Annotated in this window: 384 protein-coding genes, 12 tRNA genes and 6 pseudogenes (2 of these 402 cut by a window edge); 185 read left to right on the forward strand and 217 right to left on the reverse strand. The window is 39.9% G+C overall.

Annotated elements, in window-relative coordinates; all coding sequences use genetic code 11:
- The 5 genes from N6B01_RS05790 to cbiB all read left to right on the forward strand — a co-directional run.
- Positions 1-2,500: the 3' portion of an apolipoprotein A-IV repeat region-like domain-containing protein gene (locus N6B01_RS05790; protein WP_262080331.1), read on the forward strand. 4,604 nt of this gene lie to the left of the window's left edge; only the last 2,500 of its 7,104 coding nucleotides appear in the window; the start codon falls outside the window, past its left edge; its stop codon occupies positions 2,498-2,500.
- 338 nt (positions 2,501-2,838) lie between these two features.
- Positions 2,839-3,627 (forward strand): uroporphyrinogen-III C-methyltransferase, encoded by a 789-nt coding sequence (gene cobA / locus N6B01_RS05795; protein ID WP_262080333.1) that lies wholly within the window; start codon positions 2,839-2,841, stop codon positions 3,625-3,627.
- Between the two features lie 123 nt (positions 3,628-3,750).
- On the forward strand, positions 3,751-5,046 hold the full coding sequence (locus N6B01_RS05800) for a cobyrinic acid a,c-diamide synthase CobB (RefSeq protein ID WP_262080335.1): 1,296 nt from the start codon (positions 3,751-3,753) through the stop codon (positions 5,044-5,046).
- Positions 5,047-5,301: 255 nt separating this feature from the next.
- Positions 5,302-6,531 carry an MFS transporter gene (locus N6B01_RS05805; protein ID WP_182419345.1) on the forward strand — a complete coding sequence of 410 codons (1,230 nt, stop codon included), beginning with the start codon at positions 5,302-5,304 and terminating at the stop codon, positions 6,529-6,531.
- Between the two features lie 82 nt (positions 6,532-6,613).
- Positions 6,614-7,603 carry an adenosylcobinamide-phosphate synthase CbiB gene (gene cbiB, locus N6B01_RS05810; protein WP_262080337.1) on the forward strand — a complete coding sequence of 330 codons (990 nt, stop codon included), beginning with the start codon at positions 6,614-6,616 and terminating at the stop codon, positions 7,601-7,603.
- Positions 7,604-7,610: 7 nt separating this feature from the next.
- Here the strand turns inward: cbiB and N6B01_RS15230 are convergent.
- Positions 7,611-7,736: pseudogene (locus N6B01_RS15230) on the reverse strand (IS6 family transposase); the annotation flags it as partial.
- Between the two features lie 202 nt (positions 7,737-7,938).
- Here N6B01_RS15230 and N6B01_RS05815 point away from each other — a divergent pair.
- The 6 genes from N6B01_RS05815 (at position 7,939) to N6B01_RS05840 (ending at position 17,886) form a co-directional block, all read left to right on the forward strand.
- A complete protein-coding gene (locus N6B01_RS05815; protein ID WP_262080339.1) occupies positions 7,939-8,253 on the forward strand; it encodes a hypothetical protein in 315 nt (104 codons plus the stop codon).
- Positions 8,254-8,522: 269 nt separating this feature from the next.
- The gene (locus N6B01_RS05820; protein ID WP_262080341.1) at positions 8,523-10,088 is read left to right on the forward strand and encodes a Do family serine endopeptidase; all 1,566 of its coding nucleotides are present in this window, start codon (positions 8,523-8,525) and stop codon (positions 10,086-10,088) included.
- 184 nt (positions 10,089-10,272) lie between these two features.
- Positions 10,273-10,947 (forward strand): response regulator transcription factor, encoded by a 675-nt coding sequence (locus N6B01_RS05825; RefSeq protein ID WP_182419348.1) that lies wholly within the window; start codon positions 10,273-10,275, stop codon positions 10,945-10,947.
- An 8-nt stretch (positions 10,948-10,955) separates the two neighbouring features.
- Positions 10,956-12,353, forward strand: a complete 1,398-nt coding sequence (locus tag N6B01_RS05830; protein ID WP_262080588.1) for a sensor histidine kinase — start codon at positions 10,956-10,958, stop codon at positions 12,351-12,353.
- A gap of 506 nt (positions 12,354-12,859) precedes the next feature.
- Positions 12,860-15,805, forward strand: a complete 2,946-nt coding sequence (locus N6B01_RS05835) for a bifunctional [glutamine synthetase] adenylyltransferase/[glutamine synthetase]-adenylyl-L-tyrosine phosphorylase (RefSeq protein ID WP_262080342.1) — start codon at positions 12,860-12,862, stop codon at positions 15,803-15,805.
- Positions 15,806-16,446: 641 nt separating this feature from the next.
- Positions 16,447-17,886, forward strand: a complete 1,440-nt coding sequence (locus N6B01_RS05840; RefSeq protein ID WP_182419350.1) for an APC family permease — start codon at positions 16,447-16,449, stop codon at positions 17,884-17,886.
- A 259-nt stretch (positions 17,887-18,145) separates the two neighbouring features.
- Here the strand turns inward: N6B01_RS05840 and N6B01_RS05845 are convergent, their stop codons facing one another.
- The 3 genes from N6B01_RS05845 to hemB form a co-directional block, all read right to left on the reverse strand.
- Positions 18,146-19,063, reverse strand: coding sequence for an oxygen-dependent tRNA uridine(34) hydroxylase TrhO (locus tag N6B01_RS05845; protein ID WP_182419351.1), 918 nt, complete (start codon positions 19,061-19,063; stop codon positions 18,146-18,148).
- Between the two features lie 217 nt (positions 19,064-19,280).
- A complete protein-coding gene (locus N6B01_RS05850) occupies positions 19,281-20,423 on the reverse strand; it encodes a COX15/CtaA family protein (RefSeq protein WP_262080343.1) in 1,143 nt (380 codons plus the stop codon).
- 255 nt (positions 20,424-20,678) lie between these two features.
- Positions 20,679-21,692, reverse strand: coding sequence for a porphobilinogen synthase (gene hemB / locus N6B01_RS05855; protein ID WP_262080344.1), 1,014 nt, complete (start codon positions 21,690-21,692; stop codon positions 20,679-20,681).
- Between the two features lie 218 nt (positions 21,693-21,910).
- Between hemB and N6B01_RS05860 the strand changes: the two genes are divergently transcribed.
- From N6B01_RS05860 to N6B01_RS05890, 7 genes are all read left to right on the forward strand, one after another.
- Positions 21,911-22,960 (forward strand): enoyl-CoA hydratase/isomerase family protein, encoded by a 1,050-nt coding sequence (locus tag N6B01_RS05860; RefSeq protein WP_262080345.1) that lies wholly within the window; start codon positions 21,911-21,913, stop codon positions 22,958-22,960.
- A complete protein-coding gene (locus tag N6B01_RS05865; protein WP_182419355.1) occupies positions 22,957-23,388 on the forward strand; it encodes a DUF6163 family protein in 432 nt (143 codons plus the stop codon). The genes N6B01_RS05860 and N6B01_RS05865 overlap by 4 nt, the downstream gene beginning before the upstream one ends.
- A 259-nt stretch (positions 23,389-23,647) precedes the next feature.
- Entirely contained in the window at positions 23,648-24,265 is a 618-nt protein-coding gene (rpsD, locus tag N6B01_RS05870; protein WP_182419356.1) for a 30S ribosomal protein S4, read from the forward strand.
- 264 nt (positions 24,266-24,529) lie between these two features.
- Positions 24,530-25,354: a tRNA 2-thiocytidine(32) synthetase TtcA gene (ttcA, locus tag N6B01_RS05875; protein WP_262080590.1), complete on the forward strand. Its 825-nt coding sequence runs from the start codon at positions 24,530-24,532 to the stop codon at positions 25,352-25,354.
- 50 nt (positions 25,355-25,404) lie between these two features.
- On the forward strand, positions 25,405-26,838 hold the full coding sequence (locus N6B01_RS05880) for an amino acid permease (RefSeq protein WP_410007256.1): 1,434 nt from the start codon (positions 25,405-25,407) through the stop codon (positions 26,836-26,838).
- Between the two features lie 29 nt (positions 26,839-26,867).
- Positions 26,868-27,710, forward strand: a complete 843-nt coding sequence (locus N6B01_RS05885) for an LpxI family protein (RefSeq protein ID WP_262080347.1) — start codon at positions 26,868-26,870, stop codon at positions 27,708-27,710.
- A 279-nt stretch (positions 27,711-27,989) separates the two neighbouring features.
- The gene (locus N6B01_RS05890; RefSeq protein WP_262080348.1) at positions 27,990-28,262 is read left to right on the forward strand and encodes a hypothetical protein; all 273 of its coding nucleotides are present in this window, start codon (positions 27,990-27,992) and stop codon (positions 28,260-28,262) included.
- Positions 28,263-28,752: 490 nt separating this feature from the next.
- Here the strand turns inward: N6B01_RS05890 and N6B01_RS05895 are convergent.
- The 3 genes from N6B01_RS05895 to queC form a co-directional block, all read right to left on the reverse strand.
- Positions 28,753-28,837: transfer RNA gene (locus N6B01_RS05895), tRNA-Leu, on the reverse strand.
- Between the two features lie 269 nt (positions 28,838-29,106).
- Positions 29,107-29,574, reverse strand: a complete 468-nt coding sequence (gene queF / locus N6B01_RS05900) for a preQ(1) synthase (protein ID WP_262080350.1) — start codon at positions 29,572-29,574, stop codon at positions 29,107-29,109.
- A 77-nt stretch (positions 29,575-29,651) separates the two neighbouring features.
- Complete coding sequence (gene queC, locus N6B01_RS05905) at positions 29,652-30,341, reverse strand: 7-cyano-7-deazaguanine synthase QueC (RefSeq protein ID WP_262080352.1); 690 nt, start codon at positions 30,339-30,341, stop codon at positions 29,652-29,654.
- A 305-nt stretch (positions 30,342-30,646) separates the two neighbouring features.
- Between queC and dusA the strand changes: the two genes are divergently transcribed.
- Positions 30,647-31,681 carry a tRNA dihydrouridine(20/20a) synthase DusA gene (gene dusA / locus N6B01_RS05910; protein ID WP_262080353.1) on the forward strand — a complete coding sequence of 345 codons (1,035 nt, stop codon included), beginning with the start codon at positions 30,647-30,649 and terminating at the stop codon, positions 31,679-31,681.
- 26 nt (positions 31,682-31,707) lie between these two features.
- On the opposite strand, the gene N6B01_RS05915 is transcribed toward dusA, so the two are convergent.
- Together N6B01_RS05915 and trmFO are read right to left on the reverse strand one after the other, a co-directional pair.
- Positions 31,708-32,385, reverse strand: coding sequence for an HAD family hydrolase (locus N6B01_RS05915; RefSeq protein ID WP_262080354.1), 678 nt, complete (start codon positions 32,383-32,385; stop codon positions 31,708-31,710).
- A 1-nt stretch (position 32,386) separates the two neighbouring features.
- Entirely contained in the window at positions 32,387-33,787 is a 1,401-nt protein-coding gene (gene trmFO, locus N6B01_RS05920) for a methylenetetrahydrofolate--tRNA-(uracil(54)-C(5))-methyltransferase (FADH(2)-oxidizing) TrmFO (RefSeq protein WP_262080356.1), read from the reverse strand.
- Positions 33,788-34,290: 503 nt separating this feature from the next.
- Here trmFO and bcp point away from each other — a divergent pair.
- The 4 genes from bcp (at position 34,291) to N6B01_RS05940 (ending at position 37,813) form a co-directional block, all read left to right on the forward strand.
- Positions 34,291-34,764 (forward strand): thioredoxin-dependent thiol peroxidase, encoded by a 474-nt coding sequence (bcp, locus tag N6B01_RS05925; protein WP_262080358.1) that lies wholly within the window; start codon positions 34,291-34,293, stop codon positions 34,762-34,764.
- 156 nt (positions 34,765-34,920) lie between these two features.
- A complete protein-coding gene (locus tag N6B01_RS05930) occupies positions 34,921-35,139 on the forward strand; it encodes a hypothetical protein (protein ID WP_262080360.1) in 219 nt (72 codons plus the stop codon).
- 183 nt (positions 35,140-35,322) lie between these two features.
- Positions 35,323-37,071 (forward strand): extracellular solute-binding protein, encoded by a 1,749-nt coding sequence (locus N6B01_RS05935; protein WP_262080591.1) that lies wholly within the window; start codon positions 35,323-35,325, stop codon positions 37,069-37,071.
- A gap of 67 nt (positions 37,072-37,138) precedes the next feature.
- Positions 37,139-37,813 (forward strand): DsbA family oxidoreductase, encoded by a 675-nt coding sequence (locus N6B01_RS05940; RefSeq protein WP_262080362.1) that lies wholly within the window; start codon positions 37,139-37,141, stop codon positions 37,811-37,813.
- Positions 37,814-38,012: 199 nt separating this feature from the next.
- On the opposite strand, the gene N6B01_RS05945 is transcribed toward N6B01_RS05940, so the two are convergent.
- Both N6B01_RS05945 and N6B01_RS05950 read right to left on the reverse strand, forming a co-directional pair.
- Complete coding sequence (locus tag N6B01_RS05945; protein ID WP_262080364.1) at positions 38,013-38,684, reverse strand: YiaD family glycine zipper/OmpA-like lipoprotein; 672 nt, start codon at positions 38,682-38,684, stop codon at positions 38,013-38,015.
- Between the two features lie 187 nt (positions 38,685-38,871).
- On the reverse strand, positions 38,872-40,191 hold the full coding sequence (locus tag N6B01_RS05950; protein ID WP_262080366.1) for a replication-associated recombination protein A: 1,320 nt from the start codon (positions 40,189-40,191) through the stop codon (positions 38,872-38,874).
- 730 nt (positions 40,192-40,921) lie between these two features.
- On the opposite strand from N6B01_RS05950, the gene N6B01_RS05955 reads away from it, so the two are divergent.
- Positions 40,922-44,737: a vitamin B12-dependent ribonucleotide reductase gene (locus N6B01_RS05955; RefSeq protein WP_262080367.1), complete on the forward strand. Its 3,816-nt coding sequence runs from the start codon at positions 40,922-40,924 to the stop codon at positions 44,735-44,737.
- Positions 44,738-45,111: 374 nt separating this feature from the next.
- A tRNA-Thr gene (locus N6B01_RS05960) sits at positions 45,112-45,187 on the forward strand.
- 79 nt (positions 45,188-45,266) lie between these two features.
- Here N6B01_RS05960 and N6B01_RS15235 read toward each other — a convergent pair.
- Positions 45,267-45,449 (reverse strand): annotated as a pseudogene (locus N6B01_RS15235) (site-specific recombinase); the annotation flags it as partial.
- Between the two features lie 57 nt (positions 45,450-45,506).
- Positions 45,507-45,713, reverse strand: coding sequence for a hypothetical protein (locus tag N6B01_RS05965; RefSeq protein WP_262080368.1), 207 nt, complete (start codon positions 45,711-45,713; stop codon positions 45,507-45,509).
- Positions 45,714-46,273: 560 nt separating this feature from the next.
- Here N6B01_RS05965 and N6B01_RS05970 point away from each other — a divergent pair.
- Positions 46,274-46,432, forward strand: a complete 159-nt coding sequence (locus tag N6B01_RS05970; RefSeq protein WP_262080369.1) for a hypothetical protein — start codon at positions 46,274-46,276, stop codon at positions 46,430-46,432.
- A gap of 5 nt (positions 46,433-46,437) precedes the next feature.
- Here the strand turns inward: N6B01_RS05970 and N6B01_RS05975 are convergent, their stop codons facing one another.
- Positions 46,438-47,043 carry a hypothetical protein gene (locus N6B01_RS05975; protein WP_262080370.1) on the reverse strand — a complete coding sequence of 202 codons (606 nt, stop codon included), beginning with the start codon at positions 47,041-47,043 and terminating at the stop codon, positions 46,438-46,440.
- Positions 47,044-47,084: 41 nt separating this feature from the next.
- On the opposite strand from N6B01_RS05975, the gene N6B01_RS05980 reads away from it, so the two are divergent.
- Together N6B01_RS05980 and N6B01_RS05985 are read left to right on the forward strand one after the other, a co-directional pair.
- Positions 47,085-47,258 (forward strand): hypothetical protein, encoded by a 174-nt coding sequence (locus tag N6B01_RS05980; protein WP_262080371.1) that lies wholly within the window; start codon positions 47,085-47,087, stop codon positions 47,256-47,258.
- A 48-nt stretch (positions 47,259-47,306) separates the two neighbouring features.
- Complete coding sequence (locus N6B01_RS05985; RefSeq protein WP_262080372.1) at positions 47,307-47,564, forward strand: hypothetical protein; 258 nt, start codon at positions 47,307-47,309, stop codon at positions 47,562-47,564.
- 223 nt (positions 47,565-47,787) lie between these two features.
- Here N6B01_RS05985 and N6B01_RS05990 read toward each other — a convergent pair whose 3' ends face one another.
- Positions 47,788-48,282: an Lrp/AsnC family transcriptional regulator gene (locus N6B01_RS05990; RefSeq protein ID WP_262080373.1), complete on the reverse strand. Its 495-nt coding sequence runs from the start codon at positions 48,280-48,282 to the stop codon at positions 47,788-47,790.
- A 658-nt stretch (positions 48,283-48,940) separates the two neighbouring features.
- Between N6B01_RS05990 and N6B01_RS05995 the strand changes: the two genes are divergently transcribed.
- A complete protein-coding gene (locus N6B01_RS05995) occupies positions 48,941-49,435 on the forward strand; it encodes a GlcG/HbpS family heme-binding protein (protein ID WP_262080374.1) in 495 nt (164 codons plus the stop codon).
- 393 nt (positions 49,436-49,828) lie between these two features.
- Here N6B01_RS05995 and N6B01_RS06000 read toward each other — a convergent pair.
- Positions 49,829-49,905 (reverse strand) — tRNA-Ile (locus tag N6B01_RS06000).
- A gap of 264 nt (positions 49,906-50,169) precedes the next feature.
- Positions 50,170-51,738: a murein biosynthesis integral membrane protein MurJ gene (gene murJ / locus N6B01_RS06005; RefSeq protein WP_262080375.1), complete on the reverse strand. Its 1,569-nt coding sequence runs from the start codon at positions 51,736-51,738 to the stop codon at positions 50,170-50,172.
- A gap of 373 nt (positions 51,739-52,111) precedes the next feature.
- Between murJ and N6B01_RS06010 the strand changes: the two genes are divergently transcribed.
- Positions 52,112-52,369: a hypothetical protein gene (locus N6B01_RS06010; RefSeq protein WP_262080376.1), complete on the forward strand. Its 258-nt coding sequence runs from the start codon at positions 52,112-52,114 to the stop codon at positions 52,367-52,369.
- Between the two features lie 90 nt (positions 52,370-52,459).
- Here the strand turns inward: N6B01_RS06010 and N6B01_RS06015 are convergent, their stop codons facing one another.
- Both N6B01_RS06015 and N6B01_RS06020 read right to left on the reverse strand, forming a co-directional pair.
- Complete coding sequence (locus tag N6B01_RS06015; RefSeq protein ID WP_262080377.1) at positions 52,460-53,572, reverse strand: ABC transporter substrate-binding protein; 1,113 nt, start codon at positions 53,570-53,572, stop codon at positions 52,460-52,462.
- Positions 53,573-54,140: 568 nt separating this feature from the next.
- Complete coding sequence (locus tag N6B01_RS06020; protein ID WP_262080378.1) at positions 54,141-56,705, reverse strand: ATP-binding protein; 2,565 nt, start codon at positions 56,703-56,705, stop codon at positions 54,141-54,143.
- A 257-nt stretch (positions 56,706-56,962) separates the two neighbouring features.
- Between N6B01_RS06020 and N6B01_RS06025 the strand changes: the two genes are divergently transcribed.
- Entirely contained in the window at positions 56,963-59,197 is a 2,235-nt protein-coding gene (locus N6B01_RS06025) for a flagellar biosynthetic protein FliO (protein WP_262080379.1), read from the forward strand.
- 205 nt (positions 59,198-59,402) lie between these two features.
- Here the strand turns inward: N6B01_RS06025 and N6B01_RS06030 are convergent, their stop codons facing one another.
- Positions 59,403-60,557 (reverse strand): pyridoxal phosphate-dependent aminotransferase, encoded by a 1,155-nt coding sequence (locus N6B01_RS06030; RefSeq protein ID WP_262080380.1) that lies wholly within the window; start codon positions 60,555-60,557, stop codon positions 59,403-59,405.
- A gap of 566 nt (positions 60,558-61,123) precedes the next feature.
- On the opposite strand from N6B01_RS06030, the gene N6B01_RS06035 reads away from it, so the two are divergent.
- From N6B01_RS06035 to N6B01_RS06060, 6 genes are all read left to right on the forward strand, one after another.
- Complete coding sequence (locus tag N6B01_RS06035) at positions 61,124-62,590, forward strand: M48 family metalloprotease (protein ID WP_262080381.1); 1,467 nt, start codon at positions 61,124-61,126, stop codon at positions 62,588-62,590.
- A gap of 163 nt (positions 62,591-62,753) precedes the next feature.
- The gene (locus N6B01_RS06040) at positions 62,754-63,635 is read left to right on the forward strand and encodes a DsbA family protein (RefSeq protein WP_262080382.1); all 882 of its coding nucleotides are present in this window, start codon (positions 62,754-62,756) and stop codon (positions 63,633-63,635) included.
- Positions 63,636-64,046: 411 nt separating this feature from the next.
- Positions 64,047-64,514: an acetyl-CoA carboxylase biotin carboxyl carrier protein gene (gene accB / locus N6B01_RS06045; protein WP_262080383.1), complete on the forward strand. Its 468-nt coding sequence runs from the start codon at positions 64,047-64,049 to the stop codon at positions 64,512-64,514.
- Positions 64,515-64,528: 14 nt separating this feature from the next.
- A complete protein-coding gene (accC, locus tag N6B01_RS06050) occupies positions 64,529-65,881 on the forward strand; it encodes an acetyl-CoA carboxylase biotin carboxylase subunit (RefSeq protein ID WP_182419385.1) in 1,353 nt (450 codons plus the stop codon).
- A gap of 139 nt (positions 65,882-66,020) precedes the next feature.
- Positions 66,021-66,617, forward strand: coding sequence for a leucyl/phenylalanyl-tRNA--protein transferase (gene aat / locus N6B01_RS06055; RefSeq protein WP_262080384.1), 597 nt, complete (start codon positions 66,021-66,023; stop codon positions 66,615-66,617).
- Positions 66,618-66,719: 102 nt separating this feature from the next.
- Positions 66,720-67,151: a DUF1489 family protein gene (locus tag N6B01_RS06060; protein ID WP_262080386.1), complete on the forward strand. Its 432-nt coding sequence runs from the start codon at positions 66,720-66,722 to the stop codon at positions 67,149-67,151.
- An 82-nt stretch (positions 67,152-67,233) separates the two neighbouring features.
- On the opposite strand, the gene hflX is transcribed toward N6B01_RS06060, so the two are convergent.
- From hflX to N6B01_RS15175, 6 genes are all read right to left on the reverse strand, one after another.
- A complete protein-coding gene (hflX, locus tag N6B01_RS06065; RefSeq protein ID WP_262080592.1) occupies positions 67,234-68,529 on the reverse strand; it encodes a GTPase HflX in 1,296 nt (431 codons plus the stop codon).
- Between the two features lie 307 nt (positions 68,530-68,836).
- Positions 68,837-69,217 (reverse strand): preprotein translocase subunit SecG, encoded by a 381-nt coding sequence (gene secG, locus N6B01_RS06070; RefSeq protein WP_182419388.1) that lies wholly within the window; start codon positions 69,215-69,217, stop codon positions 68,837-68,839.
- A 204-nt stretch (positions 69,218-69,421) separates the two neighbouring features.
- Positions 69,422-70,183, reverse strand: coding sequence for a triose-phosphate isomerase (gene tpiA, locus N6B01_RS06075; protein WP_262080388.1), 762 nt, complete (start codon positions 70,181-70,183; stop codon positions 69,422-69,424).
- Between the two features lie 524 nt (positions 70,184-70,707).
- Positions 70,708-73,212 (reverse strand): trimethylamine-N-oxide reductase TorA, encoded by a 2,505-nt coding sequence (torA, locus tag N6B01_RS06080; protein WP_182419390.1) that lies wholly within the window; start codon positions 73,210-73,212, stop codon positions 70,708-70,710.
- A 9-nt stretch (positions 73,213-73,221) separates the two neighbouring features.
- Entirely contained in the window at positions 73,222-73,887 is a 666-nt protein-coding gene (locus tag N6B01_RS06085) for a TorD/DmsD family molecular chaperone (RefSeq protein WP_262080390.1), read from the reverse strand.
- A complete protein-coding gene (locus tag N6B01_RS15175) occupies positions 73,887-75,494 on the reverse strand; it encodes a c-type cytochrome (RefSeq protein WP_315973326.1) in 1,608 nt (535 codons plus the stop codon). Before N6B01_RS15175 ends, N6B01_RS06085 begins: the two co-directional genes overlap by 1 nt.
- 750 nt (positions 75,495-76,244) lie before the next feature.
- Between N6B01_RS15175 and N6B01_RS06095 the strand changes: the two genes are divergently transcribed.
- From N6B01_RS06095 to lpxB, 7 genes are all read left to right on the forward strand, one after another.
- The gene (locus N6B01_RS06095) at positions 76,245-76,628 is read left to right on the forward strand and encodes a hypothetical protein (protein WP_182419393.1); all 384 of its coding nucleotides are present in this window, start codon (positions 76,245-76,247) and stop codon (positions 76,626-76,628) included.
- A 302-nt stretch (positions 76,629-76,930) separates the two neighbouring features.
- Positions 76,931-77,656, forward strand: a complete 726-nt coding sequence (gene pyrH, locus N6B01_RS06100; protein WP_182419394.1) for a UMP kinase — start codon at positions 76,931-76,933, stop codon at positions 77,654-77,656.
- A gap of 32 nt (positions 77,657-77,688) precedes the next feature.
- A complete protein-coding gene (frr, locus tag N6B01_RS06105; protein WP_182419395.1) occupies positions 77,689-78,249 on the forward strand; it encodes a ribosome recycling factor in 561 nt (186 codons plus the stop codon).
- Between the two features lie 326 nt (positions 78,250-78,575).
- The gene (locus N6B01_RS06110; RefSeq protein WP_262080392.1) at positions 78,576-79,295 is read left to right on the forward strand and encodes an isoprenyl transferase; all 720 of its coding nucleotides are present in this window, start codon (positions 78,576-78,578) and stop codon (positions 79,293-79,295) included.
- A 168-nt stretch (positions 79,296-79,463) separates the two neighbouring features.
- Positions 79,464-80,297 carry a phosphatidate cytidylyltransferase gene (locus tag N6B01_RS06115; RefSeq protein ID WP_262080393.1) on the forward strand — a complete coding sequence of 278 codons (834 nt, stop codon included), beginning with the start codon at positions 79,464-79,466 and terminating at the stop codon, positions 80,295-80,297.
- 72 nt (positions 80,298-80,369) lie between these two features.
- Positions 80,370-80,612 carry a hypothetical protein gene (locus N6B01_RS06120; protein WP_262080395.1) on the forward strand — a complete coding sequence of 81 codons (243 nt, stop codon included), beginning with the start codon at positions 80,370-80,372 and terminating at the stop codon, positions 80,610-80,612.
- Positions 80,613-80,744: 132 nt separating this feature from the next.
- Complete coding sequence (gene lpxB / locus N6B01_RS06125; RefSeq protein ID WP_262080397.1) at positions 80,745-81,899, forward strand: lipid-A-disaccharide synthase; 1,155 nt, start codon at positions 80,745-80,747, stop codon at positions 81,897-81,899.
- 178 nt (positions 81,900-82,077) lie between these two features.
- Here lpxB and N6B01_RS06130 read toward each other — a convergent pair whose 3' ends face one another.
- From N6B01_RS06130 to N6B01_RS06190, 13 genes are all read right to left on the reverse strand, one after another.
- Positions 82,078-82,941 carry a 23S rRNA (adenine(2030)-N(6))-methyltransferase RlmJ gene (locus tag N6B01_RS06130; protein WP_262080399.1) on the reverse strand — a complete coding sequence of 288 codons (864 nt, stop codon included), beginning with the start codon at positions 82,939-82,941 and terminating at the stop codon, positions 82,078-82,080.
- A 146-nt stretch (positions 82,942-83,087) separates the two neighbouring features.
- Positions 83,088-83,501 carry a cytochrome c oxidase assembly factor Coa1 family protein gene (locus N6B01_RS06135; RefSeq protein WP_182419401.1) on the reverse strand — a complete coding sequence of 138 codons (414 nt, stop codon included), beginning with the start codon at positions 83,499-83,501 and terminating at the stop codon, positions 83,088-83,090.
- A 177-nt stretch (positions 83,502-83,678) separates the two neighbouring features.
- Complete coding sequence (locus tag N6B01_RS06140) at positions 83,679-84,494, reverse strand: methyltransferase (RefSeq protein ID WP_262080401.1); 816 nt, start codon at positions 84,492-84,494, stop codon at positions 83,679-83,681.
- Positions 84,487-85,467: a bile acid:sodium symporter family protein gene (locus N6B01_RS06145; RefSeq protein WP_262080403.1), complete on the reverse strand. Its 981-nt coding sequence runs from the start codon at positions 85,465-85,467 to the stop codon at positions 84,487-84,489. The genes N6B01_RS06140 and N6B01_RS06145 overlap by 8 nt, the downstream gene beginning before the upstream one ends.
- A gap of 138 nt (positions 85,468-85,605) precedes the next feature.
- On the reverse strand, positions 85,606-86,148 hold the full coding sequence (locus N6B01_RS06150; protein ID WP_262080404.1) for a gamma carbonic anhydrase family protein: 543 nt from the start codon (positions 86,146-86,148) through the stop codon (positions 85,606-85,608).
- 335 nt (positions 86,149-86,483) lie between these two features.
- Positions 86,484-87,872 (reverse strand): GntP family permease, encoded by a 1,389-nt coding sequence (locus N6B01_RS06155; protein WP_262080405.1) that lies wholly within the window; start codon positions 87,870-87,872, stop codon positions 86,484-86,486.
- Entirely contained in the window at positions 87,866-88,405 is a 540-nt protein-coding gene (locus tag N6B01_RS06160) for a gluconokinase (RefSeq protein WP_262080406.1), read from the reverse strand. Before N6B01_RS06160 ends, N6B01_RS06155 begins: the two co-directional genes overlap by 7 nt.
- Positions 88,406-88,654: 249 nt before the next feature.
- Positions 88,655-89,722, reverse strand: a complete 1,068-nt coding sequence (gene trpS, locus N6B01_RS06165; RefSeq protein WP_262080407.1) for a tryptophan--tRNA ligase — start codon at positions 89,720-89,722, stop codon at positions 88,655-88,657.
- 121 nt (positions 89,723-89,843) lie between these two features.
- The gene (locus N6B01_RS06170; RefSeq protein ID WP_262080409.1) at positions 89,844-90,443 is read right to left on the reverse strand and encodes an ABC-type transport auxiliary lipoprotein family protein; all 600 of its coding nucleotides are present in this window, start codon (positions 90,441-90,443) and stop codon (positions 89,844-89,846) included.
- Positions 90,444-90,821: 378 nt separating this feature from the next.
- The gene (locus N6B01_RS06175) at positions 90,822-91,130 is read right to left on the reverse strand and encodes a hypothetical protein (protein WP_262080411.1); all 309 of its coding nucleotides are present in this window, start codon (positions 91,128-91,130) and stop codon (positions 90,822-90,824) included.
- Positions 91,127-92,092, reverse strand: coding sequence for an MlaD family protein (locus N6B01_RS06180; protein WP_182419409.1), 966 nt, complete (start codon positions 92,090-92,092; stop codon positions 91,127-91,129). The genes N6B01_RS06175 and N6B01_RS06180 overlap by 4 nt, the downstream gene beginning before the upstream one ends.
- Before the next feature lies 1 nt (position 92,093).
- Complete coding sequence (locus N6B01_RS06185; protein ID WP_262080593.1) at positions 92,094-92,939, reverse strand: ABC transporter ATP-binding protein; 846 nt, start codon at positions 92,937-92,939, stop codon at positions 92,094-92,096.
- A 27-nt stretch (positions 92,940-92,966) separates the two neighbouring features.
- Positions 92,967-94,136, reverse strand: coding sequence for an MlaE family ABC transporter permease (locus N6B01_RS06190; RefSeq protein WP_262080413.1), 1,170 nt, complete (start codon positions 94,134-94,136; stop codon positions 92,967-92,969).
- 798 nt (positions 94,137-94,934) lie between these two features.
- On the opposite strand from N6B01_RS06190, the gene N6B01_RS06195 reads away from it, so the two are divergent.
- The 8 genes from N6B01_RS06195 (at position 94,935) to cobM (ending at position 104,638) form a co-directional block, all read left to right on the forward strand.
- Positions 94,935-95,714 carry an SDR family oxidoreductase gene (locus N6B01_RS06195; protein WP_182419412.1) on the forward strand — a complete coding sequence of 260 codons (780 nt, stop codon included), beginning with the start codon at positions 94,935-94,937 and terminating at the stop codon, positions 95,712-95,714.
- A 130-nt stretch (positions 95,715-95,844) separates the two neighbouring features.
- Complete coding sequence (locus N6B01_RS06200; RefSeq protein WP_262080415.1) at positions 95,845-98,217, forward strand: NADP-dependent malic enzyme; 2,373 nt, start codon at positions 95,845-95,847, stop codon at positions 98,215-98,217.
- Between the two features lie 396 nt (positions 98,218-98,613).
- Positions 98,614-98,898: an acyl carrier protein gene (locus N6B01_RS06205; RefSeq protein ID WP_182419414.1), complete on the forward strand. Its 285-nt coding sequence runs from the start codon at positions 98,614-98,616 to the stop codon at positions 98,896-98,898.
- 176 nt (positions 98,899-99,074) lie between these two features.
- The gene (locus N6B01_RS06210) at positions 99,075-100,253 is read left to right on the forward strand and encodes a beta-ketoacyl-ACP synthase (protein ID WP_262080594.1); all 1,179 of its coding nucleotides are present in this window, start codon (positions 99,075-99,077) and stop codon (positions 100,251-100,253) included.
- 14 nt (positions 100,254-100,267) lie between these two features.
- Positions 100,268-101,545: a beta-ketoacyl-ACP synthase gene (locus tag N6B01_RS06215; protein ID WP_262080417.1), complete on the forward strand. Its 1,278-nt coding sequence runs from the start codon at positions 100,268-100,270 to the stop codon at positions 101,543-101,545.
- 202 nt (positions 101,546-101,747) lie between these two features.
- Complete coding sequence (locus N6B01_RS06220; RefSeq protein WP_262080419.1) at positions 101,748-102,776, forward strand: zinc-binding dehydrogenase; 1,029 nt, start codon at positions 101,748-101,750, stop codon at positions 102,774-102,776.
- A gap of 6 nt (positions 102,777-102,782) precedes the next feature.
- The gene (locus tag N6B01_RS06225; protein ID WP_262080420.1) at positions 102,783-103,715 is read left to right on the forward strand and encodes a lipid A biosynthesis lauroyl acyltransferase; all 933 of its coding nucleotides are present in this window, start codon (positions 102,783-102,785) and stop codon (positions 103,713-103,715) included.
- Between the two features lie 191 nt (positions 103,716-103,906).
- Entirely contained in the window at positions 103,907-104,638 is a 732-nt protein-coding gene (gene cobM / locus N6B01_RS06230; RefSeq protein WP_182419418.1) for a precorrin-4 C(11)-methyltransferase, read from the forward strand.
- 32 nt (positions 104,639-104,670) lie between these two features.
- Here cobM and N6B01_RS06235 read toward each other — a convergent pair.
- From N6B01_RS06235 to yajC, 5 genes are all read right to left on the reverse strand, one after another.
- Positions 104,671-104,746: transfer RNA gene (locus N6B01_RS06235), tRNA-Lys, on the reverse strand.
- Positions 104,747-105,081: 335 nt separating this feature from the next.
- Positions 105,082-105,930 (reverse strand): phytoene/squalene synthase family protein, encoded by an 849-nt coding sequence (locus N6B01_RS06240; protein WP_262080421.1) that lies wholly within the window; start codon positions 105,928-105,930, stop codon positions 105,082-105,084.
- Positions 105,930-106,316, reverse strand: a complete 387-nt coding sequence (locus tag N6B01_RS06245; protein ID WP_262080422.1) for an Mth938-like domain-containing protein — start codon at positions 106,314-106,316, stop codon at positions 105,930-105,932. Before N6B01_RS06245 ends, N6B01_RS06240 begins: the two co-directional genes overlap by 1 nt.
- A gap of 46 nt (positions 106,317-106,362) precedes the next feature.
- Entirely contained in the window at positions 106,363-108,630 is a 2,268-nt protein-coding gene (gene secD, locus N6B01_RS06250; protein ID WP_262080423.1) for a protein translocase subunit SecD, read from the reverse strand.
- A 222-nt stretch (positions 108,631-108,852) separates the two neighbouring features.
- Entirely contained in the window at positions 108,853-109,308 is a 456-nt protein-coding gene (yajC, locus tag N6B01_RS06255) for a preprotein translocase subunit YajC (protein WP_262080424.1), read from the reverse strand.
- Between the two features lie 173 nt (positions 109,309-109,481).
- On the opposite strand from yajC, the gene N6B01_RS06260 reads away from it, so the two are divergent.
- From N6B01_RS06260 to N6B01_RS06285, 6 genes are all read left to right on the forward strand, one after another.
- Positions 109,482-110,348, forward strand: coding sequence for an ATP-binding protein (locus N6B01_RS06260; protein ID WP_262080425.1), 867 nt, complete (start codon positions 109,482-109,484; stop codon positions 110,346-110,348).
- Positions 110,349-110,468: 120 nt separating this feature from the next.
- Positions 110,469-111,110: a molybdenum cofactor guanylyltransferase gene (locus N6B01_RS06265; protein WP_262080426.1), complete on the forward strand. Its 642-nt coding sequence runs from the start codon at positions 110,469-110,471 to the stop codon at positions 111,108-111,110.
- Positions 111,111-111,125: 15 nt separating this feature from the next.
- On the forward strand, positions 111,126-111,650 hold the full coding sequence (mobB, locus tag N6B01_RS06270; protein WP_262080427.1) for a molybdopterin-guanine dinucleotide biosynthesis protein B: 525 nt from the start codon (positions 111,126-111,128) through the stop codon (positions 111,648-111,650).
- A gap of 1 nt (position 111,651) precedes the next feature.
- Positions 111,652-112,275: a glutathione S-transferase family protein gene (locus N6B01_RS06275; RefSeq protein WP_262080428.1), complete on the forward strand. Its 624-nt coding sequence runs from the start codon at positions 111,652-111,654 to the stop codon at positions 112,273-112,275.
- A 39-nt stretch (positions 112,276-112,314) separates the two neighbouring features.
- Positions 112,315-112,881 (forward strand): thermonuclease family protein, encoded by a 567-nt coding sequence (locus tag N6B01_RS06280; protein ID WP_262080429.1) that lies wholly within the window; start codon positions 112,315-112,317, stop codon positions 112,879-112,881.
- A gap of 15 nt (positions 112,882-112,896) precedes the next feature.
- Entirely contained in the window at positions 112,897-113,568 is a 672-nt protein-coding gene (locus tag N6B01_RS06285) for a uracil-DNA glycosylase family protein (RefSeq protein WP_262080430.1), read from the forward strand.
- Between the two features lie 13 nt (positions 113,569-113,581).
- On the opposite strand, the gene N6B01_RS06290 is transcribed toward N6B01_RS06285, so the two are convergent.
- Positions 113,582-113,857 carry a hypothetical protein gene (locus N6B01_RS06290; RefSeq protein ID WP_262080431.1) on the reverse strand — a complete coding sequence of 92 codons (276 nt, stop codon included), beginning with the start codon at positions 113,855-113,857 and terminating at the stop codon, positions 113,582-113,584.
- Between the two features lie 414 nt (positions 113,858-114,271).
- Between N6B01_RS06290 and N6B01_RS06295 the strand changes: the two genes are divergently transcribed.
- The gene (locus tag N6B01_RS06295; RefSeq protein WP_262080432.1) at positions 114,272-114,439 is read left to right on the forward strand and encodes a hypothetical protein; all 168 of its coding nucleotides are present in this window, start codon (positions 114,272-114,274) and stop codon (positions 114,437-114,439) included.
- On the opposite strand, the gene cobT is transcribed toward N6B01_RS06295, so the two are convergent.
- Positions 114,436-115,473 (reverse strand): nicotinate-nucleotide--dimethylbenzimidazole phosphoribosyltransferase, encoded by a 1,038-nt coding sequence (gene cobT / locus N6B01_RS06300; RefSeq protein WP_410007239.1) that lies wholly within the window; start codon positions 115,471-115,473, stop codon positions 114,436-114,438. The two genes, N6B01_RS06295 and cobT, sit on opposite strands and share 4 nt — an antisense overlap.
- Before the next feature lie 97 nt (positions 115,474-115,570).
- Here cobT and cobS point away from each other — a divergent pair, with 97 nt between their 5' ends.
- The 8 genes from cobS to N6B01_RS06340 all read left to right on the forward strand — a co-directional run bounded on the left by cobS (position 115,571) and on the right by N6B01_RS06340 (position 124,097).
- Positions 115,571-116,347, forward strand: a complete 777-nt coding sequence (cobS, locus tag N6B01_RS06305) for an adenosylcobinamide-GDP ribazoletransferase (RefSeq protein ID WP_262080433.1) — start codon at positions 115,571-115,573, stop codon at positions 116,345-116,347.
- Positions 116,348-116,868: 521 nt separating this feature from the next.
- A complete protein-coding gene (locus N6B01_RS06310) occupies positions 116,869-117,681 on the forward strand; it encodes an ABC transporter substrate-binding protein (protein WP_262080434.1) in 813 nt (270 codons plus the stop codon).
- 289 nt (positions 117,682-117,970) lie between these two features.
- Positions 117,971-119,728, forward strand: a complete 1,758-nt coding sequence (locus tag N6B01_RS06315; RefSeq protein ID WP_262080435.1) for a cis-3-hydroxy-L-proline dehydratase — start codon at positions 117,971-117,973, stop codon at positions 119,726-119,728.
- Positions 119,729-119,742: 14 nt separating this feature from the next.
- Positions 119,743-120,408 carry an amino acid ABC transporter permease gene (locus N6B01_RS06320; protein ID WP_262080436.1) on the forward strand — a complete coding sequence of 222 codons (666 nt, stop codon included), beginning with the start codon at positions 119,743-119,745 and terminating at the stop codon, positions 120,406-120,408.
- Between the two features lie 12 nt (positions 120,409-120,420).
- Positions 120,421-121,068, forward strand: a complete 648-nt coding sequence (locus N6B01_RS06325) for an amino acid ABC transporter permease (RefSeq protein WP_262080437.1) — start codon at positions 120,421-120,423, stop codon at positions 121,066-121,068.
- The gene (locus tag N6B01_RS06330; RefSeq protein WP_182419433.1) at positions 121,065-121,787 is read left to right on the forward strand and encodes an amino acid ABC transporter ATP-binding protein; all 723 of its coding nucleotides are present in this window, start codon (positions 121,065-121,067) and stop codon (positions 121,785-121,787) included. The genes N6B01_RS06325 and N6B01_RS06330 overlap by 4 nt, the downstream gene beginning before the upstream one ends.
- 121 nt (positions 121,788-121,908) lie before the next feature.
- The gene (locus N6B01_RS06335; RefSeq protein WP_262080438.1) at positions 121,909-122,934 is read left to right on the forward strand and encodes a trans-3-hydroxy-L-proline dehydratase; all 1,026 of its coding nucleotides are present in this window, start codon (positions 121,909-121,911) and stop codon (positions 122,932-122,934) included.
- Between the two features lie 143 nt (positions 122,935-123,077).
- A complete protein-coding gene (locus tag N6B01_RS06340) occupies positions 123,078-124,097 on the forward strand; it encodes an Ldh family oxidoreductase (RefSeq protein WP_262080439.1) in 1,020 nt (339 codons plus the stop codon).
- A 62-nt stretch (positions 124,098-124,159) separates the two neighbouring features.
- On the opposite strand, the gene N6B01_RS06345 is transcribed toward N6B01_RS06340, so the two are convergent.
- On the reverse strand, positions 124,160-124,807 hold the full coding sequence (locus tag N6B01_RS06345; protein WP_262080440.1) for a GntR family transcriptional regulator: 648 nt from the start codon (positions 124,805-124,807) through the stop codon (positions 124,160-124,162).
- A gap of 156 nt (positions 124,808-124,963) precedes the next feature.
- On the opposite strand from N6B01_RS06345, the gene N6B01_RS06350 reads away from it, so the two are divergent.
- From N6B01_RS06350 to N6B01_RS06360, 3 genes are all read left to right on the forward strand, one after another.
- The gene (locus tag N6B01_RS06350) at positions 124,964-125,926 is read left to right on the forward strand and encodes a dihydrodipicolinate synthase family protein (RefSeq protein ID WP_262080441.1); all 963 of its coding nucleotides are present in this window, start codon (positions 124,964-124,966) and stop codon (positions 125,924-125,926) included.
- A gap of 121 nt (positions 125,927-126,047) precedes the next feature.
- Positions 126,048-127,295 (forward strand): NAD(P)/FAD-dependent oxidoreductase, encoded by a 1,248-nt coding sequence (locus N6B01_RS06355; RefSeq protein ID WP_262080442.1) that lies wholly within the window; start codon positions 126,048-126,050, stop codon positions 127,293-127,295.
- A 2-nt stretch (positions 127,296-127,297) separates the two neighbouring features.
- Complete coding sequence (locus tag N6B01_RS06360; RefSeq protein ID WP_182419439.1) at positions 127,298-128,299, forward strand: 4-hydroxyproline epimerase; 1,002 nt, start codon at positions 127,298-127,300, stop codon at positions 128,297-128,299.
- A gap of 357 nt (positions 128,300-128,656) precedes the next feature.
- On the opposite strand, the gene N6B01_RS06365 is transcribed toward N6B01_RS06360, so the two are convergent.
- From N6B01_RS06365 to sufA, 5 genes are all read right to left on the reverse strand, one after another.
- Positions 128,657-131,503, reverse strand: a complete 2,847-nt coding sequence (locus N6B01_RS06365) for an EAL domain-containing protein (RefSeq protein WP_182419682.1) — start codon at positions 131,501-131,503, stop codon at positions 128,657-128,659.
- 956 nt (positions 131,504-132,459) lie between these two features.
- A complete protein-coding gene (locus N6B01_RS06370) occupies positions 132,460-132,999 on the reverse strand; it encodes a hypothetical protein (RefSeq protein ID WP_262080446.1) in 540 nt (179 codons plus the stop codon).
- A 238-nt stretch (positions 133,000-133,237) separates the two neighbouring features.
- Complete coding sequence (locus N6B01_RS06375) at positions 133,238-134,212, reverse strand: YcjF family protein (RefSeq protein ID WP_262080447.1); 975 nt, start codon at positions 134,210-134,212, stop codon at positions 133,238-133,240.
- Positions 134,209-135,645: a YcjX family GTP-binding protein gene (locus tag N6B01_RS06380; protein WP_262080449.1), complete on the reverse strand. Its 1,437-nt coding sequence runs from the start codon at positions 135,643-135,645 to the stop codon at positions 134,209-134,211. The genes N6B01_RS06375 and N6B01_RS06380 overlap by 4 nt, the downstream gene beginning before the upstream one ends.
- A 92-nt stretch (positions 135,646-135,737) precedes the next feature.
- Positions 135,738-136,121, reverse strand: a complete 384-nt coding sequence (gene sufA, locus N6B01_RS06385) for a Fe-S cluster assembly scaffold SufA (RefSeq protein ID WP_182419442.1) — start codon at positions 136,119-136,121, stop codon at positions 135,738-135,740.
- Positions 136,122-136,405: 284 nt separating this feature from the next.
- Between sufA and N6B01_RS06390 the strand changes: the two genes are divergently transcribed.
- Positions 136,406-136,813, forward strand: coding sequence for a c-type cytochrome (locus tag N6B01_RS06390; protein ID WP_262080450.1), 408 nt, complete (start codon positions 136,406-136,408; stop codon positions 136,811-136,813).
- A gap of 151 nt (positions 136,814-136,964) precedes the next feature.
- Positions 136,965-137,041, forward strand: a tRNA-Pro gene (locus N6B01_RS06395).
- 362 nt (positions 137,042-137,403) lie between these two features.
- Here N6B01_RS06395 and N6B01_RS06400 read toward each other — a convergent pair.
- Positions 137,404-138,945: a D-alanyl-D-alanine carboxypeptidase family protein gene (locus N6B01_RS06400; protein WP_410007240.1), complete on the reverse strand. Its 1,542-nt coding sequence runs from the start codon at positions 138,943-138,945 to the stop codon at positions 137,404-137,406.
- 368 nt (positions 138,946-139,313) lie between these two features.
- Here N6B01_RS06400 and clpS point away from each other — a divergent pair, with 368 nt between their 5' ends.
- The 4 genes and pseudogenes from clpS (at position 139,314) to N6B01_RS06420 (ending at position 144,175) form a co-directional block, all read left to right on the forward strand.
- Positions 139,314-139,661: an ATP-dependent Clp protease adapter ClpS gene (gene clpS / locus N6B01_RS06405; protein WP_410007241.1), complete on the forward strand. Its 348-nt coding sequence runs from the start codon at positions 139,314-139,316 to the stop codon at positions 139,659-139,661.
- A gap of 273 nt (positions 139,662-139,934) precedes the next feature.
- Entirely contained in the window at positions 139,935-140,165 is a 231-nt protein-coding gene (locus N6B01_RS06410) for an ATP-dependent Clp protease adaptor ClpS (RefSeq protein ID WP_262080451.1), read from the forward strand.
- A 10-nt stretch (positions 140,166-140,175) separates the two neighbouring features.
- Positions 140,176-142,399: pseudogene (gene clpA / locus N6B01_RS06415) on the forward strand (ATP-dependent Clp protease ATP-binding subunit ClpA); the annotation flags it as partial.
- 378 nt (positions 142,400-142,777) lie between these two features.
- Entirely contained in the window at positions 142,778-144,175 is a 1,398-nt protein-coding gene (locus N6B01_RS06420) for an FAD-binding oxidoreductase (protein ID WP_262080453.1), read from the forward strand.
- A gap of 156 nt (positions 144,176-144,331) precedes the next feature.
- On the opposite strand, the gene N6B01_RS06425 is transcribed toward N6B01_RS06420, so the two are convergent.
- The 8 genes from N6B01_RS06425 to cobU form a co-directional block, all read right to left on the reverse strand.
- Entirely contained in the window at positions 144,332-144,871 is a 540-nt protein-coding gene (locus tag N6B01_RS06425; RefSeq protein WP_182419447.1) for a GNAT family N-acetyltransferase, read from the reverse strand.
- 3 nt (positions 144,872-144,874) lie between these two features.
- The gene (gene sseA, locus N6B01_RS06430) at positions 144,875-145,735 is read right to left on the reverse strand and encodes a 3-mercaptopyruvate sulfurtransferase (RefSeq protein ID WP_262080455.1); all 861 of its coding nucleotides are present in this window, start codon (positions 145,733-145,735) and stop codon (positions 144,875-144,877) included.
- A gap of 130 nt (positions 145,736-145,865) precedes the next feature.
- Positions 145,866-146,894, reverse strand: coding sequence for a cysteine synthase A (locus tag N6B01_RS06435; protein ID WP_262080457.1), 1,029 nt, complete (start codon positions 146,892-146,894; stop codon positions 145,866-145,868).
- Between the two features lie 254 nt (positions 146,895-147,148).
- The gene (locus N6B01_RS06440; RefSeq protein ID WP_262080458.1) at positions 147,149-147,577 is read right to left on the reverse strand and encodes an EamA family transporter; all 429 of its coding nucleotides are present in this window, start codon (positions 147,575-147,577) and stop codon (positions 147,149-147,151) included.
- Positions 147,578-147,579: 2 nt separating this feature from the next.
- Positions 147,580-148,203 carry a cob(I)yrinic acid a,c-diamide adenosyltransferase gene (cobO, locus tag N6B01_RS06445; protein WP_262080459.1) on the reverse strand — a complete coding sequence of 208 codons (624 nt, stop codon included), beginning with the start codon at positions 148,201-148,203 and terminating at the stop codon, positions 147,580-147,582.
- Between the two features lies 1 nt (position 148,204).
- Complete coding sequence (gene cobN, locus N6B01_RS06450) at positions 148,205-151,948, reverse strand: cobaltochelatase subunit CobN (protein ID WP_262080461.1); 3,744 nt, start codon at positions 151,946-151,948, stop codon at positions 148,205-148,207.
- A 2-nt stretch (positions 151,949-151,950) separates the two neighbouring features.
- Positions 151,951-153,015, reverse strand: a complete 1,065-nt coding sequence (cobW, locus tag N6B01_RS06455) for a cobalamin biosynthesis protein CobW (protein ID WP_410007242.1) — start codon at positions 153,013-153,015, stop codon at positions 151,951-151,953.
- A 2-nt stretch (positions 153,016-153,017) separates the two neighbouring features.
- On the reverse strand, positions 153,018-153,533 hold the full coding sequence (gene cobU / locus N6B01_RS06460) for a bifunctional adenosylcobinamide kinase/adenosylcobinamide-phosphate guanylyltransferase (RefSeq protein WP_262080463.1): 516 nt from the start codon (positions 153,531-153,533) through the stop codon (positions 153,018-153,020).
- A 218-nt stretch (positions 153,534-153,751) separates the two neighbouring features.
- Between cobU and N6B01_RS06465 the strand changes: the two genes are divergently transcribed.
- The 4 genes from N6B01_RS06465 (at position 153,752) to N6B01_RS06480 (ending at position 157,535) form a co-directional block, all read left to right on the forward strand.
- Positions 153,752-154,291: a flavin reductase gene (locus N6B01_RS06465; RefSeq protein WP_182419453.1), complete on the forward strand. Its 540-nt coding sequence runs from the start codon at positions 153,752-153,754 to the stop codon at positions 154,289-154,291.
- A 129-nt stretch (positions 154,292-154,420) separates the two neighbouring features.
- Positions 154,421-154,497: transfer RNA gene (locus N6B01_RS06470), tRNA-Arg, on the forward strand.
- 513 nt (positions 154,498-155,010) lie between these two features.
- The gene (locus N6B01_RS06475; RefSeq protein WP_262080464.1) at positions 155,011-155,967 is read left to right on the forward strand and encodes a uridine-preferring nucleoside hydrolase UriH; all 957 of its coding nucleotides are present in this window, start codon (positions 155,011-155,013) and stop codon (positions 155,965-155,967) included.
- A 263-nt stretch (positions 155,968-156,230) separates the two neighbouring features.
- Positions 156,231-157,535, forward strand: coding sequence for an MFS transporter (locus N6B01_RS06480; protein ID WP_262080466.1), 1,305 nt, complete (start codon positions 156,231-156,233; stop codon positions 157,533-157,535).
- A gap of 101 nt (positions 157,536-157,636) precedes the next feature.
- On the opposite strand, the gene N6B01_RS06485 is transcribed toward N6B01_RS06480, so the two are convergent.
- Genes N6B01_RS06485 through N6B01_RS06500 form a run of 4 tightly spaced genes read right to left on the reverse strand, consistent with a single transcriptional unit; the run spans position 157,637 to position 160,020 of the window.
- Positions 157,637-157,903, reverse strand: coding sequence for a hypothetical protein (locus N6B01_RS06485; RefSeq protein ID WP_262080468.1), 267 nt, complete (start codon positions 157,901-157,903; stop codon positions 157,637-157,639).
- A 13-nt stretch (positions 157,904-157,916) separates the two neighbouring features.
- Positions 157,917-158,084, reverse strand: a complete 168-nt coding sequence (locus N6B01_RS06490; RefSeq protein WP_262080470.1) for a hypothetical protein — start codon at positions 158,082-158,084, stop codon at positions 157,917-157,919.
- A 1-nt stretch (position 158,085) separates the two neighbouring features.
- Positions 158,086-158,535, reverse strand: a complete 450-nt coding sequence (locus tag N6B01_RS06495; RefSeq protein WP_262080472.1) for a DNA polymerase III subunit chi — start codon at positions 158,533-158,535, stop codon at positions 158,086-158,088.
- Positions 158,536-158,538: 3 nt separating this feature from the next.
- Entirely contained in the window at positions 158,539-160,020 is a 1,482-nt protein-coding gene (locus tag N6B01_RS06500) for a leucyl aminopeptidase (RefSeq protein WP_262080474.1), read from the reverse strand.
- A gap of 207 nt (positions 160,021-160,227) precedes the next feature.
- Between N6B01_RS06500 and lptF the strand changes: the two genes are divergently transcribed.
- From lptF to rsmA, 6 genes are all read left to right on the forward strand, one after another.
- Positions 160,228-161,412: an LPS export ABC transporter permease LptF gene (gene lptF / locus N6B01_RS06505; protein ID WP_182419460.1), complete on the forward strand. Its 1,185-nt coding sequence runs from the start codon at positions 160,228-160,230 to the stop codon at positions 161,410-161,412.
- On the forward strand, positions 161,409-162,503 hold the full coding sequence (lptG, locus tag N6B01_RS06510; RefSeq protein WP_262080476.1) for an LPS export ABC transporter permease LptG: 1,095 nt from the start codon (positions 161,409-161,411) through the stop codon (positions 162,501-162,503). The genes lptF and lptG overlap by 4 nt, the downstream gene beginning before the upstream one ends.
- Complete coding sequence (locus N6B01_RS06515; RefSeq protein WP_262080478.1) at positions 162,503-164,878, forward strand: LPS-assembly protein LptD; 2,376 nt, start codon at positions 162,503-162,505, stop codon at positions 164,876-164,878. The genes lptG and N6B01_RS06515 overlap by 1 nt, the downstream gene beginning before the upstream one ends.
- Positions 164,879-164,994: 116 nt before the next feature.
- Positions 164,995-165,948 carry a peptidylprolyl isomerase gene (locus N6B01_RS06520; RefSeq protein ID WP_182419463.1) on the forward strand — a complete coding sequence of 318 codons (954 nt, stop codon included), beginning with the start codon at positions 164,995-164,997 and terminating at the stop codon, positions 165,946-165,948.
- Complete coding sequence (gene pdxA / locus N6B01_RS06525) at positions 165,948-166,952, forward strand: 4-hydroxythreonine-4-phosphate dehydrogenase PdxA (protein WP_262080480.1); 1,005 nt, start codon at positions 165,948-165,950, stop codon at positions 166,950-166,952. Before N6B01_RS06520 ends, pdxA begins: the two co-directional genes overlap by 1 nt.
- Before the next feature lie 168 nt (positions 166,953-167,120).
- A complete protein-coding gene (rsmA, locus tag N6B01_RS06530; RefSeq protein ID WP_262080481.1) occupies positions 167,121-167,948 on the forward strand; it encodes a 16S rRNA (adenine(1518)-N(6)/adenine(1519)-N(6))-dimethyltransferase RsmA in 828 nt (275 codons plus the stop codon).
- Positions 167,949-168,997: 1,049 nt separating this feature from the next.
- Here rsmA and lpxA read toward each other — a convergent pair.
- From lpxA to N6B01_RS06570, 8 genes are all read right to left on the reverse strand, one after another.
- A complete protein-coding gene (lpxA, locus tag N6B01_RS06535; RefSeq protein ID WP_182419466.1) occupies positions 168,998-169,816 on the reverse strand; it encodes an acyl-ACP--UDP-N-acetylglucosamine O-acyltransferase in 819 nt (272 codons plus the stop codon).
- A 302-nt stretch (positions 169,817-170,118) separates the two neighbouring features.
- Positions 170,119-170,589, reverse strand: a complete 471-nt coding sequence (gene fabZ / locus N6B01_RS06540; protein WP_182419467.1) for a 3-hydroxyacyl-ACP dehydratase FabZ — start codon at positions 170,587-170,589, stop codon at positions 170,119-170,121.
- A complete protein-coding gene (lpxD, locus tag N6B01_RS06545; RefSeq protein WP_262080483.1) occupies positions 170,589-171,635 on the reverse strand; it encodes a UDP-3-O-(3-hydroxymyristoyl)glucosamine N-acyltransferase in 1,047 nt (348 codons plus the stop codon). Before lpxD ends, fabZ begins: the two co-directional genes overlap by 1 nt.
- A 40-nt stretch (positions 171,636-171,675) precedes the next feature.
- Positions 171,676-174,087 carry an outer membrane protein assembly factor BamA gene (gene bamA / locus N6B01_RS06550; protein ID WP_262080484.1) on the reverse strand — a complete coding sequence of 804 codons (2,412 nt, stop codon included), beginning with the start codon at positions 174,085-174,087 and terminating at the stop codon, positions 171,676-171,678.
- A gap of 555 nt (positions 174,088-174,642) precedes the next feature.
- Positions 174,643-175,761 carry an RIP metalloprotease RseP gene (gene rseP / locus N6B01_RS06555; protein WP_182419470.1) on the reverse strand — a complete coding sequence of 373 codons (1,119 nt, stop codon included), beginning with the start codon at positions 175,759-175,761 and terminating at the stop codon, positions 174,643-174,645.
- Between the two features lie 175 nt (positions 175,762-175,936).
- Entirely contained in the window at positions 175,937-178,864 is a 2,928-nt protein-coding gene (locus N6B01_RS06560) for an SPOR domain-containing protein (protein WP_262080485.1), read from the reverse strand.
- A gap of 278 nt (positions 178,865-179,142) precedes the next feature.
- A complete protein-coding gene (gene argS / locus N6B01_RS06565; RefSeq protein ID WP_262080486.1) occupies positions 179,143-180,900 on the reverse strand; it encodes an arginine--tRNA ligase in 1,758 nt (585 codons plus the stop codon).
- Positions 180,901-180,980: 80 nt separating this feature from the next.
- On the reverse strand, positions 180,981-182,231 hold the full coding sequence (locus tag N6B01_RS06570; protein ID WP_262080487.1) for a deoxyguanosinetriphosphate triphosphohydrolase: 1,251 nt from the start codon (positions 182,229-182,231) through the stop codon (positions 180,981-180,983).
- A 185-nt stretch (positions 182,232-182,416) separates the two neighbouring features.
- On the opposite strand from N6B01_RS06570, the gene erpA reads away from it, so the two are divergent.
- The 3 genes from erpA (at position 182,417) to N6B01_RS06585 (ending at position 185,227) form a co-directional block, all read left to right on the forward strand.
- Positions 182,417-182,740 (forward strand): iron-sulfur cluster insertion protein ErpA, encoded by a 324-nt coding sequence (gene erpA, locus N6B01_RS06575; protein WP_182419474.1) that lies wholly within the window; start codon positions 182,417-182,419, stop codon positions 182,738-182,740.
- 225 nt (positions 182,741-182,965) lie between these two features.
- Entirely contained in the window at positions 182,966-183,949 is a 984-nt protein-coding gene (locus N6B01_RS06580) for an RgsD C-terminal domain-containing protein (protein ID WP_182419475.1), read from the forward strand.
- Between the two features lie 201 nt (positions 183,950-184,150).
- The gene (locus N6B01_RS06585; protein ID WP_262080488.1) at positions 184,151-185,227 is read left to right on the forward strand and encodes an AbrB family protein; all 1,077 of its coding nucleotides are present in this window, start codon (positions 184,151-184,153) and stop codon (positions 185,225-185,227) included.
- On the opposite strand, the gene N6B01_RS06590 is transcribed toward N6B01_RS06585, so the two are convergent.
- A complete protein-coding gene (locus N6B01_RS06590) occupies positions 185,224-185,958 on the reverse strand; it encodes an arginyltransferase (RefSeq protein WP_262080489.1) in 735 nt (244 codons plus the stop codon). The two genes, N6B01_RS06585 and N6B01_RS06590, sit on opposite strands and share 4 nt — an antisense overlap.
- Positions 185,959-186,349: 391 nt before the next feature.
- Between N6B01_RS06590 and thrS the strand changes: the two genes are divergently transcribed.
- The gene (gene thrS / locus N6B01_RS06595; protein ID WP_182419477.1) at positions 186,350-188,332 is read left to right on the forward strand and encodes a threonine--tRNA ligase; all 1,983 of its coding nucleotides are present in this window, start codon (positions 186,350-186,352) and stop codon (positions 188,330-188,332) included.
- Between the two features lie 96 nt (positions 188,333-188,428).
- On the opposite strand, the gene N6B01_RS06600 is transcribed toward thrS, so the two are convergent.
- Together N6B01_RS06600 and ssb are read right to left on the reverse strand one after the other, a co-directional pair.
- Positions 188,429-189,637: an aq_1923 C-terminal domain gene (locus N6B01_RS06600; protein ID WP_262080490.1), complete on the reverse strand. Its 1,209-nt coding sequence runs from the start codon at positions 189,635-189,637 to the stop codon at positions 188,429-188,431.
- 545 nt (positions 189,638-190,182) lie between these two features.
- Positions 190,183-190,737, reverse strand: coding sequence for a single-stranded DNA-binding protein (ssb, locus tag N6B01_RS06605; protein WP_262080491.1), 555 nt, complete (start codon positions 190,735-190,737; stop codon positions 190,183-190,185).
- Positions 190,738-191,111: 374 nt separating this feature from the next.
- Here ssb and uvrA point away from each other — a divergent pair, with 374 nt between their 5' ends.
- Positions 191,112-194,012, forward strand: coding sequence for an excinuclease ABC subunit UvrA (uvrA, locus tag N6B01_RS06610; protein WP_262080492.1), 2,901 nt, complete (start codon positions 191,112-191,114; stop codon positions 194,010-194,012).
- 79 nt (positions 194,013-194,091) lie between these two features.
- Here the strand turns inward: uvrA and N6B01_RS06615 are convergent, their stop codons facing one another.
- On the reverse strand, positions 194,092-194,544 hold the full coding sequence (locus N6B01_RS06615; RefSeq protein ID WP_182419481.1) for a TspO/MBR family protein: 453 nt from the start codon (positions 194,542-194,544) through the stop codon (positions 194,092-194,094).
- A 220-nt stretch (positions 194,545-194,764) separates the two neighbouring features.
- On the opposite strand from N6B01_RS06615, the gene parC reads away from it, so the two are divergent.
- Together parC and N6B01_RS06625 are read left to right on the forward strand one after the other, a co-directional pair.
- Positions 194,765-197,011, forward strand: a complete 2,247-nt coding sequence (gene parC / locus N6B01_RS06620) for a DNA topoisomerase IV subunit A (protein WP_262080493.1) — start codon at positions 194,765-194,767, stop codon at positions 197,009-197,011.
- Between the two features lie 823 nt (positions 197,012-197,834).
- Complete coding sequence (locus tag N6B01_RS06625; protein ID WP_182419483.1) at positions 197,835-198,260, forward strand: HIT family protein; 426 nt, start codon at positions 197,835-197,837, stop codon at positions 198,258-198,260.
- A 208-nt stretch (positions 198,261-198,468) separates the two neighbouring features.
- Here N6B01_RS06625 and N6B01_RS06630 read toward each other — a convergent pair whose 3' ends face one another.
- From N6B01_RS06630 to N6B01_RS06665, 8 genes are all read right to left on the reverse strand, one after another.
- Positions 198,469-198,621, reverse strand: a complete 153-nt coding sequence (locus N6B01_RS06630) for a hypothetical protein (RefSeq protein ID WP_262080494.1) — start codon at positions 198,619-198,621, stop codon at positions 198,469-198,471.
- 587 nt (positions 198,622-199,208) lie between these two features.
- The gene (glnQ, locus tag N6B01_RS06635) at positions 199,209-199,931 is read right to left on the reverse strand and encodes a glutamine ABC transporter ATP-binding protein GlnQ (protein WP_182419689.1); all 723 of its coding nucleotides are present in this window, start codon (positions 199,929-199,931) and stop codon (positions 199,209-199,211) included.
- 8 nt (positions 199,932-199,939) lie between these two features.
- Positions 199,940-200,608, reverse strand: coding sequence for an ABC transporter permease subunit (locus N6B01_RS06640; RefSeq protein ID WP_262080495.1), 669 nt, complete (start codon positions 200,606-200,608; stop codon positions 199,940-199,942).
- Between the two features lie 238 nt (positions 200,609-200,846).
- The gene (glnH, locus tag N6B01_RS06645) at positions 200,847-201,590 is read right to left on the reverse strand and encodes a glutamine ABC transporter substrate-binding protein GlnH (RefSeq protein WP_262080497.1); all 744 of its coding nucleotides are present in this window, start codon (positions 201,588-201,590) and stop codon (positions 200,847-200,849) included.
- 986 nt (positions 201,591-202,576) lie between these two features.
- Complete coding sequence (locus tag N6B01_RS06650) at positions 202,577-203,263, reverse strand: ABC transporter ATP-binding protein (protein WP_262080602.1); 687 nt, start codon at positions 203,261-203,263, stop codon at positions 202,577-202,579.
- Complete coding sequence (locus N6B01_RS06655; protein ID WP_246708174.1) at positions 203,260-204,564, reverse strand: lipoprotein-releasing ABC transporter permease subunit; 1,305 nt, start codon at positions 204,562-204,564, stop codon at positions 203,260-203,262. The genes N6B01_RS06650 and N6B01_RS06655 overlap by 4 nt, the downstream gene beginning before the upstream one ends.
- Entirely contained in the window at positions 204,561-205,889 is a 1,329-nt protein-coding gene (proS, locus tag N6B01_RS06660; protein ID WP_262080499.1) for a proline--tRNA ligase, read from the reverse strand. Before proS ends, N6B01_RS06655 begins: the two co-directional genes overlap by 4 nt.
- 555 nt (positions 205,890-206,444) lie before the next feature.
- Complete coding sequence (locus tag N6B01_RS06665) at positions 206,445-207,593, reverse strand: anhydro-N-acetylmuramic acid kinase (RefSeq protein ID WP_262080500.1); 1,149 nt, start codon at positions 207,591-207,593, stop codon at positions 206,445-206,447.
- Between the two features lie 108 nt (positions 207,594-207,701).
- Here N6B01_RS06665 and tyrS point away from each other — a divergent pair, with 108 nt between their 5' ends.
- Positions 207,702-208,955 (forward strand): tyrosine--tRNA ligase, encoded by a 1,254-nt coding sequence (gene tyrS / locus N6B01_RS06670; protein WP_182419485.1) that lies wholly within the window; start codon positions 207,702-207,704, stop codon positions 208,953-208,955.
- A 90-nt stretch (positions 208,956-209,045) separates the two neighbouring features.
- On the opposite strand, the gene purN is transcribed toward tyrS, so the two are convergent.
- A complete protein-coding gene (gene purN / locus N6B01_RS06675) occupies positions 209,046-209,663 on the reverse strand; it encodes a phosphoribosylglycinamide formyltransferase (protein ID WP_262080501.1) in 618 nt (205 codons plus the stop codon).
- Positions 209,660-210,736 carry a phosphoribosylformylglycinamidine cyclo-ligase gene (purM, locus tag N6B01_RS06680; protein WP_262080502.1) on the reverse strand — a complete coding sequence of 359 codons (1,077 nt, stop codon included), beginning with the start codon at positions 210,734-210,736 and terminating at the stop codon, positions 209,660-209,662. The genes purN and purM overlap by 4 nt, the downstream gene beginning before the upstream one ends.
- A gap of 267 nt (positions 210,737-211,003) precedes the next feature.
- On the opposite strand from purM, the gene N6B01_RS06685 reads away from it, so the two are divergent.
- The 6 genes from N6B01_RS06685 (at position 211,004) to N6B01_RS06710 (ending at position 217,267) form a co-directional block, all read left to right on the forward strand.
- A complete protein-coding gene (locus tag N6B01_RS06685) occupies positions 211,004-212,233 on the forward strand; it encodes an AI-2E family transporter (protein ID WP_262080503.1) in 1,230 nt (409 codons plus the stop codon).
- Positions 212,230-212,925: a P-loop NTPase family protein gene (locus tag N6B01_RS06690; RefSeq protein WP_262080504.1), complete on the forward strand. Its 696-nt coding sequence runs from the start codon at positions 212,230-212,232 to the stop codon at positions 212,923-212,925. The genes N6B01_RS06685 and N6B01_RS06690 overlap by 4 nt, the downstream gene beginning before the upstream one ends.
- 182 nt (positions 212,926-213,107) lie before the next feature.
- On the forward strand, positions 213,108-214,376 hold the full coding sequence (locus N6B01_RS06695; RefSeq protein WP_182419489.1) for a M16 family metallopeptidase: 1,269 nt from the start codon (positions 213,108-213,110) through the stop codon (positions 214,374-214,376).
- 217 nt (positions 214,377-214,593) lie between these two features.
- Positions 214,594-215,442, forward strand: a complete 849-nt coding sequence (locus N6B01_RS06700) for a TIGR01459 family HAD-type hydrolase (RefSeq protein WP_262080505.1) — start codon at positions 214,594-214,596, stop codon at positions 215,440-215,442.
- A 2-nt stretch (positions 215,443-215,444) separates the two neighbouring features.
- Positions 215,445-216,446: a bifunctional riboflavin kinase/FAD synthetase gene (locus N6B01_RS06705; RefSeq protein WP_262080506.1), complete on the forward strand. Its 1,002-nt coding sequence runs from the start codon at positions 215,445-215,447 to the stop codon at positions 216,444-216,446.
- Positions 216,447-216,568: 122 nt separating this feature from the next.
- Positions 216,569-217,267: a TIGR02281 family clan AA aspartic protease gene (locus N6B01_RS06710; protein ID WP_262080507.1), complete on the forward strand. Its 699-nt coding sequence runs from the start codon at positions 216,569-216,571 to the stop codon at positions 217,265-217,267.
- A gap of 138 nt (positions 217,268-217,405) precedes the next feature.
- On the opposite strand, the gene N6B01_RS06715 is transcribed toward N6B01_RS06710, so the two are convergent.
- From N6B01_RS06715 to ccmI, 4 genes are read right to left on the reverse strand one after another with little or no spacing between them, the layout of a single operon-like run.
- Entirely contained in the window at positions 217,406-217,864 is a 459-nt protein-coding gene (locus N6B01_RS06715) for a cytochrome c-type biogenesis protein (protein WP_262080508.1), read from the reverse strand.
- Between the two features lie 8 nt (positions 217,865-217,872).
- Positions 217,873-219,876 carry a heme lyase CcmF/NrfE family subunit gene (locus N6B01_RS06720; protein ID WP_262080509.1) on the reverse strand — a complete coding sequence of 668 codons (2,004 nt, stop codon included), beginning with the start codon at positions 219,874-219,876 and terminating at the stop codon, positions 217,873-217,875.
- A complete protein-coding gene (gene ccmE / locus N6B01_RS06725; protein WP_182419494.1) occupies positions 219,866-220,357 on the reverse strand; it encodes a cytochrome c maturation protein CcmE in 492 nt (163 codons plus the stop codon). Before ccmE ends, N6B01_RS06720 begins: the two co-directional genes overlap by 11 nt.
- 1 nt (position 220,358) lies before the next feature.
- Positions 220,359-221,480: a c-type cytochrome biogenesis protein CcmI gene (ccmI, locus tag N6B01_RS06730; protein ID WP_262080512.1), complete on the reverse strand. Its 1,122-nt coding sequence runs from the start codon at positions 221,478-221,480 to the stop codon at positions 220,359-220,361.
- A 406-nt stretch (positions 221,481-221,886) separates the two neighbouring features.
- On the opposite strand from ccmI, the gene N6B01_RS06735 reads away from it, so the two are divergent.
- The 3 genes from N6B01_RS06735 (at position 221,887) to N6B01_RS06745 (ending at position 226,167) form a co-directional block, all read left to right on the forward strand.
- Entirely contained in the window at positions 221,887-224,175 is a 2,289-nt protein-coding gene (locus N6B01_RS06735) for a TonB-dependent receptor (protein ID WP_262080514.1), read from the forward strand.
- 455 nt (positions 224,176-224,630) lie between these two features.
- On the forward strand, positions 224,631-225,680 hold the full coding sequence (locus N6B01_RS06740) for an NAD(P)-dependent alcohol dehydrogenase (protein WP_262080516.1): 1,050 nt from the start codon (positions 224,631-224,633) through the stop codon (positions 225,678-225,680).
- 91 nt (positions 225,681-225,771) lie between these two features.
- Positions 225,772-226,167 (forward strand): (R)-mandelonitrile lyase, encoded by a 396-nt coding sequence (locus N6B01_RS06745; RefSeq protein WP_182419498.1) that lies wholly within the window; start codon positions 225,772-225,774, stop codon positions 226,165-226,167.
- 92 nt (positions 226,168-226,259) lie between these two features.
- Here N6B01_RS06745 and N6B01_RS06750 read toward each other — a convergent pair whose 3' ends face one another.
- Together N6B01_RS06750 and N6B01_RS06755 are read right to left on the reverse strand one after the other, a co-directional pair.
- Positions 226,260-227,495: a L,D-transpeptidase family protein gene (locus N6B01_RS06750; RefSeq protein ID WP_182419499.1), complete on the reverse strand. Its 1,236-nt coding sequence runs from the start codon at positions 227,493-227,495 to the stop codon at positions 226,260-226,262.
- 236 nt (positions 227,496-227,731) lie between these two features.
- On the reverse strand, positions 227,732-228,136 hold the full coding sequence (locus tag N6B01_RS06755; RefSeq protein ID WP_246708178.1) for an RT0821/Lpp0805 family surface protein: 405 nt from the start codon (positions 228,134-228,136) through the stop codon (positions 227,732-227,734).
- A gap of 604 nt (positions 228,137-228,740) precedes the next feature.
- Between N6B01_RS06755 and N6B01_RS06760 the strand changes: the two genes are divergently transcribed.
- Positions 228,741-230,057 (forward strand): NtaA/DmoA family FMN-dependent monooxygenase, encoded by a 1,317-nt coding sequence (locus tag N6B01_RS06760; RefSeq protein ID WP_262080517.1) that lies wholly within the window; start codon positions 228,741-228,743, stop codon positions 230,055-230,057.
- A gap of 137 nt (positions 230,058-230,194) precedes the next feature.
- Here the strand turns inward: N6B01_RS06760 and N6B01_RS06765 are convergent, their stop codons facing one another.
- From N6B01_RS06765 to N6B01_RS06775, 3 genes are all read right to left on the reverse strand, one after another.
- A complete protein-coding gene (locus tag N6B01_RS06765; RefSeq protein ID WP_262080603.1) occupies positions 230,195-231,517 on the reverse strand; it encodes an ATP-binding protein in 1,323 nt (440 codons plus the stop codon).
- A 131-nt stretch (positions 231,518-231,648) separates the two neighbouring features.
- Positions 231,649-232,317 carry a response regulator transcription factor gene (locus tag N6B01_RS06770; protein ID WP_182419502.1) on the reverse strand — a complete coding sequence of 223 codons (669 nt, stop codon included), beginning with the start codon at positions 232,315-232,317 and terminating at the stop codon, positions 231,649-231,651.
- A 65-nt stretch (positions 232,318-232,382) separates the two neighbouring features.
- Entirely contained in the window at positions 232,383-232,622 is a 240-nt protein-coding gene (locus N6B01_RS06775; RefSeq protein ID WP_315973332.1) for a hypothetical protein, read from the reverse strand.
- A gap of 473 nt (positions 232,623-233,095) precedes the next feature.
- Between N6B01_RS06775 and N6B01_RS06780 the strand changes: the two genes are divergently transcribed.
- The 6 genes from N6B01_RS06780 to N6B01_RS06805 all read left to right on the forward strand — a co-directional run bounded on the left by N6B01_RS06780 (position 233,096) and on the right by N6B01_RS06805 (position 240,367).
- Positions 233,096-235,279: a transglycosylase domain-containing protein gene (locus tag N6B01_RS06780; RefSeq protein ID WP_410007243.1), complete on the forward strand. Its 2,184-nt coding sequence runs from the start codon at positions 233,096-233,098 to the stop codon at positions 235,277-235,279.
- A 171-nt stretch (positions 235,280-235,450) separates the two neighbouring features.
- Positions 235,451-236,041: a DUF1214 domain-containing protein gene (locus N6B01_RS06785; RefSeq protein WP_262080522.1), complete on the forward strand. Its 591-nt coding sequence runs from the start codon at positions 235,451-235,453 to the stop codon at positions 236,039-236,041.
- The gene (locus N6B01_RS06790) at positions 236,034-236,573 is read left to right on the forward strand and encodes a DUF1254 domain-containing protein (RefSeq protein ID WP_262080524.1); all 540 of its coding nucleotides are present in this window, start codon (positions 236,034-236,036) and stop codon (positions 236,571-236,573) included. Before N6B01_RS06785 ends, N6B01_RS06790 begins: the two co-directional genes overlap by 8 nt.
- A 296-nt stretch (positions 236,574-236,869) precedes the next feature.
- A complete protein-coding gene (locus tag N6B01_RS06795; RefSeq protein WP_262080525.1) occupies positions 236,870-237,631 on the forward strand; it encodes an SDR family oxidoreductase in 762 nt (253 codons plus the stop codon).
- Between the two features lie 122 nt (positions 237,632-237,753).
- Complete coding sequence (gene uvrC, locus N6B01_RS06800; protein WP_262080604.1) at positions 237,754-239,703, forward strand: excinuclease ABC subunit UvrC; 1,950 nt, start codon at positions 237,754-237,756, stop codon at positions 239,701-239,703.
- A gap of 109 nt (positions 239,704-239,812) precedes the next feature.
- Positions 239,813-240,367 (forward strand): NADPH-dependent FMN reductase, encoded by a 555-nt coding sequence (locus N6B01_RS06805; RefSeq protein ID WP_262080526.1) that lies wholly within the window; start codon positions 239,813-239,815, stop codon positions 240,365-240,367.
- Positions 240,368-240,454: 87 nt separating this feature from the next.
- Here the strand turns inward: N6B01_RS06805 and N6B01_RS06810 are convergent, their stop codons facing one another.
- Positions 240,455-240,937 (reverse strand): hypothetical protein, encoded by a 483-nt coding sequence (locus N6B01_RS06810; RefSeq protein WP_262080527.1) that lies wholly within the window; start codon positions 240,935-240,937, stop codon positions 240,455-240,457.
- A 295-nt stretch (positions 240,938-241,232) separates the two neighbouring features.
- Positions 241,233-242,144, reverse strand: coding sequence for a LysR substrate-binding domain-containing protein (locus N6B01_RS06815; protein ID WP_182419509.1), 912 nt, complete (start codon positions 242,142-242,144; stop codon positions 241,233-241,235).
- A gap of 111 nt (positions 242,145-242,255) precedes the next feature.
- On the opposite strand from N6B01_RS06815, the gene N6B01_RS06820 reads away from it, so the two are divergent.
- Positions 242,256-243,281 (forward strand): YeiH family protein, encoded by a 1,026-nt coding sequence (locus N6B01_RS06820; protein WP_262080529.1) that lies wholly within the window; start codon positions 242,256-242,258, stop codon positions 243,279-243,281.
- Positions 243,282-244,374: 1,093 nt separating this feature from the next.
- Here N6B01_RS06820 and N6B01_RS06825 read toward each other — a convergent pair.
- The 26 genes from N6B01_RS06825 to rpsL all read right to left on the reverse strand — a co-directional run bounded on the left by N6B01_RS06825 (position 244,375) and on the right by rpsL (position 259,776).
- The gene (locus tag N6B01_RS06825) at positions 244,375-245,145 is read right to left on the reverse strand and encodes a DUF4424 family protein (RefSeq protein ID WP_182419512.1); all 771 of its coding nucleotides are present in this window, start codon (positions 245,143-245,145) and stop codon (positions 244,375-244,377) included.
- A 699-nt stretch (positions 245,146-245,844) separates the two neighbouring features.
- A complete protein-coding gene (gene rplO / locus N6B01_RS06830; protein WP_182419513.1) occupies positions 245,845-246,315 on the reverse strand; it encodes a 50S ribosomal protein L15 in 471 nt (156 codons plus the stop codon).
- 21 nt (positions 246,316-246,336) lie between these two features.
- On the reverse strand, positions 246,337-246,543 hold the full coding sequence (rpmD, locus tag N6B01_RS06835) for a 50S ribosomal protein L30 (RefSeq protein ID WP_182419514.1): 207 nt from the start codon (positions 246,541-246,543) through the stop codon (positions 246,337-246,339).
- Between the two features lie 33 nt (positions 246,544-246,576).
- On the reverse strand, positions 246,577-247,122 hold the full coding sequence (gene rpsE, locus N6B01_RS06840) for a 30S ribosomal protein S5 (protein ID WP_182419515.1): 546 nt from the start codon (positions 247,120-247,122) through the stop codon (positions 246,577-246,579).
- Between the two features lie 157 nt (positions 247,123-247,279).
- A complete protein-coding gene (gene rplR / locus N6B01_RS06845; RefSeq protein ID WP_182419516.1) occupies positions 247,280-247,642 on the reverse strand; it encodes a 50S ribosomal protein L18 in 363 nt (120 codons plus the stop codon).
- Between the two features lie 12 nt (positions 247,643-247,654).
- On the reverse strand, positions 247,655-248,188 hold the full coding sequence (rplF, locus tag N6B01_RS06850) for a 50S ribosomal protein L6 (protein WP_182419517.1): 534 nt from the start codon (positions 248,186-248,188) through the stop codon (positions 247,655-247,657).
- A 39-nt stretch (positions 248,189-248,227) separates the two neighbouring features.
- Positions 248,228-248,626 (reverse strand): 30S ribosomal protein S8, encoded by a 399-nt coding sequence (rpsH, locus tag N6B01_RS06855; RefSeq protein WP_182419518.1) that lies wholly within the window; start codon positions 248,624-248,626, stop codon positions 248,228-248,230.
- A 14-nt stretch (positions 248,627-248,640) separates the two neighbouring features.
- Positions 248,641-248,946 (reverse strand): 30S ribosomal protein S14, encoded by a 306-nt coding sequence (gene rpsN / locus N6B01_RS06860; protein WP_182419519.1) that lies wholly within the window; start codon positions 248,944-248,946, stop codon positions 248,641-248,643.
- A gap of 24 nt (positions 248,947-248,970) precedes the next feature.
- Positions 248,971-249,528, reverse strand: a complete 558-nt coding sequence (rplE, locus tag N6B01_RS06865; RefSeq protein ID WP_262078059.1) for a 50S ribosomal protein L5 — start codon at positions 249,526-249,528, stop codon at positions 248,971-248,973.
- Positions 249,521-249,835, reverse strand: a complete 315-nt coding sequence (gene rplX, locus N6B01_RS06870) for a 50S ribosomal protein L24 (RefSeq protein WP_182419521.1) — start codon at positions 249,833-249,835, stop codon at positions 249,521-249,523. The genes rplE and rplX overlap by 8 nt, the downstream gene beginning before the upstream one ends.
- Before the next feature lie 12 nt (positions 249,836-249,847).
- Positions 249,848-250,216 (reverse strand): 50S ribosomal protein L14, encoded by a 369-nt coding sequence (gene rplN / locus N6B01_RS06875; protein ID WP_182419522.1) that lies wholly within the window; start codon positions 250,214-250,216, stop codon positions 249,848-249,850.
- A gap of 150 nt (positions 250,217-250,366) precedes the next feature.
- Positions 250,367-250,609 carry a 30S ribosomal protein S17 gene (gene rpsQ / locus N6B01_RS06880; RefSeq protein WP_262078060.1) on the reverse strand — a complete coding sequence of 81 codons (243 nt, stop codon included), beginning with the start codon at positions 250,607-250,609 and terminating at the stop codon, positions 250,367-250,369.
- A gap of 10 nt (positions 250,610-250,619) precedes the next feature.
- Entirely contained in the window at positions 250,620-250,820 is a 201-nt protein-coding gene (gene rpmC, locus N6B01_RS06885) for a 50S ribosomal protein L29 (protein WP_182419524.1), read from the reverse strand.
- 11 nt (positions 250,821-250,831) lie between these two features.
- Entirely contained in the window at positions 250,832-251,245 is a 414-nt protein-coding gene (gene rplP / locus N6B01_RS06890; RefSeq protein ID WP_182419525.1) for a 50S ribosomal protein L16, read from the reverse strand.
- A gap of 36 nt (positions 251,246-251,281) precedes the next feature.
- A complete protein-coding gene (gene rpsC, locus N6B01_RS06895; RefSeq protein WP_182419526.1) occupies positions 251,282-251,992 on the reverse strand; it encodes a 30S ribosomal protein S3 in 711 nt (236 codons plus the stop codon).
- Positions 251,992-252,381 (reverse strand): 50S ribosomal protein L22, encoded by a 390-nt coding sequence (gene rplV / locus N6B01_RS06900; RefSeq protein ID WP_182419527.1) that lies wholly within the window; start codon positions 252,379-252,381, stop codon positions 251,992-251,994. The genes rpsC and rplV overlap by 1 nt, the downstream gene beginning before the upstream one ends.
- 2 nt (positions 252,382-252,383) lie before the next feature.
- Positions 252,384-252,662, reverse strand: a complete 279-nt coding sequence (gene rpsS / locus N6B01_RS06905) for a 30S ribosomal protein S19 (protein ID WP_182419528.1) — start codon at positions 252,660-252,662, stop codon at positions 252,384-252,386.
- 15 nt (positions 252,663-252,677) lie between these two features.
- On the reverse strand, positions 252,678-253,511 hold the full coding sequence (rplB, locus tag N6B01_RS06910) for a 50S ribosomal protein L2 (RefSeq protein ID WP_182419529.1): 834 nt from the start codon (positions 253,509-253,511) through the stop codon (positions 252,678-252,680).
- A 20-nt stretch (positions 253,512-253,531) separates the two neighbouring features.
- Positions 253,532-253,825 (reverse strand): 50S ribosomal protein L23, encoded by a 294-nt coding sequence (locus N6B01_RS06915; protein ID WP_182419530.1) that lies wholly within the window; start codon positions 253,823-253,825, stop codon positions 253,532-253,534.
- The gene (gene rplD / locus N6B01_RS06920) at positions 253,822-254,442 is read right to left on the reverse strand and encodes a 50S ribosomal protein L4 (RefSeq protein ID WP_182419531.1); all 621 of its coding nucleotides are present in this window, start codon (positions 254,440-254,442) and stop codon (positions 253,822-253,824) included. Before rplD ends, N6B01_RS06915 begins: the two co-directional genes overlap by 4 nt.
- Entirely contained in the window at positions 254,442-255,167 is a 726-nt protein-coding gene (gene rplC, locus N6B01_RS06925) for a 50S ribosomal protein L3 (protein WP_182419532.1), read from the reverse strand. The genes rplD and rplC overlap by 1 nt, the downstream gene beginning before the upstream one ends.
- A gap of 25 nt (positions 255,168-255,192) precedes the next feature.
- The gene (gene rpsJ, locus N6B01_RS06930) at positions 255,193-255,501 is read right to left on the reverse strand and encodes a 30S ribosomal protein S10 (protein WP_002964363.1); all 309 of its coding nucleotides are present in this window, start codon (positions 255,499-255,501) and stop codon (positions 255,193-255,195) included.
- Between the two features lie 64 nt (positions 255,502-255,565).
- Entirely contained in the window at positions 255,566-256,741 is a 1,176-nt protein-coding gene (gene tuf, locus N6B01_RS06935; RefSeq protein WP_182419000.1) for an elongation factor Tu, read from the reverse strand.
- Between the two features lie 57 nt (positions 256,742-256,798).
- The gene (gene fusA / locus N6B01_RS06940) at positions 256,799-258,886 is read right to left on the reverse strand and encodes an elongation factor G (protein WP_182419533.1); all 2,088 of its coding nucleotides are present in this window, start codon (positions 258,884-258,886) and stop codon (positions 256,799-256,801) included.
- A gap of 29 nt (positions 258,887-258,915) precedes the next feature.
- The gene (rpsG, locus tag N6B01_RS06945; protein ID WP_182419534.1) at positions 258,916-259,386 is read right to left on the reverse strand and encodes a 30S ribosomal protein S7; all 471 of its coding nucleotides are present in this window, start codon (positions 259,384-259,386) and stop codon (positions 258,916-258,918) included.
- Positions 259,387-259,404: 18 nt separating this feature from the next.
- A complete protein-coding gene (gene rpsL, locus N6B01_RS06950) occupies positions 259,405-259,776 on the reverse strand; it encodes a 30S ribosomal protein S12 (protein WP_182419535.1) in 372 nt (123 codons plus the stop codon).
- 586 nt (positions 259,777-260,362) lie between these two features.
- On the opposite strand from rpsL, the gene xth reads away from it, so the two are divergent.
- The 8 genes from xth (at position 260,363) to N6B01_RS06990 (ending at position 268,254) form a co-directional block, all read left to right on the forward strand.
- Positions 260,363-261,142 carry an exodeoxyribonuclease III gene (gene xth / locus N6B01_RS06955; RefSeq protein ID WP_262078061.1) on the forward strand — a complete coding sequence of 260 codons (780 nt, stop codon included), beginning with the start codon at positions 260,363-260,365 and terminating at the stop codon, positions 261,140-261,142.
- A gap of 107 nt (positions 261,143-261,249) precedes the next feature.
- Complete coding sequence (locus N6B01_RS06960; RefSeq protein WP_262078062.1) at positions 261,250-261,924, forward strand: DUF4279 domain-containing protein; 675 nt, start codon at positions 261,250-261,252, stop codon at positions 261,922-261,924.
- A gap of 481 nt (positions 261,925-262,405) precedes the next feature.
- Positions 262,406-263,311, forward strand: a complete 906-nt coding sequence (locus N6B01_RS06965) for a transporter substrate-binding domain-containing protein (protein ID WP_262078063.1) — start codon at positions 262,406-262,408, stop codon at positions 263,309-263,311.
- Between the two features lie 928 nt (positions 263,312-264,239).
- Positions 264,240-265,031, forward strand: a complete 792-nt coding sequence (locus tag N6B01_RS06970; protein WP_262078064.1) for an amino acid ABC transporter permease — start codon at positions 264,240-264,242, stop codon at positions 265,029-265,031.
- 4 nt (positions 265,032-265,035) lie between these two features.
- On the forward strand, positions 265,036-265,740 hold the full coding sequence (locus N6B01_RS06975) for an amino acid ABC transporter permease (protein ID WP_210276147.1): 705 nt from the start codon (positions 265,036-265,038) through the stop codon (positions 265,738-265,740).
- A 36-nt stretch (positions 265,741-265,776) separates the two neighbouring features.
- Positions 265,777-266,511 carry an amino acid ABC transporter ATP-binding protein gene (locus N6B01_RS06980; protein ID WP_262080606.1) on the forward strand — a complete coding sequence of 245 codons (735 nt, stop codon included), beginning with the start codon at positions 265,777-265,779 and terminating at the stop codon, positions 266,509-266,511.
- 485 nt (positions 266,512-266,996) lie between these two features.
- Positions 266,997-267,533, forward strand: coding sequence for a hypothetical protein (locus N6B01_RS06985; RefSeq protein WP_262078065.1), 537 nt, complete (start codon positions 266,997-266,999; stop codon positions 267,531-267,533).
- 64 nt (positions 267,534-267,597) lie between these two features.
- Positions 267,598-268,254, forward strand: a complete 657-nt coding sequence (locus N6B01_RS06990; RefSeq protein WP_262078066.1) for a hypothetical protein — start codon at positions 267,598-267,600, stop codon at positions 268,252-268,254.
- 294 nt (positions 268,255-268,548) lie between these two features.
- Here N6B01_RS06990 and N6B01_RS06995 read toward each other — a convergent pair whose 3' ends face one another.
- From N6B01_RS06995 to N6B01_RS07010, 4 genes are all read right to left on the reverse strand, one after another.
- Positions 268,549-269,571: an LLM class flavin-dependent oxidoreductase gene (locus tag N6B01_RS06995; protein WP_262078067.1), complete on the reverse strand. Its 1,023-nt coding sequence runs from the start codon at positions 269,569-269,571 to the stop codon at positions 268,549-268,551.
- 229 nt (positions 269,572-269,800) lie between these two features.
- Positions 269,801-270,430 carry an O-methyltransferase gene (locus N6B01_RS07000; RefSeq protein WP_410007257.1) on the reverse strand — a complete coding sequence of 210 codons (630 nt, stop codon included), beginning with the start codon at positions 270,428-270,430 and terminating at the stop codon, positions 269,801-269,803.
- Positions 270,431-270,485: 55 nt separating this feature from the next.
- Positions 270,486-271,169, reverse strand: a complete 684-nt coding sequence (locus N6B01_RS07005; RefSeq protein WP_262078068.1) for a PadR family transcriptional regulator — start codon at positions 271,167-271,169, stop codon at positions 270,486-270,488.
- Between the two features lie 325 nt (positions 271,170-271,494).
- The gene (locus N6B01_RS07010; protein ID WP_262078069.1) at positions 271,495-273,003 is read right to left on the reverse strand and encodes an acetaldehyde dehydrogenase ExaC; all 1,509 of its coding nucleotides are present in this window, start codon (positions 273,001-273,003) and stop codon (positions 271,495-271,497) included.
- Between the two features lie 735 nt (positions 273,004-273,738).
- Here N6B01_RS07010 and N6B01_RS07015 point away from each other — a divergent pair.
- The 4 genes from N6B01_RS07015 (at position 273,739) to N6B01_RS07030 (ending at position 279,157) form a co-directional block, all read left to right on the forward strand.
- A complete protein-coding gene (locus N6B01_RS07015) occupies positions 273,739-275,415 on the forward strand; it encodes a peptidoglycan L,D-endopeptidase MepK (RefSeq protein ID WP_262078070.1) in 1,677 nt (558 codons plus the stop codon).
- Positions 275,416-275,589: 174 nt separating this feature from the next.
- Positions 275,590-278,076, forward strand: coding sequence for a heavy metal translocating P-type ATPase (locus N6B01_RS07020; RefSeq protein ID WP_262078071.1), 2,487 nt, complete (start codon positions 275,590-275,592; stop codon positions 278,074-278,076).
- A 131-nt stretch (positions 278,077-278,207) separates the two neighbouring features.
- Positions 278,208-278,531 (forward strand): hypothetical protein, encoded by a 324-nt coding sequence (locus N6B01_RS07025; protein WP_262078072.1) that lies wholly within the window; start codon positions 278,208-278,210, stop codon positions 278,529-278,531.
- A gap of 173 nt (positions 278,532-278,704) precedes the next feature.
- Positions 278,705-279,157: a hypothetical protein gene (locus N6B01_RS07030; RefSeq protein ID WP_262078073.1), complete on the forward strand. Its 453-nt coding sequence runs from the start codon at positions 278,705-278,707 to the stop codon at positions 279,155-279,157.
- A 17-nt stretch (positions 279,158-279,174) separates the two neighbouring features.
- Here the strand turns inward: N6B01_RS07030 and N6B01_RS07035 are convergent, their stop codons facing one another.
- The 15 genes from N6B01_RS07035 to N6B01_RS07105 all read right to left on the reverse strand — a co-directional run bounded on the left by N6B01_RS07035 (position 279,175) and on the right by N6B01_RS07105 (position 300,116).
- A complete protein-coding gene (locus N6B01_RS07035) occupies positions 279,175-282,630 on the reverse strand; it encodes a chromosome segregation SMC family protein (protein WP_262078074.1) in 3,456 nt (1,151 codons plus the stop codon).
- Positions 282,631-282,773: 143 nt separating this feature from the next.
- Positions 282,774-283,634 (reverse strand): VOC family protein, encoded by an 861-nt coding sequence (locus N6B01_RS07040; RefSeq protein WP_262078075.1) that lies wholly within the window; start codon positions 283,632-283,634, stop codon positions 282,774-282,776.
- Between the two features lie 154 nt (positions 283,635-283,788).
- The gene (locus tag N6B01_RS07045; RefSeq protein WP_262078076.1) at positions 283,789-284,508 is read right to left on the reverse strand and encodes a DsbA family protein; all 720 of its coding nucleotides are present in this window, start codon (positions 284,506-284,508) and stop codon (positions 283,789-283,791) included.
- Between the two features lie 263 nt (positions 284,509-284,771).
- Complete coding sequence (locus N6B01_RS07050; protein WP_262078077.1) at positions 284,772-285,278, reverse strand: DUF721 domain-containing protein; 507 nt, start codon at positions 285,276-285,278, stop codon at positions 284,772-284,774.
- A 227-nt stretch (positions 285,279-285,505) separates the two neighbouring features.
- Positions 285,506-285,580 (reverse strand) — tRNA-Glu (locus tag N6B01_RS07055).
- Between the two features lie 174 nt (positions 285,581-285,754).
- The gene (locus tag N6B01_RS07060; RefSeq protein WP_262078078.1) at positions 285,755-286,573 is read right to left on the reverse strand and encodes a TrmH family RNA methyltransferase; all 819 of its coding nucleotides are present in this window, start codon (positions 286,571-286,573) and stop codon (positions 285,755-285,757) included.
- A 231-nt stretch (positions 286,574-286,804) separates the two neighbouring features.
- Positions 286,805-287,785, reverse strand: a complete 981-nt coding sequence (locus N6B01_RS07065; RefSeq protein WP_262078079.1) for a DUF2971 domain-containing protein — start codon at positions 287,783-287,785, stop codon at positions 286,805-286,807.
- A 402-nt stretch (positions 287,786-288,187) separates the two neighbouring features.
- Positions 288,188-288,331, reverse strand: coding sequence for a DUF1127 domain-containing protein (locus tag N6B01_RS07070; protein ID WP_182419551.1), 144 nt, complete (start codon positions 288,329-288,331; stop codon positions 288,188-288,190).
- A gap of 239 nt (positions 288,332-288,570) precedes the next feature.
- Positions 288,571-290,025: a glutamate synthase subunit beta gene (locus tag N6B01_RS07075; protein ID WP_262078080.1), complete on the reverse strand. Its 1,455-nt coding sequence runs from the start codon at positions 290,023-290,025 to the stop codon at positions 288,571-288,573.
- Between the two features lie 77 nt (positions 290,026-290,102).
- Positions 290,103-294,827, reverse strand: coding sequence for a glutamate synthase large subunit (gene gltB, locus N6B01_RS07080; RefSeq protein WP_262078081.1), 4,725 nt, complete (start codon positions 294,825-294,827; stop codon positions 290,103-290,105).
- Positions 294,828-295,512: 685 nt separating this feature from the next.
- Positions 295,513-295,953, reverse strand: coding sequence for a hypothetical protein (locus N6B01_RS07085; RefSeq protein ID WP_262078082.1), 441 nt, complete (start codon positions 295,951-295,953; stop codon positions 295,513-295,515).
- A 51-nt stretch (positions 295,954-296,004) separates the two neighbouring features.
- Positions 296,005-297,645: a Na+/H+ antiporter gene (locus N6B01_RS07090; RefSeq protein ID WP_262078083.1), complete on the reverse strand. Its 1,641-nt coding sequence runs from the start codon at positions 297,643-297,645 to the stop codon at positions 296,005-296,007.
- Positions 297,646-297,871: 226 nt separating this feature from the next.
- Entirely contained in the window at positions 297,872-298,372 is a 501-nt protein-coding gene (locus tag N6B01_RS07095; RefSeq protein ID WP_182419555.1) for a hypothetical protein, read from the reverse strand.
- A gap of 610 nt (positions 298,373-298,982) precedes the next feature.
- Positions 298,983-299,402 (reverse strand): SufE family protein, encoded by a 420-nt coding sequence (locus N6B01_RS07100; protein ID WP_182419556.1) that lies wholly within the window; start codon positions 299,400-299,402, stop codon positions 298,983-298,985.
- Between the two features lie 234 nt (positions 299,403-299,636).
- On the reverse strand, positions 299,637-300,116 hold the full coding sequence (locus tag N6B01_RS07105; RefSeq protein WP_262078084.1) for a hypothetical protein: 480 nt from the start codon (positions 300,114-300,116) through the stop codon (positions 299,637-299,639).
- Between the two features lie 294 nt (positions 300,117-300,410).
- Between N6B01_RS07105 and N6B01_RS07110 the strand changes: the two genes are divergently transcribed.
- The 4 genes from N6B01_RS07110 (at position 300,411) to N6B01_RS07125 (ending at position 303,327) form a co-directional block, all read left to right on the forward strand.
- A complete protein-coding gene (locus N6B01_RS07110) occupies positions 300,411-301,043 on the forward strand; it encodes a hypothetical protein (protein WP_262078085.1) in 633 nt (210 codons plus the stop codon).
- A 63-nt stretch (positions 301,044-301,106) separates the two neighbouring features.
- Positions 301,107-301,628 (forward strand): hypothetical protein, encoded by a 522-nt coding sequence (locus N6B01_RS07115; RefSeq protein WP_262078086.1) that lies wholly within the window; start codon positions 301,107-301,109, stop codon positions 301,626-301,628.
- Positions 301,629-301,652: 24 nt separating this feature from the next.
- Positions 301,653-302,276, forward strand: a complete 624-nt coding sequence (locus N6B01_RS07120; RefSeq protein ID WP_262078087.1) for a hypothetical protein — start codon at positions 301,653-301,655, stop codon at positions 302,274-302,276.
- 514 nt (positions 302,277-302,790) lie between these two features.
- On the forward strand, positions 302,791-303,327 hold the full coding sequence (locus N6B01_RS07125; RefSeq protein ID WP_262078088.1) for a hypothetical protein: 537 nt from the start codon (positions 302,791-302,793) through the stop codon (positions 303,325-303,327).
- 111 nt (positions 303,328-303,438) lie between these two features.
- Here N6B01_RS07125 and cysN read toward each other — a convergent pair whose 3' ends face one another.
- From cysN to N6B01_RS07145, 4 genes are all read right to left on the reverse strand, one after another.
- Positions 303,439-305,085, reverse strand: a complete 1,647-nt coding sequence (gene cysN / locus N6B01_RS07130) for a sulfate adenylyltransferase subunit CysN (protein WP_262078089.1) — start codon at positions 305,083-305,085, stop codon at positions 303,439-303,441.
- The gene (gene cysD, locus N6B01_RS07135) at positions 305,085-306,032 is read right to left on the reverse strand and encodes a sulfate adenylyltransferase subunit CysD (protein ID WP_262078090.1); all 948 of its coding nucleotides are present in this window, start codon (positions 306,030-306,032) and stop codon (positions 305,085-305,087) included. The genes cysN and cysD overlap by 1 nt, the downstream gene beginning before the upstream one ends.
- A 2-nt stretch (positions 306,033-306,034) precedes the next feature.
- On the reverse strand, positions 306,035-306,808 hold the full coding sequence (locus N6B01_RS07140; RefSeq protein ID WP_262078091.1) for a phosphoadenylyl-sulfate reductase: 774 nt from the start codon (positions 306,806-306,808) through the stop codon (positions 306,035-306,037).
- Between the two features lie 363 nt (positions 306,809-307,171).
- On the reverse strand, positions 307,172-307,783 hold the full coding sequence (locus N6B01_RS07145) for a hypothetical protein (protein ID WP_262078092.1): 612 nt from the start codon (positions 307,781-307,783) through the stop codon (positions 307,172-307,174).
- Positions 307,784-308,150: 367 nt separating this feature from the next.
- On the opposite strand from N6B01_RS07145, the gene hfq reads away from it, so the two are divergent.
- Both hfq and lexA read left to right on the forward strand, forming a co-directional pair.
- Entirely contained in the window at positions 308,151-308,387 is a 237-nt protein-coding gene (gene hfq / locus N6B01_RS07150; RefSeq protein WP_182417023.1) for an RNA chaperone Hfq, read from the forward strand.
- A gap of 263 nt (positions 308,388-308,650) precedes the next feature.
- A complete protein-coding gene (lexA, locus tag N6B01_RS07155; protein WP_410007258.1) occupies positions 308,651-309,355 on the forward strand; it encodes a transcriptional repressor LexA in 705 nt (234 codons plus the stop codon).
- A gap of 392 nt (positions 309,356-309,747) precedes the next feature.
- Here lexA and N6B01_RS07160 read toward each other — a convergent pair whose 3' ends face one another.
- The 3 genes from N6B01_RS07160 to cbiE form a co-directional block, all read right to left on the reverse strand.
- Complete coding sequence (locus N6B01_RS07160) at positions 309,748-311,154, reverse strand: DUF3999 domain-containing protein (RefSeq protein ID WP_262078094.1); 1,407 nt, start codon at positions 311,152-311,154, stop codon at positions 309,748-309,750.
- A complete protein-coding gene (locus N6B01_RS07165; RefSeq protein WP_262078095.1) occupies positions 311,151-314,618 on the reverse strand; it encodes a DUF2339 domain-containing protein in 3,468 nt (1,155 codons plus the stop codon). Before N6B01_RS07165 ends, N6B01_RS07160 begins: the two co-directional genes overlap by 4 nt.
- Positions 314,619-314,836: 218 nt before the next feature.
- Complete coding sequence (cbiE, locus tag N6B01_RS07170; protein WP_262078096.1) at positions 314,837-316,099, reverse strand: precorrin-6y C5,15-methyltransferase (decarboxylating) subunit CbiE; 1,263 nt, start codon at positions 316,097-316,099, stop codon at positions 314,837-314,839.
- A 67-nt stretch (positions 316,100-316,166) separates the two neighbouring features.
- Between cbiE and cobG the strand changes: the two genes are divergently transcribed.
- The 4 genes from cobG to cobJ all read left to right on the forward strand — a co-directional run bounded on the left by cobG (position 316,167) and on the right by cobJ (position 320,506).
- Positions 316,167-317,498: a precorrin-3B synthase gene (gene cobG, locus N6B01_RS07175; RefSeq protein ID WP_262078097.1), complete on the forward strand. Its 1,332-nt coding sequence runs from the start codon at positions 316,167-316,169 to the stop codon at positions 317,496-317,498.
- 231 nt (positions 317,499-317,729) lie between these two features.
- A complete protein-coding gene (locus tag N6B01_RS07180; protein ID WP_262078098.1) occupies positions 317,730-318,356 on the forward strand; it encodes a precorrin-8X methylmutase in 627 nt (208 codons plus the stop codon).
- A gap of 9 nt (positions 318,357-318,365) precedes the next feature.
- Positions 318,366-319,121, forward strand: a complete 756-nt coding sequence (locus N6B01_RS07185; protein WP_262080610.1) for a precorrin-2 C(20)-methyltransferase — start codon at positions 318,366-318,368, stop codon at positions 319,119-319,121.
- Positions 319,118-320,506 carry a precorrin-3B C(17)-methyltransferase gene (cobJ, locus tag N6B01_RS07190; RefSeq protein WP_262078099.1) on the forward strand — a complete coding sequence of 463 codons (1,389 nt, stop codon included), beginning with the start codon at positions 319,118-319,120 and terminating at the stop codon, positions 320,504-320,506. The genes N6B01_RS07185 and cobJ overlap by 4 nt, the downstream gene beginning before the upstream one ends.
- Positions 320,507-320,904: 398 nt before the next feature.
- Here cobJ and dksA read toward each other — a convergent pair whose 3' ends face one another.
- A complete protein-coding gene (gene dksA / locus N6B01_RS07195; RefSeq protein ID WP_182417031.1) occupies positions 320,905-321,321 on the reverse strand; it encodes an RNA polymerase-binding protein DksA in 417 nt (138 codons plus the stop codon).
- Positions 321,322-321,890: 569 nt separating this feature from the next.
- Here dksA and N6B01_RS07200 point away from each other — a divergent pair.
- Positions 321,891-322,382, forward strand: coding sequence for a SixA phosphatase family protein (locus N6B01_RS07200; RefSeq protein WP_182417032.1), 492 nt, complete (start codon positions 321,891-321,893; stop codon positions 322,380-322,382).
- A gap of 50 nt (positions 322,383-322,432) precedes the next feature.
- Here N6B01_RS07200 and mazG read toward each other — a convergent pair whose 3' ends face one another.
- Positions 322,433-323,293 carry a nucleoside triphosphate pyrophosphohydrolase gene (mazG, locus tag N6B01_RS07205; protein WP_262078100.1) on the reverse strand — a complete coding sequence of 287 codons (861 nt, stop codon included), beginning with the start codon at positions 323,291-323,293 and terminating at the stop codon, positions 322,433-322,435.
- Between the two features lie 157 nt (positions 323,294-323,450).
- Here mazG and galE point away from each other — a divergent pair, with 157 nt between their 5' ends.
- A complete protein-coding gene (galE, locus tag N6B01_RS07210; RefSeq protein ID WP_262078101.1) occupies positions 323,451-324,458 on the forward strand; it encodes a UDP-glucose 4-epimerase GalE in 1,008 nt (335 codons plus the stop codon).
- Between the two features lie 57 nt (positions 324,459-324,515).
- Here the strand turns inward: galE and N6B01_RS15240 are convergent.
- Together N6B01_RS15240 and N6B01_RS07215 are read right to left on the reverse strand one after the other, a co-directional pair.
- Positions 324,516-325,136, reverse strand: a pseudogene (locus tag N6B01_RS15240) (transposase).
- A gap of 209 nt (positions 325,137-325,345) precedes the next feature.
- Positions 325,346-325,759: a cupin domain-containing protein gene (locus tag N6B01_RS07215; protein ID WP_262078102.1), complete on the reverse strand. Its 414-nt coding sequence runs from the start codon at positions 325,757-325,759 to the stop codon at positions 325,346-325,348.
- A gap of 162 nt (positions 325,760-325,921) precedes the next feature.
- Between N6B01_RS07215 and N6B01_RS07220 the strand changes: the two genes are divergently transcribed.
- On the forward strand, positions 325,922-327,256 hold the full coding sequence (locus N6B01_RS07220; protein WP_262078103.1) for a MocR-like pyridoxine biosynthesis transcription factor PdxR: 1,335 nt from the start codon (positions 325,922-325,924) through the stop codon (positions 327,254-327,256).
- Positions 327,257-327,322: 66 nt separating this feature from the next.
- On the opposite strand, the pseudogene N6B01_RS07225 reads toward N6B01_RS07220, so the two are convergent.
- From N6B01_RS07225 to N6B01_RS07235, 3 genes and pseudogenes are all read right to left on the reverse strand, one after another.
- A pseudogene (locus N6B01_RS07225) lies at positions 327,323-328,046 on the reverse strand (IS5 family transposase).
- A 691-nt stretch (positions 328,047-328,737) separates the two neighbouring features.
- Positions 328,738-330,876, reverse strand: coding sequence for an Ig-like domain-containing protein (locus N6B01_RS07230; RefSeq protein ID WP_262078104.1), 2,139 nt, complete (start codon positions 330,874-330,876; stop codon positions 328,738-328,740).
- 421 nt (positions 330,877-331,297) lie between these two features.
- Positions 331,298-332,872: a TerC family protein gene (locus N6B01_RS07235; RefSeq protein ID WP_182417036.1), complete on the reverse strand. Its 1,575-nt coding sequence runs from the start codon at positions 332,870-332,872 to the stop codon at positions 331,298-331,300.
- 576 nt (positions 332,873-333,448) lie between these two features.
- On the opposite strand from N6B01_RS07235, the gene N6B01_RS07240 reads away from it, so the two are divergent.
- Positions 333,449-333,524: transfer RNA gene (locus N6B01_RS07240), tRNA-Lys, on the forward strand.
- A 409-nt stretch (positions 333,525-333,933) separates the two neighbouring features.
- Here the strand turns inward: N6B01_RS07240 and N6B01_RS07245 are convergent.
- Positions 333,934-334,920, reverse strand: a complete 987-nt coding sequence (locus N6B01_RS07245) for an ankyrin repeat domain-containing protein (RefSeq protein WP_262078105.1) — start codon at positions 334,918-334,920, stop codon at positions 333,934-333,936.
- 165 nt (positions 334,921-335,085) lie between these two features.
- Between N6B01_RS07245 and N6B01_RS07250 the strand changes: the two genes are divergently transcribed.
- Positions 335,086-335,292: a hypothetical protein gene (locus tag N6B01_RS07250; protein WP_262078106.1), complete on the forward strand. Its 207-nt coding sequence runs from the start codon at positions 335,086-335,088 to the stop codon at positions 335,290-335,292.
- 40 nt (positions 335,293-335,332) lie between these two features.
- Here N6B01_RS07250 and N6B01_RS07255 read toward each other — a convergent pair whose 3' ends face one another.
- Positions 335,333-336,598 (reverse strand): CCA tRNA nucleotidyltransferase, encoded by a 1,266-nt coding sequence (locus N6B01_RS07255; RefSeq protein WP_262078107.1) that lies wholly within the window; start codon positions 336,596-336,598, stop codon positions 335,333-335,335.
- Positions 336,595-337,257: a CoA pyrophosphatase gene (locus N6B01_RS07260; RefSeq protein WP_262078108.1), complete on the reverse strand. Its 663-nt coding sequence runs from the start codon at positions 337,255-337,257 to the stop codon at positions 336,595-336,597. The genes N6B01_RS07255 and N6B01_RS07260 overlap by 4 nt, the downstream gene beginning before the upstream one ends.
- A gap of 359 nt (positions 337,258-337,616) precedes the next feature.
- Here N6B01_RS07260 and N6B01_RS07265 point away from each other — a divergent pair, with 359 nt between their 5' ends.
- The 5 genes from N6B01_RS07265 to N6B01_RS07285 all read left to right on the forward strand — a co-directional run bounded on the left by N6B01_RS07265 (position 337,617) and on the right by N6B01_RS07285 (position 345,776).
- Positions 337,617-338,633: an AAA family ATPase gene (locus tag N6B01_RS07265; RefSeq protein WP_410007259.1), complete on the forward strand. Its 1,017-nt coding sequence runs from the start codon at positions 337,617-337,619 to the stop codon at positions 338,631-338,633.
- Positions 338,633-339,547, forward strand: coding sequence for a DUF58 domain-containing protein (locus tag N6B01_RS07270; RefSeq protein ID WP_262078110.1), 915 nt, complete (start codon positions 338,633-338,635; stop codon positions 339,545-339,547). The genes N6B01_RS07265 and N6B01_RS07270 overlap by 1 nt, the downstream gene beginning before the upstream one ends.
- Positions 339,544-342,387, forward strand: a complete 2,844-nt coding sequence (locus N6B01_RS07275) for a DUF4159 domain-containing protein (RefSeq protein WP_262078111.1) — start codon at positions 339,544-339,546, stop codon at positions 342,385-342,387. Before N6B01_RS07270 ends, N6B01_RS07275 begins: the two co-directional genes overlap by 4 nt.
- A 10-nt stretch (positions 342,388-342,397) precedes the next feature.
- Positions 342,398-344,590 (forward strand): glutamine amidotransferase, encoded by a 2,193-nt coding sequence (locus N6B01_RS07280; RefSeq protein ID WP_262078112.1) that lies wholly within the window; start codon positions 342,398-342,400, stop codon positions 344,588-344,590.
- A gap of 667 nt (positions 344,591-345,257) precedes the next feature.
- A complete protein-coding gene (locus tag N6B01_RS07285; protein WP_262078113.1) occupies positions 345,258-345,776 on the forward strand; it encodes a lytic transglycosylase domain-containing protein in 519 nt (172 codons plus the stop codon).
- Positions 345,777-345,971: 195 nt separating this feature from the next.
- Here N6B01_RS07285 and N6B01_RS07290 read toward each other — a convergent pair whose 3' ends face one another.
- Entirely contained in the window at positions 345,972-346,679 is a 708-nt protein-coding gene (locus N6B01_RS07290; protein ID WP_262078114.1) for a metal-dependent hydrolase, read from the reverse strand.
- A gap of 282 nt (positions 346,680-346,961) precedes the next feature.
- On the opposite strand from N6B01_RS07290, the gene ruvX reads away from it, so the two are divergent.
- Positions 346,962-347,426, forward strand: a complete 465-nt coding sequence (ruvX, locus tag N6B01_RS07295) for a Holliday junction resolvase RuvX (RefSeq protein ID WP_262078115.1) — start codon at positions 346,962-346,964, stop codon at positions 347,424-347,426.
- A 70-nt stretch (positions 347,427-347,496) separates the two neighbouring features.
- Here the strand turns inward: ruvX and N6B01_RS07300 are convergent, their stop codons facing one another.
- Positions 347,497-347,886 carry a cobalamin biosynthesis protein gene (locus N6B01_RS07300; RefSeq protein ID WP_262078116.1) on the reverse strand — a complete coding sequence of 130 codons (390 nt, stop codon included), beginning with the start codon at positions 347,884-347,886 and terminating at the stop codon, positions 347,497-347,499.
- Positions 347,887-348,050: 164 nt separating this feature from the next.
- Entirely contained in the window at positions 348,051-348,488 is a 438-nt protein-coding gene (locus tag N6B01_RS07305) for a tellurite resistance TerB family protein (RefSeq protein WP_182417048.1), read from the reverse strand.
- A gap of 283 nt (positions 348,489-348,771) precedes the next feature.
- Between N6B01_RS07305 and N6B01_RS07310 the strand changes: the two genes are divergently transcribed.
- From N6B01_RS07310 to N6B01_RS07360, 11 genes are all read left to right on the forward strand, one after another.
- On the forward strand, positions 348,772-349,578 hold the full coding sequence (locus tag N6B01_RS07310; protein ID WP_262078117.1) for a TSUP family transporter: 807 nt from the start codon (positions 348,772-348,774) through the stop codon (positions 349,576-349,578).
- 114 nt (positions 349,579-349,692) lie between these two features.
- Positions 349,693-350,244: an RBBP9/YdeN family alpha/beta hydrolase gene (locus tag N6B01_RS07315; RefSeq protein WP_182417050.1), complete on the forward strand. Its 552-nt coding sequence runs from the start codon at positions 349,693-349,695 to the stop codon at positions 350,242-350,244.
- 627 nt (positions 350,245-350,871) lie between these two features.
- Positions 350,872-352,149, forward strand: a complete 1,278-nt coding sequence (locus N6B01_RS07320) for a multidrug effflux MFS transporter (protein ID WP_262078118.1) — start codon at positions 350,872-350,874, stop codon at positions 352,147-352,149.
- Positions 352,150-352,333: 184 nt separating this feature from the next.
- Positions 352,334-354,442, forward strand: coding sequence for an ATP-dependent DNA helicase RecG (gene recG, locus N6B01_RS07325; protein WP_262078119.1), 2,109 nt, complete (start codon positions 352,334-352,336; stop codon positions 354,440-354,442).
- A gap of 358 nt (positions 354,443-354,800) precedes the next feature.
- Positions 354,801-355,994: a hypothetical protein gene (locus tag N6B01_RS07330; RefSeq protein WP_262078120.1), complete on the forward strand. Its 1,194-nt coding sequence runs from the start codon at positions 354,801-354,803 to the stop codon at positions 355,992-355,994.
- A 359-nt stretch (positions 355,995-356,353) separates the two neighbouring features.
- The gene (gene gatB / locus N6B01_RS07335; RefSeq protein ID WP_262078121.1) at positions 356,354-357,853 is read left to right on the forward strand and encodes an Asp-tRNA(Asn)/Glu-tRNA(Gln) amidotransferase subunit GatB; all 1,500 of its coding nucleotides are present in this window, start codon (positions 356,354-356,356) and stop codon (positions 357,851-357,853) included.
- 5 nt (positions 357,854-357,858) lie between these two features.
- Positions 357,859-358,356 (forward strand): GNAT family N-acetyltransferase, encoded by a 498-nt coding sequence (locus N6B01_RS07340; RefSeq protein ID WP_262078122.1) that lies wholly within the window; start codon positions 357,859-357,861, stop codon positions 358,354-358,356.
- Between the two features lie 92 nt (positions 358,357-358,448).
- Entirely contained in the window at positions 358,449-358,844 is a 396-nt protein-coding gene (locus N6B01_RS07345) for an NADH:ubiquinone oxidoreductase subunit NDUFA12 (protein WP_262078123.1), read from the forward strand.
- A 246-nt stretch (positions 358,845-359,090) separates the two neighbouring features.
- Positions 359,091-359,504: a DUF2155 domain-containing protein gene (locus N6B01_RS07350; RefSeq protein ID WP_262078124.1), complete on the forward strand. Its 414-nt coding sequence runs from the start codon at positions 359,091-359,093 to the stop codon at positions 359,502-359,504.
- A gap of 309 nt (positions 359,505-359,813) precedes the next feature.
- The gene (locus tag N6B01_RS07355; protein WP_262078125.1) at positions 359,814-361,064 is read left to right on the forward strand and encodes a metallophosphoesterase family protein; all 1,251 of its coding nucleotides are present in this window, start codon (positions 359,814-359,816) and stop codon (positions 361,062-361,064) included.
- A complete protein-coding gene (locus N6B01_RS07360; protein ID WP_262078126.1) occupies positions 361,064-364,558 on the forward strand; it encodes an AAA family ATPase in 3,495 nt (1,164 codons plus the stop codon). Before N6B01_RS07355 ends, N6B01_RS07360 begins: the two co-directional genes overlap by 1 nt.
- 69 nt (positions 364,559-364,627) lie before the next feature.
- Here the strand turns inward: N6B01_RS07360 and N6B01_RS07365 are convergent, their stop codons facing one another.
- Positions 364,628-365,761 carry a site-specific DNA-methyltransferase gene (locus tag N6B01_RS07365; RefSeq protein ID WP_262078127.1) on the reverse strand — a complete coding sequence of 378 codons (1,134 nt, stop codon included), beginning with the start codon at positions 365,759-365,761 and terminating at the stop codon, positions 364,628-364,630.
- A gap of 370 nt (positions 365,762-366,131) precedes the next feature.
- On the opposite strand from N6B01_RS07365, the gene N6B01_RS07370 reads away from it, so the two are divergent.
- Positions 366,132-366,821 (forward strand): HAD family hydrolase, encoded by a 690-nt coding sequence (locus N6B01_RS07370; protein WP_182417061.1) that lies wholly within the window; start codon positions 366,132-366,134, stop codon positions 366,819-366,821.
- A 165-nt stretch (positions 366,822-366,986) separates the two neighbouring features.
- Here N6B01_RS07370 and N6B01_RS07375 read toward each other — a convergent pair.
- The 5 genes from N6B01_RS07375 to N6B01_RS07395 all read right to left on the reverse strand — a co-directional run bounded on the left by N6B01_RS07375 (position 366,987) and on the right by N6B01_RS07395 (position 369,804).
- Positions 366,987-367,062 (reverse strand) — tRNA-Lys (locus N6B01_RS07375).
- Between the two features lie 385 nt (positions 367,063-367,447).
- Positions 367,448-367,537: transfer RNA gene (locus N6B01_RS07380), tRNA-Ser, on the reverse strand.
- Positions 367,538-367,914: 377 nt separating this feature from the next.
- The gene (locus N6B01_RS07385; RefSeq protein WP_262078128.1) at positions 367,915-368,484 is read right to left on the reverse strand and encodes a NifU family protein; all 570 of its coding nucleotides are present in this window, start codon (positions 368,482-368,484) and stop codon (positions 367,915-367,917) included.
- 177 nt (positions 368,485-368,661) lie between these two features.
- The gene (locus N6B01_RS07390) at positions 368,662-369,153 is read right to left on the reverse strand and encodes a universal stress protein (protein WP_182417063.1); all 492 of its coding nucleotides are present in this window, start codon (positions 369,151-369,153) and stop codon (positions 368,662-368,664) included.
- A 354-nt stretch (positions 369,154-369,507) separates the two neighbouring features.
- A complete protein-coding gene (locus N6B01_RS07395; RefSeq protein ID WP_182417064.1) occupies positions 369,508-369,804 on the reverse strand; it encodes a DUF5330 domain-containing protein in 297 nt (98 codons plus the stop codon).
- A 622-nt stretch (positions 369,805-370,426) separates the two neighbouring features.
- On the opposite strand from N6B01_RS07395, the gene N6B01_RS07400 reads away from it, so the two are divergent.
- Together N6B01_RS07400 and N6B01_RS07405 are read left to right on the forward strand one after the other, a co-directional pair.
- Positions 370,427-371,620: a sensor histidine kinase gene (locus N6B01_RS07400; protein WP_262078129.1), complete on the forward strand. Its 1,194-nt coding sequence runs from the start codon at positions 370,427-370,429 to the stop codon at positions 371,618-371,620.
- A gap of 166 nt (positions 371,621-371,786) precedes the next feature.
- On the forward strand, positions 371,787-372,299 hold the full coding sequence (locus tag N6B01_RS07405) for a peptidoglycan-binding domain-containing protein (RefSeq protein WP_262078130.1): 513 nt from the start codon (positions 371,787-371,789) through the stop codon (positions 372,297-372,299).
- Positions 372,300-372,497: 198 nt separating this feature from the next.
- Here N6B01_RS07405 and N6B01_RS07410 read toward each other — a convergent pair whose 3' ends face one another.
- The 4 genes from N6B01_RS07410 to N6B01_RS07425 form a co-directional block, all read right to left on the reverse strand.
- Positions 372,498-373,322, reverse strand: a complete 825-nt coding sequence (locus N6B01_RS07410; protein WP_262078131.1) for a CPBP family intramembrane glutamic endopeptidase — start codon at positions 373,320-373,322, stop codon at positions 372,498-372,500.
- 2 nt (positions 373,323-373,324) lie between these two features.
- Positions 373,325-373,963: a TetR/AcrR family transcriptional regulator gene (locus N6B01_RS07415; RefSeq protein WP_262078132.1), complete on the reverse strand. Its 639-nt coding sequence runs from the start codon at positions 373,961-373,963 to the stop codon at positions 373,325-373,327.
- Between the two features lie 450 nt (positions 373,964-374,413).
- The gene (locus N6B01_RS07420) at positions 374,414-374,815 is read right to left on the reverse strand and encodes a hypothetical protein (protein WP_262078133.1); all 402 of its coding nucleotides are present in this window, start codon (positions 374,813-374,815) and stop codon (positions 374,414-374,416) included.
- Positions 374,816-374,994: 179 nt separating this feature from the next.
- Entirely contained in the window at positions 374,995-376,086 is a 1,092-nt protein-coding gene (locus N6B01_RS07425; RefSeq protein WP_262078134.1) for a zinc ribbon domain-containing protein, read from the reverse strand.
- 391 nt (positions 376,087-376,477) lie between these two features.
- Between N6B01_RS07425 and N6B01_RS07430 the strand changes: the two genes are divergently transcribed.
- Both N6B01_RS07430 and N6B01_RS07435 read left to right on the forward strand, forming a co-directional pair.
- Positions 376,478-376,567: transfer RNA gene (locus tag N6B01_RS07430), tRNA-Ser, on the forward strand.
- Between the two features lie 296 nt (positions 376,568-376,863).
- Positions 376,864-379,239 (forward strand): leucine-rich repeat domain-containing protein, encoded by a 2,376-nt coding sequence (locus tag N6B01_RS07435; protein WP_262078135.1) that lies wholly within the window; start codon positions 376,864-376,866, stop codon positions 379,237-379,239.
- 41 nt (positions 379,240-379,280) lie between these two features.
- Here N6B01_RS07435 and N6B01_RS07440 read toward each other — a convergent pair whose 3' ends face one another.
- The 5 genes from N6B01_RS07440 to N6B01_RS07460 all read right to left on the reverse strand — a co-directional run bounded on the left by N6B01_RS07440 (position 379,281) and on the right by N6B01_RS07460 (position 385,606).
- Complete coding sequence (locus tag N6B01_RS07440; RefSeq protein ID WP_262078136.1) at positions 379,281-380,948, reverse strand: ATP-binding cassette domain-containing protein; 1,668 nt, start codon at positions 380,946-380,948, stop codon at positions 379,281-379,283.
- A 251-nt stretch (positions 380,949-381,199) separates the two neighbouring features.
- Positions 381,200-381,832 (reverse strand): invasion associated locus B family protein, encoded by a 633-nt coding sequence (locus N6B01_RS07445; RefSeq protein ID WP_262078137.1) that lies wholly within the window; start codon positions 381,830-381,832, stop codon positions 381,200-381,202.
- Positions 381,833-382,154: 322 nt separating this feature from the next.
- Positions 382,155-383,264 (reverse strand): branched-chain amino acid aminotransferase, encoded by a 1,110-nt coding sequence (locus tag N6B01_RS07450; RefSeq protein ID WP_262078138.1) that lies wholly within the window; start codon positions 383,262-383,264, stop codon positions 382,155-382,157.
- Between the two features lie 570 nt (positions 383,265-383,834).
- On the reverse strand, positions 383,835-385,118 hold the full coding sequence (locus N6B01_RS07455; RefSeq protein WP_262078139.1) for an O-acetylhomoserine aminocarboxypropyltransferase: 1,284 nt from the start codon (positions 385,116-385,118) through the stop codon (positions 383,835-383,837).
- Positions 385,119-385,180: 62 nt separating this feature from the next.
- Positions 385,181-385,606 carry a CoA-binding protein gene (locus N6B01_RS07460; protein ID WP_262078140.1) on the reverse strand — a complete coding sequence of 142 codons (426 nt, stop codon included), beginning with the start codon at positions 385,604-385,606 and terminating at the stop codon, positions 385,181-385,183.
- A gap of 345 nt (positions 385,607-385,951) precedes the next feature.
- On the opposite strand from N6B01_RS07460, the gene rplM reads away from it, so the two are divergent.
- The 3 genes and pseudogenes from rplM to N6B01_RS07475 all read left to right on the forward strand — a co-directional run.
- A complete protein-coding gene (rplM, locus tag N6B01_RS07465; RefSeq protein WP_182417094.1) occupies positions 385,952-386,416 on the forward strand; it encodes a 50S ribosomal protein L13 in 465 nt (154 codons plus the stop codon).
- Positions 386,417-386,418: 2 nt separating this feature from the next.
- On the forward strand, positions 386,419-386,910 hold the full coding sequence (gene rpsI / locus N6B01_RS07470) for a 30S ribosomal protein S9 (protein ID WP_182417095.1): 492 nt from the start codon (positions 386,419-386,421) through the stop codon (positions 386,908-386,910).
- 174 nt (positions 386,911-387,084) lie between these two features.
- A pseudogene (locus N6B01_RS07475) lies at positions 387,085-389,001 on the forward strand (P-loop NTPase fold protein); the annotation flags it as partial.
- Between the two features lie 18 nt (positions 389,002-389,019).
- Here N6B01_RS07475 and N6B01_RS07480 read toward each other — a convergent pair.
- Together N6B01_RS07480 and N6B01_RS07485 are read right to left on the reverse strand one after the other, a co-directional pair.
- On the reverse strand, positions 389,020-389,736 hold the full coding sequence (locus N6B01_RS07480) for an LrgB family protein (RefSeq protein ID WP_262078141.1): 717 nt from the start codon (positions 389,734-389,736) through the stop codon (positions 389,020-389,022).
- Entirely contained in the window at positions 389,723-390,127 is a 405-nt protein-coding gene (locus N6B01_RS07485; RefSeq protein ID WP_262078142.1) for a CidA/LrgA family protein, read from the reverse strand. The genes N6B01_RS07480 and N6B01_RS07485 overlap by 14 nt, the downstream gene beginning before the upstream one ends.
- A gap of 90 nt (positions 390,128-390,217) precedes the next feature.
- On the opposite strand from N6B01_RS07485, the gene N6B01_RS07490 reads away from it, so the two are divergent.
- Together N6B01_RS07490 and N6B01_RS07495 are read left to right on the forward strand one after the other, a co-directional pair.
- Positions 390,218-391,096, forward strand: a complete 879-nt coding sequence (locus N6B01_RS07490; RefSeq protein WP_262078143.1) for a LysR family transcriptional regulator — start codon at positions 390,218-390,220, stop codon at positions 391,094-391,096.
- 53 nt (positions 391,097-391,149) lie between these two features.
- Positions 391,150-392,028 carry an ankyrin repeat domain-containing protein gene (locus N6B01_RS07495; protein WP_262078144.1) on the forward strand — a complete coding sequence of 293 codons (879 nt, stop codon included), beginning with the start codon at positions 391,150-391,152 and terminating at the stop codon, positions 392,026-392,028.
- A gap of 134 nt (positions 392,029-392,162) precedes the next feature.
- Here the strand turns inward: N6B01_RS07495 and N6B01_RS07500 are convergent, their stop codons facing one another.
- Both N6B01_RS07500 and rnd read right to left on the reverse strand, forming a co-directional pair.
- Complete coding sequence (locus tag N6B01_RS07500) at positions 392,163-393,128, reverse strand: 1-phosphofructokinase family hexose kinase (protein ID WP_182417101.1); 966 nt, start codon at positions 393,126-393,128, stop codon at positions 392,163-392,165.
- A gap of 221 nt (positions 393,129-393,349) precedes the next feature.
- Complete coding sequence (gene rnd, locus N6B01_RS07505) at positions 393,350-394,507, reverse strand: ribonuclease D (RefSeq protein WP_262078145.1); 1,158 nt, start codon at positions 394,505-394,507, stop codon at positions 393,350-393,352.
- Between the two features lie 157 nt (positions 394,508-394,664).
- On the opposite strand from rnd, the gene aspS reads away from it, so the two are divergent.
- Complete coding sequence (gene aspS / locus N6B01_RS07510) at positions 394,665-396,452, forward strand: aspartate--tRNA ligase (protein WP_262078146.1); 1,788 nt, start codon at positions 394,665-394,667, stop codon at positions 396,450-396,452.
- A 57-nt stretch (positions 396,453-396,509) separates the two neighbouring features.
- On the opposite strand, the gene N6B01_RS07515 is transcribed toward aspS, so the two are convergent.
- Positions 396,510-397,820 (reverse strand): DNA polymerase IV, encoded by a 1,311-nt coding sequence (locus tag N6B01_RS07515; RefSeq protein ID WP_262078147.1) that lies wholly within the window; start codon positions 397,818-397,820, stop codon positions 396,510-396,512.
- Positions 397,820-398,107: a DUF3572 domain-containing protein gene (locus N6B01_RS07520; protein WP_262078148.1), complete on the reverse strand. Its 288-nt coding sequence runs from the start codon at positions 398,105-398,107 to the stop codon at positions 397,820-397,822. Before N6B01_RS07520 ends, N6B01_RS07515 begins: the two co-directional genes overlap by 1 nt.
- A gap of 253 nt (positions 398,108-398,360) precedes the next feature.
- Here N6B01_RS07520 and N6B01_RS07525 point away from each other — a divergent pair, with 253 nt between their 5' ends.
- The 4 genes from N6B01_RS07525 (at position 398,361) to N6B01_RS07540 (ending at position 403,171) form a co-directional block, all read left to right on the forward strand.
- Positions 398,361-398,726, forward strand: coding sequence for a response regulator (locus N6B01_RS07525; RefSeq protein ID WP_262078149.1), 366 nt, complete (start codon positions 398,361-398,363; stop codon positions 398,724-398,726).
- Between the two features lie 483 nt (positions 398,727-399,209).
- Entirely contained in the window at positions 399,210-401,129 is a 1,920-nt protein-coding gene (dxs, locus tag N6B01_RS07530; protein WP_182417107.1) for a 1-deoxy-D-xylulose-5-phosphate synthase, read from the forward strand.
- Between the two features lie 6 nt (positions 401,130-401,135).
- Positions 401,136-401,921 carry a TlyA family RNA methyltransferase gene (locus N6B01_RS07535; protein ID WP_262078150.1) on the forward strand — a complete coding sequence of 262 codons (786 nt, stop codon included), beginning with the start codon at positions 401,136-401,138 and terminating at the stop codon, positions 401,919-401,921.
- A complete protein-coding gene (locus N6B01_RS07540; RefSeq protein WP_262078151.1) occupies positions 401,918-403,171 on the forward strand; it encodes a class I SAM-dependent RNA methyltransferase in 1,254 nt (417 codons plus the stop codon). Before N6B01_RS07535 ends, N6B01_RS07540 begins: the two co-directional genes overlap by 4 nt.
- A gap of 105 nt (positions 403,172-403,276) precedes the next feature.
- On the opposite strand, the gene N6B01_RS07545 is transcribed toward N6B01_RS07540, so the two are convergent.
- The 10 genes from N6B01_RS07545 to ilvA form a co-directional block, all read right to left on the reverse strand.
- A complete protein-coding gene (locus tag N6B01_RS07545; protein WP_262078152.1) occupies positions 403,277-403,924 on the reverse strand; it encodes a hypothetical protein in 648 nt (215 codons plus the stop codon).
- Between the two features lie 457 nt (positions 403,925-404,381).
- Positions 404,382-404,810: a 50S ribosomal protein L17 gene (gene rplQ / locus N6B01_RS07550; protein ID WP_182417110.1), complete on the reverse strand. Its 429-nt coding sequence runs from the start codon at positions 404,808-404,810 to the stop codon at positions 404,382-404,384.
- A gap of 24 nt (positions 404,811-404,834) precedes the next feature.
- Positions 404,835-405,848, reverse strand: coding sequence for a DNA-directed RNA polymerase subunit alpha (locus tag N6B01_RS07555; RefSeq protein WP_182417111.1), 1,014 nt, complete (start codon positions 405,846-405,848; stop codon positions 404,835-404,837).
- Between the two features lie 93 nt (positions 405,849-405,941).
- Positions 405,942-406,331 carry a 30S ribosomal protein S11 gene (gene rpsK, locus N6B01_RS07560; protein ID WP_182417112.1) on the reverse strand — a complete coding sequence of 130 codons (390 nt, stop codon included), beginning with the start codon at positions 406,329-406,331 and terminating at the stop codon, positions 405,942-405,944.
- 143 nt (positions 406,332-406,474) lie between these two features.
- A complete protein-coding gene (rpsM, locus tag N6B01_RS07565) occupies positions 406,475-406,843 on the reverse strand; it encodes a 30S ribosomal protein S13 (RefSeq protein ID WP_182417113.1) in 369 nt (122 codons plus the stop codon).
- 177 nt (positions 406,844-407,020) lie between these two features.
- Positions 407,021-407,599 carry an adenylate kinase gene (locus N6B01_RS07570; RefSeq protein WP_182417114.1) on the reverse strand — a complete coding sequence of 193 codons (579 nt, stop codon included), beginning with the start codon at positions 407,597-407,599 and terminating at the stop codon, positions 407,021-407,023.
- Positions 407,596-408,927 carry a preprotein translocase subunit SecY gene (secY, locus tag N6B01_RS07575; protein WP_182417115.1) on the reverse strand — a complete coding sequence of 444 codons (1,332 nt, stop codon included), beginning with the start codon at positions 408,925-408,927 and terminating at the stop codon, positions 407,596-407,598. The genes N6B01_RS07570 and secY overlap by 4 nt, the downstream gene beginning before the upstream one ends.
- A 511-nt stretch (positions 408,928-409,438) precedes the next feature.
- Positions 409,439-410,989: a DEAD/DEAH box helicase gene (locus tag N6B01_RS07580; protein ID WP_246708041.1), complete on the reverse strand. Its 1,551-nt coding sequence runs from the start codon at positions 410,987-410,989 to the stop codon at positions 409,439-409,441.
- Between the two features lie 518 nt (positions 410,990-411,507).
- Complete coding sequence (locus tag N6B01_RS07585; protein ID WP_262078153.1) at positions 411,508-412,038, reverse strand: hypothetical protein; 531 nt, start codon at positions 412,036-412,038, stop codon at positions 411,508-411,510.
- Between the two features lie 220 nt (positions 412,039-412,258).
- A complete protein-coding gene (gene ilvA, locus N6B01_RS07590) occupies positions 412,259-413,515 on the reverse strand; it encodes a threonine ammonia-lyase IlvA (protein ID WP_262078154.1) in 1,257 nt (418 codons plus the stop codon).
- A 410-nt stretch (positions 413,516-413,925) separates the two neighbouring features.
- Here ilvA and N6B01_RS07595 point away from each other — a divergent pair.
- Positions 413,926-414,012 (forward strand) — tRNA-Leu (locus N6B01_RS07595).
- A gap of 265 nt (positions 414,013-414,277) precedes the next feature.
- Complete coding sequence (gene bla, locus N6B01_RS07600) at positions 414,278-415,156, forward strand: class A beta-lactamase (protein ID WP_262078155.1); 879 nt, start codon at positions 414,278-414,280, stop codon at positions 415,154-415,156.
- A gap of 62 nt (positions 415,157-415,218) precedes the next feature.
- On the opposite strand, the gene N6B01_RS07605 is transcribed toward bla, so the two are convergent.
- The 3 genes from N6B01_RS07605 to N6B01_RS07615 form a co-directional block, all read right to left on the reverse strand.
- The gene (locus N6B01_RS07605) at positions 415,219-416,241 is read right to left on the reverse strand and encodes a hypothetical protein (protein ID WP_262078156.1); all 1,023 of its coding nucleotides are present in this window, start codon (positions 416,239-416,241) and stop codon (positions 415,219-415,221) included.
- A 1,109-nt stretch (positions 416,242-417,350) separates the two neighbouring features.
- Positions 417,351-417,662: a hypothetical protein gene (locus N6B01_RS07610; protein ID WP_262078157.1), complete on the reverse strand. Its 312-nt coding sequence runs from the start codon at positions 417,660-417,662 to the stop codon at positions 417,351-417,353.
- Entirely contained in the window at positions 417,659-420,217 is a 2,559-nt protein-coding gene (locus N6B01_RS07615; protein WP_262078158.1) for a mechanosensitive ion channel domain-containing protein, read from the reverse strand. The genes N6B01_RS07610 and N6B01_RS07615 overlap by 4 nt, the downstream gene beginning before the upstream one ends.
- 509 nt (positions 420,218-420,726) lie before the next feature.
- On the opposite strand from N6B01_RS07615, the gene N6B01_RS07620 reads away from it, so the two are divergent.
- The 4 genes from N6B01_RS07620 (at position 420,727) to N6B01_RS07635 (ending at position 427,041) form a co-directional block, all read left to right on the forward strand.
- Positions 420,727-421,158, forward strand: coding sequence for a hypothetical protein (locus N6B01_RS07620; RefSeq protein ID WP_262078159.1), 432 nt, complete (start codon positions 420,727-420,729; stop codon positions 421,156-421,158).
- A gap of 302 nt (positions 421,159-421,460) precedes the next feature.
- Positions 421,461-423,998 (forward strand): protein translocase subunit SecD, encoded by a 2,538-nt coding sequence (gene secD / locus N6B01_RS07625; RefSeq protein ID WP_262078160.1) that lies wholly within the window; start codon positions 421,461-421,463, stop codon positions 423,996-423,998.
- A 281-nt stretch (positions 423,999-424,279) separates the two neighbouring features.
- Positions 424,280-426,052, forward strand: a complete 1,773-nt coding sequence (gene ybaL, locus N6B01_RS07630; RefSeq protein ID WP_182417178.1) for a cation:proton antiporter domain-containing protein — start codon at positions 424,280-424,282, stop codon at positions 426,050-426,052.
- A 2-nt stretch (positions 426,053-426,054) separates the two neighbouring features.
- Positions 426,055-427,041 carry a lysylphosphatidylglycerol synthase transmembrane domain-containing protein gene (locus N6B01_RS07635; RefSeq protein ID WP_410007204.1) on the forward strand — a complete coding sequence of 329 codons (987 nt, stop codon included), beginning with the start codon at positions 426,055-426,057 and terminating at the stop codon, positions 427,039-427,041.
- A gap of 187 nt (positions 427,042-427,228) precedes the next feature.
- On the opposite strand, the gene N6B01_RS07640 is transcribed toward N6B01_RS07635, so the two are convergent.
- The 7 genes from N6B01_RS07640 to N6B01_RS07670 form a co-directional block, all read right to left on the reverse strand.
- Positions 427,229-428,272 carry a dihydroneopterin aldolase gene (locus N6B01_RS07640; RefSeq protein WP_262078162.1) on the reverse strand — a complete coding sequence of 348 codons (1,044 nt, stop codon included), beginning with the start codon at positions 428,270-428,272 and terminating at the stop codon, positions 427,229-427,231.
- A 108-nt stretch (positions 428,273-428,380) separates the two neighbouring features.
- Entirely contained in the window at positions 428,381-429,796 is a 1,416-nt protein-coding gene (locus tag N6B01_RS07645; protein WP_262078163.1) for an MFS transporter, read from the reverse strand.
- 317 nt (positions 429,797-430,113) lie between these two features.
- Entirely contained in the window at positions 430,114-430,626 is a 513-nt protein-coding gene (locus N6B01_RS07650; protein ID WP_182417182.1) for a MerR family transcriptional regulator, read from the reverse strand.
- Between the two features lie 291 nt (positions 430,627-430,917).
- Positions 430,918-431,226, reverse strand: coding sequence for an integration host factor subunit alpha (locus N6B01_RS07655; protein ID WP_182417183.1), 309 nt, complete (start codon positions 431,224-431,226; stop codon positions 430,918-430,920).
- Positions 431,227-431,330: 104 nt separating this feature from the next.
- Positions 431,331-432,302: a beta-ketoacyl-ACP synthase III gene (locus N6B01_RS07660; protein ID WP_182417184.1), complete on the reverse strand. Its 972-nt coding sequence runs from the start codon at positions 432,300-432,302 to the stop codon at positions 431,331-431,333.
- A 57-nt stretch (positions 432,303-432,359) separates the two neighbouring features.
- Positions 432,360-433,415: a phosphate acyltransferase PlsX gene (plsX, locus tag N6B01_RS07665; RefSeq protein WP_182417185.1), complete on the reverse strand. Its 1,056-nt coding sequence runs from the start codon at positions 433,413-433,415 to the stop codon at positions 432,360-432,362.
- 125 nt (positions 433,416-433,540) lie between these two features.
- The gene (locus N6B01_RS07670; protein WP_262078164.1) at positions 433,541-434,110 is read right to left on the reverse strand and encodes a YceD family protein; all 570 of its coding nucleotides are present in this window, start codon (positions 434,108-434,110) and stop codon (positions 433,541-433,543) included.
- 425 nt (positions 434,111-434,535) lie between these two features.
- Here N6B01_RS07670 and N6B01_RS07675 point away from each other — a divergent pair, with 425 nt between their 5' ends.
- On the forward strand, positions 434,536-435,045 hold the full coding sequence (locus tag N6B01_RS07675; protein ID WP_182417187.1) for an outer membrane protein assembly factor BamE: 510 nt from the start codon (positions 434,536-434,538) through the stop codon (positions 435,043-435,045).
- A 187-nt stretch (positions 435,046-435,232) separates the two neighbouring features.
- On the opposite strand, the gene N6B01_RS07680 is transcribed toward N6B01_RS07675, so the two are convergent.
- Positions 435,233-435,547 carry a branched-chain amino acid transport AzlD family protein gene (locus tag N6B01_RS07680; protein WP_262078165.1) on the reverse strand — a complete coding sequence of 105 codons (315 nt, stop codon included), beginning with the start codon at positions 435,545-435,547 and terminating at the stop codon, positions 435,233-435,235.
- Positions 435,537-436,301 carry an AzlC family ABC transporter permease gene (locus N6B01_RS07685; RefSeq protein WP_262078166.1) on the reverse strand — a complete coding sequence of 255 codons (765 nt, stop codon included), beginning with the start codon at positions 436,299-436,301 and terminating at the stop codon, positions 435,537-435,539. Before N6B01_RS07685 ends, N6B01_RS07680 begins: the two co-directional genes overlap by 11 nt.
- Positions 436,302-436,581: 280 nt before the next feature.
- On the opposite strand from N6B01_RS07685, the gene N6B01_RS07690 reads away from it, so the two are divergent.
- Positions 436,582-436,875 (forward strand): FAD assembly factor SdhE, encoded by a 294-nt coding sequence (locus N6B01_RS07690; RefSeq protein ID WP_182417190.1) that lies wholly within the window; start codon positions 436,582-436,584, stop codon positions 436,873-436,875.
- A 262-nt stretch (positions 436,876-437,137) separates the two neighbouring features.
- Positions 437,138-440,632, forward strand: a complete 3,495-nt coding sequence (gene mfd / locus N6B01_RS07695) for a transcription-repair coupling factor (RefSeq protein WP_262078167.1) — start codon at positions 437,138-437,140, stop codon at positions 440,630-440,632.
- Between the two features lie 72 nt (positions 440,633-440,704).
- On the opposite strand, the gene N6B01_RS07700 is transcribed toward mfd, so the two are convergent.
- Together N6B01_RS07700 and N6B01_RS07705 are read right to left on the reverse strand one after the other, a co-directional pair.
- Complete coding sequence (locus tag N6B01_RS07700) at positions 440,705-441,985, reverse strand: MFS transporter (protein ID WP_262078168.1); 1,281 nt, start codon at positions 441,983-441,985, stop codon at positions 440,705-440,707.
- 188 nt (positions 441,986-442,173) lie between these two features.
- On the reverse strand, positions 442,174-442,773 hold the full coding sequence (locus tag N6B01_RS07705) for an invasion associated locus B family protein (RefSeq protein WP_262078169.1): 600 nt from the start codon (positions 442,771-442,773) through the stop codon (positions 442,174-442,176).
- An 812-nt stretch (positions 442,774-443,585) separates the two neighbouring features.
- Here N6B01_RS07705 and mgtE point away from each other — a divergent pair.
- Entirely contained in the window at positions 443,586-444,998 is a 1,413-nt protein-coding gene (gene mgtE / locus N6B01_RS07710) for a magnesium transporter (RefSeq protein WP_262078170.1), read from the forward strand.
- A gap of 49 nt (positions 444,999-445,047) precedes the next feature.
- On the forward strand, positions 445,048-445,437 hold the full coding sequence (locus N6B01_RS07715; RefSeq protein ID WP_182417195.1) for a MerR family transcriptional regulator: 390 nt from the start codon (positions 445,048-445,050) through the stop codon (positions 445,435-445,437).
- Positions 445,438-445,469: 32 nt separating this feature from the next.
- Here the strand turns inward: N6B01_RS07715 and N6B01_RS07720 are convergent, their stop codons facing one another.
- Entirely contained in the window at positions 445,470-446,468 is a 999-nt protein-coding gene (locus tag N6B01_RS07720; RefSeq protein ID WP_262078171.1) for an acetyltransferase domain-containing protein, read from the reverse strand.
- 577 nt (positions 446,469-447,045) lie between these two features.
- On the opposite strand from N6B01_RS07720, the gene N6B01_RS07725 reads away from it, so the two are divergent.
- Positions 447,046-447,642, forward strand: coding sequence for a superoxide dismutase (locus tag N6B01_RS07725; protein ID WP_262078172.1), 597 nt, complete (start codon positions 447,046-447,048; stop codon positions 447,640-447,642).
- A gap of 161 nt (positions 447,643-447,803) precedes the next feature.
- Here the strand turns inward: N6B01_RS07725 and N6B01_RS07730 are convergent, their stop codons facing one another.
- A complete protein-coding gene (locus N6B01_RS07730; protein ID WP_262078173.1) occupies positions 447,804-448,487 on the reverse strand; it encodes an alpha/beta hydrolase in 684 nt (227 codons plus the stop codon).
- 47 nt (positions 448,488-448,534) lie between these two features.
- Between N6B01_RS07730 and N6B01_RS07735 the strand changes: the two genes are divergently transcribed.
- Positions 448,535-449,191, forward strand: a complete 657-nt coding sequence (locus N6B01_RS07735) for an IS1595 family transposase (protein WP_262078174.1) — start codon at positions 448,535-448,537, stop codon at positions 449,189-449,191.
- A gap of 369 nt (positions 449,192-449,560) precedes the next feature.
- Here N6B01_RS07735 and N6B01_RS07740 read toward each other — a convergent pair whose 3' ends face one another.
- From N6B01_RS07740 to N6B01_RS07760, 5 genes are all read right to left on the reverse strand, one after another.
- Complete coding sequence (locus N6B01_RS07740; RefSeq protein ID WP_262078175.1) at positions 449,561-452,284, reverse strand: valine--tRNA ligase; 2,724 nt, start codon at positions 452,282-452,284, stop codon at positions 449,561-449,563.
- Positions 452,285-452,375: 91 nt separating this feature from the next.
- Positions 452,376-453,215 (reverse strand): CDP-diacylglycerol--serine O-phosphatidyltransferase, encoded by an 840-nt coding sequence (pssA, locus tag N6B01_RS07745; protein ID WP_262078176.1) that lies wholly within the window; start codon positions 453,213-453,215, stop codon positions 452,376-452,378.
- 4 nt (positions 453,216-453,219) lie between these two features.
- Positions 453,220-453,918 carry a phosphatidylserine decarboxylase gene (locus N6B01_RS07750; RefSeq protein ID WP_182417201.1) on the reverse strand — a complete coding sequence of 233 codons (699 nt, stop codon included), beginning with the start codon at positions 453,916-453,918 and terminating at the stop codon, positions 453,220-453,222.
- Between the two features lie 294 nt (positions 453,919-454,212).
- The gene (locus N6B01_RS07755) at positions 454,213-456,120 is read right to left on the reverse strand and encodes an ABCB family ABC transporter ATP-binding protein/permease (protein WP_262078177.1); all 1,908 of its coding nucleotides are present in this window, start codon (positions 456,118-456,120) and stop codon (positions 454,213-454,215) included.
- A gap of 36 nt (positions 456,121-456,156) precedes the next feature.
- Positions 456,157-457,035, reverse strand: a complete 879-nt coding sequence (locus N6B01_RS07760; protein ID WP_262078178.1) for a LysM peptidoglycan-binding domain-containing protein — start codon at positions 457,033-457,035, stop codon at positions 456,157-456,159.
- A gap of 452 nt (positions 457,036-457,487) precedes the next feature.
- Between N6B01_RS07760 and N6B01_RS07765 the strand changes: the two genes are divergently transcribed.
- Both N6B01_RS07765 and N6B01_RS07770 read left to right on the forward strand, forming a co-directional pair.
- On the forward strand, positions 457,488-458,048 hold the full coding sequence (locus tag N6B01_RS07765) for an LOG family protein (RefSeq protein ID WP_262078179.1): 561 nt from the start codon (positions 457,488-457,490) through the stop codon (positions 458,046-458,048).
- A gap of 73 nt (positions 458,049-458,121) precedes the next feature.
- On the forward strand, positions 458,122-458,799 hold the full coding sequence (locus tag N6B01_RS07770; protein WP_182417205.1) for a DUF421 domain-containing protein: 678 nt from the start codon (positions 458,122-458,124) through the stop codon (positions 458,797-458,799).
- Between the two features lie 800 nt (positions 458,800-459,599).
- Here the strand turns inward: N6B01_RS07770 and N6B01_RS07775 are convergent.
- Positions 459,600-460,043: a hypothetical protein gene (locus tag N6B01_RS07775; RefSeq protein WP_262078180.1), complete on the reverse strand. Its 444-nt coding sequence runs from the start codon at positions 460,041-460,043 to the stop codon at positions 459,600-459,602.
- A 435-nt stretch (positions 460,044-460,478) separates the two neighbouring features.
- Positions 460,479-461,373, reverse strand: the 3' portion of a protein-coding gene (fabF, locus tag N6B01_RS07780) for a beta-ketoacyl-ACP synthase II (RefSeq protein ID WP_262080613.1). 368 nt of this gene lie beyond the right edge of the window; the window shows 895 of its 1,263 coding nt (coding positions 369-1,263); its start codon lies beyond the right edge, outside the window; its stop codon occupies positions 460,479-460,481.

The following is a 461,373-nucleotide window of genomic DNA, read 5'->3' on the forward strand; positions in this document are numbered from 1 at the left end:
TAGCCATAGAATGGCAAGCGCTGCTGCAAACCTTAATGAAGAAGCACGTAAGGTTGATAATCAATTATCAACCAGTATTGATCGTATCCATGAGAAAATGGTCGATGCTGTTGGAAACCTTACAGGCGAAGCCCAAAAAATTGATGAACAGTTGCAAAATAGTTTTAGCGCTATAAGCAGCCATGTTTCATCTGCCTCATCAAGGTTGCAACAAGAAACATTCAAAATTGATGATCAGTTATCCGGTGGTCTTGAACGCATTAATAATCGCATGAATGAAGTTGCTTTGTCATTAGCAGATGAAGCTGATAAAGCTGAAAATCTGCTAGCAAACGCTGGTGAGCGGCTTGGTGGCTCTGTTGTTCAAGCTGCCCAATCAGTAGAGCAAAAGCTCGCGGATCGTTCGGTATTCTTGAAAGAGAATATTAATCTTATTGAAGAACGTGTTACAACAGGTTTGAGCTCTATTGAGGGACGTATTTCTGAAATTACTCAAAAAACAGCATCTCAGCTTGTGAACAAAACGCAAGATTTGCACGGCCTAACTGAACAATTGCAAGCTGCTGCAACTAAAACAAGTGACTCGCTTGGCATGTTGACTAACCAATTTAGCGATCAGCTTAAGGAAGTTACACGCGCAGCTGAAGAGCGGTTGCGGTCTGAAAATAATACATTTATTAGTAATTTTTCTAATAGTTCGGATGAAACAGTTTCTGCAGTTAAAGCGATAAAAAATGATATTTCTGAAAGCATTGCTCAGCTTTTAGATCGGCTTGATACGTCAAATGGTACTATCCAGCAAACTGTCAATGCGCTTCGTAATGGTGTTTATGAAGTTGATACACGCCTAAATGATGTGACCAATGAATTTAAACAAAATATTGGTCAGCTTTCAGATAGTTTTGCGGTAACAAGTAGTAATCTTAATAGTGATCTTGAGCGCTTTAATGGTCTTTCAAGATTAACACTTGACGGCGTTACTAAATTTTCGCAGCAATTTGATGATCATGCCAAGATTTTAACGGAAGCTACCGGTCTTCTTGATCGTTCTCATGATATGTTCAATGACCGTCTTGATGAACGGCAAGTTGCATTGGCATCGTTAGCAAATGGTTTGGTGCAGAAATCGGAAGAAGTATCTGAAACAATGCAAAACTGCGAACAAATCATTGCTGCAATTATGAAGCGCACGGAAGAGCGGGCTCGGTCTTCAACTGTGCAATTACAATCATCTTTGAGTGAAATGGTGAATGATGCATCTAACCGTTTTGAAGGTGCAACATCTGAAATTCGTAAGTCTGCCGAAGAAATTCGTGAAGAGTTGGCGCGTACTCGTGCTGATTTAAGTCGCGGTGTGCGGACACTTCCAACTCAGACAAAAGAATATACTGAAGCTATGCGTAAAGCGGTAGTTGAACAAATCGAAGCTTTGAAAGAATTGTCAGGTATTGTTGAAGAATCCGGGCGTGTTTTCGATGTGTCGACACCTGCAGCTGGTGCCGTTAATCAGCCCAATCTTTTTGTTTCAGAACCTAGAAAGCAAAGTGTAGTTCAACCTGTGCGCAGTTTTGCTCCGCAAGAGCAAAAGGCGGCTGTGCTACAAGCTGATCTTGTGGGGGCAGGTGCGAATGATGTACATGTTGATCCATTGCCTTCAATAATGCCTTCAATTGCGACAACTCAATTTACGCCAGCGCCAACCAATACTCGTGCTCCGCAGAATACTGGCGCTGTAGGTAATAATTCTGCGGTTTCGCAAGTGCAAAATGCTGCTCCATTACAAAACAGCGCTCCATTGCCAGCAAGTTATTTATCTGGATCAAATCCATCAGTGGTAAATGAACCAGTACGTTCTACGGCGCGTAATGTTGGTAGTACAAATTATCAGCCACAGCCTGCATTCAAGGCAGCAGCGCCTGCACAAAATGTACAAGTACAGCCACAAGCATTTGCACCGCAAACACAGACAACACAACAAACCGCCAATCGTGGTTTGGATGCGAATTCTGGCCATCAAGATCCACGCGCGGCATCAGCGCAGCGTTCAAATCAATCTCGTGGTTGGGTATCAGATTTGTTAGCTAGGGCTTCGCGTGATGATGTGGATAAGGGGGCAACGCATGCTCCTGTTAATACCGCAAAGCCTATCACTGAAAATGCTGGTGATACCTTAACCTCGATGTCTGCTGATATTGTTCAAGGTATTGATCGCAATGCAATTGCTGAGCTTTGGCAGTATTATCGCCGCGGACAACGAAATATCACACCAAATCGCCTATATAATGCGAATGGTTTGAAGATATTCGAGAAAATTAAGCACAAATATGCACTTGAAGGTGAGTTCCGTCGCGCTGTAAGCCAATATATTACAGATTTTGAGCGCTTGCTCGGCGATGTGACAAAAAATGGCGGTAATAACGATACTGTGCGTGAGTATTTGACCTCCGATACTGGTAAAGTATATACTATGCTTGCTCATGCAAGTGGCCGCATTCAATAAAAAAGGGGGCGCTGCCCCCTTTTTTATTGCTGTTTTTTGTTGATCAAATTAGAAAACTAAATATGGTCAAGCTATGTTAAGCAGCTTTAGTAATTTTTCTAAAAATTAATTGATTAATATTCGTCGCTCATTCAATTAAAATTGGAATATTGGTGTGGTCTGTGTTTTCGACTGTTGAGAATACATTGAAAATGTTTTAGATGGCACACTGGTTTTGTACAAATTCCCTTTTATTTAATTGCAAAAGACCAATATTAATGGGAATTGGATTTCATTCCTTTTTTGTGTATTTGTGAAGTTTTTAATAACTTTGATTTGAAATAGGTTTATGTAAAATAATGTTTGATGGGGCAATAGCGCAAAAGCTGAATTTACCAAAATTTTTGCCCGGCGAGGTTTGGTTGGTTGGAGCAGGTCCTGGTGATCTTGGATTGCTGACACTTCATGCCCTCAATGCGATAGCGCAAGCTGATATAATTCTTTATGATGCATTGGTTGATCTTTCCTGTTTGGATTTTGCAAAATCTGATGTGATTTTACAATTTGCTGGTAAACGTGGTGGCCAACCTTCATTAAGTCAAGAACAGATCACAAATGATCTTATCAATCTTGCCCGTAATGGCAAACGTGTTTTGCGATTAAAGGGGGGAGACCCGTTTGTTTTTGGTCGGGGGGGAGAAGAAGCACTTGCCTTGCATCGTGCCGGAATTGTTTTCCGTGTTGTTCCTGGCATCACCGCGGGCATCGCCGGTCCAGCTTATGCGGGGATCCCGATCACTAGCCGTACGACAAACCAATCCGTAACTTTTATTACAGGGCATGATGCAGATGGAAAAGCGCCTGCTAATCTTGATTGGGGTGCAATAGCAAAGGGTTCGCAGGTTATAGTTTTTTATATGGCATTGAAGCATTTAGCTGAAATTGTAGAAAAACTTCTTAATGCGGGGCGCAGGCACACTGAGCAATTGGCATTTATTTCCAATGCAACGACTAAAAGGCAAAGGGTAATTATTACAACTTTGGGTGCAAGTGTTGATAAAATGTTGCAGGAAAAAATATCAGCTCCAGCAATTATTGTATTAGGTCCCGTCGTTAATTTTGCATCTGTCTTAAATTGGTTGCCATAAATTTTGTTCAAAATACGTAACCTTTATCTATTAAAAAATATACAACCAAACTAGCCTACTTATGGATCGGACTAGGTTAAACTAGTAATTAAATCAATATGTTTGTGTTTAGGGGATTATGATATGAAGGGCTTCATGTTGGCATCGCCCCATTCGGGCGCAGGTAAGACCGTATTGACAATGGCTATTTTGCGGAAATTGTCTCGAGATGGTTTAGCCATTTCACCGATAAAGGTGGGACCTGATTATATTGATACAGCCTTTCATGAGGTTGCATGTCATAGCACTGGAAATAATCTTGATTGTTGGGCGATGCGTGATGATTTGGTAAGTGCTTTGTCAGCTAGGGCAATTGAAGGAGGGCGTTTACTTATCGCCGAAGCAATGATGGGGCTGTTTGATGGCGCCCTTGATGGTACTGGCTCTGCTGCGGATTTTGCTCGCAGGCTTTTATTGCCAATTATTTTGGTCGTTGATTGTTCTAAAATGTCGCATTCTATTGCGCCACTCGTTTTCGGCTTTAACAATTTTTCTGATGATGTTTATATTGCCGGGATTATTCTCAATAAAGTTGGTAGCGCTCGTCATGAAAAATTGCTGCGTAATGCGTTGGCGCCTCTTGGCGTGAACATCCTAGGTGCCATTGGGCGCAGTGAAAAATTGCATCTTCCAGATAGGCATTTAGGTCTTGTTCAAGCCCATGAGATGCAAGAAATTGATAAATTTATTGAAGAAGCTGCAGACTTTATTGAAACATCATTAAACTTTGATGATTTACTTTCACTTGCTAAGGCTACTACCGATCCAGATTATAGTGCTGGAGTGCCACGGCTCGAACCGCTTGGCCAACATATCGCTATTGCTCGAGATAACGCATTTCGCTTTACTTATGCTCATATTCTTGCGGGATGGCAGCGACAAGGTGCTTCACTTAGTTTTTTTTCACCTCTTGAGGATGAGACACCAAGTAAAGATGCTGATGCAATTTATTTGCCTGGTGGTTACCCCGAACTTTTTGCCGAAAAGCTCGCCCATGCAGCAAAATTTAAAAGGGCCCTGCAGCAAGTGCAAAGCGACAATAAGATTATTTATGGAGAATGCGGTGGATATATGGTTTTGGGAGATTATATAGAGGATAAAAATGGCATTATGCACAAAATGCTTGGCCTATTACCTTTAACCACAAGCATAAAAAATCCAAAACTTCATCTTGGATATCGAAAAATATTACCATTGTCAAAATTTCCTTGGCATCATCATTTGCGTGGCCATGAATTCCATTACGCAACGACGACCAGTGCTAAAGATACAGTACCTCTTTTTGCGATTGAAGATGCACTTGGTGAAAATTTGGGCGAGGTTGGTATACGTCACAAAAATGTGAGTGGTTCGTTTATGCATATTATTGATCGGGAATAAGTTTATCAAAATGCACTTTAATGATTATAATTTTTCTGAATTATTAAATTTAGTATTAGGCTTTCAATTTAGCGTTATTAATATTGGGAGTTAAATATTTTTGCATTTTACAAAAATTGTCATAATTGCGTTGCGTGATATGTTATATTAAATGCGTTGTCATTTTATTGATTTGCTCAAAGCTGCGTTTAATTATAACAAGTTAATTTTATCCCATTTAGTTCTATGTTTATTTTCTAGAAAAAAGGCGCCAAAATGGCCTTTAAAATACACCATTTGTCCGCAGATCAATCTTTCGATGATAAAACCCGTAAATTGAGCCAATTGGCTTTTGCTATGGGCGGCTTTTCCATAGGCACTGCAGAATTCGTTATTATGGGCTTATTGCCAGAAGTGGCTAAAGCAACCAATGTAGATATGGCAACAGCGGGGCATTTCGTTTCGTTCTATGCCTCTGGAGTTGTTGTCGGTGCACCATTATTAGCGGTTTTGACGGCAAAAATGCCCCGAAAAATGCTTTTAATCGCCTTTATGATTTTTTATGCTATAGGAAATATTTTATCGGCTTGTGTCTCAACTTATGATCAATTTAGCATTTTGCGTTTTTTAAGCGGTTTGCCTCATGGTATTTATTTTGGTGTAGCAGCTATTGCCGCAGCCTCGATGGTTGAAGCACGCAAGCGAGCGCAAGCCGTGGGCAGTGTGATGCTTGGTTTGACGGTGGCAACCGTGATTGGAGCGCCCGGCGGTACTTTAATAGGACAATTATTTGGCTGGCGCATTGCATTTTTCCTTGTCGGTTTTTTGGCATTGTTTGCTGCTTTTTTAATATGGCGCTTTGTACCAAATTTGAATGCAGCTGCTGGTGCAAGCCCTTTACGCGAGCTATCCGCGCTGAAAAATGGTCAGTTATGGTTGTTTCTAGCCATTATTGCCATTGGTTCAGGCGGTTTATTCGCTGTGTTTACTTATATAAAACCAATTTTAACCGATGTGTCACACATCGATAAATTTTGGGTGCCCTTTGTTTTACCTCTTTTTGGCGTTGGTATGGTGGCTGGTAATCTTATTGGACCAAAAATTGCTTATCGCATGGGGCTTATGCCGTCAATTTTTGTTACCACACTATGGGGAATTTTTGTATTCATAATCTTTGGTTTCATGGTTGAGAATGAAGCTCTTGCAGTTATTGCCACATTTTTAATCGGTACATCTTTTATTAGCCAACCATCTGTTCAGACAAAAATAATCGAAGTCTCTGCAAATGCACCAACTTTGGCAACCGCGCTTATGCAATCCTCTTTTAATGTCGCCAATGCTTTGGGGGCTTTTTTAGGCGGATTGGTTATCGTCTATGGTTATGGCTTAGAAGCAACCGCTTGGCTAGGTGCATTTTTGGTGTTTTTGGGTTTTCTTGTTTTTCTTCTTGCTTGGCATATAGAAAAGAAACAGATTATAAACGAAGATAAATCTAAAATTGATTAATTTTAAAGTTCGTTTTATGAGGGGGCGAGAAATTTTATAAAAATAAGTTGTCTTGCTAATCGATTGAAATGGATTACAATTATTGCAACATTATATATTTGTTTTGATCTTTGCCCTATTTATTGATGCTATAGTAGGTGATCCTAAATGGCTTTGGAAATATATTCCTCATCCTGTAATCGGCTTTGGAAAATTAATTGCTATTGGTGAAAAATTAGGTAATGATGAAAAATATTCTGATGGATTGCGTAAATTAAATGGCTTTATAATTATATTTGCGTTGTGTTTCATCGTTATTTTGATCGGGGTCCTATTACAATATATTTGTATGAAACTTGGATATTGGGGACTTGGATTAGAAATATTAATCCTTGCTTGTTTTCTTGCTCAAAAAAGTCTTTATGACCATGTTTTAAATGTCTATTGTGAATATATGGATCGTGGACTTGAAGGTGCGCGTTACGCTGTATCAATGATTGTTGGTCGAAATCCTAATAATCTTGATGAACCTGCTATTTCTCGCGCGGCAATTGAAAGTCTTGCTGAAAATAGTTCTGATGGCGTTATTGCACCCATATTTTTTTATATTTTATTCGGACTTCCTGGTCTTTTATTTTATAAAATGGTCAATACAGCAGATTCTATGATTGGCCATAAAAATAAACGATATTTTTATTTTGGATATGCTTCTGCAAAATTGGATGATATCGTAAATTTTATTCCCGCTCGCATTACAGCCTTAATTGCGCTTATTGCCGCTTTTATAAAAAAAGGCTTTAAGGCATTAAAAAAATGCTTCATTAATATGATGCATGATGCCCCTCAGCATCGTTCACCTAATGGTGGTTGGCCAGAAAGTGTTTATGCCGCATTTTTAAATATTCAGCTTTCGGGTCCAAGAATCTATGACGATGTTGAAGTCAATGAACCATTACAAAATATCGATGGTCGTATTGCTAGTATGGAAGATATTAAGAGCGCGCTTGTTTTTTTTAAAATCAACATGGCGTTGGTTTTATTTTTTTCAATTCTCTTCTATGGCTTAATAATTGTTTTTGATGTTTTCTTATAAATATTCAACGATTGATTGTGCTATGATCGACCTTGATGCCGCGCTCCAATAATAGCTCTTCAATATCCCTATAGCTTAAACAATAATGCAGATACCAATTGATAGCTTGAATAATGATTATTGCATCAAAGTGGCCAACTATTAGAATTGGCTTTAAAATCATTCCTTGCCCAATCACTCCTTATATGCGGAAATAATTTATTCTTTAATCTTTTGAGCCACTATGTCTCCCTAAAAACATAAAAGCATAGTCTCAAGTTTTTATATTTTTTACTTTAACGCAGATTACGTATAATATTTGCGACAAGGTCGAAAATTAAGATAAGGAATATCCATTGGTTATATATGATTTTGTTTTTTTTAGAATTATTTCTGGCATTATATATGTGGATGATGATCCTATATGGAATGTAATTTTTGATCTTCAAGATGAAAACAAAGAAGTTGAATTAATTAATTACGTTCAGCTTAAAATTGAAATACACCTATTAGAAGAAATTGGTCCAAATTATATAAATTCTAAGAATATAAAAAATACTATATATTACTATATTAACTGTGTAAAATATAAAGACTTAGAACGATCATTGAATGGAAGTTTGACTGCTTTTAAAGACTTTAAAATATTTATAATAAAATGGCTAAAGTGACGGGGGAAACAACATTAAGTTGTGATAAATTTATTTTAAATGATTTGACACTTAATCAACTTGATATTTTTCAAAATGAACATTTTTATAATGAATATATGACGTCATAATATCAACCTTAACAATAATTCATTTAATGGACATTGGTTGGTAAGGTTTGAAAAATTATAAGGGGATCAAGACAAGTTAAGTTATTTGAATAATCATTCATTCTGCATTAACTTATAAAAAAATCATTTTAGATCGTTCGGATCAAAGGAGTTGAATAAATGACAAAGTTAAGCCGCTTTCGTTCTGCTCGTCGGTTTTTAGCAGCAGTTAGCCTATCAACTATAATGGCAGGTTCTGCTATATTAAGTGGCCCGTTAGTTTTTTCGAATATGGTCCTTGCCGACCCTGTTTATGTTGAAGGTCCAAAGCAAATTGGCTTTGCAGATGTTGTTGATAAGGTAAAGCCTGCAGTCGTATCTGTTCAGGTTAAAAGCAATGTTCGTCCACAAGAGGCCGGTGGGCCATTTTTTGGTGGGCCTGGTTTTGATCAACTTCCCGACGATCATCCATTAAAGCGATTTTTTCGTGATTTTCAAGAAGATCCACGTGATTTAGATGGTCCACGTGGCCCCCATACTAAACCTGGAAAACCAGGCAGACCAGATCCTAGAGGGCGTATGCGGCCGGTATCACAAGGCTCGGGGTTTTTCATTTCTGAAGATGGATATGTTGTAACTAACAACCACGTTGTATCTGATGGCTCAGCCTATGTTGTGGTGCTTGACGATGGGACAGAACTTGATGCTAAACTTATTGGTACGGATCCCCGCACAGATCTCGCTGTAATTAAAGTTAATAGTGATCGCAAATTCTCTTATGTAGGCTTTGCTGATGATAGTCAAACACGTGTAGGTGATTGGGTTGTTGCTGTTGGCAATCCCTTTGGTCTTGGTGGCACTGTGACTGCTGGTATTGTTTCAGCTCGTGGTCGTGATATTGGTGCAAGTGTTTATGATGATTTCATTCAGATTGATGCGGCGGTTAACAAGGGTAATTCCGGCGGCCCAACTTTTAATCTTAACGGTCAGGTTGTAGGTATTAATACTGCGATATTCTCACCATCGGGCGGGAATGTTGGTATTGCTTTTGCAATTCCTGCCACAACTGCTAAGCAGGTTGTTAATCAGCTTATTGAACACGGTAAAGTACAACGCGGTTGGCTCGGTGTGAAAATTCAACCAGTTACCAAGGAAATTGCAGATTCTTTAGGGTTAAAAGAAACCAAAGGTGCATTGATTGTTGATCCAATGGATGGACCTGCAGCTAAGGCTGGTATTAAAGCAGGTGATGTTATCATTTCTGTTAATGAAGAAGCAGTCAATGATGCAAGAGATCTTGCCCGTAAGATTGGCGGAATTGCACCAGATGAAGCCGTAACTCTTGGTGTTTGGCGCAATGGTAAACAAGAAAACATTAAGGTCAATATCGCAGCGATGCCAAGCTCAGAAAATGGTGGAGCAACGGCAGCTCAATCTAGCGGCGATGATGCAAAGCCTGGTGTTGAAGATTCCGATAGTTTGAGTGAATATGGTTTAACTGTAACCCCAGCCGAAGACGGCAAAGGTGTTGTAGTTACCGACATTGATAGCGAAAGCGATGCTGCCGACAAGGGCATACGTCCTGGTGACATCATCCGCCAAGTAAATAGTTTTAACGTTTCATCAGCTCAAGAAATTTCAAAAATTATTGATGATGCTATAAGGGCGGGTCGTTTAAACGTGGCTTTAAGGGTTGAAAATGAGCGCGGTTCGCGTTTTGTTGCAATTACTGTAAAAGGAAAATAAGAAATCCAGAAAAACTTTGCCATGCTTAATTTAATGCAATGGCGATGTTTTAAAACATTGATTGATAGTGCGGGAGGGATCCCGCACTAAGTTATTTCTGATTTGTTTTTAAGATTATTAATCTATATTATGGGCATCTATCAAAGATTAATTTTCTTAACATTAAAATGAATGTGAGGCTTTTATGAAAATTCTGGTTATTGAAGATGATCGTGAGGCATCGCGCTATCTGGAAAAGGCCTTGAACGAAATGGGGCATCTGGTTGATGTCGCTGGCGATGGTGAAACTGGTTACACATTAGCAGAACATGGCAGTTATGATGTTTTAATTGTAGATCGTATGTTACCACGTCGTGATGGGTTATCAGTTGTTGCTGGTCTTCGCGCACAAGGGGTAGAAACACCTGTGCTAATTCTATCGGCACTTGGTCAGGTTGATGATCGGGTGACCGGTTTGCGAGCTGGTGGCGATGATTATCTCACCAAACCATATGCATTTTCAGAACTATTGGCACGTATAGAAGTTTTACAAAGACGTAAAAACCCTAAGGATGCTGAGACGGTCTATCGTGTCGGTGATTTGGAATTAGATCGCTTGTCGCACTCAGCAAGACGAGCAGGGCATGAAATTGCCTTGCAGCCGCGCGAGTTTCGTTTGCTTGAATATTTGATGCGCCATGCTGGACAAGTAGTAACTCGCACCATGTTGCTTGAAAATGTTTGGGATTATCATTTTGATCCTCAAACGAATGTTATCGATGTTCATATTTCGCGTTTAAGATCAAAAATTGAAAAAGATTTTGATAGTCCGCTTTTGCATACCATCCGTGGCGCTGGCTATATGTTAAAGGCTGCGTAATTTAAGTGTTGCTAAATATTAGAAATATTTTTCGTACTACCGCTGTGCGATTATCCGCACTTTTCATCTTGCTTTTTGGGCTTGTTGCTTTTGGTACTGTGCTTTATATGACTAAGCTTGCCTTTACTATGGTTCAAAACGAAACTAAGCTTGCTTTAGTAGAAGAAATCTCTTCAATTGAATCAGCCTATGAGCATGGTGGTATATCACTATTGGTTCGTACAATCGATCGGCGTTCTCGGCAGCCTGGTGCGTTTTTATACCTTGTAACTGATCCAATCGGGCGAATTTTAGCCGGTAATGTTAGCAATATCGAACCGGGACTTTTGACAAATACTGATAGTTTGAATGAGCCGATTTATTATAGCCGCCTAGGTGATGGTAATAAAATAAATGATCATCAAGCCCTTGTTATGCTTATTGATTTGCCAAATGGCATGAAAGTAATGATCGGTCGTGATTTAGGTGATCCCAAAAAATTTGCTGAGGTTGTCCGCAAAGCTTTACTTTTTGCGTTTAGTGCCGTTGCACTAGGCACATTCTTGATATGGTTTTTTATTGGGCGGCGGGCTTTACAGCGCATTGATACAATTACGCTTGCATCGCGGAGTTTGATGGATGGTGATTTAACTGGCCGGCTACCTGTTTCAGGTTCGGGTGATGAGTTCGACCGTTTAACGGGTAACCTCAACATCATGCTAGAAAAGATTGAGGAGTTAAATGCGGGTCTGCGTCATGTGTCTGATAATATTGCCCATGATTTGAAAACGCCGTTGACAAGACTGCGCAATAAAGCCGAGCAGGCGTTAAATCACGATAATGACGCTGATAGTTATAAAGATGCATTAAATCAAGTATTAGATGAATCTGATCAGCTTATTCGTACTTTTAACGCTATATTGATGATTTCGCGGATTGAAGCAGGCAATACCATTGTCGAGCATAGTCGGGCTAATTTACGCAACATTGTTGAAGATGTAGCCGAACTTTGTGAGCCGGTAGCAGAAGAGGCCGGTGTTGCATTAACAATTGGAGCATTACTTGATGTTGATATTAATGCAAGCCGAGAGTTAGTTGCCCAAACTATTTTCAACCTCACTGATAATGCAATTAAATATGCGATTATTGATAATGATGCGCCGCAAATTACTTTATCAATGGAAATGGTAGATGATGATCAAATTCGAGTGATCGTTGCTGATAATGGCCCCGGTATACCGGAGGGTGAGCGTGATAAGGTAACGGAACGCTTTTATCGTTTGGAAAAAAGCCGCACGCATCCAGGTTCAGGCATAGGCTTAAGCCTTGCAAAGGCAGTTATGAAATTGCATGGTGGAAGCTTAATATTTGAAGATGCAAAACCAGGTCTTAAAGCTGTATTAATTTTTCCACGTCTTAAAGATTAACTCTGATCGGTATAAATCTAGGGTCAGGACCTATTAATTTGATGGAAATGGTATGAGAAAATTTTTGTGAGAACAAGAAGAAGATCCACAGGAAATATGAATATTTTCAAGGGGCTTCGACATAGTTATCGTTAAAATTTACCATATCCTGAAAGGAAACAAAACAGCTGTAATCTACTGCGTCGTAAGGTTCACTTAAGTATAGCCCCCACCTTTCGCTTTCCTCCCCTTTATATCAAAAATGTATATTTTTGCTGTTTATTGTGCCATTTCATTTAAATTAATAGGTCCTGACCCTAGCTAAGCAATGAATAAAAGTTAAAAGCGTAAATTTTACGAATTTTCGTTTTAATTTTTGTTTTAAATATCTATAAATGGCTATTTATATGGTTTTAAATTTGTGTTTTATTGTTTTTATAACATGAACGGTAAAATAATTGGTTATTATGGGTTTTGCTGTGTTTTACCATAGATGGAACCATAATTAAAAACGGTTTGGATGAGACATGAGTCAGGATATTTTATCGTTAAAGCCATTTTTTTTAACAGATTTGAAATCAATAACGCCGCTTGACGAAAAGTCTAATTTTTGGCTAGGAGAATTGGTCAAAAATGCTCAGCAGCAAGAGCTGACAGGATTAATCCAATTTCTTAACTCATCATCACAGGCTACTCAATTTATTGGCGCTGTGATGACATTATCGCCTTTTTTGCGCGAAATAATATTAGCTAATCCGCAATTTTTATCACCGTTATTGCTAACTGATATTAGAAGTCGTCTTGACAAGGTTTTAGACCATATTGCTAGTATTGACCAGCTTAATGATGTAAATGAAGCGCTACTGATGACGCAATTGCGTCGTGGGAAAGCAGAAGCACATTGTTTGATTGCCTTAGCAGATATTGGCGGGGTCTTTACCTGCGCAGAAACTTGCGACTGGCTATCTAAACTTGCTGAAGTATCGCTAGGGGCCAGTTTAAGGTTTTTGCTGCGTGAAGCTCACAATGCTAAAAAGCTTACTTTACCAGACCTGGATTATCCTGAAAAAGACTGCGGCCTTATCGTGCTTGGCATGGGCAAATTGGGTGCGGGTGAACTTAACTATTCATCTGATATTGATTTGATTGTTTTTATTGATGTTGCCTCACCAGCGATTAATGATCCTTTTGAATCCGTGGATATTTTTTCAAAAATGATGCGCCGGCTTATTCGGATCATGCAAGAACGTACCGGCGATGGTTACGTATTTCGCGTAGATTTACGTTTGCGGCCCGATCCAGGATCTACACCGCTAGCAATGCCGGTGGTTGCGGCACTTCATTATTACGAGGCACGCGGTCAGAATTGGGAGCGGGCTGCAATGATAAAAGCGCGACCAGTTGCAGGTGACATAGAAGCAGGTGATAAGGTTTTAAAAGAATTATCACCCTATATTTGGCGCAAATATCTAGACTATGCAGCTATCGCAGATGTTCATTCGATTAAGCGTCAAATTCATGCTCACAAGGGACATGGTGAAATTGCTGTTAAAGGTCATAATGTCAAGCTAGGTCGTGGCGGCATTCGCGAAATTGAATTTTTTGTTCAGACCCAACAGTTAATAGCCGGCGGTCGTTTTCCTGAATTGCGTGGTCGACGTACGGTAGAAATGCTTGGGGCATTGTGTGAACTTGGTTGGATAAATGAGGAAGCTCGCAACTCTCTTACTAAAAAATATGGTTTTTTGCGCAGGGTTGAGCATGCCATTCAAATGGTTGGCGATGAGCAAACCCACATCTTACCTGAAGATGAAGAGGGTTTTCTAAGAGTAGTGCGATTATTAGGCTATGAAGATGCACAAAGCTTTTCCAATGATTTTTTAAATACATTGAAAGCAGTCGAAGCTCATTATGCAGCCTTATTTGAGCATGAGCAGGAACTTGGCGCCGATATGGGTAACCTTGTATTTACCGGCGAGGATGATGATCCTGAAACGCTTGCAACCTTATCGCGACTTGGTTTTGAGAGACCTAGTGATATTTGCCGCACCATTCGTACTTGGCATTTCGGGCGTTATCGTGCCACCCAATCAGCAGAGGCTCGTGAGCGGTTAACGGAATTGACGCCATCGCTTTTGCAAGCTTTTGGTGCCACTAAACGTGCTGATGACGCATTGCTCCGCTTTGATGCTTTTTTGCAAGGTTTGCCGGCAGGCATCCAACTTTTTAGTCTATTAAATTCTAATCCTGCGCTTTTAGGTATGATCGTATTAATTATGAGTGCTGCGCCCCGTCTTGCTGATATTATTACGCGCAAACCTCATGTTTTTGATGGTATGTTGGATCCGACAACCTTTGCGCAGTTGCCGACTAAACCCTATCTTAAAGAGCGGCTTGATTTTTTCTTGGCACAAGCTATGTCCTATGAAGAAGTTCTTGATCGTTTAAGAATTTTTGCCGATGAGCAAAAATTTTTAATTGGTATCCGTTTGTTGACTGGCGCTATCGATGGAGAGCGAGCAGGGCGAGCTTTTACAGATCTTGCTGATCTTATGCTAACCAAAGCACTTGAAGCCGTAAGAAAAGAGTTCTCCCAAAAACATGGTGATGTGCTTGGTGGAGTTATTGGTCTTTTAGGTATGGGCAAGCTTGGAAGCCATGAACTGACTGCGGGCTCTGATGTTGATATAATATTACTTTATGATCATGATGAAGATGTTGATATGTCGCAAGGGACAAAGCCACTTTTTGTGACACAATATTATATGCGATTAACTCAAAGGCTAATTGCAGCTTTATCAGCGCCAACTGGAGAAGGGGTGCTTTACGAAGTTGATATGCGCTTACGACCATCTGGTAATAAAGGCCCACTGGCCGTGTCTTTTACGGCTTTTGATAAATATCAACGTAATGAGGCTTGGGTCTGGGAGCATATGGCTTTAACCCGTGCACGCGGTGTGTCCGGTGATGATAATTTTTTGGCAAAACTCGATGCTGAAATCGCGGGCGTTTTAAAATCGGCGAATGGAAAAGATGATATCGCTGCTGAAGTTGTTAAAATGCGCTTACTGATCGAAAAAGAAAAGCCGCCGATTAATAATTGGGATATTAAAACGATGGCAGGCGGCATTATCGATCTTGAATTTATCGCTCAATATGCGGTTTTGGCTGGCTATGCGCCTTATGAAAGTGGGAAAACAACTGGTGATGTACTTGCTATGATGAGTGATGAGTTTTGCTCGCCGTCAGACAAAGATCTACTGCATAATGCGTTTAAGTTTTATACAAATCTTAGCCAGACATTGCGTATATGTTTAAATGAAGATTTTGACCCTAAAACGATGCCACCCGGCTTTGCGGATGTATTACAAAGAGCGGTTAATGAGCCGGATTTTGCGCATATTGAAAATCTCATTAATGAAACATCCACTACGATACGTACTCTTTTTCATAAGTTGTTGGGGCCTTGTTGAAAACTGTAAATTAGGCGTGTTTATAGCTCAGGCAACTATTTTTAGGCATTATTAGTCATAGTTGTTCTGGGTATATTGTGCAAAAACGCAAATATTTTCTTATAGCTTTAGTGAAAAATATTACATCAAAGTACCTGAATATTAGTTTTGACTTTTAAAATTTTCTAGCGCTGTAAGCAATTGGTTCTTTAATTTTTTTATTATCTAAGCCTACCTTAATACAGGGAGGCCTCAAGATTTTAAAATGGCAAAATCTTTATTTTTTTTACGTTAACGCAGAATAAAAATAATATTTGAAATAAGGCCAATATGGTAATGTCTCAACTTATGAAAGGGTTACTCAAATATATTGAAACGTTAAAAATGTCTGTATAACCTGTTCGTAACAACAGTTTATCCATATTTTTTTTAAAAAATGAATATTTGTTTTCCATTCTCCCAAGGCAAATCATAACTAATTGAATTTTTTATTTTAAATTAATTAATATAGCTATTTCGTGCCTTTTAAAGGGGCACTTTAAAAGCGACATAAATTAGAACCATTAGTAACAATTCATTAAAAGTTGTTTTATGTCTTTATTTTTTTGGAAAATACAGTATTTAGTGGCACACGAGAATAAAATACTAAATATAGGTACCCAATGAGTTCAATTTTTCGAAAAAAGACATTTACTAACAATATTACTAAAACAATGGCACGTACATTAGGATGGCCACATCTTGTTGCTTTAGGTGTTGGTGCGACAGTAGGAACTGGTATTTATACCCTTATCGGCGTTGGCGCAGATAGAGCAGGTCCAGCCGTTTTGATATCTTTCTTGATTGCTGGTTTAGTTTCTGCCTGTGCCGCTTTTGCCTATGCGGAGCTTACAACCGCGATACCTCATAGTGGGGGTGCGTATACTTTCTCCTATGTAGCTCTAGGTGAATTTCTCGCTTGGATTGTTGGATGGGCACTTATCCTAGAATATTCACTTGTTGTTAGTACTGTAGCAGTTAGTTGGTCTGGTTATGCAGTAGGTTTTTTACACGGTATTGGCATTAATTTACCGATTTGGTTATCTGTTGGATATCACACGGTGATCGATGGCCAACGTGGTCTAATAAACCTCCCAGCAATTTTGATCATTTTTGGTGTAACTGCAATACTTATTATGGGAACTCGTGAAAGCGCTTTTGTCAACGCCATTCTTGTCGTTATTAAAATTTTAGCTCTTGTATTATTCGTCGCTATTGCATTGCCTTATTTTAATTCTGATAATTTAACTCCATTCATGCCTTACGGATTTCAAAAAAATCTTATCGAGCAAAATGGTATTTTAGTCGAGCATGGCGTAATGGCAGCTGCGTCAATTGTGTTTTTTGCGTTTTATGGCTTTGATGCTATTGCAAATGCAGCTGAGGAAACTAAAAATCCCGCTCGTGACTTATCTATTGGCATCATAGGCTCACTTATTATCTGTCTTACTGTTTATATTCTTGTTGCCTTAGCTGCTATTGGTGCAAGTCATTTTACTGTTTTTGCAGCCAGTCCTGAGCCTTTGGCCTTTATTTTAAGAAGCCTTGGTCAAGGTAAAGTTGCCGGAATTATTGGGGCTATCGCAATAATTGCCTTGCCAACTGTTATTCTAGCTTTCTTTTATGGCCAAACCCGTATTTTCTTCGTGATGGGACGCGATGGCTTACTTCCTCAGGTTTTGTCAAAGCTTAGCAAGAAAACACAAACACCCGTAGTAACTTCAATTTTTACGGCGATTGTTGTCTCTATATGTGCAGGCATTTTCAGACTTGATGAAATTGCAGCTCTTGCTAATGCAGGTACTTTGATCGCATTTACTGCAACTGGTATTAGCCTTTTAATGTTACGCATCAAGGCACCAGAATTACCACGGAAATTTAAAGTACCTTTAGTTTGGGTAAGTGGTCCAATTATTGTTTTGGGTTGCTCATATCTTTTCTGGAATTTGCCCAACACTACCAAATATTATTGCCTCATTTGGACGGCTATAGGGATTGTTTTTTATGCAAGCTTTGGCTATTGGAATAGCAGATTAAGAAGCAAAAACAACGATGAAGCATAATCGTAATATATTTACTGTAATTTAATACAAAATTAGCGGTAAATATATTTATTGCACCAAATCATTAAAGCCAGCATTTATATAAATGCTGGCTTTATTCTACCTATATAATGGTTTCAAAGAGTTATTGTGGGATATATGCTATAGTTTAAACTTTATTTTTTAATATTTATTCAGTCTATTATTATATTTAAACAATGAAAAAGGCGAATATTATTACTAATATTCGCCTTTTATAATAAATCATATTTATTAATTTTTATGGGCGTACATGCGGAAAGCCGCCACGTTTCTTGGCAAGTTTAATTTGCTTGTCCCGTTCACGAAAACGGGCTCTGTCTTCTTCACTACGTTCGCCATAGCAAGATTCACATGAAATGCCAGCTTCATAATGGGGCTTAGTGAGATCTTCTGGTGATAGTGGACGGCGGCAAGCGCGACAAAGCACGAGATCACCTTCTTGCAGACCATGTCCAACAGAGACACGCTCATCAAATACAAAACATTCACCATCCCAAAGGCTTTGCTCTTGAGGAATTTCTTCTAAATATTTCAAGATACCACCTTTAAGGTGATATACTTCATCAAAGCCTAAACCACGGACATAGGCAGTTGATTTTTCGCATCGAATACCACCTGTGCAGAACATTGCGATTTTTTTCTTTTTACGCAACTCTTCATCATGATCAGCAATCCATTGCGGAAATTCACGGAATGTCTTAATATTAGGATCAATAGCACCTTTGAAAGTACCAACTTCCAATTCATAATCATTGCGCGTATCGATAAGAATGGTGTCCTCATCTTCGATTAAGGCATTCCAGTCTTGCGGAGCAATATAGGTACCCACTTTTTTAAGTGGATCAACTCCTTCAACACCCATAGTGACAATTTCCTTTTTAAGGCGCACTTTCATGCGTAAAAAAGGCATTTTTGATGCGTTAGAATATTTAAGCTCAGGCTCAGCAAGCTCAGGTTGTGCTGTAATAAAATCTACAACATTTTTAATGCCTTCTTCAGGACCTGCAATAGTACCATTAATGCCTTCATGAGCGAGCAACAATGTACCTTTAACGCCATTTTCCTTACAAAGTGCTTTAAGGGGTGCCTGTAGCTCTTCATAGCGATCAAAGCGAGCAAAACAATAGAGGGCGGCAACAAGATAATTCTGGGTCATAGCAATAGTATTTACCGTTCGATTAAAATTTGGTTTGAAGAATATTTAAGCAAATCATATGCAATTTAGACATAAATCTTGCCTAATTATCCTATCTAACTGTTTTGCATATTTTGTTAAAAATCTAAATTTTTTGATTTTTGAAATATGCTTCACATGTGATTCTTGTGATATTTAAAAAGCTATTTATCACAATTTTATTAAAAATTCGACTTATTCATTTACTTGCCATTGCTTGCTTTTTAAAAAGGCTAGCAAATGATTTAATAATATTTGTCGGGCCGGATAATGGGCTTGGCTTCATCATGCCTTTGGTTCCTATCCAATGAGCAACCGCAAAACACATAACTAGCAAGGCAAATCCTTGATGGATAAGGCCCCATTCAATTGGTACATGTGTTAAAAGAGTGATGATGCCAAAAACTGCTTGCGCAATAATAAGAAGAAGTAAAATCATTGCCCTGCGCGCATGTGCGCTACCTGGAAGCAATTTTTCGACCTTAAAGGCATGGAAAATAGCTGCAACCAATAAAATATAGGCGAACATGCGATGAACAAATTGCACGGTCAATGCATTTTCAAAAAGATTCTTCCATAATGGATTTTGTGATAATAAACCATCTGGAATAAGGCGCCCATCCATAAGCGGCCAAGTATTATAAGCAAGACCTGCATGAAGGCCTGCGACAAGTGCCCCAAGATAGATTTGGAAAAGGACTAAAAACACCATCCATCCAGCAAATATTTGGGTCGAGCGCGATGCCGGTTTTTCTTTATATACTGCAAGACTTCGCGCTAAGGCAAAAACTGCAATAATAATAATGCAGGCAAAAACAAGGTGGATTGCCAAGCGATATTGGCTAACACTGGTTAATTGGCTTTTACCAAGACCTGAGGCAACCATCCACCAGCCAATTGCTCCTTGCATTCCCCCTAAGAATAGTAGCCCTAATAGGCGCCATTGAATTTTCTTCTCCAGCCTTTTTGTTAACCAAAAAGCCAAAAGAGGGATTGCGACAGCAAAACCAATAAAGCGCGCTAAAGCTCTATGGCCCCATTCCCACCAGAAAATTCCTTTAAATTCCTCTAGTGTCATGCCTTTATTAACATGCTGATATTGAGCAATTTGCTGATATTTTACAAATTCTTCATGCCATTCTGTTTGGCTTAGCGGCGGAATCATTCCATGAATTGGCTTCCATTCGGTTATGGAAAGGCCAGATCCGGTCATACGGGTTGCACCGCCAACCAAAACTAGAGCCAAAAGAAGAATGAGAACAATATAAAGCCACCAGCGCACAAATTTACGGTTTTTTGTTTGTTCTGGGCTCAGCTCCAACGCAGGTACACCAGCGTCCATTATAGTAGCTCCTTATGCGATGAGCCATATGAAGTAAATGATTTTCGTGTGGCGGCACCGTTTGAAACATGGTTCATACGTTGTGCGTAAACAACATATGAATTGGAAAAAATATCACTTTAGTAAGTCGTTGCTAAAGGTTTAGATTACCATTTTAATCATGTTCTTTTTGACGCAGGATCACAAAAATTACAAGTATCGACTAATGTGACATGCCGTCACAGCTTAGAATTCTTCAAAGAGAGTTAAATTTACTCAACTTATTTTATTGTGAAGAATTTTTTGCGCTATATCTTTAGCAAAATAGGTGAGGATACCATCACAACCAGCTCTTTTTAAAGATAAAAGCGTCTCAGCAATAATTCGCTCGCCGTCAACCCAGCCATTATTAATTGCTGCCATCATCATCGCATATTCACCTGAGACTTGGTAGGCGAATAAGGGTACGGAAAAATTTTCCTTTAACCGATAAATAATATCAAGATAGGGAAGACCAGGTTTGACCATAAGCATATCTGCCCCTTCATCAAGGTCTTGCGCTGCCTCTCTAACCGCTTCATCACTATTGGCATGGTCTATATAATAAGTTTTCTTATCGCCCTTTAATAGGCCTGCTGTACCAATGGCATCGCGATAGGGACCATAAAAAGCCGAAGCAAATTTGCAAGCATAAGAGATAATTGCAACATCTTGAAAACCCTCTGCATCTAGTGCATCACGTATAGCACCAATGCGCCCATCCATCATATCCGATGGAGCAATAATATCGGCGCCGGCACGCGCTTGCGATAAAGCGCCTTTAACTACCATATCAACTGTTTCATCATTTATGATAATGCCATCACGCAATATACCGTCATGACCATGGGTAGTGTATGGATCTAATGCTGCATCGGTAATGATGCCAATATTGGCATTATGGCTTTTTAATTCACTGGTGAAACGATTGGTAAGGTTTAATGGCGAAGCCACATAAGCTCCATCTTCACTTTTTATTGAAAAATCCTCTCGCGAAAACGGGGCAATGGCAGGAATTCCTAAGGCTGCCGCTTCAAGACATTCTTCAACCGCAACATCAATTGAAAAGCGGTGTACTCCTGGCATAGAAGGAATTTCTTCACGGATTCCATGTCCATCACAAAGAAAAATTGTCCAAACAAGATCATTGGTGCCCAGTACATTTTCTTGCACCAGTCTACGCGACCAATCAGCTTTACGCATGCGTCTAAGTCTACGGCCGTTGGTGATTTGATCAATTGTCCTAGTCATTTGTTTTCCATGTTAATATTGGGAGAGCGATGAATCACGTTTTTTGCTTTTAACATAAAAAACATAAATTTCATTGTATTAATTGATCACATTTATACAACGATGAGTAGGATTTGGCTAATTTATGAAATGAGCAAATTAATAAAAAGCTTTAAACTTTACTTTTAGTGATTTAATGTGAAAACTAAATTTATAGAACCAAGCGGAGAGCATAGATAATGCAAATGGATTTTGGTGGTGGTGATGATGTAAGTTTTGCCAAAGAAGGGCACGTTGGTCTTATTAGGCTTACGCGCGAAAAGGCACTTAATGCCTTAAACTTTTCCATGATCAATGCTCTGAATAATGCGCTTATCGCTTGGGAAAAGGATGATGATGTTGCTTGTGTGATTGTTGAGGGCGAGGGACGCGCCTTTTGTGCGGGTGGTGATGTGGTCGCAGCCTATAAGGCTGGTCAGTCAGGGCAGCCACTTTATAGCTATTTCGAATCAGAATATAAAATGAACTATCGAATTGGTAATTTTCCAAAGCCTTTTATTTCCTTCTTAAATGGTATTGTGATGGGCGGCGGCGTTGGCCTTTCAATTCATGGTTCTCATCGCATAATTACTGAAAAAACCGTTTTTGCCATGCCTGAAAGTGCAATCGGCTTTTTTCCAGATGTTGGAACAAGTGCGGTGTTGCCAGGTTTGCCCAATCAATTTGGTCTCTATCTTGCGCTAACTGGTGAAAAAATAAAGCAGGGTGATTGCCTGCAATTTGGTCTTGCAACCCATGCTCTTCACGAAAGTGATCTTGCGGCATTTAAGCAAGAATTGATTAATAGCGGAAATCCTAGGCCATTTTTAGAAGCTAATGCGGTAGAGCTTGATTTTGATACACCTATTGAAACGCGCAATATGATTAATGAGTGTTTTTGTGCGGAAAATATTGATGAAATATTTGAAAAATTGCAACAAAAAGCCGAGTCTGGTAACGAATTTGCAAAAAACTGCCTTGAAACTTTGCAGAAACGCTCACCCACGTCTTTGAAGGTTATTTATCGCCAGTTTTCAGCTTGTAAGCCTTTATCATTAGGCGATTGTTTGATTATTGACAATCGTATTGCCAAGCATATGTTAGATGGCCATGATTTTTATGAAGGTGTACGTGCTGTGTTGGTAGACAAAGATGGTAGCTCAAAATGGCAACCCTCAAAGCTGGCAGATGTAACGAATGAACAGGTTGAAGCTTATTTTTCACCTTTGGATAAAGAGTTATCGTTTTGATTAATCAATATATAGGTAAATTAAAAGCAAGCTGGAACGAACGTGGTTTTGCTATATTCTTAGGCGTATTAGCCATGTTTTGCCTTATGCTTGGTGCTGCTTATTGGGTAAGGTTGATTGGGGTTTATAATGAACCTTTATGGCGCTATGATCTTATGCCTTGGAATTGGCGAATTCTATGCTGTAGCCTTGCCATTTTATATCCAATTGCCGCTTGTGGTTTATGGATGGGATCAAAATGGGGGGTAATCCTATGGCTATTGGGTGGCTTTGTTGAAGCTGTTTGTTATACTTTTTATGCGTCTTATTTTGAATTACATTTGGTCGTACCTTTCATTCATACCCTCTTTGTAATTGCCTATGCAACCCTTACTTTTTTTAAAATAAAAGAAAGTCGTAAACCCCAAGAAATCGTGGTCGAATATTAAATATGTTAGTTGCAATCACGTATTGATTGTTTCATGCTTGACATAATATGAACTATGCCATAAAAGCCCAAAATCGTGGTTTTTTATAAATCATAATAATAACGTGTCCCGTGGATAAAGATGCAAAATTGCGGTTTTATCCTGTCAGTCTTTTAGACTTTTATCTTATTGTTTTATTTAAGGTAATTAAAAAGGCAGAGGAGGGCGCGTTTCCTTAAATCTAGCTGAAAAGCAATAAATATTATTAAAAGGAAATGCGATGAGTAAGCGCGAATCTGCAAAGTATAAAATTGATCGCCGTATGGGCGAAAATATTTGGGGTCGTCCTAAGTCTCCAGTTAATCGCCGTGAATATGGTCCAGGCCAACACGGTCAGCGCCGTAAAGGCAAGCTTTCCGATTATGGTGTTCAGCTTCGTGCAAAGCAGAAACTTAAAGGTTTCTATGGTGACGTTTCTGAAAAGCAATTCCATAAAACTTATGAAGAAGCTGCACGTCGTCGCGGTGATACAGGTGAAAACTTGATTGGTTTGCTTGAAAGCCGTCTAGATGCAGTTGTATATCGTGCAAAATTTGTACCAACCATTTTTGCTGCACGTCAGTTTGTAAACCATGGTCATGTTAATGTTAATGGTGTTCGTACCAACATTCAGTCTTACCGTTGTAAAGCAGGCGATGTGATCGAAGTTCGCGAAAAGTCAAAGCAATTGGCTATCGTGATCGAAGCAACACAGTTAGCAGAACGTGATGTTCCTGACTACATCGAAGCAGATCACAATAAGATGCGCGCTACTTATCTTCGTGTGCCAAATCTTGCTGATGTTCCTTACGCTGTTGTGATGGAACCAAATCTAGTAGTCGAGTTCTACTCACGCTAATAGATTTTGTCGTTTATCGAATTTTAAAGGGGGCTTATGCCCCCTTTATTATATTAAACATTTGAGATATTTTATAAAATTATGCCCTTAAAATAATCTTGATCTATTTTGATCAATAAAATGATTTAGTTGGTTCGTCGTTGGGAATTATCTAATATTACAGTTACAGACTATGCCGAGGCAATAATGAGTTCATCTGTAGAAAATTTTATCGAATCTTGTGTTGCTAAAGGTGAAACCTTGGCCGATGATGGCTGTCATCCAATGTTTCGAAATGTTAGTTCCGCAGTTGAGTTTAATAAATTGCGTAAGCGTTTGTTGCGCCATATGCGCCAAGCCATTGAAGATTTTGCCATGGTACATGGTGCATCGCTCAAAGGTGAGCGTTGGCTTATTGCTTTGTCTGGTGGCAAAGATTCCTATGGTCTGTTAGCGCTTTTATTGGACTTAAAATGGCGCGGACTTTTACCTGTTGATCTTATTGCTTGTAATTTAGATCAAGGGCAACCAAATTTTCCAAAACATATTTTACCCGATTATTTAAAGAGTATTGGTGTTGAATATCATATTGAATATCAGGATACCTATTCGGTGGTGACGGATAAGTTGGATCAGAGTCAGACCTATTGCTCACTATGTTCACGCTTGCGCCGAGGTATTCTTTATCGTCTTGCCCGTGAAAAAGGTTGTTCCTCGCTTGTGCTTGGCCATCACCGTGATGATGCTTTGGAAACTTTTTTTATGAATTTCTTTCATGGTGGGCGTTTGGCATCAATGCCGGGTAAATTGCTCAATGATGAAGGAGACCTTTTTGTACTGCGTCCGCTTATTTATGCGGCAGAAGATGATCTTGCAAAATTTTCGGATATTATGCAGTTTCCGATTATTCCTTGCAATCTTTGCGGCTCTCAAGATGGGTTGCAGCGCAATGCTATGAAGGCAATGTTATCGGATATTGAAAAGCGGATGCCAGGCCGTAAGGACACCATGATCCGCGCGCTTGGTAATGTGCGTCCATCGCATTTGCTAGATACTAAAATTTATGATTTTTTAGGGCTAATCGCTAAGCCTAATGAAGAGCAGTTATAAAATAATTTGTAAAAAGATCGCATTTGTTACAAGCGGTTTTTGAAAGGGATGTGATGGAAGGTGATAATAGGCATTTACGCCGCGGATTGAAAAACCGCCACATCCAAATGATTGCCTTAGGCGGCGCTATTGGTACGGGGCTTTTTTATGGCTCAGCTGAAGCGATCAGTCTTGCAGGGCCGGCGACTATTCTTTCTTACCTTATTGGTGGGCTCGTTATTTATCTTATCATGCGGATGCTTGGTGAAATGTCAACTGAAGAGCCGGTTGCAGGTTCGTTCAGTTTTTTTGCCTATAAATATTGGAATGGTTTTGCTGGCTTTTTTGCCGGCTGGAATTATTGGTTTCTTTATATCCTAGTCAGTATGGCGGAACTAACAGTTATCGGCATCTATCTTGATCATTGGTTTGCAATTGATCACTGGATTAGTTCTCTTGTTGTTTTGTTGGCTATTACTGCCGTAAACCTTATAAATGTAAGGTTTTATGGTGAGTTTGAGTTTTGGTTTGCCATAATTAAAGTCATTGCAGTTATCGGTATGATTGTTTTTGGGGTTATCCTAATCATAACAGGATTGGGGGGCGCCAATGTAGCCGTTTCAAATCTATGGAACCAAGGTGGTTTTTTTCCGCTTGGTGTGTCCGGTATGATTATGGCGTTTGTTGTGATTATGTTTTCTTTTGGAGGAACTGAACTCATTGGTGTTGCTGCGGGTGAAGCGGAAAGCCCCGAAAAGACCATACCAAAAGCCATTAATCAGGTCATGTGGCGTATATTGATTTTTTATATTGGTGCGATTACCGTCATTATGATCTTAAATCCGTGGAATTTGCTTAATAAAGCGAATAGCCCCTTTGTCTCTATTTTTACCAATATCGGTATTCCTGCAGCTGGACATATTTTAAATTTTGTGGTGTTAACGGCTGCAATTTCAGTTTATAATAGCGGAATATATTCTAATAGCCGAATGCTGTATTCATTGGCAGAACAAGGCAATGCGCCACGTTTTTTCAAGAATTTAAGCCATAATCGCGTTCCATTTATTGCAATTATGTTTTCATCGCTTTGCACAGCTGTTGCGGTTATTATCAATTATCTTGTCCCAAATGAAGCATTTATGCGGGTTATGGCCGTTGCTACAACAGCGGCTGCGATGACATGGGCGACAATTATTCTTGTTCACTTGAGGTTTAGACGGGCAAAAAACGTTGAAAATAGTAAAACTAAGTTTCCCTCTCCTTTATTTCCCTTGGCTAACTACATCTGCTTACTCTTTTTATTGCTGCTTGTTTCATTGATGATTTTGACAGGCTTTAGTGAAAATGGCTTAATGACCTATCTATTAAAGACTTTACACATTATAGATGTCAGCGCACCAGCATTCTTTACACTTGCAGTTCCTGATATGAGTTTGTCTGTTGTTGTAATGCCTATATGGTTTTTAATTCTCTATCTTGGTTTTAAATTAAAAAAAGCTATTTAACCCAATACCTCAGTGTGGAGGATTTAAATATGATAAAGCCTTTACTTGAAGGGCGGACTGCTATTATTGCGGGCGGTGGAAAACTACCGCTTGCCGTTGCCAATGCCTTAAAAACTAAGGGACAAAATCCTTTTATCATTCCGCTACGTGATGAAGCAGAGTCAGCAATTTATGAATTTGACCATTGTGAAATTTCTATAGTCGAATTTGCAAAGCTTATTCGCGCAATGAAAAGCGCTAATGTTCATAATGTTGTTTTGGCAGGTGGCGTACAAAGTAGGCCTCATCTTTCGGATTTGCGTTTAGATGGCCCTACATTGCGCGCGTTAACACGCGTGTTTTTTGCTTTAGCGCAAGGGGATGATGCGCTGTTGCGTGCCTTTATCAAGGTGCTAGAATCTTATGGCTTTAAAGTGGTGGGTGCTCATGAAGTCGTGCCTGATCTGCTTGCGCCTGCGCCATGTCTTTTATCTAAAGCGGAACCTTCTAAAGCGGAAGAGAAAAATTTTAAACTTGCGCTTGCGGCTGCACATATGCTTGGTGATCTTGATGTGGGGCAGGGTGCGGTTGCTGTTGGCGGCAGAGTGGTTGCATTAGAGGGGGCAGAGGGCACAGATAATATGATTAAGCGCATTGCTTTAATGCGACAAGAGCGGCGTATTCCACAGCAGGGTGGCGTTTTAGTGAAATGTGCCAAACCAAACCAAGAAAAACGAGCTGATTTACCGACGATTGGACCAGATACTATTGAGCAAGCTTGTCAATCGGGTCTTGCTGGTGTCGCAATTCAATCAGGATCTAGTTTTATTCTCGATTTAGAACAAACAATCAAAACTGCAGATCAACGACAGATTTTCCTTTCAACTTTTTAATACTATTTTTTAAGTTTTTATATTTAAATGATTTGGGAATAATACAAATTTGGTTAATTGATTTAAAATATTACTATAGGTTACATTCGTTATTGCAATGAAGATTAATTGTATAACATGTATTATTTTATCACTATTCATCGTTTTATTATTTTGCCACTAATATCGTAGTGGTTTGTAGCGAGGTAAATTTAAAAAAATGTCTATATTCTATTTGTTGTTTTATTATTTAATGCTTAGGCGTTCGCTGCAGATTGGGATGATCGTTCAAAGACAGAAATGCGTGATGCATTTATAGTATCTTTAAATATTTTTAAGAATAAGAATCTTGGTAAACCTTTGGAATCTTTAGCACCCGGTTTTTTAAAGTTTTTTGCAGATTTACATAATGTTTCTGAAACAAAACTTGCACCTGTTTTTCGCTCAATGATGAAAGTTGGCTTTGTGCAATTAAAAACAATCGAGCTTGACTTTAATCCAGAAAATATTGTGTATCCTCAAGCTCCAAATGGTGAGTTATTTGCATTATTTGCGTATAAACCCATGCAGTAATGGTAGATGATAAAATTATTGACGATGATGGTGTTTCATTTGTCTTTAAGATTAATGAGCATTGATATTTTGTTGATCTTGAATATCTTATTAATATAGATGCTATAAAAGCAATTTATCCGCCATTCAAAGATGTTGATTTTACCATTCAACAATAAGTCAAAAAGAGGTTAAATACTTTATGCCTTCAATTGAACTGCATTATTATTTAAATGTATTTTAATAATCGATTTCAAACGGTGTCTACCAAAGTTCTCATTGTTTGACGTTAAAAATGTAAAATTTATTAAATATTACTTGTATACCGCGAACCAATATCGCTGAAAATAACACGGAAAAATATATAATAGATATACGAATGTCCCCAATCCAACTTACAACCATCAATCCAGTTAAGACAAAAAAGGAGGGGGATATTAAATTTAAGAATTTATATATCGGCTTAAACTATAACAAAGCTAAAGAAAAAAATCTGTAAATATATTTTTAATGGTGCGGTCGAGAAGACTCGAACTTCCACGGGTTGCCCCACAGCGACCTCAACGCTGCGCGTCTACCAATTCCGCCACGACCGCACGTGGTAGAAGCTAAAATAAATCAGCTAGCGGCGTGTAACAAATATGAAACAAGCTTACAAGTCCCTTTTTTAAAAAAAAGTAATATTGTCTCAACTTATTTAATGATTGCGATTAAATCACTGCCCATAATTATAGCATTTTCCATATCAGTAAAAAACGATCATTGGGCAGGGGCTTATTATATTTAAAGCTTACAGCATAGTTTAACTTACCAAGCTAAGACTATGCATATAAACCTATTTCATTTAGCTGATTTTTTATAAAAATTAGCGTCCGCGATAAGGTGGCACACCTTGATCGGGAATCCAAACGCCATCAGGGGAGTTGCCGGTTTGCCAAAATACATCAATTGGGATTCCGCCTCGTGGATACCAGTAGCCGCCAATACGTAACCATCTTGGCGACAAAAGGTCAACCAAACGTCTTGCAATATGAATAGTGCAATCTTCATGAAAAGCACCGTGATTGCGGAAGGATCCCAAAAATAATTTTAACGATTTGCTTTCAACCAACCATTGATCTGGAACATAATCAATTACAATATGTGCAAAATCGGGTTGGCCGGTTATCGGGCAAAGTGAGGTGAATTCTGGAATCGTAAAGCGAACATTATAGGAAATATCAGCTTGAGGGTTTGCAACTTTTTCTAAAATTGCCACCTCTGGTGAAGTTGGTAGGCTATTGTCACCACCTAATTGAGTTAAGCCTTGATAAATATTAGTTGTAACAGTCATGAAATTCTCCAAGCAAAATGGCTTTTTCTATGAAATTTGGGGCATATAAATTGGAATAAAAGCGGCTTTAGTCCGTTTTAATGCCTCAATCCAATTTGCGTTTTCCAAAAATTATCATCAAAATATAGGGTAGGGTCTTCAACGCCCGCACAAAAAAACGCTTCGCGCCGCTCTACGCAGGTACCACAACGCCCGCAATGCAGTTCCAACCCCTTATAGCAAGACCACGTTTCAATAAAAGGCGTGTTTACCTTACTACCAAGTGAAACAATATCTGCCTTGGTCTTTTGTACAAAAGGAGCATAAAGGCCGACACTGCCCTCTAGTGAATAATTTTCCATCACAGCAAAACTATTGATAAAATCTGGCCGGCAATCAGGATAGATAAAATGATCGCCGCCATGCACAGCTAATGCCACTTGATTAGCACCTTTGGCACTTGCTAAGCCAAAAGCAATGCTTAAAAAAATAGCATTACGGTTAGGTACGACAGTTATTTTCATGCTTTCTTCAGCATAATGACCATCGGGAACGCAAATATCACCGGTAAGTGCAGTGTTGGACATAGCTTGCCCAATTGATGAAATATCGATTAAATCAAAGGGTACACCGAGCTTATCTGCACATAATTTTGCAAAAAACAGCTCTTTTTTATGTCTTTGCGCATAGTTGAACGAAAGAATACCATGAAGGTCTCCGCGTTCAGCTAAAATATAAGCTAAAGACACAGAATCAAGACCGCCAGAGCAGATGAGATAGGTTTTCATAATTTGTCCTTGTTTTTACCGGGTAGGCTGCGACCGGAATTCAATTCTTATTATCAATAACTCTTGCATAAATCAAAGCTATCAATCATATATCACATGGCCTATATATGAATTTTCTGAAACTGTGAAGCTATTTTAATAACACTAGCAAATGCTGTGGTAGTTTTTATAAAACATTAAAAATCTTCATAAGATATCCATCTTTGTCGAATATATGAGATGAATATCTATTTTCCCTATTTTTACATTTAAAATGGTAAGCTATAAAGCTGACCTTTTTAATGTCCTAGATGCAGTTGATTATTATGACACTTTATGAGCGACCATTTGTAAAAACCTTTGCAGTTGCGCCTATGCTTGATTGGACAGACCGTCATTGTCGTTTTTTCCATCGTCAATTAAGTGCCAATGCGTTGTTATATAGTGAAATGGTGGTAGCGGATGCAGCTATTCATGGACCTAAAGAAAGATTGCTTGGCTTTAGTGGTATTGAGCATCCCATTGCGTTACAGCTCGGCGGTAGTGATCCGCAAAAATTGGCCTTGGCGGCAAAAATTGGTGAAGATTTTGGTTATGATGAAATAAATCTCAATGTAGGCTGCCCATCTGACCGTGTGCAATCGGGTACTTTTGGGGCATGCCTTATGCAGTCACCTGATATTGTTGCCACTGCCGTTGCAGCAATGAAACATGTCGTTTCTATTCCGGTTACCGTTAAATGCCGCATTGGTGTTGATGAACAAGATACTGAAACCGCGCTTAATGATGTTGCACGTCTTTCTATTGCTGCTGGTTGTGACGCGTTTTGGGTTCATGCTCGCAAAGCCTGGCTAAAAGGACTTTCCCCCAAGGAAAACCGTGATGTACCGCCGCTTGATTATGGGCGCGTTTATCGTTTAAAAAACAAATATCCCAATATATTTATTGGTATAAATGGTGGTATTTCTAGCATTGAAGAAGCTACAAACCATTTGCACTATGTTGATGGTGTTATGGTTGGGCGCGCCGCCTATCAAAATCCAACGCAATTAAGTCATGTTGACTATGTAGTCTATGATGAAGCTTATCGCGAAATTGACTTTGAAAGCATAATAGAATCAATGTGTATTTATACCGATGCCCATATTCGGGCAGGGGGGCGTTTGTCGCATATAAGTAAGCATATGGTGGGATTATTTCATGGTTTTCCAGGTGCAAGGCGTTGGCGGCAAATATTGTCAACCGATGCAACTAATTATGATGCAACATCTAGCGTCATTAGAAAAGCCTTTGCCGCAGTAGATGTAAGCGGCATGCAAGAAAGCAAAGACGGTGAGAGCGAGGAAACCGGTTCAAGTTAATATTTTTGAACCGGTAAAATATTATTTTACTGATTGGTTAAAATACTATTCACTAATTCTGGGGTGAGTTCATCGAAGTGGCTAATAATATGATTGGGCGCAAGCTGCGAAACAGGAACATTCGTATAGCCAAAATCAACAGCAATAACGGGAATTCCGGCTGATTTAGCAGCATTTATATCTGCAGCACTATCGCCAATCATAACTGCATGTTTTGGATCACCGGCAGCGGCTTCTATGGTTGATAAAATATGACGACCATCGGGTTTACGCCATGCAAAACTATCACCACCGCATATTGCACTATAATGGTTTTGCGGGTCGATTGCATTGATGATGCGTCTTGCAGCATCTATGAATTTATTCGTACAAATTGCAGTTAAAAAGCCAGCGTCTTCAAAGCGTTTAACAGCCTCCTTAGCACCAGGGAAATAAGTTGTTTTCCCCGGAATATGAGCCTTATAATGTTTTAAAAATATTGCCACCATTTCATCAAGCATGGCATCATCAAAAGCGATATTTTGTTCGCTTAAGGCGCGTTGAATCATCACGCGACCACCTTGCCCTAAAAATTGGTGCAAATCATCTAAATCCGCAGTTTTGTAACCCTTTTCTTGTAAACAAAAATTTAAGCTATCCAGCAAATCAATAGCTGTTTGGGCAAGGGTGCCATCAAGATCGAATATAATAATAGGTTTAGCCATTTTATTTGCTTTCCTCTAACCAAATTTTCCAATCTTCTAAAGCACGAGCACTCAATGCCATTTTTTTGGCGATGGTCTTTTCTTTGCCGCGCAGTCTTTTACCCTCTGGTTTTGGCACATCAATTGGTGGGAAAAGACCAAAATTTACATTCATCGGTTGGAATGAGCGCTTTCCACCCTCTTCCTCCACCGAAATATGCCCGCCTGTAATATGATTTAACAATGCACCAAAGGCAGTGGTTAATGGCGGCGGAGTAATCGATTTTTGAAGCTTTTCAGCCGCAGCAAAACGCCCTGCAATATAACCAATTGCTGCGGATTCGACATAGCCTTCGCAACCAGTAATCTGGCCAGCAAAGCGTAAGTTTAAATTGCTTTTTAGGCGCAAATAGGGATCCAATAATTGAGGTGAGTTAAGGTAAGTATTGCGATGCAAACCACCAAGGCGAGCAAATTCTGCATTTTCAAGACCTGGGATCATCCGGAAAATTTGCGTCTGCGCTCCATATTTTAGTTTGGTTTGAAAACCAACCATATTGTAAAGCGTACCCAAAGCATTATCTTGGCGCAATTGGACAACGCCATAGGCTTTTATATCTGGTTGATGAGAATTCGTAAGCCCCATTGGTTTCATTGGGCCATGACGCAATGTTTCGCGGCCGCGCTCTGCCATTACTTCAATTGGTAGGCAACCATCAAAATAGGGGGTATTTTCAAAATCACGAAATTCTGTCTTTTCCCCATCAATCAAAGCGTCAATAAAAGCCTCATATTGGTCCTTATCTAAGGGGCAATTGATATAATCTTTACCATTACCACCAGGGCCAACCTTATCATATCGCGATTGATACCAACAAATATCCATATTGATACTGTCTTTATGAATGATCGGTGCAATAGCATCAAAAAATGATAAAGCAGCTTCATCGGTTGATGCTAAAATTGCATCAGCAAGGGCAGGCGAGGTGAGTGGACCCGTCGCTACAATCGTGCTACCCCATTCTTTGGGTGGTAAACCTACAACTTCTTCACGGCGAATTTCTATATTGGGATGATTAGACAATCGTTTGGTAACTTCTGCGGCAAAACCATCGCGATCAACCGCCAATGCACTACCAGCAGGAACCTGATGAGCATCAGCTGCGCTCATAATTAAAGAACCTGCAAGGCGCATTTCAGCGTGTAATACGCCAACAGCATTGGTTTGACTATCATCAGAGCGGAAAGAATTTGAACAGACCAATTCAGCAAGATGGTCACTTTTATGAGCATCGGTTTCGCGGGTAGGGCGCATTTCATGTAAAACAACCTTTACACCCGCCTCTGCTGCGGTCCATGCAGCTTCAGAGCCTGCAAGACCACCACCAATAATATGCAAAGCCTGATTATCTAAATCTGACATTTTTATCTTTCTAACGTTCAAATTCTAAAAAAAGTGAACTCTTTAAACTTATTAAAAAACTTAAAGAGTTTAAGCCAACATTTTGATCTAAATATCAAATCAGAGCGATGACAAAAATACATTGCTATAAGCGATATCAATAATCACAGGTCAACGCTGCCCCACTATTTTAACAAGAGGTTTTTGTAATTAGTTTCTGCAGCTTTAAACAAACCGATGATAGAGAGATTCTTTAAACGCTTCCGTCACTTCTGGCAAGTACCTAGTCTCGAGCGGGGCAATCACAAAGTCTTTAAAAATAGCAATAGGCTAGAGCTAAAGGCATTTAGTATACAAGCTATTTCATGGCTCAAAGCTTCGTATATTAAAAGCAATAATAAATATCACATAAGATATATTATGGAACTTTTTATGATATCTTTATCGAAAAGTCCATGTTTTGGTTTGAAAGATCGGTAATATGCTATAGATAGATAAAAACCCATTTAATCAAGGATGTTATAATGTCAGACTTAAATATTGGTGATAAAGCACCTGAATTTACCTTACCAGACGATAATGGTGATTTGGTGTCTTTAAAGGAACTGCAAGGCAAGCCAGTTGTGCTTTATTTTTACCCTAAAGATGATACCAGCGGCTGTACGACAGAAGCTTTGGACTTTACCGCTCTTATTAATCAATTTCGTGATATTGGCGTGCGCGTACTTGGGATTTCACCCGATAGCGTAAAAAAGCATGATAAATTTAAAGAAAAGCATCAGCTTGCTGTTGAACTATTAGCTGATGAAGAGAAGACTGTTTTGACAGCCTATGGCGTTTGGGTCGAGAAATCCATGTATGGACGCAAATATATGGGCGTAGAGCGTACAACACTTCTTTTAGATGCTAATGGCACAATCGCTGAAATCTGGCGTAAGGTTAAAGTGACAGGCCATGCTGAAGCTGTATTGAAAGCAGCACAAGCGTTAGTTGCGTAACAAACACTTTTCTTGTAAATGGCAACCTAATCCAGTTTAATTATATTGGATTAGGTCTTTATGCTACGTTGGCTTTTTATTGGTAATTCGCCAATAAATTAACGTTTTTTTATGGCTTGCTATGCTTTGCTAGCAATGCATAAGGAACGTAAAATTATGAAATTTGCTTTTATTTTAATAACCACCGCTATCATTTCGTCAGGCAACAGTTTTTCTTTTAAAAGCAGCATATTAGAGGGTGATATTAAACCCTATAGCCAACCCCTGCCCGCCAAAACCAACTATATTGCCGCCAAAGAATCTGTCATCAATCAAGATGATTATTTTGTTGATATTGATCCAATTATTACTGGCAGCCATGTTCTGCTTCATTAATTCATTATTGATATTTTACGCATTTTTTTAATTTGGATAATCGTCATGTATAAGAGTTTAAAAGTGGTTTTTAGCAACAAACCAGGCCGATTATTAACCAGTTTTTGGGCTTTATTTTTTGCCAATTTATGCGTTGTTAACACGGTAAACGCCCAAGATGGCAATATCGCTACGGGGGTTGCCATGCATGGTGGTCCGCAATTAGCCGAAAATTTTGATCATTTTCCTTATGCTGATCCCAATGCCCAAAAGGGTGGTAGATTGTCTTTTGGTGTTATTGGTACATTTGATGGGTTCAATCCTTTTATATTGCCAAGTATGCGTACAACAGTTCGCGGTCTTTTCGGTGATGAACAATTAGGATCCTTAGTATTTGAAAGTTTAATGGTGCGCTCACGTGATGAGCCATTCACCCTTTATGGGTTAATCGCCGATAGGGTTGAAATAAATGACGCACGAACCGAAGCAGTTTTTCATTTAAATCCTTTAGCTAAATTTCAAGATGGAGCACCTATAAGGGTTGAGGATATCATTTTTACCGTAGATTTATTGCTTGAACATGGCCGACCACCATTTATTAGTTACGCCAAGCGCATAAAGAAAATTGAAAAAATAAATGATCAAGCAGTACGGTTTATATTTAATAATGACGGTGATCGAGAGCTACCTTTATTAATTGCCAGTGTTCTGCCAGTTTTGCCTGAACATGCTATTAACCGTGAAAATTTTGCAAAAAATGGACTCACGCCTTTATTGGGGTCAGGGCCATATAAAATTTCTCAATTTGATCAAGGGCAGCGCGTAACTTATAAGCGTGATGAAAATTATTGGGGCAAATATCTAGCTGTTAACAAAGGGCTTAATAATTTTGATGAAATTCGCATTGATTATTATCGAAACGATAACGCTCGATTTGAAGCTTTCAAAAAAGGCATTCTTGATCTGTTTATTGAAGAACAACCTAATCGTTGGCGGTTAAGCTATGATTTTCCTGCAGTTCAAGAGGGAAAGGTTGTAAAAGAGGAATTTAAAACAGGCACGCCTGCTCCAATGATTGGTTTTGTGTTCAACACACGACGATCACTTTTTGCTGATAAAAAAGTGCGTTACGCTCTTTCTAGCCTATTGGATTTTGAATGGTTAAATCGTAATCTTTTTGATAATCTCTATCAGCGCACTGAGGGATTTTGGGATGGTTCGGAGCTTTCATCAGTAGGTAGACCGGCAAATGATTTTGAAAGGCAATTGCTAGCGCCCTACCCTGACTTGGTTAGCCAAGACATTTTAGATGGAACATGGCATCCGGCAAAAACGGACGCATCTGGAATTAACCGTTTTGGGGCGCAACAAGCTTGGCAAGAGCTAAAAAATTTAGGTTTTACACGTAAAGGCAATCAGATTTACACGCCATCTGGTCAGCCTTTTACTTTTGAAATCATGACGCGCTCGATCGAAGAGGAAAAAATTGCCCTCGCCTATCAACGCTCACTCGCCCGTATTGGTATTACAGCTAAAGTACGCTCAATAGATGATAGTCAATATCAAACACGATTAGGCACTTTTGATTATGACATGATTATTGGTCGATTAAGTGCATCATTGTCCCCTGGTAATGAGCAAATACGCCGCTGGGCTTCATCATCTCGTGATATGGAGGGCAGTTTTAATTATGCAGGCGTTGCTAATCCTGCAGTTGATATCTTGATAAAAACAATGCTAGAGGCACGCAGCAAAGAAGAATTTACCAGCAGTGTTCGCGCGCTCGACCGCGTGCTTATTTCAGGCTATTATTATTTGCCTCTATACCACCTTCCCCACCAATTAGTAGCGCGCCGAAATTATGTAAAGCATCCAAATTATACTTCGCTTTATGGTTATCGTATCCCAGCTTGGTGGATAGATGAAAGCGAAAAAGCAAAGTTAAAAAAATAAAAATGGTTTTAGTTTTTATATTTAGTGCTTATATAACAAGCACTATAAAAGCCTATTCATTAAGAGGTTGTTTGTGACTAAATTAACTATCGATATTATCGCCGATTTCGTCTGTCCTTGGTGCTATATTGGCGGTAAGCGACTTGATAAAGCACTTAAAATCTTAGAAATTGATGATGCTAAAATTGAATGGAAGCCCTATCAGCTTGACCCAACGCTTCCAAAACTTGGTCGCCCTTACGAAAGTTATTTAAAACAACGATTGGGTGGAGCAGATAAGGTTGATGAAATTCATCGCCAACTTATTGAACTTGGTAAAGAGTTTGAGATCGAGTTTGATTTTGCAGCTATTGAAATCATGCCAAATACATTAGATGCTCATAGGGTTACTTATTGGGCGGGACAGGCCGAAAGTGATACCCAAACTAAAGTGGCTTATGAGCTTTTTTCAAGGTTCTTTGAGCAAGGTCAAGATATCGGCGAAACGAATATTTTAACCGATATTGCACGTGAAGCAGGTATGCGTGGTGACGTTGTTGAAAAACTTCTTGAAACAAATGTTGATATCAATACCATGACAGATGATATTACTCTTGCCCAAAAAATTGGTGTTCAAGGTGTTCCGTGTTTTATCATTAATAAAAAATATGCGATTATGGGCGCGCAATCAACTCAGAAATTTGCTGATGCAATTGGGCAAATATGCGCTGGCTTTGAACCGCAGGGTAGCGAAGATCGATAGTTTAAAAACACTTAAAACAATGATATAGCTAAAAATATGAAAGCGCCAATTTAACTAAAAAGTAAATTGGCGCTTTTAATTTATCAATATTTCGCTTATTTCTAAATCATTCAATTATGATTTATATTACTGTTTTAATTAAACAGTTTTTTTTAAAATAAAAAAGTCAAAAATGCTTGCTCTTTTATAAAACCAAATTTTAATAGCCACCTTGGCGCAGTGGAGCGATCTGGATTTCAACGCGTCTATTTTGCGCCCTACCCATTTCCGTTGCATTTGATGCAATTGGATTTGATTGTCCATAACCAACTACGGAGAAGCGGCGTGGATCAACGCCTTGACTGCCAAGATATTGTGCAACCGCACCAGCTCGGCGTTCTGATAGAGCTTGATTATAATTGGCATTACCTGTCGAATCGGTAAACCCGAATACGTCTACTATTGATTGATCAAATTTCTTCAATACAATAGCGACCGAATTTAAAGTATTATAGAATTGCGGTTTGACAGCATCTTGGTCGGTATTAAAAGTTACATTACCAGGCATATTTAAAATAATCTGGTCGCCATTACGAGTGACCGAAACGCCAGTACCTTGCAATTGGGCTCTTAGTTCTGATTCTTGGCGATCCATATAATTGCCAATTGCACCGCCTGCCAATGCGCCAACACCGGCGCCAATCAATACGGCATTACGTTGGGCACGGCTTGAACCACCAACGAATAAACCTCCTAAGGCACCAAGCCCTGCCCCGAGAGCTGCACCACCAGCCGTTTTTGATATTTGCTGCTGACCTGTATATGGATCAGTTGTCATACAACCGCCCAAAAAGCTACCTGCAGTTAATAAAATGGCAATTTTCTTGATCATTAATGGTTTCTCCATCAAGTGCGATAATTACAAAAACCCAAGAACGAAATAATTGGGCACAAAGAATATTTAAGCTTTAATATATAACTTAGGGCATTTTTATGAGCAATCCACTAAATTCACTTGATACCCATTAGATTTAAGCGTTTTAAACCTACTTTGGTAAGCTTTATATTTAGAGGCTACATTAATTGGTTTGCTCTCTTTCGCGCCGCAGCTTTGCCCACCAATCGAGCCGTTTTTGCAATTCACGCTCAAAACCGCGTTCAACCGGTTGATAGAATTGTTGATGTTTCATTTTTTCAGGAAAATAATCTTGGCCTGAAAATGCATCTGGTTCATCATGATCATAGCGATAACCACCACCATAACCTTCTTCTTTCATTAATTTTGTTGGAGCGTTTAAAATATGACGTGGCGGCAATAATGACCCATTTTCTTTGGCGGCGCGCATAGCGGTTTTATATGCGAGATATGCAGCATTAGATTTGGGTGCTGTTGCCAAATAAATGCAAGCCTGCGCTAAAGCAAGCTCTCCTTCTGGCGAACCTAAATAATCATAAGCATCTTTGGCGGCGTTGGTCACAATAAGCGCTTGAGGATCAGCAAGACCGATGTCTTCAACTGCCATGCGCACTAAACGCCGGCCAATATAAAGTGGATCTTCACCTGCATCAAACATACGACATAGGTAATAAAGTGCGGCATCGGGATCAGAGCCACGCACCGACTTATGAAGCGCCGAGATTAAATTATAATGTCCATCCTGCCCCTTATCGTAAACGGGCGCACGACGCTGTACCACATCTTGGAGTGAATCTGCACTAAAAATTTCATCTTTACGCGCTGCACGCCAAATTTCTTCAGCAAGGGTTAAAACCGCACGACCATCGCCGTCAGCCAGTCTTATCAACACGCTGCGCGCAGCTTCATCAAGCGGCAATGCTTTATTTTCAATAGCTTCAGCACGAGATAAAAGAACAGCTAGGCTCTCTTCACTATGAGATTTAAAGCTTAACACGCGAGCACGTGATAATAAAGCCGCATTTAACTCAAAAGATGGGTTTTCCGTGGTGGCGCCAACAAGAATCACCGTTCCATCTTCCATAACCGGCAAAAAACTATCCTGTTGGGCTCGGTTAAAACGATGGATTTCATCAACAAAAAGTAAAGTTTGGCGGCCATTACTGTGATTTAGCCGCGCCTTTTCAAAAACTTTCTTTAAATCAGCCACGCCAGAAAAAATTGCTGAAATCTGCTCAAAAGCTAGCTCTGTTTCATTGGCTAAAAGCCTTGCTATTGTCGTTTTTCCAGTTCCTGGCGGGCCCCAAAAAATCATCGAGCCAAGGGAGTGCGATGCAATCATGCGAGTTAATATGCCCTGCTCACCGGTTAAATGTTCTTGACCGGTCACTTCATTGAGTTTTGTAGGGCGCATTCTCTCGGCAAGAGGACGATTTTGATCAACAAGTTTATCTTGTTTTGGCGATTGAAATAAATCATCCATAATAGTGAGAGCCTATCCATAACACATCTTCAATACCGTAGATCTAGTGTTTTTGTAGAAATAATTCAATGTTAGATTAAGACACGAATCTTTTATCTTTAAAATATTATATGCATTGTGAAGCACTTTGCGTTGCCATTTTTTTGCGGAAGATATCTAAGCTTTTTGCTTTAAGCGCTTGTCCAAAATGACCTAATGAAACTATCCCCAATATTCACAAGTAATGAACAGTTTTTTTATAAAATCTATGTTTGAAAACCACAAGATGTAGTTTTTTAGCTTATATTAAAACAAGTCCTTGACGATCTATTTTTTTTAACCCTTTATGCCAAAATGAAGCAGTAATCTTTCGCTTCATCATTGTTTTTGCGTTTTGTGCCCTATGTAACGGTTTATCGGAATTTTAAAATTTCGTTGGCCGTTTTTTTAATAGCACTTTTTATGGTAAATGCATTATTAAAAAAAATACTCATACCTACTATATTTAGTGTTGATTTTGCATTTTAGATGGTAGATATAGATTTTTATAAAAGCAAATCGTTAAGAATGAATCGCCTGCAATTGAGTAATTTAATCCCCTCATTTATTTGCAGGTTATTTTTTTTGCGCTTTGATGTCTCTTTTGGAAGGTACACTTTCAAAAAAAGATAACAGGATAGGTTAATCTTTATGGGATGATATATTCCCATAAACGCTATATGCGCCACAATATATAGATAAGGTCAGACTAATGAAAATTGCCCGTTATTTCACCAAAGCAGGTCAATCACCTTATGCTGAGATTGAGTTTCGCCATGCAACGAGCGAAATTAAAAATCCAGATGGATCGATTGTTTTTCGCATGGAAAATATTGATGTACCGGCACAATATAGTCAGGTAGCTGCCGATATTTTGGCGCAGAAATATTTCCGTAAGGCTGGCGTTCCAAAGTTTTTGAAAAAAGTTGAGGAAAACGACGTTCCATCTTGGCTTTGGCGCTCGGTCGCAGACGATATCGCGCTTGCCAGTACTCCGCATAGTGAGCGCTATGGTAGCGAAAGTGATGCAAGACAAGTATTTGACCGCTTGGCAGGAACTTGGACCTATTGGGGTTGGAAGGGTAAGTATTTTTCTAGCGAGGAAGATGCGCGTGCTTTTCGCGATGAACTTGCTTATATGTTAGCGACGCAACGCGTGGCGCCTAATAGCCCACAATGGTTTAATACAGGTCTTCATTGGGCTTATGGCATTGATGGTCCTGGTCAAGGGCATTATTATGTTGACTGGCAGACTGGCCGTTTAACCAAATCAACTTCATCTTACGAGCACCCACAGCCTCATGCTTGCTTCATTCAATCTGTTGCCGATGACCTTGTTAATGAAGGCGGCATTATGGATCTTTGGGTACGTGAAGCGCGCTTATTCAAATATGGTTCAGGTACAGGTTCAAACTTCTCGCAATTGCGCGGTGAAGGTGAAAGCCTATCTGGCGGTGGTAAATCATCTGGCTTAATGAGTTTTTTGAAAATTGGCGATCGTGCGGCTGGAGCAATTAAATCCGGCGGTACAACGCGCCGCGCGGCTAAAATGGTGGTGGTTGATGCGGATCATCCTGATATTGAAGCCTATATTGATTGGAAAGTTAACGAAGAACAAAAAGTTGCCGCTCTCGTCACTGGCTCTAAAATTGTCAAGAAGCATTTAACCGCTATCATGAAAGCATGCGTTAATTGCGAAGCTGATAATGATGATTGTTTTGATGCACAAAAGAACCCTGCCCTAAAGCGTGAAATTCGTGCTGCTAAAAAGGATATGGTGCCTGAAAATTATATTCAACGCGTTATCCAATTTGCACGCCAAGGGTTTAAAGAAATTCAATTTTCTACCTATGACACCGATTGGGATTCAGAAGCCTATTTAACTGTCGCCGGCCAAAACTCAAATAATTCTGTATCAGTTAAAGACGAGTTTTTACGAGCCGTTGAGCAAGATGCCGACTGGAATCTTATCCGTCGTACCGATGGCGGTATTTATAAGACATTGAAAGCTCGCGATTTATGGGATCGTATTTCATATGCGGCATGGGCATCAGCTGATCCTGGCTTGCACTTCAATACAACAATGAATGACTGGCATACATCGCCAGCGGCAGGTCCTATCCGTGCATCAAATCCTTGCTCGGAATATATGTTCCTCGATGATACTGCTTGTAATCTTGCCTCAATCAATCTTTTGCCTTACCGCAAACAAGATGGCAATATTGATATAGCAGCTTATGAACATACTGTGCGCCTTTGGACCATCGTGCTTGAAATCTCGGTAATGATGGCGCAGTTCCCATCGCGCGAAATTGCAAGGCTTTCCTATGAATATCGCACGTTAGGTCTTGGCTATGCTAATATTGGTGGCCTCTTAATGACATCTGGTATTCCTTATGATTCTGATAAGGGACGTGCGTTAGGCGGTGCATTAACCGCTATTATGACCGGTGTGGCCTATGCAACATCTGCTGAAATGGCATCTGAATTGGGTGCATTTACGGGTTATCCTGCAAACGCTAGTCATATGTTGCGGGTTATACGCAACCATCGCCGCGCAGCCTATGGGCAAACGCAAGGCTATGAAAAACTCGCGGTTAATCCTGTTGCATTAAAAGATGTTGATTGCCCCGATTACCGGTTAATTGAACGTGCTCGCCTTGCTTGGGATAGAGCCTTGCAATTGGGTGAAGTACATGGCTACCGCAATGCTCAAGTAACCGTAATTGCACCAACCGGAACTATTGGTTTGGTGATGGATTGCGACACAACTGGTATTGAACCAGATTTTGCTTTGGTGAAATTTAAGAAGTTAGCAGGCGGCGGTTATTTTAAAATTATTAACCGCGCCGTGCCAGAAGCTTTGCGCACCCTTGGCTATAGCGAATCGCAAATTGCTGAAATGGAAGCATATGCAGTTGGCCATGGGAATATCAATCAAGCGCCAGCGATTAATCCATCTTCCTTAAAGGCCAAAGGCTTTACAGATGACAAGATTGATCTTTTAAATGCAGCTCTTAAAAGTGCATTTGACATAAAATTTGTCTTTAATAAATGGACGCTTGGCGAAGATTTTTGTAAAAACGTTTTAGGCCTTAGTGACGCACAACTTGATGACTTCTCTTTTGAGATGTTACAAGCGCTTGGTTTTTCAAGGAAAGACATCGAAAAAGCAAATATCCATGTTTGCGGCGCAATGACATTAGAGGGTGCACCATTCCTAAAAGAAGAGCATTACGCTGTTTTTGATTGTGCTAATGCTTGCGGTAAGATTGGCAAACGTTATTTGTCAGTCGAAAGTCATATCCGTATGATGGCTGCGGCCCAGCCCTTTATTTCGGGCGCTATTTCAAAAACCATCAATATGCCAAATAGTGCAAAGATTGAAGATTGTGCAAAGGCCTATATGCTTTCTTGGAAACTTGGTCTTAAAGCCAATGCGCTATATCGTGATGGGTCTAAACTGTCGCAACCTTTGAATTCATCGCTTATTAGCGATGAAGATGACGAAGATGATAGCGTTGAAACTCTTTATGAAAAGCCAATGGCAGCACGCGTTGCCGATGTTAGCGAAAAAGTAGTTGAAAGAGTTGTTGAGCGCGTCATTGAAAAAGTGGTTGAGAAAGTTGTTCATGACCGCGATAAATTACCTAATCGCCGTCAAGGCTACACACAAAAAGCTATCGTTGGTGGTCACAAGGTGTATTTACGCACTGGTGAATTTGGCGATGGCCGTCTTGGTGAAATCTTTATTGATATGCATAAGGAAGGCGCTGCTTTCCGTGCAATGATGAATAATTTTGCGATCGCTGTGTCACTTGGACTTCAATATGGTGTTCCATTAGAAGAATATGTTGATGCATTTACATTTACAAAATTTGAGCCAGCCGGTATCGTTCAGGGTAATGATGCAATTAAAAATGCAACATCAATTCTCGATTATGTGTTCCGTGAACTTGCTGTTTCCTATTTAGGTCGCAATGATTTAGCCCATGTTGATATTTCAGATTTTTCTAATACTGCTCTTGGTAAAGGCGTAAAAGAAGGCAAAACAAATCTGATTTCAACCGGTTGGACACGTGGCTACAAACCAAAAAGCTTAAGCCCTCTTTCCAATGAGCCTAAAGCTTCCAGTAATGTTGCACCAATTTCAGCAAATTCAAACGTCACGACATTAAAGCCAGCCAATACAATTAACGTTGTTTCCTCTTCACAACCAACTGCATTATCAAGCGATGGCGCTACAGCTTTCAAACATGATTTTGCACCCGAAATCAGTGAGGAAGCGATTGACGAATTTGAAATTGATTCTTTGTTTAATGATGATGAGCTTAGCAATGCTTTATCAATAAAAGATACAGAAGCACAGCAGGCGGAAACTAAAAAGAAAACCGCTAGCCGGCGTATTCAAGCAATGATGCAAGGATATACAGGCGACATGTGTAGCGAATGTCAAAACTTCACCATGGTGCGTAATGGCACGTGTTTAAAATGCGATACATGCGGTTCAACTAGCGGCTGCAGCTAAAAATAATCCCTGCTTATTTGTTTAAGTGGGGATCCTCATTTTCAGTTTGATTTAAAAAAACGCTGTGAGTCTAATGGTGGCTCACAGCGTTTTTAATTTAATCTTATCGCCGCTTAATAAAATAATGCAGCACAGCTATTTTTAAATAATCTTCACCCAACACGAACCGGTATTGTGTAGTTTCATTAATTAAAGAGATTCTTAAAAAATAAGTCGCCATTTAACTCATTACCATCAATACTCGGTCAAACATTGGTATTTTTGGATCAACTTATCCACAATCGTGAATTATTTTAAAAAAAATGCATATTTAAGTGTTTTTAGGCTTGCAAGTTTAGATCAATATGCTAAATGCATGTCAACGCAAACGCGTTGCCCTTATAGCTCAGTTGGTAGAGCACCTGATTTGTAATCAGGGGGTCGGGAGTTCGAGTCTCTCTGGGGGCACCATTTATCTTATTGATAATGCTAAACAATCCTTAAAAGTTGAAAACTGGAAATAGCAAGGTTAGATACTTTTTAAGTGAGGTTAAACATTTTTTGTTTTGCGTCTATTCACTTCTTGGTCCAAATTTACAATTACTGGCGTTGGTTTTTTGAAGCGTTTCGCTGACCTTAAATAGTGTTGGGCCATGCCGGTTGTTCTTTGCCCTAACATGTCTGCAATGGTGCGATCATCGTAACCTAATTCTGCTAATATGGTCGCAACTGTGTGGCGTAATTCCTATTAGTGTTAGCCCTGCTCCAATCAGCCCTTTTGGCTCAAGCATTAGCTTGATTGGTCGCCGAGAGGCAAGAAACCTGAAACAGTCCATGGCTTACCTTTACTATTTACACGAAGCATAGTTGTTTCGGTTTTTACCGTTTTAGAAATCTTGCGGACAATCTGTGCAGGTAATGGAATCCATACAGCTTCGCCTGCCTTAACGCGGCTAGTAGAAATCAGTCCTTCATTTATTGTAGATTTGGGTAGCAAGATCGCTTCTTTCGGGTCCAAACCGCAACAAATCATCAAAAAAATCGATAACCGCATATGCGTAGACATTGTAGCTAAAACAGAGTCACGCTCATTATTTAATCATGGGCGAATAGCATATGCCCCACCTTTTGCCCTTAGCTATAGGGATTATTAAGATAATAGTTGATAAAGCCAATAGTGCAACAAAGCATGATAGTGGTAAACCATGCCTTGACCTATTGCCAGTAGAGCCTTGTAAAAAATAGCAAAGATTTTAGCCTTTGGTGCGCCAAAATATGACGACCATAATTGGTGCAGCCAAGCAGATGGTAAGTTTGTATAAGGGCGGCTTTACGCTGCCGGCTACGGCTTAAATTTCCCTTTGGAATGGTGAAGATTTAGACGCGGAGTCCGGCCTACCCCACCTTGCCCACGCCGCCTGCAAAGATAGCTGGAATAAGTGCTCGCCAACTCCCAAGACTTTCCTTTTTCGATTGTCGTTGAACAGTATCTTTTACTTTATGTTTCTCGCTGTTCATGCTTTTCCCTCGCGTTTCACATACGGGAGTATTGTTATCATGAGCGGTTCAATAATCAATCTTTTTATTGATGAAGCGGGTGGGGTAAAAATTGCCGATTGTGTGGCTGATCTTGGCTTGCCAACCAATTCCCGCAATAGAAAATATGCTGGCCCCTGCCCGCAATGTGGGGGGCAAATTTTGCCAAGGCAAACTTAAAAACTTCAGATAATCATCACGCCGCCAATAAATTCATAGCTATCAATAACATCACGCTTTCCTTTCAGCATAAGGCTATCAATATCAATTTTTTGATTTTGTTTTTTACCAAAATCGTTCAAACAATTGAGTGCCGCAAATATAGCTTTTTGTTTGGAATTTTCTGTATCAAACCCACTACTGAAGTCAGAGTGATTAACGATATATTCCTTCATTATATCAATCACTTGTTGGATATGTTCATCATCATTATTAATATAACACTGCATGCTTTTGATTGCAGCCATAACCTCTATTTTAGACTTATTCCCACCCATTATTTCACCAAACTTCATGAAAAGATTTGCGAAGTTAGAAGCACGGCTTTCATTAATGTTAATTTGAGTTGGTTCAAAATTGATAAATGGAAATATAACGTTAAACATTAAGACGCAAAGGGCTATGAGAATACTATATCCATTATTCTTAATCTCAGTACTTGCGGGGGCGTCATGGATGCTCCAGATGCCTATTGCGAATACCAACATCAAAATTACAATTATGGTACCGAGTGCTTTATCCGGATAAACGTTGAGCCGCTTATGAACGCTCTTTTTCTTTTTAATCACCATTTCTCTGCACCTTTCAAACTCAAAAAGGGGAGATTGTTAGCATGAGTGGTTCAATAATCAATCTTTTTCTTGATGAAGCGGGTGGGGTAAAAATTGCCAATTGTGTGGCTGATCTTCGTTTGCCAACAGTTTCCCGCAATGGTGAATATGCTGACCCCTGCCCGCAATTTGGTGGCAAGGATCGCTTTTCTTACAATATCCGTAAAGATGTTTGAAATTACCGTGGCTCCCAAAAAGGCAAACTCATTCCGCTAAGTGGTTTTGTGTTTAAGCGTGATGGCTATTTCAAGCCGCGTTTTGAGTGCAAGCGTAGGGTGGTGGGTGAAGGCATTGAGCCGGTGCTAGCCTTACGCCTTGCCGAAGGCTTGCGTAATGACACAATTTACGCAGCAAGCGGAGACCTTGGCAACTTATGCGACCTTGCAAGCCGCTTTGCCCACCCAAGCCAAACCATGACCGACAGTAAGGGGCGTGTGCGCCGTGTTTTGGTGGCAGGTGACGAACCACTGATGAGCGCTTAGCAAAAATTGGAATCAATAATGCATGGGATCTCCCTTGCCATCTCCAATATCTAATTGAGTATTAATCTAAGTTAGTTTTCTTGCAAAAAAGCAGACTCGTTATGCCACCCAAACTTTGTAACAATGCACTTATTTTACAATTTTCGACAAAATCGGCAGGCGGATTATGAATTTAAAACCGCACGCCATAATTTTACATAGAGATATAGATTAATTATTACACCTAATCAAAATCTCTCTTTCCTGTTTCCTTTTCTAAAACCATATAATCTAGCGGTAATTGCGTTGTGTACTTGATTTGCTCCATAGCAAAAGAGGAAGAAACATCACGAATTTCGATTTTGCTGATTAGCTTTTTATAAAAGTTGTCATAAGCACCAATATCAGGAACAACAACGCGAAGCAGATAATCGATATCGCCGCTCATCCGGTAAAATTCAACAACTTCTGGAAACTCACGAACCACTTCTGAGAAACGCTTCAGCCACTCATGAGAATGAGAGCCGGTGCGAATAGAAACAAATACCGTTACTTTGGTATTGACCTGTTCCGGATCGAGTATCGCTACCCTCCGTTGAATAACCCCATCTTCCTCAAGCTTTTGTATTCTACGCCAACAAGGGGTTGTCGAAAGACCCACTTTTTTTGCAACATCTGCTACTGCAAGAGTTGCATTTTCCTGTAAAAGACGTAATATTTTACGGTCCAACCGGTCCATTAGTTCCTCACAATTCTTATTGGAAAACAAATATACTGATTTGATTTCGCTTTATATTTTTATTCTGTTAGAAAAATATCTAACCATGACTGATACTTAAAATTCAGCCGAATAACAATTTTAGCATGGAATAAATATATTTTCAGCAAGTACATAATTCCAATCATATTTTATCAGAATTAATTCAAACTTTAAATCTAATCCCACACCCTATTTCCGTTCTAATTAGATTATTTTTCTAACATTTAAATAAATTATATAAAAAAAATTCAAAAATTACGTTTTTTAAAAAATCTCACCCTAAAACACTGACCGAGCCTTCGTGTATAGTTATTACAATTGATTTTTAGAATATTTACTATTCCTATGAAGTTCATTGCGAAAAATATAAGCTGTTACTGCGAAAAATTAGACGAGATCCTCTCTAAATATTATTTGATATCGTTTCATTTCAACTGGTTATGAAATATGACTGAAATGATCGCATTTTTGTCAAAACTTAGCCTAGAAATAGCACTAAATCGCAAGCTAAAAGCTAACCAATGCGATATTTGAAGAATCTTTTACTTTTCAAATATTATGAAATGGTGACAGAGCAATTTAATGCCCCTTTTACACTCACAATTAAATTAAAATTTATTGCATTCTGGAGACACTAATGAAAGCCTTGCTAAAATTAGCAATATTATCTTGTTTAATTGCCTTGCCTTTACCTGCAATTGCAGAATACTCGATTTCAAACCTCGATATCAATGACGCCAAAAATATGATTAATACTGGAGCAAGTGCAGCGGCTGAAGCAAAAGCAAATATTTGTATTGCTGTGGTTGATACATCTGGAATGCTAATTGCTTTTCAACGCATGGATAAGGCACCGCTTAGCTGCATTGACGCCGCAATTGCAAAAGCAAAATCTGCGGCTCTTTACCGTATAAAAACATCGGTAAATATGGATCGCGTCAATAGCGCTGAGCCTGCTATTGCAACCTTACCCAATTTGGTGCCTGTTGGCGGTGGCGTACCCGTACTTAATAATGATATAGTAGTCGGCGCTGTTGGTGTGAGCGGCGCAATACGCAATGTAGAAATTCAAATTGCTGAAAAAATTGCCAATACTTACACAAAATCGTTAACCCAAACCAATACTCAATAGTTGGTAATACGCGCTAAATTAATTTATTTTAAATATACGTCTTAATCCAAAAGCACAATTTTTTGTTGTGCTTTTGGTGTTTCACAATCAAATTAAAGCGGCTATTTTTATAAATAGGAGCAGCCAACTAACTTTAGTAAGTTAAGGGCTGCCTAAGCATATAAACATTGTAATCAAACGAAATAAGCAGTCATCGTTTATGAAATATTTTGTTACTGGATCAACAGTTCGAACAGGTGCTGATTTAGACCGTATGCATCGTAATATAGCTGTACGTTTCTTTTATAAATTACAGTGCACCATTGCCGTCGTGCAACAAGAACGTGCTGCACAATTGCGAGATGACCTTAAAATCATCCCGAATTCACAATTTCAAGAGTATTTTTTTAAAAATGGTGGGCCCGGAGGGACTCGAACCCCCAACCAAGCGGTTATGAGCCGCCGACTCTAACCAATTGAGCTACAGGCCCCACGCAGGACAGTTCCTAAAGGAATGTTTCACTATATACAAGTACTTTTTTTAATTTTTCCAATTTTTATTTTAAGTCACATTTTATATGATTGTTAATTATGATTGAGTTGGAAATGCAAATATATGAGAGGGTAAATTCAGCCATAGCAATTATCTAATTTGGGGATGCAGTTGCTAGTCGTAAAGAGTCTCATAATGCTTTATTTTTAATACTTAATATCTTTTAGCAATTACATTTAAGAGCAATTTATATTTCAAGGAGTTATTCTGTTTTTTTCCGTTTCAAACTGCGTTTTAGGATAGATAGACTGGCACCACCAATTGTAAAAACAGTAGTGAAATATATAACCATCGCACCAAGGACTAACCCAATAACAGTCATAGTGCGGGTGATTAATGATGCTTCAACCGATAATGGATATTGCAAATATTGAATAGAAAAATATAAAATTACAGCCATAATAAGTGATGCAATAATTAAACGGGGCACTCGTTTTAATAGTTGACTATCCCTGCTCCAATGCCCTCTTTTAATAAGTGTTGCCAGCAAAAGTATAGCATTAACCCATCCAGCTACAATCTCAGCAATAGCTATTCCCTTTGCTGAAAGATAGGGGAATAGTGTAATTGCGATAGCAATATTGACTGCAACTGAAATACCGGCAAAAATCATTGGTGTTTTAGTATCTTCACGGGCAAAAAATCCTGGAATAAAAGCTTTTATCAATACAAATGCTGGCAGACCAAGCCCGTAAATGGCAAGGATTGAAGCAACAGTTAGGGTAGCAGTTGCATCAAATTGTCCTCGTTGAAATAATAGGCGTACAATGGGCTCTGACATTACAAGGAAAGCTGCTGCAGCTGGCAGAGTTAAAAACAAAGTAAATTCAACAGATCTATTTTGTAAATTGCTTGCTTCAACCATATTTTTAGCGCGCAATGCCCTTGATAGCTCTGGCAAAAGAACCGTTGCAACAGCAATGCCAACAACGCCAAGAGGTAATTGATAAAGACGATCAGCATAAACAAGTGATGATACCGCTCCAGATTGGCTTGATGCGATATTGGTATTGATAAGCAAATTAATTTGGGTGATGCCGCCAGTAATAGCCGCAGGTAGCGCTAATACTAGTAAGCGACGTACATTCGGTGTGAATTTAGGGATGCGCAATGTGATCTTCATTCCAGCGTTATAGACGGCTACCCATACAATAAATAATTGCACCAAACCTGAAACCAATACCCCCCAAGAAATATAGACACCAACATGCCAAACATCAAGCTTTGCAAACCATGCATATGCCAAAACGCCAATCAGAATAATATTGAGGAAAACCGGTGCAATAGCTGCAGCAAAATAACGATGAAGTGAGTTGAGCATACCGCCCATCATTGCCGCCAATGACATACATGCAAGGTAAGGAAACATGATGGTGGCAAGGCGTACGGTTGCATCGTATTTTTGTGGGTCGCTTGTAAAGCCAGGTGCAATAACATAGGAAACAAGCAGCGGCATTGAAAGTTCCATTGCTATTGTTAATACAATTAGGATGGAAAATAAAACACCAAAGACCTCTTCAGAAAACTTACGAGCACTTTCCATGCCCTCTTCCTCGATTTGTTTCGAAAACAAAGGGACAAAAGCGGAATTAAATGCACCTTCTGCGAAAAGACGACGAAACGTGTTAGGAAAACGAAATGCGGCGTTAAACGCATCGGCAACGGGGCCAGTTCCAACGGCTGCGGCCATGAGCATTTCACGTATAAACCCGAAAATACGGCTCATTAATGTGCCAGACGCAACGGTTGCAAACTTCTTTAAAAGACTCATTTTACTGCTTTTCAATGACTGCGCCGCAAATAGCATTATAAATAAGCGGCTTTTTGCCTTAGGCTTAACCTTAAACTACGAAGCAAACAAGTCTAACAATACCGAATTAAAAAAATCTTATAATATCAAATCAAAAAATTTATATACTTTTTTTAATGGTAAAAACTGATCGGATAGGGATTGGCAAGCAGCGGTACCATCATCACATAATTCTTATCTTATTTCACTTGTTTATTGATGAAATTGGATTAAATTTTATAGGAATAACGAATGTTAAAGAATGGCATATACATAATTATGTGATTTTGTCGACAAATAAACTTTACTTATTAAAATTAGAAAATTTTCGACAATATGTAGTTAGGGAAATAAAATGATTGAGCATAAATCCAATGAACAAAAAATTAAAATAATTGACGTCGAAAAACTAGCTGAACAAGATGATAATCTTGATGGTCCAATTGATACCGTTGATATTTTTGATGAGGTAGCAGAAGGCGGATCGCCGCGATATGATGGTAATCGTCGTAAGTATCTAGATGATATAGACAACCCACTTGATAATGAAGACACCGATATTGTAAATGAAAATATGTATGAAAGCGAACCTGATGAAGATGAGGAAGAATAAGAAGTAGCTTATTGACAAATAACATATCAGTTCGCGAAAATATCCATTTTAAAAATATAGCGCCCCTAAAAATATAGGGGCGCTATAAATTTATTCTACCGGTACAATTTTACCGTTTTCCCATTTATATAGAGAAAATGTTTTTGATGTCATGTCACCACGCTCACCATAGGTGATCTCACCAATAGCTGTCGGGATTGGTTCTCCAGAATGAAGCACATCTGCAACTGCTTGCGCATCATCCGCATTTCCTGCCTTTTCAATGCCAAATGCAATGACTTGCACTGCGGCATAACCGTTCATAGTAAAGGCTTCTGTAGGAATTTTATTGGCGCTGAGCGCTTCTAACGCATCTTTTGCTAATGGATTTTTCGAAGAATCTGCCGGATTTGTGAAGATCGTTCCTTCAACAGCATCACCCGCAATAGCTCCTAATCCTGAAGTATTAAGACCATCGCCACCGATCATGATTGCCTTTACCCCCTGCTCACGCATTTGGCGTAAAAGAAGACCTGCTTCAGGATGATAACCACCAAAATAAACATAATCAACATTATCAGCTTTTAGGCGGCTAACAATGACATTATAATCACGCTCGCCAGGTGTGATTGATCCATAATAGCTTTCAGTTATACCACCAGCGTTCAAAGTCTTTTTAAACGAATCCGCAAGACCTTTACCATAAGTAGCCTTATCATGGATGATTGCAATATTTTTTCCCTTCCAGTGCGCAAGTGCATATTCAGCAGCAAAATCTGCTTGCTGGTCATCTCGCCCAATCGTTCTAAAAACATTCCACATATTTCGTGCAGATAGTTCAGGTGTTGTAGATGACGGAGTAACCATCAAAATATCATTATTTTCTAAAATAGTTGATACAGGCATTGCAGAGTTGGATGTTACTGGTCCAACAACATAAAGAATACCTTCACTGGCAATTTGGTTGGCTACCGAAATGCCTTGTTTCGGCTCTGCTGCATCGTCAAAAATCTTTAAAACAAGCTTTTCACCATTAACGCCGCCTTTTTTATTAATTTCATCAATTGCGATACGAGTACCGTTGCTAGCCTGTACGCCATAAGCTGCCACTGGACCTGTTACAGGACCAATAAAGCCAATGGTAATATCAGCAAAGGCTTTGGGTGCAAAAAAACAGCTGGAAAGAAGTACAGCTGAAAGAACGGATTTCATAGATAAACGCATATATGATACTCCCAGATTAAAAAATAAGTATGTGCTCAAGTAATATGTTATTATTAAATAAGCGCAAAGCATAGGAAAATAAAATTATAAGTCAGTTTTCAAGTGATTAAAACCCATAGATTTAATATAATATAGGATTCCCAAAACTGAATATAATTGTTTTTATCAAATACCTAAGGCAGGACCTATTAATTTGAATGAAATGGTATGAGCAATTTTTTTAAAACCCAAAGATTAAATGTGTGCAGCGCCGCAAAAAACGTTAATATTTTTAGGCTCTTCGACAAAGTCATCGCGAAAATTTAACATATCCTGATAGGACACAAAAACTGCCGTAGTTTAATGCGGAGAAAAGCTCAAATGGGTATACCACCCATTTGAGCTTTTCTCCGCTTTATATTAAAAATTGTATATTTTGTTGTTTATTTGGGCTTATTTCTTTAAATAAATAGGTCTTGATTTTAGTTATGCCTATGTTTGATGTAATCAATTATTACCCAATGCTACAGCATAATAAAAACGAAAAAACAAATTTTCCAACTTCTTTCCAACTTCCAACCACCTAAAACTAGTTTAGATCTTCCTGTAATACTTCCTTAACTGCTGTTGCGAGTTGTTTTAATGAAAATGGTTTTGGCAAGAATGTAAAATTCGCATCATCTGGAAGATTTTTGGCGAAGGCGTCTTCTGCATAACCCGATACAAAAATAAACTTTATATAAGGGTATTTCTTTTGCAAAACACGTAACAGACTTGGACCATCCATTTCTGGCATTACCACATCAGAAACGACGATATCGATTTTTCCATTACATTCTTCAATAACTTCGAGCGCCTCGACACCAGTTGCGGCCTCATATACTGTATATCCGCGTGACTGAAGTGCTTTAACCCCACCTTTTCGAACTGCATCTTCATCTTCGACTAATAAGACTGTAGCAGAACCTGAAAGGTCGACGGATTTATATTCGATTGCTTTGGATTCAAGCTTTTTAGGTTCTTCTTCTGTACCAATCGCCGGAATATAACGCGGTAATAAAATGCTAAATTTAGTACCAAGACCAATTTCAGAGGCGCAGAAAACATAACCACCGGTCTGGCTAATAATACCATAAACCATCGATAAACCTAACCCTGTACCTTTGCCAAGTTCTTTTGTTGTAAAAAATGGATCAAAGATTTTTTCAAGAATTTCACTAGGAATGCCGGTTCCAGTATCGCTTATCTCGACAAGAACATAATCTTGCTCAACCGGTATTGGGTGATCATAGGGAAATAATTGCGATGCAGGTAAATTAGATGTTTTGATGGTTAAAATTCCGCCATCCGGCATGGCATCACGCGCATTGGTAGTAAGGTTCATAAAAACCCGCTCCAATTCGGCAAGATCGCCCTTGATTGGCCATATATCACGACCATGCTCAACTACCAACTTAATGGTACTACCAATGAGGCGATCTCCTAACAATCTAAAATCAGATAAAACATCGGTTAAATCAAGAACTTCAGGGCGAAGAGTTTGACGGCGTGAAAAAGCCAAAAGCTTTTGCACTAATGCAGCAGCACGATCCGCATTATTCTTGATGTTCATAATATCGGGATGAGATGGGTCAGAGCTACGGTGACTAAGCAATAATAAATCGCAAGACATAGTAATTGCAGTAAGCACATTGTTGAAATCATGTGCAATACCGCCAGCTAACTGACCTACCGCTTGCATTTTTTGCCCATGTTCCACCTGCTGTTCCAATGCACGTTGTTCAGCAATTTCAACAACCGACATAATAAATAAAGGCTCAGTACCATAGGTGGTAATTGGTAATTGACTAAAATATAATCGAATATATCCATCTTCACGATTTACTAATGATGTATCTAAATAAGCAATATTTTGAGCACCTGAAATTGTATGACTTAAAATCTGTTTCAAGCGTACTTGCTCGCGAGGGTGAATAATCGACACTAGATTTAGCCCTGCGCTATTTTCCCCCAACTGTGGTATCGATTTCAAAAATTGCTGATTATAATTAACGATTGCTCCATGAGAATCAATGATTGCCATGGCAATAGGATTTACAGCAAAAACATCTAATGGTTGTTCGACCAGATAGTTGCGGTTTTCGATTTCTACTGAGGTAGGCGTTGGAAGAGTAGTATCACTCATCAACTTGCTGCGTAAGATTAAAAATGCCCTTTTATCCTCGCTTTTAATTGTATCGGCTATAGTCGCCATGTACATAGTAACCGCAATGTGGCCACCAGACGAATTGGATAATTCTAAATCAAAAGTTAAATTTTCAGCATTTGAATTAGCTACAGTTTCTTTGATATTGGCAAAAACCTCATTACCGATAAAATTAGTAAAATTGAAGTCTTGCAGCGGGAATTGCGCTATATCAACAGCTAACCACTTAGCAAGTGTGGTATTCATATATTTTATTTGGCCGTTATCGTCAAAAGATATAAAACCAGCAGGAGAATTATCAAGATGATAAATTGCCTCTTGCAAGTCCTCAAATAGGCTTTCCTGACGATCGCGCAAATTTGTAAAATCAGCAATATTCCAAATAATAAAGCGTTCGCCTTCAACCTCCATAGGGCTTACATTTACACCATAAACAAAGCTTTTCGTTTGTTCGTCTTTTTTTCCCAAGCCGCCAGAAATACGCAACTCTTCATAGGCGCTTTTATCTGATTGCGCGGCAAGGTTGAGCTTATAGATTATCTGCGTGGCCTTTTCATTTTTACTAAACAAGACTTCAGGTGTATAAGATTGTGGTCCTGCCAATTGGCGATAAGCTGAGTTCATATAGCGAATCGTTCCCACATTATCGGTAATTACAACCGCATCAGGCATATGATCTAACATCTTTACAACTGAACTTTTACGCGGATCTGCGGTAGTAAACCGGCACACTCCTAGGGTGGTACAAAGTAAAAAAAACAAACCTATTGCTGAAAATGCACATAAAACCGCAAGTAAAATTTGCGGGTCTAACTTCATTTCATACGCATAATAAGCACTGCCACAACCAACAAGGATAAGAAGCACCGATGTGATCCTACCAAATATCACCCAGCCGTTTCTACCATGATCTTCCGATGACCCGTTAGCATTTTCGTCCCGTGACATCATATAACCCTTTTACTTAAAGCACACACATATTGAAGTTATGTTCAATCATAATGCAGCCAATGGTGCAAATCCAGATTGCTAATATAACTATTTTAAAAAGAAAATGGCTGTGGATGCTTCTAGAATAAAAGCATTTTTTTCCATTTCCATCTGTTAACGTTTCCTTTAATATGTCAAAACCATTAATAAATTTATTTTCTTTAACGGGTGTTGATATTTAATCATCAGGGGACCCGCGACTTTAGGAACGGAGAATGGACATGAATGCTTGGCTGACTACACAGATAGGCGCTGAGGCTGCCAATATTGTCAGCTATATAGCGTTATTTGTTGCTGCTATTATAGTTTTATGGTTAATAATTATGATTATAAAGCGCTTCACAAGAGGTACCTATGTTGTCGGTGGCAAAAATCGTGAGGCTCGTTTATCTGTTCGTGATGCTGCGCCTATTGATAGTAAACGCCGACTTGTTCTTATAAAAAGAGATAATGTGGAGCATTTGATTCTTATTGGTGGACCAATAGATCTTGTTATTGAAACAAATATATCAAAACTTTCATTGCCATCTGACAATTCCTCCGAAATTTTAGGCCTTGACAACCTTGGTGATGAGCCAAATCAGGTGATGTCAGATATTTTCCCAGCCTCAACATCTAGTGCCAATATGTCAGTTACTGCTGGTGCACCTGGGCAATCTTCTGGCCAGACGCAGGAAAAACAAAATCTTTCTGGATTTGATAATATTAGTTCAAATATAGAGAGCAATATTGAAAAACTGCAATCCCATACTCCTAATGACGGCATAAGCGGTGTGAATAGCTATACCTCGCCCAAACTAGAAGTTGCAAAAGCATCACAATCTGATTCGAACACAGCCTTCGATGTTGCGACTAATCAAGATAGCAAGGTTGATGCGCTAAGTTCATCAAGAAATGATTCAGCCTCTATAGAAGAAATAGCATCACCTAAACTCAATGAAGAAAATGATAATTGGGAGGCAGAGGAAACTGTCTTCGATGAGGAAACGCCATCAATTCATTCACATGATAGCCAAGGTGATGAAGTAAATTTTGAAGCTGCAGATAAAACAGCTTATGACGAAAAAATCCAAAGTGATGAACTACAAGAACGAAAATTCGAAGCAGACGCAGAACAGTCATTTGCGCCTCAAGAAAAAAATGCCGATAGTGCTCCCATCAAAAATAAGCTAAGCAATACAGTCGTCGCCACTAATGAAGTTAACACAAGCATTGCATCACTTAAGTCCGCATCAACTAACAACGCCATCAAAGATGGAAATAATAGTGAACAGACTAGCTTTAAGAAGGTAAGTGATTCTAATCAGTCAGATCCAGTAGCTTCTGGATATACATCATTGCGCAGCGGTTTAAAGCGACCAACAGGTCAAGAGGTCAAAGAGCAGCCATCGAAACAATTTTTACGCGGTGAAACTTCTCATCAAAAGAACCAAGACAATCCCTTTGGTACTCCAAAGCCAATCAATCCTTACAAAGTAATGAAAGCTGCTGGGGTATTTCGCGGTAGTAATGTCAACTTTAATGCAACTATTAGCAACGCGCCAATTAATAAAGGCACTACAGCTAGCGATAAAAGTAAATTATCCTCCAATAATGATGATAGTCGCAACATTCAACCAAGGTTTGCGACGCCCGCTTCATTAAACAACGTGGAATCAACGGTTTTTATAAACAAAAATGAGCAAGTATCTGAAGAGAAAATTCAAGAACATAAAGGCGAGACAGGGGCACACGTTTCCGCAGTAGATACGCCATCAGTTAAACCTTCAGGGCAAGACGAAAAGAATTTTGATAAAAATACGAGTAAAAATGCCACCCAGCCTAAAAATGCTTCTGGTAACGCAGCTAGCAATATAGGTAGCACAAATCCTGTAAATAGAGGACAGGCTGAAAACTCACCGATGCAAGGCTTTTTGCCCACTGACAAAGCAAGGTCTTCACAAGAACGTCCTATAGCGCAACGCAGTGTTCCGCAAGGAATGTTACGCCCACCGCTTATGGCAAAACCCCGCAATGCTGCTGTTACGTCTGTGGATAGCCAACTAAAGAAAGTTTCAGGTTTGGACGCCGCATTAGATAATGCAACCAAATTATCTCAATCTTCAACAATGGCAAAGGCAACTGAAAGCAAAAAGCCAACTTCAGTAAATACTGATACTGACACTGAAAGTAGAAAACCTCTGCCTCGCTCCCAAAATGATATTGCGACTGACAATGGTCAGATATCGAATGATAAACCGCAAGCAAGCAAGGATAATGTTAAAAATAAAAATGTAAATTTGCAAAAATTCTCGTTACAGCTCCTTGAACCGCAGCATATTCTAGACAAGCCCAGTCGCAATGAACAGATTATTGACACTATAGCTTCAAAAAATGCTTCACAAACGACTGATGAAGATGAATTTGATCGTAGGTTGAAGAACGAGCTAGATCAGCCAGAACAGAAATAATATTGAAATTGAAGAATATGACATAAAGTCCTAAGCTTGTTTTAATTCAATATTTTTAGTTTACTGGATAAATTTGGTTTATGTCACTTATTTACATGAATGTAATTTTAGCCTTTTAAAATAATGCCAAATCCATTTCTATTTTATAAATTGGATTTGGCATTATTATAAGTAAAAGCAACTAGGGCTTTAAACTTCTGATATGTTATCGGTGCAAAAATGCCTCAATACGGTCTAATGCAATAGCTACGCGCTTAGGATCTCCAGCATAAGAAAAACGCAAAGCCTTATGCCCCATAATTGGATCGAAATCCTGCCCTGGGGTAACAGCAACTAATGTTTCAGCTAATATTTTTTTAGCAAAAATCATACTGTTATTGGTATATTGTGAACAATCACAATAGGCGTAAAATGCACCATCTAATGGAGCCAGAAGATTTAAACCTAAATGCGGCAAGCGGTTTTCAAGCAGATTGCGACTTATTTGATATTGAGCTTTAACATCTTCAAGCTCTTTTGTTGCACCAAATGCTGCAATAGCAGCTTTTTGAGATAGTTCTGGTGCAGAAATATATAGGCTTTGTGCAATTCTCTCAATCGAGCGTACCGCATATTGCGGCAAAACCATCCAGCCTATACGCCAACCCGTCATGCAATAATATTTGGAAAATGAATTAATAATGGTCACATTATCACTAAATGATAGAGCTGTAATGTCTGGACCTGAATAGTTTAAGCGGTGGTAGATTTCATCTGAGATAATATGGATATTATGGTCTGCAGCTGCGGTCACAATTTGTTTTAACTGGTCTGCATTTAGAGAGGCACCCGTAGGATTGGCGGGTGATGCAAATAATACTGCTTTTAAAGGGGTCTTTTTATGGGCCTCCAGCAAAGCATCAGCGGTTAATACGCCACCATTATTCTTATCGACTTCAATTTCAATAACATTGATTCCCAGCGCCTTCATAATGTTACGATAAGCTGGATATCCTGGTCGTGTAATTGCAACATTATCCCCAACATCAAAATAGCTTAAAAATGCTAAATTAAATGCTGCTGACGACCCAGTCGTAATTGCAATACGTTCAAAACTTATATTAACTCCGTGATGGGAATTATAATAATCAGCTATAGCCTGCCGTAAGGATTTAAGCCCTAATGAATCAGTATAGCCAATATGACCATCTATCAATGCAGCATTGGCAGCTTCCAATACTGCTTTAGGTGCCGGTGCTGAAGGTTGGCCAACTGCTAACGAAATAACATCATTGCCCTGCCCTTTTAGTTTATTGGCAGCCGCTAGGATATCCATTGCATAAAATGGCTCAACATCTCCGCGTTCTGAAAGAAACCGCAATTTTATTCTCCAGCTTTTAAATGTTTGGGGTCAGGACCTATTAATTTAAATGAAATAGCACAATAACAACAAAAATATACATTTTTGATATAAAGGGGAGGAAAGCGAAAAGTGGGTGGTATACCCATTTGAGCTTTACGACGCAGTAGATTACAGCTATTTTTGTGTCCTTTCAGGATATGATAAATTTTCGCGATAACTTTGTCCAAGCCCCTTGAAAATATTTATATTTCCTGCGGTTCTTCTCACATTTAATGCTTGGGTTCTCACAAAAATTTCCTCATACCATTTCGTTTAAATTAATAGGTCCTGCCCCTAACATAATTATAATTTAATAGATAAGCACTACTTATATAATAATGATTGATCGACTTTATGATCTAGGATTGCAATTATCAAGCATGCATCGTTAAAGCAATTCTTTATTGCTTCACTTTATAATATTGCCCTATAATCGCCTGATTAATATGACTTTTATTATTAAATTGAATTAAAAGTGTAAAAACTATCAGCTTTGATAAAGAGTGAATTTTATATCGAGCTGTTTTTATGAGGTTTTCCAATTTATGAATACAGCAAAGAACAGTCAATATAAGCTTTGGCACAAGTTGCGTGCGATCTTATATCTAGCAGGAAACAGTAATTATTTTCAATATTTCGATTCTAAAAAATTACTAAAAACCTTTATAGCCATAGCATTGGTTTTAAGCAATTTTTCTACCAATGCATCAGCGCAAGGGCGTAGTATCTCATTGGTTCGGGATGCTGAAATTGAAGCATTGGTGCGTGATTATGCCCGCCCATTATTAAAGGCGGCGGGTCTTCGTCCAGATGTTGAAGTAATTCTGGTTAACGATATGAGTTTTAATGCATTTGTTGATGGCGTGCGCATATTTGTTAATGTCGGTGCCCTCATGCAGTCAGAAACACCGAATGAAATCATCGGTGTTATAGCGCATGAGATTGGCCATCTCGCTGGTGGTCACCAGCATCGATTACGTGAACAAATGAAACGCGCGCAGACTATGGCCGTAATTGGTATGCTCGTTGGTATTGGTGCCGGCGTTGCGGGTAGTTCGACTGGAAATAGTGATGCCGGCGCTGCTGGTGGTGCAATTGCTATGGGCAGTAGTGATGTAGCAATGCGCACTCTTATGGCCTATCAACGGGGTGAAGAAAGTGCTGCAGATCGCTCTGCAATTAATTATCTTAATAAGACACAGCAATCTGCGAAAGGCATGCTTACTACTTTTGACCGATTAGGCCGATCACTTAATCTATCTGGATCACGGATTGATCCTTATCGTAGTAGTCACCCATTGCCACCAGAGCGCATCGCAGCTATCCAAACACTAGCCAAACAAAGCCCATATTTTGAAAAGAAAGATCCAGCAGAGTTACAGCTACGCCATGACATGGCGAGGGCAAAAATAGCTGGCAATATGGGACGTACGTCAGAATTACGACGTATGTTTGCTGCTAATCCTCGCTCATTACCGGCTCGCTACGGCGATACAATTATCGCAGTTGCCAATGCGCGTCCACAAGACGGCGTGACAAAAGCAAAAGCATTATTGAAAGAACAGCCACAAAATGCCTATTTTCAAGAATTATTAGGGGATGCACTATTGCGTGCCAATGATGCACAAGGAGCGGCTGAAGCCTATAAACGTGCAAGTTCCCTTGATAAAAGTCGTTCTAGCTTGTTGCGTATCAATTATGGACGTGCACTACTTGCTACCAATAAACCGAGCAATCTCACTCTTGCAATAAGCGAGATCAAATCTGGATTGCGGAATGAGCCATCTTTTGCCTCTGGATACGGTGTTTTAGCGCAGGCCTATGGCAGACAAGGGCAAACTGGACTGGCTGATCTTGCAACGGCGGACATGTATTATTATGGTAGCGAGTATAAGCAAGCAAGAATCTTCGCAGTTCGTGCACAGCGTAGTCTCAAACCGAACTCAGCAGAATGGTTACGTGCCCAAGATATTTTAACCACAACAGAAAATCGCAAAGATAAAGACAAATAGTTTTTACTTGTAACAGCAATAGGTTTTGCTCTATTTAATTATAGTTCAAAATAGATAATACAATAACAAACATTGCAGATTGTTAGCTTTTAAGACTAAAATTCATTGCAATAAATACCGCTTAATTAAATACAAATCCGTATTACAGGGGATTGAATAAATTATGAATAAGGCACTAAAGCAATTGAAACTAAAGGGAATTTTAAGTCTTGGTCTTATTGCCGCCCTTGCATTTTCCAGCTTATCTCCTGCTATGGCACAAAATGCTTTACAAAAATCGGATCTTGCTACAGTGAAGAAAGAAATTCTTTCTGATCCGTTATTTTTAAGCCATTTACGCGATAAATTATCTGCTAGTAACTTAGATGATGATCATATCCGGAGTGTTGTGAAAAAATATCTCATTGAAAATCCAGAAATAATGTTGGAAGTTCAGCAAGCCTTAATTGAGCAACAATCAGGTAACGCAAAAGAACGCACCCCTGAAGTGACAGCGCAAATCATTAATAGCAATTTCGAACAAATTTTTAAGTCATCAGACGACATTGTTTTAGGCAATCCTAATGGTGATGTGACCATTGTTGAATTTTATGATTATAATTGTGGCTACTGCAAACGCTCATTTGAGGAAGTTGAAAAGCTTTTAAAGCAAGATAAAAATATCCGCTTTGTAATGAAGGATCTACCAATTTTGGGTAATGATTCTGTCCAAGCACACCTTGTTGCGCAAGTGATGCGGCAAAAATATCCTGATAAATATCAAGAATTTCATCTAAAAATGATGACACTCGATGCTAAGGCAACAGAAGAGAGTGCGCTCGAAGTTGCTAAATCTTTAGGTGCCGATGTTACCGAAATTAAGTCAATAGCTAGCGGTGCAATGCCTGCAGAAACACTTATTAAAAATGGTGAGATTGCAGCACAACTAGGCATTAATTTTACGCCTTGCTTTGTCATTGGCACGCAGATGATTACGGGCGCCACTGATAAGGATACCTTAGAATCGGTAGTTTCAGGAATTAGAGCTGAAGCAAACAAAGGATAAGTGAGTATTGATGTAAGCCATGAATTTTTGGAACTAAAATTCATGGCTTATATTTAACAATAAGCAATGAATTACCTATATAATAATCTATAATATATATGAATATCTCATGCCTTGTTGATCCATGTTTTCTATAAATTAGTGATACAGTCCAAACTAATATAAAAATAGAGCAAAAGGAATTATTCGACTTTGCCTATTGACGAAAAATCCATAAAATAGCTATTACAGTGTTTATAGAACGCATATTTTACGCGAAAACAGAGAATATGGATAAAACGATAAGAAAAAGTAGAATTTTTGCTTTTTCTTGTCATCAATTCCCTCTATAAGGCGAATTATACATTGCTGCCAAAAGGCATGGTAGGGAACTAAATTATACAGTCCCTATCGCAAGGAGCTTAGATAAAAATGACAACAGATAAAAAGACCGGCTTTAACACAGATCTAATTCGTGATTTGGCTGAAATTTTGAATGATACCAATCTTTCAGATATTGAACTTGAGCAGGATGATTTACGCATTCGTGTTTCAAGAACTATTGGCGGTGGCATTGCAGCACAACCGGTTTATGCAGCCCCGGCAGGCGTTCCTAATATGGTAGCGCCGCAAGTTGCAGCCGCACCAGCTGTCGAAACGGTAAGCAAAAACGCGGTTCCCTCTCCAATGGTTGGCACGGCTTATCTTTCCCCTGCCCCAGGTGCGCGCACATTTGTTGAAGTTGGCCAACAAGTTAGCGAAGGACAAACTTTGCTCATTGTTGAAGCAATGAAAACCATGAATCCCATTTCATCACCACGCGCTGGAACAGTAAAAGCAATTTTGGTTGAAGATGCACAACCAGTTGAATTTGGTGAGCTTTTAGTTGTTGTTGAATAAACAGGCGTATAGTAATGATCAAGAAAATCCTTATAGCAAATCGTGGCGAAATTGCACTTCGCGTTCTAAGGGCCTGTAAAGAGCTTGATATAAAAACCGTAGCAGTCCATTCAACTGCCGACGCTGATGCTATGCATGTCCGTCTCGCGGATGAAAGTGTCTGTATTGGGCCTGCTCCTTCACGCGACAGCTATCTTAACATGCATCAAATCGTTGCAGCATGTGAAATAACCGGTGCGGATGCTATTCATCCAGGCTATGGCTTTTTATCTGAAAACGCCAAATTTGCTGAAATTCTTGAAGCTCATGCAATTACTTTTATTGGCCCTACCTCGGCCCATATTCGTATTATGGGTGATAAGATTGAAGCTAAAAAGACCGCAAAACGCCTTGGTATTCCAGTAGTTCCTGGCTCTGATGGTGCTGTAACAGAAGATGCAGAAGCCATGCGCATTGCCCACGAAATTGGCTTCCCGGTTATCATCAAGGCATCTGCTGGCGGTGGTGGGCGCGGCATGAAGGTTGCACGCAACGCTGATGAGCTATCAATTGCTCTTTCAACAGCACGCACCGAGGCAGGTGCAGCTTTTGGTGATGACGCGGTTTACATTGAAAAATATCTTGAAAAGCCGCGCCATATTGAAGTTCAGGTTATGGGCGATGGCGCAGGAAATGCAATTCACCTTGGTGAACGTGATTGTTCGTTACAACGACGCCATCAAAAGGTTTGGGAAGAAGCAACCTCACCCGCTTTAGATGATGAAGCTCGCCAAAAAATTGGTAATATCGTTGCCAAAGCCTGTGCTGGTCTTGGCTATCGCGGTGCTGGCACCATCGAGTTTCTCTATGAAAATGGTGAATTCTATTTCATTGAAATGAATACACGCCTACAAGTTGAGCATCCAGTTACCGAAGCTATCACTGGTATAGACCTTGTGCATGAACAAATTCGCGTTGCATCAGGCAATGGTTTATCCGTTACCCAAGATGAGGTTCGTTTTTCAGGTCATGCGATTGAATGCCGTATTAATGCTGAGGATCCCCATAACTTTACGCCATCACCAGGTTTAATCACCCATTTTCATACTCCAGGTGGCTTGGGCATTCGCGTTGATTCGGGAGCCTATACGGGTTATCGCATTCCGCCTTATTATGATAGCTTGATCGGCAAACTTATCGTTCATGGTCGCAATCGTAAAGAATGCATGATGCGTTTACGCCGTGCGTTGGATGAATTTGTCGTCGATGGTGTAAAGACCACACTACCTTTGTTTATGGACCTCATTAAGAATGACGATATTGCCAAAGGTGACTATGATATTCATTGGCTAGAGAAATATTTAGCAAATAAAAATCCAGCTAAATAATTAGTTTTATATCAAGCAAAAAAAATTAGAGCAATTTGCATAGTCGTAACTATCAATTGCTCTAATTTTGTTTTTATCAGGTTCTATTCGTAAATGCGTTATACTTAAATCTCGTATTTATAGGTTAAGTGGTATAATCATGGATTATTTTAAGATTGATCCCGAAGACTTGCTTAACGCCTATGCTCAAGGCATTTTTCCAATGTCTGATGATGCAGATGATCCCGATATTTTTTGGGTAAAACCTAAAATGCGTGGTATTATCCCTCTTAACTCCTTACATATTTCACGCAGCCTTGCAAAATTTTTGCGTAAAAATCCTTTTGAAATTCGATTTGATACAGATTTCTTTGGAGTGATAAATGGTTGTGCCGAGGCCACGAAAGGCCGCGAAAATACATGGATAAATCAATCTATACGCGATGCATGCCATACACTTTTTTTAAATGGTTTTTGCCATACGGTTGAAGCGTGGCGTGATGATAAGTTGGTAGGCGGACTATATGGCATTTCGCTTGGCGGCGCATTTTTTGGTGAAAGTATGTTTTCACGCACGGACAATGCATCCAAAGCATGTTTAGTTGCTTTAGTTAACTTACTGCAAACCCATGGCTTTCAATTATTGGACACTCAGTTTTTAACTGATCATTTGGCAAGTATGGGGGCTATCGAAATTCCGCAAGAGGATTATGAAAAACTTCTTTTCACCGCCATTGAGCTTAAGAGTAAGTTTTAATTGACTTTTTTAAAAATTAGGCGGGTTGAATTAAATAGGACTTACGCTTATATAATTGCCACGGCTTAACCAAGCAATAGAATTAGGGTATATAGTGCTCCCATGGGAATTAATCTTGTAAAATTATGTGTTGGCGCTTCTTCAATTGAGGATTTACAGGCTTGGATTGACTTTAGAATGGATGAAAAGCGTTCTTTGGGAAAAGAAGCAAAACAAACCCATACCACACGGATGATCCCCAAGCGCAAAGATGAACTTCTTGACGGCGGCTCACTTTATTGGGTTATTAAAAATAATGTTCAATGCCGGCAAAGACTTATTGATATTCATGAATTTGTTGATGTTGACGGAATTAAAAGATGTGACTTGGTTTTAAAGCCTAAAATCATTGAGACACAATGGCAACCAAGACGCGCCTTCCAAGGTTGGCGTTATCTTGATGATAAAGATGCACCGCAAGATTTAACAGCCAATAGCCTAGCGGAACTACCTATAGAACTGCGCCATGAACTTGCCGAGCTTGGCTTGCTTTAGCTTTATTATAAAACCATTTATCATTAAGAGCTAGAATAGAGCATGTCACCAACTCATATGACAATGCTCTATGTGCTAGGGCTTAACTGACGTTAAGTCTTTCTCGTCTTATTTTGAATGCCTCATGCGCGGAATTTGACAAATCGACGCTAATTTCAACGCTACCATCTTCAAGATCTTTACGTTGTTGGTTGCGCCCATTGCGATAAAGCCAATCCAACAGCACCAATTCATTTGAATTTAAATGCAAACTAATGTGCTCTATTTTGCCAGATATGCGCTGTTCAATAAGCGTGGTCAGCTCATCAATACCAGTACCATCAATTGCTGATAGTGGAATGCTAGGTAAAATTGCCGTTTGGGCTGTTTGCTGCAACTGTTCTTGAGCCGCAACCTCTAGCCTATCCACCTTATTCCAAACTTCAATCACGCGTTTAGGGTCATCAACCTCAACACCAAGACCTTTAAGAATATCCAAGACATCTTGGCGGTGGATAGCATTATCTGGATCAGACATATCGCGGACATGAAGAATAATATCAGCTTCAATCACCTCTTCCAGAGTTGCCCTAAATGCCGCCACCAAATGGGTTGGCAAATTAGAAATAAAGCCCACCGTATCGGATAAGATAACCGTATCACCATGCGGAAACTTTATGCGCCGCAATGTTGGATCAAGCGTTGCGAATAGCATATCCTTGGCCAAAACATCAGCACCAGTAATGCGATTAAACAATGTTGATTTACCCGCATTGGTGTAACCAACCAATGCAACGACTGGATGAGGTGTCTTTTTACGTTTGGCACGATGCAATTCGCGTGTCTTGACCACCTTTTCAAGATCACGCTTTAAACGTGTAATTTTATCCTGTAATAAACGTCTATCAGCTTCGATCTGGGTTTCACCTGGCCCACCCAAAAAGCCGCCACCGCCGCGTTGCCGCTCCAAGTGAGTCCAACTGCGAACAAGACGCCCCTTTTGATAATTTAAGTGGGCAAGTTCAACCTGTAGCGTTCCTTCACGAGTGCGCGCTCGTTCACCAAAAATTTCAAGAATAAGACCAGTACGATCGATAACTTTACAATTCCAAGCTTTTTCAAGGTTGCGTTGCTGAACAGGCGTCAAACTATAATCAACAATTGCCAAGCCTATTTCATTTTCTGCTATAATTTCGCCAAGCTCATCCACCTTACCACTGCCAAGCAGGGTTGCAGGTTTAACCTGACTTAGCGTAACAGTCTGCTGCACCACTACATCAAGATCAATGGCTCGCGCAAGCCCCAAAGCTTCTTCAACCCGTGCAGATATACTGCGACTGGGCATATTTTCCGTTAGTCGATCTTCTTTTACCACCGGCACAACAACAAGACTGCGCATAGCTATGGGTTGATGATCTACTAATTTATGTTCAATAACTGTTTCTTTTTCCAAGGATAATCTTTTTCGCCTAGCGATGTTTGTGTTTTAAATTGGACAAAGCTTTTATTAAAAAACATTCCCAATTCAATCTTGATGATTATAAATGATAGTAACTCTTTATATATAAATTTAACTTGCACTTTTACAAGTGACCTCACAGCTGCTCAAGCCATATTGAGCCATATTTTAAGCTAAATAGCAATCAGCAAATAAAAAAGCCCCTGCTAGAAAACAAGGGCTTTTACATTCATCATAATTTTCTAAATTAGTTGGTTGGTACTTCTGACGAAGATGACGGTGTATTGAGTGGTGCAACTGTAGCTGGTGCATCAATACCTGTAGGCACGCCATTATTTGTTGGAGCAACTGGAGTGGGAGCACTGCTAGCTGGAGGAACATTGTCAAGAATTGATGTGGGAGTATGATTAGATACCGACTGTAATACTGTTAAGATGATGGACGTTAAAAAGAAACACCCAGCAAGAATTGCAGTAAAGCGGGTTAAGGCATTTTTTGTGCCACGTGCGGTCATAAAACCAGAACCACCACCTATACCAAGACCACCGCCCTCAGAACGTTGGATCAATATAACCCCAACAAGGGCAATAACAATCAGAAGGTGGATAACGATGACAACTGTCTGCATTGGTCCTGTCTTTCATGCAAGTTTGCCTCACTATAAATTGGGAGGCGGCTTTAATTATTATAACGAGAATAGGAATACTATCAGTATCCCCAATACATATCTTGCAGTGTGTACACGCAAAACAACAATAATCCAAGAAAAATATCAAAAAACTTGATAAGTTTCTTGGATTAACGTTGTTAATAGATAGCTAATAACAGCCTATCACTTTCGTCCAGCATTGCAAATTGCAAGAAAATCACCAGCTTTTAAACTAGCACCGCCGACAAGCGCGCCATTAACATTATCAACAGCTAGCAAAGTCGCCGCATTGTCAGGCTTCACTGAGCCGCCATAAAGGATGCGTATTTGATTGGCATTTTCGCCATAGCGCTTTACTAGAACATTGCGGATAAAGCCATGCATTTCCTCAACGTCAGCAATAGTTGGTATTTTACCAGTACCAATTGCCCAAACTGGCTCATAGGCGACGATCGTATCACTATCGCTAATTTTATCAGGTAGTGAACCAGCTAATTGGCTTTCAACTACTGAAAGTGCAGTACCATTTTCGCGCTCTTCTAACTTTTCACCCACGCAAACCACCGCGACCAAATTAGCACGGTGAGCAGCTTCCGTTTTTTTGCGGACAATTTCATCACTTTCATGGTGATATTCGCGCCGCTCCGAATGGCCAACAATTACAAAAGACGCACCTGCATCCTTAATCATCGGCGCGGAGACATCACCCGTATATGCACCAGTATCTAGCGTATGACAGTCTTGCCCACCTAAAGATAATACCTCACCCGACAAAATGTCATGGGCTCTAGAAATAAGTGTTGCTGGAACACAAATCAATGCATCAAAGCCACTACCCAGATCAGAACTTAAACCAACAGCGATAGCTCGCAACTCAGAGAGCGATTCGCTTGTGCCATGCATTTTCCAATTGCCTGCAATTAGCGGACGAATGGTAGTAGTCATTTTTTTCTCCCTTGGACCTTTTGCCAAATAGCGCAAATGGACTATGCTACGTCAGTGTGGATATGAGTTTAACCGTAAACCGCTACAATCATAAAAAGTAGACATATGATATCAGCTAATATTTTACTGTCTATGAATCATTTAAATTTCAATAAAGCCCAATTATGTTTTTGACACAAGGGCAGGCTATTATTTTTCTCAAAGCTTTTTTAATAATTGTTTATTTCAATCATCACAGCATGAAAATTGAGAGCTACATGAATTAATTTTCATCAAGTAAATAACTAAAGACAATTAAAATTGGATTATCAAATAGTATTTAAAGCAAAATCGAACTTTGATTTATTTAAATCTGCCCGTTAACGTGCCCCTCCTTCCATAAGAAAAATTAAATAAACCAATTTTTCGCAATCAAATCTTGTTTAGCTTAAAATATTCGCAGTAGTGAATTTTATACTTACTAAATGGGGGCATTGATTTTCAGATAAAAATCAATGCCCCTATTTTTTTAACTATTTTTTCGTTTAGCTTGCTTTTCTAGGCTCAACAAAGACATCGACTGTCGGAATTTCACCATGAAATTTCTCAATTTCAACAACTGCCGTTTGCCCGCAATTAGCTTGAGCCAATTTTGATGTAGCAATACCAGTCGTCAAATTATTAACATCACCGTAACGACAAAGGGTTTTTGCCTCACGTGGATTAGCTGGATCATACCACCCTCCCTCATTGATGCGGATAACACCAGGGCGAATAACATCGGTAATTTTAATGCCAACAAGAATTTGGCCGCGATCATTGAAAGCGCGAGCAATATCGCCATCTTTCAAACCACGCTCAGCTGCATCCTTGGGATTAATCCAACAAGGCTCACGTCCACCAACCGCATATTCATCACGTAGTTTGGTGCCACATAATTGCGAATGGAGACGATAAATCGGATGATTAGAAGCAATATGAAGCGGATATTTGGTTGTAGGCCCATCCAAACGCTCAATTGGCTCCATCCATGTTGGATGGGGAGGACAATCATCATATTGCATTTTTTCAATATTAAGAGAAAAAATTTCAATTTTACCAGACGGTGTACCCAAGGCATTTAACAATGGGTCTTCACGGAATGCGCCATAACGAACAAATTGTTTTTGAGCGTCTTTAATTGGAAAACCAAGAGCCTCATCACTTTCCCAAAACACATCAAAAATCGGCATTTCCATACCTTTGGCACGAGATTCAATGCGAGCTGCTTCATAAAAGTTACGAATCCACTCCATTTCTGTTAAGCCCTCAGTAAATTCCTGACGCTTACCTAATCGCTCGCAAATATCTGCAAGGACATCAAAATCTGCGCGAGCCTCATACATGGGTTCTACAAGTTTTTTCATAGGAACAATATGGCTAAGGCCATAATCGCCCATTTGCTCTATATCATTGCGTTCATAGGATGTTGTCACGGGCAAAACAATATCTGCGTGACGAGCTGATGCGGTCCATTGAAAATCTTGAACAACAAAAGTATCAAGTTTCTTCCAAGCCTCAACCATTTCATTACGATCTTGTTGGTGAGAAAATGGATTGCCACCCGCCCAATAAACCATATGCAATTCGGGTAAAACAATATCAGAACCGTTATATTTAATTGTTTTACCTGGATTAAGCAGGGATTCGACAACACGACAAACAGGAATAGCATTCGACTTTGGTTGGCAAGCCGAATTGGTTGCCCCGGGGGCGCATCCTGGGGGCAATTCAGTTAAAGGTGCCGCAGGACCATCAGTAATACCGCTAAGGATTGGACCGGTTGCAGTTGGAGTACCGGCACTACAATAGTGATAACTAAAGCCAAAACCTCCGCCAGGCAGACCAATTTGACCTAACATGGAACACAAGGTGACTAACATCCAGTGAGCTTGCTCGCCATGGTGTTGACGTTGAATTGACCAACCTGCAGCAATCATCGTACGATTCTTGGCAAAGTCGCGTGCTAAATCTTTGATAGTTGCAGCATCAATACCGCAAATTTCTTCAGCCCATTCCGCGGTTTTCGCAGTGCCATCAGTTTTACCAATTAAATAGTCCAAAAATTGTTCAAAACCAACGGTATATTTTTTTAAAAAGGCTTCATCATGCAGCTTTTCAGCGTAAAGGGTGTGGGCGATACCAAGCATCATAGCAACATCGGTTTGCGGACGCGGTGCGAGCCACTCACCTTCTAAAAACTGGCAAGTTTCTGTTTTGATAGGATCAATACAAATAACCCTAATACCAGCTTTCTTAACCTCTTCCAAACCAACAAAACCACCATGATCTGGTACAAGCCAACCAATCTGATTAGTGTTGACTGGATTACAGCCCCAAAACACAATGGTTTTAGTATTTTCTTTTACAACATCCCAAGATGTGCATTGTTCATATACCTCTAGCGAACCAACGACATGTGGCATAATCACTTGCGCGGCTCCCGTAGAGTAATCACCAAGAGAATTAACAAAACCACCTGTTAATTTAAGCATACGACGCAATAATGTACGGCAGTTATGGAACTTCCCAACGCTTTTCCAGCCATATGAACCGCCAAAAATACTGGTAGGGCCATATTTTTCACGAACGCGTTTTAACTCCGCCGCAACCAAATCTAAAGCTTTATCCCAACTAACGCGAACAAAATCACCTGTCCCTCGTCCTGCTGGATCAGCGCCGGGCCCCTGCTCTAGCCAAGCACGACGTACCATGGGGTATTTAATCCGTGAGGGCGAATAAATCGAATCCATCATACCTTGTAACATCGGAGTTGGATGGGGGTCCTTTTCCCAAGGGATTACTTCTATCAACCGACCATTTTCAACTTGACCGCGAAAGACACCCCAATGGCTTGCAGACATTGTGAGTTTGTTTGCGGCTTGTGCTAAAGCCCCACGCGTAAACAATGCACCACTTGTTGTGCTTAACATTGCAAGCACTGCCGCACTTTTTAAAAATGAGCGACGGTTTAATGAAGTTTTTGTAACATTTTTATTGTCGAATGACATGGCATTCTCCTAATGTATTACTATATTTTCAGCCTGTAAATGGCTGTTTAATGAAGATAAATAGACTACTAGCAATGCCAATAGTTCAGCATAAAAGCTTGCATTAGCCTTTTCTCCTACAGCATCGCCCATCGCTGGAACCCAACTCATAAGGCGATCGACCAGATTTACGATAAAAGGACTATTTTGTTGCCGTAGTGCTTCGGCTAATGCAGCAAGTTCCAAAGCTAAATGATCCGCTGGCTCTTTACAGTTAGACGCAACGGACACGTCCAAGGCACCCAATATATTTAGCATTTCAACATAAGGCTGTTGAAATAGACGGCCTTGGGCATCCTTATAATAGCTTTCATAAGGAGGAACGGTATTGGGACCAGCAAAACCATCAAATAGTGCAACATATTGCCTTGAAAGTAAGTGCTGTAAAGCTTCAGGCGAATTAGATTGCAAACATTTGGTTAAAGAGCCAGTTAGTTTAGTTGCATTAAGACTGAGGCCTAGCTCTTCCAGAAATTCTGAAAGAGCATTGGTTTGATATTCAGCCAAAAGCTTTATATTTGGAGGGGCAATTAACAGATTAGAGAACCAATCCAAGATTGCAGCCCCCACCAAACATTCTTGTGCTTTTGCCTCTTCGCTATTATGGCAACCATTTTCGGTTAGCAAAGCAGTCATTAATGGGTGCTCCCACTTTCGTTGACATCTTTAGAATGATTTTGCAAATAACCAAGTAATAAACGATATTGATCTGGTGTCAGTGATGTGTACCGCTTCATCGCGTTCAAATTACCAATCCATTGGTTTGCCAAAAGATGATCCGCTTGTGGTAGCGCATGACATACACCACAACTAGAATTAAACATATCAGATGAATAAGCCCACATATTAGAAAGTGATGTATTTAGTCCCTGATTGGTTGTCCATAATTCCAAGTTTACGGGATACCAAGTCTGGTTAGTTTCTGCGTCAATATCAGCTGCACCGCGACTATAAGCTGCTATGGCTTTATCACCTAAGACGGCATACATAATGCGTTGGCCCTTTAGCGCATAAACTACTGACGGCGCACCATCCATTTGCCAACCATCAAGGCGAACTTTAATCTTATCACCTTTACGGTCAACCACGGTAAGCTTAGCTGTTGCAAGTAGTTTTCCATCTTCATCACCATTACCATTTTCGTCTAAATAAAATGGCTTGGTATTGACCGTATATAAAATATCAGCCTGGGCAACTTCATTGTCTGACGAGGTTGGCAGAACTGCATTTACCTTTGAAGTTTGCTTTAGCATAACAATTTGCGGTGTGCGGTTAGGCTCTGGTTGCCCTGGAGCTGGAAGATCAACACCTGGAATGGTTTTTAAATAGGCTGCCATAGCGCGTAAATCAGCATCTGGAAGTTGTTTTGTATTTTCGATAACTTCGGCCATATCTCCACCCGCAATCTTATTGATGGGGCTTTTTCCAGTTTTCAAGTAGCTGACAATGGAATTCTCAGGCCAGAATTTAATACCTGTCTCATCTTGGCTTATATTGGGAAAATGTCCCTTGCCATCTGGAGTTGGTCCACCACCATAGCGTAAGTCACTTTTAATTACACCCATAAAATTACGAGTCGAATGGCATTCGGCGCAATGCCCTGCACCTTCAACAAGATAACGACCGCGCTCAATTAATATTGCATCAGCCTTATCTGAAGCTGTATTTTTTTCAGGCGCTAAAGGCTGACCGTCAAGAAATGCAAGCCGCCATACACCGACACCGCGGCGCATAGTGAATGGAAATTTTAACTCGTGACCAGGAGCTTGTCCGGCCACTGGTTCTAAAGACTGTATGTAAGCAAACATATCACGCACATCATTAGCGGTGAGCCGTTGATACGAAGTGTAAGGAAATGCTGGATATAAATTTTGTCCATCTGGCATTATACCATTTGGGCCAACACCTTCACGAACAGCTTTGGTAAATTGGGCAAGTGTCCAATTGCCGATACCATCTTTTTTATCGGGCGAAATATTCGGCATATAAAAGCGACCGAATTCGGTGTCTAGTGCACGTCCACCGCCCAATTTTAAATGATTTTCTTGATTTGGTGTAGCGTGGCATGTAGCGCAATCGCTTGCAACAAAAACAACACGCCCATTTTCTAAATCTGGCGATGATTCATCCGCAACATCGCGAGTAGGATGGGTAAGTGACCATGTTATTGGTGATGTTAGGACAAAAAAGCCGATAACCCCTAATATAATAAGGGCTAAAAGCCAGCGGGTAAGCTTTTTCATGTTTTGGGCGTCCTTCTTTACGACATTGAAGCCGGGTTAAGAACCTCCCTCTTCTCAACTCTGCATAAATAGAAATAGACAAAAGTAAATTTACTATGCTGTAAGTTGTAGAACCATTTTGATTTATAGACAAGTAAAAATCTAAAAAAAATTAAAATTTTTAAATACAAAACTAAAAATAATTAAAAATACTAAAAGTGTTGTATATATAAACTATATAACGGTAAATATAAAAAATTTTTATACTTAAATTTAAATAGAATTAACAAATTTAAATCTTCAAACAAAAAAATAAAACTTGATTTTATTGTTCAAGATATTTCAAGAAATACCAACCAAACCACATTTGCATGCAATCGAGCGCTACTTTTGAGTTGCCTTTGATCAATTCTATACAAATAAAAATCAATCGACAAAATGACTTGAATCAATTTTTATGCAAATATATTAGAAAAAATAAATGTTACGGTGAATAATAACCCGACAATTAAGCTAGCTCATGATGCAAGATGCTTAAATTTCCAATCGCAAGCAAATTTAGCTTGAGGGCTAAAGGCATTTAAAGTCTTACCGAAAAAATACCTTTGGCATTCAAATTTTAATTGCAATTTAGCGGGATAAAGATATTTTGTTGCGACTGATAATAGGAAAATCTGACAATCACATTGATTTGCATGATAAGATTATTTAAATTGCACCATTATTTATGATGAGCCTTTCAAAAGGCTATTTCGAAACAGGGTTTTTAAAATGTATAATGTAACGCGCCTATTGACCTTTGGGGCTGCAATTTTTTCATTTGGTATTTTGGGTGGTTGCGTAACCAACACTAATGACGGATCTGGCAAAATCATAAAGCCTTTTACACCAAAAGCTTCATTAACTACGCCAGCCGCACAAGCCTGCATCAATGCTGCAGCGAATAAATACTATTTACCCACCAAAGTGATTAAAGCGCTTGATTCTGCAAAGGCACAAGATGGATCGACAGTTTTAACTTTGAAGGTAGATTTGCGCGATGCACGATGTGTGATTAACAGCAACGGCTCCGTTCGTTCCGTAGTTGATACAAGCCCTAAAAGCGCCGACCAAATAGAAGCTGAAAAGGCAGCAGCTGAAGGGCGCATTTTATAAGCCCTTTATTTAATATGACGCTGCCTTATTATAGCTAGAAACTAAAAGACAGACAGATATCAGAACCTTATTTGTATAAGGTTTTGATCTACTGTTTCGATAGAAAAATAGAAATAATCCTGAAGCATATTTGTGGTAATCATAGAAGTTGATTGCTAGTGATATATAATGTGATACAACCGAGTTAAGGTGGAAAAACCAAGGTCTAATACATCAAAATGGTCTATTTTGCATGTTGATTGGTGACAAATCAACATTGTTGGTGTATCGACAGCAAAAATTATATGCTGGAGAATTTTGATATGACACATAGCCCCCAATATAAACGGATTTTGCTAAAGGCATCGGGCGAGGCATTAATGGGGGGGCAGAGTTTCGGTATTGATGTATCTGTAGCGGATAGAATCGCAGCAGACATAAAAGATGCTCGCGATCTAGGAGTGGAAGTTGCTATTGTTATTGGCGGTGGAAATATCTTCCGCGGTGTCGCTGTTGCGTCACGTGGTGGTGATCGCGTAACTGGCGACCACATGGGGATGCTTGCAACAGCAATCAATTCTTTAGCCTTGCGAACATCTTTGACAAAAATTGGTGTTGATGCTGTTGTGCTTTCGGCTATTGCTATGCCTCAGATTTCTGAAAGCTTTTCACAGCGTAAGGCTATGGCTTACCTTAACTTAGGTAAGGTTGTGATTTTTGCTGGTGGTACTGGTAATCCATTCTTCACAACCGACACCGCTGCCGCGCTTCGCGCAGCAGAAATTGGTGCCGATGTGCTTTTAAAGGGTACGCAAGTTAATGGTATTTATACCGCAGATCCCAAGCTAGATCCAAATGCAACTCGTTTTGATCATTTAACCCATGATGAAGTTTTGCAGCGCGGTCTATCTGTTATGGATACGACAGCGGTTGCTTTAGCCCGCGAAAATAATATTCCGATTATTGTTTACTCAATTCACAATCGGGGCGGTCTTGCTGATGTACTCCGTGGAGAAGGTCAATATACGTTAGTTTCGGATGAAGTTTAAAACATCTAGCCTAGAAATTTAAGGAGAGTAAAATGAGTGACGCTATAAATATTGACGACCTTAAGCGCCGCATGGAAGGCGCCGTATCTTCTTTTAAACATGAGCTAGGAGGCTTGCGAACTGGTCGTGCATCTTCCAGCCTCTTGGAACCTATTACGGTTGTTGCTTACGGTTCAGCTGTTCCAATTAATCAGGTGGCAAATATTTCTGTGCCTGAACCACGTATGCTGTCAGTATCTGTTTGGGACAAAACCATGGTTGGTGCAGTAGAGCGTGCAATCCGCGATTCTGGTCTTGGTCTTAATCCAATTACCGATGGAACAAACCTTCGCATTCCCTTACCTGAGCTCAACGAAGAGCGTCGTCGTGAATTGGTAAAGATTGCCCATCAGTATGCAGAACAAGCTAAAGTAGCCAGTCGTCATGTGCGCCGCGATGGTATGGATGCATTAAAAAAAGCAGAAAAAGATGGCACTATTGGTCAAGATGACACTCGCTCTTTATCGGAACGCGTCCAAAAAATGACCGATGATACCATCTCAGAGATTGATAAGATTTTAGCGACTAAGGAAGCTGAAATTATGCAAGTTTAAGTTATTAACTTTAACTTATTATACTATTTTAATGGGTGGATATTATAAGTTTTAAAATTTAAGCGGTGGTCAAGTTAAAGGATAGGCTTGCACCACGGCTTTAATTTTAATGATAATATGGTTTTAATAATTGTTCGAGTATTAAATTTTCATATTATAATTTTAATATGCTCAATATCGGTCACTGTTTTTACTTCAGCTTATATCTTAATGTATAAAAAACAGCCTGATTGGAGTATTATTCACCTGCCCTTGCTATTTTATTTCTTATAAAATCTAAAATATTCAAATTCTTACATCTGTATATTTACAAAAAAGGTTATACCGTGCCAAGTCCCAAACATATAGCTATTATAATGGATGGAAACGGTCGGTGGGCCAAGGAAAGGAAGCTTCCGCGCGTAGCCGGCCATAAGGCTGGCGCAGAGACTCTTCGTAAAATTGTCGATCACGGTGACAAGATCGGTATAAAATGGTTAACATTTTTTGCATTTTCATCTGAAAATTGGTCACGCCCCAAAGATGAAGTGAGCCATCTTCTTTCTCTTTTAAAATATTTTATCCGTAGCGATATCAATAAGCTAAAGGCTAATAACGTACGCGTTCGGATTATAGGAGATCGTGACGGGCTGACCGCCGATATATTGTCTCTGTTAGAAGAGGCAGAAAAAACAACAGCCACAAATAATGGTTTGAATTTCGTTGTTGCATTTAATTATGGTAGTCGCAATGAGATTACACGCGCTGTAAAAAAGCTAGCAGAGCAAGTGAAGAAAAATATAGTACAGATTGAAGAAATAACTGAAGAACTCTTTACATCGCATCTTGATACTTTTTTTATGCCTGATCCAGATCTTATTATTCGTACAAGCGGCGAGATGCGCTTATCCAACTTTTTGCTTTGGCAAGCAGCTTATGCGGAATTAAGTTTTGTGCCGTGTTTTTGGCCAGATTTTTCCAGCGCAGATTTTGATGCAGCGATAGAAAACTATCAAAAACGCGATCGTAGATTTGGTGCCGTTTTACAAAATGATTTGATCCCTTGATTGAAATTGGATAAAGAAGATATAAGTTGAAGAACTCAATCGATAATCTATCCAATGATAATGTTCTAATTTCTTCTATGGGGAGAAAAACATTAGGATTATATGCCGAGGATAAAGAAGGGGCATAAGTAATATGCAAGCTCAATTTGTGTTATGCGGTGATGTTTAATGTCTAATTTACAGACCCGAATAATTACGGCTATAATCTTCGCGCTAATAACGCTTGTAGTTACCTTTTTGGGGGGCGTTTGGTTCTCTGTTTTTGCTTTTGTAATTGGCTTTGCAGTGCTGTATGAATGGCAGACAATTAGCAAGGTGAAGCAAAACAATTTAACAACGATGTTGGGCTGGTTATTTTATAGCATAATTTTTATCCTCGTTCTGTTTAAATTTGATATTTCATATATCTTTTCAGCAACAATATTATTTGCAATAATTTTAGCTTTTGCGTCACGGCAAAACGCAGGCTGGGTTGCGGGTGGCTTCTTATATGGTCTAGTCCCCGCTCTTGCACTCACATTATTGCGCGGCGATGAGCAAATGGGGTTTGGTGCAATTATTTTCCTATTTGCAATTGTATGGGGCACAGATATTGCGGCCTATTTCAACGGACGTGCACTTGGAGGGCCAAAACTTGCCCCAAGGTTTTCCCCCAATAAAACGTGGTCTGGTGCAGTTGGTGGCGCAGCTATAGGTGTTGCAGGTGGTGTATTAGTAGTGCTGCTATTGATTAAAAATTCACTAGTAATCAATATCGCGCCAACAGATTTCTGGGTACCTTTATTGGCGCTTATGCTTTCAATTGCTTCACAAGCTGGTGACATAGGTGAATCTTGGGTTAAGCGGTATTTTGGTGTTAAAGATTCAAGCAACCTACTCCCTGGCCATGGTGGTTTTATGGATAGAGTTGATGGTTTAGTTGCTGCTGCCGTATTATTATATATTATCGCCGCACTTTTTGCAGATCCAAGAGCGCCGGCGAATCTTTTCAATTTACTGTAAAGTTTGTAAATTATGATATCGTTGCGTCATAAATATTATGAATAATTTGTCCATCCGAAGAGAGGAAGTTTTATGAAATTACCCGTTCTTTTAGCTATTGGCAGTGCTTTTATAATGCTAAGCGGTTGCAGTAGTAACTCATCATCAGCCTTATTAACCAATAATGAAGCAAATGAAACCACCGGCTATTGGTATCTTGGCGATAATGGTCAGCGTCAATGGCGCACCTTTACTAATGAACCCAATAGCCAAGATAACGCTGTTAAAAATACAACAACCGGTATTCGTCCTTTTGGTAATGGTTCTGGTCGATAAATTTTCAATATAACTTTAAAAGTGCTAAGTTTTACATCATATATATCCAAGGATAAAAATTATAATCATCCTCCTTATTTGGAGGATTGTTCCATATATTTTATTCTAGTTTTTTAAGGTAATTTTCGCTTGATGACAAAAAAAATAAAGATTGCCATTGTTGCAGGTGAAGAATCTGGTGATTTACTTGGCGCGGATCTAATCGAGGTTTTGAAAAAAAAGATAAGTGGACAAATTGAACTCATCGGTGTGGGTGGGCAACACCTTGAAAAATTTGGTTTAAAAAGCTTATTTGACCCTGAAGATATTGCACTTATGGGAATTACTGCAGTTTTAAAGCAATTGCCGAAACTGTATTCGCACATTAAGAAGTTAGCTCAGTTTTTAGCAGACCAAAATCCTGACTGTTTAATCATTATTGATAGTCCAGATTTTACTCATCGTGTTGCTAAACGCGTACGCGCTTTAAATCCTTCAATTCCAATTATCAAATATATAGCCCCATCTGTTTGGGCATGGCGTCCGCAGCGCGCTAAGGAAATGCGCAGTTATATTGATCACGTCCTAGTTATTTTGCCTTTTGAACCAAAAGTAATGGAAATGCTTGATGGCCCACCTTCAACCTATGTTGGTCACCGGTTACTCTCATCCGCTTCTATCAACGATGTGCGACAGTTCCGTCAAACTAGGGTAACGGATGGAAAAAAACACGTTATTATTCTGCCTGGATCACGTCGTTCAGAGGTTCGTGCACTAATGCCAGACTTTGGTAGAGCAGTAAATGAACTATCGCAACGGGCGGATAATATTCGTTTTATATTGCCAACTCTGCCGAAAATTGAAAAAGAAGTGAGACAATTAGTATCTGAATGGGCTGTCAAACCCGATATTGTTGTTGGAGATGTTGAAAAATGGCAAGCATTTAAACAAAGTGATGTTGCCCTTGCTGCATCAGGTACTGTTTCATTAGAGCTTGCTTTATGTAATATCCCCACCGTTTTAGCTTACCGCGCCGATTGGTTTTCTAAAATGGTTGTACTACCGAAAATTACAATATGGTCAGCCGCATTACCTAATATTATCGCTGATGAACCTATTGTTCCTGAATATTTCAATGAATACATAAAGGTAGGAATGCTAGCAAGGCAGGTCGAAAGACACATGCATGATGGCCCTGCACAAAACGCTCAATTACTTGGCTTTAAAAAAATTTATAATATTATGAAAACAGAGCAGCCTTCAGGAGAAATTGCAGCTAATGTGATAATGAATTTTTTAAAATTGTAAGTTTGGTGTGGCATTCCTAATACCAATATTACAATTTTTTTAAATTAAACGCCATTGCTCTACAACAGCGTTTAATTATCATTAGCTAAAGTTTTATATAAAGCCAGCATTCTACATTTTCCACAACAACACGGATCGTTGATGGCTTAGGCAAAGCTAAAATACATCAGACTTAAATCTATTTTGGGCTATCTTCTTGTCTAATCCAACGACAAACCAAGTGAGCACCCGGACCACATCCTAATGAATCAACTAAAAACGGACCAAGCAATTTTATTTCGTTTTCTAATGTATATGGAGGATTGACTATAATCATTCCGGTACCATCCAAACTAGCAATGGATGATTGCTTGCGAATATGCAATTCTAAACGCAATATTTTGGGAATGCCTGTTTCATATAGCTGGTTACAAAATTTATTTACACTATTGAAATTTTTAACTGGATACCAAAAAGCATAGATACCATGTGAAAAACGCTTATTAGCCCTTACTAACCCATCCACTAATCGTTCAAATTCACCTTCTAATTCAAACGGAGGATCCACTAATACTAAACCACGTTTTTCTTTTGGTGGCAATTGCGATCCAAGTGCTAGCCAACCATTAAGATTTATGATCTTCGTTTGAAAATCACCATCAAAATGTGATTTTAAAATTCTATAATCATCGGGATGCAACTCTATCGCAGTCAAGCGGTCTTTTTGCCGCAAAAGCTTACGTATAAGTATAGGTGAGCCAGGATATTTTTGAAGAGTACTTTGCTGATTATTTAATTCTGCAATAATATCTAGCCATGGTTTCAATAAGGATTCGATATCAGGATCTATATCCTTATTAATAATCCTACCTATACCATCGCGCCATTCGCCTGTTTTTTGTGCGCGATCATCACTAAGCTTATAAAGACCAATACCAGCATGGGTATCAAGGACACGAAAAGCTTGATCTTTCTTTTTTAAATATTCAATAATGCGAGTAACAACAATATGCTTGAAAACATCAGCAAAATTTCCAGCATGATAAATATGGCGATAATTCATTTTTACTCATTAAAATTTTTGGGTTTATAATAAACCAATATATAGAAAAATATGGAATTTTTAGCATCTGATTAATTGATTTTAAATTAACTTGTTATGGCATTATAAAAAATCAAAGCAATGATACAAGCTTATTTCGTTAATTATCAATACCGTAAATCAACGACGGTTGTAGTTTCATTGCTGCGAAATAACATTCTACTATAATTCCATTCAGTTCCTTGCTTGGCGCCTACAATCAAAACAACTCCACTACCCTTCGGTCCTGAAAGTGGAATGGACATATCAATCATTCCCTGTTCATTTGGAGTAGGCATATTACCACCTACAAAAAAACCCGGCTCAATAGGCTCTCCTATTAAAGCGATAATCTCGCTATTTTTTTGTGCGGTTTGTAAGCCTAGCATATAAGGCTCAGATTTTTTTACTGCACCTACAACAAAATAGATAACAACGCAAATTACTAAAACAAAACCACCTATACAGCCAAGAATAATTGATAGTGGCAAAAACCACCCCTTATTTTTTGCCCACCAACCAAGCTGCTCAACATGAGACATTACAAGAGTTCCTATTGTCAATTAAAGTACTAATAAATGGGCAATAAACTAATATGATAAATATTGTAAGATACTATTTGATAATTAACTAGCGTTTTATCATTTGATCTATTCCATTATCCTACATGCATTGAATATTGACATAATACTCAATGCATATAGTCGGATTGAATTAAATTAACTGCTTTTTTGCGCTAGAATAAGTTGGCCCGCAACGGGATTTTGTTGTTCAAGACGCACTACAATATTTTGACAGTCAATAACGGCTAGACCATTACTATTTAAAGTTTTTTTGATATAATCTTCGCTATGAGCAAAACGTTGAAAAGGCCCAACCATAAAAGGCCGGCCGGAAAAAGTTGCATTATCAGATGTCTCACTTGAAAAGCCAAAAATGCCATCATCTTCTAAATGCTCTGCAACATTTTTGAAAAAATCATCAAGTTGCCCCATATAAGGTAGAACATCGGTTGCTACAATTAAGTCCCATTTTTGTTCGCCTGCTTGACTTAAAAAACCTACTGCATCGCCCACAAATAATTTATCATAGTCACCTTTTTCATAGGCAATAGCAACCATATTTTCAGAAATATCAATACCTGTCTTTTCTTTAGCCATATCATCAAGTGCATCAGCAGATAAGCCAGTACCGCAACCAAGATCAAGCATATGCTCAAACATGAAATCGCCATCCAACACTTCAATCAAACGCTCACGTAATTGCAATGGCACATCATATTGTAATTGATCGACCAGAATCATATCAAACACATCGGCATGCTGATCAAATAATGTTGCAACATAGGCTTTTGGAGCATTTTGTGGCACTTCACCCTTGCCCATAGCAGCAAGCCGCACAGATGCGCCAGCATGATCATCAGGATCAAGTTCTAAAGCATGGCGATATGCAATGGCTGCACCATCAAAATCACCGGATTTTTCTAAACTTAAACCACGATTATAAGCTTCTTCAAGGGCGTCTTCGTCAATCATCTATTAATTCTTTCCGTTGCGACAAATGCCGCGCAATTATAGTACAAGCCATAAGCTGAATTTGATGAAATAGCATCAAAGGCAACACAACAGCACCGATATTTATGTGGCTATAGCTTGAGAATATAGCATTTGCCATAGGGGCACCACTTGCCAAACTCTTTTTTGATCCGCAAAACATGATTGTTATACAGTCGGGTTCATTGAATTTGAATAATTTAGCTCCCCACCATGTAATCATCAATACTAAAAACAATAAAATAATATCAAATCCAACCATTACCATAAGATCGTGCCACGACGTGTTTGACCATAATTTTTGGGTAACAGCCTCGGAAAAAGCTAAATAAACAACCATAACAATCGAACCTCGATCAACGATAGACGTTAAAGTTTTATGACTATTTAAAAAACTCCCTATAAAGCGCCGGCATATTTGACCTGCAACAAAAGGCAATAAAAGCTGTAAGATAATGCTTAAAAAGGCGTCAAATGAAATACCCGTCCCGGAATACGCTTGAAGTAAAAGCCCAACCAAAAAAGGAGTAACAAACATGCCCAAGATATTTGAAGCTGAAGCCGAAACAATAGCAGCAGGTACATTGCCGCCAGCAATAGAAGTAAAAGCAATAGACGATTGTACCGTTGAAGGCAGCACACATAAATATAGAATGCCTGCATAAAAAATAGATTGCTTTAATGAAGGGATAAGCCAACCTGCCATAAGACCAAGAATGGGAAAAAGTACAAATGTCGATAAAAATACCATTAAATGCAGGCGCCAATGGGTTATGCCAGCAATAACTGCCTCACTCGACAAACGAGCACCATGCAAAAAAAATAACAGAGCAACAGCACACTTTGTGGCCAGTGAAAACCATTCTTGCCCTTGCCCACTTACAGGCATAAAACTGGCAAAAATAATTGTTGCAATTAATATGGTCAAAAATTTATCAGGCAAAAACCGCGCCACAAATCACCTCATTGCGGAAAAGAGTAAGTACAAAAAATGTGTAATGAAATTCAACCGCTTTTATTTCATATATTTTTTCAAGAACTAATAACGTTAAGTGAATAAAACATATAGGGGCAAAATAGTTGTGTTTTAAATTTATAAACCAGTTTCTTGTTGCTCTTCCAAACCACGAATAAAACGTTTTGAATTTTGCTGATATAATTGGGCTGAAGCTGTATTTTTTGCAATTTCATCTTCAGTTAGGGCGCGTTTCAACTTAGCCGGAGCACCAAGTATAAGCGAATTTGCTGGAAACACTTGACCTTCGGTGACCAATGCACCTGCTCCAACAATCGAATTTTCTCCGATTTTTACATTATTCATGATGATTGCACCCATGCCAATTAGAGTATTATCACCAATTATACAGCCATGAATGATCGCGCGGTGACCAATAGTGCAATTACGCCCGATAGTAACCGGAATTCCTTTGTCGGTATGGATAATAACACCATCTTGCACATTTGATCCCTCGCCTAAAATAATAGGTTCATTATCACCACGCAAAACGGCACCAAACCAAACACTTGCAGAATCGTGAATAATGATATTGCCTATCAAATCTGCACTGTTTGCAATGAAACTAGTTTTTTTTTCAATAATATTAGGTTTGTGTCCGTCAAGAACATAATTGGTCATTTCCATCCCCTTTTATTCGGTAATTACCAAACTTGAACAATTGAAAAAGTTCAAATTAAAGCTAAGCTTTTAATGCACACTGCCACTCTTAATAATATATCGAATTGACATATCGGCGCGTTACATAAGCTTCATACTGGTTTCATGATAAGTCTTTTCAAATCATTATAAAAGTCAAAAGGGTGAATTATTTAAGCCGTTAAACTTTATGTGATAATTTTAGCAAAATTGGTTTTTCAAAAGATCTTATAGCGCAAATATTTTTAAGCCCTTAGTTTTGTTGAGGCATATCTGCGCTAAAAGAAGCTTATTACAAAATTTATTATGATTAAAAATTAAAAAATGCTAGCAACTAAAAATAACATGCCAGCTAGCAAAAATGCCATAATGCCAATAGTTGTTTCCATAACCGTCCAAGTTTTAAATGTTGTCTTTTCATCGATTTCAAGAAAACGACTAACCAGCCAAAAACCCGAATCATTTACATGGCTACAAACAACCGAACCTGCTGCAACAGCAATTACCGTCGCAATGATTTGAAAACTATTATAGCCAGAGTTAAGCACCGCTGTTTCAATTAAACTAGCAGCTGTCGTAAGTGCAACCGTTGCCGACCCTTGAGCAATACGCAAAATTGCTGCCACAACAAAGCCGGCAACAAAAACAGGTAACCCAATAGAGGATAAAGAGCCTGCAAGGGCGTCGCCAATACCACTTGCTCGCAAAACACCACCAAACATGCCGCCTGCCCCAGTAATGAGAATGACACCGCAAACAGGCCCAAGGGCAGAACCAAGCATTTTTTCAATATCAACACCGCTTAAACCGCGTAAATATCCAAGCTTGTAAGATGCAAATAAAACAGCAATAAGCAGTGCGACAGGTGTTGACCCAATAGTGGTTAAAACGCCAAACCAATAACCCGTGCCTTCAATAACCCCAGCTGATTTTAAGGTAGTTAACCCCGTGTTCATGAATATAATCACGAGGGGAATGAGCAAGACAACAACAATAGTTGCAGCGCTTGGTGGATTTTTATATTCTATTTCTTTGCCACCTGACAATAAATCAGGCACCGGAAAAACATAGCGTTTGCCAACAAAAAGCCCAAATAAATAAGATGTCACATACCATGTCGGAATAGCGATAATAATACCTATAATAGTTAAAAGGCCAATATCGGCATGAAGAAATGAAGCTGCAGCTACTGGTCCAGGATGAGGTGGCACAAAGACATGCATTACCGAAAATGCACCTGCGGCAGGAATTGCATAGCGCAAGATTCCACCGCCCAGGCGCTTTGCAACGCTAAAGACAATAGGCAGCATGACAATGAGGCCTGCGTCAAAAAATATAGGAAACCCGAATAAAAGCGATGCAACTCCAAGGGCAAGCGGCGCCCTTTGTTCGCCAAAGCGGCTAATGAGTGATTCAGCCAATGCATGCGCACCGCCAGAACCTTCAACCATGCGCCCCAACATTGCACCAAGACCAACCAATAGAGCTACGCCGCCTACAGTTGCGCCAAAGCTTGACGTTAATACCTCAACAATTCGATTTGAGGGAATTTGCGTAGCAAACGCAGTTGCGATACTAACAATAATTAAGGCAAGGAAAGCATGAATTTTTAATTTTATGATGAGAACCAAAAGAACCAAAATGGCAATCGCTGTAATGAGCAACAATTCTGGTGCACCAAGGGTTTGCACAAAATCTTTCAACATTGATCATCGCCCCCATCATAATCTATAGCTTTCAAGATTTCATCCGTAATTTCTTCAGGGCTGCCAGATATAGAAAAACGTTCGCCCGACTCATCATCTTGCAAAGATTCTAATATTGCATATTGTGAATCGAGCAAGGATGCAGGCATATAGTCATGTTGGCGGTGCGAAATTCGTTCTGCAACCAAAGTTTCAGGGCCATAAAGCTCTGCGAAAAATATATTGGCATGTTGTGTTTGCCGCAATATATCACGATAAATACGCTTTAAAGCAGAACAGGTAATAATGGTATTTTTACCATTCTGCGCATTTTTATCAATAAAATTGCGTAGCAGCTCAAGCCATGGTTTCCGATCTTCATCATTAAGCGGTATCCCAGCCGCCATTTTATCTTTATTGGTTTTCGGATGGAATTCATCAGCTTCTGCAAATTGCCAATGGGTTTTATTGACCAATAATTGTGCGGTTGTTGTTTTTCCAACGCCCGATGGACCCATGACGACAATACCGATGGGCTTATCATTTGATTGCATTGCTACCTCCCCAAAAATGTTAACGTTTTCATTTTCAACACGAACATTTATGAAAAGCATCTTTTTAATCAATATACCAGAAGTATTTCAGTTGAAATTATACTTCCCACATAACAAAAAGTTAGTTTAAAAAGGTTATAGAAAAATGTGAGCCAAATTATTAATCGACAGTCTGCAAAAATTTTTGCACGAGCAAAAAAACTCAATAAACATTATATTATTGAGATTTTTTATTTAATAATGAAACCATTAGTTCTGTAAGAAGCCAACAATGTCGCGTACAGATTTCATTGTCTTTTCAGCAATTTCACTGGCGCGTTCCCCACCCTTTTTCAAAACCGCATCAATATAGGCAGGTTCATTATTAAGGCGACGTAAATTGGTGGCAATTGGTTCCAATTGGCTAACAGCCAAATCAGCGAGTTGCGGTTTAAATTCTGAAAACTGCTTGCCAGAAAACTCCGCTAAAACATCTTGTTTTTCTATGCCAGCAAGCGCTGCATAAATACCAACAAGATTATTAGCCTCTGGACGATCTTTTAAACCATCAACCAACTCTGGCAAAGGTTCCGTATCAGTTTTTGCCTTACGGATTTTTTTTGCAATGTCATCAGCTTTATCAATGAGGTTAATACGTGACATATCAGATGGATCCGATTTTGACATTTTTTTAGTGCCATCGCGTAATGACATAATACGCATGGACGTTTCACCAATAAGCGGTTCTGCCATTGGAAAAAACCCATTAACGCTTTTATCACCAACTTGCATATCAACACCTACATTGAGCTCGCCAATACGTGCCGAATAATCATTGTTAAATTTTTGCGCAATATCACGGGTAAGTTCTAAATGCTGTTTTTGGTCTTCACCAACAGGTACATGAGTTGCGCGGTAAACAAGAATATCTGCAGCCATCAGACTTGGATAAGCAAATAGGCCAAGCGATGCGTTTTCACGATCCTTACCTGCCTTATCTTTAAACTGTGTCATACGGCTCATCCAACCCATACGCGCAACACAATTAAAAACCCAAGCAAGTTCGGCATGTTGGTAAACACGACTTTGATTGAAAATAATATGCTTTTCAGGATCAATTCCCGAAGCAATAAAAGCCGCTGCAACTTCACGGGTATTTTTAATAAGTTCAGTTGGATCTGGATTAATGGTCAAGGCATGCATATCAACAACGCAATACACACAATTATAGCTTTGTTGTAATTCTACCCAACGCTTGATTGCCCCAAGATAATTACCTAGTTGCAAGTTTCCTGTTGGTTGCACACCAGAAAACACGAGTGGATCAAAGCCAGCCATTTCAAATATCCTTATCGAACATCAATCAAAAATTTGATCTATCAATTATCAATTTTTCAAAAGAAATCAATAGCACTATGAAAATTGAGCATTTTCATTACAAAATGCTCAATTATATGCATTAAATCTTGGTTAGCGTCCAATTAACGATTTGCGAAGTTGCTTCAGAAAAAGCAGACTCTAAAGCTTGTGCATAGGCATCATTGCCAGTGCCATGTACAGGGCTTTGAGCTTTAAATATTTGGGTCGCACGGACATTACCAGTGCGATCATCAAGTATCTTAACAGCGATCTCGACATCGGCCTTTTCTGGACTTTGGGCAGAATTAATACCGAATACGCGAATATCGCTGATAATTTGATAATTAATAGCAAGACCATCCCCAGGACGACCTACCCCTGCAAGCCTTCTGGTATCTTCAAAAGCTTGAACAAGACGAGCTTGCACAAGATTTGGCAACCTGTCTGCCCATTGTGAATCTTTCAAATAAGAAATTGACGCACCATTGCTTTGCACCATGATATCTTGACCATCAAGGGCTTTTAATGCAGATGGATTGGCAATGAGAATCTGAACCGGCTTACGCTTTACAGCACTGGATTGATTAACAACTGCCAAATTTGCAGTCGAAAGATCAAAGGTTTGTTTAACAGTAACAGTTGAACATCCTGCTAAACCAATAGTTGCAAGCAAAATACCTAAACCAATAGGCTTCTTCATAATATTTCCTTTTAATTTATACATCCAGTTCACCGAAGTGTCCTTTCCTATTGCGTCAGGTAAGTTTTATCAAAATCTGATTGATAAGTTTTAATAATTTTCAAATATTATTTTTAACACAACTTAATCAAAATTTAAAAAATTAAAACCTAAGTCACTTACAAGGATTCTCAAAATTCTTATCTACAACTATTCTGGCTATTAATCCTTGCTTTGAATCAGCCTTCAAAAAATCTTCATTACTCTTATCATTATTGATTAATTCAATCTGACACATACCAGTTAGTCCCTGAAAGCTTAAATGCGCTATTGTTGAACGAGAAATATGATATTTTGAATTTATAGCGGCTCGAACAACGGTGACTGTCTTTTCATTTTTTATAAAAACTTCTTTAACGTCGCGATACGTTTATGATTAAGATAAACAGCTGCACCGCCATTTACTCCTATGTGCGTCGCAGGAAAACGAATATCAAGAGCATGAAATTGCGGTTCGCCTTCAGTTAACAATTGAAAAGCTTTTATTATCCCATCGCCACATGAAGCGACTTGGGCGATAATATTTGATGTATCTTTATTTGTTTCAAAGGTGCATGCGGGTAGCGTTAAAATTGATACTAAGGCAACTAATCGCGCATAAGCTAAATTTATTTTTATAAAATTAAATATGCGCGATCTAAAACTCATCGGCGGTTGCGCCCATCATATTGTGGTACGCTACTACCACTACCGAATAAGATTTGCTGCGGATTTTTCTCAAGGTCGGTCAATGCACGTTCAATACGTTGAACTGAAATACGGCTATCATTAACCAGTGCTTCGATATTTCGAAGCCCCTGCCCTGAAAAACGCTCAACATTATTAGCAATCGGTTTGATGTGAGCGTTTAACGTATCAGACGTCTGTTTAATAGAAGCTAGCGTTTCTTGTGCCTGAACAACAACCGAATTTTTATTGTCTGGTGACAGCATATTATCTAGCTTTGCCATAATTGCATCTGTTTTTTGCGAGGCGTTACTAAGACGTGCCATCATTTCACGTGTATCGGTCATGATTTTATCAATGTCATCACGGTTATCGACCAATGTATTACTAAACAGTTCTGCATTCTTTGCGGTTTGTGTGAGAGGGCCACGTGCATCTTTGATAAAACCTTCAAGTTGTGTCAAAGCTTCATTAGCACGCGCAAAAATATCTTGAGCTGTTGCAAGTAGATTATTAAGAGTTGAAGGATCAGCATCGATTCGCGCAACGGCACCTTCCTTTTGTGCTTCCTCAACTAAATTACTTTCATTTAGGCTACCACCTTTTAGCTCGATAAATGCGAGACCTGTTAAGCCTTGAAAGCCAAGTGTTGCTTGGGTTGAGCGAGTAATTCGTATAGTCCTGTTAACTTCAGTCTTTGCTATTACCACATTTGGATTAGTGTCATCAAAAACCAGCTGACGCACTGTGCCAACTTTAATACCATTAAACAATACTTGACTGCTTGCGCTTAGACCAGTAACCGACCCGGGAATACGTATATCAAGCGGTGCCAAGTTGCGATTATCAAGAAAATGTCCAAAATATAGAATGATTGCAAACGCTGCTGCTAGTGTGCCAAGCGTGAAGCTACCAACCAATACATAACTTGCTTTGGTTTCCATTTTAACTATTTGCCTCTGTCTTTGCCCCTTTACGGCGCCGGGATGAATCGGTACTTATGCTACGTGAACGTTTGCCATGGAAATATGATTTAATCCAAGGTACATCACTTTCAAGCATATCTTCAATTGTTCCTTCTGCTGCAACCTTTTTACCACCTAAAACCGCCACGCGATCACAAATGGAGTAAAGACTGTCAAGATCATGGGTTACCATATAAACAGTAAGCCCCATTGTATCACGTAAATCAGCAATAAGTTCATCAAAATCAGCCGCACCAATCGGATCAAGACCCGAGGTCGGCTCATCAAGAAATACAATATGTGGGTCAAGAGCCAATGAACGTGCAAGAGCTGCACGTTTAATCATACCACCTGATAATTCCGATGGATATTTATCGGCAGCATCGGCCTCCAAGCCCACAAGCTCAATTTTCATGCGCGCCAATTCATTCATAAGTTTTGGCGGCATGCGTAAATATTGCTGCATGGGAATACGAATATTTTCCAATACAGTAAGGGCCGAAAACAATGCCCCGTGTTGGAATAATACACCCATGCGCATATCAATTTGCGTTTTTTCCCTATCGCTTATCGCATCAATATTTTTTCCTAAAATATTGATTTGACCTGATTCTTTTGAATTAAGCCCAAGAATAGTGCGCATTAATACGGATTTACCAGCACCAGAAGGACCAATAAAACCTAAAATTTCACCACGTTGAATATCAAGGTCTAAGCCATCAAGAACAGTTTTAGTTCCAAAGCGCACTGTGACATCGCGCACGGAAATAATTGCATCATTTGATGCTGGATTTGCAACTAGTTCTTGTTGATTAGATATATTCATTTCTTTATCATTCATAATCTAATTCTTTTAAAAATTGATTGCTGCATAAAAAATTGCAAAGAAACCATCCAACACAATCACCACAAAAATAGCTTTAACAACTGATGACGTCACTCGAGCACCAAGAGATTCAGAGCTACCTTCAACCTTCATGCCTTCAACCGAAGCAATAATACCGATAACCATTGCCATAAATGGGGCTTTGATAAGACCAACAAATAAAGTACTTACGGTTACTGATTCTGAAAGACGATCCATAAAGGCGCCAAAAGGTATACCCGAATACGCCAACAAGACACATGCTGCACCCAATAAAGCAGCTAAATCAGCTATAATTGTTAATAATGGTAGAGCAAAAACCAACGCAACCAAGCGAGGAAAAACTAGAACACTAACAGGATTGAATCCCATAACCTTTAGCGCATCTATCTCCTCTTGCATTTTCATAGAGCCAAGCTCCGCAGTAATAGCACTACCAGAACGACCCGCTATCATGATTGCTGTCATTAATACGGCTAATTCACGAAACACAAGTATGCCAACAAGATCGACAGCATAGGGTTCGGCGCCAAAATTCCGCAATTGGAAAGCACCTTGCTGAGCAATAATTGCTCCAACAATAAATGACATAAGCGATATAATCGGAATTGCGCCAACACCCATTTTCTGAACTTGCGCAACAATGGCGGTAAAGTTTATACTGCTCCGCCCATCAGCTCGCTTACCTTGAGGCCCAATCAAAGTGGAGCCTAAGATATTCATTGCCATAACAAAATCATTAAAGCCGCTCATCATTACGCGACCCAAACCACCCACCGTCAAAATGAGTGCATTGTCTTTTTTTGGCTTTTTAATTTCATCTTGCGATGGAACGGCTGCGCCAACAGATTTCAGCAAGGATTCCCACCCGGGCTTTGAGCCTTCAATAGAAACTTCGCATTGATTATTATGGAGGCGGTAGGCGAGACGCTCGATTAACCACGCCCCACCTGTATCAAGCCCATCAATATTGCTAAGCGAAAGAACAACCCTTTGATTACCCAGTTTTTCAAGCATACGCATGTCATTATCTACTAAGTAGATAGTATGCGTAGTCCAATGACCACTTAATGCTATTGTTGTAGCACCATTTTTATTTTCACTTGCCACACTAGGCTTAGCCCAACTATCGGGATTATTTTTTTGTTTTTCTGCCATTATTTCCAAATCACTTTTGGCCGCGGCACGCAGCAATAGATTCTAATAATATATTTTTTACTATTATGGTTAATTAAATATTAATAATTTACTCCCTAGCTAACCAATATTTAATTGTTTTACAACTAGGTAAACCTTAAAAAATTAACGGCCTTCAAATTTATCATTTAAAATCAAAATATTAATTAATTTAAATGTTTTAAAATTCATGATTAAAGGGATATTTCATTCCGATTATTTCATTTTCTATGATTATTTTTTCTTTTTATGAAGCCATAGGATGAAAGATTCATCATCTTAATATCGAGATGTGTCAATATTTATAAATTATTCATACCTAACAGCATTATAGATCAAAATTCAATTGAATATCTTATGATGCATTATAAATCAGATAGTTGTGAATTATATTTAAAGTTATTTGTTTACTTAATCGGCATTATTGCAAACATTTCAACCATCCTAACGGACCAATAAGCCACCTATCCTAATGAGATCAGAAACCGTAATTTACATTCACTTGTAATTAACTTGGGCATTTATCGAATTCAAAATTTTGCTCACATTATTTTGAAATTGCTCTAGGACTTAAAAAATGCTTAAAACGATTTGAATAATTTTCATTTGTGAAGATAGATATAAAAAAACAACCGCATTTTTTTGCGTTGGATCGATTGAATTAAGTTTTTGTATCAGTATAAACTAACCGCATTACGGGAGCTAATCTAAATAAATTGATAGGCTTAGATTACCCTTAATCGCCGATTGAACAATAAACCTTTGCATGAGGAGACCAAAATGGATCTTGGTTTGAAAAATAAAAAAGCAATTATCTGTGCCTCAAGCAAAGGACTTGGCAAAGCTTGTGCATTTTCGTTGGCGCGCGCTGGTTGCGAAATCACTATCAATGGTAGAGATAAAGAAATCTTGCAAAAAGCTGCTGATGAAATTCAGATGGCAACGGGCGTTAAAGTTTCAATCGTCAACGCTGATGTCTCAACCAAGGAAGGGCAAAAAGCTCTATTATCCGCCTGCCCCGACCCTGATATCCTTGTAAACAACAATGGCGGTCCGGCTTATAAAAACTTTAGGCAGCTAGATCGGCAAACAATTCTGGCTGGATTGGAGCAAAATATGGTTACTCCAATCGAGCTTATTCAGGCTGTAATTGATGGCATGGTAAGCCGTAAATTTGGTAGAATTGTTAACATCACGTCAACTTCGGTTTATCGACCTATTCCTGGGCTTGATCTATCATCTGGTGCTCGTGCTGGCTTAACTGCTTTTTTAGCAGGGGTTGCGCAAGTCGTAGTATCCAGTAATGTTACCATTAATAATCTTTTGCCTGGGGCGTTCGCTACTGATCGACTAAAGGGCTCACTCGAAAATGAGCAAAGGACAAGTGGACTTCCATTAGATGATATTTACAAGCACCGCATGGCGCATATTCCTGCAAAGCGCTTTGGTAATCCGGAAGAATTTGGTGATGCTTGTGCTTTCTTATGCTCATCAAAATCAGGTTATATCACAGGCCAAAACTTGGTTATTGACGGCGGCTCTTATGCAAGTGCTTTTTAATAATTTTTTTAATGCGTAAAAAGCTAACTCAGATAACTATATTGTTAATAATTATTGCAATAAATTAAACGTAAATGCTTAATATTTATGCGGCCCCTAAAAAGCGTTAATTAGCAACAAAGGCAAGATAATGACAACGAAAAGCGGTAAAAAGAAACTCTCAGAGCTTGAAGAAGCAGCATTGTTTTTTCATCAATATCCAAAGCCGGGAAAATTAGAAATTCATGCAACCAAACCCTTGGGAAACCAACGCGATTTGGCACTGGCCTACTCGCCGGGTGTTGCCGCTCCTTGTCTTGCTATTCATGATGACCCTAATCTTGCTGCTCAATATACGTCAAGAGCTAATCTTGTTGCGGTTATTTCGAATGGTACCGCAGTTTTGGGCCTTGGCAATATTGGTCCATTGGCATCTAAACCGGTAATGGAAGGTAAGGCTGTCCTTTTTAAGAAATTTGCCAATATTGATGTTTTTGATATTGAGATCGAAGCTCCAACAATTGAATCAATGGTAAAGACCATTTCGTCTTTAGAACCTACTTTTGGCGGTATCAACCTTGAAGATATTAAAGCACCTGAATGTTTCGAGGTTGAAGACCAATTACGTAAAATCATGAAAATACCTGTTTTTCATGATGATCAGCATGGTACAGCCATTATTGTTGCGGCTGCTGTCATCAATGCGCTTTCTCTTGCCAATAAGCGTATTGAACATGCAAAAATCGTAACTTCTGGCGCTGGTGCGGCTGCCCTTGCCTGCCTCAATCTTCTTGTTTCATTAGGCGCTCGGCGCGAAAACATTTGGGTCAGCGATATTGAAGGCGTTGTCTATGAAGGGCGTAATAGCCTCATGGATAGATGGAAAGAAGTTTACGCGCAGCAAACTGATGCACGCACTCTAAGTGAAGTCATTAAAGATGCCGATATTTTTCTTGGTCTTTCAGCTGGCGGAGTATTGAAGCCAGAATTGTTAAAATCGATGGCTGAAAAGCCCCTCGTCATGGCTCTCGCCAACCCAACACCAGAAATTATGCCAGAAGAGGCGCGCAAAGTTCGTCCTGATGCGATGATTTGTACTGGGCGTTCTGACTATCCTAATCAGGTGAATAATGTCCTTTGTTTCCCGCATATTTTCCGTGGCGCATTAGATGTTGGTGCAACCGCTATCAATGAAGAAATGAAACGAGCGGCAGTGTTTGCCATTGCAGCACTTGCGCAAGAGGAAACCTCCGATACAGCTGCAAAAGCCTATAGTGGCGAAGTACCCAAATTTGGTCCAGATTATCTAATTCCTTCACCTTTTGATAATCGCCTTATTTTACGCATTGCTCCAGCTGTTGCCAAAGCTGCAATGGAGACAGGTGTTGCTTTACGTCCAATTACCGATATGGAGCACTACCTTGAAGAGTTAAATCGCTTCGTTTTCCGTTCGGGACTTATTATGAAGCCAGTTTTTGCCACGGCAAAAAGCTCCAAGGTAAAACGTGTAATTTACGCAGATGGTGAAGATGAGCGTGTATTGCGGGCTGCTCAAGTCGTATTAGAAGAAAAGACAGCCATTCCGATACTTATTGGAAGGCCTAATGTTATTGATGTAAGGCTAAGACGCTTTGGTTTAAAAATTAGACCAAATGAAGATTTTGAGCTGATAAATCCTGATGATGATCCGCGCTACCGTGATTATGTGGATCTCTTTTTAAGCTATACAGGTAGACGCGGCGTCACACCAGAAGTTGCCCGCACAATTGTTCGAACATCAACAACAGCAATTGCGGCTTTGGCTGTTATGCGCGACGAAGCGGATGCTATGATTTGTGGTCTTGGTGGTCGCTTTGAGCGCAATTTGCAATTGGTTGAACAAATAATCGGCCTTGAGCCGGGCGTATCTGGTTTCTCGGCATTAAGTTTGCTTATCTCACAGCGCACGCCAATATTTTTTACAGACACCTATGTTAATCAAGATCCAACAGCGGAAGAATTGGTTGAAATTGCTTGGCTTGCCGCGCAAGAGCTACAGGGCTTTGGTATTGAACCCAAAATTGCTTTTGTTTCTCACTCCAATTTTGGTTCGAAAAGCAGCAAAAGCGCCGAAAAAATGCGCGAAACTGCTAATCTATTTGCGCAACGTTTTCCAGAAATTGAAGCAGATGGTGAAATGCATGGTGATTCAGCTCTATCACAAGCCTTACGTGATCGCGTTTTACCAGGTTCACGCTTAAAGGGTGAAGCAAATCTTCTGGTATTTCCTAATCTTGATTCAGCCAATATTACCATGAATGTTGTCAAGCAAACCCTTGATGCATTGCATGTTGGACCTATTCTAATGGGACCTTCAAGACCAGCCCATATTTTAACACCTTCGGTTACATCGCGCGGCGTTGTGAATATGACTGCCCTAGCTGTAGTTGAAGCAAATCGCAGAAATGCACTCTTAACCGCAAAGGATAAAGAGGTTGATACGGGAGATTATTTCCGTCGCCATCGCCGTATTATCCCAACCTAATGAATTATTTTGACTATTAAAATTTTGTCTTTTTGCTAAACATTACTAAAACATATGTAGTTTAAAGTTTTTTTGCAAAAAAATGATAAAATATTATCTTTGAAACAGTTAAAAGGGTGAAAAATATATTTTTCACCCTTTTACTTCACTTGCAAAGCGATTAGATAGCTATAAATCATAATTTGGATTATAGCCTAATTTCGTATATAACGAAGAGTAGGATGAATAAATGGTCTTTAAGAAGAGGTCTATGGATTTAAATTAGAGACTATTGTACACTCTCGCAAAAGCCAATGAGCTTCAACGAGACTAATTGAGCGTTAACAAATTTATATGTGATGTGTTTTTTAATATATTAAAAACATGTTATATATTGCTAAAACAAGGAATTGCACATTGTCCTCAACATTTGACAAAGTCGCCGATATTATTGCTGAAACCAGTGAAATTGATCGTGATACAATTACACCTGAGAGCCACACGATTGATGACCTAGGGATCGACAGCCTTGATTTCCTTGATATCGTTTTTGCTATTGATAAGGAATTTGGCATTAAAATTCCACTTGAGCAATGGACACAAGAAGTTAATGACGGCAAAGCTGAAACTGAGGAATATTTTGTCCTTAAAAATCTTTGCGCCAAGATTGATGAACTTGTTGCAGCAAAAGCTGCCAGCTAATAATTTTTAAAATTATAATTCTACCTCCTGATGCCATGAGTATTAAACACTTCAGTTGGCATCGGGAGATATGTAAGTAATTAAGTGCTAAACACTTAACTTGAAAATATTTAACATTTCTGCGGACAATTTTAAATATTTGTCCTTTGGCAGTATATTTATGGGCATTGGATATGATGCAAGAAAAATCCGTTTTCATCACCGGTATTGGCTTAATCTCTTCACTTGGTGAGGGTGTAGATCATCATTGGCAACAAATAAACGGTAAACCACAGCCCAATTTGGATGAAGCACGCTTTGCGCCCTATATGGTTCATGCTTTAGGAGAAGTTGATTGGAATAGTCAAATTCCAAAGCGCAGCGATCAACGTCAAATGGAAACATGGCAACGTCTTGGTACCTATGCCGCAGGTCTTGCCCTAGAAGATGCTGGCATGAAAGGTAATGAAGCTTTAACTTCAACCATGGATATGATCGTTGCAGCAGGCGGCGGTGAGCGCGACATTAATGTTGATCAGTTAATTTTATCTAAAGGCAGAGAAGCAGGTATTGACCGCGAAGTGCTGCTTAATAAGATGCTATCAACCGAATTGCGACCTACCCTTTTTCTTGCCCAACTATCCAACCTACTTGCAGGTAATATTTCTATTGTCCATAAAGTAACTGGTTCATCGCGCACATTTATGGGTGAAGAAGGTTCAGGTATAGCAGCGCTTGAAACTGCCACTGCTCGCATTAGAGGCGGCCAAAGCACCCACACATTGGTTGGCGCATCCTATAATAGCGAACATTATGATATGTTGCTTGGCTATGCTTTGGGCGGCTATTTGCAACAAGATAAATGGTCATCGGTTTGGGAGCGCGATTCTGCCCATGGTGGCGGCGCTATAACTGGCACAAGTGGCGTTTTTCTTGTTCTTGAAGAAGCTGAGCAAGCAAAGGCGCGTGGCGCTAGCATTTATGGTGAATTGAAAACAATTATTACGGATCAAACCAACCGTAAAAAACAGCCATTAGAAGCAAGCCTCACAAGAATGTTAGATAAGGTTGGCGCAAAAGAGAATAATTTTGCAATTAGTGGTGCATCGGGCGTTATTGAGATAACCAATCAAGAGCGTGCAGCATTAGAAAAAACGGGGCTTTCCTATCGTGGTTTTGCCAGTCTCTTTGGCCATATGCGTGAAGCACAGTTTTTATTTGCAACAGCCCTTGCAGCAATAGCTGTACAAAAACAAAGCGCGTTCCCACCACTTAGCACCAATGAAAAAGCCTATGAAGGTGAAGTAAAAGATGCATTTGCTATCACAGCAGGTGTTTCACGCACTGAAGGTATTGCGCATATTACGCGCGCATAAGGAATATTTGTACCATGTCTCAATATCTTGATCATCTAGGTCGTCCAATTGTTGCCATTACTGGTATGGGGGTTGTTTCCTCGCTTGGGATTGGCAAGGAAGAAAATTGGCATAAATTGACGAATGGCATAAGCGGCATTCATGCGATTAGCCGTTTTCCAACTGAGAACCTTGCAACGCGTATTGCCGGCACTGTTGATTTTTTACCAGAAAGTCAGCTTGGCGCTTCTACTTTATCGGAAAAATTGGCATTGCTCGCCGGACGAGAAGCCCTTGAAGAAGCTGGTTTTGCCGGCAAAAATTTTGATGGCCCACTTGTTTTAGCAGCCCCACCGGTAGAACTTGCTTGGAAAAGTCGTTTTACCCTAGATGATGAGGTGTGCGACCAAGGTGAAGCATCCTATCAATTGGCTTTACAAGCTTGCGCTCAAAAACCACATGATGAATTCTATAATTCCACTCAATTTGGCTTTATTGCTGAGCGAATTGCTGACGAATTTGGAACGCGTGGTTTACCGGTAACTTTATCGACAGCTTGCGCATCAGGTGCCACCGCAATTCAAACGGGAGTTGAAGCGATCAGGCGCGGCGAAACAGACCGTGTTTTGACAATTGGAACCGATGGATCGGTAACAGCCGAAGCACTTATCCGTTTTTCACTTTTATCAGCCTTATCCACGCAAAATGAACATCCAGAAAAAGCCTCGAAACCTTTTGCAAAAGGGCGCGATGGCTTTGTTATTGCTGAAGGTTCTGGTGCTTTGGTTTTAGAATCATTGGAAAGTGCGGTTAAGCGCGGTGCCAATATATTAGGAATCTTGGCAGGCTGTGGTGAAACCGCCGACGATTTCCATCGTACTCGCTCTAAACCTGATGCGTCTCCTGCGATAGGCTCGATCCACAAAGCTTTAGCCGATGCTGGTCTTAATGTTATGGATGTTGGCTATATTAACGCCCATGGCACTTCAACGCCTGAGAATGAAAAAATGGAATACCTTGCCATGTCGACGGTATTCGGCGATAACATTCAAAATATCCCCGTATCTTCGAATAAATCGATGATTGGCCATACGTTAACCGCAGCAGGCGCTATTGAAGCCGTGTTTTCACTGTTAACAATTCGTTCAGGTATTTTGCCGCCAACAATTAATTATCAAGAAGCTGACCCAACAATACCGCTTGATGTTGTACCTAATATTGCCCGCACAGCAGAAGTTGATACAGTATTATCAAACTCTTTTGGCTTTGGTGGTCAAAATAGCAGTCTGGTAATTAAAGCTTATAAAAACTAATCATTAAGTTAAGGTGATTTTGACGTAATTGTCGACGTCACCTCGCCACTCTATATTGCGGGTTGTAATCCATTTGGTTTATTCTTAAACATTTATGTGGTATGCGATATCACGAGTATTAGTTTTATCAAGCTTTTATGGGCTTGCTTATTTTTATGCTGCATATTAAAGAGCAGCAAATTTATTTGAGAGGACTACACATATGCGCGCGCTGCAATTGCTAGATGATCGCCGCCTTGAAATTACCGATATAGCAGAACCAGATGCGCCAGCTATTGGCGAAGTTACTGTACGCATTAAAGCTGTTGCACTCAATCATATCGATGTTTGGGGTTGGCGCGGCATGGCCTTTGCCAAACGTAAAATGCCGCTCGTCATCGGTGCAGAGGCATCTGGTGAAGTTATTGCCATCGGTGAAGGCGTTAGCTCTGTTTATCCAGGGCAATTGGTTTCAATTTATGGCGCCAGAACCTGCGGGCTTTGCAAGGCATGCCGCGAAGGTCGCGATAATTTATGTGAGCATGTAAGTGGTGTTCATGGTTTCCACTTGGATGGCTTTGCCTGCGAAAAAGTGAATCTACCGGCACGTCTTCTAGTGCCTGCTCCTCCCGGTGTTGATGCGATTGGCGCAGCTGTCGCACCAGTAACTTTTGGTACTGTTGAGCACATGCTTTTTGATAATGCCAAGTTACAACCAGGTGAAACTATTTTGATCCATGCTGGCGGATCTGGTATTGGTTCTGCGGCTATTCAACTTGCCAAAAAAATGGGGTGCACCATCATAACCACGGTTGGCTCAGATGATAAGATTGAAAAGGCACGCGCATTAGGTGCCGATCATGTTATTAATTACCGCGAAGATCGCTTTGAAGGTGTAGTACGCAAGCTAACCCGCAAAAAAGGTGTTGATGTTGTTTTTGAACATGTCGGCGCAGCCACTTGGGCAGGTTCAATGTTATGCATGAAACGTGGTGCCCGTCTTGTGACTTGCGGTTCCACTTCAGGCGTTTCAACTCAAATGAATTTGATGCAGCTTTTCCAACAACAATTGAAGATTTTAGGTTCATTTGGTTGCCGTATGGAAAATATGGCAGATGCTATGCAAAAAATGGCACAAGGCTTGGTTCATCCGGTAATTGACACCATCGTTGGTTTTGAAGAGATCGATACAGCGCTTAGCCGCATGGAAGGTCGAGATGTCTTTGGAAAAATTATTCTAAAGATAGATTGATCTAAAATGTTAAAACTTCGCATCAAGTTATTTATTTACCGTCTTAAAATGAAATTTAAAGATTGGTGGAATTGGTTATGGGCGCATATTGCGGCTGGCATGTTGGTGTCAATTAAGTTTTTACCAGCAAAGCCAAGTATTGCGTTTTTTGCTAATTTTGCCAGTTTAATTGGACCAATGACCCCTCGTCATCAGGTAGCACTTAAAAACCTTCGTGCTGCTTTTCCTGAAAAAGACGATAAGGAAATAAAATCGATTGCGCGTGAAATGTGGCGCAATATGGGGCGTCTTTTTGCTGAATATGTTTTTCTTGATGAAATTTTCGATTTCGATCCAACATCAGATAAGCCTGGTTTTGTAGAGGTTGAAGGAGAGGAAATATTCAAGCGCATCAGAGATGAGAATAAGCCACATATTTTCTTTACAGCTCATACCGGCAATTTTGAGCTTTTACCGATTTGTGCAGCAACCTACGATCTTGATGTGATGGCGCTATTTAGGCCACCTAATAACCCTTACATCGCAAAGAGGGTTTTAAAAGCCCGCCGCACTAAGATGGGGCATTTGGTTCCATCCAAAGCTGGATCAGCTTGGGTTCTTGCCGGTCGCCTGCAAGAAAGCGGTAATGTGGGAATGTTGGTAGATCAAAAGTTTCGTCGCGGATTGAACACAACATTTTTCAATTTGCCAGTTAAAACAAATCCATTACTGGCCAAATTAGCCCGTCAATATGATTGTGATGTTTATCCTGCCCGTTGTATCCGCTTACCTGAAGGTCGATATAAGTTACAGCTTTTCGATAAGGTTGATCTACCCAAAAACGCTGAAGGTGCGATTGACATCAATGCTAGTGTTCAATTGATAAATGATATTGTTGAAAATTGGGTAAGAGAATATCCTGGGCAATGGATGTGGTTTCATAAGAGATGGGAAAAATAGTCAACATTTCAGACATTCGGAAGATTTCCAACCTTATTAAATTAAACAATAAAAACAATTTATTAGAGCAACATTCTAAATAATTGCTCTAATAAATTTGATTGAAGCTTGTTAAAGCAATATATTTTCAAAGTGACCGTTACATATCATTTCTTTTGTAATTTTTAAAATGGGCAAGAAAAAGGTTTATCATGACAGTGCATTTCATTGGTGCGGGCCCAGGTGCTGCAGATCTCATCACTGTACGCGGCCTTAGACTATTACAATCCTGTCCTATTTGTCTTTATGCCGGCTCTCTTATTCCTAAAGATTTGCTGACAGATTTGCCCCCCCATATCAAACGCATTAGTAGCCATGATATGACACTTGATCAAATTATTGAGCTCGTCAAGGATGCTCATAATAAGGGACAAGATATAGCACGCTTACATTCGGGTGACCCATCACTCTATGGTGCAATTGCCGAGCAGATACGTTGTCTTGAGGATATTGGTATTCCTTACGATATAACTCCTGGCGTTCCCTCATTTGTAGCGGCAGCTGCGGCTATGAAACAAGAATTAACCCTGCCAGGAATTAACCAGTCAATTATTCTTACCCGTACTTCAAAAAACTCATCCGCTATGCCTGAAAAAGAAACTTTAACGCATTTAGGGGCATCTGGCGCAACAATCGTAATACATTTATCTGCTACAAACCCAGATACAATAATCCAACAATTATCACCGCTTTATGGGGACACATGTCCTGTTGTTATTGCAGCAAATGTTAGCTGGGACAATGAAAAAATAATACCTACAACGCTCTCAGAGCTTAAAATAAGTCTTGATGAGCATAATATTTCACGCACAGCACTTATTTTCGTTGGACCAGCATTAGCACAGCAAAATTTTTTAAATTCTTATCTTTATTCCGAAAAATAAAACAACTAAATTTTTAATGAAGAAATCTAAATTGGTGAGCGCGCAGGGATTCGAACCCTGGACCTACTGATTAAAAGTCAGTTGCTCTACCGGCTGAGCTACGCGCTCCCTTACAACATGATTTGTTGCGGAAAGTGAGCGGAACATACGTTTAAGAAGACAAAACGTCAACAGCAAAAATAGAAAAAACACAGATAAACTCAATTTAATTATAACTATATGTTTTAAAATAAGTTTTTTTACAAAATTATCAAAATTAATCATTTGGATATTAAAATTACTGTCTTGTGACAAATCTTAGTGTCAGATTCTTAAACAGCAAATTTTAATATTTTTTACCGCAGCGCTATTTCACATAAAATGGTTTAAAGGGCGCACTTAAAATTCATGTCATAATCACATTAACTGAAGTCAAAGATAAATCATCTATTGGTAAAAAAGCACTAGTTTGAAAATTTACCCGTGATCGCTGTTTTTAAAATGGACCATTGACGTTGCAAGTGTGACAATTCAAATGGCTTTGTAAACGCTATAAAGTCAGCCTTCTGTGTCCGTCTAACATATCGTGGCATAAGTGTTAAGGGTAGAAAAACTGGCCTTAAGCTTGGTGCTAATTTTTGTTGCGCAGTTTTAAAAACAGTATAATGCTCAAAGGCAAAAGCCGTTAAAGCTGCAATCACTCGCGACTTTTGTTCAATATTATTGCTATCTGGAGTAATATCTTCTCTGCTAACACCAACAGCATTTAAAATCTCAGTAGGAATGTAAAATTGATGTTCCGCAGTGATCATAGGTAAAAAGCGCAATATTTGCATTAATACAGCACTTACACCGCCATGTCCGCATGCATTGTCGCTACTTTGCACTTCAAACTCGTCCAATATTTGGCAACCAAGCTTAAACAGGATAGACTGTGTTTCGCCACAATAGCCCTCAAAGTCAGCGATAGTAATGAATGAATCATTATATAGATCAAAAATTCGTGCTTCACATGCATTGATTAAAGCCTTTTCGGGCAAGCCATAAATGCTAATCGTCTCAAGCAAAGCATCAAGCACTGGATTTTGGGTTGGCTCCTTGCTGCCTTTTTCAATATTATCCGCCCACCACCGCAATCTAACTTCACCTGCTAATGGCTCTTTCACCACATTTCGAATACGTGCAATTTCATGATTAAATGCAAATAAAGCTGCAAGCCCTGCCCGCTTTTTCGCTGGTGCAAAAAGCAAGGAGATATAACGATCAAAATCACCCTGCTTTAAAAGCTGCATACAATATTGAGTATTATCCATTATTCAACCGCATAGAGAATTGCTGCAACTGCGCGGTTTTCAGCCAATAATACATTATATGTACGTACGGCAGCACCTGTACTCATGGTATCGGCAGATATATTGCGCAGTTGTAGTGCTGAACGCACCTCTTTTGGCAATCGCAAAAGATTTACGCCCGTACCAATCAATAATATCTCAATTGCATCTGCTTCTTGCAAAACTCGATCAACATCAAAAATTGTGGGCGTTGATTGAGTGAGATCTATACCATATATACCGCTTGGCACGCAAATAATTGAGCCTTTATGGGACATATCTGCAAAGCGAAAACCACCATTTCCATAGGCATCGATAGGAGCGCTACCTGGAAAATGTGCGTCTCGGATTTCAATTCCTTGAACCATAAAAATTCCTATTATTTATTTAGCATGCAATATTTCAGAATATCAATTACGCTGATTCTGAAACGAGATCTTCTTCATATTCCATTTGTTTATTGCGTCCTATGCCTAATAAAACAGCTAAAGGACCAGCAATAAAGATGGAGGAATAAGTTCCAATAATAATCCCAAGCAATAATACCGAAGCAAAGTCACGCATATCTGTGCCACCAAAATAGTAAAGCGGAATATGGGCAATTAATGTAGCAAGGGATGTTAATAAGGTACGCGACAACGTGCGATTAATGGCAAGATCAACCAATGATGTTATTTGGATATAACCATCCTTGCGCAAGAGTTCTCTTATCCTATCATAAACAACAATGGTGTCATTAAGAGAATAACCAATAATTGCAAGCACTGCAGCAATACTCCAAATATTGAATTGCCACTGGAACACAATGAATAAAAACAACAAGATGATTACGTCATGAATAGTGGTGACAACTGCGCCAATCGCAAACTTCCAATCAAAGCGCAACCAGACATAACCAAAAATAGCAATGAGGGAAACTATAACAGCTACTAAACTAGCAGAGGATAGGTTTTCAGATATTTGCGGCCCAACCACGTCCATACGTTGTAATTGATAATCTTGTGAAAACTCGTTTCTGAGTTTTACTGCAACAGACTGATCTGCATCCTCGCCCATTTCTTGACTTGGAACCGTTAGATATAAAATTTTAGCGTTTTTAGATTGCGTAACAACTACATCACCAATATTAAGGTTTCCTACCCGTTCAGCAACATCAATAGGGTCAGAGTGATCGCCTTTAGCCTCTAAAACAGCCAACGAACCGCCAGCAAAATCAATGCCGTAATTAACGCCGCTTACTAGGGTCAAGGCACCTGTTGCAATAATTAGTGCGCATGCAATACCAAGTGTCCATTTTCCAATACGCATAAATGCTATGCGGGTATTTACCGGAACAATGCGGAAAATACGTGCGGGAACTTCACCAGGCTTAGAATAGCGAACCCAAGTAGAAATCATTAGTCGGGTAAAGGTAAGTGTTGTAAAAAGCGATATAATAATGCCAACGGTTACGGTCAATGCAAAACCGTGAATTGGACCAATACCTAGCAAGAAAAGAACTAAGGCAGCAATCAAAGTAGTAATATTGGCATCAATGATTGTGCCCTTTGCTCGCGCAAAACCAGCCTCTAATGCTTGTGTAACTGAATAACCATTACGGCGGTCTTCTCGTATGCGTTCATATATCAAAATAATCGCATCAACCGAAACACCAATCGTTAAAACAAGACCAGCAAAGCCAGCAAGCGAAAGTGGAACGCCAATAAAACTCAAAATTGTTATTACAAGTGCAAGATTTGCGGTTAGAGCAATATCTGCAACAACACCTAAAAATCCGTAAGAAATAACCATAAAAATTGCAACAACTAATAAAGCGCCAATGGCAGCTTTAAAGCCGGAAGCGGCATAATCCTTGCCAAGATCTGCACCAATTGTGCGCTCTTCAATTAAGGTCACTGCAGTTGGAAGTGGACCACTTGAAATAAGAGTTGCAAAACTACTTGCCCGCTCAGCCTCAACAGGGCCTATATCTAGGTAACCAGAAACAGTTTTTTTAACATTTTTCTCAATCCAGATGATATCACCATCCATAATAAAGAATAATCGCTTGTTAGGTGATGTTTGTGTAAAATTATTAAGGGCTTGTGCTCCAACCTCATCAAGAGCTATGTTAACCTGCACATTATGGCTATCGGCTATCGGGTTTGCAAAGGCACCAATAAGGTTTTCGCTGCGGATAACAGCATTAGTGTCAATAAGATAGCCAACCGGCGGATCTGAAAAATCATAAAAAATTTCACTATTTTGAGGCGTTGCAACTTTACCAGTAATAACATCTTGCGCGTTAATTCCGTCCACCTCTTGATAGACAGCAGTATTAGCCGGTACACTAACGATATCTTTTAATTCTTGTACATTAAAAAAGCCTGGCACTTCAACGCGAATTGCATGACTGCCTTGTGCGTTTACGCTATAATCCATAAAATCTTGATTTGATTGATCTAAACGCCTTGTAATCACATCTATGGTATCAGCACGCAATTGCTCATCATCCTTTGGCAACTGCATAACGATCCGTGAACCACCGCGTAAATCTATACCTAACGGTAAATGAAGGCTAGCATACCCCTCAGGAAGCTTATTTAAAACGCTGTGTGGCAAGATATTTGGTAATGCAACAATAACACCAAATAAAATTACTGCCCAAATGAGAACCCGCTTCCATACAGAAAAAAATAGCATATTACTCAATTCCCATTTAAAGATTTTACAGCATTAACTTATTTTATTTTCAAACTAAAAAAGCTAGAGCAATTTCAACAAAATAAAAATTAACTTTTATGTTAAAAGATAAGACAATAAAAGCAAACTAGAGCACATCAACGACACAATTATTCGTGAATGGGCTCTAGGACATAATAATGCTTACATTATCAATTTCAAATGCTCTAGCTATATTTTAAATTATTTATTTTCTGATGCCTGATCTTTTTCTGCGGATGTTTCATCGCTGTCATTTTTATCCACTGTTTCATCAGCATTTTTATCGTTTTTATGACCGCGATCTTTATTATTGGCTTTGCTAGCTGTTTTTTCAACTGCAACTTCGCCTTTGGTGCGAACACTTGACAAGGTACTACGCAAAACGCGTACACGCACATTATCAGCAAGTTCAACTTCAACTTCACCTTCTGCATCAAAAACTTTGGTAACCTTACCAATAAAGCCACCACCGGTGATAACATTGTCGCCACGACGAACAGCATTGATCATTTCTTGATGCTTTTTCATTTGCGCGCGCTGAGGGCGAATAATAAGAAAATACATAATTACGAAAATGAGAACCAGTGGTAAAAGCATTGAAAATGTTGAACCACCTCCACCTGCAGCTTGCGCATAAGCTGGTGTAATAAACGACATAGGAAAACTCCTTAAGCAATTTGATAAAAATAGCGATATATACCACTATCAGTTACTATCACGAAATAATGTGTTGCGAAGCTTATAGCAACTAGCAAAAACAATGAATTGCATTTTTCACACCCAGAACATAATAATAATTTTAAAATATTGACATAAAGGTGATAATTTCAATGCCTAATAATCCAGAATTGCTAAATAAGCTTGATGAATTGATTAGCGTGCTTAGGCAAATCGCACCACCACTTACCAAACCAGTAGAAGCTGAAAACGCAGATTGCTTTGTTTGGGATGCGGCAAATCTTACGCTTAGTCCGGTAAAAAAGGTAAATCGGGTGGATATTGATCTTATAAAAGGCGTTGATCAATCGCGTGATACTTTAGTTGAAAATACCCGCCGTTTTGCCCAAGGTTTTGCTGCAAACAATGTTTTGCTTTGGGGTGCACGCGGCATGGGAAAATCATCATTGATTAAATCAGCCCATGCTGCGGTTAATTTAGAAAATAAAAGTGAAGAGCGCTTAAAACTTGTAGAAATTCATCGTGAGGACATTGATTCTTTGCCACAATTGATGAATCTTTTAAAAGATACAGCTTATCGTTTCATACTTTTTTGTGATGACTTGTCCTTTGACCATGACGATACATCATATAAATCTTTGAAAGCAGCACTAGACGGCGGCATTGAAGGTCGTCCAGCCAATGTGTTATTTTACGCCACCTCCAATCGACGACATTTAATGCCCCGTGATATGATTGATAACGAGCGCTCAAGCGCAATTAATCCATCGGAAGCAATTGAAGAGAAAGTGTCACTTTCTGATCGTTTTGGTTTATGGCTTGGATTTCATAAATGCAGCCAAGATGACTATTTAGCGATGATTTTTGGTTATGCGGAGCACTATAAATTACCAATTGATAGCAATGAACTACGTAAAGAAGCGCTAACTTGGGCTACAACCCGTGGTAATCGATCAGGACGAGTTGCATGGCAATTCATCCAAGATATAGCCGGAAGACTTGGAAAAAACATCCAATAATGAATTAACGGCATTTAATATTCTGCTTTTATTTTATGCCGTTACTTATTGTCATAATTATATATTCTACCATTTCAAAGTAGTTTTATTTACTTTGTATGAATTGGCAAATTAAAAATCATGTGTAAAAATTTAAAGCTTTTGGGGGTCATACTTTCTGGTGGTCGCTCACAACGGATGGGTAGCGACAAGGCCCTTATAACTATTGGTGATACCACATTACTCGATCATACATTTAATCGCTTGTTGTCGCAATTTTTAGCGATTAGAAAAACTGGTTTGATCGGTGGTGAAGTGGTGGTCAGCGCTAATAATCCATTGCTGCTTGCAAAAAATGATAGAACTTATCTTGCTGACCAGAACGATTTTAATAATATGGGGCCCCTATCTGGTATCTATTCAACAATGACCTATGCCCAAATTCATGATTATCGCGCCATTATAACTGTTGCTGTTGATACACCCTTTTTCCCAGATGATTATTTAATGCAGTTGCAATCATTATATAAAGGCGATTTAGATAGAGCAATTTTGTCGACTTTTAACGGAGAACACCAACCGACTTTTGGACTTTGGCCTGTCAATTTAATCGATGACTTAAAAAGCCATTTACAGGCGGGCAAAAGAAGTATCTATTCATTTGCACAAAAGGTATGCGCGAAAAACTGTGAGTTTGGTAACGGCAATGAAAATGGCTTCAATCCGTTTTTTAATGTCAACACCAAAGACGACCTTGAGGTTGCAAAGGCATTATGGTTGTAAGTGAGGTTAATTAACATGAAACATAAAATATTTGGGATAACCGGCTGGAAAAACAACGGTAAAACCACAATGACTGAACGTATTGTTAGCGAACTTACCTCTCGCGGTTATAAAATTGCGACAATAAAACATGCACATCATGATTTTGATATTGATGTTGAAGGCACCGATTCTTGGCGCCACCGCCATGCGGGAGCAGGTGAAATTGCTGTTGTTTCAGCTAATCGTTGGGCTTTTATCCATGAAAACAAGGATGAAGATGAGGCTGATATGGAGACGATTTTATCACATTTTTCTCCTTGTGATCTTATATTGGTTGAAGGCTATAAGCGAGAAAACCATGACAAGCTCGAAATACGCCGTGAAGGAGGAAAACGCGGTGAAAATCTTAGTTTAAATGACCCCCATATTGTTGCGGTAGCAAGCGATATGAACCAAAGTGAGGAAACTCTACCGGTTTTCGATATTAATGATATAAGTGCTATTTCAGATTTTATCGAAAATCATATGGACTTAAGCAGAAAAACAAAGGGGAATTAATATGCTAAAAATTTGGGGTCGTAATAATTCTATTAATGTAAAAAAAGTGCTTTGGATTGCCGAGGAACTTGGGTTAAATTACGAAAATATCGAAGTCGGCGGCAAATTTGGCGGCCTTGATACCCCAGAATTTTTAAAACTTAATCCCAACGCTATGATTCCAGTACTTGAAGATAATGGTTTCACCTTATGGGAATCAAACACCATCATGCGTTATATTGCTGCCCAATATGGTCGCGACAGTTTTTGGATTGAAGACCCTAAGCAGCGTAGTGCCGTTGAAAAATGGATGGATTGGGCAAGTGAAGAACTCTTTCCATTATTTAAAGCCATTTTATTTAACTCCGTGCGTTTGGCACCAGAAAAACGCGACGCCGGCATTTTATCCAATGCAATAGATGGCTTTGAAAAAAAGCTTTCTATAATTGAAAACGAACTCAGTTTAAACTTGTGGCTATCGGGTAAGAATTTTGGTATTGCCGACATTGTTATTGGTACATTTATTTATTATTATTATGAAATTGACATCAAACGGCTTAAGCAATTTCCTAAAATTTCTGAATGGTACGAGCGGTTAAAAAAGCGCCCATCTTATGCAAAAATAATTATGATTCCAATTAACTAGTTTATCGCAATATTGCTTCATTTAGGCGCGAAAAGTAAAGTGTTACATTCAAGAAAAAAAACATTCAATCTACGCTCTATGATGCGTGGGCGAAAGCCGTCTGACTTTATCATTATTTTTTTGATTATCATATGCTTGGCTCTGCTAAAAAACTTTAACAATGAACAAGACACTTCCATAACTGAAACAGCTAATGCCAATGTAATTTCAGGTTTTGCGCATATTAGTGATGGTGATTCCATTCGTATAAATGGTGAAAGAATAAGATTGCTTGGAATAGATGCACCTGAGCTTGCCCAATATTGCACAAAAGGACAAGAAAAATATGCCTGTGGTGAATTATCAAAACAACATTTAATAAAAATGATTAATGGACGTAAAGTTTCTTGTAAATGGATAGAGCGAGACAAATATAAACGCATTTTAGGACAGTGCATGGTTGAAAATATCGATATTAGTCGCCAAATGGTGGAGGATGGTTGGGCAGTCAGCTATTCAAGTTACCCCAAAGAAGAGCGTTTTGCCAAAAACAACAAACTTGGCATGTGGGTATGGCAAGTGCAACGCCCCAACCAATGGCGTAAAGAAAACCCACGCAAAAATTAAATATCGAGATTGGCAATGCAGGATAGCCTTAGGATAAACACGGATGGTAATATTAAACAACAATTGGCCGCGCTTGATAAAAAAATTAAAAGCTGCCGAATTTGTCATGATTGCCCTAAATATCTCCCTGCCCTAACCATTGAGCCACGACCAGTCTGCATAAGTTCAGATAAAGCGCAGATTGCTATTGCAGGACAAGCCCCTGGTTTAAAAGTTTTTGAAACTGGCATTCCATTTAATGATGCATCTGGAAATCGCCTACGGCAATGGCTTGATGTGTCACCGCAATATTTTTACAATAAAGATAATTTTGCCATTATACCAATGGGATTTTGCTTCCCTGGCTACGATAATAAAGGTTCGGATCTTCCACCGCGTAAAGAATGTCAACAGCAATGGCATGCGCAATTATTTAGCCTCATGCCACAAATTAAAGTGGTTTTAGCGATTGGCCAATATGCCCAAAAATGGCATATTAAACAGGGATTAGGTAAAAACCTTACCGAAACGGTTAGTAACTGGCGTGATATTTTAAGAATAAAGCAACCAATGGGCTATCACGTTTTTCCACTGCCACATCCATCATGGCGCAATACATCTTGGATTAAAAAAAATCCTTGGTTTAGTGATGAATTGCTACCAATCTTACGAAAAATCATTAAGAATAAAAATGGCAATCTGTTATAAAATTATCGCTATATTATTGTTTTAGAACTGATGATATTTGGTGATAAATATCCATCTTTGCAATGGATTTCTCACCATCATCTGTAACTATATAGATGTTATTATCATCTTCGCCCAACAGCCAATAATCGCCGCTTCCATTATTCATAATAATTGGCTTAAATTTAAAAATTGATGATTGCTCAGGTATATGATAACCTTTATCAATTAGTATAAAATATGTATTAGATAAAATATTTTCGCTACATATATATAAAATCAATAATAATATAATTATATTCTTCCACATTTCAGACCTCTATATTAAAATTGGATTTAATGCTTATTTTACTTATTTAAGATGATTTTTCAGTAAAAATTGGATTTTATTCAATATGCGCCAGAAATATTATCTACAACTTATAAAGATTGGTGTAAAAGATAGCCCAGAAGCACCAATTGGTCATGATATTTATTATAAATGTCTTCATTGCGAGGAATTAATATTGTCATCGGTTTTTGATGATGTCTCTTGCAATTGTGGAAGGGTTTCCATTGATTTTTGTCTTCATCGTCTTACAATAGTAGATAAAAAGAAATTTGCAGTTGTGCGTAAGATTTCAATAAAAAAATAGACTAAGCCCATAAGAATATAAATTTTGCCCACGACACGAGCTCAGTAAAACTTTAAAAATCTAAATTAAGATTGGCTTAGAGCGTTAAAATGCCTGCTTTGCCACGATTTTTTTTGTGGAAGCCAATTTTAGACTTCAGCCGCGACACATTAAAGCGGGCTGATTTACCAAGTGACAAAACCAAAATAAAAGCACCTTTGATGAATAATCACCAAGGTGCTTTTGTCAATTGCCCTGCTAAGCCGATTATTTTTTAAGCGTCAAATTGTGGAGCAGCCTTCTTATCAATGCCAGCTTGATCAAATGTTGCCATTTGGCTATGGCAAAGGGTTGCTGCTTTAACAACACCTGCCGCTAAAGCTGCACCTGTCCCCTCACCCAAATGCATACCAAGGTCAAGAATCGGTTTTTTACCCATAATTTCTAATAGCTTTTTATGCCCAGGTTCGCTTGATAATTGACCAACCAAACAATGATCAAGAGCAGCCGGTAAGCAACGATAAAGAACCGCCGCTGCCGCAGTTACGACATAACCATCTAGGATAACGGGAATTTTTTCCATTCGCGCGGCAAGGATCGCGCCAACAATTGCCGCAAATTCACGCCCACCTAAGCGGCGCAATACCTCAAATGGATCTTCCAAATGGCCTTCATTACGCGCAACTGCCTTACGAACAGCTTCAACCTTACGGGTAAAATAATCTCCAGTGGAGCCAGTGCCCGGCCCTACCCATTCCTCAACATCTCCGCCAAACAAACCACAAGAAAGAGCAGCTGCAACGGTTGTATTGCCAATACCCATTTCACCAATGCACAAAAGATCAGTGCCACCAGCAATTGATTCCATGCCAAAGGCCATGGTCGCAGCGCAGCCGCGTACATCCATAGCAGCGTCTTTGGTAATATTCATAGTTGGATAATCAAGGGCAAGATCATAAATCTTAAGACCTAAATCATTGGTGATGCAAATCTGATTAATAGCGGCACCACCAGCAGCGAAGTTATCAACCATTTGGCGTGTAACACTTTGTGGAAATGGTGTTACATTTTCTTCCACTACACCGTGATTGCCTGCAAAAACAGCAACCAATGGACGAGTAATCACTGGTTTGTCTTGACCACGCCAACCTGCAAGCCAAATGGCAATATCTTCCAAGCGGCCAAGCGAACCAACGGGCTTAGTTAATTGTTGCTGACGCAGACGCGCTTGCGCCATAGACTCTTGATTTTGTTCTGGAAGATTGTGCAAAAGCGCACGAAAATCGTCAAAGGGGCTTGCCATATTGCTCACGAGAATATCCTGCTAGACTTTTAATTGTTATAAATGTGAATCTCTTTGCGTTGGTTTATACGCTGTTCAAATTGATTTTTCAAAGGATCTTACTATCTTGTTGGCGATTATTGCATCAATATGTCGAAGTTTAGGCTTCCTGACCCGTTTGCCAATTAATAAAAGATGGTATGATCGCTCTTATTTGCCAAGTGATGACGCTGCAAGCTTTCCAATTGCAGGTTTTCTCATTGGCCTGTTTGGTGCTGCATTTTTTTTAATTGCGATATTTTTAAACTTAGGAAATCTAGTTGCAGCAATTATCAGCATTATTGCCATTATATTTTTAACTGGGGCCCTTCATGAAGATGGCTTAAGCGATACTTTTGATGGTTTTTTTGCGCCCAAGGACCGCGATCAGCGCCTTGAAATCATGAAAGATTCACGTATTGGGGTTTTTGGCGCTTTGTCGCTTATTTTGTCTATTTTATTAAAGATAGCCTTATTAAATAATCTTTCAACGCAATTTAGCGTAAGCTGTGCAATAATTGCGTTAATTGGTGCAGAAACAATCAGCCGCGCTGCCATGATATGGCTTTGGTATCATTCTCCTTTTGCCCGTTCAAATGGTGTGGCTGTTGCGGCCGGTGCACCAACGCAAATAATGATACGTAATGGATTATTGATTAGTGCATTTTTACTATTTTTGTTAATCGTTCCTTTTTTTGGTCTTATACACTTTATTATAGCGATCTTACTGACAATGTTTGCTGCATTGTTATTTATGCGCCTTTGCCAGAATAAAATTGATGGAATTACTGGCGATTGCCTTGGTGCATTACAACAAATATCCGTATTGGCCTTTTTAATTGGTGTTTCAATAAGTTATATATAAAAAGAAATAAAAATATTGTACATAATTTGCTCATACCATTCATATTAATTGTGATAATTTTTATTTTTTCAAAAGGAATTTTTTATCCCATTTTATCCAAGAGAAACTTGATTTTTAAATGCCAACTTAAAATATTTTACGACGTCTATTTATGCCGGAGGTAAAAGTTAAGTCCTTAATGTTTTGAAAAATAGCGAAAGAATTTTAATTTTTTTCTTGATTTACAATATCACTACTATATTATAGATATATCAGAAAGAAAAAACGATTTAAATTGTTAATCGCACTTGGAAGAACACCAAAATTTAGACGGCTATTTGATTCATTAATACAATAGGTTATTTTTTAAAAGGCTTTATGTTTTTTATCTATGCTTACAAGCTGGGGAGCTGAGCGATGACGATAAAACAAGGTGTTTTTTAAAAATAGTTGATAGTCGTTTTCCAGTCTCAAAGCAAAATGGCACCAGTTTTTCTGGATGTTGTTTGTTTAAAAACTACAAATGAAATGGGAGTAAACGAATGAAACACAAACTATATACTGCTGGTCTAGCTGCATCACTATTCGTATCATCCGCATTAATGGCTTCAGCTGATAAGCTAGATGATATTATTAGTTCAGGCACCTTGCGCTGTGCTGTTACGCTTGACTTTCCTCCGATGGGGTCACGTGATGATAAAAATACGCCAATTGGCTTTGATGTTGATTATTGCGGAGATTTGGCTAAAGCCCTCGGTGTAAAAGTTGAAATCGTTGAAACACCGTTTCCAGATCGCGTTCCTGCATTGATGTCAGACCGCGCTGATGTAGTTATTGCTTCAACATCTGATACTCTTGAACGGGCGAAAGTTGTTGGTTTTTCAGTTCCTTATATGGTCAACCGCATGGTTATTTTGACGCGCGAGGAAACTGGAATTAATACTTATGAGGATCTTAAAGGCCGTAAGCTTGGAAATACTGCAAGCACCTTTGAAGAAGGTATGATGAAAGCCGATATCGAAAAATGGGGCGGTGGCGCTTACAGTGCCTATCAGTCGCAAAACGATACTATCCTTGCTGTAGCTCAAGGTCACATTGAAGCAAGTGTATTAACCGAAAGCACGGCGCAGCAGGCTATTAAAACAGGAAATTACCCAAACCTAGTCATTAAGGGGGTAGCGCCTTATGTTCCTGATTATTATGGCATAGCAACAAAACGCCAAGAATATGGTCTTATTAATTATCTAAATCTTTTTGTCCATCAACAAGTTCGTACAGGCCGTTATCAAGAACTTTACACAAAATGGTTTAATGGCGATGCCCCATCTTTAATCGTTGAAAAGACCTATCGCTAACATATCATTGATGAAAAATGACTAAATAACAATAAAGCCAGTATATATGACTAATCATTTAATTGATCATATATAATTATTATGTCTAAAAAAGATAGCTTTATTTAATACGTCTCTCATTCAATGCTACCTTAATTCCAAACTAATCTTATCCCTCTGATTTAAAATAATAATTAGAGGGATAGTGCAAATTATATTCTACCTAATCTTGTTCTAATTATGTGATAAATGCTTTTGCTGCTTATTTAAGTATAGCTGATAAGCAAGATAATTTTTATTGGAGTGAATTTTGGGACCTAAAAATAGGCAACCAGATAATGGAAAAATAGAATTTAATACAGATTATCATATGGGCGGCGATGTCGTTGGTGATTTGATTTTTGCAAATGAGGCACTAAGTTTCTGGGGCGGTGTATCGCCTGAAACTGGCGAAGTGATTGATAGACATCATCCTTTAAGTGGTCATGTATTAACAGGCAAAATTCTTGCAATACCTGGTGGGCGTGGTTCTTGCACAGGCAGTGCTGTGATGCTTGAACTTTTATTAAAAGGAACAGCCCCAAGTGGTCTTATTTTAGCCGAGAGAGATGAAATTCTTATTCTAGGCGTGATGATTGCTAAAATGTTTTTTGATATTTCAATGCCCGTTGCGGTGATAGGAGTTGAAGATTTTAAGCAGTTAGAGAATTTTTCTCATAGTGCAATCATGAATGACTTTGTTCTTGCCGCTCATCATGAAATTGACCGCTCATTAATTGCTCCCCAAATAGAAAATTCTAAAATGCAAATAAGCTTAAGCAATCAAGACCAAAAAATGCTTGCTGGCGATTTTGGAAAAGCAAAATCAATGGCAATGATGGTTATTTGCAAAATGGCCGAGTTGCAAAATGCACATGAATTAATTGATGTAACTCAAGTACATATTGATGGTTGCATTTATACTGGTGAGGGCGGATATCGTTTTGCTAAAATGTTACGCGATGCAGGTGGTAAAGTCGCCGTTCCAACATCAATGAATTCCATCTCACTTGATATGAAGCGTTGGCAAATGCAAGGTGTCAATGAAAAAGAGGCCAAAAACTCAAGCGCACTTGCAAGCGCCTATACCGATATGGGTGCAAAACCTACCTATACATGTGCGCCTTATCTACTTCCAACGGCTCCTCAATTAGGAGATAATATAGGTTGGGCAGAATCCAATGCCGTGGTTTTTGCCAATAGCGTCCTAGGCGCTCACACACAAAAATATCCAGATTTCTTAGATGCATGTATCGCGATAGCCGGTAGAGCCCCTAAGGCTGGCTGCCATTTAGATATTGGTCGCATTCCAACTTTACTTATAAATGTGGAAAAGACAGACAATATTGATGATGCTTTTTACCCTCTCCTTGGTTATACTATTGGTGATGTCGTAGGCCATCAAATCCCCCTCATATGCGGCTTGGAACAATATCAACCAACACGTGATAATCTAAAAGCTTTAAGTGCCGCATTTGCAACCACTTCAGGAGCACCAATGTTCCATATTGAGGGAATTACGCCAGAAGCAAAAGACAATCCTCAATGGAAAAATATAATAAACAAAACCATAAATCTTAATAAATTTGATTTGGTTAAAAATTGGCAATCATTAAATGGCTTCAGTCCAGATGAGATTGATCTTATTGCACTCGGTAATCCACATTTTTCATTTGAAGAAGCACAATGCTTAGCAAGTTTGGTCGCGGGCAAACAAAAGAATCCTTTAGTTGATTTTATGGTGACTATGGGCCGCGATGTTTTTGCCAACCTTAAAAAAAGTGAATCTTATAACGTACTTCGATCATTCAACATAAATTTTGTCAATGATACCTGTTGGTGCATGATCAACAAGCCTGTGATTGGTAAAAATGTTCAAACCATTATGACAAATTCAGGAAAATACGCTCACTATGGTGAAGGTATTACTGGTTGCAAAATGCGTTTTGGCAGTCTTGCAGATTGTGTAGAAGCGGCAATTTATGGAAAAATTTCAAAAAAACTACCCAACTGGTTGGGTAATAATTAACTTCAGAGGTGAATATGTTCAATTATACATTTCAATGGAGGGTTGTTTGGCAAAATCTCGATAAATTGTTAGAAGGTGCATGGGTTAGCCTTTACACTGCAGCAATTAGCGTAATTTTAGCTATTATTCTCGCCTTGATACTATTGGTGTTCCGCCGGTCCAATAATATTTTTCTTACAAGTTTCGCGTCATGTTGGATATCTATTGCGCGTAATACTCCCGCGCTTTTACAAGTTTATTTTATCTATTTTGGCCTTGGCGCTTATGGTATTTTTTTGGGGTCATGGCTTACCTTGCTCGTTGGTATTACTTTTAACAGTGCGGGTTATTTGGCCGAAAATTTTCGTGGCGGTATGCAAGCTGTGCCAGAAACCCAAACCCGCGCGGCACGCTCATTAGGCATGAGCGCTTATCAAGCCTTTACATTGGTTGTTGTTCCGCAATTGTTGCGCGTAATTTATTACCCACTCACCAACCAGATGATATGGACGCTATTAATGACATCTCTTGGCGTAATTGTTGGTCTTGATTCAGATCTGATGGCGATAACCAAAGGTATTGCAGATCAAACCTATCGCACTTTTGAAATCTTTTTTGCAGCAGCCATTATCTATTATATTTTGAGCAAGATCCTGCTGCTCACAGCACGCCTCTGCGCTCATAAAATATTGCGCTATTAAGGGAGTTAATTGATGTTTTTTGGTAAATTATCATGGAATGATATTCTCTATATGGTCAACGGCGCTTTGGTGACTATCGAACTTACTGCTCTTGCAATGCTTATTGGAACCATAATTGGCGTATTCTGTGGGTTCTTACGTGCTGGTGCCCCCACCTTATCTGCGCCTTTATCGTGGTTTTTGGACATTACTCGTAGTGTACCATTGCTTATTCAATTTGTGGTCTTTAACTCGTTCAAAAGTGTTATAGGCCTAAATTGGAGCGCATTTACAATTGCTTGTATCGTACTTGGACTTTACGCCGCATCTTATTGTACTGAAATTGTGCGTAGTGGCGTTTTGGCTGTGCCTTCAAATTTACGTAGAGCGAGCCGCTCCTTAGGGCTTAGTTGGTGGCAAGACATTATCTATATTGTTTTACCTCTCGCAACGCGAATTTCGTTTCCTGGTTGGCTCAACCTTACACTGTCAGTCATGAAAGACACAGCTCTTGTCTTCTGGATTGGAATTGTAGAATTATTACGGACTGCGCAACAGGTTAATGTTCGCTTAAATGAACCATTGCTGATATTTTTTATTGCAGGTGTTTTCTATTATATCATTAGTTGGGTTGTTTCCCGTATTGGCGCCCACTTTGAAAAGAAATGGGGTACAGCATGATTGAAATTCATGAAGTTTCAAAATCCTTCGGTAACTTAGAAGTTTTAAAGGGGGTTTCACTTAACGTTAATAATGGCGAAGTGATGTCGGTCATCGGTGGATCTGGCTCTGGTAAATCAACAATGCTTATGTGCATTAATGGACTAGAGCGTATTAATAGCGGATTTATAAAAATTGATGGTACAAGTGTTTTTGATAAAAGCACAAATATTGATAAGCTTCGGCAAAAGATTGGTATCGTATTTCAACAATGGAATGCTTTTCCCCACCTGAGCGTTATTGAAAATGTTATGCTCGCGCCCCGCAAAGTCTTAAAAATGAACAAGAAAGACGCGCGTGACATGGCCGTAAAGCAACTGGAGCATGTTGGACTAGGCTCGAAGCTTGATGTATATCCCTCGCAATTATCTGGTGGACAGCAACAACGCATGGCAATTGCCCGAGCCCTTGCTATGTCACCAGATTATATGTTGTTTGATGAAGCCACTTCAGCGCTTGATCCACAATTAGTCGGCGAAGTATTAGATACGATGCGCACCTTGGCAAAAGAAGGCATGACCATGATATTGGTAACCCATGAGATTAGCTTCGCGCGTGAAGTATCTGATCGCGTTGCTTTTTTCCATCAAGGAAAAATTCATGAAATTGGAACACCGGATGAAGTTTTAAAAAATCCTCAAAGGCAGGAAACTATTGAATTTTTGCAATCAGTTCGATGAGTAGTTCTCCCAATATATAGTGAAAGCGCCGTATACTCACGTGCACTTAAACTAATTGACTATTAGCTTTCTAAGTTAATTTCATTTTGCTAATTATCTATTATAAAAGGATATTGCAATTATGCGCAGCAATAAGATTATTCACGTTGTGACATGTCATGCTGAAGGTGAAGTGGGGGATGTTATTGTTGGAGGTGTCCTCCCTCCTCCTGGAGATACAGTTTGGGAGAAATCTCGCTTCATAGCTCAAGATCAAAATTTGCGCAATTTCGTTCTGAATGAACCGCGTGGCGGCGTATTTCGGCATGTTAATTTACTTGTTCCTCCAACTGATCCTAAAGCGCAAATGGGGTGGATTATTATGGAGCCGGAAGATACGCCGCCAATGTCAGGTTCCAACTCTATTTGTGTTGCAACTGTTCTCTTGGATAGTGGCATTATCCCCATGCAGGAGCCGGTTACCAAGCTATATTTGGAGCCCCCTATGGGCTTAATTGAGATTGAAGCGGAATGCAAAAATGGTAAAGCTGAGCGGATACATGTGACCAATGTTCCCTCATTTGCAGATAAGCTGGATGCGCAAATCGAAGTAGAAGGAATAGGTACCATCAAAGTTGATACCGCCTTTGGCGGCGATAGTTTTGTTGTCGTACAAGCAAGTGATATCGGCTTGGAAATACGACCAGAATCGGCAGATCAATTAGCTAAAATTGGTGTCAAAATAACACAAGCTGCCAATGAACAAATAGGCTTCAAGCACCCATTAAAAGATTGGAACCATATTTCCTTTTGCGCGATTACTGAGCCTGTCCAACGTATTAATGGTATCCTTACTGGTAAAAGTGCGGTTGTCATTCGCCCTGGTAAAATAGACCGTTCGCCAACTGGAACATTTTGCTCAGCTCGTATGGCACTTTTATATGCAAAAGGTGAAATGGCTATAGGTGAAAAATTCATTGGCACATCTATCATTAATACAGAATTCCATTGCCAGATAGCTGAAAAGGTCGATATTGCAGATAAAAAAGCAATTATTCCGGTTATTTCAGGGCGGGCATGGATTACTGGAGTTTCTCAGCTGATGTTGGATCCATCTGATCCATTTCCCAATGGCTATCGCATATCCGATACTTGGCCAAATGGATAAATAATCTTAACAAACAACTTTACTCGTGATAGAGCAAGCATGTTTTTAAATTGCTTATGAACCATGCATGATCTGTTTAGCCATATACGGATTTTTATCTATCGATTGCACCAATAATTTAAACTATATATTTAGGAATAATTATGTCCAACCAAGTTGTAACATTGTCTTTTAACGAGCTAAGTGCGTTAGTTTATAAAATTTTAATAAAAGCCGGTGTGCATAAAGATACTGCCCAACTCATTGCTAATAACTGTGTAACCTGTGAAGCGGATGGAACCCATAGCCACGGGTTATTTAGAGTTGCCGGTTATTTATCTTCATTAAAATGCGGTTGGGTAAACGGCGATGCAAAACCGATTATCGACGATTGCGGCGCTTCCTTTATTCGGGTAAATGCTGATAATGGATTTGCGCAACTGTCTTTAGCTGCAGCTAAGCCCTTGCTTTTGCAAAAAGTCAAAGAGACTGGTGTTTGCGTGTTATCAATTGCCTTATCTCATCATTTAAGTGCTCTTTGGCCTGATGTTGAGCCATTTGCACGAGAAGGTCTTGTTGCATTGAGTTTTGTCGCTGGACTGCCTGTAGTTGTTCACCCTGGTGGACGTAAGACAATTTATGGCACTAATCCTTTTGCTTTTGCGTCACCAGTTGCTGATGACAACCCTTTAGTATTTGACTTTGCAACCAGTGCACTTTCCAATGGAGATACACGCATTGCAGCAAGCAAAGGTCATTTGCTTGCTGATAATTCTGGAATTGATAGCAATGGCGATGCAACCAATGACCCAAAGGCTATACTTGATGGGGGAGCTTTGCTGCCCTTTGGTGGGCACAAAGGGGCGGCAATTATTCTCATGGTAGAAATACTAGCGGGCGCTCTTACTGGCGGCGCATTTTCAACCGAAGTTGATTTTAAAGGCTATGAGGGGGCCGAAACCCCAAAAACAGGTCAACTCTTCATTGTTATTGATCCAAAACGCGGTAATAATTTTGATTTTGCAACGCGGGTTAAAGGTTTGCTCGATCTTATACGTGATAGTGGTAGCGATATAAGACTACCCGGTGACAAACGCTATCACCAACGCCAAAAAGCATTGCGTGAAGGAATTAATATTCCCAAAAACCGCTATGACGAATTACTTTCCTATTTGGTTGATTAAACGAGCATTGTCGTAAATATCGCCTAACATGATATTTACGACAAAATCTTTACTTAAGATGTTTAAGCCATCATCTCACGCAAGTAATGCATTAATTCACGCGCTTTATTGCCAGCTATATCAGAATCCCCTGACATAATGCTGTCAATTAACTCAATATGCGCTGCTGCTGATCTGCGTATAGCATCTTGACCGCGATGCAATCGATACCAAAACCGCCTTGAATGGGTTTGTAATGGCGCTACAACACGTGCTGCAAAAACATTGCCGGCAGATCTACCAAGATTTTCATCAAAGATCTTATCGGCATCTAAAAACAAAAAAGCGTCGTTGATTTCAACTGATTCTTTTAACTGCTTAGAAGCCAATTTCATCCGCTCAAAATCAGGTGCTCCAGCATAGCGTGCAGCATCGCGCGCCAGTAACACTTCAAGTCCTTCTCGGGCGTCAATTACACGCGCAAAATCTTGCGGCTCTAACGCAGTTACCGCAATACCTGAGCGCGGGCGAATTTCAAAAAAGCCTTCCCATGCTAATCTTTGAATGGCTTCACGCACTGGTGTGCGCCCCATACCTGTTGCTTCAATAAGGGAACGCTCATTAACCACCATGCCGGGCTCAAGCACCAATGTAACGATCATTCGTTCAAGGCTTTTATAGGCCAAATCAGCCTGACTATCGGACATCCCAGTAATTTTAATTTCTTCCATTTTTCCGCCTAAAAATCGACTTGACATAAAAATATCTTACTGATATCTATCTGATATATCAATGTCTGTAGTTTGGTTTTTCAATCTTTTTTATGTTTATTTCCAATAGCAGGCCAAAAAAAATAAATATATGTTATTCGCAATGAGGAGACGAATATGAGCGCTTCAATATTTTCTGGTGTAATTCCTGCTTTGATGACCCCTTGTAAAAGTGATCGTAGCCCCGACTTTGATGCTTTGGTCAAAAAGGGGCAGCAACTTATAGAAAGTGGCATGTCGGCGGTCGTTTATTGTGGTTCAATGGGAGATTGGCCACTGTTAACTGATGCCCAACGTATGGAAGGTGTGGAGCGTCTCGCAAATGCAGGTATCCCAGTTATTGTTGGCACTGGCGCCGTAAACACTGCAACTGCGGTAGCTCATGCATCCCACGCCCAAAAGGTTGGCGCAAAGGGTCTTATGGTTATTCCGCGTGTTCTATCGCGTGGTAGCGTTGTCAGCGCGCAAAAACATCATTTTAAGGCAATTTTGTCTGCTGCTCCTGATCTACCAGCCGTTATTTATAACAGCCCATATTATGGTTTTGCAACTCGTGCCGACTTGTTTTTTGCTTTACGGCAAGATCATAAAAATCTCGTTGGTTTTAAAGAATTTGGTGGCGCTGATGACATGCTTTATGCTGCTGAAAACATAACTAGCCAAGATGATGAAGTAACTTTTATGGTCGGCGTAGATACAACTGTTGTTCATGGCTTTGTTAATTGTGGTGCAACTGGTGCAATCACAGGCATTGGCAATGTGCTACCTAAAGAAATCATCCATCTTTGCAATCTTTCTATGGCCGCAGCCAAAGGTGATGTAGATGCGCGTAACCGCGCCTATGAATTGGAACATGCTTTGGCGATCCTTTCATCGTTTGATGCAGGCCCTGATCTTGTTCTTTATTTCAAATATATGATGGTTTTAAAGGGTGATAAAGAATACAGCCTACACTTTAATGAAAGTGATGAACTAACTCCAAGTCAACGTGGATTTGTTGAAACACAATTCAACCTATTCAATACTTGGTATGCTGAGTGGTCAAAATTAGCTGGCGCCGTAACAAAATATAAGCCGTAAACACAATTTTGATAAAAGCCCTATTAAAAATGGGGCTCCATTTGAAAGCATAGGAATATATTTATTATATTTACATGCTGACACTTGGTTATTCGCGATCAAATTTGTGGGAGGAGGCCTGATGGATAACACACCGAAGGATATTGTCATTATTGGAGGAGGCATTATCGGTATTGCGAGTGCCGCTTTACTTAGCGAAAAAGGGCATAAAGTGACCCTTATTGATCGCACGGGCATTACCGAAGAGACAAGCTCTGGTAATGCTGGTGCATTTGCATTTACAGATGTGTTACCAATTGCATCCAAGGGTATTATGCGTAAATTACCCAAATGGCTGTTAGATCCCCTTGGACCTTTTACTATTCGGCCAAGCTATTTACCAAGCCTCATTCCTTGGCTTTACCAATTTTGGCGTGCTAGCAGTAAATCAAAACAAGTTCATACCATTGAAGCGCAAGTTGCAATGATGGGACTTGCCGAAAAAGAAATGCTTGCGCTTATAAAACGAGCTTCGCTCGAAAACTACCTTGGCACGATTGGCAATTTAGAAGTTTATGAAAGTGAAAACGAATTGCAATCAGCGCTGCCAAGCTGGAAACAACGTGAAAACTATGGCATTGAAGTGCGCCATATGAAAGCTGGTGAAATGGCGCAATTGCAGCCAGGTCTTTCACCGCGTTTTGTTGCGGGTAGCTTTGTTGAAGCCTGGCGCAATGTTACTGATCCAAAATTATTTGGTAAAGCTCTTTGGGAATATGCGCAAAATCTTGGCGCAAAATTTATAAAGGCGACTGTTTTAGAAATATCACCTTTAGAAAATGGTGCGAACATTACCACCGATAAAGGTGAAAAATTAACCCCGAACTTTACCATTATTGCGTCAGGTGCTTGGTCTAAGCATTTTGCACAAAAATTGGGTGACACGATTCCTCTAGATACCGAGCGTGGTTATAACACTACATTACCTGCTAACGCACTCGATTTACGCCAACAGGTAACATTTGGCGGTCATGGTTTTGTTATTGTGCCGCTTGCTACCGGCATTCGCGTTGGGGGTGCAGTTGAAATGGGCGGTTTAAAATTACCTGCCAACTATAAACGATGTGATGCCATGTTGACAAAAGCTAAGGCCTTTTTCCCTGATCTTAAAATTGATAGTGGCAAACAATGGATGGGGCATCGGCCATCTATTCCTGATGGCTTACCAGTGATTGGCACAGCTAAAGCAAGTCCTTATATTCTATATGCTTTTGGACACGGACATTTGGGGCTTACACAATCTGCTGCCACGGCACGCCTTATTAATGATATTATTGGAAAAAATAGCAGCGAAATATCAATTGCACCTTTTGATCCTCGGAGGTTTTAAAAATGGCACGTCATTCGTTTTTTTGTATCGATGGACATACATGTGGTAATCCTGTGCGTTTGGTGGCTGGTGGTGGGCCTCAATTGAAAGGCAGCACCATGATGGAAAAACGCCTACACTTTTTAGCTGAATATGATTGGATCCGTACTGGGCTAATGTTTGAACCTCGTGGTCATGATATGATGTCTGGTTCTATTCTTTATCCGCCAACACGTGACGATTGTGATATTGGTGTTCTTTATATTGAAACATCTGGTTGTTTGCCAATGTGCGGACATGGTACAATTGGTACCGTTACTATGGCGATTGAATATGGTTTGATAAGCCCTAAGACACCAGGCAAAATTAGCCTTGATACCCCAGCAGGTAAAGTTGATATTGCTTTTCAACAAAATGGCGAATATGTCGAAGAAGTTCGATTAACTAATGTTCCGGCTTTTCTTTATGCAGAACAGCTTGATGTAGAATGCCCTGTACTTGGTCATTTAAAAGTAGATGTTGCCTATGGTGGCAATTTTTATGCGATTGTCGAACCACAAGAAAATTATTCCGATATGGCTGATTATAACGTTTTGGAGCTTATCGCTTGGAGTCCGATCTTGCGCGAACGCCTCAACGAGCTTTATAGTTTTCAACACCCTGAAAAGCCTGAAATAAACCATCTTAGCCATATTATGTGGACAGGAAAGCCAACGCAACCTAGTGCCCATGCTCGTAATGCAGTATTTTATGGTGATAAAGCAATTGATCGTTCGCCTTGTGGTACCGGCACATCAGCGCGAATGGCACAGCTTACAGCCAAAGGAATATTGAAAGAAGGCGATAGTTTTATCCATGAATCTATCATTGGTTCAATGTTTGATGGACGCGTTGAAAAAATAACACATGTTGCAGATCGCGCAGCCATCATTCCATCTGTCGCGGGTTGGGCAAGAATGACTGGGTTTAATACAATTTTTATCGATGATCGCGACCCCTATAAGCATGGCTTCATCGTTAAATAATTATAATTTATAAGCTGTAAAAAAAACCTTCGCAAATTTACGAAGGTTTTTTAAAAGTCTAAGGCTCTTCAAATAGGCAATATATTGCCGCAAGGCTTCAATTTATCAAGCTTTCATCTCTGCCCTGTTAACTTATAAAAGCAATTGCAAGCTATCTCATTGGCTATCGATTTCAAACCTCATTATTCACAAAAGCTCAAAATTTTTCAGTACTTTCCATGACAACGCTCATTGTCATTTATAGTAGCTTTTGCTTGATCGCCATTAAAAACTTTACACAAAATTTGAGCAAACAAATATATTTTAAGCTAATTGTGTTAAAGTCCTCTCAACTATCCTTCCAATTCCATTTTATATTTATTTTTTATGGTTAGTAATTAATTCAATTACATCATCAATTGCAATCGGCATGCTAAACGTATTGGATTGCAAATATTCGCAATTTGCTTCCTTTAGCATAATGGCAAGACCTTCATTTTCAACACCTTCAGCAATAACCTGAAAACCAAGATCATGAGCCATACCTATGAGTGAGCGCAACAAAATATTTTGCTTTGGTCGTTCATTATTAAGCAAAGAACGATCTAGCTTTATGATGTCAAATGGAAAACGCACAAAGTAAGAAAGTGAAGAATATCCTGTACCAAAATTATCAAGAACCAAGCCAACACCTAAACCTTTAAGACGCTCGAATAAAGATACTGAAAGTTCAGGATTTTGCATAAGAACAGCTTCTGGCATTTCAATCAATAATTGTCCTTCTCGCAATGGATTACGAACCATCATAGATTGAATGCTAGCTACGAGCTCATTGCGCAGCAAATCAGCACTAGGCAGGTTGACCGAAACAAAATACCGGTTGCCAGGAAATTTTTGGTTTAGCAGCATTATGCCTTGTGCTGCGCGATGAAGCACAAAATTTGCCAATTCCAATGTAATTCCCGCGTTTTCCGCTGCCGAAATAAAGTCTTGGGTAAATAATGTACCTCGACTTGGATGATCCCATTGCAACATTGCTTCAAAGCCGACCAATGTGCCATCGGCAATTTTTAACACTGGATGATAAACGACATAAAGTTGATTATGGTTCAAGGCTTCACGCAATTCATCATCAATGGAGCGCTTTTCGATATTTTGACTACGGAAAACCGGCCTAAATGGCTCGATTTTATTACCACCATTATATTTCGCTGCAAACATTGCTAGGATAGCGTCATTCAAACGATCTTCAGCCGGTGCATTACCACCAAGCCAGGGTAAAAGCCCAATAGAAGCTGTTAACTGCACTTCACGCTTTGCAAAGCTGATAGGCATATTTAAAGCTTTTTTTAGATTGATGGTAAAATTTGCAACCTTTGAAAGATCGCTTTGTGAAGCAAGTAAAAATGCAAACCTATCTGAAGATATACGGCTCAATGTATCTAATGGTTTAAGATGCCGAGCAAGACGCCGCGCCATTGCAAGCAAAAATGTATCGCCAACCGACAATCCGTAACGTTGATTGATTGAACGGAAATTATCAAAATCAATAATTAACAATGTTGGCTTTAAATCTTCATCATTTTGAGCTAAGTCGCAAAAACTTTGCAAGCGATCAAGAAATAATTGTCGATTAGGAAGACCGGTTAAGCTGTCATAGATCGCGTTGTGCAATAGACGCTCTTCAGCTTTCTTATGCTCGGTAATATCCATTAACATGCCGACACAACGAATAATTTCGCCGTCTGGCCCAATGACAGGACGTGCCCGCAACGAAAACCAACGATATTGACTATCCCCTGCCCTTAATCTGAAAGTTTGATCTAACCGTCCTGCACGCGTATCAAGAATTGCATCAAGGGTCATCCGGAAACGATCCCGATCATCGGAATGCATAGCTGGTAGCCAATTGCGCATTGGTCCAATAAGACTTTTTGCTGCGGACCCAATATAAATTGATAAATCTGGAGTGGTAACAACTCGGTCCCTTACCACATCCCAATCCCACACGATTTGATCCGTTCCCATAACGGCAAGTGCTTGTCTTTCAAGGTCAGAAAAAATACCCTGATTACCAGCACCGCCAGAAAATGCGTGCTGCATAACAGTAAAGCTAAGCAATAATACGATAAGGACGAGCCCGCCAGCTAAAGCAGGCTGCACGATATCGTTTTCAAGCTTTCCAGTAACTGCAGCATAGGCAGCAAACAACCAAAGTATGAATAAAATCCAACTTGGCACCAACATAATAGCACGATCATAGCCGCGAATGGTGAGATAACAAATAAGCAAAACACCAATTAATGCGGTTGCACCAAGAGAAACGCGGGCAAAACCAGCAGCTTGAACCGGATCAAATACCACCATGCCAGCAAGACCGCAAAGGGCCCCAAGCCACAATACAATACCGAAGCTAAAATGATAATGCCAACGATGTAAATGAAGGTAGGTAAAGAGAAAAACTAATATTGTGCCTGCTAAGGCCACTTCTGTTCCTGCCCGCCATAGTGGTTCAGAATTAGGAACAACATTTAAAAATTTATTTAAAAAACTAAAATCTACACAAATATAACCAAGTACTGCCCATGCAAAAGCTGCGGTTGCAGGAAAAAGCGATGTACCTTTAACCACAAATAAAATGGTAAGCAGCAAAGCTAGAAGACCAGAAATACCAAGTAATATTCCACGATACAGCGTATAAGAATTAACTGTATCCTTGTAGGCATCAGGTTCCCACAAATATAATTGCGGCAAATCACGTGATCCAAGCTCTGCTACAAGCGTTACAACAGCACCGGGATTGATTGTAAAGCGGAAAACATCCGAGTCTGGACTAGCCTGGCGTTCTAGAGTAAACCCCTCACTTGGAGTTATCGATCGTATCCGAATAGAACCTAGATCAGGATCAAGTAAGCCAGAACCTGCTAGCCGATAATGGGGTGCTACAATTAACCTATCAAGCTGTTGGTCGCTTGGATTGGCAAGAGTTAAAACAGCCCAATTGCCTTGCGAGTTTTCACTATTAGCTTGCACTTCAATCCGATGGATGATTCCTTCTGGATCAGGAGGGGTTGAAATACTAAAGCTCGAACCTTGATCAAGGTTTATTTCAACGAGCCCAGAAAGGTCAAGGGCGGCACTATCAGGTGATATTTTAATTGGATCAGCAGCATTAGCAGCTATTGATAGGCCAATTAGCATAAAGAATAAAAGGATGAAGCGCATAGAAAAGCGAATTATAGCCAATTGGGGCCTCCGACACTTTTTGTATTATCAAGCTGTATGCATATAAATGCATGTTTAGATAAAGGCTTTCGGCTTTGGCTCGGCATTAGACCAATTATCCCTTTATATTAGAAAATTTAGGCAAATCACCTTGCCCGATTTTAATAAATCAATAAAGACCCTTTGCAGGGCTTTCAAGCTATTTAATGGCATGCAATCCAGAAAATTATAAATCATGACGATAGCACTTCTTTAATTTGTCATGCGACCATAAGCAATACATCAAAATAATAAATATTTTAGGAACGCCCTTATTTTTATTATAGTTTCATTTTATTGTGGTTTTATGGGGAGTAAAATGATTACTGACCATACAGATGAACAATCGGAGCGCTAAGCACCCATCATTGCTTATGGACGAACTGAACAGCGTGGTGTTAATACAAATAAATGCAGCTTTATTAACGCCTTGATCTGGCAAGCGCTCAGGTCGGCGTTAGTGTGACCTTCTAGCTTGTTTTGGCCCTTACGGAACAGTAAATCGACGCGAATAATTGCGGATTGAAAAGAGTTTCCCACCTGAGCGGTTAGAGAAAATTGCTATAGAGCCGGCCATCATATGACTGATGCTTGATGCGAGATTTGTTCATGCTTATGCTCAATCAGCACGAGCGCGGAAAAGGAGAGCGTTGATGCCCATGATCTTGGCTATTCCAAAGGCGGCTAACTAGTAAAATGCATGTTGCTTGAGATGCTTTGGTTACACCATTATGTCCACTTGTGACTTAAAACTATTTTAACTTACGAGATTGTAATGGCATTGTGCAAGTTAACAAGCAGTGAGAATGCTTAACTGCAACATAGCGTAGCGCTTCTTTTAAACGGCATAATTTTTGAATGTATATTTAAAGATCCGCTCGATAATTATATCTCAATTTAAATATAAGATTTATAAATTATTGAAAATCGTTTTGGGCTGTATTTTGAACGGCGTTTTTACCATTGCGTTTTAGTTTTACGCCAACCACTGGTATCATATCTTCAGAAACCTTAACCGATAGGGTAATATTCATTGTATCATTATCAGCTAGATGCGCGGTCATCGTACCATTAATATTTTCTCGCACTAGACCAAAAACCATATGCTTATTGCTAATACGCCCCGAAATGATATCCATGCCGTCAGCCTTGGCACCATTATTAAATGCGCCTTGATAACCTTTTTCAATGCGTGCAACACGAGCTTTGACGCTTTGGCTAAAAATGCCTACACGGCAAGAACCATCCAAGACCATACCAACCTTTGCCTGTTCCTGCACACCTGAAAATGTACAGGTAAAGCGCGTACCTTTATATTTCCCAGCAACAACTTCACCTGGCCCGGTCCATTGCCCTTCAATTTTTTTAAAAAAAACTTCCTCGGCGTCTTGTGCAGCACCGTAAGCGGAAGAGGAACATATGACAGCTGCAAAAAGCGGCAATAAAATTTTTTTCATTTAAACAGCTTTCCTTTTATCAGCTTCACATTAGCTTACAACCATGGAGCATCCAATTAAAGTAACAATTAAATGCATTTAATATCAAGCATCAAGATTTAAATTAAAGAATAATAGTTGAGATTCTTATGGTTAAAAATCGCAAAAAATGGTTAATAAGATATTTCAATTGCTAGGCTAAATAATAATTATTCCGCTTTAATTATAAAAGAACTTAGCCTTAGATCAAATTACATTATTAATCTTTGTTTGAAAAACGAATAAGATCACCGGCAAAATCACCAATACTGGGACGTTTTTCACCATCGAAAGGAAAAGGACGAAGTGCATCCATTGCTGCAATTCCTATACGGGTTGTCATCAACCCATTTACAACACCTTCACCTAGTTTTGCCGACAACCTCGCTGCAAGTCCCTGTCCAATGAATTGCTGTATAAAACTATCACCTAATGCAATAGTACCAGTTACAGCTAAATGAGATAAGACTTTACGCAATATGGCAATAAAACCAAACCGACTTGGCTTACAACCATAAAGCGACGCTATAGCGCGAATAAGCTTGGTGGCTTCATAAAAAACATAAATAATATCAACAAAGGCGCGCGGACTTACTGCTGTTACGACTGATACACGCTTAGCAGATGCCAAAATTAAACTACGTGCTTCTTTATCTAAAGGACGCAATATTTCAGCCTCTGACAAATGAATAAGCGCGCGTCCATCAATGATATCATCTTCAAAAGCAGCAATTATTTTGCGTCCATGCCGAGTTAACGCCTGCCCTTCAACTAAATTATTAAGTGCATGGATTGCCTTTTTCGCTTCTTTCATGTCATCGCGCATAACCGCATCGCGAGCCTGTCGCCTTATTTCAGATACCGAACGTAAACGTATAATTGCGCGCAATTCATTGAAAATAAAAATAATGAAAGCCAAGAGCCCAGTAACTGCAATTACAAGCGCAAACCATCCAAGAGCTACATAGCGGGAAAATAAAGTACGGACAAGATCATCAATCCATAGGCCAATTGCTAAGGATAATAATATGCCAAGAGCGGATAAAAAAATCTTACTCCACGTGAAATATTGCTTATTGCCCTGCTCTTCCTGCGCTAGCACGTCAAGATCGGCTAATTCAGCCTCATCAAAGGGATCTGCTGTTATATTGATAGTTTCAAGATCAGAAATGGCCCTTGGCCTACGCTGTGTCATGCAAGGTAATCTCCAAGCAAAAATTCCAAACTACGATCCAAACGAATATGCGGCAATGGATCAGTCGCTTTAACAATTGGTGGGCGAAACCGGATAAAGCGAATATTCATATTTTTATCATGATCGACAATATCTTGAGGATCTTTTGGCAAATCACCGGGAAAAATTGCAGTCTCTGTTTCACCATCAAAGCAAACGCCATCAATTATTTCACCTTCTAATGGTGTCCCAATAATTATAGGTAGTTCTTCATCGCCAATTTTTGCCAAGGCTTCACGGGTGGTGCGCACTGAAGCCATGGCTATGCTATCAGTTTTAACACCACGCAATTTTGCATTTTCAAGCGCATTGAGTGTTAAGAGCTTAATAATTTTTTCCAGCCTCTCATGGCTTTCATGATGAAGTTGATCTGCCTTTGTTGCGGCAACCACAATTCGATCTATTTTGTGGCTAATAAGTTGACTTGCCCAATTATTAGCACCTGAACGAAAACATGATAGAATTTCTGTCAAAGAATTTTGCAGGTCTTGCACAGCATGGGTACCCGAATTAATCGCTTGCATCGCATCCACAAGAATGATTTGCCTATCTAAACGAGCGATATGATTTAAAAAAAATGGCTTAATCACGTGCTTTTTATAAGATTCATAACGCCGCTCCATCACAGATGCCAAAGAGTGAGGCTGAAATGGTTTGTCGCTTAAATTAGGCAAAGGTGCAAAGGTAAGCGCAGGCGAACCATCAAGATCGCCAGGCATTAAAAAACGACCCGGTGGCAACATGGAAATTGCACTTTTATCTTCCTTTGCCAACTTTAAATAAGTCTTAAAAACCGAACTTAATTGATCGATGATATCATCGCTAGCCTTTGCAAAGCTATTGACGTGGTGGGCTGCACCAAGCCAATCACTTGCAAATTCCTTATGTAATTTATTATTTGCGCGCTCAAAAGACTCTTTTGAAAATGTCCGATAATCCTTTGCCAGCAAAGGAAGATCAAGCAGCCATTCACCCGGATAATCAATGATATCAATAGTTAACTTTCCACGTGAGAAATATTTACTAAATGTAGAATTTGATTGATACTTTATTGTTAATCGCAATTGTGATAATGAGCGAGTAGAATGGGGCCACTGGCGCTTTAATGTTAAACTATCTATATGCTTTTCAAACTCAAAACGAGGCAATGTATCGTCGGGTTGATGCTCTATATCAACGGATATTATGCGCTTTTGTGCTATAGCTTTAAAAAGTGGCAAGCGCCCACTTCTTAGTAAGTTCTGAATTAATGATGTAATAAAAACTGTCTTTCCAGCGGTAGAAAGTCCAGTGACACCCAGTCTTATAGTTGGATGGATAATTCCTGAAAAACGGTCAGAAACAGTGTTAAGGCTCATCCTAGCTTCATCGCCAAAAGATGTGAATGATGCCAAAGCGATTGCCCTTCAATGATGGTAATATAATTAAATGAGATTGCTTAAATATAGTGAGATTAGCGATCGTGATTAAAAAAACACAAGCGACGCTAAATTGCTTGTTCTCGACGTTTTTCTAATATTTCCATGGAAACAGGAGTTAATTCAACAGATTCACCACAGCCACAAGCCGAAGTTTGATTAGGATTATTAAAAACAAATCCTGTCCTAAGGGTGGTTTGCTCAAAATCCATTTGCGTACCAAGAAGGAAAAGAACAGCATCACGCCCAACAAAAACTCGGGCTCCGTCTTTTTCAACAATATCAAAATTTCCCTCATGCTCCTTCATCAAATTTATGGTATATTCCATTCCTGCGCAGCCACCCTTTTTTACACCAACATGGATACCTTGGGCATCAGGATTATTCCCCATAATTTCTTTGATACGCTCAACAGCACTGTCTGTTAGAGATATAACGGCAAAACGGCTCATTTATTCAACCTTTCAATTCGTGTTATACTTAGTGTGGCTGATTGACAAACGCAAGAACACCATCAATATTTTAATTAAACGACAAGATTTTAATCAGAATATGAGGCAGGCAATATAAAACAAGATGAAGCTTCTGACAATTTCAATCGCATGCCTTTTTACCAACAAAATTGCCATCCCACTGTCAGGCAGTGGCGATTTGCCGCCATGGACACTTACCGCGTTACGTTTTATCTAGAAGACATTTAAAATAGACCTAAACATAAAGCATTCAATCAAAAACCATGAAAACACATTTAATAAAATATTTTTTGCCAGTTGCATTATTTATACTCCCTCTTCTTGCCACTGCGCAGGAGCCATTAGGCGATATTGAGCGCGGCTCAAAAATATATAAACGATGTGCTGTTTGCCATTTGATCGATAATGATAAAAATCGTGTAGGTCCATCATTACAAAATATTATAAACCGCACTGCGGGATCGCTTCCTAATTTTCGTTATTCGCCAGCAATGAAAAAAGCTGGAGAAGATGGCCTTGTTTGGAATAAAGACACGTTACGCGAATTTTTGCTTGGGCCTCAAGCGATGATAAAAGGCAACAGAATGGCTAATATAAGGTTTGCGCCAGGTGAAAACCTTGATGACCTTATCGCTTATATTTTAAAAGAGTCATCTAACAGACCACAATAAGTTAGGCTTCTCCCCCCCTATGACTGCTCAATATTTACATATAATGATATGCGGACCGTCTTTAAAAACAAGATTATTCATTTTTCTTGTTATTAATTTGAAATTTTTCGCTTGCCTTTATCAGCTTCATAATCTATTGCTTCGGTCGGCTCGGAGCGTAGCGCAGCCCGGTAGCGCACTTGACTGGGGGTCAAGGGGTCGTGGGTTCGAATCCCGCCGCTCCGACCAATTTTCCAACCAAAATTAAATCTAGCTATGGAATTAATATAGAACTGCGATAATGAGAAGCTATACTCTTATTGTTTTGCCTGTTTATGTTAGTTTTTAGTTGTTACATTTTAATATAGGCGTTTTCCATAAAGAAAAATCAAATTAATCATAAAAACATTCTTAGCAATATTTGATATGCTAAGGATCACTTTGAGATTTAAATAGAAATTTCAGTAAAGCATAGAGAGCCAAAAAATTATCTATAATCTATATTTGTTTATGCGCATTTTCTTTTGAAAATCACTATAAATTAAAAAAGACCCATCATTTATTATGATGGGTCTTACATTAAGAGAAAAAAACTAATTATCTAAGTTTACTTAGTCTTCCAAAGCATAACAAGCAATCCCTGCATCTTTCAAGCTATTACATGCTTGCCACGCAGCAGTTTTAGATTGAAAACCCGCAAAGCGTGCACGATAATAACGCTCATTACCTTGATCAAAAACAGCAAGGAACGGATCTGTGCCAGCTAAAGCCTGTTGACCTGCAGCTGCCGCCTTTGCCAAAGCCTCATTAGCCTCAGCAGTGGTAGATTTTGATCCAACTTGAATAACCCAACCCTTTTTAGAGTTACTAATTGATGAAGTAACAACGGTGTCCAAATCATTAGGCACGGGAATAACATCGTCTTGCGGAACAGCTATAATCTCACTATTAATCGTATTAGCAACAACATCTTCCACAACTACCTGTTTATCATTGACATTTGACTTAACAAAACTTGCTTTAAAAACAGGCTTTGGTGGATTTTTAATTGGTGAGCTTTCAATTACAACATCATTAGCCGCAGCAATTGCTGGTGGTAGTTTTGCACTACGTGAAGCGAGAGCTGTTAACAACGCAGCATCATGCTCACGATCAGTTACGCTCGCAACCTCAACATTTTCAACAGGTTGAGCCTGTGGCTTAACATTATTATTGCGCGCAACAGGTATTGGTGCTTCATGGCCTTGTGGCAATTCAAAACTGCGGCTAGCTAAAAGCGGAGCTACGCTGCGTTTTCCCGTCCCACCATCAATATAAGTAAGCAATAGTTCACGCATATGCTGATCGCGCAACGCACCCGAACGACCACCCATAACTACGCCAACAATTGATTTATTTCCAATACGCATTGAAGTGGCAAGATTAAAACCAGACATACGCGTATAACCTGTTTTAATGCCATCAACACCCTTCATTGCACCAACAAGACGGTTATGCCCGTTAATTGTCTTACCACGAAAGTTAACACTTGTAGAAGAAAACCAACCATACTGGCGTGGAAAATGCTCACGTAATGCGAGTGAAAGCAAAGCCATGTCACGTGCAGTCGTGTAATTGCGTGGATCAGGCAAGCCAGATGCATTAACAAAATTACTATTCATCATACCAAGACGACGTGCTTTTGCAGTCATCATTTGCCCAAAACGAGCTTCTGAACCACCAAGATATTCAGCAATTGCTGTTGCAACATCATTTGCCGAGCGCGTAATCAAAGTTCTAGCTGCAATTTCTGCAGGAATCGTCTGACCAGGCTTAAAGCCAATTTTTGTTGGGGGACGTGCGGCGGCATAAGCAGAAACAGGAATAGGTGTATTGGGTGAAATGCGCCCTGACTGCATGGCTTCAAATAACATATAAAGCGTCATCATTTTCGTTAGCGATGCAGGATAACGCTTTGCATTAGCATTTTCCTGAAAAAGAGTTTTACCCGAATTTGCATCAATAACAATTGCAGCATATTTATCAGCATAAACCCCTTTAGGAGCAGCAGCGGCAATATTTGCACTTAATGACAACGCAACAACTGCCATTGTTGACTTGCAAAAAAATGATGTTAATTTTTCAATAGTTTTACGCACATCTACACCCTGCATTAAGCATTACACTTCAGCGCTAAAAATTCGCTTAACGATGATTTGGTGTTAGATTAGTGCAAACAGCGTTACTAATCCGTTTACGCACATTCAAATATAAAAGCTTTTTTAAAGAAAAATCATTTTTATAGCGAGAACAAAAAGAGAAAAGAAAAAGGCAAAAAGAAAACAAACCATAAACATTATTTAAATAATCTTTTAAAAACAAAATATTAAACAAAATTAACCATATTACAAATTAGAATTTAAACATTGAGACAATGATAGGGTTATTATTTCCATAGTTGCAATCATCCTATAAGGGAATAAAATCACGGCAAAATAAGACATGAAAGGTTTTAAGAATGTTCTCACCCAAGGACGCAAAAATGGGGAAGCTTCATATGCAGAAGGACAGTGCAAACAATGGCAATGAAAGTGATTCTGAAATTGCTATTGAGGTTCGTACGCGCCCAAAAATAAAAAAGCCAAACCTTTACCGTGTTATTCTTCTTAATGATGACTATACACCCATGAATTTTGTGATTGATATCTTGATTGAAATTTTTCATAAAACGATAGACGAGGCAACAGCTATTACCTTTTCCGTCCATCATCTTGGTGCCGGTGAATGCGGCATATACACCTATGAAATCGCGGAAGAAAAAGTAAGTCAGGTTATAGACCGTGCCCGATCTGAACAGCACCCACTTCAATGCATCATGGAAAAAAAATAAGTTTTTGAAATGACCTTACATATATTGGACGCAGCAAAGATCATATGGTCAACAAAAAAAACATAAAACAGATGATTTATATAGGTTTTTATTTTTGACAATAGCCTTACTGCTAACATGATTGGTTAATGACTAAAACTACCTTGCTAGATTTTGAGTTATTTTTCATTCCCATAATTAGCATAAGGAAAAACCGGAATTACGGCAAAATTCGGCTTTATAGAGTTAACCAAAATTGAAATATAAAACTACCAAAAAAATGAAGCATCACAAATGCGCTATAAGCGCTATAAATCTACATCGTTAAATTTTACAGCCAATATTATTATAAAGATTTTAGATAAAACACTTGAAGAGACGCAAGCAATTACCTATTCTGTACATCATCTTGGTGCTGCAGAATGTGGTGTTTACACATATGAAATTGCTAAAGAACAGCTTGTCCAAATGCTTCAGCTTGAATATTTGGCGCAATACCTTTCTTTACGGCATAATGGAAAATAAGTGAGGTTGTATGCCATCTTTTACCCCTGGCCTTGAAATGGCTTTACACCGCGCCTTAACATTTGCGAATGAAAGTCGCCATGAATATACGACATTGGAACATCTTCTCCTTGCATTAATAGAAGAAGAGGATGCGGCAAATGTTATGCGTGCATGTGGTGTTGACCTTGATATTTTAGCTGCCAGAATAAAAGATTACATTCAATCTGAGCTTGATAAACAAGTTATGGCCGATGACCATGATACTAAACCAACAACAGCTTTCCAACGGGTAATTCAACGCGCAGTTATTCATGCCCAATCAGCAAGCAAAGACGATGTAACGGGTGGCAATGTTTTAGTTGCTATTTTTGCTGAGCGTGAAAGCCACGCAGCATTTTTTCTACAAGAACAGGAAATGACCCGATATGATGCCGTGAATTATCTTTCCCACGGCATTGCGAAGGCTGGCAGTATTCCTGACAACATGATCTTTTATGAAGATTTTGAAGTTGGTGATGATGACGACACTGAAACAAAAAGGACGCCTGATGCACTGTCATCTTATTGTGTCAATTTGAATGAACTTGCAAAAGAAGGGAAGATTGACCCACTTATCGGTCGTGATAGTGAGGTTAACCGCACTATCCAGATTTTATGTAGGCGTTCAAAAAACAATCCACTTTATGTTGGAGAGCCTGGCGTTGGCAAAACTGCGATTGCTGAAGGATTAGCAAGACGCATCGTTGACAAGCAAGTACCAGAAATTTTAGCAGACGCTACAATTTTTTCTTTAGATATAGGTGTATTATTAGCAGGCACACGTTATCGCGGAGACTTTGAAGATCGTTTAAAGCAAGTTGTGGTAGAACTTGGCAACCATCCTGGTGCCGTGCTCTTTATTGATGAAATTCATACAATTATTGGCGCTGGCGCAACATCTGGTGGCACAATGGATGCGGCGAACCTTTTAAAACCAGCTTTGGCGTCCGGTGCAATACGCTGTATGGGGTCAACCACCTATAAAGAATATAGGCAGATTTTTGAAAAAGATCGAGCACTCGTTAGACGCTTCCAGAAAATTGATGTGAAAGAACCAACAGCGAGTGAAGCATTAGATATTATGAAGGGTTTAAAGCCCTATTTTGAAGATTATCACAATGTTAAGTTCACTGATGAGGCATTAAAGGCTGCGGTTGACCTTTCGGCTCGCTATATTTCTGATCGGCAATTGCCAGATAAAGCAATCGACGTCATCGATGAAACAGGTGCTGCGCAAGTTCTTTTACCTGAAAAGAAGCGTAAAAAGACTATTACTATCAAGGAAATTGAAGCTACAATTGCGAGTATGGCACATATACCACCCAAAACGGTATCACGTGATGATAGACAGGTTTTATCAAACCTTCTCAATGAGTTAAAGCGCGTTATTTATGGACAAGATAAAGCAATTGAAGCACTTACTAGCTCAATTAAGCTTGCTCGGGCTGGCCTTCGCGAACCCAATAAGCCAATTGGTAGCTATCTTTTTTCAGGGCCAACTGGTGTTGGTAAAACCGAAGCGGCTAAGCAGCTTGCCTCATCATTAGGGGTTGAATTGTTACGTTTTGACATGTCAGAATACATGGAACAGCACTCCGTATCACGTTTGATCGGTGCCCCTCCAGGTTATGTTGGCTATGATCAAGGCGGCTTGATAACCGATGCAGTTGATCAGCATCGCCATGCGGTTTTACTGCTTGATGAAATTGAAAAAGCCCATCCCGATGTCTATAATGTGCTATTGCAGGTTATGGATAATGGCAAGCTTACAGATCATAATGGTAAGCAGATTGATTTTCGCAATATTATTTTGATCATGACGACCAATGCTGGCGCATCGGATTTAGAAAAGGCTGCAATTGGTTTTGGTGATACGCGACGCACTGGTGATGATATTGAAGCAATAAACCGGCAATTTACGCCTGAATTTAGAAATCGCCTTGATGCTATTATTCCATTTGGACCACTAGCAATGCCTGTCATTCATCAGGTTGTACAAAAATTTGTTATACAACTTGAAGCTCAACTTGCAGATCGTGGCATTACCTTTGACCTCACCGATGGCGCGATTAAATGGTTGGCTGAAAAAGGTTATGATGCACGAATGGGCGCTCGTCCTTTGGCAAGAATTATACAAGAGCACATTAAAAAACCGCTTGCCGATGAAATTCTTTTTGGAAAATTGCGTAAAGGTGGAACCGTGCGAGTTGCATTGAACAAGAATAATAGCGGCATTGCCCTTGATATCCTGCCTGCTGATACACCAATTCGTGCCCCTAAGACAAATGACAAAAAGAATGAAGATGCTTGCCTTGGCGACGCATCCGACGAAAGTGAAAGCAGCCTATAATTCGTATCAATTTTAAATTAACCCATTGATATATATATTTTTTTAAGTTTCTATAAATAAGCCAAATATATGTTATTGCCTTTTGGGTTTGAGATTTTGAGAAAAAAATATCACAAAAATGTTTTTAGCAAAGTTATATCTGCTTTGCTAAAAATGCTTTGACTTTCATTTTCATCATCAATTTTCTTCTCAACTATTTGATTTAATATTATTAGCTATCAAAAAAATTAGGATAAATATAATGCGCGAGAAAATATCCGGCTCTCAATTGGAAAAGGGGCTTGATGCCCTCGCCCATAGATTTCATGCTAATTTTAGTCGCAATGAATCTGTCTGCTCAACCCACACTCATACAATTACTACACTTCCTCACCAGCTACCCGATGCGGTGGTTTATGTTGAAAATACTCAAGATATGCAAGATGTAGTGGTAATTGCCAATCAATATAATCTTCCTATCATCGCATTTAATGCCGGTACATCGCTCGAAGGTCAATTAAACGCACCATTTGGTGGCATTAGCGTTGATTGTTCACGCATGGATAAGGTGATCGAATTTAACCCAGAAGACATGACTATAAGCGTTGAACCAGGTATTACGCGCGAAGTATTAAACAGCTGGTTGCGCGACAGTGGTTTATTTTTTCCTGTTGATCCGGGTGCAAACGCCTCTATTGGCGGCATGGCATCGACCCGCGCATCTGGTACCAATGCTGTACGCTATGGCACCATGAAAGATGCAGTTCTAAGTGCAGAGGTGGTTATGGCTGATGGCAGGCTTATTCGCACCGCTAGCAAAGCAAAAAAAAGTGCTGCAGGCTATGATTTAACTCATCTTCTTGTTGGATCTGAGGGTACATTAGGATTATTTACTGCTATCACCTTAAAACTACACCCTATCCCTGAAGTTATTGCCAGTGGTGTTTGCACATTTGATAGCGTTAAACATGCGTGTGATGCGGTAATTGAAATGATTCAATGCGCCGTACCGATAGCGCGTGTTGAATTAATGGATCAAATTCAAGTTGCTGCTTGTAACGCTTATTCAGGTTTAGACCTTGAACCGCGTCCAACTCTCTGCCTTGAATTTCATGGTGACAGCGCTGGTGTAGACACACAAATCGCGCTTTTTGACGAAATTGCCAAATCCCATAGCGGCTTAGATTTCATCCATTCGCGAGATCCGCAAGAGCGGACAAAATTATGGACAGCGCGCCACAATGCGTTTTGGGCAAGCGAATCTTTAATGAAAGGGTGTGAAATTTTTTCAACCGATGTCTGTGTACCCATATCAAAACTAGCTGATTGCGTGGAAGAAACTCAAAAAGACTTGCAAGAATCAGGATTAATGGGACCTATTGTTGGGCATGTAGGCGATGGTAATTTTCATGTTTTACTTGGATATCACAAAGACAAGCCAGACGAAGTTTCTAAAGCTATGGAGTTTTCTGCGCGCTTAAGTGAAAGAGCTATTGCTTTTGATGGGACCTGTACGGGGGAACACGGCATTGGCCAACGCAAAGCACCTTATTTACGTAAAGAATTTGGCTATGGCGTCGATTACATGCAATTGATCAAGCAAGCACTTGATCCGCAAAATATTTTAAATCCGGGAAAATATGGCTTTAAAAATTATTAAAGGCATTTTTCATATTTTCATATTGCCTTGCATTAATGTTTAATTTTTAGTCTAATCAAATAAAAATGCCGAGACATCAAAACCTTGCCGGCATTTTTACTTAATATCTTTATTTAAATCGATACCCTAATATCTTGTTAATTAAACAAAATACAATCAATCATCTTTCCATGCTTCGATCATCACATCGCTGGTTGAAACAGGTTCAAAGCCTAGCTTTTGATATAGCTGTAAAGCACGCGGACTATCAAGCGTGTTAGTTTGGATTATTACTTTTTGCGGGTCTAAATCCCAAGCTGAAGATAAGACTTCATTTAAGAAAAATCGTGATAACCCACGTCCTTGAAACTCTTTAATCAAACCAAAATATAACACTTCAGCAATAGGCATGTTACGCAGGTTAAGCTCCGCAAAACCTGCAGGACAACCATTAATATATAAAATATAAATTACAGTATTTGGTGATTGGATAATATCAATTAATTCTTGATCTTTTAACTTGCGTCGTACGGACCAGTGATGCTCCTTACCTATTTCGCGATATAAATAACGATAGAAATGAGCGGGGCATTGTTCCGCTTTCATGATCGCGAGCGTCATACCGATGGGTAATGGAACGCTATTATTACCGCGTGTTTGCATTTCAAGATGTGTAACACGAGCAGCAAGATATTGGGGAGATTTTTTAAAAACCATTTTTTACATTTCCAAATCTTCATCTGTAACAACAGAACTATCAGCTAATGAACCCCATTCGCTCCACGAGCCATCGTAAAGTCGTACATTTTCATTTCCTAACCCTTGTAGTGCCAAGGTTAAAACGGCAGCAGTTACACCCGAACCACATGTCGTCACCACAGGTGCTAATGGATCTATTCCTGCACTTTTAAAAATTCCAAAGATTTCTTCGTTCGACTTGAATTTTCCCTCGTCAGAAAGCAAGGAATAGGGAACATTTTGAGCATTTGGCATATGCCCGGAACGTACCCCTGCTCTTGGTTCCTTTTCTTCGCCAGAAAAGCGTTTCTTTCCGCGCGCATCAGCAATAGCAACATTGCCATCACTCACAATACCGCGCATTTCATCGATTAAAACAACTTTGGTAAGATCAGCATTAGCATTAAATATTTTGGGGGTGATAATTGTATCATTACTAGTTACAGGACGCCCTTCCTGTTGCCAAGTTTTAAAACCGCCATCAAGCACATAGACTTTCTCTGCGCCCATCAAGCGCAATAACCACCATGCACGCGGCGCTGAAAAGAAACCATCACCATCGTAAACGACTATAGTATTTTTTTCACTTATACCAAGCGCACCAAGCGCTTTTGCAAAATACTCAGCATCAGGCAATGTATGAGGCAAGGAGGAATTGGGATCACTTAAAAGATCATGATCAAAAAACACTGCTTCAGGTATATGCGACCTACTATATTCTAAGCGACCATTTCTATTGGCTTTGGGCAAATACCATGATGCGTCAATAATATGAATATCACTTGCACCCAATTGGCTTTCCAACCAGTCTGCAGACACAATAAAAGGATTGTTGTGAGACATTGCGTTTCCTTCCCTAATTATTCCTATATTACGCCTTTCTTGTTAAAAATCGAGAACAATTTAAGAGAGAATATGCAATTCATTCCCCAATGATAAGGACTGAGAAAAAACCTTAATATGATTTTTGAGATTATACGAAAGGAACATTATATTGTTGAGCTTTATCTAGCCATTGCGGGATTGGCAATGATTTTTCGCGCAAGAATTGTGGATTATAAAGTTTTGATAGGTAGCGGTTACCATAATCACAAAGCATGGTAACAATGGTTTTGCCCTTACCTAATTCGCGCGCTAAAGAAATAGCACCGGCGATATTAATACCTGATGACCCGCCAAGGCATAAGCCTTCATGTTGAGCAAGATGGAACAACTCAATAAGCGCATCACTGTCACTGACCTGATAAGAAAAATCAGGCAACAAACCATCAAGATTGGCGGTTATACGCCCTTGCCCGATGCCTTCAGTTATTGAGCTACCTTGAGATTGCAATTGACCATTGGTGTAAAAAGAATAAAGGGCTGCGCCATAAGGATCGGCAAGACCAATTTTAATCGCTTTATTATGCTCTTTTAAGCCAATAGCCGTACCTGCCAAAGTTCCGCCAGAGCCGACAGAGCAAATAAACCCATCAATATTGCCTTGTGTATCGCGCCAAATCTCTTGAGCCGTTGTTTTAATATGGGCTTCACGATTAGCAATATTATCAAATTGATTAGCCCATAAAACACCATTTTCAGTGGTCTTTTTTAAACTTTCGGCAAGGCGGCCCGATAATTTAACATAATTATTGTGATCACGATAAGGCACTGCTGGCACTTCAATAAGCTCGGCGCCCTGCAAGCGCAGTGCATCCTTTTTTTCTTGTGATTGGGTATTTGGAATAACGATAATTGTTTTATAACCAAGTACTGCCCCAACAAGCGCAAGACCAATGCCGGTATTGCCTGCTGTTCCTTCAACAATAATGCCGCCCTTTTTAAGCTCGCCCTTGCGTTCTGCATCACGAATAATCGATAAAGCTGCCCGATCTTTAACCGATTGACCGGGGTTTAAAAATTCTGCTTTACCCAAAATTTCGCAACCTGTTAACTCACTTGCGCGGTTTAAACGGATAAGCGGCGTATTCCCAATAAGATCGAGCACAGATGTATCAGCCACGTTTTTTCCTTTAATGTTGAGGTTTGAGCATTTTGGCGACATAAATTTGCAACAACAATTTATATCTTTTTGGTAAACCTCACCAACAATAAAAAGAAAACATCATGCAATCAAAGAAAAATATACCACAAATACAATATTATATGACAAATTCCATCAAATAACGCTTTCAATCAAAAAAATATTCTATTTACAAAGGGTACATAAATACCCTTTGTAAATTACGAAAAACGCAAGTTATGAATATAAAATACTCATAACTTTAAAGATAATAATATGACGCCGCCAGCAATGAAAACAACACCAAGCCAATTAATACCAGATAGTTTTTCACCAAGAAATGCTACACCAAAAATCGCGACTAAAATAACCGATAATTTATCAACCGGTGCAACCCTTGAAGCATCGCCAATTTGCAAGGCCCTAAAATAAGCAAGCCATGAAGCACCTGTTGCAAGCCCTGATAGAACAAGAAATAGCCATGATTTAGCTGATACTTCACTTGGCCTATGCCATTGATCGGTAAGGGTTAAAAACAGGCAAAGTGCCGCCACAATAACTAGCGTGCGTATAAAAGTAGCAAAATCAGAATTAATGCCATGAATACCAACTTTTGCAAAAATTGCGGTTAATGCTGCAAAAACTGCTGATAAAACTGCCCAAAACTGCCAAGAAGCTGCCATTTTTAAAACTCAACCCCCTTTTGTCCTTTAATGCCTGAGCGAAACGGATGCTTGATGAGCTCCATTTCAGTAACAAGGTCAGCTTCATCGATAAGCTCTTGCTTGGCATTGCGGCCAGTAATAATGACATGCTTCATAAATGGGCGTTCACGCACGGTTTCAAGCACTTCTTCTAAAGGCAAATAATCATAGCGCAGAACGATATTCAACTCGTCACAAAGCACCATATCGTAACTTTCGTCCAAAATCATTGATTTAGCAACTTCCCAAGCTTCCCGTGCCATGGCAATGTCTTTTTCACGGTCTTGTGTTTCCCAAGTAAAGCCCTCGCCTGCGGCAAACACAGTTACTTGATCACCAAATTTATCCAAGGCCAAACGCTCGCCGGTGGCGCGTGAACCTTTAACAAATTGCACAACACCAATTTTCATATTATGGCCAAGGGCGCGAAAAACCATACCAAAACCTGCGGTTGATTTGCCTTTACCTTTACCGGTATTAACAATCAAAAGTCCTTTTTCGCCGGTTTTCCCCTCATTCATTCGATCGCGGGCAGCTTTTTTTTTCTTCATTTTTTCCGCGTGACGGGCATTGATTTCCTCGGTCGTCATAGTGGTTTTATCCATTTCATTCACCCTTATTTTGTAATTCTTCCAATTGAAATGCTGCTGAATTGGAGCGCCCAACCCAAAGCCCACGATCTAAAGCCTCATTTAGCTTTTGTGCTATCTCACGCAATGCTGCCGGATTTTGCTCAGTCAAAAATGATCGAACCATATCATCATTAATATAAGCATCATAAATTGCTTCAAAATGATCGCTACGCACGGCATTTGTAGTTGCTGCAAACGCAAAAAGATAGTCAACGCTTGCTGCCATTTCTACGCCGCCCTTAAAGCCGTGCCGCATCGCACTTGCAATCCATTTGGGATTGATGGCACGGCCACGCAATGTGCGGGCAATTTCTTCCTCCAAGGTTTTGATAAGGGGGCGTTCTGGCCTTGATAAATCATTATGATAAATTTGCGGCCATAGCCCTGATTGTGTTGCCGCGGCCGCAGCCATACCACCTTCAAAAGCATAATATTCACCAGAATCTAGCAAATCATGCTCTCTATTATCCTGATTTTGTACAATTAATTGCAAGGCAACCATTCTGGCATTTAATTCCGCGCTTGCCGTTTCCCCCTCGCCTATGCCATAGGCATGATCAGAATTAGCAAGCCATGCTTTTCCAAGATCATCTCGCCCATCCCACTCGCCAGAATCAAGAAGCTCTTGTAACCCTGTGCCATAATGACCCGGTTTTGCACCAAAAATACGATAGCCCGCCTTTTGGCTCGCTTGTTGATGGGTTAATCCATCGTCATCCATGAAACGCATCATGTCCCCCTTCATATTGGCAGCAATCGGGTTATAGCCCTCCTCTTCATCAAGCGCACCAACAGCTCTAATGGCTTGGTCAAGCAAAACCAATTGATCGGGAAACGCATCACGGAAAAACCCTGATATACGCAGCGTGACATCAACACGCGGACGGCATAATTTTTCTAAAGGTATAATTTCATATCCCGTCACCCGCCGTGATGCCATATCCCATAAGGGCTTAACGCCAAGTAAAGCTAAAGCCTGTGCAATATCATCGCCGCCCGTGCGCATATTAGACGTGCCCCAAACGGTAAGCCCCAGCGCTTTTGGCCAATCACCGTGATCTTGAACATAGCGTTTTATCAACAATTCGGCAGAGCGAAAACCCAAATCCCATGCAGCAGGGGTTGGCACAGCGCGGTTATCAACCGAGTAAAAATTGCGCCCTGTTGGTAAGACATCAAGTCGCCCGCGCGTTGGCGCACCAGATGGTCCTGGAGCAACAAATTTACCATCAAGCGCAGTGAGCAGGCCATTCATTTCGGCATTGCCGCAGCTTTCTACTAAAGGGCGTAAAAACCTATCAATTTTTTGCAAAATTATTTGGGTTTGTGGCAGCAAGGCTGGACAAATAATAGTTTTTTCAACAAGACTTGCCGCTAATAATTCGATACGCTCAACGCTATCACCGAAGCTACGCCAAGGATCATTGATTAAATCAGCAAGGATTTGAGGTCGCTTACCTTGCCAAGGCGCTGCCAAATCACAATTTAACGGATCAAAACCCAAATCAAGATCATTGGCTATAGCACGATGTAAACTACCATCTTCATTTTGACCCCGTGGAACACGAACCAAAGCCACTAACAGATCAGTCAATTGCTTGCCGGTTGGCGCCCTGCCAAAAACATGCAAACCATCTCTAATTTGTAATTCTTTCAAATCGCATAAAAAGGCATCAAGTTTTTGCAAGGCAAGATTCTCATCATCGTGACCTTTAATCCCTGCATCACTACCAATACCTGTTATGTCAACCAATTGTAAAATTTGATCTTTCAGCTTCAACAATCGGCGCGGATCAACCCCTGATGCTTCATAATATTCATCCACCAAGACTTCTAAATCTTTAAGCGGCCCATAACTTTCAGCGCGGGTTAATGGCGGTGTCATGTGATCGATTATCACTGCACTTGAACGGCGTTTGGCTTGCGTCCCCTCACCTGGATCATTGACAATAAAGGGATAAATATGCGGGATTGCACCAAGCGCTAGTTCCGGATAGCAATTTTGCGACAGCGCCAATGCTTTACCTGGTAACCATTCCAAATTGCCATGCTTACCCATATGCACAATAGCATCTGCCCCATAGACATGACGCAGCCAAAAATAAAATGCCATATAATGGTGAGATGGAACAATGTCAGGGGCATGGTAAACTTGTTTGGCATCCATACCAAAAGCACGCTCAGGCTGTAATGCAACCACTATTTTACCAAAGGACAGAATTGGCAGCGCAAAAGCATCATCAACAATAGTTGCATCCCCCTGTGGGTCACCCCAGCGCTCTTTCATTTCATCTTGCGTGATCTGCGGTAATTGTGCAAATAATTGCCGATAACGGTGAAGAGCAAGGGACACATTAATAATACGACCTTTTACGCCCTCATTGGTGGGCCCTTCGATCAGCTTTTCCATAAGAGCTAGTGGTGTTTCTGGGATATTTTCAACATTATAGCCATTATTTTGTAAAGCATTCAATACCAAATGGGTGGCTGCAGGTGTATCAAGACCAACCCCATGTCCCAAACGGCCATCACCACCCGGATAATTAGCCATAACTAACGCGACATTTCGCTCAATTGGCGCTTTTTTGCCAAGTTTAATCCAATTTCTTGCTAAATCAGCAACAAAATCAACACGATCTTGCTGTATTTGATGGCGAATAATATTGGCTTCCACCTCTTCATCAAAAAACTCTGCCGCTTTAAAGGATATAGCACGGGTTAAAACACGGCCGTCCACTTCCGGCAAAGACACATTCATGGCAATGTCTCGTGCTGGCAAACCACGACTTGATGATTGCCATGTAGCTTTATCGCTACCTGATAAAACCACCTGCAACACCATATTATGATATTTATCGAGCACTGTACCGGTTGTCTCACCGCTTAATGACGAAACAGCAAAACCCGTTGTGTTTAAAATAAGCGCTGGTGGGCACTGGCTTAGCAATTCATCAAGAATAGCAACACTTAAACTGTCTTTTAAGCTACTTATAAAAAGTGGTAACGGTGCAAGACCGCGCTGCTGTAAAGCTTCCACTATCGCTGCAATTGGCTCAGTCTGCCCACTTTGAACAAGAGCACGATAAAAAGTAATTGGCACAATAGGGCTATTGGCGACTACCCCATTTTCTTGCCATTTATTTTGAATTTCTGTCAAGCTAGGATTTGCAAGATTGGGCCACCAAAGTCCCGCTTTCATTAAAGGTTTTGCACTAATTGGACGTTCATTTATCCCTAATATAAAACCACAATAATTGAGAAAATTTTGAGCATTAAAGCTGCCACCTTCAATCAAATATTGCCACAAAGCATCGCAATCCTCGCGGGAAATGCTACAAAAACGCATCAAAGTTGGATCTGGTTTATCATCACCTGGTAAAACCACCAATTTAATATCATGCGCACAAGCGGCAGCGTAAAGCGTTTCCAAACCATAGCGCCAATAACTTACGCCGCCAATAACACGTACAACAATAAGGCGAGCGAATTTTGCAGTCCGCTCAATATATTGATCGACCGACATCGGGTGAGAAAGAGCCATTAAATTGGCTAACCGTAATGAATAAGCCTTATCTAAAAGCACGGATTTTGCCGCGGCTATGCTACATAGCTCCGTATCGGCAGATGATAGAAAAATTACTTCACCTACCGATTGTCCAAGATCAATTGCCTCATCAGCGTCACTGATTGCACCTTTTTGCGCCAGTAAAAGATGCATTATTAGGTCTTATCAGCTACTTGCTGAATGGACTTTGTAATTTTTGTAACATCCATATCATGCAATCCAATCACCACTAAGCGACTTAAACCCTTTTCACTTTCATCAAGCGGACGATCATAGTAATGTTCAATACGACTGCCAACAGCTTGAACAACAAGGCGCATAGCTTTGCCTTTAACCGCCATAAAACCTTTAAGACGTAAAATATCATTGTCACGAATAATATTCTTTAATCTATCAACAAAAAGGATTGGATCGGTGATTTCACCAAGTTCAACCACAAAGCTCTCAAATTCATCATGACTATGGGCTTCCCCTTCTTCATGATGCATCTCATGATGGGATTTACGGTTTTCAATGTCGCTTTCTGTGCCGATATTTAAACCAAGCACTATATCTGCACCAAGTTTACCAAAATTAGCAGCAACCATATTAGCAACCCGCTCGCCATGTGCTGCAATAGTTTGTTTAACTTCAGCTAATTGTTGCGCATCAATTAAGTCGGTTTTATTTAAGACAATAAGGTCTGCAGCCTTGATTTGGTCTTCAAACAATTCTTCCAATGGACTTTCATGGTCTAGCGATTCATCACTTAAACGTTGGGTGGCAATTTTGTCATGATCATCGGCAAAGCGTCCCTCAGCAACCGCCGCACTATCAACAACGGTAATAACGCCATCAACGGTTACGGATGTTTTAATTTCAGGCCAATTAAAAGCTGCAACCAAGGGCTGCGGCAAGGCAAGCCCTGATGTTTCAATAATAATATGATCAGGCCGCTCGCTACGTGCCAAAATCTTGGTCATTGCAGGTATAAAATCATCAGCAACGGTACAACAAATACAACCATTATTTAGCTCGATAACATCTTCTTCCTTGCAATTTTCAATTCCACAACTTTTAAGCAGATTACCATCAACGCCAAAATCACCAAATTCATTAATAATCAAAGCTATCCGTTTACCATTTGCATTTTCAAGTAAATGACGGATCATAGTTGTTTTACCAGATCCCAAAAAACCTGTGATGACGGTGGTCGGAATTTTGGTTGTAAGCAATGTCATAACTAATTACCCTTTAATTGGATTGGAAGTCCTGCTGCAATAAAATAAACATTATCAGCATAGCTAGCAATTTTTTGATTGAGCTCACCGGCAAAGTCACGAAACTGCCGACCTAGCTTATTGTCCGGCACTATACCCAAGCCTACTTCATTCGCAACAAAAACAAGATGAGATTGATTGTTTTGCAGTTGATTGAGCAAAGTATTTTGATAGGCTGCAATATCATAGTCGTTAAGCATTAAATTGCTGAGCCATAAAGTCAAGCAATCAACTAGAATAATATTGTCCGGATTACTTAAGCTTTTAAGCGCTGCACCCAACTCTAACGGACATTCTAATGTTTGCCAATAATCTTTTCGTCGTTCTTGGTGCAACTGAATGCGAGTTTTCATCTCATCATCGAAGGCTTGTGCTGTAGCAAGATAAATTGCAGTTAAGTCTGTTTGAAGAACTAAATTTTCTGCAAATACCGATTTTCCAGAACGTGTTCCTCCTAGAACCAAATCAATGCGTGCCATATTACCTTCCCTATTATGCTGGGCTGCTTTATTTTAAAGAAATTCTAAAGAGAACAATCTTTTTCACTATGGTTGTATTCAGGCTCTTCACAAGCTTTATAAATTAAACTAGACCTTATCGGCAATTAAGCATGACTGCGGTAAAACTATATCATTATTTTTTCAAGGCTTTCATATAAAACTCTTGATTAAAAGTGAAATTAATATGGACGTATTTTATGGCTAACCCTATTAACACAATCGAATTAGAAAAAATGGAGCCAATTGCATCACAATCCTATCGCGATGCAATGAGCCATTTTGCTGGTGCAGTTCATATTGTTACAACCGATGGACTTGCTGGTAAGCGCGGCACAACAATTTCCGCCTGTTGCTCCCTATCAGATTCCCCACCCACCTTACTCATTTGCCTCATGAAAACCCATGCCAATAATCGTCTTTTTATCGACAATGGTCGGTTTTGCGTCAATACTCTTGCAGGGAATTTACATGAACTTGCCGACATATTTGCAGGGCGCGGTGGCCTTAGCCAGGACGAGCGTTTTGCCAAAGCTGAGTGGCACAGTATGAAAACAGATTCGCCCGCCCTTGTTGGCGCCCTTGCTTCATTTGATTGCCGTCTTGTTGGCTGGCATGAACATGACACTCATTATGTGCTTTATGGCGCGGTCGTCGATATTAAACGCGAATCCGCAGATGATGCTCTAATCTATCTAAACCGTGCCTACCACCATTTACCATTAACTAAACTACCATAAGAGCCGATTTTTATTTTGGGGGCAGAACAGTGGATAGGGTTGATTTATTTAATTTAAAAGCTTGATTTGCTGAATAAGCTTTCATATAAGGCTAAATTGTTGACTATTCATGTTTTGATAGCTCCATATGTCTCCGTAGCTCAGCTGGATAGAGCAGCGGTCTTCTAAACCGCAGGTCGTAGGTTCGAATCCTATCGGAGACGCCATAAAAAACAATTAAATCATATAAATAGACAATTTGAACAATCTGAAAATTTAGAACAAACAGTGTATTTGAGACCCGCAAGAATTGGCGCAATTTGTTCTACTTACGTTGCAATGATTAGATTGCAGCTTGTTGATGCATTAATACAGCCTTCCCCAAAACTAATTGCTCAATAATATATTAAAATTAGACAGGCTTATTATTGGTCAAGCGCATATATTTAAGCTATTAGTGCCTTTGACTTACAGCTTCAAAAAGCCATTATCTTCTTTAGTCGCGTAACAACACTATTTTTATATGAAACTAAATTTAAAAATTTTTGTTATTTTTATGATATTATCACAAATTATTTATTAGAATTTGCAAATTTAACATCTTGCAGTTAATTTGATTAATTGGTTGTAGAAAATTTTCATCCAAAAACCATCATTGATGAGTGAAAAACTAGAGCATATTTATACATCGAATTTTTACGATATAAAATGAAAAGACTAAAAGATATAAAGGTAAAACTATGAGCGAAACGAAACAAAAAATCATTTTAGACTGTGACCCTGGTCACGACGATGCCATTGCCATGTTGTTAGCCCATGGTAATCCTAATATTGAACTTGTAGCTGTAACCACTGTTGTTGGTAACCAGACGCTCGAAAAAGTGACACGCAACGCGCTTGCTGTCGCACGTATTGCTAATATTACCAATGTACCTTTTGCAGCAGGTTGTGTGCGCCCTTTAATTCGCGCCATTGAAGTTGCCCCTGATATTCATGGTGATTCTGGTCTTGATGGCCCCGTGCTGCCAGAGCCAACACTAAAGCTTGATCCGCGTCACGGCGTTGATCTCATTATTGACACCATCATGTCACATCCGCCTAAAACAATTACAATCGTACCAACTGCCGGCCTTACCAATATTGCTATGGCGGTTAGAAAAGAACCACGCATTGCCGAGCGGGTAAAAGAAGTGGTGCTAATGGGTGGTGGCTATCACGTTGGTAATTGGAGTGCGGTTGCCGAATTCAATATTAAAATTGACCCAGAAGCTGCCCACATCGTCTTTAACGAAAAATGGCCGCTCACCATGGTAGGGCTTGACCTTACCCACCAAGCACTTGCAACGCCCGATATTGTTGAAAAAATTGCAGCGATTGGCACGAAACCTGCTCAATTTGTTGTAGAGCTGTTAGAATTCTTTGGCAAAATGTATAAAGAAGCGCAGGGCTTTACGGCTCCACCAGTGCATGATCCTTGTGCGGTTGCCTATGTCATCAATCAAAATCTTATCAAAACTAAGCGTGTTCCGGTTGATATTGAACTCACAGGAACTCTTACTCTTGGTATGACGGTTGCAGATTTCCGCTTCCCAGTTGATGAAAGCTGCCATACGCAAGTAGCAACCGAGCTTGATCGCGAAGGTTTTTGGGATCTCATCATTGATGCGCTACAGCGCATTGGTGAGGTTAATATTTAAATTACATTCAAGGGCATCTATGATGCCCTTTTTCCCTATATTAAATCACGTATTGTTGATAAATTATGCCATTCTTCATGCATCGTGATGCTGATGCTGTATTTTAACCAAATTCCATATCATACTATTATCAAGCAACATTATTTTGCCATGATTTCGCATATTTCCAATTTATGCCTATAGACATAAATTAGAAATTAAATTATGAATTTACCTTCATTTTTGTAATTATCATACTTTAAACAATGCGGACTCGTAATAAAATGTCAACCGCTTCCTCCAATAGCACTACTAAAAACTCCATCGGCAAGGTTTTGCTTGCAAGCCTTATTGGCACGACTATAGAATTTTTTGATTTTTATGTCTTTGCCATTGCTGCAGCCTTATTCTTTCCTGATATTTTCTTTGCAAAAGGCGATGCGCTAAATCCAGATGCCAACACGCTTGCCGTACTCAGCTCATTTGCCATTTTCTCTGCGGCCTTTTTTGCAAGACCGCTTGGAGCCATTATATTTGGCCATTATGGCGATAAGATTGGTAGAAAAGCCACATTGGTTGCTGCTTTGCTCACCATGGGCATCTCAACTGTCATCATTGGTTGCTTGCCCACCTATAAGGACATAGGTTGGTTTGCGCCTTTGCTACTAACACTTTGTCGCTTTGGTCAAGGTATTGGTCTTGGCGGTGAATGGGGCGGCGCTGTGCTGCTTGCAACCGAAAATGCTCCACCTGAAAAACGCGGTTGGTATGCAATGTTTCCACAACTAGGCGCGCCTATCGGTCTTATTTTATCCGCAGGCTTATTCTGGGCGATGATAACCGTTTTGGATATGGAGCAAATTTACAATTGGGGTTGGCGTATTCCATTTATCGCCAGTATTATCCTTATTGTCGTTGGTCTTTGGGTTCGTCTTTCGATCAGTGAAACACCGCAATTTAAAGCTGCAATTGAACGTGAAGAACGCGTAAAAGTACCAATGGTAGACGTTTTTACCAAGCATTTGCGTACATTGTTATTAGGAACTTTTGCCGGTATGACTACATTTGTGTTGTTTTACCTGTTTACTGCCTATCTCCTTACTTACTCACAAAAAAATGCAGGGCTAAGTTTTACCCAAGCTTTGGAGGTTGAAATCGCAGGTGCTGTATTTTTTGCACTTTTCATTCCTTTTGCTGGTCGGATTTCTGATATAGTTGGTCGCCGCCGCTTAATGATTTATGTAACCATCTTCATCGCATTATTCTCCTTTACTGTTCCTTATTTCCTCAGCCAAGGTATTTGGGGACTATTTGCAGTATCAATTATTGGCCTATCACTTATGGGCCTAACCTATGGTCCAATTGGTGCGGTATTAGCTTCACCTTTCCCAACTAATATTCGCTATAGTGGCGCGTCGATGACTTTCAATTTAGCTGGAATTTTAGGTGGGTCTTTTGCGCCATTTATCGCGACGTTACTCGTTGATAAGTTTAACAATCTCGCTTATCTTGGCTATTATCTTTGCCTAAGCGCTATAATTTCTTTAATTGCATTCATAGCCTTTAAAGATAAAGAAATCAGTCAGTAGTCGCAATTTGCGAATAGATGCCCAAAAAATAAAAAGCCCTTTCATTCAAGATGAAGGGGCTTTTCTATTAAGTGCATTTTAAAAATCTATTAAGGCGTTGTTTAAGGCGCCAAAATGAGCCAAAATATTGCAAAAGGCGGTAAAAAGGCTAAAAATGTAACCCAAATTGGCAATGGTCGCTTTAAAATACGCCAAAAAACAAGCGTATATATAACCGTAAATAATATGAAACTTACATCAAACGCCATTAAAACATGGGCCTCACCAAAAAGTGATGAATAAATATGACTAAAACCAATGAGAAAAAGCGTTAATAATGAAGCTGCTAAAGCCCAAGACAAAATAAGAATACGTTGTGTAAGTAACATCTACTAACACCTATCAACGCTTCATTGACTTTACTGTCCGCCATAGTGCATAGCCCCCAAGCGCAATAATAACAACAAAAATCCAACGTCCATATTCTAAATAACTTGGATCAAGCAATGTTTCTGGCTTTGCTAACCCCCAAAAACCAATGGCTATTAATAATATTGGTGTTACTCGCATTTTAAGCTTTTTTCTCCCATTTTTGGTTTTCGTTTTGTTGCCAATAGGTGACCGTATGCCCCGATGTTTTAAACTCTTTCCATTGCGCACGTACACGATTAAGTTGTTCGCCATCATGTCCATCGAATATGATGACAATACGCTCGTAATTATGAAGATTTTTGCACTGCGCTCCCTCAATGCAAAAACGCACTGTTGATTGATTAGGATTTTCGTCTGTGCAAGTTAAGATAACTGGCTGCTCATGAGGCCAAATATCACTATCAAGTCCATGTGGAATAAATGATATTGGTGAAAATGCCCATAAATGCTTATCAATTTCATCACGGCGTTTTTCACTATCAAATTGGATTGAAACGCGCCACTTTCGCTCTAATGAGCGCTCGACAAGACCCGGCAGGGTCCTGTCTAATGTTGATTGTGTTAAGTGATAGAACAGAACTTCACTCAAAACTTAGTCCTCATAATATTCGGCAACAAACCGATCTAATAGGCGTACGCCAAAGCCCGATGCCCATGATTGGTTGTACTCATTTTTAATTGAATCAATAGCTGCACCAGCAATATCAAGGTGGGCCCAAGGAGTATCACCAACAAAGCGTTTTAAAAATTGCGCCGCCGTTACCGAACCAGCCAACCGACCAGTACTGTTGCGCATATCAGCAAATTTCGAATCAACAATCTTGTCATATTCTTTGCCCAATGGCATGCGCCACAATTTCTCACCGGTTAAACGGCCGGCATCAAGTAGATGATCGGCCAATGCATCATCATTAGCAAAAAGACCAGCATGCTCATGCCCAAGAGCCACCATAATAGCCCCAGTCAGTGTTGCCAAATCAATCATCAACTTTGGTTTAAACTTTTCTTTTGTGTACCATAAGGCATCAGCAAGAACTAAGCGACCTTCAGCATCGGTATTGATAATCTCAATCGTCTGCCCTGACATTGATGTAACAATATCACCAGGGCGTTGTGCATCACCATCCGGCATATTTTCAACCAAGCCCACAACACCAACCGCATTTACCTTGGCTTTACGGGCTGCCAAAAGGCGCATTGCACCAACAACTGCGGCGGCTCCCCCCATATCACCTTTCATATCTTCCATACCTGCCCCGCCTTTAAGCGAAATGCCACCAGTATCGAAAACAACACCTTTACCAACAAAGGCAATAGGATTATCTTTAGATGCGCTGCCATTCCAACGCATGATTGCAAGGCGCGGTGGACGCGCAGAGCCACGCGCCACACCTAAAATGGCATTAGCACCAAGCTTGCGTAACTCTTTTTCACCTAGAATTTCAATTTTGAGTCCAAGTTTTTCAAGTTTTTGTATTTCTTCAGAAAATTCAACGGGGCCCAAAATATTCGCAGGCTCATTAATAAGATCACGAGCAAGAATAATTGCCTCAACCATTTGTTGAGACTTTTCAAAGGCGGCACTTAAAAGCTTTTCATCATCAGCTTGAATAGTAAGCTTTACTGGTGCCTTATTATCTTTCTTTGCTTTAGTTTTATATTTATCAAAATCATAGAGCCGCAGCATTATACCGCTTATAAAATCAGCAATATCACGCTTTGACGGTGTAATATCCGCAAAAGAAAGGGCAACGGTAATATTTTGACTACCACCAAATTGTGCCGCAGTTGAACCGCCAAGTTTCATCCAGTCATCAAAATTATATTTATCAACCTCACCAGCACCAATGAGAATAAGACGATCATAACCTTGTTCATTATTTTGAATAGATTCGACAGCGGTGGAAACTTCACCTTTAAAACCATGAACTTTAATTAATTGGTTGACGAAATCTTCATTGGCAATTTTTAAAACCTTATCACTTGGCCTTACATTAGCCCCATTAAATATTATAAAAGTGCCTTTTTTAGGCTTGGCAACGCTGGAAATCTTAGGCGAAATAATCTTTGACATTGAGCATCCCTTTGTTTTGGATTTACTGTTTAATTACACAATTTATGATAGCTTCTTGAAAAAATGTAAAAACCTATGGCAAAAGTAAAATAATTAAGCTTTATATGCGATTCTTATCGGTAATATGATAAATTAAGTTTCATTTTACAAATTGATATTTTTTAAAAGGCCTATTCGCCCAAGAGAGCAGGAGTTTCAACTCTTTTTATGCATTTAATCGAGACCTATATCCTGCGCAGGATTCTAACTTTATTTTTTGCCGTTTTGCTTGGTTCAATCGGGATCGTTTGGATTGTCCAGCTACTTGATCGCATTAATTTTCTAACCACCAGCGGACAAACTTTTTGGACATTTTTTAATTTGTCCACGCTTATTATACCTTCAGTTATTCCGCTCGTTATTCCTTTTGCGCTTGTTATCGCGATTGTTATCATTTTTTATATGATGAACCAAGACTCCGAGCTTGTCGTTATATCTGCTGCGGGTAGTCCGCGTTATGTTATCTGGCGCCCAGTAATATTATTGGCAATTTTAGCATCTATCAGCTCCTTCGCTATTACAAATTATGTTGCACCACATGCCCGCCTCAATATGCGACAAATGTTGGCTTCAGCCAATTCAGATCTAATTAATATGTTCTTACAAACAGGAGCCTTTCGCCAGTTAAAGCAAAATATCTATCTCGAAATTGGCGAACGTACAGCGGATGGAAAAATTGGTGAGCTTTTTATTGTCAATCGCACTGATCCAAACATTGAAATTAATTATTACGCGGTTAGCGGTTATGTTGCCAATAATAAAAATGGAGATTTTTTAGTATTAAAAAATGGTGAAATCCAACGCCGCGAATACAAAACTGGTGATATAAAAATCATTAAATTTGAATCCTATACATTTGATTTAAGTGAATTTGCGCCAGAAGAACGCGGCTCTTTTACCTATCCTAAAGACCAATTCTTATCGGAATTACGCCACCCCAACCCCGATGACCCCAATTTTCAACGCCGTCCACAACAATATACAGCCGAATTGCACCGCAGGTTTTCTTCATGGCTTTATCCAATAGTATTCGCCTTGATTGCGTTGACAACCGTTGGCGACGCGCGCTCACACCGGCAAGGTGGCACATCTGCAATTTTAGTTGCCTTGGGTTGTACGTTTTTTATTTTTTGGCTTGGTTATTTTTTTGGTGACAAGGCCGACAATGATCTTGCTTATATTCCTTTTCTCTATGCGGTTCCCATTTTATCAATTATGTTCCTGTCATTTCTATTACTGACAAATCGTCAATTATCTATACCGCAAATTTGGCAAGATAGTTTAGCAAAAGTGTTTTCGAAAGTTCGATTTAAAAAAACTAAGAAAGCAGCGAATGAAGGAGTCCAAAAATGATTGGCTGGACACTTGGACGCTATTTTTTCATTCGTTATATCCGTATTACTTTTTACTTTGTCATCGGTATTTTCACCCTTGCCATGTTAATAGATTTTTCTGAAAATGCGGGGCGACTTGCGTCTCTCCCCGGCTATTCAGCTTTAGGCGCTTTTGCTTTATCTGCCTTGCGCATTCCTTTTATCATGCAACAACTCTTTCCCTTTGTTGCTTTATTTTCAGCAATGGCAACATTAATGTCTCTTAATCGCCGATTCGAGCTTGTGGTGGCACGCTCTATAGGGCTTTCTGCTTGGCAATTTTTATTGCCTGCTTGTGTGGGGGCGTTACTATTTGGGCTTGCAGCAGTGGTCATCGTTAACCCACTTGCAGCTTGGAGCCAAGCAAAAGCAGAAAGCCTTATTGCTCAATGGACCAATCCAACCAATATTGCAATTAGCGCAAAAGATAATCGTGTTCCTTGGCTAACACAAAGCACTGGGAATAGCAGGATAACTATTGGTGCTGCATTGATTCTCGAAAAAGGTCGCGTTTTACAAAATGCTGTATTTGTTCGCTATAATAATGACAAAACAATAAAAGACTGGCTAAATGCTAGCACCGCAACCTTAGAAACTGGCAAATGGATTTTGGACAATGTAACTCAAACCAGTGCAGGCGCGCCACCCAAGTCTTTTAAAACATTGGAAATACCGACCCAGCTACGCCCAGAATATTTAGAGGAGCGCCTAGCAGATCCAACAACCATTCCGTTTTATGAACTTCCTCATAAAATTGAGGTCGCACGTTCTTTTGGGTATTCTGCAAATAATTTTAACATGCAACTGCAATCTCTCATTGCATTACCTGCCCTTCTTGTGGCAATGACATTAATCGCAGCAACTGTTTCATTGAAATTTGTACGATTTGGCCAGTCTGGTATTATGATTTTAGCTGGCATCCTTGCAGGTTTCGTGCTTTATGTTGTATCGGTAATGGTTAAAGCTTTTGGTGATGCAGGTTATGTCCCCCCCATAGTCGCTGCATGGGTACCAGTTTTAATTGCAATGTTCTTTGGAGTTTCTTTCTTGCTCCATAAGGAGGATGGCTAGTGAATAAATTAAATAAACACAGTAATTACATTGGTTACCTACAGGCCTTGGCTTGTGGTACAGCACTTGCTTGTGTTTTAGGAACTGTAGGACTACCTTCCTCTGCCTATACCCAAAATATTGGCTCTTTAACCACTAGTAATTCTGCTAATAATAACGCTCCAATGTTATTATCAGCTGATGAAATGGTAATGGATCGCGATCAGCATACAGTAACTGCTCGAGGCAATGTTCAAATTGAATATAATGGCAACCGTATTGTTGCACGAGAGGTTACCTACAACCAACAAACTAAGCGTGTGATGGGGCGTGGCAATGTAGAGATTGTCGATGCAAAAGGTGTAAAAGTTTATGCCCAAGAAGTTGATTTAACCGACGATCTTGGTGAAGGATTTGTGAATAGCCTTCGTGCTGAAACCGCCGATAATACACGTTTTGCAGCTGAAAGCGCTGAGCGCAGTGGCGGGCAAATGACCGTCTTTAATAACGGCGCCTATACAGCTTGTGAGCCTTGTTACCAAAAGCCTGATAGTGAAGTGCTTTGGCAGGTTAAAGCGCGCAAAATTATCTGGAACGGCACAACTAAAACCATGCGCTTTGAAGATAGTCGCTTTGAAGTATATGGTGTACCGATTGCTTGGTTTCCTGTTTTTGAAATGGCCGATCCTTCAGTCAAAAGAAAGAGCGGTTTTCTTTCACCTAGCTTTATTTATAAAGATAATTTAGGGTTTGGTGTTTCAAGCGGCTATTTCTGGAATTTAGCACCCAACTATGATTTTACTTTGTCAACAACTGGCTATTCCAAGCAAGGCGCATTGGTCTCGGGTGAATGGCGGCATCGTTTAGAAAACGGTAGCTATGACATTCGCTTAAATTACATCAACCAATTAAATCGTGACGACTTTGATAGCTGGTCAATTGATAAGCGCCAAACTAATCGCTACTCTTTGACTACTAAGGGCGATTTTAATATTAATCCGCGCTGGAATTTTGGTTGGGACATTCTTGCACAATCAGATCGTAATTTTAGCAGAACCTACGGTATTTCTGATTATAATTCGGAGGTTAACCGGTCACAAATATACTTGACTGGTTTGAATAAGCGCAATTATTTTGACATGCGCTTTTATCACTTCGATGTTCAAGAAGATCTATTAAAATCAAATAGCAGTGAACGTAATACCAAACAACCTTGGGTTTTACCAAGGATTGATTATTCGTTCATTCCTGATGAAGCTGTTTTCGGCGGTGAGTTAAAGGTTACGTCAAACTTCCAATCACTATATAGAGAAAATGCCGATTATGCATTTGCTGACTGGAATGGAAACGCACTTGACAGAGCGCGCTTAGCCGGCATCAATGGAACATCAACACGCTTAACTGGCGAACTTGAATGGAAGCGTGATTTTATATCTGAGCAAGGTTTGGTGATAACACCGTTATTTGCTTTGCGCGGCGATGGTTTTGTAATATCGCCGGACGATAATTATAGCAAAGCGCTATCATCTAGCTTAGACTATAGCAAATTTGATATTAAAGATAATGCCTTGCGTGGCATGGCTACAGCTGGCTTGGAAGTGCGCTATCCAATTTTAATAAGTGCGGGCAGTTCAACCCATATCATTGAGCCAACCGCACAAATTTATGCTCGCAATAATGAACAATATGCTGGGCGCTTAACCAATGAGGATGCACAAAGTTTCGTATTTGATGCAACTACATTATTTGAGCGCGACAAGTTTTCGGGATATGATCGCGTAGAAGGCGGCACTAGAGCCAATTTGGGTGTACGTTATTCTGGCAACTTTGATAATAACTGGTCGCTTTATGGCCTAGCAGGACAGTCATTCCAACTCGGCGGCATAAATTCATTTGATAGCAGTGACTTGGTTAGCGTTGGCTCCGCTTCTGGCCTTGAAACCGCACGCTCTGATTATGTAGCAATGCTTGGCTTATCTGATGGTGCAGGCCTATCCTTGGCAACGCGTGGGCGCTTCGATGAAAGAACCTTGCAAGTGCGGCGCGGTGAAATAGATCTTCGCAAGCAATGGTCCAGTCTATCGCTAGGAACGCAATACGCCTATATTGAGCGCCAAGCTAATTATGGCTATTCTGATGACCGCCAAGAAGTTTCAGTTAATGGAAGCGTTAAAATAATTAACAATTGGAATATATCAGCCAATACTAGCTATGATATTGTTTCAGAGACGGTTGTACGCGCAGGTACCGCAATAAATTATCAAGATGAATGCTTTGGTATTCTTTTTGGTTATTCGCAAACTCGCAATCCAGGAGAAACCGCATCTTCGCATAATTGGAATTTTATGCTATCATTTCGTACAATTGGTGATTTTGGATCAGGAACCGCCCGTTAATTTTACACTTGTTAATATGGTTCGTTATGGACCTGTCATTGTTTTGCCTTTTATTTTATTATAATTGTGTTAAAACATATGTCGTTATGACATCGAATAAGATGAGAGCTTGAAATATGGTAAGAATAAAAAGCCGCCTTTTTGCATATTTAATGTCTGCGGCCTTAAGTGTTAGTTTTGTTGGTAGTGATTTTGCAGGCTTGCATGCAGCTCAAGCAGCATCAACAACCGTTGCCTTGGTGGTAAATGGCAATGCAATCACAAATCTTGACATTGAACAGCGTAAAGCGTTTCTAAAGGTTCAAAACCGCGGCGGTAATCTTACCCAGTTAGCTCGCGAAGAGTTAACTGACGAAATGTTAAAGCGTGTAGAAATGAAACGCCGCAACATTGAAGTCAGTCTACAAGAAGTTAATGCTGCATATGACAATTTTGCCGCGCGCAATAATATGTCCCCTCAGCAAATGGGACAAATGTTAACGCAAGCAGGTTTGACACCAGCCCATTTTAAAGCCTATATCATGGTGCAAATGGGATGGGGTCGCTTAGTCAGCGCGCGTTTCCGTGCTGAAGGTATGGTTTCCGAAGGGGAAGCTGTACAACGTATGTTAAAAAATGGTGGTGTTAAACCAACCGCTAATGAGTATCTTATACAGCAAGTGATATTTGTTATACCGGCAAACCGTCGTGGAGCAATATTAGGTCAGCGCCGCCAAGAGGCCAATGCTTTACGTTCACGCGTTAATGGATGTGATTCTACCCGTGAATTAGTAAAAGGCAAAATTGATATTACTATCCGTAACCTTGGGCGTGTGCTTGAGCAACAATTACCACCTGAGTGGGAAAAGACAATTAAAGCAACAAGTGTTGGCAAAGCTACAGCCGTGCAAGAAACCGCTCGCGGTGTTGAATTTTTGACTATTTGTTCCATTCGCAAAGTCAATGATGACCGCGTAGCTCAGCTTGTTTTTTCTATTCAAGAAGGTAATAATAGCGAAGCTAAAGCATCTCAGCTTGAAAAGAAATATATTGCTGAACTTAGAAAATCGGCACGGATTCAAACACCTTAATGCTGCCTATTGCTCTATCATCTGGGGATCCTTCTGGAATAGGCTTGGAAATTGCTTTGAAGGCTTGGCTTAACCGCAAGCCTTCAAACTTACCGCCTTTTTTTATTATTGGTGACGCAAATATTATAGCGAAACGCGCTAAGTTATTTGATCTTGATGTTGATATCCATATCAGTACCCCAAATAATCCTGCAGAAAATTTTGATTATTCTTTACCTGTTTTACCTTTGATAAATCATCAAACTGATCAGGTTGGCGTACCCTTAACAAAAAATGCCGCTGGCATTATTGAGGCAATTGAACAAGCTGTTGGCTTAGTTTTTGATAAAAAAGCAAGAGCTATTGTCACCTGCCCTATTGCAAAAATTAACTTATATGAATCTGGCTTTGGGTTTCCTGGTCATACTGAATTTTTAGCAGACCTAGCGCAACGCTATATAGGACAACCAGTTAAGCCTGTTATGATGCTAGCAGGGCCCGAGCTGCGAACGGTTCCAGTGACAGTACATATTCCCTTGAAGCAAGTACCACAAGCCCTGACTAAAGAGCTCATTATCGAAATAGCAACAACTTGTAATAATGATCTTATCCATAAATTTGGCATTAGTGCGCCACGTATCGCCATAGCTGGGCTAAACCCTCATGCAGGTGAGTCAGGCGCCATGGGCGTGGAAGATAGGGATATTATTCAACCTGCTATTGATATTTTACGCCAACAAGGTCTTATTATTACCAATCCCCTGCCATCAGACACTATGTTTCATGCACGAGCACGCGCAAATTATGATGTTGCCCTTTGTATGTACCATGATCAAGCGCTAATTCCAGTAAAGACAATTGGCTTTGATGATACTGTTAATGTGACTTTGGGATTGCCTTTCATTCGAACATCTCCAGACCATGGTACCGCCTTTGATATTGCTAATAAGGGTATTGCGCTGCCTGATAGTTTGATTGCAGCGATTAAGCTCGCAGATAAATTATCACAGAGCCATACTGAGTAACTTTAACCATGCTGGCTATCATTATTTTAACTGCTAAAGCCTTTAGCAATGCTGACTTCTCTAGTTTTTAGGATCTTAAAATAATTATCGTTCAATTGTATGATATCTTGCATTTACCATTACAATCAGTTACCGATGCGAAAAATATTTGGAAATTTAAGGTATAACATGGCCATTGATAATCTCCCCCCTTTGCGTGACGTTATCGAGACATTCGGTCTATCCGCCAAAAAATCACTTGGCCAAAATTTTTTATTTGATCTTAACCTAACCACAAAAATTGCCAAGCAAGCTGGCGATTTGCAAGATAAGCCGGTTTTAGAAATTGGTCCCGGTCCCGGTGGATTAACACGTGCGTTATTAGCGCAAGGCGCAATTGTAACTGCAATTGAACGTGACGAGCGCTGTCTTGCGGCATTAGACGAGATTTCACGCGCATACCCAAATCGTTTAAATATTATTCATGGTGATGCGTTAGAAATAAAATATACTGAACTATATTCAAATATTGAGGAAAAACCACGCATCATTGCGAATCTACCCTATAATGTTGGTACCCAATTATTGATCAATTGGTTATTAACCGAACCATGGCCACCTTTCTATCACTCTCTTACCTTGATGTTTCAAAAAGAAGTAGCTCAACGTGTTGTAGCCAAAGCAAATGATGATCACTATGGACGACTTGGCGTTTTAGCTGGCTGGCGCACACAAGCTCGCATAGCTTTTGACGTACCACCTCAGGCTTTTACTCCTCCTCCCAAGGTAACATCGTCTATCGTTCACCTTATACCTAGAGATGAGCCATTAACCGTCAACGTTGCAAAGCTAGAACAGGTGACACTTGCGGCCTTTGGTCAAAGACGCAAAATGTTACGCCAAAGTCTTAAAAGTCTCGGTGGTGAGCAACTGCTTAATAAGGCTAACATCGACCCTACTCGGCGGGCGGAAACCTTAGACATTGAGGACTTTGTCAAACTAGCAAATTTAATATAGCCTTCTCAACACAAGCTACATTAATAAATAGTTGTAGGTTGAGCTATTTAAAAATATTTCATTTTTGTATTTTATGATAACAAAAAATAATCTAATCATTTATTAAGCGATCGAATATCTGCTTGCTTTACATATGTTTATGCTAAGATAAACATCCCAAAATTATGAATTGAATCAATCATAATAAGTGGTCATTTATCGGAAAAATACTATTTTGGGTTCTAATTACATACAAGATGTGGTGTTTGAAATTGATAGACATAAGATACAGATGCGCGACACCTAATTGTTTAACAAAAAAATAATACTAAGCCTTTTTGCATAAAGTCAAAGTATTGCTTAAAAAATACACGAAACAGTCACAAATATTTCTTGGAGTCAGAACCTAGAACCTCACTGAAAATTTAATTGAGTATCACAGTCCATTATTAATTCACTTTGTTTGGAAAAACGAAAGGAAGGATAATCAATTGGACTGATACTCCCGATAAACAGTATAACACAAGAAATTGCGTTAATTTAAACAATTGCACTGATGGTGAATGGGCAAATAATTAAGCGGGTTTTGACTTTGTTCTTGCAATGTTGGTTCCCCACAAGCAAGAAGATCGTGATATCGGGGACCCTTTTAATAAACAGCCAATACAGTTTGTGGGATTGATTATTGATCCAAAGACTTTGTGCTATTTACATTGATTGAATATCATTTTTATTGATTGCGGGATGTAGGCTTACTTGACCTTATTGATCAAGCGCTTGTCGTTTTTTTGAGTTTAATCTACCAGCAAGCTGAACAGCCAAGCATAGCAATTATTGCTAACCAATCTGTAAAAATAGCCGAAAGTAGCGGCATTGGGATATTACTTAAAAGATAGTTATTGGAAAAAATAACGCGTCTTAATTGGTGCATAACGCTGACAAAGAATTGGGAAAAGACTGCATGTTCTCAATCATTTGATTGATTAAATCAAATATTGATTATCTTATAAATCCAATAATTATCAGAGACACAACTCAAACACAGGCTTTGAAACTGCTAGAATAAGCAATCAATCACCATCATTCATTTCAAGACCTAATTGTGGAGTACAAAAAGAACGTTTGCCACGGTCTTCAATAAAATTCAACATATCAATAACCGCTAATGAATCAGGATATTGTGCACGCACATCCTGGGCACGTTCCTTAATCGGTTTAGTACGATCAAACAGCATATTAACCGCATGACGCATTGCATGAATCTCAACGCGTTGAAGACCAGATCGTTTCATTCCTATAATATTCAAGCCACCAAGATGGGCATGAACTCCAATAGCACTACCAAAAGGAATAAGATCACCCACTAATGCAGCCAAACCACCAACAAATGCATGATGACCGACCCGAGCAAACTGGTGGACAGCTCCGCCGCCGCCAATAATAACATGATCACCTATAACGACATGGCCGCCAATCATGACATTATTAGAAAATGTTACATGGTTACCTAATATACAATCATGTGCTACATGCGCATAAGCAAGAAATTGACAATCATCACCAATAATAGTCGTCCCCAACGCATTATCAGAACCGCGATGCATGGTAACACCTTCGCGGATAATACAATTTTTACCGATGACAAGGGTAGTGCGCCCACCTTTATGCTTGTTATTTTGTGGATCTGCTCCCAAAATAGCATGTGGATATACTTTTGCACCCTCGCCTAAGCTTGTTGCTCCCATAATGACGACATGGCTCATCAGCTCACAATTATCGCCAATTTCAGCGTCGGCACTAATATGGCAAAATGGACCAATAATAACATTATCGCCAAGCTTGGCACCGGTCTCAACTAATGCAGTTGGATGAATTTGAGCAGCAGCCATAATAGTCACCTTCACTTAGTTTTCATTGTAAAAAATATTATAACGTCCAATTTCCACCAAACTTTTAAAAAAGTTACTAACTTGGATAGAAAATTTTATCATACATATTAGAAAATTATTTATCACACGAACAAAAACTTGCAAAATCTTGTTAAATGAAAACCTGCTCTTTAAAGCTTTAGGTTTTCGCAAAACATCATCAAATTGAAATAGAGATTGCAGCCATATCTTTGACAGAACCCACCATTTAAACAATAAACGATCAGCGAACCTGCAAAAAACGAAGACGAAAAATCAATTAACTACTTACTTTTTGCATCTATCATTGCCGTCACTTCAGCCTCGGCAACCTTATCACCATCAACCTCAGCAATGCAGGCGAATTTAACAATATTACCGCGCCCCTTTACCTTCTTTACATGTAAAAGAAGTTGATCACCTGGGACTACAGGTTTGCGAAATTTAGCATTATCAATAGTCATAAAATAGACTACACCAGGTCGATCGACACCACGCTCATGAAGACAAATCGCACCAGCAGTTTGCGCCATAGCTTCAATAATTAACACACCTGGCATAATAGGATTTTCTGGAAAATGCCCCATAAAATGCGGTTCATTAATGGTTACATTTTTCACACCGGTCGCAGAAACATCCGATTGAATATTAATAATTCGATCAATAAGTAGAAACGGATATCTATGCGGCAAAGTAGCTAGAATTTTCATAATATCCATTGACGTCAAAACCGTGCCGGCATCGATCGCATTCATTATTTTTTCTCCTTGGGTTGACGGCCGATACTGCGCAAGGCAGCAACTTCTCTAAACCATTGCTTGAATGGCCGAGCCGGAATACCGCCCCATTTTTCGCCATCGGGGATATCATTCATAACACCACTTGCAGCAGCAATCTGTACATTGGATCCTATAATGGTATGATCTGCAAGTCCAACACGTCCACCTAACTGCGTAAAATCACCGATTGTTACGCTGCCTGCAATACCGCAATGGGCGGCAATAAGACAGTAGCGACCAATATGAACATTGTGTGCTATTTGAACCAAATTATCAATTTTAGTGCCCTCACCAATGATTGTATCACGCAATGCACCACGATCAATCGTCGAATTAGCTCCTACTTCAACATGATCTTGTAAAATGACCCTACCAAGTTGCGGAACTTTCTCGATTCCACGCGGACCACCGACATAGCCAAATCCATCTTGACCGATACGACATCCCGAATAAAGGTAAACGTGATTGCCTAGCAAAGAATATTGTACTGATACGTTGGGCGCAATATAACAATTACGGCCAATTTTACAATTTTCGCCGATTACTGATGTTGCGGAAATTACGCTATTGGCGCCAATTACAACGTTTTTACCAATAACTGCTCCAGCTTCAACCGTTACATTATCCTCTAATTGTGCAGTGCTATCAATAAAGGCATTGGGAGATATCCCCCAACATCCAGTTGCCGGATATGGTTCTACAGAGGGAGGAAACAGAATGCGGCCTACAAGCGAAAAATCACTGTGAGGATTTGATGAAACAAGAATAGCAATGCCTACAGGAATAATAGAAACTAATTGCTCAGGACAAAAGATTGCTGAAGCTACAAGCGTCTTCAACGAATCGCTATATTTTTTATTATCGATAAAAGTGAGACAACCTTCAGTGGCATTATCTAGCGGCGCAAGCCTGTTTATAACGACGTCAGCCAATTCAGATTGCAATAAACGAGCACCAGTAAGAGATGCCGCCTTTTGGGCAGACATCTCTTGAGATGGGACAAAAAACTTCGTATCCAACATCAAAACACTTTCTCTCCTTGCTTAACAAGGAGAAAGAGAATTAGAACTTGGTAGAAACACCAAAGTTAAAGTTCTGGACACGATCAGCTTTTTCTTTAGAAATTGGCCAAGCATAGTCAAAACGTAGTGGACCGAAAGGTGAATTCCACATTAAGCTAACACCGGCAGATGAGCGCCAAGAGCTACTTGTATTAAGAACATCACCTTCAAACGACGCTGTAGCAGCTGATGGAGTATAATTATTACCATAAAGAGTAGCAGCATCAGCAAAGATAGCACCACGCATACCCAAACTATCAGGAACAATTGGCATTGGGAACTGTAATTCAGCGGTAGCATTCATATAGGTGGTACCACCTAAGAAATACTTATCACCATTTGCAGAATATTGAACTGGACCAATACCATTAAACTTGAAACCGCGAATCATATCCGTGTTACTTTTGAACATATCAAAAATACGGGTACCATTTTCACCATTTTCATGAATGTAGCCGGCGCCACCACTTACAAGACCAACAACATCATATTGCTCTGAAAGTGTCTTGTAAAGCATTGCCTTACCTGAGGTTTTCAAATAATCAGCATCGCCACCGATACCAGCATATTCTTGAGAAACCTGCAAGAACAAGCCATCATGGGGATTTTTAAGATCATCAATCGCATTATAGGTCAAACCATAACTGATCGACGAACGGCGCCATGGACTATGATCAGATGCTTCAATAATAGCTCCTGAATAAACATTATAAAGCATTTGATTGGCTTGATCGCCATAACGCTCTGTAAACCATGAACGATCTAAATTATATTCTTCCTCGACATAGTTATAACCGATACTTGCAGTCACCTCATCCGTAATTGGAATACCAAAACGAACGGTACCACCTGTTTGGCGAACATCGTAATCATCATTCATACGATAAGAACGACGGAAAACATCGACACCGGCTGACATACGATAACCTAGGAAATACGGCTCGGTGATTGAGAATGAATAGTTTTGAGCATCGTTTTGACCAACACCGGCACCTAAACGTACATATTGACCACGACCAAGGAAGTTACGCTCAGTAATCGATGCTTCAACAGAAGCACCAGGACTATCACCACCGGTTGTATAACCACCACCGATGGAGAACTCACCGGTTGAACGTTCAACAACATCTACAACCAAAACAACTTGATCTGGCTCAGAACCAGGAGCAGTTGAAACATTCACAGTCTGGAAGAAACCTAAACCTTCCAAACGACGCTTTGCACGTTGAACCATAGTTTGATTAAAAGCATCACCTTCACTTAAATCAAACTCACGACGAATAACATAATCACGGGTTTTATTATTACCACGAATCTCGATTCGCTGAACATAAGCGCGAGGACCTTGATCTACGCTATAAACCAGTGAAATTGTATGATTATTAAAATCACGATTACCTAAAGGCTCAACTTTAGCAAAAGCATAGCCAGAATCAGCAATACGATCACTCAATGCAAGAACTGTATCTTCAATCCGCTTAGCACTATAAACATCGCCATTACGGGTTTTAAGCGCACGCGACATACTTTCGGTATCAACACCAGGAACGGTACTTTCAACCTGAACGTCACCTAAACGGTACCGCTGCCCCTCATCAATTACAAAGTTAATTGTATATTTATTGGTTGTCGGATCAAGAGTAGCATTCGATGAAATAATACGGAAATCTGCATAACCACGATTGAAGTAGAAACGACGAAGCGCCTCTTCATCCGCTTCTAAGCGATCTTGAGTATAAACATCACCACGTGTCAACCATGACAACATATTACTGCGTTTTGTAGTAATAACATCGCGCAAGCGACGATTACCGAAAGCGTGATTACCTTCAAAAACAATATCATTAATCTTGGTGCGCTCACCTTCATTAACGTCAAAAACGACATTAACACGACCTTGGCCTAGATTAACAACATTAGTGCTAACAGTTACATTTTCACGACCAACTGAAGCATAAGCCTGCTTAATTGTATCTTCATCAGACAAAAGCTTTGCACGATCAAATGGCGAACGAGGCTTCAACGATAAAACACGCTCAAGATCCGCATCTTTAATACGCTTATTACCGTGGAAAAGAACCTGATTAACCACTTCATATTCAACAACATTGACAACAAGAGCGTTACCCTGCTGACGAATAGTCACATCAGAAAAAAGCCCCATATTGAAAAGACGCTTCAAGGCCTCATCAATATCATTATTGGAAAAATTACGGCCAGACGTGATGCCAATATTATCGCGAATAGTCTGCGCATCAACACGCTTATTACCGCGAACTTCAACCCTACTAACAACAGCAGCTTGCGCAACACTAGCAGTAGAGACAGAAACCACAACCGTTGAAGGAACTGCAATCGCCACTGTTAAGGCAATAGCTGAGGCTGCACCAAGAAATTTTGTTTTGGCCGTCATTGGCTTTTATACCCTTGTTTCAATTATTTCGGATCAACCGAATAGATATTACATTTATTAGCGTTTTTTCTGCTACAAGCAACTAGTTTTGTAAAATTCTTTCAGTTTCACAATGATAGTGACTTAGAAGTCACGCCTGCCACTATGCTGAACACGCCGTTTTAAAATTCTTGCTCTTTTATACAACAAAAGCATTATTGTTTTCTTAATAACCAAGGTCAAATTAATTTAACCCCAATCAACAAATGATACTTATCGCCAATCTCTAATGCAGCACCTAAACTTGTAATGTAACATTAATGATAAAAGCGATTAATTAAAAATCCTTTAGCCCTCATAACTTAAAATGATTAATCTTGAAACAAGAAAAATCTATTTTTTATAAAAAATGGTCAATTCTTCGCAGAATATAGCCAATTTTTTATTTTTTTTCATCATAGAACCATGTCAGCATTGTGGTTTATCAATACAATAAACAGCTATTTTGAATCTAACATTAAAATACACTCTACACCTCAACTGGCGATTTCAGCACTTTTGCAAACTACCAGCATCTTAACATGGAATCATATTATTAATCACAGCAAAGAAGATAAAAGCAAGCACTACCATCAAACCGGCCTTAAAAACTACCTCTTGAACAGCTGGCTTCACAGGCTTACCAATTACTCCTTCAATTATATAAAAAAGTAAATGCCCACCATCGAGGGGAGGAATGGGTAAAAGATTAAAAAGACCGATACTTAAAGAGAAAAAGGCAATCAATCTTACTAATTGGACAAATCCAGATTCCGTCACCTTCCATGTAATTTGGATACTTTTCACTGGTCCACTCAATTGGCAGCGATCCGCCCTACCCTCAATTAAGCGACCCAAAAATTTTCCTGTTTGCACGACAATATAGCTGCTCTCTTTGAAGCCTTCACCAATTGATTGAAAAAATCCATAACGAATATGACTAAGAGTCTCTGGAGTTACTTTACTTGAAACGCCAATTTGACCAACTCTGATTTTCGCGCCTGTTCCATCATCAATAGGAACTTCTTTTGGTACAACATTTAAATTTAATGTTTCACCACCCCGTTCAACAACAAAAGCAATAGTATCACCCTCATGCATCATAACATAACGCGATACTTCGTCAAAACTGGTGATTTTTTCACCCTGCACCGTAACGATTTTATCGCCTGGCTTAAATCCGGCAGCGGATGCAGGCATATCAGGTAAAACATCAGTAACTATAGGAGCCAAAATGGGTCGTCCATAGAAAAAGAAAAGAATAGCCAACAAAACAACTGTTAGAATTCCATTAAATAACGGACCGGCAAAAACTGTTGCGGCTCGCCGCCATGCCGTGGCGGCGGCAAAAGAATCAGAGCGCTGCATTGCAGATGCTTTAGAAGGCATACTTGCAGCATCTTCATCACCTATAAACTTGACATAACCACCCAATGGAATTGCTGCAATACGCCAACGCGTACCACGCTTATCATTAAAGCCCCATAATTCGGGACCAAAACCAATGGAAAATGCTGATGCACCAATACCACACCAACGCCCCACAAGATAATGGCCCATCTCATGTATAAAAATAATAACAACAAAAACAGCAACTACGCCAAAAAGACGAATGATAATAGTTACAAATGAAAAAAATAAATCTAGGAGTTCCAAAAATCACCTTCAAGCAATAAACCAACACTTTTCACCGCGAAAATACGACTAACCACAATGAAAATTCCAAGCTAATAAGCTAAAGCACTAAAAGCCAACTCACTTAGAAAGAAATAACAAACAAAAACCTTTACCCTGAAGCCATTGATCAAACTGAAGAAAATTAATGCTTCAATTATTTCCCAACAAAACAGGTTACTTGAAGCCCTTTCAATTGTTCGCAAAGCTGATTAGCTGCAGCCTGATTGGTAGCTGCAATACGAACGCGATAATAAGTACCGCGCCCAGGTATATCAGCGGCAACGATAACGACCTGACGATTACCTATGGCAGAGTTAACCTGCGCTTGCCTTTTTATATCAATAAGTGATTGCTGGGCAGCTTCACGACTAGGCTGTGAAGCGATCTGCACATAAAAAGTACCTGCAGGAAGATTTGAACCGCCCTGCGTAGATTGGCGCTGCTCAGTAGAGGTGGCAGCGTTGGAAGATTGTACTGAAGGTGTTGCTGCATCATTTGCCGCTGAAACACTATCAGCCGTAGTAGGCGATACCCCTAATTGATTTGCCGAAACTCCATTATTATTCGATAATGATGCAAGACCCGCATCATTACTGTGCACGTCCCCTTGCCCATCGCCATTTCCTGAAGTTTGAACATCTGACAATGACGCCGTATCATCATCTTGATTAACAGATTGCTGATCATTATTACCATCTAATACCGACGCCATATTATCAGCCTCCGTACCACTATGGATCGCATTATCACTACCTATACCGGAGCTGCTGGCCAATAGATCTTCATTCGGCATCGCCTGTTGCCCATCATTTTGGGTTTGCAAATGCTCTCTAAATGATTGACCCGGTGTCACCACATCATCTTGCTCATTGGCAATAATAGCATTTATATCATCCCCACTGACGCTATTGCTATCGCGAATAGTAACGGTTGGCACTTCGTGAATTGACAAACTATTTTCAGCAGCCTGCAATACACGCGCCTCAACTGAATTTGGTTCAAGACTTGTCTCATTAGCACGAGGAGCCTGCTCGTCAACCTTATCTAGATCAACAGGAGCCTCACTTTTATCAACCAATTCAGACTGTCGTGCTTGAGCTCCAACTCCGTTTTCTACACGATTATAGACATTTTGATCCTGATTGGTATCGGACGCATTCGAATCGACTTCGGGAGCTGCCCTGACAGCCCCCTCATCGCGCTGTATAACAACAGGCTTAGTTGGAGCATCGTTACCGCTAAAGAAAACATAATAAACGCCAACACCTGCAAAAATGAGCGCTAAAAAAGCTAATAAAAATAGTATTTTTTTACCGCTGCCTGCCTTTTGGTCGGCATTTCTCACACTGCTATCTGAGGCTGCCCAATCATATTTGCTCGCATCACCTGCAGCATCGTCAAGAGGTAAAGCCCCCGATTGCGTCAAAGAAACATCAGCGAACTGAGTACCCCTTAAACCATTATTTTCCGAAGATCCATAATTGACATCGTTATAAGATGAAAGACCAGCATCGTGAAGACCAGGCGCTAAAACATCAGAAAATTCATGATCCAATGGATTTTGAACTTTATCCAACCGATCAACGCCACCATAATTAACAGTGGGCAAATCAAAATTTTGCGTTTCAGGAACAGCGTTTTGATCTGGGCGAACGGTTTTTAAATTTGGATCACGCTTATATCGTTTTTTACCATCACCTTTAATAGTAAGATTAAAATCGTTAAGCGCGTCTTCAAAATCACCATCATTACTTGAAGTCGTTGCATTTTGATTAACATTGGGCGGCACTTTGGCGGATGTAAAAGGATTAATACCCCGACCAATCGGCGCGCTATTACTGCGCTCTTTAACGTTACCTGCAGATTTATTGGCTTCAACAGGGTTAGCCCGACCTAAAGCAAAACCCGATTTTTTATTTGCTTTACTTGCTTGTACCGTTGAATCCTTCGCAACATTTTTCGAAGGCAAAACAGCTACCGCTTGACCATACCCGAGGAATGACTGCTGTTGAGTTGCCATGCGCATTGGCGCGATAATTGCTCCTAATGGCCGACCTTGCTCAAGGTAATCGCTCTCAAAAACATCATTTTCATTAGCTGGAAAACCAAGTTCCACGTCATGATCAATAGGCCGCGAAACATTATTTTGACCATTGGAAAAATTATCAAAAAACTGAGGACCGGCATCATAAGACGAGTCATTTGACCTAAGTGCCGCATCATCACTCGCTAAATGTGGATTTGAATTGTTTTCATAAACGCCACTATTGGCCTCTACTCCAAACTCATTATCAAATTTCGCAGTTTCATCCACTGATGGTGTCCACGGCTGCCCTTGGCTCTCTGCAGTTACATCTGCCGAAATATCAGTCCAATATTGTGTCTCATTAGCAGAAAATTCATCATTTATAGCATTCGCAACAGCTACATCATCACTTTGAGCAAAAGGAGCATCATAATATTGTTCATTGCCAACTACAGGCTGCCTTTGCGATGCATATACATCCTCTTCATAAAGGGGCTGACCTTGTTGATTATCTAATTGACCAGACGCATCATAACCATAAACTTGTGCATTAGAAGAAGCCATTTGATCATCTTCAGACCACTGATAATTGGGTGCATTATTGTCCTGATAATTTAACTCTTCATATAATTCATCTGATTGCGACTGATAAGCATTAGGATCATTTGCATAATAGTTATTATCTACAGTGCTGCCACCCTCAGAAACATAATCTTTTTGCGGATATCCATCATCATAAACAGTATCTTCATTAGACCAATAGGCGTCTTCTTGACCTGGATAAACTGCGTCTACATTTTCTGCATAGCCATCTTCAATAGGTTGATTATACGCCATGGAGGAGTAAGCATTTATACCATAGGGATTAAGACCTGCTTCTTGTCCAGCATCATATTGTTGATCTTGTTGACCCGACACTGGCGATGAATGGGATTTAACCTGATTAGCAGACGGCGAATTATTCCGACCGAACAAACGTGTCAACTCCATCATGGGATCAGACCCATTGGAGTTATTATTCTTTTTATCACCAGGTTTACGCTCAAAGTCGGTCATTTTGCATCCTAATTCATCAGGCAAAACCAATATTGCCTAATTTTTAAAATATTTGAAGGCAATCTAAAGAAAAGATTCTAAATTTCAATAACCTAATTATTGACTTTATGAAATATACATAAGGTGTCTTTTTAAAGCAAACTAGCCTAGAAAATGAATTTCCCCGATTTCAACCCCAAGTCGCTAAAATTAGACAACATATTATTTATAACAAATAAGTGGAGCATTTGCATCTATCAATTCCCCACTTTATATGATTATCGAACAAATTTCTTAACTTATCGTAATTGTGTTAGGGCTTCAGAACCAATAATGCTCAAACCAGAAGCGATAACATCGCGCACTGCACACACCAAACCAAGACGAGCAAGGGTGACTTCCTCGTCATCAGCTTGCACAAACCTAAGTCCATGGGCGTCATTTCCCTTATTCCAATGCGCATGAAATGAACTTGCAAGATCATAAAGATAGAACGCCACGCGGTGGGGCTCTTGATGTAATGCACCCTGCTCGACAACACGTGGATATTCTGCCAATTTACGAATAAGTACCATTTCACTTTCATCAACAAGGCGATGAAGATGCGAAGCAGTAACACTATTATCTATTTTATCAAAGCCATGAACATCATAGGCTTGCCTCAAAATAGAATGGCATCGTGCACTGGCATATTGCACATAAAACACCGGATTATCTTTAGATTGCTCAGTCACCTTATCAAAATCAAAATCGAGCGGTGCATCAGGCTTACGATAAAGCATCATAAAGCGTACAGGATCAGGTCCAACCTCATCGATTAAATCGCGTAAGGTCACAAAGTTACCAGTTCTTTTACCCATAGTAAAAGGAACACCATTTCGATAAAGCTTTACCAATTGGCAAATAAGCACGGTTAAATGAGCTTGATCGCCTGCAACAGCTTTTGCCACAGCCTCCAAACGCTTGATGTATCCACCGTGATCTGCTCCCAGAACATAAACCATTTCGTTAAAGCCGCGCTCAAACTTATCTTTAAAATAAGCAACATCGGCAGCAAAATAGGTGTATGTACCATCAGACTTCATTAATGGACGATCAATATCATCCCCCACATCGGTTGAGCGCAACAAAATCTGCTCACGATCTTCCCAATCTTCACTAGGCATACCTTTTGGCGGTGGTAATTTACCTTTATAAACAAAACCACGCATTGTCAGGTCATTAATGGTCGAACGAATAGCTTTTTCATCATCAGCGTGCAAAGTGCGCTCTGAGAAAAATACATCGTGATGAATATTAATTGCGGCAAGATCATCACGTATAAGCTGCATCATAGCATTAATGACACGCTCTTTCACCAAAGCCAAACGTTGTTCATCATCACTCTTGAGCAAACTATCACCAAACTCTGCAACGAGTTCCTTTGCAACAGGCACAAGGTAATCACCTGGATAGAGCCCCTCAGGAACCGGTAGAGAAACAAGACCCAAGGCCTCTTTATAGCGCCAAATCACAGAATCTGCCAGAACATTAATTTGTCCACCAGCATCATTAATGTAATATTCTTTAACAACCTCAAACCCTGCGAAGGTCAACAAATTAGCGAGCGCATCGCCAACAACCGCGCCGCGGCAATGCCCAACATGGAGCGGACCGGTTGGATTAGCTGACACATATTCAATATTGACCTTTTTACCAAGCCCCATGGTAGAATGACCAAATAATTTGCCCTCAACATTGATTTGCGCCAATAGGTTGCGCCAAAAATCATCCGTCAAGCGAATATTAATAAAACCTGGACCAGCCACATTTACGCTTGCAACATCATCGCTTTGCTCAATCAATGGCACCAAACGTGCAGCTAATTCGCGAGGATTTACGCCAACCGCTTTGGCGAGAACCATAGCCGCATTTGTAGAAAGATCTCCATGGGACGGGTCACGCGGGGCCTCCACAGCGACACGCGCAAAATCTAAACTCCCATCATCTTGCGATTTAAGCCCAGACTTTTCCAATATTTCTTTAACGCGCTTCTCAAATACGGTAAAAATATTCATTCACTAAATTCCACTGTCTACAAGACGAGCCTCGATAGGATTCATCGCCAACCAACTTTTCGCACTGTTTAAATGAAATTTTACCTCTGGTCAAACAGGCGTTTATATTCTTTTATCGCATATTGATCAGTCATACCTGACAAAAAATCAGAAATGACCATCGCACGAACGCAATCCCTATGACTTTCTGCCTGCAATTGCCAATCATTCGGCAAAATTTTAAAATCGTCCATATAAGCACCAAACAATGCTTTGACCATCATTTCACCTTCACGCCGCCGCACTAAAACCTTTTCATGATAATAAAGATTATCAAATAGAAATTTTTTCAATTCCTTTTCTTCCCGTCTCATTCCTTCGGAAAAACTGACGACCGCATGGCTTGCACAGTAGATGTCTTCAACACTTGTTGGTCTAATCGCATTTAAACGCTTGATAGATTCGTCAATCACATCTTCAACCATAACGGTTATTTGACGACGAACAATTTCATATGCAACACGCTCATAAGCTACTTCACCACTGACAAACGCAGTTTTTTTAAAACCATCTTCTGCATTCTCAATGACTGTTTCAACTTCATTGATCAAGCGAGCGGTCAAACCAATACTTCTAAGTTGATCAATAGTAATTAAGCCCGCGCGCAAGCCATCATCTATATCATGAGCATTGTAGGCAATATCGTCTGCAATTGCCGCACATTGCGCTTCTGGGCCGGCAAATTGGTCCAAATGCAAATTAAAAATATTATTAAAATTTTGAATAATAGGAGAAATCTTTTTCTTATCTGCATATTGGCCAAGCAATGGACCATTATGTTTGACTAATCCCTCAAGCGTTTCCCAAGTAAGATTTAATCCATTAAAACCAGCATAGCGGTGTTCAAGAGCCGTTACAATATGCAAAGCCTGTGCATTATGGTCAAAACCGCCATAAGGTTCCATAACTTCATTCAATGCATCTTCTCCGGCATGCCCAAAAGGCGTATGGCCAAAATCATGGGCAAGTGCAATAGCTTCTGCTAACTCCTCGTCAAGACGCAAGGCACGAGCAAGGGCGCGCGCAATTTGTGACACTTCAATACTGTGAGTTAGCCGTGTTCGGTAATGGTCATCTTCGGCAGCAACAAAAACTTGCGTTTTATGCTTTAATCGCCGAAATGCATTGGAATGAATTATCCTATCTCTATCTCTTTGGAAAGGTGTTCTAGTTGGACTTTCATTTTCTTCGATTAACCGTCCACGGCTTAAAGCTGGCAAAGTGGCAAAAGCGGCGCGAGGCTCATAGCCATAACCTATGCTGTTAATTTCGTCTTTTTTCGTTAATCCCATTGCACTTTCCCTAATCTCGCCTTAGATTTAAGGCAGAATTCGACCTGCTTGGTTATAAGCTAGTGCATTTTCGGATAAGTATGAAGTATTTTATTAACAAAAATGCAAAAAAACAAAGCATTAGGCACATTACCGATTCAATTTAAAGTAAATGCGCTTAAGTTGTTTAGCATGAGGAATAAAAAATGAGTGTCGCAGTATCAGATTCTGCTGCCAAGCGGATAAATATAATTCTTGCCAAGGAACCCGATAAGAAAGCCCTGCGCATTTCAGTTGAAGGTGGTGGCTGTTCTGGTTTTTCATATAAATATGAACTTGTCGACGCTCAAAATGAAGACGATTTTGTTATTGAGAAGAACGGTGCACAGATTTTAATCGATTCCATTTCACTACCTTTTATCGAAGGATCTGAAATCGACTTTGTTGATGATTTGATGGGGCAATCCTTCCAAATCAATAATCCCAATGCTGTTTCATCTTGCGGTTGTGGTACAAGTTTTTCAATTTAATTTAAAATTAATGCATATAATTTGGGTTGTGAAATAATCATTCTATAAGTTTTGAAGATTTTAGACATTAGAATATTTATGAAATGCATTATCTTTATTATAAAAAAATTCAGTATGAGCAAAAATTTGTAGCCACTTTTTAAAACCCTGCAATATTTAAGAAAATTTCTTAATATATCAACATATTATGCGAAAATATTAAAATTTAATATTAAGGTGATAAATTTGTATTTTACTTGTCGTTTCTTATTCATTTTAAGCCTTATCACCTTTTGGGCGCCCTTAGCTTATAGCCAAACAATCAGCGGTGGTAGCGATGGCATTGACGATTTACCAGCAATAAGCGCGCCAAATCATAATAATGGCGAAGCAAGCCCATCCGGCACGATGGATTATTCTATTAATCCATTATTAGGCTCAAGTACCATTAACCTTGAAGCAAGACTTACTGAAAAAACACAACCAATTACTAAAGGCATTGTTTGGCGCGTTTTTTCACCAATTGCAGGAAGCAATAATACTCTGCCACTTATTGCAGCGAAAGAGGGTGGCAATGTTACCTTTAACTTGCCTGCTGGCGAATATCTTATTCACGCAGCATTTGGACGCGCCGGCATTACTAAAAAAATTCTCGTTGAAGACAATAAAACATATCATGAAAATTTAGTATTAAATGCGGGCGGCATAGAGCTTAAAGCGACAATTCCTAACGGCAAGCTAAATGAAAGCCGTATAAAGTTTTCCATTTATGTGGGTGACAATGAAAACAATGAGCAATCGCTAATAATTCCCAATGTAAAGGTAAATTCGATTATTCGTTTGAATGCAGGGCAATACCACATTGTTTCGAGCTACGGAAATGCCAATGCAGTCACCCGAACAAATGCGACAGTTGAAGCAGGCAAATTAACCGAAGTAAACCTTGAGCATTATGCAGCACAAATAACACTTAAATTAGTGAGGGAGCCTGGCGGAGAGGCATTAGCCGACACTAGCTGGGTTATCCAAAATGACTCAGGCGATATCGTTCGTGAAGCCGCAAATGCATATGTATATATTGTCTTATCTGAAGGTGATTATGTTGCAATTGCCAAAAATAAAGATCAGATATTTCAAAAGGAATTTTCAGTCCAGTCTGGTAAAGATAGTGAAGTTGAAATTGTTGCATCACCACAAAATTATGTTCATGGCAGTGGTGATATTGACTAAACTAGACAATTATATTGAATAATAAGCCTAACAACGCATAGTACTAAACTCATGAATAAAATGGATGGGTTAAATTAAATAGCTCTAGTACATCAATTAACAGTGCAAAGATAATGCTTTTATCTGCCAATAAGGTTAATTAATGCCACATAACCGCAGAAAAAGTGTAAAAAGATAACAACATTATGGAAAAAACTTAAATTGCCTAATCTTGTTAATCTCCCACAACCATTAAAGTGGCTATTATTGCTGGTTGTTACGGCAATTTTCATCATTGCCCTTGAACTCATTCAGATACCTGCGGCCTTATTATTAGGACCAATGATATGCGCCATTATTCTTGCAATCAGCAACATTGAAACCAAAATACCCAAATTTTTCTTTGCTCTGGCACAAGGTGTTGTCGGTTGTATGATTGCACGCGCTATAAAGCCCGAAATAGTTTTAGAGGTTTGGCATGACCTGCCTTTATTTCTAGGCGGCGTTTTCTCGGTAATTTTTGCATCAACTCTTATTGGTATATTTTTAGCAAAAAAACAAATATTACCTGGCACCACCGCCATTTGGGGTTCTGCTCCAGGTGGAGCATCGGCCATGGTGGTTATGGCAGAAGCCTATGGCGCAGATGAACGTCTTGTTGCGGTTATGCAATATATGCGTGTTGTTATGGTCGCAGCACTAGGCTCTATTCTTGCAAGATTTTTTTCACCTAGTTCCAATACCACTTTTGACATTATTTTTTTTCCTGCAGTTTCATGGAACGCATTTGCAATTACTTTGATAATTGCGTTTGGCGGGGCAATAGGTGCAAAATATTTAAAAATTCCTGCTGGGGGGATGCTGCTGCCATTTCTTATAGCTGTTATACTACAAGATTTTGGATTGGTGACCCTTGAGCTCCCCCCTTGGCTGCTAGCCATAAGTTATATCATTATTGGTTGGACTGTAGGCCTAAGGTTTACCCGTAAAATACTATTGCATGCTTTACATGCAATACCAGTATTATTCATATCAATATTAGCATTAATTATGCTTTGTGGTGGTTTTGCACTTTGTTTAAGCTATTTTACCAATGTTGATCTTTTAACTAGCTATTTAGCAACCAGTCCTGGTGGTGCGGATTCAGTCTCAATCATTGCTGCAAGTACAACAGTCAATTTACCCTTTGTCATGGCTTACCAAACTGTGCGTTTTATCATTGTTACCATCACCGGTCCAATTATTGCTCGTTGCACCGCTAAATATATTATGACGCAAAACACCAAGAATGATCACTAATCAGTAACTTCTTCCCATTTATCGCGCAAAAGATATTCAAGCGGCTTAAATTTTTGCTTATAATCCATTTTATTGGAACCCTTAACCCAATATCCAAGATAAATATAAGGAAGCATCAATTTTTCTGCCCGCTTAATATGGTCTAAAATCATCATTGTGCCCAATGAGCGTTTAGTCTGCCTAGTGTCATAAAAAGAATAAACCATTGAAAAGCCATCACCTAAGACATCAGTTAAGGCGACCGCAATTAAATGAGAATTTTCCTTATCATTTTGTTTTAAACGATATTCAAATAGCCGTGTATTGATAGGACTTTCTTCCACCATAATCTTAAAATCTTGACGGCTCATATTAGCCATACCACCATCCATATGGCGGCCATCAAGATAGGAACGAAATAAGGAAAATTGCTCATCGGTTGTTTTAGGAGCCACCACTTCACAAACCAGATCACGATTCATATTAAGAATCCGCTTCATGGATTGTGACATTTTAAAATCACAAACAGGTATACGCACTGAAATACATGCATTACATCCATCACAAATGGGACGATAAGCAATATTTTGCGAACGCCTAAAACCATTAAATGTCAAAAGATCATTTCTCTCAATTGCACTATCGCCATCAAGATAGGTAAAAACCTTGCGCTCTGTTCTTCCACGCAAATAGGGACATTTCCCAGGCGCAGTCAAAAAAAACTGTGGTGTCTGTGTTAATTGATCTGTCATTAGCATTAGGTTTCTTCATGATCTATCATGTCATTCTAGCCCATCTCACGAGCAGCTATCAAGTTGAATTGCATTTTGAATGGATTAATTCTTCATTACCGAACAAACTTGATTTTTATACTCTTCTTATCCAAATATGATAAGTGTAAAAGTTGATTTTTCCCATTAAAACACTCATTTTTGATTAATTGCGAAGATTAAACCGACAGACAAATATTCAATTGAATGCTTGCACTATTTTATTTTATAATAAATTTAATCTAAGAGGCTTCACAGCCTCAAAAAATTATTCTAAAACGCAAATAAGCATGTACAATTAGATTATTATCTAAATGTCAGATATTAACAACCCACCCGCATCCGTTCGCGGGACTGGAATATAGAGGCTTTTATGTCACAAACAATTTCCCTTAAATTTCCTGATGGTTCTGTGCGCGAATATGATTCAGCCATAACAGGACTTGAGCTTGCCCAATCCATTTCCAAATCATTAGCTAAAAAAGCAGTTGCTTTTGCTATTGATGGTGAATTGCGCGACCTTGCCGATCCCATTCAAAAATCTGGCGATATTGAACTGATTACGCGCGAAGACCCAAAGGCACTGGAACTCATTCGCCATGATTGCGCCCACGTTCTTGCAGAAGCTGTGCAAGAGCTTTTTCCGGGCACTCAAGTTACTATTGGTCCTGTTATCGAAAATGGCTTTTATTACGATTTTGCTCGCAATCAACCATTTACCAGTGAAGATCTTCCCGTCATTGAAAAAAAGATGCGCGAGATTATTGCACGCAATAAGCCATTCACCAAAGAGATTTGGGCGCGCAATAAAGCAAAGCAAGTATTTGCCGATAAGGGCGAACTTTACAAGGTTGAATTGGTTGATGCGATTCCTGAGGATCAGGACTTAAAAATCTATTATCAGGGTGATTGGTTTGACCTTTGCCGCGGCCCCCACATGACATCAACTGGCCATATTGGCAATGCTTTCAAATTGATGAAGGTTGCTGGCGCCTATTGGCGTGGCGATTCCAATAATCCAATGCTAACCCGCATTTATGGTACGGCCTTTGCTAGCGATAATGATCTAAAAGCATATTTAACCATGCTTGAAGAAGCTGAAAAGCGCGATCATCGCCGCTTGGGGCGTGAGATGGATCTCTTCCATTTTCAAGAAGAAGGTCCAGGCGTTGTCTTTTGGCATGCCAAGGGCTGGAAAATGTTCCAAAATTTGGTAAGCTATATGCGCCGCCGTCTTGACGATGACAATTATATGGAAGTAAACGCACCGCAGGTGCTTGATAAATCCCTTTGGGAGATTTCAGGCCATTGGGGTTGGTATCGCGACAATATGTTCAAGGTAACACCCGCAGGTGATGAAGCTGATGATAATCGCGTTTATGCGTTAAAACCAATGAACTGCCCCGGCCATGTTCAAATATTTAAACACGGCTTAAAATCTTATCGTGATTTACCGATTAAGATGGCGGAATTTGGTGCAGTTCATCGCTATGAGCCTTCTGGATCGCTCCATGGCTTGATGCGTGTTCGTGGCTTCACACAGGATGATGCGCATATTTTCTGTACCGATGAGCAATTGGCAGAAGAATGCCTCCGCATTAATGACCTTATTCTTTCTACCTATGCTGATTTTGGCTTTAATGAAATTATGGTCAAGCTTTCAACCCGACCTGAAAAGCGCGTTGGTTCCGATGAGCTATGGGATCGTGCTGAGCAAGTCATGAGCGACGTATTAAAGACCATTGAAGAAAAATCCAACGGCCGCATTAAAACTGGTATCCTACCGGGTGAAGGCGCGTTTTATGGCCCTAAATTTGAATATACGCTAAAAGACGCTATTGGCCGTGAATGGCAATGTGGTACTACCCAAGTTGACTTTAACTTGCCGGAACGCTTTGGCGCATTCTATATCGATAATGAATCAGAAAAACGTGAGCCGGTTATGATCCATCGCGCAATTTGTGGCTCTATGGAACGTTTTCTTGGCATTTTGATTGAAAACTACGCTGGCCATATGCCACTTTGGTTTGCACCACAACAAGTTGTTGTCGCTGCAATCACATCTGAAGCAAATGACTATGTTCAAAGCGTCACTGCCAAATTAAAAGCTGCAGGCTTATTGGCAACAGCTGATTTACGCAATGAAAAAATCAATTATAAGGTACGTGAACACTCACTACAAAAAGTACCCGTCATATTGGTTTGCGGCAAAAAAGAAGCGGAAGAAAACACTGTCAACATGCGCCGACTTGGCTCGCGCGACCAAGAAGAACTAAGTTTGGTTGATGCAATTGCTAGACTTAAGCAAGAAGCAACACCGCCAGATTTATTGCGTAAACAACAAGCAATTGTTTGATCCTGTATAAAAATCAATAAAAAAGGCGCTTAAAGCGCCTTTTTTATTATAATGAAATATTTAATAAAACTTAGCAGTGCATCGCCTCACATCAAATTACTGATTGGCCTTTACATCAAGTTTAAGCAGATCAATAAGATCCTTGCGTGAGGTCACCGCGGTAGAAGTAATCACTGCAAAAGGCGTGCTATGATCAGGCTTTGCTGTAATTTCGATATTTTCAGGATTATCTAAATATTTGCCAATTTCGGTCGATACTTTTTCTGCAAAATCAGGATGCTGTAATTGAGCTAAGCCAAATGGTATAATCATTTTAATTTTTGCAACAAAATCTTCGCGCTTTTCATTTGGTTCTTTTTGTAGATCAATAATTTTATTGGTAATAGAATTATCTACAAATTTTATATCAATGCTATTAAGGCTAAGCTGTTGAAGCAATCCAATGATTGACATTGCAGCGATTTGTTGATCTTTGTCTGAAGTTGATTTTGCTTGATTGCTAAGACGAATAAGTTCATTAGCAAGATCTTTGGTAAGACCGCCAAGGCCAATCGTAATATTCAATTGACCAGCTTCATTCATATTACCTTGCAGTGCCACATCAACATGACCATCAACAAGGTTAGCATCAAATTTATAGTTGCCCTGAATTTCAATATTATTGAAACCCATTTTCGTAAACGTTTCTTTTTGTTCACTATTTGGCAAACTTGATACGTCTACGCGTAAATTACCAATTTCACCGCTAAACTTAATGAATTTTTCTGGATCATATTCTGAAAATCCAAATGAAAGATCATCAAGATTTAAAACAGGCTTACCTTTTTCTTCGGCGACCATTTTCTTGAGTAAGATTGTTCCATATGGAAGCTGTCCTTCATAGGCCGCATCATTTTTTTCCGACTTTAATAATAATTTGGTTATTTCCAAGCCATGCAAGGTTGTAACCATATCAGAATTTTCTGTTGCTTCTTGTGCCATCTCTTCAACGAAAGTACGACCGACAAGATAGCCACCATCTTTATCTTCTTCAACATTTTCAAAAACAATTTCTTTAGCTATACCTTTTTTAGCATTTGGAACGTCTTTAGAAATAATTGTTGCGTCGTTAATTTTTACTGTCGTGCCATCAACGGTGATTTTTCCAGCTTCGATAACTTGACCATTCTTTTTCATTTCGTCTTGAACGCGGGCAAAAAAAGCATCACCATCAAGAGCCAATGCAGGTAAAGCAAAGCTTACACCAAGCGCCGCGGTAAGAGACAATATTTTAATTGATTTATTAATTCGTGAAACAATTTTCATAGCATAACTTTCTTAGTTAAAGATAAATAGTGATACGTCATGATGCGGTGTTAAAAAAAGAAAACTTTATCTAATCTTAAACTTTGCCCCCGAAAAAGCACCCCCATGATAGCTAGGTTAAGTGTTAGCAACAACAGTTTAGACCTGCAAGCCCATTCTTTAATAATGACAATTTTGTAAGATTGAATAATATCGCTTTCGCTTAATAGTAAGCGTTGATCTATTTTTAATAATAGATATGATGACTGATTATAAAGATGAGATAGCAAACATATATCATCCACAAAAATATTTGATATCATCACACTTGGTAATTTACCTAAACAGATATTGGTGGGCTATTCCAACTGGTAAGCCTCTATCAAGCATGCAACTTATCTGAGTAAGCAGTAAAAGCATTATGATACACAGCTACCGGCAAAGAAAAGCCCCATCAGTTTAGAACAAATTAATGGGGCTACTAGTCCAAATAACCAAATAACAAGATTCCATCTATTTTTAAATAACGACAGTCAAAACAATTTATTATCAAACTTCAATTTCAATCAAAATGGTACTTCATCATCAAGATCACGCGAGAAGTTACCCCCGCCGCCTTGATTGCCAAAATCATTACCGCCGCCAAAGCCACGATCTGCATTAGAATTACCAGAGTTATTTGAATTGTTGAAATTAGAATTACGGTTATTATTGTAACCACCGCTATTATAATTACCGACTTCGCCGCGCCCTGCATTTCCGCCATCGCCGCGACTATCTAACATTTGCAATTCGCCGCGATATTTTTGTAAAACAACCTCGGTTGTATAACGGTCATTGCCGTTTTGATCTTGCCATTTACGGGTTTGCAACTGCCCTTCAATATAAAGCTTAGCACCTTTTTTGACATATTGCTCAACGACCTTAACCAAATTATCATTGAAAATCACAACATTGGTCCATTCAGTGCGTTCTTTACGCTCACCAGTATTTTTATCGCGCCAGCTTTCTGAGGTAGCGATGCGAAAACTTGCAACGGCATCACCAGAACCCATACGGCGAATTTCTGGATCGGCTCCAAGATTACCAACCAAGATTACCTTGTTTACGCTACCGGCCATTACTATCTCCATATATTATGCAAATTAAAGAGGTGAATCAGTTCACCTTATCTCTTTCCCTTATCGGGATAAAATATTCAACCTATTGTTTTTAAGTAAAAACATATCACATTCTTAACAAGAGAGATAAATATTTTATGTTTTGAAACGTCACCTTATACGCTTTATTCGTGAGGTTAAAACAAATAGCGATAAATAAACATCCTTTCCACAGATGTTAACATTTTCGTGCCTTGCCCTCGTAAAATGCCATTTCAATCTTATATTAGTTTAAACCATTAAAACAATTTATTTTGCCATATTGTAATATAGGCGAAATTGCATTATTTAGCAATTGTTCTTTTTTTGTTCTACTCTTTAATTTTGGATTTTTTATGTCTGAGCAGAAATATATTTCTATCCGTGGCGCGCGTGAGCACAATCTTAAAAACATTGATATCGACCTGCCCCGTGATAAACTCATTGTTATGACAGGCTTATCAGGTTCTGGTAAATCGTCATTGGCGTTTGATACTATTTATGCAGAAGGGCAAAGGCGCTATGTTGAAAGCCTTTCTGCCTATGCGCGTCAATTTCTTGAGATGATGCAAAAGCCGGATGTTGATCAAATTGATGGTCTTTCACCAGCAATTTCAATTGAACAAAAAACAACGAGTAAAAATCCGCGTTCGACAGTTGGGACCGTTACCGAAATTTATGATTATATGCGGCTGCTATTTGCCCGTGTTGGTGTCCCCTATTCGCCTGCGACTGGCTTGCCTATTGAGAGCCAAACAATTAGCCAAATGGTTGATCGCATTATGGCTTTAGAAGAAGGAACGCGGCTTTATATTATCGCACCGCTCGTACGCGGTCGAAAAGGCGAGTTTAAAAAGGAATTTGCCGAACTACAAAAGAAAGGCTTTCAACGGGTTAAGGTTGATGGCACTTTTTATGAGATTAGCGATGTGCCTAATCTTGATAAAAAATTCAAGCACGATATTGATGTCATTGTTGACCGCGTTGCTGTGCGTGATGACCTTAAAACCCGACTTGCCGATAGTATAGAAACAAGTTTGCGCTTGGCTGATGGCTTAGCCATTGCCGAATTTGCCGATAAGCCCTTACCTGATAACGAATTAGCGTCCAATTCAGCGAATAAATCCAAAAACGACACGCATGAAAGCATTTTATTTTCAGAAAAATTCGCCTGCCCCGTCTCCGGTTTTACCATTGCTGAAATTGAGCCAAGGCTCTTTTCTTTCAATAATCCAGTAGGTGCTTGCCCGACTTGTGATGGCCTTGGTCAAAAACAAGCAATTGATGCGGCATTAATTGTACCTGATGATAGCATAAGCCTTAAAGCTGGAGCTATCGCCCCTTGGGCCCGATCTTCATCACCTTATTATAATCAAACTTTGGAAGCTATTGGCCGCGCTTATGATTTTAAACTAACCGATATATGGAATAAACTAACGCCGGAAGCCCAACAGGCTGTACTTTATGGCACGGGCAAAAAAGATATTGAATTTGTTTATGATGATGGTGCCCGCTCCTACAAGGCTGTAAAACCTTTTGAAGGTGTTATCCCGAATATGGAACGCCGTTGGAAAGAAACAGATTCAGCTTGGTCTCGCGATGAGATTGAGCGTTATATGACTGCAACGCCCTGCCCTGCTTGTCACGGCTACCGGTTGAAGCCAGAAGCTTTGGCGGTTAAAATTGGTGGAATGCATATTGGGCAAGTAACCGCCATGTCAATTGCCAAGGCTGATGGCTGGTTTGGCAATATTGACAAAGGTTTTACTGACAAGCAACGCGGCATTGCTGAACGAATTTTGAAAGAAATTCGCGAAAGGTTGCGTTTCTTAAACGACGTTGGTCTTGAATATTTAACATTAGCGCGCAATTCCGGTACGCTTTCTGGTGGTGAAAGCCAGCGTATTCGCTTGGCATCGCAAATTGGTTCAGGCTTGACAGGCGTACTTTATGTGCTTGATGAGCCCTCGATTGGTCTTCATCAACGCGACAATGAACGCTTACTTGAAACATTACGTCATTTGCGTGATTTAGGTAATTCAGTAATAGTGGTTGAGCATGATGAGGATGCGATTTTAACCGCTGATTATGTAGTGGATATTGGTCCTGCAGCAGGTATTCATGGTGGCAACATCATTGCTAAGGGAACGCCAAAGGAAGTCATGGATAATTCGGCCTCCTTAACCGGGCAATATTTATCAGGCAAAATGTTTGTGCCTTTACCAAAACAAAGACGAAAAATTGATAAGAAAAAAGCAATTAAAGTTATTGGTGCAACCGGCAATAATTTAAAAAATGTTAGCGCTGATATTCCGCTTGGCACCTTTACCTGTGTAACCGGTGTTTCAGGTGGCGGCAAGTCTACCTTCCTTATTGAAACTTTGTATAAAGCTGCATCACGCCGCATCATGGGTAGCAGGGAGATACCATCAGAATTTCAACGTATTGATGGGTTGGAATTTGTTGACAAAGTGATTGATATCGACCAGTCACCGATTGGCCGTACACCACGTTCCAATCCGGCAACCTATACAGGGGCATTTACACCAATTCGCGATTGGTTTGCTGGCTTACCTGAAGCAAAAGCACGCGGCTATCAAGCTGGACGCTTTTCTTTTAACGTTAAAGGCGGTCGCTGTGAAGCTTGCCAAGGTGATGGCGTTATTAAAATTGAAATGCACTTCCTGCCAGATGTTTACGTCACCTGCGATGTATGTCAAGGCAAACGCTATAATCGTGAAACTTTAGAAGTAACCTTTAAAGAAAAATCCATTGCTGATGTTCTTGATATGACAGTAGAGGAAGGTGCAGCATTCTTCTCAGCCGTGCCTGCTGTGCGTGACAAGCTTGATACATTGGTGAAAGTTGGTCTTGGCTATATAAAGGTAGGACAGCAGGCAACCACACTATCAGGTGGTGAAGCACAGCGCGTTAAACTAGCCAAAGAATTATCACGCAAAGCCACAGGCAAGACCCTTTATATTCTTGATGAACCAACAACTGGTTTGCATTTTCATGACGTTGCAAAATTATTGGAAGTTCTGCATGAATTGGTTGATCAAGGCAATACCGTTGCGGTTATTGAGCATAATCTTGAAGTCATCAAAACCGCCGATTGGGTAATTGATCTTGGACCTGAAGGCGGAGACGGCGGCGGCGAAATTGTTGCAGTTGGAAGACCTGAAGACATTATAAAGGAAGATAGATCTTATACGGGGCACTTCCTCAAAGAATTATTAGAACGCCGCCCGACTTGAATAAAACCCCCACCATATATCTTAATAAAATAGATGATATATGGTGGGTAATTTATTGTAATATATTAGATAAGATTATTTAGTTTAATACAACGACACCAATATTCAATGCCGCTGCTAAAGCAAGCCAAAATGCATATGGAATAAATAAAACGGAAACCAATTTGTCACTATTCCATGCCTTTAAAATAATCATCACGACTAATAGTAACATGATTAAACACGCAAGTAGCGCGATAACTGTTTGATGCAAACCAAAAAACAGCGGTGTCCATGCAAAGTTGATCACCAATTGCGCAGACCACATTGTTTTTAAGAGATCATTTGGCCTATCAATAAATATACGCCAGCCCACAAAGCCAATGATTATATATAGAATTGACCAAACAGGAGCAAATAACCAATTAGGAGGGGTAAAAAAAGGTTTGTTTAATTCTTGATACCAAGAAGTTGGCGCAAATTTATATCCAATAGCGCCGCCAATAATAAAAATCGCAACAATAAACAAAACTGCATATAATGATTTGCGCATATTTTTCTTTTCCACTTTTCGCGATTTATAAAAGCCTTAAAGTTAAAGCTCTATTATTTTACTATGTCCCAAATCATGTAAATTACAATTTGACTAAAAATTAAACGTTTTAGCTTGGAAATTGGTTGCAGATTATTTCAATTTAATAAAAAAACAATAGATAGAATATATCTATTGCTTAAACTCTTGCTTCAACAAAAACCTATTGATATTCAATCTTATGGCAAAAAATATGATTCCTTCAGCTCTTGATGAGCATATCGAAAAAGTCGGCTTGAAATCTGCTCTCGAAGAGCGTTATCTTGCTTATGCATTATCAACCATTATGCATCGTGCCCTGCCCGATGTACGTGATGGTTTAAAACCCGTGCATCGGCGCATTATTCACGCGATGCGGCTTCTTCGCTTATTTCCCGATCAAGGCTATGCCAAATGTGCCCGTATCGTTGGTGATGTTATGGGTAAGTTTCACCCCCATGGTGATGCATCAATTTATGACGCACTTGTGCGCCTAGCACAAGATTTTGCCGTACGCTATCCGTTAATTGATGGCCAAGGTAACTTTGGTAATATTGATGGTGATGGTGCAGCGGCAATGCGCTATACTGAAGCCCGCATGACCGAAGTATCGACATTATTGCTTGAGGGTATCACTGAAAACGCGATTGATTTTCGTCCAACCTATAATGAGGAAGATGAAGAACCAATCGTATTGCCAGGTGCTTTTCCCAATATCCTTGCTAATGGTTCATCAGGTATTGCCGTCGGTATGGCAACATCTATCCCTCCGCACAATGTTGCCGAACTTTGTGATGCGGCCTTACACATTATTGCCCATCCCGATGCAACATCAGATGATTTAATTCAGTTTATTCCAGGGCCAGATTTTCCAACTGGCGGTATTTTGGTGGAGACTAGCGAATCCATTGCTGAATCTTACCGCACAGGACGCGGCTCATTCCGCTTACGTTCGCGTTGGCACAAGGAAGAAGGGGCACGCGGCTCATATGTTATTGTGGTAACGGAAATCCCCTACCAAATTCAAAAAGCCCGTCTTATTGAAAAAACAGCCGAGCTTTTAATTCAACGTAAATTACCATTACTTGAAGATATTAGGGATGAATCTGCCGAAGATATTCGCATAGTTTTAGAGCCTAAAAACCGCAGTGTTGACCCAGAGATTTTAATGGAATCGCTGTTTAAACTAACGGATTTTGAAACGCGGATTTCACTTAACTTAAATGTTTTGACCTTAGGCAAAATTCCAAATGTCTTATCATTAGATCAAACATTAAAACAATGGCTTGAACATCGAAAAGAAGTTCTTATTCGCCGTACGCAATATCGCTTAAAAGAAATTGAAAAGCGCCTGGAGCTTTTGAGTGGCTATCTCATTGCCTATCTTAATCTTGATGAGATTATTCGTATTATCCGCGAAGAAGATGAGCCTAAAAAGCAACTGATTGCCACTTTTAATTTAACAGACAATCAGGCGGAAGCTATTTTAAATATGCGCTTACGCTCACTGCGTAAACTCGAAGAAGTAGAAATTCGGACTGAATTTGACAAGCTAACGGTTGAAAAACAAGAACTTGAGGAACTTATTGCCTCTAATGTCCGACAATGGAAGGCAATTTCTTCCGAAGTTTCAAAAGTTAAATGGATTTTCTCACAAAATACCGATCTTGGCAAACGTCGCACTAGCTTTGAAAAAGCGCCAGACCATGACATTGATGACATTCAACAAGCGATGATTGAAAAAGAACCAATCACCATTGTTGTTTCCGAAAAAGGTTGGTTACGCGCTTTAAAAGGTCATATTTCGGATTATTCTAGTCTATCATTCAAAGAAGGTGATAGCCTAAAACTCGCCTTCCCCGCACAAACAACCGACAAAATTTTAGTATTAAGCACTGGTGGTAAGTTTTACACTATTGCGGCAAATAGCTTGCCTGGTGGGCGAGGACATGGCGAACCAATCCGTATTCTTGTTGACATGGATAATGACCAAGACATTTTGACTGCTTTTGTGCATGAAGCAGATACTAAGCTGCTCATCACGTCACATCTGGGCCACGGCTTTATTGTGCCTGAAAATGATGTCATTGCGACAACCCGCAAAGGCAAGCAAGTGATGAATGTGAAAGCTCCTGATGAAGCGGCAAGTTGCATTAGAGTAAATGGTGACAGCGTTGCAATTGTTGGTGAAAATCGTAAATTACTAGTTTTCCCGATTGAACAAATTGCTGAAATGTCGCGTGGCAAAGGTGTTCGTTTGCAACGCTATCGCGATGGTGGCATGAGCGATATTATCACCTTTAATTTAGATGATGGCTTAACCTGGAAAGATTCAGCTGATAGAAGTTTTGTTCGCAGCAAGGAAGAACTGATTGAATGGATTGGTAACCGTGCCGGTGCGGGGCGTATGGTACCCAAAGGTTTTCCACGATCTGGCAAGTTTAATTAATAATTCTAAAGTTTAAAAATTAAGGCGCCGGTTTATTCGGCACTTTTTTATGAAATAACTAGTTTAAAGCTAAACCATATATGCAAGGCAATTTATAGCGGGCTGGATAATTAACTATAGTTAAACTTAATAACTTGAGATTAATAGAATTATTGACGTCTATAAACCCTATATTAACGTATCTATCATTGGAAACCATTTAAGACTAATAATGATAAAAACAGTAAATTAAGACTTTATTGCCACTTATTAAGAGGGTTCCATTTTAGCAATAAATGAAACGGCATTGAGATTCTTACTTCCGTAACCTACTGTTTTTTGTTATTCATGAACGAAAAAGCCACATAATGTTGATTATACATGTTATAAATAGAATGGCAAAAAAAACCTTTCTTGGCAAAGCTATCCATGATGGAACGATTAAAACCACAAACCCGCTAATCCATTACCTTTGAAATGATATGACCTTTTCTAAACATTACGAGTTGGTACAAAGGCAAAAGTTGAAAACATGGTTTTGCACTGCTTATGCACCCTGGCCGAAGGACGGCGTAGAGAATACCAATGGATGCATCTCACCATGGCTGTTATGAAAAATAGATCTTGACGCTGTATCCAAGAAGGATATCATGAAAATAATCTGTACCCAACCGTGAAACTGCCTTAATTTTCAAATGCCCCTTCGAGCCTTCACAAAATAACTTGGAAAAGACATAAGTTAAGATCAAGCAAAACCGTGTTGCACTTTGCGCGGTAATCGACCTACCATTAATAAGCTTTTTTAGTTTATTAATTAGTAGCGCTCTAAATTGGAGAGAATAACATGCCAACTAATTATGATGAAAACAACATTTTTGCAAAAATTTTACGTGATGAAATCCCTTCTATCCGTGTTTTTGAAGATAGTAACGTTGTTGCGCTTATGGATGTTATGCCCCAGGGGGACGGCCATGTTTTAGTTATCCCACGCAAAGCTTCGCGCAATATTCTTGATGCAGAACCCGAAGCATTAATAGCCTCAGTTCTTGCTGTGCAAAAAATTGCCAATGCGGTAAAAAAGGCTTTTAATAGTGATGGTGTAACAATTATGCAGTTCAATGAACCAGCCGGTGGACAAAGCGTTTTCCACCTTCACTTTCATATCATTCCACGCTTTGAAAATATCGCCCTAAAACCACATACTGGTAAAATGGCTGATCCAGAACAACTGGAAGAGCAAGCAAAAAAAATACGAGCTGCACTTAACTAACTATTTATATAGCAAAAAACAAAGCTTAGGACTTATTAATCAAGATAAAAGATGACGGCTACAGCCGATGCCTATTGCTGAGAAAAAGTATGAGCAAAACTTTCTTTGGCATGTTTTGTTAAAATACGCTGCAGATTTTCGAATTTTGCAAACAAGTTCTTAACTTTATGCCGCAATTTATAAATTGTTTTGTCAAAGCAGATGGTTGCTATTCTACCTTTTCGGGGAAGGATGCAGGGCTTGATTTTCTAGCAAGCAAAGCTTGCCTGAACCAGTCACTGTTAATACCTTTGTCAGCAATCAGTTCTTGCGCATCAGGTAGAATTAGTAACAGAAGGGCTACGCCTTTATAGTCACTCATTTGTTGTTTTCACAAGAATAGACATATTGGCTTTCTATCTTGGTCAACCACCATATGCAGTTTTGAGTTAAAGTCACCTTTTGTGCATGCAATAAAGGGGTAAACATCGCCTTTTTCAATAAACTTGCTAGAGTACAATGCGTTTTATTCAAAGCATACAAATAGCTGCGTCTTTCGTCCGCAAGCCCTGCTTTTTAACCCGCTAATAATGCGCTTATCATCGACATGCGCGCCCCATTGGATAGTCGAAAATGAGGTGATATCCGCGTCATCTGATCTTTACTCAACGCACGAAAATCAATCTTTGGCTACCTGCGTAGCCCCAATAATTCTTAATCAACTAAAATAGGAATCCACAAAATTAATAGGTTCTGCAGCTAGGATAGGCAAGCTAGTCAAAAAAACAAAAAATCAAATTGCGTAAATTTTCGCCTTTTTGAGCTCGTTTTTGGTCTAAAAAGCCGCAACTATGAGTCCAATGATAAAAATATCACAATCATCTAATACAATAACAAACTATAAGCATATAAAATATATTTTGGAACTGGAAGTAAAATAGGCATCCAGTTCCAAAATTTGCAACAAAATTAATTCACATGTTTAAGAAAATCACGAAGACGAGGATTTTGGGGATTATTAATCATTTCAACTGGGTTTCCATCAACACTGATTTTACCATTTTCCATAAAAATTAATCGCGTTCCCACATCCCGTGCAAAACCAACCTCATGGGTTACAACTATCATTGTCATACCCTCTGATGCTAGTCCCTGCATCACTTTTAAAACTTCTTGTCTAAGCTCGGGATCAAGAGCCGACGTCGGCTCATCAAACAACATCAACTTTGGCTTTACCGCTAACGCCCGTGCAATAGCCACGCGCTGTTGTTGTCCACCCGATAATTGTGACGGATAATGATTTTCGCGCTGTGACAAGCCAACCTTATTCAACAACTCGCGTGCAATTGCATAAGCTTCACGTTTGGGCAGCTTTCGCACTTCACGAGGACCAAATGCAACATTTTCTAATGCCGTCATTTGCGGAAAAAGATTAAATTGTTGAAAAACCATACCAGCTTCTTGGCGGATGGTGCGTACTTTACTGCGCCCGCCAAGTACACTGATATTATCGACAACCAGATCACCACCATTAATTTTTTCAAGCGCATTGATACATCTAAGCAGTGTGGACTTGCCCGAGCCAGATGGCCCAATCAATACAACCACTTCGCCTTTTTTAATCTTTAAATCAACCTTATCAAGCACTATGAGTTGGTCGAAACGCTTTGATACTTGTTTAAATTCGACAATTGTTTCACTCATAATATATGTATCCGCTTTTCAATAATTCTCAATATGATAGTTAATGATAAAGTCATTATAAGATAAAGGACAGCAACCGTTGATAGAATTTCTAAATATGTATAATTGGTGGAAGCGATTTCCGTTGCCCTGCGCATTAACTCGGCAATACTTACAACAGACAATAAAGATGTATCCTTCAACGAAATAATACATTGATTACCAAGCGGCGGTATCATTCTTCGCCAAGCTATTGGCAATATAACTTTTAAAACTACCTTCCACATAGGTAAGCCAAGTGCAAGACCAGCTTCTTTTAGCCCCGAACTTACCGATAATAATGCTCCACGAACAATTTCAGCAATATAGGCGGCGGAATTGATCATGATTGTAATGATACCGGCAGTTAATGGTTCAAGACGAATGTTAAACCCAAAAAAAGAAATCTGCGGTAAAGCAAAATAGATAAACATTACCTGCAAGATCATTGGCGTTCCGCGAATTAACTCAATATAAATAAGCGCAAGGCTATTCAAAACGGGTATTTTATAAGCCCTTGCAATACCAAGGCCTAGCCCAAGAAAAAAACCTGCAGGAATACCGATAATTGAAATAATTAAAGTTAGCCTAACGCCATCTAAAAGCGTGGGCAAAGAGTTAACTACTGCTGACCAGTCAAAACCCATATTCATTTCCTAACAATAAAAACTGAATATCCAAAAATATGCAGGTAAATAGAGCCAATTTTCAATACATAAAGCGAAGGCTCAATAATTAATAAAAATAATTTTTAGAGATTATCTTACACTAATTTATAATAAAAACACCACGCATGTTTACGCTATTTTTGGATATAAAATAAAATTTCAGGAAACATTTAAACAGTTTCCTGAAACTATCTTCAATACAGAATATTTACATCACCTATTTAGGTTCTGTTCCAAACCATTTCTTATAAATTTCTGCATATTTTCCATTTTCGTGCAGCTTAGCAAGCGCGGTATTATATTTAGCAACTAAATCATCGCTGCCTTTTTTAAATGCAGCACCATATTGCTGAGCCTCCAATACCTCGCCAACAGTTTTCACTTTGCCTTTACCACCTGTAGTAGTATAATAAAGAATGTTCGGCGCATCATGTAAAACCGCATCAACACGACCTGTTTGCAATTCTAAATAGGCATTGTCAATATTTGGAAACTGACGTTGCTCGACACCTTTAAAATGCTCATTCGCATAAGGAACGGATCCAGTTCCGGTCTTAAGCGCGATAATTTTACCCTTAAGATCGTCCGAAGATTTAATATCGCTATCTTCACGAACAAGGAGCAAAAGGCCGCTATTGTAATAAGGATCGGAAAAATCAATTACCTTTTTTCGAACATCGGTAATTGTCATGCCTGCCATTGCAACATCAATTTGGCCGGCTTGAATGCCTGGTACAATACCAGCAAAATCCATGGGCTGTAATTTATATTCAACGCCCATTTCTTTTGCAATTGCATCCCACAATTCGACGTCGAATCCAACATATTTTTCGCCATCTTTAAAGCTAAATGGAACGAAAGCTGTATCCGTGGCAAAAACTAGTTCTTTGGCCATTACATTGCTTGTCAAAGACATAAAGGCTGCACAAAGTGCAATTGTTATTTTCGTCCGTAATTTCATTTATTCCTCTCCTTCGTGCTTAGCACATATCGATTGAAACCATAATATCAAAACACTGCGTCCGTCAAAACCCTTCGTCCATCAAAATACTTGGCAATGAGAACGACTCCCAAGAACCATTTATGTCGTGTTTTCAGATTTGAAACAAGCCAAAAAAATAGATTTACAAATATGGTATAATGGCAAAAATAAAGAAGAAGCAACGAGGATTAATGACAAAAAATTACAAAAAATAGAAAATTATTTTAATTTCAACTTTAATCAGGATAGCGCTACATGCAAACTATTCTAATTCAACAGGAGTATGACTATATGCTCCAAACGCATCTTGAGGCGTACTCATTCACTCTATTTAAAATAGGGAAAAACTTATAAAGTTCTCCTGATAGCACTTTAATATTTTCTAACTTAACGTGTCTCTAACTTTAATAAAGTTAACATGTATCTAAACAAAAACCTATCTTATATTATGTATATTAACGTCATTATTCGCTAAATATAAACAGTACATATTTTTATCTCTGTCAAAAACGGCTTATTTATTTTTTTTCAATACTTCCCAACTCCTCATTACCAGCTTCCATTCATAGTCCATTAATTGAATAAAATATCTAGTTTTAGCCGCGATTTTACCGGAGGAGGTGCAAATAATAATTCATTTAAGCCAAGTTTTTTGCATAGTCTTAGCAACGCCATTTTCATTTATATTTATAGGAATATGAATAGTCTTTTAATAATATTACTTAATAATCCAATTTTCTATAGTAAACGAATAATAAGAATTAAACTGGCTTCACTTTATAGGTGTTTAGTACCAAGCTTTCTAAACATTCTTATAGTGTTTTTAATTAAATTATGGACAAATTTTATACAAAAAAGGAGAGCATTTCGCCCTCCTTGATTAATAAATTTAAAAATAAGATAGAACGTCAAGCTAGTTCAAAATAATTCTTAGCAAATTCTCAAACATATTGAACCTAAAAACTTTACGACAGCTCAACTATTTTTCCATTTTCAAGAGTAATTCGGCGATCCATTTGCTTGGCAAGTGCATGATTATGAGTTGCAATCAATGCGGCAAGCCCAGATTGCTTAACCAAAGCTTGTAACGCCTGAAATACATAATTGGATGTAACTGGATCAAGATTACCTGTTGGCTCATCAGCTAGCAACACCATCGGTACATTCGCAACGGCGCGTGCAATGGCCACCCGCTGCTGCTCACCACCAGATAATTCCGATGGGCGATGCTTAATGCGATGCCCTACCCGCATATATTCAAGGAGCTTTTCGGCGCGGGCTGCAGCCTCCTTCTTCTTTAAGCCACTAATTAATTGCGGCATCATTACATTTTCAAGTGCAGTAAATTCTGGCAACAAATGATGGAACTGATAGACAAACCCAACTTCGGAACGGCGAATGGCCGTACGTTCATTATCGGATAATTTTGAACAGCTCTTACCACATAATTCTACTTCACCACCATTAGGCTTTTCTAACAAGCCGGCAATGTGCAATAAAGTTGATTTACCCGCACCTGAAGGCGCAACCAAGGCAACTGTTTCACCGCTATTTAAGGTAAAATTCGCTTTGTCTAATATTGTTAAAGCTTGATCGCTATCATTATAAGTGCGATCAACATTAATGAGTTTTAAAACAGGCTCAGCCATTATTCATACCTTAATGCTTGAACGGGATCGAGGCGAGACGCACGCCATGCAGGCAAGATGGTTGCCAATAATGACAGCGATAAGGTCATAATAATGACCATTCCAATTTGACCGACATCCAAACGCGATGGTAATTGCGTTAGCATATAAATCTGCGGATTAAAGACTTCCTCTCCAGAAACCCAAGTAACGAATTTCTGAATATGTTCGATGTTAAGGCTAGTAACGACACCGAGTAAACTGCCCAACAATGTGCCTATTACCCCAATGACCGCGCCAGTCATAATGAAAATACGCATAATAGCACCGCGCCTTGCACCCATAGTGCGCAAAATAGCGATATCATGCCCCTTATCTTTAACCAACATAACGAGTCCAGAAATAATATTAAGAGCGGCGACAAGAACAATCAGTGATAAGATAATAAACATAACATTGCGTTCAACTTGCAATGCTGAAAAAAATGTCTGATTGCGCTGTCGCCAATCAATCATATAGACATTTGGAATGGTACCATTTTCGATCATTGGCTGAACTTCTTGATCAATTGCCAATCGAATATTATCAACCTCATCGGGGTTTTCAATAAAAACCTCAAGTGATTGAACTTTATTTTCTTGATTAAAGAATAGCTGAGCTTGTGATAAAGGCATAAATATCACCGCTGAATCAAACTCAAACATACCAACTTCAAAAATACCACCTACTTTATATGCTTTTTCGCGGCGGGTAACGCCAAAGGGGGTAACATCCCCTTCAGGACCAAGAATGGTGACATAGTCATCAACGCTAACGCCAAGCTTTTGTGCAAGTCCGCTACCTAACAAAATAGTTTCACCATCATCAAACTTATTGATGCCGCCTACCTTGATATTATCAGCAACTGCTGACATTTTTTTTAGATCAGCTTCGCGCATGCCGCGTACAATGGCTCCGCTACCATTTTTGCCATATGTAGCAAAGGCTTGCCCTTCAAGCACAGGTAGAATAAATTTAACACCGTGTAACTTTTCAAGCTGCGGAATGAGATTATTATAGTTGTCAAATGATCCAGTGTCTGACTGGACAATTAGATGGCCATTAAAACCTAAAATGCGATCAAGCAAATCAGCTCTAAAACCATTCATAACCGACATCACTACAATCAATGCACAGACACCAATCATGATACCTATAAGGGATATGATGGAAATAATTGAAGTAAAAGCTTGTTTCTTGCGTGGTATCATATAGCGGAAGGCCACCATCCACTCAAAATAAGCGAATGGTTTGCCTTGTTGAATTGGCTTTGTATCTTTACTCATTGGGCTTCAATAATCCGGTTTAAGGCTGCATCAAGAGATAGAGTGATTTTTTCACCGCTTTTGCGATTTTTAACTTCAACTTCTCCATTAGCTGCACCGCGTGGTCCGACAACAATTTGCTCTGGCAGACCGATAAGATCCATAGTCGCAAATTTTGAACCAGCACTTGCATCTGTATCATCAAGCAACACATCAAAACCGGCATTATTAAGACGCTCATAAAGAATATTTGACATTTCATCACATTGTTCATTGCCAGGCTTCATATTGATGAGGCCAATGTCAAATGGTGCAAGCGCTTTCGGCCAAATAATACCCTTATCATCGTGAGATGCTTCAATAGCCGCAGCAATCAAACGCGAAGGCCCAATACCATAAGACCCCATCGAAACCAGATGATCCTTACCATCAGGACCAGTCACTTTTGCCCCCATTGGCTCTGAATATTTAGTGCCAAAATGGAAAATATGGCCGACTTCAATACCGCGAGCAGCAACTTTCTTATCATCAGCAACAGATGCCCAAGCGGATTCATCATGCATTTCTTCGGTTGCGGCATAGGGCGCTGTCCATTGTGCAACAATATTGGCAAGAGATTCGCTATCATTAAAATTAGTGTCGGCACCAGGAACTTGCATATCAAGATATTGTTGGTCGCAGAAAACCGCGCTTTCACCAGTATCAGCAAGAATAATAAATTCATGGCTCAAATCGCCACCAATTGGCCCGGTATCGGCGCGCATAGGAATAGCATGAAGGCCTGCGCGAGCAAAAGTGCGAAGATAAGCAACAAACATGCGATTATAAGCAGCCTTGGCGCCATCATAATCAAGATCAAAAGAATAAGCATCTTTCATCAAGAATTCACGTGAACGCATAACGCCAAAGCGTGGACGTATTTCATCGCGGAACTTCCATTGAATATGATAAAGATTAAGCGGTAAATCCTTATAAGAACGCACATAGGAACGGAAAACTTCGGTCACCATTTCTTCGTTAGTAGGGCCAAACAGCATATCGCGATCTTGACGATCCTTAATGCGCAACATTTCCTTACCATAATCGTCATAACGACCACTTTCACGCCAAAGATCAGCAGGTTGAATGGTGGGCATCAAGATTTCTAATGCACCTGAGCGATTTTGCTCCTCGCGAATGATTGTACATACCTTGTCCAATACTTTCTTACCCATCGGCAGCCAAGAATAGATACCTGCTGTTTGCTGATGTATCATGCCTGTACGAAGCATCAACCGATGAGAAACGATTTCCGCTTCTTTAGGATTTTCCTTAAGGATAGGGAGAAAATATTGTGAAAGACGCATAGGTAATACCAATCCTGTAATGTAAACACGCGATTCGCGATTTTTATTTTTTCTACAATAACGACAATCATTAAAGAATGAAATATAAGAACGTAAGCGCGCAGTTTTATCGAAAAAAGGCGAGAATACGGCTTCCAGTCATATTGTGGCAAAATTACGCCATTTATATTTTTTCTAATGACAGCCATAATAAAACATGATAGAAAACTGGTGATAACAAACTTAGGTAGATTAAACTACCTAAATGACGCGAGAGTATTTGGGAGGATCAGGTTTTAGGGCGCGTATACCGCTGCCCCCTTAAGTTTAAGGATTAAAACCATCGCGTATAATTATCAAAGCAAGGCTTTCGAGCCTTGCTTTTTTTATGCCCTATTTTTAAACTATTTTAATTTCAGTTTTATGACATGTTTTTTACTTATGTATAGACATACCTATATTATTAAATCTGATACTAATCTAAAAAATATCTATTTTGTGTCGCCAATGCGCTAAATCTTACAATATGTCTAATCCATTAAACAAACTCATGTGATATGTTAGATTTAAAAGCTTTTATAGCTTGGCTGATACAAACACGCCGCCACTCACAGCGGTTATACACCCTGTAGTTTTTGGATAAGTCAGCGGCAAAGATTTTATCGAACGTATAGCAAGATAACCCCATGCTTCAGCCTCGATAAATGCTGAATTAAAACCAATATCATCGGCTGCAATAATATTTATATCGCAAGGTTCTGCAAGTTGTTGCAAATATTTGATGATCGCTTTATTTTTAACGCCACCACCACTAATAACCATTTGCTTTGGCTTTTCACTTAAAAACTTAAAAGAAGAGAAAATCTGTTTGGCAGTTAAGAATGCCAAGGTCGCTGCGCCATCGTTTAGCGATATAGTTTTATCGGTAAGGGGTTTGAAATTTCGCCAATCAAGGGATTTTTTGGTATTTTGTTGATAAATATTATCCAACATAATACTATCAAGGACTTGCTGATTAACTTTTCCTGCTAGTCCCGCCTGACCATTCTTATCAAAATGTCCTTGATTATTAAAAGCCATCCATTGATCAATCAACACATTACCAGGCCCACAATCAAAAGCAATGATATTATCATCTCTTTCTAGATCTGCTGTTTGTACCAATGTTAGGTTAGATATGCCGCCAATATTAATAAAAGCAACCGGAAATTTTAAATAATCATGCTGCATAGCGGCAAGAGCCGCATGATAGATCGGCACAAGCGGCGCACCCTGCCCTTTATGGAGCATATCATTGGCACGCATATCGTAAACCACATCAATGCCAGTTTCACGCGCAAGTAAAGAGCCATCACCCAATTGCAAGGTGAACCCCTCATCAGGTCGGTGCAAAATGGTTTGTCCATGAAAGCCGATAATATCGATCAGTTCTGACTTTAGTTCAAGCTTTTTTAAAAGTGATTTAACCACCATTACATGTTCTAGGGTTAAGTCGCGTTCAAGCGTATCAAGCCCATTAGGGCGCGCAGTGCGATCTGTAATTTGCTGTGCAAGATCAAGGCTTTTTTTAAGGCGGTTACGAAAATCGTTTGAATAAGAGTGACTGAAAGTCGATATAACGCGCGATTGGCCTAAACCATCACTTTCAATAAGCGCTGCATCAATTCCATCCATTGATGTACCGCTCATTAATCCAATCGCCATTTTAAAATCTTGTTTTTTCATTTTGCACCCAACACTGATTCCTTGTTATTTATAGCCGATTCATGCTAGCAAGGCATAGCGCGTTTCATTGCGTGTATAATTTCAATTTTATAAATTCAGGAAAGATCGATGTCGGGCTTTAAATCAGATTTTCTTCGCGTCATGCAAGAGCGTGGTTTCATTCATCAAGTTTCAGATGAACAAGGTCTAGATGACCTTTTTGCGAAAGAAACCGTTTCAGCCTATATCGGCTTTGATCCAACAGCGAACAGCCTTCACGTTGGCCATATGATGCAAATCATGATGCTTTATTGGCTGCAAAAAACTGGACACCGTCCCGTTGCACTTATGGGCGGCGGCACAGGTATGGTTGGCGATCCATCCTTTAAGGATGAAGCTCGCAAATTGATGACTGTTGAAACAATTGCAGACAATATTGAGGGCATTAAACACGTCTTTTCAAATTACATCACTTTTGGCGATGGCCCAAATGATGCAGTTATTGCAAATAATGCGGATTGGTTGCGCAACCTCAACTATCTTGAATTTTTGCGTGATGTTGGCCGCCATTTTTCAGTTAATCGCATGTTGTCTTTTGACTCGGTTAAATTGCGCCTTGATAGAGAGCACTCACTGTCATTCCTTGAATTTAACTATATGATTTTACAGGCCTATGACTTTGTTGTACTTAATCAACGTCATGGCGTGACCCTGCAAATGGGCGGCTCGGACCAATGGGGCAATATTGTCAATGGTATCGAACTTGGCCACCGTATGGGAACAAGCCAATTATATGCGTTAACTACCCCACTTTTAACCACCGCTTCTGGCGTAAAAATGGGTAAGTCCTTAAACGGTGCGGTTTGGCTAAATGCCGACCTTGTTAGCCCATATGAATTTTGGCAATATTGGCGCAATACCGAAGATGCAGACGTTATTCGCTTCATGAAGCTTTATACAACCCTGCCAATGGACGAAATTGCGCGCCTTGCTCAATTACAAGGCGCAGAAATTAATGATGTCAAAAAAATCTTAGCAACAGAAATTACTGCAATGCTGCATGGCCGCGAAGCTGCCGAGCTTGCAGCTGAAACGGCTCGTCAAACCTTTGAAGAAGGAAAGCTAGGTCAAGATTTGCCAGTAATGGAAATTGCAAGTTCTGAACTTTCAGATGGTGTCGGCATCTTATCTCTATTGGTAAAAGCTGGTCTTGTAAAATCAAACGGTGACGCTCGTCGCAATATTCAAGGCGGCGCGATCCGTGTTAATGACATTGCAGTAAGTGATGAAAGCCGCATAATCAATAACAGCGATTTAGGCACTGAGAATGTGATTAAGCTGTCATTTGGTAAGAAAAAACACATATTGGTAAAACCAATTTAATTCTTTTTGCGATGTAAGACATTTTAAAAGCCGCTTAATATCTTAAATATTAAGCGGCTTTTTATTAAACGTCATAGATTTAACAGCTTATTACCCAAAGGAAATCAATGATTGCTGATCGCTAGTAATATTGCACTTTTTATCTATAAAATTACGCAATGTTTGCGGATAAAGTCGATGCTCTTGCTTTAAAACACGCGCACTTAAACTATCAGCATTATCTGAGGCTAAAACAGGCACTACTGCTTGGGCCAAAATAGGCCCCTCATCCATACCTTCCGTAACGATATGCACAGTGCAGCCGGCAATTTTTACCCCCGCATCAATTGCTCGCTGATGGGTATGGAGGCCTGGAAAAAGTGGCAATAAGGAGGGATGAATATTTAAAATCTTTCCTTCATAAGGCTTGATGAAATTTGCAGAAATAATACGCATATAGCCCGCAAGACAAATAATATCAGGAGCCAACGCATCTAATTGCTGCAAAATTGCATCTTCATGAGCTTGCTTGGAAACAAAAGACGCGCGTTCAAAAACAAAGGTCTCAACACCCTGTAATTTTGCTTTATCCAAACCACCTGCATTGGCTTTATCTGAAAAAACAGCAATAATTTCTGCCGGATAATCTGCAGCTTTGCTTGCTTCAATGAGTTTTTCCATATTCGAGCCGCCGCCCGATATAAAAACGACAACCCGTTTACGACTCATAATGCTAATTGCCCCTTATAGACAACCCCCTTATCTTGTCGCGCTATAAGTTGGCCAATCTCGCTGACTGTTTCGCCACCATCTTCTAATGCTTTTTTAACCGCATCAACATTTTGTGGTGCAACAACAACAATCATGCCAATACCACAGTTAAAGGTACGTAACATTTCATGCATTTCAATATTGCCAGTATTTGCTAACCACTTGAATACTGAAAGCACGGTTACGCTATTAAGATTAATTTCCGCACTTAAATTTTTAGGCAAAACGCGCGGAATATTTTCAGGAAAGCCACCACCTGTAATATGGGCAAGAGCTTTAATCGATTGGGTCGCTTTTATCGCTGATAATATAGAACGCACATAAATACGTGTTGGCGTTAATAATGCGCGGCCAAGTGGCAAAGCTGTATGAAACGGCGCAGGATCGTTCCATGACAACCCCGAATGTTCAACAATCTTGCGCACTAATGAAAAACCGTTGGAATGAATACCTGAGGAGGAAAGACCTAAAATAATATCACCCTCAGCAATATCCTTATGCGGCAATAAAGAACCTCGCTCTGCTGCACCAACAGCAAAGCCAGCAAGATCATAATCACCATCGCGATACATGCCCGGCATTTCAGCCGTTTCACCACCAATTAATGCAGCCCCCGATTGGCGACAACCTTCTGCAATGCCCGATACGATCGCGGCACCTTGGTTGGGGTCGAGTTTACCAGTTGCAAAATAATCAAGGAAGAAAAGCGGCTCAGCTCCCTGCACGACAAGATCATTCACACACATAGCAACAAGATCAATGCCAACATCATCATGATAGCCCGCGTCAATCGCGATTTTAAGCTTTGTACCAACACCATCATTTGCAGCAACCAGAATCGGATCTTTAAAACCGGCGGCTTTTAAATCAAACAACCCACCAAAACCACCAATTTCTGTATCGGCGCCTGCACGGCTTGTTGAGCGCACCAATGGCTTAATGAGGTCAACCATATGGTTCCCCGCATCAATATCCACACCTGATTGTGCATAAGTGAGGCCGACAGTTTGGTCTTTACTATCTTTAACCATTTTTAGGTTTCCTTGCATTAAAATAGCGCAATAATTATGCATTTGCCATGCCACGCCCAAAGCCGCAAGAAAAAATCGCATAATTTTTAAAAAAACACACTTTTAAACAAAAGACTTATGGATAGCAGCCTTGACCAATGATATTTCAACACATATCTGATAGTCTTGTGCTCCTTAGTATTCGTCTAAGATTTGGTCACTATGTGGTCATGAAGCAATGTTAAAACGCTCAGGCAAAAATGAATTATGATAAATTAGGCGGTCAATATGCAAGATGAAACGCAAGATGCTGGCAACAAAAAAAGCGATGAGGTCGTAACGATTTCCGCCAGCCAATTGCGGCAATTAAAGCGGAAGGAGCGCCAAGAAGCGCGAGCCTTGCGCTCAAAAGCCAATTTTGTTCTTGTACCTTTACAGGGTAATGTGCGTAAACAAGCTTTTTTTTGGCTTGGAACACTACTATTTTTCATTATGTTTCTGATTGTTTTCAGCGATGTATTATTGCCTTTTGTTGCCGGTATTGCCCTTGCCTATTTTTTAAATCCTGTAGTAGAATTTTTGGAGAAAGTTGGCTTTTCTCGAATGTGGGCCACTGTTGCGATTGTCATATTTGTCGTAGTCATATTTGCTCTGGCAATTATCATACTCGTACCTTTGCTTGCCCAGCAATTGGCCGGCTTTGCTAGTAATATTCCAAGCTATATAAAGCCATTACGCGAATTTTTGAAAAATCAAGATCTGTCTTGGTTACATCAATTTAATATTGATACCTCTACTCTGCAAGGTAGCCTACAAAGCTTACTTGACAAGCTTTCAACTATTGTGACAGGACTTTTCCAATCGCTTTGGGATTCAGGTCGCGCCATTGTTAACGTCTTCATCTTATGGATCATGGCGCCAGTTGTGGCATTTTACATGCTACTCGACTGGGACCGAATGGTTGACACAGTTGATTCATGGATCCCACGGGATCATCTTTCAACTATTCGTAGTATTTTTGCGCAAATGGATCGCGCTGTTGCTGGCTTCATTCGTGGTCAAGGTTCGGTATGTTTGATCCTAGGTTGCTATTATGCCATCGGGCTAACCATTTCTGGCTTGAACTTTGGTCTATTGATCGGTCTTTTTGTTGGTTTTATTAGCTTTATTCCTTATGTAGGGTCGGCTATTGGGCTTTTATTGGCCGTTGGTATGGCAGCATTTCAGTATTGGCCAGACAGTTGGGGCTGGATTGTTGTCGTTGCCTGCCTTTTCTTTGTTGGACAATTTGTTGAAGGCTATATTTTGCAGCCAAAGCTAGTTGGTTCGTCGGTAGGACTTCATCCTGTTTGGTTAATGTTTGCCCTTTTTGCCTTTGGTGCAATATTTGGGTTTACCGGTATGCTGATTGCTGTACCGGCGGCAGCGGCGGTTGGAGTTCTTGTACGTTTCGCTCTTCATACATATTTAGAATCACCCGTTTATAAGGGTAATGATGGCGCGGAGCGTGGTGAATGAATGTAACACCAAGGCAACTACCTTTGGCTTTGGAGCCTGAGGCACGCTATAGTATTGACGATTTTGTTGTAACACCTGCCAATCATACCGCATTTAACCTATTGGAAAGTTGGCCAAACTGGCCCTCACCCGTGACGGTACTCGTTGGCCCAAAAGGCTCAGGCAAAACTCACCTATCAGCAGTATGGGCTGCGCAGAGCTATGCGCACGAATTTAATCATAAAAAGATAGACGCAGCTATAAGGGCGGCATTATCTGGTACACCAATCTTGATTGAGGATATGGCGCCACATAAATTTGATGAAACGGCGCTTTTTCATCTTATCAATACGATAAGGCAAACACGTATTGAAAATGCACAAAGTTCGCTTTTAATGACATCGCATTTGCGACCAATTGATTGGCAGGTTGGCCTGCCTGATCTTGCCTCACGATTAAATGCGGTTTCATTAATAGAGCTCTCACCTCCTGATGAAATGCTATTAAGTGCGGTCATTACCAAGCTATTTGCCGATAGGCAGCTTAATATTGACCCTAATTTGATCCCATTTATTGCTGGCCGCATTGAGCGATCTTTAGCTGCAGCGGCGAAGTTTGTTGCTCTTACCGATGCCATGGCACTTGAAGAAAAAAGTCGCATAAACCGTAGCTTAGTTGCCAATGTATTAGCAAAAATGGAATTTGATTCTTGATCGTTATCCATAACGCAATTAAATTTAATTTATATTAGAAGGTTCACAATTGTGGTTCAAAGTAGGTTTTCCTATAATTGTGAATAAAAAAACTATTAAAAGGCTTTTCAACATAATTGAAAAATTCTAAGCTGCTTATTTTACTTAAGCACTAAATGATAAGATCGGGAGCATATAGCGTAATGGGTGTTGACATAAGTCGTTTAAGCAATGGATTAACAATTGCAACCCATACCATGCGGCAGGTTGAAACTGTTGCGCTTGGCATTTGGATAAAGGCTGGCTCACGTAACGAAAAGAGCAACCAACATGGCATAGCCCATCTGTTAGAACATATGGCTTTTAAAGGTACTGCAAAACGCACATCTTTACAAATAGCTACAGAAATTGAAGATGTCGGCGGCGAAATAAATGCCGCAACTAGCGTTGAAACCACTGGTTATTTTGCCCGCGTTCTTGCTGATGACGTTCCGCTTGCAATTGATATCCTGTCCGATATTATTACCAATCCTCTTTTTGACGAAGAAGAGCTAGAGCTTGAAAAAAACGTAATTTTACAAGAAATAGGTGCAGCTCACGACACGCCCGATGATGTTGTTTTCGACCATTTTTCGGAAACGGCATTTAGACACCAGACTATAGGCCGCCCCATTTTAGGCACTGCAGAAACAGTTTTAAGTTTTAGCGCTGATGATTTACGCAAATTCATGCAAGATCATTATTGTGCGAGCCATATGATCGTCGTTGCTGCTGGGGCTGTTGAGCATGAAAGCTTCGTTAAAGAAGTTGAAATGCGTCTTGGCGACTTTAGAAGCCATTCATCTGGTACAATTCCTGATCTTGCCAATTATGTTGGCGGCGATTTTCGTGAATATCGCGATTTAAAAGATGCGCAATTGCTACTCGGTTTTGAAGGCCGCGCCTACCATATGCGCGATTTTTATGCTTCGCAACTTTTAGCAATTGTTCTTGGCGGCGGCATGTCCTCACGTCTATTTCAAGAAATACGTGAAAATCGTGGCTTATGCTATTCTATTTATTCATTTCATTGGGGCTTTTCTGATACCGGTCTATTTGGTATTCATGCAGCAACTGGGCATGATGGCTTAGAGCCACTTGTACCCGTTATTCTTGATGAACTTTATAAGGCAAGTGAAAATATTACCGAAGCCGAGGTTAGGCGCGCCAAAGCGCAATATCGTGCTGGGCTAATGATTTCGTCTGAAAGCTCGATGAGTAAAGCACACCATATTGCGCGGCAATTATTGCTTTATAATCGCGTTATTCCAAATTCTGAACTGCTAGAGCGACTTTCGCAAGTCAATAGTGATCGCTTAACCGATCTTGCGCGTCGTTTATTTTTAGATTCAAAACCAACAATGGCTGCAATTGGACCGATTGGCAAACTTATGCCATTTGAAGATATGCAAATGAAATTACGGATCCATTAAATTGCATGAAAGCAATATTTGATAATTTTTACCAAGCTTTATAATAAAGTCGACATATTGAAATGACAAAATTACATATCCATTCACGGGTAAAGTTTTCAATGGCAGTCAATCTTGCTATTCGATTTTGCATGTTGGCAAATGGAAAGCAGTTACTTATATAGAAATGCAGCATAACATTTATTGACTATTATTCCTTTAACTTTAGGAGCACTTTATGAAACACCTCGACCGCCTTGATAATATATTTGGTCAATATGACATTTTCTTTTGTGATGTATGGGGTGTTTTACATAATGGAATACATGTTTTTCCAAAGCCGCAAGCAGCCCTAAAAGCAGCGCGGGACGCAGGAAAACATGTTATTCTTATAACCAACTCACCAAGACCACGCGATGGCGTTGCACAACAACTTGCGGATATGGGCGTTGATGCCAATTGTTATGATGACATTGTCACCTCTGGTGATGTAACAAGAGATTTAATCGCAGAAGGTCCTAAAAAGCTATTTCTTATTGGACCAGATCGTGATCTAGCCTTATTTGATGGGCTTGACTGTGAATTAGTTGAAGAATTTGAAGCAAGTGGTGTGGTGGTCACTGGCCTTTATGAAGACGAAACTGAAACACCTGATGATTATGCAGAACTATTACAGCGTTTGCGTATGCGCAATTTACCCATGATATGCGCCAACCCTGATATTATGGTAGAGCGTGGCGACAAGCTTGTTTGGTGCGCTGGTGCACTGGCTCGCGACTATGCACAATTGGGTGGGCGCACAATGATTGCCGGCAAGCCACATCATCCAATATATGAATTAGCTTTAAAGAAAATGCGCGCTATTTTAAACCAAGAAGCCAATAAAGAAAAAATCTTAGTTATTGGAGATGGCGTTTTAACCGACATTAAGGGCGGTGTTAATAATGGCTTTGATACGCTTTATATTGCGCGCGGTATTCATGCCAATGAATATTGTATTGATGGTGAGATCAATCAAAAGCTACTTGAGGAATTCTTTGCCCCTTATTCTTTAGTGCCCAATTTTGATATGATGGAGCTTGAATAGGCGTGCAATCAAAAAAAATTATCCGCCTGCCTGACGTTGGTGTACTGCCAAGCCAGTTACAGGGCGGCGTTATTGCCATTGGTAACTTTGACGGTGTTCATCGTGGTCATCTAGCTGTGTTAGAAACTGCGCTTGAAAAGGCGCGTCTGCTTGGAAAACCAGCTATTGTTCTTACCTTTGAACCGCATCCGCGCAGTTTTTTTAATCCAACTAAGCCCTTATATCGCCTTACTCCTGCCGATGAACGTGCTGAAATTTTAGAAAAACTCGGATTTGACGCAGTCATTGAACAACGCTTCACCAAGGATTTCTCATCCCATCAGGCAAAAGAATTTACGGATACGATCTTGCGTGACTGCTTAAAGGCAAGTGTCGTTGTTACGGGGGATAATTTTCACTTTGGAGCAAAGCGCTCTGGAACCCCCGAATTTCTTATTAATGAAGGTAAGAATTGCGGTTTTGATGTCGTTATTGTTGATGGCTTTCTTGATGAAAATCGTGAACTCGTATCTTCTAGCCGCATTAGGCAAGCTTTAAGTTGCGGCGCAGTAGAAGAAGCAGCAGGTCTTCTTGGTTACCGCTATACCATTAAATCCAATGTCGTTCATGGTGCAGCTCTAGGGCGACAAATTGGGTTCCCCACCGCCAATATGCGGTTAGATAGTGATACTGGTTTAAAATTTGGCGTTTATGCGGTACGTTTTCGCACGCAAAATGGCAAAATTTTTAATGGTGTTGCAAGCTATGGATTAAGGCCGACAGTTAATGAATTAAAGGAACCATTATTAGAGACCTTCATTTTTGATTTTAATGAAGATATTTATGGGCAAACATGTTTTGTTTCATTCTTTTCCTATTTGCGTGGAGAATTAAAGTTCGACGGACTTGAGCCTATGATCGAGCAAATCAAAAAAGATGAAGAAGAAGCACGTGAAATACTAACCCATATTGCCCCACTCAATCCAATAGACCAATATTTAGCTTTTGATAACTGGGATAAATAGTAATATTTTTTAATTTTATTTGCTTATAATTTGAAAAAAATTATAGATTGCTCCAACAGCACATTATCTATAGCATCTATAGCAATATATTTGCGAAAAAATATTATAATAGGGATTTTAACATGCGGTTATTATGGATTTGTCTCACTGCAGTTGGTGTTATTGCTTTAATTTTTTATCTAGGCAATGACAATATTAGTTCGTCCTCCCTAACAAATAGTGATCTAGCCAGAATAACAACTGGAGGTTTATTTGCCACAATTCTTGCGGCAGGACTACTGTCGTCTGGCATTACCCTTAGCCATGTTTTTAAAAATATACTTATTTGGGTAGCTATTATAGGCGTTCTACTTATTGGTTATAATAATCGCTTTCATCTGCAAGATATTGCCCATAATATCAGTGGCGGCTTAGTTCCAGCAAGCGTGCTTTCAGTTGACCTAACGAGTAGGAATACAGTTACCATTGATCGTGGAAGCAACGGACACTACCAAATAACCGGTAAAGTTGATGATCATAGGGTAAAATTCTTAATAGATACTGGCGCAACATCGATAGTCCTTACCAATGAAACAGCTATTGATATTGGTATAGACATTCAAGGGTTAAATTATACCACACCCGTATCAACAGCAAATGGCAGTCTTAACACAGCGCGTGTAAGATTAGATAGTATAAGCATCGGTTCAATTACTCGTAAAAAATTAAATGCTTTAATTGCACCATCAGGTGCTTTGTCAGATAATTTGCTTGGTATGAATTTTATTAATACACTTTCAAGTACCTCTATTAGAGGTAACCAACTTATTTTGATTGACTAAGAAACTTAAAATTTAGAGCATTTTCAATTAAGTGCTCTAAATTTTTTGTATTTTAATCTAAAAAAAGCGCATACTTATTAAAATTATCAAGCTCGAGATATCCGCTTTAAATCTATTATCTATCCCTCTAGAGCAAGATTACTCATCCAATATCCTTTGCAAGCGCCGTTTTTCTTCGACTGTAAGTTCAACTTGCTGGGAAGGTTTCTTTTGCCTAAAATTATAAAGAATATAAGCAAAAGCTGCTAAAAGAATTAAAATTGGAGAAAGCCATAAGAGTATAGTAGAACCTTCAAAACGTGGCTTTAACAAGACATATTCACCATAACGAGCAACAATATAGTCTATTGCTTTTTGATTACTATCACCTTCACTTAGGCGTTCTCGCACCAACATTCGCAAATCACGAGCGAGTGGCGCATTAGAATCATCAATGGACTCGTTTTGGCATACAAGACAACGCAGATGCGAAGAAATCTCGCGTGCTCTTGCTTCTAGATTAGCATCAGGCAATATTTCATCAGGCTGAACAGCTTGAGCAACACTCGCAAAGCCAACAAACAAGATAAATATCACCAATCGGATAGTATTTTTCATCTCTATGCCTATTTTTCATCCAAAAGCAAAGCGGTCGAAAGCTTTTGGCGAGTTTTAGCCCCTTTAGGCGCACCAATGCGTAGCCGTCGATCAGAAAGAGACAGAAGTCCCCCTAACATCATTAAAAATCCACCACCCCAAATCATTAACACATTAGGCTTCGACCAAATATGCACAATCATGGCATTATCTTCGACATAATTACCTGGTGCAATATAATATTGTGATAATCCTCGCCATAAAAGGCCAGCTTCAGTCGTTTGCATGGTTTGGGATGGAAAAGTTCTTTTAGATGCGGTTACTTCACCAATATATTTATCTGCATCGCGATTAAACATGGTAAAATGCATCCGATTTTCTTGATAATTCGCGCCATTTAAAGACTGATATCCATCAAAACGAATAGTTTTCCCTGCAATTTCTACACTTTGACCCGGCTTCATAGTTAAGATACGCTCTTGGCCAAAAGTTGCAACTGCAACAATGCCGAAAAGGGTTACGCCTAATCCCATATGGGCGAATGCCGCCCCCCAATCCGCACGAGGCAAGCCCTTAAGGCGCGCAATGCGCGTTTTGAATGATGTACCCCATTTGCCACTTTTCAGAACAACTTCAGCAAATGAACCAAAGATGACAAAAACTCCAAGCCCTATCCCTACACATGATAAGATTTCTTTATAACCACTTAGGTAAAAGCTAACAATCATCGCAATAAGCGCCAAAATAAAACACATAGAAAGGCGGCCAGCTGCGAGCATAAGATCACCACGCTTCCAAGCAAGCAATGTTCCAAATGGAACACCTACCAACAAGGGAATGAATAGTGGCCCAAAGGTCATATTGAAAAATGGTGCGCCAACTGAAATTTTTTGGTCCCATAGCATTTCAGCGATTAAAGGATAAAGTGTGCCAACCAACACCGTAGCGCTTGCAGTGGTTAAAAAAACATTATTAAAAACCAAAGCACCTTCGCGGGATATTGGCTGAAAAAGACCACTATTTTTGATATTTGGTGCACGTATTGCAAATAATAATAAAGCAACACCAATGAAAAAACCTAAAATGGCTAAAATAGCAATACCGCGTTTCGGATCGACAGCAAAACTATGTACAGAAGTCAATATGCCTGAACGTACTAAAAATGTGCCAAGCAAAGATAAGGAAAATGCAATAATTGCCAGAAGAATAGTCCAAACTTTTAATGCTGCGCGTTTTTCAAGCACAATAGCCGAATGTAGCAAGGCAGTTCCCGCAAGCCATGGCATCAAAGATGCGTTCTCCACCGGATCCCAAAACCAATAACCGCCCCAACCAAGCTCATAATAAGCCCAATAAGACCCCATGGTAATACCACCAGTTAAAAACACCCACGAAATAAGTGCCCAAGGGCGCACCCAACGGCCAAAAGCCGCATCAACTCGGCCGGTTATAAGTGCAGCAATCGCAAATGAAAAACAGACTGAAAAACCAACATAGCCAAGATAGAGCATTGGAGGATGCAAGGCCAAGCCAATATCCTGCAAAATAGGATTAAGGTCATTACCCTGTAAGGCAGGAGGATCAATTCTTGCGAATGGATTAGATGTAAACAGAATAAATGCTAAAAATGCACTCGCAATGGCACTTTGGCAGCATAACGTCAATGTCGAAAGATTTAACGGTAAGTTTTTGCCGAAAATTGCAACCAAAGCACTAAAAAAGGCAAGAATAAGCACCCAAAGAAACATTGATCCTTCATGATTTCCCCAAACACCGGTAATCTTATATAATAAGGGTTTTTCTGAATGAGAATTTTGTACAACATTGAGAACAGAAAAATCTGAAATTACATAAGAATAAGTTAGTGACAAAAAAGCAAAGCCAATTAAAATGAATACGATAATACTAATCGAACGGTTGGCAAGCATAAGTCCAACATTATTGCGATAAACCGCAATAGGTACAATGAAGGTTTGAAAAAAGCTAAGACAAAAGGCAAGAATTGTAAGGAATAAACCAATTTCATTTATCATGTTTTTGATATTCCTCCCAAAGGCCTTGGGCCTTCAACCGATCAGCTACATCTTTGGGAACATATTTTTCGTCATGCTTGGCTAAAACACGGCTAGCTATAAATACCTTATCACCATTAAAGTTACCTTCAACGATAACACCTTGATCTTCCCTAAAAAGATCAGGCAAAATACCATTGAACTTAACATATTCTACTTTGCCAAAATCAGTTACGTTAAAAGATACCTCCGTACCTTCACCGCGAACAACGCTACCCTTCTCAACAAAACCGCCAAGTCGTAATGGCCTTTGCGAGGCTATATCCTCTTCAGTGATCTCTGATGGCATACGAAAATAACTCGCCGTGTCCCCTAAAGCAAAAACCACAAGACCAACTGCTGCAGCCATGACAAAAAGCGCTAAAAACAATAACATATAGCGTTTTCGGCGCGCTTTTTTTAAATGCATTTGAAAACTATTGGATTTTGCACTCATTGACATGTCAGTGTGCCTCTTTTGCATGCGAGGGAGAAAAGCCTTTATCTTGTAGAGTATTAATCAATTTTTCTCTATTTTCAGGAGATAAGAGACGTAGAGCTTTTTCATAAGTGGAACGAACTTTTTCAGGTTGCTCCAAAAGAAAATAAGCATTGATCAACATCAACCAACCTTGTAAATCCTGCGGGCTTTCTTGTAGTTTATCTTCGAGTTTGCCAACATTATTGGCAATAAAATCATGCTGCTCTTTTGTCAATTTAGTAGGAGCTTGTGGCTCTATTCCCTTTAGCTGATCGATAACCAGCTGCATATCAGCCACCCAAGCCTGCCCCTTACCATGATCATTTACAAATTTTTCTAACAATTCAATAGCTTGTTGCTGTTCACCATTTTGAATAAGACCACGTGCTAGGAAAATTTGAGGCTGCGGATTTTCTGGATCTAATTTTGCGGCCTGTTGTAAAGCAATTTCTGCATCCTTATTGACAACACCGTTTTCCAATCCCATGAGAGCAATGCCATAACTTAAAAACCTTTTTGAGCTTTCGCCATTCACGCCGAGAGATCGATTAAACATATTCGCAGCATCGCGAAAACGCCCTGTCTCTAAATAAAGATCACCAAGTTTATCAAGTAGGTCACCTTGATCTGGATTACGAGCTAACAGAGCTTCGCTCTTTACAATTTTTTCAGCAAGATCAAGGGTTGAATCATCCTTAGACATCAAGATTTCAAAAGGTCGCTGAGGCATATCGGGGCTTCCCATAAGCGAATAAATCCCCCAACTTCCGGCGATAATAAACAAAATACCAATAAAAACTATTGTTTTCATACCATGATCTTTTGAACCATTCGTGGTATTTAGCCCATTTTTAATCGGCGTTTTTTCGCTAGAAAGAATACGCCGTGCAAGCTCTAGCCGCGCCTCTTTAGCATTTTCATGAGAAATTTGCCCATCAGCTTCTTCTTCATCGATTTCTATGAGCTGACTCTTATAAACAGCTATATCGCTTTGAGCATTATCTTCAGATTTGCTTTTTGATAAAATAGCATCGCGGCCAAGTGCACGCACCAGCAAAAAAACGACACTAATAGTTATTAGAATTAGAATAAACCAAAAGAACATAGCCTATAAAAACCAATTGTCATCAAATGTCCAATCACAATGCTTTTAATTTTTACTTTTTTCACCTTTTATTTCTAATTTTCTAAAACGCTTTAAAAAATACGTAAAAAGGACTTGCTCGCTATTGGTAACAAGCAACTTTTTTAGATCCACAAACCCCAGTTGATTACTAATCATACAAAAAAGTAAATTTATTACAATTCCAACAATACTTTATAATATGAACAAACAAAAATACAATTTAAATAAACTAAAGTATAATTATAATAATTTTAATGCGTTACTTAAATAACACAACCTAAATTTTTTTTTAATAATTAGCACCATTTTAACACAAACGATCTTGATAAAACATGACTAACAAAGTCAAGAATAAGAGGTAAAAATTTAAAATGAGGGTATTTTTATGGAGTTTTCGAATAATAAGAGGGCTATTAACAACAGCCGCATCATTAGCAATATGGCAATCAAAGCTGGACTTGTTGCATCTTTAGCAACGCTTCCAAATGCAGTAAGCGCTCAAGCGCAAAATTCAACGAATAGCAACACAACAAATGTTACAAGTAATGATGGTGACGATTCCACTTTGGAAACAATAACCATCAGTGGCAATGCAAGTATTTCTAATATTAACGCGGCACAATCTGGCTCTTCGCGTTTACCAGGAACAATCCGCGACATTCCACAAGTTGTGAATGTGGTGCCAGAGCATGTCATGATTGAGCAAAACGTCATGACACTAGAACAAGCGTTGCAAAATGTGCCCGGTATCACCACAACGATTGGTGAAGGCGGTGGTGGCATGAATGGCGACCGCTTTAGAATCAGAGGCTTTGACGCAACGGGCGATACGTATAGTGATGGATTACGCGATATCGGCGTTTACGTTCGCGACAGTTTCAACATGGAACAAGTTCAGGTATTTAAAGGCCCTAATGGCGAAAATTTTGGCGTTGGAACTACAGGCGGAGCTGTTAACTCGACGTCAAAGCGCGCTCGTTTAGGTACTTTTGGCGCGGTAAATTTTTCAACAGGTAACGGTCCGCTTTATCGTCCCACAATCGATTACAATCAGCAAATCAATGATACAACGGCTGTCCGATTTAATGTAATGGGCAATTGGCAAGATGTTGTTGACCGCAATCATGTTACATCTAACCGTTGGGGCTTAGCGACATCTGCAGGTTTTGGACTTGGTACAAATCAAACATGGCATTTAGGTTACTTTTACCAAAAAACTGATCGCCTTCCCGATTATGGCATTCCATTTGTTGCTGATCCAAATGGCATTTCACGCCCAGTGACTGAATATGGTGTGCCAAGAAACATTTTTTACGGAAAAAATAGCGATCGTGATAAATCCGAGATTCACATGGTCACTTCAAATTATCGCAATGAGATCAATGAGTGGCTGACCTTTACAAATGACACACGCTATACTCATTTCAAACGCTATTTTAGCGCAACCCCTATTCGCTGTGCCGTTGCTGCTCAATGTACCAATGCCCTATTTGGCGGTGGTGGAAATCCGCTTATGGCCTATGGCGGTGGCGGCGGTGTCACTTATGATCAAAAAAGCTGGGGCTTGCAAAATATTTCAACTGCCGTTGCAAAATTTGAAACTGGCGCATTCCGCCACCAAGCCGTACTTGGTCTTGATATGATGTATCAAGATGATCAACGCCAAGGTTATAGATACACATCTCCCAAAAGCTTAGGCGCACCAAGGCTTTGGACAGAAAATATGGATTCAAGCTATTATAGCCTTGTGCCAAATCCTGACAATTACAAGGACTCAAACTCACGTTCTGTGGCACTTTTTTTTAGCGACCGCATGTGGCTTAATGAACAATTCTCGATTATGGCAGGCTTACGCTGGGATTATCAAAAAATTAATTATGATGTAACCACAGCGGCGGGAATAAATTCGCTCATGGCAAAAGCAGATTATATTAGCCCTAAAGCAAGCGTTATTTGGGAACCAACAAAAGCACAAACTTACTATTTTTCATGGTCTGTATCTAATAACTTACCTTTTGGACAATATATCACTTCTGATTTCAATCCAGTTACGGCTGCGCGCATTGATTGGGATCCGGAAAAAAGTGAATTATTCGAACTTGGCGGTAAAATTGACTTACTCGATGGCCGCATTGGTTTAACTGGCGCATTATTTCAAGTAGAGAAAAATAACGCGCTTTATAATAATCCTGATGGCTCAGTTACAAGATCTGGCGAAAAACAGCGGGTACGCGGTTTTGAAGCAGGTCTTACAGGAAAGATTACAGAACAGTGGGATGTTTATACTTCTTATACCTATTTGCAAAGTAAAATTCTCGACTCCGCAACAAGTTCAGTAATCGGCAACAGCGTTCCTGGTGCTGCAAAAAATGCCGCATCCCTTTGGACAACCTATGATCTTGCTCCGCATTTTAATAGTTTGAATGGCAAATTGCTGATCGGTGGCGGAATGACCTATCGCGATGCTGTTCCAGTTTCTAGCAATAGCCTAAGCCGCATTCCCCATAGTTTTACTCTTGACGCAATGGCATCTTATGAAACTGAAAAATGGCGTTTTAGTGCTAATGCTTATAACCTTACCGATAGAACCAATTATACATCCTATATGGGCGGGTCGCGGGCTATTCCAACATCAGGGCGCAGCTTTGTTATTAATATAGGCGCAAAATTTTAATTAGCCGATAAGCCGATACCATATATTTTCCGGCAAAAACGCCAAATTTAAAGCCATTTCCAACCGCCGGAAATGGCTTTTTGCTTTCCATCTATTTAAAAAAGTAGCCTCATGATTACACAAAAATCATTTAATATCGTTTTTAATTTGCCATCACATTAATGAATTTCACTCATAACTATTAGTGAAAATAAACTATTATCGAAAGGAATTTTATACCTTAAAATTAAGCCATAAAGATATTTGTATTTATAGCATAACCATCCCTCATAAATTTACCGTAACCTTTAACACGTCATATGTGATGCGGCACAAAGCAGTTTTAAAAAGGCCGATGTTAATTTTCCATAATTAAAACCGCACATAAATACAAAGATTTGCAATTTTTTATGTAAACCCAATCTAACTGGAATGATTTTAAACAATAATTTTAATATTTAAATTGGAGCTTTTAAATGTTTATTTGTGACGGCTTTGCCGTATCCTCAGCTAACGACACGTTTCAGCCCTTTAGTTTTGAACGTCGCGATCCCCTTGCTTTCGACGTTGACATTGATATTGCTTTTTGCGGTGTTTGCCATTCAGACTTGCATACCGCACGTGGTGAATGGGCTGGCACCCAATATCCTTGTGTTCCTGGCCATGAAATCGTTGGTACCGTTCGCCGGATTGGCAGTAAAGTAACCAAATTTAAAGTCGGCCAACGTGTTGGTGTTGGTTGCATGGTCAATTCTTGCCAAAACTGTGATTATTGCAACCAAGGATTGGAACAATATTGTGAAAATGGTAATACATTAACCTATAACAGCCAAGATCCGGAAACTGGTCCTGATCGTCATACTTTTGGTGGTTATTCCAAGCGCATTGTCGTACATGAAAATTTTGTTTTATCGATCCCTGATAATCTTGATCTTGCTGCGGCAGCACCACTTCTTTGCGCAGGTATTACCACTTTTTCTCCCCTTCATCATTGGAAGGTTACCAAGGGAACAAAAGTAGGGGTAGCGGGACTTGGTGGCCTTGGTCACATGGCGGTTAAACTCGCACATGCCATGGGAGCTGAAGTCACCATGCTCACGACGTCCGTCAATAAAGTTGATGATGCACATCGTCTTGGCGCTGATAAGATTGTATTGACCAGAGACGCAACAGCTTTGGCAAAAGCTGATAAAAGCCTTGATCTGATCATTGATACCGTTGCAGCGCAGCATGATATCAACCAATATTTTAATCTGCTTAAAGTCGATGGTACATTGGTACAAGTCGGAGCACCGGTTGAGCCCCTCCCCGTACAGGTATTCAACCTTATTCCCTATCGCCGCTCTTTCGCCGGATCGGCCATTGGTGGCATTGCAGAAACACAAAAAATGTTAGACTTTTGTGGTAAGCATAACATTACCGCAGATATCGAACTCATAGCACCAAGTCAAATAGAAAACGCTTATGCACGCATGTTAAAAAGCGACGTTAAATATCGTTTTGTCATTGATATGTCGCAAGCCTAGGCTGCTAGATGCACTCTCATTTATTGCTATAAATGAGCATTTTTTAAATTAAAAAAAGATGCTTTTTACTTTTTTATAAGGGATTAATATCATGGAAATAATTCGCTCTGGCACCCGATCATCGGTCAAATTATCGCCTGATTATTTTACTGGGACTGCCCGTCTTGATGCAGTCATTGATGAGCATCAAGGTGCCAATGTCACATGTGGTCATGTAACTTTTGAACCATCTGCCCGTACTAATTGGCACACCCACCCAAAAGGCCAAGCGATTATTATTACATTTGGTCTTGGCCTTGTACAAAAAGACGGTGGACCGATTGAAGAAGTGCGCCCCGGTGATGTTGTGTGGTTTGAACCTGGAGAAAGACATTGGCATGGCGCCTCCCCAAACACAGCCATGTCACATTTTGCTGTGCAAGAGCTTGAAAATGGCAAAACCGTTGAATGGTTAGAACCAGTCAGTGATGCACAATATTCACGCTAATAAAGACTTAAAATCATTTATCACACATAACTGAATGATAAAAAAGCCGCCCTTGTCAAACAATGGCGGCTCCTTATAAAACGTTTTTAGATTCAAGATTCAGTAAATGCTAATTCACTAGCGCCATCCATGTGATAAATATCACCGCGGAACTGCACTACCCCATTACCTGTTGACCAGGCTGAAATATATACAAAGTGCAAAGGAATTGGATCTTTAACGGCAATAGGCGTATTAACACGCTGGCCAATAACCTGCTCCATACGCGTTCTATCCCAATCTGGTGTATTTTTCAAAACCCAGACGTTAAAATCTCTAATATTATGAATACGAATACAACCAGAAGAGTCAAAGCGCATCAAATTATTGAAAAGGGTTTGCTGCGGTGTATCATGCATATATACCGAATGAGTATTATGAAAATTAATTTTGGTTGATGACATCGCATTGATTTTACCAGGATCCTGACGGAAACGCAACCTCGTTGCTTCATCGGTATTCCAGTTAACCGATTGAGGGGAAACCTCTTGCCCCTGACCATTAAATAAATGGATATTATTATCGGTTAGATAATTTGGACTTTTACGCATCAAAGGAATAATATCCTTTTTAATGATTGATGCAGGAACTGTCCAAGTTGGATTTAAAATCACTTCATGAATTTTAGAATCAAGAAGTGGCGTTTGGCGATCTATCTTACCAACAACTGCCGTGTAACGCTGAGCAACAGAACCATCTTCAACAGCTTCAATTTGCGCTGCAGGGATATTCACCATAACAAAGCGCTGTTCACGCGCTGTTTTTTCTGCTTCTTTTTGCAAGCGATCAAGATTAACGCGTAATTGCTGCAAGCGTGCATCAGCACTAACATTCATGGCGCGGTAGGTTATATCTCCGACAACACCGTCTGCAGGCAAACCATGACGCGCTTGAAAACGACGTACAGCGGCATCAACATAAGTATCAAAAGCTACGGACAAACCAGCTTCACGCGCTAAATCACCAGAAATAAACAAACGTTGACGCATAATTTCTACAGCAGGATGATTCATGCCCAGCTGTAATTTGCCCTGTTCGGCTGGAACGTGAGGCCAACCACCTTGCGCAACGATGGCCTCATACTGAGAAATGGCAACTTGTGTATAACTTACAGTTGCACCACTTAGAACAGGAATATTAGAGGCAACCTGCTGCCCACCAGCTGCTTGCGTGTCAAATTGGTCTCCCCAAGAAGACGCCCTTTGAGCTGTTGCACTACCTACCAAACCGAAAAGCCCCAACCCTAAAGCTGAACCCAACACCATCCGGCGATTTACCTGTTTTTTCATTTCTCGACATCCATGTAATAAAGCTACCACATTTATAAGTGGATAGCCTTAAAATAACCTAAACAGGCTAATAATTATTAAGCCTGCCGCATTTGCTGAAATTTTGCTACTATTTTATGGTGATAAAATGTCAAGAATAAAATTCTTGACATAAAGACGCATATTTCAAATGAATGAAGCTTCTGTAAAAAAGCGCTAAAACACTTTAATAGCAACACAACACTTGTTTTAAAAAATTAGGTCAATGGCGACCAGCTACCATCATCATTTCGGCATGCACTACCACGATTAGTTTGCGGCACACCGCGAATCACAAAACTATGGCTATATTGACGGCAATTTTGTGATCCTACACGATAAGGCTGACCCGGCGTTACTGTACCTGATGCAACTCCATCATTGGTCGCCCAATTAATGGTATTGCCAGAACGTGTATATTCTAGTGCCTTATATTCAGCCTCTAAAGCAAGGCTGCGCTGTTTCGCAGGAATTCTTGAAATAGAATCACCAAGAAGTCCTGTCCCCATTGCAGAATATATAAGGTTTTCTGTTGCTGTAGTTGTGGTCTGTGGTTGCTTGATACAACCCGCAACAAGTGACGGAATACACAACATTGTTATAAGGACGGCCGATTTTTTCATTTTCAATACCATGAATCACTGTAACTAAAATTTAGCTACATAAAAATATAAACACTTAATATCTAGAGCATTTTTGAAAATCTGTGAAGCGATTTGAGTGAAAAATATGATAAATCAATCAAATAATGCATTTCAATAAAGTGATTTAAGGGTAATATTGCTGTTTCAACGCTCCATCAATTGTAGAAAGCCTATTTTCACGCCAGATCAATACCTTAACCGCTTAAACTACATCTAAAAAATTAACAATTGACTTTATCAAGCATCATAATTTGAATTCTAAACAACTATAACTTAATTAAAAATTTTATTTTTTACTAAGTAAAGTTTTGACAATTAACATTCATTTTATGCAATGCTAATTTGCCGCTCCCAATAATTTTACTGGTAATCATTTATAATTCGGCCATTTTAGCATGTTGATAGAATTGAGAATGCCCCGACAAACTTGTCACTAACCATTATTAACAATTATAGATGCAATTTGTAACAGTAAAACATTAGTATTTTAGCAGCAACGTCGTTTAAGCCCCCAACGCTAAAAGAATTATTTTACAATTTGCCTCATTATTTTTTAAACTAATAATTCGAGATAGATAAAGCCATGAGACGTTTGCATATCAATACAATGATCTATGGGTTAGGCAGCCATATATCGGCATGGCGGCTACCTAATAGTGACCCACTCGCGGTCACCAAGCTAAATTATTGGGAAAATCTAGCCAAGAACGCTGAAACCTATGGTTTTGATGCCTTGTTTTTTGGTGATGTACTGGCTCTTCATCATAATTCTCCGGCAGAAATTATCGGTTCACTCGATCCTATTCTTATCTTATCGGCTATTGCCTCTATCACCCAGTCAATCGGCCTTATCGGTACTTCGTCCACGACCTATGATCACCCTTATCACATAGCCCGCAGATTTGCGTCTCTTGATCATATTAGCAATGGTCGAGCAGGTTGGAACATAGTTACTTCATCAACTTTGTTAGAGGCTAAAAATTTTGGACGAGATGTGCTTGCTCCCCATGAAGAGCGCTACGCAAGAGCACGTGACGTGGTTGAGGCCACATCACACCTATGGACGAGTTGGAAACCAAATGCGCGTATAGGGGACAAAGAAAATGGTATTTACTTTAGTGAGGGTGCAGTTGAAAAAGCCAATTATCGCGGTCATTACATAAGAAGTTCTGGACCACTTAATGTACCGCCGCCTCCACAAGGGCATCCTGTACTTACGCAAGGGGGCATATCCGATCATGGTCGACATTTTGCCAGTCAATATGCTGACATATGCTTCACAGTACAATCCGATCTCGATGATGCAAAATTCTTTTATAAGGATATAAAGCAACGCGCACTGCAATTAGGGCGCAGCAAAGAAAAAATTTTGGTATTTCCAGGAATCGTACCGGTTATTGGCGATAGTTACGAAGCGGCAGAGCATAAAATTGCAAAACTCAATGACCTTGCACCTGCAAATTTTGGTTGGCATGAACTATTCAAGATATTGGGTATTGATCTCTCCTCCTATCAACTTGAAGATCCGTTACCAACATTTCTACTAGATCAGGCAGATGAACCAGAAAATTCGCACCGCGCAAGGCTTTTGCTAAAAGAAGCACGACAAAAAAATTATAGCCTACGTGAATTCAAAGCTCGCTTTTTATGTTCACGCGGTCATTTTCTTTCAATCGGCACGCCTGATAAAATTGCTGACGACATGCAAAAATGGTTTGATGAAGAAGGAGCCGATGGCTTTAACGTTATTTTTCCAACATTGCCCGACGAACTGGACCTGTTTGGCAAAACCGTAATTCCCATCCTTGAAAAACGCCGATTACGTACACCACCCATTGCAGGCGAAACTTTGCGGCAACGATACAATCTGCCTGACTATGAGTTAACAAGGGCTGCATAATAGGACAATATTTATATTACGTTCTATTGAGAAAGACTGTGCACACTGTCTAGACGTAATTTTCCCTGTCATTTGACTGGAGCCTTTTCAAGGCAGCCGCCATAAAATTTGTCAATTTATACTTCAATAAAGAGAGATTAATCTTCGGCCACGGGTAAATAAATGCGGATACGCAAGCCCCCCAATTGGGAGCGATCAAGTTTAAGTTCGCCACCATATTCTCGCACCGTATCAACGACAATAGACAAGCCCAATCCGGTACCTGGAACAGTTTCATCTAACCGCCTACCCCGCTTTAAAGCTTCATTGACGTCATCGTCCTTTAGCCCTGGTCCATCATCTTCAATGCAAATTAAAAACCTCTTTTGGGCTTTATCATCACGATGTAATGGAGCTACTTCAATTTTTATAAGATTCATCGCCCATTTGGCAGCATTTTCTAAAAGATTACCAATAATTTCTTCAATATCTTCTTTTTCACCGGCAAAAATAATTTGCTCTTCTGGAAAATAACTTTCAATTTTCTTATCGGGATTAAGTTTACGCATAACTCGAATAATCGGCTCTAATGTAGGCACAATGGCGGTGCGATAAACAACACTATCACGTTGAGCAGCAATTCTTGCTCGTTCAAGATAATGTCTAATCTGTGTTTGCATTGCCAAGCTTTGCTCCCGAATTATCTTACCCTGTTGACCGCCAATTTTTTCTGATTCATTACTTAAAACAGCTAATGGGGTCTTAAGTGAATGAGCAAGATTACCAACTTGGGTGCGAAAACGCTCTACAATACGTTGATTATTATCGATGAGCGCATTCATCTCACGCGCAAGAGGTGCAATTTCTAGCGGCAAATTTGTATCAAGCCGATCTGCTTTACCGGTACGAATAGCCTTTAAGGTTTTACGCACCCTAAAGAGCGGTGAAAGACCAAGCAATATAACAATAACATTGATAATAATACTGGCAATACAAAGGCCAGCAAGATAAACACTCATTGTATCGCGGAATTTTATAAATTGTTTTTCAACTTCATAAAGATTGCCAATGATCCGAAACCTTGCCACTCGATCTTCCTGATCAAGTAGCACATCGCCTTCTACAACCAATACATCCTGCCCTTGAAAACCTTTGGCAGTGTAAGAGCGCATAAAGTGGCTATCAAAAGGCACGTCACTTTCAGAAGGTGACAATACACGCCCAGCCCCACTACTATAGGACTGTAACCTGCCACGCAAATTAGAAGAAACAGCTGTTACTTCCCAAAACCAACCCGAATTTGCATCGGTATATCTTATATCGCCAAGCTCTGGCTTACCACGCAAAACACCTTGCGGCGAAACATCTACAAAACCGATAAGTGAATATAAATGGGCAGACAACAAATCTTCAAAGCTTTGTTCATTTGCTTCACGATAAAGTGCTGATGCAGTAAAGGCGACAATTATCAAAGCCACCATCACCCAAAGGGTTGAGAACAACCCCAAGCGTAAGGTAAAAGATCTTCTGGAGAAAAAATTCAAAACAGCGCCTTTTGTGATTTTTTTCCTCGATAAAAAAGCAAATGGAAAGATTAACTATAAGCTACTTACTATACAGCAGATGGCTTCTTTAACCGATAGCCCATACCACGAATAGTCTCAATAACATCAACACCGAGCTTTTTACGCAAACGCCCAACAAAAACCTCAATAGTATTGGAATCGCGATCAAAATCTTGATCATATAAATGCTCAACCAATTCAGTACGCGAGATCACCTCACCTTCATGATGCATAAGATAAGCAAGCAAGCGATATTCATGCGAGGTAAGTTTTATAATTTGGTTATCAACTGTCACTTTGGAAGTCTTAGTATCCAATAAAACTGGACCACAATGAAACTCGCTCGATGCGTGACCGCTAGAGCGCCTGATTAAAGCGCGCAACCTAGCTAAAACCTCTTCCATATGAAACGGCTTGGCAACGTAATCATCAGCGCCAGCATCAATACCAGCAACTTTATCAGACCATCTATCACGTGCCGTCAATAATAAAACCGGCATGCGATGCCCGTCTTTTCTCCACTCTTCCAAAACCTTGATGCCGTCCTTGATTGGTAAACCAATATCAAGAATAACGGCATCATAGGGCTCTGTATCACCAAGGAAGTGCCCTTCCTCTCCGTCGAAAGCACAATCAGCAACATAGCCAGCTTCAGTCACTGCCTCCACAAGCTGGCGGTTCAATTCCCGATCATCTTCAACAATTAAAATACGCATTAAAAAATCCGATTTCAGAGAAAATAGCAACCAAACTAAAATTCAAATGGCTTAATAAATAAATTTTAATTAGCTGGTACTGCAACTTCTACACGGCGTGGCTGCTCTCCATCCTTACCTCGAATGATAACTACCACGACGCAAACATCTTTACCATTTTGAACGGTTGGCGTCGCCTTAGAAAGCTGACCACCTTGTTCATCGGCAATTTTTTGACCCACAGCATTGCAATCTGCTGCCAAAGCAGGAGAAACGCCAATGCTAGTTAAACCAAGTGCGATAATTGAATATGTAAGTTTTTTCATCATGACCCTCTTTTAATATAGTTTACCTGAATATTGCATGAACAACGACCAACCGCCCTTTAAAAATATTCAGCATAGAAAAATGCTTAGCCTTCAGACATTGAAACTACTTAATAATATTTTCGCAAGTAGAATCACTTTTTTGAAAATGACAATAATCAATTGATTTAACCATTTACACTTTTTGTGCAAGATCTGACTGGCTAAAGCTTAAAATCCATTTATTTTGTTTGTTCTGTCATGGTTAAGCAGCGCCAACCACAAAAAAGCATTATAAAATTGCATTATTTTATATTAGCTTCCACTATAATTAGCATTAACCAAATTGCGATTTTTTTAAGTCTCAATCAGCAATTTTTAACGATAATGATTGTAATGGACACGGTGAAAGGTTACAAACTTTTACAGAAAGTTTAGTTAAAGAATATAAGAATATAGCGGATTTTAATCAATATAATTACTCTATCTAACCCATGGGCAGGCACAGCATAATGTTCGGTCGGAAAGAAAAGTCAAAGGGTACAAAAACCGGTAAAGGCTTTCGCAGTCCTTTATTTATCGGTTTAGACGCTTGGGTTGATAATGCATTATATAAATTTGCTTATTCTTTCGGTCGAATTTGGGATCGCCTTTCAATATTTTCAAATAAATTCAGAGTTCGTGGTACAAAACGGTTTTTCGTTGAACTTGCTGACGAAGCAATGACACTTGGTCTCATTGGTTTGACATTATTTGTTGTTTTAGGGCTTTCAGTCTATAAAGCCACCGATGGCGACTGGCGCGCACCAGATGAATTTGCCATGACAATGCTTGATCGCCATAATAATATAATTGGGCAACGTGGTGCAATGCATGCAGAAAATGTTGCGATTGCTGACATGCCAGATTTCGTTATAAAGGCAGTTCTTGCCACAGAAGATCGCCGTTTTTTCGAGCATTGGGGCATAGATTTTTATGGCCTTTCGCGTGCACTTAGCCAAAATATGCGAGCAAATGGTGTAGTTCAGGGCGGCTCCACCCTCACCCAACAATTGGCCAAAAATGTATTTCTATCCAATGAGCGGACCTTCAAACGCAAAGTTAAAGAAGCTTATTTAGCACTTTGGCTAGAAGCTAATCTGAGCAAGAACGAAATATTACAGCTTTATCTTGATCGCGCCTATATGGGCGGTGGCAATTTTGGTATTGCATCAGCAGCAAAATATTATTTTGGTAAAGATATAAGAGATGTAACCCTTTCAGAAGCTGCAATGCTTGCTGGGCTTTTCAAGGCGCCAGGAAAATACGCCCCGCATATTAATTTGCCAGCCGCCCGTGCCCGTGCCAATGTCGTATTATCCAATTTAGTAGATGCTGGCTTTATGGGTGATGGTGAGGTAGCAGCGGCGCGTCTTCACCCTGCAACAGTAGTTGCTAGCCTTAACAATGATTCACCAGACTATTTCCTTGATTGGATCTATGACGAAGTGCAAAAAATGGGTGATAAATTATCAACCCGCATGCTTGTTGTGCGCACGACCCTTGATCTTGGCTTACAAAAAGCTGCAGAAGAATCAGTCGAATATCACATTGCTCAATATGGTAAACAGTATCGCGCGACACAAGCATCAACCGTGATTATTGAAAATGATGGCTCTGTGCGAGCAATGGTTGGCGGCATTGACTATGCCAAAAGCCAGTTTAACCGTGCTGCCCATGCGCAGCGCCAAGCTGGTTCATCCTTCAAGCCTTATGTTTATGCAATAGCTATGGAGCATGGTCTTACGCCACAAACAGTAATATCAGACGCGCCAATAAATTGGGCAGGATGGCAGCCACGCAATTATGGCCGCGGTTATGCTGGGCGCGTAGATCTTGCAACAGCGCTAGTCAAGTCTTTAAACACTGTACCGGTGCGCATTACCTATCAATACCTTAATCGTTCCACTAAGGAAATTGTTGATCTTGTTGAAGCGATGGGAATTGAATCCCCCATTAGCTCGCATAAAACCATGGTTCTTGGCACCTCTGGCATGACACCGCTTGATCAAGCCACTGGCTTTAATGTTTTTGCCAATGGCGGCATGGCAGGCAACCGTCATGGCTTTACCCAAATCATGACTGAAGACGGCCGCATTTTATGGGATTGGCAACGCGATGGCGAAAAACCTCACCGCGTCATGAGTGAAAAAGCCACCCAAGCAATAAATTCGATGCTCGTACAAGTACCAGAACGGGGAACCGGTCGCCGTGCCGCCCTACCGATGACGCGGGTTGCGGGCAAAACCGGTACATCACAAAATTATCGCGATGCATGGTTTGTCGGCTATACGGGAAATTATTCCGCCGCGGTTTGGATGGGGAATGATAATTTTACACCGATGAGCAGATTAACTGGCGGCGTGGTGCCGGCTATGATTTGGCAGCGCATGATGCTATATGCTCATCACAATATTGAATTAAAGCCTCTTTATGGCGTTGAAACCAATATTTCGTTCAATCAGAATATCGCGACGAATACTGAACAACCATCGCCATCAGCTAACCTACCACAGGTTTTGGCACCTGCTTCTATTGCAGTATTAAAAGAAATTAATGGCCTTTTATCATCGCCTCCATCATTTAATAGTATGGACCGTACGCGTCTTGTTTCATCAGATATCAAGCAAATACGATAAAATACTTTATAAAATAATTTTATTTTTGATAGTTAATCTTAAATTATGGTATTTGCGTTTTTTATGATGCAAGGATTTATGGTATGATCTGTTAAACTTGTTAAAAACTTATAGCAGTATTTTTTTAATTTCGACTAATTTGCAAGCCTTTTATTCAAACCATTGGTATTCATGTTACGCTATATTATTTCGGTTTTCATTGCCCTTATAATCGCCATTCCAAGCGGCTTTTATGGCAGCGAATATATATTCAAAAACTTTGGTGGATTTTCACAATTTTCAATTGGTAGCTGGCATGCGGCACCACTTGCAGGAACCATTGAAGCGGACGTTTATGCCAAAGCACATCGCTTAGCGCTAAACAACCTTACACTTGGAAGAGCTGAAGGGTTGACCTTTCATGCTTGGCGCGACGACAATGACCAACCACTTAATTCTAATTGTCATTATAGGATTATTGGTCAATTGCCTTCCTTGCGGTTCTTTACCCTTTATGCGATTGATGAAAATGCAAAGCCACTCAATGCGTCACCACCTTATTTGACCGAATTAAATTCCGATGCGCTTATTTTTGAAAGTAATGGCGATATAGATATTGCAATCTCGTCAACGGCAAAGGCCGGTAATTGGCTATATGTGGCACGAAATAAGCGCTATGGCCTTGTGATGACACTTTACGATACTCCGGTGGCTTCCGAAACAGGGTTAGTCAATCCAATATTGCCAAAAATTGAACGCATACAGGACGGGCGCTGTGGTTAGAGTTTTTTATATTGCGCTTATGGCAATATTGGGTACAATTATTGTCCATATTACTCTTTTATTCTTATATCCGGCATTGGAGCAGGATGCTTTTTGGAATGAAATAAAACAATTGGCACCAGCCAACCAGTTTATTGCATTATCTAACCAAAACTCTATCGTACAAGGTGCAGATCCAATTGCAAAGCTACGCCTATGTCATTTTGATTTAACGAATAATCCCGTTCACTTTCAAGCAAAAGGTGTTGTGGCCTTTTGGTCACTTTCTATCTATAATGACAAAGGTGATAATCTTTACAGCATCAATGATCGGACCTCTCCCGACCAAATATTGGATCTTGTTCTTGGTGATCCAATTCAAATTATGGACTATAGGCAAACAATAGCTGACAAGCCAAAAAAGCCAGTCCTTACTCAACAAAATTTAGATCATGGATTTGCAATTCTGCGTGTTTTACAGCCAAGTGAAGATTGGCAAAAAAATATCGACATATTTTTAGGCTCGGCTAGCTGTAATGAAATAATAAATTAGCCGTCACTCTAACTGCTTTGGGCTACACGTAGAGATGTGAAAAACGCCATTATATTTTGACTATATGTTCCTTATTGACAAGCGATGATGTTGAACAAAAGTAAGATGCGCTCTATATAGCAATATTAGCATTTAAAATAATTGAAGCCATGGCCATTACCAATTTATCGATGGTCAATTAGCTGTTTTTTGATGTTATTACGCTAAATTGAAGAATTTTTATTTTCATAAAAAACAATAAAAACATATGATTAAAAAATATTTATAAACTTATAAGTGAAAGAGATTGACACTTGATGAATAATAGCCAACCCGTGGCGCTCATTACCGGCGGCGCAAAACGCCTTGGGGCTGCAATAGCAGAAGATCTTGCGCGTCATGGTTTTCAAGTTGCAATACACTGCAATGGATCTCAAGAACAAGCTGCAAGTTTCGTCAACAAGTTACGTCATGAAGGGTTTCAAGCCAAATCATTTCAGTGCGATCTTTTAACCGCCAATTTAGATATATTCATGCAGTCAATTAATGATCAAATGGGGCCGGTCACCTTATTGGTTAATAACTCTTCAATTTTTTTAGAAGACGGTATTGGTAATTTTAACGAAAAAATCTGGAACGATCATTTTAATCTACATGTCAAGGTGCCTGTTATGCTAGCCAATGCAATGCATAATTTGCTCACGGATGAGCAAAAGGGACTAATTATCAACATGATCGATCAAAGAGTATTAAAACTCAACCCCAATTTTATTTCCTATACCCTATCTAAAGCAGCATTATGGACAGCAACTCAAACCCTAGCGCAAGCACTTGCACCGCGTATTAGAGTCAATGCCATTGGCCCTGGACCCAGCCTCAAAAGTCCACGTCAAAGCGAAGAAGACTTTGACAAGCAATGCCATTCTCTTTTGTTAGAGCATGGGCCGAAAATATCTGAATTTGGTGCAACCATACGTTATTTGTGGCAAAATCATTCGATTACGGGGCAAATGATTGCTCTTGACGGCGGCCAGCATCTTGCTTGGCAAACTCCTGATATAATTGGCCAAATTGAATGAACGAGCTAAAAAAACAACCTGATGGCGATATAGAGTCGTTAAGACTTCAGGACCCTGCTGATACTGATCTTGCAGGGCAAGATTATGCACAAGTTAACAATAATGATGCAAACACAACCGATATGCAATTGCTTGAAGAACAAGGCGGATCAATCCAAGCTATAGAATGGGAAAATTCTGGCGAGGAACGCGATAGCGATGGTCTAACAGGCGCGGAGCTTATTGCTGCTTTCGTTAAACGCTTACCCAACAAGGCAGGTGTTTATCGTATGTTTGATAAAAATGATGAGGTACTTTACGTTGGTAAAGCCCGCAATTTAAAAAAACGCGTCTCCAATTATACACGCCCGACAGGTCATTCTAATCGTATTAGCCGCATGATCCGCGCGACCTGCAATATGGAATTTGTGGTCACGAATACAGAGACGGAGGCACTTTTATTAGAAGCTAACCTTATCAAAAGGTTACGTCCAAGATATAATGTTTTACTTCGAGATGATAAGTCCTTTCCTTATATTGTTCTCACTAAAAATCATCGAGCCCCTGGCTTATTTAAGCATCGCGGTGCACGCGGCCAAAAGGGCGATTATTTTGGACCTTTTGCCTCAGCGGGAGCGGTAAACCATACAATAAACAGTTTACAGCGTGCTTTTTTACTACGTACTTGCACTGATTCAGTATTAGAGACGCGCACTCGCCCTTGCCTGTTATATCAAATCAAACGCTGTTCTGGTCCATGTACCCATGAAATATCTGAAAGTGATTATGCGCTTTTAGTCAAAGAGGCCAAGGATTTTCTCTCAGGTAAAAGCCATGCCGTTAAAGAAGATATGCTGAAATCAATGCAGCAAGCCTCACAAATGTTGGATTTTGAGCATGCTGCTGTTTATCGCGACCGCCTTGCTGCCCTTGCCCATATTCAAGGCCATCAAGGTATTAATCCGCAAGGGGTTGATGAAGCTGATGTATTTGCCTTACACTTTGAAGGTGGGCAAAGCTGTATTCAAGTATTTTTCTTCCGAACCGGCCAAAATTGGGGTAACCGCGCCTATTTTCCAAAAGCTGATCCATCCATTTCCACAAGTGAAATATTATCAGCTTTTATCGCACAATTTTATGACGACAAGCCTATTCCATCCCTTATTTTAACCAGTGAAGTGATCGAAGAGGAAGATCTTCTCTCCCAAGCCCTAAGCCTTAAAGCAAATCGAAAAATCACGATAGCCCAACCACAGCGCGGCGAAAAAAAAGATCTGGTAGATCATGCGTTAACCAATGCCCGTGAAGCACTAGGGCGGCGATTAGCAGAAACATCAACGCAAGCGCGATTGTTACAAGGCTTTGCTGAGACATTTAAACTAGACCATGTGCCAAAACGCATCGAGGTATATGATAATTCACATATTATGGGCACCAACGCCGTTGGCGGCATGATTGTTGCTGGCCCTGAAGGTTTCGTTAAAAATCAATATCGTAAATTCAACATCAAATCGCAAGACATCACGCCAGGCGATGATTACGGAATGATGCGTGAAGTGATGGAACGCCGGTTTTCTCGACTATTGAAGGAAAAGGGACTACCTGTGGAGAATACCACACAGGATGATGATAGTTTTCCGCAATGGCCAGATGTTATTTTGATTGATGGTGGACAAGGTCAAATGAAAGTTGTGCATGAAGTATTGCGCGAACTAGAAATAAATGACGCGGTGATTGCTATCGGTGTTGCTAAAGGTATGGATCGAGAAGCTGGCCGTGAACGTTTTTTTGTGGAAGGCAAGCCATCATTTACACTACCACCGCGTGATCCGGTTTTATATTTTGTACAAAGACTACGAGACGAAGCCCACCGTTTTGCTATTGGTAGCCATCGCGCCAAACGTAAAAAGGAAATGATTAAAAATCCTCTTGATGAGATTGAAGGTATTGGGCCTGCCCGCAAACGCGCACTACTCAGCCATTTTGGCACCGCAAAAGCAGTATCACGTGCCGCGATTGAAGATCTTATGCGGGTTGAAGGAATATCTCAATCTATGGCAAAACTGATCAATGATCATTTTAATGAAAAATAGTATTTATTGTTTTGTAAAAATTATTTCTATCACCTACAGGCTATCTCACTCTTAATAAAATACTTATGTTTTTAAAGTGAAGTACTTATTCTTAAAGGTAATATTAATCATGGAAATGCAGATACAGATTATTATTGGCAGTGTGAGAAAAGGGCGTATCGGCCCCCAAATTGCAAGCTGGGTAAAAGATGAAATAAGTGCCAATTTTTCAGCTGAGGTTATTGATTTGAAAGATTGGAATTTGCCAATGGATGACGAACCTAATTTGCCCGCTGAGGGCATTTATCTCAATTGCCATACACGTTTATGGAGTGAAAAAATATCAAGTGGTGATGCTTATATATTTGTATTTCCGCAATATAATTGGGGCTATCCAGCAGCATTGAAAAATGCGATAGACCACCTTTACCATGAATGGGGTAATAAGCCTGCGCTTATAATTAGTTATGCCAATAAAGGCGGCGGCAAGGCAGCAACCCAATTAAGACAAGTATTGCAAGGCGTGCATATGCACGTTGCAATGGATAATATTGAAATTAAATTATCAGAAATTGACTTTAGCAAAGAACTTGGCAACAATGCTTACCCGCAAGATCTAGCTAATTATAGAGAAAAACTTGCAGCAGCAATGAACGAAATAAACAAAATCTATAGCAAAGCATAGCTCTAGCCATTTATTTCTATATAGATCTATTAAATTAGGTTTCAGTCGTGGCGTTAGGTAATTATTAATAAAGCACTTACTTTAGTCCTAATCTGAACCATTTGGAATTAACTTCTTTTCTAATCGTTTAACATAGAAAGAAACGCCGTTCTCACTCTCTATCTTTTTATGCACATTATTAATAAGAACAAATAGATGGTGGCGATCCTTAGCAGATATTTGCTTATTAACTAGCATTGACACTTCATCAATGACAAATAAGCGGTCATTAAGTTTAAGATAGATATTTTCGGCTACAACCAAGGAGGAACGGGCGTTTACTTTATCGGTTAACTGCAATAATATATCGCTTTCAATCATATTACCCAATTCATTATCGCCACCTTTATAAGACAAGCTTGCTAAACATAGCAGTGCAGCTAAAACAGTAGGCTCATCTTGGACCGATAAAAGCGAAGATAGCTTATCTTCAATTGGTTGGCGAGGAAGAGAAGGCTTATTTTTATTTTTGTTATAATGATAAGCACCGAACAAAATTCCTAATAAAAGAACCAATAATAATAACGGCATAACACCCCTATACGCTAAAACGCTTTACACATATTATATTTTTTCAATATATATATTATTATTTCACAACTTAATAAATGTTATATTCAATTTCAAGCCTTTTTATTACTGAATATAAAATATAGATTATAATCATACTCAATATTTAAAGGTGTACCAATATTTTAGCCAATATCGGCAAGGTGAGTAGCTCACCAAATTACATGATCACAATATATCTCAGCAACAAATTTTGGGCGGTCACTTATAAAAGACTATATGTTTTGAACCTTTAAATGCAGTTACACAATCTCAGTCAGCAGTGTTTCAAAGGTGTAATATTTTCTAAAAAACGTAGCATAGCAGGACTTTGATAACGAGCCTTATTGCACAAAATTGAAAAAGGTCGCTTCTGCAATTTAAACGGAAGAACTTCCAAACTATTAGTTTTAATATAATGTTGAACTACCAATTGTGATAAAGGGGCCGCATAATTACCCGACAAGACAGCGCTAAGCACCGCCTCATTTGATGGCAAGGTGAATTTCACCCTAATTCTACTAGCATCTAAGCCGGCCGCCTCAATAGCTTGATAAAAACTACTTCTTGTACCAGAGCCCTCCTCGCGCATAATCCAGTTTAACTCATAAAGTTTATAGTTGATATCCCTACTACTATTATCAAATTTAAAATTAAATACACTGGCAAGGCGCGGAGATGTTACAACTAATAATTGATCATCCATGATCTGTTTACGTTGTAAGCCACTAAATTGTAGATCGGTTTCAATAAACCCAATATCACAAATGCCTTCTTGCACAGCGCGCGCAACCTTATCGCTATTAACAATAGTAAGATCAATCGTAACAGCAGGATATTCATCATTGAAAGAAGATAATATTGATGGCAACCAATAATTAGCAATTGTATGACTGGCATAAAGCGTCAAACTACCACGGCTCAAACCAGATAGCTCTTCTAATATTCGTTCAGTCATAGCGGCACGCTGCAAAGTTGCGCGCGCCTCCTCTAGAAAAACCTTACCAGCTTCAGATAGTTTAATTTGCCTACCTACACGATAAAACAACGCTAGATTAAAATTGTCTTCCAAATTGTGGATAGAGGTTGATAAGGCCGACGGCGTTAACCGCAATGAAGTTGCAGCTTGGGTTAAATGCTCTCGTTCGGCAACAGCTACAAAAATGCGTAATTGCTCTAATGTTATCATGACAACCGTTCAATTAAATTTAACAATCTATACTATATTTTAAAATGGACGAAATGATTATTTTCTATATTGATAGGAATAAATAAAAAATTTTTAAAAGCAGTATCTATCATGAAAAATTCACCTACGGACTTATTATTCCGTTTTTTCCCCGGCATTGCATTATGCGGCGTTATTTCTGCTGCAAGCTTTGGCCTTCAAGCTGTTGGACAATTATTTTTTGGCCATTACTTTCCAGAAGCACTGGTATTGGCAATTATTTTAGGCGTTATTTGCCGTAGCATATTTGGTTCGGTGCAGTTTCCTGCCTTTAGGCGCTTTGATGAAGGCATCGGTTTTTCGGCTCATTTTTTGCTTGAACTTGCGGTGATGCTATTAGGGGCTTCTATTTCGACCACCATTATCATGAAAAGCGGATTACCGGTCCTTGCTAGCGTTGCCATTGTTGTTTTCTTGTCCATTTGTATTTCATATTGTATTGCCCGTGCACTAAAACTGTCATCAACCATATCACTTTTACTCGCTTGCGGTAATTCCATCTGCGGTAACTCTGCAATTGCGGCTGTTGCACCAGTTATCGGGGCTAAAAGTGATGATGTTGCCCCTTCTATTGCATTTACCGCTGTGCTTGGTGTTATAGCTGTCTTGTGCCTACCTTTACTCGTACCAATTTTTGGCTTTAATAACTATCAATATGGTATTTTTGCTGGCATGACTGTTTATGCCGTACCACAGGTCCTCGCAGCAACAGCACCGATTTCTGCTGTTTCCGTACAAACCGGTACTATTGTAAAGCTTATTCGTGTGCTTATGCTTGGACCTGTTATTTTTATAATCAGCCTTATTAAGGGCAGCAGCCAAGCTAAGAAAACTCCCTTATCCCGCATGGTGCCATGGTTCATTATTGGCTTTATAGCGCTCGCCATTTTTCGCTCATTAGGATTCATACCAAATGCTGCCCTTACACCTATCAATATGACAACCGTCATCTTGACTAATATTTCAATGGCTGCCTTGGGCCTTGGTGTGGACATTCGTGCCCTCGCCCGTTCTGGTGCGCGTGTTATTTTCGCAGCATTTTTATCGCTTATCGCGCTTTGCACCTTGGCAATGATCTTTATATTTTATGTTTTATGAAACGCACTTTATAATGAAGTTAGAGCTTTTCTAACAAAGGTTAGATCAACCTTTGCATCTGGACAATGCAACAAAATAAAAAATTTAGAGCACGTCACGGCTTTAACATTCAGAATACGCGCTTAAGCGCTTTTTTTAGCAGATATTGCATTACCTTTATTCAAAATAAATCCGCAAACAAAATCTATAAATCATGAATATAAAAATTAAGACTAAAGCAGTAAAATGATAAATTTTAATTTTTTTCCTAAAAATTACTATTAACAGCAAAAACAATGAGCAGAAAAAGATCATCAGTTCTCTAGAAATTTCATCAGTTAAAGGCAAAGCTCGAAACGATTGAACCTCCCCTTGGGCTAACATCCACTCATAATCATGAACGGATGAAAAATAAACGAATAAAAAAACAACGATAGATAATAAGTAATAAATAATATAAGCAGGGCTAAATATATTACGCAACAAAACCTCCGCAATAAAATTGATTTTTAAAAAATAAAATTACTACCGATCTCATTTCTAAGCTACAATGAAAATCTCATCATTAATTTTTTCCTTTAATCATCAATTAAAGCTAAGGATATTAAAATAGCGGCGGCAGGCAAATCATCCCCTCGTCAACAAAGCCTAATTATATAACACAACAGATAATAAGATATGCAGAGATTGCAAATGCTGCATTGACAGCCGCGATTACTGTTTCCCCGCAAAGAACGTTCACAAGAAATTTCTGAAATAGGGTAATTTTTTATGTGACGCTCTTTCAAACATATCACTAATCCCGCAAGGCTCATATCTATAACAACTATATGTTGGAGCAATATATTGCCCAAAGATTGCCTTAAACCAAATTTTGCTCAATACAAACATTGTCTATAACAATATTTCTTATACGAAAATCTTTCGAACAATAAGCTAATTCACTAAAACGAACTTTTATAATGAATTTTGCAACGTGAAACTTATGTTAGGATAAAAGCATTGTAACATAAGGTAATCAGACTGGCTTGTGATACCTAGCCTAACAGACTTACGAAAACTCACAATTAATCAAGTATTTGCGCTCTAAACTTCAGATCCAACAATCGGCGACCTATTGCTTCGTAAATCCGGTAGACCAAAGAATTTCAAAGCTTTCGGGGGGTAGGTAATCAGTTTTTAGCATTTCAAATTTTGTAGGCGAAATCTTTTTTACATTTTCACCACAAAAACTAATCAAAGAGTTTGCATCTCCCTTATCTACAACCAAGCGAAAATTTTTCACTTTACCTAAATTGTTTGCAGGTGAAAAAGTTAAAAAATGATCCATCCAAAACGTAAACCCATTTTGATGTCTCTTTTTAATTGCCGGTAGATAATCGTCTTTTACGCAATACTCATTTTCAGTATCATTAAATCCACCGAACTCGCCCGCAACTGCAGGTTCATATTGTAAAGTGATTTTCACCTCTTTACCTGGTCTAAAACGATGAGACCAAAAATAAGTGGTCTGCTCTAAGCAATCATCATTGCCATCCACACAAGCCCCTTCAGCTTCATCAACGTTGATAGTTGTAAAAGACGGAAAAATTTCAGTATTATTATGAAAAAAACGAAAATTACCGGGGTGACTTTCATCAAGATCAGGATATTGATCTACAGATGGTAAAATAAATTTAACATCAGTCAAAACATCATTATTTCCCGTGTTCTTAAATATATAGTCGCTCTTTACCAATCCTAAAGACAAATAAAGATCTTGCGATACAACCTCTATATTTTTTTTGTCGGTTATTGTTAAGCCTCCGACAGCATAACCACCCCACGCCAAAACAATAGAAGGCTGAATTAAAAGCAATAAAATGCCAAAAATTAACGACTTCAAATCCCCCACTCCAATTTTACTTAATAATTAAAATTAAAATACGTATCTAATCATAAAAGAAACAATTCGCCGCTAATTGCTAAAAAAGCCAACATAGATCATTTTTAAACAGTAGCAAACCAATTGCCAACAGCAAAACTAATCGTTCAAAAAGTATAAGCCTTTTTCACATAGTTAAAAAGCAAAAAATCTTGTAAGTCTGATCAAACTGCGATGATAACTTTTTGTTGCAAATCCGCCAAAATTAAATTCTACACCCCTAATTTCATTTAAGTGAATTTATAATATTTTCGGCGAAGATAGATCAACAATCTTAGACGTTAGATAAAATCAATGACAATGGGTTTTACTGATAAACAAAGTAAAAATTATTTTCCAAGCACATACCAGATATACGGCAGAAAAGTTTCAGAGACCGAGTTTAAATAATTTAGGTTTTGTAAAATTTCTTTGATTTAAAATATTATCAATTATTACCGGCGGTAAACCGCTCGGCAACAACATAAATAAAAGAACACATCTATCCAAACTAGAAAAAGTACGGATTTAATGACTATAAATAGTTTAAGCGTTATTCTAATAAATTCTATTAATCACTGCCTAAACTTAGTAATCTAAAAGAACGACATTATAGCGCTAACGATAACGAAAAAAGCCGGGTGAAAAACACCCGGCTTTCAAAAATTATATTTATAAAGTTTACTCAGCAACTGCTGATAATAGCTTAACGGAACCGCCAGCCTTTTCAACTTTTTCAATAGCGGATTTAGAAGCGCCAGCAATTTCAAAAGCAACTTTGCCAGTCAATTCACCATCAGCAACAAGACGAACACCGTCTTTAACGCGGCGAAGAACACCGGCAGCTTTTAAAGCTTCTACAGTTACAGCTTGCTTGCCATCAAGTTTGCCTGCATCAATCGCAGTTTGAACGCGACCAAGTGAAACAACATTGAAGTCTTTAGCAAAAATATTATTAAAACCGCGCTTTGGTAAACGACGGTAAATAGGCATCTGACCGCCTTCAAAACCATTGATCGCTACACCTGAGCGCGACTTTTGACCTTTAACACCGCGTCCAGCTGTTTTACCAGAACCAGAACCGATACCACGGCCAAGGCGCTTACGGGCTTTAGTCGCGCCATCTACGTCGCGTAATTCATTAAGTTTCATAACTATCTCCTGCCCTTGTTATCAAGCCTCATCCACTACGCGGACGAGATGTTGAACCTTGGCAATCATACCACGTACTGCAGGGGTATCCTGCAATGTACGACGACGGTGCATTTTATTAAGACCAAGACCAATCAACGTTGCACGTTGTTCAGCCGGACGGCGGATTGGGCTACCAGTTTGTTCAACCGTTACCGTCTTGCCGTTCTGAGATTTTTTCTCAGCCATTGTACTATTCCTTTTTATCAAGCCGTAAGGCTATTATTCTTCTGTACCAACAAGACTTTGGCGACGTGCTTGCAAAGTCGAATACTTAACGCCGCGCTGCGCAGCTACATCCTTAGGATGCATCTGGCGCTTCAAAGCATCAAATGTTGCACGAACCATGTTGTATGGATTTGAAGAACCAAGCGACTTAGCAACAACGTCTTGCATGCCAAGTGTTTCAAACACTGCACGCATTGGACCACCTGCAATGATACCAGTACCAGCTGATGCACTGCGCAACAATACTTTACCTGCGCCATGACGACCTTCAACATCGTGATGAAGGGTACGACCTGAGCGAAGTGGAACAAAAATCATTTCACGCTTTGCAGCTTCTGTTGCTTTGCGAATTGCTTCAGGTACTTCGCGAGCTTTACCATGGCCAAAGCCTACGCGGCCCTTTTGATCGCCAACAACAACAAGCGCGGCAAAACCAAAACGACGACCACCTTTAACAACTTTAGCAACACGATTAATGTGAACGAGCTTATCAACAAACTCGCTATCACGTTCTTCGCGATTACGTTCTTTCTGTGCCATTCCTAATTCCTTTTTCTTTTCCGGAAGCACTATACAAACCTTGTAATTTAACAAGGAACTAAAATCACACTATAAGCTTTATAAGTGGGAAATCTCAATAAGCTAACAATATGAACAAATCTAAGGCGCCTAGCAAAAAGCAAGGCGCCTCTAAATATTAGAAGCTTAAACCGCCTTCACGGGCAGCTTCAGCAAGAGCCTTAATACGACCATGGTAAATATAAGCACCACGATCAAAGACAACTTCCTTAACACCAGCTTTTGCAGCACGTTCAGCAATCAATTTGCCTACTGCACTCGCTGCGCTGCAATCTGCACCACCTTTGATAGTGCCTTTTAAATCACCATCAAGTGTAGATGCCGCAGCAACTGTATGTCCGCGCACATCATCAATGATCTGCGCATAAATATTCTGATTCGAGCGATGCACACTCAACCGTAAGCGGCCATTAGCGACCAATTTAATCTGACGGCGAATGCGATAAGCACGACGCTGTAGAACTTCTTTACGCGAAGCCATAACGCAGATTCCTTATTTCTTCTTGCCTTCTTTACGGACGATACGCTCACCAGCATATTTGATGCCTTTACCTTTATAAGGTTCTGGACCGCGATATTCACGGATCTCAGCAGCAACTTGTCCAACCTTTTGTTTATCTATACCAACAACAACAATTTCCGTTGGCTTAGGAACGCTCACCGTAATATCGGCGGGCACTTCATAAACAACTTCATGGCTGAAGCCGAGAGAAAGCTGAAGGTTTTTGCCCTGCATAGCAGCACGATAACCAACACCATTTATTTCTAGCTTCTTTTCGAAGCCGTCCTTAACACCCTGCAAGATATTTACAAGCATTGTGCGGGACATACCCCATTTTGATCGGGCATCCTTGGACGCATCACGCGGTGTTACAGTTAAAGCATTATCTTCAAGCTTAACTAGAACTTCGTCGTTAACAACAAATGATAATTCGCCTTTAGCGCCTTTTGCCTTAACAACTTGTCCATCGACCGTCGCGGTTACACCAGCAGGAACCTGAACGGGTTTTTTTCCAATACGAGACATTGTTCAACCTGTCTTTCCTGGGTTAAAGCTAATACCACATCAGAAGATGCGGCAAAGAAGCTCTCCACCTACATTCTGTTCACGGGCTTCATGATCGGCCATCACACCTTTTGGCGTTGAAAGGATATTAATACCCAATCCATTAGCCACATGAGGAATAGACTTAACCGAAACATAAACGCGACGACCTGGTCTTGATACGCGTGAAATTTCGCGAATCACAGGCATACCTTCGTAATACTTCAATTCGATTTCGATTTCAGATTTACCGTTATCAAAATCGCTTTGGGTATAACCACGAATGTAACCTTCTGACTGAAGAACATCAAGAACGCGAGCGCGAAGCCTTGAAGCAGGAGTTACAACTTTCGTTTTACGGCGGCCGATCGCATTGCGAATGCGTGTCAACATATCACCGAGAGGATCTGATACAGACATATCTTATCTCCTTCTTACCAGCTAGACTTGACAATACCTGGCACTAAACCAAGTGAGCCAAGTTCACGCAATGCGATACGTGACATTTGCAATTTACGATAATAAGCGCGTGGACGACCTGTCACTTCACAACGATTGCGAACACGAACTTTCGCTGAATTGCGTGGAAGCTCTGCAAGCTGAATAGTCGCCTTAAAACGCTCATCAAGCGAAACAGACTGATCCATAACAACAGCTTTAAGCTTTGCACGACGATCAGCATATTGCTTAGCCATCTTCTGACGACGCTTATTTTTCTCTACGGCACTAACTTTGGCCATTTCTATACCTCGCTACGCTTGCCGTTACGACCGGAATGGGAAGTTGAATGCGCGCAACAACTCACGTGCTTCATCATCCGTATTAGCCGTCGTACAAACGATAATATCCATGCCCCAAATTTGATCTACTTTATCGTAGTTGATCTCTGGGAACACAATGTGCTCCTTGATACCCATAGCGAAGTTGCCACGACCATCAAAGCTTTTCGGATTGAGACCACGAAAGTCGCGAACACGCGGCAATGCGATAGTCACAAGACGATCTAGGAATTCAAACATGCGATCTTTACGCAAAGTAACCTTTGTACCTAAAGGCATATCTTCACGAACCTTAAAGGTCGCAATAGAATTGCGAGCACGTGTAACGACAGCGCGCTGACCAGCAATGAGAGTTAGATCTTCAGCAGCAATACCAGGCTTTTTAGAATCGCCTGTAGCCTCACCGACACCCATATTCAAGACAACCTTGTCTATGCGTGGAATCTGCATTTCATTTGCATATTTGAATTTTTCGAGAAGCTCCTTACGGATCTCTTCACGATATTGCTTTTTCAAGCGCGGTTCAATTTTAGTATCAGCCATCGATCAGATCTCCAGAACGCTTAGCAACACGGACTTTACGACCATCAGCTTCCACACGGAAACCAACACGAGTAGGCTTACCGTCACTTGGATCAGCAATAGCGATATTCGACAAATTAATCGGTGCTTCCTTAGAAACAATACCGGCTTCCTGAGTCTGGGTCTGACGCTGATGACGCTTCACCATATTAATACCGCGAACAAGCGCCGTATTTTCCTTAGGGCTTACTTTGATAACTTCGCCACTTTGACCTTTATCTTTTCCGGTCAAAACTACGACTTTATCCCCTTTACGAATTTTCTGCATTTGTACCGCTCCTTAAAGCACTTCGGGAGCAAGCGAAATGATTTTCATATGGTTCTTCGCGCGAAGTTCGCGTGGAACCGGTCCGAAAATACGCGTACCGATTGGCTCTTTTTTGTTATCAATGATAACAGCAGCATTTTTATCAAAACGAATAACGCTGCCATCGGCGCGACGAATATCCTTAGCGGTACGAACCACTACTGCCTTCATCACGTCACCTTTTTTAACGCGGCCGCGCGGAATAGCTTCCTTAATAGAAACGACAATAATGTCGCCCACAGAAGCATATCTCCGCTTCGAACCGCCCAGCACCTTGATGCACATGACACGACGGGCACCGGAATTGTCCGCAACGTCGAGGTTTGTTTGCATCTGAATCATGACTGGCCGCCTTCTTTTATGTTGTAGTCCCGGACGCCATACAGCATCCTGACTAGCCTGTCAAACCACGATTTAAACATTTTCATGAATAAGCGAAAAAAGGTTGCGTATAACGCACCCTTTTTACACTTCACACAATAAATGCGCTAATTATTTTGTTGAGCTATTGTTAACAACGACCCAACATTTATCTTTTGAAATTGGCGCTGATTCTTGAATTGAAACAAAATCACCAATTTTGTACTGATTGTTTTCATCATGCGCTTTATACTTCTTAGACTGACGAATAGTCTTTTGAAGAAGCGGATGAGAATAACGGCGTTCGACCTTGACTACAATAGTCTTGTCGCTCTTGTCGCTAACGACAACGCCCTGCAGAATGCGTTTCGGCATGATCTATTCCTTATGCCTTGCTATCGGCCGCCTTCTGGCGGGCAATTGTTTTAATACGCGCGATGTCACGGCGAACCTCTTTCACGCGCGCGGTCTTTTCTAACTGGCCTACTGCTTTTTGAAACCGCAGATTAAACTGCTCTTTCTTAAGCGAAGCCAATTCTTGATTAAGCTGGTCGAGCGTCTTGGCCCGAAAATCAGCGGCTGTCATCGCAAAACCCTTTACTCAGCAATACGCTGGATGAAACGTGTCTTAATCGGAAGCTTTGCAGCTCCCAAACGAAGAGCTTCACGTGCGATTTCTTCAGATACGCCATCAAGCTCAAACATGATACGACCAGGGGCAACGCGAGCTGCCCAATAGTCTACACTACCTTTACCTTTACCCATACGAACTTCGGTTGGCTTAGAAGTAACCGGAAGATCTGGGAAAATACGGATCCACACGCGACCAGCACGCTTCATATGACGCGTGATGGCACGACGGGCGGCTTCAATCTGACGCGCAGTTACGCGCTCAGGCTCAACTGCCTTCAGACCGAAAGCACCAAAATTCAATTCCGTTCCGCCTTTTGAATTGCCGTGAATACGACCTTTAAACTGCTTACGGAACTTTGTGCGCTTGGGCTGCAACATTGTTCTTTACTCCAAAAATCTCTGTTTTACCGTCAATCAAGCGTTGTCGCGACGACGGTTCGACGGAGCACCTTGACTATCGCTTTCAAGAGCGCGGCGTTCAGAAGCCATTGGGTCATGTTCAAGAATTTCGCCCTTGAATACCCAAACTTTAACACCACAAATACCATAAGCGGTTTCGGCTTCAGCTGTACCATAATCGATATCTGCACGCAATGTATGCAAAGGCACACGACCTTCACGATACCATTCCATACGAGCGATTTCAGCACCACCTAAACGACCGGAACAGTTGATACGAATACCTTCTGCACCCAAACGCATAGCTGACTGAACAGCACGCTTCATAGCACGACGAAATGCAACGCGGCGTTCTAACTGCTGAGCAATTGATTGAGCGATCAAAGTCGCATCAACTTCTGGCTTACGAACTTCAACGATATTCAATGACGCATCAGCGTTAGTCATATCGCTTAACTTGCGGCGAAAACGCTCAATATCTGCGCCTTTTTTACCGATAATTAAACCAGGACGTGCAGCATGAATGGTTACGCGGCATTTTTTATGAGGACGTTCAATAACAATCTTGGCAATACCAGCTGTTTTGAGCTCATTCATCAAATACTTACGGATAGCTAGATCTTCATGCAATAGTTTACCATACTCACCAGTATTTGCAAACCAACGTGAATTCCATGTGCGATTGATACCGAGACGAAGCCCGATGGGGTTAATCTTCTGACCCATTATGCGGCCTCCCCTGTTGCAGCGACTTCACGCACCACAATGGTAAGATGCGAGTATGGCTTTTCTACACGGCTTGCACGACCGCGACCGCGAACGTGAAAGCGCTTCATTACGATTGACTTACCTACATGTGCTTCAGCGACAATCAACGAATCTACATCAAGATCATGATTGTTTTCTGCATTTGCAATAGCAGACTCAAGAGTCTTTTTTACAGTTGCAGCGATACGCTTACGCGAGAAGGTCAAATCCGCCAGTGCCGTATTGACGTTTTTTCCGCGGATCATGGCAGCAACCAAATTTAACTTTTGGGGACTGACACGGATTGTACGAGTAACTGCTTTAGCCTCGTTATCTTTGAGCTGGCGCGGAGCCTTGGCTTTGCCCATTCTTATTTCCTCTTCGCTTTTTTGTCCGCACCATGACCATAATAGGTCCGGGTCGGAGCGAATTCGCCGAATTTTTGTCCGACCATTTCCTCGGATACGGAAACAGGAACGTGCTTGTTACCGTTATATACACCAAAGGTCAAGCCCACAAATTGCGGCAAAATAGTGGAGCGACGGCTCCACATTTTGATAACTTCATTACGACCACTCGCGCGTACCTTCTCAGCTTTCTTGAGAAGATAGCCATCGACAAACGGTCCTTTCCAAACTGAACGAGCCACTTTAGACTACCTCTCTTATTTCTTACGCTGATGACGTGAGCGCATGATGAACTTATCAGTCGCTTTATTCGAACGCGTACGTTTACCTTTTGTTGGCTTACCCCAAGGTGAAACTGGATGACGGCCACCAGAAGTACGACCTTCACCACCACCGTGTGGATGGTCAACAGGGTTCATAGCAACACCGCGTACATGAGGACGCTTACCGCGCCAACGTGAACGACCAGCCTTACCATCATTGATATTACCATGATCGGCATTAGATACTGCGCCAACTGTTGCAAAACAGCTACCTGAAACCAAGCGTTGTTCACCTGAATTCAAACGCAAAATAGCCATGCCTTGATCGCGACCAACGAGCTGGGCGTAAGTACCAGCAGAACGGGCAATTTGACCGCCCTTGCCTGGCTTCATTTCCACATTGTGGATAATTGTACCAACTGGCATCGCGCTAAGTGGCATTGCATTACCAGGCTTTACGTCAACGCTAGCGCCGGCAATAACCTGATCTCCAACAGCTAAACGCTGTGGTGCAATGATGTAGCTTAACTCACCATCCTGATAACGGATAAGTGCGATAAAGGCTGTACGATTAGGATCATATTCTAAACGCTCAACGGTTGCTGGAACTTCGCGCTTTAAACGCTTAAAGTCCACAAAACGGTATGTACGCTTATGACCACCACCTTGGAAACGAACGGTTACCCGTCCAGTATTATTACGACCGCCTTTAGAGGAAAGACCTTGGGTCAAAGCCTTCACAGGCTTTCCCTTATAAAGACCTGACCGGTCAACAATAACAAGCTGACGCTGGCCTGGCGTGGTCGGATTGAAATGCTTAAGTGCCATTATTCCTACTCCACGGCCTCTTATAGACCGGTCGATACGTCAATTGTCTGACCTTCAGCCAATGTGACAATCGCTTTTTTGACATCGCTCTGGCGCCCGACAATGCCACGGAACCGCTTAACCTTACCCTTACGGACAAGAGTATTAACAGCTACTACTTTAACGCCAAATAGCGCTTCAATTGCAGCCTTAATTTCTGGTTTCGTAGCCTTAGGGGCAACGTTGAATACAACCTGATTATTTTCTGAAATCAGGTTGGACTTCTCGGTAATAACCGGACTGACGATCACGTCATAGTGTCTAAGATCCGTCATTTAAACCGCTCCTCAAGGGCTTCAACTGCAGCCTTGGAAAGAACAAGCTTACCGCGACGCAGAATGTCATAAACATTAATGCCCTGAACCGGCAATACATCAACATTAGGAATGTTAGATGCAGCGCGGCTGAAATTAACATCGATTTCAGATCCACCGATGAGCAAAGCGTTTTGAAGACCTAAATTTGCAAATAAGCCGGTCAAAACTTTAGTCTTTGCATCTTTAACTGCAAGCTCGTCAATAATGATAAGATCATTATTTTTTGCCTTAGCCGAAAGAGCATGTTTCAAACCAAGCGCACGAACCTTTTTAGGAAGATCATGAGCATGAGAACGCATAACTGGGCCATGCGCTTTACCACCGCCACGAAACTGTGGAGCACGAGCGGAATGGTGACGAGCGCGACCTGTACCTTTTTGTTTGTACATTTTCGCGCCGGTACGGGAAACATCAGCACGGGTTTGCGCTTGATGAGTACCTTGTTGACGACGAGCAAGCTGCCAACGAACAACACGCTGAAGAAGATCTTCGCGTGGCTCAAGACCGAATACTAAATCCGATACATTGAGCTTGCCGGCTTCGCTGCCCTCAAGTGTAGTAATATTGAGATCCATTATTCGGCTCCCTCAGCTGCGGGTGCGGCAACTTCAGCTGCTGCGTTACCTGACTGGCGTAGAGCTGCAGGCTTTGGTGCATTAGCAGGAAGAGCATGCTTTACGGCATCACGAACAAGAATCCATGCGCCCTTTGAACCAGGAACTGCACCACGAACAAGAATAAGTCCGCGAGCAAGATCTGTAGACACAACTTCAATATTCTGAGTGGTGATACGTGTCTGGCCCATATGACCAGCCATTTTCTTACCCTTAAAAACTTTACCCGGATCTTGACGCTGACCAGTAGAACCATGTGCACGGTGGGTGATGGAGTTACCATGTGATGCACGATGACCACCAAAATTGTGGCGCTTCATAACACCAGCAAAACCCTTACCGATCGAGGTACCGGTTACGTCAACTTTTTGACCCGGAACGAAATGTTCTGCAGTAATTTCCGCACCAACATCCAGAAGGTTTTCTGGAGTTACGCGGAACTCTGCCAATTTTGCTTTAGGTTCAACCGAAGCTTTGGCAAAATGACCACGCAATGGCTGCGTTGTATTTTTAACCTTAGCAAGGCCTACACCTAATTGAACAGCAGTATAGCCGTTTTTATCGACTGTACGCTGTGCGATAACCTGACAATTCTCCATACGAAGAACAGTAACAGGTACATGCTCACCTGCATCATTATAAATGCGGGTCATGCCCAGCTTTTGTGCAATTACACCTGAACGCATTGGATTTAATCCTTCCGTCCCAAGCTTAAAGCTTGATCTCGACATCAACACCAGCAGAAAGATCGAGCTTCATAAGAGCATCAACTGTCTGTGGAGTTGGGTCAACAATATCAAGAAGACGCTTATGGGTGCGCATTTCAAACTGCTCACGGCTCTTCTTATCGATGTGTGGCGACCGGTTAACCGTGAATTTCTCGATCCGTGTTGGAAGAGGAATAGGTCCACGTACATTGGCGCCGGTACGCTTGGCTGTCGAGACGATCTCTCGTGTCGACGCGTCAAGGATCCGATGATCAAACGCCTTAAGGCGAATGCGGATGTTCTGACCGTTCATTATTATAGTTCCTTGTTATGCGGAACACTTCACAAGGAAGTGTTCCTCAACGAAATTTTGCCAATTATTCAATGATTTTCGCTACAACGCCCGCACCAACGGTACGACCACCTTCACGAATAGCGAAGCGGAGCTTCTCTTCCATTGCGATTGGAACGATCAAAGCTACATTCACAGAAATATTATCACCAGGCATAACCATTTCTGTACCTTCAGGAAGCGTAACAATACCTGTCACGTCTGTCGTACGGAAATAGAACTGAGGACGATAATTTGTGAAGAATGGAGTATGGCGACCGCCTTCTTCCTTCGTCAAAATGTAAGCCTCAGCTTGGAATTTTGTATGAGGTGTTACTGAACCTGGCTTTGCCAAGATCTGACCACGCTCGATACCTTCACGATCAACACCGCGAAGCAACGCACCAATGTTATCGCCAGCCAAACCTTGATCAAGAAGCTTGCGGAACATTTCAACGCCAGTAACAGTGGTTTTTGAAGTTGGACGAATACCAATGATTTCAACTTCTTCACCAACCTTAACAATACCACGCTCAACACGGCCAGTTACAACAGTACCACGACCTGAAATTGAGAACACGTCTTCAATTGGCATCAAGAAAGGCTGATCAATTGGACGCTCTGGAGTTGGAATATAAGCATCAACTTCGCTCATGAGAAGACGGATTGCATCTTCACCAATGGTCTTGTTGCTGTCTTCAAGTGCTGCAAGAGCTGAACCCTTAACGATAGGAATTTCATCGCCTGGGAAATCATATTTTGAAAGAAGCTCGCGAACTTCCAATTCAACAAGCTCAAGAAGCTCTTCATCATCAACCTGATCAACCTTATTAAGGAAAACCACGATTGCAGGAACACCAACCTGACGAGCAAGAAGAATGTGCTCGCGGGTCTGTGGCATTGGACCATCTGCTGCAGAAACAACAAGAATAGCACCATCCATCTGAGCCGCACCGGTGATCATGTTCTTAACATAGTCAGCGTGGCCTGGGCAATCAACGTGAGCATAGTGACGGTTTTCTGTCTCATACTCTACGTGTGCAGTTGAAATGGTGATACCGCGTGCCTTTTCTTCAGGTGCAGCATCGATTTGGTCATAAGCGCGAAACTCACCAAAATACTTGGTGATCGCAGCTGTCAAACTGGTTTTACCATGGTCAACGTGACCAATTGTGCCGATATTAACATGCGGCTTATTACGTTCAAATTTGCTCTTAGCCATTTGAGCTCTCCGTATAATGCCCTAAGGCAATGTTTAAAACTGTAACGCAATCAGCGATTACGCATATTTCTTTTGAATTTCCTGAGCGACAGCTGCAGGAACAGGCTCGTAATGATCGAACTGCATAGTATATTGTGCACGACCCTGACTCATTGAACGGAGTGAATTAACATAACCGAACATATTTGCCAATGGCACATTTGCATTAACAACTGTTGCAATACCACGAGCTTCAGTACCTGAAATCTGACCACGACGGGAATTCAGATCGCCGATAACATCACCAACGTAATCCTCGGGAGTTACAACTTCTACCTTCATGATTGGTTCAAGAAGCTGAGCACCTGTTTTCTGCGCACCCTCGCGGAATGCTGCACGAGCAGCAATTTCGAAGGCAAGAACAGAAGAGTCAACATCGTGATAAGCACCATCAATGAGTGTTGCTTTAACACCAAGCATAGGGAAGCCAGCAAGCGGACCTGCACCCATGACGCTATCAATACCTTTTTGAACACCAGGAATATATTCCTTAGGAACAGCACCACCAACGATCTTTGATTCGAAGATGAAGTCGTCACCATCATGAGGTTCAAAAATAATCTTAACGCGAGCAAACTGACCAGAACCACCAGACTGTTTTTTATGAGTATAGTCAATTTCAGCTGCACGAGTGATTGTTTCACGATATGCAACCTGCGGTTGACCAATATTTGCTTCAACTTTAAACTCGCGACGCATACGGTCAACAAGAATATCAAGATGAAGTTCACCCATACCAGCGATGATTGTTTGACCTGATTCTTCATCCGACTTAACGCGGAATGATGGATCTTCAGCTGCAAGACGATTAAGTGCAAGACCCATCTTTTCTTGGTCAGCCTTAGTTTTAGGCTCAATTGCAATTTCAATAACTGGCTCTGGGAATTCCATACGTTCAAGAATAACAGGCTTCAATGGATCACAAAGAGTGTCACCAGTTGTTGTTTCTTTAAGACCAGCCAAAGACACGATATCACCAGCATAGGCCTCTTCGATATCTTCACGAGAATTGGAGTGCATTTGCAACATACGGCCAATACGCTCACGCTTACCTTTAACGGTATTCTCAAGAGAAACACCCTTAGTCAACTTACCGGAATAAATGCGGCAGAAAGTCAAAGAGCCAACGAATGGATCATTCATGATTTTGAAAGCAAGCATAGAAAGCGGAGCTTCATCTGAAGATTCACGAGTTGTTTCAGTTTCAGTCTTAGGATCAATACCCTTAATCGCAGGAACATCAAGCGGTGAAGGAAGAAAATCAACAACACCATCAAGAAGTGGTTGCACACCCTTATTTTTAAAAGCGGAACCACAGAAAACAGGATGGAATTCAACAGCACAGGTACCACGACGAATGAGCGAACGAAGCTCGTCATTTGTAGGCATCTTGCCTTCAAGATAGGCTTCCATCGCAGCTTCATCAACTTCAACAGCAGCTTCAATCAATGCTTCACGATATTCAACAGCACGATCTTTAAGATCATCAGGAATCTCAACCACATCCCAAGCAGCACCAAGCTGTTCGTTCTGCCAAATAAGAGCCTTCATTTCAATAAGATCAACAACACCAGCAAATTCACTCTCAGCACCAACAGGCAATTGCATAACAACAGCCTTTGCACCAAGACGAGTCTTTACCATATCTACCGAACGATAGAAATCTGCACCGATCTTATCCATCTTATTAACAAAGATCATGCGAGGAACATTGTACTTTTCAGCCTGACGCCAAACAGTTTCAGTCTGCGGCTCAACACCAGCATTTGCATCAAGAAGAGCAATAGCACCATCTAGAACACGCAATGAGCGCTCAACCTCAATGGTAAAGTCAACGTGACCTGGCGTATCAATGATATTAAAGCGACGCTTCTTACCATCACGACCTTCCCAGAAAGTAGTTGTAGCAGCAGAAGTAATGGTAATACCACGCTCTTGCTCCTGCTCCATCCAATCCATGGTCGCAGCACCATCGTGCACTTCACCAATTTTGTGCGACTTACCGGTATAGTACAAAATGCGCTCAGTGGTAGTTGTCTTACCAGCATCAATATGTGCCATAATACCAAAATTACGATAGTCTTCAATTTTAAATTCGCGGGCCATTTTCTCTGCCTTTGATTAGAAATGCCGAATTACCAGCGATAATGGGAGAATGCACGGTTAGCTTCAGCCATACGATGCGTATCTTCACGCTTCTTAACAGCCGAACCACGATTATTGGAAGCATCCAACAATTCACCCGAAAGACGATCAATCATTGTTGTCTCATTACGCGAGCGAGCCGCATTGATAAGCCAACGAATTGCCAAAGCCTGACGACGATCTGGACGAACATCAACAGGAACCTGATATGTTGCACCACCAACACGGCGTGAACGAACCTCAACATGAGGAGAAACATTTTCAAGCGCCTGATGAAACAAAGCAACAGGCTCTGATTTTGCCTTAGCTTCAATAGCATCCAAAGCGCCATAAACGATACGCTCTGCCACAGACTTCTTACCGTCAAACATAACGGCATTCATGAATTTTGTAATAACCAAATCACCAAACTTTGGATCTGGATTAATTTCGCGCTTTTCAGCTTTATGACGACGGGACATATTATCGGTCTCTCAATCTTACTTCGGACGCTTCGCGCCATACTTGGAACGGCGCTGCTTACGATTCTTAACACCCTGTGTATCAAGAACACCACGAATGATGTGATAACGCACACCCGGAAGATCCTTAACACGACCCCCACGAATCATCACAACAGAGTGCTCCTGAAGATTATGCCCCTCACCAGGGATATAACCGATAACCTCAAATCCATTCGTTAGACGCACCTTAGCAACCTTACGAAGAGCCGAGTTAGGCTTCTTTGGGGTCGTTGTATAAACACGTGTACAAACGCCACGCTTTTGCGGATTGGCCTGCAAAGCAGGAACCTTATTACGCTTCACCGACGCTACACGCGGCTTGCGGATCAACTGGTTTACGGTAGGCATTGAACCTTCCTCTACTAAAAACTCTTCAAATAACCCAAAAGGGCTGCTTCACACATGCAAAAAACCGGACAGAACCACAAAAGTAGCTTGCCCGACAAAAACAGAGGAAGCCAAAGGCCTCATGCAATGCATGCACATATACAAATTATGTAAAACCAACCCTGTTTGAAGCTAACTTCTTAGCGAGACGCCTAGAAAAATGCCGCTTCACATTGGTTTAGATGGGCTTCTGATACATGGATTATCGCATCGCGTCAAGTGCAATATGTGTAAAACTCGGCTTTTTTTGCGGTTTTTCTCGTTTTTTTTCAGCTTTTATCACAAAACTGAAACATGGTTAACACGGAGTTAAGGTTATTTATGTTTTTTGAATAGAATATCGTAATAGCGAGTCGATTTTTACAAAAACAGGAAAACAAGTAAGTATTATAATTAAGACAATAGACATAATTTTATACTGCAAAACACGATTTACATTGTCAACGATAAATGGCTTGAAGTGACAGATTTGCCTTGCTCTTTTCTGAATATACGCTTTAAAATGCAGGCACAATAATGTACAGCCCCACAAAATGGTAAGGACGCTATGAAAATCGCAACTTGGAATATTAATGGCGTAAAAGCACGAATTGAAAACTTACTTGTTTGGCTTAAGCAAGATGCACCTGATATTGTGTGCTTACAAGAAATAAAGAGCATTGACGAGGCTTTTCCACGTTCCCAGATTGAGGCTCTTGGCTACCATGTCGAAACTCATGGGCAAAAAAGCTTTAATGGCGTGGCTTTATTATCCAAAAAATCCCCAGATGAAGTTCTACGCGGACTACCAGGCGATGAAAGCGACGAACAGGCACGGTTTATTGAGGGGGTATTTTCGACCTCTACAGGTTCTATTCGTATTGCTAGCCTATATTTACCCAATGGTAATCCTGTTGATACAGAGAAATATCCTTATAAATTAGCTTGGATGGAACGTCTTGCAAACCTAACAAAAGACCGGCTTACCTTTGAAGAACCTTTCATCCTTGCTGGCGACTACAATGTTATAACTAACCCTATTGACGCTAAATCGCCTGAAAAATGGACAGATGACGCCTTGTACCTACCACAAACAAAGGCCGCCTTTCGTAAAATTATCAATTTAGGCATGCAAGACGTTATTAGAATGGCAACCAATGATAAGGTTTTTAGTTTTTGGGACTACCAAGCTGGTGCATGGCCGAAAAATGAAGGTATCCGCATTGATCATTTCCTAGCATCACCCGAAGCGATTGATAAAATAACGGCCTGCGGAATAAGCAAAAGCCTTCGCGGTTGGGACAAGCCGTCCGATCACGTTCCGGTATGGATTGATATCAAAGACTGATAAAAGCAGACAATGTCTTGCTTAACGTCAAAACGGTTAAATAACTGGCTTCCATAAAAATTGCACTACCGTCGCAACGTAAATACTAAAAACACAAAGGAATTACAGTGCGCAGATCAAAGATAGTTTTATCGTTTGGCTTATTTGACAACCCAATTTCACCCAAAGAAATATCAGAACGGCTTGACATAAAACCTTACACAGAAATGGAAAAGGGCGCGAAAAATCCGAAAAATGTTGTTCCAAGAACAAATTTATGGATTTATCAAACAAGCGCCCTTCCCACACTTGAAGATGAGTATATCGAATTTATTTCAATATTTAAAAGTAAATGGCGGCTATTAAAAGAAATTACAAATGAAGGTGGCAATGTTGAGATATCGATAATTGTAAATATATTGGATGAATATCCCAGCATAATAATACCAAAAGCATTAATACAAACAGCCAGTGAATTTAGGTCATGCATAGATATAGCATTTTATGGCGATATCAATGATGATGAAGTTTCAAAAGTAAAACTGGATTTTATTGATATTCAAAAATCGTCCCAATTAATTCTCAATTCAGCCATATCTTCGGGTTGGCTTGAAGATATAGGCGAAGCGTGGGACGAATTAAAATTAGAACGATTAAACTCCAGCACATATAAGAACAAACTTATAATAAATGTAAATAAGAAACTTAGATTGCCATCGGGTTACATCACCAATGAAATTGTCAATGAATTAGCAATATTAAATGTAGATATTGAGGTAAAATATGTTGATCTATATGAATAAAACTTTTGCATAAATTTATAAGATTAGCAGCAATATCGATAGTAAAATTCAAACGCCAAGCCAAACACCCAATGCAAGACACGGGAAGAAACCTTACAGAAAAAAGCGCCTTATTGCCACTTCCACAAATGTTTATTACAAATCCCGTTTCTGAAAATTACCATTGCCAGATAAAATTTACACAGTACAACAAAAAAGCAACCACTCTTACTTTTCACGGTTTATCCACCTATTGGTTATAACCAGTTTAAATCATAAAAATTTGATAATTAGAAAGATAGCTATATTGCGGCTATCCACCGCACTTATATCAACAAGTTATAATGTATTTAATCTCATTAATCCCTGATATTTAGCGCTAGGGCATATTTATTTTTTTTAAAGGGCTTATTTTTCTTTCACAAATGTGCCACTATTTTTATAAGGCTATACGTCTTTAAACAAAATGAACACTTTGATCGTCATATTTAGGAGGAAATTCATGAAAAAGGCACTTATCGCCTTCGCTGCTACAACCCTATTAGGTCTTAGCACTGCGGCACAGGCACAAACTGCTGACACTCTTGAAAAGCTTAAGCAAACAGGTGAAGTCACTTTAGGTGTGCGCGAATCTTCTGGTCTTGCCTATACATTAGGCAATGGTAAATATGTCGGCTTTCATACCGAAATGGCAGAACGTATCATTGACGACATCTCAAAAAAAATTGGCAAGCCTTTAAAAATTAATTATTTACCAATTACTTCAGCCAATCGTATTCCGCTTGTACAAAATGGTACCTATGATTTTGAATGTGGCTCAACCACCAATAATCGTTCACGTGCAGACGAAGCTTCTTTTGCCTATACCACCTATGTGGAAGAAGTAAGAATTGCAGTTAAGAAGGATTCTGGAATTAACTCGATTAACGACCTTAACGGTAAAACCGTTGCTACCACTACTGGAACGACCTCCGTGCAAACCTTGCGCCGTAACCAACGAGCTGAAAATATTCGCTTCAAAGAAATGCAGGGTAAAGATCACGCCAACAGTTTCCTTTTGTTAGAAAGCGATAGAGCTGATGCATTTGTTATGGATGGCTCCATTCTAGCTGCCAATATCTCTAAAGCTAAAAATCCTGCCGACTTTAAAATTCTAGATGAAGTTTTGTCAGTTGAGCCTATAGCGTGTATGCTGCGCAAGGGTGACGATAATCTTAAAAAGGAAATTGATGAAAGTATTGTGCGCCAAATTACAGATGGTTCACTTGAAAAGCTTTACAACAAGTGGTTTCTTGAGCCAATTCCACCAGCAAATGTTATTGTGAATCTCCCACTTTCTGCAAGCACGCGTAATGCGTGGGAGCATCCTAACGATAAGCCTATGGAAGATTATCCAGAAAATAAGTAAAATTAATTCCTTGCTAAAAGGCAGTTTACGCTGCCTTTTAGAAAAACACTAAGAAACAGCCATATCTAACTGTATTATATAACAATATTAACCTAAAGCTTGCCAGTAATTATTAAAGCTGATGCGAAGCTAAAAGGGGCTATATTAGTTAACTATTGTATGATTAAAATTAATAAAATCAATTAATAACATAGACTTAATCAGCCAACTTAACCTTAGAAATATTAAACTTGAAAATTTAGCACTCATATTATATAAGGTTCAATGTTCTAATGAGGATAAGGAACTGTTCATTCAAATGAAATGATATAAAAATAACGCGGTGAAAGCTGATGCTGCATCAAGAATGATGTTCAGAATATCTGACTTAATTGGTCTTTGTAGAACCATTACTATAATTTTATAATGATTTTCAAAGCTATTAAGCTATTTCTAATTGAACAGGCAAAAGTTTTCCTACATTGTTGGTTCTCTTAAGGTAGTACCGCAATTTATTGTGTAGTTTTATTGCAATTAATAGTCCCTGCATCATAGCATTTTAACATTGTAATTAGTATGTTTTGAATCGTACTTTTTAATCCTGCCAACCATTAAATGTTGAAACAGATAAATAGCATAAGGGATATTGATAGACCATACTACAATGAATTTATAAGTGCTAGCCATAGGTGAATTTTATTCTCCACTGGCAACCTATTGGCACTTTTTAGCTTAAATATGTCGTTGAATTTTATGGCTTTGTGTAGCTGATTTCACCCTTTAAAGCAGTTAGATATTGCTTTTATGACAGAGGTCACTCCAATTTTAGTTAAACTAAAATTGATAACCCCCATAAAATCAAAGAAATATAATGTTTTTTTCCTTTAAAACATTATGAAATATCAAAGTTAAAAATGAAGTTTCGTTTTTAACATAGTGGAGCAGCTCAATGGCGCTTGATTTTAGTTTTTTGTGCAAGGATACAGCCGATCCGATATCTTCTGCATCAACCATTCCAGGATGCTTTGGTAATCCTAATGACTTCACACAGACCTATATGGATCTGCTTGTAACTGGCTTTATTAATACGGCCATTCTATCTGTTAGCGCCCTCTTGGTTGCTATAGCATTGGGCTTTATTATAGGCACGATGCGAACGCTTCCCAATAATCCCGTATTGAAGTTTTTAGCTACTTGTTGGGTAGAAATATTTAGAAATATTCCTATCCTTGTCATGGTTTTTCTTTGTTATTTTGTCTTGCCTGATATTATCTTGCCATTAAAAGATTTTGCAAAGTCCCACGATAATTTTGGCCTATTTTTGGTAGTGATCGCCCTTGGATTATTTACTTCAGCGCGTATTGCCGAGCAGGTAAGGGCTGGTATTATGTCCATTTCCACCGGTCAACGCTATGCAGCTCAAGCTTTAGGCTTTACGACATTTCAAACATATCGCTATATATTATTGCCACGCACTCTACGCACTATTATGCCACCTCTTACGTCTGAATCTATGGGGATTGTCAAAAATTCAGCGGCTGCAATCGGTGTTTCAATCGCAGAGCTAATGGCTTTTTTAAATAATACTGTAGAACAAACCAATCGTAGCTATGAAGTATTTATTATCGTAACAATCCTTTACGTGCTGTTAGCCCTTATCATCTTTTTTGTTATGACCTTAATACAACGCTCACTCCGTATTCCCGACAATAACAGTTCTGCCAAAGCGGAGGAGGCTTAATATTATGACTTTCCTCGATTTTCTTTATGATCACGGTATCAATTTACGCTTTAATTTTTCTTTCGTAAGTTGGGACTTTTTTAGCAATTATCTTTTAAGAGGTTTACAATTTAGTGTTACAATGACAATTGTTGCAACACTATTTGGTGTAATTTTTGGCACATTACTTGCCCTAGCTCGCCTATCTCGTTTTGCACCATTATCAATGCTAGCAACTTTTTATATCACTGTAATGCGATCAATTCCGCTGGTTTTGGTTATTTTATGGTTCTTCTTAATTATTCCGGCCATTATCGGTACGAGTATCGATGTCTACTGGTCAGCACTCATAACCTTTTCCGCCTTTGAAGCTGCATATTTTGCTGAAATTATGAGAGCTGGTATTCAATCCATTTCGCGTGGACAATTTCAGGCTGGCGAAGCACTCGGTATGACCTATTGGCAAAGAATGAAAATTGTTATCCTACCTCAAGCATTTCGTAACATGCTGCCAGTATTGTTAACGCAAGTTATTATTCTTTTCCAAGACACTTCTCTTGTTTTTGCCATAGGCGGCTATGATTTGCTAAAAGGCTTTACCATTGCTGGCCAAATCTATAATCGGCAAACAGAAACTTATATTTTAGCCGCCCTCACCTATTTCGTTATTTGCTTCACACTTTCACTTTGTGTCAAGCAACTACAAAGAAGAATTGCAATTATTCGCTAATTGAAGGAAAAACTAATGTCCTCTACTCATTCCCATATGATTGAGATGAAAAATGTCTCTAAATGGTACGGGCCATTCAACGTCTTAAAAGACTGCTCAATGAATATTGACAAAGGCGAGGTTGTGGTTGTTTGCGGTCCATCAGGCTCTGGTAAATCAACATTGATTAAGACTATCAACGCTCTTGAGCCATTTCAAAAAGGTGAAATTTGGATTAACGGCACTGCTGTTCACAGTAAGCAAACAGACTTACCCAAATTGCGTAGCCGCGTTGGCATGGTCTTCCAGCATTTTGAGCTATTTCCGCATTTGTCAGTTTTAGATAACCTTACCATCGCGCAGATTAAGGTTTTAAAGCGCAATAAGGCCGAGGCCGAAGAAAAAGCATTAATTTATCTTGATCGTGTTGGCTTAATCGAACATAAAAACAAGTTTCCTGGTCAACTTTCAGGTGGACAACAGCAGCGCGTTGCTATCGCTCGTGCTTTGACCATGGACCCAATTGTTATGCTGTTTGATGAACCAACATCTGCATTGGACCCTGAAATGGTTGGTGAAGTGCTTGATGTTATGATTAGCCTTGCCAAAGAAGGTATGACCATGATTTGCGTTACCCACGAAATGGGTTTTGCCCGCAAAGTATCAAACCGCGTTGTTTTTATGGATAAGGGTCAAATCTTAGAAGATTGCAGCAGTCAAGAGTTTTTTGATGATGCAAGCGCAAGAACACCGCGAGCCCAAGACTTTTTATCAAAAATTCTTAATCATTAACGTCCACAACAATGGTTCAATTTTCTACAAAACGCCGTTTATGATTTACTTCATAAACGGCGTTTTCTATCTATAGAAATCGTAATAGCTTTTTTTGAAACTTGATGCAAATCGTCGAAAAAACAATTAAAACACCATCATAACTTAGGCAAATATTAGGCCTGTTAATTATTATCCAATCCAATACGCTCTTATTAAATAAATAGCTATAATACTAATTTTTGACGTTACATAATATCATAAAGTCAATTTGAAGTCTGTCCGATAACGTCATATTAAATAGCTATTATTCCAAATAGTTTTTTAATTATTGCTTGCCTATCACCACAACGTTTTCATAATATTATTATAATCACATGACTGAATATAATCATGACTATTTTAAGCCGCCGCAAAAATTATTCATTTTAAACCTTTGAATACATCGAAAAATGTCATTTTAAAATAGTATTTATGGCAAGGATATAAATCATAAAGGATATAATATGAAATATAAATTAGCAAATATTGACGATGATTTTGATGAAACAGTATTTAGAAATGCTGTTGCAAATGACCTTAGAAAGTTTGATGAAGAAGCAAGCTATTCATTTACAGATATTCAGATAATATTTGTAGCTATGATTATCGATTTATCATCTTTGTTTCCCAATAACTTATTAGAATATCTCGATATAGCGATTAAAAATCGTTTAGGAGAAGTAAGTGACGATATCAGAGCTGAAAAACGCAATGAATTAAAAAAAATTATAGATTCCAAAAACTGCCCGCGAGATAACTATATACGCGGTTGGCTCATATATTTATATTTAAATGAATATAGCCAAATATGCGGCAGCGACATATGTATGTATTTAGACCATATAGATTATTTTGAGGAGCTTGATCCTGATATCTATATTGATTTAGACCAAATATGCTTTTCATATTATTATGACAAAAAAAATAAAATCAATCCGTTGATCAAATTGAGCCACAAACTCACAGAACGAATGGAAGCGCAAACCACACCTCGCAATTAATGATATAAGAGTAAATTAAAACGAATAAAAAATTTATTTTTTTGTATTTCTTGAAAGAATAGTCATGGAAAGTAACATTTTAACACTTAAAGCTACTTTGATGCAACCCATAGATGAATTCCTAAAGATTAATAATCTACCTGACAGGTTTATATTAGATAGATATCTTTTATGGGGTGGGAATGAAGGTGAATTTAATACGGAGCCTTTTCATGTTTCATATAATGCTATTGGTTGGAACGAAAATCCTCCTTTTGGCTATATCATTGAATTACTAGATCTAAATTCTTTAACTTTGCCTATGGCCAAAAGCATTACGTTAAGTGTCGAAGATAATTGCCTTACAGAAATCATACTTCGATTATGCTATGACAACTACTTAGATGACATCAAAGCTATGACCAATATGATTGACATTTCCTTTCGAAAAGCTGGCTACCAGCTTAAAGAAAGCCAAAAAAAAATGACTGAGGATAGCTTTGCGGCTGATCGCCCCGAGGGAAGCCTTACTTATAGCAAGTGGGAAATTGCTGGCAAGCAAGATAAATGCCGTTATATCTTACAAGTTAACGAAACTGATAGCTATAGTGATCCTAAAAAATATAGCCTTGTTTTTAAAGCACAAGTTATAACCGAAACAATGCGACAAACTTTTGAAGCACGAAAAGCATATAGGCTAGAAATGCAAAAAAAGATGAACGAAAATTTACCTAAAAATTAAAAGCGATTGATCTATTAATACTTTGACTTCGATTATGTTTTCATACTCAAGACCAAGTTTTAATCTGCGGCTGCAGAAACCTTCATACTATTTAAAGAACTAGGATCAGGACCCATTAATTTATTAAACTGATTTTTTGTTGCTTTGTGCTGCATATTTAATGATATGTCTAACTTCATATCAAGCTACGCCATAGACCAAACTTAACGAAAGCGCCGTTATTATAAACACCGTTTAGCAAGAGTGCTATTTGTTGATATGACAAAAAATAGCACTCTCTGTTTTTATGACAAATTACCGCCAGCCAAGCTCTGGTGCAATATAACGCAAGATAGATTCAATCACATGGGTATTATACGCAACCCCCAACTGATTAGGAATGGTAAGCAATAAGGTGTCAGCTTCCCTAATCGCCTCATCTTGCGCCAATTGCTTAATAAGTGCTTCTGGCTCATCAGCATAGCTTCTACCAAAGACAGCGCGAGTGCTTTCACCAAGATAGCCAAATCTATCACTATCATCGCGTGTACGACCAAAATAAAGCCGATCTTCATCACTTACCAATGGGAAAATACTGCGGCTTACCGACACGCGCGGTGTAAAACCATGCCTAGCCTCAGCCCATGCAGCCTTATAGGTGCGTATTTGCTCCGCCTGCTGAACATGAAATGGCTTACCATTTTCATCATCTTTCAAGGTAGAACTTTGTAAATTAAAGCCCATTTTCGCCGCCCAAACCGCGGTTGAATTGGAACCTGCTCCCCACCAAATACGGCGTTTCAACCCTTCTGAATGAGGCTCCAACCGCAATAATCCTGGCGGATTTGGAAACATTGGCTGCGGATTGGGCTTGGCAAAACCAACCCCATCAAGCAAATTGAAAAACTCCACACCATGACGGCGCCCCATATCGGCATCGCTTTCACCTGCACGCGGTTGATAGCCAAAATAACGCCAACCATCAATGACTTGCTCTGGTGAACCCCGGCTAAGACCAAGCTGTAAACGACCACCAGAAATAAGATCAGCTGCACTAGCATCTTCCACCATGTAATGGGGATTTTCATAGCGCATATCAATAACCGCTGTACCTATCTCGATACGCGATGTTTTAGCAGCAATTGCACTTAAGAGTGGAAATGGTGATCCTAATTGATGCGCAAAATGGTGAACGCGTGAATAAGCACCGTCCGCCCCAATTTCCTCAGCCGCAACGGCAAGGTCTATGGTTTGTAACAAAACGTCTGAAGCATTGCGTGTACCCGAATGTGGATCATCGCGCCAATGGCCAAAGGATAAAAAACCGATCTTTTTCATATTATATACTCCTAAAGAGCATAGGCTCTTATTGACTATAGAATAATGGCGCTAACACTTAGAAACAAGAGCGTTAACATCGGAAAACTCCCGACAGATTGTTCACAAAACGGCAACAATTACTAAAACTATAAAACATAGCTCTAAATAAAAAATCCAGCAATAACCGCATTTACGCCGTTTATTACTGGATCAACATTAACTATAAGCACTAAAGACGAGCTATCAATTACAAAAGCGATTTATACACACTCACCTCAATGCCAGTACCAACGGGCAATAATAGGCTTGTAAGATCAGCTTTCTGTTTTAATGCGGCACTATAACGGGCAATTTCTTCCCCACCCGGCTTAATCATATTATCAGCGACAATGATGGCACTGTCGTTTAATTTTGGATAAAAAAGATCAAGGCACGGTGTGTACAGATCTTTCCAAAGGTCTAAAAAGACAAAGTCGAATTTTTCATCTGTCTTTTCTAAAAAATCAAGCGCATCAGTCACCCTATAATCGACATAGGCATCAAGTCCTGCCTTCACAGCCATTTCTTTTGCATATTGCGATTTATAGTCATGATATTCCAATGTGGTAACCTTGCCCCCAGTTGCCCTTGCCGCATCGGCAAGCCAAAGGGTTGAATAGCCAAAAGATGTACCAATTTCTAAAATATTGGGGTTGCGCAAACTACGGATCATAATATTAAGTAATTGACCAGTTTGTGGGCCAATTGCCCGCATTCTTTGATCTTGCCCGCCATCTCGGCCACCAACAATTTCGCGTCTCATTTCCTGCCGCTCTTGCCGCATGCGATCATGATATTGGTCTAACACTGCAGATAATTGCAAGTCAGGATTGACCATAGAAAAATCCTGTAATGGTTGCTCTTTATTGCCTTTGCCAGATGCTAAATTTTCATTATTCATCATGCTCTCCTGCGGTGATTGGAAATTCTATTTCAATACGGGTAATGGTTTCGTTGACAATCTGCAAAATTTTTGCTGATACGTCTTCATCGCCTTGGTGACGAATTTTGGATTTAATCACATGCCGCAAATGATCAAAAGCCTCGCGCAATTGCGGGTTACCGCGCCTTGTCTTTGGTCTTTCATCTTCGCTAAAGGTTCGAATGAGCAGTTCATCAGCCAATTGGCGATTTGCTTGCAAAAATGCGTTACCTTCACCAGTTAAGCTATATTGCTTTTTACCATTTTCCGCCACAGCAATTTCAGTATATCCCATGTCTTCCGTCCACGCCAAAGTCGGATACATAACGCCCGGGCTTGGAACATATTGTCCAGCAAAACGCTCCTCAATCTGGCGCATTAATTCATAACCATGAGCCGGCTTTTCACCTATCATCGCCAATAATAATATACGCAATTCACCATAATCAAAAAGACGGTTAGGACGATGACCTTCACCACGAGGCCTGCCACCCCGATGACCACTTCTATGATGACCACTTCTATGATGGGCGCGTTCCCCACGGCGCTCCGCACCTCGCCGGCCACGTCTCTCGCGGCGACCATAACTCTCCTCATTCAACTCTTGCTCAACAAATTTATGCTCATACTCTAAATTAGATTGATCGTTATTCATTACTACCTCAATATTATTTGATTGTTATTTTATGGATAGAACGACTTATGTTTTTCGTTCAGATTTTATTTTCCACAAAGCAGATATATTACGATACATATCTAAAATCAAGATATATATCGAAATATTCCATTACAAATAATTAAGCTAATAAAAACCTATAAAAAAACATAAAAACTCGACCGCAACCTATTGTTTTAAAATAAAAAACGCGACCTATAAAAATAAGCCGCGCTTTATTAAAAATTAAATTTTTAGCATATGAGATATATCTAGATTTGAAATTGGTTCATAAAACCAATGTAATATCCTACCTTATCTAGCATTAAAAGAAACCCTGCGGATTAACCGAATAGCTTACCAAAATATTTTTTGTTTGCTGATAGGCTTCGAGGGTCGTCTTATACATTTCACGGCCAATACCAGATTTTTTATAGCCGCCAAAGGCGGAATGGGCCGGATAGACGTGATAACAATTTGTCCATACACGACCAGCTTGTATTTTACGACCAAAACGGTAAGCTTTATTGACATCACGTGTCCAAATACCCGACCCCAAGCCATACATAGAGTCATTGGCTATCGCTAATGCTTCTTCATCGGTTTTAAAAGTTGCAACCGCTAATACAGGGCCAAAGATTTCCTCTTGGAAAATGCGCATCGTATTGGTGCCCTTAAACACCGTTGGCTCAATATAGCAGCCATTGGCAAGATCGCCGTCCAATGAAGATTTTTGCCCACCAATCAACAATTGCGCACCTTCTTGCTTGCCGATGTCGATATAGCGCAAAATCTTATCCATTTGCTCTTGCGAGGCTTGGGCACCAATCATAGTTTGCGGATCAAGCGGATTACCACGTTTTATATCAGCAACCCGTTTTAATGCCCGTTCCATAAAGCGATCATAAATGCTTTCGTGGATAAGGGCACGGCTTGGACAGGTACAAACTTCACCTTGGTTTAAGGCAAACATCACCAATCCTTCGATCGCCTTATCGATAAAGGAATCTTCAAAATCCATGATATCGCCAAAGAAAATATTGGGCGATTTACCACCAAGCTCCAAAGTTACCGGTATGATATTTGCAGCCGCAGCTTCCATAATCTTCCGCCCTGTGCCTGTTTCACCCGTAAAGGCAATTTTAGCAATACGTGGACTGGTTGAAAGTGCCGCGCCGGCCTCTTCACCAAACCCGTTGACAATATTAATCACCCCGGCAGGCAATAGGTCAGCAATTAATTCCATCACATATAAAATAGACGCTGGTGTTTGTTCTGCAGGTTTTAAAACAATGCAATTACCTGCCGCCAAGGCTGGCGCTAGCTTCCATGCCGCCATAAGAATAGGGAAATTCCATGGAATAATTTGCCCCACAACACCAAGCGGCTCATGAAAATGATAGGCAACAGTATCATCGTCAATTTGCGATATGCCACCTTCTTGGGCGCGCAATAGACCAGCGAAATAGCGGAAATGGTCAACGGATAACGGAATGTCAGCAGCCATAGTTTCGCGTATGGGCTTGCCATTATCGAAAGTTTCAGCAATTGCTATTTTTTCTAAATTTTGCTCAATGCGATCAGCTATGCGCAATAGCACCATGCTGCGTTCAGTAGGGCTTGTCGTCCCCCATTTTTCTTTTGCTGAATGCGCCGCATCAAGCGCCGCCTCAACATCTACGGCCTGTGAGCGTGGCACTTCACATAATAATTTACCATCTACCGGTGAATGATTATCAAAATATCGGCCATCTTTTGGCGCAACCCATTGCCCACCGATGAAATTTTCATAACGCTTTTTAAAAGGTGACATAGGATGTGTGGTAGTATTCATATTAACTCCTCCCAAAGGACTAAAAAATACATAAGCATCCATAGTTCAAATTAACTCGTGATATTATAGTGTCCAATCAAACTATGGCGGTTATATCAAAAATCTCATCTCCCGCGCATGAAAGGCATTTATTGGCTAAGCATTTCACTGCTATTAAAACCATCTTGTCATGCGAAAATTTATGATAGGTCTGCCGGTGGAAGCGGTCAAGACTTTTAAAAACGCAACTTTTATAATACCTGAAAAAACAACTAAAGTTAGCAACTCGACTTAAATCTCAGAGCCTTTTGGTAAAAAGCAAACGCGACTAAATGCCGCTTTAGCGCATAATAACTTATCTATTTAGTCCAGTACTGGCGATAATAATAGTTTAGCCGACACATCTAAACCATTCAATTTTAGCCATTAAAATCAGTTTATTAATGACTTATGCACACAGCGAAAACCAACCATATCCATGCAAAGAATCAAAAAACATTGAAAAATTCTAATTTTCGTGTATTTTTCCCACAGTCTAGCGCTATTTAATAAAAAGTAACAAATATTGAACACTGTGTTATTTTTATCATGTTATAGTAATTATTGCCTGTAGTTAAAGTACCTATTAACCATTCACTGCAATAATAGGTTAGCAATTAGGGCAAGGCAACGTTTGGCATTTAATGCTACACGACAACAAGGCTGTTATAAATGTTTAGCAAAGCGCATAAAAAAACACATAATAAGGCGATTTTTATGTTTAAAAATATCCTCGCAATGATTATTGCTTCTTGTGGATTTTTATTATCAGTTCAAGCTGCAAGCAGTGAAACCAGATCGCTGAAGCTTTATTACATCCATACTCGTGAAAAAGCCGAAATTGTTTTTAAGAAAAACGGTAAATACGTAGATAGCGGCTTAAAGCAACTTAACGTATTTCTGCGCGATTGGCGCCGCAATGAGCCGACCAAAATGGATCCACGCCTTTTTGACCTTATTTGGCAAGTTTATAAGCTTAGCGGTTCTCGTGATTACATCCATGTTGTTTCTGCCTATCGTTCGCCTACCACTAACAATATGCTACGCTCACGCTCTGCTTCTAGCGGCGTTGCGAAAAATAGCCAACATACTTTAGGGCGCGCAATGGATTTTTACATCCCTGATGCAAATTTATCAAAATTGCGTCAGATCGGCTTAAAACAAGAAGTTGGCGGCGTTGGATATTACCCAAGATCAGGCTCGCCATTTGTTCATATGGATGTTGGCAATGTGCGCCACTGGCCACGTATGAGCCGCAGTGAGCTGATGGCACTATTTCCAGATGGTAAGACCATTCATGTTCCAAGCGATGGTAAGCCACTTGCACGTTATCAGCAAGCCATGGCGGAATATAATGCGCGCAAGGGGCGCCCTGCCCAAACTGTTATAGTAAAGGATGAAGGCAACTCAGGTGGCAGTCTATTTGCACGACTTTTTGGTGGCAAAAAGAAAGAACCAGTTCCACAAAGACAAACCATTATAGCTTCTCGTCCGCAAAATATGCGCCCACAGACGCCACAAGTTTTACCGCAAGAAGTTGAGCAAGAAGCAATTGATGATATGTTTGATTTGCCAGATGGTGGCGAAGCACCAATTCCATTAGCCTCCCCTGCTCGCACGCCTGAATTACCAACACCAAATGCACCGTTGGATAATAATCCTGTGCCACAAGACAACGTAAGCAATTTGATTGCGAGTGCGAATTCTATTCCAGTACCAGGCTTTAAGCCCGGCGATGTTCCTGTGTTGGCAGTAACTGCGCAACCTGCTGCAAATGGTAGCAATGATGCTATCAATGCGGTAAATGACGTAATTGGTGACACCATAAATGCCCAAACAAACCAACCAGGAACTTTAACGCCTTCTACTGATATGGCGACAGCATACAATATTCCTATTCCAACACTACGTCATCAAAAACCTGAAATTGCCCAAAAAGGCGATGAAATTGCTGCAGCAATTGCACGAACGAGCGTAAATCCGCCAAAGGCTGAATCTACACCAAATAAAGCCCCTATTCGTGCTGATGAAGTGCATAATATTATTAATAATACCAGTGAGCTAATCCCGCTACCTGATGAAGATTTAATTGATAATAATGGCGCTACATCACAAGCCAGCAACACAACAAAAAGCCCAGAGATTGATAATAGCCTGTTTGTAGCATCGGTTCCTTCACGACAAAACACTAAAACAAATAGGGTTACAAGTCAGCCCCAAAGTGTTGAGCAATTAATAAACAACAATGAAGACAAGGGCGCAACGCAAGAACTTCACAAAATTCCTGCATTAGTTTTTGCATCGGGTCTAAAGAAAGAAAAAGCTCAGCCACAAAATGCAAAATTAACCGGACGCGCTATCAACTTTCAAGCCATAGCTCGTATTAACAACTAAAACGAATATATAACGTATAGAGAATAATATTCTTAGCGGATCAGATTTTTATCTGGTCCGTTTTTATTTTTACAAGACCAAATTGAATGATAAAATGCGATATTTGTTAAAACTCTTCTTGACCTTCCCATGATGGTAAGCCCTATCTTATCACTAAGATGAAAGGGATATAACATGTCCGAAACAAAATCAGGCTCTTTACAACCGCAAAATACATCAGATCAATTTACCACCAATTTGCCAATTGATGGCATGACCTGTGCAAGTTGCGTGCGCCACGTTGAAAAAGCAATTGGCAAATTGCCAGATATTGATGAAGTGAGTGTAAACCTTGCCACTAATATGGCGACAGTCAAATCGCGTCAAAAGCCTGATATTGCTGCAATCAAGAACGCCGTCGAAAAGGCTGGTTACAACATAGATGAAAAAACACTGGACTTTGATATTGAAGGTATGACCTGCGCAAGCTGTGTGCGCCATGTTGAAAAAGCTTTTAAAAATACCGTTGGTGTGAGCGATGCGAGCGTTAACCTTGCAACAAACCGCGCCCATATTGTCTATATTGGTGACGACAATACGATCGCATCTATGGAAAAGGCGGTAGAAAAAGCAGGCTATAAGGCAACCCCAATATCAGACAAAACACCGCAAATAGACAGACAAGAAGTTGAATCAAAAAGCCTTTGGCGCTCATTTATTACTGCCATTGCTCTAACCTTGCCAGTTTTTATTGTTGAGATGGGTGGCCATATGGTTCCGCCATTTCATCATTGGCTGTTAATGACTTTTGGCGAAATGCCAATTCGGCTATTTCAATTCCTATTAACAACCCTTGTGGTTTTTGGTCCGGGTTTACGTTTCTTTAAAGCTGGTATTCCTGCGCTTTTACGCGGTGCCCCCAATATGAATTCATTGGTTGCAGTTGGCTCGTTTACCGCATGGGGCTATTCAACCCTTGCAACTTTTGCTGGACAAATATTGCCTGAAGGCGCAAACCACGTTTATTTTGAAGCCGCAGCGGTTATTGTTACCCTTATTCTTCTTGGGCGCTGGCTTGAGGCAGGGGCACGGGGACGCACTAGCCAAGCCATTCGCGCTTTAGCTGGACTAAAACCTAAAACCGCACGGATTGATGTCAACGGCACACCTAAAGACATTGCACTTGAGGATGTGGCCATCGGCGATCTCGTCATCATCCGTCCTGGTGAAAAGCTCCCCGTTGATGGCGTTATTGTTAATGGCGCAACGCATATTGATGAATCAATGATGACTGGGGAGCCGATTGCCGTTGCTAAAAATATTGGCGACCAAGTATTTGGTGGCACGGTAAATGGTCAAGGTGCCTTTACCTATCGCGCTGAAAAAGTTGGTGCAGATATGCTTATTTCGCAAATTCAAAAAATGGTTGAAGATGCGCAAAGTTCAAAACTTCCTATTCAAGCCATGGTTGATAAGGTGACAGCCATATTCGTGCCAGCCGTTTTTGCAGCGGCTTTTTGTACCTTTTTAATCTGGCTATTTATTGGCGGCACCAGCCATTTAGGACAAGCTATTGTTGCGGCAGTATCGGTTCTTATTATTGCCTGCCCTTGTGCTATGGGCTTGGCCACACCAACCTCAATCATGGTTGGTACAGGGCGCGGCGCACGCCTTGGTGTTTTATTTCGCAAGGGCGACGCGCTACAGTCTTTAAGTGAAACCAAATTGGTAGCTTTTGATAAAACTGGGACACTCACCCTTGGTAAGCCAGAACTCATTCACTTTGAAACGGCAGAGCCATTTAATAAGGACGAAGTTCTTGCGATGGTTGCGTCAATCGAAGCAAATTCCGAGCATCCACTTGGTAAAGCGATTATTGACGCTGCAAAACAAAAACAATTGTCACTTTTAAACGTTGATGAATTTGCTTCCAAATCGGGTTATGGATTAAGTGGCACGGTTGAGGCTAAAAATATTACTATTGGCAATGCTCACTATATGGAAACATTAGCCGTGAATATAGCACCATTTACAGAGCTTGCACAAAGCTATGGCAAGGAAGGCATGACCCCATTTTATGCAGCAATAGATGGCAAGGTTGCCGCTATATTTGGTGTAGCAGACCCAATCAAACCACGCGCAGTTGAAACAATCAATGCCTTGAGCCACATGGATATTGATGTTGCAATGATAACCGGTGATAACCGCCTTACAGCGCAAGCAATTGGCCAAAAACTCAATATTAAGCATATCGAAGCCGAAGTTTTGCCAGAAGGCAAATTGGATGCCGTCAAACACCTGCAAGAAAAAGCGAAAAAAGTCGCTTTTGTTGGTGATGGCATTAATGATGCACCTGCCCTTGCTATAGCCGATACGGGTATTGCTATTGGCACGGGCACCGATGTTGCAATTGAAAGTGCGGATGTAGTTTTGATGTCTGGTGATCCAGCAGGCGTCATTAATGCCATTGCTTTATCACGCGCAACAATTAAAAATATTAAGGAAAATCTATTTTGGGCCTTTATCTATAATATTGCCCTTATTCCAATTGCAGCTGGTATTTTATACCCACTATGGGGCATTTTATTATCGCCAATGCTAGCCGCAGGCGCGATGGCATTATCAAGCATATTTGTTTTAACCAATGCATTGCGGCTTAAAAACTTTAAACCAGTCATTTAATCAGTATTTATCTTAAAACTAAAAATAGAGGCATAATGCCTCTATTTTACAATATGTGTTTATAACTAACTCACTGTAATTGACAATTGCCTCAAGATTATTCGAAACTAACAATATTAAGGGGATATATCATGGCATTGCATTTAGTTGATAAAGTCGCAGAATTTTTAACAAATAATCCGAATCAAAAATTCACTGCACGTGAAATTGCCCAATGGATTTACAATACCTATCCAGATGCATGTAAAGCAAAGCAAAAAAAATCAAAAGCAAAAATAATTATACTAGATAATAAAGATGCCTTAATACAGCAACTCGTTGCTGAAATTAATGCCAGTCGAGCGCGAATTGAAAAAAAAGCGTCAAATTTACGGAAGGGCGTCCAAGGAAATATTATTTTACTAGCGAAAGCGATAATGAAGAGGTTGAAGAGGCCGAAAAAGAAAACAATATAAAGATAGTTACTAAAACAACGGCTTTTCCTAAAGGTGAACATGCGCTTTATCCGTTATTAGCAGAATATCTAACCCAAGAATTTCAACTTTATAGCAAAAGAGTAAATGAACAAACTTCCTCAAATAAACATGGGTCTAATGGCAATAAATGGCTTCACCCTGACCTTGTAGCGATGGAAGATTTAAGCAACGATTGGGATCAGGAAATTAAAGCCTGCATAAAAGAATACTCTCAACAAAAAACGCGCCTTTGGTCATTTGAAGTCAAAATTCTTATTAATAGATCTAATGTTCGCGAAGTCTTTTTTCAAACGGTTAGCAATTCATCATGGGCAAACTTTGCCTATCTCGTTACCAGTGAAATTAATAGCGATGCCCTTAAAGAAATAAGAATATTATCGAGCCTACATGGCATTGGTCTTATAATTTTAGATAAAGATAACGTCAGCGAAAGCCAAATTTCAATACCAGCGCGCGAAAAACTTGAAGTTGACTGGAACAGCGTTAATAGGCTTGTTATTGAAAACAAAGATTTCCGTCAATTTGTCACACAGGTAAAACATTTTTATCAAACTGGCTATATTAATAAAAACGACTGGATTAAACCCATAGTTTATGAAGACTAATAGAACTTAACGAGAGCTTAGATATCTCTTAATGTTTCAGCCGTACGCAAATCAACTGATACCAATTGCGATACACCCTGCTCGCCCATTGTCACACCGAAAAGTCGATCCATACGCGCCATGGTGATTGGATTATGGGTAATGATAACAAAACGTGTATCGGTTAATTTGGTCATTTCATCCATTAGGTTGCAGTAACGTTCAACATTATGGTCATCTAATGGCGCATCAATTTCATCAAGCACGCAAATTGGCGCAGGATTGGTTAAAAACACTGCAAAAATTAGTGCCATTGCCGTCAATGCCTGTTCACCGCCAGATAAAAGCGTCATGGTTTGCGGCTTTTTACCAGGGGGACGTGCTAAAATCTCAAGCCCTGCATCCAATGGATCGTCAGACTCAATTAATTGCAACTCCGCTGTACCACCGCCAAACAAATGGGTAAATAATCGTTGAAACTCGCTATTTACCTTAGTGAAAGCTGCAAGCAGGCGTTCTCTCCCCTCACGGTTTAGAGCATGAATGGCTTGGCGTAGTTTTTTAACCGCTTCAATCACGTCATCGCGTTCTACCGTCATTGAAGCATAGCGTTCTTGTAATTCGCTACTTTCTTCTTCTGCCCGAAGATTAACTGCACCTAAGCGCTCGCGCTCAATACGGGCTCGATCAAGATCACGCTCTAAATCAGCAATATCTGGCATTGTATCAGACGGGTTAAAACCAGCCATTTTTAGCGTTTCAATGGGCTCAACATTAAGCGTTTCCCAAATACGTGTTTCAATATCTTTACGCCGGTCAATCGCGGCATTAAAACGCTCTTCATTACGGGCGCGTTCCTCCCGCGCATGAGAAAGGGCTTGAATGGCATTGGTTGCCTGAAGATCCAATCGATTTTGAGTATTTTCAGCAAGTGCCAAAGCATCACTAACCGACTTGACCTCATCTTCCGCTTTAGCAATAAGTTGGAATAATTTATCACGCCGTTCGTCAAAATCATCTGGTGCACTGGCAAGATCCTCCATTTCCATCATGGCTTCACTTACCCGCTCTTGCAAATCTGCAAATTGCTGATTGCTAGCGCTTAAACGCGCTTGCCAAGTTTTACGCTCTGGCGCAATAGCCTCCAAGCGCCGTTGTCTTTGTAAATTATCCCTTTGCCAAGTTTCAAGGCTAGAACGCAACTGAGCAAGCATTGCGCGCTCGTTTTGCAATAGCGCATGAAGAGCAGCAATTTTAGCGTCTAATTCATCAAGTGATGCTAGTTCTTCTAGCTTAATTGCCGCCTCTTCATTTAAAACAGCGTTTTCTTCAAGTTCAAGTTCAAGGCGTTGGTAATTTTCCTGTAAATGATTTAAGCGGCTAAGACGCGCATTAAGGCTAATTTCAAGTTCCTTTAGCGCTGTCTGCTTTTGGCTATGGCTATCACGCATTTGGCGCAAAGCTGCACGGCATTCTTTTTCTTGGCTTAATAGTTCTTGCAATTGCTGATAAGCAATTGCTTCATCGCTTTTTGCACGCTCTCCTTGCTGATGGCTCTTTAAAATAAACTCCTGCACTTCAGCAAGCCGATTTTTTTGTGCCAAACGTTGCGCACTAGCCGTTGGTGCATCTGCCTTAGCAACCAAACCATCCCAGCGCCAACATGCTCCTTCACGGCTTACTAAAACTTGCCCTAATTGCAAATCTCTTTGCAAACCATCGCCTTCATCTGCTTTAACTAAGCCAATTTGCTTTAAGCGGCGCATCATATTATCTGGTGCTTTAATATAATCTGCAAGGGGTTCACAGCCAATTGGCAAATGTGGATCTGCACCACTAAACTTTAAATCGCGCCAAAATAGCAAAGCATCTTCATCAAGGGCGGCTTGCAAATCATCACCAAGCGCTGCGCCCAATGCTGATTCATAGCCTTTTTCAACGCTTAAATGCTCAACAACAGTATCCCCGCCATTTAATGAAGATGCAGCAATAATTTGTTCAAGCGTTCTTGCTTCGGCCTCAAACCCGCTTAATTGCCGCTTTAATTCATCATGAGTTTTGCGGCACTGATCATAATTATTTCTCTTTACCCCTATTTCATCTTCAATTTGCGGCAACTGCTCTTCAAGGCTATATAATTGCTCAACTATCGCTTCTAACGCCTCGTTTAACTCATCAGCTTGCTGTTGACTTTCGGTCTCTTTTTCCAAAGCCGCAATCGAACTTGCCAAGGCTTGCAAGTCTTGGTTTAATTTATCACGACGACGGCCAAGATCAGATAATAGACGTTGCAATTGCTGCTCGCCTGCATTTAACTCGGCACGCTCAGTATTAAGCTTGGCAAGATCCGCCTCTTTGTTTTGGGTAACTGATTGCAAATCTTCATATTGGGTGCGCAGTTCCTCTTCCTCTGCGCTACCATCACTTTGAATATCTTTTAGCTCTTGCTCTTCACTATCAAGGCGGTTGATAAACTGCTTATATTCAGCAATAAGCCCTTTTTCGCGTATAACATCGCGTTGTAATTGCTCTATACGCCGCATTAACTCCGATTGGCGATGGAGGCTTCTTGATTTTTCATCTTCCAGTGCTTGCACTTCCAAAGTAATGCGTTGGTGGCCTGCCCTTGCCTTGGCCATATTATCACGCAATGGCGCCAAAAGAGTTTTATTTTCCGCCTGCTCGCGTGCGAAGCGCATTTGCGCTTCCGCTTCAGAACCAACTTTCAAAGTGGCTTTAGTTAAAGCCGCTTCCATTTCAGCTTCTTGGCTTTTGGCTTGCGACCAGCGCAAATAGAATAGGCCGGCTTCTAACTGCCTTATCTCAGCCGACAAAGTTTTAAAACGATTGGCTTGCCGCGCTTGCCGCTTTAAGCTTTCAATACGGCTACTTACATCGGCAACCACATCATCAAGTCGCTCAAGATTGGTTTCTGCGGCACGCAGACGCAATTCAGCTTCATGGCGGCGGCTATGAAGCCCAGAAATGCCAGCAGCCTCTTCCAACAAAGCGCGCCGTGCTTGCGGCTTTGCTTGGATAAGCTCGCCAACGCGCCCTTGTCCCACCATAGACGGTGAACGTGCACCGGTGGATTGGTCCGCAAATAGCAATTGCACATCTTTAGCACGCACTTCTTTGCCATTAACCCGATAGGTAGAACCTGCACCACGTTCAATGCGGCGAGAAACCTGCAACTCATCGGCATCATTAAAACCGCTTGGTGCGCTATGATCGCTATTATCAAGATATAATGTGACTTCAGCAAAATTTCTTGGTGGGCGTGTATTATTACCAGAAAAAATAACATCATCCATGCCTGAGGCACGCATGTTCTTATAGGAATTTTCACCCATAACCCAGCGCAGCGCCTCGACAAGATTAGATTTGCCACAGCCATTCGGGCCAACAACACCTGTTAGCCCGCCCTCGATGAAAAACTCCATCGGTTCGACAAATGATTTAAATCCAACCAGTCGCAGCTTGCTAAACTGCATATAGCGCACCCACCATGCTTATCCTGCTTACATATTTCTTGTTTGTTTATTTTATAGCTGCTACACTATTTAATAGTAAAATGTAACTTAAATAGTGTGGGTTATTGGCTGTTAACCGTTAAACAAGCAGCTATAAACAAATATTACTCAACAAATTCTAAAATTGCACCATTGGCATATTGTGGATCTATATATATTGTTTGATATGGCGTTTCATGCCAAACAATATTTTGCGCTTCCAATAGCTGCTTTACCTTGCCAAGATTATCAACTACAATAGCAAAACCTGCATAGGCCTGTTGCGGTAAATCATCAAAATTAATATGGCCAAAAATACGGCTTAGCTCATGAGGGGGGAAGAAAACCAACTGCGCTGAATTTTCCCCCGTTGCAAGCTTAAACAGATCACCTTCTTGCACAATACTACTATTTGCAAATAATGAAGCATAAGCCTGTGCGGTATGATAGGCATCTTTAGATGCAATATAAATTTTTCCTAGCGCCTTTGCGCCATTTTCATGCTGCATCAAATGAGGTTGCCAAACTGTATTTTTAGTTTTTTGCTCACATAAAAAGAAAATACCATTGGGGACATGTTTTGGATCGACCGTTACGGTTTCAAAGGCAGCAATATCTTTCTCGCCATTCGCCATAACAACTGGTCTTGAAAAACTTTGTACATCGCCAACATCAATACCAAGCGCTATTAAAGCGTCATGGGCGCGTTGCGCATTGTCAATACGCCCAACAACAGCGTGTAAGCCTTCGCCTTGGCTAGAAAGCTTTCTGCGCTGCAAATCACTTAATGGTGTTTCACTCACCACACCTAGCAGCTCAAAATAATCATGGCTTAGCATAATTGTATAATTGGCAGTTCCCATATGGCTAGAGTGTAAACCACGCGGGCTTAACGTAAAGCCAAGTTTTTTGTAATCTTGCGCAGCCTTTTCGAGATCATTTACAAGAAGATAACAATGATCAATACCTTTAACCGGATGTGTCATACTCAAAAACCCTTTAAACAAGATTGTAATAGCTAACGCCATTATATAGCGTATAGATATTTTTAGTAAAATAAAAATCCCGCCATAAGCAGTGTTATAGCGGGATTTTAAATATTATGCAGAATTATGCTTCTGCTAGCTTTTTACGTAGATATTATTGTGCTTCACCCTTTGGTGCGTCATTCACACCGAGTTCTTGAAGTTTGGAATCTAAAATAGCTGACATTTTGTCAAAGCTTAAACTTCCTTCAATTGGATCACCATTGATAAAAAATGTAGGCGTTGCCTTGACACCAAATTCTTGATTGCCACGTTTTAAATTCGCCTGCAAACCATCAAGCACTTTCTGATCGCTTAAACAGGCTTTGAATTTTTCATCATCAATACCAGCAAGCTTAGCAAGCTGCTTAAGTGGTGTTTCAGCGTCTTTAACAAATGCCCATTCGGCTTGCTTTTCAAACAATAATTGAATGAATGGGAAATAACGATCTTCAGGCACGCAGCGTGCTAACAAGAAACCTGCTGCAGCACGTTCGTCAAAAGCAAATTCGCGAAAAACGATACGTGCTTTACCAGTATTGATATATTTTTCGCGAATTTGTGGCAAAGTATTTACAACAAAATCCGCGCAATGGCTGCAAGTCAACGATGCATATTCAACGATAGTGATTGGCGCATTTTCATCACCCTCAACCATATCCTTCATCGCACCTGGCTTTAGCAATTCTTCAGCAGCGACATGGATTAATGGCTTTTGCGCATGTTGCTGCTCTGTTGCACTTTGTGCAAAAGCAAAACCACTTACACCACCTAAAAAGATAGCTGTTGCAGCAGCAAGTGAAAGGAGATGTTTTTTTGTGTTAATAATGGCCATATGACTTCCCTTTAAATATATTCAAAGCTTGTACCAATAATAATCTAAGCCTTGTAAAACGCAATTTAACTTGCTTGCCTATAGCGTCAAGCACTAGTTGATAAACTAACTGTCAAATAGAACAGGACAATAGAAAGCCATCAACCTAATATGTGTCCCTAACTATTACCCACCTTAGCAGTTTTATTCATTGTGTCACATGCTATTTTATTAAAAAAAATTTAGCAAAAAGAAACTGAAGTACGATTAAGCGCTTATTGTGACTATTTTGCGTTAGCACTCTTTGATAATATGTGGCAGCCAAGCTCTGTGAGGCATTTGCGCAATCGGTCCGAACCAATATCCGCAGTATTTTTTTCCACTTTCGCAATACAAGCCTTGTCAATAATTTTAGGAGGAAGCTGTCTCTTTTTAAAAGACGAAACCGGCTTTTGTTCAATTTTCAAACGATCTATCGCATGAAAGCCAAAGAAAGCATTGACCTTTTGGATAATTTCCATGCTTTGGTGTTGAATGGACATTGCAGAAAAGCCTTCACAAGCTACCAATAGCGTTGCAGGCTCATAAGAATCATATTGGGAAACACGCCGCCGCCAATTAATTTTTAATGGCAAGCAGTTATTTGCTATATCATCGCCAACAATTTGCGACCAGGCCTCAATCAGTTCTATACCAATTCCTGCCCTTTTACGTAATAATGGGTCAATCAAAGGCGATGCAGTATCAGCAAGAGGTGTAAAACCAAACTTTTTATGTTTGTCAGGCTGCACTTTAAAAACCACCTTACTGCATTATAATAAATTAAAAACAAATGACATAACACGACTTACATCTGTTAAAGCCAATATTTCATATCATAAGTAAAAAAATAAGCATAGAATTTTAGTGCAAATGATATTTAAAATTACTCTTTATGGAGAGTAGCAATTGCCGGTTAACAAATGCTGTGCTTTTAAAAAAGCAAATAACATAAGCCAATGTAAAACAAAGAATTAAGTGGTACGCCCAAGGGGAATCGAACCCCTGTTTCCGCCGTGAAAGGGCGGCGTCCTAACCGCTAGACGATGGGCGCCCAAGCAGTGATTGCGCTTATAAACACAGATTTTAAAAACCGCAAGTCGTATTTTAGAAAAAATTCAATTTTTTTACAAAATGTGGATATCTTTTTTAAATTTGCAAAAATTTTGTGCTAAAGCGCCAGATTTCAAGTCAGCATCTGCCATAAGCAGCATTTAAAATAACTTTACTAGAAAATGCGCTCAGCTATTGCAAAATGCGATAGGGCAATAGCTGCTGCCGTTGCAACATTTAGGCTATCGAAATCAGCGGCCATTGGTATTCTTAACGTGTTAAATTGTTGCAATATTTGGTTAGGAAGCCCCTCGCCCTCGGTACCAAATAGCAAAGCAGTCCGCTTTGCCGGCTGACTATTTAATAATTTTTGATGAGATGATGGGCTAAAAGCAAAAACCTCAAAGCCAGCATTTTGCACCCGATCAATGATATTAAAAATATTACCGCTTTTAATATGTGGCACTTTAAGCGCAGCTCCAACCGACACTCGGATGGCCTTGCGATAAAGCGGATCACAACAAGTTTCATCTAAAACAACACCATCAGCTCCAAAGGCCGCGCTATTTCTAAAAATACCACCAATATTATCATGGTTAGAAATACCACATAAAAGCACCAACAAAGATTGTCCTGGTAAATTTTCCATAAATTCATCAAGTATTGCGGGGCGTTTTCGCTTACCTATAGCTAAAATACCGCGATGAAGGTGAAAGCCTGCAATTGCATCAATAACATCTTGGCTTGCCACATAAATTGGACATTGAACTGTGTTGCTTTCTAATAAAGATATAAGCCCGTTTAAACGATTTTGCGCAATAAGAATCGATTGTGCCTCAAAAATCGGTGAGTTTAATAAAACATTTAAGACAACACGCCCCTCAGCAATAAAAAGATCATTGCGACCAACAAGATCCCTTTCTTTGATATTTGTATAGGAGGCGATACGAGCATCACTAGAGCTTTCGATTGCGATATAATTTATTTGCGTCAAATTGCGAATCCTTGGAAATAAAAAACATTACGTAAAACATCACAAACATTTAAGTAAGCCATCAGATAAAATGCGTAATTAATAAAATCGTTTAGTATTCTCATTACCTCGATCTTTATCTTGGACATAATCACGCAAGCGATAGTTGCGCAAAATTGCGATACAACCTTATCTATTTAAAGGCATTATTTTTAAACTACAGCGATAATTCAAAATCCAATATAAGCGATATTAGGTTAATATGTTCAAATTTTCATCCAAATAAATTTTCTGTGGCTTTGAACTACCATCTCTAAATTTAAATTCAGACCAGAGAAAAATAGATCCATTAAAATCAGTTGACATCGCAACATAAACAAACTTAACAAAATTGGGATGCTTTGCTAATTTTTTACAAAATGTTATAAAATCCTCGAACGGCACAATCAAAAATTTACTAATTTCTTCTTTTTCGTCGTATAAAATTTTAAAATCCCCAAACCCGGTGCCAATTCGTTCAATTCTACTTAAAGGTGGTAAAGGTTGATTTAGCTCAAATCGCAATTGAAATCCCTCAATTATACCCTCCATGACCTCAACTTGTCTGCGTTTGAAAAGCTTCTTTAGCTGTTCTTTATATTTTATATTTATCCTTGGCCCTAAATAAACGCGGACTAAGGCATCATCAAAATAATATCGTCGCCCAGTTCCTCCCAAAATAAAGCGCCATTCATCCTCATAAGCCCATTCAAGTCGTTTACGCGACAAACGATCTCCCATAGCATTTTGAAATACATCACCGCCCCCAATTACACTATTCAAACTAATATTGGGTAGTGCATCATTACTATAAGTTACAGCGCGTAGTGTATCCCTCTCAAACCCACCAGCAATTAATTTTTGGGTATCCAACTCAAGACATATGCCGCTAAAACTAGCAGCATAATGGGCCCACATTAGTATGTTATCGGGGCAGGTTGCGAAGGAAATCAATCCCCACTTATCTATAATATCTTGAAATATCTGATAAATATCCGCGCATTTAAAGTTGATAGTCTTATCTAATAGTTCATCACTAGATGAACCAAATTTATAAAAAGCCTCCATAGGATCATTCATCTGATAAAATGATGCACCAAATAAATAACTATTTTGAATGGCTTCAAACCCACGGACAAATAGCTCTAAACTTGCTAATGAACGATATCGAAAAAGTGATTTTGGTATTTCCATATTGCCTCCTCTTATAACAAATATAGAAATTTTCGGTTTGGTTATATTTAGATAGAAACTAAGCCAATTTATATACTAAACAAGAACATAGCATTGTTATACAGCGGCAACAGCCAAAGATTTAAATTACCACCATATTTTGAGCAAGTTTAAAAAGCTGCCGCTATTATGCTTCCTATCAAAATAAATTTTGCGCATAAAAAAACACCTGCTGCGGGAGGAGGTGCAGCAGGTGTTTGAATTGAAAACCGACTGGGAGGAGGAGGAGATGTCGGTCTTCCCAAATTTTCAAGGCTTGGGAGGAGGAGATAAGCCCTGAAAAAATCTCAAACATCAATTTAATGTTTGTATTCCATTTAACAAGCTCTCAACTTATAAGCGAGCGCTTTAATTAAACTTTAATTAACGTGTTGCGCGACGAGCAATTGATGGAATCTCAGCGCGATTAATGCCAAGATCATTAAGCTCACGATTAGAAAGACGGCTTAACTCGTTAACCGTTGTACGGTAACTACGCCAGTTATTGAAAGAGCGTACCAAATTCATTTTTATCACCTAGATATTGTTTATTATGCTTTATTGCTTTGTTAAGTAATATATAGGCCTATCGTTCAAGTTTGAGTAGAGCTAAATTTGCATGGCTGCCCCACCGATTTGGCAAAGATAACGCAGCAAACAAGAAAAACCTCAAGCACCTTAATACAAGTGGAGGTTCAGCGCATAAAACGATCTATCATTTTCCAAAGCGCACCTAAAAAGACGGTTAGATGCGCTTTTTTAGTCACCTAACGAGGCAATAAAGTTGACCCCACAAGGTATTTATCAATTGCGTGGGCAGCTTGGCGTCCTTCACGAATAGCCCAAACCACCAAGGATTGACCACGGCGTACATCACCTGCAGCAAAAAGCTTATCAATACTGGTTTTATAATCGCGGTCATTCGCATTAACCGAACTACTGCCACGGCGGTCAACATTAATATTTAATGCATCACCAAATTCGTCAAGCACGCCTTTTTGGTAAGGACCAGAAAAGCCAATAGCAATGAACGCAAGGTCAGCGCGGATAAAAAACTCGGTTCCAGCAATGGGTTTGCGCTTTTCATCTACATGGCAGCATTTAACATGGGTTAAATTGCCCTCTTCACCAATAAATTCAAGCGTTGCCACCTGAAACTCGCGAATAGCTCCTTCAGACTGGCTAGTTGAGGTGCGCATTTTGGTTGCCCAATAAGGCCACACAGCTAGCTTATCCTCTTTTTCAGGAGGTTGCGGACGAATATCCAACTGCGTTACCTTAACTGCACCTTGGCGAAATGCAGTCCCAACGCAATCTGATGCGGTATCACCACCACCAACAACAACCACATGCATACCGTCAGCGACAATAGCAGGCGATGGCCAGCCAACAGAATCGATATTTTCGCGACCAACACGGCGATTTTGTTGGACTAGATAATTCATAGCATCATGAACGCCATAAAATTCTGAACCTGGAATACCTGCAGGGCGCGGCGTTTCAGAACCACCGCAATAAAGGACCGCATCATATTCATCGAGCAACTCCTTAGCGGGCTTATTGACACCAATATTGACACCGCAATGAAAGGTTACCCCCTCGCCCTTTAATTGATCCAAACGGCGATCAATTAACGTTTTTTCCATCTTGAAATCAGGAATACCATAGCGCAGCAAGCCTCCTGGACGGCTTTCACGCTCATAAACATCAACATTGTGACCAGCGCGAGCCAATTGTTGAGCTGCTGCCATTCCTGATGGACCAGAACCGATAATAGCAACGCTTTTACCTGTCCGCATGGCCGCAGGTTGCGGATCTAAAAAGCCAAGTTCATAAGCCTTATCAGCAAGCGCCTGTTCAATTGTTTTAATATTAACTGGCGCATCTTCCAAATTAAGCGTGCAAGATTCCTCGCATGGAGCGGGGCAAATACGGCCCGTAAATTCTGGAAAATTATTGGTAGTGAGAAGATTGCGGATAGCTTCCTCCCAACGACCATTATAGGTTAGATCATTCCAATCTGGGATCTGGTTATGGACAGGGCAGCCTGTTGGCCCATGACAATAAGGCACGCCACAATCCATACAACGGGCAGCCTGTTTCTTTACTTCATCTGAACTTAATGGAATGGCAAATTCGCGAAAATGGCGAATACGATCCGCCGCTGGTTGATATTTTTGCGACTGGCGGTCAATTTCAAGAAAACCGGTAACTTTTCCCATAATGTTTTATCTTTCTTTAATCTGCATAAGGCGATGGGCTGCGCGATTATTTGCCGCGCAATCCCGTTAAAAGCAGTCTATTCGGCTGCTGTGCCCACACGCAAAATTTCCATTTCTTCCAATGCACGGCGATATTCAACAGGCATAACTTTTACAAATTGGGGTCTAAAAATTTCCCAATTATCCAAAATTTGTTTTGCCCGCGTTGAGCCAGTATAATGGTGATGATTAGCTATCATTTGCATCAAACGCTCTTCGTCATGACGCGTCATATTAGCCGATACATCGACACGCCCCTTATGCATAAGGTCGCCACCGCGATGATGCAGCTTTTCAAGCATATCATCTTCTTCTGGTACTGGTTCTAATTCAACCATCGCCATATTGCAGCGGCGTGAGAAATCTCCAGCCTCGTCAAGCACATAAGCAACGCCGCCCGACATGCCAGCAGCAAAGTTACGCCCTGTTTGGCCAATAACAACCACAACACCGCCAGTCATATATTCACAGCCGTGATCACCAACGCCTTCAACGACAGCAGCAACACCAGAATTGCGCACCGCAAACCGCTCACCAGCAACACCGCGGAAATAGCATTCACCTTCAATGCCGCCATATAGAACTGTATTGCCGACGATGATTGAATCCTCGGCTATGATTTTGGAATCATCTGATGGTCTGATGATAATGCGGCCGCCTGACAAGCCTTTACCCACATAATCATTACCATCGCCAATAAGTTCAAATGTAATACCTTTGGATAAAAACGCACCAAATGATTGCCCAGCCGTGCCAAAAAAACGAGCCGTAATTGTATTATCTGGAAGACCGCGATGACGATAACGCTTTACCAACTCGCCTGAAAGCATAGCACCTGCGGAGCGATCAACATTGCGAATGATCGTTTCAATTTCGACCTTTTCGCGCCGTTCCAATGCAGGCTCGGCAAGCTTGATTAATTTACGGTCAAGAACATCATCAATCGGATGGTGCTGCAATTGCGTATGATAAGTATCTTCTTTCTTAGCTTCTGGCATATGGAACATTTTGGAAAAATCTAAGCCTTTAGCCTTCCAATGATCCACTAATGCTGTTTTATCCAATAGATCAGACTGGCCAATAATATCATCTAAATGACGATACCCCATCGCAGCCAAGAAACCCCGTACTTCTTCAGCCAAGAAAAAGAAAAAGTTAATCACATGTTCAGGCGTGCCCTTAAAGCGCTTACGCAAAACCGGATCTTGGGTAGCAACACCAACTGGGCAGGTATTTAAATGGCACTTACGCATCATGACGCAACCAGCAGCGATAAGTGGCGCAGTAGCAAAACCAAATTCGTCAGCACCAAGCAAAGCACCAATAATCACATCGCGCCCCGTACGCAAACCACCATCAACTTGCAAAGCAATGCGTGAACGAAGACCGTTTAAAATAAGGGTTTGCTGCGTTTCAGCAAGACCAATTTCCCAAGGGCTACCAGCATGCTTAAGTGATGTTAATGGTGCAGCACCAGTACCACCATCATAGCCAGACACAGTAATATGATCCGCTCTTGCCTTAGCAACACCAGCAGCAACCGTACCAACCCCAACTTCAGACACCAATTTTACTGAAATATCAGCCGCAGGATTAACATTTTTCACGTCATAAATAAGCTGTGCCAAATCTTCAATCGAATAAATATCATGATGCGGCGGCGGCGAAATAAGACCTACGCGCGGGGTCGAGTGGCGGGTTTTAGCAATGGTTGCATCAACCTTATGGCCGGGAAGCTGCCCGCCCTCGCCCGGCTTTGCACCTTGCGCTACCTTAATCTGGATCATATCAGCATTAACAAGATATTCCGTCGTCACACCAAAGCGGCCAGATGCCACCTGCTTGATTGCAGAACGCTCAGGATTTGGCGTACCATCAGGCAATGGATAAAGCCGATCTGGTTCCTCGCCGCCCTCGCCAGTATTAGACTTGGCGCCAATGCGGTTCATGGCAATGGCAAGAGTAGTATGGGCTTCACGCGAAATAGAGCCAAAGGACATTGCACCGGTTGAAAAGCGTTTTACAATATCAATTGCAGGCTCAACCTCATCAAGAGCAACAGGTTCTAAACCGCGCTCGCTTGCAAGCTTAATATGGAAAAGACCGCGAATATTTCTGTTTCTTGCGCTTTCACCATCAATACGCTCGCAATAGGCTTTAAACAATTCTGGGCTAGTTGTGCGCACAGAGTGCTGCAATTCGGCAATTGCATCGGGTGTCCATGCATGTTCTTCACCGCGCATACGGTAAACATATTCACCGCCCACATCGAGAAAATTCTTCAATACTGGGTCATTGCCAAATGCTCCCTTATGGCGAAGCGCGCTTTCTTGGGCAACTTCCCCAAGATCAATGCCTTCAATAGTCGTTGCCGTACCAGTGAAAAAACGATCAACAAAGGATTGCTTTAGGCCAATTGCATCAAAAATTTGTGCACCACAATAGGATTGATAGGTAGAAATGCCCATTTTTGACATAACTTTAAGCATGCCCTTACCAATAGACTTAATAAAACGATAAACAACTTCATCATCGCTTACTTCTACTGGAAATTCACCGCGCCGATACATATCAATGAGTGTATCAAAAGCGAGGTAAGGATTAATTGCTTCAGCACCAAACCCCGCAAGACAGCAAAAATGATGAATTTCGCGCGGTTCACCCGATTCAACCACTAAACCAACCGAGGTACGTAAACCGCGGCGGATAAGATGATGATGCACCGATGCCGTTGCGAGCAGTGCTGGAATAGGAATACGATCTGGCCCAACTTGGCGATCAGAAAGAATAATGATGTTATAGCCACCATGCACCGCAGCCTCGGCACGTTCACAAAGGCGGCTAACTGCACCCTCCATGCCATTTGCACCTTCTTCAGCCGCATAGGTCATATCAAGTGTTTTGGTATCAAAACGGTCTTCCGTTTGGCCAATAGCGCGAATTTTTTCCAAATCACCATTGGTCAAGATAGGCTGGCGCACTTCTAAACGCTTGCGGCGCGATGTGCCAACAAGATCAAAAATATTAGGACGCGGCCCAATGAAAGACACAAGGCTCATCACCAATTCTTCACGGATTGGATCAATTGGCGGATTGGTCACTTGGGCAAAGTTTTGCTTAAAATAAGTATAAAGCAATTTTGACTTTTCCGACATGGCCGAAATTGGCGTATCGGTTCCCATTGAACCAACAGCTTCTTGCCCCGTGGTTGCCATAGGCGACAATAATAGCTTGGTGTCCTCTTGCGTATAACCAAAAACCTGCTGGCGGTTAAGCAATGTCACATCTTTGCGCAGCGAGCGCGGCTCAACCGGACTTAGCTCTTCCAAAATAAGCTGCGTGTTATCCAACCACTTTTGATAGGGGTGACGTGTTGCAATTTCAGACTTTACTTCCTCATCAGAAATGATGCGGCCTTCTTCAAGATCAAGCAGCAACATGCGACCAGGCTGCAAACGCCATTTGCGCACGACTTTTTCCTCAGCTACTGGCAGCACTCCAGCTTCAGAAGCGGCAATGACAAAATCATCATCGGTGACAATATAGCGCGCTGGGCGCAAACCATTACGATCAAGGGTGGCACCAATTTGGCGACCATCGGTAAAAATAACCGCAGCAGGTCCGTCCCAAGGTTCCATTAACGCCGCATGATATTCATAAAATGCGCGCCGTTCATCCCCCATAAGTGCATTGCCAGCCCAAGCTTCTGGCACTAACATCATCATGGCATGAGCAACGGAATAGCCACCTTGCACCAAAAACTCTAAGGCATTATCAAAACAAGCAGTATCGGATTGACCTTCATAAGAAATTGGCCAAAGCTTAGAAATATCATTGCCAAATAATTCTGAATCAACCGATGCTTGGCGCGCCGCCATCCAGTTAACATTGCCGCGCACAGTATTAATTTCACCATTATGGGCAACCATACGGAAAGGGTGCGCAAGCTTCCAAGATGGAAAAGTATTGGTTGAAAAGCGTTGGTGCACTAAGGCCAAGGCACTTTCAAAACGCTTATCTTTCAAATCCTTATAATAAGCACCAACTTGATAGGCAAGGAACATGCCTTTATAAACAATGGTACGAGATGAAAGCGAAGCGATATAAAAACCATCATCGCGCCCTTCTGTCTCGTCAAAAATGCGGTTTGAAATAACTTTACGCAAAACAAATAGACGGCGTTCAAAATCATCCTGGGTGGTTAAATTGGCATTGCGACCAATGAAAACCTGACGATGAACTGGCTCAGTCGCAACAATTGCGGCGGCTTTAGATAGGGATGCGTTATCAACCGGCACATCACGAAACGCAATAAATTGCTGCCCTTCAGCAGTAATCACTTCACGAATGATATTTTCAATATGGGCGCGCATGGCTGCATCTTGCGGCATAAAAATATGACCGACACCATATTGCCCCACTTCCGGCAGGGTTACATCTTGCAGCGCCATTTCCTCACGAAAAAAGCGGTCTGGTATTTGCACCAATATGCCAGCACCATCGCCCATTAATGGGTCAGCACCAACTGCGCCACGATGGGTCAAATTTTCAAGAATAAACAACCCATCTTCAATAATCTTATGGCTTTTTTGGTTCTTTAAATGGGCAATAAAACCCACACCGCACGCATCGCGCTCATTAATCGGATTATAAAGACCTTGCGCATCAGGAAAACCGAAAGGCTTCGTAGTTTTTTTTTGTGCTGTTTTGGCTAAAACAGAACTGGAAAAACCATTTGAAGAGGATGGCGTAAACTGCGTCATCGTGAAGCCTTTCTTTAAACATGTTCCTATTTTTTAAAATTCAAAGGAACGGATTATTCATATGCTTGCTTTTCATAAAAATAGTGGCTTAAACTTATTGCTTTGCTGAATTTTCTTTACAATTCAAAAAGATAAAATACTCGCCCCCAAGTGCCAATTGCTCTTATCAAATATGCTTCTTGTCACTTATGACAGCAATGCTGTCCTATTAATGACAGAAAAATTAGAACTCTTCAAGTACTTAATGAAAACTATTTATGCAAATTGGGTAATTTTATTGCTTAAAAGGCGGGCATTTATTGCAAAAAAAATCATCATATTTTCGAAGACCGTCTATTATTTATGCGATTAGCGCGCATTTTTGACGGCACGGTGCAAATTTCGCTCACATTTTGATTGTTTAATGATGAGTTTTTAGAAAAGTTGCACAAATTATAAGCAGTACAAATTTTAGTCATTGCAGTAATTTTTTTATGCAACATGTGGAAAAAAGCATCTTTTGATCAAAAAATTAGCATAAATCAATTGAAAATCGGCTTATGTGCTTAAAAATTTGATTGTTTGTTGCAAATATAATTATTGAACACTGCAAACGCAAAAGCAGATTGATTAGAATTCTGATTGCGCACAAACAACAACAATAATGCCGTAGCCATGCACCTATAATATCTTTTTAAAAACGGTTTTATTTTCTTTTCAAAAATGCTTTGATATCGTCCAAAAACTGCTCAAAACTTAAACCAAGATCATATTTTGTTGTAAATATGATATTTTCCTCATTAATCACGTCGTCAATACAATTTTGGTCAATACTCCATCCCTGCATTTGCAAAGTATAACCATAATACAAATTATTACCCTTATTAAAAAATCCGGCGACGTATTCGTCAAAAAGCTGAAAGACAAAAAAATTGTCTGAATGGCTATCAATCTTATTTAACCAATAGTTCAAAAGCATGTCAAACCGATCGGCAAGCGGAATATAATGCTTACATTTTTCTTCATAATCAAAAAATATATCAAAAAAATAGCTATCTGCAATAATTTTAATCGGCTTATCGAGTAATATTTCGACACTTATATCATCGTGATAATTCTTAAGTGGATCAACATCGAATTTAAACAACTTGCCACTCCTTTTCTCATAAAAGACGATTACAAAACCATTGATTACAAATTACGTGTTTGAAAAGCGCGTTTCAAGCAGATCAACTTCACGAATAAATTTATCAACTGCTTCTTCAGATAATTGATGGCGGCGGCCATAATTATAATAGACCTCACGTTCTGCTTTCAATGCAACAAGGCGTAATTTTCGCTCAATTTCAGCAGCATGCAAATTAGCATTCACTTGTTCATCGGTTGCGGAAAGTTCTGCCAAGCGGTCACGATACCCCTCCATCACTCGCGATCCAGCAAGCGTATAAAGATCGGCATCATTGCGCCCTTCACTCATGCTATGAACGGCTTGTTCAACCGCTTTAATGGCTGCTTCTGCCGCACTAGAGCGCGCCTTTTCTTCTTCTTTTTGATGGGATGGCTCAGGTGGCAATTCGATATTATTCAATAAATAAGGCAAGCTGATACTTGCAACAATTAAAGATAATAAAATAACGCCGGCTGCTAGAAAAATGGCTAGTTCACGACCGGGAAATGGGGAATTATCTGGCACGAACAAAGGAAATGTTAAAACACCCGCAAGGGTAACCGTTCCACGAACACCCGCAAGAGATGTTGCAGTAATCAAACGCCAACCCGGTGCATAAGGCTTTAATCCCTTTTTATGGGCGCGCGCCAAGGTAAATTTTAGGGAAATCCAAACCCAGATAAAACGTAAAATCGCCAAAGTTGCGTTAATTGCCACTACATAGAAAAGCAACCAAAGCGGATTTTCATGCCCAGCTTGCTCAACAACAGAATGAGCACTGGCAATAATTTGTGGCAGTTGCTCGCCAAGCAATACAAAAATAATACCATTTGCGGTAAACTGGACAGTATTCCAAACCGCGTTTCGTTGTATGCGAATAGCTGCAAGGTTTTTCAACTTATCTTCGGTAAAACTCATTGAAATACCAGCAGCAACGGCGGACAAAATACCCGATGTATGGGCCTCTTCTGCCAATAAATACGCTGCAAAGGGAATAAGCAAGCTAACCAACACATTGGAACCTGCTTCATCGCCAAATTTTCGTGTCCAAAAACTTGTTAGTTTTGTAATAATAAAGGTGGTTGCAACACCAATTACTAAGCCACCAACAGCCGTCCATAAAAAAGTTGATATAACAACCGTAATTGAAAAAAGGCCATACATTGCTGCGTCTAGCGCAAAGCGCATGCTAACAAGACCTGATGCATCATTTAAAAGCGATTCACCTTCCAAAATATGCATGAGACGTTTTGGCACTGCTACACGTTTTGCAATGGCTGAAACAGCTACTGGATCGGTTGGGGAAATAACCGCCGCCAATGCAAAGCTTACCGCCAATGGCATTGTTGGAATAAGCCAATAGATAAAAAAGCCCGCGCCAATAACAGTTGCAACCACCAAGCCAAGTGCCAAGGCTAAAATTGTCCATTTATCACGCTGCAAACCTTCCTTGGGAATGCGCCAACCATCAAGAAACAATAAAGGCGGTAGAAACAAAAACATGAACAATTCAGGTCTTAACTTAACGCCAAGATCTGCAACGCTGGCGATAAAAAAACCAACAGCAATTTGAATAAGTGGGATGGGAATCGGAATGGGGGAAGCGCGCGAAATACCACTGCTTAACACGACCGCAACAAGAAGAATAAGAACAATAAAGACAGATTCCACAACTAAACCCCAATATGCAACACTTTAATCCAGCCTAAAGACTCAAATTTAAAAAAGCTATAAATCATCTAATAAATAGAGACAAATGTGATTTAGCAAAAACTTGAATCATTCTTGTGTCAGCAATAGGGCTATAATCATCTATATTTTATGACTACTCAATCACAGTTTCTTGAATACCAGCTGAGTATTTCTAAATGTGAATGACACTGAATAGTTTAGTATTTCAAAAAATTTCTTCTTCTCTTTCTTCCCATCCTTCAGCTAGCGGTACACAATAGTTTTCTTCATTATCATACCAATCAAGTTCATAATTGCTGGCAATAACTTGGTCTTTGATTTGATCAAATACAATAATATATGGAACGTTAATTGATATATTTACATCATCTAAACGGCATAAAAATTTATTTGCTAAATAGGTATCTCCATATCCAAATAATGCCATATAATAACTAAAATATTGTTCTACATCATCCTTTAAAACATTTTTTCCATAAACATATAAAACATCGCGGAAGTCTTGCTTAATTGAAATTTCAGGTACCGATTTATCAAAATCATTTTGACTAAGAAATAGCGTTCTTTTTATATTATCTTTATCCAAAATTACGAAATAATTAGAATATGGAACTGCACCAGGTATAATATCAGTGCATAAATCTTGAACCTTTTTTATAATTTCCTCGAGAGGATTTTTCGTTAAAATTAATAAATCTTTAGTCATTAATTTTGCCTCTTTTAATTTACCAAGCGGAGCAAAAATTATTAATATTTTATGACTACTCAATCAAAGATTTGTTAAATATAAATAATTTACAAGAAAAAACAGTAAATGGGTTTAATCTATGAAGCAACCGACAAAAAACAGTTTATCATTGTAATGTTGACTTATCTACTAATTGGGCCATTTTTTGGGGCGCTACCTTATTTTGTTGTTTTCTTCATATTCGGCATTATAAAAAGCGAAACACTTTATTCGTTGATTAATCCCGATTTTTATATTGATTTTATTAAGCCTCTAATAATAATTATAATTTACGCTTATCTATTAGGCTTGCCTGCGGCAATGCTGCAAAGCTTATACAGTTGTTGGCACCTAAAACACCATACTGCACCCAAAAATCCAACAAAATTCCTATTAGTCGTTATAAGCTCATTCATCATCTCAATGAGCATTATTACATATTTTACGTATAGCGAGACGACAATAGCAATGCTTTTATTACGCAGCATTTTAATGACTTTCCCGTATACGTTATCATCTTTGCTAGCTATTTACCTATGCAATAAAACCATAGGGTGCATAATAAGAAAAAAGCCTAGCAATTAGTTAATCATTTGAGTTGCAAACGCGCTTCTTGTTGGACACGGCCAACCATAGAGCGCAATCCATTTGAGCGTTGCGGCGTTAAATTTTCATCCAAGCCCAATTTTTTCAATAATGCTTCAGCATCGATTTCTAAAATTTCTGAAGCCTTATGGCCGGAATATAACGCCAATAAAATATAAACAAGGCCACGCACAATATGCGCATCGGAATCGCCGATAAAATACATGACTGGATCATTTTCACCGTCAACCTTATAGTCTAGCCAAACTTGGCTAACACAACCAGGAACCTTATGAACATCATCACGCGATGTTTCTGGATAGGGTGATAATTCATGACCAAGTTCAATGACATAACGATAACGATCCTCCCAATCTGTTAGGAATGAAAAGTTTTCAATAATTTCATCAATTGTCTCGGTCATTTTCACTTCTTTCGCTTTTTACGCGCTTACTGTTATGCTTGCTCACAAGCTATCATCTTACTAACACTTCGCGGCGCTTATTCATATTACGCAGCCGGTGCATCATATATATGCAAATCAAAAAATTAAACAATCTTTTAGCTCTATGATATGATCATTATGCTCATTACCAAAAACGCTTAAACCATAATGGCAATCCTAACAAAGACATAAATACAGCCATTTCATTTGAAACTACAAACCATCAACACATAAATATTGCTTATTGTTGATTATGTTATTCAAATAGGCTAAAAACCTATCTAGAAATAAAAGAAAATGTTGCCGTATCTCTAAAAAATTATTTTTAATAAAATCAAGCTTAATATCTTGAAAAGCAGGTAAATAATTTTCGCTTAATTGTTTAGAAAAACAATCATTAGATTGCCACATGGATTTTAATATCACCATATCATCAACAATATCGGCAACCTCGTCTCCATTAAATAGCGTTTGCCCAACGGGACCATAATTTTTATATTTTTCATATTTGAAAAAACAATTTTCTATAAAGCCAAAAGCAATACAATTTATTGCAATACCATTTTCAAGAACAAGCTTGTCTGTTAAATAATCAGAACGTACTTTGCCATATGAGCAGGGAAAAATCCAATATCGATCTCCCTGCCTGCCAGCAACTATATTACAAAAATCAAATAATTTCTTAAAATCCATAAATTAAACCTTCCCTAAATAGAATAATTTTATCAACAGAATTAATATCTATATTAAATAAAAAAAGAGAGAGATTTGCATATGTATTATTATATTGACTATGCGCAACGTAGCTGTAAATTTGCCAATCTCACTTTAGCAAGCCTTATTATTAGATATAGAAAATTTACATCAATTAAGCAGAAAAATACTGTCCCTAGAATACAAAAATTAATAAAGCTTGTTCCATCATACCGCAGCTAACAATAGCCCTATTTTCGGCAACAAGTTATATTTTATAAGGGAGGAAATTGGGTGCAAACCCATTTTGATTTTAATATGTCAAATAAGCAAGCCACGCTGATTATTGATGCGAAACAAATAGTTGATTCACCATTTAACGGTATTTACCCCTTAAACTCTCATTTTATTTTTTTTATATATTACATTAATATAGCAATGGCAGGAACTTACCTTATCAAAGGCTTTGAAATTAATAAAAATCATGAAGAAGTTGAAAATTATGATATATGGTTTAAGTGCGTTGAGGAAATTAATGGCACGCCAACTCTCAATGGAATTGACTATATTAAAGTTCAAAAATTTGAAGAACATATTATAGTAAAGCTCGCCAATAAGGATACTAGCCTAACCATAAAATGTCTATCAGCTTCTATTTATAAAAGCTTTCAGAGTGTAACTAGTTTTTATCCATATTTAGATCCCGTCCCAATGCCTGCATATCAAGACTATCCTGAATATTTGCAAAAAAGACTTATTGAAATAAATGAGACTATTGCGCGCTGCGAAACATTTAAAAATAATGATCCTTTAAATATTTATGAAATATCAACCCTAGCGCGTGAAGAAATTTTAGAAAAATTAGATTTCCATAAAAAATTGAAGAAATATAAAACACGATATGATCGGTATATTATAAAAGAATAATTTTAATTTTGATTATATCGTTATAAAAATATAGTCGAAAAACACGCTACAAAAGAAAAAGATATGAAATATAATTTAAGCAATATTGACAGCGACGAGTTAGACGAGATTATATTTAAAGGCGCGATCTTAAATGGCTTAAAATGTCCGGAAGATGACTTAAGCTATTCGATGGATGACGCACAAACCATCTTCTTAATGATGATTGTAAGAACATCTTATTTGTTTCCCAAAGATCTATTGGCATATATTGATGTTATAATAAAATATCACTTAGGCGAAATAAGCGATGAGGTAAGAATAGAAAAACGTAAACAACTTGATAGGTCTTTTAACCTCAATCAAATGCCAGAGCCTCTTTATATGCGTTATATGGCTATATATCAGCAATTTTTTACAACAAAAGAAACAATTCAAAGCGGACTTACAGATCAATACGTACATGTAGATGACTACCTCGATTACTTCAAAGAAATAGAAGATAATATCTGCCTTGATTTAAATGAAATTTGCTTTTCATATTATAATGACAAGAAAAATAAGGCCAATACATTTCAAAAACTTAAGCCATTGATATCGACATGATATTTAATCAACAAGAGAAGATATATGACAAAGGATATCCAGATATTTAAAACGGCTTTACGGCAATCGACCCAAGATTTCCTTGCTATTAATGACCTCCCTCCTCAACACATAAGCGACAAATTTCGATCATTCGATGATGACGATACTCAGGAAAACGCCGAAAAATCGACGACTTATAGTGCTGGCAATATTTTAGGGAGAAATCCACTTGGTTATGTCATTCATTTACTGGATTTAGGCATTGTATCACTGCCCACAGCTCCCCATTGCGCGATAACTATTGCAGATAATCAGATCGTCGAGCTAATGGCACAATTTTCTTTATTGGGCTTAAGCTTTGATGACGTTAAGATCCTAGCCCAAACTATCAATAATTCGTTTCATGACGCTGGCTATGTTTTTAAAACAGGTCAAACGGATATGACACAAGCGAGCTTTTTAATTGATGGACCTACTGTTACCCTTACCTATGGCGAATGGCAGATAAAAGGTAAAGAAGACCAACTTCGCTATCGATTGCAAATTAGTGAATGCAATCGCTTCAACAGCCCACAAAAATACGTCCCAGTTTTTAGAGCAACAGTCGTAACGGAAAAAATGCGCAAGACCATTGAAATGCGAAAAGCCTACCTTTCAATGAAATAAATTGAGATCTACACCGCGTACAAAAATGGAAATTTCTATAAGAGCAGAAATCTAACGAATAGCCAAAAGGCTGCGCAAGATGACTATTGGGAAGCTTTTGATTATTTAAAAAACAATCTGATGGTTTTGATTTTAGCACGCCACATTATTTAACAAATCCATCATATGGAATAATATTAGTAGCTCATAGATCTTGGAAAAAAGAATTAAAAATCAAATTAGCCAAGTTATTCATTTCATTTGTTCACTGCGACTATTTTTTATAAGGCAATTTATAAAAATTATGAGCCCCAAACTACTTTCCTATATCATATTTGAACACGTAAAAGAAAACCCAATAGATTTAGACCTTTTACAGTATTACTTTAGAGCCGCTATCTATGAAAAATTTGGGCATGGCGGCAATTTATTAGGATATTTAAAAGCAATGATAAAACTGCTACTATTTTAAATAACCTATACAGAGTGAAGGTTAAACATCCTTTGAATATCAAAACGGATCAAGGAAATTTTAATGACGAAGATTTTATTTGATATAAAACCATTGGAACCAATAACAACACAGGACAAGGTCATATTTTCTAACCAATATATTAATCAAGAATTATATAAAACAAAAGGTGAGGAAGTCGCAGCAATTTATGACATATGCCGATATTTAGAACGTCAAAAAAAGTGCTTATTTTACTCGCCTTTTGAAAACGATGAATTCTATTATCCAGGGACAGCTTTAGACTTTTTTGTTCTTGATAGTTATGATGAAATTAATAAGATTATTTCAAAGGAAAATTTTTCTTACAATTTAGAATTAGCTGAAACGGATGAAAATTGTCGTTTTAATTTTAGCTATAATGGCGATAAAGTAACTGTATTGAAAACGGAATTATTTGAGCCTGATAAATTTTTATATTCTGTTGATTACACCTATGAAGAATTTTATCATATGATGAAAAAAATTTATAATTATTTATATGGTGTTGCAGAGGTTTTATTGCCTACAATCTATTTTGATATGGTTGTAAATGCCAATTTTTTAAGAAAATTGCCATAAAATTGTTTTTAATATCGCTTATTCAAGCATTTATTGTTTTATCGCAAAACATTTGAAACACAAAAGGGAGCATTACGCCTCCTTTCATTAATTATTAAAAATCATATCAATTTAAATGCCAGCGCCTTCTTCAAAGTCATTTTGCCCTGTTTTAGTATGATCATCAATAACCAGTCGTAAAAATGGGCGAAATAGAAAATCAACGGCAAAAATTGCGCAAGCAGCCAATGCTGGTGCACCAAAAGCCAAAGGAATAGCTGCAAGCACCAGCGAAGCAATTGCACGCAGCAAAATAATTGCAGGTGCTTTACTGAGTGGCGCATTTAGCCAAATTTGTGCTAGATGATATAAGGTAGGTGTACCTGTCGCCTTTTCAGTTTCATCATTTGAAAACTTATAATCAAAGCAATTGCGCACAACGCCAAGGGCGACAGTTTCATTGCTTATCGCATCTATCAAAATGAAAGATCCAAGCCCCCTATTATCATTATAAGGCGTTGCCACCACTGGCTTTTCAACCGTGATATAAATATGGCCAATTTCGTTCATTTGCAGCGATTGGCTAGGGCTACCCTTATAGCTATAAATATCAAATTTTTGCTCAATAGTGTCTGCGGTTGCTGGTGTTATATTGCTGGCAAGTTTTAAAATCAACCGCCGACCATTTTCCAATGGTGTTTCACTCATCCATAGGATTTCACCCTTAAGCGTTTTAGACGGGCGGATGGGATCATCTTGGCGCACCAATACGTCACCGCGCGAACTGTCAATCTCGTCTTCAAGCGTAACAGTTATTGCATCGCCATTTATGGCTTGGGTTACATAGCCTGATGGAGCGATAATTTCCTTAACGCGGCTTTTACGACCACTTGGCAAGGACTTTACCTCATCACCGACATTTAAAACACCGCTGCTTAACGTGCCGCAAAACCCACGAAAATCAAGATTGGGGCGATTAACCCATTGAATGGGCAAACGCGGCGGCTCATCAAAATTAATATTTGATGTCGATGGCGTGATATCTTCCAAATAATCAAGCAGCGTTGGCCCTTGATACCAGCTGAGCTTATCATCCTTTTGGGTGACATTAACGCCAAGTTTGGCACTCATTGGAATAAAGATAATATCTTGAAAATTCAAACTTGGCAGCAATGCCCGATAGTCTTTTTCTATGCGTTGAAATGTTTCTTCATCATAATCAACGAGATCCATTTTATTAACCGCAACAATAACCGAGCGGATGCCAACCATTGAGGTTATAAAGGAATGGCGTTTGGTTTGTGGCAATATGCCTTTTCGCGCATCCACCAAAATAATAGCAAGATCCGCACTTGATGCGCCCGTTGCCATGTTACGGGTATATTCTTCATGGCCGGGTGTATCAGCAATAATGAAGGAACGCTTGGGCGTTGAAAAATAGCGATAAGCTACATCAATAGTAATGCCCTGCTCGCGCTCGGCAGCAAGACCATCAACCAAAAGTGCAAAATCTAACACATCGTCCTTATTGCCAAATTTGCGCGAGTCTTGCTCCAATGTTTCAAGCTGGTCATCAAAAATGGCGCCAGCATCGTGTAAAATCCGCCCAATCAAGGTGGATTTCCCATCATCGACCGAACCGCAGGTAATAAAGCGCAATAGCGAGCGTTGTTGCGGCATTTGCTCTGGCAAAGAAACATCAAGCGATGACTTTAAAACCTCATCAGATGGTGAAACTTCATCAGAAGGTGAATGATCTATTTTCAAAGCAGCCGACATCAAAAATACCCCTCTTGCTTTTTTTGTTCCATGGAAGCATTGCCATCCTTATCAATCGCGCGGCCTTGCCGTTCTGATGTGCGAGATAGGCGCATTTCTTCGCGAATATCATCTAGATTTGCAGCAGTTGATTGTATGGCACCCGTTAATGGATAGCAGCCAAGGGTGCGAAAGCGCACCGATAATTGCTCAATCTTTTCACCAGCGTGTAAAACCATGCGTTCATCATCACGCATGATAAGCATGCCATCACGCTGCACAATAGGACGAGGTTTGGCAAAATAAAGCGGCACTACCGGTATATTTTCCAAAGCAATATAATCCCAAATATCTTTTTCAGTCCAATTCGATAGTGGAAATACCCGGAAACTTTCACCACTATTTTTGCGCGTATTAAATAATGACCAAGGCTCTGGCCGTTGTTTTTTTGGATCCCAGCGGTGTTCGCTTGAGCGCAGCGAGAAAACCCGTTCCTTTGCTCTGCTCTTTTCCTCATCTCGCCTTGCACCACCAAAGGCGGCATCAAATTTATACTTGTCCAATGCCTGCTTTAAGCCTGCTGTTTTCATTACATCGGTATGGATGCGTGAACCTGAATCAAAAGGATTAATTCCTGCCTTGATGCCTTCTTCATTTTTGTGAACGATAAGGTTTAAACCAAGACGCTTTACCGTTTCATCGCGAAACTCGATCATCTCCCGAAATTTCCACCCTGTATCCACATGCAGCAATGGAAATGGCGGAATACCAGGGTAAAAGGCTTTCATCGCAAGATGAAGCATAACCGCAGAGTCCTTACCAATGGAATAGAGCATTACCGGATTATCAGCTGTTGCTGCAACTTCACGGATGATATAAATGGCTTCCGATTCAAGGCGTTGCAAATGACTTTGAGAAGCATGGTTTTTATTTGGGGTTTGCGGCTTGCCGCTTTGTTCTAAATACATTGTCAAACTTTCTCAAAAGCTGCTTGGGCTTGATTGGTCTTTTTTGCGGACAAGGAATGGCTATTTTGCACATGTAAGCCACATTCGCGGGCAGTTTCAGTTTCCCACCACCAACGGCCGGCACGCTCCTCCTCTCCAGCGCGTATGGCGCGGGTACATGGCGCGCAGCCAATAGATAAAAAGCCTTCCTTGTGTAGGATATTAATCGGAATGTCATTTTGCTGGGCAATCATTACAAGCTCGTTGCGGCTCATGTCATAAAGCGGATTTGCTTTAATAAGATTGTAACCACTATCAAAGGATACAAATGCCAAATCATGACGTGCAGCAGATTGGTCACCTCGCAAACCGGTCACCCAAAGTTGCTGCCCGATTAATGCGCGGCCTAAAGGCTCGATTTTTCGGGTAAAGCAGCACTGTTTGCGCATATCAGGCGAAAAATAAAAACCATTAATGCCCTGATCATCAATTAATGCTTCTAGCCCCTCACTTTGGGGGTACTTTGCTTTAATTCTAATACCGTATTTTTCTTCTGTTTCCTGCCAAAGACTATAGGTTTGAGGAAACAAGCGCCCCGTATCCAAGGTAACAATACTTATAGCAAGGCGGTTTTGTGCAATAAAATGAGTAAGAACTTGATCCTCAAGGCCAAAACTGGTGGTAAAAACACAGCCCTTAGGAAAAGATTTAGTTACGGCTTCAAGGCGTTCAAGCACGGTTAAACGCGCGAATTTGCCATTAAGTTCACCTGCAATATTGGTTAAATATTCCGTCATGTCCAACCCCGCAATCAAAATAGCAAAATGCACTTCTTCGCCGATTACAGGAATTTAAACTTATTCTAGTTATTTTGCGCCGATAGGGTTTTTAAAAAATGCCACACAACCGAAACAAATTTTTACATTCATTGCATTTGAGATAAATTTTATCTGCATGCAACGATAGCCGCAAATTTTGGCTCATTTTGCGGAAAAGCATGGCTAGCGATTAAGGCAATAACAGGCATTATACCCAATATTTACCAGTAACAGATAATAAAAGACTGGAAATAGACTATTGGAATTGGCAAAACCATTTTCAATCTTTGTCTATTTCCAGCCTTAATTGACTTTTAAACTAACTTTATTTCATCACCACTCTTAATAGAGCGACGGGCGATCATAATAGCCCCTATCATCATCACGGTAAACTGGCCGTTGGTTTTGTGGCCTTGGCCGTGGTGGGTTATAATTTGGGCGGTTATATTGCGGCCGCGCATTTGGATTATAAACTGGCCTATCATAACCCTGACCATTTGGTCCTTGATTATTTGGTCTTGTGTCTAAGGGATAACCATGGCTATCTTGCGGTGGCATAGGACGCGGTGGATGCGGTCTATCATATTGAGGCGGCATTGGACGCTGCGGATAAGAATTATCATATTGAGGACGATCATATTGTGGAGGCATAGGGCGCGGTGGATGCGGCCTATCATATTGCGGCTCAGATGGCCCTGGCACAACAATCGGCCGGTCATTTTGCGGCGGCATAGGGCGCTGTGGACGGTTGCCACCTGGTGGTGGTGCAGGCTGCACAGGGCGCACTGGATATTGATTTTGTGCAGGTGGTGTTGGTGCTACTGGCGGCGCTGGTGGCAATGGAGCAACAGCTGTTGGTGGATCAGTATAAATTGTCATTTTTGCATAACTAACCGATGGCATTATTAATGCCGTTCCAAGCAATGTCAAAAAAAGTGCCGAAATCTTATTCATAAAAGTAACCTCATATCATTGCTTAAAAGATAGCCCATTAATCTGAACTGTTGCTGAACAGCTTACCGCTGCAATATTTACATAGTAATCAACAAAGCGCAAAACTAAGGCCAGCATAGGCCCTATCAATTCAACAATTATTAATGACCGTTTAAACCGATTGAACATAAAATATCACTAAACGACCCAATGCTAGTTTTGCTCAAGCCGAAGCGTCAGCACCGAAAATCCTACAATTATAAGCCCAAAAACAAAATATTCGGTAATATATTGTAATAATTTTGAATTTAACTTGACAGCCCTTGCTGTTGGCATGCTATGAAATAAAAATAATTAGTTATGCGGTTCGCAATAAAAGGTAAAAACAATGGCAGAACGGGCGCAACATCTTCAAGATTTATTTTTGAATGCCGTAAGAAAGCAAAAAATTTCATTGACAATTTTCTTGGTAAATGGCGTCAAGCTTACCGGTATTGTCACTTCCTTTGATAATTTCTGCGTATTATTGCGCAGAGATGGTCATTCGCAATTGGTTTATAAGCATGCTATTTCAACAATCATGCCAAGCCAACCAGTGCAAATGTTTGAAAATGAAGAAGATTAATTCTTCGACATGCAATATTTTTTGATAAAATGCCGGCTATACAGCTGGCATTTTTGTTTAAAGGCATTAAATCTAATAAGCCAATAAAAACAGTACCTAACCAGATTATAAAATTGTAATGTCACACAAAAATTCCAATTTAATTTAAATTATTTGCCCCTATTGCAGAACAATAGTGGAACATATATGATATGTTCACTATTTGTGCCAATGATTCGACTTATGGGGCTATTATGTTAACGCGCAAACAACGTGAATTGTTGATGTTCATCCATGAAAAACTGGAAGAAACAGGAATACCACCATCATTTGATGAAATGAAAGATGCACTGGAACTAGCATCTAAGTCAGGTATTCATCGGCTTATCACCGCTTTGGAGGAGCGTGGTTTTATCCGCCGCCTACCAAACCGCGCCCGCGCAATGGAAATTATTAAACTTCCTGACATGCCCCACCGCCCCTCCTACAATCAGGGAATCATGGCGGAAGATAGTAATATGGCTTCGCCCAGTTCGCTTGCAAAATCTAAATTTCCTGGCGCTAGTAGTGAAACAATTGCGGCTAATCGCCCTGTCGCTGCCAATAGCAATGTTGACATCCCAGTTATGGGACGAATTGCAGCCGGTGTACCCATATCGGCAATTCAGCACCAAACAAGCAGCATTACTATGCCAATTGATATGATTGGCAAGGGTGAGCATTATGCTCTTGAGGTTAAGGGCGATTCGATGATTGAAGCTGGCATTCATGATGGCGATACGGTGATTATCCGTAAGGCTGACGTGGCACTAACTGGCGAAATTGTGGTTGCCTTGGTTGATGATGAAGAAGCAACCTTAAAGCGCTATAAGCCTAAGGGAAGCTTTGTTGAACTTGAAGCCGCGAACCCCGCTTATGAAAATCGTATTTTTCCTGCTAATAGGGTCAATATTCAAGGAAAGCTCGTGGGGCTATTTCGCAGTTACTAAAGCGAACGCCTTCATTTTTCTTTTAAAATAGGTAAAAATTCTAATAATGCACCAATTTTTGTCGATAAGAAAACAATTTGATAAAAACAACACAAGATGCAATACTCAAAGTGTTAATGAGTTTGATAACTTTTAATGCCCTGCAAATAAACTTTGTAATGGGTTAACTAGATTAATTAAGGATTTGGCATTGGGGACTAAAGATAGAGATTGGTACCGAATGGGTAAGTCATTGTTTAAAAATCGTCTCAAATAATTAGAATAAGATGGAATTATTTAGGTGTTTCTCTGCGCCTCTCCTTCTTGTTCTCATGATATTTTCATACCATTTTTCTCAAAATTAATAGACCTTGTTCCAACCAAGGTCCACCATCTATTGTTTATTCTGGCACCTATTGTTTATTTTGTTCTGATTGCCGCAATAGATGAAATGCGATTAGCACCAAAAATCCAACACCTAAAATTAGAACAGCCCACAATACAAATTGCCGCCAGTTAAATTGATCCGCCTTTTCTATTTCCGGCACTTTAGAAATATTTTTTAATGGTTCGGCTAAAACTGCGCGGCTAATTCGCGGATCATCAATATCGACAGCACCCGGAACCAAATCAGCAAATGCAAGCTCCATTGACTTTTGCTGACTTTTCCCAATTTGTATGGCATAGGGCGATTTGCCGCGTGCTAAAAAAACAAGATTGTTAGGCGCAAGCGCAATTTCCATCGGTAAAGCATCTAAGTCGAGTCCTCCACCGCGCTTATCTATTTCAATTCTTATCGCTGTAAAGTCGCCATCTGGCAATTCTACACTATCAAGGCGCGTTAGCTCGCCATTTTTTCCCTGCAATTGATAAAACATGCCTTGGCGTAAGGGAATCCAATTACCACGGCTGTTGGATTTGGAGCCGTATAGCCAGAAGGGTGCCAAACTATAACCATCAGGCAAATTAACTTTTATAACTTCTAATTTATGAGGTGCGGCAAAACTTAACTCATAAATTTCATGATTGGGGTCATCGATTAAAATTCTTTTAGCTTCTAGCGCGTTACTCCAAATTAGATTAGGTTTTAAGCTTGTTTCGGTAACAACCATCTTGCTTATCATCGCTTGCGTTATAAAAGGTGTTTTTGCGCGATCCACCCACATTAGTCGTAAAAAACGACCTTGAGTTTTTTTAATGGCAATACTTGTTTTCGTAATCTCACTATTATTATTCGATAAGCGGTAAAGTTGGCCATTTTCAATCAAACGCCAATGCATCAAATCATCACTCACCTCTAGACGATAGGGAAAAAACCCATCCTGACTTGGTGTCCACACTATGTCTATTTGGTCAATACCATAAGTCACCTTCTTCAAGTCAATAATATAACCAAGTAAGGCATCCTTACTACTAGCACTCACATCATCATTATTAATTGAAATTGAGGTGCCAGCGCGTGTATTATTAACCGTAATACTTGATTGGTAACCATTTAGGGGATCGCTCCCACGCAATGGATATAGTTCAGCCTGTACGGTTTCATGGTGAACAGTGCTAAGCTCAGTAATTTTAACGTTAGAACTAATAAGAAATGCATAAGGCTGCGCCTTACCATCTTGGTCTAAAATGCGAATATCAGATAGCCCCTCGCTGCCTGCTTGCAATTGCAGCATTGCATCAAGCTCTAACTCATACCAAGGGCCGTTACCTTCAAGCACCAATGGCGCTTGCTGCTCTATTGCCTCAGAGGCCCAAACTACCAATGGAGCTTGAATGAACAATATAAGGACAATAAAAAAATTTAAAAAGCGTTTCATAATGGCTGTTCCTCATTATGCTTAACGTCATCAGCTTGTTGAGTTTTTTCTTTTGGTGGTAATGGCGCAAAATAACCAATAATTAACAACAAAAGTCCAACACTGGTAAAGGAAATAATTCGCTCCATAGTGCCACTTCCACCAAGATCAATGGCAAATAGCTTAAACACAACCACGCCAATCAAACTTGTGCCACAAATCCATAAAATACGAAGCTTTTTGCGATTTCCGACTAACATAGCTGACAAAGCAACAACCGTCCACACAATTGCCAAAGTTGTTTGAGCGGTCGTTGATGCAAAGAGTGCTGCGGCGCGCCAATCAACGCCAAAGAGATGGTGAACTGAGCGTAAAATTGTTGCAGTCAAAATAGCAAAGCTTGTGAAACCGAAGGCTACGGGAATTGAATACGGAGGTAAGTTTTTCTTTACTAAAGGCTCGGTATTGCTCCATATAAATAAAGCAAAAAGCGTAATGAAGAGCCCAAGCTCAAGTGGATTAATTAATGGAATATAAGGAAGCGGCGTAGCGCTACCATCATTGATAATATTTGCAAACCAAATCCAACCGAACGCAATAACAGCTACTGGCCAAGCTGCAAAGAAACGATAGGCTGTCGGGTCGGTTTTTAACGGCCATCTTGGTTTGTTTGCTGCAACCATTAGGAGATATATAACTGGCCCCACTATCCATCCTAGCCAACGCCAAGCATTAAAATTACCCGACACATCCATGAGCATTGCACTGCAAGTTGCTGATACCAAACCTATGGTCAACCAAGCGCCGGTAACATGCACAATACGTGTTAGCATTTGGTTGATTAAAGGCAACAAAGCAAACAAAATAGCACAATGCAATAAAATGCTAGCAGGCCAAAGCAACCATCCCCAATTTACCCACGGCTGATAAAGCGATAAAAAAATCACCTTGGAAATATCAGGTGTACCAACAATCAAAGAAATATTAGTCCCAAAAGCACAGATAAACAAACAAAATGCATAGGGTGCCCAACATAGGCTTACATTGGCTAATAGACGCCATTGGTAATGACGCGCAAGCAAGCCCCACACGGAAAAACTCGCAATGGAAGCAGCTAAGATACCGTGAATTTTGGTTAATCCTACCGCACTATAATTGATCGTTGCAAAAACCGCAAAAGCCCATGCAAAGACCATATAGCCGACAAAAATTCCTTCCAAAATCTTATCCGTCAAGTCCTCATTTTTACCCAGATATAGGATACTTAAAGCCGAGAATAATAGTGTTAATGATAAGATAAATACCGGAATAAAATCCGCACTGAATAACTCGTAAATATATTGGTCAGAAACGCCCACCAAATAAATATATCCAGTATAGAAAAAGATAATTGTCGCCGTAATTTTAATAACAATGTCTGAAAGCTTTAAACCGCCCACAAACATAATAGCCGACAATATTGCGGTCAGAATTGTTGCGCCATAATACGAAAAGAAAACAGATGGCGCTAAACCAATTGAAATGGTTGATAAGCAGCCCAAGATTGCTGGAATATTATGTTCCCATGCCATCATACGTGATTTATTTGCACGCGATGCATGCCACCACGTAAAGACCAAGGACAGCGCAATAAGCACTATACCTAGCTTTGATGCAACAATAACTGTTTGCTGGCCACCTTCCTTAATAGTTACAAACCAACTTACAACAGATCCAGCTAAAACAATCAAAGAAAAACAACGCGATGAAAAATGATTTTGTCGCAACGAAAGCCAATAGATTGCCGCCGCCTCGACTGCCCATATTGACGTTGTCCATTCAGCATCAAAAGCCAGAGGAACGGCTAATGAAGCAAAGACTAAGCCCAACACCAAACAGGTCTCGAACAATAATTGCAAAGCATTTTGGCCGCGTTTTAATGTGCCAAATGCCAATGCAATGTAAAAACCTCCAAGAATAAAAGCCGAATAAGCTGGCCCCATCTCTATGTGCTGAACCAGTGCATATTGCAAACCAAAGCCAATAATGGGAACGCCAAAGAAAAGTGTTCCATCAACATAATAAGTTTGCAGTGCAGCACTGCGCAGCGATCTTTCATTGCCGCTTTCGTCATGACTGTTTTCCAAAAGCTGACGCCTAGCAAATAGCAATGCGATGGCAACGAAAAGCAAAAAGAAAAAAATCAAAAACAACTGAGTGCTGATATAAAAGGAAGATTGATACGAACTCAAGGCCCAAGCCATACCTATCGAAAACGTACCAAAAAATCCAACAATGTTAAGAATTCGCCAAGATTTAAACCAAGCGATAATTAAAATGGCCATATCTAAAATGGCAAAATAGGTAAATAATCCAATATGACTACCACCCCCTGTCGATGCTAATATTGGCGCTGCAAAACCGCCTATTGTTGCTGCAAGCATCAAACTGATTGAGTTTTGCAAAAGTGCCAAAACAATTGCAGCGGCAGCAACCACAACCAAAATAACAAATCCCATAAAAGGAGGAATAAGTGGATGAAGCTTAATTGCTGCAAAAATAGTAAGATAAAAAACACCTATACCTAAACCTTGCAAAATAAGAGCAGTTGGTGGGTTTTTCTTACGTACCTTCCATCCAACCGCGGTAAGAGCAAATGCCGCAAATGCCACGGATGCATAACGTAATTCAATTGGAAAATAAGTATGTTGTGCGACGTAGCGTAATAAAAATGCAAGTCCAAGGAAAAGAATAATAGCGCCAACTTTTAAAATTGGATTGCCGCGTAAAAACCAGCTCGACACCTTATCTACGATTTTCATAAAAGGAAGCTCTTCAGTCCCTTGATGATTACTATTGCTTGACTGCGCCGATTTTTCTTTTTCGTTTATATCAAGTGTGATATCAGCATTGCTATCTGCTAGCGACAGCTTATCGGCATTTTCTTGAGCAGCATCATGCTGCAATGATTGCTTAACTGTATTTACAAAAATGGGTTCTGCATCAGGAACATTCACCTTTAAAACAGGCTCACTAAGAGCTTGCTCGAATACTATCGCAGTTGAAAGATCATTACTTGACGTTTCAACCCGTTTTTTTCCATCATTATGAATTTTTTCAGCACTGTTTTTAACGCCGTCTAATGAGGCACGCGTTTCATTCATCACTTTTTCTAAAGCAACAGCCTGTTCCGCTTCAGTCCGAACATCCTCATTTACACGCATAAGCTGGAAGTTTTCCAGTGCTTTTTCAGCTACGACATCAGTTTGATTTAAAACTTCGCTGGATGGGGCTATTTCAAGTGCTGCAATTTTAGCTTCAAGCTCAAGGATTTTAATATCTTGGCTATCAATTTTTTTGCGCAAGGACAAAAATTTATTGGTTATATCTGAAGATGCTATTTGTCCAGTAATGCATAAGGCAATAATTGCGCCAAACAATGCACCCCACCCCTGAAAAAATACTGCACCTATAAAGCTACCTAATAATAAACCGATAATGTGCATACAAATCCCCTGCCACACGCCATCAAACAGCTAAAATAGTTCAAATATAACTTAAGTAAAATTTATAATATTAAAAAAAACCACTAAAGCAAATAGAATAACTTAGTGATGCTTGCCATTTTAATAAAAGTCAAGTTACATTAAATTACTATTGATATTTGAAAGCCAAGCAATATCGCTTTATAAGGTTTTTAATAGAGATGGCTTATCCTAACGATCTATTTTTTTTGCAAGGACATCATAGTAATTGGAAATGCTTGACGCCATACAAGATAATTACCAAGTTCTTGCGCAGTGCTTAATGCGATTTTAGTCAGATCACCACCAAATTGGCGACTAAGCTCCAACATCAAAGCCTCACTCTCTAAAGTAACAGCATTAACAACAAGGCGACCGCCCAATTTTAGCTTCTGCCAACATTGCTCAAAAACACCATCATTACTGAAACCGCCACCGATAAAAATTGCATCTGGCTCTTCTAATTGCTTAAGCACATCATTAGCATTGGCTTCTATAACTGTTAGCTGCGATAAGACACCAAGGTTTTTAGCATTTTGACGGATATTTTGTACACGTTGTATATTTTTTTCAATAGCAATTGCTCGACATTTATAACCAAGGCGCAACCATTCTATTGAAATAGAGCCACTGCCAGAACCTATATCCCATAATAATTGATGAGAGGTTGGCGCAAGATGCGCCATTGTAATTGCCCGCACATCTTGCTTCGTTATTTGCCCATCATGCCTAAAAGCATCGTCTGGGAGAGTAGCAAAATTAGGTATTTGCTGCATATAATCATCAATCAAACAATTAACCGCAATTATATTTAATTTTGCAAAACATTGACCTATAAAATCTTTAGCAAGAAAAAAATGGATTGCTTCTTGTTTACCTTCTAAATGCTCTAATACAAATATCTGGCTTCTGCCTAAACCTCGCTTGCATAATGCTTTTGCAATTAACCCCGCACTAGAACCATCATTGGCAAGAATCAGCATTTTTTTCTCATGAGCAATGGAGCGTATAAAGCAATCCATCGATCGGCCATGAATTGAAAGGCAATCAACATCTTGCAACGCCCAACCAAGACGCGCTGCGGCTAACGAAAAAGATGATGGATGCGATAGAACAGATAATTCAGCAAGGTCAAAATAGCGGCTAAAAGTTGCCCCTGCACCATAATGCATAGGGTCGCCACTGGTCAAAACGACCACATCCTCGCCACGCAACTGCTTCAGTTCATCAATGGCATTTAAAAAAGGTTGTGGCCAAATATGGGATGTGCCGTTTATAATATTTTCGAGTAAAGCAAGATGTCGCATACCGCCAAAAACATGTTTTGCATTGCGAATAACAAGGCAAGCGGCTTCGCTTAGGCCTTCAACACCATTTTCACCCACACCAATAATTTTAAGCCACGCTTTTGGCTGATTTAGCTCATTTTCAAGCCGTGGCAATGTTGCATCTTGATTTGTCATGAATAAGCAATAAAATCAGTTTCGATCGAGCGCAAGATAAAACGCAGCTCAAAAAAAAGAAAATGACATGACTAAAATTAAATCAACTAACCACCTCGTTGAAGATAGACGTTGGGCTTGTCCTGGACTATTCCGCATGCCATTGTCAGCCGATGGGGGAATTTGTAGAATTAAACTGGATCGAGGTCATGTCAATGCAACCCAACTAAGGGCGCTTGCAAGCTTAGTTAAGAAATATGGCGATGGACTTTTAGAAGTAACAACAAGAGCCAATGTCCAAATCCGCGGTGTTTTTCCAGAAAATTCTAGCATTCTTTCACAGCATTTGATTGCAGCAGGTTTTGGCCCCAAGGTTGAAAATGGCGATGATGTCCGCAACATCATGATTAATCCAACAGCAGGCTTTGATAAATACGCTTTACGTGACATTGTTCCTTTTGCTCAGCAATTGTCTTTATATGTGCAAAAGAACTATCAAAGCCTTTCGCCTAAATTCTCATTTTTAATTGATGGTGGCGAGGGCTGTTGCGTCCTCGATCATAAAAGCGATATATGGCTATCGCTATGCGATGGTGGCGACAATTTTGCTTTTGGTCTAGCTTCTTGTCCAACGACAAAATTATCTAAAATTGGAGCTATAGGCAAAGTCGCTTTTGAACATGGTCACCAACTTATTTATGCCTTAATCGATTTATTAATCGATAGGCGTAAGCAAGCGCCGCACCTGCAACGCATGAAACATTTGGTTGAAAACTGTACTATAGCTCAAATTATTGATGAATTAAAAAGACAAAATCTTGATATACTTCCAGCTTTTGATTTTTTTAGAGATGAGTTAACCAGTCATTATCTTGGTATTCATGAAGCAAAACAAGAAAAACAATATTACATAGGTGCAAAGCCCCCCTTAGCTAGAATGACGCCGTTAATGCTAAATTCATTAGCAACCATCATCGACCAATATACAAAGCACCAAGGGCTTATTTTCACCCCTTGGCAGAGCATTATATTTCCAAATTGTAGCTATCAACAAGCAAAAGAGATAGGTTACATATTGAAAACACAAGACTTTATAGTCTGCAAGGATGATGTTCGAGGTAAAATTATAGCCTGCGCAGGCGCACCTAAATGTGTAAGAGCCCAATCCAACACATTGTCGGATGCAAAAAGACTTCCAGATTTATTGCATAATAAAAATATAAACCGCATTCATATTACTGGTTGCCCTAAATCATGTGCAGCCACCAAAACATATCCAACAACTTTACTTGCTAAAGATAACGGCATTTATGATATTTATAGCACCAAAGAAGATTCACTTGACAGTGGATTTGGTACTTTGATTGGAGAAAATCTAAATATCAAACAGATAGCAAAACTCATTTCTTCAAAAGATTAGGCATTAAGTCAATCTATGATAAGGCTAGCCGAGCTATTTGTCTTACAACTTATCCGCATAATTTACATTTATAATTATTATTAAATGATATTTCATTTCGCATTTGTCGCTAAAAAGGGTATGAGAAGGATTCTGTATGGGGCCTGTCAATTTTAATTATCAAGCCGAAATATTTGAAAATGCGCCTGTTCTGGTTTTAATGAAAGCCCTATTTAATTTAAAAGGAAAGCAATGTACGACTATATTAAAAACGGCCAGAATATTTATGACCGCTCCTTTGCGATTATTAGGCAAGAGGCGGACCTCTCAGCCATTGATAACGACATGGAAAAAATTGCGGTTAGAATTATCCATGCCTGCGGTATGATTGATATAGTTGACAATCTTTGCTTTTCAAAAAATGCTGGGACAATTGGCAGAACTGCAATAAAAAATGGTGCAAAAATTTTATGTGATGCCCGCATGGTCGCAGATGGGGTTACCCGTAAACGTCTAGCCCAAAATAATGCTGTATTATGTACTTTAAATGATGAAAGAGTACCAGAACTTGCCAAACAACTTGGCAATACACGTTCTGCCGCTGCTCTTGAATTATGGCGGGATGATCTTGAAGGGAGCATTGTTGCTATTGGCAATGCCCCAACAGCTTTATTTTATCTTTTAGAAATGTTGGCGAATGGTGCACCGCGCCCCGCCCTTATTTTAGGCTTTCCAGTTGGATTTGTAGGGGCAGCAGAATCAAAGCAAGCATTAATCGAAAACGATCTTGACATCCCTTATATTGCCGTCACAGGACGGCGCGGCGGAAGTGCCATGGCAGCAGCAGCAGTAAATGCCCTTGCAAGTGAAATTGAATAAAGAGCAAACATAATGAAAAAAGGCAAGATTTACGGGGTTGGCGTTGGTCCAGGAGATCCAGAACTCATTACAATTAAGGGGTTAAGAGCGATTGAAGGCGCTGACATTATTGCCTTTCATCAAGCAATGGGCAAAAAGAGTAATGCACTTACAATCGCTGAATGTTGGATTAAAGAGAGCCAAACCCTATTACCCCTTACTTATCCTATTACGACACAAGCACCACCTCTAAACACTAGCTATGATGACATTTTGTCAAAATTTTACGGTGACATCACAACTGAGCTTGAAAGCCATCTTAATCAAGGCAAAATAATAACTGTTTTAGCAGAGGGCGACCCCTTATTTTATAGCTCATTCATGTATATTCATGACCGTTTGGCAGATAAGTTTGAAACGATCATTATACCGGGCATTACATCTATTTCAGGTGCATCTGCGGCTCTCGCTACTCCCATATGTTATCGCAACGAAACTTTTACTGTGCTTTCTGCTGTACTTGATGAAGAAAAGTTAGAAGAAAAGCTTAAAGAAAAAAGTGCATTTGCGATTATGAAGCTTGGACGAAATATTGATAAAATCATCAAAATTTTAAAACAACTAAACCTTTTTGATAAAGCTCTTTATATCGAACGCGCAACGATGAAAGACCAAAAAATACGACCACTAACGGAAGTTAATAGCAATTGCAGCCCATATTTTTCTCTTATTTTAATCCCTGGCGAGGCATATAGCACAACACAATATAAGGGCAAAAATCTGTGAGATATATTGCAATTATAATTTTATCTGATTCAGCATTTGCAATTGCTGAACAAATAAAATTTAAAATCCCAAATGCAACGATTTACGGCTTTGAAAAACGCGTCACTAACTGCGACCAAACTTTCACGTCGTTTAGCGATTTAGCAACAAGCTTATACAAGCAAAATATTGCAATCATAAGCTGTTGCGCGACAGGAATCATTATTCGGGCACTTGGCCCGCTTTTACAAGATAAATATCAAGAACCTCCAGTCATTTGCATAAGCGAAGATGGTAAACTCATTGTACCTCTACTTGGTGCTGCCAATGGTGCCAACAGACTTGCAAATGATTTGGCTCAAATAACCGATGGATTAAGCGCAATCACTTCAAATGGCGAAAGACGATTAGGCATCAACCTTCTTGACCCACCCAATGATTTGCAGCTCATCAATCCTGAATATGCAAAATCATTTATTTCACAGATCATCAATGGAGAAACATTAAAGATTATTGGTAGCCATTCGTGGCTCAATCAAGCAACGCTGCCAATTAATGACACGTCATCTTTAACCATTGAAATAATTGATCAAGACCAACCTATAAAACCAAAAGAGCAAACCTTACTTTACCAAAAATCAGAACAGCTTAAAAAGGGTAAGATAACAATTATTGGACTGGGTCCGGGCGACAAGGCATATCGTACAATATCTGCTCAAAAGGCACTTGCTGAGGCCGACGATATTTTAGGCTATGATTTTTATATTAAATTGGCGGCGCCTTTTCATGCCAAACAAACTATTCATGAAAGCGATAACCGTCAAGAATTAGATCGCGCCAAATACGCAATAGCCTTGGCAGCCAAAGGCAGAAATGCTGCAATTGTATCTTCCGGTGACCCAGGAGTTTTTGCAATGGCAGCGGCCGTCTTTGAGATTATTGATACAATGAATAATGAGATGCCCCATATTGAAGTTGTTGTCGAGCCTGGTATTACCTCTGCCTTTGCAGGGGCAGCATTAATGGGGGCGCCACTCGGACATGACTTTGCCATGATATCTTTAAGTGACAATTTGAAACCTTTTGATGTAATTGCCAAGCGCCTAAAACTTTGCGGTGAGGCAGATATGGCTTTAGCACTTTTTAATCCTGTTTCAAAAGCTCGCCCTGACCAAATTATAAAGGCGTTGGATATCGTAAAAGCTATCCGTCATATAGATACGCCTGTGGGACTTGGTCATGACATTGCTAGACCAACACAGGACTTTAAAATTACGACCCTTGGTGAATTAAAGACGGATGATATTACCAGCCGAACCATTGTAATTATAGGCTCTTCTAAATCAAAAATAATTTCGGCAAATGGAAGAAAATGGTTTTATACACCAAGAACTTACCTGCAATAAAACAAGTAATTTAGGGGCAGATAATTTCTTTATATTAAATAGTATAACAAAATTTTTGTGAGAACCTTAAGATTATATTTCTAAAAATATGCTTGAAACTAGGCATCCCCTTAAGAAACTTTGCTAAACTATTGTAAAAATTACAATAGCATCATATACGCACAGCATAGCCAAAGTGTATTAAAATATTTTATACTTCAAAAAATAATGGAAATATATTTGCAAATTAACTATACAAGTGTCTAAAATTAGACTCCTTTAACAACAAGCCTTGCGCTATGCTTACCTTGTCGATAATTGCCTTTTTACGAAAATTATAGCATAACATCTCAAAAACAACCGAACAGTATAAACGCCTGCGCGGTAGTTTTTGAGTTCATCCAGTAAATAAACTGCAGCTATTCGTCGCGATAAACTTTTTCACGACGTTCATGGCGCTCTTGGGCTTCAAGAGAAAGCGTCGCAATTGGTCTTGCATCTAAACGTTTAAGCCCAATTGGATCGCCAGTTTCCTCACAAAATCCATAAGTACCTTCATTAAGACGTTGCAGAGCTGCATCAATTTTTGAAATTAGCTTACGTTGACGATCTCTGGCTCTTAACTCGATAGACCTATCTGTTTCTGATGAAGCTCTATCAGCCATGTCAGGAAGGTTGGCGTTTTCTTGTTGAAGATTTTCTAGCGTTTCACGCGATTCCCTTAGAATATCATTTTTCCAAAAGATAAGCTTTGAGCGGAAATAAGCCTTTTGACGCTCATTCATAAATGGCTCGTCGTCACTTGGGTGATAGTCCAAATTAATTTGTTCGCTCATGTACGAAGCCTCCACAGCTTGGTTGAGAGCCCCTATATATTGTGGTCTTTTAAAATATACAACACAAAAATTTGAAAAACACACAATTAAATATTAAAAATCAAATCGATTAGCGCCATACAGCAATTAAAAAATTTTTAAAAAACACATATTTATTTCATATATATGACAAACTAGTTATATTTTGAATTAATCAACTATTTTTATAATTATTTTGTGTAAATATTACTATATTAGCACTTTAAAATATTAAATTTTTTCTAAATAAAACCATTGCAAGAAAAATAATTTACTTGCAAATTTGCCGACATCTCAAATATAAATTTAATTTTAGCGCAATATTAAATGCTGTTTTTTTGATTCTCCTTTTAAAAGGATTAGGAATAGCTTCACTTATAAGTCCAACATGCTGGTTCTAAAACTCAATTTTTTTTGACTAACAATTTGCAAAAAATATATTTTTTTATTTTCCTAGGGTAAGAAATTAATTTTTGTAAAATACTTTCTCTTTCAAGCTATTATTGTAATATGTGCACCAATCAATTCAATTTGTATTCATAGGCTTTAAAATGAACCATTTGAAAAGACTCTTTCTTTTACGTCATGCGGAAGCATTACCAGCACAAATGGGGCAGTCTGATTTTGATCGCCGCCTTAGTGCTAATGGAAAAGCAGATGCTATAAAAATTGGCAATATTATCCTGCAAAACTATTCCTTGCCTGAAAAAATATTATTGTCGCCATCTATACGAACAACTGAAACTACAAAAGCTTTAAACCTATTTGATAAAACCAACTTGATATCGCTTGATGCTATTTATGACGGGGGACCTAAGGAATATCTCGATATTTTAAAGCAGAATAGTCAGTTTGCCAGTCTTTTATTGGTTGGGCACAATCCTTCAATTTTTGCACTGTTACAATATCTAGCCTCGCCAAAATCGGCAATCCAAATACCGCAAAACTATCCAACCGCTGGGCTTGCAATCATTGACTTCTTAGGGCCTGATGTTCATTTAAATCATCATCAAGGGGAATTGGTCGCTTTCCATCATCCTTAAGTGTATATAAATTTGTTTTACGTTTCCCCGTTATCAACAAAAATCAAAAACTAAAATTCTTTAGCCTCGCACCAATAAGCCTCCATTTTTTCCAAGGGGCAATCACTTAACTCTTCCCCCAACTGGGTTAAGCGTTGTTCAACATACTGAAATCTTTGTCTAAATTTTGCATTAGTTCGAGCAAGCGCTTTTTCAGGATCAACATCAAGTTTGCGGGCAAGATTAATAAGCGTAAAATAGATATCGCCTAATTCAGCCTCTACTTCCTCTTTATTTTTTGTCTTTATCGCATCAATAATTTCAGTAGTTTCTTCTTTAAGCTTATCAATCACCTCGTCTACCTTTGGCCAATCAAAACCCACACTTGCTGCTTTATCCTGCAATTTCATCGCCTCAATAGGTGCAGGAAACACGGTTGCAACATCAGCCAAAATTGAAGCTTTTTCAACGGTTTCAAAATTACTAGCCTGACCAGCAGCGAGTCTTCTTTCATGGCGCAACTCTTTTTCTTGCTGTTTGATACGCTGCCACTGCCCTTTTTGCATACCTTGGGCGCGCTCTTTTTCATCGCCAAAGACATGTGGGTGGCGACGAATCATTTTTGCGGTGATAGCTTCAACAATATCACCAAAAGAAAAGAGATTTTTTTCACCACATATTTGTGCGTAATACACGACTTGTAGCAATAAATCGCCAAGCTCGTCACAAAGATCAAGAGGGTCGTTGCGTCTGATTGCATCCACCACTTCATAAACCTCTTCAATAGTATAAGGAATAATGGTTTCACAATTTTGCTCAATATCCCAAGGGCATCCAATTATCGGGTCGCGCAACACCATCATTATATCAATAAGGTCATTTATATCGCGTGAAACTTTTACTTTGTTAATATCGACTTTAACGCTACTCATTGAATAGGACTTTCTTTATCTTGCAATCGTCGAGTTCAATTATATAGCTGAGTAAACATACGGATGATAGTTTTCAATTGACTTGTTTTAATTTTTACAAATAGAAATATTCCTGCTATTCAAAATAGTTGCAGTTAATATCATAATGGATGATTAAATGACGATTTTAGTGACAGGTGGCGCCGGTTACATTGGTTCCCATACATGCGTAGCCCTTCTAAATGCCGGTTATAATGTGGTAATTGTTGATAATTACGATAACAGCCATCCAGAAGTTATTAGGCGAATTGAGACAATCACCGGACGCACTGTCATTAATGAACCTGGCGATATTCGCGACCGAGAATTCATGGAATCTGTATTAACGCGCCATAAATGCACCGCGGTCATTCATTTTGCTGGTTTAAAAGCCGTTGGCGAATCTGCAGAAAAACCACTCCTTTATTATGATTGCAATGTGAGTGGTACTTTAAGGCTTTTGCAAGCGATGCAACGAGTTGGCGTAAAAAAATTAATTTTTTCATCAACGGCAACCGTTTATGGCACCCCTTCTTATCTTCCTTATGATGAAAAGCACCCCCTCGCCCCAGAAAGCGTTTACGGCAGAACGAAGCTGACCGTTGAAAATATGCTATGCGACTTATACACTAGTCAACCTGACTGGAGTCTTGTTATACTGCGTTATTTCAATCCAGTGGGCGCTCATGAAAGCGGCTTAATTGGCGAAGACCCAAAAGGTATTCCGAATAATCTTATGCCAATTGTTGCACAAGTTGCGGCAGGACGGCAGGATCGCTTAATGATATGGGGAAATGATTATAACACCCGTGACGGTACAGGTATCCGCGACTACATCCATGTTGAAGATTTAGCGGCAGGCCATGTTAGCGCCCTAAAACTTACCAATGAACCAAATTGCGAAATCATTAATCTCGGCTGCGGCCGTGGCTACAGCGTTTTGGAGGTTGTCAAAGAATTTCAGCATATTTCAAATCGCGACATTAAATATGAAATAGGCCCCCGCCGTGCTGGTGATATTGGCGAATTTTATGCAAATCCAGAAACGGCAAAAAGAATTTTAAACTGGCAAGCCAATAGAAATTTAAGCAAAATGTGTGCTGATATGTGGAACTTTCAGGTAAAAAATCCAGAAGGATATAAATAAAGGGGCTTTACCATGTAATTAGCCCATAAACAATTTAACCCATTGTTTGATATGCCTTCATTGTACTTGAGGCGTTGGGTTATTAAAATGCCACTCACACTCCTTCGAAAATAGTCCAAAATTCTGTCTAGGTATACCATTAGATTTGCGCATGTCTTGTTGGGCTCAGGTCAAAAATTCTAAAATCGTTGATGTGATTGCCCTTATCTGCAAGCAGTTTTGAATGGTTGATGTGATAATGATTAAACTCTAATGCATCCAATATGCATTAAATCCACGCCGACAGTTGCCATAGACAACACATGGGGCACAACTTTACGTTTAATAATGGGCAATAAACTGACTCTTAATGCATGAAAAAATAATCTTCATTTATACACCCACGGCGCTTGAGACGAGACACGCCAAACACAGGAAATTTGCCACCTGCTCCACGTCCACGCTTCCCTTTGCGGTGGCCGCCCAAATAACTCCCGTCGCTTCCAATCTAACCGTCAAAATTCTCACTTGCTTCTTGCTCTGTTTGATAGGCGATCAGCTCGCGAAGTCTTTGATAATAATTGGCGGATGTAGTGAAATTGACGCCAACAAATCAGCGGTGCATCGTGCAGTTTTGCCTGCTGCAACATGCTCCATTAATCGATCTTGCTTAATTATCGATAATCGGTCCTTTTTCATGCTTATACCAGTAAACTTTCTCAGTTATCCGGTACAGCCTCATTTTTTTAACGAATGATTGATTTTACATATTATATAGGTTTTGTCTAAAAATGTAAAAAAACCAAATGGTGAGAATGCATCATGCTTTCTCACCATTTGGCTCACTGTGCTTGTTTGTATTGTTTCCATTGGGCGTAAAACAATATTTTTTCGTCGCTCAAAATGATTTAATGTTTCATTTCATTTACCAGTGATTTTTCATCACTATCGACAACAAACACTGCGAGCAATTTAGCGGGTTTTGTTTTACTCGCATTACGACTAATCTGATGGTTTGCACCGGGAGCTTCAGACCAACTTTCACCGGCTTTGTAAATTCGTACTTCGCCATCATTAACTTTTGATTCAATTTCTCCAGATACAACATATGCATAGATAAAACTTGAATTTGGATGTGAGTGAGGCGCTGTTTCTGCACCTGGCTCATAATTAACTTCTAAAGCAATAAGTGACTTTCCTGGCACATTTGGAATTGGTTGATTAAAATTTTGTTCAATTTTTTCACCAGGATTTAATGCCCATGCACTTGTAGAAAATGTTAATACTGTAATTGCTGCAAATAAAATAGATTTCAAGTTCATATTATTTCTCCTTAATATTTAACCTAATACTTATATAAAATTTAAAAAGCACCAAAAACGACAAATAGGAATGTACCACCCAAGATGCTGCACCTAATCGAATTAAAGCTTGATCGAAATTTAAAGGTCACGCTTAACGAGCAAATTTATAGAGCTATTAAAATGGCAATAAGTAAAGGTAATTTACCTAAAGGAGCCCGACTACCTTCATGGCGCGATCTTGCCGCGCAATTAGGCGTATCTCGTGGCACGGTAAGGTTGGTTTATGAAAAACTACTCGCCGATCAACTTATTTTGTCTTCTAAAGCAAAAGGAACTGTTGTAGCTGATCTGCCTTCAATGCCTATTTTAAATAACGACCAGCATAGACAAGAAGTGATATTACCACTTCAGCAGCAAAGGGGCGGATATGCCCCCCTCCCTTTTCAGCTAGGTGTTTCGTCCAAAAATGCTTTTCCAGCAACTTTATTTACGCGCATTGGCGCACAACAGACACGCAATCAATTTGCAAAAGCACCTGCCTATCCAGATCCACGAGGTTTGTACCAATTACGAAGTGAAATTGCAGGTCACCTTGCCATAACACGCGGTATTCAATGTAACCCCACCCAAATTATCATTACTAGTGGCTATTCAGGTGGCCTTGGCTTGGTATTGATGGCACTTGGACTCGAGAACAAAAAAGCCTGGATGGAAGAACCTGGTTACCCTTTAACACGCCGAGGATTAGAATTAGCACGGCTAATAATCGAACCCATTAGCGTTGATAACCAAGGTATTTTGGTGGATGAGGGAATAATAAAAGCACCAGACGCAAAACTGGCGATCATAACACCGGGACAACAAGCACCTCTCGGTATGAGCTTATCTTTAGATCGACGTTTACAAATACTTGACTGGGCAAATCAAGCACAAGCTTGGATTATTGAAGATGACTACCTAAGCGACTTACAATTACAAGGTCGGGCTGCACCTGCCCTTGCTTCTTTAGACCGCACGGGCCGAGTAATCCATATCGGGTCATTCAGCAAAACACTTACACCATCACTTCGCATTGGTTTTGTGGTAGCACCGCTTCAAAAAGCTGCTTTATTCGCAGAGGTCGCGATGTGTCTAACATCACAGCCAAGCGTCACAACACAATTAACAGTTGCAGATTTTATGCATCAGGGGCATTACATACGTCATTTACGACGCTTGAAACGTTTATACGCTGCAAATCGTGATATTATTATAAAACATTTAAGCCCCTCGATTAGCAATCAATCCATAGCAGGTCTTTCTGCAATTTTACCTATCCAATCACAGTGCAATGACGTCGATATTTCAAAAGAGTGTTTAACTTATGGCTTAGCGCCTTCCCCTCTTTCGACATGGTATGCAGGAAAAAATTGCCGAAAAGGTTTACTATTGGGTATAGCTTCATTAGCGCCTAACCTCATAAATAAATCATGTGAGGATTTAAAAAAAGTATTAAATAAATTTGAATTATTATAGATATTCATAAAATAAGTATCGAGTTTTTGCGATATTTTTTTGGGGCTTGACTAAGGTCAGGACTCATTAATTGAGATAAAATATGACCGCTGCAGCGATACATATTGCTGAAAAAAAAGTATGAGCGCATCGATCGTATCTTGTTGCAATACGTCGCCAAGTTTAAAGTTTTGCAAACAAGTTCTCAATTTTATGACGTAATTTGTAGGTTGCCTTGTCAAAGAAGATGTTCGCTGTCCTCGCCTTTCGGGGAGGAATGCAAGGTTTGATTTTTCTGTCAAATAAGGCTTGCCTGAACCAGTCAGAGTCAATACCTTTGTCAGCAATAAGTTCTTGCGCTTCAAGCAAAACTGATAACAGAAGAGCCACGCCTTTATAGTCGCTCATCTCACCTTCTGACAATAACAGGCATAGCGGTTTTCCATCTTGGTGAACGACCGTATGCATTTTGAATTCATCCCCCCTTTGGTGCGCCCAATACGGTGGGGAACATCTCCTTTTTAAGCAGGCTGGCTGCTGTGCAGTGTGCATTAAGATGAGTTACATCAATCATGAGGCGTAAAGGTTTTGAGCCTTCCTTGCTAAGTGCTGCAAAGATACGATCAAACACACCCAATCGGCTCCAACGAAAAAGGGAGTTATAAAAGGTTTTGTGCGGACCATAATCCTCAGGAGCATCTTTCCGTTGCAAGCCATGTTTAATAACATAGACAATCCCACTGAGAACGCGCATATCACCGACACGTGCCACACCAAGCGATGATGGAAAATAAGGCGTGATCCGCGCCATTTAATCTTCACTCAATAAAAACAAATCACTCATTAGTTACCTCCCTCACACCAATGAATGATAAATTAGCTAAAATGTGAATCAATAAAATTAATAGGTCCTGACCATAGCGCAAAGACATGTAGAAAAAGTTTCTAAACTAAAGTTCGCAACGGATAAAAGGTAAATTGGTCCTAGTTTCGCAGGGTACCTCAAAGCAATCGACATATTTTTACGTCTTGGTCCTACCCGCGCATAGATATCATTAACGTTACAACAACCATAAAAGATATGCATTTTGGCATTTTAGCATTTTGTAGATTATTAAAGGTTGGGGCGCAAACAACATCCGGAAAAGTTCAAAAATATAAAGCTAAAGCTTGGTATTTGGCGAAAAACTTGACCAAAAATCTCAACCTCAAATGATTCCCAAATCTCTAAATGCCGCCACTTAATCAAGTATTTTAAAACGTATAAATACAAGACAATTGCTGTGACAGGTAAAAATAGATCTTAAGGTTACTATAATAATTGATATATGCTCGGCGCCCTTAACGCAAAACAAATTCATAGCCCCAGAACAGTCTATTAGTCTAAGTTTTATTAATAAAAAAGCAGCTTCACCGTAAATTTCGGTAAAGCTGCTTCTATATCATATTGATTTTACAAGACGACCTCAAAAACAAAGATCATGCTCAAGTCATTTTTGTTACTAGACGTAACTCAAATGTTGTTCATCATAGATGTTTGGCATTTGCGAACTACTAAATGCGTCAAAGGCAGGAATGTCGCTATAGCTTTCATTATTAGCAACGCTGGTATCACCATCTAATAGATCATCAATGGTTAAATCAGAAGCATCATTAGAAGCCTGATTATCTGCACCTTGAACCTCATCGGCCTGAGCACTGTCAGCTTGTACACTGTCAGCCTGAACATCATCTGCTTGGCTGTTGCTATTTTGGTCGCTGCTAACCTCAACATCTGTATTTTGGCTATCTGCACTTTGAGCATCTGCTGCTTGGCTGTCGTTATCGCTTACATCGATGCCAATTTCACCAAGAATATCACTTGTTGGTGTAATTGTATCATTTGCTGATGCATCATTGGCAGAAGCACTGTCCGCGTTTTGGCTATCTTCGCTTGAAGATGCTTGGCCGCTTGCAGTTGCATCGCTTTCATCCAAAAAGTTGCCCAAACGATAAGAGAATGGATTTGCTGATTCATCACTAGAGCTGCTAGAAGTGTCACTTTGCTGCGATGAAGCGCTATCATCGGATTGAACATCATCACTGCTGCTTGGATTAACTGCAGCGCTGCGTGCATTGCCGGAATTATCATCAGTGTTATTGTCTGATGAATCTGTATCAGCACTAGCACTTGCTGAACCATCATCTGGCGTGCTGCTTGTGTCCGTAGCGTCGGCAGAAGTTGGTGTTGCTGTTGCTGAAACGATAAATTGTGCAACATTGGTTCTAGAACTGCGATTACCTGCAGCATCGATCGCTTCAAAACTAAAATTATGTGATCCGAGGCTAAGATCATTTTCAGGTGAAAACTGCCATTTACCATCTGTGCCAATTTCTGCTCGACCAATAGAAATGCCATTATCAAAAATCTCAATCCATTTAGCATCATAGCCAGCGCCTACAGCATTGGCTATGCCGGAAAGAACGACTTTGCGTACAGTTGAATTGACGGTGGTACCGGTTGTAAACTGTGTTGCATCGCCGCCGTTTGCATCACTCCAATAAATGGAGGAGGCACTAATTGCAGAGGGAGCAATTGTGTCAACAGTAAATGAAAATTCACTCGTTTTGCCACTCTCATTTCCTGCAGCATCAGTTGCGGTAATTTGAACGCTATGAACACCGTCAGAAAGGTTTGTTCCAAGCTCAATCGACCATTTACCATCGCTGCCCGTTGTTGTTGTGCCAACAACCGTACCATCGACATAAATACTAATTTTGGACCCAGCTTCGGCAGTGCCTTTAAATTCAGGTGTTGCATCATTAGTGATACCGCCATTTGCAATGGTGCCGGTAGGTGTCACATTGTCATTAACAGTTTCAAGCTGTGGGACGTCTGGAGCAATAGTATCTACTGTAAATTGTAAACTGGTTTCTTCACTAGTGGCGCCACTTGCATTGGTCTGAGTAATGACTACATTATAAACGCCATCTGCAAGCTGTGGGAAAGTATAGCTCCATTTACCATCCTGCCCAACAGTTACATAGACTGGATCACCACCATTAACCCTAATTGCTATTTGAGCACCCGGAACGGCATCTTCACCCTGCAAGGTCGGCGTATTATCATTGGTTGATGCACCATTTCTGATTACTTCAGTAGGGTTTTTATCATCATTGATAATATCGGCATCTGGCGAATCTGGACGGCCAACGGTTGCGGTTGGCGCCGTATAGCTATTGTCATTATCATCACCGCTCTTGCCAAATACAGAATAAATACCAGCGCCACCTACAGCTGCACCACCAAGAATACCAAGCAATGTGGCAACCGATAAGGATTCACCTAATTGCGAATATTGGATAAGACTATCATCAATACCGTCACCCTCATTGGTAACTGCTTTGGTAAAATCGACTTCAATCCGGTTGCCGTTTTCCACAATCATTAACTTATGAAAAGCTGGCCCATTAATGAAAAAGTTATTGATGCGCAATTCCTCGCCAGAGGAAAATTGAACAATGAGATCATTTCCCCATTGAGCATAATTGCTTATACTGGACATGCCAGATGTGATTACATAATTTTGGGAATCAACTAATGGAGCTGAAACTTGTCCACCCACCCCTACGATAACATCCTTATCTGGGCTAACAATCATTGCGTATCCTACTTTAACTTTAACAATTAATAAAACTGCGACAACTATATTTGTAGACTATGTCTATAACATTAATAAAGCTATATGCAATAATAATTAACGAGTTTACAATGGATAAAACAATTTTTTTATGGATAGTTGCATTTTTTATTTTGTATAATTTTTTTCTAAAATAAAAATCCAATATACACTTTTGAAAATTTTTGGTTTTTATATAATATAATACAAGTTAGGGATTACACGCCACCATATATAGCCATAGGTAATAGGAGTGTTATACACCTTAAATATAAATGACCTTTATTTATTGGGTTTTGAATTAAAACTTGTTGTGTGTTTTTTCTATTTTCCCCTTGTGAAGACTTGTGGTGTGAAGATTTGCGGTTTCCACAAGGGGAGTATTGGTGAATATTCTAGTTTTTTAATTTAATGCATCCGCATCACTATCTTTTATTTGGCTAATGCGAACTTTACTAATATTGCGTCTTTCAAGCTCAATCACTTCAAAGCGCAGCCCTTGTGCTTCAAATGATTCGCCAAGGCTTGGCAAATGGCCAAATTGCCAAAGCATATAGCCGGCAAGAGTGGTATAGCGGTCATTGTCATCAACAAGATCACAGTCAAGAAAACCGCTTAAACGACGAATATCTGCATAGCCTTCAACCACCAAACTATTGTCAGTATCACGCTCCACCAGCATTTGTTCTTCCTCATCATCAGGGAAGTCGCCAGCAATCGCTTCTAATATATCAGTTGGGGTTACAACGCCTTCAAAAGAGCCATGCTCATCAACAACAATGGCAAGCTGAATGGGTGAGCGGCGCAATTGTTCCATAAGGCGCAAGACATTGGTATTTTCATGAACAACCAACGGCTGACGCATGGCTTTTTGCCAATCGATTTTTTTGCCTTCTGCCAAGCTCAGTAAAATATCCTTAGTTAGGGCAACACCAACAAATTCATCTACCTTTTCATGGGCAAGTACAATGCGTGTATGGCGAAAATTTGGAATTTCCTTACGCATTTCTTCGTCACTGCTTGAAACATCAAGCCATTCCACCTCTTGACGGGGCGACATGATTGAGCGCACGGGACGTTCTGCAAGATCAAGCACTGAGCGGATCATTTGCTTTTCTTCTGGCTTAAAGACTTCAGACGCCGCCGATTGCTCGGCTATGACATCAACGGTTTCAGCAAGGTTACCCTCATTGCGGCCGCCGCCAAGCAAGCGCAACACAGCGCCGGCTGTACGCTCACGCAGATCATTGGTAGACACCAATTTTTCGCGGTTGCGCCGACCAATTTGATTGAAGGCTTCGATAAGGATAGAAAAACCAATAGCTGCGTAGAGATAGCCTTTTGGGATATGATAGCCAAGTCCTTCAACAATAAGGCTAAAACCAATCATCATCAAGAAGCCAAGACAAAGAATAACCACGGTTGGGTGGCGGTTAACAAATTGCATCAATGGGCCAGAACCCCACATCATCACGCCCATAGCAACAATAACCGCAATATACATAACCGCCATTTGTTCATGGGGGATCATGCCAGTGGCAGTAATGATACTATCTAGCGAGAATACCGCATCTAGCACAACGATTTGCACAATAACTTGCCAAAATATCGCATGGGTGGCGTTGGTCTTTTTGTCATGAGTATCACCTTCAAGCCGCTCATGCAGTTCTAATGTGCCTTTGGCAAGCAGAAACGCACCACCAATAAGCAGAATAATGCTGCGCCAGCTAAATTCAAATTCACCGATAGAAAAAATAGTTTCTTTTAGTGAAATAACCCAGCCGATAATGAGTAGTAAGCCAAGGCGCATGACAAGCGCCAGCGAAAGGCCGGTTAGTCGGGCGCGGTTACGTTGGTGTGGCGGCAGTTTTTCTGCAAGAATTGCAATGAAAACAAGGTTGTCAATACCAAGTACAATTTCGAGAAAAATCAGTGTTACCAAGCCTAGCCAAGCATGGGGATCGGCAATCCATTCCATAATTTTATCCTGCTGTCTTATATAAATAGTACAAGATTAAAAATCTTGCCAAAAAATAACATTTAAGAAATTTAGATTTTTAGTTTGATTCGCAGAATACTTGGCTATTCAAGCAATCTGCTTTCTGAAAAATGTTTTTTGATGCTTCTTGAAATAGAAGAAAGAATAGCATTGAAGCCGAAAGCGATTTGGCTTTTCAGTGATTTAACTTTTTTTGCTAAACTAATGTTTTTATAAGGAAAAAATGGCGACATTAAATGCCGCCTCATACTGCTTGCAGGGTCTTCACATGATGTGCCGGGCATTACGCTCGATCAACCTTTTCAATAACACAGCTTTGGAAAAAATCGTCAAAGCCGAAGTTGGAAACAAAATACAGTGTATATAATGATATTTTTTGTTAAAACTATCAAGAGGCTATGTATGGTTTTTAATAAACGATAATGCAAATTGAAAATTTCCGCCTGAAAAATTATGGATTATGACAAAAAAATGAAAAAAAATAAATTATGGACTAGACATGATGTTTTTTGATGTTTATAGATCGCCACACAAGTCGTGTGACTGATTTGGTAAGGGTGATTAGCTCAGTTGGTAGAGCAGCTGACTCTTAATCAGCGGGTCGCAGGTTCGATCCCTGCATCACCCACCAATTAACTCAACAAATATGCGTTATGCTTTCCAAACTGAAAAATAAAAGTTAGATGCTTTTTGCTCCAAATCTATGATAACTGGAGTGAATTGTACTATAGTCAACCTTTTATGCCGTGCTCCAATGAAATATCCCAAACCCCGGCAGCTTACCCAGTAGTTAAGATATTCGGCCATAGCCTGCATATTGATTATCATATCAAAGTACTAAACATTAAAATTGGCTGTAAAATCGTTCCTCGTTCGACAAAAAATTTGTTCTTTAATCTTGTTATAATAGCCAAGCCAAACGAAAATAAGTAAAGATAGCCTCAAGCTCTCATATTTTATGCCGAATAATAATAACATCAATAGCATATCCCTCTCTATAACTAAAAAGCGTTTGACCACCCATAACCTTAGTCGTCGTATTAGTCATAGCAAACTTCGCTTATTTTCATATCACGGATTTCTTGCCAAGGAATTGGTCCACCAAATATTTCTTGCGTGTAGCGATTATCTTTAAATTCAGGACGTTCCTTTAAAATAAGCATAGCTAGATTACGATAAGCAAATTCCCTTTCATTGTTTTTAGGACCGCTTGGTTGCAACCACCTTATAATATCGTCTATTTGTTCATCATTTGCATTAATATAAAATCCTTTACATATAATATATCTTAATATTTTTCGGCTACTCTCATCATATCTACTAGTTAGTGCAAATATAGCTGTAGCTCCTGCATCATTTATCCAAAGTGGATCCGCACCATGATCAATAAGCATTATAATAACATCGTCATTTCTTTTTAGAGCATGCATAAATAGGAGTGAAACTGGATTTTTTGCCGGAATGACATGATCGGCTTTACCACCATTATTAAGATAAATTTTTGTCAAATCATAACGGAATTTTGCGGTCGCTTCTGGATCAAAACTATAATCAGGCTTCACCATGGTAACCGTGGCTGTATAGTAAGTGAAATCTCTTGCTGACCCTTGCGATGGTCTATCAATCATATAAGGGTCTGCACCTGCGGCCAAAAGCACATCAATGGCCTGTAAATTGCGCGCGGTTAAAGCTGAAAACAGCAATGTTATATCATTGTCATAGCGGGCATTAAGTGTGCCTTCAGGTAAAGCTTTGACATCATCAAGCGTGATTGGTTCTTTTTTTTCAATCTTGCGGGCTAGTTGATAAACAATTGGATCGGCATTTTTAAAATAGCTATCGGTTCTTGGCGAAGTATTATCTATTTTTTCGTTCACCACCTTTAAAATAATTTCACTATCTTTTTTGGTTTTAAAAATAGTAAAGAAACTAAGCCCCAGAACCAAAACAAGCACAATAAAAGCAAATAACACCTTATGTTTACGGGGCGACTTATTTTCTTGTTTAACTTGGTTCTCACCCGCCATAATGTCCCTCAATATTTAACCTTGTTGCTACCTTTTTACAAACCTATACTATCCATATATACTTACAAGCCAAGTTTCCCTATTAAAATGAGATATATTTTCTTAATTCATGCGGTAAGTGTATGTTAAATTGCTTGCTCCCCCCAATAATAGGCATCATAGACAGTGATGCAGACGCCTAATAATAAGGGTGTCACTTTTATAATCAATAGCGTAGCAGGAGATGGCTTTAAAAAAAATATACCAATCTTCGATCAGTTGGGTTTAATTGCTAATATTACTTGGGCAAATCAGCCAATGAACGAGCTAAATATTAACAAAATCCAACAAGGGATGTTCATCACAGAATATATAAATTTTCATTCAAATTAATGGCTCCTGCCATTAGAAACATTCCTTAAGTAGATTATAGCTAAAGATTCAAATCTTTTAATAACGCGTCTCGTTTTGCTAAAAAGCCGCTATCAATCCAGTTTTGTTCCATTTCTTTAAGCAATTGACCTATTTTAACCCCCCGCTCAATGCCCAGCGCAATTAAATCTTCACCACTTATTGGCATTTCTGGCACGGGCCAATTTTCGACCAAGTCAATCATTCGCCCATAATTGGCAGCCTCAATCAAAGCCGCCTCGCCCTTTGCATTATGGGCTTCATCAATACCGCAGCTTCGCGCTTTGGCTTGCATTAATCGCAAATGATCAAGCACTGCTTGCGCACCATTTTGGTAAACCAGCTTTTTAATCAGTATGTCGGCATCGCTGGATTTTGGCGCTGGTAATAATGCCCATTTCGACAAACGTTTTTTTTCAATATTAGCAAGTTTCAAACGATTACCAAGGGTGGAAACCCGTGCTGCATCGGGTGGAATAATCGCTTCTAAACGCAAAAATGGATCAACATCCCAACCAAAATGTTGCTCGCTGGCAATCAAGCCATGAATAAAATCAATGCCCCATTTTTCACTTTCGGGCAAAATAGCAGTTAAAACGCCTGCTTGGCGCATCCATAATAAAGCGCGGCTTGGGTCTTTGGCGCTTAGCAATTTTTTAAGCTCTGCCCAGATACGTTCTGCTGATAATTTGCTTAAGCCATCTTTCAATCGTGCGGACGCTTTTAAGCCCTCCGCATCGGGGCGACCTTTGCCATAAAAGGCAAAAAAGCGGTAAAACCGCAAAATACGCAAATAATCTTCTTTGATGCGGTCTTCCGCATTGCCAATAAAACGTAATGTTGAGGTTTCAATATCGGCAAGCCCGCCGACATCATCATAAATTACCCCATCATGATCGCAATAAAGCGCATTAATGGTAAAATCACGCCGTTGTGCGTCCACCTGCCAGTTTTTACCAAACACCACACTTGGGTGACGGCCGTCACTTGTTACATCTTGCCGTAAGGTTGTAACTTCAAATGGGTGATGATCTACCACCACGGTAATGGTGCCAAAGCCTTCGCCAGTTGGCACAGCATGAAAACCAGCTTGTTGCGCAAGGCGCGTTGTTTCATTTGGCAAATGGGTGGTGGCAATATCAATATCGTTAATTGGCTTGCCCATTAAAGCATTACGCACAGCACCACCAACAATGCGCGCCTCGCCATTTTGACTACCTAAAACTTTTAGCAGTTTTTGTAGTCTTTCATCAAAAAGCCAATTTGCTTTGTCTTTGGTTAATTTCACGCATAAAGCCTTTCATAAAGATGCACAATCATACCAGCCGTTGCGCCCCATATAACATAGTCTTGATAATAAAGCGCGTACCAAGAGCGCTGTTTACCATCAATCTCTTTATGCATTTTTTGATGATTTTTAGGATTCATCAAAAAAGCCATTGGCACTTCAAATATTTTTTCAACTTCGGTTGGATTGGCAATAAAATCTTGCTGTTTTTGCAACACCGCAACAATCGGAGCAATTTTATAACCTGTGCCAGTAAAATAACTTGGCAATTTTCCTAAAATAGCAACATTATCATCATGCAAAGCTATTTCTTCACGCGCCTCACGCAAAGCCGCATCGATATCATTCTTATCACTAGAATCAACACGCCCACCGGGGAAAGAAATCTGCCCTGAATGATTGCGCAATTTTGAAGAACGCTCGGTAAATAGGATTTTTGCACCGTCATTGTGGTCAATTACGGTGATTAATACCGCCGCTTTTTTCCAAGTTGGGGCATGATAATCAATAGGCTCGGCTTTATTGGCAGCCCCCATAAGGTGGTAAGAAATGGAAAGATCACTGTTAAAATTTGCAGCGTCATCATGGGTATGAACAATGGATTGCTCTTTTTTATAAAAACGTTTGGTAAAATCAGCTAATGAAAAATCGTTACCCATTTGCATTCCTTCATTGCAAACCCATTTGCATTATTTTATTGCAATAAGCGATAAAATTTGCAGCATCTCACATAGTTTTATCAACCAAACCATTGATATTACGATTATTTTATTAATCTTACGTCAAAAATAATTGCTGCAATATCCTTAGTTTAATGGTCGGTCGATATCATTATAGATATTTTAGTGCAAAGATTTTACATAATTTGGGCAAGAAGTCATGAAATAGTCATTGTTGACGTTTTTTCAATGGATTATTTATCAAAAGCCAATAAAGTCACTTTGAACATATTACAATAATGATGCTATTGCAAAAAGCACGATATTCACTTGGTATTGAGGACGACATGAATCAGACAATGGAAGACAATAATAAACAAGCAACAAGCGATGCTTCATCCCATGAGGATATTATTGCAAAGGCGGATGCCGTTCATGATGAATTGAAAAAAATTCGCGGTTCCATTGGCAAAGTTATTTTTGGCCAAGAGCAAATTGTCGAGCTTGCGCTTACTGCCGTTCTGGCTGGTGGCCATGCTTTGCTTGTTGGTGTCCCCGGTCTTGCTAAAACGCGCCTTGTTGAAACTTTAGGACGGGTGCTTGGCTTAGATGAAAAGCGTATTCAATTTACCCCCGATCTTATGCCATCGGATATTATCGGTTCTGAAGTGATGGAAGAAGGGGACGATGGGCGACGTAATTTTCGCTATATTCAAGGGCCAATTTTTGCACAATTGCTGATGGCCGATGAAATCAACCGTGCTTCACCTCGCACTCAATCGGCACTCTTACAAGCCATGCAAGAATATCACGTCACCGTTGCTGGTAGCCGCTATGACTTGCCGCGCCCTTTCCATGTGCTTGCAACCCAAAACCCACTTGAGCAAGAGGGAACCTATCCACTTCCTGAAGCCCAGCTTGACCGCTTTTTAATGCAAATCAATATCCATTATCCAGATCTTGATACTGAACGGCGCATTTTGGTTGAAACAACCGGGATTAATGATACCAAGGCGGAAGCGGTTATTACATCACATCGTTTGATTGAAATGCAAAAAATCATTCGCCAAATGCCCGTAAGTGAACAAGTTATTGATGCAATTTTAAAACTTGTACGCTCTGCACGTCCTGATAGCGATAATGCAATTGCCCAAAAATATATTTCATGGGGACCCGGCCCACGCGCCGCGCAAGCCTTGTCCTTATGCGTACGTGCACGTGCCCTATATCAGGGTCGACTTGCTCCCTCAATCGAAGATGTCTATGCTTTGGCCGAACCTGTTTTACAACACCGCATGGCGCTTAATTTTACAGCGCGAGCTGAAAACATTCCTGTATCGCGCATTATTGCAGATTTGGTAAAGGCACAAAGCTAATGGCCATCGGCGCGCTTACTCCACCAATTAAGGTAAACTCCATTCTTGCAAATGCAGGAAAGGATGCCCGCCAAATCAGCGCGCTGGTTCTTCATGCACGCAAAATTGCGATGAGCATTTTGGGCGGTTGGCATGGCAAACGCAAACAAGGAAGTGGCGATAGTTTTTGGCAGTTTCGCCCCTATGATAGCGGTGAATCTGCAAACCGCATTGATTGGCGCCGTTCTGCCCGCGATAATACGCTTTATATTCGTGACCGCGAATGGGAGGCAGCGCAAACAGTGTTTTTATGGCCAGATCAAAGCCCCTCCATGCAGTATAAATCAAAATATTGCGAACATTCAAAAGAAGAACGCGCTTTATTGCTAGCTCTTATTTTAGGTGAAGTTTTTGCGCAAAATGGTGAGCGTATTGCCATACCATCTATTTTACCACCTATTTCAGCACGCAATGGGGCAGAGCGCATGGCAATAAGCCTTGTTAATCATCAGCCTGCAGCTAATAGCATGGATTTGTCAGTATTAAGCCGCTACAGCCATCTTATTATCGCCAGCGATTTTTTAGATGATATGAGCGTTTTGGAACAACGCTTTACCAAGCTTGCAGAGCTTAATATACGCGTTCACCTCATTCAAATATCAGACCCAAGCGAAGAGGTTTTTCCCTATCAAGGCCATGTGTTATTTCAAGACCCTGAAAGCGGATTTGAACTTGATGCAGGACGCGCGCAAATATATCAACAAGATTATTGTCAGCTTTTTGCTGCAAGACGCGCTCACTTAAAAGATATTTGCCGCCATTATGGTTGGGGTTTTTGCTTAAGCCTTACCGATGAGCCAGTCACCAAAACCTTAAGCGCATTAAATATTGCCATGAATGCCGATCTTGGCTTTCGGCGAGGACATATTGCATGATACCACTTAGCTTTGGCACCCCTCTTATTTTAATAAGCCTTGTTGTGCTGCCAGCAATCTGGTGGCTATTACGCATGACGCCGCCCCGCCCGCAACGTGAAGTTTTTCCACCGCTTCGTATTTTAGCAAGCCTTATTAAGAAAGATCAAACCCCCACTAAGTCACCATGGTGGTTGGTTTTATTACGCCTTGCCATTGCTGCTCTTATTATTATTGCCTTGGCACAACCTTCATGGCGCGAAGACAAGGAACTTGTGCAAAATAAAGGCGCACTTGCTTTGCTGATTGATAATAGCTGGCCATCAGCCACCAATTGGCAAAACCATAAACTCACCGCACGCAAATTGATCGAAGAAGCCAATAATCATAATTTGCCAATTTATATTTTAGCGAGCAACGAGCCACAAAATAGCGAAACGGGCCCATTTACTGGCAGTGCCGCCTTAAGTCGGCTTGACGCTATAAAACCAATGCCTCTTGCTGCCGACCGCACGAAACTGGTTGAAAGGCTTAAAAATATTGGTCAAAACAATCCAAATTTACAAATAGATTTACAAATTGCCTATCTCACTGATAGTTTAAGTGAAAAAAGTGATAAAGCTAGTTTTGATCAGATCCAGCAAATTCCCCATAGTATTTTTCAAATATTTAGCAATGACAAAGCAAATTGGATTGGCTTAACCAGCGTCAATAATCAAAGCGATAAAATGATTATTAACGCCATTCGCAGTGATGAGGGCAAAATGGAAAATATTCCACTTTCAGCCTTTGATAGTGATGGCCGCAAAATTGGTGAAGCACAATTGCATTTTGATAATTCAGCAATAAAAGGTCAGGCAGAAATAACCACGCCGCTTGAAATCCGCAATGATATAGCTTGGCTACGCCTTGATGATAAAGCCTATGCTAGCGCAACCTTAGCGGTGGATGCATCAAATAAAAGACGGCGCATTGCCATGCTTGCACCCTTAACCAGCGAATTACCACAACCCTTATTATCGCCGCTTTATTATCCTGCCAAAGCTTTAGCGCCTTATGGCGATATGATTTATAGCACAAAAGGCGATATTGACGAAAATATCAAAACATTATTAGCATCAAAACCAGCAATGTTGGTAATTGGTGATATTGCCAATATACCGCCGCAAAGTAAAGAAGCCATTACACGCTTTATCCATGATGGCGGCACATTGCTGCGTTTTGCTGGCCCTAATTTAGCGGCGGCAGAAAGCAATGATGGTCTTTTACCAGTGAAGTTAAGACGCGGCGAGCGTAATCTTGGTGGCGTGATGAGTTGGGCAAAGCCACAAAGCATTGCCCCATTTGCAGCCGACAGCCCATTTGCAACCCTTACGCCGCCACAAGATATTGAAATAGCGCGTCAAATATTGCCTGAACCATCTGTCGATCTACGTGATAAAAGCTGGGTCAATCTTGCTGATGGAACGCCACTGGTGACAGCGCAAACGCGTGGCGCTGGGCGCATTATTTTCGTCCATACCTCAGCTGGGCCAGAATGGTCCAACCTGCCATTAAGCGGATTTTTTGTCGATTTACTACGCCAATTTGTGGCTCTTAGCCATCAACCAGTTAGCGCTAGCGAAGGGGAAAGCAGCACCAAGGCGCTTGCACCATGGCGCATATTTAATGCGGAAGGCTTTCCACAAGCGCCATCGCCAAGTGATAAGCCTATCAGTCTTAACGGCAAAACGCCAATCACTGCCAGTCTGGATCATCTACCCGGCCTTTATGGTCAGCAAGACGCACTTTACGCACTTAATTTATTAAATAGTGACAGTGACTTAAAACGAATAGAGCTGCCAAAAGGCGAAAAAATTGCCCATAATAACTATGACGAAAATGATACAATATCTTTAATTGGCGTTATGTGGGGGCTAGCTTTCGTATTGTTTATTCTTGATAGTCTTATTATGCTCATTTTAGGTGGCTTAAATTTCAAAAATTTAAAGCGCAATAATTTATCACCTTTAATCTTATTAATAGTGTTTTTCTGCGGCTTCGCATTGAGTGTGACAGCACCCAATTTGGCGCAAGCGCAAGCAGCAAATGCGGACGATAACACAACCCAAAGCGAAGCAGATCTTGTCATGCGCGCTGGTAAAACCCATCTTGCTTACGTTAAAACCGGAGATGATACCATTGACGCAACCAGCAAGGCAGGGTTAGAAGCTTTAAACCAATTTATTGTGCAAAGAACCACCATTGAACCTGGGCAAGTTATTGAACTTGATCTTGATAAGGATGAGCTTGCTTTTTATCCACTCATCTATTGGCCGATTGATGCCTCAACCAATATGCCAAGCCAAAAAGCAATTGGCAAAATAGATGCTTTTATGCATCAAGGCGGTACAGTCTTATTTGATACACGAGATGAAATAACTTCAAATCTTAATCTTGATGGTTCACCATCAGCCAATACCAATCGTTTAAGAGAAATTTTGGCAGGGCTTAATGTTCCACCATTAGAGCCACAACCTCAAAACCATGTCATTGGCCGTTCTTATTATATTATGCCAGATTTTCCAGGCCGATATCGCGGTTCGCAATTATGGCTTGAAGCAACCCAAAACAATGGTGAAAACCGGCCAGTCAATGCTGGTGATGGCGTTAGCCCAATTTTAATAACCGCAAATGATTTTGCCGGTGCCTGGGCGCATAATGGCAAGGGTGACTGGCAATATCGGCTTGTTCCTGATGATAATATGCAACGTGTGTGGGCTTTTCGCGGTGGTTTAAACATTGTCATGTATGTGCTTTCTGGCAATTATAAATCCGACCAAGTTCATGTGCCTGAAATTTTAAAACGCCTCGGCCAGTAGGAAAAAGACAATGCAATATTCTATTGAATTTGAACCACTACTGCCAATAATGCTCGTTTATATATTAATTGCCATTAGTTTTTTAGTGGTAATCATCACCATTATTTCGCGCAAACGCGGTTCATTTTTGCGCATTATTATGGCGGCTTTATTTAGCCTTGCTTTAATGAATCCAGTATTTTTACAAGAGCAACGTGAACCTACCAAAGCGGTGGTGGCAATTATTGTTGATAAAAGCCAAAGCCAAAAAATAGATAAGCGCGAGCAAGAAACTTTAGATGCGCTTGAAAATATCAAAACCGTATTAAATACATATTCGCAATTTGAAACACGCATTATTGAAGCTGGCAATCCATCAGCCAATGATGATGGCACAGCCACACGGCTTTTTGGACCACTTGAAAAAGCCCTTGCCGATGTTCCCCCTGCCCGCCAAGGTGGTGCGATACTCATTACCGATGGGCAGGTGCATGATATTCCCGATCTTTCAACCTCGCAATCCAATAGTAAGGCTAATAATAGCGCCAATAACCAATTGAACATTCATGCACCTATTAATGCGCTGATTACAGGAAATAGTGAAGAGTATGATCGCCGTATCCGCTTTATTAAAGCACCGCGTTTTGGCATTGCTAATCGTGAGGTGGAATTATCCATGCAAGTGGATGATGCGGGAAAAATTGCAGGACACTCCAAAACCGCAGATGTCACCATAACTGTGAATGGCGAAACATTATCCAAACAAACCGTTGAAATTGGCAAAGAAACCAGCTTTTCTATCACCCTGCCCCATGCCGGCAATAATATTATTGAATTATCCACCCCTGCATCAAGCGATGAAGTGACCGGCATAAATAATCACGCAGCGATTATGATTGATGGCGTGCGTGAAAATCTTAAAGTTTTGCTGATTTCTGGCGAGCCACATAACGGCTTACGCACATGGCGCGATTTGTTAAAAAGCGATACCAGTGTTGATCTTGTGCATTTTACTATTTTAAGACCACCGGAAAAACAAGACAATACACCTATGAACCAGCTTTCCTTGATTGAGTTTCCAACAAGGGAATTATTTGTTGAAAAGATTAATGATTTTGATTTGGTCATTTTTGACCGCTATCAACATTATGACGTATTGCCGCTCATTTATTATGATTATTTGGCCAATTATGTAAAACAAGGTGGCGCCTTGCTTATGGCAACTGGGCCAGAATTTACTGGCGAGAACTCACTTGCCCGCACACCCTTATTTAGCATATTACCAGCCCTTCCCAATGATATGATTGAGGAAGAAGCCTTTTTGCCAAGCCTTACCGATCTTGGGCATAAGCATCCAATTACCCGTGGCCTTGAAGGCAGCAATATCAATCCACCAAAATGGGGACATTGGTTACGGCAAATAGATGTTGTACCCAACCAAAATGCGCAAATATTAATGAATGGCGTTAAAGATAAGCCGCTTTTCCTTGTTGCCCATGAAGATAAGGGGCGCGTTGCTATGCTGCTTTCTGACCAAGGTTGGCTATGGGCGCGCGGTTATGAAGGCGGCGGCCCTTATGCTAGCTTTTATCGACGCACAGCGCACTGGTTGATGAAAGAACCAGAGCTTGAAGAAGAAGCACTTTTTGCGACCAGTAAAGGCAATGATATTCACATTCGTCGTCAAAGCATGAAAGATAACATTGGTAAAGTGCAAATAACCCTGCCGTCGGGCAAAACCCAAGAACTAACCTTGCAAGCAAAGCTTGATAATAGCACTAAGAATGACAAAGATAATCAAGGCGGTACAAACCAAGGTAATAGCAATAAAGGTAACGGCGTATTTACCGGCGATTATCGCAGCGAGGAAATTGGACTTGTTCATATAAAAAATGATGAGTTTGAAACACTAGCCTTGGTTGGTCCGATTAATGCACCCGAATTTGGCGATCTTATTTCAACACCCCATCTTTTACAGCCAATTGCAGATGCTACTAATGGTGCGGTAATAAGGTTAAAAGATACCAAAAACGCGAACTTAACAAAACCAAACATCGAAATATTAAAAGATAATGCTAAGCCGCTTAAAAATACCATTCACTTGCGGGAAAGTAGCGATAGTAAGCTGATTAGTGTTGCAAGCTATCCACTTTATACTGGATTATTAGCCTTGCTAATCAGTTTATTGATTATAAGCGGCATGTGGTATCGCGAGGGTCGGTAATTCTATTAAGAGTCATGATTGATTAACCTAAAAGCCTTGGCTTATAGCTAAAAAACCTCTTCATTGCAGGTATTGCAATGAAGAGGTTTTTTATTGAGCACATTTTTCAAAAGCTTAAAGTTAAAATCTTCTAGTCATTCACCTTAAATTTTTGCCAATAGAATCAACATTATTGCTGTCTTACAGGTTGGTATATTGAAGATGTCATTTTGCACTAAATAGTACTATACTTGTTTCATATTGGTAATAATCATAAAATGAACTTAATATAATCACTTTGTAGTCCTTCTTTGGCTTATTTTATCTATCATAAAGTAAGCAATAAAAATGATTAGCCGGTTGAGCAAGTGCTCACACAAATGAAAGACCGCCATTCAGAAAACCTTAAACTAATAAAATTTTTTGCCCAAAGAACAGATTAAAAAACCGCAATTGTCGTATTCTTAACTGATGCAACTTGCATAGGTTTTTTATTGATTATTTTTTGCGAGCATATTTGGGAATCGAAATTTTCGATATTCCCACGGAACCAATTTACATCATAGGCGTTCAACACACTCAAACTACAATATAGTTTGAAATAATTTTGTGCGTGCATTGTTTAATTCCACTTAAAAATAGCAAATTATTAAAAATTTGCAATATAAGCAAGAAGATTACAGAAAACATGAAAATAATAAGCTTTATAACTTTATTAATTACCTTTTTTGCGGCCTCCTTCCAAATCGCAAATGCTGTCCCCAAAATTGATAAAAAAATTGAACGCACACAAAAGCTTGATAAAAGCAAAGCGCAAATCAACGACGAAAGTCGCCCTTATGAAGATATTATTAAAAGACATGCAGCCGCCAATAATGTGCCAGTAGATATGGCGCATGCAGTGGTTAAAACCGAAAGCAATTATAATAAAAACGCTCGCGGACGCGCCGGCGAAATTGGTCTTATGCAAATTAAATTATCAACCGCACGCAGCCTTGGTTATCGTGGCTCTGCAAAGGCCCTTTACGACCCGCAAACCAATATTGAATATGGAATGAAATATCTTGGCCTCGCCCACCAATTAAGTGGCGGCAATATGTGCAATACAATTTTAAAATATAATGCCGGCCATGCAGCCAAACGTATGAATCCAGTTTCTGCCCGCTATTGTAGCAAGGTTAAATCTTATTTGGCCTCGTTAAATTAAATTATTAATCTTCAACTACAATTAAACCAATATAAGACAGAACTTATTCGTGTCATGCATAATGATGCATGACACGAATATGCTAAGGCCGACATTAGAGCGTTTTCCGAAAAGTGTGAAGCGGTTTTCGGGCAAAAATGCGGAGTAAACAATGGATTAGAGCGCTGATTTGATCCAATCAGATTGAAATGCGCTCTAATGAAACTCTAAAGCATCACCAACTATTGCTTCAACAACCTTGGTGTTTGAACCTTCTAAGCCTGCAATAAATTTATCTGCCGTTTGGTCAAGCAATGGGAAAGTGCCATAATGGCAAGGAATTGCAGTTTTAAGATTTAAATAGCGTTGACAAGCAAGGGCCGCAACTGCGCCGCCCATGGTGAAACAATCGCCAATTGGTACAATACCAATTTCTGGCGCATGTAATTCGTCAATTAATTTCATATCAGAAAAAATATCAGTGTCGCCCATATGATATAGAGTTGGTGCATCTTCAAAATGGAAAACCAACCCATTAGGATTTCCAAGTGAAAAAGACTGGCCATTTTCATTCATCATAGCCGATGAATGAAGGGCGTTGACAAAGGTAACACTATAACCATCATGATGCTGCGTACCACCGGTATTGCCTGGACAAATTTTGGCAACACCCTGTGCGCTTAACCAATCTCCCAAATCAGCATTGGCGGTAACAGGTATATTTTTTTCAATAGCAATCCTAACCGTATCACCAACATGATCACTATGGCCATGGGTTAAAGCAATATGGGTGACGCCATCGGTGATTTTTGCCAAATCAAGCGCAGCTGCTTTTGGATTTCCAGTTAAAAACGGATCAATCAAAATAATAGCAGAGCCTACTTCAATGCGAAATGCCGCATGTCCAAGCCAAATAATCTTCATAAAAATTTCTCCTATCGGTCTATCTTTGGTTACCATGCCAAGCGGCTGTTTTATTTATCAAGCAGTAAGATAAGCCAAATGGTACAGAAATAACAATTAAATTATAATCAATTTAAATATAGCTTTTTTTAAAAAGTCAAAGCACGATGATATCGTCTTAACTACCCACTAACGATTTGAATATTTTTATAATTTATGCAAATGATAGCCAATTGATTTTGTCTATTCAAAATTTAAAATCCACGTATGTAATATAGTTCTCCCTAGAATAAGGAAACCGTAATGACGGTGATTACCATTGAAGACGCCCCTCAATATCTTGTTGATGGTCAAAGCATTATTGGCCTTGATCTTGGCACTAAAACAATTGGCCTTGCGGTTTCTGATATTGGTTTAAGCTTTGCCAATCCGCGTCCGGTTTTAAAACGCAGTAAATTTACCAAGGATGCGCAGGATTTACTTAGCGTTTTAGAAAAAGAAAATATTTGCATTATGGTTATTGGCTTGCCGCTTAATATGGACGGCTCTAGTGGCCCAAGAGTACAGGCAACGCGTGCCTTTGTGCGCAACATGGAAAAACTCACCGATATACCCTTTATTTATTGGGATGAACGATTATCGACAGTTGCGGCAGAACGCAGCTTAATTGATATGGATGTGTCACGAGCCAAGCGATCTGAGCGCATTGATTCTGCGGCTGCAAGCTTTATCTTACAAGGCGCTCTTGATCGACTTGCAAATTTATAATGCATGCCAAATCTAATATTTTTGAAACCTATGAATGCTGGTTTCAAAACAAATAAAATAGCTGTCAAACTTAATCACCACATGCAATAGCATAGGTAAAACCACAGCAAACGGTTTTGGGAACAATGATTTTGGCGTTGCCATTAAATGCGGCAAGCGCTAAAGCTTCAGCAATACCATAATAGCCGGTTTTTTGAAAAACCTTCCATGAAGGTTTTTCAATATGTGATTGATATTTTTGTAAAGAACTGATTGGTAAAAGAAAAATTGGCACTGCAAAATACCTTTCTAGATAAGGTAACCATGCAGAATGGCCAAATTTGTCTAATGTGGCAATATAAGAGAATTGAATTTCAAGTGCATCCAATACTTCCTGCAATTCTTTTACCGCATCAATATTATTAGCCTTGGACGAGGCGCCAACACCTAAGCAATATTTTTTTTCAATTATATCATTCATCACTATGTCATAAAGCTTTATAATCAATCAATGAAGCTACTATTAGAGCATTTTCACGAAAAGTATAAAGCGGTTTTCAGACAAAAAACGCGGTTTAAACAATGAATTAGAGCGCCGATCTGATCTAACCAGATCGAAATGCGCTCTAGCTGGTGATTTTTACCCTAATTGCTTTTCCAGATTTCATCGACCTCTTGGGGGCTAATACCCAAAATAGCGCTAACGCGCTCAATAAAGGCAACTTCATTCTCATCAATATAATTATCGGCTGAGGCAACAGCCATCAAATTACGCACCAATGATATGCGTCGTTCAGGTGCTAAATCACTAAACAACGCTGCAGCTTGAGCGGTGGTTGTTTCATATCCATAATCGCCCAAATAACGGATTACATCAGGCAGGGCATCGGCAGGAATATCAAATTGTTGCTGTGCAATTTGTGCAAAAACTTCGGTTTCTGCGTGGCCGCGTTCACCATCGGCAAAAATAATTTTGATCAGCAGAAGAAGCTCAGCTGCAATAGCTGGATCGCCTGCGACTTTACTTACCACACTATTTCGAGTGAAATAATTAGCAATTTTATGAAAGAAACCTTCGCTCATCAAGCGCTCCGATGTAAATAGCTATTTTGCAGTTAAAGAACCATAGCTGATAAATGACTGTTATTTAATTGGGTAACCCATTTATAAACATATATTTTTTGAAAAAGTTCAATTAGTTGAAAAAAATAATTTTTTCCGTAACAATTTACTGCACTAAGTTGCTCAATCACATTAAAATGACCTTTGCGATTTTGAAATTGCAGAGCATCATCAAATAGTGCAAAACGGTTGAAGGTTTCAATCATGAGAAGAATGTTGAAATCATACTATATAAAGGAACGATATGATTGATTTTCTTCTTGATCCAACAACATTGATGTTGATCGCAGCAGCTCTCATTGCTGGCATTATTGATTCTATTGCTGGCGGCGGCGGGCTAATTACTGTACCTGCCCTTTATCTAGGGCTTGGCGGATCACCAGTTGCAGCGCTTGGTACCAACAAATTGCAATCACTCTTTGGCTCACTATCCGCAACCATTGCTTATGCGCGTGCAGGCCATGTTGATCTTAAAAGTCAAGGATGGGAGGCATTATTAGCATTTGCAGGCGGATTACTAGGTGCATTGTTAGCAACCAAGCTTCCCAAAGAGGTGTTAACTGCCTTTTTGCCAATTTTACTGGTAAGCGTCGCCCTTTATTTTGCACTAAAACCCAATATAGGCGATGTTGATCGCACGCGTCGCATGGGGCAGTTTTTATTTACCATGACGATACCGCCTTTAATCGGCTTTTATGATGGCGTCTTTGGCCCAGGCACCGGTTCTTTTTTCATGCTGGCTTTTGTATCTCTTGCAGGTTTTGGTATGCTAAAAGCAACTGCCCATACAAAGCTGCTTAATTTTTCATCTAATATTGGTGGTTTTGCAGCTTTTGCCGCAGTTGGTGTAGTTAATTGGAAAATTGGTCTTGTCATGGGGGTGGCTCAATTTATTGGCGCGCAAATTGGCGCAAGGCTAACCATGAAAATAGGCACCAAACTTATAAAACCACTTCTTGTTATCATATGTACAATATTAGCAATAAAATTAATGCTAGAGCCAGATAATCCTCTTAATCACTTCATCCGCAGTGTATTTAATCCATCATAAAAAGACCATTAGGGTTAAATTTCTTTTGTTTGGCAACTATATGGCTATATATTAACAAAATTCAGTTTGATTATTTGATAAAGGATGTTGCAAAAACGGGCAACAATATAAAATATGAAAGCAAATCAATTAGATATATTAATGGTACCTGGATACCAAGGGTCTGATGAAAACCATTGGCAATCACGCTGGGAGCGCAAATTAACGACTGCGCGTCGGGTAGAACAAGACGCGTGGTCAAAACCAGTGCGCAGCGAATGGATTGCACGACTTCGTGAAGAAGTTGAAAAATCTGAACGTCCCGTTTTGCTTGTTGGTCATTCTTTGGGCGTTGCAACCATTGTGCAAGCAGTACCTTTACTTGGCAAACGCGTAAAAGGCGCTTTTTTAGTTGCTGCTCCCGATGTTGCCAACCCCAATATACGGCCTAAGCATTTAATGACGTTCGGACCCTACCCGACTGAAAAGCTACCCTTTCCATCTGTGCTAATTGCCAGCCGCAATGATGAATATTGCGAGTTTTCAGTGGCTGAGAAGCTAGGGGAAGACTGGGGTTCACTATTTTTAGATGCTGGCGAAGCAGGTCACATTAACACCAAATCCGGTCATGGCCCTTGGCCAGAAGGCCTTATGGTATTTACACAATTTATAGGTAATTTATCTTAAGCGACAAATTGCATTAGAAGGCTCATTTTAGCGATTATGGGCCTTATTTTCCCCAAAACATATAATGATTTAATGCAAGTGGTAGTTTAAGGCTAAAAACCTTTTAAAACAAAATATTATGCAAATAATCTATATAATATCACATTTGCAACCTATAGCTTTAAATCGATTTATATTTTTGCCAAACTCAGATTTTAGAATTGCTTTGCAATCCCTTTCAACCTATAGATAATACTATAACCAGTTTTCAGGCTTTAAATGGCTAGGCAAATTTTGGGTCGCAATTTTTGGGGCAATGCGCCCGTAAGATTACAAAAGCAAAATGCTCAGTAAATGTTTATATAAAAAAAACAGCGCAATATGGTCAGCACCTAAATGTTGATATGCTGTTTTTAAACATTTCTATGCGCTCATTTAACCTGACTTTTTGATTTTATTTGTTTTTCTATAATTCTTCGTTTTTTTGAAATGCCAATAAATTAAAGTCAGGTGCCACCAATTATATGGATTTATAACCCAATAAAATGCGTATAAATAAACAACCGAAACCATTGATAAATATTTAAAAATAAACCGACCATATGCCGAATAAATACGGCCCGTTATTGAAAGACTAAAGACAAAACTATGACCCAAGATATGGCACAAGAACAGCATATCGCAGCAATAAAGCAACGTGTTGGCGTTAAAGAATTCATTATTCTTATTGCCGCTCTCATGGCGACCAACGCCGTTGCCATTGACATTATGTTGCCCGCCTTTGACGACATTAAAGCAAGCCTTGGCGTAGTCGGGGAAAATGCGCATCATTATATTATTTTTTGCTATTTGCTCGGCTTTGGTATTACGCAATTATTTGTCGGCCCACTATCGGACCGTCTAGGCAGACGTGTGCCGTTAATTATCGGTCTAATATTTTATGCAATTGCCTCTTTTGCCTGTGCATTTGCGCCATCTTTTATCGGCCTTTTAATTTTGCGCGCCATACAAGGCATTGGTGCCGCAGCAACGCGCGTGCTTTGCGTTTCAGTGGTTCGGGATCTTTATGGCGGCCGCCAAATGGCAGAAGTTATGTCCATTGTGATGATGGTTTTCATGGTAGTGCCAATTATTGCCCCAGCAACAGGGCAAGGTATTCTCATGCTTGGCCCATGGCAGCTCATTTTCTTTGTCATGGCAGCAGTCGGCATTATTATGGCGGTATGGGTTTGGAAGCGTTTACCAGAAACGCTTTTTGCTCCCCGCCCATTAACATTTTCCGCCATTACTCAGGGCTTTAAAACTGTTTTATCTAATAAGATTTCATTTTGCTATAATTTGGCTTTTTCGGTTATTTTAAGTGCACTTTTTGGCGCACTTAATACCGCACAACAAATTTATGACGGAATTTACGGTTTAGGTAAATGGTTTCCAGCCGCATTTGCCGCCGTTGCTACTTTCCAAGCATTGGCTGCATTTTTAAATTCTCGCTTTGTTGGCCGCTTTGGCATGCGCCGTATTTCGCATTTTCTACTTTTAGCTTTTGTGGCAGCCTCATTTGTATTATTTTTATGGGCATGGCTAACCCCAACCCATGTGCCCTTTATTCCCTATATGCTGTTATTTACCGTCATTATGTTTGCATTTGGCGCAATTGGCGCCAATTTCAACTCTCTAGCAATGGAACCTTTAGGCGCAGTTGCCGGTACCGCATCATCAGTTTTTGGCTTTATGCAAACGCTGATTGGTGCTGGCGGTGGTTTACTTATCAGCCATTTTTTCCACGCCACGATCACCCCAATTGCCGCAGGCTTTTTCATTGTTGGCATTTTAGCATTAATACTCGTTCTTATTGCTGAAGATGGCAAATTATTTAGAACCGTAAGTGCAGATCCCAGCAAAGCGAAAATGAAAACTATTAAATAGCGGATATTAAGCGAAACAAAATGCCCTTAACGGGGCATTTTCTATATTGATAATGGATTTTTGGCGTTTTATATTTTACCAAATACATTCTATAATAGCTTTTTTGATTTATTGTTAAAGTCAACTAAAACAACAATTGAAAATGAATGAAATCTAATTAATTTACACTCTTCAGGCTGGCTAAATGCGTCCATCAATTACTGATCCATTTTTTGTTTCCATTCGCAGCCTTGCTGGTGTTGGCCCCAAGATTTGTGCCTTAATAAGCAAATTGCTCGACCTTAGCCATGATATTGGTGAACCACGTTTGGTGGATATTCTTCATTTAATGCCAACATCAATAATTGACCGCCGCAATAGACCTTTCATTGCTGGCGCCAAACAGGATGAAATTGTAACCTTGGAGCTGGTGGTTGACACCCACTACCCGCCTGAAGCAAATAGAAAGAATATTCCCTATCGCGTTTATTGTCATGATGATAGCAGCGATATAGCCTTAGTGTTTTTCCGTGGGCAAAAAGCTTGGCTTGAAAACCTACTGCCGGTTGGATCGAAAGTTCTTGTTTCTGGTAAGGTGGAGCATTTTAATGGCCGCGCCCAAATGGTGCACCCCGACCATATTATTAGCGCTGATGAAGAAGAAAAGCTGTTACTGGTAGAACCCGTTTATCCGCTCACAGCTGGCCTTTCACCTAAAACCTTATCTCGCGCTATTATAGACGCCCTACCCCATATCCCTAACCTACCCGAATGGCAGGACGAACACCTTATTAAACGCGAAAGCTTCCCAAGCTATCAAAATGCTTTAAGCCAAGTCCACACACCTAAAACACCTGAAGATATTGCACTTTTAAGCCCAGCGCGCCGCAGGCTTGCCTATGATGAATTTTTAGCAGGACAATTGGCGCTTGGCTTGGTGCGCGCAAAAACCAAACGGCTTTCAGGCACCCCACTTTTAACCACTGGCAAATATATCAATGCATTAAAATCTTACCTACCCTTTGAACTTACCCAAGGGCAAAAAATAGCCATTGAAGAAATATCAAAGGACCTTGCTTCTTCTGAGCGCATGCTACGCTTATTACAAGGCGATGTTGGATCAGGTAAAACCATCGTTGCCCTTTATGCTATGTTGCAGGCGGCAGAAAATAATGGCCAATCGGCTTTAATGACACCAACAGAGGTATTGGCGCGCCAACATTATGCAACCATTGCACCTTTGATTGCCAATATTGGTCTTAAAGCAGTTTTATTGACAGGGCGTGAAAAAGGCAAAGAACGGCAAGCCATTTTGGACGATATTGCCAGCGGTGAAGCAGCAATTATCATTGGTACCCACGCGCTTATTCAAGAAAAAGTCGATTATCATAATCTTGTCCTTGCAATTATTGATGAGCAGCACCGCTTTGGTGTCCATCAACGCTTGCAACTCACAGCTAAGGGCCAAGCCCCCGATATGCTGGTGATGACAGCCACTCCCATTCCGCGCACCTTGGTGTTAACCGCTTTTGGCGATATGGATGTGTCAAAGCTGCGTGAAAAGCCAAAGGGGCGTAAACCAATACAAACCGCCACATTGCCATTGGAACGGCTTGATAAATTATTGGAGCGGGTTGATGCCGCATTAAAAAAAGGTGACAAGATCTATTGGATTTGCCCCTTGGTTGAAGAATCGGAAGTGCTGGAACTCACCTCTGCAACTGATCGCTTTTTGAATTTGCAAAAATATTTTGGCGACAAAATTGGCCTAGTACATGGCAAAATGGCTAATGCTGAAAAAGATGAAGCCATGGCCAAATTTAAAAGTGGCGACATTCGCTTGCTGGTTGCCACTACTGTTGTTGAAGTTGGTGTCGATGTTCCCGACGCTTCAATTATAATTATTGAACATGCTGAGCGCTTCGGGCTTGCGCAATTGCACCAATTGCGCGGCCGTGTTGGGCGCGGCAATAAGGAATCATCTTGCATTTTGCTTTATAAATCACCACTATCGCTGACGGCAACTGCAAGGCTCAATGTTATGCGTGAAACGGAAGACGGCTTTCGCATTGCTGAAGAAGATTTAAGGCTGCGCGGTGAAGGTGAATTGCTGGGAACCAAACAATCTGGTCTTCCCGGTTTTGAGTTAGCCAATCTAGAAAGCCATGCTGATTTATTGGAAATGGCGCGCCAAGATGCGCGTCTTATCCTTGAAAAAGACCAAGACCTTACCTCGCCAAGAGGACAAGCCTTACGGCTTTTGCTCTATTTATTTAGGCGTAATGACGCAATACGCCTGTTACGCGCAGGGTAAAATCGGCAAGTTGACCCAAATTACTGCCTTCAATTGACAAAAAACTGTGTATGACCTTTGTTTTGGCAAAAATTCATATTCTGTTAAAAATTGCTATGACAAACTAATTAAAATCGTCATTGCCAATTATGGTAATGTTGAGCATTTTTAATAATTGGCTAACCAAGCATTAGATATTTTATTTCAAAAATATTTAAAATTGCTATGCTGATTAATCTTTTAAACTCGATGACAGGATAGCATAGTGATATTTCGCTTTTTTACCAAGGCTACAGGCAAATTCAACAAGTCCGCTTTGACGGCGTTTTTGTTAGCATCCGCATCACTATCCATAACAGCATGTGGTTTTTCAAATCCCATGAGTGGTTTATCGCAAGGCATTGCACCTAAAAGCAATACTGCCAATATAGCACCTAATGCGACCGTTGCGCAAAACCGCCCAGCACCATCCATTGAGACAACAGCCAGCGTTACAGCCTATCGCCCAACCAATCCAGCCAGTAACAGCTGGGCAGTCGCCCATGCCGCTTACAGCAAAAAGGCGGAAAAATATTGGGATGATGTTTCAGCAAAGCGTAAACAGCGCAATGAAAAACGCCGTAATGGTCAAGCCATCACCCAAAATGATTATGTTTTAAATCAGCCTCCAGTCTATGATGGCCCACCAAAACCCGCAATGCCTGGGCAAATAACCCCAGCAAAACCAAGTGCAAGAATTCCAGGTACAGGTGATTTTCTTGCTGCGGCTAAATCTGTCTATGGTTTTACCCCCGACCGCCCACGCAATGAAGAAGAATTCATGCGCGCTTATGCCAATGCAGCTTCGCAAGCTGGCCTAACACGCTACCAACTGGTTGCGCTTTATGCTTTTGAAACAGGTGGCGATGGTACTCATGACTTGCAAGCCGGCATGCTAAAAAGCAATGCCAATGCGCGACCAATTTCCACTGCTATTGGTTATAATCAGCTCGTTGCAACCGCAAGTGTTAGCGTTATGCATGAGTTTGGTCCTGAAATCGTGCGCGAACTTAAAGCCCAAGCGCAAAGGGCCCAAGGAGCAGATCGCCAACGCTTATTGCGTAAAGCAGATGTTGTTAGCGCAATGACTGCAAGGGCGCGCACCGTACCCCATCAATGGACTGCGCAGGCAGAGCTTGCCAAAACGCCAGCCGGCCTTGGTATTCATGCTATGACATTAGACAAGGATGTTGGGCCGCTATTGCAAACCCATAAATTACGCACATCGATGCATTTTCTTCACGCCAAGGGCGTAACGCGCCAATTAACTGGCGCAGAACTTGAAATGCTTAACCTTACTGGTGATGGCAATGGCTATGACATGATTAGCATGCCGCAACAATTGCGTGAAATTGTGCCAACAGCAAATTTTTTCTTGCGTAAAGGCTATGAACGCAATCCCGTTGCCAAGCGCAATAATACTGTTGCTAAATTATTAGCAGCAACAGAAGAAAAAATGCGCATAAATATGCAAAAGGAAGGCGCACAGGCCATGCATCGCGCATTTCAATCTTCTGAAATGGCACGCAACTAAGGTTTGATATTTTGCATAATTAAACGGTTTAAGGATGTTGCTTACAGCATCCTTAAACGGCAATAGCCTGCTTTTAAGTGGTGTAGTTAGCATTCAACGCTTAACTATAATAACAAAAAACACAAGCTGGCTTCATTCCATCCCAGTAGTTTTTGAAAAGTAAAATTGTAAGATCGATGGTCAAAACCTCATCTAACATGATTTATATTTTGCACCGTTTTTTAAAATTACTGCAAAACTTATCAAAAACTTGCGCGAACTTTATGTTAAACCAATGCTTCCTCTTGCCTTTTTTGCTCATTTGCAGTAGCCAATATCTTCAGAATTTCTTTGAATTGATTTGAATATATGGATTGGCAATGACCATCATTGATAATAGAATTCCAGAACCAAAACGTTTCATCTCTGGTGCCACTGGTGACTGGGAAGTCATTATTGGTTTGGAAGTACATGCCCAAGTAACCTCAAACTCGAAATTATTTTCGGGCGCTTCAACTTCTTTTGGCGCTGAGCCCAATGCAAATGTTTCATTGGTTGATGCAGCAATGCCAGGAATGTTGCCAGTTATTAATATTGAGTGTGTAAAACAAGCCATTCGTACTGGCCTTGGCCTAAAGGCGCAGATTAATCTAAAATCGGTTTTTGATCGTAAAAATTATTTTTACCCAGATTTGCCGCAAGGTTACCAAATTTCGCAATTCAAACAACCCATCGTTGGCGAAGGTGCAATTATCATTTCAGTCGGCCCTGATAATAAGGGACAATTTGAAGATATTGAAATTGGTATTGAGCGCCTGCATCTTGAGCAAGATGCTGGAAAATCAATTCATGATCACCATCCAACCATGTCTTGTATTGACCTTAACCGTTCTGGCGTTGCTTTGATGGAAATTGTGTCAAAACCGGATATGCGCTCAGCTGATGAAGCCAAGGCCTATGTCACTAAATTGCGCACTATTGTTCGCTATTTAGGCACTTGTGATGGCAATATGGATGAAGGCTCCATGCGCGCCGATGTTAACGTCTCGGTTCGTCGCCCAGGCGGTGAATTTGGCACACGCTGCGAGATTAAAAATGTTAATTCCATTCGCTTCGTTGGCCAAGCCATTGATTATGAAGCAAGACGCCAAATTGCAATTTTGGAAGATGGCGGTACAATTGACCAAGAAACACGGCTTTTTGATGCGGCAAAGGGCGAAACACGCGCCATGCGCTCTAAAGAAGAAGCGCATGATTATCGTTATTTCCCAGATCCTGATCTCTTGCCGCTGGAATTTAGCCAAGAATTGGTCGATCAACTAGCCGCAGACTTGCCTGAGCTACCTGACGATAAAAAAGACCGTCTTATTTCATCTCTTGGTCTTTCAGCCTATGATGCATCAATCCTCATTACTGAAAAAGCCATTGCTGATTATTTTGAGGAAGTCGCCAAAGGCCGTGATGGCAAACTTGCAGCAAACTGGGTGATTAACGACTTGCTTGGTGCTTTAAATAAAGCTGGTCTTTCAATTGAAGAAACGCCTGTTAGCCCCTTGCAGCTCGGCACTATCATTGAGCTTATTGTTGAAGGCACTATTTCAGGTAAAATTGCCAAAGACCTTTTTGAAATCATCTGGGCTGAGGGCGGTGATCCGCGAGAAGTTGTTGAAAGCCGCGGGCTAAAGCAGGTAACAGATACCGGCGCCATTGAAAAGGCGGTTGATGATGTTATTGCTGCAAATCCTGACAAGGTGGAGCAAGCCAAAGCCAAGCCAACACTTGCTGGCTGGTTTGTTGGGCAAGTGATGAAGTCAACAGGCGGCAAGGCAAATCCGCAAGCAGTTAATGACATTGTTAAGGCTAAACTAGGGTTGGAATAAATATTATGTGGCTTAGAACCGCTACAAAAAATGATATAGAATCAATTCGCGAACTTTTATTTGCCACTTGGCATGAACTATATGATGATCTTATCAGCAGTGAAGCTGTTGATAAGATTATTGGCAAATGGCAATCTGTTGATCATTTTAAAAAGTGCCTCACCCGCCCCTCTTCTGAATTTATTGTTGCAGATGATGGTGATGAATTGCAAGGTGCGGCCTATGCCTTACAAGGCGGCGTAAAAGGTTTTCCAGAAACTGTCCTTATTCAACAGCTGATGGTGCGCCCTAAATATCAAGGCCAAGGCATTGGTAAACGTCTTTTGATCGAGGTTGAAGAATCTTTTCCCAATGCACGTAAATGCCGTGTTATAATATTGGAAAAAAGCACAGACGCACAAAAATTTTATGAAAGCCAAGGCTACAAGAAAATTGGAGTTCCAAGCCCCATTCAAGAACAAAAAGATGTTTTTGAAATAGTAATGGAAAAAGAACTATTCTAATTATTTCTTGCATTTATACAATTATAGGCTCATAAGAGACCATACATATTCATTTTGTGCTCTTTGTTGGCATGATTGAGGAGTTTAAGGCTATGGCCGGTTTAATAAGACAAGTTTTCACTTGGTGGAATGGTACAACAATTGGCACAAGATTTTTTACCTTTCGCAAGGGTAAACGCGTTGGTGAAGATGAATTTGGCAATGTCTATTATGAAGGTGCTTGGCACGTAGATGGCTATAAACGCCGCTGGGTAATCTATAACGGCTATTCTGAAGCGTCAACAATTCCACCCGGTTGGCATGGTTGGATGCATCATCGTGTTGACACGCCGCCATCTGCTGAAAATTATGTACCCTTTGAGTGGGAAAAAGCACATTTGTCAAACCAGACTGGTTCAGCAAATGCTTATACACCTAAAGGCTCGATTAAGAATCATGGTAAGCGCCCAAAAGTTACTGGCGATTATAATGCTTGGTCACCGGAATAAGCAGCAGAAATATGATACTGGACTTTGAAATTTAGCAGCATTGATGCAGTTTTTTTCTATTTCAGTTGATATAAAACATTTCAAACATGCATAATTAATTTTATGCATGTTTATTTTTTAAAAAAAGCCAATTTAATTATGATTATTTGTAAATTTGGTTTTTTATTGCCATAGTTTGTGTTTAAAGCTCATGACTTGTATTTATAACAAATACAGCCACATAATTTAAAGTTTCGAATGGTCGCTATGATAAAATTGTTAAAGCCTTTTTCTTTTGTGAAATCTTTAAGCCTTGCTGTTTTGGCCCTAGCTGCTATTGCAAGCCCAACATTGGCTGAGCGCATTAGCAATCCCATTGCCGAATTTTCTGGCCTTGATAAAATAACTGGACGCACGACAACTTTTCATATCACCATAGGTGAGACCTACCAATTTGGCGCTTTACAAGTGACACCGCGTGCCTGCTTTACCAGCAGCGCGGATGAAGCAACTAAAACCGATGGTTTTGTTGAAGTAAATGAGGTCACTTTGGACCAAAAAATTAAACCTATTTTTAGAGGCTGGATGTTTGCTGATAGCCCTGGTCTAAATGCGGTAGAACACCCAATTTATGATGTTTGGCTCACCAATTGCAAACAAAAGCTGCCAGCGGCCAATTAGTTTTTGTCTAGTAATTTGATAAATCTTATGGTCATTTCACGCTTTATAACTTAATTGCTGTAATATTTTATCATTGATAGTCGCTCAATGAGCCTTGCCGCATATGGTGAAAAATTTCCCCATATAAAAGCGGTTGCGCGTCAATGCTTGCCTTATATTAATCGCTGTATTATTGTTTCCGTTAGAGCGTTTTTCCGAAAAGTGTGAAGCGGTTTTCGGACAAAAAACGCGGTGTAAACAACGGATTAGAGCGCAGATCTGATACAATCAGATCGAAATGCGCACTAATATAAATATGGGGATATAATCATGGCGTTTCGCTTCATTCATACGGCAGATATTCACCTTGATTCACCCTTACGCTCGCTATCCTTACGTGATGAAGAGTTGGGCAATCTTATCGGTAATGCCAGCCGCACCGTATTATCCAATATTATTAACCTTGCTATTGAAGAAAAGGTTAATGCAGTTATCATTGCTGGCGATCTTTATGATGGCAGCCAAACCTCGATGAAAACCGCACGCTTTTTAAGCATGGAATTAAAGCGGCTTGATGACGCTAATATTGCCTGCTTCATCATTCGCGGCAATCATGATGCAGCTTCTACCATTACCCATGAATTGACCTTACCACAAAATGTAACAGTTTTTAAAACACGCGCCGGCGTTGAAACCATTAAAACTGATACGCTCAATATTGCACTTCACGGCATTAGTTTTAAAGAAAAAACGGCCCCCGATAGCCTTTTACCGCTTTATAAAGCGCCACTTGCCGACCATATTAATATTGGCCTCATGCATACCAGCCTTGACGGCCAAAGTGGCCATGACCCTTATGCGCCTTGCAGTGTTAAAGATTTGCAAAATTGTGATTTTAACTATTGGGCTTTGGGGCATATCCATAAAAGACAAGTCATTGAAGATAAAACGACAAAGACTACAATTGTCATGCCGGGTATTCCGCAAGGACGAGATATTAATGAAAATGGCTATAAATCAGTAACTTTAGTCACGGTGGCAGATGATGGCAGCATAAGCTTAGATGAAAAGCCGATAAGCCTAGCGCAGTTTGACCCTATTGCTGTTGATGTTAGCGGTATTGAAAACTTTAATACTATTGTTCCAAAAATCGAAAACGCTATGCTGCTTGCCAAGGAAAAAGCACTCTCGCAACATCTGGTTGCCCGCATTGAATTAATTGGTGCAACGCCTTTAAACTGGCGGTTAATCAATGACAGCCAATTGTTAGAGGAAGCCAAACTCATTGGTGAGAGAATGGGCAATATGTGGATTGATAAGCTTTTAGTGCGCACCACGCCAGCAATTGCCGAAAGCCGCACCGCTGACCCAACAAGTGAACTTGCATTAATTATGGCAGATATTGCAAAAAACCGCAGCGATATACGCAAATTCATCAAAGAAACAGCCACTTCACTACGCAATGATCCCCAACTAGGCCTCAATAGCCTTATGGGCATTGATGAGGAAAGCTTTGATAGCTTCATTGACCAGCTTATTAATGAGGGGAGCCGTGATATTATTGCACGGTTAAAAGCATAATGAGAATTAAGCAGCTCCACCTTACCCGTTATGGCAAATTTACCGATTTCACCTTAGATTTTGGCGAAAAACAAGCAGGGATCAGTGATTTTCATATTATTTACGGCTTAAACGAGGCCGGTAAATCAACCACTTTTACCGCTTGGCTTGATTTTTTATTCGGCATGGGAAAAGAAAATTCCTATAGTTTTTTACACAAATATCCCACAATGCAAATTGGTGCAAAGCTCGAAACAAGCGACCAAATATTAGATTTGCGACGCATAAAGGCCAATAAAAACTCCTTACTTGATGGTGCGGCCAACCCATTTAGTGAAATAGCCTTACTAAGCAATATGGCTGGTCTTAACCGCGATAGCTATCAAGCCATGTTTTCCCTTGATGATGACAGCCTTGAGAAAGGCGGCAATGATATATTAAACAGCAAAGGCGATCTTGGCGAAATTTTATTTTCCGCCACCGCAGGGCTTGATGGTGTAAGCCAAAAACTTGCTGAAATAGAAAAAGCTGCCGATGCCATTTATCGAAGCCGCGCGTCATCCACTGCAATCCTGCAAAAAAAGAAGCGCTTAATTGAGCTAAAGCAAGAAAGTGCCGAAATTGACGTGGCGGCATCTGCCTATAAAAGATTGGTTAAAGAAAAGCGCGAGGCAGAAGAAGATTATTACCAAAAAAGTCAAACACTACTTAGCAAAACAAACGAAATAGACCGTTTAAACCAGCAAATTGAATTGCGCAAAAAATTAAAAAACTACACTGAAATAGTGCAAAGCCTTGAGCATTTTGCTGGTTTTCCAGTACCGCCAAATGATTTACTTAACCTTTGGCGCAGTGAAATGGCGCAGCTTTGGCAAAATGATAGTGCTTTTAAGCAAAGGAAAGACTATTTAACCGCGCAAATTGCAAGTTTAAAGGAAAAACTTCAGCAAAGTAATTTTGAACCAAAGCTTATTAAGCTTGGCGACACCATAAAGCTGCTGGCAGATGAACCAAAATCGCGCTTTATCACCGCAAAAAATGATATTGCTAAACGCCAAGATGAGCTTATGCAAAAGAAAACGGAACTATCTGCACTTATAAAACAGCTTAATCAACAAGAACGCTCAATGAATGAGCTTTTGATTGATAAATTACGCCTTGCGCCTTTGAAAGATTTATTACACAAAAAGCCTTTAATCGATAGTCAGATTGCCTCCACACAACAGGAATTACAACTGGCTGAAAAAACCTTGCAAGAGCTTGAAACAGATTTTAACACCCCATCACTTGCCTTTGATGAAGATAGAGTATTTTTGCTAGAAGCAAAGCTAACTGAATTAACTGACAAAGGCTTGCTTGTTGAGAGCCAAAATCTTGCCAGCAATCTCACACGCTTGCAAAATGAACAACAGCAAGCTTTTGCTGCGCTTGCGCCATTTAGCGGCACAATAAGTGATCTTAATGGGCTGATTATTGCTGACAAAGATTATTGGAACGAGCAATATCACCAGTTGCAGCGATTAAACCAACAATTGGATGATTTTGCTTTAGAAAAACGGCAAATTGCTGATAAGCTTGCCAATATTGAAACACGGATTGAAACCCTTAAAAAGCAAAGCAATCTGGTTGACAGCGAAACCTTAAAAACATTGGCGCAGCAAAAGCTGCTTTCTTGGCAAAACCATTATAATAAACTTGACCATGAAAGCGCTAATCAATTTTCTCTTGCTATGGGCCATTATGATGATGCCTTACAAGGCCGCCTCACCCATTTTGAGCGCATTGCGCAGTTAGAGCAAGCGAAAATAGATTGGAATGAGGAACACAAAAAGCAAACTAACCTTGAAGATAGCATTCAGCATAAAGTGCAAGAGCGCGTCAAGATTGATGAATTTGTAACTGAGACTTTGCTAAAAATTGGTATTGAACAAGCAATGCCAAGCCTTGCTGCAATGAAATTTCTGCAAGATTGGCTGATAAAACGCCAAAATTATCAAACAATAAGCAATGAAATCATCACGATGCAGGCGCGTTTTGATGCGGTGCAAGCTGAAATTGCCAAAATCCAAGCCGATATTTGCCAAAATGTACCAAATGCCAATGACACTATGGATATTAAAGCACTTATGGTGCTTGGCAAAAAATTTATCGAAAGCCAAACCGAACAAAAGCATAAAAAAAGCGAGAGCGAACGCGCTTTTAAAAAAGCTAATCACGATATTGCAGAAAGACGAAAAGCAAGCGAGCAAGCCTTACAAAAGGCAGCACAATGGCAAAATGAGTGGAATGAGGCATTAAACGGCCTTTGGCTTGCAGAAATATCCCCTATTGAAACTATTGAGCATTATATCAATAAGTTAGAACTTTTACCCGATTTAAAGCAGCAATGCGATAGTCTTCAGCACCGCATAACTGCAATGGAAATGGATATGGCCAATTTTCATGATGAAGTCTTGTCGCTTTATCGCATTGCCAAACCAGATTTTGATGAAAGTGATTTTAACGATCCGCTTATTGCTTTTAGTAATTTACAAACAAATGTTCTTGATGCAATCCAAAAAGCCGATCAAAATCAAAAAAACTATAATGAGTTGCAGGAAGTTGAAAAGCAATATCAAACCATCATTCATGACCTTGCAGCGCATCATCAAATAATTAAGCAACGGTTTGACCATTTTGCCAATTCTGATTTTGCCGTTGATGATCTAAATGATCTGGCACAAAAGCTGGACTTGGCTAAAGACATTACCGATAAAAGACAAGAGCTAGCCAAATGCGAGCATGAAATTAAAAGCGACTATAATTGCGATGATATTCATGCAGCTCTTGAAAATATAGATTTAGATGGGGGGCCAAGTGATATTATTGCGCTTGGTGAGTTAAAGCTTGCAATGCAACCATTAAGCGCTGAAAAAGAACAAGCCTTTGCTTTATTTGATGAAAAACGCAAACAACTTGATGCCATTGGCGGTGATGATAAAGTGGCAAGGATTGAAAGTGAAAGGCAAACCATAAGGCTAGAAATAGAAGAACTGGCTTTTCAATATTTAAAGCTCAAAACAGGCGAAAGATTAGCACAAGAAGCCTTGGTACAATATCGTGATCGCCATCGTAGCTCAATGCTAAAACGAGCGTCGCAAGCCTTTAATGAAATAACATCGGGTCATTATAGTGGTTTAACCACACAGCTAAAAGGCAGCCAAGAAACACTTATCGCCATCGCCAAGGACGGTAAATCTAAACTATCATCAGACCTTTCCAAAGGCACGCGCTTCCAGCTTTATCTTGCCTTGCGCTTTGCCGGCTATCAAGAATTTGCACAAAACCATGAGCCAATCCCCTTTATCGCTGATGACATTATGGAAACCTTTGACGAACCGCGTGCAAGTGAAGCCTTGCGGCTGATGGGCGTAATGGCAAAAAGCGGTCAAGTCATTTACTTAACCCATCATCGCCATATATGCGATTTAGCGCTTGCTGCGGTTGATAATGTAACCATTCATAATTTAGCATAATGCCTTAAAAACAAAAAACTGATTGCCTTTTAAAAGCAATCAGTTTCAAATTTTTAAAATTGAAAAGAATTAAGCACCAGTGGCTGCAAGATCACGGCGAATTTGTGAGCGCAATTCATCAATGAGTTTTAGCTTGCCATCTTCTTCAAAATGCCAAAAAGTCCAACCATTACAGCTTTCGCTATTTTGCGCCTTACGTCCCATCATATGGATTGAACCAGCATCGCCCTTACAAGCAACCGTACCATCGGCACGAATAATTGCCGCATTTTTTCGCTTTTTATCATAAAGCACCATGCCTGGCTTTAATAGGCCGGCTTCAATAAGGCTGTTAAAGGCGATACGCGGCTCGGCACGCTTGCCTTTCATTAGTTCTAGTTCCACCTTACCCAAAGGCTCTACTGCATCAATACGCGCTGTTGCAGCGTCGATATAATCTTGTTCGCGCTCAATACCAACAAAATTACGTCCTAAACGCTTGGCAACCGCGCCAGTTGTGCCAGAACCAAAGAATGGATCAAGAATAACATCACCCGGCTTGGTAGAAGAAAGCAAAACACGAGCAAGTAAAGCTTCTGGCTTTTGGGTTGGGTGAACCTTATGGCCACTATCATCCTTCAAACGCTCACTGCCGGTGCAAATAGGAAATAACCAATCAGAGCGCATTTGCACATCTTCATTAGCGGCTTTCAAAGCATCATAATTAAACGTATAGCTTTTGGCATTTTTATCGCGCGATGCCCAAATCATGGTTTCATGAGCATTTTGGAACCTACGACCACGGAAATTAGGCATAGGGTTCGTTTTGCGCCAAATAATGTCGTTAAGCAACCAAAAGCCCATATCTTGCATAATGGCGCCAACACGGAAAATATTGTGGTATGAACCAATAACCCAAACTGTCCCGGTTGGTTTTAACACACGCCGGCAAGCCAGCAACCATGCACGGGTGAAAGCGTCATAGGCTTCAAAACTCTCAAACTGGTCCCAATCATTGTCAACAGCATCAACCAATGATTGGTCGGGGCGGTGTAACGCACCTTCAAGCTGCAAATTATAAGGAGGATCAGCAAAAATAACGTCAACAGAATGGGTTGGCAATTTTTCCAATGCCGAAATGCAGTCTCCTTTTATGATTGTATTGCACCACTCTAATTCCGTGGCTTCTTTTGGCAATGCATTCACAACACTCAATTTTTGCATGGGATACTCAACTAACAATTTGGACACCGTTACTAATGAACCCTATAATCACCCAACATGGTAAACATGACGTTAAGCATGGGAAATAAAATTCTTGTTGAAAGCATTTTTTCGCCTTTTTTTAAATTTTCTTATCAATTAGCGAGTCGCAAACTATTGAGCAAAGCCTAACTAGCCATTTAAAAAACTTCGCCTCATCATTGTCTTGGCTAAGGCACACTTTAGTATTTGCGGTTCACTCCATCTAAAAATAGATTTTGGATAGAAATTTATTTTATCGACGATATTTTTTGCAATATAAGCCCGTTACCCTTATCTATAGAAACATGATTATAAATTTTACCAATAGAGCTAGATTTAAGGAATAACAATGACTGCGATAAAACTGGTAATCTTCGATTGCGATGGTGTTCTGGTTGATTCAGAATATTTATCGTCGAAAGTTAAAGCCGAATTATTAACTGATGCCGGCTTTGCCACAACTGGTGAAGAATTATCCGAACGATATAATGGCATGACCTTTGAAGACACTTTAATAGCAATTGAAAAGCAAATTGATATTCCACTATCGGCCAATTTGCTCGATAAAGCCCATAGTGAATTTGTCCGTCGGATAGATAGTGAATTGCTTGCCATTGATGGCGTTCGTGATTTGGTCAACTCGCTTGATCTGCCCTATTGCATTTGCTCAAACTCTATCAGTGAAAATATTAAAAAAATGCTTCAGGCGACCGGTCTTTATGACCTGTTTGAAGGCAAGATTTTCTCGGCGCCAGAAACTGGATCAAAAAAACCAAAACCTGCCCCCGATGTTTTTCTGTCTGCGGCAAAATCTTTTAATATTGCGCCAGAAAATACCGTTGTTATTGAAGATTCAGTTCCCGGCGCAACAGCTGCGGTTGCGGCTGGCATGCGCGTTATTGGCTTTACCGGCGGCACCCATGTCTATCCCGGCCTTGCAGACGCTCTAACTGAAGTCGGCGCAGCAACGGTCGTAAATCGCCACAAGGATATTAAAGCTGTCATTACCGCAATGGAAAGCTGGCAAGACGTTCTTTAACCAAGCCATTTAAGCTTAAAACTTGGGCCGCTATCCATAGAAATAGCGCCCCACTTTGTATTTGCCAAAAACCTACAGATTGAGCGCCATTAAAACGCAAAACAAGCCAAGTAAATTGAATAAAGATCCAACCAAAAATGAAATTAGCGATAAAGGAAAATGAGATGGTGAGCGCGCAGGGATTCGAACCCTGGACCTACTGATTAAAAGTCAGTTGCTCTACCGGCTGAGCTACGCGCTCCCTTACAGAAAGTTTCTGCGAGAAGTGGGCGGAACATACGTTCGAGAACCGCTAACGTCAACAGTTTTTATCCAAAAAACACAATTTTCTTTTATCTTAAAGCTAATATACTGTTTTTAAACAAAAAAAATAATTGCATAAAATTTATATTAGATGAAAGAAATAGACAAGCCATCATTCTGCAAAGCCAATTTTTAAGAATCATGGCCTTTTTTCTGATATCAGTAAACTATTATCACGTAAGACAAAATCAACTTGGCAACGGATGAGTGAAATCGATTTTATGAAAACCAGCCGAAAGACTAAAGCAAAGACACAATCTAATAATTTTAGTTTTTTGGGATAATTTGGAAAAAGACATAGATCAAACATCAATATGTCTAAATGGCGGAGGGGGTGGGATTCGAACCCACGGTACAGTCTCCTGCACGCCGGTTTTCAAGACCGGTGCCTTAAACCGCTCGGCCACCCCTCCTTGTTAGGTGAACACCTCTTTATAGAAGTATTCTGAAACGTCAACATTAAAATGCATTTTTTTTAAAAAAAAGACATCGATAAAAAAGAAATATTGTTTAACCTTTCAATAAAATTAATAATATCAATTAATTAGCAAAAAATTATAAAATTCATCAAAAAAAATACTCATGGATAAATTTCATTATCATTGGTCAGTTTGCCCTAATTTTTATTAATTTTATAAAAATAGCCTGAGTGATTCCACCCAGGCCTTTCTTGATAGAACGCAATAGCCACTTTGATTTGGTAGTTTCAAACTATATAGATAACTAAAAATATTGCAATTATTCTATTAACAGCAAGATATCAAACAAATGTCGTAAACGCGCATATTACCTATTGCGGCATCGCCTCAACACCAACAACATCAGGCACAAAATGGCGCAATAGGTTTTCAATACCATGTTTAAGCGTAGCAGTCGATGATGGGCAACCAGAGCATGCGCCACGCATATTCAAATAGACAACACCGTGTTCAAAGCCACGAAACGTAATGTCGCCACCATCTTGAGCCACCGCAGGGCGAACACGAGTTTCAAGTAATTCCTTGATCGTATCAACAATTTCCTGATCCTGAGGGGCGAAGAATTCTTCCTCGTCATGATTAAGCTGATTTGCACTTATCGCCATTATCGGCAAATCAGCCATCATATGCTCCATAATTGTGCCAAGTATAGCAGGCTTTAAATGCGCCCATTCGCCATCAGTCTTAGTCACAGTTATAAAGTCAAAGCCAAAAAACACCCCTGAAACACTTGGTATTGCAAATAATTTAGCTGCAAGCGGCGAGTGCGCGGAGGCTGTTTCGGCATCGCGAAAATCTTCAACGCCATCCTGGAGAACGATTTTACCGGGCAAAAACTTGAGCGTTGCCGGATTAGGGGTAGTTTCTGTTTGAATAAACATAGTGCATAACCTTATTCTATTGCTGCTAATAATAAGCTGCCATCACCAATAGGTGTCTTAAAGACAATTTCCGTTAACTAAATACTTAACCAGCGCGACAGAAAAATAATTCTAAAAAGAGAAAGAATACTAAAAGCAGCCCAATTTTTAATATTCTTTAGGCAGTTATATAGGAATTTATGTCACCGCATCAATATCAGCATCGCTTAGATTTGCCGGAATAATAGTAACAGGAATTGCAAATGACGAATTGCGCCCTGCAACCGCCTCCACCAATGGCCCCGGCCCTTCGGCATTAGCACCAGCGGCAAGAATCAAAACCGCAATATCCTGATCATCTTCAATCAGACTTGCTATTTCTAAGGCAGCTTTACCTTCGCGGACAATTTGTTCTGCTTCAATGCCCAAACCTTCACGTACCTCAGCTGCAATTTGTGACAAGGTGGTTTTGGCCCGTTCTTCCGCCTCAGCCCGCATCACATCGCCAACGCCAAGAAAATGCTGGAATTCTGAACTATCAATCACAAACAGCAAAACAAGGGCGCCATTTGTATTTTTTACTCGCCGCGAGGCATAGGCAACAGCTCTTTTACATTCTGGCGTCTCATCAATAACTACCAAAAACTTGCGACGATGCCCATCTTCATGACTTAATCTTTTAGATACCATATAATTAGCCTGCCATTTTTCTTTGGCTACCTGCTATGCAGTTGATAAGGACAAAAACAAGCGCCATTTTTTAATTATAATCTAATTGGAAGAATTTTCCCCATTGCAACATATTTTATCATTGCGTGAAAAAAGTGAAAGTAATTATAGATCAATTTAACATTATATTACTTTATCACAGCCGCAGATGCAAATGGTCTCTTGTTAACTTTTATATAGGAAAAATTTAAAACGCTGGCTAAGCTGCCGCTGCAGATTTTTCAAAAACTTTTTATTGATATATTTAGCTTTCTAATGGGAGCATAGAGAAAACTCCCATATAGATAACTTGCAAGAGATATGGCTATAGATAACTTATTTTTCGACCACTTGACCGCCAAGCTTTTCATTTAAGAACTCATATGAAATACGAGCTCCTTCAAGCGCCTTATCTTTGATAGTGGCAAAAAATGACTTACCAGTTATACATGTTTCTGGATTTCTATCACAAAACCCACCCATATCATTTACGGTTGATTTGAAAGCAAATATGCCATCAAGCATTGAATAAGATTGGCCATTACTATGAGGCGCATGTTCTGAAGGCGCAAAATATGCAACTGCAACAAAAAGCAGTATGAGAAAAAAAGCAACTTTAATCAAGAATCTCATGCAATCTAACCTTAGCAATCCTTATAAACCAATTAAAGAAATGCGATTAATTAATTGATTTTATAGATATAAAACCTCTAACTTCATATTTAGACCGTAAAAATATTATTGACAAAGCGAGATCTTTAAATTTTGTAAAACCAGCGCCCCTATAATAAGTTTACAAGAGCTGCAAATCTAAATAATTAAGAAAAAATCATTTTCCAGCCCCTGATAAATCCATAATTTTGAAATCTGATTATTTCAGTTTCACAATATCTCCTAAATATTGATGAATCATTTATTTAAAATATTTTTATCAAAATGCCGGCTACTTTCCGCGCTCTCCTCCCCAAAACATTCCATCAACATAAAAACCAATATAAACAACTGATTTGTTTAAAAAATATTTATTCAAAAAATTTGTGCACCCCAAAACAACTATATTTTCTTCAAAAAAAGCTCTTATCAAATTAAATTCACGGATTATAATTTATTAACCATAATTGCAGCTTCAAGGGTAAAATGCGGCAAAAAAAAGATCAGTTATCCTTTCATTAAGTCCTTACAAGGCATTTTGACGCAAACATACTCGTGGCCTATTGGCATATTAATTGTTGGCTAGAGCAAAAAAATGGTAACCATGAAACATAAAGCAATGATCAAACTCACCGTTTCAACTCAAGGCTACATTAGAGCTTTTCAAGGTGAAACACATCTCTATGGCTTTTTTCAAAAAGGTAAACACCTTGCCGAAAGCGTCCATATAAATGATAAAATTGCTTTAGTCACACTGCTGGACAATGCACGCATAGGCAAAAAAGACAGTGGCTATCGCAATTTTCGTTTTATCAACAAGGATGGTATGTTTATCACCTTTCAACTGGGCAATGTAACTCTTGGGATAAATGGCATAAACATTGACTGCCAATTAATTGATAAAGCCGCATCAAGGCAAATATCCGCGCCTACTTCACCTATTGGCAACATGGAACAAGATAGCAATGCAATTTTAAATGAATTGCCACCTCTTACTCTTGTTGCCCATGAAATGCGTGAACCACTAAATGCCATCATTGGCTTTACGGATTTTCTACTTCATGAATTTTCTGGAAAATTTGAAACTTCGCTACAACGCCAATATGCTATGCATATTAAAGAATCTGGAAATCACCTACTGCAATTGATAACAACCTATCTTGAAAAACAACAAGAGCAAGATAACGTCATTGATCAAGATGTGGACAGCACCATTGCTGAGGCTATTGTGATGACTAGCCATTTAACCCAGCATAGCAAAGTAGTATTTACATCAGATCTTCATGGCAGCTGCTTTACAACATTAAAGAGCTTACAATTAAAACAAGTAATGATTAATCTGATTACAAATGCTGCTAAATATAGCGGTGATGGCTCGATTATTACCATTCAACAGCGTGTTTTAAAAAATAATCATCTTTTACTTACGGTTAGCGATACCGGCACTGGTATTGCTGAAGATGAAATAGAAGAACTTCGCCACCCTTTCAAAAGAGCAAGTAATGTATTATCCTCCAATATTGATGGATACGGCATTGGTCTTTCACTGGTATTTGGTATTGTTGAAGCTGCTAAGGGTAGAGTTAATATCAGCAGTAGAAGAAACAGAGGTACAACCATTTCGCTCACCCTCCCCCTTGGGAATGGACCTCAACTAGATAAAGCGAATAAGCATCAAAAAATCGAAGCTGACAATTTGCATTTTTTTGCAATCAACAATAAAACCCAAACAGTAGAACTTCATGAAAAATATTTAGGCGATGGCAAAAGTAAACAAAAGATCGACAAAACGGCGTAAAACAAAAAAGAAAAAACAACATAACGTTACAGCGCTAATATCATCAACTATCGCGCGGCTAATAAAATGGCTGTGTTATTCTGCTGCCCAAATAATCCGTAAAAACCCATTAATCTTTCTTGGTTTTTGTCTATTTTTATGCTTTTTTTCTTTCCTTGCTTATCACATGTTTTACAATCAAAATATGGTAACACGCAGTTTTTTCTTTTCTGAAAGCCATGAAAAGCATGATAATTCAACATCAAACCAGCTTACTATTGAAGCTTTATTAAAAGATCAAAACAATCTTCATCCGAACACATTGGATAATCGTACCCCAGCGATACCAAAGCCTCGTCCACAAGCGCCTCTAACTCAAGCTACCGAAAACACACCTTCTAACCAAGCTCCTATGGCACTAGCCGTGCCGCAAATAAAGCCAACGCCATTAAAAGATAATAAACCAACAGCAATCTTATCAAAAGAAAAAGCCCAAATGATGCGAATACAAACAGCACTACGCAGTTTTGGCAATACTCATCTTGTTGTGAATGGCATCAGCGATGATAATACCAAAAAGGCAATTTTGGCCTTTCAAAAAATGTTTTCATTGAAAGAAACCGGTATTATCACCCCCGAATTAATAAACAAAATGCGAGAGATTGGACTTTTGGAAAATGACACCAATGGCCTTTATTAGCTCTTATTTGATTATCCAACCAAGCTCCTAAAAAAGATTGTCAGATATAAGCTAGCCTTTTTCTAAAAAATTAAGCAGTTTTGTGATGCATTTGAATTGATTTTTATTTTGTAATTATCACTCAATCTTCTTTCAAAACAGTTTTAAGAGCTAAATCTGAGTTATCAAAATACTAATGCCATTTTCCAAATATGCCTTTTATTTTTGAAAGAATTCTTTTGGATAGCGATATAATAGCCAAGCCGTTAACAGTATCAAAAGGCCTGTTTGAATGATTTTTGTATCAGGATTAGTTTGGAATAATTCGTTCGCGATACTTGCAGCAAGGTGAAAAATAATTGCAACAATAATGCTGCGACCAGCGCGGTAATATAACCAGTTCATAATAAGAACAAAAGGCAACAAGCTAACTGCAAAATTTAAACTATATTGCCACCCCTCCTCTACAAGATTGGCTTGATAATAATTAACAATAAAGCCAAGTGGCATATGCCAAAACACCCAATAGACTGCAAAGATAATCGAAGTCCAAAACATGCAAAAACTGCGCCGCAGACAATCGGTGCCATAACTATGCCAGCTTAACTCCTCAATAATTGGCGCAAGCAACAATGCCGCCCAACCTGATAAAATACCAGCGCTAAAAGATGCATGTTTTGATATTAAAAACTGGCTTGAACTGTAGCCTAAAAATAAAGATATTACAGTTGCACCCAATATACTACCAAACATAATGACAATCGCGATAAAACATGCCTTTAATTGCGGCGTTGAAAGCAGTGTTAAACGTGAATAAAAATCTGACTTTAACAACGTGTTTTTGCGCACCATCAAACAAGATACACAAAATGGAAAAATTAAGCCCAAAAGCTGTAAAATAGTAATTAAAGGCCAATATGAATTTTGTGGTAAATGGCTTAACCAAGCTGCCATAAACCAAAGAGCAAAACATCCGATTGTGACTATGCTATAAAAACGCCAAGGGTGAGAAAATAACCTCAAAATATTTTTTTCATTGGACATTATTAATCTCTCTTTTGGTATAAATGGTTACCTAAAAAGGCTTCAAGCAATTGGTTTGTTTTTACTCCCAATGCTCGTTCTGCCAATTTCAAGACAGAAACAAAATGGGCTTGATATTCTATCTCGCTCCATGAAAACTGCTTATTGCCAAGTAAGTAGGCTTGACCTGCTAAAATGAATTGAAGAGTTGATAAGGCATCATCAACATTAAAATCTCCTTCTCTTACCCCTCGCTCAACCAGAGGGGCGAGTGCTTTACCTATCTGCTTAACCCAAGCAACATTGATCTGCTCGTGCAGATCAGCATTATTGGGCGTATCTAATGCTGCATGGAGATAAGGATGATTATTCTCAATTTCTTTCAAAGATGAAAAAGCAGCAATAAAGAGCTGAAAAGCACGCTCGTCAGTTTTTGATGCAATTTCATTTACTTTGCCAACCATTTGACTAACCCAATCTTCTGCGAGATAGCAAAGCAACTCTTTTTTTGATGTAAAATATAAATAAAACGTACCCTTAGCTATTCCTGCATTTCTTACAATTTCGTCAATTGAAACGTCTTTTACGCTGCGCTGGCTAAAGAGTTGGGTTGCCGCTATTATAATTGCTCTTTTCAGCTCATCGCCTTTTTTTACACGCATGAAATCTCTCAACTGGTTAAATCGCCATAGATAAACACGTCAAAATAGCTAATAATGACCATTAGTCATTTATAGATTTTTAAAAAGATTGCAAGCGTATTTTGTTTGAAATTGAATAAGTTGCCCAGCAACCAGTCTAAAAGCACAAATTTTATGGGATAAACGCAAGCTATTGCAGCTTGCTATTGATTAGTTTTCAAATACAGCTTTAATGAATGAAGTTAAATTTAATGGGGGTTAAACTATGACTAATATTTTGAAAAACATTTTTGCTCTTTTGGTACTTGCTATTTTTTCTTTTGCAAGCCTACCAGCTTATAGTGCAAACACACCTTGTAGCGGCAAAAAAGGCGGTGTAAAGCAATGCACAAGCGATGGCAAATTTCTCTGCAATGATGGATCCACAAGCAAATCCAAACAAAAATGTAGCCGCTAACGTAACTGGGTAATTTAGGCTTTACGCTCATCATTTTCATGATTCAATAGTCTTGCAACCATTTTAGGGTGGGTAAAATATACCCCCCTAGCTGGTGGCGGCGTTGAACACAAAACCATCAAAACCACCCATAAAACTGTTAAGACCACTTTGCCCAATATGCTAGAATGAGATGCGCCCTGCTCCTGCTCAAGTCGATATGTGGCAATCAATTCTTTTACAGCTGGCCAATCACTTGTAAAAACCCACATATTTATACCTTCAGTGGCAAAAACATAATGCGGGGATGCTGCAGAAAAATAACTATTATCTAACATCACCTCAATACCATAGCTATTAAGATAAGTTTTCAATGCATAAGTATCCAAAGTACCAAAACCAGCTGCGACCCTAATCATATCAGGATTTTGATACATGAATACTACCCCTAATTTTTATAAAACAATCAAACCAACCCACTCCAACAAAGTAATTATACATAATCAATATATAATTACAAATAAAAATCGAGATAATTATTTAATAAAAAATGATAAACCACAATGAAAAATCATAATTATGGTTTAAATTCATGTAATTCTATTAATAAATAAAATTACATCTCTGCGACACCTATGCACTTAAAACCATCCGCATCCGTTACACCAGATGACGCACCGCAGGAAAAGCAAAAGGGTGAACAATTACTTTTACGACTATGGCAATTATTGCAATGACTAAAAATATGCAAACCGCAATGGGGACAAAAATCGGTTTTTCCATCCTTAAGCGGTATATTGCGCTCGCAACTTGGGCAGCGTTCTTTTTGTAAAAAAGTTAAAGCTTTGTCATATTCTATATTCTTGCGGCGCTGCAATTCCGGCTCGGCTTCAAGTTCCTTCATCCTGTACAAATAGCCCTGAAACGCACGAATTAAGTAAATGCCAATCACAACAGATGTTATAATACCAGTTATTATCCTTACATAACCACCATAACTTGGAAGATATGGCACCAATTCTACAAAAAACGTGAAAATTGCAAAAATAATAAAACCCCAAGCAAATGGCCAATAGATAGTTTTACGCTTTTTAACAAAAGCCCAACCAGCGACAACCAACAAAGGCAAGGTTAAAATTAAACGATAGACAAATACTTTTAACTCTTGCCAAGCCACGGCCTTTTGCAACTGAATTTCAGCAGCGGCACGAATATTGGCAATATCTTTATCGATATCCTTACCAATTGCATAAAACTCTGCTTGCGCTAACTGATATTGTATCTGTTGAACTTCATAATCATGCTCGGCTTTTTGCTTTGCTTGTTGTAAGGCATTCAAATCATGCGTACGCGCAATCAAATTGTCATCTTGTGAATTGGATTGGATACTACGACGAGTTGCTAACCAATTATCAAATTCGGTTTTGCTGGAGTTGTACAAATTAGTACTTAGCTCGACTTTTTCGCGAAGCGCGTGCAAAATCTCTTGCTGTTTTTGCATTTCTTGGAGAGGCTCTAAACGTTTGGTTTCGATATGCGCAATTGCAGCATCATCAATAAAATCACCAACGGTAAGTTTTGCCTCAACTTTAGGCAAATCCGCAATAATATTACTACCAAGTTGCAACAAAAACCATGCAAAAATGAAAGTGAGCCCCCAAAGGAATAACTTAAAACATTTTTCAGTCCATCGTTGAGATTTTTTCATTATATTACTCCGTGGATCCGACCACCAATGAACAATGTTCATTTTTATTCGAAGTTGCAAGCAATAATTATATTTTCATCGATTATTTTTTAATTGAAAGGTATTTTCAAAAAAGAAAACTTTAGGGGCTGTCCTACATAACTTCTGTTATCTAGGACAGCCCCAAACTTTATAGTTGAAATAAAATTTTGTTATTAAATCAATTATTTTTAAATCCTATCTACCTCAACAAAATCTCGTAACTATTTATTTTCGTGTCTTTTTTCAATCAAAATCAGTTTAAAAACCTTACTTAAGATAGTGTTACAGACAACGAGGGATGAAATTCGACAATTATTTTAACTTTTAGGGCTTGTGAAATATTAATTTTTCGCTATATTGCCGCCACAATGGTGAGGTGGCCGAGCGGCTGAAGGCGCACGCCTGGAAAGTGTGTATACGGGGAACCGTATCGAGGGTTCGAATCCCTCTCTCACCGCCATTGTAACTTTACCAAAAAACATTGATTTGTCGATAAAGATGTGATTTTTTGATGCCAAAATTGCTCTAAAAACTTCCAAATTTAAAAACATAATTACTTAATAAAGCTATATCAAAACTTATATTAAAGATTATAATTATAATAAATTGATCATAAATATATTTTTTATTTAAATCTTCCAGCACATATTTAATAAAATAATTTACAGCATATTGATCATTTAATATTGATTAACATCTTAATAAAGCCATTTTTTTTGCAAAAAATATGATTTATTAAAATTTTGGGTGGGAATTATGATCAAAAAAATTCTTTTACTTTTTGGTATATTACTTGCGCCAACCAGTGTTTATGCTAGCAATGATGGCTTAGACGGAAAAGACTTGATTATTACTTGTAAAACGGAGCAAGAAACCAAACAAGCAAAATCACGCGATGTATGTGAGCGCTATTTACGGACACCAGAGTCAATTGCCGCCCTTAAGCAACAACAAAACATTTTTGACTTAAGATTTGCAAATGGAACGATGGAAAATTTGCTATCAGTTCCACAAATAGATTTCGTAGAAAGACTTACCATTGTTGATGTCGACATTGCGAGCCTTGATGGCATTGACCATTTTAAAAACCTTAAACACCTTGACCTACGATTAAGCAGAGTTGGCGATATCTCTGCTTTAAAATCTATCCATCGCTTAAAAAGTGTCGATTTTAGAAAAACCAATATCATTGATATTTCAGTATTAGCAGGGCATGATGATCTTTCTTATGTTAATTTAAATGACAGCAAAGTTAAAGATATAAGCGCACTTCGCAATAAAAATAAATTAAATTTTCTTGAATTAAGACGAACATTGGTTGAAGATACAACACCATTGGCAGGCCTTGAAAAACTTACCTATCTTTATTTAACCTCTACCCCAGTTCGTAATATGAGCGGATTTGCTGCATTACCGAGATTGGAAGAGGCAGATTTACGTGGCGCTAATAATATCGATTACTCAACATTTTACTTATTAGATTCAAAACAATCCACTGGCAATCCACGTATTGCTTTTGGCAAAGCACCGCTTGACGACAAAAAAGGCAAAATTACGCTTAATCTTCTTGAGCCGCAAAATAGCGAAGAAAGCGTCTATATTGGTGAAGGGCTTTACAGTTATCTCAAGCAAAAGCGCGGTGATCGAAAAGTTACCTTTGCCGGCTTGCCCTATTGGGCTTCGCGTCAAAACATTGAAAAATGTGGTCGTGACGAACCTAACTTTCATGAAGGATTGATGGGTTATGATGGCGTGATTATGGAAGATATTTCATGTGTTAATATTTCAGCACAAAACGCAAAAGGTAAAACTGATCTAACACCCCTTACCCAATTTGATTCCATCGATAAAATCATTTTACCAAGGCTTCAATTTGCCCATATTGAAGCCTTGTCTCAGTTAAAAGATTTACGCCTGCTTGACCTTTCTAAAACTGACATTGCGGATATAAGTCCTTTTGCTGCACTCCCCAAGTTACGTGGTATATTTTTAAGTGAAACCAATATTAGCGACTTAACCCCGCTTAGGCAAAATCAAGCTTTACGCACCGCTTTTCAAAAGGCGCTTTTTTATGATGATGCACCACAAGTTGGTTATCCTGCTTATGCAAGTTGGATCGATATATCGCGCACAAAAGTTAAATCCCTTGAAGGATTAGAAAATCTTACTGCATTAGAGAGAATTGATCTTGAAGAGTTGGAATTACAAAATCTTGCGCCTCTTCAAGGTGCGACAAGCCTAATAGAGCTCAATTTGCGCAAAGCTAAAATAAGCTATGATTTTACCCCACTCAGTGCAATATCAAAGCTTAGAATTCTCAATCTAAACCATAGCGATGTGACAGATATCTCATCGCTTGCTCATCATCCATCTCTTTATAAATTGAGCTTAATTGGTACTAAAGTTCAAGATTTAAGCATAATTTCAACTTTAAAGCAGCTTGATTTTCTTGATGTGCGTGGCATTGAAAATATTGATTTTAGCAAGTTTGTCGCTCCGCCCAATCTAAGCCGTCTTTATATTGGCAAAATACCAAACCAAAAAAATGAAGAATTAAGCTATTATATCCACATGCCCATAAATATAGAGGGGGAATATTATGAAGGCAGTGAGCTTGTAGATTTTCTGGTGAGCAAAGGCGCACCCGGCCCTATTATAAATGGTAAACCAATCGCACTTGATAGCGTAACCCTCACCCTTCGCAACCTTGATCTTGGTGATATCCATGAAATTAGTCGATTAAAAAAATTAGAGCATCTTGATCTTACGCAAAGCCATATCAAAGACCTAGCATTTCTACCACTTTTGAAAAGGCTGAAAACCCTTAACCTTAAACAAGCAATAGTAGATAATCCCTCACCGCCTACTCCTTATAGTCACGTTAGTGAAATTGATATAACCGGTGCTAAAATCAATGATTATAAAAACTTTTTCCAATCTTTGCCGTCTTTAAAAACCATAAAAATTGGGCGAGCGGAGGATGTAGATCTAAGCCTTCTTCGTCAATATAATGAAATTGAAACCTTGGTTATGACCGAAAATGGCAAAGAGGTAATTTTACAAGGTAAAGAGGCTATAAAAGTTTATTTAAATAAAACCTATCCACCCACACCATCCACAAAGGCAGATTAAACACCAACCAGATAGCACGACAACTTTCATATACAACCAAATTATTGCGAAATAAACTGACCATCTATCAGCTGATATATTTTGCTGCTATAATCTAGTAATTGCACCCTATGGCTAATACTAATAATGATTTTATCAGCAAAGGCTTTATATATTTGGTCGTAAACTAATTTTTCAGTTGAAATATCCAAGCCTGAAGTCACTTCATCTAATATAATGACATCAGGATTACTCAAAAATAACCGCGCAATAGCCAAACGTTGTTTTTGGCCGCCAGATAATAAATTGCCATGGTGGCCAAGCAGTGTATCCATACCATCTGGTAGGGCGCAAAGTTCATCATAAAGCCCAACCGCTTTTACTGCATTTTCCATTTCTAAAATAGTTGCATTGGCATTGGCAAGTTGCAAATTAAAATAACTGCTAGCATTTAAAATATAACTATGCTGGGTAATGACACAGATATTATCACGCAAATTAATGGCGGCTAAATCCAATGCATCTACATTAGACAAAAATAATGTTTGCGGCTTTGCAACATCAAGGTCATATAAAATTTTTGCAAAAGTAGATTTACCAAGGCCACTTTTACCAAGAAGTGCAATTTTATCCCCTGTCGCAATATCAAGGGACATATTTTTAAAAATTAAATTATCAGAATCTTTATAGGCATAAGAAAAATCAATAAAACGGATATTGTCAATGGTCTTCAGCATCCTGCCTTTTTGAGGCTCTTCACCATTAAAATCAACTTCTTTGATGAAGTGCAGCACGGTTGAAAATGATTGTCTAAGCGCAGTATAAACACCGCCAATTTGTTCAATTGGCATTATCAGCATCATGAGATAACCATTCATCATAACGAAATACTCAATGCCTTGTGGCCCAAAAACCACTTCGCTGTAGCTGTAAAATAAAACAATATTACCAATTAAAAAACCCAAAAGATAATTGATAAAACTTAAACCTATGTAACACTTAAAATAGGGCTTTTGAACTTTAAGATCATCGACAAGCTTAGATTTAAAAGCATCAGATAGAATTTTAAGCGTGTTAAACCTCACCGCTACATTAATATTATTTAAAAAATCCTCTAGCAAATCATAAACCGAGCGGCCAGATTCCATCAATTCAAGCTTATATTTCACAAAGAGCCGAGAAAAATAAATTTGAATAAACATATATAAAGCAAGATAAATATAAATGGCGATTAAAAATAAATATTGCTGTAAAAACAAAAGGATAGCAGTGGAAAATACAAACTGGCAAAACGGAATCAATATTTGTGAGGTAAGGTGATTATAAATAATATATATTTCATTATTCACTTGGTTTATATGGCTCGCCACTCGTGCCGGTGTTTTATATAAAGTTACGTCATCACTATATTTTTTAAAATAATTTAAATAGGTATCGGTAACAAAGCCATAGGTTTCAGCTCTAATCTTTGCATTAAGATACGTAATCAATGGGCTCATTAAGCGAGCAAGCCCAATAATTCCAACAAAAGCAATAATTTGGACGAAAATTATTGAAGAATGGCTGTTAACAGTGAATGTTTTCAAATTTTTTATAATGTCCGCAAGCAATATAGGCGCATAAGATGAAAGCAATGCGACAAAAATCGAAATTACAAAAATTATTGTTAAGTAATGAAGGCCTTTAGAACCAAAGGATTTTAACAATAAGCGAATTAGATTTTTATTCATTTTCAAACATCGCTTCCTTCTACATTTATTTGGGATTAATCCCATGGCTCACCGCTATGCGGTATACTCCAAGACCATAAATTTAAGGGATTCTTACCATATCGCATAGCAAGAATTTTGCAATAGTGACTTAGCGTGTAAAAAGAACAAAAGACCATAAAAAAAGGAAGACAAAATACCATGCCTTCCTTTTATTTAACATATAAGGCAATCAATGATTGGTAATTCCAAGCAAAGATTACACCATAATATTATTGAGCGTTTTTAGCCTTTTCTTGTGCTTCACGCATCTTATCATCTTGCTCTTGCTGCTTGTCTTGAATTGCCTTTTGCAATTTTTCTTGTTCAGCTTGGAAGTCTTGTTCACGCATACCAGGACCGTCGAAGACCTTAGCAAAGCCAGCTAAAGATACTTCTAAAGGATTTGGTGCTCCTTGAAAGTTAACTGACGTCACAACAAGCTTGGTACCTTTTTTTAGCTGGGCAACAAGTTCATCGCTCAAACTATCATTAGCGATACATGTTGGGCCATTACAAATCATGTAAGGAATGGTCTTTTCAGCATTACCATCAACTTTGACGGTAATTCCGGCAGGAATAAGACGACCGGTTGGCACCTGAATACCAATGCGTTTTTGGCTCTTGCCACCTTCCTTAACTTCAATAAGATTGATCATTGTTAAATATTGGCCTGTTTCAGACACAATATTATTCATAGTGTTGCAAACACTAACTTTCTTTTTTTCAGCATTTTGCTGTTCGCTGCAAACCTTGTTCCAGCCATCCATCGCACTTTGTGCCGATGCGGGAACCACGAAAGCGGCAAGCAAGGCAGCAGCGCTGGCAAACAACGACAAAGTGGTAAGGGTTTTTGCTATCGGCATAATAAAATATATCCTTTCAACATTTGATATTTTATGGTCGAAACCATATCGAGAAATTCCTGCAATCGAATTAGGGCAATAACATGACCGGCCCAATCATCCAAGGCAATACAACAAATTAAAGACGTTTTTTTTAAATTATATTCAAGCAAGGCATATATCAACAACAATATTATATGCTGCGCTTACTTCAATAAATAATTGAAAAGAAAACAGAAAATCATAAAATTCTCAGCAATAGCCAATAGAACGATCACTGAGAATTAATAGAGTGCGCATCTAAAAACTAAAACCGTGTTTTTAAATTAAACTCTCGCACCAATTAAGCTACAATTTTAACCCAATTATGCGGATCTGCCTTTTCGCCGCGCTGAATATGCACCAATTGATTGCGCAAGGCACGGGTAACCTCGCCCGTCTCATTATTATTGACAACAAATTCACCACCTTCATAACGAATTGTGCCAATCGCCGTAATGACCGCCGCTGTGCCGCAAGCAAAAACCTCTTTTAACTTGCCACTTGCCACATCATTCTTCCATTCATCAAAAGAATAAAGACGCTCTTCAACCTTAAATCCATTATCATGGGCAAGCTGGATGAGCGATGCACGGGTAATTCCTGGCAAAATAGTACCAGTAAGTGGTGGCGTCACCAATACATTACCTTCATGAACAAAAAAGATATTCATGCCGCCAAGTTCTTCAACCCAGCGATGTTCAGCCGCATCTAAAAACACTACTTGGTCGCAGCCTTTGTCATAAGCTTTTGCTTGCGCTGCAAGACTAGCGGCGTAATTTCCACCACATTTTACCGCGCCAGTACCGCCACGCGAAGCGCGGGTCAATGTTTCTTCTACCCAAACGCTAACTGGCTTACCCTCACCTTTAAAATAGGCACCAACAGGCGACGCAATAACGCAAAAAATAAAACTATGTGCGGGACGTACGCCAAGGAAACTCTCATTTGCAAACATGAAGGGGCGTAAATAAAGGCTGCCATCTTCTTCTGTTGGTATCCAATCCTTGTCAATTTTGACAAGCTGCTCAACAGCTTCAAGAAAAATATTTTCAGGTAAAGCAGGCATCCCCATCCGAATGGCAGATTTTTCCATACGCTGTGCATTTTGATCTGGCCGGAATAATGTAACCTTGGCATTATTACCATCAGTATTGCGATAAGCCTTCATGCCTTCAAAAATTTCTTGGGCATAATGTAATACGGCACCTGCAGGATCCATTTCAAAGGGCTTACGCGCGCAAATTCGTGCATTATGCCAACCCTTTTCATTGCTCCATTCCACCACAGCCATGTGATCTGAGAACACTTTGCCAAAACCTGGATTCTTTAAAACTTCTTCACGTTCAGAAACTCCAACTGGATTTTCATTGGGAAGAATCTGAAATGTAAGATCCGAAGACGCCGTAGCCATTTTTAAATACCTTATCAAGATGACGTAAATTAATTGATACAATGATCATTAAACTTTATGCCGCGATATTTCTGATTTTTCAATATAATTTTGTAAATAGGTCAGCATTTCAGACCAATTTCAAAAAAAATTGAATATTTTATAAAAAAAGTTGGAACTTTATTCTGTCTCAAGCATTTTACCTGCAACAAGACGAATGAAATGAAAGATTGCAAATCGTTTGGTTGATGTTTTCAACGATAACTAAACAAAAAATGCTTAAAAAAAGACTACCCCCCTTTTTTTTAAGATTTGGTGCACTAATTCTAAACATGAAATCTTGGATAGCTCCTAAGCGATTATCCTTTGATACTTTTTAAGTCCCCCGCATAAAAAGTATCTATGCCCGGTAACTGGGCTAAACATACTGATCTTCCCCGTGCTCAGTATGTTTCATGACAACTCCACTTAGATTTTCCCTCTTTATTGCCTAAGTGGAGTTGTCTTTTTATTATGCTTCCTCCCATCTTAACCCGTGATCAACCTTTGATTGTCTGTATTATGCAGCTTATATCGAGTGCGAAACTAAAGCTAAATTTGCGCAAAAGACTGGTTTAAATCACCGATAATATCGTCAATACTCTCAATACCAATCGACAGACGGATAACTTCAGGCCCTGCACCAGCGGCATGTTTTTGTTCATCATTTAATTGACGATGCGTGGTTGAGGCGGGATGAATCACCAGTGAGCGCGTGTCACCAATATTAGCAAGGTGGGAAAACAGCTTTAACCCTGCAACAAATTTCACACCTGCCTCATAGCCGCCTTTAATGCCGAAGGTAAAAACCGAACCAGCTCCAAGCGGCGCGATACGCTGCTGTAAAGCATAATAGGGGCTATTCTTTAAACCAGCATAAGAAACCCATGAAACTTGTGGGTGATTTTGCAAATATTCAGCCACCGCTAAAGCATTATCGCAATGTCTTTGCATACGCAGTGAAAGAGTTTCAACCCCTGTTAGCAGCATAAAAGCATTAAATGGCGATATGGTTGGGCCAAAATCACGCATGCCAAGCACACGCGCCGCCAATGCAAAAGCAGCCTTTCCAAAAGCATCAGCAATGACAAGACCAGCATAATCGGGGCGCGGCTCTGTCAATTTATTAAATTTACCTGATTTATGCCAATCAAAATTACCGCCATCAATAATAACACCGCCCATAGAATTGCCATGACCACCAATAAACTTAGTCAGCGAATGGATAACAATATTAGCGCCATGTTCAATTGGCCGCACAAGATAGGGGCTTGCCATTGTATTATCGACAATAAGTGGAATATTATGAGCCTTAGCCACCTTGGCAATTTCTGCAATATCAATAATAATGCCACCGGGATTGGCAAAACTTTCAATAAATATTGCTTTGGTACGCCCGTCGATTTGCGCCGCAAAACTCGCTGGGTCTGTACCATCTGCCCACCGCACCTGCCAATCAAAAGATTTAAATGCTTGGCCAAATTGATTGATCGAACCGCCATAGAGTTGACGGGCGGCAATAAAATTATCACCTGCCTCCATCAAAGTATGGAAGGTTAAAAATTCTGCTGCATGGCCGGTTGCGGTCGCAAGGGCTGCAACACCGCCCTCCAATGCGGCCATTCGTTCTTCAAGCACTGCTTGGGTAGGATTGGTTATGCGCGTATAAATATTGCCAGCCTCTGCCAAAGCAAATCGATTTGCCGCCTGATCGGCATCTTCAAAAACATAAGCAGTTGTTTGATAAATTGGCGTTGCACGCGCACCAGTTGTCGGGTCAGGTGCAGCGCCTGCATGTATTGCTAAGGTGTCGAAATGCTTTGCATTGTCACTCATTATATATTCCCTTTTAATTTACAAACAACAAAACAATAGTCGTCAATCAGTATCATTATATTTTAAGAAAATTTCTCTAACTCAATATGGGGGCAACGATCCATCACTACATTAATACCCGCTTCAATCGCGCGTTTAGCTGAAATAATATCGGCAATGCCAAGCTGCATCCAAAAAAGAAATGGTTTATGGGGCAAAGCCAATACTTCATCCAAAATTGCAGGAACAGCATCAACATTGCGGAAAATATCAATCATATCGATTGGTTCATCAATATCTGCCAAACGGGCATAAACTTTTTGCCCCAAAATTTCTTTGCCAGCCTGCCCCGGATTTACCGGAATGACCTTGTACCCACGGCTTAATAAAAATTCCATTACCACAAAACTTGGTCGCGCCGGATTAGGGGACGCACCAAGCAATGCAATGGTTTTTACACGGTTAAGAGCTGATAAAATCTCATCATCATCTAAAAGTAAATCGGCCATAAGAAATCCTCCTTGATTCTTATAAAACTATACCGCTTTTTTCAGCTATTACACGCAAAATAGACCATGACTTTAGCCCCAAATAAGCAAAATCAAACCAAAATTAATACGGTAATATAGTACCATACAAACAACCAATTGATTTAATTATACTAATTAATTTTATTGCAAAATAATTTTGCTTGCTTTTTAAGCTTTCACGCTTTATTGACAAGGACTGGATTGGGATATCACATCCCTCACCTTTTGTAGCATGTGATGCTGCAATATAAGCAACAAAAAAAGCCTACCTCATTATGATTTATTATCATATTTGTGTATGGATCTATTTTAAGGAAAACTTCTATGGCAACCTTTTCACAAAAGCCAGCCGAAGTGGTAAAAAAGTGGGTTATTATTGACGCTGAAGGTCTAGTCCTTGGTCGTCTTGCCTCACTTGTTGCCAATCGTTTGCGCGGTAAACATAAACCAACCTTTACCCCTCACGTTGACGATGGTGACAATGTCATTATCATTAATGCTGACAAGGTAGTTTTGACCGGTAAGAAATTTACTGACAAAGTTTACTATTGGCATACTGGCTATATTGGTGGCATTAAACAACGTACAGCTCGCCAAATTCTTGAAGGCCGTTTCCCTGAACGCGTCGTAGAAAAAGCCGTTGAGCGTATGGTTCCACGTGGCCCACTAGGCCGCCGCCAAATGAAAAACCTGCGCGTTTATGCAGGCACAAATCATCCCCATGAAGCTCAGCAGCCGGAAGCGCTCGATGTTGCAGCGCTAAACCGTAAGAATAAAAGGATTGCTTAATCATGGCCGAGCAAATCAATTCCCTATCTGACCTTGGTGCAGTAGCAGGCAATGTTGTTGCCGCTGCAGTTGAAAGCGCACCAGTTCACGTACAAAAGCTTGACAGCCTTGGCCGTGCCTATGCAACCGGCAAGCGTAAAGACGCTGTTGCCCGCGTTTGGGTAAAGCCAGGTTCAGGTAAGATCATCGTAAACGGCAAAGAATTTGATAAGTATTTTGCCCGCCCTGTTCTTCAGATGGTTCTTCGTCAGCCAATCGTTGCAACAAACCGTGATGGTGAATTTGACATCATTGCAACCGTTGCTGGTGGCGGTCTTTCAGGCCAAGCTGGTGCAGTTCGTCATGGTATTTCCAAGGCGCTTACTTATTATGAACCAGCATTGCGCGCTATTCTTAAAAAGGGTGGCTTCCTTACCCGTGATAGCCGTGTTGTTGAACGTAAGAAATACGGTAAAGCTAAAGCCCGTCGTTCTTTCCAGTTCTCAAAGCGTTAATATTTCGCTTTATATTTTTCGGAAAACCCCGCTTTATGCGGGGTTTTTTATTGGCTTTTTTCCATTGCAAATTAAGTAAAATTATCCATTATAGATGATAACCAATCAAACTAAGCATTAAAGCGCAAAGAGTTATCAACGGAAAACCAAGCCCATAACGCAGAAGTTGCAGCCTATATTAAAGATTATCTCAACAATGAAAACTTCGCGCAATTTGCCGTATTACTAACTGGCAAATGGGGCAGCGGCAAAACCCATTTTATTTTAAATTTGAAAAAGCAATATGACGCACTTTCCCCACATGAAAAACTTAAAGAGAACAAGGAGTTTAATTGGATCTACGTTAGCCTTAACGGCATAGATACAATCGAGGAAATTGAAAAACGTATATTTACGGCAGCTCACACTTGGCTTAACAATACAGCCGTAAAATTAGGAAAAAGTTTTCTGGGTAGCATTGTTGCTTCTCTGCAAATTTACGGCGTTGAAATTAAAACAAAAAAAATTGCGCAAGAGTTAAAAGAATTATTGCCGAAAGTCAAAAACGCCGCTTTTATTTTTGATGATATTGAGCGCTGCCGCCTGCCCTTATCCAACCTTTTTGGCTACATAAATAATTTTATTGAACATGATAGACTAAAGGTTGTTTTAGTTGCCGATGAAGACAAGCTCAAAGAACCTTTTGGCAACGATCTATCAAATAACAAACAAGATCCCGGCTTTTCAACCTATGAGCAAGTTAAAGAAAAGCTCATCGGTCAAACTTTGGAAATAAAGCCAGATATTAAATGCGCTTTAGATATATTTATTGAAAAACTAGATAGCAAGGCGGTAAAAGAACTTATATCAGCCAATAAAAATACCATAACTGATATTTTCAAACAATCTCATACCAATAACTTACGAAGCTTAAAAGCAGCATTCTTTACCTTCGAGCGTTTGCATAGCTTTTTGAGCAATATTGAAATTGAAAATAAACAAGAAAACGAAATTTATTCCGCCCAATTAAGCGATCTTTTGTTAAAGATCATTGTAATTACCTTGGAATATCGTGCTGGCATAATTTTACAGCCATCAGGAATAGTAATTCAAATGAGATCAACCACAGAGGACATTCTTTCTGATTTTCTTAAAACCGATTTTGATCGAAAACTACTTGTCGAGGAATTTACAGCAAAAGGTAAAGCGCAAAAACATCCTAATGATTATGACATTTTAGAAAAGCGTTATAGCAATATTCAATGGCACCAAACTGCAATTGAATATAGCAAAATTGGTTTATTTATCGAAAGAGGTATATTACCTCCTGAGAAATCATTGTTTCAATCATTTAAGCAAGACTACCTGTTACGTAAGCCCAAACAAAACGATGAAAATATATCTATTCTATGGATAAGATTATTTAGGTGGCAATTTAATGACCCAAATAAACTTGAAAAAAACCTTCAACCTGTAATGGAGGCATTAAGGAATTTTAAATTCACAAGAATGGGAGATATCTTACAAGTTGCAAGTCACATCAACCTGTTGATCGAAATGAATTACAACCCTCTGCCTAATGGAGAAAGTTTGGAGGAATATTTTACTAAATATTTAACTTCGCTAAACGCTCAAAATATACCTGCTAGCTTTGATGAATTAAACGACTTGAGGTTTGATGGATATAGTGGATATGGATATTATTTAGAAGGCGCTCAGAGTCTAGTGGCTAAAATTAAAGCTAACACTACAAAAAGAGCTATAAAAACCTTAAGAAACAGCCGAAGACTTATCGATTTTATATCAAAAGATGATTTCAAAAATATGAGTGAGGAACAGTATATTTCATTTCCGCTAATGAATTATGTTGATGTAAAAGACTTTGCCAGACTAATTAATATAGCGGGCGAAATACATGACACGCCCCCTTTGGCTATTAGAGCACTAATAAACCGCTACCAAAACGAAGCCAACTTGAAACAAGAAGAACAAAGCTGGTTAAAACAACTAGAAGATGAATGTCAAAAACAAGTAGCAATGCTGTCCGAGCCATTTAAAACCCATAGAAAACTTCTTTTAGATGGGTATTTTAAAAATTTAATTTTGAGATAGATTAAAAATTGATTGTTTTTAAAGTAAATGCAGCAAATAGCCAAGAACTGGCGCAAGCATTACATTAACTATGCCCACCAATACCATCACAAGGCCGGCGATTGATCCTTCTTCAACGCCTATTTGGTGGGCGCGTGCCACCCCCGCGCCATGCGCGCCCATACCAAATAGTGCGCCGCGCGCAATTTTGCTGCGCAAAGGCAAAACTTTCATAACCAACTCGCCAAGGGCTGCACCAAAAACACCGGTTAGAACAACGAAAATTGCTGTTAAATCGGGTATGCCGCCAATATCACTTGAAACTGTCATGGCAAAAGGCGTACTCATCGAACGTGGCAAGAGACTAAGCCGCATAGATTCATCTAACTGCAACATAGTTGCCAAACCATAGGCGGTCAGCATGGCAGTTGTGGAACCCGCCAAAACACCAATGGCTAAAATCACCCAATTTTTACGGATAACCTCACGTTGCTGCCAAATGGGAATTGCAAAAGCAACGGTAACGGGCCCTAAAATTGCCATTAACCAATGGGTGGAGCTGATATAATGCGCATAATCGCCCTTTAGCATCACAACAAAAACCATGACCAGTAAAGGTGTTACGGCAAGCGGTGTTAGCCACCAAAAGGTGAAGCGGCGATAAAATGCTTTTGCAGCATAATAAAGCCCAACAGTAAGCAAAGACCAAAAAACAGTTTGCACAAGTGGATTGTAGAAAAAATTAACGCTGCTCATGACGTAAAGTCCAACGGTAACAAAGATCTATCGTCAAAGCTGTAACACTCATCACCACTAAGGTGCCTGCAAGAATAACTAATAGAATTTTTAAACCAAGAAAACCAAGAAACTCTTTGTGGTCAAGCAAGGCCAATACTGCCGGAATAAAAAACAATAGCATTTCAGCCAATAACCAATTGGCACCACGCTTCATACTTGAAAGACTAAGCCAACCAAAACCCAATGCTAATAAAACAAGACCAAGACCAATAATGCCGCCAGGCAAAGGTAAATGCGCATAGCGAGCAATCACCTCACCCAAAAGCCAAAAAGCACCAATAAGCATCATTTGTGCAATTAAACTGCGATGCATAAAAAAGCGTGACTGAATGAATAAACGACGGCTCATGGCAAAAACTCCTTGACCTTTTATATAGATCATTATTATCTATTCTTAAAGTGAATTGATTTCATCAAAACTATTCTAAAATGGAATATCATGCATACACGCTCGTTAAAAGCCTTGGTTGAAGTAGTACGTTTAAACAGCTTTTCGGCCGCAGCCCTTGCCATGAATGCGACCCAATCAACCATCAGCAAGGCCATTAGTCAGCTTGAAACATTTTATGATGTTACCTTGCTTGAACGCGGAAAAAACGGCGTTCGCCTTACTGCAATTGGCAAGCGCGTCCACCAACATGCATTGCGAATTTTAGCAGAAGAAGACGCTATTTTACGTGAGGTTGCGGATATAAAAGGCATGAAGCGCGGCTTGCTGCGTATTGGCCTACCACCTATTGGAAGTTCGGTACTATTTGCCCCTGTTTTAGCACAATACACAACGCAATATCCAAATATTGATATTGAAATTGTGGAACATGGCGGCAAAAAACTTGAAGAAATGGTGCGTCACGGTGATATAGAACTTGCGGCAACCTTGGTACCAACTACCAAAGGTTTTAACTACCAAGAAGTACGCAACGAACCCTTAGTCGCCTTGATGTCGGATAGTGCTGCGGCAGGACGAAAAAAAGCATCATTGGCAGAACTTGCCATTCATCCCTTTATTTTATTTGAAAGCCAATTTGCTTTAACACCAATTGTTTTAGATGCCTGCACCGAAGTTGGAATTGTACCTAAAATATCAGCCAAATCAAGCCAGATAGACTTTATCTTTGGTTTAGTTGCCGCGGATATGGGGGTTGGATTTTTACCTAAAATGATTGCAGAATCCCGCCCTTATCCCGGCGTGCAACGTATTGAAATTGAAGACCACCCGATCGCATGGCATATGGTTATTCTTTGGCGAGAAAATGCACATCTATCAGAGGCAGCAAAAGCTTGGCTTCAACTATCGAAAAAATTCCACAATAATTGAACAAAATTGCAGATAAATATCAATGAAGGTCCAATATTGTAGAGATTTATAAAATGAAAAATAAGCATTCAATATTGAAAATAATCTTTTCGACTGCTGCAATCATTTTATTGCTTATTGTAGGGTATCAAACTTGTAATCATATGACCTTAATGCCAACCCCACAATCTGATCGTTTGTTTCGTGATTATGATCGTGATGTCTATCATTTGGCACAAAAAATTGAAAGACATCAAGATATCGGCGAAAGCGATTTAGCAAAACTTCCGCAGGGAGCGATAAATCAACGTTATGGACAAGAAATAACTTTGCTTTTCCATGCCTTGTCGCAACGCAATATACAAGCAATTGATACATTGATTGGTAATGGCACGGACGTAACTATGGTCGATAGACCATCAAAGCGTCATCCGATGACTTTTATGAATTACTTAGGAATGCCGGGTGGTGGCGATGATGAGGCTGAAGATTTAGTATTCATCAATGAACTTATAAGAATTTATATTAAAACTGGTGGCGATCCTAATTATATACAAATAAACAGTAATGATACACCACTGGTTTTAGATGTTGCTATTGCACAAAATTTTGAAGGCGTTGCTATTCTTATAAAGGCTGGAGCAGATATTTGGACACGCAATGAAATAGGAATTAATTTAGTTGATTGTTTAGCCATGGATCCTTCAGGATATAATGAGTTATCAGCAATTTTAAATCAAGGATACCTGGATAATGGAAAATTAGACGATATTATTAGTGTTATCATTCATCTTTCAGGATATACTCAGCGCGGTGATGAGCGCAGCATCAGAAATCTTAACTTAGCGATGAGAATATTAAAGCGCTATCCCGAATATCAAGATGATCAATTTACTACAAGGCTATTTGGCGGCGAAATTCCATGGGCTGAAATTAAAGCTTTAAATGAATGAAGACATCAAATCTTTAATAAATTTCCCAAAATTCTATGCCTTTGCAAACAAAGACATTAAAAATAAAAAATATGGTTAGCCCCTAGATGAAAGCATCACTTCAAGAACTGATATTGAGCCATAACTATATTTTATTATTCTGGATCAATAGGTAAAACCGCAAATGCACCATCGCTCGGAGTAAGATATTGGAATAGTTCCTCGATATTTTGAAGTTGACATAAACCTGTACCCTTTTCCATCACCGCAGCGCTACCGCAAGCAACCCCTAGACGGAAAGCATCCTCGATTGATTGACCATGAGCTAGTGCATGCACCATGCCACCAATAAAACTATCACCTGCCCCTGATGCACTGATAACTTTAACCGGGGGTGATGGCAAATAAAGTGTTTTATCATTCATCGCCAAAACTGCGCCTTGATGCCCAAGAGTAACAGCAATAATCTGGCTCTTTTTTTGGCATACCAGCTTATGCGCAGCTTCAGCCAAATCAGCAACTGTTCTAAATTCCCGTCCCATGGCGTTTTCAAATTCGCCCTGACTTGGCTTAATAAGCGTGAGCCCACCAAGATCAAGCACATGGCGCAATGCTGGCCCAGATGTATCGATCACAATCTCACCGCCACGTTGACGAGCAATCGCTATCATTTCATCATAAACATCCATCGGCACGCCGCGCGGCAGTGAACCACTAACAACAAGCCAGTGCCAAGACGCAGATTTTACTGAGTCAACTACGGCTTTCCAGTCATCCTCGGTAAAAATAGGCCCTTCGGCAATAAAGCGATATTCCATACCAGTTGATGTTTCGTAAATCACATTATTGATACGGGTATTACTAGCAATTTGTATTATATGAGCATCTACACCACGTTTTGCCAATAGCTGATCCAAAACGCTACCCATAACGCCACCACGAGCGTAAAGCGCCTTTACTGAACCACCAAGACGATGAATAACACGTGCCACATTAATACCACCGCCACCAGGGTGAAAACTTTCATCGCGCGTGCGTACTTTATGGGTTGGCTGTACGCGATCCACTTCACTAGCTGCATCAACCGTTGGATTAAAGGTAACCGTTAAAACATTCGCCATAATTACAACCCCTGATCTCACCAAAATAATGCTTTCGCAAAATCAATGTTATTTAAATCGATTTAAAAAGCAATAAAAGATTTTAATAATTACATTTTTTTGCTAATAAAACGAAGCTTTTGGATTTTTAAAAACTAATAACAAAGTAAAAATACCGCCTAGCAATGCTAATAAATAAGCTAAGCCAATTTATCAGATTTCTATGGCGGTTTTATTGCAAATTATTTTACCGTTTCGATAAGTTTAATCCGGTTATTTTCAAAACTAATAGCAAGGGAACCTTCAAGCATTTGCAAAGCTTTTTTACCAAACATTTCATAGCGCCAACCATGCATAGCTCCTATTTTCGCAGCAATGCCATCAACCACTATTTTTTCAATATCATCACTGCTTGCGATAATTTTTGCAGCAACATTATTTTCTTCACTGATAATTTTTAATAATAGCTTTAAAATATCAATAGCACTATTGGCACCTTCAGGCAGATTTTTAGGCGGCTTTACAATGGGTAATTGTTCTTTAGGCAAGGCCATAGCCTCTTTAATTGCAGCTAATAAATCATTGGCAAAATGCGAACGCTCAAAACCTTTAGGTAAAGCACGCAACCGTGATAAGGCATCCATAGTTTGCGGTTGCTGTATCGCTATTTCAACTAATGCATCGTCTTTAACAATACGCCCACGCGGCAAATCACGTTTTTGCGCCTCCCGTTCACGCCAAGCCGCAATTTTTTGTAGAACTGCAACTTCACGAGGTTTTTTAAACCGCCCCTTGACCCTCGCCCAAGCGTTTTCCGGCAAATATTCATAGGTTTTTGGACTGGTTAAGATTTGCATTTCTTCATCAAGCCAATTTGTGCGCCCACTCTTTTTCAACTGGCGAACAAGATCTAAATAGACATCACGTAAATGGGTAACATCTGCTAAAGCGTATGTGAGCTGGCTTTCACTTAATGGTCGGCGACTCCAATCGGTAAAGCGTGACGACTTATCAAGCTGTTTGCCGGTAGTTTTTTGCACAAGATGATCATAAGAAATCGAGTCGCCAAAACCTAAAACCATCGCCGCGATTTGTGTATCAAATATCGGCATGGGGATTAGGTTGCCAAGATGATAGACGATTTCAACATCTTGCCTTGCCGCATGAAAAACTTTCAAGACTTTTTCATTGCCCATCAATTCAAAAAATGCGGATAGATCAATTCCAGTCGCTAATGGATCAATCAGCACCTCTAAATCGGGTGAAGCCAATTGGATTAAACATAATTGCGGCCAGAAAGTCGATTCGCGCAAAAATTCTGTATCAACGGTCACAAAGTCGGACTTGCTCAAGACGGCAATGGCGGCTTCAAGGTCTTTTGTTGTTGTAATTGAGTGCATAATTGCCCCCTATATCTCTTTTCTTTGAATCTGTCTTGCACCATTGCGCTAAATTTTGCATCAATCAATCTGTTAGGCTTGACAAATCAAGGGTAAAATGTGCTTTTGCCCAATAGTTTTACATATTTTTTGAATTTTTAGCAGAAAGCAGTTAAAAATGCATCGTTATCGCACCCATAATTGTGCAGCTTTGCGCAAATCCGATGTTGGTTCTACCGTTCGCCTCTCTGGCTGGGTTAATCGCGTTCGTGATCATGGTGGAATTCTATTTATTGATATTAGAGACCATTATGGTTTGACGCAAATTGTAGCTGATCCTGATTCTTCTGCCTTCAAAATGGCAGAAACCTTACGTGGCGAATGGGTTATTCGCGTTGATGGCGAAGTTAAAGCCAGATCAGAAGACACCGTAAACAACCAACTTCCTACTGGTGAAGTCGAAATTTTTGCCAAAGAGATTGAAGTCCTTTCTAAAGCAGATGAGCTTCCCTTGCCAGTATTTGGTGAGCCAGACTATCCTGAAGATATTCGTTTAAAATATCGCTTTTTGGATTTGCGCCGCGAAACATTGCACAAGAATATCATGCGCCGCCTTGATATTATCAAGTCAATGCGCCGTCATATGCATGATATTGGCTTTTCAGAATTTTCAACCCCAATTTTGACCGCCTCTTCACCTGAAGGTGCGCGTGACTTCTTGGTACCAAGCCGTATCCATGAAGGCAAATTCTACGCTTTGCCACAAGCTCCGCAGCAATATAAGCAGCTTTTGATGGTTTCCGGCTTTGATCGCTATTTCCAGATTGCACCATGCTTCCGCGATGAAGATCCACGCGCAGATCGTTTACCTGGTGAGTTCTATCAGCTTGACCTTGAAATGAGCTTTATCGAGCAAGAAGATGTTCTTACCACAATGGAGCCGGTTATCCGTGACATCTTCAAGGAATTTGCCGGCGTTAAACCAGTCAATGATGTAATGCCACGCATTACCTATGATGATGCGATGCGTAAATATGGTAGTGATAAGCCAGATCTTCGCAATCCAATTATTATGGAAGAAATCTCTGAGCATTTCCGTGATTCAGGCTTTAAGGTATTTGCCAATATTCTTGCCAATGATGACAAGGCTGAAGTTTGGGCAATCCCGGCCAAAACCGGTGGTAGCCGAGCATTTTGTGACCGCATGAATAGTTGGGCTCAAAAAGAAGGCCAACCAGGTCTTGGCTATATTTTCTGGCGTAAAGAAGGTGAAGTGCTTGAAGGCGCAGGTCCAATTGCCAAAAATATTGGTCCAGAGCGCACCGAGGCTATCCGCGTACAGCTTGGATTAAATGATGGTGATGCTTGCTTCTTTGTTGCAGGTGATCCTAAAAAGTTTGTGTCTTTTGCAGGTGCGGCCCGTACACGCGCGGGTGAAGACCTTGGTCTTGTCGACCATAATCGTTTTGAACTTGCTTGGATTATCGACTTCCCATTCTATGAATGGAATGAGGATGAAAAGCGCATTGAATTTGCACATAATCCATTTTCTATGCCACAAGGTGGAATGGATGCGTTGGAAAATCAAGATCCACTTACCATTAAAGCATTCCAATATGATATGGTTTGTAACGGCTTTGAGATTGCATCTGGTGGTATTCGTAACCACATTCCAGAAACAATGGTTAAAGCCTTTGAAATTGCGGGCCTATCGCGTGAAACAGTAGAAGAGCGTTTTGGCGGTCTTTATCGTGCATTCCAATATGGCGCACCGCCGCATGGTGGTATGGCAGCAGGTGTTGACCGTATTGTCATGTTGCTCACAGGTGCACAAAACTTGCGTGAAATTTCACTCTTCCCAATGAATCAACAAGCATTTGACTTGTTGATGGGCGCACCTTCTAATGTCTCGCCTGCGCAAATGCGTGATTTGCATATTAGATTGGCGCCCCCAACAAAGGCGTAAGGTAAAACAACATAAAGGCCGGTTTTACCGGCCTTTTTATTTTATGCAGTTTTTAATTTACTCTTTGGATGATTTTATCGGATTTTTGCCAAAGGTAAATCCGGTCTCTACTGCTTTTGATCCAAATTTATCACGCAATTTATCTATCGCTGTTTCAGCGGCTGCTCGTTTTGTTGCCTGTTCATCAACTAAATCAATCGGATCAGCTTGTTCATCATCACTTAATTGCTGAACACCAATGCCAAGCAGGCGAAAAGAACTACCATCTAATTCACGATCCAATAAGTCCACCCCTACACGAAAAATGCGATCTGCTATTTGCGTCGGATCACTCAAATGACGATTGCGCGTACGTAATTTAAAATCCTTGGTTTTTAATTTTAACACTACGGTTTGCCCAGCAATATTACCTTTTTTCAAACGCTGTGAAACCAGCTCACTTAAATGGCGTAAAACCGCAATAAGGTCTTCACGTTTTGATAAATCTTTTTCAAAAGTGCGCTCGGCAGACACGCTTTTCATGTCACTTTCCGGCTCAACACTGCGATCATCTACCCCACGGGAAAGACGAAACAAACGTTGCCCCATCACGCCATAGCGACGCATGAGCTCAACCTCTTCCATTTCTTGCAATTGGCCAATCGTGAATATGCCATCATTATTAAGTTTTGCCGCCATCATTTTACCAACGCCCCAAATCATTTTTATTTCTTGGGTAGCTAAAAAGGACAAAGCTTCATTTTGGCCAATAATTGAAAAACCGCGAGGCTTATCAAGATCAGAGGCAACTTTTGCCAAATACTTACAATAAGAAAGACCGATAGAAACACTAATTCCAATTTCATTCTCAATGCGCTTGGCAAAACGGGCGAGAGTAAAGGCCGGTGGCGACTTATGCAATTTCTCAGTGCCATGCAAATCCAAAAACGCTTCATCAATGGAAAGCGGCTCAACTAATGGCGTAAGTTCTAGCATCATCTGGCGAATTTCTTTACCTACTTTACCATATTTTGCCATATCTGGAGGAATAACCACCGCTTGCGGACATGCTTCTAATGCTTTGAACATCGGCATGGCTGAACGCACGCCATAAATACGCGCAATATAACAGCATGTAGACACTACGCCGCGCGTGCCGCCACCAATAATTACCGGCTTATCGCGCAATTCAAGCCTATCACGCTTTTCAACTGAGGCATAAAAGGCATCACAATCAATATGCGCGATGGGAAGGCTATAAAGCTCATCATGAGCGATAATGCGGGGGCTGCCACATTTCACACATCGCTTTCGCTTATCGCGCTGTATGGTGAGGCAATCTCGGCAAAATCCAAAAACTGGCGTTGAGAAATCGTTTTGCTTTTCCATTAAAACTCAATCGGTGAGCCACCTGGCAGCGCAGCAAATGCTTCGGCAACCCGCTCTGGTTGAATATTGGAACTCTGGCAAAACATCAACAAACTTGGCTCATGATTTAGCAAAAAACTCAAAACACCTGCTAAAAAACCTGGACTGCTAGCGGCTTGCCGGATATCTTGACCAGCAATGCCACTTATTGCCATAAACCGCTCCAATAATTCTTGATCACCAGCTAAAAAGCCAAGCGCAGTAATTGCGATAGCTTCAGCCTGCTCATGATTAACACTATGTTTCATTAACCCATTTACCTCATTATGTGAGTTGATCCATGCTACACCTTGCTAATAGCACTAAAATAACTACTTATGCTTTTGAACGTGCAAAAGCTTGCCATTTCCTTATAGCAAATAATCTGCTAATTGGTATCATGTAATTTTGTCGAGCTTTTTGTAAAGCTGAGCAAAAAATATTCATTCAAAGGCGCTTTAAATTCTCGGAATTTTGCAAATTGCCGCAAAAAGACAAAATTAGAGCAGGAAGACTTAAACCATGGCTAAAAAAGTTTTAATTGTTGAAGATAATGAACTCAATATGAAGCTCTTTCGCGATCTTGTTGAAGCGACCGGCTATGAAACAGTAACAACACGTAATGGTTTAACGGTTCTTGAGTTGGCGCGCGAGCACCAACCAGACCTCATTTTAATGGATATTCAATTGCCAGAAATTTCAGGCCTTGATGTAACACGGCAATTAAAAGCTGATGGTGAACTTGCATCTATTCCAGTTATTGCAGTGACAGCCTTCGCTATGAAAGGTGATGAAGAGCGTATAAGAGAAGGTGGCTGCGAAGAATATATGTCAAAACCAATATCCGTTCCGCAATTTATGGAAACAATTAAACGCTTTCTTGACTAAAACGACAACGGGGCTTTATTGCCGCTACACCATGATGTCCATCAACCCGAAAATGGCTTTAAACTGTCACAAGCGTATAAATCAGATATTTAAATAGCAGTTTCCTTTGTTTCAAGGCCTATTATAGTTGCAATTTAGCCTTTTTTCCGACTAACATCGCCCCAAAAAGGCAATACAATGCGATTTTTATGCTTTTAGCTATTTTTTAAATTCAAACAAATTTAATAGCTGTTATTGAAAAAAGACTATTTTTTAGCATATTATAAGAGTAAAGTGGCTTTGTAAAAGAGCCATTTTGCATTGCTCAAGTGCTTAAATTATTCACACTATGAGCAATTTTTACAAACCATCATAAATGATGAAGCGAAATCCCTTAGGATATTAAAATAAATTATATCATTTTTCTGTAATTTGCGTTAAGGCAGCTATTTTAGAAAAATAGAAATATTTTAAAAGACCAAGTTGCAGCAACGGAGTTTTATATTGTCACGCCCAACGACACCGCTACTAGATAAGGTTCAATTTCCAGCTGATATGCGCAAAATGTCAGAAGCTGACTTGCCGCAATTGGCTGAAGAACTACGTAGCGAAACGATTGATGCAGTTTCGGTCACGGGCGGTCATTTGGGTGCGGGACTTGGTGTTGTTGAACTAACCGTTGCGCTGCATTATGTTTTTGACACACCCCACGACCGCATTATTTGGGACGTAGGGCATCAAGCTTACCCACATAAAATCTTAACTGGACGACGCGATACCATCCGGACATTGCGCCAAGAAAATGGGCTTTCAGGTTTTACCAAACGTAGCGAAAGTGATTATGATGCTTTTGGTGCGGGGCATTCTTCAACGTCGATCTCAGCAGGCCTCGGCATGGCCGTTGCCGCCGAACTTAATGATGAAAAGCGCAATGTTATTGCCGTTATTGGTGACGGGTCAATGTCAGCCGGCATGGCTTATGAAGCAATGAATAATGCAGGCGCTATGGATGCCCGCCTCATTATCATTTTAAACGATAATGATATGTCCATTGCGCCATCGACAGGGTCAATGAGCGCTTATCTTGCACGCCTTGTTTCTAATCCCGGCTTTAGAACTTTGCGTGAGCGTGCCAAAGAGCTTACCAAAAAGCTACCGAAATTCTTTTGGGATAGAATGCGCCGCTCTGAAGGCTATGCGCGCGGCATGTTAACCGGCGGCACATTATTTGAAGAGTTGGGTCTTTATTATGTTGGCCCAATAGATGGCCATAATCTCGACCACCTATTACCTGTGCTAAAAAATGTTCGTGAAAATCCCTTTGGCCCTGTCCTCATTCATGTGGTCACCAAAAAAGGTAAAGGTTACCCACCAGCAGAGGCTGCAAGCGACAAATATCACGGCGTTAACAAATTTGACGTTATCACTGGTAAGCAAGCAAAAGCACCAAGCAACACGCCAAGCTATACCAAGGTTTTCTCATCAAGCCTAATTGAAGAAGCACGCCATGATGATAAAATTGTGGCCATTACAGCCGCAATGCCAGGTGGCACTGGGCTTGATCAATTTGGACTTGAATTTCCAAAGCGCATCTTTGACGTAGGTATTGCCGAGCAACATGCTGTAACCTTTGCAGCCGGACTTGCGGCTGAAGGTTTCAAACCGTTTACTGCCATTTATTCAACCTTTTTACAACGTGGCTATGATCAAATTGTCCATGATGTATCGATACAAAATTTGCCTGTTCGTTTTGCCATTGACCGCGCTGGCTTTGTTGGCGCCGATGGCGCAACCCATGCAGGTAGCTTTGACACAGGATTTTTAACCGCCCTACCGGGTTTTGTAGTTATGGCACCGTCGGATAATCTTGAATTGATGCATATGGTGCGCACTGCTGCAGCTTATGACCAAGGGCCTATTTCCTTCCGTTATCCACGTGGTGAAGGCGCCGGCCTTGAATTACCGCAACGCGGTGAAATCATTGAAATTGGCAAGGGCAGAATTATACGTGAAGGCACAAAAATAGCGCTTTTATCCTTTGGCACGCGCCTTGGTGAAGCTATGCTGGCTGCAGATGAGCTAGCTGCAGCAGGTCTTTCGACCACTGTTGCAGATGCGCGTTTTGCAAAGCCGCTAGACGAAGACTTAATCGCACGCCTTGCTAAAGAGCATGAAGTGTTAATAACCATTGAAGAAGGAGCAATGAACGGCTTTGGCGCACAGGTATTACAACTTTTGGCGCAAAAAGGCCTACTTGAACATGGCTTAAAAATCCGCACACTGACACTACCTGACAGCTACCTTGCCCATGGCAATCAAGATAAAGTACTCGCACGTATTGGCCTTGGTCATGACGGTATTGTTGAAGCAGTATTTAATGCACTTGGACGAGATCTCGCCAAGCAGCCACAAATTAGGGCTTAAAATAAAGTGCCAAAAGAGGATGATCAAAAGCCTGATCAAATAGGTGTTAACACGCGGCTACGACTTGACCAATTATTGGTTGAACGCAAGTTTTTTTCATCGAGATCAAGGGCACGCGATGCAATTGAACGCGGTACAGTTAAAGTTGGCAATACAGTAATAACCAAAGCTGGCGCTTTAACGCCTTTTGACGCAAATATTGAGGTTGACGATCCTGCCAAGGCCTATGTGTCACGCGCAGCTCTAAAGTTGATTGGTGCGCTTGATCATTTTAAGATTGATGTAAAGAATAGTCATTGCATAGATGTTGGCGCTTCCACTGGTGGCTTTAGCCAAGTACTTTTAGAACGTGGTGCAGGCCATGTAACTGCTATTGATGTTGGGCATGGGCAATTTCACCCATCTTTGCAAGGTGATCCGCGAATTACCTTGCATGAAGGTTTGAATGCCCGTAATTTGCAAAAAATACACCTTGGCGGTGAAAGACTTAATCTTTTGGTTTCAGATGTTAGTTTTATATCTCTAACCCTTGCGTTGCCACCAGCACTCGAACTTGCTGATAAGAATGCCAAAGCCATTTTATTGCTAAAACCTCAATTCGAAGTTGGGCGTGAAGCCATTGGCAAAGGTGGTCTTGTTAAAGACAAAAAGGCAGTAGAACGCGTTAAGGCATCGCTTTTTGAGTGGTTGGATAATTTACCGCAATGGCGCGCTATTGATCTTATTGCCTCGCCCATTGAAGGCGGAGATGGCAATCAGGAATTCTTACTTTATGGAGTGAAAGACAAGTGACGAAAGATGTTATAATAAGTGCCGTTGGAGCTGGTGGCGATGGTATTGCCAAAGGCTCATCGGGCAATATTTACGTCCCTTTCACCCTGCCAGGCGAAAAGGCTAATGTTGCAACCGAGGGTGATAAAGGCACGCTCATTGCGCTTACAAGCAAATCTAATGAGCGTATTGAACCTACTTGCGTCTATTTTGAAGATTGCGGTGGTTGCTCCTTACAACATTGGAACCGCGAAAATTATGAAGCTTGGAAACGTGACCTTGTTGTACATGCATTAGAAGCGCGTGGTTTGAAGACTGAAGTTGCACCACTCATTTCCTGTGAACCACAAACGAGACGGCGCATCGTTTTAACGGCTAAAGCAACTCCAAAAGGTTTAGTACTTGGATTTAACCGCTACCAAAGCAACGAAATTGTTGAAATTCATGAATGTCCTGTTACCGTTGAGGCTATAACATCACGCTTTGATGATATTCATGCCATTGCAGCAGTTTTGCAAGATAATGCCCGTAGTTTTCATGTGACGGTGACGGCTGCTAATAACGGTCTCGACATCATGATTTCCGGCGTTGAAAATATCGAAGATCGCCACCGCCAGCGTCTTACAACCCTTGCTATCAAACTAAAAATCGCAAGAATTGCCATTGACGATGAAATCATTATTGAAGTTGCAAAGCCCCTAATTGATTTTGATGGCGTCGAAGTTATCCTGCCACCGGGTGGTTTTTTACAAGCTACCAAGGAAGCAGAAATTGCAATGACGGGCATTGCAGTTAATTGGCTAAAAAAGACGAAAAATGCAGTTGATCTGTTTTCAGGATCGGGCACATTTACTTTCCCAATGGCAAAAAAAATGAACGTCAAAGCCGTTGAGAATACTTCAGCAGCCTTACAAGCCTTGGATCGCGCAAGCCGTTACGCAACGGGGTTAAAGACAGTTGTCCACGAAGAACGCGATTTGTTCCGCCGACCATTAAACGCCAAGGAACTTGCACAATTTGATGGCCTTGTTTTTGATCCACCACGCGCCGGCGCTGAAGAACAAGCTAAGGAAATAGCCAATGCTATTATTAGCCGTGTAGTTGCTGTTTCATGTAATCCGGTGACATTAGCACGTGATTTATCAATCCTTGTTAAAGGCGGCTATAAGCTTGAAAAAGTGATACCAGTTGACCAGTTCTTATGGTCACCCCATGTGGAGGCTGTCGCCCTTTTAAGCAAAAGAAATCCCAAACCCGGCTGGAAGCTGTAAAGTTGAAAAGATCCTGTTTTCTTTACATTAAGTGATATAAATAATTAGCAATAACTCACGCAATATTCAAATCATGTATAGCAGCTGTTGATTAATATCCAGATATTAATCAACAGTAATAACATAATGATTATCTTGAGAAAATTCGTCTTTAGTACCAAAATTTAATTTATATTCTCCAGGCACAGAAAATTTCAATAGAACCCAATAACCATCTGATGCATAGATATAGCTATCATTTGGTATTTTGAAACAACTTTTTGTTGAAACACGTGTAATTTGGTTTTTAGATAATGAACTATCACTCAGATCAACATAGATCCCACTGGCAGTATCCATTATATCCTTAACCTCGCGGCTTACTTCGCTACAAATAGCAGACCGAGGGTTTTCGCCAATAATAAAATTAACTACTGGAAAAAAAATATATTTATGTTTTGGTATATTACAATGCCTAGTGACTGGCATGCCATCATAAGTACCTGCTAAAAACCAAACATGATCCTTATTGCCCAAATAACATAGATGACCATCCTCATCATCAATAGGATCATCAGATGTATTTTCAAAGCTACTAGCCCACATCCACCATTGCTTAGATAATTCCTCTAGCGTCGTCCCATCTTCTAATTGCAATGAAATTTCATAACCATCTTTGGCATTAACCTGAGTTGTTAATAACAACGATATTATCCATAACAAAAATAATCTAGAAACTAATTTATAGTTATAGTTAGACGCTATAGATTGCATAAATCTTCCCTCAATAAAAATTATAATTAAAAAATAGTTCAGCAATATTAGGCTCAATTTTTAAATTTTAAAATGCAGCTAAATATAAAATATAGCCGAAGTTGCTGCGTCAAAATTAAACAACAGCTTCATGAACTGACTATGGAGCCCCATCTCATTGCAAACTAATAATTTCGTAACAATTTTTTTTGAACTGATAAAGACAATTTTCATCTGCTTTTAAAATAGTATCATAACAACAAACAATAATGTTCATAGCTTTTTGGCAAAATAAAAAACACTTGTATTTTGCTCATGCGCAAAGATGCAAAAATTACAGCTGCTATTGCTTCTAAAGCATTTGAGCATACTTTAAATACATCCCATAGCTTTCATATATTATATGATGTTTATAGAAACAAAAAAGCCCGCTTTGTTTCCAAAGCGGGCTTTTTCAATACTAAACGGGCTTAAATAATTAAGCAGCGCTTGCTTCTTCTTTTGCAGCAGCTTCAGTGCGAGCACGATCAGCTGCGCCTTTTGCATTAACATCGCGTTCAACAAACTCGATTACAGCTAAAGGTGCATTATCACCAGCACGGAAACCGGCTTTCATAATACGCAAATAGCCACCATTACGAGTAGCATAACGAGGTGCAAGTGTATCAAACAACTTAGCAACAAGTTTGGCATCGCGAATAGCTGAAATGGCTTGACGACGTGCGTGTAGGCCGCCGCGCTTACCTAGAGTTACTAGCTTTTCTACGATTGGACGAATTTCTTTAGCTTTTGGCAGCGTAGTCACGATCTGCTCGTGTTCGATTAACGATGCCGCCATATTGGCGAACATTGCTTTACGATGACTTGCAGTCCGGTTCAGCTTGCGGCCTGAATTACCATGGCGCATGAGCTTTCTCCTTCAATTAATGGCTCAATATTGATCTTCATAGCGCTTTGCAAGATCATCGATATTCTCTGGCGGCCAAGCTGGTATTTCCATACCAAGATGTAGACCCATGCCAGCGAGAACTTCTTTAATCTCGTTAAGCGATTTACGGCCAAAATTCGGTGTCCGCAACATTTCGGATTCCGTCTTCTGGATAAGGTCGCCAATATAAACGATATTATCGTTTTTAAGGCAATTGGCTGAACGAACAGAAAGCTCCAGCTCGTCCACTTTCTTAAGAAGTGCAGGATTGAATGCAAGTTCAGAAACTTGCTCTTGCGGAGCTTCTTTTTGTGGTTCTTCAAAATTAACAAAAACAGAAAGTTGGTCTTGCAAGATACGAGCTGCAAAAGCCACTGCATCTTCACCACTAACTGCACCATTGGTTTCAATGGTTAAAGTCAACTTATCATAATCAAGAACTTGTCCTTCACGGGTATTTTCTACCTTGTAGGATACTTTGCGAACCGGTGAGAAAAGGCTATCAACTGGAATAAGACCAATTGGTGCGTCTTCAGCGCGATTACGATCGGAAGGCACATAGCCTTTACCATTATTAACGGTAAATTCCATGCGGATTTCCGCACCTTCATCAAGTGTACAAATAACAAGATCAGGATTGAGAATTTCACTATCGCCAACGGTTTGAATATCACCAGCGGTAACAACACCAGGTCCTTCTTTACGAACAACCATGCGCTTTGGACCGTCACCATCCATACGGATAGCAATTTCCTTGATATTCAAAATAATATCCGTCACATCTTCGCGAACACCTGGGATTGATGAGAATTCATGTAGAACACCATCAATCTGCACAGCAGTAACAGCCGCACCACGAAGAGATGAAAGAAGAACGCGTCTTAGCGCGTTACCGATAGTCAAACCAAAACCACGTTCAAGAGGCTCAGCTACCAAAGTGGCTTTCGTAAAAGAAGCATCACTTTGAAACTCAACCTTACTAGGCTTGATTAGTTCCTGCCAGTTTTTTTGGATCATGATTAAATTCCTGTCCTTAGCTTTTGTCACCATCCATTCGTGACAATGAGCATGAACGCTAAAGGGACCCCTTTAGCTAATAAAACAGCCAAATTAAACGCGGCGCTTTTTACGTGGACGACAGCCATTATGTGGAATTGGCGTCACATCGCGAATAGAAGTAATCACAAAACCAGCAGCTTGCAACGCACGAAGTGCAGATTCACGGCCAGAACCTGGACCGCAAACTTCAACTTCCAATGAGCGCATGCCATGCTCTTGAGCTTTTTTCGCACAATCTTCTGCGGCAACCTGTGCTGCAAATGGAGTGGATTTACGTGAACCCTTGAACCCCTGCGCACCGGCTGAAGACCATGCAATTGCATTGCCTTGAGCATCGGTAATTGTAATCATTGTGTTGTTGAATGTTGAATTAACATGCGCAACACCTGATGAAATATTTTTACGTTCGCGCCGGCGAACACGTGTGGCTTCCTTTGCCATATTCTACCTTTCAATCGATCTCTACACTGCCGTAACTTCAGCAGCTCCACCCATTCCTATTTTTGACTTATCAATTCAACAAGCCGCAAGAAAGGGACAGCAAATCTTAAAATAGACAACCAGAACAATCTGGCTAGCTATGATTATTTCTTTTTACCAGCAATTGCCTTTGCAGGGCCCTTACGAGTACGCGCATTAGTATGTGTACGTTGACCACGAACAGGCAATGAACGACGATGACGAAGACCGCGATAGCAACCAAGATCCATCAAACGCTTGATGTTCATGGAAACTTCACGACGAAGATCACCTTCAACCTGATAGTCACGATCAATAGTTTCGCGAATCTGCAAAACTTCAGCATCGGTAAGCTGATTAACGCGACGTTCAGCAGGAATACCTACTTTTTCGCAGATCTCTTGAGCAAATTTTGGTCCAATCCCGTGAATATACTGAAGCGCAATTACTACGCGCTTATTAGTCGGGATGTTGACGCCAGCAATACGAGCCACGCCTTTTCTCCTTGGTTCTGGTTAACAACTGCAAATACCGCATATATTTACAGTGAAAAAATAGCCCTTAACAGAAAACCATCAGGGCTATAACATTTTAAAAATGAATTTGCTGTCTTAATCCTATTTTAACGAAAAAGTCAAGCAAATTCATATAGAACTGAAATAATACCTAGTTTATTGTAATAGGCTTTGAATTTCAGCTGTTACGGCATGAACTTGCGCCATACCATCAACCTCTTTTAACTGGCCATTCTGTCGATAAAAATCCGATAATGGCGCAGTTTTTTCTCTATATTCTACTAAACGCTTGGCAAATGTTTCTGGATTGTCATCCGAACGAATACTACCACCAGCTTCCTGCGTTTCTCTTATCCGACTTTCGAGTCGGCTAATCAAAGCATTCTCATCAACCTTCAACTCAATGACGGCATCAAGATGCGTATTGCGAGCTTTAAGAATTTCTTCAAGAGCTGTAGCTTGAGCTGCAGTGCGAGGATAACCATCAAGAATAAAGCCGTTTACGCAATCAGCCTCGCTAATTCTGTCAGCAACGATTTGATTGACTATCTCATCAGAAACGAATTGACCAGCTGCCATAACTTCCTTAGCGCGCTTACCAACTTCAGTTTCAGCAGCAACAGCTGCACGTAACATATCACCAGTTGACAGTTGTGGAATATTATATTTTTCAGTCAAAATCTTAGCCTGAGTGCCTTTTCCAGCACCGGGTGGTCCTAATAAAATAAGTTTCATCGTGTTTTCTTACCTCCCCTAAGTTTCGACTTTTTAATTAGGCCTTCATATTGATGCGCAACAAGATGACCTTGAACCTGTGAAATTGTATCTAGTGTTACCGTTACGATAATAAGAAGCGATGTACCGCCAAGCTGCATACCAATTCCGGTCGACGAAATAAAGAATTCTGGCAACATACAAACACCAACAATATAAATCGCACCAAGGACAGTGATACGCGTCAATACATAATCAATATATTCAGCTGTACGTTCACCAGGACGGTAACCTGGGATGAAGCCGCCATGTTTTTTTAATTGATCTGCAGTTTCCTTGGGGTTGAATACAATTGCAGTATAGAAAAAGCAAAAGAATACCATCAAAGCAGCGTATAGCGCCATATATACCGGATGACCATGTTGAAGCACAACTATAATTGGTTGAGCCCAACTTGGTGGATTTTGAGTAAATGCTCCAAGCGTAGATGGCATCAACAATAAAGAAGACGCAAAGATAGGCGGAATAACACCAGCTGTATTGATCTTTAATGGAAGGTTTGAAGTATCACCTTCAAACATGCGATTACCAACTTGTCGCTTAGGATAACGCACCATTAACCGGCGCTGCGCACGTTCAACAAAAACAACAACAGCAATAAGTGCAATAACAAGAACGATAACAGCAAAAACAATAAATGCAGAAAGCTGACCATCTCTATTAAGCTGTAGCATTTGAGCAACAGCACCAGGTAACGTTGCAACGATACCTACATAGATGATCAATGAAATACCATTACCCACGCCGCGTGATGTAATCTGCTCACCAAGCCACATCATAAACATAGTACCACCAACTAGGGTAATAACTGCAGACAGACGGAAAGCCCAACCCGGATCAACCACAAGATTACTTGCTTCAAGCCCTATAGCAATACCATAAGCCTGAACAATAGCCAAAAGCACAGTACCATAGCGTGTATATTGGCTAATAATCTTACGCCCAGACTCGCCCTCTTTCTTCAAAGCTTCAAGAGAAGGAATAACTGCAGTCATCAATTGGATGATAATAGATGCCGAAATATAAGGCATAATACCCAATGCAAAGATAGCCATACGGCTAACAGCACCACCGGAAAACATATTAAACAAACCAAGAACACCGCCAGCATGATTGGTAAATGCATCTTCCAAAGCTTGTGTATCTATGCCAGGCATAGCAATATAGGTCCCTAATCGGTAAACCAATAAGGCAGCCAATGTAAACCATATACGTTGTTTTAATTCGCTAGCGCGCGAAAATGCTGAAAAATTCAGATTTGACGCCAATTGTTCTGCGGCTGAAGCCATATATTTTCTCCGGTATGTCGCCAATCGGGTACTACCCGGAACTGACACTGAAAAAACAGTAATCAATCCAAATTTAGAATCAGTTACTAATAGCAACCAACTACTATCATAAGCCATAAGTTAAGGATGTTTTTACAAAAAACACCGTAACTAATTATTTTTATTAATTAATTATGAAGGTAACAAAGCACCCTCAATGATACATCTTTAATGATACCTTTAATTATTAAAGGCAATCAATAGCAAACGCATAATAAGTGTCGCAACGATACACATTAATGCAGCTTGCTCAAGCATTTTTTGTCAAAACCATCAATATTATTCAATTAGCGCATGTAATTTTATAATCGGTTCACACAAATTTTGTCCGACACAATAATGGGTCAATATTGTATTAATACTTTAACCAAAATAAAGGCCCATCAAATGACGGGCCTTTATCTATGATACTAAAGGATATATCCTATAAGAACCACCCTGCCGCAATGATAATTTGCGCCAGAAAAATTAATTAGGCTGCATAAGACTCGCGATTTGGGCGACGTGAACCACGCCCACCTTGGAAACCGCTTTTCTTCTTCGCTGAAGCATTAGCATTTGAGCCACGTCTTTCACCTTGCCCGCCATTACGCTTTTTGCCTTCGTAGCTTTGGCGTTCGCCAGCTGATGAACGCTCTTTACGGTCACCATCAAAAGAAGAATCTTCACGTTTACGGCCGGCACCTTGGAATGACCTATCATTGCGACCGCCTGAACGGCTGCCTCTTGAACCTGTATCTTCGCCACCACGTTTACGTTCGGCACGCCCCTTGGCAAAACGCGAAGTATTTGGCTTGCCTTTACCATTACGACCACGTGAAGGACGCTCGTCCTCCTCTGGAGGTAATTCAACTGGCACAGGCTTGCGCTTCATTACTTCATCGCTTAACGGTTCAACTGCAAATTTTTTGCGGGTTACACGCTGCACACCGCGCAATCTTACTGTTTCAGTCTCTGCATCAAACAAGGTGATAGCCTCGCCTGAAGCACCATTACGACCGGTACGACCAATACGATGAACATAGCTTTCAGCTTCATCAGGCAAATCATAATTAATAACATGACTGATACCAGGCACATCAATACCGCGCGCCACAATATCTGTTGCGACGAGAACCCGTAAAGCACCACTACGGAAACCATTCAATGCTTTTTGACGCGCATTTTGAGTTTTATTACCATGAATAACGCCAGATAAAACACCAGCGCGATCAAGATCACGCTTAATCGCATCCGCACCATGCTTGGTGCGAGAGAAAACAATAACAGAACGCAAAGCGTCATCTGCCAATAGACCTAAAAGACCATCTTTTTTATTGCGGCGATGAACACCATAAACAATCTGATTAATATCAGCTGCTGTCGTGCCTTGTGGAGCTGTCTCAACTCTTACCGGATCATTCAACAAGCTTGCAGCAAGCGCGCTAATTTCCTTTGGCATCGTTGCAGAGAACAATGCGGTCTGACGATCTTTACGCAATAATGATGCAATTTTACGCACATCGTTGATAAAGCCCATATCAAGCATACGATCTGCTTCATCAAGCACTAAATATTGCGTTTGTGATAGATCAATTTCCTTATCACGAACGAGATCCATCAAGCGACCGGGAGTTGCAATCAAAATATCGACACCTGGACCTACACGCTTGATTTGCTTTAAGCGCGACACACCGCCTAGGACAAGACCTAATGACAAATGCATATCTTTCGTCATTGCGCTGATAGCATCAAGAATTTGCTGCGCAAGTTCACGTGTTGGCGCAAGAATAAGCGCACGTGCGCTTTTGGGGCGGCGCTTATCACCTTTTTTGATAATTTGGGCAATAATAGGCAAACTGAAAGCCAAGGTTTTACCAGAACCTGTCTGAGCAATACCCAAAAGATCTTTTCCATCGAGCATAACAGGCAAAGCTTCTTCTTGAATAGGCTTTGGTGATACCATACCGGCGCGATCTAAATTTTTAAGCAATAGCTCAGGCAATCCGAAATCAGCGAAGCCGGATGAATTAGAATTTGTCAATTTAAAATACTTTCTTAAGTTCAAAAATCTTGGGACAGTCTATGTTTCATTTATGTTTAAAACATTCCGTGCCTTCTTCGAAATATGAAGACCGCGTGTCCCTAAATGTATAAAACAATGTTAAAAACCCAAATATGCAGCTAATAACTGCCTTGCAATGGGCACAGCCTTCAAAAGCTGTTAAATTCCGTTGGATTTTATGTCATCGGAAAATACAAAGTTGGCATTTAAAATGCCATACTTAACTTTAATATTATATCAGTTCTCAAATGATAAACAAATAATGTTGCACAATTTTTATCATGCACTTTTTAGCAATGGATTGCTTGGTGCTCTATAAGACTATTTTAGTCAAAAAGCAATATGCTTTTACTATTTAAATTTCAGCACTTCAAAACAATATATCTTGATACTATGACTGGATCGGGAATGATCTATCGTAACTTAAAATAAAAGCGAGGCATCGAAATACCCCGCCGTCATTCTAAGCAAAAGTCACCCAGTTGTCCATAACAACATTATTTAGCAATAGCTTTACCAACTGGAACACTTACATTTTGAAAAGAAGGGTAGATTTCTAAGAAAACTGGATTTTGTACAGTTTTTTGCCCCCCCAAAACAATATGCCACTTAGTATTATCAAAAATAGCCAAGGTTTGCGACTCAATTACAGCCTGTGACGTTTCGAAACGCGTTGGAATCAGCGCATAGAATGTGCCATCGGCTGTTTCTTTATATTCTATTTTATCACCATCTAGCTGATAACCACCTTCAATGACATTGCTAAATTGTTGCGTAATTTGCTTTTTAAAATCTTCACGCAATACAACCTCGGTTGTATACATTTTAATCGCCATTTCTTTATAAAGGCGCTCAGGCATTGAGTTGACAAGAATTGAAAAATCTTTTTTTTCTACCGCGTCATTAATATTTTTTACTAATAAAACCAATTCGCGTTGTTCAAGTCCGCTAGGCTGACGAGCATTGGCATTTATAGCCAAAGCTAAAAGCATGAATACACCAATAATAATGCTTGATATTTTCGCCATAATTATTTTCCAATTCCTATCACTTTAAATTCAACTTAAAGCCTCTTACTCAAATAGCAAAGTCGATAATTGCTATAATACATAAGCTTTATAGATATTTTGCATAAAATATTTTTTACGATCATAAGACCAATATTGGCGGGCGATGCTTATCCTAGCAATTACCCAATTACTTGACCTAGCCTTATACAGTCCGCCAACATTATTATCCATATTTAAGTTAAATAACAAAATCGAATAGAACCGGATCAAGAGTTACATCACTATAAGCCCAACCAGATTCATCAAATTTTTTATTAAGCAAAACAAAATTTTCTTTATGCTTGGTCTCAATAGCAATCAAAACCGAGCCGAAATTACGCGCAGATTTTTTCAAATACTCAAAACGCGCCACATCATCATCAGGCCCTAACAAATCGAGAAAGGCACGCAATGCACCAGGGCGCTGTGGAAAGCGGAAGATATAATATTTTTTCAAACCTTCAAACCGCAATGCGCGCTCCTTAACGTCAGGCAGCCGTTCAAAATCAAAATTACCACCCGATACAACAAGAACAATGCGCTTGCCACGCAATTCATTAGCTCCCATATCTTTTAGAGCATCAATAGCCAAAGCACCTGCCGGCTCGACCACAATACCTTCGATATTAAGCATTTCAATCATAGTTGCACATAGACGATTTTCGGGGATGCGAATAACATCACGTGGTGCAAAGCGTTTTAATATATCAAAATTCATCCCACCGATAAGCGCAACAGCAGCACCATCAACAAATGTATCCATTTTATCGAGTTTAACGCGCTCGCCAGCTTGTAAAGTTTTAAATAAACTAGAAGCACCTTCTGGCTCGGCAAACCGCATTGCGGTAGCCCAGCCACTATCTTTTACAAAGGTTGAAACGCCGCTAGCAAGCCCCCCACCACCGACGGGCACAACAATCAAATCTGGAGGAGTTTCATGCATCCATTGCTGTGAAATTTCATAAGCAACAGTAGCTTGCCCTGTTATAATCCCCATATCATCAAAAGGAGGAGCCATGACACCGCCGCCATTAGCCACAAAGTCTTGCGCGGCCGCATAACATTGGTCAAAAGTATCACCGATCAAGCGAATCTCTACAAATTCACGCCCAAATGCGCGCGTTTTGTCAATTTTTTGTTGCGGCGTTGTCACCGGCATAAAAATTACGGCGTTGCGGCCAAAATATTGACAAACAAAAGCAAGTCCTTGCGCATGATTGCCTGCCGAAGCACAAACAAATGCTTGAGCGGGTGAAACTTGATCTAACATCGAGGAAACAAAATTAAAGGCGCCGCGAATCTTATAGGAACGCACCGGCGTCAAATCTTCACGCTTTAAATAAATTTCTGCTCCATAACGCTCTGACAAAAATTCATTTTTTTGCAATGGCGTTTCTGGGAACAATCCCCTTAATGTTTCAGCTGCATGCTGAACATTTTCCAAAAAAGCAGTCATTTTATTGTCCTTATTATTTTAACAGCAAGAAAACCTGACAATTATCACCTACTATAACAATGAGAGATTGAAAACCTTTTGTCACAATTGTGATAAGATATGCACTGAGGATTGTATATTTACAAACTAATCCTTTTAAACAACCACATTTGTTATATTTGGGTAAAAATATTACAAAAAAACGCCAGTGACCATCGATTAAGACTATGGCGTTTTCACAAAATCATTCTTTTCCTTATAAAAATTCAAAAAAATCAACTGTAAGAAACACATTTTTCAAAAATACAAGATTTTGTTTTCATTGGATTATTCTATAAAATTTCAAAAGTTATCCCAAGATCAAAAAAAAAATGAACAAAATGAAAATTTTCGCTTCACATTGGCGAATTGTTTGCATATAAGAACCTTGCGCGGACGTGGCGGAATTGGTAGACGCAAGGGACTTAAAATCCCTCGATCCAACGATCGTGCGGGTTCGATTCCCGCCGTCCGCACCACAATTTTCAACATTGAAATAAAAAATTGATGGCGCCGATTAGAATTATCCTTAGCCTTAATATGCTATTATAATTTGAATTTTTTGGATTTCGCCCAGAGGTTCAACACATAAATTGGCCTTTTTAGATTTGCTAGATTACCAAGTTCACCCTTATTTTCGTTGATTTGCGTTTGTTTTTAATTGTTTAATTATAGTTTATATTAAAGATCATAGGCATAGCAATTTAAGCTAATTTCAATTTAGGAACAATTTGAAAGATCACCATGAATCTTTGGCATCGCTTATCATTATGTTTATTGTTCATCTTTATTTTGAACTCCCCTGCCCTTGCTCTTGATAACAAGGCATTAATAAAGATTGTACAAGATGAAGAGCATAGATTAAATGCGCAAATCGGCGTTGCCATTTTCGACACTCAAACAAACCAAACGGTAAGCTATAAAGGAAATGAACTTTTTCCTCTCAATAGCACACACAAGACACTTATATGCGCCGCATTGCTTAAGGGTTTTGATAATAAACAAATAGATATTACGGAAAAAGTAGAATTTAGTAAAACGGACATAATCGAATATTCGCCGATCACTAAAAACCAAACCAAGTCCAAATCAATGAATTGGCTAGACTTATGTAGTGCAGCCGTAAGCTATAGTGATAATACGGCTGCCAATTTAATACATAAAAAGGTTGGTGGCCCCCAAGCCATGAATCACTTTTTTAAGCAATTAAAAGATCACACCACGCGCCTTGATCGCTTTGAGCCAGAATTAAACAGTGCAATTAATGGCGATTTAAGAGATACAACCAGCCCAAATGCAATTGCTTACACTCTTAAAGAGCTTTTGTTTTCAAATTTTTTAAGCCCTTCATCACGCAAGCAACTGATACAATGGATGATAGACGACAAAGTGGCCGACGCATTATTGCGCTCTAAACTTCCCAATGACTGGAAGATTGCCGACAAAACTGGAGCCGGCGGTTTCGGCTCGCGCGGCATTATTGCAGCGGTTTGGCCAAAGACAGATAAACCAATAATAATAGCAATATACATAAAAAATACCAAAGCAAATATGGAAGAAAGAAATTCTAGTATAGCCATTATTGGAAAACACATATTTGATAGCTATCAAAAGAAGAAATAAATCTTTATTATTAAGAATTATCAAAGCGCCGCATTTTTTGAAGCGCTTTGACAAAAGAAAGATTAAACTGCCATATCTTTTCTGCTTCGCAAACCAATCATCCCAGCAAAGGCCGCAATTATTGCACCCAGTATACTTCCAATAAACGCCATCCAACTTCCACGAGCAATTGCATCACTAGCTGTATCAGCCTTGGCCTGAGCCTCGTCAGCAAGCTGTTTCATATAAGTTTGCGTATCGGCAATTGTTTGACGCATAGTGTTGATTTGATTTTGAATAATTTCACTGCGGTTATTATAAAGGTTAATAGCATTATTAGCCGCTGTTTGCGCCTCAGCTGGCGTCATGCCATTATTTTCTAATGCTGTAATAACATCTTGCTTATTAATATTAGCAGTTAATCCCTTTGCACGTTCCTCAATGCTACTCATCAAATTATCAATGATATTTTGGTAATTTGAAGGATTATATCGAATAGCATTAACGGCGTTTCTAACATCTTGACGCGTAGCATCTAAAGCCGAACGAAGATTTTCAGGTTGCAGTTGTGGTATATTTGTATTTTTTAAAATCTGATCAAGTTTCTGACGGATATCGTCGCTATTAACATCACTATTTTGATCCCCAATTAAATCATGTAATGATGAGCCAAACGACTGAGCAATATTATCCGAAAGAGATACAGTATTACCAGCAACACTGCCGATCGCCGAAGACGTATTTGAAACCGCAGATGCCCCTATCCGTGCGGCTCCCGCAAGGCTCATAGTGGTAATAATTGCACCAACTAATAAAACTGCACACCAGGTTAAAAATCCATGGATTGCACCGTTTGCACCAGCAAGACGACCGGCAATAAAACCACCAATAATAAGGGCGATAATAAGCCCTATAACTGAAGATATTCCAACAGCCATGCCGATACCAGCAAATGGATTGTTGCCATAAGGATTTAATGTTTGAAATCCTAAAGCAGTGCTTAAAAACGAAAATAGGATTAATATTGCTAATGTCGAAACGACACCTGCAAAAATAGCAGACCAAGATGTTGTCTTTTTATGTTCTAAATAAGGGGAGCTACTCATTGTCAAACCTTTCAAATGGCATTGATGTGCAAAAAAATATAGCAAATAGGTAAAACCTTATACTTGTTGCAACTGCCAAGTGGTCAAAAGCTTGTGCAGCAAATATCTGGCTTTCTAAAAGCAATAATGGAGATAGGAGTTTTGCTACAAAACAAATCTCAGGCAAATTTTTCACAAATTTTAAAATTTGTCGCCAAAATTTAGCCGTATTGAATTAAGTAAGGCGATGTTTAAAATAAGAAAGGCTTAATACTAATTTTATTATTGCTTATAAAAAATCTAATGAAATAAGTTCGCTCGTTCAACACCCTTTCAACATTAATATAAATTTCAACGTTTAAAAATAAATATTTATCAATGGAGTTTTATTAGAGAATTGAGAAAATTTAGCAGTATAGGAATGAGAAAGAACCGATTATCGAAAATTAAGCAAGATCGATTAATAGAGCATTTAAAATCGGGAGGTATGCTATCTATGGATATGGAACCGTACCAGTCACATTGTTCTAGCCTTTTATTTTATTGTCATACCAAATCATATCGAATGTAAATGGAAAAACTCACCCTTTTTTCCCACCATAAATCTTTTTCCAACTTATAATTATCAGCGGCTTATCATCCCAACTAGTGGAAATGAAATATGCTGAAATATCGTGCTTTCTATCATGCACTATGGTTAAAAAGTTACATATGCACCTCAATCTATTTTGATTCTTGCAGCATCTTAATATAAGCGCAAAATTTTCGTTCCTCACTCAAGCTCTCCTATTGTCATATCAATCATTAAACCAATAATACTCGAATGATCGGCACTATAAGCAAGCTTAAAGGATGATATAATAGCTTATATTATTAAAATGAAAATAACGAAATAGCTTAATTGTTGGGATTTAAATGCGAAATTTAATAAATTTACTTTACATCCTACTATTCTATCCTTATTGCCACCTATTTTTAAAATATTTCCTGTTTAATAATAACATAATGAAAATAAGACTAAGCGGATCATCGCTTCATCAATACATCTACCAACTCTAATAGTTTGAATTGGGCATTCCGCGCCTCACCCAGCATTATCATTCAGCGTAAAAAAATCTCTGTTGCTTAACTTAATGGAAGCTAATACGATTTCCCGATATTTCGATGACTTCACTACCATTAAGTGCATATCGATCACCATTAGCAAGGGTGATAAAGCACCCCTTTAAGCAAAAAGAAATTTGCTTTTGTGGATCAACCGAATAATCACGGCGGGTTGCACCTTCCGCAACAATAATAATTGCGGCTTTATCACCACTATTTTGAATTGTTGCTGCTGCCGCACCGAAAGAAAAAATGGACACAACAATAAAATTTATAGCAAGCGCAAAGGAAAATGATTTGAGCACGTTATTGTTTTTAACTTCTAATTTATGTGTCATTTTTCAACTTTCTGCTTTGGCAGCTTAGAGTTTTCGGGTGTGGAATTGTCTTTTAGAATCTCATGATTATCTTTATGTTCACCTTCATCCGGCTCAGATACAGCAACATCGTTATATTGCGGAAAATTACGTTGCTCCCAAGCCTGAACCGCTTTCGACCAATCCGCATAAAATGCATTAAACACACCCATACGAATAGTATTTTTAATTGCAGTGGTTGACGTAATATCAGGCACGTAAACATAAAGGGTAAAAACAAGCCCTAAATCATCAAAAGACACAAATTCCACTGATGGCTCAGGCTTTCGCATGATTGCTTCAACAGAATTGGCAATAGCTAACAGTTTTTCAGGCACTTCTTCTGGCTTAAAAGCGAGCGGAATCGTAAAGGTTAAATCAATACGGCCAATTTTATTTCGCAAAGTCCAATTACCGACATTGCCATTAATAAGAGTGGAATTTGGAACAATAATGGTGTTTCGCTGTCCAGTTTCAATTTCAGTTGCACGAACATTAATGCGGCGCACAGTACCCTGCACAGTTCCTGCCTCTACATAATCCCCCACCTTAAATGGTCGCTCAGCAAGCAGAATCAAACCAGATACAAAGTTTTGGACAATATTTTGCAAGCCAAAACCAATACCAAGTGATAGACCGCCCGCAATCAGTGCAAGGCTGGAAAGATTAAGCCCTGCGGCCGACATACCTATCATACCCGCAAGCGCAACAGCCCCATAACCGGCAATCGTTTTAACTGAATTTCGAATACCTGCATCAACATGGCCACGAGCCAAAATTACATTATCAAAGCAACGAATAAACCAACGGAAAAGGGCGTAAAAACCGACAAAAAAGCCGATCCCAATGGCAATACCAGTTATAGAAACATAAACATTTCCAATTTGGAAACCGGTCAATATTTGGTTTAGGGTGCCAAAAATTTCATCACCGGACAACCCAAATTGCATCAAAATAGGCGGCAAACACAAAATTAAGACCAAAACAGCCGTTAACACACCGGCCAACAAACCAAGCTGATCGAGAGCAGCAGGGCCAGCCTTAAAATACTTGCCTATGGTTTGACCTACTCGCGTTTGTGCGAATGCCCCTTCGCCAGTTAGTGTGCGACTAACACTTAAACCCAAATATATCAAAATTAAAAAGGCAAAACCAACAACAATTTGTTGGATAATAAAACGCCCCATCCCTACATATCCAAAGATTGCACATAAAATGGGTGTCACACCACCAATAATTATAAGATAACGTATGAAACGTGGGAATGGAACAAAACTACATGCTGGCTCTTTTTTTCCAGGCTTAACAAAGGCAATCAAAACGATTAAGATGCCAATAATAACAATACCAAAAAAATCTTTGGCGATTGACAAAGACAAAGCAGCCGAAACAACTTGATAAGCATCATCAAAAAACCAATTAATGCCAAACACTAATGCAATCGTACAAAGAATAATATTTAACTTACGCGCAGCTATTGGTGTAATATCCACCAAAGCTAAATCTTTAGCACTTGGACGAAACAATGCGCGTGCGATTGAAGCTATCAAAACAACGAGGAAGCAAAGACGGTCAAAAGCATCGAACATCACCTCAATATCAGTTGGAAACTTGTAGTTATAAGTAAAAATATAGGCAAAAGTTTCAAAGAAAAATATTTCTGCAATGGTAGCTGTTAAACAGGTTAAAAGTGCAATTAAAACAAGCCTTAAATAACTAATACCACTTTCATCATCATAAACAGTTTTCTTCACCCTATGCGACAAATGGCGACCAATAAATATAATCGAAGCGCCTACGAAACATGCGCCAAGTAAAGCAAGTCCCAAATATAATAATCTATTATTTACGACCCAATGAGCATAATTCGATAGAATTTGGGAAACGGCATATCCACTGTCTTTACGCGCAGTATTCACTTGCGTAAAAAAAGCTTCATTAAAAACAACCCGCCGCGTTAACGAACTGCTAAAAAGCTCACGCCGTTTTTCAACTATACTAATTGTCAGCTGATTTGCCGATATATAGGTTGCCTCAAGATCGGTTACCTGCTTATTAATTTGCGATTTTTGATCCAGCATTCGCTTGCGATCATCAACTTTTTCTTTTGGCTCTTCACCGCTAGCTGGTGCCGCCCCAAGCTGATCCAATTTCAAATTAACATCAATTAAGGGTTGGCGCAAAAGTAAAGCTTGTTGCACTGTATCAGTAGCCAGACTTTGTAATTTAGCCCTTATATCAATCAAGGCAGCATCGTCATTTTGCTTATCTTGAAAATTGTTTTTCAACTGGGTTAAATTATCTTGCAATCCTTGTAGTGATACCTGTTGGTTTTTCAAAAGATCATCAACATTGATAATATCAGTAACAGGTACGACAGTCGAGGCATCCGCGTTTTGTACCCCAGAGCCAGATATATTGCTAGTTTGAGCATAAGCCGCAAAAGCACCTAAAGCACCAATAAGCGAGATACAGGCAATCAAACCGCAAAAAATTTTGAAGGCACATTGCAATAGTCTTTTATGATAAATCAACACGTTTAAACCGCAAAATCAGGTTAGAATTACTAGGATTAAGAACTAAGATTTTAAATAGATAAAATCTATCGGATTGTAAGCCCTTCAATATAAAGGAGCGCAAAATTTTTAAAAGCTGAAAATTGAATATATATCATGAACAATTTGTTATTAGTTCAAACGATCTCAATAATTAGCAAAAAGAGTAAAGACTTAATATCAATTAATGAGCCTTAAAAGCCAACCTAACAATATTTAAGAATGCCATTTTTAAAATCAAATTTAGGTCGCACATAATAACCATTGAAGATCAAGCCCAACAATAAATTATCAGCTGAGATTTGAAATGATTGTTAGTTATCTTTTTCAATACCAAAATAAGACAGTTTTATCACATTTGTTGATATTATAGCTTTACAGTGGCGGTTTAAACTGCCACAAAAGTGCTATATTGAACAAACTTAAAAGAATATTGAAAGCTTTTACAAATTATTAAGATTACAAAAAATAAAGAGAACCTTTAATCGCCGATGCTTTTAACCTTGCCGAAATTCCACAATATACGATATGGAATAACAACAATTCCTCTGTGGATTATTGGCGGTCTTTTTCTTTATATTTTTACTTTTACTAATTTAAACGACGAGGCTATTCTGCCAAGCATAGCAATCAAATCCGCAGCAGACATTTCCAATATTGAAAAGAGATTACCCCGCCATAATGCATTAGTTTTTTTAAAGCAGCCTTTATTTACAGCAAAAACTTATAGCGTATCATTTAAATTCGATAATTTAGATAATGGAAAAAATATTAACTTAGTGCGTGTTAGCAGTTTGTTATTGACGTTTAACGTTCAAAGGTCGTTGGAAAAAAACAATAAAAATGGCTTTATTCAACATATCTTTACCGCCACACAGCGCGCACCTCCATCATTTATAGACCCATATGATTTGGTTATCTGAGCCTAATGATAAAGTAATTTTCTTCGATGGCCATTAACTAGCTATCTTTGTGCTTTTAAATAATACATCGACCGCTATAAACTTTTACATATTTATCGAACCTAATTATCATTTGACAAACGAAAAGCTGCAAATGGTTTTAAATAACCCAATTGCGATCTTAGTTGAATAATGATTGTCGATATTTTGGTAATTATGCGAAGAATGCAACCTTGAAAATTGCATTTTATAGCTTTTTACGTTAGTTGTGGCACAAATTATTTTCTAGCTAATCTTTTCCTTTTACATTCTGGATAAAATTAATGCGTACACCTCCTTGGCTTGTTTATCTCTACAGCTTTATTTTGCTGGTAGGCGTTGTCATTGCGCTCCCCAACATGTTTTCTGAAAAAACATGGGAAGAAAAATTCCCATGGCTTCCTGATACCCGCGTAACACTCGGTCTGGACCTTAAGGGTGGTTCCTACTTAGTTCTACAAGTTGATGAAGCAGCAATGAAACGCGAGCGGCTTCGAAATCTACTTGATAGTGCCCGTGAAAAACTTCGTGCCGAAAAAATCCCAGTTCAATCAACACGTATGCAAAACGGTGGCATTATTGTAATTGTTGATGATGCAACCCAAAGGCAGCGTGCTGTTACGGCATTAACAGAACTTATTAATCCTATTTCTACAGGTGCTTTCGGCGTTCCGGTGAATGATCTTGACATTACTGAAAATGGCAATCAAGTTCGCGTTGCGATTACTGATGAGGCAATGACCTATCATATCTCTAATGCAGTTGAACAAAGCCTTGAAATTGTACGCAAACGTGTTGATGAGGTTGGTGTTGCAGAACCTTCCATTCAACGGGTTGGCCCAAACCGCATTATGGTGCAATTACCCGGTTTGCAAGATCCAAGCCATTTGCGTAATTTGCTTGGTTCAACAGCTAAGATGACCTTTCACCTTGTTCGAACTGACGTTGATCGAAGCAATTTACCTGCTGGTGTCAGCATGTTACCTGATAAAGACGATCCTAATACTCTTTATCCTGTTGAAGACAAGGTTGCACTTGATGGCGCCGTATTAACTGATGCCCGTGCCGCGTTTGATCCCCAAACTGGCAAACCAATGATTTCATTTAAATTGAATTCTGAAGGTGCGAGTAAATTTGGCGATATCACAAAAAATAATATTGGCCGCCCTTTTGCTATTGTTCTTGACGGCAAGGTATTGACCGCACCAACCATCCAATCAGCTATTCTTGGCGGTAGCGGCGTCATCACAGGTACATTTACCAGTGCTGAAACCTCAACAACGTCAGCGTTACTGCGTGCAGGTGCACTACCAGCCCCACTTACGGTTGAAGAAGAACGTACTGTCGGGCCAGACCTTGGTGCTGATGCAATTAAGATGGGTATTTATACCGGTGTAGGTGGATTTATCCTTGTAGCGATCTTTATTATTTTACTTTATGGCTACTGGGGTCTTATCGCCAATATTGCCCTTGCACTTCACACGGTATTGACCTTCTCTGCTTTGAGTCTACTTGGCGCGACGCTGACACTTCCCGGTATTGCTGGTATCATTCTTGGTATCGGTATCGCGGTTGACGCTAATATTTTGATCAATGAACGTATTAGAGAAGAAAGCCGAAAAGGTGTTGGCGCGTTAGCAGCCCTTGATCGCGGCTTCAAACATGCTTTCCATACCATTGTTGATGCCAATATCACCTCAATTTTCGCAATGGTACTTTTAGCGTGGCAGGGTTCAGGACCGGTTCGCGGTTTTGCAATTACCATGATTTTAGGTATCGTTATTTCTATGTTTACCGATGTCACCATTGTGCGCATCATGATGAGTGCTGTTGTTCGCCGCTTCAAAATCAAGAATTTACGGATTACCCCTTTCTTGAGCTTTATTCCGCAGCATACCAATTTCCACTTCATGAATGCTCGGTTTTGGGGGATCGGTATTTCTATTGTACTATCAATCGCCTCCATTTTCTTATTTTACAAACCGGGTCTTAATTATGGCATCGATTTTACCGGTGGTAGCCAAGTGGAAATGCAGCGCAGCAGTGGAACGGTTGATTTGATGCAATTACGCCCACGCCTTGAAGAATTGAATCTAGGCGAAGTAACCTTGCAAATGGTCGGCACTGAAAATAATAGCGTGTTGATACGCCTCCAACAACAAGAAGGTGGCGCTGACATTCAAAATGCTGCCCTTGATAAAGTGAAACAGGCAACCATTGCTCTTTATCCTGATGCCACTGACCAAGGTAGCGCGGTCGTTGGACCTAAAGTATCAGGTGAATTGGCCAAAAGCGGCTTGATAGCAGTGATTTGTGCGGCTCTTGCCATGACCATTTATATTTGGTTCCGCTTTGAGTGGTTCTTTGCGGTTGGTGCCATTATTACTCTTGTTTTGGATACAACCAAAATGGTCGGTATTTTTGCACTTTTCCAATTTGACTTCAACCTTACGGCCATTGCTGCATTACTTACCATTGTCGGCTATTCGATCAATGATAAGGTTGTGGTTTACGACCGTATGCGCGAAAATTTGCGGCTTTATAAGAAAACCTCCTTGCGCGAAGTTATCGATATGTCAATCAACCAAGTATTGGTTCGTTGTATATTTACCTCGCTAACCACCATTCTTGCCATGTTGCCAATGGCAATATGGGGCGGCAGTGCGGTCCATAATTTTGCTGTACCAATGGTTATTGGTATTGTTGTAGCAACCTCGTCATCCATGTTTATTGCCGCACCAATTCTTCTTTTCTTGGGTAATTGGTGGGAAAGAAAAGGCCATAATACACGCGGTGAAGACGTCGCTGTTCCTGCAAAATAAAAACAAAGCCGGATGTGCATTCACATCCGGCTTTTTCTTTAGGATTAGTTTTTTATTGCATCACTTTAATACGATACCATCAATGCCTATATTCAACTATAAAACATGATTATATCGATTTAAAAGGATGTTTTAAAGGACGTTGACGAGTTACAAAATGGATTATCTGAAACCTTTACCCCATTTCATTTGTGTATAACAAAAAATACCTGTTTTTTAATGATTACCATCTCTTATAAAGATAGAACCGATCAAAATTAGCTGCTGGAAAAAAATGTAAGATGGCTCATGCGACTCCCTTAATTACCACGCTTGTTTCTGGTCTTTGTCTTGCATTTATTTTTGGTGCAATCGCCAATAGATTACGTATCTCCCCACTAGTTGGTTATTTGCTTGCCGGCGTTATCGCAGGCCCCCATACACCTGGTTTCCATGCTGATGTCGCTCTTGCCAATGAACTTGCTGAAATTGGCGTGATCCTTTTAATGTTTGGTGTCGGCCTACATTTTTCAATGAAAGATCTGTTATCAGTCAAAGCGATTGCACTTCCTGGTGCAATAGCCCAAATGGCGGTTGCCACCCTACTTGGAATGGGGCTTGGCTTTGTCATGGGATGGAGCCTTGGCACCAGTATTGTTTTTGGACTTGCTCTATCAACTGCAAGTACCGTGGTTTTGTTACGCGCGATGCAGCAACGCCGATTAATCGAAACCGAGCGCGGACGCATTGCTGTTGGATGGCTTATCGTTGAAGATTTAGCCATGGTGCTCGCCCTTGTTTTATTACCCGCCCTTGCCGGTATTCTTGGCGGTGAAGTTCAAACTAGCTCTGATCCATTGATTGCTTGGCTTAATCCTAATATTTGGGGCATTATCGGTCTTACCTTCGCCAAGGTTGGGCTATTCGTTCTTCTTATGATGGTTGTTGGTCGCCGAGTTATTCCATGGGCGCTTAAAATCAGCGCCCAAACTGGGTCGCGTGAATTGTTTAGACTAGCAGTGCTTGCAATAGCACTAGGTGTTGCTTTTGGTGCCGCTCAATTATTTGGTGTGTCTCTAGCTCTTGGTGCATTTTTCGCTGGAATGATCATGAGCGAATCTGAACTTAGTCATCGCGCAGCGGAAGAAACTTTACCTTTGCGCGATGCGTTTGCCGTGTTGTTTTTTGTCTCTGTCGGCATGCTATTTGACCCATTAAAGCTGCTTGATGATTTTATCCCACTTTTTGCAACTTTATTTATTATCATTATTGGTAAATCACTAGCAGCGTATTTTATTGTCCGCCTCTTTCGCCGCCCCAATGGAACCGCGCTTACTATTTCAGCAAGTCTGGCGCAGATCGGTGAATTTTCATTCATCCTTGCAGCACTTGGAAAAAACTTAGGATTAATAAATGAAAATGTCCGCGATCTTATTTTAGGTGGCGCAATTATTTCCATTTTAGTTAATCCATTGATTTTTATCCTAGCAGAAAAAATAAAACATCGTCTTGATAAAACAACCAACAGCGAAGTTACCGAGATAGCAGAAAAAAAAGACATTGATGAGCCAATAAAAAGCGATAAAAGTGACCATTTGGTCCTTATCGGTTACGGTGATGTAGGGCAACGAGTTGCAAATGCTCTTCAAAATCAAAATAAGCAAGTCATTATCATTGAAGATGCAATTCGCTTAGCTGAAAAAGCTCGTAGCAATATGTTTGAAACTTTTATCGGTAATGGTGTAGATAAAGAAGTGCTTGATTCTGCTAATATTGAAGCAGCTAGAGAACTTATCCTTGCTATGCATAATACGTTTGAAGCTGGGCAAATTATTACCAATGCCCAATCACTCAATAAAAATTTATTTATTATTGCCCATGCATTATCTGATGCTGAAGCACAATATTTAAAAGATTTAGGAGCCAATATTGTTGTGACAGATGCCGAAGAAATTGCTAATGGGATTATTACGCATCTATTAAAAGATGGTGTAGATGATTCATCAATGGTTACAAACGTTTCCGATGATGAAAATAGGATATATGAAATGAATTTTGAAAGACCAAAGGCGTGAAGATGAAGCAATTCAAAAAATATCTTTGGCCACTTCTAGGCATCATAGTAATGCTCGTTTCATTTCGCATTCTCTATGTCAAACTCAAAGGAATGGAATGGGCACAGGTTTTTGATCGGCTTGGCAGCCTAGATTTACATCATTGGTTGTTGGCTATTTTCTTCGCAATTGCCTCTTATGCTGCACTTGCAGGTTATGATCGCATTGCTCTCAAACATCTTGGCAAAAAGAATATTTCTTGGCTTTTTATAACCATTTGCTCTTTTACCACTTACGCTTTGTCTCATAATATAGGCGCATCAGTTTTTTCAGGCGCAGTTGTGCGTTATCGTGCTTATAGCAAAAAGGGCCTAAGCGGGCCGGAAATTGCCGTTCTTGTCGGCTTTTGTTCCTTTACATTTGCACTTGGTACAATTGTCCTATCAGGCTTGGTGCTAGTTTTGCGCCCAGAGCTCATTCAATTGTTTCATGTCGATATACCAAACTGGGTTGCGCTAACCATCGGCTTTGTTTTGCTTGGCCTTGTTGGGCTTTATATTCTAGGCAGCATCTTGCAATTTAAGCCATTAAAAATTGGCAAAAAATTTCAATTGACCTATCCACGTTTTAACATTGTTGTACAACAACTTATTATTGGCCCACTTGAATTATTAGGTGCAGCGGGCATTATATATGCTGTATTGCCTGATGCAGGCAACCCAGGTTTTATCACTGTGCTTGGTGTATTTCTTGCCTCATTCTCGGTTACCTTATTATCAACTGCGCCAGCTGGTGGCTTAGGTGTACTTGAAACAATATTTATCGCAGGCATGCCCAATATGGTCGACTCTGATGTCATTGCCGCCCTCATCGTCTTTCGCTTACTCTACCTTATCATACCGTTATTTTTATCGCTTATTTTTATTGCTGTTTTTGAGTTTAGCCAGTTGGGTAAGAAGCTTAATAATGGTAATGAAAATGCCGCAAAAGATGTAAGCCCACCTAGTTAAAATTCTTTAACCTGTTTTAAGTGCAGCGCAAGAAGATCGCGTGAGTACAACCATAAATTTGATAAAAGACCAGTTTTTACACAATTTAAAGTGTTGCTATAAATATATAACAACACCTATAAAAAGCCGAAGAAATCTACCCTAATAATAAAACTTTAGGCCTCCTTTTAACATGCTATATCCGAGATCAATGGGACTTTTTCACGCGCTCTATCTCAATGCCGACAGATTCTGGTTCAAGCTCCAATTTTTCAACCCTTACAATAACCCGTTGCACACGCGGATAGCTAAGAATAAAAGCAGCAATACGTTCTGCTAAGGTCTCAACCAAATCCACATGGCCTAAAAGAACCAAGCGCTTAATGCCGTCAATGATAAGGTCATAGGAAAAAATATGACGCATGTCTTCTGGATTAACCGATAAGCGTAAAACATCTGCCTTAACTGAAAACCTAACTTTTTGCAGCCGGTTACGCTCATGATTATAGGCACCTATGGCCATAGGCAATACGAAATTATTCACTAAAATACGGTCTGTTCCCAATGCATCACTACAGACAACATCTTCTTTTTCGCGTGGAATAAGCGAACGTATAAGGTCACTTTGCTGTTTGTCCAACCCAGTATTTGTCTTAAATTGTGCTTCATCAAAGCAAAAAATATCGGGTACAAAAGGTAGAAGTCTTGGAATATCTGGTGCCTCTATGCCACCAGTTAAACAGCCTTTCAAACCATTTTTATGGGCTTGCTCAATGAAAATGCCCATATCGACAATTGAAAACTGTCCACTTAGTTTATTTTGATGATGACTTGGGGCGAGCATTACCCCATAGACTCCACAAGAAGCCAAACGCGGTAGTAGAGCTAGCAAATCTGGCAATCTTTCAAAATCATCGATTTGTATGATAAGCTGCTTTTTTCGCGCTAACTTCTCGATGTGATCGAAAGTTTCATCCAAGGAAAAAAAAGATATCTCTAGCTTTATAAAGTCATAAGTATTCAAAACTTTTTCTTGTGCAGCAGTATCTTTTATAAAATCGTTTATAAACTCATCTATAGTCATGGATAGTAAAAACGCCGGGCTAGTCTGCCCGTGAGATGTCCAAACAGATGCCCAATGAGCTATTTGCGATTGCTTATGCATATTATAAGAAAAACTAGCAATATCACATGCAAGGTCGATGACATTGCTATTACAGTCGGAATCGAAATTAACAAGCATCTTGGTCATGCAGTTTCCTCAAATTTTGATGGTTCACTTTTAAAATAATTTTAAATAATTGGAAAGTGCTTTTAAAAACAATGCTAGCATGACAGCTAATTAATCTAAACAACTACTTCAATTTGCATCGTCATTTTTGATATTACGGCTAATGCGCCAAGCATAGGGCATGCCACATAACATTAATATAATTAAAAATACAAATAATGCTTGCGCAGCAATTATTGTGCCACCTACGCCGCCGGGATTGGTAAGGCCAGCAAAATTGACAATGGTCCCGCTAATTGCTGCGCTTAATGCGGTTGAAAAAAGCTGCACAGATGTAAGCGAAGCACTTGCAAGATCAGCATCCTCGTCCTTAGCACTTTGCAAAACTCTGGTCAAAAGATGGGGCCAGATTGTACCCGCGCCAACCCCGATGATAAATAAAGCGAAAGACACCACGATTAAATGAACTGTTGATGTTTCCATTGTTGGCACGAGCCAACACAGGGCTAGCATACCGATGATACATAAAAATGGCGTTGATTTAATAAGTATTGGCAAATGCTGTGCCCTTACCGTTGCACTAGGCAATGTCCCTGCCGTCCAACCTATACTCATTAATGCCGCCATATAACCGGCAGGCAATGGACTTAGACCATGTAAAACCTGTAAAAATAAAGGGAGATATAATTCTGCACCATTAACTGCAATAGAAAGTGCTAGCATCAAAACATAAATGGCGAACAACTGAGAAGAGGGTGAAAAAGCCCCATCAGGCAACAAGCGATATTTGGCACGCCTATCAACAATTGCCAAAACAAAAAATGCCGCAAGACCTAAAATAAGGCCGCCAATTTTCGCTAAATTGCTTTCCATGGCGCTGCCAGCAGAAATAACAAGAACAAGACCAGTTAACAAGGACAGCTGTAAAATGGGAATAGAATTGCCACGATGGTTTTGCGAGCGTTGCGGCAAAACCGCATAAGCTAAAAACGTAAAAAGAAAAGCTAAAATACTGACCAACCAAAATGCCCAACGCCAACTTTCATACTCTGCAAAAATACCACCAATCGCAGGCCCCAATAAAGTAGACACGCCCCAAACACCCGATATTAAACCCATTGCCAACGGCCATAAGGGGCGCTCAAAAACAATGCGCACCATACTATAGGTCAAAGATAGCAATATACCACCGCCAAAACCTTGAATAACACGGAAACAAAGAAAAATTGGCATGGTAGGTGAAAAACCACAGCCTAATGTACCAATCGCAAAAATCAGGGCAGCAATAATATAAGCCGTTCTTGGTCCAATTAGTGCTAATAATTTTGAAACAAGTGCCGCCCCAATTAAAGATGCAGTTACAAAAAGCGTGGCAGCCCATGAATAATAACGCTCTCCACCAATATCTTGAACAAGAGAAGGTAAAATCGTTACAACAATATAGACATTTATCGCATGAAGCGCCACACCACCAACTAATGTGATTGAGCGAATACCGTTCTTTCCGCCTAAAAGCTGCCCCCAACTTGGTTGCGCCTGTGCCATTGTTTTCACCTATTAAAATGCAGAAGCAATTTTTAATTTTATGTTGAATAATGGTTATTGGTGTATCCCACTTTAAGATCAAGCAACACCAGAACTGCACAACACTTGAAGTATTTTGCAGCGTTATGATTAATAACCATTATTATGACATTTAGATAAGTTTACTTTTTTGTTAAAATCACGATTAATTTATAAAATCAAATCTTGCAGCCAATTAAACAACAAAAGACTTATACATATAGCAATGGCTTTTTCCTTTATTTAAATATTAAGGAAAAAGCCATTGCTATATGTAGAATTGTCACTCAAAAATTAGTCTATTGGGTGCGGGCGCGATCAAGCAAACGCTTACATTCAATAAGTTCAAATAAAGCTTCTTGCAAAAGAGTTGAGCTATCCTTAGATAATTTGGGCTTACGTGCCCCTAAAGCTTCATCATCTTTAACAAGCCCAAAGAACTTACGCCCGCTTTTATTGTCAGGAATGATATCATCAGGAAATAAATCTTCAGATTGCTCCTGCTGTTTCTTTCTGGCAATTTCCTCAGCTGCATCAATATTGCCCTGACCAATAGCAGAAACAAAGGCTACACCGTTTTCTTTTAAAAGCTTTTGTACACCTTTAATCGTATAACCTTCATCATAAAGAAGCCGCTTAATACCAGTAATAAGATCAACATCATTAGGACGGTAAAAACGCCGCCCCCCTGCCCTCTTCATTGGCTTCACTTGAGGAAAGCGTGTTTCCCAAAATCGCAAAACATGCTGCGGAATTCCAAGCATATCGGCAACTTCGCTAATAGTACGAAATGCTTCAGGACTTTTTTCCATAACATAGTCTCCTCGATGAAAAAGTCATCATTATTTGGGGCATGCGCAATATACGAACCACTAATAAAATTGTTTTATCAATGACTGATTTGCTGTTAAAAATCAACAAAGCAGAAATTAGTCATTTTTGATTACGAAAATAAACAATTTTAATATTTCAATTTGGTGAGAAATAAACAGCATTTAAAACGAAAATGATCGGACAAGCCGATCATTTTATCACTATAAATATCAAAAATGCTTCATAGCACAATGACAGCATAGTTATCAAAACATATTTAGCAACAAAACTTATTTGCCAACTGAATGACCATCAATAACGCGCTTTTTTAGCACATTAGATGCCTTAAAGGTCATAACCCGGCGCGGACAAATTGGCACTTCCTCACCAGTTTTAGGATTACGGCCAATACGTTCATTTTTATCACGCACTTGAAATGTTGCAAAAGAAGACAATTTCACTGTCTCACCTTTAACAATCGCGTTACAGACTTCATCAATGATCATTTCAACCAAAGCTGCAGACTCTGTCCGTGATAATCCGACTTCCCTGCAGACAGCATCAGCTAAATCTGCACGTGTTACGGTTTTACCTGCCATAACTCGCAATCCTTCAAATTTTAATTACTTACTTAATTTGTTTATACTTTTTCTATTCAAACGGTCAAGGCTCTTTTGCAAGCAAACGCTGAATAAATGCATTTTTACCAGCGTAATAAGATCGCACCCCAAGTAAAGCCGCCGCCCATAGCTTCAAGTAATACAAGATCACCTTTTTTTATACGTCCGTCTTTAACGGCAGCTTCAAGCGCCAGTGGAACCGAAGCTGCGGATGTATTGCCATGCTCATTGACGGTAACAACCACTTTACTATCGGGAATATTCATCTTTTTAGCAGATGCATCAATAATTCTTTTATTTGCCTGATGGGGAACAAACCAATCAAGATCGTCGACATTAACCTTCGCAATAGCAAAGCAATCTTCGATCACATCGGTAATCATACCTACAGCATGTTTGAAGACTTCACGCCCCTGCATGCGTAAATGACCTGTTGTTTGCGTTGTCGATGGCCCACCATCAACAAAGAGCTTCTCCATATGCGAGCCGTCAGAACGCAATTTTGCAGCTAAAATACCACGATCATTTGTCGTGCCTTTTTCCTCTATCGCCTCAACAATAACTGCGCCAGCCCCATCACCAAACAGAACACATGTTGTACGGTCCTGCCAATCAAGAATACGAGAAAAGGTTTCAGCGCCGATAACCAAAACACGCTTAGCCATTTGGCTGCGCACATAATTATCGGCTGTTGTAAGTGCAAAAACAAAGCCAGAGCAAACCGCCTGAATATCAAATGCAAAACCATGCTTCATACCAAGCGCATGTTGAATTTCAGTCGCCGACGAAGGAAAAGTATGATTAGGTGTTGCCGTTGCCAAAATGATAAGATCAATATCATCAATGGTTAAATTGGCATTTGCTAGGGCAGCTTGCGCCGCTTTTACACCTAAAGAAACCGTCGTTTCATCGGGATCGGCAATATATCTTTGCTCAATACCAGTACGTTGGACAATCCAAGCATCTGAGGTTTCAACAATATTTTCAAGCTCAGAGTTTTTCACAACCCGGCGCGGCAAAGCAGCACCAATACCGCAAATCACAGATCGTATCATTCTATAAACCTCAATTACCCGCTTTTCGCGGTTTTATAATATCTTTATTCAAAACAATCATTCGCCGTTTTCCTCGTCCGACAATGATAGTTTGCTCTTATGCTCGCGAAAATATGCAAGATCAACTGCAATTTTTTCAAGAAGCTCATTTCGTACCATTTCGTGCCCAACACGTAAAGCAGAAGCAAAGCCTTCTGCGTCGGTTCCGCCATGACTTTTTATAACAACACCATTAAGACCAAGCAAAACACCGCCATTAACGCGGCTTGGATCTAGCTTTTCACGCAAGGTTTTAAAAGCGCTTTTTGAAAAAAGATAGCCAATTTTCGTCCAGATTGAGCGTTGCATAGCCTGTTTTAAAATTTCAGCAATTTGCCTTGCGGTTCCCTCAGCAGCCTTTAAAGCGATATTGCCGGTAAATCCTTCGGTAACAACAACGTCGACAGTGCCTTTACCTATATCGTTTCCTTCAACAAACCCCTTATATTCAAGCCCTTCAAGCTCAACTTGCTTTAAAATTTGCCCCGCTTTTTTGATTTCATCAAGGCCTTTAACCTCCTCAACTCCAACATTCAACAGACCAACGGTTGGACGTTTTATTCCATAAAGAGCACGGCACATGCCCGCGCCCATAACTGCAAGATCAATCAACTGATTCGCATCAGCGCCAATCGTTGCGCCAATGTCCAACACAATGCCTTCACCGCGTAGATTTGGCCAAATGCCAGCAATGCCAGGGCGCTCAGCTTCTGCGAGCATTCGTAAAGAAAAATAAGACATAGCCATTAACGCGCCAGTATTGCCCGCTGAGACACAAGCATCTGCCTCACCCTTTTTAACGGCTTCAACAGCGAACCACATCGACGATTTATTTCGCCCATTGCGTAAGGCTTGACTTGGCTTTTCATCCATACCTGTTGCAGTTTCGGTTGCAACAAAGGTTGAAACAGCTTTTAGCTGTGGATATTTAGCCAGTACTGGCTCTACCTGATCAGCCAAACCATAAAAAATTAATTCCATATCGGGATAGTGTTTGATCGCGATCGCGGCACCGGCTATTGTCACTTCTGGGCCGATATCGCCCCCCATCGCATCGACAGCAATTTTGATCACAAGTATTGTCCCTGATTCATAGATAAAGATATCTGTAATAAATTTTAAGATATTTAAGCCAATTTAAAGCGGCAAAATAACGTTTTTCTTGCCACAAACAACAATTATTTTAATTTTTTTTTCGATTATTTCTGCTTTAAACCACTTAAAACTGCGAAAGGCGAAGGCTTCTTTTCATTGCCAACATCTGCTTTTGCAAATTCCACCCCTTCAAACTCTACTCCTGAGGCACGAGGATAAGAATCAATTGCCAATTCAAAAAACTCCTCAACAATAGCCCCAACATCAATTTCAGTTCCTTTAAAACTATCGGGTACGTCTGGCCCATCAGGATCTAAAAACAATTCATGGGCATTATTTTGGACAATTTCCGATAAACGACTACCTTCTGGAACCAATATTAATTCGATATCTTCTTCAATAACGCTATCAACAGGCTGAGCACTAATTATACATTCTTGAATTATTTTTGCATGTAATTTGCCGCTAAGCTTTACACCTTGCCGTTTCCAAGGGTTGATATGTATTGTCGCCTCAAAAAACGTGACGTCAAGCAGATTATGATTTTTAGCAAGTGCCTGCCGTTCCTTTTCATCCGTTTTTAAAGTTAAATCAACTCCCTTGGGGGGCAATGAGCGGATATTGACAGGAAATGCCAAAGCAAATGCCATAAGAGTGTTCGCATTGTTTGACATAATAAATCCTTTCAATTGTTCAATAGGCTACACCTTGCAGCTAAAAAAATTATAGCGTTTTTCAACCTAAATCCAAGATATAAAATTAATTCCAGTAAAAACTTAAGCACATAAAATCAACAGCCATACATTTTTTTAAATAGATCTATAATAAATGGGGGATAATTATGCAAATTAAATAAAAAAATTGCATTTTTGTCGTATTTTCTACAAATTCGCCTTGCTGATGCCAAGATCTCGTTATTAACGTCAAGACGATTATTTATTTTGAAATGGTCAAAATTATCAAAGATTTTGTGGTTTTTGTCTGGATTGGTAAGACTTTTGCGCATATCTATGGTTGCAAATGTATTAAAGCTAGTTTACCTCATAGACAGCTTTATATAACCAAACGGGGCCAGCCCTAAACCATGCCATAAAAGGAGATGTCCTTGTCGCGCATAAATTTTGCCCGAAAGCGTTTTAAAAACGGAATAACCATTGCATTGCTTGCTGGTGTTGCCTTTGCAACAACTGCGTGCAATACAACTGATCTTCTAAAAACAAGTCAAACCTATGTTGAAGGTTATGTAGTTGATCAAGAGGCTCTTGATTCCATTCCGGTTGGATCAAGCCGTGATCAAGTATTGCTCGCTCTTGGAACTCCTTCAACAACAGCAATATTTGACAATGAGGTATTTTATTATATTTCGCAAACGCGTTATCGCGGTGCGCAATTCATGAAAGCCAAAATTATCGATCGCAAAATTTTGGCTATCTATTTTGATGGACAAGGTATCGTCAAGAAAATTGCAAATTATGGCTTACAAGACGGTCGTTTGTTTGATTTTGCTTCTAACACCACACCAACAGGTGGTCGTGATCAATCATTCCTCAACCAGCTAATTACTGGTACATCAGCAGCACCTGCTGGCATTCCAACAACAGGTCGTTAAGTAAAGATATTAAATGCATGCGCTTGATTAATTTTCAAAGCGCATGCACAGTTATAAATTAAGGTATTTTGTTGCAACACAGCAATTGCATAATTTAATGCTTCATATTTTTAGTTATACGAATTAAAACCATCAGCAAATCTAAATGCTAAAGCGTTTTCTTCATCATACAGCTATAATTTAAAAGCTAAATATTTTGAAACAGTAAAAAGCCTAAAATACTTGCTATTACAGCTACAAACAAGCTTCGCGTTGCAAAACCAGCAATAAATGATGCAAGTGTTGCAAGCAATGCCACTGACATCCCAAAAGAAGTAACTTCCTGCTTACCAATTACCTCAACCGTTATGATAGCAGTTAGAATAGCCGTTGGCACAAATGATAGCCAATTGCGTATAATGACGGGAAAAGGGCGATGAGCCAAAACCATAATTGGAAAAACACGAATAATAAACGTAACCAATGCTGATGCTGCAATAGCAGCCAAAATATTAGCGGTCATTATTTTTTCCTTTTGTCTTCTTTGGCCGCCACATTAAAACAATGGTTGCAATAGTTGCGGCAATGATCGTTGCTATAAGAGTGGAAAGGTTTTCCAATATCTTGTCTGTAGAAAACAGATCATGAGTTAAAACAATTACTGCAACAGCAATAACCATGACAATAATATCAAGAATACGAGTTCTGCTGGCAAACCAACCAAGCAATAACAGGCCAACGAACATGCCAACAAGACTAAAAGACAAACTATCACGCAACCAAAGCGGCAAAAGTGAAGCAAAAAAGCTTCCTACTAAGTTGGCAAAAATCCAGCTTAACCACGCGGTTACATTTAGACCAAGAAGCCAATAAAACGGTAATTGATTGTTGTTTTTCAATGCATATTGCGATGCAACGCCAAAAGTTTCATCGGTAATCAACGCTCCAGCCACCAATTTTTCCCACCAAGAAGACTTTGAAAAGAATTGTGACATGTAGGTGTTAATCAGCAAATAGCGTAAATTTATAAACCCAATAGCCAATGCAATAGCAATCACCCCTGCCCCAGCTGCGGCAAATTGATACAACAAAAATTGCGCAGATCCTGCATAAATAAATACACTCATCATAACAATTTCAAAAGTTGAAAAGCCAGTTACATTTCCAACCGCCCCACAGGCAAAGCCAATAGCCCAATAACCAAGCAATGTTGGAATACAGGCTAAAAACCCAGCATATAGGTGCTTAATTTTGGTTATTTCACATTTGTTTTGCATCTTAAATCTTATTTTTAATTAGCATATTTAAAAGCTATAATTGCACCTTATAAATTGCCAAAATAATTGATTAAACATTTTTTGATCTCTATCAATTCACAAAAAATACATTAAAGTTTATGTAAATCTTTAGGCCCTGTGGCTTCAACACCTTCTAATCAATTTAAGCTCGTTTAGATAGCCTAAATACCTTGGAAGCATTCTTATATGTGCAAAAAAGCTTCACAGCATGAAAAAACTCATTTATAGATCAAAAAAACATTAAAAAGGAGAACTGCCAATGACTGGCTCCAAAGCCGTCACTACCGATCTTGACGCACGAAGACGCAAAATAATTTTTCGCGCTTGGCATCGTGGGATTCGTGAAATGGATCTTATCCTTGGTCAATATGTTGATGCCCATATAGCACAAATGACAGATCTTGGCCTTGATGAACTTGAACATATTATGTCATTTGAAGATCGCGATCTTCTGACATGGGCAACAGGAGAAATTCCTGTACCTGCAGATGTTGATTCTCCTTTATTTCGAGACATATTAGATTATCGCACTAGGATGGATTTTCCAGCCTAAATGCTTATATACCCATACAAATCATATGCATTTACTATTTGGTAGATGCTAAAACCATTTACCAAACAGATATTGAGAATTAAAATCGCCTGCCTAACCATTATAAGTGATGACTATTTAACGCGTAATATCTGCTTTAAAGTTTAAGTCGTTAAATCTTTATTTTAGACTTTTCTATTGATTAAAATTCACGATTGCAAAACTGACACGAATAATTGCTACTTTGCAATTAATTTCCTTTACCTATCTAAATGATTGAGACATGGCTGTATTTTCAAAATTTTTACTTTCGCAAATCTCTGCCCCTCATGTCATCATTGACAATGTGCTAGAAGGTTATCAACCTTTTGCACTTTCAAAATTGGTGGAGGAATCTGGCGGTCCTATTTTGTTTATTGGCCGCGATGGTCAAAAGCTTGATGATATTGAAAGCGCAATCAAATTCATCAATCCAGATTTGCCAATTTTGCAATTTCCAGCTTGGGACTGCCTTCCCTATGATCGTGTTTCACCAAGTCAGGTTATTTCAGCGCGTCGCCTCGCAGCTCTTGGTGCCATGGCAGCATTACGGGAAAAGCCGCATCAAGCACTTATTTTAACCACTGCCAATGCGGTATTACAAAGACTTCCCCCACGTAAAGCCTTGCAAGATGAACTTATTCATGCGCGGCCTGGTCAAAGCTTTGCTATGGATAAATTGCTTGAACATCTTAGCAAAAATGGTTTTGAGCGGGTTACGACTGTACGCGATATTGGCGAATATGCCGTACGCGGTGGTATTGTGGATCTTTTTGCGCCAGGCGACAGCGAGCCGGTTCGACTTGATTTTTTTGGCGATACGCTTGAAACTATTCGCGCCTTTGATCCTGCAAGCCAGCGCACAACTACCACGCGCAAAAGCTTTTCCTTGCAACCAATGAGCGAGATCACGCTTTCAAAAGAGCGGATAAGCCATTTTAGAAAAGCTTATATCCAGCGTTTTGGCGCCCCGCAACCGGGTGACGCGCTTTATGAAGCAATTTCTGAAGGCCGTCGTTTTGCTGGTATGGAACATTGGTTGCCATTATTCTTTGACGAGATGGACACGATTTTTGATCATTGTGGCGCAATGCCAGTTATCTTTGATCATTTGGCTGCAGAGGCGATGGATGAGCGCCATGCGCTCATTTGCGAATATTACGAATCGCGCCGTGAAGGCGAACTTATCAAAGGCACGGCGCAGGCAACTCCTTATCATCCGCTAGTACCTGATTTACTGTACCTTTCTCCAGTAAAGCTATTTGCCGCACAAAAACAAAGTGGTCAACGCATTGACTTTACGCCATTTTCAATGCCTGACGTTGGAACTGCCCGTCTTATCCACGCTAAAACAAGCAGCGTGCGTGACTTCGCGCCTGAACGCAATGATGATAATATCAATCTTTTCAGCGCAGTTGTTGACTATCTTGCAATGTTACGGGCAGAGGGTAAAAAAATATTACTTGCTGGTTGGAGCGAAGGATCGCTTGATCGGCTTTGTCAGATATTAGATGAGCATGGCTTGAAAAAGGTCGAAAAAGCCTCATCGCTTGCAATTGTTAAAGCAACACCGCGTGATCGCATTACTGCCGGTATTGTAACCATTGAGCATGGTTTTGTTGCTGAAGACTTAATCGTCATTGCCGAACAAGATATTCTTGGCGACCGACTTATCCGCCAAGCCAAAAGACGCAAGAAAAATGCCAATTTCATTAGCGAATCAACCTCGCTTAATAGTGGCGATATTGTTGTGCATGTCGATCATGGTATTGGACGGTTTATTGGCCTTAAAACTATTACTGCGGCAGGCGCCCCTCATGACTGCCTTGAACTTCACTATGCTGGCGATGATCGACTATTTTTGCCGGTTGAAAACATTGAGTTGCTATCACGCTTTGGTGGTGAGGCAAGCGAAGCGATGCTTGATAAATTGGGCGGTGTTGCCTGGCAAGCGCGCAAAGCCAAGCTCAAAAAACGCCTGCTTGAAATGGCTGGTCAACTCATTAAAATTGCAGCTGAACGGCAAATGCGCCATGCCCCTGCACTTATTCCACCCGCAGGGCTTTATGACGAATTTATTGCCCGCTTTCCTTATGATGAAACCGAAGACCAGCAAAATGCTATTGATGCAGTGGTTGATGATTTGGGCCTTGGACGCCCGATGGATCGCCTTATTTGCGGTGATGTAGGCTTTGGTAAAACTGAAGTTGCTATTCGTGCGGCCTTTGTTGCCGCTCTTAATGGTTATCAAGTGGCGGTCGTTGTACCCACCACGCTTCTTTCACGCCAACATTATAAGACCTTCGTCCAACGTTTCCAAGGCTTGCCGATTAATATTGGTCACGCATCGCGCCTTGTCACATCAAAAGAACTAACCGCAACTAAAAAAGGAATTGCTGAAGGCACGGTTGATATTGTTGTTGGTACTCATGCCTTGCTTGGCAAAACCATAGATTTTGCGAATTTAGGCATGCTTATCATCGATGAAGAACAGCATTTTGGTGTTAAGCATAAGGAGCGGTTAAAAGAGCTAAAAAGTGATATTCATGTTTTAACTCTTTCTGCAACACCTATTCCGCGCACATTACAACTTGCTTTAACTGGCGTTCGTGAATTATCACTTATTGCAACGCCACCAGTTGATCGTATGGCCGTGCGCACCTTTATCTCGCCTTTTGATCCTTTGATTTTGCGAGAAACCTTATTGCGCGAGCATTATCGCGGAGGACAAAGTTTTTATGTTTGCCCCAGAATCTCAGACCTTGATGAAGTGAAAGAATTTTTAAGCAGCCATGTACCTGAACTAAAGGTTGCAACCGCTCATGGTCAAATGGCACCAGGCCAGCTTGACGATATTATGAATGCCTTTTATGATGGGCAATATGATGTATTGCTTTCAACGTCCATTGTTGAATCAGGACTTGATATTCCAACTGCCAATACACTTATTGTCCACCGGGCTGACATGTTTGGCCTTGCAGCGCTTTATCAATTACGTGGCCGTGTTGGTCGCTCGAAACAACGGGCTTATGCCTTGTTTACTTTGCCTGCTTCACGCATCCTCACTCCACAAGCAGAACGGCGCTTAAAAGTATTACAATCGCTTGATACCCTTGGCGCAGGTTTCCAACTCGCGAGCCACGACATGGATATTCGTGGTGCAGGCAATCTTCTTGGTGATGAGCAATCAGGTCATATTAAAGAAGTTGGCTTTGAACTTTATCAACAAATGTTGGAAGAAGCTGTTGCTGAAATGAAGGGCACAGGCGAAGTTGAAGACAACCAATGGTCACCACAAATTGCTATTGGTACGGCAGTAATGATTCCTGAAAATTATGTACCGGATTTGCAACTACGCCTTGGGCTCTATCGCCGTCTATCAGACTTTGAAAACGCGCAAGAAATTGATGCATTTGGCGCGGAACTTATCGATCGCTTTGGCGCAATGCCGCTAGAAGTGCAACATCTATTAAAGATAGTTTACATTAAAGCCCTTTGTCGTAAGGCTAATGTTGAAAAAGTTGATGCAGGCCCTAAAGGCGTGGTTATCCAATTTCGCAATGGCACATTTGCTAATGGTGTGGGCTTGGTTAAATATATTGCTGAGCAGGGTTCCATGGCGAAAATCCGCCCAGATCAAAGCATTGTCTTTATTAGAGATTGGCAAAGTGCTGAAAAGCGGCTTAATGGCACTGCGCTCGTCATGACACAACTTTCTAAACTTGCTGAAAGTGTATAATCAAAATGCGCTGGCTTAAATCAATTAGCCAACGCATTATTTTGTATTATAGATCAAATAGATAAGCTATTCTTAGCTTTTTGATATTTTAGGCTCAATAAAAAACAATGTCGCCACAATACACATAATATTGGTGATGATAAGATAATAAGCAGGTGATAGCGGATTTTCACTATATTGAAGTATAAAAGTGAAAATCGGCTGCGCTGTTCCGCCAAAAATAGTAATTCCAAAAGCGTAGGTCATCGAAAAACCACTTGCCCTTATATATTGCGGAAAACTCTCGCAAAGCAGTACCACCAACCCAGCACCGCTTATATTTTGCAAGGCGGTAAAGACAATAATCACCGCATAGAATACAAACACATTGCTATAAAGGTTTGCAACATAAAGCCCCGGAAGCAGCAAAAACAACAAAATAAGGCGCGGAATAATAATGGTTTTTTTGCGCCCAAAGCGGTCGGCGCATAGACCGCCAATCAAACCAAAACATACCATAGCAATACCCATTATAAGAGTAGAAATCATGGCATAGTCGGCAGTTAATTTAAGCTCAGTTAAAGCATAAGTGGTCATGTAATTTAAGAAATACTGGGTGATTGTTGCACCAGATAAGACAAGCATGCCTAAAATTATCATCCGCCGATATTTTACCCACGCATTAATAACAATTTCATGCGATGACATTGCGGCTAAAGATTTTGGAGGATGATAGGTTTCTTTTAAATGACGCCGCATGAATAGACCAAGCGGCAAAATCATCAAACCAACAGCAAAGGGAATACGCCACCCCCAACTCGCCAACTGTTCAGGACTTAAATATTTGGCAAGGAAAAAACCAAATAAACCAGCGGTAATTGCTGCGCAGCCTTGCGCCACAATTTGCCAACTTGTAAAAAACGCCCGTTTATTAGCTGGTGCGGCCTCCATCATAAAAGTAATTGAAGGTCCAGCCTCACCACCCCAAGCAAGCCCTTGAAGCAAACGGATAATAATCAATAAGATAGGGGCTAAAATGCCAAGTGTTGCAAAGCTAGGTAATACAACCATGCCACCAGTACCAATAGCCATAAGCACCATGGTCAGCAGCATAGCAGCTTTACGGCCGGCTTTATCTGCATATTGACCGATAAAAATAGCTCCTAAGGGGCGCGCAACAAAACCAACAGAAAAAGTCATAACCGAGCCAAGCAAACTAGTTAATTCATTTGCGGAAGGAAAAAAAGCTTTGGCGATGATAACCGCAAATGCTGCGTATAAAGTAAAATCAAAAAACTCGATAGCATTGCCAAGCACAACCGCTGCAACATCTCGCTTTGGAATAGAATGTTGTTGATCTTTTTGTTGGTGCATAACAACTCCATCTTTTGATCATCTAGTTTGAATGCTATTTCATGGAAAAACTAAAATTATTCACTATAGCAACTTGATAAGGGTAGAAGGTGCTATTCCAATAAAAAAGATAAAGTCAAGCATTCAAAAAAAATCCCATTCGTGGTTTCCATGAATGGGATTTTATTATTAAAAAAAATTTTTAAATATTAATTCTTGCTTGCTTGCAATCTTTCAAGGGCTTTCGTCATGCCTTTAAGTGAAAACTGCACATCAGCAGCTTGACCATTCATGACCATAAAGCGCGCCTTACCTTCATTACCCTTTTTAAAGGTGGCAAGGGTTTTTTCATCCAAGAGCACCTGCGCCCAGCAACCTTGTTGATTACAATAACGGAAAGGCAATTGCATAACATTTTGCTTTTCAACTGTGAAAAGAATGCCTTCAAGTAAGAATACGTTGAGAGGGACAACGGTCGTCAACATCAGCACTGGCTTATCACCTGGCTTTTCACCATTTACCTGAGCAATAGCCATGATCAAAACATTGGCCGTACGGTCGCCTTGTTTTGCTTGGCGAATTTGTAAAACTTCACAATTTTTGGTAAATTTATCACTAACCTTAACATCAGTACAACGATAGACCCAATCACCAAACGTTTCAGTTTGAACATTTGCCGGAGCACCGCCATTATCTCCTGCTGCTGGCTGATTGCGAACGAGGCCTTGATTTGCATCTTGTGCAATCGCAGGCACAGCAAACATGGCAACACAAATTGCACTAATAGCGCTGAGGACATTAAACTTCATTTACTTGCTCCAATTAGATGACTGGCTACTATTGTCTAGTTTGGACAATATCATCAATAAAACCAGCCAAATATTTTTAAACTTATATATTCTAGCATAGCCAACAGGTTTTTAAACATTCGCTATAAGCCATTTTCATGTATTATACATAAATTAATAGAACTTAAAATAATAGAGCAAACATCATCAAACATTGTTGCATCACTTAAAACTTACCTGACAAATAATTATGCTTATAAAATGACAAACCATAATTTTTTGGTTTTTAAACACAATGCTATCAATTCAACAAACATAAGCACATCATTGCGGTTTTAAAAAATTTTGCTTTATGTTTGATATCGCCTTTTAAAGCAAATTGCGATACAATTTCTTGTTAATCTTGCGTTTAAACCCAACAAAATTCAATTTTACTAATATTTTTAACAATGATCTACCATACATGAAGTTAATTAAGGTAAAAGGATAATATTTCAAGGATTTTGTCATAAGCAATAAGCATTTTCCCAAAAATATAAAGAGCCATGGGAAATTGCTTTTTCTCAAAGATACCCATGAAGATAACTCAACCTAAAAGATTCTTGAATTAAACATTAGATCAACATACAAAACGCTTAAAAACCTAAAAAATTGGCTGTAGATAAATGAGCAAACGATCACTATCTAGTTGATTGCGTACACAGCCATACATCGCGCCTTATTCACCAGCGCTTCCAAAAAATAGTTTAATTCCAAAATTAATGCATATTTTGTCATTAATATGTTTTAACAATAAAACCACTTTAAAACCGCTAACACAAGAATCAATATCTATGAGCGAAGCAAATCCAAACAAAGCAGACAATCGCGAATTTCCAGCGGTTGATATTTATGATGAAGACGGCGTTATTTCAGGACAGTTTCTGGAAGCGGTTGAAAATGCAGTTTTAGAAAATAATGCGCTTTTTTTGGATGAAAATGTCGCCTCACTTCATCCCTCTGAACTTGGTCACCTTATTGACGCGTTAGAGCCGGAGCAACGCCCTGAGCTTATCATGCAACTTGGTGAGAGTTTCGACTTTACAGCCCTTACCGAAGTTGATGAGGCTGTGCGCCTTGAAATTATGGACGCGCTACCAACGCAGCAAATTGTCGAAGGTGTGCAAGATATTGATTCCGATGATGCGGTTTATCTGCTTGAAGATCTTGATGATGACGACCGACAAGAAATCCTTGCTAAACTTCCCTTTACCGAACAAGTTCGCCTTCGTCGTTCGCTCGATTTTCCGGAGGAAAGCGCTGGCCGACGCATGCAAACAGAATTTGTTGCCGTGCCACCATTCTGGACCATTGGTCAAGTTATTGATTATATGCGGGAGGAGCAAAATTTACCGGATCATTTTTCGCAAATATTTGTCATTGATGCGACATTTAGGCTTATGGGTAGCCTTGATCTTGACCGTTTATTACGCACTCAAAGACCGGTACGTGTTGATGAGGTAATGCATGAAGCACGCCATGTCATTCCCGCGACGATGGATCAGGAAGAAGCTGCGCAAATTTTTGGCCAATATGACTTGCTATCCGCTGCAGTAGTTGACGAAAATGAGCGATTACTTGGCGTTTTAACCATTGATGACGTGGTTGATGTTATTCAGCAAGAAGCTGAAGAAGATTTGATGCGCATGGGCGGTGTTGGCGATGAAGAACTCTCGGATAGTGTTTTATCAACCGCTAAATCACGTGCCCCTTGGTTATCGGTAAATTTATTCACAGCTCTCGCCTCAGCCTCTATTATCGGGATTTTTGACGGCACTATTGAACATATGGTGGCGCTAGCTATTTTAATGCCGATTGTTGCGTCCATGGGCGGTAATGCCGCCACACAAACCATGACGGTAACAGTGCGCGCCATTGCGACAAAAGACATTGATATATATAATGCCGCCCGTGTTATTCGTCGTGAGTTGACCATTGGCCTGTTAAATGGTGTACTTTTTGCCATATTAATTGGCACTGCAGCAGGCTTATTTTTTTGGTCGCCTGACCTTGGTTGCATCATTGCATCTGCTATGGTGATTAATATGCTCGCTGCGGCATTGGGTGGAATTCTAATTCCGCTATTACTAAACCGCTTTGGCGCAGATCCTGCTATTGCCTCATCGGTATTTGTCACCATGATTACCGACGTTGTAGGTTTTTTTTCGTTCCTCGGACTTGCAACTTGGTGGTTTGGTCTTTGGTAAAGCCGCAAGCCCAATAAAGCAACAAAGACTCTTACGGGGTTAGAATGATATGATACGCGAATTTTACACCATAAAAGACCTTACCAAGGAATTTAACATTACCCCAAGAACACTGCGTTATTATGAGGATGAAGGCCTTATCCAACCAATAAGACAAGGCCGCATGCGCCTTTATTCTCAATTAGATCATAATAGAATTACTGCAATTTTGCGTGCGAGACGACTTAATTTTTCGTTAGACGAAATTCAACAATTATTACACATAAACGATCATGCCTCGCAAGATGGTCAAACTTTGCGTCATATTCTTGACCACATCAATACGCAGCGCCAAAAGCTTAAACAAATGCGCCAAGATATAAATGATCAATTAGATGATCTTGAGCGCCTTGAAGATCGCTCATTTGAACGTTTGGCCGAACTTGGCGTAATGCGGTAATGAGCTTAATTTAGTCTTTTTAAAATACGCAGTTAATTTGCATTCTGCGCAGGGGTTTCCAATACATCATCGCCAACAAGACAAGTTGTACGAATATGATCAACACGATCATCAGTTAGATCTATAAGCCCATGTAAAAAATCGGCTAAAAGACCTTGTTTGTCCAACTCATCAAAAGCACAGGCGCAAAATTTCGCGCTTTCATCATCCCCTAATCCTGCAAATTTACGACATTCATTTTCTGCCGTAATTTTTATTTCAGCAATTGTTGGCTCACGTGGCGGAATTATACTAGAATATACAAAAAATCCCGCCATTAAAATTGGCTGATGAATAAGATAGATAAGAAGCGTATGGCGACCAAACCATTGTAACATTCGGTTTAAAAAATTTGGTTTGATACCAGCCTGCAAAAGCGACAAAACATTTAACTTATGCATTAACTGCGCAAGGGTTAAGCCTAGCAGACCTGCGGAAAACCATGGGAAGAATGGTACATAGTCAAAAGTTGATGGTGGCGCCGGATTTAATCCTAGCCATAAAAATATATTTCCATAAACAGGGGGTAAAAAATTTGGTGCATAAAACACGGCTGCAGCAACAATGACATTAATTAGCCAAGGCATACGCAAAAACAACAAGCCAACAAAACTAGTTAAGGCGATTTCATGTAGAATACCAAAATAAATGAAATTATCAGGCAGAATATAAAAGGTCGCTAAGCTGACCAAACCGGCTGCAAAAATGATAGCAATAAATCGCCGCGTAAATGCATGCCATTTTATTCCATTGCTATGCGCAAGATAAAGGCTAAAGCCACTTAAAAACAAAAAGCTACTGGCGACAATATGGGCCAAATCCGTCAGCCAACCATTAGCTATTGTATCAGCCGAAATATAGCGAAAATAAGCAAGATCCCAGCTAAAATGGAATACCACCATGCCAATTAACGCAATAGCACGCAATATATCAAGCTTTTGCAACCGCAATCGCTTTTGTGGGGTATCATGGACCGCGCTTGTCTTTATCATAAAATCTACAACCCCACGAATTTCAATATGCAGTAATATTGCAGCTATAAACTAAATAAATAGAATATTTCAAGTTCAGCATGATCAATAATTTTTCACCCAACCGTCAATAACATTATTTGATAGCTGCGCCAATCATGGCAGATTTTGCGAATATATTTATTTTATCACCAAGAAGCATAATTATCACCTATTATTGAAGAGAAAAGCAGCGCAAAAAACAAACTAAAATTTTGCAGCTATATTTATCACCATTTAGATTAAAGCCTGTTTCATAAAGTCAAAAGCTATTGCTTTTATTAAGCATTTTTAAAGATACATCCTTAAGGCGAAAAATAACTTTAAAAAAATTTTAATGAAATCTAGGCTTAGATCATCATGTTTTTCAAAGCCTCCGCGATTATCTCATGAACAAATCACGATATGGGCTTGTCTTTTTCCTGTCATCACACCACATTATCCTATAAGAATCGGAAAAATTATTGCTTGCAATGACCACTCATAAATGGTCGACTGCTAGCCAGTAAATGAATAATTCCGTTTTTGAGTTATAAAATCATTTAAGGAGATAGATGAGATGGCTTTTGAATTACCCGAGCTTCCATATGCCTATGATGCATTAGGGCCATATATGTCACGTGAGACTTTAGAATATCACCACGACAAGCATCATCTTGCTTATGTCACAGCAGGTAACAACCTTATCAAGGATTCTGGCCTTGAAGGTAAAAGCCTTGAAGAAGTGGTTAAAGGTAGCTATGGCAAAAACCAACCATTATTCAATAATGCCGGCCAGCATTATAACCACACATTGTTCTGGCAATGGATGAAAAAAAATGGCGGCGGCAATAAATTGCCAGAAAAGCTAGCAAAAGCAATTGAAAGCGATTTAGGCGGTTTTGATAAATTCCGCGCCGATTTTATTGCCGCAGGCGTCGGTCAATTCGGCTCTGGTTGGGCTTGGGTTGCTGTTAAAGATGGCAAGCTTGAAATCATGAAAACACCAAATGGTGAAAACCCACTCGTGCATGGTGCAACACCAATTCTTGGTGTCGATGTTTGGGAACATTCCTATTATATCGATTACCGCAATGCTCGTCCTAAATATCTTGAAGCATTTATCGACAATCTTATCAATTGGGATTTCGTGCTTGAGCTTTACGAAAAAGCATAAGTTTACTCGTTAAGCTGAATAGATTTATAAATGAAAAATCCAGATTATTGTTACAATAATCTGGATTTTTTGATATTATATTATCAATGCAACTTATATAAATTTTATAAAACTACGAATTACACATTTTATTGGTATCAATATCAGCTTTTCAAATGAAATTAAAATATTTCTGCCGCTTCCATAATTAAATTAGCAATTTCATCTGCCTTAGATATAAGTGATGCATGGCTAGCATCCAGCTCAATAATCTTTTTAGCATTTAATCTATTTGCCATATTTTTTTGATTAACAGGCGAGATCATGCGATCATGACTTGAAATCTGATACCATGATGGCTTTTTCTTCCAAACAGGTTTCTCTATCATATCATTAAAGCTATTTGCTAAAGGTGCCTTTTGTGCGTGAGCCATAGCAATTGTTTCAGACTTTTTTAAATCCTGACAAAAACTGTAATTGTATTCCTCAACTTTTAACCACAAATAGCCATCATTATCCCCTTCAATAGCTGAAATCGCTTCAGGTGGATTTTGCGCGGTTATACTACCAACGCTCTCACCTTTATCGGGTGCAAAAGCTGCAATATATACCAACCCGACAACCTTTTTATTATTACCAACTTCAGTAATAGCTGCGCCACCATAAGAGTGTCCAACCAACAAAACGGGTCCCTCAACTTGATTGATCATTTTATTCGCTCGTTCAACATCATCGGCTAACGAAGTTAATGGTATTTCGACTGCTTTTACTTCAAAATTTTTATCGACGAGCAAAGGGATTACATGTTGCCAATGAAGAGAATTTCCCCAAAACCCATGTACGAGGATAATTGTTGGCTTAACCATAAACTTAGGGGCTGGCATAGATAGCTAAAAAAAGCTATTGGTGTCAAATGGATAAGTCACGTCGCAAAAGTCGTCTTTTGCAAGTAAAACAAGAAGAACTCATTAAGTATTTCGTAGCAGGTTCAACGGCTCGTTCTGCTGCCGTTTTAGCAGGAGTACACAGGAACACAGCTACGCTTTATTTCCACAAGCTGCGAGAGGAAATAGCCACCCGCCTTGAACAAGAAACGCCCGAACTCATGTGCGGTGAAATTGAACTTGATGAGAGTTATTTTGGTGGGGTGCGTAAAGGCAAAAGAGGGAGAGGAGCTGGTGGGAAAACACCCGTATTCGGATTGTTAAAACGTAATGGAAAAGTTCATGCTTTCCCTATACCAAATGCCCGTACTGAAACACTTTTACCGATTATTCGGCAATCAATTAAGCCAGATTCAATTGTTTATACAGACAACTTTTCTGCTTATGATGTTCTCGATGTATCTGAGTTTCACCATGAGCGGATCAACCATTCAAAAACCTTTGTGGATGAGCACAATCATATCAATGGAATCGAGAACTTCTGGAGCCAAGCCAAGCGGCATATGCGTCGCTTTAATGGCATCCCAAAAGAGCACTTTCACCTCTATTTAAAAGAGTGTGAGTGGCGTTTTAACTATCGACCAACACAGAACTTGATTAAAGTATTGTCAAGTTGGATGAAATAATTATACTTAAACCTTATCTATGCCAGCCCCTAAACTTAAACTTTCATCTCATTCGTTATATATTGCCATGATTATTTACCCTTTGCCAGCCCATCGCGCTACATAAACAATCCTATAATAGATAACATAAATATTGGTATATTTTATACATTTTGCACTAAATGTCATAATCAATAATTCAGCACTAGCGGTAACCCGACGCAATAATTACGCAATAATAATTACGCGTAAAAAATTACTAAGACGGCAGCATGAGCATTTTATTGCGGCAACAAGAACCAAGTTTTCCTTATTAAAATAAAAATTTTTAACAAAAAGCGTTTTCAACGCAAGGGTGAAAACGCTTTTCTATTTATTCAAACTTTAGGCTTATCCTAAGCGGGCAAGTGCCTTTTCCAGCTTTTCGCGCTCTTGCGAACATTCTTTCAAACGAGCGCGCTCAGTTTCCACTACATCAGGACGCGCATTGGCAACAAATTTCTCATTATTGAGTTTTGAAGATAGTTTGCCAATCTCAATATCGATTTTACCAATGCTTTTATTAAGGCGGGCACGCTCGGCATCAAAATCAATCAAGCTGCCAAGCGGGAGCGAGAACGTAACGCCGCCGAGCACGGTTTGCGCTGCTTGCTCTGGTGCAACATTGGCAAGGGTGATGCTTTCCAAGCGGGCAAGGCGTTTTAAAGCGACTTCATGACGCTCTAACCGATCTTTAGTCAGCTGATCGGCTTCAAGCACAACCAAGGGTGCCATAGCACCGGCAGAAACGTTCATTTCTACCCGTAGCGAGCGAATACCAGATACAACATCAATCAACCAATTAATATCATCAGCAGCTTCTTTATCCTGATAATCAATGCTTGGCCACTTCGTCACAACCAGCATTGCATCGCGGCTTTGCCCCTCACCTGCGGTATGGGCCCATAATTCTTCCGTGATAAATGGCATAAATGGGTGCAACAGCTTATAAATTTCATCCAAGCACCAAGCAACGCAAGCTCGTGTTTCTTGCTTTTGCATTTCATCATCGCCGAGAAATACTGGCTTAATAAGCTCCAAATACCAATCACAGAAGAAATTCCAGACAAAACGATATAAGCTTGCTGCTGCGTCATTAAAGCGGTAGCTTTCAATACCGCTCGTCACTTCAGCAACTGTGCGGCTCAATTCTGTCAAAATCCAGCGATTAAGCGATAGGTTAACATTTTCTGGCTTAAAATTGTGGTCATGAGCTGCACCATTCATTTCAGCAAAGCGTGTTGCGTTCCACAATTTGGTAGCAAAATTGCGATAACCGGCAATACGGGTTGGGTCAAGCTTAACATCCCTGCCCTGCGCGGCCATAATAGCCAAAGTAAAGCGCAAAGCATCTGCACCATATTCATCCATCAGTTCTAAAGGATTAATTACATTACCTTTAGCCTTAGACATTTTAGCACCATCTTTATCACGCACCAACGCATGCATATAAATGGTATCAAAAGGCACTTCATCCATGAAATGAATGCCCATCATCATCATACGAGCAATCCAAAAAAACAAAATGTCAAAACCAGTAACCACCACACTGGTTGGATAATAGGTCGCAAGCTCTTCAGTCTTTTCCGGCCACCCCATGGTGGAAAAAGGCCAAAGTGCGGATGAAAACCATGTATCGAGTACATCTTCATCGCGCTTTAACTCAACCACTTCTCCATAATGCTTTTGGGCGGCTTCAAGCGCTTCTGCTTCGCTTTTTTCTACAAAAATATGACCATCAGGGCCATACCAAGCCGGAATTTGATGTCCCCACCATAATTGGCGTGAAATGCACCATGGCTCAATATTTTCCATCCAATGATAATAAGTTTTATCCCAATTAGCTGGAATAATTGCAGTGCGACCACTGCGAACGGCCTCAATAGCAGGCTTTGCCAATTCTCCTGCATTAACATACCATTGATCGGTCAATAAAGGTTCAATCGGCACGCCGCCACGGTCCCCATGGGGAACCTTATGAAGATGCGCTTCAATCTTGGCAAGATAACCAGCTTCTTCCATCATCTCAATGATAAGCTTGCGCGCGGCAAAACGATCCATGCCGTCAAGCTGATCTAAAAGCTGATTAAGCGTATCAACCTGCTGCAATCCTTCCATAAAACCTTCATTACCGCGCAAGGTAATTTTAGCGTCTGGCGTCATGATGTTAATAGCACGTAAATTATTGCGCTTACCAACTTCAAAATCGTTAAAATCATGGGCAGGGGTAATTTTCACCGCGCCAGAACCTGCCTCAGGGTCTGCATAATCATCGCCAACAATTTTTAACTTACGACCAACAAACGGCAAAATCGCATATGTACCAATTAAAGCCTTATAACGTGGGTCTTCAGGATTAACCGCAATACCACTATCGCCAAGCATAGTTTCTGGGCGAGTGGTTGCAACTACGATAAAGCTTGTTTCATCTTCAACATTAAAGGTCTTGCCTTCAAGTGGATAGCGAAAATGCCATAAATTACCATTAACCTCTCGCGGCTCCACCTCAAGATCCGAAATGGCAGTATTAAGCTTTGGATCCCAATTAACAAGACGCTTATCTTTATAAATAAGACCTTGGCGATGCAAAGTTACAAAAACTTCTAATACCGCTTTAGAAAGCCCCTCATCCATTGTAAAGCGTTCACGCGACCAGTCACAAGATGCACCAAGACGGCGTAATTGATTGGCAATCATACCACCTGATTCATCCCGCCATTGCCAAATGCGCTCGACAAATTTTGTGCGCCCCATATCTCTGCGGCCTGGCTCCTTGCGCTCTGCCAATTGGCGCTCCACCACCATTTGGGTTGCAATGCCAGCATGATCCATACCTGGTTGCCAAAGCACATTTTTGCCGCGCATTCTTTCAAAACGAACCAAAATATCTTGAATGGTATTATTGAGCGCATGGCCCATATGCAGCGAGCCAGTAACATTTGGCGGAGGAATAACGATTGCAAAAGCTTCAGCACCTGGTTTTGAACCTGCGCCTGCTTTAAAAGAACCTTTATCTTCCCACTCTTTAGCAATACGTGGCTCGATGGCTTGTGAATCATAATTTTTTTCAAGCATTTTTTATCCGATTCGATTCTACTAGTTGAGCATCGGCCAATATGGCCAGCAATTTGCTCATTGCATTTTAATTAAATTTGCAGCTCATATCTTATGACGGCGCAATATCTTTGTCAAAATTACGCAGTTTTTCTTTTTGTTCTTGGCGATGATAAGTGAAAAAACTTATCGGCAAAAAAATAAGATATAAAAAGGCCGATATAGTAAGTGTAAGCCATGTATAGCTCACCAATAAAACAACATAGGCAACGATCACCAACATAAGCGGCACAACAATATCACGGCGCACACCTTTACCGATAGATTTGCCATTATAAACCGGTAATTTTGATACCATCAAAAAGGCAATAGCTAAGGTGTAAATGCTGAAAATAACGCCTGTGACATGATTAACCGGCAAATCAAAAGCCCCAAGATAAATGGGTAAAACCAACAGGCAACCACCTGCAGGGGCTGGAATGCCTACAAAATAGTGCTTTTGCCAATCTGGCGTATCGTGACGCTCCAATGCGACATTGAAGCGGGCAAGGCGTAAACAACAAGCAACACAATAGACAACCGCAGCCATCCAACCAAAATTACGTGCTTGATCTAGAATATAGATATAACAGATAATTGCCGGCGCAACGCCAAAATTTATCGCATCAGCTAGCGAATCCATCTGTTCACCAAAAGGCGAAGAGCCGTTCATCAAGCGCGCAATACGACCATCAATGCCATCAAGAACCGCAGCAATAAGCATCATGAAAATTGCACTTTCAAAACGGTGCTCAATCGCCATACGAATGCTGCTTAAACCCGCAACAATGGCTAAAACGGTAATAACATTAGGAACAAGATAGCGCATAGCAATCGGCGCACGGCGCTTATGATGCTCGCTTTCACTATTATTATCTGGTTCAAAAGGAGGAAATGGCGATGCACTTTTCATGTCGTCAATCCATTCTAAAATCAGTTAGGCTTTCGCCATTATCGAACATTGCCAAAACTGTTTCACCAGCAACTGCCGTTTGACCAACCCCAACACGTATATTTGCATTTTTAGGCAAATAAACATCAAGACGCGATCCAAAACGAATAAGACCAAAACGCTTACCAGTTTCAAGCTCTGCACCATCATGAACCCACCACACAATACGCCTTGCTACAAGGCCAGCCACTTGCACAACGCCAATATCGCCGTGCTTCGTTTCAAGCACAACACAATTGCGCTCATTGGTTTCACTCGCCTTATCAAGTTCAGCATTAGCAAATTTACCAGGACGATAAACCATAGATTTAATTTTACCATCTATTGGAATACGATTAACATGGCAGGAAAATACATTCATAAACACCGAGATACGAATAACTGGTTCATCGCCAAGATTAAGTTCTTTAGGCGCTATCATTTCACCAACAAAAGAAATTTTACCATCTGCTGGGCTAACAACTAATCCCTCAGCAACTGGCGTAAAACGCTCTGGATCGCGAAAGAAATAAATACACCAAATTGTCAGTACCAAACCTACCCAAAAAAGTGGAGCCCATGCCCAACCAAGGAGCAGTGATACCACAAAAAACACCGCAATAAATGGATAGCCTTCTTTATGAATAGGCACAAAATTATTGCCTATGGAACGCATGATACTCATTGATAATCCTGTCTTCTTTAAAATCTGGCGGATTAAGCAATCTTAAAACCAGATCCAATATTATAATTATCTTTCAATTAGCAGACTATGAAAGCATGCGCAAAAAGATAAATGATTTATGTTGGTTTTGTGCGGTCTACATAAGGTAAAATGCACATTTTTTTGGTAATAAACAGTATTTTTTGCCTAAATGAAACAATCAAAAGCAAAAAGGCCAATTCAAGTTACTGAAATGACCTTTTCACAATATTACATTGCATAACCTTTTAAAAAAGCTGCGTCGATAATATCCACCTATAAGGCAGGTTCGCCGCGATCAATTACGCCGAGATCATCATTTTCACGCATTTCACGCAATTTTTGCTCAACCTCAGTTGCCTCTCGTTGGCGTTTCCACATCGATGCATAAAGGCCATTTTCATCAAGCAGCTCTTGATGTCTGCCGCGCTCAACAATTTTTCCACTTTTTAAAACCAATATTTCATCGGCATCAATAATTGTCGATAGGCGGTGGGCGATCACAAGGGTTGTACGATTCTTACTCACCAATTCAAGCGCTTGCTGAATATCCTGTTCGGTTGCCGTATCAAGCGCGGAGGTTGCTTCATCTAAAATGAGAATCGGCGGCGCTTTTAAAATCGTACGAGCAATAGCGATACGCTGTTTTTCGCCGCCCGATAATTTCAAACCGCGCTCCCCAACCATAGCATTATAGCCTTGCGGCAAATTTTCGATAAAATCTGAAATTTGGGCAAGTTCTGCCGCCCGCCTCACTTCTTCAAAACTTGCATCGGGTCGACCATAGCGAATATTATAGGCAATAGTGTCATTAAAAAGCACTGTATCTTGCGGCACCATTCCGATAGCATGGCGAAGACTTTGCTGAGTTACATTGCGGACATCTTGTCCATCAATGGTAACGGAACCAGATTGAACATCATAAAACCGAAATAAAAGCCGCGAAATAGTAGATTTACCGGCCCCCGATGGTCCAACAATTGCCACGGTTTTGCCGCTTGGCACTTCAAAGCTTATACCTTTTAAAATGGCTCTATCTTCATCATAGGCAAATTTGACCTCATCAAAACGAATTGTTCCCCCCTCAACCTTCAAGGGTTTTGCATCCGCTTTGTCAGTAATCTCTTGCGGAACATCTAAAAGATCAAACATCTGCTCAATATCAGTTAGGCCTTGGCGCACTTCTCGATAAATAAAGCCAATAAAATTCATTGGAATGGAAAGCTGGATCATGAGAGTATTAATGAAAACGAAATCACCAATCGTTTGGGTACCATTGGCAATTTCGCGTACCGAAAGCACCATCATCATCATTAAGCCAGCACCAAAAATTAACGCTTGGCCAAAATTAAGCCAGCCAAGTGATATCCACGTCTTGACGGCAGCAATTTCATAGCGCTCCATCGATGCGTCAAAGCGCTTTGCTTCCATATCCTCATTGCCAAAATATTTCACCGTTTCAAAATTCAACAATGAATCGATAGCACGAGTATTGGCTTCGGTGTCTGAATCATTCATTTGTCTTCGAATAGCAATGCGCCAATCGCTGGCTTTGATGGTAAACCACGTATATGCAACCACCGTCACAACAACGACAACAACATATTCAAAACCACAGGAAATCCATAAAACAAAGGCTGTTAGCGCAAATTCAAGTAAAGTTGGTGCAGTATTTAAAATGGTAAAGCGTACAATCGCTTCAATCCCTTTAGTGCCACGCTCAATTACCCGAGATAACCCACCTGTGCGCCGCTCCAAATGAAAGCGCAGTGATAATTGATGCATATGAATAAAGGTTTGATAGGCAAGTTTACGCACCGCATGCTGACCAACGGCGGCAAAAAGCGCATCACGCAATTGATTTAAACCTGCTTGAATGATGCGGGCAACATTATAGGCAGCAACCAACATTAATGGCGTAACAAGTGCTGGCATCACCCAGTTAGGCGCAACAAAGCTGCCACCTAAGGCTTCGGTTGCATATTTGAAAAAATATGGCACCAAAATAAGCACAAGTTTTGAGGCTACAAGATAAAACAATGCCCATAAAACCCGGCGTTTTAACTTCGGCTGATCTGATGGCCACATATAAGGCCAAAGATTATAAAGCGTTTTAAAAGTTGCGCCAGAATCAGCCGAAACCGTCTTACTGCCGTTATTTTTTCCGGCCGAACTATCACTCATTTTTAAATCTTTTTCTAATGCTTGTGCAAAATTGGTTTATTGCTTTGATGGCAATGCTAATCTTTGCCCGGCTTGAACATTGTGGGGATTTTCCAACACATGTCGGTTCAATTGATATATTTTATCAGCAAAATTATAATCACCATAGAGGCGTTGTGCGATCTGGGAAAGCGTTTCACCTGGGCGAACTACCACGGTTTCAACCGGCTTATTGGCAATATAATATTGTTCATTACTTTTATTTAAATTGGAGATTGTAAAAGGCAAAGTAACATTTGCAAATATTTGCCCCTTTTCATCTAATAATTGCGCCTTTAAAGCATAATCACCTTCTGCAAGCCTGTTGGTGCGCTCGATACAAAAACGCCCCGTTTCTTTAATAAACTCAGAACCTAATATAAGATCAAGATTATGGATTGCAACCCGCCGATTTGCCGGCGCATGACCACAGACGATAAAGTGCCCATTTTCGTAAGCAATATATTCAACCAAAAAGCCAACCTGCTCGGAAGCGCCGTCATCACCAGATACATTACTTAACGGATAGACAATTCTCTGTGTGCCATTTGGTTCATCAATAATGGCGGTTATCGGAGCGTTGCGATCATTATTGATCGTAAGAATTAAAGTTTGAGTGGACGTTGCAGATTGACCATTTTTATCAGTTGAACGCAAAACACAGCGGTATTCGCCGGTTCCCGGTTTTTTTATAAGGCCAATTTCAAAATTACCTTTTTCCTCAGCTCTCGACTGCCCTAATAATTTGGCACCACATACAAGATCAATCTCACTCAAAGGATCAGCTTTACCAGCAATAATAATCCTACCACGCGCATCAACCAAGAAAGAACCAAAAACGGGTGCTGTAACCAATGTTGGAAATGCAACGATAGGTTGGGCAACAGCAAAATGCATGTGCCTGGCAGATACTGATAACAAAAAGCTTAGTAGCGATATTATAAAAGCTCTAGCGAAAAATTTAACATCTATTATTTGCAAAGGGTTCTCTTGATAGCTATTATTTAAACGCTCCGATTTGAAGCATTATCCAAAATAGCACAAATATACCTTGAAGGCACCCGCTTCAAGAAAAATGCTCGAATAAATTGAGGATTACTATCGTTTATTGGTAAAAACTCAAAAGCTAATAAAATACAGTCGATTTTGCCGCATTTGTAAATCTAAGAAAATATCCTTATTATAAGGACCAGACCTTATTATAAATGAAAGACATTTAATTTTAATGAAGCTATGCTCTTGGTTTAAGTTTAGATCACTTCAATCATTGAGGTAAATTTTAGCGTTAAAAAAGCAGACTATAGAATAAAGCAAAACTAATATCACTTAATCCGGAAAAGGAATAAAACATGCCAAAAATTGATTATATTTGTGTTTATTGTGGTTCTAGCGCGGGCGAAAATCCTATCTATATCAAAGCTGCTGAAATTTTTGGCGAAGCCTTAGCTAAGGCGAATATTGGTCTTGTTTATGGCGGTGGTAGTCGTGGCATAATGGGGGCTGTTGCCCAAAGTGTAAAAGCTCATGGTGGCAATGTCATTGGTATTATTCCAGAGTTTTTATTAAGTAAAGAGGCACCCGATGCAGCAGTCTTAGACCTTGATGAGTTAATCATTGTTGATACTATGCATCGGCGCAAAACATTAATGTTTGAAAAAGCGGATGCTTTTGTTACCTTTCCAGGTGGCATAGGCACTTTGGAAGAAATAATTGAAATGATGACATGGGCGCAATTGGGGCATCATAATAAGCCAATGGTTTTTGCCAATATTAATGATTACTGGAACCCCTTAGCAGACCTTTTGCGCCACATGGCCGACGAAGGGTTCTTTCATAGCGCCAGTAAAGTTAAACCGCTTTTTATAAATAATGTTGACGATATTATTCCATTAATAAATAATATTTCTTAAATTGCCGCCTTTTAAATTAATGGCGCGGCTCTAAATAATATTTGTGAATTAGAAAATTAAAAAGAGACGCGTCATGCACGATTACTTTGCAAACTATTCCGATGTTACTTTGAAATTAATTGTCGGGCTTGCGGTATTTTTGTTGGTATTGCGCACAACTGGGCGTGGCAGCCTTAGCCAAATGACACCGATTGACCTTGTAAGCAACTTTGTTATGGGTGGCATTATAGGTGGCGTTATTTACAATCCTGCGACTGGAATTCTGCATTTTTTAGGAGTTTTGTTTATTTGGGAAGCATTGGTGATTTTAGTTAATTATTCTCGTAAACATTTCCCGCTTATTCGCGATATTGTTGCAGGTGGTGATTTACCACTAGTTATTGATGGCAAATACCAAATTAAAAATTTCAAACGCATCGGCTTAGATGTAAATGATTTTGTAACTATGCTGCGCATTAAAGGTGCAGCACCCCATGAAGTTGCTTTTGCCAATTTTGAATCGAATGGCTCATTATCGGTTATCAAAAAAGAAGAAGATCGCGTATCCGTTATTTTAATTAAAAATGGTGAAATTATCAAAGATAATCTTGAGCTTGCTCATAAAACTGAACAATGGGTCCAAGACCAAGTCAAAAAACAAAAAGTCGATCTTGAAAATATTTATCTGGCTGAATGGTTTGAGGAAAAAACACCCACAGGCAGAGAAAGGAATGGTTTATTCATTGTTCCTATACCCAAAGATAGTGACTAAATTACCCAAAAATTGCTTCGTTTTTACCGAATAAATAATTTATTTTCATCAATAGTTCTACTACGACTCAATCCTCACGCATCCCACCCATGCATTTGGATTGATTACAAAACCCTGTGCCACATATTCTCAAGTGTTCCGATCGGATCGGTTAAGATTTCTTGGGCGGTAAGTGAATTATAATTCTGTATCTGCTCTAGTAAAGACCAGCCTCTACGTCTTCCCATTGGCCTTGGAAGCAAATTGGGGTTGCCGGCCTATACCTCGTCATGTGATATTTAAAGGCTAAATTGCCGCGTATGGGTGGTGGATAAAGGCCACGAATATCATAGCCCTAATCCGCATACCAGATTTTATGTGCCGCGTATCATTTCGGTGTTGCGCTATCTAAACAAGCTTGAATATCTAACACTAAACATCTTGCAGCATGCTAAGAAGGTGGTTGACGATGTAGAACAATTCACCATCTGCTGTTTATTTTACAATTGCAAGGAATGTTTCCAGCTTAAAATGCTATTTGATGGCTTTACCTTAGTTAACCTCACTACTTGCCTTTAGCGATGCTTTTGATGATATTGAGGCGTTCAGCTCTATCAGACTATGAAGCACGTCGGCTTTTATCAACATAAGAATAAAAAACTAGCTCTACACTATTACCTCTAAGCTTTAAAAGAGCATAGCCCCTGAGGCGAATATTGACATATTATTTTAATTAAAATTTAGGTATTGTTATAGATTTTTATTAATAATATTAGTTAATTAATATTATTAACAATTGTAAAGAAATATATTTCCAATTGTTATTCGTCATTAATCTCAATTGGTAAATCAATCGAAAACCAATAGCCTTCATGATGAAATAATAAAATTTTATTTTCATCTGGAACAATAAAAGCTTCATCACAAGAAAAAAAAGAATATTTATATTTATTAGAAAAATTACGAATAAAATATTCAACGTCTTTAGAGTCCATTGAAAATAATATTTTCTTAAAAGAACATATATCATCCTGGTATATAAAAATTTGACCCTTAAGATATTTTTTTAAGTTAACAATAGATAAAACCTCGTCAATATCAAATACTTGTTTTTGCGTTTCTGGTAACTCAGAAATCATTTTTGCGTTTTTGATTGATAATCTAGTAAGAACTCCAAGGAGATCAAAAATATTAAACCCTGTAAGTTTTTTAATATAATCTTCTAAATTAGACCACTTTTCAATTTTATAATAAGAATTATCCATAAAAACTCCATATTCAAAAAGTTTATTTATAGTTTTTTCAAAAGTCAGGATTTGGTTTGTAAATATGCCAATTGTTTATAAAATATTTATCTGTAGGCTTATTTATCAACTATAAAAGGCCCAATCTTAACATGTGGTTCCTCGCTTGTATTGCTATGACCATTGAGATTAAACTCTTTTTTTGTTTTATCTTTGCTCCCCCACTAATCAAGTTTTAAATTGCAAAAATTAACTAAGCATCCATCTGCATGATGTTCTACAAATATTAGTAGAAATTTATAGTAATCTACCATTCAAAAAAACACAGCCATTTCTATATAAAACTCATTTGGCAATCATAAAGCTGAAATTATAAAAAATAGGAACAACATATTAACATTAAAGATAAAAAAAGCGCCCAAAAGGACGCTTTTAAAAGGCAAAAAACATCAAAAATTAATCTTTAAAACGCCGAATAACCAATGACGCATTGGTACCGCCAAAACCAAAAGAGTTAGTAAGGACTGTATCAATTTTACGTTCTCTTGCCTTATGCGGCACAAGGTCAATTTTGGTTTCAACCGATGGGTTATCAAGATTTAATGTGGGCGGCGCGATATTATCACGAATAGCTAATGTACAGAAAATAGCTTCAGCAGCACCCGCAGCACCTAGCAAGTGGCCAATAGACGATTTGGTTGATGACATTGACACTTTATCAGCAGCATCGCCCATAATGCGCTCAACAGCTGCAAGCTCAATTGTATCTGCCATAGTTGAAGTACCATGAGCATTAATATAATCGATATCGGATGGCTCAATACCTGCACGTTTAATCGCTGAACGCATGCAGCGTTCTGCCCCCTCGCCTGTTTCGCTTGGTGCAGTAATATGATGAGCATCGCCGCTCAAACCATAACCTACCACTTCAGCATAAATTTTGGCACCACGTTTTTGGGCGTGTTCTAGTTCTTCAAGAACGAGAATAGCTGACCCCTCACCCATTACAAAACCATCACGATCCTTGTCATAAGGGCGTGACGCACGCGTTGGATCATTATTATAGCTAGTTGATAGCGCCTTACAGGCAGCAAAACCAGCAAGCGAGATGCGATTAACTGGCGATTCTGTACCACCCGCTACCATCACATCAGCATCCCCTAGCGCAATCAAACGAGCAGCATCACCAATAGCATGAGAGCCGGTTGAACAAGCGGTTACGACTGAATGATTTGGCCCACGTAATTTATGCTTGATAGAAACATAACCGGACGCGAGATTAATGATACGCCCTGGAATAAAAAATGGGGAAATACGTCTTGGACCGCGATCGCGAAGTGTATAACCTGCT

This window comes from Bartonella sp. HY406 (genome assembly GCF_025449315.1).
Lineage (GTDB): Bacteria > Pseudomonadota > Alphaproteobacteria > Rhizobiales > Rhizobiaceae > HY038.

Excerpts from the sequence above, each read along its gene's own strand:
- cobA (WP_262080333.1), top strand. The coding sequence starts at position 2,839 with ATGTTTGATGGGGCAATAGCGCAAAAGCTGAATTTACCAAAATTTTTG.
- N6B01_RS05800 (WP_262080335.1), top strand. The coding sequence starts at position 3,751 with ATGAAGGGCTTCATGTTGGCATCGCCCCATTCGGGCGCAGGTAAGACC.
- N6B01_RS05805 (WP_182419345.1), top strand. The coding sequence starts at position 5,302 with ATGGCCTTTAAAATACACCATTTGTCCGCAGATCAATCTTTCGATGAT.
- N6B01_RS05820 (WP_262080341.1), top strand. The coding sequence starts at position 8,523 with ATGACAAAGTTAAGCCGCTTTCGTTCTGCTCGTCGGTTTTTAGCAGCA.
- N6B01_RS05825 (WP_182419348.1), top strand. The coding sequence starts at position 10,273 with ATGAAAATTCTGGTTATTGAAGATGATCGTGAGGCATCGCGCTATCTG.
- N6B01_RS05835 (WP_262080342.1), top strand. The coding sequence starts at position 12,860 with ATGAGTCAGGATATTTTATCGTTAAAGCCATTTTTTTTAACAGATTTG.
- N6B01_RS05840 (WP_182419350.1), top strand. The coding sequence starts at position 16,447 with ATGAGTTCAATTTTTCGAAAAAAGACATTTACTAACAATATTACTAAA.
- N6B01_RS05845 (WP_182419351.1), bottom strand. The coding sequence starts at position 19,063 with ATGACCCAGAATTATCTTGTTGCCGCCCTCTATTGTTTTGCTCGCTTT.
- N6B01_RS05850 (WP_262080343.1), bottom strand. The coding sequence starts at position 20,423 with ATGGACGCTGGTGTACCTGCGTTGGAGCTGAGCCCAGAACAAACAAAA.
- hemB (WP_262080344.1), bottom strand. The coding sequence starts at position 21,692 with ATGACTAGGACAATTGATCAAATCACCAACGGCCGTAGACTTAGACGC.
- N6B01_RS05860 (WP_262080345.1), top strand. The coding sequence starts at position 21,911 with ATGCAAATGGATTTTGGTGGTGGTGATGATGTAAGTTTTGCCAAAGAA.
- rpsD (WP_182419356.1), top strand. The coding sequence starts at position 23,648 with ATGAGTAAGCGCGAATCTGCAAAGTATAAAATTGATCGCCGTATGGGC.
- ttcA (WP_262080590.1), top strand. The coding sequence starts at position 24,530 with ATGTTTCGAAATGTTAGTTCCGCAGTTGAGTTTAATAAATTGCGTAAG.
- N6B01_RS05885 (WP_262080347.1), top strand. The coding sequence starts at position 26,868 with ATGATAAAGCCTTTACTTGAAGGGCGGACTGCTATTATTGCGGGCGGT.
- N6B01_RS05890 (WP_262080348.1), top strand. The coding sequence starts at position 27,990 with ATGCGTGATGCATTTATAGTATCTTTAAATATTTTTAAGAATAAGAAT.
- queF (WP_262080350.1), bottom strand. The coding sequence starts at position 29,574 with ATGACTGTTACAACTAATATTTATCAAGGCTTAACTCAATTAGGTGGT.
- queC (WP_262080352.1), bottom strand. The coding sequence starts at position 30,341 with ATGAAAACCTATCTCATCTGCTCTGGCGGTCTTGATTCTGTGTCTTTA.
- dusA (WP_262080353.1), top strand. The coding sequence starts at position 30,647 with ATGACACTTTATGAGCGACCATTTGTAAAAACCTTTGCAGTTGCGCCT.
- N6B01_RS05915 (WP_262080354.1), bottom strand. The coding sequence starts at position 32,385 with ATGGCTAAACCTATTATTATATTCGATCTTGATGGCACCCTTGCCCAA.
- trmFO (WP_262080356.1), bottom strand. The coding sequence starts at position 33,787 with ATGTCAGATTTAGATAATCAGGCTTTGCATATTATTGGTGGTGGTCTT.
- bcp (WP_262080358.1), top strand. The coding sequence starts at position 34,291 with ATGTCAGACTTAAATATTGGTGATAAAGCACCTGAATTTACCTTACCA.
- N6B01_RS05930 (WP_262080360.1), top strand. The coding sequence starts at position 34,921 with ATGAAATTTGCTTTTATTTTAATAACCACCGCTATCATTTCGTCAGGC.
- N6B01_RS05935 (WP_262080591.1), top strand. The coding sequence starts at position 35,323 with ATGCATGGTGGTCCGCAATTAGCCGAAAATTTTGATCATTTTCCTTAT.
- N6B01_RS05945 (WP_262080364.1), bottom strand. The coding sequence starts at position 38,684 with ATGATCAAGAAAATTGCCATTTTATTAACTGCAGGTAGCTTTTTGGGC.
- N6B01_RS05950 (WP_262080366.1), bottom strand. The coding sequence starts at position 40,191 with ATGGATGATTTATTTCAATCGCCAAAACAAGATAAACTTGTTGATCAA.
- N6B01_RS05955 (WP_262080367.1), top strand. The coding sequence starts at position 40,922 with ATGAAAATTGCCCGTTATTTCACCAAAGCAGGTCAATCACCTTATGCT.
- N6B01_RS05970 (WP_262080369.1), top strand. The coding sequence starts at position 46,274 with ATGAGCGGTTCAATAATCAATCTTTTTATTGATGAAGCGGGTGGGGTA.
- N6B01_RS05975 (WP_262080370.1), bottom strand. The coding sequence starts at position 47,043 with ATGGTGATTAAAAAGAAAAAGAGCGTTCATAAGCGGCTCAACGTTTAT.
- N6B01_RS05980 (WP_262080371.1), top strand. The coding sequence starts at position 47,085 with ATGAGTGGTTCAATAATCAATCTTTTTCTTGATGAAGCGGGTGGGGTA.
- N6B01_RS05990 (WP_262080373.1), bottom strand. The coding sequence starts at position 48,282 with ATGGACCGGTTGGACCGTAAAATATTACGTCTTTTACAGGAAAATGCA.
- N6B01_RS05995 (WP_262080374.1), top strand. The coding sequence starts at position 48,941 with ATGAAAGCCTTGCTAAAATTAGCAATATTATCTTGTTTAATTGCCTTG.
- murJ (WP_262080375.1), bottom strand. The coding sequence starts at position 51,738 with ATGAGTCTTTTAAAGAAGTTTGCAACCGTTGCGTCTGGCACATTAATG.
- N6B01_RS06010 (WP_262080376.1), top strand. The coding sequence starts at position 52,112 with ATGATTGAGCATAAATCCAATGAACAAAAAATTAAAATAATTGACGTC.
- N6B01_RS06015 (WP_262080377.1), bottom strand. The coding sequence starts at position 53,572 with ATGCGTTTATCTATGAAATCCGTTCTTTCAGCTGTACTTCTTTCCAGC.
- N6B01_RS06020 (WP_262080378.1), bottom strand. The coding sequence starts at position 56,705 with ATGTCACGGGACGAAAATGCTAACGGGTCATCGGAAGATCATGGTAGA.
- N6B01_RS06025 (WP_262080379.1), top strand. The coding sequence starts at position 56,963 with ATGGACATGAATGCTTGGCTGACTACACAGATAGGCGCTGAGGCTGCC.
- N6B01_RS06035 (WP_262080381.1), top strand. The coding sequence starts at position 61,124 with ATGAATACAGCAAAGAACAGTCAATATAAGCTTTGGCACAAGTTGCGT.
- N6B01_RS06040 (WP_262080382.1), top strand. The coding sequence starts at position 62,754 with ATGAATAAGGCACTAAAGCAATTGAAACTAAAGGGAATTTTAAGTCTT.
- accB (WP_262080383.1), top strand. The coding sequence starts at position 64,047 with ATGACAACAGATAAAAAGACCGGCTTTAACACAGATCTAATTCGTGAT.
- accC (WP_182419385.1), top strand. The coding sequence starts at position 64,529 with ATGATCAAGAAAATCCTTATAGCAAATCGTGGCGAAATTGCACTTCGC.
- aat (WP_262080384.1), top strand. The coding sequence starts at position 66,021 with ATGGATTATTTTAAGATTGATCCCGAAGACTTGCTTAACGCCTATGCT.
- N6B01_RS06060 (WP_262080386.1), top strand. The coding sequence starts at position 66,720 with ATGGGAATTAATCTTGTAAAATTATGTGTTGGCGCTTCTTCAATTGAG.
- hflX (WP_262080592.1), bottom strand. The coding sequence starts at position 68,529 with ATGCGCAGTCTTGTTGTTGTGCCGGTGGTAAAAGAAGATCGACTAACG.
- secG (WP_182419388.1), bottom strand. The coding sequence starts at position 69,217 with ATGCAGACAGTTGTCATCGTTATCCACCTTCTGATTGTTATTGCCCTT.
- tpiA (WP_262080388.1), bottom strand. The coding sequence starts at position 70,183 with ATGACTACTACCATTCGTCCGCTAATTGCAGGCAATTGGAAAATGCAT.
- torA (WP_182419390.1), bottom strand. The coding sequence starts at position 73,212 with ATGTCATTCGACAATAAAAATGTTACAAAAACTTCATTAAACCGTCGC.
- N6B01_RS06085 (WP_262080390.1), bottom strand. The coding sequence starts at position 73,887 with ATGACTGCTTTGCTAACCGAAAATGGTTGCCATAATAGCGAAGAGGCA.
- N6B01_RS15175 (WP_315973326.1), bottom strand. The coding sequence starts at position 75,494 with ATGAAAAAGCTTACCCGCTGGCTTTTAGCCCTTATTATATTAGGGGTT.
- N6B01_RS06095 (WP_182419393.1), top strand. The coding sequence starts at position 76,245 with ATGTATAATGTAACGCGCCTATTGACCTTTGGGGCTGCAATTTTTTCA.
- pyrH (WP_182419394.1), top strand. The coding sequence starts at position 76,931 with ATGACACATAGCCCCCAATATAAACGGATTTTGCTAAAGGCATCGGGC.
- frr (WP_182419395.1), top strand. The coding sequence starts at position 77,689 with ATGAGTGACGCTATAAATATTGACGACCTTAAGCGCCGCATGGAAGGC.
- N6B01_RS06115 (WP_262080393.1), top strand. The coding sequence starts at position 79,464 with ATGTCTAATTTACAGACCCGAATAATTACGGCTATAATCTTCGCGCTA.
- N6B01_RS06120 (WP_262080395.1), top strand. The coding sequence starts at position 80,370 with ATGAAATTACCCGTTCTTTTAGCTATTGGCAGTGCTTTTATAATGCTA.
- lpxB (WP_262080397.1), top strand. The coding sequence starts at position 80,745 with ATGACAAAAAAAATAAAGATTGCCATTGTTGCAGGTGAAGAATCTGGT.
- N6B01_RS06130 (WP_262080399.1), bottom strand. The coding sequence starts at position 82,941 with ATGAATTATCGCCATATTTATCATGCTGGAAATTTTGCTGATGTTTTC.
- N6B01_RS06135 (WP_182419401.1), bottom strand. The coding sequence starts at position 83,501 with ATGTCTCATGTTGAGCAGCTTGGTTGGTGGGCAAAAAATAAGGGGTGG.
- N6B01_RS06140 (WP_262080401.1), bottom strand. The coding sequence starts at position 84,494 with ATGATTGACGAAGACGCCCTTGAAGAAGCTTATAATCGTGGTTTAAGT.
- N6B01_RS06150 (WP_262080404.1), bottom strand. The coding sequence starts at position 86,148 with ATGACCAATTATGTTCTTGACGGACACAAACCTAATATTATTGAAAAA.
- N6B01_RS06155 (WP_262080405.1), bottom strand. The coding sequence starts at position 87,872 with ATGTTGAAAGATTTTGTGCAAACCCTTGGTGCACCAGAATTGTTGCTC.
- N6B01_RS06160 (WP_262080406.1), bottom strand. The coding sequence starts at position 88,405 with ATGCAATCAAATGATAAGCCCATCGGTATTGTCGTCATGGGTCCATCG.
- trpS (WP_262080407.1), bottom strand. The coding sequence starts at position 89,722 with ATGGCTGGCTTTGATCCACTCGTGTTTTCTGGTGTGCAACCAACAGGA.
- N6B01_RS06170 (WP_262080409.1), bottom strand. The coding sequence starts at position 90,443 with ATGAAGAAGCCTATTGGTTTAGGTATTTTGCTTGCAACTATTGGTTTA.
- N6B01_RS06175 (WP_262080411.1), bottom strand. The coding sequence starts at position 91,130 with ATGAGTTTTAGATCGCGCATATTTAATTTTATAAAAATAAATTTAGCT.
- N6B01_RS06180 (WP_182419409.1), bottom strand. The coding sequence starts at position 92,092 with ATGGAAACCAAAGCAAGTTATGTATTGGTTGGTAGCTTCACGCTTGGC.
- N6B01_RS06185 (WP_262080593.1), bottom strand. The coding sequence starts at position 92,939 with ATGAATATATCTAATCAACAAGAACTAGTTGCAAATCCAGCATCAAAT.
- N6B01_RS06190 (WP_262080413.1), bottom strand. The coding sequence starts at position 94,136 with ATGGCAGAAAAACAAAAAAATAATCCCGATAGTTGGGCTAAGCCTAGT.
- N6B01_RS06195 (WP_182419412.1), top strand. The coding sequence starts at position 94,935 with ATGGATCTTGGTTTGAAAAATAAAAAAGCAATTATCTGTGCCTCAAGC.
- N6B01_RS06200 (WP_262080415.1), top strand. The coding sequence starts at position 95,845 with ATGACAACGAAAAGCGGTAAAAAGAAACTCTCAGAGCTTGAAGAAGCA.
- N6B01_RS06210 (WP_262080594.1), top strand. The coding sequence starts at position 99,075 with ATGCAAGAAAAATCCGTTTTCATCACCGGTATTGGCTTAATCTCTTCA.
- N6B01_RS06215 (WP_262080417.1), top strand. The coding sequence starts at position 100,268 with ATGTCTCAATATCTTGATCATCTAGGTCGTCCAATTGTTGCCATTACT.
- N6B01_RS06220 (WP_262080419.1), top strand. The coding sequence starts at position 101,748 with ATGCGCGCGCTGCAATTGCTAGATGATCGCCGCCTTGAAATTACCGAT.
- N6B01_RS06225 (WP_262080420.1), top strand. The coding sequence starts at position 102,783 with ATGTTAAAACTTCGCATCAAGTTATTTATTTACCGTCTTAAAATGAAA.
- cobM (WP_182419418.1), top strand. The coding sequence starts at position 103,907 with ATGACAGTGCATTTCATTGGTGCGGGCCCAGGTGCTGCAGATCTCATC.
- N6B01_RS06240 (WP_262080421.1), bottom strand. The coding sequence starts at position 105,930 with ATGGATAATACTCAATATTGTATGCAGCTTTTAAAGCAGGGTGATTTT.
- N6B01_RS06245 (WP_262080422.1), bottom strand. The coding sequence starts at position 106,316 with ATGGTTCAAGGAATTGAAATCCGAGACGCACATTTTCCAGGTAGCGCT.
- secD (WP_262080423.1), bottom strand. The coding sequence starts at position 108,630 with ATGCTATTTTTTTCTGTATGGAAGCGGGTTCTCATTTGGGCAGTAATT.
- yajC (WP_262080424.1), bottom strand. The coding sequence starts at position 109,308 with ATGTCGTTTATTACACCAGCTTATGCGCAAGCTGCAGGTGGAGGTGGT.
- N6B01_RS06260 (WP_262080425.1), top strand. The coding sequence starts at position 109,482 with ATGCCTAATAATCCAGAATTGCTAAATAAGCTTGATGAATTGATTAGC.
- N6B01_RS06265 (WP_262080426.1), top strand. The coding sequence starts at position 110,469 with ATGTGTAAAAATTTAAAGCTTTTGGGGGTCATACTTTCTGGTGGTCGC.
- mobB (WP_262080427.1), top strand. The coding sequence starts at position 111,126 with ATGAAACATAAAATATTTGGGATAACCGGCTGGAAAAACAACGGTAAA.
- N6B01_RS06275 (WP_262080428.1), top strand. The coding sequence starts at position 111,652 with ATGCTAAAAATTTGGGGTCGTAATAATTCTATTAATGTAAAAAAAGTG.
- N6B01_RS06285 (WP_262080430.1), top strand. The coding sequence starts at position 112,897 with ATGCAGGATAGCCTTAGGATAAACACGGATGGTAATATTAAACAACAA.
- N6B01_RS06290 (WP_262080431.1), bottom strand. The coding sequence starts at position 113,857 with ATGTGGAAGAATATAATTATATTATTATTGATTTTATATATATGTAGC.
- N6B01_RS06295 (WP_262080432.1), top strand. The coding sequence starts at position 114,272 with ATGCCTGCTTTGCCACGATTTTTTTTGTGGAAGCCAATTTTAGACTTC.
- N6B01_RS06310 (WP_262080434.1), top strand. The coding sequence starts at position 116,869 with ATGAAACACAAACTATATACTGCTGGTCTAGCTGCATCACTATTCGTA.
- N6B01_RS06320 (WP_262080436.1), top strand. The coding sequence starts at position 119,743 with ATGTTCAATTATACATTTCAATGGAGGGTTGTTTGGCAAAATCTCGAT.
- N6B01_RS06325 (WP_262080437.1), top strand. The coding sequence starts at position 120,421 with ATGTTTTTTGGTAAATTATCATGGAATGATATTCTCTATATGGTCAAC.
- N6B01_RS06330 (WP_182419433.1), top strand. The coding sequence starts at position 121,065 with ATGATTGAAATTCATGAAGTTTCAAAATCCTTCGGTAACTTAGAAGTT.
- N6B01_RS06335 (WP_262080438.1), top strand. The coding sequence starts at position 121,909 with ATGCGCAGCAATAAGATTATTCACGTTGTGACATGTCATGCTGAAGGT.
- N6B01_RS06340 (WP_262080439.1), top strand. The coding sequence starts at position 123,078 with ATGTCCAACCAAGTTGTAACATTGTCTTTTAACGAGCTAAGTGCGTTA.
- N6B01_RS06345 (WP_262080440.1), bottom strand. The coding sequence starts at position 124,807 with ATGGAAGAAATTAAAATTACTGGGATGTCCGATAGTCAGGCTGATTTG.
- N6B01_RS06350 (WP_262080441.1), top strand. The coding sequence starts at position 124,964 with ATGAGCGCTTCAATATTTTCTGGTGTAATTCCTGCTTTGATGACCCCT.
- N6B01_RS06355 (WP_262080442.1), top strand. The coding sequence starts at position 126,048 with ATGGATAACACACCGAAGGATATTGTCATTATTGGAGGAGGCATTATC.
- N6B01_RS06360 (WP_182419439.1), top strand. The coding sequence starts at position 127,298 with ATGGCACGTCATTCGTTTTTTTGTATCGATGGACATACATGTGGTAAT.
- N6B01_RS06365 (WP_182419682.1), bottom strand. The coding sequence starts at position 131,503 with ATGCGCTTCATCCTTTTATTCTTTATGCTAATTGGCCTATCAATAGCT.
- N6B01_RS06370 (WP_262080446.1), bottom strand. The coding sequence starts at position 132,999 with ATGAAAAAAATTTTATTGCCGCTTTTTGCAGCTGTCATATGTTCCTCT.
- N6B01_RS06375 (WP_262080447.1), bottom strand. The coding sequence starts at position 134,212 with ATGACACAGCGTAGGCCAAGGGCCATTTCTGATCTTGAAACTATCAAT.
- sufA (WP_182419442.1), bottom strand. The coding sequence starts at position 136,121 with ATGAGCCGTTTTGCCGTTATATCTCTAACAGACAGTGCTGTTGAGCGT.
- N6B01_RS06390 (WP_262080450.1), top strand. The coding sequence starts at position 136,406 with ATGAAAACACATTTAATAAAATATTTTTTGCCAGTTGCATTATTTATA.
- N6B01_RS06400 (WP_410007240.1), bottom strand. The coding sequence starts at position 138,945 with ATGCAGGGTGTAGATGTGCGTAAAACTATTGAAAAATTAACATCATTT.
- clpS (WP_410007241.1), top strand. The coding sequence starts at position 139,314 with ATGGGGAAGCTTCATATGCAGAAGGACAGTGCAAACAATGGCAATGAA.
- N6B01_RS06410 (WP_262080451.1), top strand. The coding sequence starts at position 139,935 with ATGCGCTATAAGCGCTATAAATCTACATCGTTAAATTTTACAGCCAAT.
- N6B01_RS06420 (WP_262080453.1), top strand. The coding sequence starts at position 142,778 with ATGCGCGAGAAAATATCCGGCTCTCAATTGGAAAAGGGGCTTGATGCC.
- N6B01_RS06425 (WP_182419447.1), bottom strand. The coding sequence starts at position 144,871 with ATGGTTTTTAAAAAATCTCCCCAATATCTTGCTGCTCGTGTTACACAT.
- sseA (WP_262080455.1), bottom strand. The coding sequence starts at position 145,735 with ATGTCTCACAACAATCCTTTTATTGTGTCTGCAGACTGGTTGGAAAGC.
- N6B01_RS06440 (WP_262080458.1), bottom strand. The coding sequence starts at position 147,577 with ATGGCAGCTTCTTGGCAGTTTTGGGCAGTTTTATCAGCAGTTTTTGCA.
- cobO (WP_262080459.1), bottom strand. The coding sequence starts at position 148,203 with ATGGATAAAACCACTATGACGACCGAGGAAATCAATGCCCGTCACGCG.
- cobN (WP_262080461.1), bottom strand. The coding sequence starts at position 151,948 with ATGCATCTTTTACTGGCGCAAAAAGGTGCAATCAGTGACGCTGATGAG.
- cobW (WP_410007242.1), bottom strand. The coding sequence starts at position 153,015 with ATGACATTGCTTACAACCAAAATTCCGACCACCGTCATCACAGGTTTT.
- cobU (WP_262080463.1), bottom strand. The coding sequence starts at position 153,533 with ATGGCACGCATTGATTTGGTTCTAGGAGGAACACGTTCTGGAAAATCG.
- N6B01_RS06465 (WP_182419453.1), top strand. The coding sequence starts at position 153,752 with ATGGCTAACCCTATTAACACAATCGAATTAGAAAAAATGGAGCCAATT.
- N6B01_RS06475 (WP_262080464.1), top strand. The coding sequence starts at position 155,011 with ATGAGCGAAACGAAACAAAAAATCATTTTAGACTGTGACCCTGGTCAC.
- N6B01_RS06480 (WP_262080466.1), top strand. The coding sequence starts at position 156,231 with ATGTCAACCGCTTCCTCCAATAGCACTACTAAAAACTCCATCGGCAAG.
- N6B01_RS06485 (WP_262080468.1), bottom strand. The coding sequence starts at position 157,903 with ATGTTACTTACACAACGTATTCTTATTTTGTCTTGGGCTTTAGCAGCT.
- N6B01_RS06490 (WP_262080470.1), bottom strand. The coding sequence starts at position 158,084 with ATGCGAGTAACACCAATATTATTAATAGCCATTGGTTTTTGGGGGTTA.
- N6B01_RS06500 (WP_262080474.1), bottom strand. The coding sequence starts at position 160,020 with ATGTCAAAGATTATTTCGCCTAAGATTTCCAGCGTTGCCAAGCCTAAA.
- lptF (WP_182419460.1), top strand. The coding sequence starts at position 160,228 with ATGCATTTAATCGAGACCTATATCCTGCGCAGGATTCTAACTTTATTT.
- lptG (WP_262080476.1), top strand. The coding sequence starts at position 161,409 with ATGATTGGCTGGACACTTGGACGCTATTTTTTCATTCGTTATATCCGT.
- N6B01_RS06520 (WP_182419463.1), top strand. The coding sequence starts at position 164,995 with ATGGTAAGAATAAAAAGCCGCCTTTTTGCATATTTAATGTCTGCGGCC.
- pdxA (WP_262080480.1), top strand. The coding sequence starts at position 165,948 with ATGCTGCCTATTGCTCTATCATCTGGGGATCCTTCTGGAATAGGCTTG.
- rsmA (WP_262080481.1), top strand. The coding sequence starts at position 167,121 with ATGGCCATTGATAATCTCCCCCCTTTGCGTGACGTTATCGAGACATTC.
- lpxA (WP_182419466.1), bottom strand. The coding sequence starts at position 169,816 with ATGGCTGCTGCTCAAATTCATCCAACTGCATTAGTTGAGACCGGTGCC.
- fabZ (WP_182419467.1), bottom strand. The coding sequence starts at position 170,589 with ATGAATGCGATCGATGCCGGCACGGTTTTGACGTCAATGGATATTATG.
- lpxD (WP_262080483.1), bottom strand. The coding sequence starts at position 171,635 with ATGTTGGATACGAAGTTTTTTGTCCCATCTCAAGAGATGTCTGCCCAA.
- bamA (WP_262080484.1), bottom strand. The coding sequence starts at position 174,087 with ATGACGGCCAAAACAAAATTTCTTGGTGCAGCCTCAGCTATTGCCTTA.
- N6B01_RS06560 (WP_262080485.1), bottom strand. The coding sequence starts at position 178,864 with ATGACCGACTTTGAGCGTAAACCTGGTGATAAAAAGAATAATAACTCC.
- argS (WP_262080486.1), bottom strand. The coding sequence starts at position 180,900 with ATGAATATTTTTACCGTATTTGAGAAGCGCGTTAAAGAAATATTGGAA.
- N6B01_RS06570 (WP_262080487.1), bottom strand. The coding sequence starts at position 182,231 with ATGGGATTAACGAAAAAAGACGAAATTAACAGCATAGGTTATGGCTAT.
- erpA (WP_182419474.1), top strand. The coding sequence starts at position 182,417 with ATGAGTGTCGCAGTATCAGATTCTGCTGCCAAGCGGATAAATATAATT.
- N6B01_RS06590 (WP_262080489.1), bottom strand. The coding sequence starts at position 185,958 with ATGACAGATCAATTAACACAGACACCACAGTTTTTTTTGACTGCGCCT.
- thrS (WP_182419477.1), top strand. The coding sequence starts at position 186,350 with ATGTCACAAACAATTTCCCTTAAATTTCCTGATGGTTCTGTGCGCGAA.
- N6B01_RS06600 (WP_262080490.1), bottom strand. The coding sequence starts at position 189,637 with ATGAAAATTGTTTCACGAATTAATAAATCAATTAAAATATTGTCTCTT.
- ssb (WP_262080491.1), bottom strand. The coding sequence starts at position 190,737 with ATGGCCGGTAGCGTAAACAAGGTAATCTTGGTTGGTAATCTTGGAGCC.
- uvrA (WP_262080492.1), top strand. The coding sequence starts at position 191,112 with ATGTCTGAGCAGAAATATATTTCTATCCGTGGCGCGCGTGAGCACAAT.
- N6B01_RS06615 (WP_182419481.1), bottom strand. The coding sequence starts at position 194,544 with ATGCGCAAATCATTATATGCAGTTTTGTTTATTGTTGCGATTTTTATT.
- parC (WP_262080493.1), top strand. The coding sequence starts at position 194,765 with ATGGCAAAAAATATGATTCCTTCAGCTCTTGATGAGCATATCGAAAAA.
- N6B01_RS06625 (WP_182419483.1), top strand. The coding sequence starts at position 197,835 with ATGCCAACTAATTATGATGAAAACAACATTTTTGCAAAAATTTTACGT.
- N6B01_RS06630 (WP_262080494.1), bottom strand. The coding sequence starts at position 198,621 with ATGAGTGACTATAAAGGCGTAGCCCTTCTGTTACTAATTCTACCTGAT.
- N6B01_RS06640 (WP_262080495.1), bottom strand. The coding sequence starts at position 200,608 with ATGGGTTTTGACTGGTCAGCAGTAGTTAACTCTTTGCCCACGCTTTTA.
- glnH (WP_262080497.1), bottom strand. The coding sequence starts at position 201,590 with ATGAAATTACGGACGAAAATAACAATTGCACTTTGTGCAGCCTTTATG.
- N6B01_RS06655 (WP_246708174.1), bottom strand. The coding sequence starts at position 204,564 with ATGAGTAAAGATACAAAGCCAATTCAACAAGGCAAACCATTCGCTTAT.
- proS (WP_262080499.1), bottom strand. The coding sequence starts at position 205,889 with ATGCGTCTTTCACAATATTTTCTCCCTATCCTTAAGGAAAATCCTAAA.
- N6B01_RS06665 (WP_262080500.1), bottom strand. The coding sequence starts at position 207,593 with ATGAAAAAACAAGATTTTAAAATGGCGATTGGATTAATGAGCGGTACA.
- tyrS (WP_182419485.1), top strand. The coding sequence starts at position 207,702 with ATGTCGGGCTTTAAATCAGATTTTCTTCGCGTCATGCAAGAGCGTGGT.
- purN (WP_262080501.1), bottom strand. The coding sequence starts at position 209,663 with ATGAGTCGTAAACGGGTTGTCGTTTTTATATCGGGCGGCGGCTCGAAT.
- purM (WP_262080502.1), bottom strand. The coding sequence starts at position 210,736 with ATGGTTAAAGATAGTAAAGACCAAACTGTCGGCCTCACTTATGCACAA.
- N6B01_RS06685 (WP_262080503.1), top strand. The coding sequence starts at position 211,004 with ATGCAAGATGAAACGCAAGATGCTGGCAACAAAAAAAGCGATGAGGTC.
- N6B01_RS06690 (WP_262080504.1), top strand. The coding sequence starts at position 212,230 with ATGAATGTAACACCAAGGCAACTACCTTTGGCTTTGGAGCCTGAGGCA.
- N6B01_RS06695 (WP_182419489.1), top strand. The coding sequence starts at position 213,108 with ATGGGTGTTGACATAAGTCGTTTAAGCAATGGATTAACAATTGCAACC.
- N6B01_RS06700 (WP_262080505.1), top strand. The coding sequence starts at position 214,594 with ATGAAACACCTCGACCGCCTTGATAATATATTTGGTCAATATGACATT.
- N6B01_RS06710 (WP_262080507.1), top strand. The coding sequence starts at position 216,569 with ATGCGGTTATTATGGATTTGTCTCACTGCAGTTGGTGTTATTGCTTTA.
- N6B01_RS06715 (WP_262080508.1), bottom strand. The coding sequence starts at position 217,864 with ATGAAAAATACTATCCGATTGGTGATATTTATCTTGTTTGTTGGCTTT.
- N6B01_RS06720 (WP_262080509.1), bottom strand. The coding sequence starts at position 219,876 with ATGATAAATGAAATTGGTTTATTCCTTACAATTCTTGCCTTTTGTCTT.
- ccmE (WP_182419494.1), bottom strand. The coding sequence starts at position 220,357 with ATGTCAATGAGTGCAAAATCCAATAGTTTTCAAATGCATTTAAAAAAA.
- ccmI (WP_262080512.1), bottom strand. The coding sequence starts at position 221,480 with ATGTTCTTTTGGTTTATTCTAATTCTAATAACTATTAGTGTCGTTTTT.
- N6B01_RS06735 (WP_262080514.1), top strand. The coding sequence starts at position 221,887 with ATGGAGTTTTCGAATAATAAGAGGGCTATTAACAACAGCCGCATCATT.
- N6B01_RS06740 (WP_262080516.1), top strand. The coding sequence starts at position 224,631 with ATGTTTATTTGTGACGGCTTTGCCGTATCCTCAGCTAACGACACGTTT.
- N6B01_RS06745 (WP_182419498.1), top strand. The coding sequence starts at position 225,772 with ATGGAAATAATTCGCTCTGGCACCCGATCATCGGTCAAATTATCGCCT.
- N6B01_RS06750 (WP_182419499.1), bottom strand. The coding sequence starts at position 227,495 with ATGAAAAAACAGGTAAATCGCCGGATGGTGTTGGGTTCAGCTTTAGGG.
- N6B01_RS06755 (WP_246708178.1), bottom strand. The coding sequence starts at position 228,136 with ATGAAAAAATCGGCCGTCCTTATAACAATGTTGTGTATTCCGTCACTT.
- N6B01_RS06760 (WP_262080517.1), top strand. The coding sequence starts at position 228,741 with ATGAGACGTTTGCATATCAATACAATGATCTATGGGTTAGGCAGCCAT.
- N6B01_RS06765 (WP_262080603.1), bottom strand. The coding sequence starts at position 231,517 with ATGGTGGCTTTGATAATTGTCGCCTTTACTGCATCAGCACTTTATCGT.
- N6B01_RS06770 (WP_182419502.1), bottom strand. The coding sequence starts at position 232,317 with ATGCGTATTTTAATTGTTGAAGATGATCGGGAATTGAACCGCCAGCTT.
- N6B01_RS06775 (WP_315973332.1), bottom strand. The coding sequence starts at position 232,622 with ATGAAAAAACTTACATATTCAATTATCGCACTTGGTTTAACTAGCATT.
- N6B01_RS06780 (WP_410007243.1), top strand. The coding sequence starts at position 233,096 with ATGGGCAGGCACAGCATAATGTTCGGTCGGAAAGAAAAGTCAAAGGGT.
- N6B01_RS06785 (WP_262080522.1), top strand. The coding sequence starts at position 235,451 with ATGTTACGCTATATTATTTCGGTTTTCATTGCCCTTATAATCGCCATT.
- N6B01_RS06795 (WP_262080525.1), top strand. The coding sequence starts at position 236,870 with ATGAATAATAGCCAACCCGTGGCGCTCATTACCGGCGGCGCAAAACGC.
- uvrC (WP_262080604.1), top strand. The coding sequence starts at position 237,754 with ATGCAATTGCTTGAAGAACAAGGCGGATCAATCCAAGCTATAGAATGG.
- N6B01_RS06805 (WP_262080526.1), top strand. The coding sequence starts at position 239,813 with ATGGAAATGCAGATACAGATTATTATTGGCAGTGTGAGAAAAGGGCGT.
- N6B01_RS06810 (WP_262080527.1), bottom strand. The coding sequence starts at position 240,937 with ATGCCGTTATTATTATTGGTTCTTTTATTAGGAATTTTGTTCGGTGCT.
- N6B01_RS06815 (WP_182419509.1), bottom strand. The coding sequence starts at position 242,144 with ATGATAACATTAGAGCAATTACGCATTTTTGTAGCTGTTGCCGAACGA.
- N6B01_RS06820 (WP_262080529.1), top strand. The coding sequence starts at position 242,256 with ATGAAAAATTCACCTACGGACTTATTATTCCGTTTTTTCCCCGGCATT.
- rplO (WP_182419513.1), bottom strand. The coding sequence starts at position 246,315 with ATGAAACTTAATGAATTACGCGACGTAGATGGCGCGACTAAAGCCCGT.
- rpmD (WP_182419514.1), bottom strand. The coding sequence starts at position 246,543 with ATGGCTGAGAAAAAATCTCAGAACGGCAAGACGGTAACGGTTGAACAA.
- rpsE (WP_182419515.1), bottom strand. The coding sequence starts at position 247,122 with ATGGCACAGAAAGAACGTAATCGCGAAGAACGTGATAGCGAGTTTGTT.
- rplR (WP_182419516.1), bottom strand. The coding sequence starts at position 247,642 with ATGGCTTCGCGTAAAGAAGTTCTACAGCGTCGTGCTTATCGCATTCGC.
- rplF (WP_182419517.1), bottom strand. The coding sequence starts at position 248,188 with ATGTCTCGTATTGGAAAAAAACCCGTTCAGGTTCCTGCTGGTGTAACC.
- rpsH (WP_182419518.1), bottom strand. The coding sequence starts at position 248,626 with ATGTCTGTATCAGATCCTCTCGGTGATATGTTGACACGCATTCGCAAT.
- rpsN (WP_182419519.1), bottom strand. The coding sequence starts at position 248,946 with ATGGCCAAAGTTAGTGCCGTAGAGAAAAATAAGCGTCGTCAGAAGATG.
- rplE (WP_262078059.1), bottom strand. The coding sequence starts at position 249,528 with ATGGCTGATACTAAAATTGAACCGCGCTTGAAAAAGCAATATCGTGAA.
- rplX (WP_182419521.1), bottom strand. The coding sequence starts at position 249,835 with ATGCAGAAAATTCGTAAAGGGGATAAAGTCGTAGTTTTGACCGGAAAA.
- rplN (WP_182419522.1), bottom strand. The coding sequence starts at position 250,216 with ATGATTCAGATGCAAACAAACCTCGACGTTGCGGACAATTCCGGTGCC.
- rpsQ (WP_262078060.1), bottom strand. The coding sequence starts at position 250,609 with ATGCCGAAACGCATTCTGCAGGGCGTTGTCGTTAGCGACAAGAGCGAC.
- rpmC (WP_182419524.1), bottom strand. The coding sequence starts at position 250,820 with ATGACAGCCGCTGATTTTCGGGCCAAGACGCTCGACCAGCTTAATCAA.
- rplP (WP_182419525.1), bottom strand. The coding sequence starts at position 251,245 with ATGTTGCAGCCCAAGCGCACAAAGTTCCGTAAGCAGTTTAAAGGTCGT.
- rpsC (WP_182419526.1), bottom strand. The coding sequence starts at position 251,992 with ATGGGTCAGAAGATTAACCCCATCGGGCTTCGTCTCGGTATCAATCGC.
- rplV (WP_182419527.1), bottom strand. The coding sequence starts at position 252,381 with ATGGGCAAAGCCAAGGCTCCGCGCCAGCTCAAAGATAACGAGGCTAAA.
- rplB (WP_182419529.1), bottom strand. The coding sequence starts at position 253,511 with ATGGCACTTAAGCATTTCAATCCGACCACGCCAGGCCAGCGTCAGCTT.
- N6B01_RS06915 (WP_182419530.1), bottom strand. The coding sequence starts at position 253,825 with ATGACGGATCTTAGACACTATGACGTGATCGTCAGTCCGGTTATTACC.
- rplD (WP_182419531.1), bottom strand. The coding sequence starts at position 254,442 with ATGGATCTCAATATTACTACACTTGAGGGCAGCGAAGCCGGCAAGCTC.
- rplC (WP_182419532.1), bottom strand. The coding sequence starts at position 255,167 with ATGCGTTCAGGTGTAATTGCACAAAAGCTGGGCATGACCCGCATTTAT.
- rpsJ (WP_002964363.1), bottom strand. The coding sequence starts at position 255,501 with ATGAACGGTCAGAACATCCGCATTCGCCTTAAGGCGTTTGATCATCGG.
- tuf (WP_182419000.1), bottom strand. The coding sequence starts at position 256,741 with ATGGCTAAGAGCAAATTTGAACGTAATAAGCCGCATGTTAATATCGGC.
- fusA (WP_182419533.1), bottom strand. The coding sequence starts at position 258,886 with ATGGCCCGCGAATTTAAAATTGAAGACTATCGTAATTTTGGTATTATG.
- rpsG (WP_182419534.1), bottom strand. The coding sequence starts at position 259,386 with ATGTCCCGTCGTCATAAAGCTGAAAAGCGCGAAATTAATCCAGATCCA.
- rpsL (WP_182419535.1), bottom strand. The coding sequence starts at position 259,776 with ATGCCTACCGTAAACCAGTTGATCCGCAAGCCGCGTGTAGCGTCGGTG.
- xth (WP_262078061.1), top strand. The coding sequence starts at position 260,363 with ATGAAAATCGCAACTTGGAATATTAATGGCGTAAAAGCACGAATTGAA.
- N6B01_RS06965 (WP_262078063.1), top strand. The coding sequence starts at position 262,406 with ATGAAAAAGGCACTTATCGCCTTCGCTGCTACAACCCTATTAGGTCTT.
- N6B01_RS06970 (WP_262078064.1), top strand. The coding sequence starts at position 264,240 with ATGGCGCTTGATTTTAGTTTTTTGTGCAAGGATACAGCCGATCCGATA.
- N6B01_RS06975 (WP_210276147.1), top strand. The coding sequence starts at position 265,036 with ATGACTTTCCTCGATTTTCTTTATGATCACGGTATCAATTTACGCTTT.
- N6B01_RS06980 (WP_262080606.1), top strand. The coding sequence starts at position 265,777 with ATGATTGAGATGAAAAATGTCTCTAAATGGTACGGGCCATTCAACGTC.
- N6B01_RS06985 (WP_262078065.1), top strand. The coding sequence starts at position 266,997 with ATGAAATATAAATTAGCAAATATTGACGATGATTTTGATGAAACAGTA.
- N6B01_RS06990 (WP_262078066.1), top strand. The coding sequence starts at position 267,598 with ATGGAAAGTAACATTTTAACACTTAAAGCTACTTTGATGCAACCCATA.
- N6B01_RS06995 (WP_262078067.1), bottom strand. The coding sequence starts at position 269,571 with ATGAAAAAGATCGGTTTTTTATCCTTTGGCCATTGGCGCGATGATCCA.
- N6B01_RS07000 (WP_410007257.1), bottom strand. The coding sequence starts at position 270,430 with ATGGTCAATCCTGACTTGCAATTATCTGCAGTGTTAGACCAATATCAT.
- N6B01_RS07005 (WP_262078068.1), bottom strand. The coding sequence starts at position 271,169 with ATGAATAACGATCAATCTAATTTAGAGTATGAGCATAAATTTGTTGAG.
- N6B01_RS07010 (WP_262078069.1), bottom strand. The coding sequence starts at position 273,003 with ATGAATACTACCACACATCCTATGTCACCTTTTAAAAAGCGTTATGAA.
- N6B01_RS07015 (WP_262078070.1), top strand. The coding sequence starts at position 273,739 with ATGTTTAAAAATATCCTCGCAATGATTATTGCTTCTTGTGGATTTTTA.
- N6B01_RS07020 (WP_262078071.1), top strand. The coding sequence starts at position 275,590 with ATGTCCGAAACAAAATCAGGCTCTTTACAACCGCAAAATACATCAGAT.
- N6B01_RS07025 (WP_262078072.1), top strand. The coding sequence starts at position 278,208 with ATGGCATTGCATTTAGTTGATAAAGTCGCAGAATTTTTAACAAATAAT.
- N6B01_RS07030 (WP_262078073.1), top strand. The coding sequence starts at position 278,705 with ATGGAAGATTTAAGCAACGATTGGGATCAGGAAATTAAAGCCTGCATA.
- N6B01_RS07035 (WP_262078074.1), bottom strand. The coding sequence starts at position 282,630 with ATGCAGTTTAGCAAGCTGCGACTGGTTGGATTTAAATCATTTGTCGAA.
- N6B01_RS07040 (WP_262078075.1), bottom strand. The coding sequence starts at position 283,634 with ATGACACATCCGGTTAAAGGTATTGATCATTGTTATCTTCTTGTAAAT.
- N6B01_RS07045 (WP_262078076.1), bottom strand. The coding sequence starts at position 284,508 with ATGGCCATTATTAACACAAAAAAACATCTCCTTTCACTTGCTGCTGCA.
- N6B01_RS07065 (WP_262078079.1), bottom strand. The coding sequence starts at position 287,785 with ATGGAAATACCAAAATCACTTTTTCGATATCGTTCATTAGCAAGTTTA.
- N6B01_RS07070 (WP_182419551.1), bottom strand. The coding sequence starts at position 288,331 with ATGAATTTGGTACGCTCTTTCAATAACTGGCGTAGTTACCGTACAACG.
- N6B01_RS07075 (WP_262078080.1), bottom strand. The coding sequence starts at position 290,025 with ATGGGAAAAGTTACCGGTTTTCTTGAAATTGACCGCCAGTCGCAAAAA.
- gltB (WP_262078081.1), bottom strand. The coding sequence starts at position 294,827 with ATGACGCAGTTTACGCCATCCTCTTCAAATGGTTTTTCCAGTTCTGTT.
- N6B01_RS07095 (WP_182419555.1), bottom strand. The coding sequence starts at position 298,372 with ATGACTAAAGATTTATTAATTTTAACGAAAAATCCTCTCGAGGAAATT.
- N6B01_RS07100 (WP_182419556.1), bottom strand. The coding sequence starts at position 299,402 with ATGACCGAGACAATTGATGAAATTATTGAAAACTTTTCATTCCTAACA.
- N6B01_RS07105 (WP_262078084.1), bottom strand. The coding sequence starts at position 300,116 with ATGGATTTTAAGAAATTATTTGATTTTTGTAATATAGTTGCTGGCAGG.
- N6B01_RS07115 (WP_262078086.1), top strand. The coding sequence starts at position 301,107 with ATGAAATATAATTTAAGCAATATTGACAGCGACGAGTTAGACGAGATT.
- N6B01_RS07120 (WP_262078087.1), top strand. The coding sequence starts at position 301,653 with ATGACAAAGGATATCCAGATATTTAAAACGGCTTTACGGCAATCGACC.
- N6B01_RS07125 (WP_262078088.1), top strand. The coding sequence starts at position 302,791 with ATGACGAAGATTTTATTTGATATAAAACCATTGGAACCAATAACAACA.
- cysN (WP_262078089.1), bottom strand. The coding sequence starts at position 305,085 with ATGTCGGCTGCTTTGAAAATAGATCATTCACCTTCTGATGAAGTTTCA.
- cysD (WP_262078090.1), bottom strand. The coding sequence starts at position 306,032 with ATGTATTTAGAACAAAGCGGCAAGCCGCAAACCCCAAATAAAAACCAT.
- N6B01_RS07140 (WP_262078091.1), bottom strand. The coding sequence starts at position 306,808 with ATGACGGAATATTTAACCAATATTGCAGGTGAACTTAATGGCAAATTC.
- N6B01_RS07145 (WP_262078092.1), bottom strand. The coding sequence starts at position 307,783 with ATGAATAAGATTTCGGCACTTTTTTTGACATTGCTTGGAACGGCATTA.
- hfq (WP_182417023.1), top strand. The coding sequence starts at position 308,151 with ATGGCAGAACGGGCGCAACATCTTCAAGATTTATTTTTGAATGCCGTA.
- lexA (WP_410007258.1), top strand. The coding sequence starts at position 308,651 with ATGTTCATCCATGAAAAACTGGAAGAAACAGGAATACCACCATCATTT.
- N6B01_RS07160 (WP_262078094.1), bottom strand. The coding sequence starts at position 311,154 with ATGAAACGCTTTTTAAATTTTTTTATTGTCCTTATATTGTTCATTCAA.
- N6B01_RS07165 (WP_262078095.1), bottom strand. The coding sequence starts at position 314,618 with ATGCACATTATCGGTTTATTATTAGGTAGCTTTATAGGTGCAGTATTT.
- cbiE (WP_262078096.1), bottom strand. The coding sequence starts at position 316,099 with ATGACAAATCAAGATGCAACATTGCCACGGCTTGAAAATGAGCTAAAT.
- cobG (WP_262078097.1), top strand. The coding sequence starts at position 316,167 with ATGACTAAAATTAAATCAACTAACCACCTCGTTGAAGATAGACGTTGG.
- N6B01_RS07180 (WP_262078098.1), top strand. The coding sequence starts at position 317,730 with ATGTACGACTATATTAAAAACGGCCAGAATATTTATGACCGCTCCTTT.
- dksA (WP_182417031.1), bottom strand. The coding sequence starts at position 321,321 with ATGAGCGAACAAATTAATTTGGACTATCACCCAAGTGACGACGAGCCA.
- N6B01_RS07200 (WP_182417032.1), top strand. The coding sequence starts at position 321,891 with ATGAACCATTTGAAAAGACTCTTTCTTTTACGTCATGCGGAAGCATTA.
- mazG (WP_262078100.1), bottom strand. The coding sequence starts at position 323,293 with ATGAGTAGCGTTAAAGTCGATATTAACAAAGTAAAAGTTTCACGCGAT.
- galE (WP_262078101.1), top strand. The coding sequence starts at position 323,451 with ATGACGATTTTAGTGACAGGTGGCGCCGGTTACATTGGTTCCCATACA.
- N6B01_RS07215 (WP_262078102.1), bottom strand. The coding sequence starts at position 325,759 with ATGAACTTGAAATCTATTTTATTTGCAGCAATTACAGTATTAACATTT.
- N6B01_RS07220 (WP_262078103.1), top strand. The coding sequence starts at position 325,922 with ATGGCAATAAGTAAAGGTAATTTACCTAAAGGAGCCCGACTACCTTCA.
- N6B01_RS07230 (WP_262078104.1), bottom strand. The coding sequence starts at position 330,876 with ATGATTGTTAGCCCAGATAAGGATGTTATCGTAGGGGTGGGTGGACAA.
- N6B01_RS07235 (WP_182417036.1), bottom strand. The coding sequence starts at position 332,872 with ATGGAATGGATTGCCGATCCCCATGCTTGGCTAGGCTTGGTAACACTG.
- N6B01_RS07245 (WP_262078105.1), bottom strand. The coding sequence starts at position 334,920 with ATGGCGGGTGAGAACCAAGTTAAACAAGAAAATAAGTCGCCCCGTAAA.
- N6B01_RS07260 (WP_262078108.1), bottom strand. The coding sequence starts at position 337,257 with ATGGGTAACGATTTTTCATTAGCTGATTTTACCAAACGTTTTTATAAA.
- N6B01_RS07265 (WP_410007259.1), top strand. The coding sequence starts at position 337,617 with ATGGAAGACAATAATAAACAAGCAACAAGCGATGCTTCATCCCATGAG.
- N6B01_RS07270 (WP_262078110.1), top strand. The coding sequence starts at position 338,633 with ATGGCCATCGGCGCGCTTACTCCACCAATTAAGGTAAACTCCATTCTT.
- N6B01_RS07275 (WP_262078111.1), top strand. The coding sequence starts at position 339,544 with ATGATACCACTTAGCTTTGGCACCCCTCTTATTTTAATAAGCCTTGTT.
- N6B01_RS07280 (WP_262078112.1), top strand. The coding sequence starts at position 342,398 with ATGCAATATTCTATTGAATTTGAACCACTACTGCCAATAATGCTCGTT.
- N6B01_RS07285 (WP_262078113.1), top strand. The coding sequence starts at position 345,258 with ATGAAAATAATAAGCTTTATAACTTTATTAATTACCTTTTTTGCGGCC.
- N6B01_RS07290 (WP_262078114.1), bottom strand. The coding sequence starts at position 346,679 with ATGAAGATTATTTGGCTTGGACATGCGGCATTTCGCATTGAAGTAGGC.
- ruvX (WP_262078115.1), top strand. The coding sequence starts at position 346,962 with ATGACGGTGATTACCATTGAAGACGCCCCTCAATATCTTGTTGATGGT.
- N6B01_RS07300 (WP_262078116.1), bottom strand. The coding sequence starts at position 347,886 with ATGAATGATATAATTGAAAAAAAATATTGCTTAGGTGTTGGCGCCTCG.
- N6B01_RS07305 (WP_182417048.1), bottom strand. The coding sequence starts at position 348,488 with ATGAGCGAAGGTTTCTTTCATAAAATTGCTAATTATTTCACTCGAAAT.
- N6B01_RS07310 (WP_262078117.1), top strand. The coding sequence starts at position 348,772 with ATGATTGATTTTCTTCTTGATCCAACAACATTGATGTTGATCGCAGCA.
- N6B01_RS07315 (WP_182417050.1), top strand. The coding sequence starts at position 349,693 with ATGAAAGCAAATCAATTAGATATATTAATGGTACCTGGATACCAAGGG.
- N6B01_RS07320 (WP_262078118.1), top strand. The coding sequence starts at position 350,872 with ATGACCCAAGATATGGCACAAGAACAGCATATCGCAGCAATAAAGCAA.
- recG (WP_262078119.1), top strand. The coding sequence starts at position 352,334 with ATGCGTCCATCAATTACTGATCCATTTTTTGTTTCCATTCGCAGCCTT.
- N6B01_RS07330 (WP_262078120.1), top strand. The coding sequence starts at position 354,801 with ATGAGTGGTTTATCGCAAGGCATTGCACCTAAAAGCAATACTGCCAAT.
- gatB (WP_262078121.1), top strand. The coding sequence starts at position 356,354 with ATGACCATCATTGATAATAGAATTCCAGAACCAAAACGTTTCATCTCT.
- N6B01_RS07340 (WP_262078122.1), top strand. The coding sequence starts at position 357,859 with ATGTGGCTTAGAACCGCTACAAAAAATGATATAGAATCAATTCGCGAA.
- N6B01_RS07345 (WP_262078123.1), top strand. The coding sequence starts at position 358,449 with ATGGCCGGTTTAATAAGACAAGTTTTCACTTGGTGGAATGGTACAACA.
- N6B01_RS07350 (WP_262078124.1), top strand. The coding sequence starts at position 359,091 with ATGATAAAATTGTTAAAGCCTTTTTCTTTTGTGAAATCTTTAAGCCTT.
- N6B01_RS07355 (WP_262078125.1), top strand. The coding sequence starts at position 359,814 with ATGGCGTTTCGCTTCATTCATACGGCAGATATTCACCTTGATTCACCC.
- N6B01_RS07360 (WP_262078126.1), top strand. The coding sequence starts at position 361,064 with ATGAGAATTAAGCAGCTCCACCTTACCCGTTATGGCAAATTTACCGAT.
- N6B01_RS07365 (WP_262078127.1), bottom strand. The coding sequence starts at position 365,761 with ATGCAAAAATTGAGTGTTGTGAATGCATTGCCAAAAGAAGCCACGGAA.
- N6B01_RS07370 (WP_182417061.1), top strand. The coding sequence starts at position 366,132 with ATGACTGCGATAAAACTGGTAATCTTCGATTGCGATGGTGTTCTGGTT.
- N6B01_RS07385 (WP_262078128.1), bottom strand. The coding sequence starts at position 368,484 with ATGTTTATTCAAACAGAAACTACCCCTAATCCGGCAACGCTCAAGTTT.
- N6B01_RS07390 (WP_182417063.1), bottom strand. The coding sequence starts at position 369,153 with ATGGTATCTAAAAGATTAAGTCATGAAGATGGGCATCGTCGCAAGTTT.
- N6B01_RS07395 (WP_182417064.1), bottom strand. The coding sequence starts at position 369,804 with ATGAGATTCTTGATTAAAGTTGCTTTTTTTCTCATACTGCTTTTTGTT.
- N6B01_RS07400 (WP_262078129.1), top strand. The coding sequence starts at position 370,427 with ATGAAACATAAAGCAATGATCAAACTCACCGTTTCAACTCAAGGCTAC.
- N6B01_RS07405 (WP_262078130.1), top strand. The coding sequence starts at position 371,787 with ATGTTTTACAATCAAAATATGGTAACACGCAGTTTTTTCTTTTCTGAA.
- N6B01_RS07410 (WP_262078131.1), bottom strand. The coding sequence starts at position 373,322 with ATGTCCAATGAAAAAAATATTTTGAGGTTATTTTCTCACCCTTGGCGT.
- N6B01_RS07415 (WP_262078132.1), bottom strand. The coding sequence starts at position 373,963 with ATGCGTGTAAAAAAAGGCGATGAGCTGAAAAGAGCAATTATAATAGCG.
- N6B01_RS07420 (WP_262078133.1), bottom strand. The coding sequence starts at position 374,815 with ATGTATCAAAATCCTGATATGATTAGGGTCGCAGCTGGTTTTGGTACT.
- N6B01_RS07425 (WP_262078134.1), bottom strand. The coding sequence starts at position 376,086 with ATGAAAAAATCTCAACGATGGACTGAAAAATGTTTTAAGTTATTCCTT.
- N6B01_RS07435 (WP_262078135.1), top strand. The coding sequence starts at position 376,864 with ATGATCAAAAAAATTCTTTTACTTTTTGGTATATTACTTGCGCCAACC.
- N6B01_RS07440 (WP_262078136.1), bottom strand. The coding sequence starts at position 380,948 with ATGAATAAAAATCTAATTCGCTTATTGTTAAAATCCTTTGGTTCTAAA.
- N6B01_RS07445 (WP_262078137.1), bottom strand. The coding sequence starts at position 381,832 with ATGCCGATAGCAAAAACCCTTACCACTTTGTCGTTGTTTGCCAGCGCT.
- N6B01_RS07450 (WP_262078138.1), bottom strand. The coding sequence starts at position 383,264 with ATGGCTACGGCGTCTTCGGATCTTACATTTCAGATTCTTCCCAATGAA.
- N6B01_RS07455 (WP_262078139.1), bottom strand. The coding sequence starts at position 385,118 with ATGAGTGACAATGCAAAGCATTTCGACACCTTAGCAATACATGCAGGC.
- N6B01_RS07460 (WP_262078140.1), bottom strand. The coding sequence starts at position 385,606 with ATGGCCGATTTACTTTTAGATGATGATGAGATTTTATCAGCTCTTAAC.
- rplM (WP_182417094.1), top strand. The coding sequence starts at position 385,952 with ATGGCAACCTTTTCACAAAAGCCAGCCGAAGTGGTAAAAAAGTGGGTT.
- rpsI (WP_182417095.1), top strand. The coding sequence starts at position 386,419 with ATGGCCGAGCAAATCAATTCCCTATCTGACCTTGGTGCAGTAGCAGGC.
- N6B01_RS07480 (WP_262078141.1), bottom strand. The coding sequence starts at position 389,736 with ATGAGCAGCGTTAATTTTTTCTACAATCCACTTGTGCAAACTGTTTTT.
- N6B01_RS07485 (WP_262078142.1), bottom strand. The coding sequence starts at position 390,127 with ATGAGCCGTCGTTTATTCATTCAGTCACGCTTTTTTATGCATCGCAGT.
- N6B01_RS07490 (WP_262078143.1), top strand. The coding sequence starts at position 390,218 with ATGCATACACGCTCGTTAAAAGCCTTGGTTGAAGTAGTACGTTTAAAC.
- N6B01_RS07495 (WP_262078144.1), top strand. The coding sequence starts at position 391,150 with ATGAAAAATAAGCATTCAATATTGAAAATAATCTTTTCGACTGCTGCA.
- N6B01_RS07500 (WP_182417101.1), bottom strand. The coding sequence starts at position 393,128 with ATGGCGAATGTTTTAACGGTTACCTTTAATCCAACGGTTGATGCAGCT.
- rnd (WP_262078145.1), bottom strand. The coding sequence starts at position 394,507 with ATGCACTCAATTACAACAACAAAAGACCTTGAAGCCGCCATTGCCGTC.
- aspS (WP_262078146.1), top strand. The coding sequence starts at position 394,665 with ATGCATCGTTATCGCACCCATAATTGTGCAGCTTTGCGCAAATCCGAT.
- N6B01_RS07515 (WP_262078147.1), bottom strand. The coding sequence starts at position 397,820 with ATGGAAAAGCAAAACGATTTCTCAACGCCAGTTTTTGGATTTTGCCGA.
- N6B01_RS07520 (WP_262078148.1), bottom strand. The coding sequence starts at position 398,107 with ATGAAACATAGTGTTAATCATGAGCAGGCTGAAGCTATCGCAATTACT.
- N6B01_RS07525 (WP_262078149.1), top strand. The coding sequence starts at position 398,361 with ATGGCTAAAAAAGTTTTAATTGTTGAAGATAATGAACTCAATATGAAG.
- N6B01_RS07545 (WP_262078152.1), bottom strand. The coding sequence starts at position 403,924 with ATGCAATCTATAGCGTCTAACTATAACTATAAATTAGTTTCTAGATTA.
- rplQ (WP_182417110.1), bottom strand. The coding sequence starts at position 404,810 with ATGCGCCATGGTAATTCAGGCCGCAAGCTGAACCGGACTGCAAGTCAT.
- N6B01_RS07555 (WP_182417111.1), bottom strand. The coding sequence starts at position 405,848 with ATGATCCAAAAAAACTGGCAGGAACTAATCAAGCCTAGTAAGGTTGAG.
- rpsK (WP_182417112.1), bottom strand. The coding sequence starts at position 406,331 with ATGGCAAAGGAAGCCACACGTGTTCGCCGGCGCGAACGTAAAAATATT.
- N6B01_RS07570 (WP_182417114.1), bottom strand. The coding sequence starts at position 407,599 with ATGAAACTTATTTTATTAGGACCACCCGGTGCTGGAAAAGGCACTCAG.
- secY (WP_182417115.1), bottom strand. The coding sequence starts at position 408,927 with ATGGCTTCAGCCGCAGAACAATTGGCGTCAAATCTGAATTTTTCAGCA.
- N6B01_RS07585 (WP_262078153.1), bottom strand. The coding sequence starts at position 412,038 with ATGGCGAAAATATCAAGCATTATTATTGGTGTATTCATGCTTTTAGCT.
- ilvA (WP_262078154.1), bottom strand. The coding sequence starts at position 413,515 with ATGACTGCTTTTTTGGAAAATGTTCAGCATGCAGCTGAAACATTAAGG.
- bla (WP_262078155.1), top strand. The coding sequence starts at position 414,278 with ATGAATCTTTGGCATCGCTTATCATTATGTTTATTGTTCATCTTTATT.
- N6B01_RS07605 (WP_262078156.1), bottom strand. The coding sequence starts at position 416,241 with ATGAGTAGCTCCCCTTATTTAGAACATAAAAAGACAACATCTTGGTCT.
- N6B01_RS07610 (WP_262078157.1), bottom strand. The coding sequence starts at position 417,662 with ATGACACATAAATTAGAAGTTAAAAACAATAACGTGCTCAAATCATTT.
- N6B01_RS07620 (WP_262078159.1), top strand. The coding sequence starts at position 420,727 with ATGCTTTTAACCTTGCCGAAATTCCACAATATACGATATGGAATAACA.
- secD (WP_262078160.1), top strand. The coding sequence starts at position 421,461 with ATGCGTACACCTCCTTGGCTTGTTTATCTCTACAGCTTTATTTTGCTG.
- ybaL (WP_182417178.1), top strand. The coding sequence starts at position 424,280 with ATGGCTCATGCGACTCCCTTAATTACCACGCTTGTTTCTGGTCTTTGT.
- N6B01_RS07635 (WP_410007204.1), top strand. The coding sequence starts at position 426,055 with ATGAAGCAATTCAAAAAATATCTTTGGCCACTTCTAGGCATCATAGTA.
- N6B01_RS07640 (WP_262078162.1), bottom strand. The coding sequence starts at position 428,272 with ATGACCAAGATGCTTGTTAATTTCGATTCCGACTGTAATAGCAATGTC.
- N6B01_RS07645 (WP_262078163.1), bottom strand. The coding sequence starts at position 429,796 with ATGGCACAGGCGCAACCAAGTTGGGGGCAGCTTTTAGGCGGAAAGAAC.
- N6B01_RS07650 (WP_182417182.1), bottom strand. The coding sequence starts at position 430,626 with ATGGAAAAAAGTCCTGAAGCATTTCGTACTATTAGCGAAGTTGCCGAT.
- N6B01_RS07655 (WP_182417183.1), bottom strand. The coding sequence starts at position 431,226 with ATGGCAGGTAAAACCGTAACACGTGCAGATTTAGCTGATGCTGTCTGC.
- N6B01_RS07660 (WP_182417184.1), bottom strand. The coding sequence starts at position 432,302 with ATGATACGATCTGTGATTTGCGGTATTGGTGCTGCTTTGCCGCGCCGG.
- N6B01_RS07670 (WP_262078164.1), bottom strand. The coding sequence starts at position 434,110 with ATGTCAAACAATGCGAACACTCTTATGGCATTTGCTTTGGCATTTCCT.
- N6B01_RS07675 (WP_182417187.1), top strand. The coding sequence starts at position 434,536 with ATGTCCTTGTCGCGCATAAATTTTGCCCGAAAGCGTTTTAAAAACGGA.
- N6B01_RS07680 (WP_262078165.1), bottom strand. The coding sequence starts at position 435,547 with ATGACCGCTAATATTTTGGCTGCTATTGCAGCATCAGCATTGGTTACG.
- N6B01_RS07685 (WP_262078166.1), bottom strand. The coding sequence starts at position 436,301 with ATGCAAAACAAATGTGAAATAACCAAAATTAAGCACCTATATGCTGGG.
- N6B01_RS07690 (WP_182417190.1), top strand. The coding sequence starts at position 436,582 with ATGACTGGCTCCAAAGCCGTCACTACCGATCTTGACGCACGAAGACGC.
- mfd (WP_262078167.1), top strand. The coding sequence starts at position 437,138 with ATGGCTGTATTTTCAAAATTTTTACTTTCGCAAATCTCTGCCCCTCAT.
- N6B01_RS07700 (WP_262078168.1), bottom strand. The coding sequence starts at position 441,985 with ATGCACCAACAAAAAGATCAACAACATTCTATTCCAAAGCGAGATGTT.
- N6B01_RS07705 (WP_262078169.1), bottom strand. The coding sequence starts at position 442,773 with ATGAAGTTTAATGTCCTCAGCGCTATTAGTGCAATTTGTGTTGCCATG.
- mgtE (WP_262078170.1), top strand. The coding sequence starts at position 443,586 with ATGAGCGAAGCAAATCCAAACAAAGCAGACAATCGCGAATTTCCAGCG.
- N6B01_RS07715 (WP_182417195.1), top strand. The coding sequence starts at position 445,048 with ATGATACGCGAATTTTACACCATAAAAGACCTTACCAAGGAATTTAAC.
- N6B01_RS07720 (WP_262078171.1), bottom strand. The coding sequence starts at position 446,468 with ATGATAAAGACAAGCGCGGTCCATGATACCCCACAAAAGCGATTGCGG.
- N6B01_RS07725 (WP_262078172.1), top strand. The coding sequence starts at position 447,046 with ATGGCTTTTGAATTACCCGAGCTTCCATATGCCTATGATGCATTAGGG.
- N6B01_RS07730 (WP_262078173.1), bottom strand. The coding sequence starts at position 448,487 with ATGGTTAAGCCAACAATTATCCTCGTACATGGGTTTTGGGGAAATTCT.
- N6B01_RS07735 (WP_262078174.1), top strand. The coding sequence starts at position 448,535 with ATGGATAAGTCACGTCGCAAAAGTCGTCTTTTGCAAGTAAAACAAGAA.
- N6B01_RS07740 (WP_262078175.1), bottom strand. The coding sequence starts at position 452,284 with ATGCTTGAAAAAAATTATGATTCACAAGCCATCGAGCCACGTATTGCT.
- pssA (WP_262078176.1), bottom strand. The coding sequence starts at position 453,215 with ATGAAAAGTGCATCGCCATTTCCTCCTTTTGAACCAGATAATAATAGT.
- N6B01_RS07750 (WP_182417201.1), bottom strand. The coding sequence starts at position 453,918 with ATGAGTATCATGCGTTCCATAGGCAATAATTTTGTGCCTATTCATAAA.
- N6B01_RS07755 (WP_262078177.1), bottom strand. The coding sequence starts at position 456,120 with ATGAGTGATAGTTCGGCCGGAAAAAATAACGGCAGTAAGACGGTTTCG.
- N6B01_RS07760 (WP_262078178.1), bottom strand. The coding sequence starts at position 457,035 with ATGCATTTTGCTGTTGCCCAACCTATCGTTGCATTTCCAACATTGGTT.
- N6B01_RS07765 (WP_262078179.1), top strand. The coding sequence starts at position 457,488 with ATGCCAAAAATTGATTATATTTGTGTTTATTGTGGTTCTAGCGCGGGC.
- N6B01_RS07770 (WP_182417205.1), top strand. The coding sequence starts at position 458,122 with ATGCACGATTACTTTGCAAACTATTCCGATGTTACTTTGAAATTAATT.
- N6B01_RS07775 (WP_262078180.1), bottom strand. The coding sequence starts at position 460,043 with ATGGATAATTCTTATTATAAAATTGAAAAGTGGTCTAATTTAGAAGAT.